At 48.8% G+C, this 461,373-nt stretch carries 384 protein-coding genes, 3 tRNA genes and 2 pseudogenes (1 of these 389 cut by a window edge); 229 read left to right on the forward strand and 160 right to left on the reverse strand.

What is annotated here, in order from left to right; translation table 11 throughout:
• Window positions 1-33 precede the first annotated feature (33 nt).
• The 3 genes from ACJJH9_RS08490 (at window position 34) to ACJJH9_RS08500 (ending at window position 6,568) form a co-directional block, all read left to right on the forward strand.
• Window positions 34-1,155: an efflux RND transporter periplasmic adaptor subunit gene (locus ACJJH9_RS08490; protein WP_444924946.1), complete on the forward strand. Its 1,122-nt coding sequence runs from the start codon at window positions 34-36 to the stop codon at window positions 1,153-1,155.
• A gap of 9 nt (window positions 1,156-1,164) precedes the next feature.
• Window positions 1,165-4,284, forward strand: a complete 3,120-nt coding sequence (locus ACJJH9_RS08495) for an efflux RND transporter permease subunit (protein WP_444924947.1) — start codon at window positions 1,165-1,167, stop codon at window positions 4,282-4,284.
• 403 nt (window positions 4,285-4,687) lie between these two features.
• Window positions 4,688-6,568: a hypothetical protein gene (locus tag ACJJH9_RS08500; RefSeq protein ID WP_444924948.1), complete on the forward strand. Its 1,881-nt coding sequence runs from the start codon at window positions 4,688-4,690 to the stop codon at window positions 6,566-6,568.
• 125 nt (window positions 6,569-6,693) lie between these two features.
• Here ACJJH9_RS08500 and ACJJH9_RS08505 read toward each other — a convergent pair whose 3' ends face one another.
• The gene (locus ACJJH9_RS08505; protein ID WP_444924949.1) at window positions 6,694-7,878 is read right to left on the reverse strand and encodes a serine hydrolase domain-containing protein; all 1,185 of its coding nucleotides are present in this window, start codon (window positions 7,876-7,878) and stop codon (window positions 6,694-6,696) included.
• A gap of 140 nt (window positions 7,879-8,018) precedes the next feature.
• On the opposite strand from ACJJH9_RS08505, the gene ACJJH9_RS08510 reads away from it, so the two are divergent.
• Window positions 8,019-8,486, forward strand: coding sequence for a hypothetical protein (locus ACJJH9_RS08510; protein ID WP_444885117.1), 468 nt, complete (start codon window positions 8,019-8,021; stop codon window positions 8,484-8,486).
• A 265-nt stretch (window positions 8,487-8,751) separates the two neighbouring features.
• On the opposite strand, the gene ACJJH9_RS08515 is transcribed toward ACJJH9_RS08510, so the two are convergent.
• From ACJJH9_RS08515 to ACJJH9_RS08530, 4 genes are all read right to left on the reverse strand, one after another.
• Complete coding sequence (locus tag ACJJH9_RS08515; RefSeq protein ID WP_444924950.1) at window positions 8,752-10,137, reverse strand: L-serine ammonia-lyase; 1,386 nt, start codon at window positions 10,135-10,137, stop codon at window positions 8,752-8,754.
• 187 nt (window positions 10,138-10,324) lie between these two features.
• Window positions 10,325-11,302: a tRNA 5-methoxyuridine(34)/uridine 5-oxyacetic acid(34) synthase CmoB gene (gene cmoB / locus ACJJH9_RS08520; RefSeq protein WP_444924951.1), complete on the reverse strand. Its 978-nt coding sequence runs from the start codon at window positions 11,300-11,302 to the stop codon at window positions 10,325-10,327.
• 6 nt (window positions 11,303-11,308) lie between these two features.
• Entirely contained in the window at window positions 11,309-12,052 is a 744-nt protein-coding gene (cmoA, locus tag ACJJH9_RS08525) for a carboxy-S-adenosyl-L-methionine synthase CmoA (RefSeq protein ID WP_252085733.1), read from the reverse strand.
• A 121-nt stretch (window positions 12,053-12,173) separates the two neighbouring features.
• On the reverse strand, window positions 12,174-15,083 hold the full coding sequence (locus tag ACJJH9_RS08530) for an insulinase family protein (RefSeq protein ID WP_444924952.1): 2,910 nt from the start codon (window positions 15,081-15,083) through the stop codon (window positions 12,174-12,176).
• Between the two features lie 175 nt (window positions 15,084-15,258).
• On the opposite strand from ACJJH9_RS08530, the gene ACJJH9_RS08535 reads away from it, so the two are divergent.
• From ACJJH9_RS08535 to ACJJH9_RS08545, 3 genes are read left to right on the forward strand one after another with little or no spacing between them, the layout of a single operon-like run.
• On the forward strand, window positions 15,259-15,987 hold the full coding sequence (locus tag ACJJH9_RS08535; protein ID WP_252085735.1) for a DUF599 domain-containing protein: 729 nt from the start codon (window positions 15,259-15,261) through the stop codon (window positions 15,985-15,987).
• On the forward strand, window positions 15,977-16,306 hold the full coding sequence (locus ACJJH9_RS08540; RefSeq protein WP_444924953.1) for a nucleotide pyrophosphohydrolase: 330 nt from the start codon (window positions 15,977-15,979) through the stop codon (window positions 16,304-16,306). Before ACJJH9_RS08535 ends, ACJJH9_RS08540 begins: the two co-directional genes overlap by 11 nt.
• Window positions 16,303-17,100: a methyltransferase gene (locus ACJJH9_RS08545; RefSeq protein WP_444924954.1), complete on the forward strand. Its 798-nt coding sequence runs from the start codon at window positions 16,303-16,305 to the stop codon at window positions 17,098-17,100. The genes ACJJH9_RS08540 and ACJJH9_RS08545 overlap by 4 nt, the downstream gene beginning before the upstream one ends.
• A gap of 24 nt (window positions 17,101-17,124) precedes the next feature.
• Here the strand turns inward: ACJJH9_RS08545 and ACJJH9_RS08550 are convergent, their stop codons facing one another.
• Window positions 17,125-17,652, reverse strand: coding sequence for a J domain-containing protein (locus tag ACJJH9_RS08550; RefSeq protein WP_444924955.1), 528 nt, complete (start codon window positions 17,650-17,652; stop codon window positions 17,125-17,127).
• A 174-nt stretch (window positions 17,653-17,826) separates the two neighbouring features.
• Here ACJJH9_RS08550 and msrA point away from each other — a divergent pair, with 174 nt between their 5' ends.
• The gene (gene msrA, locus ACJJH9_RS08555; RefSeq protein WP_444885109.1) at window positions 17,827-18,450 is read left to right on the forward strand and encodes a peptide-methionine (S)-S-oxide reductase MsrA; all 624 of its coding nucleotides are present in this window, start codon (window positions 17,827-17,829) and stop codon (window positions 18,448-18,450) included.
• A gap of 143 nt (window positions 18,451-18,593) precedes the next feature.
• On the opposite strand, the gene ACJJH9_RS08560 is transcribed toward msrA, so the two are convergent.
• From ACJJH9_RS08560 to ACJJH9_RS08570, 3 genes are read right to left on the reverse strand one after another with little or no spacing between them, the layout of a single operon-like run.
• Entirely contained in the window at window positions 18,594-19,433 is an 840-nt protein-coding gene (locus ACJJH9_RS08560; protein WP_444924956.1) for a sulfurtransferase, read from the reverse strand.
• Between the two features lie 35 nt (window positions 19,434-19,468).
• A complete protein-coding gene (locus ACJJH9_RS08565; RefSeq protein ID WP_444924957.1) occupies window positions 19,469-21,112 on the reverse strand; it encodes an alpha/beta fold hydrolase in 1,644 nt (547 codons plus the stop codon).
• A 52-nt stretch (window positions 21,113-21,164) separates the two neighbouring features.
• Window positions 21,165-21,782 (reverse strand): trimeric intracellular cation channel family protein, encoded by a 618-nt coding sequence (locus tag ACJJH9_RS08570; protein ID WP_252085742.1) that lies wholly within the window; start codon window positions 21,780-21,782, stop codon window positions 21,165-21,167.
• A 267-nt stretch (window positions 21,783-22,049) separates the two neighbouring features.
• Here ACJJH9_RS08570 and ACJJH9_RS08575 point away from each other — a divergent pair, with 267 nt between their 5' ends.
• Window positions 22,050-22,931, forward strand: a complete 882-nt coding sequence (locus ACJJH9_RS08575; RefSeq protein ID WP_444924958.1) for a DMT family transporter — start codon at window positions 22,050-22,052, stop codon at window positions 22,929-22,931.
• A gap of 74 nt (window positions 22,932-23,005) precedes the next feature.
• On the opposite strand, the gene ACJJH9_RS08580 is transcribed toward ACJJH9_RS08575, so the two are convergent.
• The gene (locus tag ACJJH9_RS08580) at window positions 23,006-24,190 is read right to left on the reverse strand and encodes an acyl-CoA dehydrogenase (RefSeq protein ID WP_444924959.1); all 1,185 of its coding nucleotides are present in this window, start codon (window positions 24,188-24,190) and stop codon (window positions 23,006-23,008) included.
• A 314-nt stretch (window positions 24,191-24,504) separates the two neighbouring features.
• Here ACJJH9_RS08580 and ACJJH9_RS08585 point away from each other — a divergent pair, with 314 nt between their 5' ends.
• The 3 genes from ACJJH9_RS08585 to ACJJH9_RS08595 are packed head-to-tail and all read left to right on the forward strand — an operon-like array spanning window position 24,505 to window position 30,321.
• Window positions 24,505-25,941, forward strand: a complete 1,437-nt coding sequence (locus ACJJH9_RS08585; RefSeq protein WP_444924960.1) for an efflux transporter outer membrane subunit — start codon at window positions 24,505-24,507, stop codon at window positions 25,939-25,941.
• The gene (locus ACJJH9_RS08590) at window positions 25,941-27,179 is read left to right on the forward strand and encodes an efflux RND transporter periplasmic adaptor subunit (protein WP_444924961.1); all 1,239 of its coding nucleotides are present in this window, start codon (window positions 25,941-25,943) and stop codon (window positions 27,177-27,179) included. The genes ACJJH9_RS08585 and ACJJH9_RS08590 overlap by 1 nt, the downstream gene beginning before the upstream one ends.
• Window positions 27,172-30,321: an efflux RND transporter permease subunit gene (locus ACJJH9_RS08595; RefSeq protein WP_444924962.1), complete on the forward strand. Its 3,150-nt coding sequence runs from the start codon at window positions 27,172-27,174 to the stop codon at window positions 30,319-30,321. Before ACJJH9_RS08590 ends, ACJJH9_RS08595 begins: the two co-directional genes overlap by 8 nt.
• On the opposite strand, the gene ACJJH9_RS08600 is transcribed toward ACJJH9_RS08595, so the two are convergent.
• The 3 genes from ACJJH9_RS08600 to phhA all read right to left on the reverse strand — a co-directional run bounded on the left by ACJJH9_RS08600 (window position 30,318) and on the right by phhA (window position 33,136).
• A complete protein-coding gene (locus tag ACJJH9_RS08600; protein WP_252085748.1) occupies window positions 30,318-31,487 on the reverse strand; it encodes a cation:proton antiporter domain-containing protein in 1,170 nt (389 codons plus the stop codon). The genes ACJJH9_RS08595 and ACJJH9_RS08600 overlap by 4 nt on opposite strands.
• A 66-nt stretch (window positions 31,488-31,553) precedes the next feature.
• A complete protein-coding gene (locus ACJJH9_RS08605) occupies window positions 31,554-32,030 on the reverse strand; it encodes an Lrp/AsnC family transcriptional regulator (RefSeq protein WP_252085749.1) in 477 nt (158 codons plus the stop codon).
• Between the two features lie 299 nt (window positions 32,031-32,329).
• Complete coding sequence (gene phhA, locus ACJJH9_RS08610; RefSeq protein ID WP_252085750.1) at window positions 32,330-33,136, reverse strand: phenylalanine 4-monooxygenase; 807 nt, start codon at window positions 33,134-33,136, stop codon at window positions 32,330-32,332.
• Window positions 33,137-33,331: 195 nt separating this feature from the next.
• Here phhA and ACJJH9_RS08615 point away from each other — a divergent pair, with 195 nt between their 5' ends.
• Window positions 33,332-34,756 (forward strand): TyrR/PhhR family helix-turn-helix DNA-binding protein, encoded by a 1,425-nt coding sequence (locus ACJJH9_RS08615; RefSeq protein ID WP_444924963.1) that lies wholly within the window; start codon window positions 33,332-33,334, stop codon window positions 34,754-34,756.
• A 6-nt stretch (window positions 34,757-34,762) separates the two neighbouring features.
• Here ACJJH9_RS08615 and ACJJH9_RS08620 read toward each other — a convergent pair whose 3' ends face one another.
• Window positions 34,763-35,080 (reverse strand): Mpo1-like protein, encoded by a 318-nt coding sequence (locus tag ACJJH9_RS08620; RefSeq protein WP_252085752.1) that lies wholly within the window; start codon window positions 35,078-35,080, stop codon window positions 34,763-34,765.
• Between the two features lie 141 nt (window positions 35,081-35,221).
• On the opposite strand from ACJJH9_RS08620, the gene ACJJH9_RS08625 reads away from it, so the two are divergent.
• Both ACJJH9_RS08625 and ACJJH9_RS08630 read left to right on the forward strand, forming a co-directional pair.
• Entirely contained in the window at window positions 35,222-36,445 is a 1,224-nt protein-coding gene (locus ACJJH9_RS08625; protein ID WP_444924964.1) for a CaiB/BaiF CoA transferase family protein, read from the forward strand.
• Between the two features lie 179 nt (window positions 36,446-36,624).
• Window positions 36,625-36,990 carry a VOC family protein gene (locus tag ACJJH9_RS08630; protein WP_444924965.1) on the forward strand — a complete coding sequence of 122 codons (366 nt, stop codon included), beginning with the start codon at window positions 36,625-36,627 and terminating at the stop codon, window positions 36,988-36,990.
• Window positions 36,991-37,275: 285 nt separating this feature from the next.
• Here ACJJH9_RS08630 and ACJJH9_RS08635 read toward each other — a convergent pair whose 3' ends face one another.
• Window positions 37,276-38,103, reverse strand: a complete 828-nt coding sequence (locus ACJJH9_RS08635) for a hypothetical protein (RefSeq protein ID WP_444904642.1) — start codon at window positions 38,101-38,103, stop codon at window positions 37,276-37,278.
• A 963-nt stretch (window positions 38,104-39,066) separates the two neighbouring features.
• Between ACJJH9_RS08635 and ACJJH9_RS08640 the strand changes: the two genes are divergently transcribed.
• The 8 genes from ACJJH9_RS08640 (at window position 39,067) to ACJJH9_RS08675 (ending at window position 51,108) form a co-directional block, all read left to right on the forward strand.
• Entirely contained in the window at window positions 39,067-40,464 is a 1,398-nt protein-coding gene (locus tag ACJJH9_RS08640) for a tryptophanase (protein WP_444924966.1), read from the forward strand.
• A 349-nt stretch (window positions 40,465-40,813) separates the two neighbouring features.
• Window positions 40,814-41,482: a TetR/AcrR family transcriptional regulator gene (locus ACJJH9_RS08645; RefSeq protein WP_444904644.1), complete on the forward strand. Its 669-nt coding sequence runs from the start codon at window positions 40,814-40,816 to the stop codon at window positions 41,480-41,482.
• 27 nt (window positions 41,483-41,509) lie between these two features.
• On the forward strand, window positions 41,510-42,868 hold the full coding sequence (locus ACJJH9_RS08650) for an efflux RND transporter periplasmic adaptor subunit (protein ID WP_444924967.1): 1,359 nt from the start codon (window positions 41,510-41,512) through the stop codon (window positions 42,866-42,868).
• The gene (locus ACJJH9_RS08655; RefSeq protein ID WP_444924968.1) at window positions 42,865-45,993 is read left to right on the forward strand and encodes an efflux RND transporter permease subunit; all 3,129 of its coding nucleotides are present in this window, start codon (window positions 42,865-42,867) and stop codon (window positions 45,991-45,993) included. Before ACJJH9_RS08650 ends, ACJJH9_RS08655 begins: the two co-directional genes overlap by 4 nt.
• Window positions 45,994-46,605: 612 nt before the next feature.
• The gene (locus ACJJH9_RS08660) at window positions 46,606-46,983 is read left to right on the forward strand and encodes a BlaI/MecI/CopY family transcriptional regulator (protein ID WP_444890429.1); all 378 of its coding nucleotides are present in this window, start codon (window positions 46,606-46,608) and stop codon (window positions 46,981-46,983) included.
• Between the two features lie 22 nt (window positions 46,984-47,005).
• Complete coding sequence (locus tag ACJJH9_RS08665; RefSeq protein WP_444924969.1) at window positions 47,006-48,502, forward strand: peptidoglycan DD-metalloendopeptidase family protein; 1,497 nt, start codon at window positions 47,006-47,008, stop codon at window positions 48,500-48,502.
• Window positions 48,503-48,505: 3 nt separating this feature from the next.
• Window positions 48,506-49,876 carry a M23 family metallopeptidase gene (locus ACJJH9_RS08670; protein ID WP_444924970.1) on the forward strand — a complete coding sequence of 457 codons (1,371 nt, stop codon included), beginning with the start codon at window positions 48,506-48,508 and terminating at the stop codon, window positions 49,874-49,876.
• A gap of 356 nt (window positions 49,877-50,232) precedes the next feature.
• Window positions 50,233-51,108, forward strand: a complete 876-nt coding sequence (locus ACJJH9_RS08675) for an alpha/beta hydrolase (RefSeq protein WP_444904649.1) — start codon at window positions 50,233-50,235, stop codon at window positions 51,106-51,108.
• A gap of 108 nt (window positions 51,109-51,216) precedes the next feature.
• On the opposite strand, the gene ACJJH9_RS08680 is transcribed toward ACJJH9_RS08675, so the two are convergent.
• The 3 genes from ACJJH9_RS08680 to ACJJH9_RS08690 all read right to left on the reverse strand — a co-directional run bounded on the left by ACJJH9_RS08680 (window position 51,217) and on the right by ACJJH9_RS08690 (window position 52,969).
• Entirely contained in the window at window positions 51,217-51,486 is a 270-nt protein-coding gene (locus ACJJH9_RS08680) for a hypothetical protein (protein ID WP_444885089.1), read from the reverse strand.
• 174 nt (window positions 51,487-51,660) lie between these two features.
• Window positions 51,661-52,302: a hypothetical protein gene (locus ACJJH9_RS08685; RefSeq protein WP_252085765.1), complete on the reverse strand. Its 642-nt coding sequence runs from the start codon at window positions 52,300-52,302 to the stop codon at window positions 51,661-51,663.
• Between the two features lie 292 nt (window positions 52,303-52,594).
• On the reverse strand, window positions 52,595-52,969 hold the full coding sequence (locus ACJJH9_RS08690) for a hypothetical protein (protein ID WP_444886072.1): 375 nt from the start codon (window positions 52,967-52,969) through the stop codon (window positions 52,595-52,597).
• Window positions 52,970-53,551: 582 nt separating this feature from the next.
• Here ACJJH9_RS08690 and ACJJH9_RS08695 point away from each other — a divergent pair.
• Window positions 53,552-55,513, forward strand: coding sequence for a GMC family oxidoreductase (locus tag ACJJH9_RS08695; RefSeq protein ID WP_252085767.1), 1,962 nt, complete (start codon window positions 53,552-53,554; stop codon window positions 55,511-55,513).
• Between the two features lie 59 nt (window positions 55,514-55,572).
• Here the strand turns inward: ACJJH9_RS08695 and asnS are convergent, their stop codons facing one another.
• Together asnS and ACJJH9_RS08705 are read right to left on the reverse strand one after the other, a co-directional pair.
• The gene (asnS, locus tag ACJJH9_RS08700; RefSeq protein WP_252085768.1) at window positions 55,573-56,979 is read right to left on the reverse strand and encodes an asparagine--tRNA ligase; all 1,407 of its coding nucleotides are present in this window, start codon (window positions 56,977-56,979) and stop codon (window positions 55,573-55,575) included.
• A gap of 272 nt (window positions 56,980-57,251) precedes the next feature.
• On the reverse strand, window positions 57,252-57,548 hold the full coding sequence (locus tag ACJJH9_RS08705; RefSeq protein WP_252085769.1) for a hypothetical protein: 297 nt from the start codon (window positions 57,546-57,548) through the stop codon (window positions 57,252-57,254).
• 184 nt (window positions 57,549-57,732) lie between these two features.
• Here ACJJH9_RS08705 and ACJJH9_RS08710 point away from each other — a divergent pair, with 184 nt between their 5' ends.
• The 6 genes from ACJJH9_RS08710 to ACJJH9_RS08735 all read left to right on the forward strand — a co-directional run bounded on the left by ACJJH9_RS08710 (window position 57,733) and on the right by ACJJH9_RS08735 (window position 64,928).
• Window positions 57,733-59,367 (forward strand): alpha/beta hydrolase, encoded by a 1,635-nt coding sequence (locus tag ACJJH9_RS08710; protein ID WP_444924971.1) that lies wholly within the window; start codon window positions 57,733-57,735, stop codon window positions 59,365-59,367.
• A 135-nt stretch (window positions 59,368-59,502) separates the two neighbouring features.
• Complete coding sequence (locus ACJJH9_RS08715; protein ID WP_444924972.1) at window positions 59,503-61,137, forward strand: alpha/beta hydrolase; 1,635 nt, start codon at window positions 59,503-59,505, stop codon at window positions 61,135-61,137.
• Between the two features lie 51 nt (window positions 61,138-61,188).
• A complete protein-coding gene (locus ACJJH9_RS08720; protein ID WP_252085772.1) occupies window positions 61,189-62,430 on the forward strand; it encodes a lipoprotein-releasing ABC transporter permease subunit in 1,242 nt (413 codons plus the stop codon).
• A gap of 72 nt (window positions 62,431-62,502) precedes the next feature.
• Entirely contained in the window at window positions 62,503-63,255 is a 753-nt protein-coding gene (lolD, locus tag ACJJH9_RS08725; protein ID WP_444924973.1) for a lipoprotein-releasing ABC transporter ATP-binding protein LolD, read from the forward strand.
• Window positions 63,248-64,507: a lipoprotein-releasing ABC transporter permease subunit gene (locus tag ACJJH9_RS08730; RefSeq protein WP_444890420.1), complete on the forward strand. Its 1,260-nt coding sequence runs from the start codon at window positions 63,248-63,250 to the stop codon at window positions 64,505-64,507. The genes lolD and ACJJH9_RS08730 overlap by 8 nt, the downstream gene beginning before the upstream one ends.
• A gap of 10 nt (window positions 64,508-64,517) precedes the next feature.
• Window positions 64,518-64,928 carry a hypothetical protein gene (locus ACJJH9_RS08735; protein WP_444924974.1) on the forward strand — a complete coding sequence of 137 codons (411 nt, stop codon included), beginning with the start codon at window positions 64,518-64,520 and terminating at the stop codon, window positions 64,926-64,928.
• On the opposite strand, the gene ACJJH9_RS08740 is transcribed toward ACJJH9_RS08735, so the two are convergent.
• Window positions 64,918-65,445 carry a DUF2062 domain-containing protein gene (locus tag ACJJH9_RS08740; RefSeq protein WP_252085776.1) on the reverse strand — a complete coding sequence of 176 codons (528 nt, stop codon included), beginning with the start codon at window positions 65,443-65,445 and terminating at the stop codon, window positions 64,918-64,920. The two genes, ACJJH9_RS08735 and ACJJH9_RS08740, sit on opposite strands and share 11 nt — an antisense overlap.
• A gap of 332 nt (window positions 65,446-65,777) precedes the next feature.
• Here ACJJH9_RS08740 and ACJJH9_RS08745 point away from each other — a divergent pair, with 332 nt between their 5' ends.
• The 7 genes from ACJJH9_RS08745 (at window position 65,778) to ACJJH9_RS08775 (ending at window position 76,331) form a co-directional block, all read left to right on the forward strand.
• On the forward strand, window positions 65,778-66,431 hold the full coding sequence (locus tag ACJJH9_RS08745; RefSeq protein ID WP_252085777.1) for a GntR family transcriptional regulator: 654 nt from the start codon (window positions 65,778-65,780) through the stop codon (window positions 66,429-66,431).
• A gap of 3 nt (window positions 66,432-66,434) precedes the next feature.
• Window positions 66,435-67,313, forward strand: a complete 879-nt coding sequence (prpB, locus tag ACJJH9_RS08750) for a methylisocitrate lyase (protein WP_252085778.1) — start codon at window positions 66,435-66,437, stop codon at window positions 67,311-67,313.
• 98 nt (window positions 67,314-67,411) lie between these two features.
• Window positions 67,412-68,539, forward strand: a complete 1,128-nt coding sequence (prpC, locus tag ACJJH9_RS08755) for a bifunctional 2-methylcitrate synthase/citrate synthase (protein ID WP_444885078.1) — start codon at window positions 67,412-67,414, stop codon at window positions 68,537-68,539.
• Window positions 68,540-68,668: 129 nt separating this feature from the next.
• The gene (gene acnD / locus ACJJH9_RS08760; protein WP_444924975.1) at window positions 68,669-71,266 is read left to right on the forward strand and encodes a Fe/S-dependent 2-methylisocitrate dehydratase AcnD; all 2,598 of its coding nucleotides are present in this window, start codon (window positions 68,669-68,671) and stop codon (window positions 71,264-71,266) included.
• Window positions 71,267-72,448 (forward strand): 2-methylaconitate cis-trans isomerase PrpF, encoded by a 1,182-nt coding sequence (prpF, locus tag ACJJH9_RS08765; RefSeq protein ID WP_444924976.1) that lies wholly within the window; start codon window positions 71,267-71,269, stop codon window positions 72,446-72,448. It begins immediately after the preceding gene.
• Window positions 72,449-72,744: 296 nt separating this feature from the next.
• Window positions 72,745-73,419, forward strand: coding sequence for a 2OG-Fe(II) oxygenase (locus ACJJH9_RS08770; RefSeq protein WP_444924977.1), 675 nt, complete (start codon window positions 72,745-72,747; stop codon window positions 73,417-73,419).
• Window positions 73,420-73,703: 284 nt separating this feature from the next.
• Window positions 73,704-76,331 carry a TonB-dependent receptor gene (locus ACJJH9_RS08775; protein ID WP_444924978.1) on the forward strand — a complete coding sequence of 876 codons (2,628 nt, stop codon included), beginning with the start codon at window positions 73,704-73,706 and terminating at the stop codon, window positions 76,329-76,331.
• Window positions 76,332-76,474: 143 nt separating this feature from the next.
• On the opposite strand, the gene ACJJH9_RS08780 is transcribed toward ACJJH9_RS08775, so the two are convergent.
• On the reverse strand, window positions 76,475-77,311 hold the full coding sequence (locus ACJJH9_RS08780) for a DUF4349 domain-containing protein (protein ID WP_444924979.1): 837 nt from the start codon (window positions 77,309-77,311) through the stop codon (window positions 76,475-76,477).
• A 197-nt stretch (window positions 77,312-77,508) separates the two neighbouring features.
• Between ACJJH9_RS08780 and ACJJH9_RS08785 the strand changes: the two genes are divergently transcribed.
• Entirely contained in the window at window positions 77,509-77,754 is a 246-nt protein-coding gene (locus tag ACJJH9_RS08785) for a DUF2164 domain-containing protein (RefSeq protein ID WP_152453703.1), read from the forward strand.
• Between the two features lie 49 nt (window positions 77,755-77,803).
• On the opposite strand, the gene ACJJH9_RS08790 is transcribed toward ACJJH9_RS08785, so the two are convergent.
• Window positions 77,804-78,748, reverse strand: a complete 945-nt coding sequence (locus tag ACJJH9_RS08790) for a DMT family transporter (RefSeq protein ID WP_444924980.1) — start codon at window positions 78,746-78,748, stop codon at window positions 77,804-77,806.
• A 103-nt stretch (window positions 78,749-78,851) separates the two neighbouring features.
• On the opposite strand from ACJJH9_RS08790, the gene ACJJH9_RS08795 reads away from it, so the two are divergent.
• Together ACJJH9_RS08795 and ACJJH9_RS08800 are read left to right on the forward strand one after the other, a co-directional pair.
• On the forward strand, window positions 78,852-79,757 hold the full coding sequence (locus ACJJH9_RS08795; protein WP_444885071.1) for a LysR family transcriptional regulator: 906 nt from the start codon (window positions 78,852-78,854) through the stop codon (window positions 79,755-79,757).
• A 117-nt stretch (window positions 79,758-79,874) separates the two neighbouring features.
• A complete protein-coding gene (locus ACJJH9_RS08800) occupies window positions 79,875-80,477 on the forward strand; it encodes a nitroreductase family protein (protein WP_252085787.1) in 603 nt (200 codons plus the stop codon).
• 131 nt (window positions 80,478-80,608) lie between these two features.
• On the opposite strand, the gene ACJJH9_RS08805 is transcribed toward ACJJH9_RS08800, so the two are convergent.
• The 3 genes from ACJJH9_RS08805 to ACJJH9_RS08815 all read right to left on the reverse strand — a co-directional run bounded on the left by ACJJH9_RS08805 (window position 80,609) and on the right by ACJJH9_RS08815 (window position 82,220).
• On the reverse strand, window positions 80,609-81,085 hold the full coding sequence (locus ACJJH9_RS08805) for an AgmX/PglI C-terminal domain-containing protein (RefSeq protein ID WP_444904664.1): 477 nt from the start codon (window positions 81,083-81,085) through the stop codon (window positions 80,609-80,611).
• Window positions 81,086-81,192: 107 nt separating this feature from the next.
• On the reverse strand, window positions 81,193-81,699 hold the full coding sequence (locus ACJJH9_RS08810; protein WP_444924981.1) for a GNAT family N-acetyltransferase: 507 nt from the start codon (window positions 81,697-81,699) through the stop codon (window positions 81,193-81,195).
• 191 nt (window positions 81,700-81,890) lie between these two features.
• Window positions 81,891-82,220 (reverse strand): cupin domain-containing protein, encoded by a 330-nt coding sequence (locus ACJJH9_RS08815; RefSeq protein WP_444924982.1) that lies wholly within the window; start codon window positions 82,218-82,220, stop codon window positions 81,891-81,893.
• Between the two features lie 121 nt (window positions 82,221-82,341).
• On the opposite strand from ACJJH9_RS08815, the gene ACJJH9_RS08820 reads away from it, so the two are divergent.
• Complete coding sequence (locus ACJJH9_RS08820) at window positions 82,342-82,773, forward strand: MarR family winged helix-turn-helix transcriptional regulator (RefSeq protein ID WP_444886089.1); 432 nt, start codon at window positions 82,342-82,344, stop codon at window positions 82,771-82,773.
• A gap of 429 nt (window positions 82,774-83,202) precedes the next feature.
• Here the strand turns inward: ACJJH9_RS08820 and pbpC are convergent, their stop codons facing one another.
• The 12 genes from pbpC to ACJJH9_RS08880 form a co-directional block, all read right to left on the reverse strand.
• Window positions 83,203-85,521: a penicillin-binding protein 1C gene (gene pbpC, locus ACJJH9_RS08825; RefSeq protein WP_444924983.1), complete on the reverse strand. Its 2,319-nt coding sequence runs from the start codon at window positions 85,519-85,521 to the stop codon at window positions 83,203-83,205.
• A 44-nt stretch (window positions 85,522-85,565) separates the two neighbouring features.
• The gene (locus ACJJH9_RS08830) at window positions 85,566-90,692 is read right to left on the reverse strand and encodes an alpha-2-macroglobulin family protein (protein WP_444924984.1); all 5,127 of its coding nucleotides are present in this window, start codon (window positions 90,690-90,692) and stop codon (window positions 85,566-85,568) included.
• 560 nt (window positions 90,693-91,252) lie between these two features.
• Complete coding sequence (locus tag ACJJH9_RS08835; RefSeq protein WP_444924985.1) at window positions 91,253-91,711, reverse strand: nuclear transport factor 2 family protein; 459 nt, start codon at window positions 91,709-91,711, stop codon at window positions 91,253-91,255.
• 47 nt (window positions 91,712-91,758) lie between these two features.
• Window positions 91,759-92,637: a S1 family peptidase gene (locus ACJJH9_RS08840; RefSeq protein ID WP_444924986.1), complete on the reverse strand. Its 879-nt coding sequence runs from the start codon at window positions 92,635-92,637 to the stop codon at window positions 91,759-91,761.
• Between the two features lie 243 nt (window positions 92,638-92,880).
• On the reverse strand, window positions 92,881-93,198 hold the full coding sequence (locus tag ACJJH9_RS08845; protein WP_252085798.1) for a heavy metal-binding domain-containing protein: 318 nt from the start codon (window positions 93,196-93,198) through the stop codon (window positions 92,881-92,883).
• Window positions 93,199-93,389: 191 nt separating this feature from the next.
• Window positions 93,390-94,286, reverse strand: a complete 897-nt coding sequence (locus tag ACJJH9_RS08850; RefSeq protein WP_444924987.1) for an alpha/beta fold hydrolase — start codon at window positions 94,284-94,286, stop codon at window positions 93,390-93,392.
• 89 nt (window positions 94,287-94,375) lie between these two features.
• Window positions 94,376-96,811, reverse strand: coding sequence for an ABC transporter permease (locus ACJJH9_RS08855; protein ID WP_444924988.1), 2,436 nt, complete (start codon window positions 96,809-96,811; stop codon window positions 94,376-94,378).
• Entirely contained in the window at window positions 96,808-97,524 is a 717-nt protein-coding gene (locus ACJJH9_RS08860) for an ABC transporter ATP-binding protein (protein ID WP_444924989.1), read from the reverse strand. The genes ACJJH9_RS08855 and ACJJH9_RS08860 overlap by 4 nt, the downstream gene beginning before the upstream one ends.
• Before the next feature lie 35 nt (window positions 97,525-97,559).
• Entirely contained in the window at window positions 97,560-98,810 is a 1,251-nt protein-coding gene (locus tag ACJJH9_RS08865; protein ID WP_444924990.1) for an efflux RND transporter periplasmic adaptor subunit, read from the reverse strand.
• Between the two features lie 499 nt (window positions 98,811-99,309).
• Complete coding sequence (trhP, locus tag ACJJH9_RS08870) at window positions 99,310-100,608, reverse strand: prephenate-dependent tRNA uridine(34) hydroxylase TrhP (protein WP_444924991.1); 1,299 nt, start codon at window positions 100,606-100,608, stop codon at window positions 99,310-99,312.
• A gap of 223 nt (window positions 100,609-100,831) precedes the next feature.
• Window positions 100,832-101,392, reverse strand: a complete 561-nt coding sequence (locus ACJJH9_RS08875; RefSeq protein ID WP_444924992.1) for a cytochrome P460 family protein — start codon at window positions 101,390-101,392, stop codon at window positions 100,832-100,834.
• 117 nt (window positions 101,393-101,509) lie between these two features.
• Entirely contained in the window at window positions 101,510-102,127 is a 618-nt protein-coding gene (locus ACJJH9_RS08880; RefSeq protein ID WP_444890396.1) for a Crp/Fnr family transcriptional regulator, read from the reverse strand.
• Between the two features lie 230 nt (window positions 102,128-102,357).
• Between ACJJH9_RS08880 and ACJJH9_RS08885 the strand changes: the two genes are divergently transcribed.
• Window positions 102,358-103,842, forward strand: coding sequence for a bifunctional 2-methylcitrate dehydratase/aconitate hydratase (locus ACJJH9_RS08885; RefSeq protein ID WP_444924993.1), 1,485 nt, complete (start codon window positions 102,358-102,360; stop codon window positions 103,840-103,842).
• Window positions 103,843-103,972: 130 nt separating this feature from the next.
• On the opposite strand, the gene ACJJH9_RS08890 is transcribed toward ACJJH9_RS08885, so the two are convergent.
• Window positions 103,973-104,950, reverse strand: coding sequence for a porin (locus ACJJH9_RS08890; RefSeq protein WP_252085808.1), 978 nt, complete (start codon window positions 104,948-104,950; stop codon window positions 103,973-103,975).
• Between the two features lie 285 nt (window positions 104,951-105,235).
• Between ACJJH9_RS08890 and ACJJH9_RS08895 the strand changes: the two genes are divergently transcribed.
• The 12 genes from ACJJH9_RS08895 (at window position 105,236) to ACJJH9_RS08950 (ending at window position 120,347) form a co-directional block, all read left to right on the forward strand.
• A complete protein-coding gene (locus tag ACJJH9_RS08895; RefSeq protein WP_444924994.1) occupies window positions 105,236-107,809 on the forward strand; it encodes a DNA internalization-related competence protein ComEC/Rec2 in 2,574 nt (857 codons plus the stop codon).
• A 73-nt stretch (window positions 107,810-107,882) separates the two neighbouring features.
• Window positions 107,883-108,506 carry a MotA/TolQ/ExbB proton channel family protein gene (locus tag ACJJH9_RS08900; RefSeq protein WP_252085810.1) on the forward strand — a complete coding sequence of 208 codons (624 nt, stop codon included), beginning with the start codon at window positions 107,883-107,885 and terminating at the stop codon, window positions 108,504-108,506.
• A gap of 15 nt (window positions 108,507-108,521) precedes the next feature.
• On the forward strand, window positions 108,522-108,941 hold the full coding sequence (locus ACJJH9_RS08905) for an ExbD/TolR family protein (protein WP_252085811.1): 420 nt from the start codon (window positions 108,522-108,524) through the stop codon (window positions 108,939-108,941).
• Between the two features lie 116 nt (window positions 108,942-109,057).
• On the forward strand, window positions 109,058-110,872 hold the full coding sequence (msbA, locus tag ACJJH9_RS08910) for a lipid A export permease/ATP-binding protein MsbA (protein WP_444924995.1): 1,815 nt from the start codon (window positions 109,058-109,060) through the stop codon (window positions 110,870-110,872).
• Between the two features lie 8 nt (window positions 110,873-110,880).
• On the forward strand, window positions 110,881-111,915 hold the full coding sequence (gene lpxK, locus ACJJH9_RS08915) for a tetraacyldisaccharide 4'-kinase (RefSeq protein ID WP_444924996.1): 1,035 nt from the start codon (window positions 110,881-110,883) through the stop codon (window positions 111,913-111,915).
• On the forward strand, window positions 111,905-112,672 hold the full coding sequence (gene kdsB, locus ACJJH9_RS08920; protein WP_444924997.1) for a 3-deoxy-manno-octulosonate cytidylyltransferase: 768 nt from the start codon (window positions 111,905-111,907) through the stop codon (window positions 112,670-112,672). Before lpxK ends, kdsB begins: the two co-directional genes overlap by 11 nt.
• Window positions 112,673-112,682: 10 nt before the next feature.
• On the forward strand, window positions 112,683-113,699 hold the full coding sequence (gene murB, locus ACJJH9_RS08925; protein ID WP_444890390.1) for a UDP-N-acetylmuramate dehydrogenase: 1,017 nt from the start codon (window positions 112,683-112,685) through the stop codon (window positions 113,697-113,699).
• Window positions 113,700-114,180: 481 nt separating this feature from the next.
• Window positions 114,181-114,834 (forward strand): response regulator, encoded by a 654-nt coding sequence (locus ACJJH9_RS08930; protein ID WP_252085817.1) that lies wholly within the window; start codon window positions 114,181-114,183, stop codon window positions 114,832-114,834.
• Between the two features lie 39 nt (window positions 114,835-114,873).
• Complete coding sequence (uvrC, locus tag ACJJH9_RS08935) at window positions 114,874-116,688, forward strand: excinuclease ABC subunit UvrC (protein WP_444886106.1); 1,815 nt, start codon at window positions 114,874-114,876, stop codon at window positions 116,686-116,688.
• A 106-nt stretch (window positions 116,689-116,794) separates the two neighbouring features.
• The gene (gene pgsA / locus ACJJH9_RS08940; RefSeq protein WP_252085819.1) at window positions 116,795-117,361 is read left to right on the forward strand and encodes a CDP-diacylglycerol--glycerol-3-phosphate 3-phosphatidyltransferase; all 567 of its coding nucleotides are present in this window, start codon (window positions 116,795-116,797) and stop codon (window positions 117,359-117,361) included.
• A gap of 270 nt (window positions 117,362-117,631) precedes the next feature.
• Window positions 117,632-119,335 carry a sulfatase-like hydrolase/transferase gene (locus ACJJH9_RS08945; RefSeq protein ID WP_444924998.1) on the forward strand — a complete coding sequence of 568 codons (1,704 nt, stop codon included), beginning with the start codon at window positions 117,632-117,634 and terminating at the stop codon, window positions 119,333-119,335.
• A gap of 55 nt (window positions 119,336-119,390) precedes the next feature.
• Window positions 119,391-120,347 (forward strand): lipid A-modifier LpxR family protein, encoded by a 957-nt coding sequence (locus ACJJH9_RS08950; protein ID WP_444924999.1) that lies wholly within the window; start codon window positions 119,391-119,393, stop codon window positions 120,345-120,347.
• A 70-nt stretch (window positions 120,348-120,417) separates the two neighbouring features.
• Here ACJJH9_RS08950 and ACJJH9_RS08955 read toward each other — a convergent pair whose 3' ends face one another.
• Complete coding sequence (locus ACJJH9_RS08955; protein WP_444904684.1) at window positions 120,418-120,891, reverse strand: LEA/WHy family protein; 474 nt, start codon at window positions 120,889-120,891, stop codon at window positions 120,418-120,420.
• A gap of 189 nt (window positions 120,892-121,080) precedes the next feature.
• On the opposite strand from ACJJH9_RS08955, the gene ACJJH9_RS08960 reads away from it, so the two are divergent.
• A complete protein-coding gene (locus ACJJH9_RS08960) occupies window positions 121,081-122,253 on the forward strand; it encodes a dipeptidase (protein ID WP_444925000.1) in 1,173 nt (390 codons plus the stop codon).
• Between the two features lie 393 nt (window positions 122,254-122,646).
• Here ACJJH9_RS08960 and ACJJH9_RS08965 read toward each other — a convergent pair whose 3' ends face one another.
• The 3 genes from ACJJH9_RS08965 to ACJJH9_RS08975 all read right to left on the reverse strand — a co-directional run bounded on the left by ACJJH9_RS08965 (window position 122,647) and on the right by ACJJH9_RS08975 (window position 125,154).
• Window positions 122,647-123,348: a glutathione S-transferase family protein gene (locus tag ACJJH9_RS08965; RefSeq protein ID WP_444925001.1), complete on the reverse strand. Its 702-nt coding sequence runs from the start codon at window positions 123,346-123,348 to the stop codon at window positions 122,647-122,649.
• A 63-nt stretch (window positions 123,349-123,411) separates the two neighbouring features.
• Window positions 123,412-123,957, reverse strand: a complete 546-nt coding sequence (sigZ, locus tag ACJJH9_RS08970; RefSeq protein WP_252085825.1) for an RNA polymerase sigma factor SigZ — start codon at window positions 123,955-123,957, stop codon at window positions 123,412-123,414.
• A 366-nt stretch (window positions 123,958-124,323) separates the two neighbouring features.
• Complete coding sequence (locus ACJJH9_RS08975; protein ID WP_444885040.1) at window positions 124,324-125,154, reverse strand: TauD/TfdA dioxygenase family protein; 831 nt, start codon at window positions 125,152-125,154, stop codon at window positions 124,324-124,326.
• A gap of 692 nt (window positions 125,155-125,846) precedes the next feature.
• Between ACJJH9_RS08975 and ACJJH9_RS08980 the strand changes: the two genes are divergently transcribed.
• Window positions 125,847-125,906: a hypothetical protein gene (locus ACJJH9_RS08980; protein WP_444885913.1), complete on the forward strand. Its 60-nt coding sequence runs from the start codon at window positions 125,847-125,849 to the stop codon at window positions 125,904-125,906.
• A 93-nt stretch (window positions 125,907-125,999) separates the two neighbouring features.
• Here the strand turns inward: ACJJH9_RS08980 and ACJJH9_RS08985 are convergent, their stop codons facing one another.
• The gene (locus tag ACJJH9_RS08985) at window positions 126,000-126,602 is read right to left on the reverse strand and encodes a hypothetical protein (RefSeq protein WP_444925002.1); all 603 of its coding nucleotides are present in this window, start codon (window positions 126,600-126,602) and stop codon (window positions 126,000-126,002) included.
• A 476-nt stretch (window positions 126,603-127,078) separates the two neighbouring features.
• Entirely contained in the window at window positions 127,079-127,618 is a 540-nt protein-coding gene (locus ACJJH9_RS08990) for a cysteine hydrolase family protein (protein WP_444925003.1), read from the reverse strand.
• Between the two features lie 1,112 nt (window positions 127,619-128,730).
• Here ACJJH9_RS08990 and ACJJH9_RS08995 point away from each other — a divergent pair.
• On the forward strand, window positions 128,731-129,678 hold the full coding sequence (locus ACJJH9_RS08995; RefSeq protein WP_444925004.1) for an IS30 family transposase: 948 nt from the start codon (window positions 128,731-128,733) through the stop codon (window positions 129,676-129,678).
• 151 nt (window positions 129,679-129,829) lie between these two features.
• On the opposite strand, the gene ACJJH9_RS09000 is transcribed toward ACJJH9_RS08995, so the two are convergent.
• The 6 genes from ACJJH9_RS09000 to ACJJH9_RS09025 form a co-directional block, all read right to left on the reverse strand.
• Window positions 129,830-129,916, reverse strand: a tRNA-Leu gene (locus ACJJH9_RS09000).
• A gap of 94 nt (window positions 129,917-130,010) precedes the next feature.
• Window positions 130,011-130,084, reverse strand: a tRNA-Cys gene (locus tag ACJJH9_RS09005).
• 423 nt (window positions 130,085-130,507) lie between these two features.
• Complete coding sequence (locus ACJJH9_RS09010; RefSeq protein WP_444925005.1) at window positions 130,508-131,680, reverse strand: hypothetical protein; 1,173 nt, start codon at window positions 131,678-131,680, stop codon at window positions 130,508-130,510.
• Window positions 131,681-132,187: 507 nt separating this feature from the next.
• Window positions 132,188-134,092: a S8 family serine peptidase gene (locus ACJJH9_RS09015; RefSeq protein ID WP_444925006.1), complete on the reverse strand. Its 1,905-nt coding sequence runs from the start codon at window positions 134,090-134,092 to the stop codon at window positions 132,188-132,190.
• Between the two features lie 86 nt (window positions 134,093-134,178).
• On the reverse strand, window positions 134,179-134,412 hold the full coding sequence (locus ACJJH9_RS09020; RefSeq protein WP_444900827.1) for a hypothetical protein: 234 nt from the start codon (window positions 134,410-134,412) through the stop codon (window positions 134,179-134,181).
• Between the two features lie 93 nt (window positions 134,413-134,505).
• The gene (locus tag ACJJH9_RS09025) at window positions 134,506-135,327 is read right to left on the reverse strand and encodes a hypothetical protein (RefSeq protein WP_444925007.1); all 822 of its coding nucleotides are present in this window, start codon (window positions 135,325-135,327) and stop codon (window positions 134,506-134,508) included.
• Window positions 135,328-136,124: 797 nt separating this feature from the next.
• On the opposite strand from ACJJH9_RS09025, the gene ACJJH9_RS09030 reads away from it, so the two are divergent.
• Together ACJJH9_RS09030 and ACJJH9_RS09035 are read left to right on the forward strand one after the other, a co-directional pair.
• Window positions 136,125-136,265, forward strand: coding sequence for a hypothetical protein (locus ACJJH9_RS09030; protein ID WP_444904689.1), 141 nt, complete (start codon window positions 136,125-136,127; stop codon window positions 136,263-136,265).
• Window positions 136,266-136,506: 241 nt separating this feature from the next.
• Window positions 136,507-136,583, forward strand: a tRNA-Pro gene (locus tag ACJJH9_RS09035).
• 498 nt (window positions 136,584-137,081) lie between these two features.
• Here the strand turns inward: ACJJH9_RS09035 and ACJJH9_RS09040 are convergent.
• On the reverse strand, window positions 137,082-137,930 hold the full coding sequence (locus tag ACJJH9_RS09040; RefSeq protein WP_444925008.1) for an acyl-CoA thioesterase: 849 nt from the start codon (window positions 137,928-137,930) through the stop codon (window positions 137,082-137,084).
• A gap of 385 nt (window positions 137,931-138,315) precedes the next feature.
• Between ACJJH9_RS09040 and ACJJH9_RS09045 the strand changes: the two genes are divergently transcribed.
• The 4 genes from ACJJH9_RS09045 to ACJJH9_RS09060 all read left to right on the forward strand — a co-directional run bounded on the left by ACJJH9_RS09045 (window position 138,316) and on the right by ACJJH9_RS09060 (window position 144,517).
• Window positions 138,316-138,993 (forward strand): TetR/AcrR family transcriptional regulator, encoded by a 678-nt coding sequence (locus ACJJH9_RS09045; RefSeq protein ID WP_252085834.1) that lies wholly within the window; start codon window positions 138,316-138,318, stop codon window positions 138,991-138,993.
• Window positions 138,986-139,549, forward strand: coding sequence for a DUF1285 domain-containing protein (locus ACJJH9_RS09050; RefSeq protein WP_252085835.1), 564 nt, complete (start codon window positions 138,986-138,988; stop codon window positions 139,547-139,549). Before ACJJH9_RS09045 ends, ACJJH9_RS09050 begins: the two co-directional genes overlap by 8 nt.
• A 467-nt stretch (window positions 139,550-140,016) precedes the next feature.
• Complete coding sequence (locus tag ACJJH9_RS09055; RefSeq protein WP_444925009.1) at window positions 140,017-141,666, forward strand: beta-helix domain-containing protein; 1,650 nt, start codon at window positions 140,017-140,019, stop codon at window positions 141,664-141,666.
• Window positions 141,667-141,787: 121 nt separating this feature from the next.
• Window positions 141,788-144,517, forward strand: a complete 2,730-nt coding sequence (locus tag ACJJH9_RS09060; RefSeq protein WP_444925010.1) for a TonB-dependent receptor domain-containing protein — start codon at window positions 141,788-141,790, stop codon at window positions 144,515-144,517.
• Window positions 144,518-144,647: 130 nt separating this feature from the next.
• On the opposite strand, the gene ACJJH9_RS09065 is transcribed toward ACJJH9_RS09060, so the two are convergent.
• Window positions 144,648-146,285 carry an electron transfer flavoprotein-ubiquinone oxidoreductase gene (locus ACJJH9_RS09065; RefSeq protein WP_444886120.1) on the reverse strand — a complete coding sequence of 546 codons (1,638 nt, stop codon included), beginning with the start codon at window positions 146,283-146,285 and terminating at the stop codon, window positions 144,648-144,650.
• A gap of 353 nt (window positions 146,286-146,638) precedes the next feature.
• On the opposite strand from ACJJH9_RS09065, the gene ACJJH9_RS09070 reads away from it, so the two are divergent.
• The 16 genes from ACJJH9_RS09070 to ACJJH9_RS09145 all read left to right on the forward strand — a co-directional run bounded on the left by ACJJH9_RS09070 (window position 146,639) and on the right by ACJJH9_RS09145 (window position 162,479).
• Window positions 146,639-147,388 carry an electron transfer flavoprotein subunit beta/FixA family protein gene (locus tag ACJJH9_RS09070; RefSeq protein WP_444925011.1) on the forward strand — a complete coding sequence of 250 codons (750 nt, stop codon included), beginning with the start codon at window positions 146,639-146,641 and terminating at the stop codon, window positions 147,386-147,388.
• Window positions 147,388-148,317: an electron transfer flavoprotein subunit alpha/FixB family protein gene (locus tag ACJJH9_RS09075; RefSeq protein WP_252085839.1), complete on the forward strand. Its 930-nt coding sequence runs from the start codon at window positions 147,388-147,390 to the stop codon at window positions 148,315-148,317. The genes ACJJH9_RS09070 and ACJJH9_RS09075 overlap by 1 nt, the downstream gene beginning before the upstream one ends.
• A 221-nt stretch (window positions 148,318-148,538) precedes the next feature.
• Entirely contained in the window at window positions 148,539-149,231 is a 693-nt protein-coding gene (locus tag ACJJH9_RS09080) for a type II secretion system protein N (RefSeq protein WP_444884975.1), read from the forward strand.
• Between the two features lie 58 nt (window positions 149,232-149,289).
• Window positions 149,290-151,329 (forward strand): type II secretion system secretin GspD, encoded by a 2,040-nt coding sequence (gene gspD, locus ACJJH9_RS09085; RefSeq protein WP_252085841.1) that lies wholly within the window; start codon window positions 149,290-149,292, stop codon window positions 151,327-151,329.
• Entirely contained in the window at window positions 151,326-152,822 is a 1,497-nt protein-coding gene (gene gspE, locus ACJJH9_RS09090) for a type II secretion system ATPase GspE (RefSeq protein ID WP_444925012.1), read from the forward strand. The genes gspD and gspE overlap by 4 nt, the downstream gene beginning before the upstream one ends.
• A gap of 2 nt (window positions 152,823-152,824) precedes the next feature.
• A complete protein-coding gene (gene gspF / locus ACJJH9_RS09095) occupies window positions 152,825-154,042 on the forward strand; it encodes a type II secretion system inner membrane protein GspF (protein ID WP_252085843.1) in 1,218 nt (405 codons plus the stop codon).
• 266 nt (window positions 154,043-154,308) lie between these two features.
• A complete protein-coding gene (gene gspG / locus ACJJH9_RS09100) occupies window positions 154,309-154,737 on the forward strand; it encodes a type II secretion system major pseudopilin GspG (RefSeq protein ID WP_252085844.1) in 429 nt (142 codons plus the stop codon).
• Between the two features lie 20 nt (window positions 154,738-154,757).
• Complete coding sequence (locus tag ACJJH9_RS09105) at window positions 154,758-155,345, forward strand: prepilin-type N-terminal cleavage/methylation domain-containing protein (RefSeq protein WP_252085845.1); 588 nt, start codon at window positions 154,758-154,760, stop codon at window positions 155,343-155,345.
• Window positions 155,335-155,718 carry a type II secretion system minor pseudopilin GspI gene (gene gspI / locus ACJJH9_RS09110; RefSeq protein WP_252085846.1) on the forward strand — a complete coding sequence of 128 codons (384 nt, stop codon included), beginning with the start codon at window positions 155,335-155,337 and terminating at the stop codon, window positions 155,716-155,718. Before ACJJH9_RS09105 ends, gspI begins: the two co-directional genes overlap by 11 nt.
• Before the next feature lie 5 nt (window positions 155,719-155,723).
• The gene (gspJ, locus tag ACJJH9_RS09115; RefSeq protein ID WP_444884972.1) at window positions 155,724-156,533 is read left to right on the forward strand and encodes a type II secretion system minor pseudopilin GspJ; all 810 of its coding nucleotides are present in this window, start codon (window positions 155,724-155,726) and stop codon (window positions 156,531-156,533) included.
• On the forward strand, window positions 156,520-157,515 hold the full coding sequence (gene gspK, locus ACJJH9_RS09120; RefSeq protein ID WP_444884971.1) for a type II secretion system minor pseudopilin GspK: 996 nt from the start codon (window positions 156,520-156,522) through the stop codon (window positions 157,513-157,515). Before gspJ ends, gspK begins: the two co-directional genes overlap by 14 nt.
• Before the next feature lie 33 nt (window positions 157,516-157,548).
• Window positions 157,549-158,883: a type II secretion system protein GspL gene (gspL, locus tag ACJJH9_RS09125; RefSeq protein ID WP_444925013.1), complete on the forward strand. Its 1,335-nt coding sequence runs from the start codon at window positions 157,549-157,551 to the stop codon at window positions 158,881-158,883.
• A 43-nt stretch (window positions 158,884-158,926) separates the two neighbouring features.
• The gene (locus ACJJH9_RS09130) at window positions 158,927-159,412 is read left to right on the forward strand and encodes a type II secretion system protein M (RefSeq protein WP_444884969.1); all 486 of its coding nucleotides are present in this window, start codon (window positions 158,927-158,929) and stop codon (window positions 159,410-159,412) included.
• 225 nt (window positions 159,413-159,637) lie between these two features.
• Window positions 159,638-159,910 (forward strand): acetyltransferase, encoded by a 273-nt coding sequence (locus tag ACJJH9_RS09135; RefSeq protein WP_252085851.1) that lies wholly within the window; start codon window positions 159,638-159,640, stop codon window positions 159,908-159,910.
• Between the two features lie 109 nt (window positions 159,911-160,019).
• A complete protein-coding gene (locus ACJJH9_RS09140; RefSeq protein WP_252085852.1) occupies window positions 160,020-160,223 on the forward strand; it encodes a DUF2788 domain-containing protein in 204 nt (67 codons plus the stop codon).
• Between the two features lie 45 nt (window positions 160,224-160,268).
• Window positions 160,269-162,479: a hybrid sensor histidine kinase/response regulator gene (locus tag ACJJH9_RS09145; protein WP_444925014.1), complete on the forward strand. Its 2,211-nt coding sequence runs from the start codon at window positions 160,269-160,271 to the stop codon at window positions 162,477-162,479.
• Between the two features lie 71 nt (window positions 162,480-162,550).
• Here the strand turns inward: ACJJH9_RS09145 and ACJJH9_RS09150 are convergent, their stop codons facing one another.
• Window positions 162,551-165,679 carry a TonB-dependent receptor gene (locus ACJJH9_RS09150; protein WP_444925015.1) on the reverse strand — a complete coding sequence of 1,043 codons (3,129 nt, stop codon included), beginning with the start codon at window positions 165,677-165,679 and terminating at the stop codon, window positions 162,551-162,553.
• A 237-nt stretch (window positions 165,680-165,916) separates the two neighbouring features.
• On the opposite strand from ACJJH9_RS09150, the gene ACJJH9_RS09155 reads away from it, so the two are divergent.
• Entirely contained in the window at window positions 165,917-166,741 is an 825-nt protein-coding gene (locus tag ACJJH9_RS09155; RefSeq protein WP_444925016.1) for a S1/P1 nuclease, read from the forward strand.
• Window positions 166,742-166,998: 257 nt separating this feature from the next.
• On the opposite strand, the gene ACJJH9_RS09160 is transcribed toward ACJJH9_RS09155, so the two are convergent.
• Window positions 166,999-168,471: an endonuclease/exonuclease/phosphatase family protein gene (locus ACJJH9_RS09160; protein ID WP_444925017.1), complete on the reverse strand. Its 1,473-nt coding sequence runs from the start codon at window positions 168,469-168,471 to the stop codon at window positions 166,999-167,001.
• A 491-nt stretch (window positions 168,472-168,962) separates the two neighbouring features.
• On the opposite strand from ACJJH9_RS09160, the gene ACJJH9_RS09165 reads away from it, so the two are divergent.
• The 6 genes from ACJJH9_RS09165 (at window position 168,963) to ACJJH9_RS09190 (ending at window position 174,182) form a co-directional block, all read left to right on the forward strand.
• Window positions 168,963-169,352: a c-type cytochrome gene (locus ACJJH9_RS09165; protein ID WP_252085857.1), complete on the forward strand. Its 390-nt coding sequence runs from the start codon at window positions 168,963-168,965 to the stop codon at window positions 169,350-169,352.
• Window positions 169,353-169,358: 6 nt separating this feature from the next.
• A complete protein-coding gene (locus ACJJH9_RS09170; protein ID WP_444925018.1) occupies window positions 169,359-170,750 on the forward strand; it encodes an FAD-linked oxidoreductase, L-gulonolactone oxidase family in 1,392 nt (463 codons plus the stop codon).
• A gap of 49 nt (window positions 170,751-170,799) precedes the next feature.
• Window positions 170,800-172,089 carry a DSD1 family PLP-dependent enzyme gene (locus ACJJH9_RS09175; RefSeq protein ID WP_444925019.1) on the forward strand — a complete coding sequence of 430 codons (1,290 nt, stop codon included), beginning with the start codon at window positions 170,800-170,802 and terminating at the stop codon, window positions 172,087-172,089.
• Between the two features lie 95 nt (window positions 172,090-172,184).
• On the forward strand, window positions 172,185-172,610 hold the full coding sequence (locus ACJJH9_RS09180) for a hypothetical protein (RefSeq protein WP_444884962.1): 426 nt from the start codon (window positions 172,185-172,187) through the stop codon (window positions 172,608-172,610).
• Window positions 172,611-172,740: 130 nt separating this feature from the next.
• Window positions 172,741-173,397, forward strand: coding sequence for a DUF6962 family protein (locus ACJJH9_RS09185; RefSeq protein ID WP_444925020.1), 657 nt, complete (start codon window positions 172,741-172,743; stop codon window positions 173,395-173,397).
• A 194-nt stretch (window positions 173,398-173,591) separates the two neighbouring features.
• The gene (locus tag ACJJH9_RS09190; RefSeq protein WP_252085862.1) at window positions 173,592-174,182 is read left to right on the forward strand and encodes a cytochrome b; all 591 of its coding nucleotides are present in this window, start codon (window positions 173,592-173,594) and stop codon (window positions 174,180-174,182) included.
• Window positions 174,183-174,968: 786 nt separating this feature from the next.
• Here ACJJH9_RS09190 and arsJ read toward each other — a convergent pair.
• The 6 genes from arsJ to ACJJH9_RS09220 form a co-directional block, all read right to left on the reverse strand.
• The gene (arsJ, locus tag ACJJH9_RS09195) at window positions 174,969-176,216 is read right to left on the reverse strand and encodes an organoarsenical effux MFS transporter ArsJ (RefSeq protein ID WP_444925021.1); all 1,248 of its coding nucleotides are present in this window, start codon (window positions 176,214-176,216) and stop codon (window positions 174,969-174,971) included.
• Window positions 176,217-176,314: 98 nt separating this feature from the next.
• Entirely contained in the window at window positions 176,315-177,310 is a 996-nt protein-coding gene (locus tag ACJJH9_RS09200; RefSeq protein WP_444925022.1) for an ArsJ-associated glyceraldehyde-3-phosphate dehydrogenase, read from the reverse strand.
• A gap of 108 nt (window positions 177,311-177,418) precedes the next feature.
• On the reverse strand, window positions 177,419-177,763 hold the full coding sequence (locus ACJJH9_RS09205) for a metalloregulator ArsR/SmtB family transcription factor (RefSeq protein ID WP_252085865.1): 345 nt from the start codon (window positions 177,761-177,763) through the stop codon (window positions 177,419-177,421).
• Window positions 177,764-177,782: 19 nt separating this feature from the next.
• Complete coding sequence (locus ACJJH9_RS09210) at window positions 177,783-178,202, reverse strand: arsenate reductase ArsC (protein ID WP_252085866.1); 420 nt, start codon at window positions 178,200-178,202, stop codon at window positions 177,783-177,785.
• A 111-nt stretch (window positions 178,203-178,313) separates the two neighbouring features.
• Window positions 178,314-179,129, reverse strand: a complete 816-nt coding sequence (gene xthA, locus ACJJH9_RS09215; RefSeq protein ID WP_444925023.1) for an exodeoxyribonuclease III — start codon at window positions 179,127-179,129, stop codon at window positions 178,314-178,316.
• A 93-nt stretch (window positions 179,130-179,222) separates the two neighbouring features.
• Window positions 179,223-181,322 carry a carboxy terminal-processing peptidase gene (locus ACJJH9_RS09220; RefSeq protein WP_252085868.1) on the reverse strand — a complete coding sequence of 700 codons (2,100 nt, stop codon included), beginning with the start codon at window positions 181,320-181,322 and terminating at the stop codon, window positions 179,223-179,225.
• An 815-nt stretch (window positions 181,323-182,137) separates the two neighbouring features.
• Here ACJJH9_RS09220 and ACJJH9_RS09225 point away from each other — a divergent pair.
• A complete protein-coding gene (locus tag ACJJH9_RS09225) occupies window positions 182,138-182,797 on the forward strand; it encodes a tRNA-dependent cyclodipeptide synthase (RefSeq protein ID WP_444904709.1) in 660 nt (219 codons plus the stop codon).
• A 173-nt stretch (window positions 182,798-182,970) separates the two neighbouring features.
• On the opposite strand, the gene ACJJH9_RS09230 is transcribed toward ACJJH9_RS09225, so the two are convergent.
• Window positions 182,971-183,513 carry a lipocalin family protein gene (locus tag ACJJH9_RS09230; RefSeq protein ID WP_252085870.1) on the reverse strand — a complete coding sequence of 181 codons (543 nt, stop codon included), beginning with the start codon at window positions 183,511-183,513 and terminating at the stop codon, window positions 182,971-182,973.
• A 616-nt stretch (window positions 183,514-184,129) separates the two neighbouring features.
• On the opposite strand from ACJJH9_RS09230, the gene ACJJH9_RS09235 reads away from it, so the two are divergent.
• From ACJJH9_RS09235 to ACJJH9_RS09290, 12 genes are all read left to right on the forward strand, one after another.
• On the forward strand, window positions 184,130-185,386 hold the full coding sequence (locus ACJJH9_RS09235) for an FAD-dependent oxidoreductase (protein ID WP_444925024.1): 1,257 nt from the start codon (window positions 184,130-184,132) through the stop codon (window positions 185,384-185,386).
• Between the two features lie 275 nt (window positions 185,387-185,661).
• A complete protein-coding gene (locus tag ACJJH9_RS09240; protein WP_444925025.1) occupies window positions 185,662-186,831 on the forward strand; it encodes a Gfo/Idh/MocA family protein in 1,170 nt (389 codons plus the stop codon).
• 222 nt (window positions 186,832-187,053) lie between these two features.
• A complete protein-coding gene (locus ACJJH9_RS09245; protein ID WP_444925026.1) occupies window positions 187,054-188,115 on the forward strand; it encodes a sugar phosphate isomerase/epimerase family protein in 1,062 nt (353 codons plus the stop codon).
• Between the two features lie 56 nt (window positions 188,116-188,171).
• Entirely contained in the window at window positions 188,172-189,494 is a 1,323-nt protein-coding gene (locus ACJJH9_RS09250) for an MFS transporter (RefSeq protein ID WP_444925027.1), read from the forward strand.
• A 56-nt stretch (window positions 189,495-189,550) separates the two neighbouring features.
• Complete coding sequence (locus tag ACJJH9_RS09255) at window positions 189,551-190,561, forward strand: LacI family DNA-binding transcriptional regulator (RefSeq protein WP_444884951.1); 1,011 nt, start codon at window positions 189,551-189,553, stop codon at window positions 190,559-190,561.
• A 78-nt stretch (window positions 190,562-190,639) separates the two neighbouring features.
• Window positions 190,640-191,353: a 3-keto-disaccharide hydrolase gene (locus ACJJH9_RS09260; RefSeq protein ID WP_444925028.1), complete on the forward strand. Its 714-nt coding sequence runs from the start codon at window positions 190,640-190,642 to the stop codon at window positions 191,351-191,353.
• Window positions 191,354-191,357: 4 nt separating this feature from the next.
• Window positions 191,358-191,576: a twin-arginine translocase TatA/TatE family subunit gene (gene tatA, locus ACJJH9_RS09265; RefSeq protein ID WP_152453619.1), complete on the forward strand. Its 219-nt coding sequence runs from the start codon at window positions 191,358-191,360 to the stop codon at window positions 191,574-191,576.
• Complete coding sequence (locus ACJJH9_RS09270; protein WP_444925029.1) at window positions 191,573-192,508, forward strand: sugar phosphate isomerase/epimerase family protein; 936 nt, start codon at window positions 191,573-191,575, stop codon at window positions 192,506-192,508. The genes tatA and ACJJH9_RS09270 overlap by 4 nt, the downstream gene beginning before the upstream one ends.
• 243 nt (window positions 192,509-192,751) lie before the next feature.
• Window positions 192,752-194,548: a GMC oxidoreductase gene (locus ACJJH9_RS09275; RefSeq protein ID WP_444925030.1), complete on the forward strand. Its 1,797-nt coding sequence runs from the start codon at window positions 192,752-192,754 to the stop codon at window positions 194,546-194,548.
• Between the two features lies 1 nt (window position 194,549).
• A complete protein-coding gene (locus ACJJH9_RS09280) occupies window positions 194,550-195,245 on the forward strand; it encodes a gluconate 2-dehydrogenase subunit 3 family protein (protein ID WP_252085880.1) in 696 nt (231 codons plus the stop codon).
• Window positions 195,246-195,408: 163 nt separating this feature from the next.
• Window positions 195,409-198,177, forward strand: a complete 2,769-nt coding sequence (locus ACJJH9_RS09285; protein WP_444925031.1) for a TonB-dependent receptor — start codon at window positions 195,409-195,411, stop codon at window positions 198,175-198,177.
• A gap of 68 nt (window positions 198,178-198,245) precedes the next feature.
• Entirely contained in the window at window positions 198,246-199,220 is a 975-nt protein-coding gene (locus tag ACJJH9_RS09290; protein ID WP_444925032.1) for an isoaspartyl peptidase/L-asparaginase family protein, read from the forward strand.
• 77 nt (window positions 199,221-199,297) lie between these two features.
• Here the strand turns inward: ACJJH9_RS09290 and ACJJH9_RS09295 are convergent, their stop codons facing one another.
• A complete protein-coding gene (locus ACJJH9_RS09295; protein ID WP_444925033.1) occupies window positions 199,298-199,957 on the reverse strand; it encodes a TetR family transcriptional regulator in 660 nt (219 codons plus the stop codon).
• A 275-nt stretch (window positions 199,958-200,232) separates the two neighbouring features.
• On the opposite strand from ACJJH9_RS09295, the gene ACJJH9_RS09300 reads away from it, so the two are divergent.
• From ACJJH9_RS09300 to ACJJH9_RS09310, 3 genes are all read left to right on the forward strand, one after another.
• Complete coding sequence (locus ACJJH9_RS09300; RefSeq protein ID WP_444925034.1) at window positions 200,233-201,408, forward strand: efflux RND transporter periplasmic adaptor subunit; 1,176 nt, start codon at window positions 200,233-200,235, stop codon at window positions 201,406-201,408.
• Window positions 201,409-201,419: 11 nt separating this feature from the next.
• Window positions 201,420-204,590, forward strand: coding sequence for an efflux RND transporter permease subunit (locus tag ACJJH9_RS09305; RefSeq protein WP_444925035.1), 3,171 nt, complete (start codon window positions 201,420-201,422; stop codon window positions 204,588-204,590).
• Window positions 204,591-204,843: 253 nt separating this feature from the next.
• Complete coding sequence (locus ACJJH9_RS09310; protein WP_444925036.1) at window positions 204,844-205,770, forward strand: metallophosphoesterase; 927 nt, start codon at window positions 204,844-204,846, stop codon at window positions 205,768-205,770.
• A gap of 177 nt (window positions 205,771-205,947) precedes the next feature.
• On the opposite strand, the gene ACJJH9_RS09315 is transcribed toward ACJJH9_RS09310, so the two are convergent.
• Window positions 205,948-206,541 (reverse strand): FMN-dependent NADH-azoreductase, encoded by a 594-nt coding sequence (locus ACJJH9_RS09315; protein ID WP_444900794.1) that lies wholly within the window; start codon window positions 206,539-206,541, stop codon window positions 205,948-205,950.
• Window positions 206,542-206,644: 103 nt separating this feature from the next.
• Between ACJJH9_RS09315 and ACJJH9_RS09320 the strand changes: the two genes are divergently transcribed.
• Window positions 206,645-207,574, forward strand: coding sequence for a LysR family transcriptional regulator (locus ACJJH9_RS09320; protein WP_444925037.1), 930 nt, complete (start codon window positions 206,645-206,647; stop codon window positions 207,572-207,574).
• Between the two features lie 7 nt (window positions 207,575-207,581).
• On the opposite strand, the gene ACJJH9_RS09325 is transcribed toward ACJJH9_RS09320, so the two are convergent.
• Window positions 207,582-208,427 (reverse strand): mechanosensitive ion channel family protein, encoded by an 846-nt coding sequence (locus tag ACJJH9_RS09325; protein WP_252085888.1) that lies wholly within the window; start codon window positions 208,425-208,427, stop codon window positions 207,582-207,584.
• 232 nt (window positions 208,428-208,659) lie between these two features.
• Entirely contained in the window at window positions 208,660-209,406 is a 747-nt protein-coding gene (locus ACJJH9_RS09330) for a flavodoxin family protein (protein WP_444925038.1), read from the reverse strand.
• A gap of 356 nt (window positions 209,407-209,762) precedes the next feature.
• Between ACJJH9_RS09330 and ACJJH9_RS09335 the strand changes: the two genes are divergently transcribed.
• Window positions 209,763-210,437 (forward strand): hypothetical protein, encoded by a 675-nt coding sequence (locus tag ACJJH9_RS09335; RefSeq protein WP_444925039.1) that lies wholly within the window; start codon window positions 209,763-209,765, stop codon window positions 210,435-210,437.
• Between the two features lie 9 nt (window positions 210,438-210,446).
• Here ACJJH9_RS09335 and ACJJH9_RS09340 read toward each other — a convergent pair whose 3' ends face one another.
• Window positions 210,447-211,454: a site-specific integrase gene (locus ACJJH9_RS09340; protein WP_444925040.1), complete on the reverse strand. Its 1,008-nt coding sequence runs from the start codon at window positions 211,452-211,454 to the stop codon at window positions 210,447-210,449.
• Window positions 211,455-211,647: 193 nt separating this feature from the next.
• Here ACJJH9_RS09340 and ACJJH9_RS09345 point away from each other — a divergent pair, with 193 nt between their 5' ends.
• The 3 genes from ACJJH9_RS09345 (at window position 211,648) to ACJJH9_RS09355 (ending at window position 216,853) form a co-directional block, all read left to right on the forward strand.
• Window positions 211,648-212,703 (forward strand): DNA-binding protein, encoded by a 1,056-nt coding sequence (locus ACJJH9_RS09345; RefSeq protein WP_444925041.1) that lies wholly within the window; start codon window positions 211,648-211,650, stop codon window positions 212,701-212,703.
• 339 nt (window positions 212,704-213,042) lie between these two features.
• The gene (locus ACJJH9_RS09350; RefSeq protein WP_444925042.1) at window positions 213,043-214,713 is read left to right on the forward strand and encodes a BCCT family transporter; all 1,671 of its coding nucleotides are present in this window, start codon (window positions 213,043-213,045) and stop codon (window positions 214,711-214,713) included.
• Between the two features lie 445 nt (window positions 214,714-215,158).
• Window positions 215,159-216,853 carry a BCCT family transporter gene (locus ACJJH9_RS09355; protein ID WP_444925043.1) on the forward strand — a complete coding sequence of 565 codons (1,695 nt, stop codon included), beginning with the start codon at window positions 215,159-215,161 and terminating at the stop codon, window positions 216,851-216,853.
• Between the two features lie 69 nt (window positions 216,854-216,922).
• Here ACJJH9_RS09355 and ACJJH9_RS09360 read toward each other — a convergent pair whose 3' ends face one another.
• A complete protein-coding gene (locus ACJJH9_RS09360; RefSeq protein WP_444925044.1) occupies window positions 216,923-217,882 on the reverse strand; it encodes a M15 family metallopeptidase in 960 nt (319 codons plus the stop codon).
• A 245-nt stretch (window positions 217,883-218,127) separates the two neighbouring features.
• On the opposite strand from ACJJH9_RS09360, the gene ACJJH9_RS09365 reads away from it, so the two are divergent.
• A complete protein-coding gene (locus ACJJH9_RS09365; RefSeq protein ID WP_444925045.1) occupies window positions 218,128-219,801 on the forward strand; it encodes a BCCT family transporter in 1,674 nt (557 codons plus the stop codon).
• A 52-nt stretch (window positions 219,802-219,853) separates the two neighbouring features.
• On the opposite strand, the gene ACJJH9_RS09370 is transcribed toward ACJJH9_RS09365, so the two are convergent.
• The 12 genes from ACJJH9_RS09370 to ectA all read right to left on the reverse strand — a co-directional run bounded on the left by ACJJH9_RS09370 (window position 219,854) and on the right by ectA (window position 234,462).
• Window positions 219,854-220,567, reverse strand: coding sequence for a TorF family putative porin (locus ACJJH9_RS09370; RefSeq protein ID WP_252085897.1), 714 nt, complete (start codon window positions 220,565-220,567; stop codon window positions 219,854-219,856).
• Window positions 220,568-220,630: 63 nt separating this feature from the next.
• Window positions 220,631-221,848, reverse strand: coding sequence for a BCCT family transporter (locus ACJJH9_RS09375; protein ID WP_252085898.1), 1,218 nt, complete (start codon window positions 221,846-221,848; stop codon window positions 220,631-220,633).
• 128 nt (window positions 221,849-221,976) lie between these two features.
• A complete protein-coding gene (gene betA / locus ACJJH9_RS09380) occupies window positions 221,977-223,647 on the reverse strand; it encodes a choline dehydrogenase (protein ID WP_444900785.1) in 1,671 nt (556 codons plus the stop codon).
• Between the two features lie 12 nt (window positions 223,648-223,659).
• The gene (betB, locus tag ACJJH9_RS09385; protein ID WP_444925046.1) at window positions 223,660-225,123 is read right to left on the reverse strand and encodes a betaine-aldehyde dehydrogenase; all 1,464 of its coding nucleotides are present in this window, start codon (window positions 225,121-225,123) and stop codon (window positions 223,660-223,662) included.
• A 493-nt stretch (window positions 225,124-225,616) separates the two neighbouring features.
• Window positions 225,617-227,035 (reverse strand): sodium/proline symporter, encoded by a 1,419-nt coding sequence (locus ACJJH9_RS09390; protein ID WP_444925047.1) that lies wholly within the window; start codon window positions 227,033-227,035, stop codon window positions 225,617-225,619.
• A 147-nt stretch (window positions 227,036-227,182) separates the two neighbouring features.
• Complete coding sequence (locus ACJJH9_RS09395) at window positions 227,183-228,721, reverse strand: molybdopterin-dependent oxidoreductase (RefSeq protein ID WP_444925048.1); 1,539 nt, start codon at window positions 228,719-228,721, stop codon at window positions 227,183-227,185.
• Window positions 228,722-228,795: 74 nt separating this feature from the next.
• Window positions 228,796-229,713, reverse strand: a complete 918-nt coding sequence (locus ACJJH9_RS09400; RefSeq protein ID WP_444886169.1) for a TPR end-of-group domain-containing protein — start codon at window positions 229,711-229,713, stop codon at window positions 228,796-228,798.
• Window positions 229,698-231,128 carry an aspartate kinase gene (locus tag ACJJH9_RS09405; protein WP_444925049.1) on the reverse strand — a complete coding sequence of 477 codons (1,431 nt, stop codon included), beginning with the start codon at window positions 231,126-231,128 and terminating at the stop codon, window positions 229,698-229,700. Before ACJJH9_RS09405 ends, ACJJH9_RS09400 begins: the two co-directional genes overlap by 16 nt.
• A 75-nt stretch (window positions 231,129-231,203) precedes the next feature.
• The gene (gene thpD, locus ACJJH9_RS09410) at window positions 231,204-232,121 is read right to left on the reverse strand and encodes an ectoine hydroxylase (RefSeq protein ID WP_444900779.1); all 918 of its coding nucleotides are present in this window, start codon (window positions 232,119-232,121) and stop codon (window positions 231,204-231,206) included.
• A gap of 27 nt (window positions 232,122-232,148) precedes the next feature.
• Window positions 232,149-232,550 carry an ectoine synthase gene (locus tag ACJJH9_RS09415; RefSeq protein WP_444925050.1) on the reverse strand — a complete coding sequence of 134 codons (402 nt, stop codon included), beginning with the start codon at window positions 232,548-232,550 and terminating at the stop codon, window positions 232,149-232,151.
• A 95-nt stretch (window positions 232,551-232,645) separates the two neighbouring features.
• A complete protein-coding gene (gene ectB, locus ACJJH9_RS09420; RefSeq protein ID WP_444925051.1) occupies window positions 232,646-233,941 on the reverse strand; it encodes a diaminobutyrate--2-oxoglutarate transaminase in 1,296 nt (431 codons plus the stop codon).
• A 14-nt stretch (window positions 233,942-233,955) separates the two neighbouring features.
• The gene (gene ectA / locus ACJJH9_RS09425) at window positions 233,956-234,462 is read right to left on the reverse strand and encodes a diaminobutyrate acetyltransferase (RefSeq protein ID WP_444925052.1); all 507 of its coding nucleotides are present in this window, start codon (window positions 234,460-234,462) and stop codon (window positions 233,956-233,958) included.
• 421 nt (window positions 234,463-234,883) lie between these two features.
• Between ectA and ACJJH9_RS09430 the strand changes: the two genes are divergently transcribed.
• From ACJJH9_RS09430 to ACJJH9_RS09440, 3 genes are all read left to right on the forward strand, one after another.
• Window positions 234,884-235,441 carry a MarR family winged helix-turn-helix transcriptional regulator gene (locus ACJJH9_RS09430; protein ID WP_252085909.1) on the forward strand — a complete coding sequence of 186 codons (558 nt, stop codon included), beginning with the start codon at window positions 234,884-234,886 and terminating at the stop codon, window positions 235,439-235,441.
• 159 nt (window positions 235,442-235,600) lie between these two features.
• A complete protein-coding gene (locus tag ACJJH9_RS09435) occupies window positions 235,601-236,665 on the forward strand; it encodes an FAD-dependent oxidoreductase (RefSeq protein ID WP_444925053.1) in 1,065 nt (354 codons plus the stop codon).
• 125 nt (window positions 236,666-236,790) lie between these two features.
• Complete coding sequence (locus ACJJH9_RS09440) at window positions 236,791-237,435, forward strand: CatA-like O-acetyltransferase (protein ID WP_444925054.1); 645 nt, start codon at window positions 236,791-236,793, stop codon at window positions 237,433-237,435.
• A 38-nt stretch (window positions 237,436-237,473) separates the two neighbouring features.
• Here ACJJH9_RS09440 and ACJJH9_RS09445 read toward each other — a convergent pair whose 3' ends face one another.
• Window positions 237,474-238,385, reverse strand: a complete 912-nt coding sequence (locus ACJJH9_RS09445; protein WP_444925055.1) for a CLCA_X family protein — start codon at window positions 238,383-238,385, stop codon at window positions 237,474-237,476.
• Between the two features lie 159 nt (window positions 238,386-238,544).
• Between ACJJH9_RS09445 and ACJJH9_RS09450 the strand changes: the two genes are divergently transcribed.
• A complete protein-coding gene (locus ACJJH9_RS09450) occupies window positions 238,545-239,918 on the forward strand; it encodes an NAD-dependent succinate-semialdehyde dehydrogenase (RefSeq protein WP_444925056.1) in 1,374 nt (457 codons plus the stop codon).
• Between the two features lie 95 nt (window positions 239,919-240,013).
• On the opposite strand, the gene ACJJH9_RS09455 is transcribed toward ACJJH9_RS09450, so the two are convergent.
• The 12 genes from ACJJH9_RS09455 to ACJJH9_RS09510 form a co-directional block, all read right to left on the reverse strand.
• Window positions 240,014-240,535 (reverse strand): GNAT family N-acetyltransferase, encoded by a 522-nt coding sequence (locus ACJJH9_RS09455; RefSeq protein ID WP_444925057.1) that lies wholly within the window; start codon window positions 240,533-240,535, stop codon window positions 240,014-240,016.
• A gap of 191 nt (window positions 240,536-240,726) precedes the next feature.
• Window positions 240,727-240,882 carry a hypothetical protein gene (locus tag ACJJH9_RS09460; protein ID WP_444925058.1) on the reverse strand — a complete coding sequence of 52 codons (156 nt, stop codon included), beginning with the start codon at window positions 240,880-240,882 and terminating at the stop codon, window positions 240,727-240,729.
• A 134-nt stretch (window positions 240,883-241,016) separates the two neighbouring features.
• Window positions 241,017-241,430 (reverse strand): hypothetical protein, encoded by a 414-nt coding sequence (locus ACJJH9_RS09465; RefSeq protein ID WP_444925059.1) that lies wholly within the window; start codon window positions 241,428-241,430, stop codon window positions 241,017-241,019.
• A 75-nt stretch (window positions 241,431-241,505) separates the two neighbouring features.
• A complete protein-coding gene (locus tag ACJJH9_RS09470) occupies window positions 241,506-241,970 on the reverse strand; it encodes a hypothetical protein (RefSeq protein WP_444925060.1) in 465 nt (154 codons plus the stop codon).
• Window positions 241,971-242,576: 606 nt separating this feature from the next.
• A complete protein-coding gene (locus tag ACJJH9_RS09475) occupies window positions 242,577-243,158 on the reverse strand; it encodes a hypothetical protein (protein ID WP_444925061.1) in 582 nt (193 codons plus the stop codon).
• Between the two features lie 168 nt (window positions 243,159-243,326).
• Window positions 243,327-243,815, reverse strand: a complete 489-nt coding sequence (locus ACJJH9_RS09480) for a DUF2846 domain-containing protein (protein ID WP_444925062.1) — start codon at window positions 243,813-243,815, stop codon at window positions 243,327-243,329.
• 315 nt (window positions 243,816-244,130) lie between these two features.
• Window positions 244,131-244,604, reverse strand: a complete 474-nt coding sequence (locus ACJJH9_RS09485; RefSeq protein WP_444925063.1) for a DUF3592 domain-containing protein — start codon at window positions 244,602-244,604, stop codon at window positions 244,131-244,133.
• Between the two features lie 532 nt (window positions 244,605-245,136).
• Window positions 245,137-247,671 (reverse strand): ATP-dependent DNA helicase, encoded by a 2,535-nt coding sequence (locus ACJJH9_RS09490; protein WP_444925064.1) that lies wholly within the window; start codon window positions 247,669-247,671, stop codon window positions 245,137-245,139.
• Complete coding sequence (locus ACJJH9_RS09495) at window positions 247,656-249,317, reverse strand: VRR-NUC domain-containing protein (RefSeq protein ID WP_444925065.1); 1,662 nt, start codon at window positions 249,315-249,317, stop codon at window positions 247,656-247,658. Before ACJJH9_RS09495 ends, ACJJH9_RS09490 begins: the two co-directional genes overlap by 16 nt.
• 384 nt (window positions 249,318-249,701) lie before the next feature.
• Window positions 249,702-250,154 (reverse strand): hypothetical protein, encoded by a 453-nt coding sequence (locus ACJJH9_RS09500; protein ID WP_252085917.1) that lies wholly within the window; start codon window positions 250,152-250,154, stop codon window positions 249,702-249,704.
• A gap of 434 nt (window positions 250,155-250,588) precedes the next feature.
• Entirely contained in the window at window positions 250,589-251,020 is a 432-nt protein-coding gene (locus ACJJH9_RS09505) for a hypothetical protein (protein ID WP_444884913.1), read from the reverse strand.
• 407 nt (window positions 251,021-251,427) lie between these two features.
• Window positions 251,428-251,844, reverse strand: coding sequence for a YbaN family protein (locus ACJJH9_RS09510; RefSeq protein ID WP_444886180.1), 417 nt, complete (start codon window positions 251,842-251,844; stop codon window positions 251,428-251,430).
• Between the two features lie 431 nt (window positions 251,845-252,275).
• Here ACJJH9_RS09510 and ACJJH9_RS09515 point away from each other — a divergent pair, with 431 nt between their 5' ends.
• The 20 genes and pseudogenes from ACJJH9_RS09515 (at window position 252,276) to ACJJH9_RS09610 (ending at window position 280,129) form a co-directional block, all read left to right on the forward strand.
• Window positions 252,276-253,418, forward strand: coding sequence for a 4Fe-4S dicluster domain-containing protein (locus tag ACJJH9_RS09515; protein WP_444925066.1), 1,143 nt, complete (start codon window positions 252,276-252,278; stop codon window positions 253,416-253,418).
• Window positions 253,415-253,891 carry a cyclic nucleotide-binding domain-containing protein gene (locus ACJJH9_RS09520; RefSeq protein ID WP_444925067.1) on the forward strand — a complete coding sequence of 159 codons (477 nt, stop codon included), beginning with the start codon at window positions 253,415-253,417 and terminating at the stop codon, window positions 253,889-253,891. The genes ACJJH9_RS09515 and ACJJH9_RS09520 overlap by 4 nt, the downstream gene beginning before the upstream one ends.
• The gene (locus ACJJH9_RS09525) at window positions 253,888-254,706 is read left to right on the forward strand and encodes an FAD/NAD(P)-binding protein (protein ID WP_444925068.1); all 819 of its coding nucleotides are present in this window, start codon (window positions 253,888-253,890) and stop codon (window positions 254,704-254,706) included. Before ACJJH9_RS09520 ends, ACJJH9_RS09525 begins: the two co-directional genes overlap by 4 nt.
• Window positions 254,682-255,506, forward strand: a complete 825-nt coding sequence (locus ACJJH9_RS09530) for an NADH-quinone oxidoreductase subunit B family protein (RefSeq protein ID WP_444886182.1) — start codon at window positions 254,682-254,684, stop codon at window positions 255,504-255,506. The genes ACJJH9_RS09525 and ACJJH9_RS09530 overlap by 25 nt, the downstream gene beginning before the upstream one ends.
• A gap of 15 nt (window positions 255,507-255,521) precedes the next feature.
• Entirely contained in the window at window positions 255,522-256,832 is a 1,311-nt protein-coding gene (locus tag ACJJH9_RS09535) for a Ni/Fe hydrogenase subunit alpha (RefSeq protein ID WP_444925069.1), read from the forward strand.
• Window positions 256,810-257,295, forward strand: coding sequence for a hydrogenase maturation protease (locus tag ACJJH9_RS09540; protein WP_444925070.1), 486 nt, complete (start codon window positions 256,810-256,812; stop codon window positions 257,293-257,295). The genes ACJJH9_RS09535 and ACJJH9_RS09540 overlap by 23 nt, the downstream gene beginning before the upstream one ends.
• 15 nt (window positions 257,296-257,310) lie before the next feature.
• Window positions 257,311-257,583, forward strand: a complete 273-nt coding sequence (locus ACJJH9_RS09545; protein ID WP_444884905.1) for a hydrogenase/urease maturation nickel metallochaperone HypA — start codon at window positions 257,311-257,313, stop codon at window positions 257,581-257,583.
• Entirely contained in the window at window positions 257,573-259,873 is a 2,301-nt protein-coding gene (hypF, locus tag ACJJH9_RS09550) for a carbamoyltransferase HypF (RefSeq protein WP_444925071.1), read from the forward strand. Before ACJJH9_RS09545 ends, hypF begins: the two co-directional genes overlap by 11 nt.
• A 6-nt stretch (window positions 259,874-259,879) precedes the next feature.
• Complete coding sequence (locus tag ACJJH9_RS09555) at window positions 259,880-260,122, forward strand: HypC/HybG/HupF family hydrogenase formation chaperone (RefSeq protein ID WP_444925215.1); 243 nt, start codon at window positions 259,880-259,882, stop codon at window positions 260,120-260,122.
• Between the two features lie 4 nt (window positions 260,123-260,126).
• Complete coding sequence (gene hypD, locus ACJJH9_RS09560) at window positions 260,127-261,254, forward strand: hydrogenase formation protein HypD (RefSeq protein ID WP_444925072.1); 1,128 nt, start codon at window positions 260,127-260,129, stop codon at window positions 261,252-261,254.
• Entirely contained in the window at window positions 261,220-262,257 is a 1,038-nt protein-coding gene (gene hypE, locus ACJJH9_RS09565; protein WP_444925073.1) for a hydrogenase expression/formation protein HypE, read from the forward strand. Before hypD ends, hypE begins: the two co-directional genes overlap by 35 nt.
• A gap of 103 nt (window positions 262,258-262,360) precedes the next feature.
• Window positions 262,361-262,606: a bacteriophage holin gene (locus ACJJH9_RS09570; protein WP_444925074.1), complete on the forward strand. Its 246-nt coding sequence runs from the start codon at window positions 262,361-262,363 to the stop codon at window positions 262,604-262,606.
• A gap of 542 nt (window positions 262,607-263,148) precedes the next feature.
• Window positions 263,149-263,400, forward strand: a complete 252-nt coding sequence (locus ACJJH9_RS09575; RefSeq protein WP_444925075.1) for a DUF6968 family protein — start codon at window positions 263,149-263,151, stop codon at window positions 263,398-263,400.
• Between the two features lie 232 nt (window positions 263,401-263,632).
• On the forward strand, window positions 263,633-264,598 hold the full coding sequence (locus tag ACJJH9_RS09580) for a DUF6929 family protein (protein WP_444925076.1): 966 nt from the start codon (window positions 263,633-263,635) through the stop codon (window positions 264,596-264,598).
• 397 nt (window positions 264,599-264,995) lie between these two features.
• Window positions 264,996-265,253 (forward strand): annotated as a pseudogene (locus tag ACJJH9_RS09585) (IS30 family transposase); the annotation flags it as partial.
• Window positions 265,254-265,573: 320 nt separating this feature from the next.
• Complete coding sequence (locus ACJJH9_RS09590) at window positions 265,574-268,303, forward strand: cation-transporting P-type ATPase (RefSeq protein WP_444925077.1); 2,730 nt, start codon at window positions 265,574-265,576, stop codon at window positions 268,301-268,303.
• 390 nt (window positions 268,304-268,693) lie between these two features.
• Entirely contained in the window at window positions 268,694-269,671 is a 978-nt protein-coding gene (locus ACJJH9_RS09595) for a universal stress protein (protein ID WP_444884900.1), read from the forward strand.
• Window positions 269,668-278,322, forward strand: coding sequence for a GH36-type glycosyl hydrolase domain-containing protein (locus tag ACJJH9_RS09600; protein WP_444925078.1), 8,655 nt, complete (start codon window positions 269,668-269,670; stop codon window positions 278,320-278,322). Before ACJJH9_RS09595 ends, ACJJH9_RS09600 begins: the two co-directional genes overlap by 4 nt.
• A gap of 54 nt (window positions 278,323-278,376) precedes the next feature.
• Window positions 278,377-278,907, forward strand: coding sequence for a hypothetical protein (locus ACJJH9_RS09605; protein ID WP_444925079.1), 531 nt, complete (start codon window positions 278,377-278,379; stop codon window positions 278,905-278,907).
• Window positions 278,908-279,502: 595 nt separating this feature from the next.
• Window positions 279,503-280,129, forward strand: coding sequence for a hypothetical protein (locus tag ACJJH9_RS09610; RefSeq protein ID WP_444925080.1), 627 nt, complete (start codon window positions 279,503-279,505; stop codon window positions 280,127-280,129).
• A 92-nt stretch (window positions 280,130-280,221) separates the two neighbouring features.
• Here the strand turns inward: ACJJH9_RS09610 and ACJJH9_RS09615 are convergent, their stop codons facing one another.
• Both ACJJH9_RS09615 and ACJJH9_RS09620 read right to left on the reverse strand, forming a co-directional pair.
• A complete protein-coding gene (locus ACJJH9_RS09615; RefSeq protein ID WP_444925081.1) occupies window positions 280,222-280,917 on the reverse strand; it encodes a hypothetical protein in 696 nt (231 codons plus the stop codon).
• A 589-nt stretch (window positions 280,918-281,506) separates the two neighbouring features.
• A complete protein-coding gene (locus ACJJH9_RS09620; RefSeq protein ID WP_444925082.1) occupies window positions 281,507-282,931 on the reverse strand; it encodes a serine hydrolase domain-containing protein in 1,425 nt (474 codons plus the stop codon).
• A 184-nt stretch (window positions 282,932-283,115) separates the two neighbouring features.
• On the opposite strand from ACJJH9_RS09620, the gene ACJJH9_RS09625 reads away from it, so the two are divergent.
• Entirely contained in the window at window positions 283,116-283,973 is an 858-nt protein-coding gene (locus tag ACJJH9_RS09625; protein WP_444925083.1) for an urea transporter, read from the forward strand.
• Window positions 283,974-284,080: 107 nt separating this feature from the next.
• On the opposite strand, the gene ACJJH9_RS09630 is transcribed toward ACJJH9_RS09625, so the two are convergent.
• Complete coding sequence (locus tag ACJJH9_RS09630) at window positions 284,081-284,872, reverse strand: SDR family NAD(P)-dependent oxidoreductase (RefSeq protein WP_444890296.1); 792 nt, start codon at window positions 284,870-284,872, stop codon at window positions 284,081-284,083.
• A gap of 112 nt (window positions 284,873-284,984) precedes the next feature.
• On the opposite strand from ACJJH9_RS09630, the gene ACJJH9_RS09635 reads away from it, so the two are divergent.
• From ACJJH9_RS09635 to ACJJH9_RS09685, 11 genes are all read left to right on the forward strand, one after another.
• Window positions 284,985-285,332, forward strand: coding sequence for a winged helix-turn-helix transcriptional regulator (locus tag ACJJH9_RS09635; RefSeq protein ID WP_444909589.1), 348 nt, complete (start codon window positions 284,985-284,987; stop codon window positions 285,330-285,332).
• A gap of 240 nt (window positions 285,333-285,572) precedes the next feature.
• On the forward strand, window positions 285,573-286,172 hold the full coding sequence (locus ACJJH9_RS09640; protein ID WP_444925084.1) for a short chain dehydrogenase: 600 nt from the start codon (window positions 285,573-285,575) through the stop codon (window positions 286,170-286,172).
• A gap of 223 nt (window positions 286,173-286,395) precedes the next feature.
• Window positions 286,396-288,069, forward strand: coding sequence for an FMN-binding glutamate synthase family protein (locus tag ACJJH9_RS09645; protein WP_444925085.1), 1,674 nt, complete (start codon window positions 286,396-286,398; stop codon window positions 288,067-288,069).
• A gap of 489 nt (window positions 288,070-288,558) precedes the next feature.
• Entirely contained in the window at window positions 288,559-288,945 is a 387-nt protein-coding gene (locus ACJJH9_RS09650; RefSeq protein ID WP_444909586.1) for a BlaI/MecI/CopY family transcriptional regulator, read from the forward strand.
• Complete coding sequence (locus ACJJH9_RS09655) at window positions 288,942-289,895, forward strand: hypothetical protein (RefSeq protein WP_444925086.1); 954 nt, start codon at window positions 288,942-288,944, stop codon at window positions 289,893-289,895. Before ACJJH9_RS09650 ends, ACJJH9_RS09655 begins: the two co-directional genes overlap by 4 nt.
• A gap of 10 nt (window positions 289,896-289,905) precedes the next feature.
• Window positions 289,906-291,219: a TolC family protein gene (locus ACJJH9_RS09660; RefSeq protein WP_444925087.1), complete on the forward strand. Its 1,314-nt coding sequence runs from the start codon at window positions 289,906-289,908 to the stop codon at window positions 291,217-291,219.
• A complete protein-coding gene (locus ACJJH9_RS09665) occupies window positions 291,216-292,445 on the forward strand; it encodes an efflux RND transporter periplasmic adaptor subunit (RefSeq protein WP_444925088.1) in 1,230 nt (409 codons plus the stop codon). Before ACJJH9_RS09660 ends, ACJJH9_RS09665 begins: the two co-directional genes overlap by 4 nt.
• A 9-nt stretch (window positions 292,446-292,454) precedes the next feature.
• Entirely contained in the window at window positions 292,455-295,610 is a 3,156-nt protein-coding gene (locus tag ACJJH9_RS09670) for an efflux RND transporter permease subunit (RefSeq protein WP_444925089.1), read from the forward strand.
• Between the two features lie 62 nt (window positions 295,611-295,672).
• Complete coding sequence (locus ACJJH9_RS09675) at window positions 295,673-296,368, forward strand: HupE/UreJ family protein (protein ID WP_444925090.1); 696 nt, start codon at window positions 295,673-295,675, stop codon at window positions 296,366-296,368.
• Between the two features lie 64 nt (window positions 296,369-296,432).
• Window positions 296,433-296,981 carry a hypothetical protein gene (locus tag ACJJH9_RS09680; RefSeq protein ID WP_444925091.1) on the forward strand — a complete coding sequence of 183 codons (549 nt, stop codon included), beginning with the start codon at window positions 296,433-296,435 and terminating at the stop codon, window positions 296,979-296,981.
• A gap of 46 nt (window positions 296,982-297,027) precedes the next feature.
• The gene (locus ACJJH9_RS09685) at window positions 297,028-297,363 is read left to right on the forward strand and encodes a DUF6488 family protein (protein WP_444925092.1); all 336 of its coding nucleotides are present in this window, start codon (window positions 297,028-297,030) and stop codon (window positions 297,361-297,363) included.
• A gap of 211 nt (window positions 297,364-297,574) precedes the next feature.
• Here ACJJH9_RS09685 and ACJJH9_RS09690 read toward each other — a convergent pair whose 3' ends face one another.
• Window positions 297,575-298,063 (reverse strand): SRPBCC family protein, encoded by a 489-nt coding sequence (locus ACJJH9_RS09690; protein ID WP_444925093.1) that lies wholly within the window; start codon window positions 298,061-298,063, stop codon window positions 297,575-297,577.
• 160 nt (window positions 298,064-298,223) lie between these two features.
• Between ACJJH9_RS09690 and ACJJH9_RS09695 the strand changes: the two genes are divergently transcribed.
• From ACJJH9_RS09695 to ACJJH9_RS09740, 10 genes are all read left to right on the forward strand, one after another.
• Window positions 298,224-298,568, forward strand: a complete 345-nt coding sequence (locus tag ACJJH9_RS09695; RefSeq protein WP_444884880.1) for an ArsR/SmtB family transcription factor — start codon at window positions 298,224-298,226, stop codon at window positions 298,566-298,568.
• 276 nt (window positions 298,569-298,844) lie between these two features.
• Entirely contained in the window at window positions 298,845-299,318 is a 474-nt protein-coding gene (locus tag ACJJH9_RS09700) for an SRPBCC family protein (RefSeq protein WP_444925094.1), read from the forward strand.
• A 108-nt stretch (window positions 299,319-299,426) separates the two neighbouring features.
• On the forward strand, window positions 299,427-300,077 hold the full coding sequence (locus tag ACJJH9_RS09705) for a dihydrofolate reductase family protein (RefSeq protein ID WP_444925095.1): 651 nt from the start codon (window positions 299,427-299,429) through the stop codon (window positions 300,075-300,077).
• A gap of 192 nt (window positions 300,078-300,269) precedes the next feature.
• Window positions 300,270-300,887 carry a YdeI/OmpD-associated family protein gene (locus tag ACJJH9_RS09710; RefSeq protein ID WP_444925096.1) on the forward strand — a complete coding sequence of 206 codons (618 nt, stop codon included), beginning with the start codon at window positions 300,270-300,272 and terminating at the stop codon, window positions 300,885-300,887.
• 281 nt (window positions 300,888-301,168) lie between these two features.
• A complete protein-coding gene (locus ACJJH9_RS09715) occupies window positions 301,169-301,651 on the forward strand; it encodes a VOC family protein (protein ID WP_444884876.1) in 483 nt (160 codons plus the stop codon).
• A gap of 50 nt (window positions 301,652-301,701) precedes the next feature.
• Window positions 301,702-302,391 (forward strand): DUF899 domain-containing protein, encoded by a 690-nt coding sequence (locus ACJJH9_RS09720; RefSeq protein WP_444925097.1) that lies wholly within the window; start codon window positions 301,702-301,704, stop codon window positions 302,389-302,391.
• Between the two features lie 79 nt (window positions 302,392-302,470).
• Window positions 302,471-303,040, forward strand: a complete 570-nt coding sequence (locus ACJJH9_RS09725) for a dihydrofolate reductase family protein (protein WP_444925098.1) — start codon at window positions 302,471-302,473, stop codon at window positions 303,038-303,040.
• 367 nt (window positions 303,041-303,407) lie between these two features.
• On the forward strand, window positions 303,408-304,157 hold the full coding sequence (locus ACJJH9_RS09730) for an alpha/beta hydrolase family protein (protein ID WP_444925099.1): 750 nt from the start codon (window positions 303,408-303,410) through the stop codon (window positions 304,155-304,157).
• Window positions 304,158-304,897: 740 nt separating this feature from the next.
• Window positions 304,898-305,533, forward strand: coding sequence for a hypothetical protein (locus ACJJH9_RS09735; RefSeq protein WP_252081681.1), 636 nt, complete (start codon window positions 304,898-304,900; stop codon window positions 305,531-305,533).
• A gap of 380 nt (window positions 305,534-305,913) precedes the next feature.
• Window positions 305,914-306,810, forward strand: a complete 897-nt coding sequence (locus ACJJH9_RS09740; protein WP_444925100.1) for a TlpA family protein disulfide reductase — start codon at window positions 305,914-305,916, stop codon at window positions 306,808-306,810.
• A 118-nt stretch (window positions 306,811-306,928) separates the two neighbouring features.
• On the opposite strand, the gene ACJJH9_RS09745 is transcribed toward ACJJH9_RS09740, so the two are convergent.
• On the reverse strand, window positions 306,929-307,822 hold the full coding sequence (locus ACJJH9_RS09745) for a LysR family transcriptional regulator (protein WP_444886208.1): 894 nt from the start codon (window positions 307,820-307,822) through the stop codon (window positions 306,929-306,931).
• Window positions 307,823-308,024: 202 nt separating this feature from the next.
• Here ACJJH9_RS09745 and ACJJH9_RS09750 point away from each other — a divergent pair, with 202 nt between their 5' ends.
• Window positions 308,025-308,687 carry a peroxiredoxin-like family protein gene (locus tag ACJJH9_RS09750; protein WP_444925101.1) on the forward strand — a complete coding sequence of 221 codons (663 nt, stop codon included), beginning with the start codon at window positions 308,025-308,027 and terminating at the stop codon, window positions 308,685-308,687.
• Between the two features lie 108 nt (window positions 308,688-308,795).
• Window positions 308,796-309,362: a carboxymuconolactone decarboxylase family protein gene (locus tag ACJJH9_RS09755; RefSeq protein ID WP_444925102.1), complete on the forward strand. Its 567-nt coding sequence runs from the start codon at window positions 308,796-308,798 to the stop codon at window positions 309,360-309,362.
• Between the two features lie 187 nt (window positions 309,363-309,549).
• Here the strand turns inward: ACJJH9_RS09755 and ACJJH9_RS09760 are convergent, their stop codons facing one another.
• Complete coding sequence (locus tag ACJJH9_RS09760) at window positions 309,550-310,443, reverse strand: enoyl-CoA hydratase-related protein (protein WP_444909572.1); 894 nt, start codon at window positions 310,441-310,443, stop codon at window positions 309,550-309,552.
• Between the two features lie 374 nt (window positions 310,444-310,817).
• Between ACJJH9_RS09760 and ACJJH9_RS09765 the strand changes: the two genes are divergently transcribed.
• A complete protein-coding gene (locus ACJJH9_RS09765; RefSeq protein WP_444890274.1) occupies window positions 310,818-311,084 on the forward strand; it encodes a hypothetical protein in 267 nt (88 codons plus the stop codon).
• 262 nt (window positions 311,085-311,346) lie between these two features.
• Here ACJJH9_RS09765 and ACJJH9_RS09770 read toward each other — a convergent pair whose 3' ends face one another.
• Both ACJJH9_RS09770 and ACJJH9_RS09775 read right to left on the reverse strand, forming a co-directional pair.
• Window positions 311,347-311,865, reverse strand: a complete 519-nt coding sequence (locus ACJJH9_RS09770) for a DUF2726 domain-containing protein (protein ID WP_444925103.1) — start codon at window positions 311,863-311,865, stop codon at window positions 311,347-311,349.
• Window positions 311,866-311,875: 10 nt separating this feature from the next.
• Window positions 311,876-312,220, reverse strand: coding sequence for a type II toxin-antitoxin system RelB family anti-toxin (locus ACJJH9_RS09775; RefSeq protein WP_444925104.1), 345 nt, complete (start codon window positions 312,218-312,220; stop codon window positions 311,876-311,878).
• Between the two features lie 222 nt (window positions 312,221-312,442).
• On the opposite strand from ACJJH9_RS09775, the gene ACJJH9_RS09780 reads away from it, so the two are divergent.
• The 9 genes from ACJJH9_RS09780 to ACJJH9_RS09820 all read left to right on the forward strand — a co-directional run bounded on the left by ACJJH9_RS09780 (window position 312,443) and on the right by ACJJH9_RS09820 (window position 317,966).
• Window positions 312,443-313,498, forward strand: a complete 1,056-nt coding sequence (locus ACJJH9_RS09780) for a replication initiation factor domain-containing protein (protein WP_444925105.1) — start codon at window positions 312,443-312,445, stop codon at window positions 313,496-313,498.
• Window positions 313,486-313,806: a DNA-binding protein gene (locus ACJJH9_RS09785; protein WP_444925106.1), complete on the forward strand. Its 321-nt coding sequence runs from the start codon at window positions 313,486-313,488 to the stop codon at window positions 313,804-313,806. The genes ACJJH9_RS09780 and ACJJH9_RS09785 overlap by 13 nt, the downstream gene beginning before the upstream one ends.
• Window positions 313,806-314,060, forward strand: coding sequence for a hypothetical protein (locus ACJJH9_RS09790; RefSeq protein ID WP_444925107.1), 255 nt, complete (start codon window positions 313,806-313,808; stop codon window positions 314,058-314,060). Before ACJJH9_RS09785 ends, ACJJH9_RS09790 begins: the two co-directional genes overlap by 1 nt.
• Before the next feature lie 10 nt (window positions 314,061-314,070).
• On the forward strand, window positions 314,071-314,205 hold the full coding sequence (locus tag ACJJH9_RS09795) for a hypothetical protein (RefSeq protein ID WP_444925108.1): 135 nt from the start codon (window positions 314,071-314,073) through the stop codon (window positions 314,203-314,205).
• An 86-nt stretch (window positions 314,206-314,291) separates the two neighbouring features.
• A complete protein-coding gene (locus ACJJH9_RS09800) occupies window positions 314,292-315,611 on the forward strand; it encodes a hypothetical protein (protein WP_444925109.1) in 1,320 nt (439 codons plus the stop codon).
• Window position 315,612: 1 nt separating this feature from the next.
• Window positions 315,613-315,900: a DUF2523 family protein gene (locus ACJJH9_RS09805; RefSeq protein WP_444925110.1), complete on the forward strand. Its 288-nt coding sequence runs from the start codon at window positions 315,613-315,615 to the stop codon at window positions 315,898-315,900.
• Window positions 315,900-317,030, forward strand: a complete 1,131-nt coding sequence (locus ACJJH9_RS09810; RefSeq protein ID WP_444925111.1) for a zonular occludens toxin domain-containing protein — start codon at window positions 315,900-315,902, stop codon at window positions 317,028-317,030. Before ACJJH9_RS09805 ends, ACJJH9_RS09810 begins: the two co-directional genes overlap by 1 nt.
• 183 nt (window positions 317,031-317,213) lie before the next feature.
• A complete protein-coding gene (locus ACJJH9_RS09815) occupies window positions 317,214-317,492 on the forward strand; it encodes a hypothetical protein (protein WP_444925112.1) in 279 nt (92 codons plus the stop codon).
• Between the two features lie 207 nt (window positions 317,493-317,699).
• Entirely contained in the window at window positions 317,700-317,966 is a 267-nt protein-coding gene (locus ACJJH9_RS09820) for a hypothetical protein (RefSeq protein ID WP_444890274.1), read from the forward strand.
• Between the two features lie 262 nt (window positions 317,967-318,228).
• Here the strand turns inward: ACJJH9_RS09820 and ACJJH9_RS09825 are convergent, their stop codons facing one another.
• Window positions 318,229-318,747 (reverse strand): DUF2726 domain-containing protein, encoded by a 519-nt coding sequence (locus ACJJH9_RS09825; RefSeq protein WP_444925103.1) that lies wholly within the window; start codon window positions 318,745-318,747, stop codon window positions 318,229-318,231.
• Between the two features lie 10 nt (window positions 318,748-318,757).
• Window positions 318,758-319,102, reverse strand: coding sequence for a type II toxin-antitoxin system RelB family anti-toxin (locus ACJJH9_RS09830; protein WP_444925104.1), 345 nt, complete (start codon window positions 319,100-319,102; stop codon window positions 318,758-318,760).
• A gap of 222 nt (window positions 319,103-319,324) precedes the next feature.
• On the opposite strand from ACJJH9_RS09830, the gene ACJJH9_RS09835 reads away from it, so the two are divergent.
• From ACJJH9_RS09835 to ACJJH9_RS09875, 9 genes are all read left to right on the forward strand, one after another.
• On the forward strand, window positions 319,325-320,380 hold the full coding sequence (locus ACJJH9_RS09835) for a replication initiation factor domain-containing protein (protein ID WP_444925105.1): 1,056 nt from the start codon (window positions 319,325-319,327) through the stop codon (window positions 320,378-320,380).
• Window positions 320,368-320,688, forward strand: coding sequence for a DNA-binding protein (locus ACJJH9_RS09840; RefSeq protein WP_444925106.1), 321 nt, complete (start codon window positions 320,368-320,370; stop codon window positions 320,686-320,688). The genes ACJJH9_RS09835 and ACJJH9_RS09840 overlap by 13 nt, the downstream gene beginning before the upstream one ends.
• Entirely contained in the window at window positions 320,688-320,942 is a 255-nt protein-coding gene (locus ACJJH9_RS09845) for a hypothetical protein (protein WP_444925107.1), read from the forward strand. Before ACJJH9_RS09840 ends, ACJJH9_RS09845 begins: the two co-directional genes overlap by 1 nt.
• A gap of 10 nt (window positions 320,943-320,952) precedes the next feature.
• Window positions 320,953-321,087, forward strand: a complete 135-nt coding sequence (locus ACJJH9_RS09850; RefSeq protein WP_444925108.1) for a hypothetical protein — start codon at window positions 320,953-320,955, stop codon at window positions 321,085-321,087.
• An 86-nt stretch (window positions 321,088-321,173) separates the two neighbouring features.
• Window positions 321,174-322,493, forward strand: coding sequence for a hypothetical protein (locus tag ACJJH9_RS09855; protein WP_444925109.1), 1,320 nt, complete (start codon window positions 321,174-321,176; stop codon window positions 322,491-322,493).
• Window position 322,494: 1 nt separating this feature from the next.
• Window positions 322,495-322,782, forward strand: coding sequence for a DUF2523 family protein (locus ACJJH9_RS09860; protein ID WP_444925110.1), 288 nt, complete (start codon window positions 322,495-322,497; stop codon window positions 322,780-322,782).
• The gene (locus ACJJH9_RS09865) at window positions 322,782-323,912 is read left to right on the forward strand and encodes a zonular occludens toxin domain-containing protein (protein WP_444925111.1); all 1,131 of its coding nucleotides are present in this window, start codon (window positions 322,782-322,784) and stop codon (window positions 323,910-323,912) included. The genes ACJJH9_RS09860 and ACJJH9_RS09865 overlap by 1 nt, the downstream gene beginning before the upstream one ends.
• Before the next feature lie 183 nt (window positions 323,913-324,095).
• A complete protein-coding gene (locus ACJJH9_RS09870; RefSeq protein WP_444925112.1) occupies window positions 324,096-324,374 on the forward strand; it encodes a hypothetical protein in 279 nt (92 codons plus the stop codon).
• 108 nt (window positions 324,375-324,482) lie between these two features.
• The gene (locus ACJJH9_RS09875) at window positions 324,483-325,736 is read left to right on the forward strand and encodes a tyrosine-type recombinase/integrase (protein ID WP_444925113.1); all 1,254 of its coding nucleotides are present in this window, start codon (window positions 324,483-324,485) and stop codon (window positions 325,734-325,736) included.
• A gap of 537 nt (window positions 325,737-326,273) precedes the next feature.
• Here ACJJH9_RS09875 and ACJJH9_RS09880 read toward each other — a convergent pair.
• Together ACJJH9_RS09880 and ACJJH9_RS09885 are read right to left on the reverse strand one after the other, a co-directional pair.
• Entirely contained in the window at window positions 326,274-326,771 is a 498-nt protein-coding gene (locus ACJJH9_RS09880; protein WP_252081688.1) for an SRPBCC family protein, read from the reverse strand.
• A gap of 149 nt (window positions 326,772-326,920) precedes the next feature.
• Window positions 326,921-327,766 carry a MerR family transcriptional regulator gene (locus ACJJH9_RS09885; protein WP_444925114.1) on the reverse strand — a complete coding sequence of 282 codons (846 nt, stop codon included), beginning with the start codon at window positions 327,764-327,766 and terminating at the stop codon, window positions 326,921-326,923.
• Between the two features lie 163 nt (window positions 327,767-327,929).
• Here ACJJH9_RS09885 and ACJJH9_RS09890 point away from each other — a divergent pair.
• From ACJJH9_RS09890 to ACJJH9_RS09900, 3 genes and pseudogenes are all read left to right on the forward strand, one after another.
• A pseudogene (locus ACJJH9_RS09890) lies at window positions 327,930-328,082 on the forward strand (helix-turn-helix domain-containing protein); the annotation flags it as partial.
• A gap of 594 nt (window positions 328,083-328,676) precedes the next feature.
• A complete protein-coding gene (locus ACJJH9_RS09895; protein WP_444925115.1) occupies window positions 328,677-329,690 on the forward strand; it encodes a cytochrome-c peroxidase in 1,014 nt (337 codons plus the stop codon).
• 867 nt (window positions 329,691-330,557) lie between these two features.
• A complete protein-coding gene (locus tag ACJJH9_RS09900; RefSeq protein ID WP_444925116.1) occupies window positions 330,558-334,043 on the forward strand; it encodes a fascin domain-containing protein in 3,486 nt (1,161 codons plus the stop codon).
• A 135-nt stretch (window positions 334,044-334,178) separates the two neighbouring features.
• On the opposite strand, the gene ACJJH9_RS09905 is transcribed toward ACJJH9_RS09900, so the two are convergent.
• Entirely contained in the window at window positions 334,179-335,090 is a 912-nt protein-coding gene (locus tag ACJJH9_RS09905) for an SMP-30/gluconolactonase/LRE family protein (protein ID WP_252081692.1), read from the reverse strand.
• A 33-nt stretch (window positions 335,091-335,123) separates the two neighbouring features.
• Window positions 335,124-335,792, reverse strand: coding sequence for a pyroglutamyl-peptidase I (gene pcp, locus ACJJH9_RS09910; RefSeq protein ID WP_444886241.1), 669 nt, complete (start codon window positions 335,790-335,792; stop codon window positions 335,124-335,126).
• Between the two features lie 427 nt (window positions 335,793-336,219).
• Here pcp and ACJJH9_RS09915 point away from each other — a divergent pair, with 427 nt between their 5' ends.
• The 6 genes from ACJJH9_RS09915 (at window position 336,220) to ACJJH9_RS09940 (ending at window position 340,405) form a co-directional block, all read left to right on the forward strand.
• Complete coding sequence (locus tag ACJJH9_RS09915; protein WP_444925117.1) at window positions 336,220-336,831, forward strand: hypothetical protein; 612 nt, start codon at window positions 336,220-336,222, stop codon at window positions 336,829-336,831.
• Window positions 336,804-337,346, forward strand: coding sequence for a site-specific integrase (locus tag ACJJH9_RS09920; protein ID WP_444925118.1), 543 nt, complete (start codon window positions 336,804-336,806; stop codon window positions 337,344-337,346). Before ACJJH9_RS09915 ends, ACJJH9_RS09920 begins: the two co-directional genes overlap by 28 nt.
• Window positions 337,347-337,393: 47 nt before the next feature.
• Window positions 337,394-337,531, forward strand: a complete 138-nt coding sequence (locus ACJJH9_RS09925; protein WP_444925119.1) for a hypothetical protein — start codon at window positions 337,394-337,396, stop codon at window positions 337,529-337,531.
• Window positions 337,532-337,862: 331 nt separating this feature from the next.
• The gene (locus ACJJH9_RS09930; protein WP_444925120.1) at window positions 337,863-338,846 is read left to right on the forward strand and encodes an alpha/beta hydrolase; all 984 of its coding nucleotides are present in this window, start codon (window positions 337,863-337,865) and stop codon (window positions 338,844-338,846) included.
• Between the two features lie 304 nt (window positions 338,847-339,150).
• Entirely contained in the window at window positions 339,151-339,762 is a 612-nt protein-coding gene (locus tag ACJJH9_RS09935) for a hypothetical protein (RefSeq protein WP_444925121.1), read from the forward strand.
• Between the two features lie 103 nt (window positions 339,763-339,865).
• A complete protein-coding gene (locus ACJJH9_RS09940; protein ID WP_252081703.1) occupies window positions 339,866-340,405 on the forward strand; it encodes a Dps family protein in 540 nt (179 codons plus the stop codon).
• A gap of 201 nt (window positions 340,406-340,606) precedes the next feature.
• On the opposite strand, the gene ACJJH9_RS09945 is transcribed toward ACJJH9_RS09940, so the two are convergent.
• Window positions 340,607-341,527, reverse strand: coding sequence for a LysR family transcriptional regulator (locus ACJJH9_RS09945; protein ID WP_444925122.1), 921 nt, complete (start codon window positions 341,525-341,527; stop codon window positions 340,607-340,609).
• A 281-nt stretch (window positions 341,528-341,808) separates the two neighbouring features.
• On the opposite strand from ACJJH9_RS09945, the gene ACJJH9_RS09950 reads away from it, so the two are divergent.
• From ACJJH9_RS09950 to ACJJH9_RS09965, 4 genes are all read left to right on the forward strand, one after another.
• Window positions 341,809-342,783, forward strand: coding sequence for an LLM class oxidoreductase (locus ACJJH9_RS09950; protein ID WP_444925123.1), 975 nt, complete (start codon window positions 341,809-341,811; stop codon window positions 342,781-342,783).
• Between the two features lie 9 nt (window positions 342,784-342,792).
• Entirely contained in the window at window positions 342,793-343,611 is an 819-nt protein-coding gene (locus ACJJH9_RS09955) for an SDR family NAD(P)-dependent oxidoreductase (RefSeq protein WP_444925124.1), read from the forward strand.
• A 55-nt stretch (window positions 343,612-343,666) separates the two neighbouring features.
• Window positions 343,667-344,512, forward strand: a complete 846-nt coding sequence (locus ACJJH9_RS09960; protein WP_444925125.1) for an enoyl-CoA hydratase/isomerase family protein — start codon at window positions 343,667-343,669, stop codon at window positions 344,510-344,512.
• Window positions 344,513-344,650: 138 nt separating this feature from the next.
• Complete coding sequence (locus tag ACJJH9_RS09965; RefSeq protein ID WP_444925126.1) at window positions 344,651-345,640, forward strand: zinc-dependent alcohol dehydrogenase family protein; 990 nt, start codon at window positions 344,651-344,653, stop codon at window positions 345,638-345,640.
• Between the two features lie 108 nt (window positions 345,641-345,748).
• Here ACJJH9_RS09965 and ACJJH9_RS09970 read toward each other — a convergent pair whose 3' ends face one another.
• Window positions 345,749-346,174 carry a hypothetical protein gene (locus ACJJH9_RS09970; protein ID WP_444925127.1) on the reverse strand — a complete coding sequence of 142 codons (426 nt, stop codon included), beginning with the start codon at window positions 346,172-346,174 and terminating at the stop codon, window positions 345,749-345,751.
• Window positions 346,175-346,290: 116 nt separating this feature from the next.
• A complete protein-coding gene (locus tag ACJJH9_RS09975; protein ID WP_444925128.1) occupies window positions 346,291-347,871 on the reverse strand; it encodes an FAD-binding oxidoreductase in 1,581 nt (526 codons plus the stop codon).
• A 258-nt stretch (window positions 347,872-348,129) separates the two neighbouring features.
• Between ACJJH9_RS09975 and ACJJH9_RS09980 the strand changes: the two genes are divergently transcribed.
• Genes ACJJH9_RS09980 through ACJJH9_RS09990 form a run of 3 tightly spaced genes read left to right on the forward strand, consistent with a single transcriptional unit; the run spans window position 348,130 to window position 351,209 of the window.
• A complete protein-coding gene (locus ACJJH9_RS09980) occupies window positions 348,130-349,167 on the forward strand; it encodes a methyltransferase (protein ID WP_444925129.1) in 1,038 nt (345 codons plus the stop codon).
• A 53-nt stretch (window positions 349,168-349,220) separates the two neighbouring features.
• Window positions 349,221-350,387 carry an AMP-binding protein gene (locus ACJJH9_RS09985; RefSeq protein ID WP_444925130.1) on the forward strand — a complete coding sequence of 389 codons (1,167 nt, stop codon included), beginning with the start codon at window positions 349,221-349,223 and terminating at the stop codon, window positions 350,385-350,387.
• A gap of 42 nt (window positions 350,388-350,429) precedes the next feature.
• Window positions 350,430-351,209, forward strand: coding sequence for an alpha/beta hydrolase (locus ACJJH9_RS09990; protein ID WP_444925131.1), 780 nt, complete (start codon window positions 350,430-350,432; stop codon window positions 351,207-351,209).
• Window positions 351,210-351,623: 414 nt separating this feature from the next.
• On the opposite strand, the gene ACJJH9_RS09995 is transcribed toward ACJJH9_RS09990, so the two are convergent.
• The 5 genes from ACJJH9_RS09995 to ACJJH9_RS10015 all read right to left on the reverse strand — a co-directional run bounded on the left by ACJJH9_RS09995 (window position 351,624) and on the right by ACJJH9_RS10015 (window position 357,964).
• On the reverse strand, window positions 351,624-353,030 hold the full coding sequence (locus ACJJH9_RS09995) for an FAD-binding oxidoreductase (protein WP_444925132.1): 1,407 nt from the start codon (window positions 353,028-353,030) through the stop codon (window positions 351,624-351,626).
• Entirely contained in the window at window positions 353,027-354,352 is a 1,326-nt protein-coding gene (locus ACJJH9_RS10000; RefSeq protein WP_444925133.1) for a cytosine deaminase, read from the reverse strand. The genes ACJJH9_RS09995 and ACJJH9_RS10000 overlap by 4 nt, the downstream gene beginning before the upstream one ends.
• A 496-nt stretch (window positions 354,353-354,848) precedes the next feature.
• On the reverse strand, window positions 354,849-356,096 hold the full coding sequence (locus ACJJH9_RS10005; RefSeq protein ID WP_444925134.1) for a DUF418 domain-containing protein: 1,248 nt from the start codon (window positions 356,094-356,096) through the stop codon (window positions 354,849-354,851).
• 329 nt (window positions 356,097-356,425) lie between these two features.
• Window positions 356,426-356,983, reverse strand: a complete 558-nt coding sequence (locus tag ACJJH9_RS10010; RefSeq protein ID WP_252081718.1) for a hypothetical protein — start codon at window positions 356,981-356,983, stop codon at window positions 356,426-356,428.
• Between the two features lie 72 nt (window positions 356,984-357,055).
• A complete protein-coding gene (locus ACJJH9_RS10015; RefSeq protein WP_444925135.1) occupies window positions 357,056-357,964 on the reverse strand; it encodes a hypothetical protein in 909 nt (302 codons plus the stop codon).
• Window positions 357,965-358,217: 253 nt separating this feature from the next.
• On the opposite strand from ACJJH9_RS10015, the gene ACJJH9_RS10020 reads away from it, so the two are divergent.
• The 5 genes from ACJJH9_RS10020 (at window position 358,218) to ACJJH9_RS10040 (ending at window position 365,890) form a co-directional block, all read left to right on the forward strand.
• Window positions 358,218-358,622 carry a hypothetical protein gene (locus ACJJH9_RS10020; RefSeq protein ID WP_444925136.1) on the forward strand — a complete coding sequence of 135 codons (405 nt, stop codon included), beginning with the start codon at window positions 358,218-358,220 and terminating at the stop codon, window positions 358,620-358,622.
• A gap of 234 nt (window positions 358,623-358,856) precedes the next feature.
• Window positions 358,857-360,395 carry an efflux RND transporter periplasmic adaptor subunit gene (locus tag ACJJH9_RS10025; protein WP_444925137.1) on the forward strand — a complete coding sequence of 513 codons (1,539 nt, stop codon included), beginning with the start codon at window positions 358,857-358,859 and terminating at the stop codon, window positions 360,393-360,395.
• Window positions 360,389-363,526: an efflux RND transporter permease subunit gene (locus ACJJH9_RS10030; RefSeq protein ID WP_444925138.1), complete on the forward strand. Its 3,138-nt coding sequence runs from the start codon at window positions 360,389-360,391 to the stop codon at window positions 363,524-363,526. Before ACJJH9_RS10025 ends, ACJJH9_RS10030 begins: the two co-directional genes overlap by 7 nt.
• A 277-nt stretch (window positions 363,527-363,803) precedes the next feature.
• On the forward strand, window positions 363,804-365,192 hold the full coding sequence (gene dbpA, locus ACJJH9_RS10035) for an ATP-dependent RNA helicase DbpA (RefSeq protein ID WP_444925139.1): 1,389 nt from the start codon (window positions 363,804-363,806) through the stop codon (window positions 365,190-365,192).
• 128 nt (window positions 365,193-365,320) lie between these two features.
• A complete protein-coding gene (locus ACJJH9_RS10040) occupies window positions 365,321-365,890 on the forward strand; it encodes a DJ-1 family glyoxalase III (protein ID WP_444925140.1) in 570 nt (189 codons plus the stop codon).
• Between the two features lie 51 nt (window positions 365,891-365,941).
• Here the strand turns inward: ACJJH9_RS10040 and ACJJH9_RS10045 are convergent, their stop codons facing one another.
• Window positions 365,942-366,865 (reverse strand): LysR family transcriptional regulator, encoded by a 924-nt coding sequence (locus ACJJH9_RS10045; RefSeq protein ID WP_444925141.1) that lies wholly within the window; start codon window positions 366,863-366,865, stop codon window positions 365,942-365,944.
• A gap of 106 nt (window positions 366,866-366,971) precedes the next feature.
• On the opposite strand from ACJJH9_RS10045, the gene ACJJH9_RS10050 reads away from it, so the two are divergent.
• Complete coding sequence (locus ACJJH9_RS10050) at window positions 366,972-367,274, forward strand: GFA family protein (RefSeq protein ID WP_252081726.1); 303 nt, start codon at window positions 366,972-366,974, stop codon at window positions 367,272-367,274.
• Window positions 367,275-367,358: 84 nt separating this feature from the next.
• Here the strand turns inward: ACJJH9_RS10050 and ACJJH9_RS10055 are convergent, their stop codons facing one another.
• The gene (locus ACJJH9_RS10055; RefSeq protein WP_444925142.1) at window positions 367,359-368,264 is read right to left on the reverse strand and encodes a LysR substrate-binding domain-containing protein; all 906 of its coding nucleotides are present in this window, start codon (window positions 368,262-368,264) and stop codon (window positions 367,359-367,361) included.
• A gap of 249 nt (window positions 368,265-368,513) precedes the next feature.
• Here ACJJH9_RS10055 and ACJJH9_RS10060 point away from each other — a divergent pair, with 249 nt between their 5' ends.
• Window positions 368,514-369,527, forward strand: a complete 1,014-nt coding sequence (locus tag ACJJH9_RS10060; protein WP_444925143.1) for an aldo/keto reductase — start codon at window positions 368,514-368,516, stop codon at window positions 369,525-369,527.
• 355 nt (window positions 369,528-369,882) lie between these two features.
• On the opposite strand, the gene ACJJH9_RS10065 is transcribed toward ACJJH9_RS10060, so the two are convergent.
• The gene (locus ACJJH9_RS10065; RefSeq protein WP_444904854.1) at window positions 369,883-370,740 is read right to left on the reverse strand and encodes a LysR family transcriptional regulator; all 858 of its coding nucleotides are present in this window, start codon (window positions 370,738-370,740) and stop codon (window positions 369,883-369,885) included.
• Window positions 370,741-370,849: 109 nt separating this feature from the next.
• Between ACJJH9_RS10065 and ACJJH9_RS10070 the strand changes: the two genes are divergently transcribed.
• From ACJJH9_RS10070 to ACJJH9_RS10080, 3 genes are read left to right on the forward strand one after another with little or no spacing between them, the layout of a single operon-like run.
• The gene (locus ACJJH9_RS10070; protein ID WP_444925144.1) at window positions 370,850-371,287 is read left to right on the forward strand and encodes an oxidoreductase; all 438 of its coding nucleotides are present in this window, start codon (window positions 370,850-370,852) and stop codon (window positions 371,285-371,287) included.
• Complete coding sequence (locus ACJJH9_RS10075) at window positions 371,272-371,928, forward strand: oxidoreductase (RefSeq protein ID WP_444925145.1); 657 nt, start codon at window positions 371,272-371,274, stop codon at window positions 371,926-371,928. The genes ACJJH9_RS10070 and ACJJH9_RS10075 overlap by 16 nt, the downstream gene beginning before the upstream one ends.
• A gap of 34 nt (window positions 371,929-371,962) precedes the next feature.
• Window positions 371,963-372,847, forward strand: a complete 885-nt coding sequence (locus ACJJH9_RS10080) for an SDR family oxidoreductase (protein WP_444925146.1) — start codon at window positions 371,963-371,965, stop codon at window positions 372,845-372,847.
• Between the two features lie 111 nt (window positions 372,848-372,958).
• Here ACJJH9_RS10080 and ACJJH9_RS10085 read toward each other — a convergent pair whose 3' ends face one another.
• From ACJJH9_RS10085 to ACJJH9_RS10100, 4 genes are all read right to left on the reverse strand, one after another.
• Window positions 372,959-373,186 carry a hypothetical protein gene (locus ACJJH9_RS10085; protein ID WP_444925147.1) on the reverse strand — a complete coding sequence of 76 codons (228 nt, stop codon included), beginning with the start codon at window positions 373,184-373,186 and terminating at the stop codon, window positions 372,959-372,961.
• A gap of 104 nt (window positions 373,187-373,290) precedes the next feature.
• The gene (locus ACJJH9_RS10090) at window positions 373,291-374,502 is read right to left on the reverse strand and encodes a serine hydrolase domain-containing protein (protein WP_444925148.1); all 1,212 of its coding nucleotides are present in this window, start codon (window positions 374,500-374,502) and stop codon (window positions 373,291-373,293) included.
• A gap of 449 nt (window positions 374,503-374,951) precedes the next feature.
• Window positions 374,952-376,445 (reverse strand): aldehyde dehydrogenase family protein, encoded by a 1,494-nt coding sequence (locus ACJJH9_RS10095; protein ID WP_444925149.1) that lies wholly within the window; start codon window positions 376,443-376,445, stop codon window positions 374,952-374,954.
• A gap of 171 nt (window positions 376,446-376,616) precedes the next feature.
• On the reverse strand, window positions 376,617-378,326 hold the full coding sequence (locus tag ACJJH9_RS10100; RefSeq protein ID WP_444925150.1) for an alkaline phosphatase D family protein: 1,710 nt from the start codon (window positions 378,324-378,326) through the stop codon (window positions 376,617-376,619).
• Between the two features lie 311 nt (window positions 378,327-378,637).
• Here ACJJH9_RS10100 and ACJJH9_RS10105 point away from each other — a divergent pair, with 311 nt between their 5' ends.
• From ACJJH9_RS10105 to ACJJH9_RS10125, 5 genes are all read left to right on the forward strand, one after another.
• Window positions 378,638-379,813: a thiolase family protein gene (locus ACJJH9_RS10105; RefSeq protein ID WP_444925151.1), complete on the forward strand. Its 1,176-nt coding sequence runs from the start codon at window positions 378,638-378,640 to the stop codon at window positions 379,811-379,813.
• A 358-nt stretch (window positions 379,814-380,171) separates the two neighbouring features.
• The gene (locus ACJJH9_RS10110) at window positions 380,172-381,437 is read left to right on the forward strand and encodes a glycosyltransferase family 2 protein (protein ID WP_444925152.1); all 1,266 of its coding nucleotides are present in this window, start codon (window positions 380,172-380,174) and stop codon (window positions 381,435-381,437) included.
• A gap of 350 nt (window positions 381,438-381,787) precedes the next feature.
• Complete coding sequence (locus tag ACJJH9_RS10115; protein ID WP_444925153.1) at window positions 381,788-382,969, forward strand: TackOD1 domain-containing metal-binding protein; 1,182 nt, start codon at window positions 381,788-381,790, stop codon at window positions 382,967-382,969.
• 77 nt (window positions 382,970-383,046) lie between these two features.
• Window positions 383,047-384,234, forward strand: coding sequence for a glycosyltransferase family 2 protein (locus ACJJH9_RS10120; protein ID WP_444925154.1), 1,188 nt, complete (start codon window positions 383,047-383,049; stop codon window positions 384,232-384,234).
• 5 nt (window positions 384,235-384,239) lie between these two features.
• Entirely contained in the window at window positions 384,240-385,265 is a 1,026-nt protein-coding gene (locus ACJJH9_RS10125) for an HlyD family secretion protein (protein WP_444886288.1), read from the forward strand.
• Here the strand turns inward: ACJJH9_RS10125 and ACJJH9_RS10130 are convergent.
• The 3 genes from ACJJH9_RS10130 to cadR form a co-directional block, all read right to left on the reverse strand.
• The gene (locus ACJJH9_RS10130; RefSeq protein ID WP_444925155.1) at window positions 385,255-385,680 is read right to left on the reverse strand and encodes an acyl-CoA thioesterase; all 426 of its coding nucleotides are present in this window, start codon (window positions 385,678-385,680) and stop codon (window positions 385,255-385,257) included. The genes ACJJH9_RS10125 and ACJJH9_RS10130 overlap by 11 nt on opposite strands.
• 100 nt (window positions 385,681-385,780) lie before the next feature.
• On the reverse strand, window positions 385,781-386,671 hold the full coding sequence (locus tag ACJJH9_RS10135; RefSeq protein ID WP_444925156.1) for a metallophosphoesterase: 891 nt from the start codon (window positions 386,669-386,671) through the stop codon (window positions 385,781-385,783).
• Between the two features lie 28 nt (window positions 386,672-386,699).
• On the reverse strand, window positions 386,700-387,125 hold the full coding sequence (gene cadR / locus ACJJH9_RS10140; RefSeq protein ID WP_444884757.1) for a Cd(II)/Pb(II)-responsive transcriptional regulator: 426 nt from the start codon (window positions 387,123-387,125) through the stop codon (window positions 386,700-386,702).
• A gap of 78 nt (window positions 387,126-387,203) precedes the next feature.
• Here cadR and ACJJH9_RS10145 point away from each other — a divergent pair, with 78 nt between their 5' ends.
• From ACJJH9_RS10145 to ACJJH9_RS10155, 3 genes are all read left to right on the forward strand, one after another.
• The gene (locus ACJJH9_RS10145; protein ID WP_444925157.1) at window positions 387,204-389,381 is read left to right on the forward strand and encodes a heavy metal translocating P-type ATPase; all 2,178 of its coding nucleotides are present in this window, start codon (window positions 387,204-387,206) and stop codon (window positions 389,379-389,381) included.
• A gap of 559 nt (window positions 389,382-389,940) precedes the next feature.
• Window positions 389,941-391,020 (forward strand): efflux RND transporter periplasmic adaptor subunit, encoded by a 1,080-nt coding sequence (locus ACJJH9_RS10150; RefSeq protein WP_444925158.1) that lies wholly within the window; start codon window positions 389,941-389,943, stop codon window positions 391,018-391,020.
• Window positions 391,017-394,118, forward strand: a complete 3,102-nt coding sequence (locus ACJJH9_RS10155; RefSeq protein ID WP_444925159.1) for an efflux RND transporter permease subunit — start codon at window positions 391,017-391,019, stop codon at window positions 394,116-394,118. Before ACJJH9_RS10150 ends, ACJJH9_RS10155 begins: the two co-directional genes overlap by 4 nt.
• A gap of 105 nt (window positions 394,119-394,223) precedes the next feature.
• On the opposite strand, the gene ACJJH9_RS10160 is transcribed toward ACJJH9_RS10155, so the two are convergent.
• Together ACJJH9_RS10160 and norR are read right to left on the reverse strand one after the other, a co-directional pair.
• A complete protein-coding gene (locus tag ACJJH9_RS10160; protein WP_444925160.1) occupies window positions 394,224-395,135 on the reverse strand; it encodes a hypothetical protein in 912 nt (303 codons plus the stop codon).
• 584 nt (window positions 395,136-395,719) lie between these two features.
• On the reverse strand, window positions 395,720-397,306 hold the full coding sequence (norR, locus tag ACJJH9_RS10165) for a nitric oxide reductase transcriptional regulator NorR (RefSeq protein ID WP_444925161.1): 1,587 nt from the start codon (window positions 397,304-397,306) through the stop codon (window positions 395,720-395,722).
• Between the two features lie 161 nt (window positions 397,307-397,467).
• On the opposite strand from norR, the gene ACJJH9_RS10170 reads away from it, so the two are divergent.
• Window positions 397,468-397,719, forward strand: coding sequence for a hypothetical protein (locus ACJJH9_RS10170; RefSeq protein WP_252081748.1), 252 nt, complete (start codon window positions 397,468-397,470; stop codon window positions 397,717-397,719).
• Between the two features lie 172 nt (window positions 397,720-397,891).
• Window positions 397,892-399,136 (forward strand): MFS transporter, encoded by a 1,245-nt coding sequence (locus ACJJH9_RS10175; RefSeq protein ID WP_444904873.1) that lies wholly within the window; start codon window positions 397,892-397,894, stop codon window positions 399,134-399,136.
• 89 nt (window positions 399,137-399,225) lie between these two features.
• On the opposite strand, the gene ACJJH9_RS10180 is transcribed toward ACJJH9_RS10175, so the two are convergent.
• Window positions 399,226-400,866, reverse strand: a complete 1,641-nt coding sequence (locus ACJJH9_RS10180) for an acetolactate synthase large subunit (RefSeq protein ID WP_252081750.1) — start codon at window positions 400,864-400,866, stop codon at window positions 399,226-399,228.
• Window positions 400,867-401,311: 445 nt separating this feature from the next.
• On the opposite strand from ACJJH9_RS10180, the gene ACJJH9_RS10185 reads away from it, so the two are divergent.
• Complete coding sequence (locus tag ACJJH9_RS10185; protein WP_444925162.1) at window positions 401,312-403,201, forward strand: potassium transporter Kup; 1,890 nt, start codon at window positions 401,312-401,314, stop codon at window positions 403,199-403,201.
• A 54-nt stretch (window positions 403,202-403,255) separates the two neighbouring features.
• Here the strand turns inward: ACJJH9_RS10185 and ACJJH9_RS10190 are convergent, their stop codons facing one another.
• The 8 genes from ACJJH9_RS10190 to ACJJH9_RS10225 form a co-directional block, all read right to left on the reverse strand.
• Window positions 403,256-404,029, reverse strand: a complete 774-nt coding sequence (locus ACJJH9_RS10190) for a penicillin-binding transpeptidase domain-containing protein (protein ID WP_444925163.1) — start codon at window positions 404,027-404,029, stop codon at window positions 403,256-403,258.
• A gap of 155 nt (window positions 404,030-404,184) precedes the next feature.
• A complete protein-coding gene (locus tag ACJJH9_RS10195; RefSeq protein WP_444925164.1) occupies window positions 404,185-405,495 on the reverse strand; it encodes a hypothetical protein in 1,311 nt (436 codons plus the stop codon).
• 367 nt (window positions 405,496-405,862) lie between these two features.
• Complete coding sequence (locus tag ACJJH9_RS10200) at window positions 405,863-406,669, reverse strand: matrixin family metalloprotease (protein WP_444925165.1); 807 nt, start codon at window positions 406,667-406,669, stop codon at window positions 405,863-405,865.
• 900 nt (window positions 406,670-407,569) lie between these two features.
• Window positions 407,570-408,010, reverse strand: a complete 441-nt coding sequence (locus tag ACJJH9_RS10205) for a hypothetical protein (protein ID WP_444925166.1) — start codon at window positions 408,008-408,010, stop codon at window positions 407,570-407,572.
• 227 nt (window positions 408,011-408,237) lie between these two features.
• Window positions 408,238-411,384, reverse strand: a complete 3,147-nt coding sequence (locus ACJJH9_RS10210; protein WP_444925167.1) for an efflux RND transporter permease subunit — start codon at window positions 411,382-411,384, stop codon at window positions 408,238-408,240.
• A 13-nt stretch (window positions 411,385-411,397) separates the two neighbouring features.
• Window positions 411,398-412,651, reverse strand: coding sequence for an efflux RND transporter periplasmic adaptor subunit (locus ACJJH9_RS10215; protein WP_444925168.1), 1,254 nt, complete (start codon window positions 412,649-412,651; stop codon window positions 411,398-411,400).
• 14 nt (window positions 412,652-412,665) lie between these two features.
• Complete coding sequence (locus tag ACJJH9_RS10220; protein ID WP_444925169.1) at window positions 412,666-413,997, reverse strand: TolC family protein; 1,332 nt, start codon at window positions 413,995-413,997, stop codon at window positions 412,666-412,668.
• 76 nt (window positions 413,998-414,073) lie between these two features.
• The gene (locus ACJJH9_RS10225) at window positions 414,074-414,469 is read right to left on the reverse strand and encodes a hypothetical protein (protein WP_444900651.1); all 396 of its coding nucleotides are present in this window, start codon (window positions 414,467-414,469) and stop codon (window positions 414,074-414,076) included.
• A gap of 268 nt (window positions 414,470-414,737) precedes the next feature.
• Here ACJJH9_RS10225 and ACJJH9_RS10230 point away from each other — a divergent pair, with 268 nt between their 5' ends.
• Window positions 414,738-415,691 carry a DUF2092 domain-containing protein gene (locus ACJJH9_RS10230; protein ID WP_444925170.1) on the forward strand — a complete coding sequence of 318 codons (954 nt, stop codon included), beginning with the start codon at window positions 414,738-414,740 and terminating at the stop codon, window positions 415,689-415,691.
• The gene (locus ACJJH9_RS10235) at window positions 415,688-416,203 is read left to right on the forward strand and encodes a hypothetical protein (RefSeq protein ID WP_252081766.1); all 516 of its coding nucleotides are present in this window, start codon (window positions 415,688-415,690) and stop codon (window positions 416,201-416,203) included. The genes ACJJH9_RS10230 and ACJJH9_RS10235 overlap by 4 nt, the downstream gene beginning before the upstream one ends.
• A 70-nt stretch (window positions 416,204-416,273) precedes the next feature.
• Here the strand turns inward: ACJJH9_RS10235 and ACJJH9_RS10240 are convergent, their stop codons facing one another.
• Window positions 416,274-416,468: a zf-HC2 domain-containing protein gene (locus tag ACJJH9_RS10240; protein WP_444886313.1), complete on the reverse strand. Its 195-nt coding sequence runs from the start codon at window positions 416,466-416,468 to the stop codon at window positions 416,274-416,276.
• Between the two features lie 4 nt (window positions 416,469-416,472).
• Window positions 416,473-417,093, reverse strand: coding sequence for an RNA polymerase factor sigma-70 (locus ACJJH9_RS10245; RefSeq protein ID WP_252081768.1), 621 nt, complete (start codon window positions 417,091-417,093; stop codon window positions 416,473-416,475).
• Window positions 417,094-417,341: 248 nt separating this feature from the next.
• Here ACJJH9_RS10245 and ACJJH9_RS10250 point away from each other — a divergent pair, with 248 nt between their 5' ends.
• On the forward strand, window positions 417,342-418,400 hold the full coding sequence (locus tag ACJJH9_RS10250) for a methyltransferase domain-containing protein (RefSeq protein ID WP_444925171.1): 1,059 nt from the start codon (window positions 417,342-417,344) through the stop codon (window positions 418,398-418,400).
• 45 nt (window positions 418,401-418,445) lie between these two features.
• Here the strand turns inward: ACJJH9_RS10250 and ACJJH9_RS10255 are convergent, their stop codons facing one another.
• Both ACJJH9_RS10255 and ACJJH9_RS10260 read right to left on the reverse strand, forming a co-directional pair.
• Window positions 418,446-419,432 (reverse strand): hydrolase, encoded by a 987-nt coding sequence (locus tag ACJJH9_RS10255; RefSeq protein ID WP_444925172.1) that lies wholly within the window; start codon window positions 419,430-419,432, stop codon window positions 418,446-418,448.
• 189 nt (window positions 419,433-419,621) lie between these two features.
• Window positions 419,622-420,836 carry an MFS transporter gene (locus ACJJH9_RS10260; protein ID WP_444886316.1) on the reverse strand — a complete coding sequence of 405 codons (1,215 nt, stop codon included), beginning with the start codon at window positions 420,834-420,836 and terminating at the stop codon, window positions 419,622-419,624.
• A gap of 117 nt (window positions 420,837-420,953) precedes the next feature.
• Between ACJJH9_RS10260 and ACJJH9_RS10265 the strand changes: the two genes are divergently transcribed.
• Window positions 420,954-422,201 carry an ArsB/NhaD family transporter gene (locus ACJJH9_RS10265; protein ID WP_444925173.1) on the forward strand — a complete coding sequence of 416 codons (1,248 nt, stop codon included), beginning with the start codon at window positions 420,954-420,956 and terminating at the stop codon, window positions 422,199-422,201.
• 50 nt (window positions 422,202-422,251) lie between these two features.
• Here ACJJH9_RS10265 and ACJJH9_RS10270 read toward each other — a convergent pair whose 3' ends face one another.
• The 4 genes from ACJJH9_RS10270 to ACJJH9_RS10285 form a co-directional block, all read right to left on the reverse strand.
• Complete coding sequence (locus ACJJH9_RS10270) at window positions 422,252-422,722, reverse strand: DUF411 domain-containing protein (protein WP_444884735.1); 471 nt, start codon at window positions 422,720-422,722, stop codon at window positions 422,252-422,254.
• Between the two features lie 22 nt (window positions 422,723-422,744).
• Window positions 422,745-423,713 carry an L-histidine N(alpha)-methyltransferase gene (gene egtD, locus ACJJH9_RS10275; RefSeq protein WP_444884734.1) on the reverse strand — a complete coding sequence of 323 codons (969 nt, stop codon included), beginning with the start codon at window positions 423,711-423,713 and terminating at the stop codon, window positions 422,745-422,747.
• Between the two features lies 1 nt (window position 423,714).
• Window positions 423,715-424,998 carry an ergothioneine biosynthesis protein EgtB gene (gene egtB, locus ACJJH9_RS10280; RefSeq protein ID WP_444925174.1) on the reverse strand — a complete coding sequence of 428 codons (1,284 nt, stop codon included), beginning with the start codon at window positions 424,996-424,998 and terminating at the stop codon, window positions 423,715-423,717.
• A gap of 188 nt (window positions 424,999-425,186) precedes the next feature.
• Window positions 425,187-427,733: a TonB-dependent receptor gene (locus ACJJH9_RS10285; protein WP_444884732.1), complete on the reverse strand. Its 2,547-nt coding sequence runs from the start codon at window positions 427,731-427,733 to the stop codon at window positions 425,187-425,189.
• 294 nt (window positions 427,734-428,027) lie between these two features.
• Here ACJJH9_RS10285 and ACJJH9_RS10290 point away from each other — a divergent pair, with 294 nt between their 5' ends.
• Window positions 428,028-430,385, forward strand: a complete 2,358-nt coding sequence (locus tag ACJJH9_RS10290) for a penicillin acylase family protein (protein ID WP_444925175.1) — start codon at window positions 428,028-428,030, stop codon at window positions 430,383-430,385.
• 488 nt (window positions 430,386-430,873) lie between these two features.
• On the opposite strand, the gene cysG is transcribed toward ACJJH9_RS10290, so the two are convergent.
• The 7 genes from cysG to ACJJH9_RS10325 all read right to left on the reverse strand — a co-directional run bounded on the left by cysG (window position 430,874) and on the right by ACJJH9_RS10325 (window position 439,603).
• Window positions 430,874-432,265 carry a siroheme synthase CysG gene (gene cysG, locus ACJJH9_RS10295; RefSeq protein WP_444925176.1) on the reverse strand — a complete coding sequence of 464 codons (1,392 nt, stop codon included), beginning with the start codon at window positions 432,263-432,265 and terminating at the stop codon, window positions 430,874-430,876.
• A 90-nt stretch (window positions 432,266-432,355) separates the two neighbouring features.
• Complete coding sequence (serS, locus tag ACJJH9_RS10300; RefSeq protein WP_444925177.1) at window positions 432,356-433,639, reverse strand: serine--tRNA ligase; 1,284 nt, start codon at window positions 433,637-433,639, stop codon at window positions 432,356-432,358.
• Between the two features lie 55 nt (window positions 433,640-433,694).
• The gene (gene crcB / locus ACJJH9_RS10305; protein WP_444925178.1) at window positions 433,695-434,069 is read right to left on the reverse strand and encodes a fluoride efflux transporter CrcB; all 375 of its coding nucleotides are present in this window, start codon (window positions 434,067-434,069) and stop codon (window positions 433,695-433,697) included.
• Between the two features lie 19 nt (window positions 434,070-434,088).
• Complete coding sequence (locus tag ACJJH9_RS10310; protein WP_444925179.1) at window positions 434,089-435,432, reverse strand: replication-associated recombination protein A; 1,344 nt, start codon at window positions 435,430-435,432, stop codon at window positions 434,089-434,091.
• Window positions 435,425-436,036 (reverse strand): outer membrane lipoprotein periplasmic chaperone LolA, encoded by a 612-nt coding sequence (lolA, locus tag ACJJH9_RS10315; protein ID WP_444925180.1) that lies wholly within the window; start codon window positions 436,034-436,036, stop codon window positions 435,425-435,427. The genes ACJJH9_RS10310 and lolA overlap by 8 nt, the downstream gene beginning before the upstream one ends.
• Window positions 436,037-436,124: 88 nt before the next feature.
• A complete protein-coding gene (locus tag ACJJH9_RS10320; protein WP_435583613.1) occupies window positions 436,125-438,467 on the reverse strand; it encodes a DNA translocase FtsK in 2,343 nt (780 codons plus the stop codon).
• A 98-nt stretch (window positions 438,468-438,565) separates the two neighbouring features.
• Entirely contained in the window at window positions 438,566-439,603 is a 1,038-nt protein-coding gene (locus ACJJH9_RS10325) for a class I SAM-dependent methyltransferase (protein WP_444884724.1), read from the reverse strand.
• A gap of 401 nt (window positions 439,604-440,004) precedes the next feature.
• Between ACJJH9_RS10325 and trxB the strand changes: the two genes are divergently transcribed.
• The 4 genes from trxB to infA all read left to right on the forward strand — a co-directional run bounded on the left by trxB (window position 440,005) and on the right by infA (window position 442,794).
• On the forward strand, window positions 440,005-440,946 hold the full coding sequence (gene trxB / locus ACJJH9_RS10330) for a thioredoxin-disulfide reductase (RefSeq protein WP_252081785.1): 942 nt from the start codon (window positions 440,005-440,007) through the stop codon (window positions 440,944-440,946).
• A gap of 71 nt (window positions 440,947-441,017) precedes the next feature.
• A complete protein-coding gene (gene aat / locus ACJJH9_RS10335) occupies window positions 441,018-441,737 on the forward strand; it encodes a leucyl/phenylalanyl-tRNA--protein transferase (protein WP_444904898.1) in 720 nt (239 codons plus the stop codon).
• Window positions 441,730-442,449: an arginyltransferase gene (locus ACJJH9_RS10340; protein WP_252081787.1), complete on the forward strand. Its 720-nt coding sequence runs from the start codon at window positions 441,730-441,732 to the stop codon at window positions 442,447-442,449. The genes aat and ACJJH9_RS10340 overlap by 8 nt, the downstream gene beginning before the upstream one ends.
• A gap of 126 nt (window positions 442,450-442,575) precedes the next feature.
• On the forward strand, window positions 442,576-442,794 hold the full coding sequence (gene infA, locus ACJJH9_RS10345) for a translation initiation factor IF-1 (RefSeq protein ID WP_010130378.1): 219 nt from the start codon (window positions 442,576-442,578) through the stop codon (window positions 442,792-442,794).
• Between the two features lie 91 nt (window positions 442,795-442,885).
• Here infA and clpA read toward each other — a convergent pair whose 3' ends face one another.
• Window positions 442,886-445,171 carry an ATP-dependent Clp protease ATP-binding subunit ClpA gene (gene clpA / locus ACJJH9_RS10350; RefSeq protein WP_444886328.1) on the reverse strand — a complete coding sequence of 762 codons (2,286 nt, stop codon included), beginning with the start codon at window positions 445,169-445,171 and terminating at the stop codon, window positions 442,886-442,888.
• A 134-nt stretch (window positions 445,172-445,305) separates the two neighbouring features.
• Window positions 445,306-445,686, reverse strand: coding sequence for an ATP-dependent Clp protease adapter ClpS (gene clpS, locus ACJJH9_RS10355; protein ID WP_252081789.1), 381 nt, complete (start codon window positions 445,684-445,686; stop codon window positions 445,306-445,308).
• A gap of 280 nt (window positions 445,687-445,966) precedes the next feature.
• Here clpS and cspD point away from each other — a divergent pair, with 280 nt between their 5' ends.
• Window positions 445,967-446,275: a cold shock domain-containing protein CspD gene (cspD, locus tag ACJJH9_RS10360; protein ID WP_286036961.1), complete on the forward strand. Its 309-nt coding sequence runs from the start codon at window positions 445,967-445,969 to the stop codon at window positions 446,273-446,275.
• 115 nt (window positions 446,276-446,390) lie between these two features.
• Here the strand turns inward: cspD and icd are convergent, their stop codons facing one another.
• Complete coding sequence (icd, locus tag ACJJH9_RS10365) at window positions 446,391-447,641, reverse strand: NADP-dependent isocitrate dehydrogenase (RefSeq protein ID WP_252081790.1); 1,251 nt, start codon at window positions 447,639-447,641, stop codon at window positions 446,391-446,393.
• A gap of 149 nt (window positions 447,642-447,790) precedes the next feature.
• Between icd and ACJJH9_RS10370 the strand changes: the two genes are divergently transcribed.
• The 7 genes from ACJJH9_RS10370 (at window position 447,791) to ACJJH9_RS10400 (ending at window position 455,183) form a co-directional block, all read left to right on the forward strand.
• A complete protein-coding gene (locus tag ACJJH9_RS10370; RefSeq protein ID WP_444925181.1) occupies window positions 447,791-448,405 on the forward strand; it encodes a pseudouridine synthase in 615 nt (204 codons plus the stop codon).
• Window positions 448,406-448,502: 97 nt separating this feature from the next.
• Window positions 448,503-449,648, forward strand: coding sequence for a tRNA 2-thiouridine(34) synthase MnmA (gene mnmA / locus ACJJH9_RS10375; RefSeq protein ID WP_444925182.1), 1,146 nt, complete (start codon window positions 448,503-448,505; stop codon window positions 449,646-449,648).
• Between the two features lie 9 nt (window positions 449,649-449,657).
• Window positions 449,658-450,293 (forward strand): high frequency lysogenization protein HflD, encoded by a 636-nt coding sequence (gene hflD / locus ACJJH9_RS10380; RefSeq protein WP_152453442.1) that lies wholly within the window; start codon window positions 449,658-449,660, stop codon window positions 450,291-450,293.
• Between the two features lie 15 nt (window positions 450,294-450,308).
• Window positions 450,309-451,682: an adenylosuccinate lyase gene (purB, locus tag ACJJH9_RS10385; RefSeq protein WP_444925183.1), complete on the forward strand. Its 1,374-nt coding sequence runs from the start codon at window positions 450,309-450,311 to the stop codon at window positions 451,680-451,682.
• Window positions 451,683-451,839: 157 nt separating this feature from the next.
• Window positions 451,840-452,994: a JmjC domain-containing protein gene (locus ACJJH9_RS10390; protein WP_444925184.1), complete on the forward strand. Its 1,155-nt coding sequence runs from the start codon at window positions 451,840-451,842 to the stop codon at window positions 452,992-452,994.
• A 1-nt stretch (window position 452,995) separates the two neighbouring features.
• Window positions 452,996-453,418: a GNAT family N-acetyltransferase gene (locus ACJJH9_RS10395; protein ID WP_444925185.1), complete on the forward strand. Its 423-nt coding sequence runs from the start codon at window positions 452,996-452,998 to the stop codon at window positions 453,416-453,418.
• 343 nt (window positions 453,419-453,761) lie between these two features.
• A complete protein-coding gene (locus ACJJH9_RS10400; RefSeq protein ID WP_444925186.1) occupies window positions 453,762-455,183 on the forward strand; it encodes an 8-oxoguanine deaminase in 1,422 nt (473 codons plus the stop codon).
• A 900-nt stretch (window positions 455,184-456,083) separates the two neighbouring features.
• Here the strand turns inward: ACJJH9_RS10400 and ACJJH9_RS10405 are convergent.
• The 6 genes from ACJJH9_RS10405 to ACJJH9_RS10430 all read right to left on the reverse strand — a co-directional run.
• Complete coding sequence (locus ACJJH9_RS10405) at window positions 456,084-456,662, reverse strand: flavodoxin family protein (protein WP_444884714.1); 579 nt, start codon at window positions 456,660-456,662, stop codon at window positions 456,084-456,086.
• Window positions 456,659-457,543: an arylamine N-acetyltransferase family protein gene (locus ACJJH9_RS10410; RefSeq protein WP_444909487.1), complete on the reverse strand. Its 885-nt coding sequence runs from the start codon at window positions 457,541-457,543 to the stop codon at window positions 456,659-456,661. Before ACJJH9_RS10410 ends, ACJJH9_RS10405 begins: the two co-directional genes overlap by 4 nt.
• A 191-nt stretch (window positions 457,544-457,734) precedes the next feature.
• On the reverse strand, window positions 457,735-459,261 hold the full coding sequence (locus ACJJH9_RS10415) for an efflux transporter outer membrane subunit (RefSeq protein WP_444925187.1): 1,527 nt from the start codon (window positions 459,259-459,261) through the stop codon (window positions 457,735-457,737).
• Window positions 459,239-460,360, reverse strand: a complete 1,122-nt coding sequence (locus ACJJH9_RS10420; protein ID WP_444886338.1) for an HlyD family secretion protein — start codon at window positions 460,358-460,360, stop codon at window positions 459,239-459,241. The genes ACJJH9_RS10415 and ACJJH9_RS10420 overlap by 23 nt, the downstream gene beginning before the upstream one ends.
• A gap of 2 nt (window positions 460,361-460,362) precedes the next feature.
• On the reverse strand, window positions 460,363-460,575 hold the full coding sequence (locus ACJJH9_RS10425; protein WP_353505426.1) for a DUF1656 domain-containing protein: 213 nt from the start codon (window positions 460,573-460,575) through the stop codon (window positions 460,363-460,365).
• A 17-nt stretch (window positions 460,576-460,592) separates the two neighbouring features.
• Window positions 460,593-461,373: the 3' portion of an FUSC family protein gene (locus ACJJH9_RS10430; RefSeq protein ID WP_444925188.1), read on the reverse strand. The gene runs 1,403 nt beyond the window's last position; the window shows 781 of its 2,184 coding nt (coding positions 1,404-2,184); its start codon lies beyond the right edge, outside the window; its stop codon occupies window positions 460,593-460,595.

Below are 461,373 nucleotides of genomic sequence, written 5' to 3' on the forward strand. Positions count from 1 at the left end.
AAGTGTGTTCCATAAAATGTAAGTTGCCTAGGCATGATGAAAATTGCTGGAATCTGGTTAAAGCGGCGGGCTGCAGGTATTGTTGCCACCAGCTTGCTGGTCTTGGTGGGGCTGTGGCTTATGGCTGAGCAGCAGCCTGCAGCCATGGTGGAGAAGCCCAAAGCGTCTGGCCTTACTGTTACTGTCGTGGAGGCAGTACCGACGGATGCTCAGCTTGAAGTCAAAACAACAGGCATAACACAACCCCGCTGGGCGACTGAGGTTATCGCATCAGTGAGGGGGCGTGTCACCCATATTGCTAACCACGCAATGCCGGGCAGTCTCATTAGGAAGGGAGAAATACTGGCGTCGCTACAGGATACTTTTTACCAGGCTGAAATCCGTGCTGCTCAAGCCAGAGTGTCAGAGGCTGAACTCAGCTTGGCCGAAATACTCATGCGTCAATACGTGGCAAAACGAGGGGATAAAGCGAAGTCATCATTTGGCCGACTGGAGCCGCATGTCAAAGCCGCAGAGGCAAATCGAGAAGCGGCGAGGGGAGCTCTCGCATCCTCCCAGCAGAGGCTGGCTGATACACAAATTAAAGTACCTTTTGACTCGGTGGTTATTGCCGATTTAATCCATCCTGGCCAATGGATAAATGAGGGGGATGTACTCTTTCGAGTAGCAGCCAGTGACTACCTGGATGTCAAAGTTGAGCTTTCCGAGCAGACTTGGCAGCGCTTAAACGGCCTTCAGAAAGGCCCCTACAAAATCACTATAGAGGCGCCTGATGGACAACAATGGCAGGCTTCGGTCCGTTACCTAAGCCCAATCATGGATGCGACCACCCGCCAGCGCAGCCTTATGTTGCAAGTGGCTAACCCCTTTCAGCGCGAGACCCCTTTGCTCGCTGATCAGCAGGTCGATGTAGTGTTTGCAGGCAACACACAGAGCTATGTTGTCAGTGCTCCAGCATCGGTTCTTACAGAAGATGGGAAAGTATGGAGCGTTTCTGAACAATCACTCCTTTTGGAAGAGATAGAGCTACTGGATATGCGGCCGGATTCGGTTCTATTTCGTTACAAGAATCGACCCCACCAGAATCGTCAGCTTGTTCGCTTTCCTTTGACCAACTTTTTAGAAGGTCAAGCGGTTGCAATGACTATCCACTAAGGCCTGGATATGAAAACACTTTCACGCTGGTTCCTGGATAACCCAGTTGCCGCTAACCTTCTCATGGCGTTCATTCTGGTTGCAGGCTTGCTGACCTTTCAAAATCTGCGGGTGGAAAGCTTTCCACAAATTCCACCTACGGAAGTCGAAATCTCCGTTGTCTACCCCGGCGGTACTGCTCGCCAGGTCGATGAGAGTATTACACAGCGTATTGAGGAAGCTATTAGTGGTGTTGCAGGAATAAAGCGCATAACCAGCCAATCAAGCAAAGGTTACGCTTTATTGGTAGTGAAAAAAAATACTAATGTGAACCTGGATCGTTTGATTGAAGATATTCGCAATCAAGTTGAAAGTATCGAAGGCTTTCCCGTATTGGCGGAACGACCGCGTATTTATCGCAGTGAATATACGAATCTTGCGGCGTTTGTCATGGTCTACGGTGGTGACAATAATGATTCGCTTCAGCAGGTATCCTCACGAGTAGAGCGAGCGCTTAAGAAACATCCTGCTATTTCCAAAGTGACAAACCTGGGTAAAAGAAAGCAGCTATTGGCTATAGAGCCAGACCCCAGGAAACTTCAACGCTACGGTTTATCTCTTGAAAACCTAACGGAACGTATTCGCCAGTGGTCAGTGGAATATCGCAGTGGTGAATTAAGAACTGCCAATGGCAATATTGTTCTGCAGGGCAGTTCCCTGGCTGACAACTTGGCGAAACTTAGGAATATTCCCATTATCACTAAATCGACGGCAAGAGTAAGGCTCAGTGATATCGCTACTGTTAAGCGAGATTATGAGCAAACCGACAGTATTGTTCGATATCAGGGGCAACCAGCAATCGCATTAATGGTATCCACCAGCCAAAAGGATAACCTGTTTCATATCCATGAAGCCACAAAATCAGTATTAGAATCATTGGAATCGACATTACCCAAGAACATGCAGTTGGATGTAATGGCGGATATGTCTCCCTATATTTCCGAGCAATTAGACTTGCTAAGTTCCAACGCCTTGCAGGGATTATTCATCGTCTTATTGCTATTGGTGCTTTTTTTAGATACGCGGCTGGCCTTTTGGGTTGCCTTAGGTATTCCCATATCCCTGGCTGGTGCGATTACATTGATGGGTTTTCCTTCCCTGGATTACAGCATCAACGATATCACTATATTCGGTATGATTTTGGTACTGGGGATATTGGTAGATGATGCCGTTGTGGTCGGTGAAAGTATTCACCAGGCGAGACAAAATACAACTGACACGAAAAAGGCTGCCTGGAAAGGAGTTGAAGCCGTAGCCGTGCCCACAGTTTTTGGCGTATTGACTACAATCGCGGCCTTCTCACCGATGCTATGGATTGAAAATGAGTTGGCAAAAGTCTTATCAGGATTCTCTGCTGTAGTGATATTTGCATTGATATTTTCGCTAATTGAAAGCAAATTTATATTGCCCGCGCATTTAAGCTACCCAAATACACGTACTCACACCAAATATGCAATAAAGCGATGGATTGAGATCGCCAGAGAGAAATGTAACCGTTCATTAAGTCAATTTTCAGATAAGATATATATTCCGCTTTTGTCAATGAGCCTGGCAAACCGGAAAACAAGCATCAGTCTATTTGCCTCCTTTTTTCTGCTGGCCTATGGCGCTATGTTCAAGGGGCATATCGCCTCAGTATTCTTTCCCGAAATTCCAGGACGCTATGCCACGGTTAAAGTCACCATGCAGCATGGAGCTGCAAATACTTTAGCGGAACGTAATACCGATCAACTTGAACAGGCCATCAAGCGCACCGCAAATAGATTGCAACAGGAGTATGAACTTCCGGAGTCACCTGTTAGCAAGTATATCGTGTCAAAGGAAGGCACCAAGACCATAGAGTTGACAGCGGAATTAACACATGACGCCCTGGCCAGAGTAGAGAGCAACCGCTTTTTGCAGGAGCTACGGCTGCAAACAGGTGTTTTGGAGGGGAGCTATGCAGTGAAGTTTAGCCTTACGGAAGAACCGGCGGGCGATACTGCCATTGCGGTTTCTGCCAGCAACCGAGATCAGGCGAAACAAGTGGCTGACCGTCTCAAGGCTTTACTGGCAGAGTTACCTGGCGTGAATGATGTCTACGATGATAGTCAGCTAGCCAAAAGACAGCTGAAAATTATGGTCAATGAGCGGGGAGCCAGCCTGGGAATTGATCAAAGTCATCTGGCTTCTGTGATTGGAGGTGCATTCGGCCAGATTGAGATACACAGGCTGCTGGATAAAGGGGCAGAGACATTGGTATTGGCTCGCTTACCTCAAATGCAGACTAAAACAATCGAGCAGTTAAAAGCCACTCCTATTAACCTGGGCAATAACAGCTACGTAAGCTTAGGTGAAATAGCGCAGCTGAAGTATGAGCGGGAACCGGAGGTCATTTATCGGCGAGATCGCGATGAAGTGGTCAGCATCTACTGGCGTCAGAATCGTTCTGTCAGTTCACCGGAAAAAAACTGGGAGCGGCTAAAGGAAGAGCTTGTGCCAGAACTGGAGCGCCTTTACCCGGGTGTCCAAATTAAAGCCGTTGGTGAATTTGCCGAAATAGTAGAAGTACAGGCTGGATTTAAGAAGTCCATGTTGCTGACGCTTTTACTGATCTACGTTTTGTTGGCGATACCATTAAAATCCTATTGGCAACCAGTGATTATTATGTCGGTAATTCCAATGGGCTTTGCGGGGGCAATTATTGGACACGGCCTACTGGGCTTCCCAGTAAGCTTATTATCCTTATTTGGAATGATGGCAATGATTGGGGTAGTGATTAACGATTCCCTAGTATTAATGAGCCGATTTAACCAGCTCTACGCGCAGGGTGTGCCAGTAAAAACAGCGCTACTTCAAGCTGGGAAAAGTCGCGTAAGGGCAATTTTCTTAACTACGGTGACTACTATCTGTGGGTTGCTACCCTTATTAGCCGAAACCAGCGAGCAAGCCCAATATTTAAAGCCAGCGGCTATATCCTTAGTGTTCGGGGAGCTATTTGCTACACCGATTACTCTAATCCTGATCCCTTTGTTGCTTTCTTTTAAGCAGAGCAAAATTGCATTGAAAAGCGATAGTGCTTCTTATCCTGGGCAAGTCTCGCTTAGGTGACTTGAGCTGTAAGGTTAAGCTGATGAGTGAGCGTTTAGGAGTGAGCGCCGGCTAGACGTTCATTTATTTGCTGCTAAAGCCTCCAGTTTTTTTGCGGAAGCAGGTGCTTGGCTGTCATCAATAAGCAATTCGGGAGTGCTCATACTGAATAATATCACCCATTTTTAATAGAGCTTTATGAGTGTAGAGAACACTTCTAACGCAATTTGTATATAGGTGACAAATATCGTCAGAAAGGCGCCGATATAGGCAGGCTTTAGTTTCTTCATTTTTTTAAATGCGACACAGAAAATTATTCACGAAAAAATAAAATTCTTTTCGTATTTTCATTTCGTGACTCATTGGAACTTAATTCTTAATCCTTACCTAACACACAAATCAAAAAATAAGATTTCAGGCGATTATGGACAAGTTATTTAGCAAGAAACTATTGGTGCTGGCATTAACTGCAGCTTTGGCTGCGTGTAGCGGCGGAGGGGGCGGTTCTTCAGGCTCTGAACCTGAGACACCAGCTGGGAGCGATACGCCCATCCCCGGTAATGACCCCTCGACGGTAACGGTTGGAGGTGTTTCTACCTCTAACCTGGGGTTTGCCACAATAACCGCTACAGATATCACTCTGCCAAACGCAATGGTGAATGCGCAGGAGGTGTATCAGCTCGCACACTATATTGGCCGAACAGATAGTGAACAGGATGAGGAATACATTGATATTCCAATTCGCAGCTATACGGCAACTTGCGCTACGGATACTGATAAACCGCGGATGTTTGTATCCACTACATTATCAGAAGGGTTAAAAGCTTCTGATCCAACATACGGTTCTGTTTACGAGCTGCAATATAACCCCGAAACCTCAAGCTTCGATCAAACGGGCAATACCACTATCCTTAAGCAGTGCTATGAATCCCATGGTATTACTGCAAGTGCAGACTGCTCTAGAGTCGCTGTTTTATGTAACACCGAATACAAAGCAAGTGAACGCTACGATGTTCAGAAAGACCTTGTAGAGGAGTACGGCACCACTTGGATGAAGATTGAGGACAATCTCGACGCTGTTGCAGGTACTGATAATGAGAAAAAGTACAACGATCAGATTTGGTTAATGGAGTGGGATAACAAGCCCCTGTCTGAGAAACCTGATGCTTACGTAGTTAATAAAATGCACGGTGGCACTCACTTAGGTGCTCAAGAGCTACTGTATGTTGAAAATGACAGTAAAGGGCGCACCAATTATGCATTCTCCGTCACTGCGCGAGTACTTGTCAGCGGCTCTCACTATTCAGCTGGGCTGACGGTGATCGAGCGAGATGATTGGTCCTTGAAGATGTCCGGAAGTGATAACAGGGGCTGGGACTGGGCATGTGGACATGGGCATGTGCTTAATATCCGGGCTTTCTATAATCCTGGGAATGAAATGTTTGGGGCACTTTGTACCAGTGACGGAAACGATTACCACCCCTCACCAGGTTTGAAAGCGATTGCTATTAAAATGGAAGATAGCGACTCTTTTGAGGGTACTTATAATCACGTAGTCCCTACCACAAGTGCGATGATCTCCAATGGGGGAGGGCACACAGTTGTTCCAGTGGATGCGAACACGAATCTCTCAGTGGTTGTTTCTCCTAAGTACATTGAAGATGAGAATATGAATATGTTCTTACAGGATGTACTTGGTATAGATACTAGTGGCGACGGCCCCTTTGATGACCAATGTGCGGCTGAAGACTATAAAAATTGTTTCTTCGCGTATCTTGAAGATAACTACTATGGTGGCGATTACCCGCTGATTGCGAGGCAAGGACTCTATTCTGGTGGTGCGCTGGATACATCATCCTTAACTCGCGTAGGCATCGCAAAAGTTGATGGCCGAGGCAATATAGAGGGGAATGGCTTCAAGTGGCTGGCGGAAGATTCCGATTGCCAAATTAGTGACCCGCAACTGGTAGACTTAAAAAACGGCCGCTACTTGTTTGGTTATGCACAATTCCAGTGTATTTCTGATAACCTCCCATACAACCGCAGCTCCAATAAGAAGGGTGAGGCTTTGCGTATGCTGGTACCTAAAGCTTACTATGTGATGGAGATTGACGCAGACCTCAATGTACTTGAAGGGCCAGTAAAACTCACCGATTATGGATGGGGTGGATTGGATGAGCCGATGTATCTAGGTAACGGCAAAGTGGCCTGGAACTATATTAAGAATCCTACCTTTGAGAATTATATCGGCGGTCAGCAAAACGTGTGGCAAGCGATTGTATACCACTCTAAAAGTGTGAACTAATCCAACTATTCATCTTTATACGGGGGTAGGCTTGCCTACCCTCGCAATTTCTGATGCTTATATTTGCACCGCTTTTGTGAGTTTAAAATAATTAAAGGCTCAATTCGTATCTATTCAATGTGATTTTAATTTTCCACTGCAGTCTTAGTATTACATCTTTCAACTACATCATAGATTTTTTTAGATAGCTCTTTAAGCATATTAATCTGAGGTCTTTCTGCATTCCTGTTGGTGAGAATGACAAGTGCAAGCCCTGTTTCAGGAGCAACATAAGCGGCCGTGTATACCCCAATATTGCCACCCCAATGGCTTAAATAGGAGCGCTTTTTGTAGTTATAGCTATTCCATGCAACAAGTTGACTTTCCAGATGGTCTGGAATGCCACTCATGGAGCGCTCAGCAAACATCTCTTGAAGCACCTTTTGGGAGGAAATAGCCTCCCTCATAAATACACCTGAATTAGCAACCGCACCAAAGAATTTTGTCAAATCTGATACTGTTGAGCGCAACATTCCTGCCGGATATCCGGGAGTACTACTTTGTGCAACTGCGACAAGCTGGCCATCAGAAAGGGCTTGATAAGGCGTTGCGACTTCTAACCCAGACATATCTGCTATAGTCCAGAAAGTATGATCCATTCCCAGTGGCTCAAAGAAGTTTTTCTGAGTCCAATCTTTTAAATTCAATCCAGATTGTTGCTCGGCCCAGTTGCCCAACAAGTTGTAGCCCATATTGCTGTAGCTCCATTGCTCCCCGGGCGGGGATTTCAGGAAAGACTTATCTGCTGAATAATATTTGCCATTCTCTAGAAGGATATCTTCCAGTAGCTCGGAAAGCTTCATTGCTGAATCTTGCCCGGGTGTTCTGAAATCCACCTCATAATACATACCATCCTGTATGCTGGATGTATGTGTAAGCAGTTGGAGTAGGGTGATTTCCTTTGAGGGGTGATGGGGGTTCACTAGGAGAGAGCCTGGTTCAAGAGTCACAGAACTTTCTAGTTCGAGCAGGTGCTTATCAGCAATCTCCATTACCGCCAAAGCTGTGATTGGCTTGGTTACTGAGGCAATCTGGAAAATAGTGGAGGGAGTAACCGGTGTTTTGTGTAACTTGTCAGCAAAGCCAAAACCTTCTTCATACACCAATTCTCCGTCTAACGCTGCTCCTATCGCTACTCCCGGTATATCGGCCTCAACTCTAAGAGCTTCAATATCCTTTGAAAGGTCTTGTAACTGAACAGAGCAGTTTGTTTGCGCTAGCGCTCCCCAGGGCTGTAAGAAAAGAGTGAAGATGATCCATTTTGTCCGCATTGCTACCCTCCATAAATATATTTATAAGCATATTTATAAACATATTTATAAATATATTTGAAGGTTGTGGTAGAATCAAGCATCAATACTCTGCTGATGAGCCCCAAATTAATTTGAAAGATGGATGAGAGTTGTCTTTTATGAGCCCTGAGAATTACTTTATTGGCAAGACTGCGGAGACTATCTCTACTCTTATCACCAAGCAGTGCGAGATAATTCTCACGAGAAATGGTGTGCAAGTTCCGGTTAAATCTTGCTCAATCATCGTGACTTTGCATCGATTGGATGGATTGTCATTGAATGAAATTGCTCGTGAGACAGACTCCTCCCCTCAGCTGATTAAGCAGAAACTTCCGAAGTTACTTAAGCTCTCACTCATTAAGCATGAAGATGACTCAAGTGATAAGCGAAGGAGGCTTTTTTTTCTGACAGATAAAGGAAAGCTGCAGGTAGAGAAAATACTTGAAACATTTCAGGAGTTAGAGCGTTCACTGGATAGGCTCAATAAACATCTGGGGTTCAGCCTTCCCGAAAAGCTCGAGGAAATAAAACGGGCACTTACTGAAGTTCCACTTCATTCAGATGGCGAGCATTCTATTAAACAATAATTTGCCTTTGAGGAAGGTGAATTATGGAGTAATAACACCTTTGCTCAATAATGTTCATGGTTTATGAAGCTACTAAGAGAGTGCGGAGTAAACAATTGATAGGGGACATGAGACATTCCAACAATACCGTGGTTCTAAGGTTCCAATTGAATAGTTCTCGATAGTGATCCTGCCTTAATGACAAGAGATGAGCATGTTTTGGGTGTGCATTTTTGAAAGGGCAAGCTTGCCGAGGCCAAACCCAGCCCCGGCATAAAGAAGCCCATCAGCAGTTAACGGCGTTAACCGCCAGCCCGCCCAGAGAAGTCTCTTTGTATTTGCTCTGCATATCGATACCGGTCTGGCGCATGGTTTCGATCACGCTATCTAGCGGTACGATATGGGAGCCGTCACCGCGTAGGGCCAGGCGTGCGCCGTTGATGGCTTTTACCGCGCCCATGGTGTTGCGTTCGATACAGGGCACTTGTACCAGGCCGCCGATGGGATCGCAGGTGAGGCCCAGGTTGTGCTCCATGCCAATCTCGGCAGCATTTTCGGTTTGCTGATTACTGCCGCCTTCCACGGCGGCTAGGCCTGCGGAGGCCATTGAGCAGGCTACGCCGATCTCACCCTGGCAGCCCACTTCGGCGGCGGAGATAGAGGCATTTTTCTTAAATAGCATGCCGATGGCGCCGGCAGTGAGCATAAATTTTACCACCTGCTCTTTGAGTTCTCCGTGCACTTTCGGGTCGTGCACAAATTCCACGTAATAGGCGATCACTGCGGGAATAACACCGGCGGCCCCATTGGTTGGGGCGGTAACGATACGTCCCCGAGCAGCATTTTCTTCATTGACGGCAAGCGCGAACAAACTCACCCAGTCGAGGATGGCGAGGCCGCGATTGCGCTCTTCCGCTGTTTGTTTACTCAACTCCTGATAGAGCTCGGCGGCTCGGCGGCGTACTTTCAGGCCGCCGGGCAGAATCCCTTTTTGTTGGCAGCCCCGCTCTATGGAGGCTTTCATCACTTTCCAGATATTCCACAGGCGGTCCTTGACTTCCTGCTCGCTGCGAAATGCTTTTTCGTTTTCCATGGCCAACTCGGCAATGGTCCAATCGTGCTGATCGCAGATCTTCATCAGCTGTTCGGCACTACTAAAATCGTAGGGCAGCAGCGTGGCAATTTCTTCCTTGTGAGCGAAGTCTTCCTCTGAGAGAACAAAGCCGCCGCCGATGGAAAAATAACTGCGCTCGAATAGCAGTTCTTCGCCGCAATAGGCTTGGCAGGTCATGCCATTGGAGTGTTGCGGTAGGAACTCTTCCATATGGAAGAGCAGGTCGCGATCGCGAACAAATTCTATTTTGTGGTCACCATTAAGTGTCAGTGCTTGTTCGCTGTGAATGGCGGCCATCTTTTCATCGATACTATCGACATTGATGGTATCGGGGGTTTGGCCAAGCAGTCCCATCAGTACCGCCATATCGGTGCCGTGGCCGATTCCGGTCAGGGCCAGGGAACCGTAAAGGTGTACTTGAATACGGTCGGTTCTTGCGAGTTGGTCGCGGTCGCGCAGGTCCTGAACAAATTGGCGGGCGGCGACCATTGGGCCCACCGTATGGGAGCTAGAGGGGCCTACGCCAATTTTAAACAGTTCAAATACGCTAATACTCATATAAATTCTCTGCGCTGGGCCGCAGACAGTCGCGGCCTTCCCTTAAGGATATAGTTGCACCATTTGGGGGCGCACTTTGCCCTACAAGGCGCAACAATCAAGATGGCAGTCGCTATTCCGTACAAAATTCTATTTGTTACGGCTTTTGCGGAATTTATGAGTTTCCAGATTGTGGCTGTGAAACAAGCTATGGCGCTTCCGCGACCAAAACAGCCCGTTTGGGCGCGGGGTGACCTTCTACTGTTTTGTCCGGTGATTGCGGATCGAGAAAGTCGGCCAGTGATTCAAAGTGCATCCAGTCGGTGCGCCGCTGTTCCTCCAGGCTGGTGATATTCAAGTCTACTGTCCTAGGATTGCGAAAACCGCACTTGCGTAGCCAAGTTTCCAGGGTGGCGCAGCTGGGAAAGAACCATACATTGCGCATTTTAGCGTAGCGGCCCTCTGGTACCAGGCAATCCCCGAGCCCGCCATCAATCACTAAGGTCTCCAGCACCAGTTGTCCACCAGGGCGCAGGGTCTCACGCAGCTCGCGCAGGTGGTCCATCGGCGAGCGGCGGTGGTAGAGCACACCCATTGAAAAGGTGGTATCGAAAGCGCGCAGATTTGCGGGCAGGGCTTCGATGCCGAGTGGCAGCAGGTCTACCGGCTGTTCGTCGCCGAGATATTTTTTCAGGGCGTAAAACTGCGCGACGAATTTTGCCGAGGGATCTATGCCGATCACCCGCCGGGCCCCAGCGCCATAGGCGCGCCAACAGTGGTAGCCGTTGCCGCAGCCCACATCCAGTACCAGTCTGTTTTTCATAGGCGCGAGGTGCGGCAGCACCCGGTCCCACTTCCAATCGGAGCGCCACTCGGTATCGATAGGCAGGCCAAAAATTTCCCAGGGGCCTTTGCGCCAGGGGTGTAGTTTTCTCAGTTCCTGTTCTAGTCGCTGCAATTGCTGAGGCGAGGCGTCACTGGCCTTGCCGATACGCACGCTATTGCTGAGCTCGATGCTGGAGGGAGCGATATTCGGTAGGGCTTCGACAGCTGCGCGCCAGTCGGGCAGGTCGCCCCAGCGATGAGTGCTAAGGTTTTCCGCTACCTGTTGAGGAAGCTGAGCCAGCCAGCTGCGCAGCTCTGGGATATGTTGCAAGCCTTGGTAGAGTTGGGTGTAGTCAATCACGGGTAGTTACTTATCGGGGCTGCCTTTGATGGCGATCAGGGAGGCAAAGTTAAAACATTGGAACCAGACATCGACGCTAGTGAAGCCGACGCTCTTAAGGCGAGAGCGGTGGGTGTCTAAGGTCTCTGGAATCAGCACATTTTCTAAAGCGGAACGTTTCTGTGCAATTTCCAGTGCGCTGTAGCCATTGGCGGCCTTGAAAGAGTGGTGTAACTCAATCATCAGTTCATTGTGGTCTTTATCGGCGAAGTCCACTTTCTCGGAAATAATCAGGATGCCGCCGGGGCGCAGTCCCTGCTGGATTTTGCGCAGGATTTCCTCGCGCTCCTCAACCGGAATAAATTGCAGGGTGAAATTCAGTACCACAACGGAGGCGTTTTCAATCGCTACGTTTTGCAGGTTGTCGCAAATGAGTTGCACGGGTACTTCACCGCTATCCGCTTCGAGTACAGTGCGCGCCTGGGATACCATCGCTTCGGAATTATCTACGGCAATGATTTCGCAGTCTGCTGCGGGAATACGGTGGCGCATGGCCAGGGTGGCGGCACACAGTGAGCTGCCCAGGTCATAACAGCGGCTGCCCGCTTGGGCATAGCGTTCCGCGAGGGTGCCGATCATGGCCACGATGGTGGTGTAGCCGGGCACGGAGCGCTTGATCATGTCCGGGAAGACTTGCACCACCTGCCGATCAAATTCAAAGCCGGCCACCTGGCCCAGTGGGTTTGCGTAGATATTATCTTGTTTGCTCATCGGGACTTCGCTTAGGGATCACGGCATGGATCCAGGAGAAATGATTACTGCCGAGTACTATTTGTCTGCAAACGGGTAAAACCGGCGCCCCGGCAGCTAATACTGCCGGGGCCTGCCTCACTTACAGTTTTTCTTCTTGCAGGTTGAGCTTCGCAGCCGCTTCACTGCCCTGGGGGCCGGTGACAATCGCGGTGCTGGCTTTGGACGGTTCCAGGTAAGTGGCACCAACGCGCTGCAGATCTTGCAAAGTAACTTCGGTTACCCGCTTGCGGAACTGTTGGCGTACTTCGTGGCTGCGTCCATAGAGGCCTGAGTGGAAATTCTTTTTGGCCTCGCCGGCGGGGGAGCCGGGTTTATCCAGGCCGCCGATCACACCGAGGATCGATTCCTCCACTTGCTCTTCTTTGTGCTTGCCTTCGGCCAACCACTGCAGGGAGGCATCGAAGTCCTCTAGGGTTTCTCCCATACGCGGATCGCGATATGAGTAAAAGCGGAATACCCCGATATTGCTGTCGTGTCCGGCACCACCACCGTAGGCGCCGCCCTGTTCGCGAATTGTGCGGTGCAGGAAGCCATTGCGCAGGAAACCGCTCAATACGGACAGCGGTGCGGCATCCGGGTGCGACATGGGTACGGTGGCGTAAGCTTTGGAGCAGAAATTCACCTGGCTGTTGGCCACCCAGAGCTCCTGTACCCGTCTGCGCTCGAAAGGCGCATCCGGATTGGCCGCAGCCGTGCTGGATGAAGAGATAAGTGGTGCCAGTGCCTGGCTGAAGTCACTGAGTTTTTCCTCTTCGCCAATAAGCAAGAACTGGCGCGGGGCGGCGAGGATTTTATTGTGGATTGCCTGGAAGTGCGCAGAAAGTTGCTGCAGGCCATCTTTCTCATCGAGCCCTTTGACCATGGCTCTCAGGTTGCGCAGGCCAAGCAGTCCGCCGCTGGCGTGGCTCTCCCAGGCTGCGCGATTGTAGCCAGCACTGGCGGCTGCCATGGCGAGGGCATGGCCGTTGCCGACAACACCCTGTTCGCGGCGCGCCAGGGTCTGTTGTAATAACTCTTTGATACGGGCGTGCTCATCGAAGCGCACCTGTGTCATAGTGGCCTGCATCAGTTCGGTCAGTTCACTCTGGTTTCGAGAGAGTGCCTTGCCGGAGAGAATAAAGTGGCCGGACAGGTGATCGAGGTTGTCGATGGCGGTGCGGCTGCTGGTGAAGCCGTGCAGGGCACCGGCGACACGGGTCTGCCACTGCTGGACTTCCAGGTAGTCCTTATCGGCGAGGCCAACCTCACTCAATACCTGGCAGTAGTAGGGCAGTAGCGCCTTTTCTTCTTCGCTAAATTCGGGCAGTGCACACACCATTTGTTGGTAAACCAGACCATTGGTGCCAGCGCTGTAGCGGGTGAGTTTTTGTTCACCGATCTCAGTGATTTCACCCTCGACATCCGGCATTTCTGCGGGAATATCTTCTACCCCCACTTTGGGCAGGATGGAGGCATCATCTTCGCGATTCTGGCGGTCCGTGAGGGCCTTGGCAGTTTCGACTATTTGCGCTTTTTCCTGCTCGCTAAGGCGCGCTTTGATCTGTGCCAACTGCGCCTTTTCCGCCTGCTCTTTACGCCCGGCCAGTTTATCGTCCGGGCTCATTACCAGACGCACGCGGTGCTGGTTTTCCAGCAGTAGTTCGCGCGCTTTATTGGCGATAAACATCGGGTCTTTGATCTGATCGCGCAATTTTTCCAGGGTAGCGTCGATATTCAGTAGGCCAACCGCATCACCGCGGTGAGTGGCGCCGGTAAGCGCGGTGAGGATCAGTTGCAGGCCATAGGGGTAGCCATCGCCTCCAATTTCGCGCTGCTGCAGTTCCAACTGATGCAGACTGGCAGCTACTTGCTCGTAGGGGATGCCTTTCTCGGCAACTTCTTCCAATACGGCGAGCACTTGTTTTTCCAGCTCGTCGGCGCGCTCGCGCTCGCTGCCTTCAATGCCACAGACAAATACCAGCTCCCGCTGGGAATCGTCCAGCCCGATAAGGGGGGAGGGGGAGGTGCCGAGGTCAGTGGTCTCGAGCAGTTTCATCAGTGGGGAGGCGCTGTTATCCAGCAGCACGCCGGCGAGCAGGTGTGCAGTGAGGGCCTCTTCCAGATCGGTAACGTCGCCGAGTAGCCAGCTCAGAACGATATGGGTTTTTTCTTCCAGTGCTTCACCACTAAGCGGGTAGTGCTCTTCCACCTTGAGCGGGGCGTGATAGCGGTCTTCGCGGCCCACTTCGATCGTCTTGTCCAGCTTCTCAAATTTGTGCAGCGCTTTTTCTTCGAAAGCTGCCTGGTGTTCGGCGGCGGAAATATCGCCGAAAGTCATAAAAATGGCGTTGCTGGGGTGGTAGTGACTGCGGTAGAAATCTACCAATTCTTCATAGCTGAGTTTGGGGATATCTGTAGGCTCGCCACCGGAGTTGAAGTGGTAAGTCGTGGTGGGGAACAGATATTTACTCAGGGTGTGCCAAAGCTGCGAGCTGACCGAACTCATGGCGCCCTTCATTTCATTGAACACCACGCCTTTGTATACCAGCTCGCTGCTGGTGTTTTCGGTTTCGGCGAATTCCAGGCGGTGCCCTTCCTGGGCAAAATCCAGTGGGTCCAGTGTGGCGAAAAATACCGCATCCAGGTAGACATCGAGAAGGTTATTGAAATCCTTGCGATTCTGGCTGGCAAAGGGGTAGGCGGTCCAGTCTGAGCTGGTGAAGGCATTCATAAAGGTGTTGAGTGAACGCCGAATCATCATAAAGAAAGGGTCGCGCACCGGGTATTTGTCACTGCCGCACAGTGCGGTGTGCTCGAGAATATGGGCCACACCGGTGGAATCGTGGGGCACAGTGCGCAGTGCCACCAGGAAAACATTTTCCGCATTGTCTGCGGCAATGTGCAGGTGTTGGGCACCGGTGGTGGTGTGGCGGTATTCCTCGACACGTACGCCGAGGGAATCGATATCTGCGCTGGTAACCAGTTCAAATGCAGGATGTGAGTTGTTCAAAAGACAGCTCCCTGGAGTTATAGAAAATTTTCTGGCCGACCTCTGCTGCCGGCGAAAGGGCGCTATTCTACCGCTTGCACACACCGGAAAGACAGTGTTGACAAGGATGTCAGCAAGGCGAAGACTTCACCTACCGAAGCCCCGGCATAAATGTAGACGAACAGGGAGATAGAGGTTGTCCTGGTTGGATATCGCCAGCGTCACTGGCTTTTTAATCACATGGGTCGGTTACACCGTCTTTGCACGCAAGAAAGCCAAAGAGACTTGGTGTCTCACATCATCATTACAGTGGTACCGGGTGGAGTGGATGCTGCGCATGCTCGATCGGGATATGCGCATGGCAGATACCGCAATCCTCAGTAACCTTGAGCGGGTGATTGGTTTTTTTGCCTCCACTAGTATTCTAATTTTGGCGGGCCTGGTGACGGCCTTGACGGCGAATAAAGCTGCCATCGAAGTACTCACCAGCTTGCCTTTTGCCGAGCCCACCACGGTTGAGCAGTTTGAACTAAAAGTGATGCTGCTTATCCTGATTTTTATTTTCGCCTTTTTCAATTTCACCTGGTCCCTGCGCCAATACTCGTTTGCCAATGTGTTGATTGGAGCCGCACCTCCGCCGGAAGCGGGTGAACTGTCGGAGGATGAGCGCCTTCGTTTTGCTATCAGCACCGCTAAGGTGATCGACCACGCCGGGCACAGTTATAACTACGGCCTGCGCTCCTATTACTTTTCCATGTCGGTGCTGGGCTGGTTTATCCATCCGCTGCTGTTTATTGCCGGTTACCTTTTTGTGGTTTGTGTTTTGTATCGGCGGGAATTTATGTCCCGCGCACTCAACTCGATTTTGGCGGCGCGGGAGGGCGGCCTGGAGCGCCAGCAGAGGAAGAAGTTCAGTGGAAAATAGTGAAATTGTGGCGGCTTTTGACAAGGTAGCCAAGCTACGGGGCTGGGAGCAACTACATACTGCAAAGAACCTGGGGGTGGCACTTTCGGTAGAGGTGGCTGAGTTGAATCGGCATTTTCAATGGCGCGAAGACGCGGATATTCATTCACTGATGCAAAGTGAGAATGCTAAAGAAGTTGCTACAGAGCTGGCGGATATCCAGATGTACCTGTGTAAGTTGGCAGAGGTGCTGGGGGTGAATATGGATTTAGCGCTACGCGATAAGATTGCGGAAAACGAGCGCCGCGCGAGAGAAGTTGTAAATGGTGGGGCTCCATGAGTGAGGCAGGTTTCAGTGACAAGAACTTTGACGACCTGGCGCATCGATTTCGCGATCGTATTTATGGCGGCCTCAAGGGGGATATCCGTCTGGCGGTGTTGAATCGGGATTTAGCTGCGATCGTCAGCCGGGAGTCGCGCACCTTAAAAATCGTGGATGCAGGTGGTGGCCAGGGGCACTTTGCCATGGACCTGGCGGCTGCGGGGCATCAGGTGTACTTGGCAGATATTTCGGCGCAAATGCTGGAGCACGCTGCCGCTGAAGTTGAGGCGAGACATTTACAAAAGCGGGTAACCCTTTTGCATAAGCCCCTACAGGCGTTGGCGCAGATGAAAGCGTTGCAGGGCGCGGACCTTGTGATTTGCCATGCAGTGCTTGAATGGCTGGAGGAGCCACGCTTGGCCTTACAGCAGCTACACCGTTTGCTCAAGCCGGGTGGCCATTTGTCCCTCACTTTTTACAATCGGCGCGCGCTGGAGTTTCGGTTGTTGCAGCGCGGCAGCTTTCGTCAGTTGGAGCGCAATATCGATGAAGACTATTGGGGTGGGCACCCCGGGAGCCTGACACCACAAAACCCACTGCTATTGGAGTGGGTGAGTGATTGGCTGCAGGAGGCCGGTTTTGAGGTGATCTGCCACAGCGGTATTCGTTGCTTTCACGATTTTATGACGCCTGCTATTCGTGACAAGTTACCCGCTGCGGCAATCGTACAAAAAGAATTGGAGTATTCTCAGACCGATCCTTATCGCCAGTTGGCGCGCTATGTTCACCTCTTGTGTCGAGTAGCAGAATAACCTTGCCCTGATAAAGAGTTGCGATCAGAGCGTATTCAGCAGCAGTTCTTTGGCGGCATTTACTCGTGAGGCTAGATAGTCGTTGCCGCCGCGATCCGGGTGTAGTTTTTGAATAAGCTTGCGGTGAGCGCCGATAATTTCATCGCGTCCGGCATTGGCGCCAACGCCTAGAATTCGTCGCGCTTCGTGTTCACTCAGAGGCGGCCCTTGGTCAGCCTGGGCGGCTTTTTGTTCCTGATGGGGTTCCTGTTCTTGTTGTTGGCTTTGATTTTGTCGATTGCGCGCATAACGCTCGAACAAGGGGGCCAGCCAGGGCATTAAACGAGTGAGTTGATTGAGCAGGCGGCCCAGCACCGGTAGGATCAGCAGAACCATGGCACCGACCCAGTGCAGCCTTCCGCTGATGGCTAGTAACACTACGATGACTGCTGCACCCAGTAGGGTGATAAAGAAAATCTGTTTGCGCCTATCGCCTTTAGAGCTGGACTTGATTTTCTGCCAGGCATACCAGATGCCGAGTAAGATCAGTATTAGAAGAATTAAACGTGCCAATGGCGGCTCCTTAGGTTCTGCACTTGCCAAGTTTGTGCCCAGGGCTTAAATATCTTTTCGATCCCATGGATTGTCAGGTTAACATGGCTCGCCTCAAGCCTTTCCAATCTCTGGGCGGAATGAGGGCTTGTGGCTATCCTGTTTGAAGAAAATTTCAGCACTTGAGATAACAGTATGCAATACGACAAATTCCAGATCCCGGATGCGGATCAGATTTTGCCCGGCCGACCACAGCCGATGGAAATCACCGGTATCCATCATGTCAACGGCAACTCAATCCAGGAACCATTCCCCGAAGGCATGGAAGTCGCAATCTTTGGCATGGGATGTTTCTGGGGTGCGGAGAAACAGTTTTGGGACATTGACGGTGTCTATGCCACTGCGGTGGGTTACTCGGATGGTGCCACCGAGAATCCAAATTACGATGAGGTATGTAGTGGGCGTACCGGGCATGCCGAAGTCGTTAAGGTAGTGTTTGACCCCAACAAGGTCAGCTACTCGGAATTACTAAAAACTTTTTGGGATATGCATGATCCCACCCAGGGAATGCGCCAGGGCAATGATATCGGTTCCCAATACCGCTCCTGTATTTTCTGCACTCACGAGGGGCAAAAGAAAGAAGCGGAAGCGAGTAAAGAAGCGGTGCAAGCAGCCTTGAACGAAAAGCAGCGCGGTGAGATTACTACCGAAATCAGCATGGCCCAGCCATTTTATTACGCCGAGGAATACCACCAGCAGTATATGGCGAAAAATAAAGAGGCCATCTGTCCAATATTGCGCAACCCCATGTACGATTGAGTCAGATCCGTTTGGCCAGAGGGGCGGTAATCACCGCCCCTTAATCCTGCCTGCCCAATAATCTCATTTTATTTCTTGCTCAGCATTTTCATGGCCTGTCTTGTCAACTCATGGTGCGTTTATTGAGGGCGCTGCTTTCCGCTTTATTTCCCTTGCCGTTGATGCGCGCACCAGTCACTCCAGCTGCCGGGATAGAGCAGGGAGTCCCGGCGTCCGGCAAGTTGTTGGGCAAAATAGTTCACACAAGCTGTCACCCCGGAGCCGCAGTAATTCAGAATCGGGCGTCCATCGGAGCGAGCGTCCCATAGTGCTTGGAGTGCTGCAGTTGACTTCACTTTACCTGCATCATCGGTCATTTCGCGCCAGGGTTGGTTTATCGCACTGGGAATATGGCCGGCAATAGGGTCTATGGGTTCGTGCTTTCCGGCGAAGCGATCCTTATCGCGGGCATCGATCAGCTGCCAGGGAGCGTTGCCCAGGGAGGCCTTGAGGGTTTCGTAGTGCACCAGCAGGTTATCTTTGGGGTTTGCTTTGAAATTACCTTCTGGTGTGGTGGCGGGTTCACGGGTCTCTAGCGATAGGCCGGCATCGAGCCAAGCCCGCAGGCCCCCATTGAGAACCTTAATATTGGTGTGGCCAAAGAAGAAAAACAGGAACCAAGCCCGTGCGGCAAAGCCCAGGCGATTATCATCGTAGACAACGACTGGCGTCTCGGTGTTGATCTCCAGTTTGCGGGCGAACTGTTGGAACTGGGCGCTGCTGGGCATAGGATGGCGCCCACCTAATTGATGGGTAGGGGCCGATAAGTCCCTATGCAGGCTGGCATAGTGGGCTCCGGGAATATGCCCCGCTGCATACGCCAGGACGCCACTCTCCTTATCGGCGAGGTCATAGCGACAATCCAGAATCCCTACGGTTTTTTTAGCGATTAATTCTTGTAAGTCTTCCACCTCAATAAGCGAAGCGCTGCGAACTCTGTCCATGCTGTTTCCTGCTGTCGTTCAAAGACACCAATTGATTAAGGGCTGCTTTCTGGGGCCTGTACTCCGCTGGAAGGAGCCTCTGTCTGTTCATCTTGGTTCTGCCCCTGCTGTTCATCCTGGATCTGATCGGCCAGCTCCTGCTGGCGGCAGATTTTGGTGGGCTCGGTCTGGTCGCTTGTCGGGTTATCGAGAAAGCGTGCTGCCGCTTTTTCGGCACAGCTGCTGGCGGAAATAATATCGTGTGCCAATTGAGGGAAGAGCAGCCACTGATGATTGGGTAGTGCCTTGCGCGCTACATCTACATCTTCGGCTGATAAAACAGGATCTAGGCCGCCGTGTAACACCATAACCGGCGCGGGAGTGGCGATGGGTTGTGATTCCAGCAGTGGTGCGGCGGGGATCGCCCAGATTCGGCATTGTAGTTGCAGCAGCTTCAGGTCTGAGCGCACGGCGCCACCGAGAATGCCGGTGTCTTCGGCGCTCTCGCGGGCCTCGTCGAAATCGACAAAGGGGGCTTCCTCATAGCAGAAATGGCTGACTCCGGCGGCATCGCCGAAGTAGGGGTCCAATACGATCTCCATAAAGTGCCCTATGGCCTTTTGCGCGGGCTTCAGACCTTCATCGCCACTGTTTTCCAGGCCCTCAATGAGTTTTGGTAATTCACTGTAAAAGTTCTCGTTGTATAGGGCCTGGAACAGTACCCGCAGCAAGCGTTGGCCAGTGAGTACAAAGGGATAGGGTTGGTTGGAATAGCGGTGTTTGATGGAGATCGTGCGCGGCTCTTCATCCAGGGTTTGCACCAGATTTTCCAGGCGGCGACGCAAGTCTGGGTAGCGGCTGTTACATTTCGCATCTTCAATACAGTGCTTGAGGCCGCGCTCGTAAGCTGCCAGTGAATCTTGTGCCAACTGTTGGGTGTAGACAATATTAGGAAAGACGGCGCTGTTGAGTACCAAGGCGCGGGTTGAATCGGGGAAATCCCGCGCATAGGTGAGGGCATAGCGAGAGGAGTAGGAAACGCCGTAGAGGTCGAGTTTATCGATTTTTAACCGCTTGCGTAGTTCATCTACATCCCTTGCAATCACCGAGCTGTTGTATTGCGCCATATCTGCGCCCTTGCTCAGGCGGCTATAGCAGCGCTCCATACTGAAGGCGAAGACTCGCGCTTCTTCTTCCGGGGAGAGGTTGCGTTGGAAAGCTGTCTGCGCATCTTCGATAAATTCGCTGCAGGTAAGACGCGGCCTTGCCATGCCGGTGCCGCGCGGGTCTATCACAATCAGGTCGCGCCCATCCTCTACAGTCATGGCGGCGTAATTCAGCCACAGCCAATCGCTGGCGTTTTCCGGTTCCAGGCCCATGCTGGCACCGGGGCCTCCCGCCCCGAGATGCAGCAGCGGGGCCTTGTTTGGCGCTGGATTCTTGGCGCGAAAGCGTATAACCGGGAAGCGGATTTTGCGCCTTTCTGGATGGGCGTAATCCTCCGGTACCTCCATCATGAAGCACTGAGTGGCGGGCCAGCTGTCGTCTGTTTTGAACCAGCAGGATCTGGGGTATAGGTGGGTATAACTTCTGGGCTTTTTCGCTGTGGGGGAAGTTGCCCCCTGTTCAGACCGATCACAGGCACTCATCAGCAGGCCGATCAAAATGATGGAGGCGGTCAGTGGGCGGAAGTTTCGCACTAAGAGTATTCCTGTGAGCCGAAAAAGTTCTGGGTTTTGTAAATTGAGCCGCTCAATGATTGCCAAATCGGGCAATGGGAGCGGATAGATTCCATCGCAAGGCCGCTAAGCGAATTGACAAGGTCACCACTACAGCGATGGCAATCACCAGATCCCCCGGCAACTTGCCACTGGCATCCAAGGCAACTAATACAGCGGCGCCGGTAAGAGCTGCTGTGGCATAGATCTCCCGGCGCAAGAGCAATGGGATATCGCCGGAAAGTACATCGCGAATTACTCCTCCGAAGGTGGCGGTCATCATGCCCATTACGATCGCAATAGTGGCGGAATAGCCAAGTTCTAAACCTTTCTGCGTGCCGATTACTACAAACACCGAGAGGCCGATAGCGTCTGCCACCATCAGCAGGCGCATGGGTACCTGTAGATAGCGTATCAGGTAAAAACTAATTACACCTGTCGCGACAGCAATCCACAAATAGTAGGTGTCCTGCAGCCAAAATACGGGGATATTGAGGATGATGTCCCGGATGGTGCCGCCTCCCGTAGAGGTAACACAGGCGAGTACTACTGCGCCAAATAAATCCATCTGCTTGTGACCTGCAGCGAGTACGCCACTAAAGGCAAAGACTGCGATACCGATCATATCGAACCAATGCAGCAGCTCATCCATATCATCATTACATCCTGGAATTGGCGGGCAGGGGAGAATAGCACTTCTATTTAAGCAAAGGGAATCGTCTACTTTGCCGCTGGAGAGAAGTGTGAGGTCGTGCAGAGTGGGGCATTAGAGCAATTCCGTTAGTGGTTGCTATGTTTGGCAAAGCGGGGAGTTGTTTTCTTCCGTTCCAAAAATTTTTACCCCCCTATAAACGCTAAAAAGAGAGCGTGCTGAAGTGGCAGCGAAACAGGCAGAAGCGCAGGATGGATAACTCTTAACATGCCAATTCATAGCATTTTAAAAGCACTGGCTTGTGTATTCATCATTGGTATGGCCTATCCGATTGTTAAGTTGGCTCTCAGTGATGTTCCCCCTTTGATGCTCACGGCGATGAGATATGCCTTGGCGTCTATTCCATTTGTTTGGTTTTTCCCTTTTCCGAAAACCTCAGTATGGAATGTTGTCCTGATCGGCGTATTTTTACAGCTTCTCACTACGGGACTGGTTTACTTGGCGATGCGCACTGATGCGCAGGCAGGAATTGCCTCGCTGCTGGTGCAATCACAAGTGATTTTCACCTTAATTTTCAGTATCTGCTTTTTTGCGGAAAAAATAAGTTGGCAGCAGCTTGTGGGTCTGTTGATAGCGGCCGCTGGCTTTACATTGTTTTTCATTGATGCTGATAAGGGAGGGGCCACAACACAGAAAGGGTTTTTGCTCTTGATGGGCTCGGGTATGGCTTGGGCCATTGCTAATCTGGCTTTGAAAAGAATGCGGGGAGTAAATTTATTCCATCTGATGGTCTGGGCATCGCTGGTGCCGCCAATTCCTCTATTCGTATTGTCCTATTTCCTGGAAACTCGAAAGCCCGTTCAGCATTTAATGGAGGCCTCGCCAATAGCCTGGGGTGCGATCCTCTATCAAAGCTTATTCCTTACGTTGCTCGCTTATGTTTGGTGGGGGGACTTGATTAGGCGTTATTCAGCTGCTTTTGTTGCCCCTTTTGGGCTGCTGGTACCGGTATTTGGTTTGATGGGATCCTGGGTGATTTTAGGCGAATCGATGGATGCGATGGAGTGGGGTGCATCTCTATTGGTTTTTATCGGAATTGCTTTTTGCGTGATTAATGTGCAGGCGATAGAGGCACAGGCCAGGCAATAGCAGTGCGCTAAAGGGAGAAAAGTTTACTGCGAGCGCGCCACCCGCGTATGCCGCGGGTGGCGCCCGGTGAGGCGTTAGATGAACGCCTGTAGGCCGGTTTGGGCACGGCCTAGAATCAGGGCGTGAACATCGTGGGTGCCCTCGTAAGTATTTACCGCTTCCAGGTTCATCACATGGCGAATCACGTGGAACTCGTCGGAGATACCATTGCCGCCGTGCATATCGCGGGAAATGCGGGCGATATCCAGGGCCTTACCGCAGTTATTGCGTTTCACTAGGGAGATCATGGTGGGGTCGAACTGCTTGTTCTCATCCATGATGCGGCCAACGCGCAGGGAAGCCTGCAGGCCCAGGGTGATTTCGGTTTGCATGTCGGCCAGCTTCTTCTGGAACAGCTGGGTTTGAGCCAGTGGGCGGTTGAACTGCTTGCGGTCCAGGCCGTACTGGCGCGCTGCGTGCCAGCAGAACTCACCGGCACCCATGGCGCCCCAGGAAATACCGTAGCGGGCGCGATTCAGACAGCCGAAGGGGCCGCGCAGTCCGCCAATTTCGGGGAACTTGTTTTCTTCGGGTACGAAGACATTGTCCATCACGATCTCGCCGGTGATGGAGGCGCGCAGGGAGAACTTGCCCTCGATCTTCGGCGCGCTCAGGCCTTCCATACCCTTCTCTAGTACGAAACCGCGAATGATGTCTTCGTCATCTTTGGCCCAAACTACGAATACATCGGCGATGGGGCTGTTGGTGATCCACATCTTGGCGCCGCTGATGCGGTAGCCGCCGTCTACTTTTTTGGCGCGGGTTTTCATACCGCCGGGATCGGAACCTGCATCCGGCTCGGTCAGACCAAAACAGCCAACCCACTCACCGCTGGCCAGTTTGGGCAGGTATTTTTGCTTCTGTTCTTCGCTGCCGTAGGCGTAGATCGGGTGCATTACCAGGCTGGATTGCACGCTCATTGCGGAGCGGTAGCCAGAGTCCACCCGCTCGACTTCGCGGGCTACCAGGCCGTAGGAAACGTAGTTGAGACCGGCACAGCCGTAGCCTTCGATGGTGGAGCCCAGCAGGCCCAGCTCGCCCATTTCGCTCATGATTTCACGGTCGAAAATCTCGTGGCGGTTGGCCTCCAAGACCCTCGGCATCAGCTTGTTCTGACAGTATTCGCGTGCGGCATCGCGCACCATGCGTTCTTCGTCGGTCAACTGCTGGTCCAGCAGCAGGATATCGTCCCAGTGGGCGAGTGGCTGATGTTTACTCATGGCTAGTCTCTTCTACTTCTTCCGTTATTAATCGGCACCGGGGTTTGTCGCCAATCCGGCAAAAAGTTGCCGAATCTTGAAAGGGACATTGGCAAGCATCCCGCGGCAAAACCCAGTGACCATTCAGTTTATTGTGGCGCATCATACCTAAGTAGCTGCGATGGGGCACTCCTAACGGCAGCAAAATTTAGACTGGTTTGAGCATGGCTGTGTAAACAAGGGTAAAACGCCTTGCGAGCAATTTTTGTCGGAAGATAATGGGCGCAATAATTCTCTGTTTTTCCTGTTTTTAAAAACTTTTCCGGTGATTTTTCTTGGGCTTTTACCGTGTTTTGGCAATTTGTGTTCCACTGCTGGCCAGCTGTTCCTCTCAGCCCCTTGAGACTGTCGAGCCGCAGGATATTTTGTCTCTGCCGCAGACATTCAGCGCCTCGGGTACTGAGGCGGCCGATGTCCGGTGGTGGCGAGGGTTTGAAGATCCTCAGCTCGACCAGCTGATAGAACTGTCTCTGCGGGATAATCCCAGCTTGCAGGCCAGCTATTGGCGCCTGCGCCAAGCTGCGGCGGCGGCCCGTGGAGCCCGTTCAGGGCTGTTCCCCCGAGTGACGGCCCAGATAGAAAATACCGAGCAGCGCTACTCCTCTGGGGAATTTACCGACCCTTCCAACGAGGGTAACAGCTGGAGTACCCGTATCGCTGCCAGTTATGAGCTGGATCTCTGGGGACGCGTGCGCGCAGGAGCCAGCGCGGCTGAGGCAGGGCTTCAGGCCCAGCAGCAAAATCTACAGACCGCCGCTCTGAGCCTCGCGGCGGAAGTCTCCTCAACCTGGTTACAGCTGTGCGAACAGTGGGGGCAGCACAACTTACTGCTGCAGCAGCTGGAAATTAATCGGAAGTCTCTCAGGGTGCTGGAGTCGCGTTTTGCACGCGGGGTCAGCGACGCCGCCGATGTGCTGCAGCAGCGCCAGTTGGTGCAGCGCTCTGAGCAGGAGCTGGAACAGACAGGCGCCGATATTGAAGTGCTGAAGGTGCAACTGGCCACTTTACTGGGCATCAATCCGGATCAGTTGACTGGATATATCCACAAAGAGGCGAGTCTGCCGTTTTTGCCGGCCCTGCCTGATACAGGCATCCCATCGCAACTGTTGCTACGGCGCCCAGATGTACGGGAAGCCCAGCGCAAGCTGGTGCAGGATTACCACCTGGCGGATCAGGCTTGGGCGGACAGGCTGCCCGTACTGAGTCTATCCGCTGTGGCCAGTAACGGTACCAGCCTCATCAGTGATATTACCGAGAACTGGCTGTTGGCTATCGCCGCCTCCCTGGAAGGGGTGATCTTCGATGGCGGTGCGCTCAGTTCCGCAAGGCAGCAACAGGATGCGGCTTTGCAGGAACGTTGGGCGCTATATCGAGAAACCGTGAACCAGGCACTGTCAGAAGTCGAGCAGGCCCTGATTCGCGAAGGTGCCTTGAATCGGGAACTCGAACACCTGCGAGAACGAAAGCGTTTATCCGACCTGATCGTGCAGCGGCGCAACCGTGCCTATACACGCGGTGCTGTCGATTTTCTCAATCTGCTGACGGCTACCACCGAACAGCAGAGCCTGGCTCGTGAGGTGTTGTCTGCCGAACGCCAGCTGCTGCAAAACCGAGTCACATTATATCGCGCACTGTCCGGGGGGCTGCCGCAGCAAGATCTGCCCGAACCGGAGCCCGCAGACCTGGAGTTGTACTTGGAGGGAAATAGTTGATGTTAAAGAAGTTCAATCCGCGCTCGCTCATACCTGTGGCTTTACTGGTGTTGGCAGCTGTGATTGCCGCCTGGATGCTGCGGGAGAAACCCACAGTCTCTCGCGGTGAGCGCAAGATGCCACCGCCGGCTGTGGATGTGGCTGTGGCGGAGCAGGGGAGTTTCCCCATGACTTTAAGCGCCCTGGGAAAAGTGACCGCGCGCGAATTGGCGGAGTTGCAGCCTTTGGTAGACGGGCAGGTGGAATGGCTCGACTACGATCTGGGGCCGGGCGCGGTTCTACCCAAAGGTAAAGTGCTGCTGCGTATTGATTCTGAACCCTACCAATTGGCCCTGAAATCTGCTCAGAGCACCCTCGCTGGCCGGCGTGCGGAGTTACAGCAGGAGTTGGGGCAGCAGCAGGTGGCACAGGAAGAGTACGAGCTGCTCGGCACTGCTCTGGGAGAAGTCGACCGCGCACTGGTATTGCGTGAACCCCAGAAAGCTGCGGCTGAAGCAGCCGTGCAGTCGGCGGAGGTCGAGGTGGCTCTGGCGCAGCGCAATCTGCGCCTGACCGAAGTGCGTGCCCCTTTTGACGCATTAGTGGTGGCGCGTAATGTGGATGTGGGGGATCGGGTATCCCCCGGGATTAATCTCTACAGTTTGGCCAGCGCTAGCCGCTTCCAGATTGCTGTTGAGGTACCTGCTAGCCAATTACACCGTCTGGATAGTGGCGATGTGGAAGTCCGCATTTATGGCAGTCAGTGGCCCGCCGGCAGTTTCCGCCAGGGAGAGTTTGTTCGGGTGATACCAGTGCTTGAGGAGCAGGGGCGGCTGGCACGCGTACTGGTGGAATTGAAAGATCCTCTCTCTGTATTGGACCCCTCTCAGCCCCAGCTTTTGCTGAATGATTTGGCCAGGGTGGAAATTGTCTCACGGGCTGAGGAAGCGCTGGTGCGAATCCCCCTTACGGCTCTGCAAGATGACAACCTGGTTTGGGTAGTGCGTGACAATCGTACCAGTATTCAGCCGGTTGAGGTTGCCTATACCAGCGGCGATTTCGCAGTGCTCGATAAGGGGCTAAACGGTGGGGAAACCCTGGTTACGACTCGTCTGATCACCGTTACCGAAGGTATGCCGGTGCGGATTGCCGCAGGCCCCCGTTCGGTCAAAGAGCTGCCCGCCGATGCTGCCGCTTCAGCCAGTGAGGCCCCAGGTGCCGGAGCGCGGCGCCGTGAAACTGGGGGTGACAATGACTGAGCGCAAAAGAAGTGATGCGACTATTGATACCCGCCAGGGCGCTATCGCCTGGATGGCGCGCAACCATGTAACCGCCAACCTGTTAATGCTGGTCCTGATTGTGGGCGGGCTGGTTTTCTCCCTGGTGGTGAAGAAAGAGGTTTTTCCTGAGTTCAGTCTGGATAGGGTGACGGTTTCCATTTCTTATCCCGGCGCCAGTCCGGAAGAGGTGGAGCGTGGTGTATTGGTGGCCGCCGAACAGGCGGTACAGGGTATTGTCGGCATTAAAGAGATGCGCGGTGCGGCCAACGAGGGTAGCGCTTCACTGATTCTGGAACTTGAGGGCGATGCGGATGCCAATCTGGTTTTTCAGAATATTCAGCAGGCCATTGATTCGGTGACCACGTTCCCCGGTGACATTGAGCGCCCACAGGTGAGTCTGGCCGAGCGTAAGCGCGATGTATTGGACCTGGTCCTGCATGGCAATCTGGAGGATCGCAGTTTGCGCGCCCTGGCCATGCAGGTGTACGACAAACTGGAGGCGCACAGCGGTATCACCCAGTTGGAGGCCCAGGGCGTTCGAGATCTGGAAGTGGCCGTTGAGATACGTCGCGACGATTTGCGGCGCTATGGCCTGACTCTGACAGAAGTTGCCCAGGTGGTAAAAAACGCGGCGGTGGATATTCCCTCCGGCAGTGTTAAATCCAATGCCGGCGAAATCCTGGTTCGGGTTACCGAGCGGCGTGATTGGGCGCGCGAGTTCGGCAATGTGGTGGTAACCCGTGGCAGTGGCGGCGGCCCGGTGTATCTGCGTGATATCGCCAATATCAGCGATGCCCTTGAGGACGAAGCGCGCAACATGGTGTTTAACGGGGAGCCCGCCGTCAGTATCAAAATCTACCGCGTAGGTGAGCAGACACCGATGAGTGTCAGCGAGGCGGCGCGGGAAGTGCTCGAAGAGGTCAGAGCCAGCCTGCCGCCAGGAGTGACGCTGACCATTCGCGATGACGACTCGGAGATCTTTAAAGAGCGCCTCTCTCTGCTATTGAAGAACGGATTTATCGGCCTGCTGCTGGTATTTGTGGTACTTGGTGCCTTCCTGGAGTTGCGTCTGGCATTTTGGGTGACCCTCGGTATTCCCACCAGTTTCCTCGGTTCACTGCTGTTTCTGCCTGGGCTGGATATCTCAATCAGCATGGTGAGTATGTTCGCCTTTATTATCGCCCTGGGTATTGTGGTGGATGATGCCATTATCGCCGGGGAAAATATTCACGAATGGCGGCAGAAAGGTTATAGCAATTTAGAGGCGGCTATTGCCGGTGCTCGCCAGGTAGCGGTACCACTGACCTTTGCCATCCTCACCAATATCGTCGCCTTCATTCCTTTAATGGAACTGCCCGGGTTTATGGGCAAGATTTTTGGCGTAATTCCTTTCGTGGTGGGTTCGGTATTTATCATCTCCTGGGTGGAGGCGCTGTTTATTTTGCCGGCGCACCTGGCCCATTCACGTCGGGGTTACAAGAGTCGGCGGGCCCGCCGTTTCGCCGCTCGACAAAAATTGTTGGCACGCAGCCTGGACCGTTTTGTACAGAGGCGTTTCCGGCCCTTCTTGAATCTTTGTGTAGCGCACCGCTACAGCACCATTGCCATCGCTATTGCCATCTTGTTGGTGATGGCGGGCTATGCGGCCAGTGGGCGTATGGGCTTCACCTTAATGCCGCGAGTGGAGCGGGATTCTGGACGCTTCGCGGTAACTTTCCCTACCGGTACCCCTCAACAGCAGTTGGAGAAAGCCAGGGCGCAGATTATTGATGCGGCCGATAGAGTGCTCGAACAATATGATCGTGATCAGGTTTTCCTCGGTAGTCGTGGCCTGATCGGGGATGATGCGATTCAGGTGGATGCCTATTTTGTTGCGGCGGATCAGCGCAGTTTTTCTACCGGGGAGTTTGTACGTCAGTGGCGAAGGGAGGTAGGGCCGATAGCCGGTTCTCTCAGCGCAATTACTGCATCCGATCGCGGTGGGCCCGGTGCCGGTTCCTCTCTCACTGTAGAGCTCCGCCATACCGATACGGACATACTGGAACAGGCCGCATTACGCTTGGCTGGTGAGCTGGAGAAATTCCCCAATGTCAGCGACATCGATGCGGGTATTTCTCTCGGTAAAACCCAGCTCGACTTGACCCTGACGGAAACGGCCAAAAGCTTGGGCGTTTCTGCGGAGGAAATTGGCCGCCAGCTGCGAGCCTCCCTCTATGGGGCTGAAGCCTTGCGTCAACAGCGCGGGCGCGACCAGGTGAAGGTGATGGTGCGCCTGCCGGAAACTGAGCGGGTTACGATGGACGATATACACAATATGATGATCCGCGCCGGCAATGGCCAGTGGCTGCCACTTCTCGACCTGGTCGAAATTGAGCAGGGGCGGGCCTACGCCAAAATCAACCGTCGCGAAGGGCGTAGGGTAACCACGGTTACTGCTAATGTGGAGCCCAGCGATCAGGCGGCACTGGTGATTAACGAGCTGAATATCAGTGTGATGCCGCAACTGAAAGCGGAATTTCTCGGCCTCGGTATCTCCTATGAGGGACGTCAGGCGGATGAGCGTGAGGGACTCGCCTCACTGGGGATGACATTTATGCTGGCGATGGCGGTGCTCTACCTGTTGCTGGCGATTCCGCTGAAGAGCTACATACAGCCATTAATTGTGATGATTGCCATTCCCTTCGGTGTGATCGGCGCGTTGCTCGGCCATTTGGGGATGGGCTATGGCCTCAGTATGGTGAGCCTGCTGGGTATGGTGGCGCTCGCCGGGGTGGTTATTAACGATACCCTGGTGATGATCGAATACAGCAATCGCTTGCGCAATGAGGGTGCTGATCTGGAAACTGCAATTAAGCGTGCAGCGGCGCGCCGTTTTCGCCCAATTGTGCTGACTACAGTTACCACTTTCTGCGGCCTGATGCCGATGATTTTTGAAACTTCGGTGCAGGCGCGCTTTATGATTCCGATGGCGATTTCCCTCGGCTACGGAATCCTCGCAGCTACAGCTATTTCTCTTTTGTTGGTTCCCTGCCTTTACCTGATGTTCGGAAAGGATATTCCCTTGTTGTTGGAGAAGGCGAAAGTAGCGATTAAATCCCTAGTCAGGCCAGCGCAGGTTTAATCCCTGCGCAGTTCGTCTTTGGTGGCGATAGGGTTGGGGAAATTCATCACCACGATATAAGAGGACACCAGGAAGGTCAGGATGGCGGTGGCCTGTATCAGGTGCGAGGCTTCGCTGCCGATTAGGTTCTGGCTAAAGGCCAGTAGGGCGATCAGTAGGGAGAATTCACTGATTTGTCCCAGGCGGAAGCCGATATCCCAGGCCAATATTTTGAGTTCGCTGTGGCCACCGAGTAGATAGCGGAATACCACCGGCTTGGCTAGCAGCACCACCACGGCAGTTACCAGTGCAGGAACCAGAATTTCCGGCAGCATCGACAGTTTGAACTGGGCGCCAAGGCTGAAGAAAAACAGGATCAAAAAGAAATCCCGCAGGGGCTTCAAGTTGAGGGCTATGTACTGGGAAATTCGGCTGGCAGCGAGGGTGATGCCGGCGATAAATGCGCCGATCTCCCGCGACAGCCCCAGCGTTTCCGCTAGTTCCGCCATGCCCATGCACCAGCCCAGCGCCATCAAAAACACATACTCGTGAAAACGGTCGAAACGGCTAAATAGTGGCAACAATAGGTATTTCACCACTACCCAGGCAAACGCTACTAATAAGGGCAGGGCTCCGAAAGATAGGGCTACTTGTCCCAGGTGCATATCCCCACTGCTGTCACTGAGCAGAATCATCAAGCAGACGATGGCGACAAAATCCTGAAACAGTAACAGGCCCACCATCAACTCCCCCAGCTTCTTGTGGTGTAGTACCGTGGTAGGCAATAACTTGATACCGATAATGGTGCTGGAAAACATCAAGGCCATACCGATCACCCAGCTCTCCATAGTGGTAAAGCCAAACAGCTGACCGATAGAAAAACCAATACCCAGGAAGATGGCGCAACTGATAATGCCAACAAAGGTGGCTTTGCGCAGCACCGAGACCAATGCCTGGGGCTGCATATCCAGCCCCAGCAGGAACAGCAGGAAAATGATGCCCACGTTGGACATATCTGAGAGCAGGCGCAGATTATCGATGACCGCAAGCCCAGATGGTCCCAGCAGTACACCCAGGGCGATATAGGCGACTAATAAGGGTTGGCGGCCGAAGAGTGCCAGGGTGGCAACTATCGCGGCGCCACTAAAAATGAGAAAGAAGGATTGGAAGAGGGAGCTGTCCGCCACAAGTCATCCTTGAAAGTGAGCGAGGTCTCATCATTATCCACAGATGGGCGAACAGCTAAACCCTTATCACTCCTGGTTTTCTGAGGGAATGGGCAGCTCAGTGGTGCTTTTGATCTGCTCCAGGGCGAAATTCGAAATGATATCGCTGATGCCTACGTGCCTGATCAACTCCTTGTAAAAGCGGTCATAGGCAGAAATATCGCTCACTACCACTCGCAGCAGGTAGTCGTAGTCCCCGGCCATTCGGTAACAATCCACCACCTCCGGTAGTTGTCCTACATGCTTTGAGAAGGCTTCTGCCCACTCCGGGGTATGCTGGTCGGTTTTTACCTGGGCGAACACCGAAACTGGCAGGCCCAGAATTTCCGCATTGAGCAGGGCGACCTTGCGGCGGATGATGCCGCTTTTTTCCAGCTTCTGCACCCGGCGCCAGCAAGGGGTCTTTGTGAGTCCCACACGCTCCGCCAGCTCCTCAATAGAAAGGCTGACGTCCGATTGCAGAATAGCGAGCAGGTGTCTATCAATCGCGTCAAGTGAGGACATAGTGCTACAGCGCTCCCTTGGCCTAGGGTCTTGTGTCCCTGTATCGAAGTAGAAGCCCTCACTGGCATTGCCCTGGCGGTGGTTTGATGTTCTGGGTGGTTAGAAGGCTGGCAGGTAGTTTGCCTCTTCCTTTTCCACCTGACGTAACGATAGGCTCATGGGAATTGCGCCGGTAGTGGAATTTTCCCCAAGTGCAACTTCAATGAGAGCACTTTGTGCAAATAGGAAGTGGATGCGGGTATTGAAAGGATATGGGAGAGAGAGTGCCGGGCGCTGTGGTAGCGCCCGGCAGATAACTTTTAGGCGGCATTCTTCGGCGGGAAGCGGGGCTCGAACAAACCAAGCTCAATGGCTTCGCGCACCATGGCCATCAGGTCAATTTCGGTAAGCTCCTGCAGCTGCTGCAAATTGTTCAGAACATAATAAACCGGCTGCACAATGTCGATACGATAAGGCGTGCGAAGTGCGTCGATGGCGCTGAAGTCGAAGCGCTCTGGTTCATTACTCAGTGCATAGAGGGTTTCCTTGGGAGAGGAAAGGATACCGCCACCGTAAATACGCAGGCCGTCTTCGGTGCTGAGCAGACCGAACTCCACGGTGAACCAGTAGAGTCTCGCCAGATAAGCGCGCTCTTTAGGGGAGGCTTTTAGGCCTAACTGGCCATATTTCTCGGTAAAGTTGGCGAAGGCCGGGTTGGTCAGCATGGCGCAGTGGCCAAAAATTTCGTGGAAGATATCCGGTTCCTGTAGGTAGTCGAATTCCTCAGGGGTGCGAATAAAAGTGGCAACAGGGAATTTGCGATCGGCGAGCAGGCCAAAAAAGGTTTCAAAGCCGATCAGAGCGGGTACACGTGCCACTTCCCAGCCAGTCTCCCGGCGCAGTACAGAGGAGATTTCCTCAAGCTGGGGGATGCGATCGCGGGGCAGGTCGAGCAGCTCAAGGCCGTGCATATACTCATCACAAGCGCGACCGGGCAATACCTCTAGCTGGCGCTCTATCAGGCGCTGCCAGGTTTGATGTTCCAGCTCGGTGTACTCAATAAAGCCCTCGGCGTTGGGCTCTCGGGCCACGTACTGGGTGCTCTTCTTGGCTGCTTCTTTTTTCATGATTTTGTCTCCTGCGGCCTGCCAGTCTCTCCAAGTGTTGAAGGCTAGTGGCCCTGCCGCTGAATCCTTGTTGTTATGTGTCTCCTCTATTTTTAGTCAGAGGCCTGCCTTTAGGGGAGGCTTAGCGTGGAGGTATTGCGCCCTCCAATACAAACCTCTTACACTTTTTGTAAAGAAAACTTTACAGGTGGGCTGGTGAGAGTCGAAATAACCTGCGCTAATCGTGTCGGTATTTTGCATGAAATTATGCAAATATTTGGCGAATATCGGATTAATGTAACCTCTGGGGAGCTGGGGGGGGACAGTGGAGATAAGGTCTACCTGTTGGCGCCAGGTATGCTCACAACCCAGTACCAGGCTATTGAGAAGTCTCTCTACCGTGTTCCCGGTGTCCAAAGGGTCAGGCGCATCTCGTTGCTACCCTTGGAACGGCGATATTTTGAACTGGATACCCTCTTACAGCACGTGACCGATCCAGTGCTCAGCGTGGACCATGCCGGCCGGGTTATTGCCGCTAACGTTGCTGCTGCGCGCGCCTTCGGGGTCAGTCTCGATCGGGTACCGGGTTTACAGTTACAGCGTTTTCTACCGTTGATGCAAGTGGCCGAGCTGCTGAGAGATTTTGCGGTGCCCCGTTTTGGGCTCCCGGTTGTGGTGCGGGGACAAAATTTCCGAGTGGACTGGTCACCGATAGCCTTAGATAACACTGGCGATGTGGACTCTTTGGCCGGTGCCGTGTTGCGTATGCAACCTGCGGAGAAAAGTGAGTTTGCTGCAGGACTTCCACGCCCTGTGGCGCTGTGGGATTTTGATTTACGCCGGGAGACTTGCCTGCAACTGCAGGACCTCTCTGAATTGAATTCTCCTTTGCTGGTTTGTGGCGAGGCGGGGACCGGTAAAACTACTTTTGCCTGTGCGGTGCATTATTTATCACCCGCTGCTGCCCGTGCAGATTGCCACCGTATTGTGCCCCAGAATGGGAAAATGGAAATCCCCAGACATCTGCGCTCAACTGGAACCTTAATTTTGGAGGATCTTCATCAGCTGGATGGCGAGGCCCAGCTGACAATCGCCCGCCGTTTGCGCGGCCTGCCACCTTCAATACGCTTAGTGGCCACTTGTTCCGAGCCTCGGTCATTGGTGCCGGCTCTAGCTCAGCACTTTAGTGCGCTCTCCTTGGTCTTGCCTCCTTTGCGCAATATGCGACCGGGGCTACCACGATTTGCTGAAACGCTCTTGCGACAGGAGTTCCCCGATCAGGAGGCGCCTGTTTTGGCGTTGGAGGTGCTCGAGCTGATTCGCCGCCATGACTGGCCGCAAAACTTCAATGGTTTACGTGACTACCTGGCAGCTGCCCTGGGCAGCTGTAAACGTCGTGGCGCCAGCACAATAGATATTGAGGACCTTCCGGACTTAACCGTGCCGGCGAGTTTACCCTGGCGGGAATGGGGCAGGGGGCTCAGCTACAAAGAGATGATGGAGCAGCTGGAGCGATCATTACTCAGTGAATTGTTGGTGGGGCGCTCCTCTACTAGAGAGCTAGCCAAGGAGTTGGGCATTTCCCATACCGCTGTGGCCAACAAGCTGCGTAAATACGGCCTGTCGGCCCACAAAAAATAGGCGAGTTCAGCGTTCAATACGCCCCAACAGCATATCCTTAAACATCACAAAGTCCCCCATAAAACTATAAAAGGGGTATTTAAAAGTGGCAGGACGATTGTGTTCAAAAAAGAAATGCCCAATCCAGGCAAAACCATAACCAGCCAGCGGTGTAGCGGCAAACCACAGCATATTGCCTGTGCTGATCGCTGCGATCACGGTGGCAAATACGAGGCTGGTACCAATAAAGTGCAATCGTCGGCAGGTTAGATTGCTGTGCTCTTGCAGGTAGAATGGGTAAAAGTCGCGGAAAGATTCGAATTTTTGGGCTTCTATAGCAGCCATGCTATGCCTCCTTATTTTTATTGCTCCCGCAGTGTAAGGCCAATTCAATAGTCTTCCAAGCTGGGCGCATATCGGGAATATCTGTTAGTCTGCCGCAAAAATTTTCGGGGATGCACCCCGTATTAGTGAAACGAGGAAGTTATGGCAGGACCGCTCGCGCATCTCAAAGTACTCGATCTCAGTCGTATTCTTGCAGGCCCCTGGGCCGGACAGGTTTTCGCCGATTTTGGCGCCGAAGTGATTAAGGTGGAGCGCCCTGAGCGCGGTGATGACACTCGTCACTGGGGCCCTCCCTACCTCAAAGACGCCGAGGGCAATGACACCGCCGATGCTGCGTATTACCTGAGCGCCAACCGCGGCAAGAAATCGGTCACGGTGGATATCACCACTGAAGCCGGCCAGGACTTGATTAAACAACTGGCTGCCCGCTGCGATATTCTTCTGGAGAACTACAAGGTAGGTGGCCTAAAAAAATACGGCCTGGATTATGACGCTATCAAGGCCATTAATCCTGGAGTGATTTATTGTTCCATTACCGGCTTCGGCCAAACCGGCCCCTATAAAAACCGCGCCGGCTACGATGCCATGATTCAGGGGATGGGCGGATTGATGAGTATCACTGGTGTGCCCGAAGGGCAGCCAGGTGCCGGGCCGCAAAAAGTGGGGGTGGCCGTTGCCGACCTGATGACGGGCATGTATGCGGTTTCCTCGGTGCTCGCCGCTGTAGTGCACCGCCAGCAGACGGGAGTGGGGCAGCATGTCGATCTGGCCCTGCTGGATACCCAAGTGTCCTGGCTTGCTAATCAGGCCCAGAACTACCTCACCTCGGGCAAAAGTCCCGAGCGCCAGGGCACAGGCCACCCCAATATCGTGCCTTACCAGGCTGTGCCCTCGCAAGACGGCTATTTTATGTTGGCCGTTGGCAACGACGACCAGTTCAAGCGTTTTTGTAAGATCGCGGGTATAGAACAGCTTGCAGAAAATCCCGCTTATGTCAGTAATTCCTCACGGGTAATAGCCCGCGATGAGCTGATCCCTCAAATTGAGAGTGCCACCCGCAAGCAGAACTCTGCCTGGTGGTTGGAAAAACTCAGCGAAGCCCATGTGCCTTGCGGACCGATCAATACTCTCGAAGAGGTCTTTGCCGATCCACAGGTGCAAGCGCGAGGTATGGTGTTGGAGCAGGATCACCCGCAAGCCGGCAAAGTAAAAACTGTTCGCAACCCGGTACTCTTTTCCGAATCTGCCCTCGATTACCAGCAGGCTCCACCGGTATTGGGTGAGCACACTGAAGAAGTACTGCGCGAGTTACTGGGAAAAGATGAGCAGCAAATTAACCAACTGCGCCGCAACGGCGTCGTGTAGTTAATGCCTGGGCCCGGCAAACATATTTTGCCGGGCTTAAATCACAATATTGAGTCAGATTTAACTGGGGAGGCAAGGAAGCCCGGCTCTTAAGGCATGCTGTGAATAGATCGTGATTGGCTCGTAAACAGTTTATTTTTTGCCTATATCTTATAAAGGAAATAGCACAGGGAAGCGTTATGCAATTGGACCATTTCAATATCACTGCACCTTGGAGTCAGCTGCTGCAGGTGCGGGACTTCTATACAAAAGTCCTTGGCCTCACAGAGGGAGAGCGACCAAGCCTTAAAAACAACGGATTCTGGCTCTACGGTAATGGCAAACCGATTGTCCATCTCATGGAGGGAGAAGTCTCTGAACAACAAGCGACAAAGCCCTATTTGGACCATATGGCTTTCCTTACCGAGGACCTTCAACCGATAAAACAACAGTTGGATTCGATGGGTGTTGCCAGCGAGCAGAGGGATGTACCGGGCCGTAATCTAAGGCAGTTGGTATTTTTTGATCCGGTGGGGATCAAGGTGGAAGTGAATGCGCTGGTTTAGGTGGTTAAAGACTTCCTAAAAGGCTATATGTTACTGATCTGAGATGTTCAATCTGACATTGGAAGAGCTTATCAGTAGTTATCATCAGTCGGCTGGGAGTAACAGGTTTGTCAACGTTGTTGTCGTTCAGCATGATCAATTGGTAATTTATGGAGCTGTTGGCTTTAGACTTTTCCATTTCTGGATAAAGAGTATAGATATGGAAGTGACTTTGAAGGAATATTGTAAAATAAATCCAGCAAAGCCACTCATTTCCACTTTTAGAGTATTAGGGTTTAACTAAAACTATTGGTGGTTGCGGTAAGCTTCCTCGAGCAGATGCTGGAGGGGGAATTCCGCAGTGGGGAATTCGTTGCCGCGCTCGTCTTTTGCGAGAACATGAATGAAGTGTTCATCCCCTTCAGGACCAGAAGTGGTAGATATGTTGAGTTTGTATGGCGCAGCAAATTTAGCTTCATTGTTAGCCATAGGGATCGGGATATATAGCTTTGCTTCCCCGTTTCCAAACCATAGTGAATCAATAACGATGACACTCTCATGGTTGTTGTTTGGGTTCGCCGCTATCTTGTCGTTTAGTGATAATCTGAGCCTGTTCCCGTCGAGAGTAAGAATTTTAATATCAGTGACTTTTCCTGGGGTTACATCAACCAAGCGACCTCCGACATGAAATAATGGCTGTCCTTGGTTTCCTGGTTGATTTGCACCGATAAAACTCTCTGCTTCAGATACAAAGCCGTCAATGTAAATATTCTGATCGCTAGAATTTTGAAAATCTACACCATGCACTTCAATGTTGAGTTGGCGGTATACCCAGGTGTTGCCAATTGTGGCCCGGTGTAATCCATCAGTGGAGTTGAAATTCCTTACGGATAATTTGGACGCATTGGGGAAGTTTACATCTAGCGAGGTTATCACAGCGGGAGATGAAGGATCTGCCTGATCAATGATCAGTGTTGCAGAGTTGGCTCCATTTAAGTCGAGGCCTGGATACTGTATTGAGGCATTAGATGAAGTAATATCTTGAATTTCGTATTTGAAGGTTTTTGCTTGTGCTTCAAAGGCAATGAAGGCTGCAGAAATAGCTGCTGTTACTAAGGCATATTTAGGAAACATATCAATCTACTGCTTAATAATTGTATTTTTTCACCAAGTGATGCTGAAGGTCTAAATAGTGAAGTTTTTGGCCTGCCCACTTGACGTGTTAAATGTCACACTTTGGAATAGTGTCTCTTGAAAAAAAGCTCTTTAAATCTTGAAGTGTGAAATAAGTTGTGAAAATTTTCAGTTTTTTCAAGCGATTGATCGCTTGAGGTAAAATATCTGAATTAATTTATCCCTCCGTGATTAAAATTATCCGATAATTTGTGGTGAGCTTACAGTACGGTTTTAAATAAGTAAATAAAGCTGGCTTCAAGGTGTGCACTGTATTTGGTACTGTAATTCCATATTTGTTAGTCTTTTGCTCTTTTAAGGTTCAATTATGATTAGATGAGCTTGAGTGAATGTGCTTCGTTATTTTGGCAGAGTAGAAACGTGTATGAATATTCATGTGAGTGAGTTTGCTTTTACGGTGAGTGGGTTTAGGTAGGGCCTAGCAATGTGGCTACGATGAGCCCCGTCCGTGTTGGTTCGCTTTTGGGTTTACGCTGTTTCGATGGACCTTCCATTACTCAGAGAGGCTTTGAAGAAATGGCCGAGATGGATCCAGTTAGAATGTTAAAAGTTGGCGCACCTGGCTACCCAGAAGTTGATTTTTAAATCACTGGCGGCGTTATTACTTTGGCATGGTAGGTAGCTAAGATTTTTCTTTGCAACTGTTATATCACCAACAATCTTTTTCATGTTTGGTATAGATGCCTATAAAAAATCGTCAAAACCATATATGTAGGGTTAGTCCACGCTACTAGTATCTTGATACCCTCTATGCCCTTCACAGGTAAGGCAATCCTACTTCCAATCACTTCTCATTCGCACATTTACCACTTCATCTGTACTATATCCGCGTTAAAAACAGCATGCAGTGTGACTGAGTCAATAATTCAGTTCACGCTGTCAGGATTGATAAGGAAAATAATGATGAAGCGTATTCCTGAGCCATTCCGCATTAAGATGGTTGAGCCGATCAAAATGACCACTCTGGACGATAGAGAGAAGGCTCTGGCGGAAGCTGGTTTGAACCCTTTCTTGCTGCGCAGTGATGATGTCTATATTGATCTGCTAACAGATTCTGGCACTGGGGCCATGAGCGATAACCAGTGGGCCGGTTTGATGTTGGGGGATGAGTCTTACGCAGGTAGCCGCAACTATTACAACTTGTGCCAAGCAGTGGAGCACTTTTTTGGTTATAAATTAACCGTTCCCGCCCACCAGGGCCGTGGTGCTGAACAGATCCTGTTTCCCGCTCTGATTGAGCGTATGCGCCAGGTACGTGGTGGTACGACACCAGTCTTTATCTCCAACTATCACTTCGATACCACCGCGGGCCATATTGAGTTGAATGGTGGTAAAGCGGTTAATGTGTTGGACAAGCGGGCCTTTGATACCTTAACGGCTTATGACTGGAAAGGTAATTTTGACCTGGATCTTTTGGTCGAGACCATTAAGGAACATGGGGCGAATAATATTTGTGCAATTATCACCACGGTAACTTGCAATAGCTCGGGTGGCCAGCCAGTTTCCATGGCGAATATGCGCACAGTATATGAGATAGCCGCGAAATACGATATTCCAGTAGTGATCGATTCGGCACGTTACTGTGAGAACGCCTACTTTATCAAGCAGCGCGAAGAAGGTTATCAGGACAAGTCGATCCTGGAGATTATTCGCGAGATGTATCAATACGGCGATATGCTGACCATGTCTGCCAAGAAAGATCCGATGGTGAATATTGGTGGCCTATGTTGTATCCGTGATCATGAGGAGCTTTTCCAGGCGGTGCGTACCCGCTGCGTACCTATGGAGGGCTTTGTAACCTACGGGGGCATGGCGGGGCGTGATATGGAAGCATTGGCGCGGGGTCTTTATGAGGCCGCCGATGAAAATTTCCTGCAATACCGCATCAGCCAAGTAGCCTACTTAGGTGAGCGTTTGCGCGAGGGTGGGGTGCCCATTCAGTCTCCAACAGGTGGCCATGCGGTGTTTGTCGATGCGGCTAAGATTCTGCCGCATATCCCACCAGAACAATTCCCCGCACAAGTTTTAACTAACGCGCTGTATCTGGAAGCGGGTATCCGTGCGGTGGAAATTGGCTCCTTATTGTTGGGGCGTGACCCGGAAACCGGTGAACAGAAGAAGGCGGATTTGGAATTGATGCGCCTGACGATTCCGCGTCGTGTATATACCAATGATCATATGGACTATATCGCTGATGCGATTATAGAGCTGCAGAATCGAGCACATGAATTGAAGGGGCTGACCTTTGAATATGAGCCGCCAGTGTTGCGACACTTTACGGCTAGATTTAAGTCTCTGTAAGTAATGGATGGCTCAGGAAATTTCTTTTAGTTTTTTCTGCTGGGTCATTTATCTCCCTAAAAGGGCCCTTCGTGGGCCTTTTTTTTTCTGAAGTTCTGATCTGCTATCACGCGCTGGCTTTTTCTTTCCCTGTCCGTTGGCAATAAATGTACCCAGGTGCTAAAGGCTGCTCCCCAGTTTTCTAATGAGCTAAGGGCTCCTGGAGTGACGGGGCAGTCTGGCAGTGCTTTTTGTGTGAGTGCCTCGGAGAGCCCCTTTAGTTTGTGACTTATTAGTCTGGTTTTCATCTTGTATTCCCGGCAAATATCCAATTTAATTAATCAGATGATTAATTAAATTGGATATCAAGTTGACTAACACCATACCCAGTCGTGGCCGTGGACGGCCCAGGGACCCAGAGCGTGAAAGGCAGGTACGCGAGTCCCTGATGCAATCTGCCCATAGACTTCTTCGTGAGAAAGCGTTTCGTGATATCTCAATTCGCGAGATCGCTCAGGGTGCTGGGGTAAATTCCGCCATGATCAGCTATCACTTTGACGGTAAAGAAGGGCTGATTATCGAGGTTATACGCGGTCAGTTTATGCAGAGTGGCCCGGCATTTCTCACTATGAGTCTGGGGGATAAGGAGCCCAGTCTAGAAACCCTGAGGGATGCAATGGCTCGTATTATCCGCCTTTATATCCGTGAGCCCTGGATACCCCGTTTTATTGTGGGGGAGGTGGCCTCCAAACCTGGTCGAATGCGCGATTTATTCACCGATAGACTGGCATCTGTACTGGGCCCTATGTTGCGGGAGCTCTTACAGGCACTTCAATGCGCCGGCCACCTACGTCCAGATTTAGATATTAATCTTATGCCGATTTCTTTTGTCAGTTTGGTTGCATTCCCCTTTATCGCGGGGGATCCCTTCAAGGAGATTTTCTCTTTTAGGTTGGATGAAGAAACCAGCGATAAGTGGATTGACCACACCGTTAAGTTGCTGCTCCATGGAGTGGCCAATAACGCTATAGCCGAGTAACAGTCGAATATTGGGAGATTGGTGGTGATGAAAAAGGTACAGCTACAGAAACTGATGAATCGCCGACTGGCGCTTCCTATTCTTGTTGCCGTTGGTATTTCTCTTTCAATGGCATTGGTCATGAGTAAGAGCCCGCCCAACCACGATGTGCAGGATGCACTGATCACCCCGGTAAATGTTGTGTTGGTGCAAGAGCTGCCGCTACGTGCCCAAGCAGTAGCTTACGGTGAAGTGAAACCCAGCACCTTTCTTGAAGCCAATGCTGAGGTGAGTGGTCGAATAGTCTACACGGCGCCGGAGTTAGAGAGTGGAAATATTATTCCTGCCGGCACCCTGGTATTGAAAATTGATGATACTAGCTACCAATTAGCCTTGGCGAGGGCTGAAAGTGATTTGGCAGCTAACCGTGCTAATTTGCAGGAACTCAAGGTTGAGGAGGTCAATAGCCAACGCTCTTTGGAGATTGCCGAACGTACGTTGAAGCTGGGTGAGAAAGAGTTAGAGCGCAAGCAAACGTTAGTGGCCAAGGGCACGGTTTCTCGCTCAAGTGTGGATGTCGAAGAGCAAAATGTGCTGCGCCTGCGTCAGGAAGTGCAAAACCAAACTAGTCAGCTCTCCTTATTTCCAACGCGCCGCAAGGTAATCGAGGCCCAGATTGCGCGCTCTGAGGCTCAAGTGCGGGATAGTAAATACAGTCTGGAGCGTACCCAGGTAACCTTACCCTTCGATGCGCGTATTGGTGAGGTCCATGTAGAGGAAAATCAATATGTGGCAGGCAATGCGCGCTTATTCGATGCCAGTGGTCTGGATCAGGTGGAAATTGCCGCTGAGCTTCCCATGCTTCATGTGGCGCCACTGTTGCGTAATCTCAGGCCAGGCAGTGACCTTGTGCCAGCGCCAGAAGAGCTTCCCAAAATACTATTGGGCTTGGAGGCGCGCATCACTCTGGTTGGTGGGCCTGGAGACAATGAGTGGAAGGGCCAGGTCGTACGTCTGGGAGGGGCCCTCGATAGTACCAGTCGTACGCTTTCAGTAGTGGTTGCCGTAGACGACCCCTATGGCGAAGCCCTCGCCGGAAAAAAGCCGCCGCTGTTTCGAGGCATGTATGCTCGTGTGGAATTAATAGCACCCTCCGCTCCAGCCCTAGCCATTCCCCGCCGGGCCTTGCATGAGGGTAGGGTGTATCTGGTGGAGGATGGCAAGTTACGCCTGCGGCAAGTGCAGGTGGATTACCATCAGGGCGATACTACGGTAATTCGTGCAGGCTTGTTTCCCGGTGAGCAGGTTATTGTCACCGATGTGATACCGGCGATTGATGGTATGGACGTGTCTGTGAGCAGCGGCCAGCAGGCCGTGGTGGTGAATACTGGAGGTACACTGCAGTGATTCGTTTTTTTGCCGCACACCCCACCGCAGCAAACCTGTTAATGGTTGCACTCATGTTGAGCGGACTGTTTGTCCTACCCAGTATGAAGCGCGAAACCATGCCGGAAATCGATAAATTCGAAGTGCAGGTTTCCGTCCCCTATGCCGGTGCCGCCGCTGCTGAGGTCGAAGACAGTATTTGCCTTCCTTTGGAGGAGGCCACTGACGGTATCAGCTTTATTGATGAACGCTTGTGTGAAGCTAAGGATAATCTCGGGCTGATGACCCTGAAAATGCAGGAAGCTGGAGATATGAACCAGTTTGTTGCGGATGTGGAGTCTGCGGTTGATAGCATTGATTCGCTGCCTGCAGAGAGCGAGCGCCCGGTAGTCAAGGAAATGGGGCGCACTCAAGGCGTTGTCAGTATTGCTATCAGTGCCGATCTGCCATTGCCACAATTGAATCAATTGGCGGAACACTATCGCCGCGAATTACTGCGTGACCCAGCCATCCCTATAGTGCGTATCTCGGGCTTCTCAGATCATCAGCTGCAGATCGAAATATCCGATTACAACCTGCGCCAGTACGGGCTCAGTGTGATGGAGTTGGCCAATATTATTGATCAGCAAGCCATTGATATGCCTGCCGGCAAGGTATCCACACCTGATCGTGAATATCAGCTGCGTTTTACTGAAGAGCGCCGTAACGTAGAAGAGTTGGAAAATCTTGTAGTCCTTAAAGGCGAAGATGGTGCCGAAGTGCGCCTTGGCGATATCGCGAAAATTTATGATGGCTTTGAGCTGGCGGAGGACAAGATTATTTTCGATGGTCATCGCGCAGCCTTGCTCAATGTAGAAAAAAACAGTGTGGATGATAGCCTGCGTGTACTGGAAGCTGTGCGTGCTTTTGTCGATCGTGAAAGTGCGAAGTTGCCCGAGGGGGTCAAGCTAACCCTTACCCAAGACAGCGCCTCCATCGTTGCCGATCGATTGCAAATGATTATCTCCAATGCCTGGCAGGGCCTGATTCTAGTTGCCCTAGCGCTGTATCTTTTCTTTAGTGGTCGCTATGTATTCTGGGTGGTGATGGGACTGCCGGTATCCTTTCTAGGCTCCTTTGCCCTGATCACCGCCATGGGCGTATCCATCAATATGATCAGCTTGGTAGGTTTACTAATTGCTATCGGTATTTTGATGGACGATGCCATAGTACTTTCAGAAAGTATTGCCAGCGAACATCGCGATGGTCGCTCCCCGTTAGAGGCTGTAGTGAATGGGACCAAGCGCGTTGCCCGTGGAGTCCTGTCTTCTTTTGCAACCACAGTGATGGTATTTGGTGGGCTGATCTTCATTAAAGGGGATATGGGGCAGGTGCTTAAAGTGCTGCCGATTGTCCTGATTTCAGTATTAATTGTTAGCTTGTTAGAAGCCTTCTTAATTTTGCCTGCACACTTGCGCCATGCGCTTGAACACAAAAGCCGAACACCCGCTTGGAAGAAGGCTTTTGCCAAACGCTTTGAAGTCTGGCGTGAGAGTGTGGGGCGTGCGGCAGATTGGGCCGTTAAATACCGTTACGCCTTTGTTGGTGGGGTACTCGGTCTATTTTTCTTGACTGTAAGTTTGTTGCCGGCTGGGATTGTGAAGTTTCAGGGGTTTCCAACTTTGGAGGGCGATTTGCTGCAAGCTCGCATCCTAATGCCTCAGGGTACCTCCTTGCAGGATATGGAAAAACTGGTCGATAAACAGTTAGATGCTCTTGATTTAGTAGCCGCTGAATTTTCTGAAAGGGAAAGCGCTCCTCTCGTCAATCACACAAGTGTAACCTTTGGTGTCAATGGTGATGCCTTTGAAACTGGACCCCATGTGGCAACGATTAATGTCGACTTACTGGCTGCGGAAGGGCGTAAAACCAGTTTGGATGAATTGCGCCATGCTTGGCGTGAGGCTGCAGGTGAAACCCCTGGTGCGATCGCGATTCTTTATAAAGAACCAGCCTTAGGTCCCGCGGGCCGTGCTATTCACATACGCCTCAGCGGACTGGAGCTGGATCAGCTGAAAGAGGTTTCTATTCGCTTGCAGAATTGGCTGCGAGGATACGACGGTGTAGTGAATGTGGTGGATGACCTACGTCCAGGCAAGCCGCAATTAAACATAAAAATGCGTGAGGGTGCCTACGCATCTGGCCTGGATGCCAGTAATGTTGCCAACCAGTTACGCGCGGCTTATCAAGGAATGGAGATTGATGAGATTCAGTACCGGGGAGAAACCTATGAGATCCAAGTGCGTATGGATGCGGATTCTCGTGGAGCCCTGAGCCGTTTTGATGAACTGGTCATTATCCATCCTGTTACCAAGCAGCGCGTCCCTTTGATTGCCATTGCCGATGTTGAGATGAATCGCGATTACGCACGGATTCAGCGAATAGATGGTGAACGAGTAGTAAGTGTATTTGCCGACGTCTTCACTGAGAAAGCTAATGCGGGCCAGGTGCTTGGGGATACCCAAGAGAAATTCCTCGCTGAACTTAAAAAAGAATTTCCCGGTCTTCGTGTCGATATGCAGGGAGAGATTAAGAACAGTGAAGTCACAGGTAAGTCCATCGGCAGCGCCTTGTTGGTCGGTGCTATTGGTATCTACCTGATATTATCTTTACAATTTCGCAGCTATGTAGAGCCCTTAATTGTATTGGTCGCCATTCCACTAGCGTTGATCGGCGTTATCTGGGGCCATCTAATTATGGGGCAGAATATGTCTATGCCAAGTATGATGGGCTTTGTCTCTCTTGCCGGTATTGTGGTGAATGACTCCATCCTATTGGTGGAATTTGTAAAACGGCGTGTACGCGAGGGTATGGATGTTCATAGCGCTGCAAGCCAAGCCAGTCGCGACCGCTTCCGCGCAATCTTCTTGACCTCCCTTACAACCATCGCTGGTCTTTTGCCCCTACTGTTTGAAACAAGCTTGCAAGCCCAGGTTTTGGTACCCCTGGTAACCAGTATTGTATTTGGAATCAGTAGCTCAACGGTGTTGATCCTTTTGGTGCTGCCGGCGCTTTATGGAATTTTGGAGGACTTTGGGTTTACGGAAAACCTGGAGGAGGGAGACACGGCAGATTCGCATCAGAAAGAAACACTTGTTGTAGCCTAGTTAATCCTAGACTTGAAGAAAGTCGTATGATCTTTCATGCGGCTTTCTTAATCGACATTGCGCTTGGTGGGTCTAGACGTTCGACCAGTTTTATTGTTTTTACCGCTTGAACCCATATTGAAGTGTAGTGAGCTGTCTCGGTATGAGTCATGCTGACCTATTCAGCTTGATAAGAAGATGCATTGGATTGTCAGTGAAGCTATCGTTGGAGTGGCTGGAAAGCAGAATATGAATATAAGTACCTATACACTCTCTGCAGGTTCTGCAGCGGTTTTCTGATTGAATTTGAATCCGGACTCCCTGGCAAAGTGGTTAACTAAGGTTTATCCAAAAATTCCTGTGCGTTTTTGCTAATGTTTGATTTATAGCTAGGCCTCCCAGACTATCCACTCTTTCTAGCCTAATTCCACTTAATTACTAGGTGACGGCTTACGAATCTTCGTACTTGGTTGTTATCAATTTTGGTTTAGTTCCCACCATTAATTGCTGCGCAAAAAGTCATCGGGAGATGAAGACCGGTAGAGCCATCTATTATTTGACGGCGTGCGACTCTTGTCGCATACTTGCCCTCGGTGTAGCGAAAATGCGATTAACGTCAAGAGAAGAAAATAAATGAGAGAAGCCAAACCCTCCCCCTCAGAGCTTACTTTGCTAAAGGCACTCTGGAAGCAGAGTCCACTAAGTGCAAGAGAATTGCATGAAGAGGTGAAATCAGAACTCTGCTGGTCCTATTCATCCACCAGGAAAACGTTGGATAGAATGCGGGATAAGTCTTTTGTGATTCAGTCTGAAGTACACGGCATTCAAGTCTATAAGGCAGCTCTTGAAAAGGTCGAAACACTTGCACAATATGCCACAGACTTCGCCTCGCGGGTTCTTGAGCTGGATGGTCCGCTTCCTATAGCTATGTTTGCTAACAGTAAATTAATGAATGACCAAGACCTGGAAGAGCTACAGGAAATGTTGAATGCCTGGCCTGAAGCAGACTGAATCGGGGAGGCTGTGAGATTATATGCAGGAATTACTATCCTCGTTGTCATTCTTTACGCCCAATCTTTTTGTTACATCCATATTTTCCGTAATTTGGGCATGCTTCATTTATATCACTGTAAGAGCAATAACCTCTCTGGCCAGTTTTAAGTCTAGGCGTGTTACTAGCTGGCGTAGCTTTTGGGTGTGTATTTTATGTGTGATTAGTCTGCCATTTTTTCTTGCGCAATTATTGGGTTTCTTTTCAACAGGCTTGGTGCCTGAATTTAGATATGATCTTACGCCTCCAGAGGCGGCTTTTAGTTATACAGTAATTGAAAGTGCTCAGCTGGAGAATAAAGCACTAACTTTGAATTATATCGACATTCTAACGGGCTCCTGGATGATTTTGTATCTTGGCGGGGTATTACTAAGCCTGATAATGATGTTTAGAAGGCATAGTCGATTGGTTAAAATGCTGGATATTGCTAATGAGGTGGACCTTAAGCGACAAGTTGTCAGTAATCTGCTAACCAGTAAGCAGTCTGATTACCTGTCTAAAAAGAATGTAAAACTAATTGTTACAAAGGCTCAGTGCTCACCCTTCGTTTTTGGTTTGCTTAACTTGAGGCTCGTTTTGCCTGGTTATCTAATATCGATGGATGCCAAGGAAAGGCAATTAATTATGGAGCACGAATTAACCCATATAAGAAGGCGAGACCCCTTGCTTATTATGGTTGCCCATGTTTTGGTGAGTTTTTTATGGTTCATTCCATTTGTTAGGTGGGCTAAAGAGCAATTGTTATGGGCTATTGAGCTATCCTGCGACCGAGAAGTATTAAAATCCTCCGAAATAGGAAGTGGAAGAGTATATGCCCAGGCAATGCTGCGAACATTACAGCAGTGCTCTGGGCAAACCAGCTGTAAGGGTGTTGCTGCCTTTTCAGTATTTGAAGAGGCTAATCAGTTAACTTTTTTTAAAAAGAGAGTGGTGAATATCAGGGAGGCGGCTTGTGAAAGTTCTGAGCTTAATAGATTGGTTTCAGGGATCTTTAGGGGAGCACTTGTATTTTTTACCATATTTCTAATATTTTTTGGAGTTTTTGTAAATTCTAGCTTTTCAATCGCTAGCTCTAAAAAAGAAACATGGATAGCCCCGGTTGAAGGTGCACGTATAAGCAGTCAATTTGGAGGTTTAGAGGAGTTCAGAAGGAAACCTCACCTTGGTACGGATTTCGCAGCTCCGCTGGGTTCGCCAATAGTTTCTGTTGCTAGTGGAATTGTTGTTGTTTCAACTGATCAGTACAAACATAGAAATTACGGAAAGATAATTATTGTTGATCATGGAGATAATACACAGACACTTTACTCGCATTTAGATTCTCGGGAGGTGAGGGTTGGTGAAAATGTGAAAGCCGGACAAAAGATTGGAACAGTTGGTGTTACCGGGAAAGTAACAGGTCCTCATCTTCATTTTGAGTTGATTGAGCAAGGTGAAAGAGTTGATCCGGAACATTTGCTTGCATTGTGGTTTGGTTGAGATATGAAAAAGTGTCTATTTGGAAATGCTGATTCTGAAAGAATACCGTTTTCTTTTGGCAGAATTACTCTTAAATTGATTTATATTCTAATGATGGTACTGCTATACCCAAAGGTACTTCAGGCAAAGTCATTTGATCAGAAAGAGAGTATCTTTAAGCTTAATGAAGATGTTCTGTCTATATTTTATTTGGCAAATACGGATAGGTTCTATTTGAGGGTGGAAAATACTCAAATTGATGAGTCTGAAATGGGTGGTGTATCCCTTGTCACCAATAAATATGACCGAATAAAGTCCGTATCGCTTGCTAAAAATCAGGGTTTGTTATCCTTGCTTATTGAAAACTCCGTTGGTAATAAAGATGCATATAGAGTCATACAGCTTTTATCTGAGCACTTTGATGTCAATGCAATACCAGTGGGGAAGGTTTTTCAATTAACTTTTGATGAGCAATCACGGTTTCAAAGTATTGGGGTGAAATTGGCATTTGCTGAGAGTCTAGAGATTAAGAAATCTAGTCAAAAACTCATCGTTTTCAAGAAGAAAAACCCAACTACTTTGCAAAAACATTATGTTGAAGGTGAGATTGCAGATAGCTTATATAAGTCTGGTCTACAGCTTGGTCTGAATAATGCGATACTGACTAAGCTGAATGAAATTTTAAGTTACGAGATAGATTTTCAGCGTGAGATTCGTTCAGGTGATCGCTTTTCCATCTTTTATAGTACTTTGCGGGATGATATAGAGGGTGATGAAGTTTTCAATGCAATACATGTTGCTAAGATTTCTCTAGAAAGTGATTCCGTTTCCCTTTATCGCTATCAAGATCGTGAGTCAGGCGTTGTTGATTACTTGGACCCTAGTGGAAAAAGCTCAAGAAGCTTCCTTATGAAGACTCCATTAAAGAATGCACGTCTATCATCATATTACGGCAGACGTAAACATCCAGTATTGGGGTATACAAGAATGCATAATGGCCTTGACTTTGGTGCTCCATCAGGTACACCAATACTTGCCGCTGGAGATGGCACTATAGAAAGGGCCTCTTACTTTGGTAGCTTTGGAAATTATATTCGCATTGCCCACAAATCGGGCATTCAAACTATTTATGCGCACCTTAAAGGTTATGCCAAGGGTATCAAGGCCGGTATGAAAGTGAAGCAAGGGCAGGTGATAGGTTATCTCGGGGCTACAGGTAGGGTTAAGGGGCGGCATTTACATTATGAAATTCATAAAAATGGTAAAGCAATAGATCCACTTAGATTGGATCTTCCTACTTCTGATCGTTTAACAGGAAAAAGTTTGGAACGTTTTTATGAATTTGTTGAGGCGGTAGATGAAACCTTAAGGGTCTACAAGGCACTTAAAAGCTGAAAAATTATTTATTTGTTTGAGCTAGGGGCCCAGTATAAATGATAGAGCATTTTTTCTATCTTATGTGGGTGGCAGAGCTTGAGCTTAGCTGTACTGCATGTTTGGTTCCGATAGTGATCGTTTATTAATAATGAGAGTAGGAAAGCAGAGGCCTGAGATTTACCTTTGAGTGAGATAATGGTCTCGGTTGGATATAAAAATCTAAACTCCTTACTTGTTGCCAGGTAATTTCTTATTTTCGCTTCTATGCCGCATGTCTCTCATATACCTGTGGTAATTAATGCTTTTATGATCTGATTGCTATTTGGGTAGGTAAAGGTTTTTGGGGTATAAAAGTAAACTCTGAGGAGTAGGGTGTGTATAAGTTAAAATGTATTGTAGTCGTGTTATTCCTATATTCCGTTCCTGTGCTGGCTGAAGAGCTTGTTGTTCCCAAGCCTGGAGCTTTTGAGCTAGATAATTCTGAGGTTTTTACAATTCATTCAAAAATATTAGGGCGAACATATGATTTATACATTAAAACGCCTGCTGGGTATTATGATGATTCTCAGAGTGATCGAACTTATCCCACCCTTTATCTAAATGATGGCCCTTATACTTTCAAAGTCGCTGCAGGTGTGACACATCTGAAAAGTATGAATAAGGCGATTGTAATCGGTATCTCTTTTGCGCAAGGGGAGCTGGGACAGTTTAGTCGAGTGCGGGATCTTACCCCGGTGGTTGATAAAAGTTGGAGGCGCTACAAGACCGGCGGTGCTCCAGAATATCTTAGGTTTATTGAGGGAGAGGTTATCCCGTTTGTAGAGAAAAATTATCGTGCAAATCCTGTAAAAAGAATCTTGGCTGGTCAGTCTTTAGGCGGGTCATTTGGAGCCTGGGTATTGTTGAATAAGCCGGATCTGTTTTCCAGTTATATTCTCACTAGTCCATCGCTTTGGTATAAAAATGAAATGATTTTTGATATTGAGGAGGCGTATTCAAAAAGGAATAAATCATTAAGTGCAAATATTTACCTTGCAACTGGTGCTCTGGAGACTAAAGAAAACGGGGGGATGAATCATGACATGGTGGGCGGTCACAAGGCCTTTGTTGGGCGTTTGCGTTCACGAAATTATCAGGGTATGTCTCTCAATGATGAGGTGGTAAGCGGGGCTGATCACTATTCAACCTTTCCAATTGGCTTGGCAAAAGGTTTAAGGTGGCTTTATCAGGATCAGTGGAAGATGCACTAATGCATCACGACATTGAATTTAGGTAAGCTCTTTGATCATCTGCTCATAGTAAATAGGTGAAACCTAAGTAGTGGAGGGTACCTTGGTGTGTATATGAAGCTGGTCTTTTTATAGCATTTCGGTATACCAAATCTTAGGTGTACCTATGACTTCAGCCTCTTTTCGGGAGTCATGTAACTCGTTACTGTTCACGAATGCTTCAGCTTTCTCCTTGGAGGTGAATTCATGAATCACGGTCACATTATTGGGGCTGCCTATTTCTTGATACACTGATGTATTTGTACTGCCCATTCGCTTTAAAATTGGCATGAAGTCTATAAGGACTCCCTGCCATTTATCAAAATCTTTCACTGAGGCCTGCATAAAGAGGTAAACCATTAGATATTCCTCAAGCAGTGGTTATTAGGGGGCGTCTGGACTAACTATAGCATCGAACACTTCTCTTTGATGTGGTCAGTTAGAGGCCCGGCAAAAGAGAACAGAACTCGCCTAACTCTTCGCCGGGTTATAGATGCAGGTGCCTTGATAAAGAATTTATCTTATAGCCAGATATTAGTTCATCACTCCAAGCTTACAGCCCTTGTTTTTGATCTTGACCCATTTGCTCATAAAGTTAACTGGTGATGTGTAGGCTTCATAGATTACCGCTTGTCCCCAGGGAGTTACTGCACCTTGCATAGGTTTTGAATAGGAGAAGGCCCCCATTACCCAGGCACTCTTGGTAACGCAGTCTCCACTTGTGGGAAAGCTGGAGGTAAGAGTTGGGTTGTGGTTATAAACAAGATTGGTGGCATTCAAGAGCTGTTGGGCTCTATTTACAACAGTTGCTACTTCGGTATTTGTAGCAGGGTGTACATAGATAGTGATGTCATTTGCTGAGCTTGGGTAGAACATTACATCATTTACAGTCCCATGGGTTTCACCAGTGGCAGAGTTTTGTGCCCAGGTTTGCCAGCTGCTGTCGCAGACTTCGTCCCAGCTCTGTAATCCGTTGGCGTCCACAACAAATGGTGATACATGTCCACCGCCTATGGTCTTCTTAAAATTACTAAATGACGTTAGGGTTTTACCTGCTTGTATCATTACACCTATACAACGCATATTGGCTTGAGGTACTCCCAGAGCGGTGCTCAGATCGGCGAGCATGTCATTGCAACTGGTAGCAGTAGTGCGGCTCCGGACTTGATTGGGCATAGCGTATTCTCCTTCAATATAGGGGGTTGTTTCTATTGGGTTCTTTTCAAGGTGGTTTTTTAAGGCAAAACGAATTGATGTTGATTTAAATCCGTAGTTATTTTCAAAAGGAATGTTTAAGTGGCCACTTCTTTAGCATTACTTACAGTTAAGGTAAATTAAAAGAGAGTGGATTAAATAAAATCTTCTGGGAAAAGCCTTTTTTAATTTTTGCCTACAGTATTATTTAGTAAGTCTGTAGGCAATAAAGACCTTCGATTGTTATTGGTTTGCTTGTTTGTGTCTAATAGCACTAAATGGCTTTATCGGCTCTTTTGAAAAGAGTTATTGCTTTCAGAGACATTTCTTTTAGCAGTTCGATAAAACGTGTTACTGTCATATTTCTTTCAGGGGAAATGTAATATTGCCCAGGGCCTTGTTCAGTAATTCTTAGACCGTTTGGAGGGGTTGTTCCGGCAGGGAAGCGACAGACCCATCCGATGAGCGTTGATTGATTAATGCTCTCTTGGTCGAAGATTCTTATTCCTTTTCCGTTTGCAATAACGATGCTGATATTATTTAGAAAGGTAGTATCCAGATTCGATATCAGCATATTGACATCCTCCTCTCTGGAATAACCAAATTTTGGTAAGGAATTGGAGTCAATATAGATTTCTCTGAGGGACATCTCTTTCTCCCTTTTAAAACCAATTTGGCCATTGGTCAATAGCTGTTGATAGTTGCTAATTCAGAAGCTTTTTATCTTCTCTACTTTTTTGAAAGCAGAAGTGTTTTTTTTAATTTTTTTGCTTCTTGACTTGAATCATAACTGTGGCTTGGTGTTTGGCGCAACAAGTACGATTGTTTAACTGTTATATTTTATAAAATTCGATAATTGGCGAGTGTAAAGTTCACACTAGTTCACATTTTGTCGCCTTTTGTAACTCCGGGGGAGTTCAACTCGTAAGTTAATCAAAAATTCCAGTTTATGAGGGTAATGGCTTTGATAGAGGCGTTGTTGGAGAAGGCTCTCTTGGGGTTGGGATTGGAGTTCTGGGTGGTGAAAAGGCTTAGTTTGTTATAACTCATTGTGCTGACATTTTGCGATGCTCGTTTTAAAACGAGATTTTACTGGTTGCTTAAAAATATGTTCTAGATAGGCTTGAAAAGCTTTAGAGTTAAATAATTAGTATTGGTTTTTTAGATTGTATCTGTTTCATCCCTTAGCGTGCGTCGTGCAGCCTTTAAAACATTAGAGCGAATAACTAATATGGATAAGAAGAAAACGCCGGAGAAAAAAAATCATCTAGCAGGCATTGACCGAAGAACTTTTACCAAGCGCGCCCTTCAAATGGGCTTGGCCGCAGGTGCTGTTGCTTCTGGGTTTGGCTCTGCATTTTCGGGTAGTTCAAATCAGTTTTATGATGTTTATGATTACGTAATTGTTGGTTCTGGTGCGGGAGGGGGTCCATTAGCGGCAAACCTGGCAAAGGCGGGCTTTTCGGTATTGGTGCTTGAGGCGGGGGCCAATGACCCTAGTGATGACACACATAATATTCCCGCTTGGCACCCTTTTGCGTCAGAAGACCGCAAGCTGAGCTGGGATTTCTTTATTAAGCATTACGCGGATTTTAATCAACAACAGCTGGATGATAAGTATATTCCAGGTAAAGGTGTTTTATATCCGCGGGCTAGTACTATAGGGGGCTGTACGACACACCATGCGCTGATTACTGTCTATCCCCACAACAATGACTTTGACCGTATTGCTCAAGCGACAGGAGATAGTTCTTGGGGCAGCAGCAATATGCGGCGATATTTTGAGCGGCTTGAGCGATGCCAATATGTTTCCCGTCCAATATTTTCGAATCCCTCTCGCCATGGTTTTGATGGATGGCTTCCTACTAATAGAGGTAATCCGGCTTTGCTGTTGGAAGACCCGGCAATATTAAAAATCGTCAAGGCAGCATTGGCGAAATACGGACTGGAGGGGGCCCTTGAACAGATTATTTCTGGAAACCTACGCTTAGATATCAATCACTGGGATGTGGCCTCAGGAGAGGAGGGGCCTTTTATTGCCCCGATGGCTGCAGATAGCAGGAGTCGTCGCAAGAGCGTACGGGAGCACCTTTTGGATACCCAGAGTCGCTATCCAAACCTGTTACATATTCGCACCAATGCGCTGGCAACAAGGGTGATGTTTGAAGGTAAAACGGCTATTGGGGTGGAGTTTATGGAGGGGGCGAACCTCTATAAGGCTGACCCTTATCACGATGATGCCGGCTCCATTGGTACTATGCGGCAGGTGAGGGCGAGTAGGGAGGTGATTCTTTCGGGAGGGGCATTCAATAGTCCTCAGCTGCTGAAATTATCCGGAGTGGGTCCAAGCCAAGAGCTTTTTCAGCACGGAATTGATCAGATAGTTGACTTGCCGGGTGTAGGTGAAAACCTGCAGGATCGCTACGAAGTCGGCATTGTTAGTGAGATGACTGAGGATTTGGCCCTTCTCAAGGATTGTACCTGGGGCGAGCAGGGTGACCCCTGTCTGAATCGATATCGCTACGGTTGGCTGAATAAAGGCCCCTACAGTGGTAATGGTCCAGTACTATCTTTGGTGAAGCGCTCCCACCCCGACCTACCAGATCCTGATTTGTTTATTTTTGGAGCGCCCTCTGATTTCCACGGTTATTACCCCGGTTATTCTCAGGCGCTAAGGGATTACAAAGATCGCTTCTCCTGGATCGTACTTAAAGGTCATACTAATAATACGGCTGGGCGGGTAACTTTGCGCTCTGCCAATCCGCAGGACACCCCAGAGATTAATTTTCACTATTTTGATGAGGGTAGTGGTGATTATGAAAAAGACTTACAGGCCGTAGTGGAGGGTGTAAAAATATCCCGGGATATTATGTCGGCCCCTATCGTTGGCCAGCAGGTTGCCAGGGAGTTATTGCCCGGTGGGGATGTGCAGACCGATGAGCAAATCGGTCAGTTTGTTAAAAATCAGGCATGGGGTCACCACGCTTCCTGTTCCAATAAAATGGGGCCAGCCAGTGATCCAATGGCAGTAGTGGATAGTAAATTCCGGGTACATGGCACCAATAATTTACGAGTGGTGGATGCTTCGGTATTTCCACGTATTCCGGGCTTCTTTATCGTGGTGCCGGTGTATATGATTAGTGAAAAAGCTAGCGATGATATTATTGCGGCGGCAACGGGCCAGATTGCCTGATAGGGCCTTGCTAAACCCAGGTTGAAAAAGAAAAAGCCCCGCAGAGCGGGGCTTTTTAATTAGAACGAGATGTTCTTTGGTGTGCGCGGGAAGGGGATAACATCGCGGATGTTACCCATGCCAGTTACGTAAGACACGATGCGATCGAAGCCCAGACCAAAGCCTGCGTGAGGCACTGTGCCGTAGCGGCGCAGGTCGCGATACCAGTCGAGGTGATCTTTGGGGATGTTCATTTCATCCATGCGTTCGTCGAGCTTCTCAAGGCGTTCTTCACGCTGGGCACCGCCGATAATTTCACCGATACCCGGTGCCAATACATCCATGGCGGCTACAGTTTTACCGTCATCGTTCATACGCATATAGAAGGCTTTGATATCCTTCGGATAGTTCAGAACAATCACTGGCTTCTTGAAGTGTTTCTCAGCCAGGTAGCGTTCGTGCTCAGAGGCCAAGTCTATGCCCCAAGAGACGGGGAATTCGAACTTCTCTTTACAGTTTTCCAGGATTTCGATGGCATCGGAGTAGTTGATGCGAGCGAAATCATTCTCGATGATGTTCTCCAGGCGGCTGATGGCCTCTTTATCGATGCGCTGGGCGAAGAAGGCCATATCGTCGGCACGTTCCTCCAGTACGGCTTTGAAGATGTACTTCAGCATTTGCTCAGATAGATCAGCGATATCGGCCAGATCGGCAAAAGCCACTTCCGGCTCTACCATCCAGAACTCGGCTAGGTGGCGAGTGGTGTTGGAGTTCTCCGCACGGAAGGTGGGGCCAAAAGTGTAAACCTTGGATAGGGCCAGACAGTAGCTCTCAACATTCAGCTGGCCAGATACGGTAAGGAAGCTCTCCTCGCCAAAAAAGTCCTTGCTGTAATCGATAGCGCCCTGCTCGTTGCGTGGCAGGTTTTCCATATCCAGAGTGCTAACCCGGAACATTTCTCCGGCGCCTTCACAGTCAGAGGCGGTGAGAATGGGCGTGTGTACGTAGTTAAAGCCGTTCTCGTGGTAGAAGCGATGAATCGCCTGAGCGATACAGTTGCGAACTCGAGCCACCGCGCCGCTGACATTAGTACGGACGCGTAGATGCGCGTGTTCGCGTAGGTGCTCCATGGTGTGGCGTTTGGGGGACATTGGGTAGGTGTCTGGGTCTTCTACCCAGCCGACCACTTGAACTTCAGAAGCTAACAACTCGATCGATTGGCCCTTGCCTTCTGAAGGCTTGACGGTTCCAACAATATCCACTGCACAGCCGGTGGTCAGGCGCTGCACTTCAGACTGGTAATTGTGCAGATGATTCTCGGCAATGACCTGAATAGGGTCAAAGCAACTGCCGTCGTGTACTGCCAGGAAAGAAAGACCGGCTTTGGAGTCACGACGGGTTCTGATCCAGCCCTGTACGCGAACTTCTTCGCCCTCACGGCCAGTGGATTTTAATAGGCTATCTACGGATTCGACTTTTACTGTCATTTTCTATCGGTTTCTCGCTAGTCCTGAAGGTGGTGTTCTGCCGGCTTGCCTAAAAGCTGACCACGCCACCAAGGTGAAGTTACGGCGGGCATATTGACCTGTTGCTGAGGGGAAATCCAGTCCCTTGGCAATTTGGAAGCTTGCTGGGAGAGCGGGCCTATTTGGGTGGCGCCATTGAAAAGCATCAGGATTGTGTGGGTAAAGTACTTGGTGGCTTGCGGGAAGGAGGGAGTGGGGCCTGGATTCGATACCTGCCCCAAAATCGCACGGGCCTAGCCGCGCGGCTTCTTCACCGTGTGCAGTACTGTGTCTCGCTCAAAGAAGACATAGAAGTCGTTGTATTCCCAGCGGGTGATAGCGGGCTCGCCGACGGGGCCCATAATACTGAGGGGCTCACCAAGGCGCGTGCTGATATCGTTTTTCTTCATGCCGCGAGCTTCACCAAAGGACAGCTCTGCGCCCTGGGAGCCCACAGGAATCTCCAGGGTTTTTGCCTGGGCGCCAAATGCCAAAAGAAGTGCCACGGTACCAGCGATCTGGGCCACTCCGTTGCGATTTCTGCTGAACATTTATTGTTCTCCGATTTAGGTGTTCGAATACGCCGGGCCATTAAAACAGAAAAAATGCCAAAACACTTGGACTTCTTCACGTTTTTATACCGAAGAAGACGCCTTGTAGGGGAAAAAGGTCCGGGGAAGGAGAGTATGTGTGTGCTAGGCTGACCATTGGGCTTAGTCCTGTGGGCGGGCATGGATGCGACTCTCAAAAACCTTCTCAGTTCTGGGGCTATTGCTTGGCGCTATTCTCTTTGCTCTCTCTCTTACGCCCTCTCTGATTCCACGCACTGCCCTCATGCAAGGTGTTCTCGCCGGAACCTCCTTCACTTTTGGCTATGTGATCGGCTTGTTTATGCACTGGCTGTGGAATTACTTTGAGCTGCCCGACATTCCTCTCAGTCCTGGGGTGCGCAGAGTGCTTAAACGCTTAGCGCTGGTTGCCTGCATATGCCTGATCATTATTTTTCTTTGGCAGGGGGCGCACTGGCAGAACTCGGTGCGGGCCTTGATGGGTATGCAGCCGGTTACCGGGATCGGGCCCTTTACCGTGGGGTCCGTGGCCCTGCTGGTCTTTCTCTCATTCTGGGTGATGGGTAAAGGGTTTCGCCGAGTCATTCATGCTGTTACCAAGTATCTATCCGTGCATATTCCTGAAAGGGTGGCTTTGCTCATTGGGTTGCTGGTGGCAGTGGCACTTTACTGGGGCATTCTAAATGGGGTGCTCCTGAAGGTAGGGGTGCATATTGTCTCGGTCATTTGGGAAAAACATGATCAGGTAATTGCAGAAGGACTGAAGGCACCTGAGGACCCCAACAAGGTTGGCGGTGCGGACTCTCTATTGTCTTGGAAAAGTGTCGGGCATCAGGGGCGTCGCTTTTTAACCCTTGGCCCCTCTGTGGAGGATATCCGTGAGGTTGCCGGGTTAGGTAAAGAGCCGATAAGGGTCTTTGTAGGCTTGCGTGCTGCAGAAACTCCATTACAAAGAGCCTTCCTGGCACTTGCTGAGCTAAAGCACCTCAATGCATTCGATAGAGAGATATTACTAATTGCGACACCCACTGGCGAAGGCTGGTTAGATCCTGGGGCTATAAACTCCCTGGAATTTCTTTATCGAGGGGATGTGGCTACCGTCGCTACCCAATACTCCTTTTTGCCAAGCCCGATTGCATTATTAACAGATAATCAATATGGGCTGGATTCCGCCAGGGCTTTGTTTAAGGTGATCTACGAATACTGGGAGGAACTGCCAGTTGAAACTCGCCCAAGGCTTTACCTCTTTGGCTTGAGTCTCGGTGCTCAGTTGTCAGAGGCCTCCTTTGATTTTTATGACATTATTGATGACCCTATCGATGGCGTACTCTGGGCAGGGCCGCCATTTGGCACAGGCATCTGGCGCATCATCACGGATAGTCGCGACCCCGGAACCCCAGCCTGGCTACCGCAGTTTAAGGGGGGAGAGGTTGTTCGTTTTGGTAATCAATATGGTGGTTATTTAGGGCAGGAACCCTGGGGAAGCTTTCGAATCGCCTTTTTGCAGCACGCCAGTGATCCAATAGTCTTTTTTGATCTGCGTTGGATGTTTCAAATGCCGGATTGGTTGGAGCGCCCACGAGGGCCGGATGTCTCTCCAGACCTCTACTGGTTTCCTATAGTGACCATGCTGCAACTACTGGCAGACCTAAACTTGGGGATTGCGCCACTGGGGTTCGGGCACCGCTATGCACCTGAAGGGTATGTCCTCGCCTGGATGGCGTTAACCGAGCCGCCCGACTGGAGTGACGAGGAGTTAAAGCGCCTACGGGAAAAGCTCAGAACTTATCCAGTGCGTTGAGTGCGGTCTGCCGTAAGAAGGTACTCTTTCAATATCAAAAACATTTCTGGCTGTGTATTGGGTTACATGGGGCTGTTCAGTGAGAAGTTGGCGTAAGCCATTTTGATCTGGGGCTCAAGCTTATCGGCGGCATGAATGCAAAAATTAACCGCTTTCTCAATTTCAGGTTTACTGTTGGGCGCGATATTCTTCGCTCTGAGCCTCACTCCTTCTCTGATTCCTCGCAATGCCTATGTGCAGGGTATTCTTTCCGGTTTTTCATTCACCGTTGGATATTCACTGTCTGTGCTGGTCCGCTATGTTTGGAAGTATTTGGGGGTTCCCGATATCCCGCTAGACCATCGGCAGCGACAAATACTGAGGGGGCTGATAATTATTTTGGGTGTCAGCCTTATTTTAGTTTTTCTTAGGCAGGGGACGGAGTGGCAGAATTCAGTGCGCTCATTGATGGGCATGCCGGCAATTTCTGGCGTCGCCCCAATTACGATTGGTGTTGTTGCGCTCTGCGTATTCCTGCTCTTTAGATGGGCAGGCAAAGGCTTTCTCAGGGTGGTTTTGCGCGTATCTGCCCGTTTAGAAAAGACCATCCCTCCAAGGGTGGCAGCCCTTACTGGGCTGCTTGTCGCGTTGTTGCTTTATTGGAGTGTGTTGAATGGAGTGTTGTTGCAGTCGGGCCTCTATGCAGTCTCACTTATCTATGAAAAGCTGGATCTGATTGTTGTTGCGAACTTGCCGCCTCCGCAAGATCCCAGCAAGTCAGGTGGAGCGAACTCGCTACTTGCCTGGGATAGGTTGGGACATGAGGGGCGCCGATTTTTGTCTCTTGGGCCATCTGCGGAGGATATTCGGGAGGTTGCAGGGGAGGGCATGGACCCCATTCGAGTTTATGTGGGAGTGCACTCAGCAGACACGCCACAGCAGCGTGCACTATTGGCACTTGAAGAGTTGAAGCGCGTAAAGGCGTTTGAGCGAGAAATTTTGCTGATTGCAACCCCGGTTGGGGATGGCTGGATCGACCCAGGGGCAGTGAATTCTCTTGAATTTCTGTACCGAGGAGATGTAGCTACAGTGGCCGTACAGTACTCGTATTTACCGGGCCCCATCGTATTGTTTACAGATGCTCAGTCGATCAGAACATCCGCTCGCATACTGTTCAAGGTGATTTACGATTACTGGGAGGAGCTACCGGTAAACACTCGCCCCAGACTTTATCTATACGGGCTAAGTTTAGGAGCCAAGCTCTCTGAAGACTCCTTTCAGTTCTACGATGTGATTGATAGCCCCATTAATGGTGCTCTTTGGGCTGGCCCCCCGTTTAGTATGCGGTCCTGGAGAATGATTACCGATAATCGTGATCCCGGCACCCCCGCTTGGCTCCCCCAGTTTAAAGGGGGAGAGGTGGTGCGCTTTGGAAATCAGTACGGTGGTTATTTGGGGCAGAAGCCCTGGGGTAGATTCCGTATCGCCTTCCTGCAGCATGCTAGTGATCCGATTGTCTTTTTTGACTTTCGCTGGGCGTTTCGCAGACCTGACTGGCTGGAGCGCCCCAGAGGGCCCGATGTGTCTCCGGACCTTCGCTGGTTCCCTGTTGTCACTATGTTGCAGCTGTTAGCGGACTTTAATGTAGGGGTCACACCACGGGATTTCGGACACCGCTATTCGGCAGCTGGATACACGCTCGCCTGGATTGCCCTGACCGAGCCTACGGATTGGAGCGAGGCAGAGCTGCAGCGCCTGCGGGCTAAGCTAAAAATTTTTCCCAAGCGCTGAAGTTGTCTAAATCCTTGGATTTCTTGACTATTTTCCGTTTAAATCGGCTCTATGTTAAAACCTGTCCCCCTTTTTATTGGCCTGAGATATGTGGCTGCCCGCCGCAGGCAGCAGTTCATTTCCTTTATTAATGGCTTCTCCCTGATTGGCATGGCGTTAGGCGTTCTTGCCTTGATCGTAGTGACTTCTGTGATGAACGGCTTCGATCGTGAGTTGAAAACACGAATATTGAGCGTGGTTCCCCACGGCTTTATCGAGCGCGAAGGCGGCTTGCAAGAGTGGCAGGGCGTGGCTCAGAAGCTTGAACAGCAGCCCCATGTGGAGGCGGTGAGTCCCTTTGTAAAAGGGTTTGCCCTGTTGAGCGCCTACGGCGATAGCCACGGGGTCGAGTTCCAAGGTGTAGACCCCAAGGCCCTACGCGACGTCTCTGAAGTTGGCGAGCATATGGTGATGGGTAGCCTGGATGAGTTGCAGCCCCGCAGTTACCAAATAGTGCTCGGCCGTATTCTCGCTCAGCAGCTCAATGTGCTGCCCGGCGAGTCCGTCACTCTGACCCTGCCCGAGGTGGCGGTAACTCCCGCTGGTATCTTCCCACGCACCAAACGCTTTACCGTCGCCGGAGTTTTCTCGGTAGGCGCTCAGGTGGACCAAAATGTGGCATTGATGAATGTAGAGGATGCAGCCCGATTAATGCGCATGTCCGGCAGGGTGCAGGGATTACAGCTGCGTTTTGACGATATGGATAATGCCCTGGGTAGGGTTGAGCCCTACGCCGCGGCCCTCGGAGAGGGTTTTAGTGGTGAGGATTGGAGCCATTCCCAGGGAAGCCTGTTTCAGGCGGTGAAGATGGAGAAGACGGTGGTCACTTTAATGTTGATGATCATCGTAGCCGTAGCGGCTTTTAATATTGTCTCGGCCCTAGTGCTGATGGTGGCGGACAAGCGCTCCGATATCGCCGTGCTCAGAACCCTGGGGCTCACTTCACGCCAAATAATGGCAGTGTTCGTTGTGCAGGGCAGTGCGATCGGGCTGATAGGCGCATTTACTGGCGCCTTGCTGGGAATCCTAATCGCGCTCAATCTCACCGAGATGGTGAGCTGGATGGAAAACCTTTTGGGCGCCAAGATTTTTGATCCGCGGGTATTTTTCGTGAGCTATTTGCCATCGGAGTTTCGTGTTGGCGATGCAGTGGTAGTCTTATCCGCCGCTATCTGTATGAGTTTATTAGCGACACTGCTGCCCGCATGGCGGGCGGCCCAAATCGAGCCGGCGGAAGCTTTGCGTTACGAATAATTGTTATATAAATCATATGGATACGATCAGTATCTAAAGTGATTTCTCAGAATTTGGAAGCGGCAAATATTGATGAATAGTCGAGTGGAAATAGACACTGAGAAGGCGAGGCCGGCAACGGCTCCCGGTGATGCTGTCCTGGCCTGCCGCCAGCTGCGCAAGAGCTATCGCCAGGGCGGCAGAGATCTTGAGGTTCTGCGTGGTGTGGAGTTGCAAGTAGAGCGGGGTGAGAAGCTTGCCATCGTGGGGGCCTCGGGCTCCGGCAAATCCACCTTGCTCAACTTACTCGGTGGGTTGGATACGCCGAGTAGTGGAGAGGTTTGGGTGGCCGGTCAGAACCTGGCGACACTCAATGCCAATGAGCGCGGCTGGTTGCGTAATAGCAGTCTCGGTTTTGTCTACCAGTTTCACCACCTGCTCAATGAATTCAGTGCCCTGGAAAATGTGGCAATGCCACTGCTGATCGGTAAGCACAGCGTGGCCAATGCACGGACCGAGGCTAAATCCATGCTGGAAGCGGTAGGCCTGGGTGAGAGGGTTGATCATAAGCCTTCGCAGCTCTCCGGGGGAGAACGCCAGCGTGTAGCGATTGCGAGGGCGCTGGTGACTCGCCCTGCCTGTGTGCTGATGGATGAGCCCACCGGCAACCTGGATAGAACCACGGCAGGGGAGATTCACAAATTGATGGACCGACTCAATCAGGAGATGGGTATCAGCTTTGTGATTGTCACCCATGACCCGGACCTTGCCGCGGCCCTGGATCGCTGCTTGCACCTAGTGGATGGCGAGCTTCTCAGTGATTGGCAACAAGGTGATCATGTTTAAGCCACTCCCAGCCTTTATCGGCCTGCGCTATGCCGGAGCCCAGCGCCGCAGCGATGACTCCGTAGGCCTGGTGTCATTTATTTCCGGCCTGTCGATGATTGGTCTGATTCTCGGCGTTGCCTTGATGATCGTGGTGATGTCGGTAATGAATGGCTTCGATCGCGAGCTGCGTGAGCGTATTCTCGGCATCATGCCCCACGCGACTATCTATAACGCCACTGTGGCGGTGGATTGGCCTGCTCTGCGCGATCAATTGGCGGCGGATGCTGAGGTGGAGTCCGCAGCGGAAGTTTGGCAGGTGAACGCACTGGCTCGTCGTGGCAGCGAGGTTACACCACTGCTGGTGCAGGGGGTAAATCCCGACACCATCGTCAATGTATCGAATATCAATGATTTCCTCAGTTCCAATGCTTTTCCAGCCATGCTCGATGATTCCGAGCCGGGTGTAATTCTCGGGCGCGGAATCGCAGAAAAACTGGGAGTGGAGCAGGGCGATTACCTGTCTTTGATAGTGCCCAATAACGATGCGGCCTCGGGTAGCCGCCGCGCCGCTCGTGTGGCCGGTTTCAAGGTGGCGGAGGTCTTTCATTCTGGGACAGTTCTGGATCAATCGTTGGCCCTGGTTTCCTGGGAGCAGGCCCAGGGCCTGGCTGGCCAAAAGGGTGGCGCAGGCATCCAGTTACGTGTGACCGAAATGCTGGAAGCCAACTGGATTATGCGGCGGCTGTTGAAAGACCTGCCTCGCGATGGCTATTACGGAACTGATTGGAGTCGCACCCACGGTAATCTCTACCAAGCGATCCAGATGTCCCGCAATCTGGTGGGGTTGCTGGTGCTGCTGATCATTGCCATTGCCGCTTTTAATGTGGTCTCGACTTTGGTGATGGTGGTAATCGACAAGCACTCGGATATCGCCATTCTGCGCACAATGGGCGCTAGCACACGGCAGATTCTCCTCACCTTTGTCAGTCAGGGGGCGTTAGTGGGATTAGTTGGCGCACTCGTTGGCGGTGTATTGGGGGTCCTGGCTTCACTGGCGGTCACCGACCTGGTGGCGGGCCTTGAATCCACATTAGGCATTCAGTTCCTTAAGTCCGATGTGTATCCGGTGGATTATCTGCCATCAGAACTATCTTGGGCAGATGTGGCTTTGGTAGTTGGTGCGGGCTTCCTGCTCAGCCTGCTGGCCACGCTCTATCCTGCGTTCCAGGCCAGTCGTGTGCAGCCTGCCGCGGCGCTGCGAAACGAATAGGCGGTTTTGATTGGTGCCGAGCAAGGCTTTCCATGTTTTGCGCAAACTGCTGCCGCTACCGGAGGCACTTACTGCCTGGGTCCTCGTTCTTGTGGCGAGCCTTAAAATTGAAAGCTGGCGGGTAATGACTTTCTGCCCGGATGGTATGCGCGAAGGATCTGTGTGCTATGCCGCAGGTTGGCAGGTCTTACCTCTATGGTTGATCTGCCTGGGTGCCATGATCTCTGCCTTGGTGGTGGTTTGGGTGGTGGCCTTAACCGCCGCAGGAAATCGGGTTAAGGCTGCATCCATATCTTTTTTGCTGGGTACTTTTGTAGCCCTGGCATTGGGGGCTGTCACGCCAGCACTGCTGGCCATAGCAGCAGGCGCTGCGGCTTTGGGTTGGGTCGACAAGTGCTTTGGAAGTGAGGCTAGCTGCTGACCGCTGAGCGGCGCTCAATACGTAGCTTCCAGCGTTTTACTACATGCCAGCGCCACAGGGCGCGCATAGAAAAATAGGCGATAGTGGCAAAGAAAACCCCCGCCAGCACTGAGCCAAAAAACAGCGGCATCCAGATTTTCCCTACTTCTTCCGTCAACCACTCCCAAGAGAGCTCGATATCAAAGTCCACCGGGGGCGTGCCCAGAATCCATGCGCCCAGTTTATAGGTGCTGTAGAAGATTGCCGGCATAGTCACCGGATTGCTGATCCATACCAGAATAATCGATAGCGGAAGATTGCAGCGCAACCATAGAGCGAGCAGTGCGGCAATAATCATCTGCCCTGGCAATGGCAGGAAGCTGGTGAACACGCCAACGGCAAAGGCGACTGAAACTGAGTGTCGGTTCAGGTGAAATAGGTTGGGGTCGTGGAGAAGAGTCCCCAGAAACTTGAGCCCATTCTTGGCTCGGATTTCTTCGGGGCTTGGCAGCCATCGCCTGATAATACTCTTCGGCATAACTCTATCTGAAACCTGGGTGCTGGCAGCCTTGTTAATGAGTGCTGTACCGGGGTTTGGAAAATTCGTTCGTCGGGATTTTTTCCCTACCCCAGATAAGCATAGAGCGCCCAGGGTGGTAGGGCATGCCGTATCTGGCGCGGGCGCTATTATGCCCACTTAGTGATGGCAAAACTACTACCGTGATAGAAGTCATTTTACGCCATTAATTGTCAACAATTAGTCATGCGGATTCGAGTTGACGCCCAGGTCGCACTCATTTATGGTCTGCAATCCCAAAGAATTGTCGACAATGTTAAAGTCATATGGGTGTCACTGGAGCCAACAGCCCCTTGCGGGAGCCACATCAGAGCCTGGCTGAGCGCCTGTTTTTGACCTTGCGCGGTGAAATTGTGGAAGGTCGCATACCTGCAGGCAGCAAGATTAGTGAGCCGGAATTGGCCCGCCGCTTCAATGCCAGTCGCGGCAGCTTGCGTGAAGCCCTGATGCGTTTGGAGTCTCTGGGTTTGCTGGAGCGCCGGGTAAACATAGGTGCCCGTGTGGTGGAGCTGAGTGAGCGTGGTCTGCTGGAACTCTACGAAGTGCGCGAAGCTCTGGAGGGCATGGCCTGCCGCCTTGCCGCTGAGCAGCGCAGCGAGGAAGACCTGTTGGAACTGCGCCAGATGTTGTCGCGCCACGAACAGCAGGAAGAGCTGCAAGCCGGTAAGGCGTATTTTCAGCCGGAGGGAGACTTCGACTTCCATTTCCGTATTGTGCAGGCCTCGAAGAATGATCTGCTGATCGACACCCTGTGCAACCGTCTTTATTACCGTGTTCGTATGTATCGCTACCAGCTGGGCATGGCCAGCCCCAGGGCACAGCGCGCTTTTCGCGAACACAGCCACATTATCGAAGCCATAGAAGCGGGGGATGGTGAATTGGCGGAGCTGTTGATGCGCCGACATATCCGTGCTTCCAGGCAGAATATTGAAAATAAACTGAGGTAGAGCATGAGCCAAAAGCCTTCCGCCGGCGCGCGTTTCCGCAGCGCCCTTGCCGAGAACCAACCGCTTCAAGTGGTTGGCACCATAAACGCCTATTCCGCCATTATGGCCGAGCGTATTGGCCACAAGGCGATTTACCTTTCTGGTGCTGGTGTTGCCAATGCCTCCTACGGCCTGCCGGATCTGGGTATGACCAGCCTAGACAATGTGCTAGAGGATGTGCGTCGTATTACTGCAGCCAGTGAGCTGCCGTTGCTGGTGGATATCGATACCGGCTGGGGTGGCGCTTTTAACATCGCCCGTACTGTCAAAGAAATGATCCGCGCCGGTGCCGCAGCGGTGCATATCGAAGATCAGGTGGCACAGAAGCGTTGTGGCCACCGACCGAATAAAGAGATTGTTTCCAAGCAGGAGATGGTGGATCGCATCAAGGCTGCCGTGGATGCACGCACCGATGATGACTTCTTTATCATGGCCCGCACTGATGCCTTCGCTCAAGAAGGTTTGGATGCCGCTGTAGAGCGCGCTCAGGCCTGTATCGAAGCCGGCGCAGACGGTATTTTTGCGGAAGCCGTTACCAAGTTGGAGCACTATCGCGCATTTAAAGACGCGCTGAACGTGCCGATTCTGGCGAATATCACCGAATTTGGTAAAACCGAGCTCTATAACGCCAAAGAGTTGGGCGAAGCCGGCGCAGATATCGTACTGTATCCGCTGTCGGCGTTCCGAGCTATGAACCGTGCGGCGGAGAATGTGTATACCAGCATTTTGCAAAATGGTGACCAGAAAGCGGTAGTGGATACCATGCAGACCCGCGAGGAGCTTTACGACTACCTCAATTATCACGTATTCGAGCAGAAGCTCGATGAGCTGTTCAAGAAGTAATTTACTTTATAAACCGTGTGAGATGCCGGGTTAGGTTGCTTGCATGGCGGTTTTCGGACGAACACAGAAACTGTGCCTACAAAGGGGAGATAAGGAAGATGGCAGAAAAAGCATTGAGTGGCGCCGGCTTGCGTGGCCAGGTAGCGGGTAAAACTGCGTTGTCCACGGTAGGTAAATCCGGCTCTGGCCTCACTTACCGCGGTTACGATATCAAAGACCTGGCCCAACACTGCGAGTTTGAAGAAGTTGCCTACCTGATTTTCTACGGAGAGCTGCCCACCAGCGACCAGTTGGCGGAATACAAGGCCTTATTAAAAGGTATGCGTGGTTTGCCGCAAGCACTGAAAGAAGTGCTGGAGCGTATTCCCGCCGATGCCCATCCGATGGACGTAATGCGTACTGGATGCTCCATGCTGGGCAACCTGGAAGGGGAAGAGTCCTTCGCGCAGCAGCTGGAAAAAGCCAACCGCTTACTGGCTGCTTTTCCCTCCATCATTTGCTACTGGTATCGTTTCACCCACGACAACGTGCGCATTGAAACGGATACCGACGATGACAGCATCGGCGGCCACTTCCTGCATATGCTGCGCGGTGAGAAACCCAATGCCCTGCATGAGCAGGTGATGAATGTTTCCCTGATCCTCTACGCAGAGCACGAGTTTAACGCGTCCACTTTCACTGCGCGTGTTTGTGCCTCTACCCTGTCTGATCTGTTTAGCTGCATTACCGGTGCTATCGGCACTCTGCGTGGCCCGTTGCATGGCGGCGCCAACGAGGCGGCAATGGAAATGATCGAGCGTTTTGCCAACCCGGATGAAGCAGAGAAAGAACTGCTGGGTATGCTGGAGCGCAAAGAGAAAATCATGGGCTTCGGCCACGCGATTTATCGCGAATCCGATCCGCGCAACGAGATCATCAAAGCCTGGTCTGAGAAACTGTCTGAAGATGTGGGCGATAAGGTCTTGTACCCGGTTTCCGTACGCTGCGAAGAAGTCATGTGGCGCGAGAAAAAGTTGTTCTGTAATGCCGACTTTTTCCATGCATCCGCTTATCACTTTATGGGAATTCCCACCAAATTGTTCACGCCGATTTTTGTAATGTCGCGTGTTACTGGCTGGGCTGCCCACGTATTTGAACAGCGTGCAGACAACCGCATTATTCGCCCGAGCGCTGAATATGTAGGTGTTGAGCCGCGCGAAGTACCGCCTATCGCCGAGCGCGGTTAATTTTCATTTCACTATTGAAATGAGGCACACCCAGTGTGCCGGCTTCAGGTTGCCTTTTGGGGTGATCTGGAGCCTCTCTCAGAAGAGACACGATTTTAAAAAGATTCGACTGAACTGATTTACCTAGCTATGAATACTGATTACCGCAAATCACTGCCCGGTACCGACCTCGATTATTTCGATACCCGCGCCGCCGTTGACGCGATCCAGCCCGGAGCCTATGCCAAACTGCCGTATACCTCACGTATTCTGGCGGAAAACCTGGTGCGTCGCTGTGAGCCGGAAAAACTGACCGACTCGCTGAAGCAGATTATCGAGCGTAAACGCGAGATGGATTTTCCCTGGTTCCCGGCGCGAGTGGTGTGCCACGATATCCTCGGTCAAACCGCATTGGTAGACCTGGCCGGTCTGCGCGATGCCATTGCCGATAAAGGCGGTGATCCCGCCAAGGTAAATCCAGTTGTTCCTACCCAGTTGATTGTGGACCACTCCCTCGCGGTAGAGCACCCCGGTTTTGAGAAGGATGCTTTTGAAAAAAATCGTGCGGTAGAGGAGCGTCGTAACGAAGATCGCTTCCACTTTATCAACTGGACCAAAACCGCATTTGAAAACGTCGATGTGATTCCCCCCGGTAACGGCATCATGCACCAGATCAACTTGGAGAAAATGTCTCCGGTGGTGCAGGTGCGTGAAGGCGTGGCCTTCCCGGATACTTGTGTTGGTACCGACAGTCACACGCCGATGGTCGATGCTCTGGGTGTGATTTCTGTGGGCGTTGGCGGCCTGGAAGCTGAGAGTGTGATGCTCGGCCGCGCCTCTTATATGCGTCTGCCGAATATCGTTGGGGTGGAACTTACCGGAAAATTGCAGCCCGGGATTACCGGTACCGATTTGGTACTGGCTCTCACTGAATTCCTACGCCGCGAGCGTGTGGTCGGAGCCTACCTGGAATTCTACGGTGAAGGGGCTTCCAACCTGACCCTGGGGGATCGCGCCACTATTTCCAATATGACTCCAGAGTATGGCGCTACTGCGGCCATGTTCTCCATCGATGAGCAAACCATCGACTACCTCAAACTCACCGGCCGCGATGATGAGCAGGTAGCTTTGGTAGAGAAGTTTGCCAAGGAAACGGGCCTCTGGTCCGATACCTTGAAGGATGCCGAATACGAGCGCGTACTGAAGTTCGATCTGGACACAGTAGGTCGTAACCTTGCTGGCCCCTCCAACCCTCACGCGCTGCTGCCGGCCTCGGAACTGGCAAATCGCGGTATTGCTAAAGCCTGGGAAGAGAAAGCTGGTGAGATGCCCGATGGTGCTGTGATTATCGCGGCGATTACCAGCTGCACCAATACCAGTAACCCACGCAATATGATTGCCGCAGGCCTGATTGCCCGTAATGCGAACAAGCTCGGCCTGACTCGTAAGCCCTGGGTGAAATCCTCCCTGGCGCCGGGCTCCAAAACGGTAAAAATGTATCTGGAAGAGGCCGACTTGCTACCGGATCTGGAGCAGATGGGCTTCGGCGTAGTGGCTTTCGCATGCACTACCTGTAACGGCATGAGCGGTGCTCTGGACCCTAAAATCCAGCAGGAAGTGATCGACCGCGATCTGTATGCTACTGCAGTCCTGTCTGGCAACCGCAACTTCGATGGTCGTATTCACCCCTATGCCAAGCAGGCTTTCCTGGCTTCACCGCCGCTGGTCGTTGCCTACGCTATTGCCGGCACCATCCGTTTCGATATCGAAAAAGATGCGCTGGGATACGATGCCGATGGCAACCCGATTACCCTGAAAGACATCTGGCCCAGCGACGAAGAGATCGATGCGATCGTACGTCAGAGCGTGAAGCCGCAGCAGTTCCGCGATGTGTATATTCCCATGTTCGAAGAGCGGGATGCCGCAGAAGAGCAAGGTCACGCACTCTACGACTGGCGCCCGATGAGTACCTATATCCGCCGCCCACCTTATTGGGAAGGTGCCCTGGCAGGCGAGCGCAGCTTGAAGGGCATGCGCCCGCTGGCGGTGCTGGGTGACAATATCACTACCGACCACTTGTCTCCCTCCAATGCCATTCTGGCCAGCAGTGCTGCCGGTGAATACCTGGCGAAGATGGGATTGCCGGAAGAGGACTTTAACTCCTACGCAACCCACCGTGGTGACCACCTCACTGCCCAGCGTGCAACTTTCGCCAACCCGAAGCTACTCAACGAAATGGTGCGCGATGATAAGGGCGAGATTCGCCAGGGCTCTCTGGCTCGTGTCGAGCCGGAAGGGCAGGTTACCCGTATGTGGGAGGCGATCGAGACTTATATGGATCGCAAGCAGCCGCTGATTATCATTGCTGGTGCCGACTATGGGCAGGGCTCTTCCCGTGATTGGGCCGCGAAAGGTGTGCGCCTGGCCGGCGTAGAAGCGATTGTGGCCGAAGGCTTCGAGCGTATTCACCGCACTAACCTGATCGGTATGGGCGTGTTGCCGCTAGAGTTTAAGCCGGGAACTACTCGCGAAACCCTGGGTATCGACGGTACCGAAAGTTTCGACGTAATCGGTGAGCGTACCCCCCATGCCACGCTGACTCTACTGATCCACCGCGCCAACGGTGAGACAGTTGAAGCTCCGGTAACCTGCCGCTTGGATACTGCAGAAGAGGTTTCCATTTATGAGGCTGGGGGTGTTTTGCAGCGCTTTGCGAAAGACTTCCTCGAAGCAGAGGCGACGGCTTAAATGTTGAAATTTGCTCCTCAAGTCAAAATCCCCGCGACTTATATGCGCGGGGGCACCAGTAAGGGCGTTTTCTTCCGTTTACAGGATCTACCCGAAGTTGCGCAGGTTCCAGGAGAGGCCCGTGATAATTTGCTGTTGCGGGTAATTGGCAGCCCGGACCCTTACGGAAAGCATACCGATGGGATGGGTGGAGCCACTTCGAGCACCAGCAAAACGGTGATCCTGTCTGCCTGTGATAAGTCCGATCACGATGTGAACTACCTGTTTGGCCAGGTTTCCATCGATAAGCCCATGGTCGATTGGAGTGGTAACTGCGGAAATCTCACTGCGGCTGTTGGAGCTTTTGCGATTAATAGCGGTTTTGTTGATGCTGCGCGAATTCCAGAAAATGGTATTTGTACAGTGCGCATTTGGCAGGCCAATATTGGCCAAACCATTATTGCCCATGTACCTATTACCAACGGTGAAGTGCAGGAAACCGGAGATTTCGAGCTGGATGGTGTAACTTTCCCGGCAGCCGAAGTGGAAATTGAGTTTATGGACCCCTCGGACGGCGAGGGTGCCATGCTTCCCACCGGTAACCCAGTCGATGATCTCGAAGTGCCAGGAATTGGTGTACTCAAGGCGACCATGATCAATGCCGGCATCCCCACGATCTTCGTCAATGCGGAAGATATTGGCTATACCGGCACCGAGCTGCAGGATGCCATTAATGGCGATAGCAAGGCGCTCGCCATGTTCGAGACCATCCGTGCCTACGGTGCGGTGAAGATGGGCCTGATTTCCTCTGTGGAGGAAGCCGCGGCTAGGCAGCACACGCCGAAGATCGCCTTTGTCGCCAAGCCGCAGGACTACATTGCCTCCAGTGGAAAAAAGGTAGCGGCGCAAGATATTGATTTGCTTGTGCGAGCCCTCTCCATGGGTAAGCTGCACCACGCCATGATGGGTACAACCGCCGTGGCTATAGGAACTGCAGCGGCTATTCCCGGCACCCTGGTAAACCTCGCTGCCGGTGGGGGTGATCGTAACTCCATCTGCTTTGGTCACCCTTCCGGCACATTGCGGGTTGGAGCCCATGCTAAAGTCGTGGATGGCCAGTGGGTTGCCACCAAAGCCATTATGAGCCGCAGTGCGCGCATCCTGATGGAAGGCTGGGTGCGAGTGCCAGGCGATAGTTTCTAGTCTTGGTATAATCACATCTTTAGGGGCGTGATACGCCCCTTTTTAGTGGTCGGCTTGTACTCTTGAAGGGTTTCTATTTTATTAGCCGGCTCACACAATACTTTCGTAGACTCTCATACAGCTTTGGGCTACCTTTCCCTGCACCCCGAGCCACCCATTCCAGCCCCTGGCTTATCCTCGGCCGCAATCTCACTCGGGTCTTACGCTGTTTCTATAAGAATACAGTTTGATTATTAGGTAGTGCTCTTGGCGAAATTACACATCGCCGTGCCTCTTATTGTTAGCAGGAAATAAACTTGGTAGCAGCCAAATCGTTAATGTCGCTCGGTGGCGATAACACTATCGATGAAACTCTATTTGCACACATTGCTAGGGATCTTACCGAGCAGGGCTATAGTATTCGCCATGCCGCACTACCCGAATCACTCTCCAGTGCGCTTTTTACCTATCAGCAGGAAATGAACGGAGAGAAATTTATTGATGCAGGGGTCGGGCGAGGTGACGATTACCTACGGAATGAATTCGTGCGAACGGATGAAATTTGTTGGATTACCGGGGAATCTGCTACAGGAAGAGATTGGCTCAGCTGGGCGGGCCAGCTTCAGGTTTATCTCAACAGGCATCTTTTTCTGGGGCTCTTCTCATTTGAAAGCCATTTTGCCCATTACCGGCCTGGGGACTACTACAAAAGGCACTATGATGCATTTCGCGGAGAGGCGAACCGGGTGCTCTCATTGGTCGTCTATCTTAATCCAGGCTGGAGCACTCCGGATGCTGGTGAGCTTGTGCTCTACAAAGATGAGCAGGATAGGGTCGGCACCAAAGTAACGCCGTTAATGGGAACGGTAGTGACTTTCTTAAGTGAGGAGTTTCCCCACGAAGTTCTACCAGCTAATCGGGATCGCTACTCCATTGCAGGCTGGTTTCGGGTAAATACTTCAGTAACCGATCGGGTTGATCCGCCCCGTTAAATTAATGAGTTACCCGCTTAAAATTAACCTCTAGTGAGCCACCTACCTAGGTAAACCTACTAGTACCCTGCGGTAACCGCAGGGTTTATAGGGTACTAAATCACCTTTCGATTGATTTAGAGATCCGATTGATCCTAATCGCGATCCGCCCCATCGTATCTCAGTTTCACAGAACTCTCCTTTTTGAGATTTTAACCTAGCCGACGTACAGCCGACGGCCCGTAGGTAAGCCACGCATAACAATCAAACCGGCTTTCCTGTTGCAGCAGATTGGAGAGACATCAATGACAATTAAAAAACCACTTACCCTTGCGATTGCAATGGCCAATATAGCGGTGGCCTCAGCCTGGGCACAGGAAGCTAGTAATCAAGAAGATGACTGGGCGTTGGAAGAAGTCACTGTTACTGCGACGAAGCGCGAAACCAACCTGATGGAAACTCCAGTAGCCATTTCCGCTTTCACCCAGGAAGAGTTAGATCGTCAGGGTATTAAGAATGTAAAAGATCTGGGCAGTACAATTCCCAATGTGGATATCGGCTATGATGCTTCTCAGTCTTCACCAGTGATTTCTATGCGTGGTGTTCGCTCTACCAATACTACTGAGTTTGGTGATCCAGCTGTTGGCTTACACTTCGACGGTATTTATTCTTCGCGCCCCCAGTCTGCAATGGCAATGATGTTTGACTCTGAAAGGGTAGAAGCCATGCGTGGGCCTCAAGGTACTCTTTACGGGCGTAATTCTACTGTTGGTGCCATTAATGCTATTTCAAAAAGACCGGTAATTAATGAGTTCGAAGGTTCCGTGGGCGTTGAGCTTGGTCGCTGGAATCAAGAGCTGGTCAAAGGCGTTATCAATATTCCGGTTTCAGATACCTTTGCTCTTCGTGCGTCCTTTATGGATGAGACACGGGATTCCTACCTTACCGGGTTTTATGACGTTAACCAGTGGGATAATCGCTATATTGATGCTGACTCTGTAGGTGCGGGTGTATTAGCTGATAACGCAATCACAACTTTTATTCAGGCGAATAACGCTGAAGGAGCCACAGACTATCAGCTGGTTAGGGCGGATGCTGAAGATTTTTATGGGAATGTTGATCAGCAAGCGGTGCGTATAGGTGCGTTATGGGAACCGACTGACGATATTTCTTGGTATGCCGTAGCGGAACACTATCAGGATAGTAGTGCAGGCGGCATCAACACTATTGACTGTGAAAAGGCTGAGCAGCGCGAAGATGGAACAACTTGTGAAACCTACTACGGCTCCGGTGCTGATGAGTACACCGTAGCGGTGAATGTACCAGGTGAACTTGATCTCACCATGACTTCATTCCGTTCTAACTTCCGCTGGGATTTCAGCGATACCATGGCGTTTGTGTATAACACCGGGTATGCAGTTCAGGAACGAAGCAACCTGATTGATATTGATGCTGGTCGCAATACCTGGGATATGAGTATGAGCATTACAGACTCAGAAAATGTCTCTTACTCCCATGAGTTACAGTTGCAATCTACAGGTGATGGTCCCCTACAGTGGATTACAGGTTTGTTTTATTTCCACGAGACCACTGATCTGAATGGTTACTTCCTGGCCTCATTAGATAATGCCGTATTCTGGAGGCAGCCAGATAGAACTATAGAAGCCAGCGCAGTATTTGCTCAGGCTACCTATGACCTTACTGATACCCTCCACCTAACTGTTGGTGGTCGATATACGGAAGATGAGAAGAGTGATGTAGGTGGTAACAACCTGAGTTGCACTCGAGACTGGTCCACTGAATCAGATGAAGAGTATGGCTGCTTCCCTGCCTATTTACAGGGCACCTTTAATAGCTTCACTACCAACCACTTTGCAGACAGCTCAATTTATACAATTGATACTTACAATGATACCAGCAAGAGCTGGGATTCATCCGACTTTCGAATTGGTCTCGATTATGACCTGACAGATGAAGTCATGCTGTATGCATATGTTGCAAGTGGATTTAAGTCCGGTGGTTTGGGTGATGTTGTCATCCAATATGAGCAAGACCCGGACACGGCTGAGTACATCTACGATGATGAGGGAAACCGGGTTGTTCAACAGGTAATTGACACTAGCTATGATGAGGAGAAGGTCATTACTTGGGAGCTAGGAGCAAAAGGTACCTTCTTGGATGGTCGACTAAATCTGGCTAGTACCTTCTTTTTCTCCGACTATAAGGATATGCAGCTAGCTGCACCTGATACTGCATACTCGTACTATGCGGTAGAGCGAGAAGGTGAGAACGCAGGTGAAATTACGACCGAGCCCGTCGTCATTTACCTTACTAAGAATGCTGCTAGCGCAGAGATTATGGGGCTAGAGTTAGAGTTTGACTGGGCCCCCTATCCGAATGGCCGAATCAGTGGTTTTGCTACCTGGATGCAAACAGAAATCACCTCTGATTTTCAGAACCGCTGGAATTTCAATAACCAAGCGTTATTCGAAATTTCGGATTACGGCTTAGCTCATGACAATACCAATGAAGAGCTCTTCCGAAATTTGAAGGGTAATGAGCTGCCTGTATCACCTGAATTCAGCTTCACAATCAATTATGATCACACCTTTGAGTTGGTCCACGGCGGTGCAATTATTCCGTTTATAGGCATCCACTGGGAAGATGAGTCTTATCTGACCTACTGGAATGTTGACAAGCACGACTTCCCCACTGGTGATACTTCTGCTTTTGATGACAGTCGTGATTCCTTCTGGATGGTAAATGCTTCCGTGAAGTATGTAAGCCCGGACGATCGGTGGAACGTTGAAGCCTTTGGTAATAACCTGACTGATGAGATTGTTCCCTACTACGCTGATGGAAGTGATGGCCTCGTATCTGGGCCATTCTCCACTCCAATGAGCTACGGTGTACGCTTTAACTACAACTTCTAAGTAGCTACTGTTACTCCATAGTAAAAAGCCGGGTCAATTTAGATGGTCCGGCTTTTTTTATGGCTTGTGAGTGAAGTCAAAACTTCTCACGAGTACTTTAGCCCATATCAAGACATGCGTGTATCTTGGGGCTATGTAAACTGCTAGGTTCTGGTTTTACGCCAAATTATGCGAATCAGATAAAATACAAATAGGGCGATAAGCATCCAGGGTAAAAGGTAGGCGATTGCAGTGATTGCTTCAGATAGCCCATCAGACAAATTTTCACCAAAATGAGATAGGGAGTCTAATGTGGGACTCCAGAAAGAAGTATAAGATTTTGAGTGTAACTCAATTTCAACCACATCCATCTGAGTTCGCTTGAGCAGTTTAGCTTTTTTACCTTGTGAATACTCAATATCAGATTGTACCGATGCTAACTTTTCAGCAACCTTTATTAGAGTATCAATGTCACTCGCAGATTTTTGTTCCAGTTCTATAAGTCTCGATTGATACTGGAGTAACATTTCAAGTCGTTTTTGGCCGTCGATAATGACATCCTGTAAATCTTCTGCTTTGGTTTCCCGCTGTATCACTCCTCCTTGCTTTGATGCCAGATCAATGATTTTATCGACTCCGGTGGGGTGTATTCTAAGGTGAATCCTTCCGTAGGGCTTTTCATCATTGCGGAGACTAGAATGCAATATAGTGCATTTTTTCTCCATCTCCTGTTGGCAAAGTAATTGGAGTCTGTGGAATACAGGTTCAACTTCTTCAGCAGGTAGTTCAGCTGTCAGGAAATGTTCGTAAGCAATATACTGATCTTGTCCACCTCGATTGCCCGCTGTGATAGGTTCCGGGAACCGGATATCTGCATCCCTGTTGCTGGTGGTATGGGCATTGGGACTGTATGAAGTTGTTGATCTATCACTGCTTGATTCTGAGCAGCCAGAGCTACTGCCCAATATAAGCAGGACAAAGACGTAGTTAAAGAGTCTCATTTTGATCCCGTTTTTTAGTTAATCCGAATAGATTCGAATCTAACATTGTCCGGTTTGCTTATAAAGATATGCGCCGCTGTACATGTTGTTTACTTGGAGTCATGCATTTGGGATTCATTAAGGGTCTCAACATTTATGTTATTCTCATATGGGGCTGAGTGTTTGTTCTAAATTTGTGTGTTGATGGAAGATAGGTGATGTCGACAATAGAACTGGAAGAAAGGCGAAAGTTAGAGCTAATCGAAAAGATTAGGGGTTATTTATCTAAAGAATTTGAGTTGGAGATTGGCAGTTTTGAAGCGGAGTTCTTTATTGATTTTCTTGCAAAGGAGATGGGGGCAGGGTTTTATAATCAAGGTCTACATGATGCTCAGGTAATAGTGTCCTCTAAATTGGAAGATATTTCTGATGCAATTTATGAAATAGAAAAGACTGTCGACTAGAAATATTGCCCCTATTGATGGCAATTTGATTCTATTGTTCTTGAGTTGTTTAGGGGTGTTTTTTCTTGGGTTTTTCTGCTTGGATAAATAACATGGCTGCAAATACTAAGATTATTCCAGGTATAAAGTTGATAGAGAATTTCGTCATTTCCAATGCTGTAGCCAATACCAGTACAAATACCGGATTCAAGAAGCTGTATGCTGCAACTTTGGTCGCCCCGATTCTTATTGTGCTAAATTGCAGCAGGAAAAAACTGATTAATGTTGTGAATAAGGCTAAATAGAATAGCCCTCCGTAAGTTTCGACAGGTATATTTCGCCATTCTATTTGGCTTAAACTTGGGAATGAAAGCAGTAATAACCAGAGGGCGCCAAATAGAATAACCCAGAATGTCATAACCTCTGTAGGCTCCCCTGAGTGGACTCTCTTGATCAGTGGATTATACAAGCTGAGCGATATAGCACCTAAGGTGAATATCCAATCCCCTCTATTTAGATCCAGCGTTATCGCTGTTGTAATACTCCCTTCAAATACAATCCAGGCCGCACCCAATGTTCCAAGGATAAGACCGATGACTTTGCGGGCGCTGCTACGCTCACCATTGATGATCAAGGCAAAGACGGCAGTCATTGCAGGAACGGTTGTAAAAAGGGCGCCGGTATTCACTGCTGTGGTGTATTTGAGCGCTTCAAACATACACCAGAAAAAGATAACCAATGGGATGCTGAGTAGCGCATAACCCAGTAGCTTTTTGGGGGGTGGAAGCTGAAATCCATGCTTAAAGAATATGAAGGGCGCAAATAGCCCTGTTGCAATTAAGAACCGAATCATCATCAAGCAATCTGCCGGTAACGAATCGGCGATTAACGCACCAACAGGAAATGAGCCAGCGACAAGTAATGTGCAGGCTATCATCAAGCCGTGAACCCACCACAATGATGTGCCGCTGCTTGCCGTTGCTGTAGGGTTGATACCCCTTGAAAGTTCGCGCATGACTCTTCCCTCAATAAAAGCGAGATCAGAGTAACTCGTTTCTGATAAGCTGATAATCCATCAATTAAGATACATACTGTTGAGAAAAAGGAAACAGTAGTTTATGGAAAGTTTTGCAGCCATACCGGTATTTGTCACAGTGGCCGAAACCGGTGGCTTTTCCCCGGCCGCCAAGTTGCTGGGGATATCCAAGTCTGCAGTTAGTAAACGGGTCAGTCAGCTGGAAGAGCAACTTGGGGTAAAACTATTGCATCGCACCACCCGCAAGCTGAGCTTGACAGAGGCGGGCGAGCATTTTTTTCAGCATGCCCGAATCGCTTATCAGGCCGCACAGGACGCTCAGGATGCAGTGACTCAGCTTCAAGGTGAGCCTCAGGGGCGCTTGCGAATCAATGCCCCAATGTCCTTTGGCAGGTTGCATTTGGCACCGCTTATCCCAGTGTTTCTCAAGCGCTATCCAAAAATCACGATTGATCTGGTGATGGACGATAAGGTGGTAGACTTGATTGGAGAGGGGTTTGATATCGCTATCCGTGGTGGTGACCTGCCTGATACCAGTTTGATTGCGCGCAAGCTGGCGCCTCTGCAAAGCGTGCTCTGTGCCTCTCCCGCGTACTTGGAAGAGTTCGGCAAACCGATCGAGCTTGAACAGTTAACAGAGCACAATTGTTTGATGTTTACTTATTCCAGGGATGTAAAAGAGTGGAATTTTATTCAGGATAACCATCTACACACCATAGAAGTCAGGGGTAACTACCAGGTCAATAACAGTGAAGCGCTGCGGGAAGCCATTCTCCAGGGGCTTGGCATCGGCCGCCTGCCGACTTTTGTCGCAGGAGCGGATATCAAGAGTGGTCTCCTGGTGCCTTTGTTTGAAGAATATCAAATGCCGGCCAAGACTATTTATGCCGTATTTCCGGAGCGGCAGTATATGCCTGCCAAAGTACGGGCCTTTATAGACTTTGCCATTGAGTACTTTGGTGGCGACATTCCCTATTGGGATTGTTAGTTTGTAAACTTTTTCTCAACAATCTTTTAACAAAAGAGCCCATTATCAAGCCAGGAGAAACCCAATAAGCTTTCTCTCATCGACATTCACAAGATGATTAATTGTCAGAGGGAAATTATGGACCTGTTCACTGCTGTTGAAACTCGCCGTTCGGTCAAGCATTACGATGTATCTGAAAAGATGACATCAAGTGAGTTTAACCAGCTTATCCAAGCCACAATGTTATCGCCAACATCCTATAACATTCAGCATTGGAGATTCCTGCGAGTAACAGATTCCAGGCTTCGAAGCAGACTTAAGGATGCTGCCTGGGGTCAACAGCAAGTGGAAGATGCGTCTGAGCTGATTATTCTTTGTGCAGATATAAACGCTTGGAAAGATCGACCAGAACGCTATTGGGCTGATGCACCCAGAGAGGCGAGGGAACTTTTAGTCCCGATGCTAACTGACTTCTATAGAGATAAACCCCAATTACAGCGAGATGAAGCAATAAGGAGCTGTGGCTTAGCGGCGCAAACCATGATGCTTGCGGCAAAAGCACTGGGCTATGACACCGGCGCGCTGGTTGGATTTGACTCAGATAAAGTGGCCGAGCTTATAAACCTGCCAGAAGGTTATCTGATCGGAATGATGATAGTCGTGGGTAAGGCTAGCAAAGCAGCGAATGGACGTGGCGGCCAGTTAGCATTGGGTGAAGTGTTATTTGAAAACCAATTTTGAGCATAACTTACATACCGTAGTTTAGTATTTATGCTTGCAATCTGTAGGGCTGTTCTTGTGATCAATTATCCATAACTCCGCTAGTGGGATAATTGATCACAAGTGGATTAGAGCACAAAGTCAATTGGCGGTTATTGGGTGGGTAAAAAATGAATCGGGTAGTGAATTGTTGTTCTTCGTGTGTCGCTGGCACCGAAGTTAAATTCCTGAATCTTTGCCATTAACTGATCGGTAAACGGCTTGGAATCGAGGCTGGAGCTGGCCAATGCGATATTGGCGACTTCGCCGCTAGGTTCAATATCGATAATAAATTCCGCGCCGCCTTCAAGGTCAGGGTCTTGTTTGCGCGCACTCAAGTATAAACGATAAAGCTGGCCTTTGTGTTTATCAAATACCTGCTGAATTTCTACTCTGCTACGCTCTCGCTTTTTTTTAACGGTTTTTTTAAGGGTGGCATCTGCTATGGCTGGTGGTTTTTTATCAGAGAAGCTGGCGTTTCCGCTTTGATCGACCCACTGATAAATTTCCGCGCTTGCAAGATTACTGGAGAGTGTGAGACTGATACAGAATAAGCTTTGATAAGTAAATCGGTTCATTTTTCCATTCATACTTCGATATTCTTGACCAAGTACTTAGTCTACTTTAGGTGCTACCTCTAGGGGGAGATTAGCGTATTGATTGGTTAAACCTAAGGTTCGTGAATTTTCTGTAACAATTAATCGCCAAGCTTTACAAGGTATCTTTGTACAATTTTCCCATCTGCTTCGATCTCAGAATCCAATAATCCACCACATGCCTTAATTGTATTGGCAGAGGCGGGGTTGTCTTTGTGACAGTGAATGTGAATTGTCCCAGCTTTCATTTCCTGAAGCCACTGGATCGAGAGCTCCATCAGGCGTTTACCGTACCCTTTACCTCTATACTTGGGTCTGATCCCCAAACCAATGTGCCCACCGCAGTGGGTAATTCTATCGTTCAGGTAGTGGCGAATATTGGTGACGCCTACGATTTCAGTTTCATCAACAAGCCATAGTGTAGAACTTGGGACAAAGCCTTCCGGTAGGTTTTTACCCTGTGCAAAGTTAATGAGCTTTTGGATGAGAGCTTCGAAGTCCGCATGATCAAAATCCATAGGAAAGGGATAGCGCTCTTCATCACCCAGCTCTTCTATATATTGCTGATAACTAGCCTCATAGGTTGCTGAAGGGGGTACTAATTTCAAAGCAATGCCTGGGAATTCGAGTAATGAATAGGGTGAAAGCAAAATTTAGCATATAAAAATTAACTGTGTAATCTCTAAAGTATTCTTAAAACATTTGAGTTGGCAGAAGGGAGGATAGAGGGACGGCTGTAAATGACTGCATCTCGGGCGCCCTATGCCAGGAATAGGACCCCAAGAAGGTAGGAAAATTTTTAAACTGCCTGAAATTTCAACAAGACAGTACATCCTGTTTCTGACTGAGGAATATGTGCTGAGCCAATGGGGTTGTGAATAAATGATCCCTCGGGATGATCGTCTCTGCCATCATTAAAGATCCCTGAAATCACAAAAATTTGTTCTGCACCGTCAATATGTGTTTCCACACCTGGGTATCTGGCTCCAGGTAGAAACTCGAAAACAGATACCCAGCTTCCTGCTTCCTCTCTCCAAAGACTTCTCTCGAATATGCCGGGAGCAACCTCCCTGGCTTCAATATTCTTCCAGTGACTAGACGTGATGCCAGAAAAATTCACTTGATTCATAGCAGTACTCTTCCATCTTAAACAACAATATTTTGCGCGCAAAGTATTGTTGTTTAAGTTCGGGTTTACCGTCAAGTACTTTGCGCGCATAATATATAGGTCTGTTCAGAGAGTAATCAAGATGACTCCAAAAGAGTTCAATCTCCAAGAGTTGGTGTGTTTTGCCTTATATTCAACAGCGAACTCTATGGTGCGTGAATACAGGCCGGAGCTTGATCAGTTTGATCTTACCTACCCGCAGTTTCTAGTGATGATGAGCCTTTGGAATGAAGACTCTGTTTTTATCAAAGAGCTAAGCCATCAAACTTACCTGGATGCAGGCACCTTGACTCAAGTGCTGAAACGCCTAGAGGCTAAAGGGTTTATCGAGAGGCAAAAGTCCAGCGTGGACGAGCGGGCAAAAGTGATTGTCCTCACCCGAAAAGGGCGCGATCTAAAGCAGAAAACCTCTCATATACTTGAAGATATGGCTTGCAAGGTCAGATTAACGGCTGAAGAGCAACAGGACTTGACCTCACTGTGTCATAAAATTTTATCCCGGCTGAAAAAATAGGGTTGGACCTTATTCAATCGTCCATCACTTTGGTTTGTTATTTATGATTTTTTAATAACTCTTTGGCTTTGTTTGGAACTGACTCATAACTTGGGTATTCAGGAGCCCTTGATGCACAAAGACCCAGCAGCTTTATCGCTTCCTTTTTCTGATTGACTTTAAGGTAAGCTATCGCTAGAGAAAGTTGTGCATCTGGTAGGCAGTAGTGGGGCTTTAGATCAATGGCTCTTTTTAAAACCGCTATAGATAGATTGTTTCCAATGATTTAATTCTTGGAGGCACATACCATAAGCGATGTAATATCTTGGGTCATTAGATGAGGCCGTTAACTGTGCATAAAGCTGAAGAGCTTGAGAAAGCTTCCCAGAAGTTTGGAGCTCACAAGCCCTGCGATAGCTTTTATCTCTGTCCATATTGATAGTGCTAAATTTAATCGTTAATTCCTACATATATTTCAATCCGATCCACATTCCCGCTCTCATCCAACACTGCAATTTGATGCTGCCCACTCTGTGGTGAGAGTGCAAAATTTTGAGTGCCCAATGTTTCATCCTTGGGTTCGCCGTTGATAAACCAGTAGCGTTTCCCTTGTCCTCCTATCGCGCTGAGATTTATACGTGGTAAAGAAGCGTTGTTACCGGTAGGAAGGTATTGGTTACCATTGTTGGCACCGACAATTTTCAGTGGGGTACCCGTAGTTGCGGTTGGGGCGTTACATTCGGGCGCTGTCGGTGGGATTTGTTGGTTCCGAGTTTGGTTGGTGGGCAACCAGGACTCCAGCTCCTTTGGCCACAGGGCAAGGCTTCTCTTTGTAGCAGAGGAGTCCATACAGCTGGGTTTTACCCGCAAGCCCTGTTGGTTGGCAAAGAAGTGGTAAGTTTGTGCAGCACGTAAAGGTTCTCCTTTTGGGGGGAGGGTTCGGGGCGTCCGGCCCTGGATAAGCCAGGCATTGCGCTGTTGGTGGCAGAGTTCATCTTCGGTTAACGACTTCTGGCCTCCTAACGGCCAGCAGATTTCTGTTTGGATTATTGATTCGGGTCTTGCCAGGCGTTGCTGCTTGTTACCTGGTAGAGATGAAATCACTGCATTTAACAATGGCGTTGCACTGATGGAGCCGTAGTAGCCGGGGAGGGGGGTGCCGTCTGGGCGACCTACCCAAATTCCTACGGTATAGCTGGGGGTTACACCGATCGCCCAAGCATCGCGGTAGCCGTAACTAGTGCCTGTTTTCCAGGCAATATCTGCTTTGCTTTGCCTTACCAGATTGCGCCAACGGCGTGAGCCACCACTGTTGGAAGCCAGCATCTCAAATGTGATCCAGGCGGCCTCTGCAGACATCAGGTACCGCTCTCGCAGTGGAGTTTCGGGTAAATAGCGGGGTGCTGCGGATAGCCCGCTGCGTGCTAGGGCTGCATAAAGTCCGGTGAGTTGGTCCAGGCGGGTGCCAACGCCACCTAAAATCATGGCTAGATTAGGTTTGCCGCCGCTGGGAAATTGTAGTGAGAGGCCGGCATTTTCCAGTGTCGCTGCGAATCGGCCGGGGCCGTAGTGCTCCAGCAATTGCACGGCTGGGATATTGAGAGAGCGCTGCAAAGCGGCAGTAGCACTGACCGGGCCGGAAAAACCACGATGGAAATTCTCTGGGCGGTAATCTCCATAAATTCGCGGTGCATCACTGAGCAAGGAGGCGCTGTGGATCAGGTCTCCATCGATTGCCAGTCCATACAGAAATGGTTTGAGAGTAGAGCCGGGCGAGCGCGTGGCTCTCGCCATATCTACATAGCCATATCGACGTTTGTCACCGAAATGGGAGGCTCCCACATAGGCGCGTACAGATAAGTCGGAATTCTCCAGTACTATAACGGCGGCAGAAGTTTTCTGCGGATAGCTCTCCATATAATCGCGCAGATAGTCCTCCAGTCCACGCTGAATATTGCCGTCAATGGTGGTGTTAATCACCTCTTGATCACCGATGCTTTCTACCAGCCAGCGGGATAAATGAGGGGCATTCTGTGGAAATTCCAGACGCTCCGCATAAACGTTTTCTAGCTGCGCGCGCTCGACCTCGTTTGCGCTCCAAACGCCGTAGACCTGTAACCGGGTCAGAACTTTATCCCGAGCTTTTTGTGCTCGATTTGGGTACCTGTCCGGTCGCAAGCGACTGGGCGCTTGGGGTAATACTGCCAGGAGTGCCGCTTCGGCGTGGGTGAGATCAGCGGAGGATTTACGCAGGTATAAACGGCTGGCGGCTTCCACGCCTTCAATATTGCCGCCGTAAGGTGCCAGATTGAGGTAGAGATCGAGAATTGCCTGCTTGCTGAAATGCCATTCCAATTGCAGGGCGCGCAACATTTGTTTGGTCTTACCGATTAAAGTCCTGTGATGTGGATCTAGCAGGCGCGCTACCTGCATGGTCAGGGTGGAGCCACCGGAGACCACATGTCCATTGCGAAGGTATTGGCTGGCCGCCCGAACGAGCGCAAAGGGATTGATACCTGGGTGCTGATAAAAATGGCGATCCTCATAGGTGAGTAGTGCCTCGATAAATCGTGGCGCTACTTCATCTTGCGTGATGGGGTAACGCCACACGCCGCGATTATCAGCGAAGAAACGCAGTGGCTTACCATGGCGATCAGCCACTACCCGCGCAAAACCATGTGTTTCAGGCAAAGGTAGGGGGAAAATAGTATCCAGGGCCAACAATGTGACTAAAAGAAAGAATGGTGAGATCAGCAGCACGCGAAACATGCGGCTGCTGTTTTTCCATCGAGCTATTAGTGTGGCTAACAGTTTCAATGCTTGCCGATTACCTGTACTTGCGCCATTGGGTTCTTGCCAATGGAAAAGCGTTCAGGGTTATACATATCCTCCACAAAGGGAGGTGGTACCTGGTAGTGACCGGGAGTTACTGCTCGGGCGATATAAAAGAGGTTGGTGGGTTTCCACTCAGATTGATCCAAGGCTGCCACAAATCGATCATCGCGGAATTCCATGTGTTGTATATTGTCCTGGTCGTCCTGCCATTGGGCGATACTCTTACCGTCGAATTCAAGCTCATCCACTTTGACACTATCGGCGAGGTTCTGGTTTTCCAGCTCAAACCCTGCGGGTAGCAGGTCTACTGCGAGAAGATCGGGCAGGCGTCGGTCCGCGTCGATTTGCAAGCGCACCAGATAGAGTTCACCTTCACGTACCTGAGTCGGCACCACACTTGAACCGTCTAGTTTGTGGTAGCTGCGCGTGATTTTAACGCCCTTATCCATCACCTCTGTAGGTGCCTGTTTGCTGTAACCATTAATGGTAATAGCAGCGAAGAGTTTTTCTATTTGGCTGGTTACCTCAAATACCTCTGCGGCTTCACGACCACGGAAGAGAGTATTGTGTGGATTATCATCATTCACTTCCCGTAAACCATCAATGGTTTTTAATAAAGCAGACCAATTTTCACCGCCATTAAGTTGTAACTGAACGCCGGCCATAAATATACTGCCTCGTTCCTGCGTGCTTAGGTACTCCCGTTCACGGAGCAGATTCACCATTTCAAACAGCATCTCTTCGGCTTTGTCGGTAGCCAAATTATGCTCCAGCAATAGGGAGATCATCTGTGCAGTATCGCGCAGGTTAGAGCCATAATCGCCGTAGTAACTAAGGCGCTTGCGCTCAATGGAAAGGGCTTTTTGTAAGGCCTCTTGAGACAGGGTGTTATCGCCCATGGCCTGGAGAGCAATTGCCATATGTAACTGTGGTAGAGGGGATCGGGTTAAGTCAGCACCGCTTTCGTAAAGGCTGCGCAATTGGCCGAGCGAGATTTTTTGCACACGGGATAGCACATAGGCGGCATAGGAGCGGGCAGCATAAGCGTAAAAGCCAGGGTCACTACTATAGCGCTGTTGATAAAAGCTACCGCGCTCGCGGGCATATTCCTGCAGACGCTTGAGGGTGGACTCCAGGCGTATGTTATCAAACACAATACCTTGATCACGAGCGCGCAGAAGTAAGTCGGCCACATAAGCGGTGAGCCATTGGTTCTCTGCTGATTCCGCACTCCACAGGCCAAAACCGCCGTTGCCTTTTTGCATACTGAAGATACGTTCGATACCTGCATCGATACGTCTCGCACGCTCGATTTCGTCCAGGGGTTCGATGCCCAATTTTTGTTGCTGTAGCGGCGTTGCCATCACCAGTGGATAAACACGGCTGGAAGTTTGCTCCAAGCAGCCATAGGGATAGCGAAGCAAATTTGCTAGGTGGTCCTGAAGTTGCAATTGCGGGCGGCTATCCAGGGATACTAATGTTTGTACCGTGTCCGGCATCAGAGAATCCAGGAAAGCCTTATCCGGGCTGAAACTCTCATCCTGCTCTAGAAGATGGCGCTGGGTGTGCGTGGTGGCGGGCCAGGCTGGGCGAACACCCAGGCGCCACTGGCGTTCGATGGTGATATTCTGGCCATCTTCATCTATTGCACCATTTACTATCAGTTGGAACTCCGCTTCACCAGTGGCGTTTTTGGCAGTAATTGGAAATCGCAAAGTCTTGCGCTCGCCATCGGCCAGTTCTAACAAGCGCTCCCCCATTTTCATGTCTACTGCACCGACAGATTGCATTTCCACCGTTAGTTTTTGCTTACGGCCACTCAGATTATTGAGGTCCAGCGCCAGCGTGCTGCTATCCCCGGGAGCCATAAAACGGGGTAGGGCAGCTTGGGTCACTAATGGGGAAGCTACTATTAGTTCTCCTTCATTACTGCCGAACCCCTCTTTACTAAACGTCACCGCCATTAGGCGCAGGCTGCCATTGAATTCCGGCAGCTGAAGGGAAATTTTGGCTTTGCCTTGCTGATCGAATTTCACTGGCCCGGAAAATAGCGAAACGATCTGCACATCGGAATTGGGCTCTTCTCCACCACGCGCCAGTTCAGCATCTCCACCGAAACGTTGCTCCAACAGCTTGCCATTACCAGACTCAATAATTCGGTGATAGATATCGCGGACATCAACACTGTAGCGGCGCTGGCCGAAAAAGGCTTCAAAGGGATCTGGTGTTTCAAAGCGGGTGATATTGAGCACGCCCACATCTACCGCTGCCAAGGTGGTCCAGGCTGCGCCACCATTTTTGCCGATGGAGTCCAGGTCCGTGATTACGGTGACTTCTATCTCTGAGCCGGGCAGGGCGCGTGCCGGGGCTTCCAGGCGCACAGGCAAGCGTCGGGCTTCCCGGTCCAGTGGCAAATGAGCCAGTCCGAAAGAGCGATTAGGGGCGATACGCTCATTCTTATCGGCCGGGCGTAGTGCAGTTACGGAAATATAGGTATCGTGACTGTCCCAGTCTGCTGAAATGGGAATTTCAACTTTGGTGCCCGATTTCTCTACCGATACACGCTCGGACCACAGCAATCGATCGCTCTCTACCAACACCAGCGCTTCACCGTCTGCCGGTGGCACTATAGTGAGCTGTGCTAAATCTCCAGGTGAGTATTTGGGTTTATCTAAAGATAAAGCCACGGTATCCGGGCGGGCTGCCTGGCCTTTCGCTACTTGGTCCTTACGCCACCAGTAATACCAATCACGCCCAGCATGGAAGCGCAGGCTGCTGGTGGCTCCGCTATTAGTATCGGTAATTTCCAGACGGTAGTGGCCATATCCCACTGGTACCGTGAGCTTTAGGGGAGTCTCTTCATTAAAATGCAGTTGGCGGCTGAAAGATTCGAACTCGGCAGTGGAGTATTCATAGTGCCAACCCTGGTTAGCGGAGTACTCCCAAAAATATTGACGATCCTCTGAGATTAATACCGCATTGAGGTTGCGACCTATGACGGGTTCACCCAGTGCATCGGCTACAACAATTTCGAATTCCGGTCGGCTATTGGCCGAGGGATTCTCCTTGCCAAAGTTAGGGCGAATGCCGACTACTGGATACTCGGGCCAAATTAGAACGGGATGTTGCCGAGTTACGGGGCGGCCGCCGGACTCGAACAGGCTGGAAACCAGATTAATTTTCAGCGGGCTCTTCGCGTGACTCCAACGGGATCGCAGCGGTAATTTGCCAAGCCCTTCAGCATCCAGCTCAATGGTGGACGCATTAAACTGGCGCGAGGGCAATCGCTCAGTGGCGTCCCCAAACAAAAACCCTTTCCATTGAGGGAAGGGTTCCCGGTAGTGGCTGACTTGTACCAGAGTTTCCAAGCGGTTGTTCGCGGCCGGAGCACCGTACAGATAGCTACCTTCAACTTCCAGTTCCAAGGCTTTATCGTGCCCCTGAACCAGGCTGCGCTCTTCACCATCCTGTAATACCAACTTCATACGTTCCGGTAGAAACTCCTCTACCTTGAACGGGTAGCGCACTTTGCGTCCATCAGCCAACTCGGCTTCCAGGCGCCAGTCACCCGTTGGAGCATTTTGAGGTAGGGGAAGCAGCTTCTCGTAGTATCCCGGCGCGCTGGCGTGCCAAGTGAAAGTACGGGCACTGGTGTTATCGGGTTTAATCAAGTCCACCTTGATCGGTAAGTCTTTTAAATAGCGCCCGTCGTAATTGCGCAGCAGGCCGCTAACTTGTATGGATTCTGTGGGACGGTACAAATCCCGGGGACCATAGATAAAGAATTCTATCGGCCTGGAAGGGCGTTGGCCCAGCTTGAAGTCCGACAGGTCCAGCGCCGGTTCGCGCAAATCTAACAGAGAGAAATGGCCGGTATCCGGGTCTTTCGCTACAAAAAAGCGCTGAGAGTTTTCCTGTTCCTGGCTGAGCAGAAAACGAACATGTCCCTCTTCAGAGGTGCTGTCTTGCTGGATCAACCCACCTTTATTGTCCAATAACTCCACCTGGATGCCTTCCAGAGACTCTCCTTTATCCAGCGAGGAAACATAGAGGTCAACGCTTTCCGGGTAGTAACGGGCATGTAAGCCCAAGTTGGAAATAGAAAAGTGGGTGACATCGAAAAGATTGGTGTTGTACACGCCGGCCGGCTGCATGACAGCAACATAAATGCCTGGCTGCTTTAGAGGCTCAATATGGCCGATGGAGAGATCGAAATCCCGTTGAACATATTTTTCCTGGGTAAGATCAAAATGTGCACTGTAGATTAATTCGGCAACATTGTTCAGTGCTCTTAGCTGGTAGTAGTACCTCAGGGACTGATTGTTGACCAGGCTAAAGAAGTCGGAATAGTGTTCAGGCTTCACTCTGTGAAAATGGATTTGCACTGCTTCAATGCTGACGGCAGCCACTGGTAAGCCAGGTGTTACCGTAACTGGAAATATACTGCCGTTACTGGAGAAGCTGATACTGGGTTCGATACGCCGGGTGTGAACTGTTTCCTTCTTTAACTTTCGTAACTCGAATCCATCCTTACTGGGCAGGCCGGGGTGTATCGCTACACTGTAGCGTGTATTCGGCTCGATGTTGGTGAAGTAAAGGATCTTTTGGTTGTCAGATAAAACCCAGCCCCCATCGACATCTTCACCATTTTCCTGGGTGAGGGTTAGGTAGGAACCAAAATGGGCATTCCCCAGCAGTGGCTCAGAAAAGATCACCGCAATAGCTCGCGCATCTTTGTAGACCCGCTCACCTATATGGAGCACCGTAAGAGCACTTTCCGTTGAATCCGCAACCAGCGGCATCGTGTCGTTGTTGGAAGTAGCAGCCTGCGAAGGAGCTTCTTCACTGGACTTGCTTAGGGGTTTGGTATCCGAAGTTGTTGATCCAGTCTCACTACTAGCCTCTTTAACACTAGCCTTTGGGGCAGAGACTAATGGGGGTGTTTCTTCCTTTGAATTTTCATCACCGCTTTTGAGTGCCCCATGGGTAGATGCCTTTTTAGTAGAGGGCTCGCTCAGCTTTTCTGGCTTCTCAGGCGTGCAGGCTATAGCAACAAGACAGAGAAGAATGACCGCAATCCAACGCGGTAAGCGGTGAGGGAACATGGATATTTCCTAGTTGGTAAAGAAAGTGGCGGACAATTTAGTTGGTCTTGAACGTTGTCTCAAGCTTTCGTATTGCTCAATGTGAGTTAGTAAGGGTATTGAGCTTGGAAATGAGTATTAGCGAAGGTTGGATAAGGAGCCAAGGAGATATCGGCAATAGGAGAATATGGTTCGTTATTGCTAAAAGAAGTCGCGCAAGTAGGGTCGCTTAGGCTCGACTAAACTGCCAACACGTCTTTGCCTAGGTAGAAATAACAAGATACTAATTATTAGGCTGACTTTCTCTTGCGTTTGAATAGTTTTATCCAAAAGATCCCCTCAAAAACAACACCCAAAGCGAGAAAAAAGGCCCCGCCAACAGGCACACCAAATACATAGCAGGCAATGGCTGCTAGTAAGAATAGTAGGGCGACGGTGATCCTCTTCAATTTGGTGCTCCTTTTTGTTTTGTGTGTGGGCACAGGCTCAAGCTTGGCACACTTCAAAGACTATACTGAATGCCAGACCGAAACCCAACATAAATAATGCTTAGGCATAGAACTACAGATCAGGATACTAATTCATTTCATATTAACGTGCCGCTTTGTATCGTGATACTGCCAGAGAACATTAATGATTTTCCAGTTATTTTTATCATTCTTATATAAGTGCATATAATCAATCCAATCATCGACTGTAAGCTTTACCGAGGCTACCCGGTTATCAATATCAAGTATGTTGATATCAACCCTGGGGGACTCTGTAAATTTATCGCCTTCCTTATTGTAGTTTTCGGCCAACCAAACCATGGTTTCATAGTCTGTCTCCATGATGAATTCTGAGCCGTCTTTGGATTTCCAGTAGGTTCGCTTGGCTAGTTTCGTATCTAAACCTCTTTCCATTAGGCTTGGTTCAACTTTTTGTTGTGATTCAATGTAATCGAGTACGGCTCTGCGTATTTTGGTGTTGTCCTCAGCGGAATTGGCATATACATATGAATTTAAAGAAGTTAACAGGATTAAAGGTATTAATTTGTACATCATATTTCCTTGGATAACTCTTGTTGTGGGGTTTGTAGAATAACGGTTTATTGGTTAGTTGATGAGCTATCAGATTCTGCTTTGACAGATTGCTGAATAGATGAATTATTAGAAATCATTGCGTCAATCCAGCTTGCATAATGACTTAAGCGAATGGAATAGGAAGTCTGGCCATAGGTGCCAGGGCGGAAGGTTCGTATATCAACGTTTTCCGCGTGCTTCCAGGATGTGAGTCCTGCGAGTAACCACTGGCCATCAATTTCAATTAGTACTGGGCCGCCACTGTCGCCATTTGTAGACATACCTTCAAGTGGCAACGCATTTGGGGCTTGATCAAAGTCATAGCCAAGCCAACGATTTTGAGTTGATGAGATAATGTTAAATGCTCTGCGGAGTTCTGTTCGATTGGGGCCTTTGGGGTCATGGCCGAGGTCAGCTGTACCCGTTGCTCCTTTTCCGATCAGCTTTACTATTTTTCCTTGCTCATCACTTTCACGGTAAATTCCTACCGGATTAACACCAATGATAGGCTGAGAGAGTTTAATTAAGGCAATATCATCGGATGTGGCCAATAATGCTTCAATTTCACTGGCATCTCCCGTTTCTAGTGCCTCATCAATCATTCTTTGAGGTATCTTCTTGTAGCCGGGGTGTATCACCAGCTTATCGATCCTTCTGGAAGTGCCTTTAATGGTGACCTCTTCAATACAGTGTTGCCAAGTAACGGCATGCGCAGCTGTAGCAATCCACTCTGGGGAGATAAGTACACCGTGTCCTTCTCCCGGTAAATCTACAAGTGCGGGGAGTTCAGAGGCATCGATACGGTATCTTGAGTCACTCACATCATCGCGAATGGTTATTGCTATTACCACAGGTGTTAATACTAATTGGAAGGAAAGAAAAAGATATTTAATTGTGCGTATCATGAGCGATCATTCTGTAAGTTATTGGTTATATAGATCATTGATGTCTGAAAAAATTAGATCTGACGTTGAGGCCTTGGCCTAGTTGCCACTAGTGAGTCCTATCGCCAGATATTGGGCTGTAAATTAGAGGCTCCATTGAATTTAATTTCGGAACCTTGTATCCCTGAATTGAAGCTAACTAGCAGTAAAAGCTATATTTTACGGAATCTTTCAAAATAGGCACTAATTGTAGGTTAGGGGATATCACTTCCTTAGTTTGACGGCAGTCCCAAAGACCATCATTTCACAAGACCCTTCCATAATGGCACTTGTTGAAAATCGGATACCTACTACGGCATCGGCTCCTTTCTGCTGGGCACTATCAATCAACCGTTGAAGGGCCTTATTTCTGGCTTCGGATAGCATTTCTGTATAGCCTCTTATCTCACCGCCAACGATACTCTTTAAGCCCGCCATAACATCACGACCAATATGCTTGGATTGAACAACGTTACCGGTAACCACTCCGAGTATCTCTTTAATTTCATATCCTGGTACGGTTTCAGTGGTTGAGTAGATCATGATACATTTCTTAATGTTGCTTGGTATGGTTCTTACTATGATTGCATGGGACATGCCTTGAAAAGAAGAAAGTATTACATTTTGATGAAACTAAAAATACGCCTTATTATTGGTGATGCTTGGAATTAGACTGGGATTTTGACACCCAGCTTCTTGCCATCATGATCGCAATAGAGAACTATCTAGGATATTCAAGAAAGCATTAAATGCTCTTTTTTCTCCGCCTCTACGAAATTTAAGTACGCACTTACCACATGATCAGGCGCCTCCCAATGCGGATAGTGCCCAATCTTTCCCAGCTCAATAATGTCTGCTGCCCGATCTATCAATTGACGAAATCGATCCACCATATGCTTCCCTGAAACTGGGTCCAATGAGCCATTGATTAGCAGTAGGGGGCCAGGGTATAGGTTTAGCGCGTCGATCCAACGCTGACGATGTTTGCGCCTGTCGTACATGTAGGTGATCAGTTTATAGAGGAGCCGGTTGCCATTCTTATATTGGAGAATTTGCCACAAGTCTCGCAATTCTCTGTCGGAGGGTTTTGTCTCTGGTCCGAAAATGGCACTGAAGCTGCGGCAAAACTGCCGGTAGCGCATTAGTTTATTGGTTAGAGAGCCAATAGGAGAAAGCAGGAGTTTCTGCACGAGGCGAGCTTGATGAGTTTCTGGGAATAGGCCGCCATTCAGCAGGCATACCGAGATATACCCTGTAGTGCCGCCGTTGTTGGCTCTGGCGAGTAACTCCTGTGCTACGGAATCCCCATAGTCATGCGCCAACAGGTGGACCTTGTTGATGTTTAAATGTTGCAGAAGAGCTTCATGTAAATCAGCTTGCTGGTGGATACTGTAGTTATGTTGTTTGGGTTTGTCTGAATAGCCAAAGCCCAGCATATCCATAGCAATACAGCGATAGTGCTCTGTCAGTTGGGTCCATACCTTTTGCCAGTCATAACTACTGGTTGGAAAACCGTGAATCAAAAGCAGTACTGGTTTATGTCGACAGCTTGGGTTGCTATCGACATAGAAGAGTTGGTGGTTTTGATAATCAAATATCTTTCCATTTGATAACCATTGCTGAGGTTGCATTGGCTGCTCCATTTCTTATTGTTGTACTTGCTGTAAAGATTGCACGATGAGCGCGCAACCTCAAGCAGCGGCTATCAGATGGAAAGTATTTATCTTGTTCCTTGCAATGCGTAAATCGCGGGCTTGTTGATTATTTTCCATACAGAAAGCAGGGTAACCGAGGCGGTCAGGCCGATAATAAGCAGTGGTGGCAGCAGCCAGCCCCAGAGGCTGGTTTCAATGCTGAACTCGCTTTGCTCAAGCCAAAGTGCCAGTGGGACCAATACCAAAGTCGTTACAGCGATACCGATAACTACGGGAATCAGGCTATCGATCAGGGTGTGATAGAAAATCGTCGCTGGGCGGGCGCCGATTGCCATGCGCACGCCAAGCTCAGTGCGCCGCAGTTGTACACTGTAACTGAGCACTCCAAAGATACCGATGGCAGCGAGGCTGAGTGCCAGTAATGTTAGGGCGGTGGTTACCCAAACTGAGACTCGGTCATTGCTTAGGAGTAGGTCTCGCGCCTGCTCCAGGGAGAATAGCTCGGAAACTTTGTACTGCCTGTTTACGTGGGCAAATTCCCGATTGATTTCTGTGGTGCTGAGCGGTTGGTGAGGCTTATGTCTGAGTACGAGTAGGGGATAGCTCACGTTGATACCGCGCACAAATAAGCGGGCGGGTTCCTTTTTGCCTGGCAGGCTTGCGTCACGCACTACACCGACTACTTGATGGGGCAAATCACCTCGCCAGTAGTAGCGCTTGCCTAATACTTCTCCATCGGGTTCCAGCTGCTGGGCCAGGGTTTCGTTAACGAGCATCATGCGATTGTTATCGGAAAACTCAGCCGCATTGATATGGCGGCCAGCTACCAGTGGCATACGCAAAATGGAAAGGTAGTTTTCGTCGACTACTGTGGTCTTGGCCATCACCGGGTTTTGTCGGCTGGCATCATGACTCAGGGAGGTGGTCCAGAGTGGCCGGCTGATAGAGATAGGAGTGTTTAAGCTCAGGCTGGCATTTTGTACTTTAGGGTGCTCCAGCAACCTCTGCCTGATGGCCTTTAGGTAACTCTCCCGTTCGGTAGTGGGGGCGCTCCTAAGATTGCCGATATTCAGAGTCATCACTTGAACGTTGTCCAAGGGGAAGCCAAAGGGCTGGTTAATCAGTCGGTTAGCCTGCAGGAAAATCTGTAAGCTGGCGATGATAAGCAAACTGGTCATTGCCACTTGGCTGCTGATGAGGACTTTGCGGATCAGTGGTGAAATTTGTACACCGGAGCCTTTGCCGCTGCTCTGCAGCATTTGATTCAGTGCGCGGTAATTAACCTGTCGACTGACTATGGCGGAGAAGAACAGGGCGAGAAGTAAGGCGCACAACAGTGCGAAAACCAATGTCTGCCAGTTTAAGGTGAGCTCTTGAATGCGAGGAATTTGTTCCGCAGCCATCACCTTTAGTACTTCTGTCGATCCCAGGGCTAAAAGTAGAGAAAGTAATGCAGCCCCTAACATAAGTAGGCCGATTTCACATAGCAGGGCCAAAAAGATATGTTCTTTGTGTGCGCCCAACGCTACCTGTATCGCCATATTGCGTTGTTGTTTGGCTGCGCGAGAAAGAATCAGGTTGGTAACATTGGCGAAGGCAATTAACAGAAGCACCAGTGTACCGCCCATTACCATTAGGGTTCGCGTGGCGCTGTCGCCAAGTATTTTATTGGCGAAGGGGGTGAGTCGGTATTCAACGGACCTTTCTACCGAAGAGGATCTTCCCGCTAGGGCCGCTTGATACTGGGCATCCATTAATGTGCTCAATTCATGCCCCGCACTGGCGGGGTCAATGCCCGGCTTCAGCTTTCCTGTGAGCATGCGAAAAGGCAGGAAGCCTCTCCAATTATTTCTGCGCTCTACTTGTGTATCGTTAAAGTCCCAGGGCAGCCAGACTGCTGTTTGTCGGCCCTGTTTATAGATCTGAGGCTCAATGAAGTCTTTGGCAGTGACGCCGACAATACGAAAGTCCACCTCCCCAAATTGCAGGCTTTGCTCCAAGACATTTGGGCTGCGCCGGAACATCTGCTCCCAGGTTTGATAGCTGATAACCGCCACAGGGACTCGGCTGTCGAGCCCTTCATCGGCACTGAATTGTCTGCCCAGGGCCAGGGGTGCTCCAGCCAGCTGGAGATATTCTGGAGAGACATAGGAAACATTAACCCGTGGTGATCCGGATAAATTGCGGACCACATCTTCCCAGAAGTACACCAGGGCGCTGGACTCGAAGAAACTGTCGTTTTTATAGATTTCAACCAGGGCGGGGTATTGGCTGTTGTTTTCCAGCCGCAGCTGCTTGTTCTGGTAGAGATTACCATTCACGACATACAGCCGATCTTCGTCCGGGTAGGGTAGGGGTGCGGCTAGCAGTTGGTAGTTGAGATTAAACAGCGTTACCAGGGCGCCGAGGGTGATACCCAGGGTCAGAATAATAGTGGTGGCGTAGCTCCGCGCCCGGTTGAGGGACTGGAGGGCAATGGACAGGTCCTTTGTGGTGATCATAGGGCCATCTCATGGGGCTCTTTTATGGGCTGCGGCGTTGAGATTTTCCCATCCAGCAGATGCAATTGGCGGCTGGCCATGTCTGCATAACGAGGATCATGGGTCACCATGCACAGGGTGGTCCCTTCATTGTTGAGCTGCCGCAGCATTTCCATTACCGCATCGCCATTGTGGGAATCCAGATTGCCGGTGGGCTCGTCCACCAGTAGCAGGGATGGATTGCCAACAAGCGCGCGGGCTATGGCGATTCGCTGCTGTTGGCCACCCGATAACTGGTTAGGTTTGTGAGAGGCCCTGTGACCCATTCCTACCTTCTCCAGGCAATGTTTCACTTTTTTGTCGGCTTCAGACTTGGGAATGGGATTGCGGCGGTATCGCAGGGGCAGGGCGATATTGTCGTACACAGAGAGTTCGTCAATCAGGTTAAAGGACTGGAAGATAAAGCCTACTTTCTCGTTGCGAATAGTCGCCGCCTCACTTAGCGTCAATTGAGCGACTTCAGTGCCTTCAATCTGGTAGCTGCCACTGGTGGGGAGGTCCAGCAGGCCGAGAATCGAGAGAAGTGTGGATTTACCGCAACCCGAGGGGCCGCAGATAGAAACAAATTCCCCCGAGTAAATACTCAGGTCAACGCCCCGCAGGGCGTGAGTTTCCATTTCTTCGGTGCTGAACACCTTAGTGATCCCGGCCATATGAAGGATTGGCTTGGACATAGCGAACTCCCTGTTCTCGCTTTGGGTTTCAGGCTTTAGTCAACAATCTGGATATACTCAGCTTCATTAAAATTGGCCATATCCGAGAGGATGATACGGTCCGCTTCATTGACGCCTTGGGTGATCTGGATATATCGGCCCGACTCCTCGCCGAAGCTGATGGGCTGGAGTGCCGCTTCCTCCCCGTTTTCGTTAATCAGGAAGAGGTTGGTCTCACTGTGCCTCTGTACATTGATAGGTCTCTCGACGAACAGTGTATCTTCCATAGTGGCGGTGAAGATCCGGGCATCGACGTTGAGTTGTGGCCTGGCAGACTCTGGGGCGCCTGCGCTAAAAGCAATTTCCACTTCAATATTGCCGTCCCGAACCTCAGGAGTAATACGGGTAACCACACCTTCGATTTTTTCCCTGCGGGTATCAATTTCAGCGGGCTGGCCAACCTCCAGTTGTTCTGCTTTGGATTGTGGGACTTGAACCAAGGCGAGTAGATCTGTCTCGCTGCCGATCAGAGCCAGTTCCTGGCCGGGGTCGACTCCTTGCCCTAGCTCTACTGGTAGTCGTTGTAGTATGCCGTCCAGGCCGGCGCGTACTGTGAGGCGATCTGTCCGCTGTTGGATGCTCTGCAGTTGGGTCTGGGCTTGGTTGATTTGCTCGCGCTGGATTAACTCTGATTCGACGGCGACTTTGCGCAGGTGGTTGATACGCTGTTTTTGCAGGTCCACACGTTTTTTCATCTGCTCTTGGCGTAAGACGGTGGTTTGGTAGGTGAGCTGGGAAACCACTCCACTTTTTACCAGTTCGTCCTCAGCTTCGCGGCGCAACTTGATCACTTGGTAATTGGAATTCAGTTCCGCGAGTATGGCTTCCTCCGCGAGCACATCGCGCTGGTTGTTCAGAACAAGCCGGCGCAGATTAGCTTCCTCTTGTTCTAGGGAGGTTTCGGCTGCATCCAGATCGCGCATTAACTCTGGATTGCTCAGTTGCATAATGACGCTATCACTTTGTACTTCTGCACCGGGACGCAACATGATTTTTTCAACATTCGCTGCGGTTAGGGCGGTAATTAAAGTCTGCTTGTCTGAACGCAGCCTACCGTAGCCATCTACCACAACCTGCAGGTCTCCCCGTTGGACGGTACCTAGCATCAGCTGTTCCCGCTCAACTTTGTAGGCGCTGTCAGGAAGTAACAGGAGGGTGCTGGTAAATGCCACAAAAGCTAGAGCAGCACCACCCAGCATTAAAGGGTGCTTAATCAGGGGGCGTTTCTTAGGTTTAATAATATCCATATTGCGGCATTTCCTTGGTTAAGCAATCGTTACACGCTTTTCTGCTGTGAGACCTTGATGCGGAGGCGAGTTAGAGGTGGAAAATCATAACTATTTAAAACGGGTGTATTCCCGTTGGAGCTCCGAGGGAGGGCGGATTTTTATCTTGTAATTAGTACTGTCGAGCATATTTTTGTGATCAAAACTCAGGGCTGTATAAGGGTTTTAGGTGAGGCTGAAAATGCAGGAAAATTGGCACAAGAACCAGTTGCTTGCGGTGAATGGTGGGGAAATACAGGACGGTTTGAATATTGTGAGGCGTGCAGCCACTTGAGAAGTTTAACGATTACCCAATGAATTTTGAGGATCAATTCATAAGTAAAATTGTGGAGATGTAGTGGGAATAAAGGTGTCGTGGCTTAGTGAATCCGGTAGATTTTCTAAACCACTACACCTTTAACAAAATATGTTTGCAAAACGAGAGGCTAGATAAGCCTTAGTGCAAATTACAAACCCAGGGTTATCCCAGAGCTTTGACCAATAGCGCCTGTTGAAGCTGATCGTCATCAACCCCCTCTGGTCGGGGTATTTGCACGATATGCCCGGATCCTGGAGCTATATCTATCGCTTTGCCTTCCGTATTCTCCATTTGCTCCAAGGGGAAGAACAAGCTACCGCTGGGAGTCATTAACTCCAATTGATCACCGCGTTCAAAACGATTTTTAACATCAATCGTCAAATACTCAGGACTGCCGTCAATAAGCTCGCCTACGAACTGTTGGCCCGGAGTTGATATCAATCCCTTTTCATATTGCTGGTATTCTGCTGGTGGATGGCGACGGTAGAAACCTTCCGTGTAGCCCCTGTTCGAGAGGGTTTCCAATTCGTCCATCATCTTCATGTCAAAATCTTTCCCTGCTGTAGCATCGTCTATGGCGCGACGATAGATCTGAGCAGTACGAGCCACATAGTAGTGGGACTTGGTGCGACCTTCGATTTTTAAAGAGTGAACCCCCATTTCCGTGAGGCGCTTGACATGCTGTACGGCCCGTAGATCTTTGGAGTTCATGATGTAGGTACCGTGCTCATCTTCGTAGGCCGGCATATATTCTCCAGGGCGACCTTCTTCCTGTAGTAAAAAGGCCTGGGAAGTATTGTCACTGGCGGAGGTGGGTTGCTTGGTGGGTTCCTGGATAGATTCCTGGTTTTGCACATGAATCAATTCGCCAACTTCATTCTCTTTGGCTTCATGAGCTTGGTATTGCCAGCGGCAGGAGTTGGTGCAGGCGCCCTGGTTGGCATCTCTATGGGTCATATAACCGGATAGCAAGCAGCGCCCGGAATAGGCGATACAGAGTGCACCGTGGACAAAGACTTCCAGCTCCATCTCAGGCACTTTCTGGCGAATTTCCTCAATCTCATCCAGGGACAGTTCTCGGGAAAGTATCACCCGAGATAACCCCTGGCGATGCCAGAACTTTACGGTCGCGTAGTTTACCGCATTGGCCTGTACGGATAGGTGGACTGGCAGATCAGGCCAACGCTCCCTTACCATCATTATCAGGCCTGGGTCGGACATAATCAGGGCGTCAGGTCCCATTTCAACAATTTCTTCCAGGTCCCGCAGGTAACTGCGAACTTTATCGTTGTGGGCGGCGATATTGGAAGCGATATAGAACTGTTTTCCTTGCTGGTGTGCTTCTTCTATACCTAGGCGCAGGGTTTCAATATTTTTAAATTCATTATTGCGCACACGCAAGCTGTAGCGGGGCTGGCCTGCATAAACGGCATCGGCACCATAGGCAAACGCATATCGCATATTTTTTAAAGTCCCTGCGGGGGACAGTAACTCAGGTTTGAACACGGAAAAACTCATAGTGGAATAGTCGGACGCGGCCGCATGTTAACGGTAATCAAGATTGCACTAATTGATATAAATCAATTAGTGCTGGGGTGGAAGTGATAAGCTGATTTGGAGAGGGCTATGCTTGTTTCTATAGCCGAATAATTGACATATAACCTCTATATATGCTGCTTACTTGTTAATCCTTTAGGACCTGTTGATAGCCTTGTGTATACACCCAGTCATTATTCTTGGCTGGTAAGTGGCATCCAAAACAGTTGTTAAGCCCGCTGCCCTTCCAGGTTTTGGTTTCACTTTTTGCTACCCCTGGCTTGAATAAAGCCCATCCCCAACCTTCTGCCCAGGCCTCATTCTTGGGAAATCTCCCTTCAGTGTCCTTTACCATCATAAAGGTGAACTGGAGATCAGTAGAGTAGTAAGCCAAGCCTGTGGTTAATGGTTCTGATTTGGTGCTGTTGACATCTTTTACCAGGACTGCGCCATCCGGGAATTTTCCATTTTTGCGAAAGGCTTTAACTGCTTTAGGTTGAGTGTAAACAATGTGAGTATCCCAGCCCTTGCCGCTGGATGACTTTACTTGGTAAGAACCGAGAAATGTCCATTCTTGGCGGTAATCCTTGGGTAATGTGATGTTTCCCTGTGCGTCAACGAAATGACTGAAAGTGGACTTTAGATTCTCTTGGGCTATGGCCTGTAGGCTAAACAGTATTCCCAGTGTTACAAAGCAGATTGTGCGCATAATGCCTCTTCCTATGTTGATTCCATGGAGGTGGGGACTAGGTCTAGCCCTCATTTTTTGGAAGTATAGGGAGGAGAGGGACGATCAACTGTCAGCTAGCTGACACTAAAGCCAAATTTAGCCTTGCGCTAAGCCTTCGAGGGCGCCTTTGTTTAGTAGGCAAATATGTTGGCGTGTGTAATCAATAATGCCTTTGTGTTTCCAGGTGCTAAGTAGTTGGCTAACGGTTTGTCTACTGCCGCCGGCCATAGCCGCTAGCTCAGATTGGGAAAGCTTTACATCTAATTCATGCCCGTGAGCGCAAGGTTGCCCCCGAAAATGAAAGAGTTGGGATAATAAACTTGCCAATCTAACAGCTAGGGGCGCGGTTATATGCTGAAATATACGCTGTTGTAATAAAGACTCCCTGTTGGCTAGATGCTCTATAAGGTCTTGCTGGGTTTGTGACAGTGAATGTAACAGGTCATTGAGGTTTTCTGGAAAAGCGACTTCTAGCTCACAACCTATTTTGGCAATTGCTTCTATTTCTTGTGAATTTCCGCCAAGACCTGGGCCAAACCAGGAGCCTGGCCCATACAGGTCTACAAGTCCCCGGTTGCCATTAAAGTCCACTTTATGGATAAGAACATAACCGGCATGTATAAAATAAATATTTCGGGAGGCCACTCCCTGACGAAATAACACTGTTTCTGTGGTACAGCATACTCTTTTTGTTTTAGTCGCTATTGTTTGCAATTTAGTATTTTCTTATTGGAGGTTGGAGTGTATAGACTAGTCACAAACCCTCTTACCTTTTCAATCTTGGTCGAATATTAGTGAAATTCACAGGATGACAATATACACAAAAAAGCAAGCCATCAATGTCGTAGCGCTCAAATCTTGTTATCCATTTACAAAGTGAAAGATACAGCTAAAAAATTACTAGGCTTATTTAATTTCTTCACAGTACCATCAGGCCTTCTGCTATGCGCACCGACTCAGACCAAACTGGCCATCTAATTTATGATCAGGTAATCCAGGATATTGCCGATTACGTTCTCAATTTTGAAGTTTATTCCAATGAGGCCTGGCAAACAGCGCGCTACTGCCTGATGGATTCCTTGGGCTGTGCTTTTCTTTCACTGCGTTTTCCCGAGTGTACGAAACTATTAGGCCCTCTAGTTGAGGGGACGGTGGTGCCCAATGGGGCTCGTGTGCCGGGTACCCAATTTTGCATGGATCCGGTTAAAGCTGCCTGGGATATAGGCTGTACTATCCGCTGGCTGGATTTCAATGATACTTGGCTGGCCGAAGAGTGGGGGCATCCATCTGACAATCTGGGCGCTATCTTGGCGGTGTGCGATTTCCTTTCTCAGAAGCGGCTGAGTGCAGGGGAAGAGCCCCTGACAATGGGAAAGGTGATGGAGGCGATGATCAAGGCTTATGAGATCCAAGGTGTACTGGCATTACAAAACAGCTTTAACCGCGTTGGCTTGGACCATGTATTGTTGGTTCGCGTGGCTTCTACAGCGATTGCTACTTGGTTGATGGGGGGAGGCAGGGAAGAATTACTGGCGGCGATTTCCCAGGCCTGGGTAGATGGTAGCGCCCTGCGTGCCTACAGGCACTTCCCCAATACGGGTTCGCGTAAATCTTGGGCGGCAGGAGATGCCACGGCAAGGGGAGTTCGCCTGGCGGATATGGCCATGCGTGGTGAGATGGGTATACCAACCGTACTTACGGCGAAGCAATGGGGCTTTTATGACGTGGCTTTCAGTAAAACCAATGCTGATCAGGCAATAAAACCGTTGGAGGAGCGGCAGTTCCGGTTTCCGCGTCGATTCGGCTCCTATGTAATGGAGAATATCCTTTTCAAGATTTCCTTCCCGGCAGAATTCCATGGCCAAACAGCCTGTGAAGCCGCGATAGTTTTACATCCATTGGTAAGGGGTAGGGTGCAAGACATAGAGAGAATTGTCGTGACTACTCACGAATCCGCAATACGAATTATTAGTAAAACCGGCCCCCTCTCCAATCCGGCGGACCGCGACCACTGCCTGCAATATATCGTGGCTGTGGCTCTTTTATTTGGGGATTTGCAGGCTAGTTTTTATGAGGATGAATTCCATCAGTCCCATCCGGAAATTGATGAGCTGCGCGGGAAAATTACCGTTGTTGAGGATGGCTGCTATTCGAAGGATTACCTTGATCCGGATAAGCGTTCAATTGCGAATGGTGTGCAGGTTTTTTTTAAGGGGGGCAAGGCAACGGAGAATGTAGTGGTGGAATACCCGCTTGGTCATCGTCGACGCCGTAAAGAGGGGATACCGCTTTTGTTGAAGAAATTCCATTCCAATCTGGCTGCACGTTTCCCTTCAGGCCAAGCAGAGAAAATATTAGCTTTATTTGCTGATCAACAACAGTTACAGGCAATGCCAGTACATCTTTTTATGGATAAGTTGGTTATTTAATAAGCTGCCGCATTGCGGCTTTGGAACTTCCAACAAAAAAGGCGACCATAGGTCGCCTAATTCAAGCTCTTAAATCATACGACGGTCAAACAGCTCTTCCCAATTCGGATGATCGTCGTTAAAAGCGTTCTTAGAACTTGTATTCAGCACCGATACCGGCATAGCTGCGGTCGTAATCGCCATCAGCTGTTTCGTCGGTGTAGAAGCCGAATACTTTAGCGGCGCTGTTGAACTTGTAGTCAACACCGAGGCTGTAAGTTTCGCCGTCTTCTTTCTTAATATCAGACTGACCGTACTGTGCTTTCAGGGTCCACTGCTCGATTTTGTAAGCTACAGAGCTCATCCAGCCGTCAGCGTTTTCACCGTCAGCGTTTTCCTGGTCTTCAAACAGGGCACCAACCTGTACAGGGCCGATGTTGTACTGGGCTACAAAGCGCTGAACGTCAACGTCCTGGCCTTCAACGTCTTGGTCGAAAGCGTAGGCCATGTAAACGCCGTTGTTATCGTAAGCAATAGCAGTGGAGATGCCGTTATTGCGCTTGATTTCTTTGCCTAAGATGTCACTGCCATCATCATTTTGGCCAATGATCTCGTAACCAATTACCTCATCTTTATTGCTGATATAAGCAGCAGAAGCTTTGAAGCCCGCGAAAGACGGGGTAGTGTACTGCAGAGCGTCTTCTTCGCGGTTGTCGCTGCTGGTGATCAGGCTTTTAATATCGCCTTCCAGGTCGTTGAACAGGTCAACTTTCTTCTGGGCAACTTTCAACGGGGTGTCGAACTTACCCGCGATTACCTGACCGAAGCCGCCTTCCAGTCCAGCGTAGATGTTGCGTTGAGAGAAAGTGTCATCAGCGTCGCCGTCCATATCTACTTCGTATTCCATACGGTAGATACCCTTGATGCCGTCGGTCAGGGCGATCTCACCCTTAACGCCCAGGCGGGAAGCGTTGCTTTGAACATCGGTTACAGAGCCGTCACCTTCGTCAGCAGACTGGAAGGTAACATTGGCTTTGCCGTAAAAGTCGAGGACATCGCCTTCTTCTTGGGCGTTGGCCAGAGTCGGGATCATGGCAACAATGGCCAGAGAGAGAGCGGTCTTATTCATAGTCGTCTCGCACAGTTTATGGTTGTGGGTTGAGGGGAAGCCTTCCGTTCAGTCTGTTGGTTGCCCCTCGATTTGGTGCGGATTCTGCGACCTGAATATTACAAACATGTTAAACATGGCATTTTTCTTAAAAAAATATGACCAGCGGGTGCCATGTATAGCAGTTAAGGCAGTCACTATGCGGCATGGCGCGCCGGTTATAGTCATCTTTTGGTTCTATGGTGCCTGTTTTGTGTGCGGTGTCAAATTTTCTGATCTATTGCTATCACGGGGCTTCGGACAAGGATGAGAACCATAAATCCTGTACAAAAAAAGTGCAGGCTGGATGTGGATTGGGACCCTAAGACTACTCTGTGGCTATGGAGCCCTACGCTGGCCCTTTGGGTCTTCTCTCTATCAGTTGCTGCCATTGGTTTGTTGCCGTCTCTACCAGAAATAGGGGGAGTACTGTGGCTATATATTATTGCCTTCCTATTGTTGGTTTCCCTCCCTCAAACACGCGCTCTCTGCCTATTACTTGTCATCTCGTTGCTCGGTGCTCTCTGGGCTTTATCGAGCAATAAAGCCGCGCTTGAGCAGCGTTTATCTGAATCGGCTCATGGCATTGATCAACGCCTAAGGGTTGAGGTTGTATCCCTCCCCGAGGTCAGGAGTAATCCAGCGTTACAGAGGGGTGCTACCCGGGATATACGCTTCCAGGCGAGAATACTGGAGCCGGGGCCGGGGGAAGTTCATTCAGGTAGCCTTCTTTATCTCACCTGGTACCGCGCAGATGTTGAGGTGCAAAGGCTGCTGCGAGGTAATAGCCACTGGGATTTACCGGTGCGGTTAAAGCGTCCACGCGGTAGTGTAAATCCCCATACCTTTGACTATGAGGGCTGGCTCTTACGGCGGGGTGTTTATGCAACGGGGTATGTGCGCCCGCAAAATGGTGACCCACAGTGGTTGAGCCAGGGCATGGGGCTATCCGCCCTGCGAGATGCTTTTAGGCAGAAGCTTCAAAGGCTACCGATAAACCAAAGCGCCCTGGTTACAGCACTGTTACTAGGGGATCGCAGCGGCCTTTCCCGTGCCGACAGTGACCTGTTAAAGCAGACAGGGACGGCACACCTTTTGGCAATATCGGGCCTGCATGTGGGCATGGTGGCTGGGTTTTTACTGCTGTTGGGGCAGGTATTGGCGAGGGCTCTCGGGGTATTGATGGGGACCTGTCCCAGGTGGATTCCGATGTTGTTGGCGCTTATTGGCACTCTAACCTATACCTTGTTGGCTGGCGCTCCTCTCTCCGCCCAAAGGGCCCTGGTGATGACCTGGGTATTGCTGCTGGCTTGGCATTGGCGGCGACGGGTAGGCGCTGGCTTGGCTTTTTCTCTCGCTTTGGCATTAGTGCTAATTATCCAGCCATTGGCTTTCTTCGGAGCCGGGTTTTGGCTGTCATTCGCCGCTGTGGGTGCGCTTCTCTTGGGGTTTTCTGGGCGTAGCTCTGTTAGGCAAGAGAGGACAACGGAGAACGGTGTGGAGGGAAGTGAGGCGAGTGCTCATGTGGGGATGAAAAGGCACGTGGAAGCTTGGTTTTTACGCTGGTTCTCCACCTTTGTACAATTATTGCGCAGCCAATGGCTGGTGGCGCTGGGTTTGATTTTACCCTCGGTAGTGTATTTTTCTGGGTACAGCTCTGGCGGGATGCTGCTGAACCTGATGGCAATTCCCTGGCTTGGTTTGATAATACTGCCGGCCTTGATGCTTGGCACCTTACTGTTAGGGACTGGCCTTGGAATCTGGTGCTTTAAATTTGCCGACTGGCAACTGACTCTTCTCATGGAAATGCTGAAGTATGCCCGGGATTTTGTTCCTACCTGGCAGCCTTTGATAACGCCTCAAAGCACAACCCTGCTTGTCTTATCTGCACTGGGCGCCCTGTTATTAATCTTACCCAGGGGTGTGCCGGGACGATATCTGGGCTGCTTGTTTCTGCTTCCTTTGCTCCAATCTATGCTGCCTGTTTCGACACCAGGTCGTCAGGGGCTTACTTTCACCGCTTTGGATGTTGGCCAGGGTCTGGCTCTCTCGGTCCGCTCCCAAGAAGCGCGCCTTGTCTTTGACACCGGACCTCTCTCGCCATCGGGTTGGAGTGCTGGAGGGGCCATTGTTGCTCCTTATTTGAGTGGAGTCGGGGTGAGAGAACTCGATGTGTTGGTTGTCAGCCATGGTGACAGGGATCATGCGGGTGGGGTGGCGGCGCTATTGCAGTCACTGCCCGTCAATAATTTCTATGCTCCAGGGCAACTGGGAAAAAAACTGGTGGGGGATTTTGATATTCGAGCAGACTCCTGTGTCGCGGGTGAAAGGCTTTATTTCGGTGAGCTCTCTGTACGTTGGTTATGGCCACTGCAAAGAAAAATTGATGGAGAGGAAAATGATCAAAGTTGTGTGGCTCTAATTGAATGGCAACAAGTGCGTATTTTACTTACTGGTGATATTACAAGCTCGGTAGAACGCCGTCTTGTGGAGCTTTATCCAATGGAGAAGCCAGTAGATTTATTGGTGGCGCCTCATCATGGTTCTAAGACTTCTTCATCCCAGACTTTACTGAGCTGGGCAAGGCCTGAGCGAGTGATATTCAGCGCAGGCTATCGTCATCATTTTGGCCATCCCCATGCGAATGTAGTCGCACGTTATCGTGCGATGGATACACAAGCTTTTAATACAGCACAAAGTGGAGCTGTCGAGCTTTCTTGGAAAAGAGGCACCTCGGAGCCTGTGATCAGCTGGGGTCGTTCAGCGCCACGGTTTTGGTATGCGGATCACAATGGCGAGGCTGAGCCGAGTGGAAGACTTAGCCGCCGAGAGCAGCTGTGATAAAGTGCGACTCCTGCGTCTAAGATGCAGAAGAAATTCCTGAAATCCCTCTCGCTGTTTAGGGCCAAGAAAAGTGTTTGAAATAATAAAATCTGGCGGCTGGTTGATGTTGCCGATCCTGTTGTGTTCCGTTGCTGTTATTGCTATCAGCATTGAGCGTTTTTGGACGCTGAATCCCCAGCGTATTGCACCGCGCACTTTACTTGGAGAAGTGTGGGGGTGGCTAAAAAGCAACCAGGTCAATAGTGAGAAACTTAAGGAGCTACGTGATTCCAGCCCACTCGGACGAATTTTTGCCGCAGGACTTTCCAATTCCCGCCACGGCCGTGAAGTAATGAGAGACAGTATTGAGGAAACTGCAAGCCAGGTAGTACACGAGCTGGAGCGTTTCCTCAATGCCCTCGGCACCATCGCCGCGATTGCGCCATTGATCGGTTTGCTTGGGACTGTCATCGGTATGATCCAGGTTTTCACGGCAATTATGCTGGAGGGCACCGGCAATGCGGGTATTTTGGCCGGTGGTATCAGCCAGGCTCTGATTACTACAGCGGCGGGTTTGACTGTGGCGATTCCAGCGCTAATGGCGCACAGATACTTCCAGCGCCGAGTGGATACTATTGTGGTAACCATGGAACAGGAAGCCGTGAAGCTGGTGGATGCCTTACACAGTGACCGCAAAATTGAAAAAGCGGCCTGAGTGAGGTAGCAATAGATGCAATTTCGCCGCCAAACCAAAGAGCAGGATGGGGTAAACCTTACGCCATTAATCGATGTGGTCTTTCTTCTGCTGATTTTCTTTATGGTGTCGACCACATTCACCAAAGAGAGCCATTTGAAGTTAAATTTGCCCGAGGCCGCTGGGCCTCAGGCAGAAGAGCAGCCTCGTTCTGTTGAAATTCTGATCAGTGCCGATGGTTCTTATTCGGTAAATGGCCAGGGGTTGATCAACAAAAAGTTGACCACTTTGAAATCTGCGCTGTCGGAAGTTTCTGCAGGCGAGTACAATCGCCCGCTTGTGATAACCGCCGACGCTACAGCTCACCATCAGGCTGTGGTGCGGGCAATGGATGCCGCTGGACAGCTAGGCTTTGTCAACCTAAGCATTACTACACGGCAACCAGAAGAGAACTAGCGCGCTGGGCTTTGCTTTAATGCCAGGGATGGACGATTAGCCTTGCGAGCGTACTCGCCCCACTGCCTAAGGGGTTGGGGCGAGTCCAGTCATTGGTCTGTATGAAGAAAGTAACCATGCCCCCCCGTAAACCACAGCACGGGGCGCACACCTATCGTCGTTTACTCGCGTACGCTCGGCCGCACCTAGCGATTTTTGCTGTTGCAGTGCTGGGATTTTTCCTGTTTTCCACCATGGGCGTCAGCTTAATTGCCGTTACGGAGCTGCTGTTAGATGCGGTGGGCGCTGGCATCCAAGAAAGCAGAGGTTTTCTCTCGAAATACGTAGCCTCCTATTATCCCGATGGGGTAATGCCACAGGAGACTGCGCGTTGGCTGGTACCTCTGGCCATGCTCATCATTATTCTGCTGCGTGCGATTGGTAACTTTGTTGGCAGTTATGGTCTCGCCTATGTGGGGCGCGCAATTATTCACCAGTTGCGCTCGCAGTTGTTTGAGAAGATTGGCCAGCTGCCTAGTGCCTATTTTGATCGTTACACGGGTGCCTACCTGATTTCCAAAGTCTCATACAATGTTGAGCAGGTTACCAATTCCATTACCAAGGCGGTTAAGGTTTTATTTCGCGAGACTTTTACTACCGTTGCGCTGCTGGCTTACTTGTTGTTGGTGAACTGGAAGCTGACATTGACCTTTTTCCTTTTTGCCCCCTTGATTGCTCTAATCGTGCGTACGGTGGGCAAACGATTCCGTAAACTGAGCCATCGCATCCAAAACTCCATGGGTGATGTCACTCATGTTACCCAGGAGGCGATTAATGGCTATCAAGTAGTACGGATGTATGGTGGCCAAGAATATGAGAATTCACGTTTTGAATCTGCCAGTGACAATAACCGCCGACAATTTATGAAGCTGGTGGTGGCCAACAATGCCAGCGTGTCGGTGATTCAGATTCTGGTTGGCCTATCTACTGCAACTATTGTGTGGTTTGCCCTGGCTCCGGGTATGGTGGAATCCATGACCGCGGGGGTCTTTGCCGCTTATATTGGTGCCGCAGCTTCTCTGGCCAAGCCTGTTCGCAGCCTTTCAGAAGTTTTTGCAGATATTCAGAAGGGAATTGCCGCCGCGGAAAGTATTTTCGAAGTAATGGATACCCCCAGTGAGCCAGAGGGCGGCCGCGAGGTGTTGCCCAAGCCGGTGTGTGGTGCGGTTACCTTTGAGTCTCTCGATTTTAGTTACGATGAGGCCGCTCCCCAGGTGCTGTCGAATATTAGCTTCTCGGTGGAACCGGGCGAAACAGTTGCGCTGGTAGGGGCGTCGGGTTCCGGTAAAACAACGCTTGCCAGTCTGCTGGCGCGTTTTTACGAGCCTACTGGCGGGCGCATCCTTCTTGATGGAGTCGATATTTCAACGGTTCCCCTACAAGATTTACGCCGACATATCAGCATGGTGTCCCAAAATATCGTCCTATTTAACGACAGCGTCTATCGCAACATCGCCTATGGCGATTTGGAAGGGGCACCGAAAGAGAATGTCTTGCGGGCTATCGAGTTGGCGCATGCGGCTAACTTTATTGAGGAGCTACCTCAAGGTTTGGAAACTGTATTGGGAGACAATGCCCAGATGCTTTCCGGTGGCCAAAGACAGCGATTGTCTATTGCGCGGGCGCTATTAAAAGATGCACCGGTATTGATTCTCGATGAGGCAACTTCAGCACTGGACAATGAATCAGAGCGCCATATCCAGTCGGCTCTGACAGAAGTTATGAAAAATCGCACCACCTTTGTGATAGCCCACCGTCTCAGTACGATTGAAAGTGCCGATCGAATCCTGGTTATGGAGAAAGGGCGTATCGTAGAGAGCGGCAAGCACAGCGAACTGCTCGCCCGCGGTGGGCGCTATGCCACATTATTACAACAGCAGACAATGGGTTAGGGCACTGGATGTCACTGGAAGACTGGTTCAACAAGCGCTGGTACAAGAAAGACGGTACAAGCCCTGCCTTATCTCTGCTTACGCCTTTGGAGTTGCTCTATAGCGGAGTGAGTAATCGGCGCAGGGTGATCAGTTCCCGCACCCCACCGGAACCACTATCGGTACCTGTTATTGTTGTAGGCAATATCACCGTCGGTGGTGCCGGTAAGACGCCATTGGTGGCAGAGTTGGCTCGCTGGCTAAAAGAGAGGGGTAAAAATCCCGGGATTGTTAGCCGTGGCTATGGCGGTCGTGCAGAGCAATATCCCTACCAGGTAACTGCTCAGTCTCACCCTCTGGAATCCGGTGATGAGCCGCTGATGTTGCATTTGATCACCGGGGTACCGGTGATGGTTTCCCCCAATCGCAGCGAAGCGGCGAGGGCGTTAGTTGATTACCACCAGTGTGATGTGATCCTCTCTGATGATGGTTTACAGCATTACAGCCTCTGGCGAAGCTTTGAAATCTGCGTGGTGGATGGCAGTCGCGGTCTCGGTAATGGGCATATGCTCCCTCGTGGCCCTTTGCGGGAACCCGTTAGTCGTTTACAGAGTGTCGATTTGGTGGTGAGTAATGGCGAGCCTGAAGCCAGTGTGAAACAGCAGTGCGGTGCGCTACTGGAATACCAGATGACTCTGGAGCCTGCCTGCTGGCACCAGTTTAACCTTGATCAGACCTCTACGCTGCGCCTGACCTCAGGCCCTGAGCCAGGCCCCTGCCATGGGGTGGCAGCGATAGGAAACCCCAAACGTTTTTTCCGCGCACTGCAACGTATGGGCTACAAGGTGATGGAGCAGCCCTTTGCGGATCATCACCAGTTCAGCCCCCAGGAGCTGCATTTCGATGGCGAGACACCAGTGATTATGACGATGAAAGACGCGGTGAAGTGTCGCGATTTCTGGGAGAGTCACTGGTGGGCGCTGGAAGTGCGTGCCAAGTTGCCAGATCTTTTTTATCAGAAGGTGCACCAGCACCTGCAACAGTTCTCCAAAGATGAAAAATAAACACTCATTTGATGTCATTATTCCCGCCCGCTTTGGCTCCAGTCGTTTACCGGGCAAGCCCTTGGCAGATATTGCCGGCAAACCCATGGTTCAGCATGTCTTTGAGAGGGCTTGCGAGAGTGATGCAGAGAGGGTCATCGTTGCCACCGACGATATGCGAGTAGCGGAGGCAGTTCGTGGCTTTGGCGGTGAGGTGTGTATGACCTCTGCTGATCACGCATCGGGCACTGACCGCCTACAGGAAGTCGCTGTTAACCTGGGTTTAGCCGATGACCGTATTCTGGTGAATGTACAGGGGGATGAACCCTTAATTCCCGCTCAGGTAATTAATCAGGTAGCCGCTAACCTTGCGGAAAATACCCGCGCCGGTGTGGCTACACTGTGCGAACCTATTCTTGCGGTGGAGGATTTCTGCAACCCTAATATTGTTAAGGTGGTTGCTGCACAATCCGGGTTAGCCCGCTATTTCTCCCGTGCGCCGATACCTTGGCCGCGCGATGCCTTTGCTGTGCACGCAAATGAGTTGCCGCAGGGGTTGGAACCGCGCCGTCATATCGGTATCTATGCTTATCGTGTAGCGCTGCTGCAAAGTTTTGTTACTTGGCCAGTGGCGCCGCTGGAGCAGTTTGAAGCCCTAGAGCAGCTGCGTTTTTTGTATCACGATGAGAATATTCATGTGGCTGTTGCCTGCGCGGAGGTGCCCGGTGGTGTAGACACCGAGCAGGATCTCCAGCGAATGCGTGAGCTTCTCGGTTAAAGTTACCTGCATGATAGAAACTGATATTGACCTGCAGCCCCACAACACCTTGGCAATTTCGGCTCGTAGCGCCCACTTTGCCAGGGTGCAAAACCTGGATCAGCTGCGAGAGGCATTGACCTTTGCCAGAACACAGAAACTACCAATCTTACCCTTGGGGGGTGGTAGCAATGTTGTGTTGACCGATGATTTCCCTGGTCTTGTTATCCAGGTCGACTTGCGAGGACTTTTAATAGAGCCCAATAGCCAGGGGCATACTATTGAAGCTGCGGCTGGGGAAAATTGGCACCAGCTGGTTATGGCTACTGTTACCAGTGGCATAGGTGGACTTGAAAATCTTGCACTGATTCCCGGTAAGATTGGTGCGGCACCGATCCAAAATATAGGTGCCTACGGTATCGAATTGTGTGATCGCTTTACAAGCTTGCAGGCCATGGAAGTGGCCACAGGTGAGCTGCACGACTTTACTAAAGACGATTGTGGTTTTGCCTATCGGGATAGTGTTTTTAAAGGGCGTCTGCGCGACCAGTATATTATTACCCAGGTGAATTTGCAGTTGCCACAAGACTGGCAGCCGCGCGTTGACTACCCGGCACTGCGCCAATATATTTCGCAGCACAATTGGGATGCAAACCACCCGACACCTACTCAGATTGCTCAAGCAGTTATTGATATCCGGAGTAACAAACTGCCTTTGCCTACTGAGATCCCCAATGCTGGGAGTTTTTTCAAAAACCCGGTGGTAGATACGGATCTCTATCAGAGTCTAAAAGCAGAGCATCCCGATCTAGTTGCTTTCGCGGCCGGCGAGGATTGGAAGCTTGCCGCTGGTTGGTTAATAGATCGCGCTGGCTGGCGTGGTTTACGGCGCAGTGCAGTTGGTGTCCATGAGCGCCAGGCACTGGTGCTGATTAATCCTGGTAGGGGAGCAGGCCGTGAATTAGTACAGCTTGCTCAGGATATTGCTGCCGATATACATTCAAAATTTGGTGTTTCCCTCGAGCCGGAGCCACGCTTTTACCCTTAAAACTCAGTAAATAAACTGCCTTTCGAGTATTCGCAAAGTGCGAGCCCCAAGTCCTGTCTGGTTTTGATGACAGGACTTTATACTGGTTTCTATAAAGAATTCTGCTATAGCTGTTAGAAATATAAAATCTATTGACTATTGCAAAGTACAAAAAATTTTTTTATTTCTTGAATTTTCGTTTCCTCAAGTCATGCGGCAAAGGCCGGCTTGAGTGCAGAATGATTAGCTGTTACGTTTCTAGGTTATAATTAATCGCTATATACAAGCCAAGATCCTGCGGCTAAACATCAGTTAAACAACATTTGAGACGGTTGTGGCGCTTTGCAGTAGCGTTTTTGTCTGGTATGTTGCGACTGGATTCTTGGGGAGGATCTGCGCGGAGTAGTTTCTCCGTGAGTAAAAAGAAGAACGCAGTTCAAGAGCACGCGCGAGGGGATTGTACGCCGCGTAGCCACTGCACTTATCCGTAGTTGGGGATAGCTTGATCAAAGTCTTAGTGGTGGATGATCACGACCTTGTGCGAATGGGGATTTCGCGCATGTTGAGTGACGTCGAGGATATTGAAGTTGTTGGCGATGCGAATTGTGGCGAAGAAGCGCTGGAATTCGTGCGTGAGACTGCGGTTGATGTCATCTTGATGGATGTAAAAATGCCAGGAATGGGTGGCTTGGAGGCGACCCGCAAGCTATTAAACCGCTGTCCTGAAGTCAAAGTAGTGGCTGTTAGCGCCCTGGATGACGACCTGTTTCCTGGCCGCCTAATGCAAGCCGGTGCTATGGGCTATGTGACCAAGGGGGCAGATCTTGAAGAGATGGTGCGTGCAATTCATACAGTAATGAATGGTGGAGTTTTTATCAGTAACTCCATGGCTACCAAAATGGCTCTGCGCAATGTCTCAGGTCAATCGGATAACCTTTCTCCCTTTGAAAAACTTTCTAAACGTGAGTTGCAAACTGCGGACATGATTGTGAATGGAGCCAAGGTTGCTGAGATTGCCAAGTCCCTTTCGGTCAGCCCTAAAACCGTAAATAGCTACCGTTATAGGATATTTGAAAAGCTGAATATTAACAGCGATGTGGAATTGACCTTGCTTGCCGTCAAGTACCAGATACTCGACCCCGAAGCAGCGCTCTAATATCCGTGTATTTACTGAAGCGGCAAGACCGGTTGTCAGATGTTCGATAGCAAGCGTTTTCTCTCTACAGTTACCCGTAAGCCTGGCGTCTATCAAATGTTCGATGCCAGTAACCATATACTTTATGTGGGTAAGGCGAAAAATTTACGCAATCGGCTTGCCAGTTATTTTCGCAGCTCTGGGCTCACAGCCAAGACCATGGCGCTGGTGCAGAAGATCGGCAACATCGAAGTAACTGTTACTCGTAGTGAAACCGAGGCATTAGTACTCGAACAGAGCCTGATTAAATCCCAGCGTCCGCCTTACAATGTGATGCTGAAAGATGATAAGGGCTATCCTTACATCTTTCTTTCCAGTGTTGACACTTTTCCCCGTATAGCACTCCATCGTGGAGCTAAGCGAAAGAAAGGCCGCTATTTTGGTCCTTTTCCCAACGCCTCTTCTGTACGTGATAGCCTGAATTTTTTGCAAAAGACCTTTCGTATTCGCTCCTGTGAAGACAGTGTGTTTCGCAATCGATCCAGGCCCTGCCTGCAATATCAGATTGAGCGCTGTACGGCACCCTGTGTAGACTTCATCAGTCCCGAGGAGTATCGCCAGGATGTACGCCACGCAGAAATGTTTCTCACTGGCAAGAGCGATAATATTATTCGTGAACTGGCCGATGAAATGGATGAAGCCTCAAGAGCGTTGGAGTTTGAAAAGGCCGCGCGCTTCAGGGATCAAATATCCGCACTACGGCGTCTTCAAGCGGATCAAGTGGCAGAGGGTGATACAGGGGATGTTGATGTCCATGGTGTTGCCACCGAGGGTGGTAGCTGCTGTGTGCATGTACTTTTTATCCGACAGGGGAGAATTCTTGGTAGTCGCAGCTTTTTTCCCAGTGAGCGTTTGGGCTTAAGCCACCCTGAATTACTTTCGGCCTTTGTGGCTCAATTTTATCTCGGTAGTCCAAGAGAAATTCCCCGTGAAATTCTAGCCTCGGAATCTATAGAAGATGTGGTTCCGCTGCAGCAGGCACTCGGTGCTCAGGCAGGGCGAGACATTTCAGTTACCCATAAACTGCGAGGCAAGCGCGCTACCTGGGTGGAAATGGCCCAGCAAGCGGCTCAGCAGAATTTAAGTAGCCGCACTGCAGCGCAGCAGAAGTTGTTTAGTCGTTTTGAGGCCCTTCAAGAAGTGCTTGGACTGGAACAGTTGCCTGAGCGGCTGGAATGTTTCGACATCAGCCACTCCTCGGGTGAGGCCACGGTTGCTTCTTGTGTGGTTTTTGATTCAGGCGGTCCAGTTAAGTCAGATTATCGTCTCTTTAATATTGATGGCATTCAGGCTGGTGATGATTACGCTGCAATGGGGCAGGCACTTAAGCGTCGCTATACGCGCCTATCAGGAGGTGAGGGTAAGTTCCCTAATATCCTGTTAATTGACGGTGGCAAGGGGCAGGTCAGTCAGGCGGTGGACACCCTCAATGGTCTGGGCGTTGTAGGTGTTCAGATAATCGGAGTGGCCAAGGGCACTACCCGTAAAGCAGGTTTTGAGACCTTACATATCGTTTCCAGTAATCAGGAACTGGTACTTTCGGCGGACTCCCCGGCATTGCACCTGATTCAACAGGTTAGAGATGAGGCCCATCGATTTGCAATTACCGGGCACCGCGCGCGGCGTGACAAAAAACGAAGGGAGTCCCCTCTGGAGGGTATTGCTGGCGTGGGCCCCGCACGTAGACGCGCGTTGCTTCGCCATTTTGGCGGTCTTCAGGAAATTAAGAAGGCTACAGTGACAGAAATTGCTAGTGTAGATGGCATCAGTCGCAAGCTTGCGCAGGATATATACTCGGCACTACATCACGAGTAAAAATGCAGGGCACAGGCGGCGGATTTTTTCTCCGGGTTTCTCATTGAGCGTTTCAATTTGTCCCACAGCTTGATAACGTACGCCCTCCGCAAGAACAGAGAAAAGTATGACACTCGCCAACCAACTTACACTGCTTCGCGTCGCACTGATACCTGTCCTGGTTTTGGTTTTCTATTTACCTTATAAATGGAGTTACATTGCTTCTGCAGTTATTTTTTCAGCTGCCGCAGTTACCGACTGGCTTGATGGCTACCTGGCAAGGAAACTTAATCAGAGCACTGCCTTTGGCGCCTTTCTTGACCCTGTTGCAGATAAGTTAATGGTAGCTACTGCGCTTGTATTGCTTGTGGGTCTGCACAAAAGTGCCTGGTTCACTGTGGCTGCAGCCATTATTATCTGCCGTGAGATCGCGGTCTCAGGTTTGCGCGAGTGGATGGCAGAACTGGGGCAGCGCAGTAGTGTTGCTGTGTCCTATGTCGGGAAGATAAAAACAACTGCACAAATGGCGGCAATCATAGTTCTTCTCGCTTTTGATGTCCGCGACTTTCCTGTAATGGAAACGCTGGGCTATCTACTGCTGTATATTGCCGCGGCTCTGACCCTTTGGACCATGGTGATGTACTTACGCGCAGCCTGGCCTGTATTGATGGCTGATAATCATAAGTCTCTGTGATCTAGATCCCTGTTATTGCCAATCTTGTTATTTTAGGTGCCCTTCTGCATCCTGTGGGGCACCTATCCCTCCACGACTTAAATTCTTTCCACTCTGGCAGAACCGCAGGGCCTCTGTAAGTCCTGGCCACTCATAAAAACTTTCTAGTTGTCGCCACTTATAGCGCTCCTATGACACCTTTCTTCTAGAGTGATGCATTGGGGTTGTAACACTGTTAATAAAAGTATTGCACTTCCAGTCACACTTACTGAGGGAGGATGGACGGTGACAGTGAGTCAAATCTTGATCGGGTTACTGGTGTTTCTGAGCTGGATGCCTGTGCAGGCACAGATAGTACATGACGCTGAATACTATGTGTTGAAAATGCAAAATGGTGAGCGTTGGCAGCAAGAAGACTCAGAAATAACCAGGCGTTTACAGGCCCTACGGGATAAATATGGGCAGCCCCCCAACATTGTTTTCCTTCTCTGGGATGACACCGCCTTTGGTGCTGTTGGATTTCCTGCATTACAAAAAAATTTCGGTTACTCAACACCCAACTTAAATAAGATGGCCGCAGAGGGTATCAACTTTACTCGCATGTACTCTGAACCTTCCTGTACTCCAACCCGCGCTGCTGTGCTTACCGGTCGCCATCCGGTGCGTTTTGGCATGGGGGCTGTGGGGATGCCCCATGAATTTTCTGGGCTTCGTGCTGAGGAAGTAACCATTGCGGAGGTGCTGTCCAGAGCCGGGTATGCCACTGGGTTCTTTGGGAAAGGCCACTTGGGAGATATTGAGGAGAGCTACTTGCACAACCAGGGGTTTGATGAGGCGTTATTTACCCCAATGAACCAGATAACCTCTCTCTTTAACCCTCAAGCTAATGCCGTAAATGCGGTGCTGGGTATGTTTCCTGAGATATACCCTCCCGACCCTTATCGCCTGGATAATCCCGGTTTGGTTCCCACCGGTTGGGTCATGAATATTGAAGGTGAAAAAGGACAGCCTGGTAGGGAGTGGTGCGGCACTTCCAATGAGTGTTTCAGCAAGTTCGACCCCGAGGCGGAGCGTCGTACCATAGCATTCATTCGTAAGAACGCCGAAGCCAACAAGCCTTTCTTTGTGGCCTACTGGCCTAATTTTTTGAATTTTATGGCTGCCTTTATGCCCAAGCCATCCGTTTCTGGTTTGATGGTGGCGGATTCATTTCCCGCAGTGGATGACTTCGCCGGCCAGTTAATGGCGGAGCTACAAGCGCTGGGTATCGCAGAAAACACTCTCTTTGTAGCCATGGCAGACAATGGTCCCATGGTGCACAGTCCCCCTGCGGGTTGGGGTATGCTCCCCATGTTATATCGGGGAGGCAAAGGGGATTTCACTGAAGGAGGGGTAAGAGTCCCAGCCTTTGCCTGGTGGCCAGGTATGGTTCAACCCGGCCAGGTAGTGGGAGATATTATTCATATCGCCGACCTGTACACCACATTTGCCAGGCTTGCTGGCGCCTCTGAGTATATTCCAACCGACAGAGTGGTGGATGGTTTGGATCAGACTGCACTGCTGCTAAATGGCGATACCCATAGTCGTCGGGATTATGTCTTTATCTATACCGGCAACCAACTAGGAGCTACGGTAAAAGGGCGCTATAAGCGTCACTGGATAGGCGCTGGTGAGGTTGCGTCTTCAGGGATGCCAGAGGCCTACTACGATCTTTACATGGACCCGCGTGAGGAATATCCGCAATTAGTGCCTTTGATATACACCCAAGGGCAGTTCAATCATATGGTTGCACGGCATCGGCTCTTTAAGAAAAAGTATCCTGATGTGCCAAGCGGAAAGGGTATCCCCTACACCGGGCTTGCCAATGCGCGCCCTGAGACCAAAGCCATTGGCCAACGAGTTCGAGCAGTCGTGGAAGAAATGCCATTTAGCATTGAGGAATACCTGGAGTTTCAAATCCCTGGGGCCGATAAGGTTGGGGATTGGGGGCATTAATCACCGGATTTTGATCTGGACAAACTGGTTCAATCATTCGAGAGGCAGGTTAAGGGTGCTTATTAATAGAAAAAAACTTTCAGCTTCTATTGTCGGTTTGCTGTCTGTCTGCCACGCCTCAATGCTTTGTGCGGATGACTCACCAAAAGGGAAGTTACAGCTTGAACTAGTAAATGATGCACTTTTCCAGACAGACAGAGACTATACAGGCGGTTTCTTTGTTCGTTGGAGCCCTATAGGAAAGCCCTACACCTTGAGGTTTGGTCAGGAGATTTATACTCCAGATCATCTTGGTAGATCTGAACCCATTAATGAAGAGCATCCCTATGCAGGTTGGAGCTATTTAGGCATAAGATACAAATATCAAATTTTAAATCAGTGGATGATTGATTTAACACTTGATGCCGGAACAGTCGGCTCTAGAGCGGGCGCTCGCCAAACACAGAAATTTATGCACTGGATTGTCTCGTCTTCTCCCCCCAAAGGATGGGATTCCCAGGTCTTCAATGAATGGGGGCTGATGCCTGAGCTTAAGTTAGATTATCACTTACTCCAGAATGTCATATGGGGCACAAGCTATCGACTAGTGCCTTACCTTCGTTGGAAAACAGGTAATATCGTCAGGGACTTTGGTGCAGGGGTGCGAGTTTTATTGGGAAGCTCTTTACCCGCCTTTAGTGCCGCGTCCTCCCTCCTTGAGGGTGGGCGTTACTGGTATTTACAGGCTGGGTTAGAGCATAGAACTGTTCAAAGGAATGTATTGATGGAGGGCAATTCAAAGACTAAGGGAGGAGTAAAAATCTTCAGCTATGGTGTCACCCCTGAGAAGGAGGTGACGTTTGCGAATATCGGCGCTTTCTTTGGTCGAAACTCTTACGAATTCGGCTTGAATATCAGGTATAACACAAAAATTTATGAGTCCCAGTCCCATCCTGACGAGGGGTTCCTCAGTCATAACAGTGCACCAATGGGTAACTTTGTAATGTCCCTGATCCTTACCAAGCAAATTTAGCGGGTGAGTATTGAGGAGGGCAAGCAGGCGGCCCTCCACAGACCGACAAGTAGTAAATCAAGCGAAAGAGTTACCGATATTGGTTCAAGTGAATGACCCCACTTCTATTCACCTTAATTGAGGGAAGTAGTGATTTACGCAAGCCTATTTTTGCTTCTAGTTCATAGGGTATTGAGTGCTGATTTAAGTTAATGAGGTTTACAGCGGCAAAGATTGAGCCGACTATGCTAGCTGTTGCATCCACAGCGATATCATCCTGGCCGTAGGGGGCGATGGGCATCAGGTTATTTGAGGTTCCCATCAAAACCTTATGCCCACCTAGCCGCAGAGTGTAGAAAAGACCGGAGAGTGCCAATTCACTATTGTTTGGGTTGAAAACACGAAGGTGAATTCGAAATCTGAGATTATTGCCATCTCTTGCAGGAAGAGGTTCCACGGCGACCACTTCTACTTCAGGTTTTTGGAAGCTCGGTGAAAGTGCCGCACAGCCACTAAATAGTACTGTAATCAACAATATTAGAATAAATCGATAATAATTTGTCACTATGATTCCTTGGTTTTCCTAAATATTGACCTGGACACCAGATTAAGGTGATGTTGTGTGTGTATTTTGAGCGTATTGACTTTTAATTGATCGTTGAGTGTTTCCAAACCTAGCTGGCTCCTGACATGCCGCAACGTCTCAGGTTATAACCCCAATCGTGTACAAGACTACTGGCATCAGGAAATCATAATGAAGACTTGGCTTATAAGTTTGACAGCAGTGGCATTAATATTGTTCGCGAGCTGGAAATGGCTTTTGCTGCCAGGAATTGAGCGAAGTTTAAACAAGATTAGTGTTGGTGAGCCCCCTAAAATTCCCGAACAAGCTGAAGCTTTGCATAGATCACTCATTGTTGGTGATTTGCATGCAGATAGCTTCCTCTGGTCTCGTGATTTGTCAAAGGAGGTAAACTATGGCCATCTGGATCTACCCAGGGCACGGCGTGGTAATTTGGGAATGCAGGTTTTTACCTCTGTCACTAAGTCTCCCCGGGGCATGAACTTAAATGAAAACTCTGCTAGTGCTGGTGACAATATAACCTTACTGGCAATTGCTCAAGGTTGGCCGCCGCGAACATGGAATAGCTTGTTGGAGCGGGCACTTTTTCACTCTGAAAGGGCTACTAAGCTACAGGAATCTTCTCCCGAGAAATTTCGCATTGTGCGTAATGCGAAAGATCTGAGGCAAATCCTCCAGGCCCGGCAACAAGGCGCTAGCACCCTCGCAGCAATTCTTGGTATTGAAGGGGCCCACCCATTAGAGGGTGAGTTATCCAATATTGACCGCCTTTATGAGGCCGGTTTTCGAGTGATGGGATTACAGCACTTTTTTGACAATGAACTGGGTGGATCTTTGCATGGGCAAAGTGGGGCTGGTTTAACAGAGTTTGGTCGGTCAGCTGTGCAGGAGATGGATAAACGTTCAATTGTTATCGACGTAGCCCACTCCTCAGAGCCTGTTGTGAGGGATGTGTTGGCTCTGACCAAAAGGCCTGTAATTATTTCTCATACTGGCCTGAAAGGTATGTGTGATTCGCCGCGGAATATTAGCGATGACCTAATGAAGGAGATTGCCGATCAAGGGGGCTTGATCGGCATTGGATTTTGGGAAGAAGCGGTATGTGATAATAGCCCTCACAATATTGTTAAAACAATCCGCTATGCCATAGATCTATTAGGGGTTGATCATGTTGCCCTTGGTTCAGATTATGATGGCACTGTTGAAGTTTCTTTTGATGCTGGTGATTTGGGGATTTTGACCGCAGAAATGCTAAGTCAAGGGTTCACTGAAGAGGAAATTCGAAAGGTCATGGGTGAAAATATGCGAGACTTTTTCCTGAAGAACTTACCCCAAGGGGATTGAAATTTACTTTCTGAGGTTATTCGAGAGAGAGTTGTCATTCCAACCTGTAAGAACTGGATCAGAGTTATTGGGATGTATTCGGGAGATGGTGATTCTTGAAGGGCATGTGAATCACTATCCATTTGTTCGGAGCCTGACAATCTCCTAACAATTTAACTTCAACTAGATATTAATCCAGACATCTAGAAATATCTGATCTCGCATAACATTGTAACATCAAGGGTAAATAGGGTTGCTTTGACTTGTTGACTACTATGAGCTCCGAAGTAGTTGCAGTGAATAAAATGACAAGGACTAATGATATATTCGAGTTATGTAGTATGTTTGTGCTGGGTAAATTGAGACGCTTTCTCTTTGTACGCCCCTCTTTCAAGGGGCGTGCGGTAGAGAAAATTAGCAGCAACTCCCATTGGCGCAAGAGTTATCTAGATTGTGGGTGCTTGCCTTGTTACCTCCAAGAAAAGTATTTTCTGATAGGTAGAAATCTGTAAAGAGCTTTTCGAAATCTTCAGGTACTGATTTTTCTGGCAATCCAGTATTCAGAATGGCAGTTTGCCATGCCTTTACTTTTGGGTAGTCGACAATGAAGTCGTACCCGGAACGTGCTTTGATAATGGCAGCTCGGTGAAGAAGTGGTAGCCAGGCAATATCGACATTACTTAGCGTCGCGCCTTTAAAATATGGCCCCTGTCCTAAAGCCTTTTCAGCTCGCTCAAAAACTTTGCTCAGTTTTTCGCTGCGCTCAGCCAGTGTTTGCTCATCTTTACTACGCTGAGCAGAGCACTGTAGCAAATAGTTCTTTGCTGCCTGGTAACTCCAGGCTCGGTCGCGCGCACGTTGTTCTGGAGTGAGCTCTGACTCTAGAGGTGGGGCTATTTCATTTAAGTACTCAACAATCGCATCGGACTCAAAGAGGGCCTCCCCAGAATCGGTGATCAGAACTGGTACCTGGCCAGTGGGCGAGATATCCAGGAACCACTGAGGTTTATCATTCAAGCTAATGTATTCAATTTCATAGGGAATCTCTTTTGCTTCAAGAAGGGCGGTTACTCGCTGAACAAAAGGGCATATTTTAAAGCTGACAACCTTGATCATAATTCGTCCTCGTCATTGGTTTGTATTTATATGACGGAGGCTTTTTGAAAAAGACGAAACTATTTAACAATTTTTATGGTGTTTTGATTTCGGCACATAATCGATCACTGTTCCATGGCTGTCGTGAGTGAAATGGCAGCAGTCCTCAAATAGTTTGCGCAGTTGGCTTCTACCTTTTTGTACTCTGGATTTTAAGGTGGAGTAGGGGATTTTATGCTCTGTCGCATAAGATTTTTGTGACTGACCTTCCAGTTCAATAGCCTTTAGTAGAGCAGCTGACTCCTGGGGGAGCGCGTTAACAAAAGGCTCTATACAGGCTGATAACCTACGCTGCGTTTCTGAATCCTCTTCAGGTAACAACAAGTTGTCTTCGAGTTCTACTTCCTTGAGCCTTCCATTTTCACGGTAGAAATCAATAACTGTCCTGTTGGCTATCTGAAATAGCCAAGATTTGATACTTTTTTGATCCCTTACTGTATGGAGATTCCTGTGAATCTTTATCAGGATCTCTTGGAGCAGATCATCAACTGCATCGGCAGATGAAACCTTTGAGCTGAGAAAAGCTCGCAGGGCTGAACGATATTCTTTCCAAACAGAATCAATAGTCATATTTTTTATCGCTCTTGCGTTATGCATTTTTTTGACCAGCTGGTTTCAGCCACTTGTTCGAAATTAGATGATAAGAACCCTTTCGCTTTCATCTAAGTTTAGCGGCGGTGCAAGACACTAATCAAATCCAGTAGATAAGAGTCGGTTAGAGGGTAGGGCCAGGTGTGTAGAGAAATCACTAGAGGAAGGTGGAGTAACTGGATACTTCTCGGGGGTTGAGCTTTGTCTAGAAGTTGCCTTTTTTAATAGTCGCTAATGACACATACTTAACCGTTGATGATTAAAGCCCCGACCAGTGTGAGGAGGCTACCTGGGGCGCAGCCGAACCTTTTCACTGACCGGTAACTGCGACGCCCCAAACTCTGGTCAGACAGCTTCTAATGCTCTTCCGGCAAGAGTGATACGGTGCATTAGGCGGAACTGTCCCTGATAATCATTTTCGGCAGAATGCCAGGTAGAGCGGTTATCCCAAAATGCGACTGAGCCCGGCTCCCAATTGAAGCGGCATGTATAGCCATTAGTGAGCACGTGGGCAAATAGGAAGTTCAATAGAGGTCTACTTTCCTCAGGTGTCCATCCCTCAAAGCGCAGTGTGAACCCTGGATTTACATAGAGAATCTTGCGCCCGTTATCGGGGTGCTGGATTACCACCGGATGAATCGCTTCTCCAACTTCGTTGACGCCCCCTAGTTGTGATGACAAATCTGTTGATTGGTAGTAACCATCCTCACCATATACGTGGACATTGGAATGTACGGCCCTAAGTGTTTCCAGTGTTTGCTTTAGCCCATTGGAAAGACTTTCGTACGCCTTTTGTAGGTTGGCGAAGTGGGTATCGCCTCCGGATTTGGGTAATTCTCTGGCAACCAGAATCGAGCCGAGGGCTGGTTCCTGATCATAAGAATGATCAGTATGCCAGCCACCGCCTACATTGGTTTCCTGATCTTTCTCCTTGCGTACTTCAGCGATGCCTGGATATTCCTGAGTGTGGGTAAAAAACTTATTGATGACAATTTCGCCCCAGCGGCGGGCGAAGGTCAGGTGCTCCTCAGGGGATAGAGACTGGTTGCGAAAAAATAGCACGCCATGATCAGCGAAAGCTTGGCGTAGGTCGCTTAGCTCGGTACTAGATAAATTAGCTAGCTGTATGCCTTCCACGAGCGCACCACAGCCTGTTGAGAACTGAGAGATATGCATGATAGGTGTCGCATCAAATGAATGTCATCGCATAATAAGATATTCGTAAAGAGGTTCAACCTTTTGTAATTCACTTTTCCCATTGAGTTTGGCTCTATCAAAATAAAAGGAAATAAAATTAATGAGTTACAAAAATTGATATATTTTGCGTCATATTTCTATAGATCTATAGCAACTATCTCATAACGCAACTTTGATGCTAAGCAAAAAAATCTCAATATTTAATAACTTGATGTACTTCCTGAGTTCCGTGCTGGTTGCACATTCATCTGGTGCGACCTTCTCTAGAAATTACTCTGAATGGCGATATCTCCCGCAGAGTAATGGCTATCCTGCGGGTATTAGGTGCCAAAGTGGAGGTTTACAGCCTTACATGTATTCCTACATGCCTTACCCTGTGAGCCCAATTACTACAGTCGCAGCGCCGTAGTGCAGACCCCATACTCCACCGGTGCCACGGGGGTGATCGTGCGGCTGGTAAGAGAAACCATTGCGGATTGATAGCCTCCCGGCTGCCGCTTTATGAAAACGGCAGCCGGGCTAGGCGTAATAATCCCCCGTGCCCTCAGTCAGGGAAATGGGGCAGGGAAGGGGAAACCATGTAGACGATGGACCGGATCAATAAAAAGCTTGGTCACGGGACGCTGTTTCTAGTAGCCGAGGGTATCTAGAAAAAGTGGAAGATACGTCAGGTGTTTACATCGCCTGCCTATACGACTCTATGGGGAGATTTGCAGAGGGAAGTAACTTAAGGGGTGGTATAGCATTAGCTTTATGGATAAGTGTTTCACTAGATATTGGCTTTGAATAGCGAAGATGAAAAGATATAACCACTGGTTGTACGTTTAGCTGCCGATATTTAAAACTACATTTTTGTGCGGCGAATATACAGAAAGTGAGTCCTCTTTTTCGCCGATAGTAACTTCAATCCAATGAAATCCAGAAGATTCAATATTGATTGAGTGCTTGACTTTTTTATTGTTGAGATTCACAAATCCAGAAAGGGTGCAAGGCCTATCGAAATACACCAGCATAAGGTAATTGCCGCTTTCAGAAAGTGCACTAGCCTCCACGTTCTGTTTTGTTTTGCTGAAATAACCGTAAATACTTATTCTCGCCAATTGTGTGTCAGCAGGCTTAATACTTAAATTAGAGTTTTCGTTTGGTTTAGCGAGTTTCGCTATGAAAGGCAAAAATTCATGTTTTTCTCGTTTCGTGGGCCAGGCTACGCTTTTTGAATCATCAATTTTTACAAACCACAGTGGACTGTTAAGAGGCTGCCCGAAAATAGCTCCAGGGATCACCCCGAATTCTATAGATAGCTCGTTTTCTAAATTTATTGCAGAAGATAGCTGAGGATGGACTTTTGTGTAAACTGAAATACCTTCTATTGCATGCAATGTGGCTGGATAGAAGAAAATGAAGATGAAAAATCTTAAAAATCGCACTTTATCTCCTTGCGTATAATGCCTCGTATAGGGGTGGAAAAATAAGCGCAGCGTTTTGGCTGTCCCAGCATCCATCGGGAGCGATTGTGGCGGTTTGTTAGGCGCTAGCAGCGACCTCGCTATAGACAATTTTTAATGAGTCTGGTGATATGAGGCTTGGAGCTCGGTGATTCTCTGAATCTGGGCTACTCATGCGAACACTAAAACCGTGCTGAGACAAAATGGCGAGTTCCCGGAGTGATTCAACTCGAATGTAGTCTTTTTTAAAGCGAGACATGCTAGCAACATATCTACCGCACTCATGTTTATGCGGTTCAAGTACCGTTCCAGCTTCATTACCTCTAGACACGATGTAATTGATTGTAACTACTTCTGACATCGATATTTCCTTATGGGCCCCTAACGTCTCTAGCAATGGCAAATTACGGAGCCAAAGGCAGAGTAATTTGTCCGTTTGTCTAAATCTATTAGGCCTCTCATAGTACGATCTCATTGGCATTGATTGCAGTTGCTCTTGCGCTATAGCTGGTAATATTCTCCCAAGTGCAGTTATGATGCTTGGATATCGTATTTGCAGGAATAATATCGTTATCTACAGTTGTGTGGCCATCCGCTATGACGGTGACAGTGTAGCCAAGCGATAGGGCACACCTTAACGTACTATCTACGCAAAACTCACTTTGCATGCCGCATATAATTAGCTCCTGAATATCTAATCTATCCAGGTGGCCTTTGAGATCGGTGTCCTTGAAAGAGTCTGAGGCCTGCTTTCTTACGTAAATATCTGAGTCTGAGTTCTCTAGCTCTTTTGGAAGTTGCCAGCTCTCTGTCTGATACCTCAAAGCATCTGACTCAGTATCATGCTGAATATAAATGACCGGGGCACCAGCCTGTCTTGCTCGCGACGCAACTAGATTGATGTTATCGATTACCCCAAGTGCATTATATGTAGCTCCTTTACCGTGACAAAGAGCGTTTTGAACATCGATAACTAAAAGGGCTTTGCTTTGGGACATTAAGAATCCATATGTTGTTGGTCTGACAGTTACATTGTGACCTTATCACAACGACTATTATTTCATTTGCAAATATACGTCAACTAGCTTCTTCCTGCAGCTAAATTAATAGGCTGCAGCTACTTGGTACTGTAGAGACAAGTGGAAAAGTAGCCATCATGACCGCTATCAACTTTTCTAGTTATCACACGGCTCATTGGTTAGAAGGGGGGACATTTGATTTTTAAGAGTCTCCCAGAAATAACAGCGCGATGATCGAGAATTCAATTGAGTATGATTATAAATGATCCGGCATCAGGTCAGCCCAGGTTGATTTCTGCTGGTAATTTAAGGGGGTAAAAAATGTTCAAGACTAATGGCTAACTCATCGATATGCACAGAATAAAATAGGCTGTTTTCTTAGGCTGCGATTTCCCAGAAAGCTAGTAACTAAGGGGCTTGAGGGCTTCTCTATTAACTACTGGTGCAGTACGTGAGCATCTCAGTAGGGTAATGTTGGGCAATGATGACCGCAAGCAGGCTAGGGCGATAAGCGCGTGGTGAGAAAATGCTATTGTAAGAGTTATTCTGGGTCGCCCGTGAATGACTTCTTCTGGCGATGGGAGGAAAGTGTCGACTGAGGTTTATTAAGCAAGAGTCAACTCAGATTCATGAATCTCTTAGGCTGAGCCCATCCCCCTATTGAAAATTTAGGCAATTACCTCTTTTCACTCTTAGTAAATCATGGGTGGAGAGACAGAGTCGCATTTATTTCTGCTGTATACAATGCTAAGAAGTAGCGTAGCTCCCCTATTTTTTCGGGAGCAAGAGATGTTGGCTGGCAAAAAGATGGCTGAAATCTATCAGGCAAATTATGGTAGTTTGAAAATCTGGCCCATGGTTTCTTAAAGCTTACTTCAGTCAAGTGCCTTACCACCTTGTGGGATCGACGAACCATTAACATAGGTGGTATTGATGTCTAGGGGCTCGGCTATTTTACAGCTGGGATTATAAGGGCGGGCTGAATTTAAATAGAGCCTAGATTCTCACAATAACCGACACACATGGCGATAGCGAAGGAGGCCAGCTGGTTGTAGGCTAGTAAGCTTCCACACAAACAAGCCAGGAACCTCATGGGAACCCGTACCAACCAGCTGACCTTGAAAGAACGATACCAGATTGAGGTCCTTAATGGGCAGAACTATTCAGCCCGAGCCATTGGACTACGCCTCAATAGATCCAATAAGACCATCTCTCGTGAGCTTGGTCGTTACAGCCCTTACTGTGCCGAGAGTGCCCACCGTCAGGCACTGCAACGACGGCACGGAGCTGTTAAACATACCAAGCTCGACTTTGCCATGCAGGTACAAATCGACCACCAGCTAAAAAATGCAAGTCCTGAACAAATCGCTGGGCGAATGCGGCTGGAACGGTGTACGAAAGCGGTTAGCTGTTCAACAATTTACCGCTGGATCCGTCGACTTAACTGGAGGTTACGTCTACCAAGGAAAGCCAAACCCTATCGTAAACGGGCAAGTTCTGAGGCAGGCGTAAAGCTTATTCCAGAGCGCATAGATATTGATCAAAGGCCTGCGATTGTCGATGAAAACACTGAGATTGGTCACTGGGAGGGCGATACAGTTTATGGTCAAGATGGCTATCTGGTGACACTGGTTGAACGAGTCTCCAAATTATTGCTCACTCGCAGAGTCCCAAATAAGAGCAAGAAAACAGTGGGGCGGGCAATAAAGCAGATGCTGAAGCCATATCAGGCCATCTGCAAAACCATCACCTTCGATAATGGCGGAGAATTCGCAGGTCATCAATCGATTGCGCAGAAGCTAGGATGCAGAATATATTTTGTGAAACCTTACCACTCCTGGGAGCGCGGGCTGAACGAAAACACTAATGGCCTTTTGAGGCGCTTCTTCCCAAAAGGAGTGGGAATTGGCAAGATACCCAAAAGCCGTATTGATGACGCAGTGTTTCGAATCAATACTCGACCTAGGAAAGTACTAAATTACTTGAGCCCGTTGGAATTTTTGGCGGGTAAACGTGTGTCACTTATGTTGGCAATCTAGGGAGTGATTAGGGGAGTAGGAGCACTTTTGAATCAAGAAAACGATTTCTACTCTCTCTGCCTTAAGTTTTGAGAAAGAGTTTAGAGGTTCTGAAGGGGTGCACAAAATTTGTGCCAAGAGATATTTCGTTTTTTGATTCTAACAAAATGTGTGGTGCCCGGGGCCGGACTTGAACCGGCACGGCCGTGAAGCCGGGAGATTTTAAGTCTCCTGTGTCTACCAATTCCACCACCCGGGCAGCTCCTTTGCGAGGCGGGAGTTTAGCACTTTTGCTCTTCCCTGGATCCTCACGTTCAATGCAGTTCACAGGATTCTGCAATGAAAAGGAAAAATGGAGGCTAGGGTCGGAATCGAACCGGCGTACACGGAGTTGCAGTCCGCTGCATGACCACTCTGCCACCTAGCCTTTGTTCCACATCGTGTGTGGATGAGAACGCTGCGAATTCTATCTGATAAATCTGAAAAATCCTAGCGTTTTCTTATACTTACGTGCCCTTGGCTGCGTAAGTGGGCGCTATTCTATGGACTATCAGAGATTAGTCAAGCGTTGTTTTCAACAAATTGTAAAACTTGAGGAAAAAAGTCTGGAAAGTTCACGGATGACCTTATGGCAATAGACTTAATAACTTTTAGTACGGTTGCCAATGAAGCTATTTCCATTTGTTCTTAATTTATTGGAAGGGTTGCTGGCAATCCATTGAGGGTGTTCGATACTGTCTTTATCTGGCTAACATGTCTCCCCCCAAACGTGTTATGCAATGCCGGTAGGGCACACCAGGATGGTATTTGCCCGTAGTGTAGCAAGGATGAAATCCTCCAAGTTTCACTCCTAATGGTCTTGGCCCTGACGCTCTCCCCCCCCGTCGTCAGGGCTTTTTTTTATCTGTTGTTTGATGTCCTTAGAATTATTCTCGGTGAGGTTTTCTAAGGCCAGTGCTTTTACGGGTCTACCAGCTGCTTGTTCTGACAGCTTTCGAAAGCGTTCCAAAGTAACTTCGCCACGGGTACTCGCGAGTGCTTTCGCAACCTCATCGATACTGGCTTTACCGTCGCTCGCTTCACGAATCTCTTTATCGAGTTCCAGCATAACTCCCGCTGCCCGCGCTGTAACTGGCCCTGAGGAGCGTTTCACCAATAGAGTGGGGGCCTTTTTTCCCCAATTAATCAGTTTATCCATTGCCTCTTGGTAGCGGTCATCACTGATGCCACCAGTTCTTCTTAAAATTTCAAGGGAGTAAAATTCTGCAAGGCCCTCCACAATCCAGTCACTCTGGTCATCTCCATGGATACCTGTTCCGACATGTACTAGCTCGTGGATCATGCTACTGGTGCGGTTTCCACTGATCAAAGGCCGATCGGCATGCATAAATAATGAGCGCGTCCCGGATAATCCCCCTCGCCACATAGGGTCATCAGCGGTAACGATCAATAAATGGCCTGGAAATAGAGGGAAGATTTTTTTAAGTTCTGGCAGGTTCCAATTGAGAAATGCAAGAATGTCCTGTCGACGGATATTTTGCCCCTTAGGGCCGGAAATTCTGGTATCTGTGTTGGCAATCAAATCCTGGCGGCTGCCGATCTTACCAACAATCATCCATCCCTTTGGTCTGACAAAACGTCGCTTTTTGTCGGATACTTGATAGAGATTTTCTTCGATTTGAGGGTAGGGCAGAGCGGAAGACCAACCTTCAGGCATCTCTAACTTCAGGCGGGTATCCGTGGCCCGTCCTCGGCTAGTAGCAGAAATTGGCGGAATTAATTTATCGCTGCGTAGAATTGCCCAGTCTTTGGTAATGCGTGAATCATAACCACCGTTTTTCCTTTGGTTATTGATAACAAAACTATAACGGAGTTTTGCCTCGTTGCCGGCGGTGTGCCATATAGCCTTTCCTTCCTTTTCTTCCAAAGGCTGCGCGCTCTTCAGGTCCTTATAACGGCCTGAAGCCAGGTTCAGGGTTAGCTTACTGGGTACGTCTTCACCGCTCAGAGCTACCTCAACCAAGGCCCTCTTACTCTCAGGGTCGATTTTTGCCGTGTATAAGAGCTCATATGCCCTAGAAACCGGTGAAAGGATAAGAACAATCAAAGACAAAGAGAGAAGTTGTTTACGCATCATTATCTGGCAGAAAATCCAACAAGTTCCAATTTGGACAATGAGCAAGCCTACAGGTGCCGACATGTCGCCATCAAGCAAATGAGTCACGGCACCTGGGTTTAATCATTCGTTCCGGCGCGTCTAGTTAGTGCATGTAGAAGCAGCTTTTACTATCAAGTCGGATTAAAGAATACACTTATAAAGGCGTTATCAATGTAAATGGTATACCTAAGCACAACCCAATATGTCACTAGAGGTTGTGTTATGTAGAAAAGCGCCGCCGAAAAATGTTGATAGGGGAAAGGGTGGTTGATTTTTATTCAAGCTGTGTATAGGGAAAATGGCCCATGCGCAAGCATTGAGGGATGACGTAGATACAGAGGCCACAGGTTCCCGTGGCCTCTGTGGATGTCTCTACCAATAACGAATGGAGCGTGGATCCATAAAGGGCATTCCATAGGCAAAGGCGAAGCCGTCTGGGAAAGTACCCATCACTGGTTGTTGGGGGGGCATTCCGCTAACCTCTGCCCCGTAATAGGCCGGGACAAACTGATGGCCGGACCAGTTTGCTGCAGCCCCCGCATACCCTTGCATTGGCGGCACGCTATATCCGGTATAAGGAGAAGCGTGTGGGCTTGTGGGCTGGGCGGCAGATACACCAACACCTTCGGTTTTTGCCATTTCTTTGGCTGACTCGAATAGAGAATCAATACCAAATAGCCTGGGAACACCGGCTCCTACTCTATCTGCCCCAAGATTCATTGGTGATGTTAGTGTTCGGATCAGTTGGAAGAGGCCGGTTGTACGCGAAATATCACGCTGTCTGAAAGTGGTTTTAAATAATGGGTGGTGGGCAAGTAGCAGGGCAGCCAGACCAGTGATATGAGGTGCTGCCATGGACGTGCCTGACTGTACATCAAATCCTTTATCTGGCACCGATGACACAATACCCACTCCCGGAGCCGCTACTGATACCTCTGGTCCATGGCAACTAAAGGTGGGTAAGAAAACACCATCTGCAGTAACGGTTGATGGAATAACGGTTTGAGCATCCCAGGAGTCTCTTGGGAATTCATTGAGCATTCCTATCGCCCCTACAGCCATAACATTGGGGGATCTTGCAGGATATTGAACAGGGCCGCCAGAATTGCCAGCGGCAACAACGCAGGCGATACCATGTTGCACGGCATCTTCAATTTGCTGTTCAACGGCTTCTGATGAATCTGTGCTCCCCAGGCTCATATTGATTACATCGATACCTATTTCAATGCAGTGAGCGATTGCATCAATCAGGCTACTAAATTGGCCGCCAGGGAAGACTTTAAATACATAAATTTCGGCTTCTGGTGCAAAGCCACGTATAGCATCAGTCCCAGAGGGTTGGCCGGCAATGATACCTGCGCAATGGGTTCCATGTCCGACAATGTCTTCTGCCCAGCTTTTGCTGTCGTAATTATTAGTGACATCAATGCCATTTTTTAGATGCGAGAGTATTGGATGTTGGTTATCGGCCCCCGAGTCAATGATGGCGATCTTAATACCTTTACCGGTATATTCATCGGGAAGTTGATCTAAGCCCATGTACTTTTGCCCCCAGCCATAGGGAGCGTTATTTGGAAAGCTGGGGATTGCCTCGCTTAGTGAGTGCAATTTGACCAGGTTTACTCCTGTCAGAGAAAGTGAGGGACAACGAATATATTTATTCCAGAAATCTTTAGAGGGGCGGATAAGAAGGGATTTGATCTGGGCCCCGCCACTCTGGGCGAAAATATTGATTGCCACCTCCCCTTTGTTGTTGGTTACGCCCTCTTGTGGGAAGCCCGCACTTTCTACAATTACTTGAGCATCCCGAATCGGTTCACCCTTTGAGCCGACCACTCGGAGCCGGACTTGTTGGGCCTTAGCATGATATTCACGCAAGAGACCGGGTTGCTGGGCAAAAATTGCAGTAAAGCTTGGTGCAAAATTAGCTTGCCCATAAGAAAGTAATGAATCCAGTTCAACGGCAATATTGGGAGGGGCCGTTTGGTAGAGAGTAGCGGCAGCATCAACATCCATACGCACTTTGTAGATATTTGTTGCTTCATCGGCAGTTGAAAGTGTTTTTAGCTTTCTACCTGGCCTAATTTCGCGAAGCACTTCACAACCGGGCTGCCTGGCAATAGTTGAAATTATATTGTGCATTGAGCCAGCGTTTAATAGCTGGACTCCCATAGACTTGGCCACTTGGCTCCGGCGGGGAGAAATAAGTAACTCGACCTTCTCTGCAACCTCGACCGAAGGTTCTCCTGCGGCCTTTTCTTGTCGGGATTCAGTCATGTTTGTGTTCCTTCGCTTTCAGTGCGGTGCTGACTTTTAGCGTGTACTTAACGTCCGAAAGTAATGAATCGAGAGGGTATTCAATATTAGCCGATTGGCTGAATAGGTCTGTCTGGATCTATGATCACTTTCCCGCCTAATTTCCTTCTTAAGTTTTCAACTGCATCTGGTGTAGCTCGTAGTGTGACATTGCTTTTGCGCAAGACGACTTCTTTCACATCTGGGCAATTTTTTGCCTCGCGTGCCAGCTCCTCCAATTCTATGGCGGTAGCTAATACCTTGCGGTTAGGGACAGCCACATACTGCTCAAATTTTTTCATTATTTTTCTCTGATAACGATCAACTTAAAGAATGCCGGGGCAAGTTATATAAAACTGGTGGCGGAAAATCCGCCACCAAGAATCAGTGTTTGATTAGTGTAAATAGGATTGCTGCTGTAGGGGTGAGTTAGGCTGCTGCATGGCCTGGAATGGATATGCCTGGCCGATACCACTTAAATTTTGCAATCCTTGATATGGAGTCTGTGGTATTACCTGAAATGGCAATGTATGGCCGATACCCGTCATTGGGTTCATCATTTGAGCAGGGAGGGTTCCCAGCTGCTCTTGAATCTGGGGAACAGGGGTAAACTGATTTAAATAGGGCTGTGTCGTTAATTGTGGAACGAACTGAGGCATGGCCTGGAATGGCAGTAGCTGACCTAGTCGCGCAACATTGTTGAGAAGTTGGCCCTGTGGGCCACCAATGTAGTTGCCAATTACCGGAGCAGCGCGGTTTATCAGTTCTCCTAGGAAACCCTGGGGCGTATATTGTGGCGCAGCCTGGAAAGGCAGTAACTGACTGAGGTTATTCACAGCATTCACAAATTGGTTTTGGGGGGCACCCAAATAGCCCCCAAATTGTTGCGCTGCCCGGTTGATTAATTCTCCAATATATCCCTGAGGAATGAATGGCTGGGTAAGTTGAGGCTGAATTTGTGGTAATGCTTGGAAGGGAAGCAATTGACCAAGACCGCCGAGGGAATTGATCAGCTGGCCTTGAGGTCCACCAACAATACCGCTAATTAATGGCGCCGCCCGACTCACCAAATCACCCAGGAAACCTTGGGGGCTCAGTTGTGGTACAGCATGATGAGGGAATATATTGGTGAATCCTGCGACTGTGTTGATTGGAGGAATAGCGTAGTTAAGTGGCTGTCCAAAAGTCCCTTGAGCGTATGCATATGGCTGGTACATGAACGTACTCCTTGAGTAGGCCTTTATCGATATAAAAATCTATCGTCCAGGTATTTCATGGTTTCTGGGTTGAGAGTATTGAGACTTGATAAAGCCCCATTAACAATTTGACCAGCTAGAAGTAAATCAGGTGCCAATAATAGGGGGAATGCTTTAAGTGTCGGGTATCCAGCTGGCTGAGCAGAGTATAGAGAAGCTTTCGCAGTGTGCTGGAAAAGTTTAAGAATTTTTTGTGGCTAAAATCGGTTGAATATAAAGGCGTGAAAAATGTTTGTACCTTTTTAAAAATGTAACGTTTTTTAGCCGATAATTCACTCAGTTTTCTATAAGATGCAGGCCGTGTTGATTCTAAACTTATACATTGTATTGTTTGGAGGAGGCGATGTATTCATCCCCGCTCAAAAGTTTCAGGGTGTGACTTCAAGTAGGCAATCTTATTTAAATTCCTCCTAAATAATAATCATAAAGCATTTCTTCTTTTCTGAGTTGTTTTATGTGTAAGCTAAAAATTCTTCTCTATGGAATCAATGTGGGGTAGGGCGGAGGGCTTTTTTATTCTGCATGTTTCACATGGATCTTTATCAATCTATTGGCTTCGCCGGGTTTAATAGCAGCAGGTAGTGCTGAATGAAACTCTATGTGTGCTGTGAAAAATCTTGGTGCAGTTAAAAAGGCGTAGTATCCAGGATCAAGGTAGAGGTCACCTGGTATCAGGCTACGAATAATGTGATGGACACCCATTAACTTGGAAGGCACTTAAATAGCGGTTAAAAGAATGCACTTATAAAGCCGTTAACATGCTGTTAGTTTCAAGCAAGTATCATCTATATCTGGTCACCAGTGTTGAGGTGAGTGGTATCTACGAAGCAGATGATGCCCTGCAATTGCAGGAGTCCATTGCTCACCAAGTGCACCGCATGCGGTATTTGCCGAAATGAAGGAGCGAAATCAGCAGGAGTACACTATTGATTGAAATATATCCAAAATAAGACTCCCGAATGGGCAAGCCGGTTATTTCAGAGGGGGCGATAACATAAAGCCAAAGATGTTCGTATAGCGGGGAGAGATAAAGCCTTCAAAAGCCATAAAGTAAGGTGGTTGAATGCAAAATGTACGAAGATGAAATTTGCGTCGAAAATACTTGACCGATAAAAAGTGGGCGCGTAGTATTCGCGACCTCGGTGAGTAGCGCAGCCTGGTAGCGCACTTCGTTCGGGACGAAGGGGTCGGAGGTTCGAATCCTCTCTCACCGACCATTATTTAAAAAGCCCGCATGCTGCGGGCTTTTTTGTGTCTGTCAGCTTGCTTCTTTTCTCCTGAGTATTTCTAGCACCAACTTTCCACATGGTTCAAAAGCCTTATTAATAAACTCCGGTTATTGTGCTTGAGAATGGTCTGTACTTTTTCCATTTTTTGCTCTTATGGGGCAGGGGTTAAGAGGGTGCCCCACATGTAGATGAAGGTATTTTCGCGAGCCCCTAAAGCGAAATGGCTCCATACTTCTCACACTTCTTAAAAATGCAGAGTGGCCTGTTACGTATCCTAAGAAGAAAACCGCCAGCTTATGTCGGCGAGATCGCCAAATTGGTAGCGATTGTCTTTGTGGATTAGAAGGGACTATTCACCCGTGGAGATCCTGAAGCTATTTATTAGATTTTCAGGTAAAAGGTTGCGCCGCTCATTCCCGGCTGGGCTATCTCTACCGATACAATGAGTGGCGCTTTCTTGTCTGGCTTTCGTTATAACCTTTCGACTTAGCTTTTAATTTGTCGAATGAGGCCTTCTTGTGCGGTAGAGGCTACCAACACGCCATCGCGGGTATAGATCTGGCCGCGGGTAAATCCACGTGCACCACCGGCAGACGGGCTATCAGTGACGTACAAAAGCCATTGATCGAGACGGAAGTTGCGATGAAACCACATGGCGTGGTCAACGCTGGCTGGCATCAGGTGTGGATGGAATAGGGAAATATCATGTGGCTGCAGAGAGGTGCCCAGTAGTCCCATATCAGAGGCATAGCAGAGTGCTGCTCGGTGCTCGATAGGGTCATCAGACATTTCGCCCTCTGCACGCAACCAGAACATACACTTGGCTTCTCGAGTTTCGGCACCAAAGTAGCTTTGTGGATCTACTGGGCGGAAGTCGATCATATAGCGACGCTGGTCATACTGCGGGCTAACGAGGCCAGCCTCCAGAGCCAGTTCCTGAGTGTTTTTTAAGCTTTCTGGGTCAGGTATGTCCACAGCAGGCATGTCGGCCTGATGATCGAAACCAGGCTCCTGGATCTGGAAAGAGGCCGACATGTTAAAGATCGCGCGGCCGCGCTGTTTGGCCACAACGCGGCGGGTGGTAAAGCTGCCCCCGTCACGTATTGGGTCCACCTCATAGATTACCGGTAGCTCGCTTGATCCAGGGCGTAAGAAATAGGCATGTAGGGAGTGTGGCAGGCGATCCTCGACGGTACGGGCGGCGGCCATCAGGGCTTGGCCAAGCACCTGGCCCCCAAAGAGTACTTTTCGATAATTTTCGACGTGATGGCGACTGCGAAAGAGGTGACGATCCAGCTCTTCGACGTCGAGAAGTTTGCTCAGCTTTTCCAACATGGACGACTCTACCTGTTACCTATAAGTGATAGTCGGGTTTGCCTGGGCTGGCATTGGAGGCCTGCCCAGAAGAGCGATAATAACAGTAGATGACGTAAAGGCCATTATTAGTCATTAATTTTGCATCAAGTTTCATTGGTGGCTGATGGTTCACTTAGTTGAGCGCTTTGCGTTAGCAATGTGATGTCATTCATGGCGAAAATGATGGCTAACTTGGACCTTAAATGTCGTATTAGGACAAAATTTAGGCGGGCTGCTCTCTCTTTGGGCGTATTTTCTAGGCTAATTTCCCGATTCTCTTTTCCAAGCGACTCGAATTGCCTATCATTCATGAATGAATAGTCAATTTCAGTCCCCAACATTACGGGCAGAGAAGGTCGGAAGTATGGATAAGGCAAAAGAGAAGGTTCAGAGGTTTCGCGCGCGTGAGCAGCGCATCCTGGATGCGGCTCTGGAGCTTCTGCTGGAGCATGGTGAAGAGAAAGTCACGGTTGAGCAGATTGCTGAGCGTGTAGATATAGGCAAAGGCACCATCTACAAGCACTTTATCTCTAAAACAGAAATCTATATGCGGCTGCTGATGGACTATGAAAAGTCCCTGGCAGAGCGCCTGAAGATCGCAGTAGAGAATGCAGAGAAAGGCGACATTACCGCGCCCGCCCGTGCCTACTTTGAGTCCCGTATGGCTGATCCTGGTAAGGATCGCCTCTTTCAGCGCTTGGAAGAAAAGATTATCTCTCTCAATTTGGCGCCTGAGATGATCTCCGAATTACACGCTATCCGTAACTCCAACACCTCGGCTTTAAACCGAGTATTTGAGCGCAGGATAGAGCAGGGGATGCTGAAAAAAGTGCCTGCCTATTTCTATTACTCCACTTACTGGGCCCTAGTGCAGGGCGCAGTAGAGCTCTATCACTCCAAATCCTTTGCCGATGTGATCGAGGATCGTGAGGGATTGATGGAGTTTATTATGGATGTGGGTGTACACATTGGTGATACCTCACAGCGTAAACCCATGGAGAGCGGCCATTCTGGCGACACGGCGGGGTCCTCCTTTGGCTGAGCCACTTTTTCAGCAACTGCAAAAGTTGCAAAAGGAGTTCCACGGGCACCCACCGGTTGACCGGTGGGACCCGGATTTCTGTGGCGATATGGATATGGTGATCAAGAGTGATGGTCGCTGGATTCATGAAGGAACCGAAATCCGCCGCCAACCACTGGTGAAGTTGTTTGCTAGCATTCTGAAGAGGGAAGGGGATGAGTACTTTCTGGTCACTCCTGTCGAAAAGCTGCGAATACAAGTTGAGGATGTCCCCTTTGTAGCTACTCAGGTTGCGCGCAGTGCCTCAAAGGGTGAGGAGCAGCGGCTATTATTCACTACGAGTGTGGGCGATGTCATTGAGCTGAATCAAGGTAGCAATTGGCAGCTTCAAGAATTCGGCACACCTGCGCAGCCAGTCCCCTACGTAGAAGCCCGAAATGGCCTAATGGCCAGGGTGTCCCGTGATGTCTTCTACCAGCTGGTAGATTGGGCAGAAGAGAGAAGGCTGGGGGAAAATGGTTCTGGGCAGCTGTTTATACGCAGTGCGGGTGGCGAATTTCTTTTGGGTTCTTATTAGCAAACGTCCTTTTCTAAACCTGGGGTTGTTTTCTATTCCCCCAGGTTTATCTAACTATTTAGATAAGCCCCTCTTGAAATCACCTTTAACGTAAGTTCTCCCTAGATTCATAACTTTCCATATTTTTTTGAAGCCTTTGTAGACTTGTGCAATTGGCAAGATTTAATGGTTTTTATATTTCTTTCATTTTTCTGAAAGCGTATGTAAATCCAAGGGAAATAAAAAATACAATTAAATGTAAAGTTCAAGTATCTAGTGCAAAAATTACTGAAAACATATAAAAAGTTAACAAATTCGCAACACGCCGTTTCTACACTCCCCTCCGTTCTATTCGCTTAGGCGTAAAAACAAACATAGTGTTCAGGCAGTCAATTATTTGATTTCAAGTTTTTATCTATAAGTGAAAATCTGAGGTCAATATTCATAGGCTGCTCATATTTTGGATATTAATTCCTTTAGGGGGGAGTATGAAGCGTATACAAAATCGAGTTGTCCTGGCTGCCGTAATTGCGGCTTTATTGGCGGGTTGTGATGGTGGTGGTGTCAGTGTTGAGCCTAAGACCGTAGATAATTCAGTAGATAACTCTGTTGATAATTCTGGAGGCGGTTCTTCAGAAAACCCCTGTGCAATTGTTGAAAGCTCTGGTGTGCAAGGTACCTATGAGAGTGGTAACTGCCGATATGGAACCGATTTTGTTTCTGCATCCAATCCTTTAACTGAAGATTTGTACCTCCCGGCGCTTTCAGAAGGTGGAGCCCATATTTTTGATGGTAGTCTTTTTGTTGGTAAAAATTTCTCTAGTGATGCCGACTTGCAGGCCGCTGGTATCACCAAGGGTGGAGATAGCGTAAAGCTGGAGATACAGGCTGGGACAACCGTTGCGTTCAAGGATAACTCGGCTTTTATGGTCGTGAATCGTGGCTCGCAAGTTTTTGCCCGTGGTACTGAATCCGCACCAATTACCTTCACTTCTGAAACTGATGTTCGCGGCACTGTGACTGCTGATGCAGTATCCCAGTGGGGTGGAATGGTTATCAATGGTTTTGGTGTTACCAATAAATGTAAATATAAAGGCTCTATTGGCAGCGGAGATTTGGTCTTGGATGGAGAGTGTCATGTTGCTGCCGAGGGGTCTACTGATGATAACACTTCATACTACGGCGGCGACAACAATGCGGACAACTCTGGTGAGCTTTCCTATGTCGTCGTAAAACATACTGGAGCCTTGGTCGCTAGTGGCGATGAGCTCAATGGTATCTCATTTGATGCGGTTGGAAATGGGACTGTGGTAAACAATTTGCAGGCTTATTCCACTTTTGATGATGGGATTGAGTTCTTTGGTGGTGCGGTAGATATTAATAATTATGTTGCTCTTTATGTGCGAGATGACTCAATCGATATTGACGAGGGTTACCGCGGAAGTATCACCAATGCCCTGGTGATTCAGAGTGAAAATGATGGCAACCACTGTATTGAGGCAGATGGAATCGGTTCTTATAAAGACACGATTGATTACACCGCACTGATTAATCAAGGGCTTAACAGTCGCCCTATGATTGATGGTCTGACTTGTATCGTTTCTGCTCAAAAAGAAGGTACGCATGATCCGGGTGCTGGGTGGCGCTTGCGTGAGGGTATTTACCCAATGATTACTAACTCAATAATCGTTGCCTCATTTAAAGCTGACGAAACGGCTGATGATGGTAGCAACTACTGTTTACGTATGGAGAGTGCTCAAACCCGTAACGAAGCGACCTCCGGAACAGAGCTAGCCTTGACCTCAAACATTTTCGCTTGTGAAGATCGCACTAAAACCGACGAAGCTTCATTCGATTTAGTGGCCTGGGCTGAAGATAATGGTAACCAGTTTGCTCCGATTTCTGGTGCGGTGAGCCCAACCATCGGTATTGATACCAATTTTATTTTGCTAGACGGAACCCCTGCAATCTATACGGTAGCTGCTGATCAACAGCGCATCAATGATACCGCGCCTACTGTAACTGCGTTTGAACGCGCATACTTGGGTGCCCTCGATATAAATGGCACTGACTGGACTCAAGGTTGGACTTACGGCCTTCACCAGGGCAACCGGGCACAGCCTCTCTGGTTTGAATAATTAGCTTTAGGGATTGTTAGGAGTATTTCTCCTGAACCTGCAGGGCGCCGCCTTCGCTGATGGGGTCGGCGCCCTGTTTGGTTTTGATACCCCAAAATAGGAATGATAAGAGGCCCGTGTAATGGCTAAATATGAAAATTTCCAGAGACTGCCGTTGGTAATGGCTATTACCGCGGCCTCTGCTATGGCTCCTGGTGTATTTGCCCAGGATGCGGATTTGGTGGAAGAAAGCACTGGTACAGCACAAGGGATTGAAGAAGTGGTAGTTCAGGGGCGTTTGCGGGACTCCGCGGAGGCCCTGGTCAGTGAGCGCCTGGAAGAAGAAGTGGTCACCGATATCCTTGGTGCCGAGATGATCGGTCGGGTAGGGGATTCTACAGTGGCGGCTGCGTTGCGCAGGGTGTCAGGACTGTCGCTCGTGAGTGATAAGTTCGTCTATGTGCGTGGATTGGGGGAGCGTTACTCAAGTACCACGCTAAATGGTGCGATAGTACCCTCACCGGATCTGACTCGAAATGTGATTCCTCTCGATTTATTCCCTACTTCCATAGTGGATTCCCTGGCTGTTCAGAAGAGTTACTCTGCTGATCAGGCTGCTAGCTTTGGCGGTGGCAATGTGGATATTCGCACAAAGGGAATTCCCGATGATCTGACTTATTCTGTAGAGTTTGGCACAGGAAGCAATACGGAAACCAGTGGCGAGGTTCTGAGTTATCAGGGTGGAGATGATGACATCTTCGGAACTGATGATGGTACCAGGGCACTCCCAGGAGAAATATCCGCAGCGCTAAAACGTTTCAGGGGGGGCTTGGGTATCTCCGATATCAGAAAAGTTCTGGTTGAGGAGGGAAATCAGTATGCCAGTGAGCATGAAGCCGATGATGCAGCCCAAGCACTAAATCGTGAACTGGCCTTAAATCTCAATCGTGATATTTCTATCGAAGTGGATTCCAGTGATCTGGATAGGGATATGAAAGCGAGTGTAGGCAACCGTTTTTCCTTCAATGATCTTTGGGAGTTGGGATTTCTGGCTGGAGCCTCTTATAAAAGTAAGTGGAGGGAGTCTGAGAGAACCCTGCGCAACTTTGGTGCCCCCAAAGAGCAATTGAATAATCGCAACAAGTCAACTTATTCAGTGGATATCAGTGGGAATTTAAATTTAGGTATACGCTTTGCTGATGAGCATGTGATTGAAACTACGAGTATATTCCTGCGCAATACTGATGATGAAACCTCTATTACGGATTACTTTAATGAGAACCGGCAGGTATCAGACGGTTCAGGCTATCGTGAGTATTTGTTGAAGTATGAAGAAAGAGAGCTAAGCCTAAATCAGGTCAAGGGCAATCACTCTCTGGGACCCGAGACCAAAACCCTTCTTCCTTTTGAGTTCTTCAATCTGGTTCCGGAAGAGGTGATTGTTGATTGGTTTTATTCGGGTGCAACAGCGACCACAGATATCCCCAATCAGGTCGACGTCATTTCCGATACAGTTACTGATCCTACGACGGGTGAAGTGCTTAGCTCTAAGGTCAGTACGGGTTCTCGAAGTGCAGGTTTTCGATTTACAGAGCTTGAAGACGAAGTCAAAAATTACGGTTGGTCAGTCAACTTGCCTCTAGAATTTTCATTTTCAAGTTTGGAGTTGACGGGCGGCTTCGCGAGGATGGAGAAGGGGCGCTCATACAAGCAAACTGAGCTGCGCCTAGATATCTTCAGTGTGGCTACTGAAGATGTACTCGTTGGCCCGCTGGGCGAGGTATTTGGTGATGAAAATATCACCAACAATGGAAATGACTACGTTTTCGACTTGGCGGGAAGTAACAAGCAAAGCTATTTAGCAGCTACGGCTACAGATGCAGTATTTGGTAAATTCGATTGGACATTATTTGAAACCTGGCGAATTTCGGCTGGGGCGCGCTGGGAGGATTACAGTCAAGTGGCACTTGAATGGAATCCTTATGGCTACACCATAGATGACCCTCAAGTAATAACTGACCCGAAAGAACTGCTGGAAGCCGTATATTCTGAAGATGACATTTACCCATCTTTCTCACTGACTTATATGGGAGAGTTTTGGGCGGAGACTTTTCAGCTTCGTTTTGGAGTCTCAAAGACAGCTGTACGGCCGGATCTTCGTGAAATTACCGATGCGTATTATATCGATCCTATTACTGGAGAGCAGGTCAAAGGTAACCCCAGTGTTCGTCCCTCTGAAATCCATAATTATGATCTGCGTGCCGAATGGTTCTTCGATAGTGGGGACAACTTAACGGTTTCCGCTTTTTATAAGGATGTTATTGACCCCATAGAATTTTTTGAAGCGGCTTCCAGTGATACCAATGTAGCCAGGGAAATTATTAATGCCGAGTCTGGAGAAATTACCGGTATTGAAATCGAGGGCATGAAGCAGCTCGGCTTCCTGGGTGACTCTATGGAGAGTTTCTTTGTGCAGGGCAACGTCACTTTGCAGGAGACGGAATTGGTTGCGGGGGGTGAGGCTGATGCGCCTACGAATCCTGAGCGGGAAATGACGGGGGCTTCGGAGTTTGTCGTGAATATGCTTTTGGGCTTTGATAGTCCTGATGGCAACCATTCGGCAACATTGGGGTATAACGTATTTGGTGAGAGGTTGCATCTCGCCGGCCGTAAACTCGATCCAGACTCATATGAACAACCTTTTCATTCTTTGGATTTGACTTACTCCTGGTATCCCATCGAAGAAGTGACAATAAAAGCCAAGATGCAAAATTTGTTGGATGAGTCTATCGAGATTGAGCGTGATGGCGTCATCGTATTCGAAGAGAAGCTTGGCCAATTCTTTGCCTTAAGTGCTCAGTATAAATTCTGATTTTCTGCCTGCTAAATCCTGCTTCCGACTTCTGGAAGCAGGAGTTCATCTGGTTTTGCGATCTTGGAAGAGCGCTGACTAATAACGCGGATACAAAAATGGCGCCCGAAGGCGCCAGAAAGCAAACTGCTTACATATTTGGGTAGTTGGGGCCGCCGCCACCTTCTGGAGTAACCCAGACAATATTCTGGGTTGGGTCTTTGATGTCACAGGTCTTACAGTGCACACAGTTCTGTGCATTTATCTGGAAACGTTTGCCGTTGGTATCTTCAACCACTTCATAAACGCCTGCAGGGCAGTAACGCTGAGCTGGTTCATCATAAATCGGCAGATTGTGGTTAAGCGGAATCTCCGGATCCTTCAGGGTTAGGTGACAAGGCTGGTCTTCCTCGTGGTTGGTGTTAGAAATAAACACAGAGGAGAGCTTGTCAAAGCTGAGTACACCGTCGGGTTTGGGGTAGTCAATTTTTGCGCAGTCCGCAGCCGGTTTCAGTTGTGCATGGTCAGCTTTGGTGTCGCGCAGGGTCCAGGGCAGCTTGCCTTTGAAGATATTGATATCGACAAATGCGTAAGCTGAACCGAGGATGTTGCCCCACTTGTGTTGTGCCGGGCCGAAGTTGCGCTGCATATGCAGCTCTTTCCAGGCCCAACTATCACGATACTTGGTGGTGTAGTCGGTCAGCTCTTCACTGTTGCGCTCTGCGGCAAGGGCTTCCACTACGGACTCAGCGGCGATCATGCCGGACTTCATCGCGGTATGATTGCCCTTGATCTTGGCGAAGTTCAGGGTGCCGGCGTTGTCGCCGATCAGCAGGCCGCCAGGGAAGGTCATCTTCGGCTGAGACTGCAGTCCACCTTTAACAATGGCACGTGCACCGTAAGCGACACGCTGACCACCGTCCAGGTATTGTTTGATTACCGGATGATGTTTGTAACGCTGAAATTCGTCAAAGGGGCTTACGTGTGGATTGCTGTAAGCGAGATCGGTAATTAGGCCAACCACAACCTGGTTGTCTTCCAGGTGATAAAGGAAACCACCACCGTGGGTGCCGCTTTGCTCCAAAGGCCAGCCTGCTGTGTGAACTACCAGGCCTTGCTGGTGTTTGTCCGCAGGAACTTTCCAGATTTCCTTAACGCCAATGCCGTAATGTTGCGGATCGGCATCTGCATCCAGCTTGAAGCGCTCGATCAGTTGCTTGCCCAGATGGCCGCGACAGCCTTCGGCAAAAAGAGTGTACTTGGCGTGCAGCTCCATGCCTGGCATATAGGAGTCTTTCTGCTCACCATTTAAGCCAATACCCATATCGCCAGTGGCAATACCTTTTACAGAGCCATCTTCGTTGTACAGAACTTCTGCAGCGGCGAAGCCGGGGAAAATCTCCACACCCAGGTTCTCTGCCTGCTCGGCCAACCAACGGCAAAGGTTACCGAGGCTGATAATGTAGTTGCCCTCATTGTGCATGGTGCTTGGCACAAACATGTTGGGCACTTTGATGGAATTCTCATCGCTGCGCAGAACGTAGATATCGTCGCCCTTGACCTCTGTGTTCAGCGGGGCGCCGCGCTCTTTCCAGTCTGGGAATAGCTCATTTAGAGCAGTTGGCTCAAAAACTGCGCCGGAGAGAATGTGGGCGCCGACCTCGGAACCTTTCTCCACAACGCATACTGAGACATCTTCATTGAGCTGGCGAATACGGCAGGCCGCTGCCAATCCGGCCGGACCGGCACCCACGATCACTACATCGTATTCCATTGATTCGCGTTCCACGGCACTCTCCTCAGCAGTTGTATTCAACTTTTTGCGGCCATTCCGGCCTTATCATTTATATAGAGGGCGGATTATATAGGCGTTTATTCAACCCTACCAATTGCATGACTATTCATTTGCTATGGCAAATGTGCTGTATTTCAACAGCTTAGGGAAGCTGAATAGATGGTCTCTATTTCCTGAAATAGATTGCATGAATGGCAGAAGTCACTTCTATTTGGCTATTGATTTTGCGGTATAGAACCGCCACCATACACGCCGTTCAAACACCTGTTTGACCAGAACACCGTATCCGTTCGCGATGAGAATCGTCAGTCGCGGCTGTTAAAAAGCATATTTGAGACGGGATTTCCATGAAAGTTCTTGTAGCTGTGAAACGCGTTGTCGACTACAACGTCAAGGTTCGCCCCAAGGCGGACGGCACTGACGTTGATACTGCCAACGTCAAAATGTCTATCAACCCCTTCTGCGAAATTGCAGTAGAAGAGGCGGTTCGCTTGAAGGAAAAAGGCGTTGTTAGTGAGATAGTCGCCGTTTCCATGGGTCCCAAGCAGAGCCAGGAGCAAATTCGCACAGCACTGGCGCTGGGAGCCGACCGAGGCATTCTGGTTGAGGCCGATGCCGAACTGCAGCCTCTGGCTGTGGCTAAGTGCCTGAAGGCGATTGTCGATAAAGAAGAGCCGCAAATGGTTATTCTCGGCAAGCAGTCTATCGATGGCGACAACAACCAAACTGGCCAGATGCTGGGCGCATTGACTGGTATGGGGCAGGGCACCTTTGCTTCCGAAGTGGTTGTAGAAGGCGACGCTGTGAAGGTAACCCGTGAAATCGATGGCGGCCTGCAGACTGTTGAGCTGAAGCTGCCAGCTATCGTGACTACCGACCTGCGTTTGAATGAGCCACGATATGCATCTTTGCCGAATATCATGAAGGCCAAGAAGAAGCCTCTCGATACTACTACTCCCGATGAGTTGGGTGTAGACATCGCTCCTCGCACTAAAACCCTGAAAGTCGAGCCACCAGCAGAGCGTCAGGCTGGCGTTAAAGTTGCCGACGTGGCGGAACTGGTAGAGAAACTGAAAAACGAGGCGAAGGTAATCTGATGAGCATCCTAGTTATTGCTGAACACGACAACGCCGAACTGAAGGGCGCTACGCTCAACACTATCGCCGCAGCTAAGGCTATCGGTGGCGACATCGCCGTCCTAGTCGCTGGCGCAGGCTGTTCTGCTGTTGCAGACGCCGCTGCTAAAGTTGATGGCGTAAGCAAAGTATTGTTGGCTGACAACGCTGCTTACGAGCACCAGTTGGCTGAAAACGTTGCCAAGCTGGTTGCCGATCTGGGTAAAGATTACGGCCATATCCTGGCGCCAGCCACTACCACCGGTAAAAACATGCTGCCGCGCGCCGCTGCGCTGCTGGATGTTCAACCGATCTCTGACATCATCTCTGTCGAGAGTGCCGATACTTTCAAGCGTCCAATCTACGCTGGCAACGTTATCGCGACCGTGCAGAGCTCTGACGCCATTAAGGTGATTTCCGTTCGTACTACTGCTTTCGACGCAGTGGCTGCAGAAGGTGGAAGTGCAGCTGTTGAGGCTGTAGATATTGCCGATGACGCCGGTATTTCTTCTTTCGTAGGAGAAGAGCTTGCTAAATCCGACCGCCCTGAGCTTACCGCCGCTAGCGTGGTAGTTTCCGGTGGTCGCGGTATGCAGAATGGCGACAACTTCGAGATGCTATACAAGTTGGCAGACAAGCTGGGTGCGGCGGTTGGCGCCTCACGCGCTGCAGTAGATGCTGGATTTGTGCCCAATGATATGCAAGTTGGCCAAACCGGTAAGATCGTTGCTCCGGACTTGTACATTGCCGTTGGTATTTCCGGTGCCATCCAGCATTTGGCTGGCATGAAGGATTCCAAGGTTATTGTGGCTATCAACAAAGATGAGGAGGCTCCAATCTTCTCCGTTGCTGACTACGGCTTGGTGGCAGATTTGTTTGAAGCAGTCCCCGAGCTGGAAGCAAAGCTGTAATTTCTGATTAGTATACTGATCAGTACTGGAAAAGGCGGCGTATTGCCGCCTTTTCTCATTTTTGGCTTCTGGACTACGGAACTAGTGTGCAATTTCGGGGACGAAGTGTTGGTTTGCAACGTTTAACTGGGCAGGAGCGTTGCCTTTCGAAGGCGAAGGCAACAAAATAGGCGTCAAAAACCAATAACCTAAGAAAGTTGAACTTGTATGTGGGTATGTTCATGTCCCCATTAAAGCGAGCCATTGGCTCAGTCGGTAAAGGCTTTAGCCAGGGCGATTCACGCAGATCGCTCTCTCGTGGCACCATGGCGGCATCTGCGGTGGGGTTGCTGTGGGTATCTGGCAATCTACTCGCTTATGGCTCTTTACTGATTCCTGCAGAGCCGGAAGAGTCTCTGCTGGCCGAGCGCAATGATAGTCGTGTGAGTGCCCCCCAGGCAGCTTCAATACCGAACACTCCCTTCTTTGGTTATGCCGAAGCCAAGAAACAAGAAGCTGTTCCCGAAGTTGATCTCTCCAACCTCCCTATAACCCAGCTGAACATCGTCCTCTCTGGCGTTTTGGATAATTCGGACAAGAGTAAAGCCAGCGCCCTGGTTGCCGAAAAAGGCAAGCCTGCAAAGCGTTTGTATGTGGGAGATTCCCTGCCTGGTGGCGCAGAACTTTATTCTGTTGAGGTAGACCATGTAGTTCTTCGTCGTAATGGCAGGATGGAAAAGCTGACATATCCCGAGATGGATGGCCGCCCCAATGTCCCGCTGAAAAACTACTCAAGCCTGTCACGCAAATCTAGGCAAAGTAGTAGTGCGGGAAGTTCCTCAAGACGTGAGGCGAGCCAGGAAAGTATTCGAGAGCGGATGGAAAAGCTGCGTGAACTGGCCCGTGAGCGTCGTGCTCAGCGCCAGCCCCAATAAAAACTGTCTAACTAGATTGTTTTGAGTTTTTTGAACATTTACTAGAGCCAGATAAATAATGATGAAGATGTTTTATCGACGGCTGATTGCGGTCGGGTTTAGTTTTTTTGTGTCTACTGCAACGCTGGCTCAGGGCCCGGAGAGAGTTACCCTTTCTCTCGACAATGCCGATGTTCGCGACCTGATTAACTGGGCAGCGGATTTCACCGGAAAAAATATAATTGTCCACCCCAATGTAAAGGGAAAAGTCACCGTTGTTGCCGGTGACCCTATGACACATGATGAAGCTTTCGATGTTTTTATGTCGGTGCTTCAAGTAAATGGTTTCAGCCTGGTAGAGCAGGGTGGTACCTGGAAAGTGGTACCCGATGCCCTTGCCAAGCAGCAGGCGATACCGGTTGCTGATGAAAATACCCGTGCGCCGGCCGAATCATTAGTCGTTCGTACTGTTCGAGTTGAGAATATCTCCGCTTCCCAGTTGATCGCTATGTTGCGCCCGCTGATTCCTCAGACTGGCCACCTGGCAGCTTATGCTGATACCAATACCCTGATTATTGCTGATCGTGCGGCGAATATTGACCAGATTGTTCTCTTGGTAAAACAGCTCGATCGTGCGGGTGCCATCGATATTGAAGTGGTGCCACTGATGTTTGCTTCCGCCAAAGAAGTGAAGCAAATTCTCAATGACTTACTGCAGGCGTCTGGTGGCAAGGGCGCTGGCCGGGAAGTTCAACCGTTGCGAATCGCAGTGGACGAGCGTTCCAATAGCGTTCTTTTGACCGGTGACCCAGTAACACGCCAGCAGATCAGAACCGTTATTGCCCGCTTGGACCAGCCGCTGGATGGTGATGGCAATACGGCTGTGGTTTATGTCCAGTATGCCAATGCCGCCGACCTGAAGCCAATTCTGGAAGGCATGAGCGGTAGTATTCAGAATACAGAAAAAGACCAGCAGGCTGCGAACGTTGAAGTCAGTATTCAGGTCAACGAATCCCTCAATGCGCTGGTCCTCACCGCGCCCCCGGCACTACTGGAAACAATGAAAGGCGTGATCGCACGCCTGGATGTACGTCGTGCTCAGGTGCTGATCGAGGCAATTATTGTCGAGGTGAAAGAGGATACCAATAATAACCTTGGTATCAGCTGGATCACGGGTGATGAAAACCTTGTTGCCGGCTGGAACAACCTACCGGCTGAAGACGGAGATGGGAATATCAATCCGTTCTCCCTTCCTTTCACGAGTATCACTGGCGCGAATGCATTACATTTAGGCTATTTGAGTGGAAGTGATATCCGAGTTGCAGTGAATGCGCTTGCCACAGCGGGCAATACCAATATTCTGTCTACGCCGACCATTATGGCTTTGGATAACGAAGAGGCTGAAATCCTCGTCGGGCAGAATGTACCCTTTATTACTGGTGAGCAATTGTTGTCCGGTAGCAATGACGACCCTTTCACCACTATTCAGCGGGAAGATATTGGTACCACCCTCAAAGTCACTCCACGTGTAAATAACAATAACTCGGTAACTTTGGAAATTGAGCAGAAGGTTGAAAACCTGCTTTCCGCTGCAGCTGATGCCGCTGTGGGTGCCTCGGACATCGTTACTAGTAAACGTGAAATTCGCACCAAGGTATTGATTGATGATGGTGCGATTTTGGTTTTGGGTGGGCTGATAGAAGATAATGTTACTGACTCCGTGCAGAAAGTGCCTCTGTTGGGGGATATTCCAGGAATAGGGCGTCTGTTCCGAAACAATACCAAGAAAGTCGTAAAAACTAATTTGATGGTGTTCCTGAAACCCAAGATCCTGAGCACCCAGTTGGCTGGCTATGAAGAAACCCGCAAACGCTACATGGATATGCAGCAGAAGCAGATCTTCTTGAAAGACAGAACGAGCCTGCTGTGGGATTGGCACCGCGGTGATGCGCTACCTGACCTGATGCCGCCAACAGGAACTTATAACGAAAGCCCAGCGCCGGTAGATGGCTCTATCAATGCCGTTGACAACCTGGAAGACGCCCTAGAGGGAGTACCTGGCGAGGTTGAAGTGTTGGATGGTGAGGTTGAGGTGCTGGAGGTAGAAGAATCTAAATGACGGTTGATACAGGAACAGGGACTCCAGCAATTCGTCGCCTTCCATATGCTTTCGCTAAGCGCCATAAGGTCCTGCTACTGGAGCAGGAGGGGCGCCCGCTGTGCCAATACGTTGCACCGCTGAGCCCCTCTGCGATTGCCGAGGTGCAACGTATCAATGGTGGTGCGGTAAGCCTGGAGTCGGTGGAAGATGAAATTTTCCAGGTAGCCTTGCAGCGCCTCTACGAAAACCGTGAGGGGGGCAACCTCTCCGAAGTCGAGGGGCTGGGTGATGACTTGGATTTGGCCGCAGTTGTAGATTCGCTGCCGGAAACAGAAGATCTACTAGAGCAGGAAGACGATGCGCCCATCGTTAAGCTGATCAATGCGATTTTTGCGGAGTCCCTGAAACAGGGGGCTTCGGATATTCACATTGAGACCTTTGAAAAACGCTTGATTGTGCGTTTTAGGGTAGACGGTGTGCTGCGCGAGGTGTTGCAGCCTCGGCGCGCCCTGGCTCCGCTATTGGTTTCCCGTATCAAGGTAATGGCCAAGCTGGATATCGCTGAAAAGCGTATTCCCCAGGATGGCCGTATTTCGCTGCTGATGGCCGGGCGTGAAGTCGATGTGCGTGTTTCTACCATGCCATCCTCGGCCGGTGAACGGGTGGTGATGCGTCTGCTAGACAAGCAGGCGGGTAAAATGGACCTGTCCAAGCTGGGTATGGCCGAGCGGGACCACAGTGTCATGACGGAGCTATTGGCTCACCCCCACGGCATTATTCTGGTGACGGGCCCGACGGGCTCGGGTAAAACGACCACTCTCTACGCCGGCCTCGGCAGTATTAATAGTCGTGAAAAAAATATCCTGACGGTGGAAGACCCGGTCGAATACAACCTGGAAGGGGTTGGGCAGACCCAGGTCAATACTAAGGCAGATATGACGTTTGCACGGGGCTTGCGCGCAATTTTGCGTCAGGACCCGGATGTGGTGATGATTGGTGAGATTCGAGATCTTGAGACTATGCAGATCGCCATCCAGGCGAGTTTGACTGGTCACTTGGTACTCTCAACCCTGCATACCAATACTGCACTTGGTGCTGTTACCCGTCTGATGGATATGGGCATCGAACCCTTCTTGCTGTCCTCCAGTTTGATTGGAGTTCTGGCACAGCGCCTGGTCAGGGTGCTTTGCCCTACCTGTAAGCAGCCCCATGTTCCCGATGAAGGGGAGAGGGTAGTGCTCGGCGTCGCTCCCGCTGAGGATGCTCTCATCTACCGCCCCAATGGTTGTGATGAATGTAACCATAGCGGCTATGTGGGCCGAATCGGTATTTATGAGTTGGTGCCGCTCAATGAAATCATGCGCCAGCTGATCCACGATCGAGCCTCCGAGAGCAAGCTGGTGGCAGAAGCACGTAAATTGGGGCCGAGCATTCGTGATGACGGTATTGCCAAGGTCCTGGCCGGCAGGACCTCCCTTGAAGAAGTCATGCGGGTAACCCAGGAGTCTTAATCGTGGCAGCGTTTGAGTACACAGCCCTCGCGGCATCCGGTCGAAAAAGCAAGGGAACCCTAGAGGCCGATAGTGCCCGTTCGGCGCGGCAGCAATTGCGTGCTAAAGGCATGGTGCCTCTGGATGTTACCCCTGCCGCCGAGCAATCTGAGAAGAGTGCTGGCGGTTTTATGTCCGGAAGTCCCGGGCTCAGCATTAAAAATCTGGCCCTGCTTACCCGCCAAATTGCCACTTTGTTACGCGCCGGTATTCCGTTGGAGGAGACCCTAGGGGCAATTGCCAACCAGACTCGCAACCAGAAAATCCGGCGGGTAGTGCTGGCGGTGCGCGGAAAGATTTTGGAGGGCCACAGTTTTGCCCAGGCCCTTGGGTGTTTCCCCAAGGCTTTCCCCAAGCTCTACCGGGCTACCGTGGAGGCCGGTGAGCACTCCGGACACTTGGATGCGGTGCTGGAACGTTTGGGAGATTACACCGAGGGGCAGCAGCAGTTTCGTCAGAAAGTGCAATTGGCACTTATTTACCCCATGGTATTGGTCTTTATCTGTGTCCTCGTGGTTACTGGCCTGATGGTTTATGTGGTGCCGGATGTCATTGAGGTCTTCACCGGCACCGGACAAATTTTGCCGCTGCCCACTCGGATACTGGTCTCAATGAGTGACTTTATTGCCGCCTGGGGCTGGCTGGTGCCTCCAGCGCTAGGGGCCATTATTGCGGGTGTGGTCATTATGCTGCGCCGCCCGGCGATCAAATATAAGTTTCACCATCGCCTATTGGACCTGCCGGTAATTGGTTGGATGGTTCGCGGTGCGCAGAGTGCCCGTTATGTGGGAACCTTGGCAATCCTTACCGGTAGTAGTGTCCCACTGGTGCAGGCAATGGGTATTGCTCGCGGGGTAATGACCAATGAGTTCTTAAAGGATCGTCTGGAAACTGCACAGAAGACGGTACGTGAGGGCGGTAGTTTGCACCGAGCCATGGAAGATATTGGGTATTTCCCGCCAATGATGATCTACATGATCGCCAGTGGTGAGTCTTCTGGCACCCTGGACGAAATGCTGCAGAGGGCTGCGGAGTCCCAGGAGCAAGACCTTCAGGGGGCGGTGACTGCTTTTGTGAGCTTGTTCGAACCGCTGATGTTGCTTGTTATGGCCGCTATCGTACTATTTATCGTGATGGCCATCATGATGCCAATTATGAGCATGAACGAACTGGCTATGTAGAGTTCAAAGTAGTGAAGTCCACAGATTCAGGATGCAGGTTATTTAGGAGGGGAAGATGAAATCCTTACTAAACAGCCGTGGCTTTACCCTACGCGAGGCCTCAAGGGTACTTATTGGACTCGGCTTAGTAGGGGTGCTCGGCTTCTTACTGCTTTGAGAGTGTAGATAGATCTCTTTTTACAAAAACTGAATATTTTTAAATTGGGGCCACGATTCCCTTCGTGGCCCTGGGGGTTCCCAGCTTTCAGCTGAACTTGGAGAAAAAAATGCGAAACCTACGCAGAAGTGGTGGCTTCACCTTGATTGAAGTCATGGTGGTGATTGTGATCCTCGGTGTTCTCGGCGCCATGGTGGTTCCCAGTGTTTTGGGCAAAACTGGTGAAGCCCGTATGAAGGCCGCTCGCGTTGACCTTCGTGCTATCGAGACTGCCCTTGACATGTACCGCATGGACAACTTTGTTTACCCAAGTTCTGACCAGGGTCTGGAAGCTCTAGTTTCCCGTCCCTCCGGCTTTCCCGAAGCTAAAAACTGGACTGAACCTTACTTAAAGAAAGCGCCCAAGGACCCTTGGGGTAATCACTACCAGTACATCAGCCCCGGCAGTGCCGGCGCATTCGATTTGTTCTCCCTGGGTGCAGATGGTAAGCCTGGTGGAGAGGGTGAAGCCGCCGATATTTTTGCCGCTGACCTGTAACTCGGTTCAATCAGCAATCGATGTATAGGCGATCAGCCCGCAGTAGGCTCAAGCGTAATCAGGGTTTCACGCTGGTCGAGATTCTGGTGGTGATTGTTATCATCGCCAGCTTGGCTGGCATGGCCATGATGTCCCTGGGCAGTTCCGGGGTGCGTGTCTGGGAAGGGGAGACTCAACGTCTCTCCGCCTTGTTGCAGCTTGTCGCGGACCGTGCCCTGATAGATAAAGCCCATTACGGCGTAGTGCTTGAACCCGAGTCTTATACGGTAGTGCGATTTGATCCCACTTCAATGACTTGGCAGGCTCCCGATATGGCTGCTGCCGGTCGGCGCAGCCAGCGATTTGCGGCTCATGAGCTTCCCGCTATCGTTCGTTTGGAGGTGCTTGAAGAGGCGGAACTGCCTTCCACCCAATCCACAGAGTTTGCTGAAGAGCAGAGCGATGAGGAAAAGATCAAGCCGCAGTTTGTCGCTTTATCGAGTGGTGAAGTTCTCCCGATCAAACTAGCCGTTTTTCTGGTCGAGGATGGTGACTTCTCTCGTGGCGCGACAATTTCTTACAGCAGCCTCTATGGCTTGCAGCTAGAGTGGCAAGCCGATGACCTTTAAACGCAATTCCCTGGCCCGACAGGGCGGTTTTACCCTGGTTGAGGTTTTGATCGCCCTGGTTATCTTTGGGGTTATTGCCGCCAGCGTATTGCGCACTATGCAGAGCAGCGTGCAGCGCCAAAGAGTTATGGAGGAGCGGCTCGCAGCTAACTGGGTCGCTCAACAGGTACTCTCGCAAATTAGGGTACAAACTCCCTGGCCTCCGATTGGTGAGAAAAAAGAGGAAATGTCCTTTGCGGAGAGAGACTGGGAAGTGACCGCAAAGGTAGAGGCAACCAGCGAAGAGCGCCTTCGCCATATCGTGATTCAAGTGGGTTACCCCGATGCCGAAAACCCAACTTTGACACTGGATGCCTGGGCGGCGCAGGAGTAGCTTCTATGCAGATTTCTCCAATAAAGGGCCAGTCAGGCTTTACTCTGGTTGAAGTGCTCGTCGTACTGGTGCTGGTGGCGATTATCAGTGTTGGTTCGTTTTCCCTTCTAGAAGTTTTCCATAATTCCGACAGTGTTGTTGAGCGTCGTGCAGAAGAGTTGCGCCGTTTTTCCATGGCTCTCTATCGTCTGGAGGAGGACCTGCGCCAGGTAACAGCGCGACCGATTAAAAATGCCTATACGGGCTATGAACCTGCTTTGCGCGGTGATCAGGACGAATTCGAATTTACCCGCCTTGGGGCGGCAAACCTTATTGGTGAGCCCCGGGGTGAACTTCAGCGGCTGGGTTACAGTATCGGCTACCCAGAAGACGATGAGAGAAGCAGCTCCTTTACTGATGAGGAAGATCCTGGGGCTTTGTTATTGCGCAGTCGCTGGCAAGTTTTAGACCGAGGCCCTGATTCCGAGCCAATTGTTGAACCTCTGCTCGCCGGTGTGGAGAGCCTGACTTTACAGTATTTTGACCCTAGCTCAGATGCCTGGGTTGCCCAATGGCCGCCAGCCGGTACTACAGCATCTACTACCAGTGCAGATAGCCGCCTGCCAAAGGCTATCGAGTTCGTGTTAATGACCCGTCAGTACGGTGAAATACGCCGCGTATTCTCCTTTTCAACTGTAGAGTTCAGTCCTCCTGGAGCTAATTCCGGCAACGGTGGTAATGGAGGTGGGAACAACTCTGGAGGTGGGAACAACTCAGACGACGGCAATTCAGGTCGGGATAATTCCGGCGGAGGTGGTAACGATGAGCGGCTCTAAGTCGATAAAGACTTTTCGCCGCCAGCGGGGCGTGGCTTTAATTACCGTTTTACTTGTAATGGTGATTGCAATTGCCCTGGTCTCGCACGCCATTACCCGCGATCAGATTTCCATCACCCGAAGCGGTGCTCTTTTGGCCAATTCGCAATTAGCCGAGTTTGTCGCTGGGGCTGAGGCCTGGAGTAGGGTGGCGCTTCTCAAGGATTACGAAGAGGATAAAGACGCTGCCCAACCTGCCGATCACGCTCTTGAGGCCTGGGCAGCACCGGCGTTGCAGTTCAATCCTGATAACGGAAAAATACGCATAAATATCAAAGACTTAAACTCTTGCTTTAATGTAAATAATCTTGTCGATAGCGGTAACGGCACCGATCAGTTTGATATTTTTCGCCGGCTGGTGAGCAATGTCACAGGAAAATCAGAGTTAGCCGGGACTATTGCCGACTGGATGGATGACAACGACACACCGCGTTCTTCAGCAACCGAGGATGATGGCTATCTCGGTAGGGATCTTGCCCATCGCACCCCAGATACCTTAATCAGTGATATATCGGAACTGTCTTCTGTACAGGGTATGGAGCCGGAAGACTGGCAGAAGCTGGCTCCATTCCTGTGTGCGCTGCCGGAGACTGGAAGCAAGATCAATATCAATCTGGCTTCTCAGGAGCTTTTGGAAGCGGTGGACCCCTCTGCTAGCGTGAGTAAGTTGCTGCTGTTTCGAGAGTCTGGCGGCATCCTTAGCCAGTCGGGGGATCTGTCCTCTCATGGCTTCAACAACACCAACCAGTTTGTGTTTCATAGCCAGCACTTTCTGGCGCGTATTGCTGTCCAACTGGGAGATAGTGAAGACTACCGCCAGTATTGGGAGACGTCTCTATGGCTCGATGAGGCCGGGGACGGTGAAGTCAAAGTTGTACAGCGCCAGCGGCGCACTTTTTCTGGTGCAATGATGCAGGAATTACTCGACTACAAGGCACCGTAGCGAGTCTAGATAGTAGATAGCCAATAAGATTGTATGTTTAAAAAGAAAAGCGTAAATGAAATCGGCATGCCTGCAGTGCCACCCAAGCCAGCTTTGGTCTTGCTGCGGCTCTCTGAAACTGGCGCCGGTGGGCTCACCTTACATCAGTGGGAGAATGGCTCTTGGTGTGAAGCTGCTCTGGATGATGAATTCCTTTCAGCCTTCAATCCAGAGTTTGAGGCATCGGCTGTACCCGACATCCACCCAGCGTTGAACTTGCCAGAGGGCAGCAAGGCGCTGCTACTTCTGCCTGGTAACTGGGTTTGGAGTGGCGTTGAATCTATCCCCAAAGCAGCTAGACGTCAGGCCAACGCTATTGGCTATATGGTCGAAGAGCAGCTTGCGGAGGATGTAGAAGATCTGCATTTTGTCTGTGCGCCTCGCAATGGTGATATCTGTAGCATTTACGCGATTTCCAAAGACAAAATGGAAATTTTGCACAGCCAGGTGGAGCGACTCGGCTGGCCTTTGACTGCGGCATTACCAGAATATTTACTATTGGATCTACTCGATATTGACCTTTCCCTTTGGTTGGATGGAGAGCAGGCTCATTTTTGGCAGTCGACGGGGCAGGGATTGTCGATCCGCCGCGAATACCTCCAGCCTCTGTTAGGCTCCCTTCTTGACGTAGATAATGCTTCTGAAGAAGGTGCTGATGAGGAGGAAGGGGAAGAGGGCAAAGAACTCCTGTTACTGGGTGGCGGTGAAGAGGACGGTCTTGTTGTTGCCGAGCTGGAATCACTTTTTGCCGATCGCCTACAAGTCAATCAGCGCCCACCTGAAGAAGTTTTTCTTGAGCGTTATAAGCCCGGCAAACTTAGTAATTTGCTCAGTGGCGATTATCAACTAGCCAGCGGCAAAACTGAGTCGGTATGGTGGCTAAAGCCGGCCAAAGTAGCCGCCTTCTGTTTTGCCGCACAACTTCTGTTTTTTGTCGGTGCTGGGGCCTACTACCACTGGCAGGCTGAGCAGGCAGAAGAGCAGGCTAGAGCCATGTTCACAGAGATGTTCCCCAATGTACGTCCCTCGGCCCAGATGCGTAGGCAGCTAAATGGCTTCTTAAAAAATGCGGGGAATCAGGGCGGCGCCTTTACCACCCATATGCAGCAGCTCAGTAAGGTGTGGACTCAACAGCGAGGTAAAGAGTTGCAACTTCAATCACTTCGCTTTGATGGCCAGCGCGGTGAAATGGTATTGCAGCTTAAGGCACAGAACCTCTCAGATTTGGACACTTTTGTCAGCAAGCTGTCTGGCAATGGTTTGCGTGCAGATTTACTTGGTGCCAATGAGTTGAAGAAGGGCGTATCCGGGCGGGTGCGTGTGCGCTAGAGGCGCAAGGTATAAGGCGAAAGAATTCGGTATTTAAAGCAGAATGAAAGAACAAATCGAGCAGTGGAAACAGAAGTGGCAGGCGATGTCACCCAGTGATCAACGCGCCTTGAGCATCCTTAGTCTTTTTGCCGGGGCGCTTTTTATTGTCTATGGCCTTTACAGTCCGGCCAAAGGTTTTTTCGATGAGTCTCGCGCGCGAGCAGAGGAGTCTCAGGAGCTGGTTCAGTGGATGGAGTCCCAGCGACCCGTGCTCTCCCGTGTTAAACCCAATGGTGGGGGCGGCCAGGCTTCCGGCACTTTGTTGCAGCGGGTAACTAATGCGGCCAAGCAAAACCGGGTCACGATTAAACGATTTGAGCCCGAAGGGGAAAATCGTATTCGTCTATGGGTTGAGGAGGTGCGCTATCAGGATCTTCAGCCATGGTTAAACCAGTTGATGAAAGAACAATTGGGTGTTCGCACCATCAACCTTGATGCCTTGCCGGAGCAGGGTATGGTTTCCGCTCGCCTGACTATTGAGGGCTAAAGGAGCCCTATCATTTTCTATAGAATTTGGAGAAGTCCGGATAAGATTAGGCTTCTCCTTATCAATCCATATGTGTTCTGCAGATCACAAGCTCTTTACAATTATGTGCTCCTCCTTGCCCTGTAGCTGCATTTCTTTTTTACATCTTTTCAATAAACCCTAATTTAGCCAGAATTGTCGCCAAAAGCCCTATACTGAAGATGGGAAGTGGAAAAAGGTGCCACTATGCTTTTTAAAGATGTAACCACCAAGCACTTGGTTGAGGTGGCAGATGTTGTCACACTCTCGAATCCCTATGAGCTCACGGTAGTTGGCCGCTATCTGTGGGGGGAAGAGGTACAAGACCCAGAAGTTTTCGATAAAACAGACTTATGTTTTCTGTCTGGTGAGCCACTACCAAGATGTTGGCACGATAGCCGCTATCGTGAGAAGGAAGTGCGTCGTTTGCGCTGTGGAACCCACGCGCAGGAAGATGGTGACTATTATCAGGGTGCTTGAACTGCCAGTCATGTTAATGGGTGAGCTGACCGACTGTATTCGGCCAAGTCTTACCTGTAGCCGTTAAGCGCTGTACAATGCGCGCCAATTTTTACAAGCGAAGATTTGCATGACTTTTGAGCAGTTTGAAGAGTATTCCCTGTGGTTGGGAATTGGCGCACTAATCTTATTCATGGTGTTTATCGTCTGGAACCTGGCCAAGGATTCTAAAGCGGGTAGGTTTGGCACCTTTATCCTGTTTCTGGCACTCGGTCTTGGACTGCTCGGCTTTATTATAAAAACAGTACTGGTTGAAGTACTTGGGATAGGCTAGGGACCTCTATGTCACCGGATACCCAATGCTCCAGGGAAGGTCGCTATGACATTATTTGATCGCCCTGAACTCAAGGTGCAGAAGGATCGGCGTATTTGCCGTGCCACCGATATGCGTATCGCCAAATATAGCCGGCGAGGCATGGTGCTCTCATTCTGTGCATTTTTGATCGCGGCCACCATCGGTGATATGCGCCTGGAAGCTCCGCGCTTATTGCTGATTCTAGGGGCCGGGTTAGTGGTTCTCACGCTGATCCGCGGTTACTACGTTTTTCGTTTTGGTCATTTGTATAGTTCGGGACCCAATCGCTGGCGTAATCATTACTTTTTTGTATCGATTCTTGGCTCTATCTGGTGGGGCCTGACTTTATTCTATTTTGTTTACTATATGGGCTTTGCCCCAGAGACCCACTTTCTGTGGATCTATACCGTCATCTTTTGCTCCAGCGTGACTACGGTATTCTCGCCTTATCACCGTTTTCTCACTTGGTTTACGGTTACTTCTCTACTGCCAGCGGCATTGATGGCTCTTTTCTCTGGCATGATCCTCGGCACTATTTACGGGACGCTCACTCTGGCCTTTATCTGGCTGACCGCTCACCAGGGGCGGCGAGAGTCGGAGAATTATTGGGAGCGCCTGTCGGCTATGCAGGAGTTGCAGCAGCGTGCGAGCAGCCTGGCTGCAGCACGAAAGCACTCTGAAGCGGCCGTTGAATTGACGAATGAATTTATTGTTAATATTGGTCAGGAATTCCGCAGCCAGCTTTCTGATGCCTTGGGGGCCTTGTCTCTTTTGGAGGCAGAACCGCTCAGCGAGCGTCAAAAAGAGTGGGTGGGGCTGGCCAAAAATGCCAGCAGCCAACAGCTTAAGCTAGTGGACAATGTGGGGCTCTTTACCCGCGTTGCTCGCAAAGATATCCGTATGCGCCAGGGGCCATTTAACCTGGTCAAAACCATTGAAAAGTCCTTCAAGTTCGCTGCGCGAGCAGCCCATAGTCAGTCTTTGGAATTTAACTTTCAGATTGATGACAGCCTGCCGGTGATGGTCACTGGCGATAATCGTAAAACAGCTCAGTTGATTCGCAATCTGGTGGACTCGGCTACGGGAATTGCCCAACGGGGAGAGCTTTGGGGCGAAGTGAGTTTTACCCCGATCACCTCTGTAGAAGGGCAGTTGAATATTACTCTGAAAGATGACGGCCGCGGTGAAATCCTGCCCGATGAGAGCGAGCTGTTTGGCGCTTTTTCCAGAATGGATACCAATCAGGTAACTACAGGTTTAGGGCTGTCTATCGCCAAGGGTCTGGCGGAAGCTATGGGGGGGTATCTACAACTGCACTCCAATCAAGACGGTAACCGCTACCAGGTCGTAGTCAAATTTACTATTGAACCTAATCAGCGTACCTACTTAACCCCGGACCGCCGTTTGCAGGATAGTGAGGTTTTACTGATACACCAAAAGGGCCTGTTTATTTCCGGCTTGATGCAGATGCTGCGCTCCTTTGGTATGGACGTAAAGTCCCAGCGCTGGTGTGAAGGTTGCGAGTGTGAAGTACAGCAGCTCCTTCAGCAGGCTTTGGAGCGAGGGCAACTGATCATGTTGGTGCCCGCCATGGGCGATGAGATACTCTTTGAATCAGTTACACCATTCTTTGAAAAGACTCATGCTGAGGACCGTGATTGCCCATTGATATGCCTGGGCGGCTTTGGTCAAAAGTCCTCTTTTACGGAATTGCAAAGACTCGTACCTTCAGCTCTCTACCTGGGACGACCGGTAACCCGTAAGGAGTTACACGATACTCTGGTGGAGAGAATCTTTGGCGGCGCCAAGCGAACTACTCGGCGTGTAGTAAAAGGTGGTGCCGACCAGCCACGGCAATATTCCCTGCTGTTGGTGGAGGACTCCCGTCCACATCAGTGGGTAACGGAAGAGATGTTGCAGGCACTCGGTTACCAGGTGGATATCGCCAGCAATGGAGAGGAGGCCTTGCTGCGTTTATCAGAGGGGCATTACGATCTGGCCCTGGTAGATTGTCAGCAAAATACCGATCACAGTGCCGAGATAATCGAGATACTGCGCCGATGGGAAACAGAGCACAGGCCTGATGATCGATTACCAATCGTTGCTTTAACCAGTACCACGGAAGAACAATTCGAAGGGCGTTGTTTAGCGGCAGGAATGGACGATTATCTAACCAAACCCCTGAGCAAGGATCTGTTACGGGAAACCTTGGCCCGTTGGTTGGGTAGCGCCTAGAGTTGCTGAACTAGGATTATTTAATAATTGGATAATAGAAAGCCGCGGCAATTGCCGCGGCTTTCTTATGGTTAGAATTCGTAGCGAACGCCTATACGAGCGCTCCAATAAGACGGTTCAGCAACCCGTGTCTGGCCTGATGGCTCTAAGAATTTATTGAAAACGTAGCGGCCTTGATCATCGATATCAGCCTCTACAGCGGCCTGATAGCGCGGGAAGTCTCCTTCATACATCACGCCCCAATCATCGTTAATCAAGTTCCCCAGATTTTCTACGATAAAGTAGGCGTTGATCCTGTCATCCGCGCGCCAACCGGGTAATTCCTGGTCAATACGTAGGTCGAACTTGGTCCACCAATCACTATGGATTTCATTTCGCTCCATAATCTGACCGCGATCAAGATCTTCAGAATCAACAAAAGCGAAAAAGGCTTCAGTATCGAAGTCTTCAGCAAATACTACATTTGCGTCATCGCTACCGGTTGGTATGTAGAGTAGGCTGCGGCCGGAGCCTACATCGCCAAATAAGCCGCCGCCAAAGGTATAGCTATAGGGTAGCCCTTCATTTGCACTGCCAAACAAGGTAAAGCGCGTTTCATAGCCTGCAAAAAACTCGTGAGCGTAGTCCATTTTGAGAGTGAAGCGGTGGGGTACCACATAGTTGGAGGTAGCGGCCCCCGGATTCTCAGCATCGACAGTTGCAATTTTGGTGTAGTTAGACCAAGCCACAGAACTGGTCATTGGATTCACATCCTCGGCTTCTGTGTAGGCATAGCCCAAGGCTACATTGAGACCAAAGTCGAAGGATTTGCTTAGACCCAGGGATAGAACGCTGGAAAAACCGGAATCTCCTTTTACGTTAGTGAGCATAAAGTCTCCGCTACGACCATTGGCGCTTTCATAAATTGGGCGCCCATCCACAGCAGTATCCACTTGTTGCAGGGATATATCGCGGACAATGGCAGCATCTTTATAGTCGCTATAGAGGTAGTCAGCAGAAAGCAAATAGCCGGATTCAAACTCGTAACTAGCGCCGATGGCATACTTCCAAACTGAAGGGATTTCGAAATCCGGGTCCATTAGATTGACGCCACCGGATCTTCCCTCTCCATTGGCAACCTGGTCATATAGATTTTGCGGTATGTCATAGATGGGGCGGCCACTGCCAGTCCAGTCCATATCGAAGAGCGGGGTTCCACTACTATCGGTGGTTTCTATCTGCAATACCCCGTTGTTGGAATAATTGTTGGAAATCCAAACGTTGGGATTGCCACCAGAATATAGGCCCAGGCCACCGTGTAGCTCCAGGCTGTCATTGACATTCCAGTTGAGACCGAGACGTGGCTGTAAAAGGTCTATGCCATCCATATTATGCTGGTTACTGAAACCGTACGTTTCTGTGATATCCAGATTCTTCACCGGCCTATCGCCGCTGCTGTAGCGGTCATAGCGCAAGCCTGCTACGACCGTGAGATCAACTTCGGCAAAAGTGTATTCATCCTGCAGGTAGAAAGTATTGATGTCATAAGCAAACTCTGCTGCAGCATCCAAGGGATTATTGGTGAAGGCAGCATTTTCATAGATAATTTTGCTGGCAACGCCGTTTTCAAAATCTTCGATACTAGCAAACCGGTACTCCCCCTGTGCTTCCTGAATAAACAGGTTAAATACATCGAAACTTTCATGTTCGTAGCCGGCGGTGAGATTGTGCTCACCCAGCAATAAGCGCCCGGCGAGTTTAATGCTCAAATTATCGTAACTCAGCTTATTGGCATGGCGGGAGTCATCAGATCCCAAGTAAACCGTTGCGCTCTTTAGGCCTTCTTCGTCCTTACTGGTGACCTGGACTTCACCAAATTCAGTACCACCGAGAGAGAGTTGCCAGTTATCCAACTCTGAATAACCGATCTTCATTTCAGTAGAAAAGATATCGCTCCAATCGGAAAATAGCTGAACAATATAAGAATTTAGTTCGGCACCGCGCTCATAATAATGATTGGATAGCTCTAGCTCATTGTAGTCGTCGTCGGATTCGGCAATAGAGTAGCCATCGTTGTAGTTATAGGTAAGAGAGGCTCGATGATTATCGCTGATATTCCAGTCTAGCTTGATCAGCAATTTCTCATCTTCTTCCGGCAGGCTTGAGGGGAGTCCGCCAGGGTTATAATCGTACACATCATTCGCGATGCGCACGATTTCCTGCAGCTGCTCCTGAGATACGCCCTCAACCTCAGAGGGAGAATTACTGCCTGTTGGTCCCCGGTCAAAAGTAGCGACACCTTCTAGCTTTTCGTAAGCGGTGAAGAAGAACAGTTTGTCCTGGATAATGGCTCCACCTAAGGTAGCGTTGTAGCGCTTCTCATCAAAACCCGCTACAGGGAAGTCTTCACCCTCAAGAGAGTCTCCACGGAAACCATCATCGGTATAGTCATAAAAGAATGAACCATGCCACTCATTGCTGCCGGATTTGGTCACTGCATTGATGTTACAGGCGCTGAATCCGCCGTACTGCACATCGAATGGAGCCAGCTCTACAGCAACTTGCTCGATTGCATCGTATGAGAAGGGCATACGCTCTGTTGGATAGCCATTGCTATTCAAGCCAAAGTTGTCATTCATGCGCACCCCATCAACAGTTAGGCTGTTGAAGCGCGGGTTGGCGCCAGTACATTGAATAGAGTCATAGCTGGCTTCGTCGATGTAAACTCGTGGGTCCAGGCGTAGCAAGTCCTTGATATCGCGGTTTACTGCGGGTGCACTGGCTAGGTCATCGCTATTGAAGTGAGATGCCGGGCCTACCGCTAGTCGGGAAGTAGTGATAGCTTGGCCAAGCACGCTGACTTCCTCAAGGTTACTTGTGTCGAGGGATACCATCAGGGGCAGGGTATCGCCTACTGAGAGATAAATATCTTCAAAGGTACGATCCCCCTGTTCGGTTTCAATTGTGACGGTATAAGGGCCTCCTACACGCAAACCACTGAGATTAAACTGTCCTGATTCTCCTACCTCGGCCACTCGCCGACTATTGGATGGCGCGTGCACTACAGTAATTTTTGCATCGCTGATGGCTTCGCCTGCGCTACCAGTAATAGAGCCGCGAATGGCTGCGGCAGTTTCCTGAGCGTAAGAGGCATGTGTTGAACCAATCGCGGAGATAATCGCGGCGGATAAGCACATGCGCCGGAAGATAGAAGGTTTCATAACTAAATCCTGGTCTTTAAGTGGGCCAACAGCGTGGCTTTGAGAGAACTGGTTGTAATCGGCTCCCGAGACTCATCCCCAGGTCTCGGCCAGAGTGCTTTTTAGCGGGTGAAATTGAAGGGCTGGTTAACGATTTGTTGCAATTTTGTAACAGGTTCGTGAGATGGCATTGATGCATACCAATTTGTCACAAATGTTTATTAAGCTTGCCGCAAATTTCTGCAGTGGATGATTGAGATGATTAACCTAAAAAAAATAATTTGTATAAATATTCTATTGGTTGGGCTGCTCAGCACCCTAAAAGCCCATGCTTGGGGAGATGATGGCCATAGAGTGGTTGGAGAAATCGCTTGGCATTATTTGGCACCTAATGTAGCCGCAGAAGTTGAATTGTTACTTGATGAGGTTGGGGAACCACATCTGGCAGAGTCAGCCACCTGGGCGGATCGTATTCGTTCCAACGAGCAATATAATTGGGCAGCGCCCATGCACTATATCAATCTATCCCGTGACTGGAACCGCTATGACGCGGAGAGGGATTGCCCTCCAACAGGGTGTATTGTCAAAGCCATTCAGCAGTTTGAAGAAGTTCTTGCAGATCGCACCCGGTCAGGGACAGAGCGTGCCGAGGCCTTAATGTTTATTGCGCACTTTGTAGGGGATCTTCATCAGCCGCTACACACAGGTCTTTATTCGGATCGTGGTGGCAACGATGTATTCGTGCACTTTTATGGAGAGGAGACCAATTTACACGCTCTTTGGGATATCCATCTTGTCTCAAGAGTGGTTACCGATTGGCAGGGTTATGCAAAAGAACAGACAGAAAAAATTGGTGCAATCCAGAGCCAGCTTTGGCAGTCTACAGATGCAACAGACTGGGCAAAGGAGTCCCATCAGTTGGCTCATAAACTGGCATATACCAATGAAACTCAATTGGGGGAAAAGTACTTCTTGCGCTGCAGGGATTCCTTAGAAATGCGTCTACAGCAAGGTGGTGTGCGCTTAGCTGCCGTACTTAACAAAGTTTTGGGGGGAAGATCATTGAAGATGGTCGATCGATAATTAATCTAGTGGTTTTATTGTGGTGTTAGCCTCCACGAAATAAGGGAAACTAGCATCCATCGCTCATTGCGTGAAGGAGTTTTCCTAATTACCGGCTTAAGGATGGCAGATTCTAAATAATGCAATTCGAGCTCTTTTGACAATTAAAGTGCCCATCCAAGCCCGAATTGCTTCTAAAAACTGGACATTAGTTTAGAGCTACTTCTCCATGAGTATGTGAGTGCAAAAGCAACTGTTTGGAAGTATTTGAATACATGCTATCTCCCAAGCTCAACCTGGAAGAACTCCCAGGCTAACTGATTATCTGATGCGGACAGGTTACGATTTGCGTCCGCCATCACATATTTTCCGTGGGCTGTTTTCAAAGTGATTTTGTCATTTTGATTTAAACAGGCCCATCCGTTGGAATGGTTGTAAAGGACAAATTTCTCCCAGCCTAAAAGCACACTGGCTCTTACATCGACATTATGGTTGTTATGTGGAGTGGCACGTAAGTAATGACCGTTATGGGCGCGCAGTGAAACCGTGTCACCACTCTGAATACAGCGGTGATCCACCCACTGCTGGGTGTTCCCTTTTTGCTCCAGCGCAAGAGTAAAAGTCTCCCATTCTGCAGCCGCAGCAGGCATATTTTTTGCCTCATCGTTACCACCGTAGACAGCCTGAATACGTGTGTTGTGGTGGGTATTAAGCAGGGAAGCTGTATGTGCCCTCGCATAAGTGGATGAATAGGCGGCAGCGTGATTGGTCCAACTTAATGTTGCCGTAATGGGGTTGTGATCACTGATGCTCTGGTGGACTTCATCATACCGGTTGGTAGAGAAGCTAATTTGCGAGTTGCCGCGAAAAGCAATATGGTCAACTCCCTTACAGGGTCCCTTTACATCGTTAATATTCGTATTACCTGCGGCATAACTTACCTGGCTACAGGACCAGGTTAAGCCCAACTCGGAAGCCCAGCGCCCCAACTCCGACTGATTAGGGCCTGGCTGCCAGCCGCCGTTGTCAATCCATGCATTAAAGTCGCCCATTACAATCACTGGATATCCGGCCGAATTTTGTTGAATAAAATGTTTAAGCTGGTTGAACTGGCCTGTTTTCTCCTGGCCGTTACTGGTGTCCATGTGAGTATTGTAAAAGTGTACTTTTAGGTCCTTGGCTAGCTGAACTTCAGTGAAGGTGAAGCCTTTTTCCGTCTCACAATCGGGACTTGAGCCGTTTGTGATAAAGTCTGAGTAGGTACCCTTACAGCTTGAATACTCAACATGCAGCTGCCTGCCATTAATAGGGTGTTTGCTAATAGTGCTTAAACCATCGCCAAAACTGAAGACTCCGCCCTGGAAATGATCACTTCGATAAGGATATTCTGTTTGGCTAAGGGGAGACATCACCGCGTAATTTCTGACCCAGTTTTCCTGGAGTCCGACAATATCGTAGGCCTGCCCGGCAATATAGGTGGATGAAAATAGAGATGCCTGGCCATCAGAAATACCCTGTAAACCTTCAGGAAAGCCCTTTATGTTGGCTGCCATTACTCTAATTTGGCCACTTTGCCCAGCCAAGCTTCCCGGCCTGCTATAGGCTTGATTGCCCACAGTGCCGGTAAAACCTACTTGAGTGCTGGAACTAACCAGAATATCCCATATTTCTGACAAAGTTATTGCTGAAGCAGAAGCGCTTAGGCCCAGGCTTCCTACGATAAGAGCTGATCTTAATAGTTTGTTTTTCATTTTATTGTTATCCGTTATTTAAATTGTCCGATTTTATTATTCTATAAATGGTGTATCTCGGATATCGTCTATTGATTGTGCGTGGTAAAGGGAACGATTTTTAATTAATTGTGGGGCCTCCTTAACTGACTAATTTTACTAGCAATATTTAAGCGACTTTTATTTGGCGTCTACCGAACGGATAAAAGACTTCAGCAATAGATACTAATTGTCATTTCATCAATAAGTAAGATAGAAAGAGTTTTAGCGGGCTATGGCCAAAATAAAAGGTTGGGCAAGCGTACTAGAAAGCAATTGCCGGAATAATAAAGGATTGGCGATATGAGTGGATACCGAATTAGTAAATTTTAAAATCAATAATAGACTGAGCAGTTCCGCTTGTTGTCTTAGCTGCCAGCCTGATTAACAATGGTTGCAGTTTAAGTACACAACGCCCACCTCAGGCTCCAGAGCCTGGGAAATATTAACAATAATGTAGTAGGTGTACATACATGGAACTGGTAGGACCTCACCGGAGCCTAAGGCTCTTCTGCGCCCCTCTTATTGTGGCTTTACTGACGAGTGGTTGCTCGGAATCCTCCGACAGTAGCCCTAAAAACCGTTTGGCCTTAGCCCAACAAGCGCTGACTTTGGCGCCCGCTGATCCAGAAATTGCTGAAATCTATCAGCGAACCTGTCGAAGCTGTCACAGCACTGGGGTCAGCGCTGCGCCACTCACTGGGGACATTGCCGGCTGGGAACCGCGTCTCGACAAGGGAATGGATGTATTGGTTGAAAACGCAATTAATGGTTTCCAGGGGATGCCGCCACTGGGTCTTTGTTTCGAGTGCTCACCGGAGCAGTTTGAACAGTTAATTGCCTTTATGGCCTCTGCGGAGTAAGGGATTATGCAGCAGTCACGTCGCCGCTTTATTACAACTATTGCCGCTGGTTCTACAGCTATCGCTGCTACTCCAATCTCCTCTATGGCACGCACCTTGGTACAGGCGAGTGACCCAGTAAAGCGTAAGGGTATCCGCTGGCGCAACTGGTCTGGTTCGCAAGACTGCCTGCCTAGTGAACGTCTGGCACCAAAGACAATCGCCGAACTACAGCAACGTGTAGCTGATGCTAAAGGTACTGTTAGAGCTGTGGGGGCTGGGCACTCCTTCACGGCCTTAGTGCCCACCAATGACACCATTCTCTCGCTCGGGCGTATTAGCGGTGTGGCCGATCATAGTAGCGAAACCACCCAGGCTACGATTTACGCGGGTACACGTATAGCCGATCTTGGCCAGCCGCTTGAAGATATTGGTCAAGCCTTGATTAATCAGCCGGATATTGATGAGCAAACTCTCGGCGGATGCCTGGCCACTGCCACTCATGGCACTGGGGCCGGTTTAGGTTGTATGTCCAGCTATGTAACGGGATTGGAGCTGGTTACGGCAGATGGCAGCACTCTGTGGTGCGATGCAGAGCAAAACCCAGAGACTTTCATAGCAGCCAAAGTTTCCCTGGGTAGCCTGGGGTTAGTGACCAAGGTGCGTATGCAGAACCAGTCCAGTTACAAACTCCGGCGAGAATCCTGGGTGGCTCCCATGGGGGAGGTGCTTGAGCAGGCGGAGACACTGGCGGAGTCAAATCGCAATTTCGAGTTTTACTATATTCCTTTCTCCGGAATGTGTATGGCTGATACGCACCAATTAACAGATGAAGAGATCTTTACCACCGCGCGTGAAGATACTAACGAAGCTGTAATGACCCTTAAAACTGTTCGAGACTGGCTTGGCTGGTCGCCCAGATTACGGCAATACGCCTTACAGTCTGCAATGGAGGATATTGAAAAGGAGGTGGTTGTGGAGTCCTCTTGGCGAAACTACGCCAGTGAGCGAAATGTTCGCTTCAATGAGATGGAATACCACCTTCCCAGGGAAGCCGGACTGGCCGCTTTTGAGGAGCTGCGCCGTACAATCGAAGAGAACAATCTTAATGTGTTCTTTCCTATCGAAGTGCGCTTTGTAAAGGGGGATGATATTTGGTTGAGTCCCTTCTATCAGCAGGGTTCCGTATCAATTGCGGTACACCGTTACTTTGAGGAGGATTACCAGCCCCTTTTTAAGGCACTGGAACCCATTATGCGCAAGCATGGCGGCAGACCGCACTGGGGGAAACTTAATACCTTGCACCGGCAGGACCTGGCTGGTTTATACCCCCGCTGGCAGGATTTTCTTGAGGTAAGACGTGAGCTTGACCCTAAAGGAAAATTTTTAAACCCGTACCTGAAAAAACTAATTGGTTGATAGGGCCCTTATTCATCTCAGGGCTGAAGAGAGACTAGGGGAGCGAACTGTGCAGAAAACGCGGAGAAAATTTTTACTGGGCGGAGCGGCATTGGGGGTTGCGGCCGCATTTCCTTTGTTAAGGCCTAAAGCTTTGGGGCAGGGGGGGCACACTAACTATTTTCAAAGTCTCTCTAAGGCTCTGGATTCCGCAGGTTTCTCTGGTCCCACAATGGTAGTGGATTTAAACCGCCTGAGAGCCAATGCGACTGTACTTTCTGGGCATCTAAATGGGCACTTTGACTATCGAGTTGTTGCCAAATCGTTACCAGCTCTGGGGTTACTGGAGGCGGTTGCAAAACAGACTGGTACGCAGCGGTATATGGTTTTCCATCTACCTTTTTTGCAACAGTTGGCGCAGTCACAACCACAGGCAGATATTTTGCTGGGTAAGCCTCTTCCGATTGCTGCGGCCAAGAGCTTTTATAGCCGCCCAACAATCAGTGGATTTGACCCTAGAACACAACTTCAGTGGCTGATTGATAGCCCTAGGCGGCTACAACAGTATGCGGCACTAGCCGGCAGCCTTGAGCAAAGGTTACAAATCAATATTGAGTTGGATGTGGGGTTGCACCGCGGTGGAGTCAGCGATGCTCGGGACCTTACTGAAATGCTCAATATTATTAAGGCAGAACCACTGCTTACTCTGTCGGGATTTATGGGCTATGACGCCCATGCGGCTAAGATGCCGGGTATTTTAGGTGGCCCAGAGAAGGCCATTGATCGCGGTTTGGAGATTTATACTCAGAGGCTTGAGCAAGCTAAACAATTGTTGGGTGACCAGTATCCTAAAAGGTTGACGTTGAATGGCGCCGGCAGCCCGACTTACCAGCTTTATAAATCACGCTCAGATAGTGCACCCTGTAATGAGCTGGCGGCAGGTTCCTGTCTTGTTAAACCTACAGATTTTGATATCCCCACCCTCAGTGATCACAAGGCGGCTGCATTTATCGCCAGCCCAGTATTGAAGAAGTTACCGCAGACTCAAATTCCTGGTTTGGAGAAACTAACGGGTACGATGCGCTGGTTAAACCCAAATCGCGAGCAGACATTCTTTATCTCTGGGGGGTATTGGAAGGCGCTGCCCGAATCTCCAGTGGGTCTTTCGATCAATCCTATTTATGGACGCTCTACAAATCAGGAAATGCTCAATGCTTCCAATCAGGTTGTCCTACAAGAGGATGACTGGGTTTTCCTGCGACCAACACAAAGTGAATCTGTATTTCTTCAGTTTGGGGATATAGCTGTGTATGACAAAGGGGAGATCGTGGAGCGCTGGCCTGTATTAAGTAACTCCTGAAAAAACATCTTTACATGGTTCTAAATAGATGACGCTGTACTGTATATAGCCGTATGTAATCACAAGTAATTATTATAATAAATTTGGAGAGTAACGTGATCTTTGAGCTGGTTTTAGTGCTAAATACTATTTGGTTTTTAATGGGTTTCAATGTTTTCTCCTTGCGGGGAAAGATTTTTGCCAAGCTGGTTGTTCCTAGAGAGCATAGGGATACCCCTGTCTTTGGAATACTGGCTGAGTCAGGTAAATTTCTAGGCGGGTTTAATTTTTCATTGGCGCTAATGAGTATTCTTTTATTGGTTAATCACGCTTCCTTTTCCGGGGATATTCAAAGATCTATATTGCTTTTTGTTTTTTCTGTTACACATGGTTCTCAGTTTATTTATAACTTGCCTGTCGCGCTAAAGAACCGAAGAGGGGGTGGACCTTGGAAAGTGAAAGGTGTGATGAAGTTTATATTTATTATGGACTTTATCATGATGATGATTAATTTAACCCTGGCGCTTTGGTATTGGTTGTAATGAGGCTGGTCGTTGGGTGTCGGCTAGTGTTGCCATTGCTGTTATGGGTGGCTTATACGGTTTAATAGATGATGCGATATTGAGTGGTATTTCCCATATAAATATACTGCGTTGGAGGGATGTGAAATAGGTGCTTAAGTTAACAGATGTGCCTACTGAACAAGTTTCGGCAATAACAGACTTGATATTAGCTGTATTGGCGTTGTTTATATTTCTTTATTTTATTAGGCCGGAATTCAAGTCCGGCTGGAAGAGAAATTGCTGGATTTGTTTCTTTGGGGTGATGTTTATCGTTGGCCTATTGGGTTCGGTAATTCATGGCTTTCAGATTGCCGGACCTGAAAGAATATTCATGTGGCATATTTTATTTTTTTTCCTCGGTCTTTTTCTGGTGTCGTTTACACTCGCTATTATTGGTGATCTTGCCGGTGAGCGAATATTAAGAAAATTATTGCCCTACATATTTTTAATTGGCCTGATATTTTATTTCATTGCAGTATCTAGAATTGATGGTTTCATAGTATTTGTGGGTTATCAAGCGTTAGTGATGATTCCTGTTGTTATTGGTTATACATGGATGGGGGTTATGGGGCGTTTACCCGGGGCTTGGTATATGGTTATTGGCGGGTTTATTTCTCTCCTGGCTGTGGTATTACAAGTCAGAACAGCTTTGGAGTTTACGTTTATTTGGACGTTTAACCACAATAGTCTTTATCATATGGTTCAAACAATAGGCGTATTGTTCTTTTTTGCAGGAATAAGAAAGTCACTGCAGGCATCAATATGATTTTTTACGCAATTTAATTCTTTAGGTTTTTATGAATCGAAATCCTCTACTCAAAGTGCTGTGATCTATAGGGGGGCAGAGAAAAGGCGCTCTCCTCCCCCTAAGTATTCATGATTGAAGCTTTATAATAAGGCCTCGGGCCAGCTTAAGGTTTATAGTGTCTTAGGCTGCACAATTTATAAAGAAGGCATTCTATGGGCGCCCGAAATACTATCTATGAATATGGGGCAGTTGCTAAGTGGCTTCATTGGATAATAGCATTCTTAATTCTAGGATCTTACGTCAGTGTCTATTACCTCCAATGGTTTACTGAAGAGGATACCCCAGCAAACTGGATTGCCTTACAGCTGCACTTGTCTATTGGTATAACGATTGGTGCTTTTGTACTGTTACGGATATTTTGGCGTTTGACTAATCCCACTCCGAAACTGGAACCTGGCTCCAGGCTAGAGCACTTTGCCGCGCATACAGGCCATTTTCTGTTATATGTAGTCATGATACTTGCACCATTAACCGGATACCTAGGAACTGGGGTGAATACTGAGTACTTTTTCCTGTTTGAAATCCCTCAGTTTGCTGACACTTCCCTTTTTGCCCACCTTGTTCAGAATAAAATGGGCTTGACCTTCAAACAGTTCGAAGAACCTATCGATTTCATTCATAAGGAAGTGCTGGGTGAATGGCTTATCTGGTTACTTATTTTGGGGCACTTCTTGGCAGCCCTTTATCATCACTTTATAAAGAAAGACCGTACACTGATTAGGATGACTACGGGTAATCAGTGAAACAAGTACTCTTATAAAGTCGTTTACCTTGCCCGTGATTTAAATGGCTCTACTATATGTTCGTTGGTCGATAACAATTAAGGCAGAGTACTCTGTTTGACCCTTGATAATGTTGCAGAGACCAGGAATGTATTTTTGAAAATCAGTTGTGCCTGCATTAAGGTTTTATTTATGACTCTAGTGAGGAAATTACTTTACCTAATCGCATCCTCAAAGATATAAAAGGCTTTACTGGTGATTAAGTCCAGTATCTGAAAAGTTGCAGGGGCTGATAATCTTGGTCTTTCATACCTATGTAAGCGCTATTGAGTTAAAAAGTTCTCCGCACCTGACAGAGTATTGAGGCTAGTATTGGCGCCAGATTTCCGTGCCGTTCCCGCAATTGATGTTTATATAAATTTTGGAGATCCTTCTAAGGAAATATGAATGTTTATTGTACTGAGTAATTTGCATATATTACCCCGCCAAGATTTTATCCAGGTGTATTGGCAGAATTTGATGCCAATTTGGCATAGAAATTTGGCGCTCGGTTTTCTAATCTTCTGCCTATGACAATGTACCCATCCATAGAGATGGCCTGATAGTTTGGAGTCTAGGTAATAACCGGTATGGTCGTTTACTGCGGGTCCTAAGTGGTAGCTTATGTGTAGTCGTTTATCTTGGATATTGTGGTCCGGAGCTCTCTTGTTATTGGCTGGCTGTGATCCCCCCGGGGAATTCCACCCCATAGCGAGGGTGGAACCATTGGTCATACTTTCAATTGAAAGCCTCTAATCAGCTATCTGATTAAGTTACTGCATTGATCATCGGGTTGTCTTCTTCGTTGTGTTTTGGCAATGCAAGCGAAATGAAGGTTGCCAAAAACAGCAAGCACGTGGATACCAACAGGCAAGCTTGTAAACCGGCAATCTGGAAAATCCAGCCCGACAACAGAGTTCCGGTAAGGCGGCCCAGAGCGTTTGCCATGTAGTAAAACCCCACATCCATAGAAACGCCATCTTCTCTGGCATAAGCGACGATCAAGTAGCTGTGCACAGAAGAGTTCACTGCAAATAACACAGCGAATACCATGAGGCCCAACAAAATGCTGAGTTGAGGGTGGAAGCCGATATAGAGTGAGAAGGCAATCAGCGCAGGTATCAGAGTTAATGCGCAGCCCCACAATAGGGCCGTTCGCCCATCAGGCAGTGCCGAAGAAAAACTTCCAGTGATCCTTGGGGCAAAGGCTTGTGCTGCGCCATAACCGATGATCCAGCAGGCTAGGAATGCACCGACTTGCCAGTGGCCCCAGTCGAATTGGCTCGCCAGGAAAACGGGCAGGGCGATTACAAACCAAACATCACGAGATGCAAAAAGGAACAGTCTTGCTGCCGCAAGGATATTCACCGGGCGACTCTTAGAAAATACATCTTGAAAGCGGGCTTTCACCTTTGCTTTGCCCAAGTCTTTTCGTAAAAATTTCTTACTCAATAGCAATACTGAGGCGAGAGCGACTGCCATTGCGAATATAGCCCCACGAAATTCCAGTAATGCCAGTAGGCCTCCCCCCATAAAGAACCCAATGCCTTTCAGGGCATTCTTGGAGCCCGTCAGTAGTGCAATCCAGCGATAAAGAGTTCCTTGGGTATTGTCGTCAGGTAGTAAAAGCTTGATTGAGCTTTTCGCGCTCATCTTGTTTAGGTCTTTGGCTATGCCAGATATTCCCTGAGCGGCCATAACCAAAGGCACACTGAGATAGCTGGAAGGGACTAATAACATAGCTAAAGCGCAAATCTGTAATGCCAGACCAATATTCATGGTGCGATTAAGGCCTAGCCGGGCACCGAGCCATCCGCCCACCAAATTGGTGACCACTCCAAAAAATTCATAGAAAAGAAACAGTAGGGCTATTTCGAGAGGGGTGTACCCGAGGGTATGGAAATGCAGAAGCACCAGCATGCGCAGTGCGCCATCGGTTAGAGTAAAAGACCAATAGTTACCAGTCACCAATAAATATTGGCGTACCGAGGGCGAAAGGGTGGAGAAAAACTGCATGGGTTTTGGCTCTAACTACTAGGGGCTCCTGGCCTGAAGATCAGGCCAGCCCCGCGGGTATTTATCAGTTTTTTATTGGTGGGATCTAAGACATTGGCTTATCCAATCAGGCGAGCCAGCTCTGCAGTACGGTTGGCATAGCCCCACTCGTTGTCATACCAGGTATAAATTTTCACTTGAGTGCCATTGACCACCATGGTGGACAGTGCATCAACAATGCTGGAACGTGGGTCGGTTTTGTAATCCACAGATACCAGAGGACGTTCCTCATAACCGAGAATATTTTTCAGCTCGCCCTCTGCTGCGGTTTTCAGTAGGTTATTAACTTCATCCACAGTTGTTTCCCGTTCTACTTCGAAAACACAATCCGTCAGGGAGGCATTGGCCAGCGGGACTCGTACGGCATGGCCGTTCAGCTTGCCAGTCAACTCTGGGAAGATGGCGGTGATTGCTGTGGCTGAGCCGGTAGTAGTGGGTATCAGACTGGCTCCACAGGCCCTTGCGCGGCGCAGATCTGAATGGGGCGCATCAAGGATTGTCTGGGTATTAGTGATATCGTGGATAGTAGTGATAGAGCCATGCTTGATGCCCAGTTTTTCATGTATCACTTTTACCACCGGGGCCAAACAGTTAGTGGTGCAGGAGGCTGCAGTAACAACTTGATGCTTGGCTGGATCATAAATGTGCTGATTCACCCCCAAAACAATATTTGGTACCCCGTCTTCTTTTACGGGAGCCGAAACCAGCACACGCTTTACCCCCTGCTTTAAATAGCCCTCCAATTGCGCGCTAGTCTTCATTTTCCCAGAGGCTTCAATAACCAGGTCGCAAGCACTCCAGTCTGTGTCGGCAATGGCGAGATTATGGCTACAACTTATTTCCTGGCCAGCAACCGTAATTGTGTTGTCCTTAGCTTCTGCATAATGCTGCCAACGCCCGTGTACCGAATCAAAATTCAGTAAATGAGCAAGGGTGGAAGCGTCTCCAGCGGGGTCATTGATTTGCACAAACTCCAATTCTGGCCAGTCCCAGGCTGCGCGCAGCACAAGCCGACCGATTCGACCAAATCCATTGATTCCGACTTTGATAGCCATGTTGTAACTCCTGAGTAATCTGAATATATGAAAAATCGTATATATCCAGGTAAATTTTTTCAGCGACTTAGTGATATTACTTGCCAGCAAAATACCTACGGCCGTGACTTAGCAGCATAGGCTAGCTCTTTGGGGCCTATCTCCCATTAGGATCAAGTTGCGAAGATCTTCGGCAATAAAGTGCTGATTTGCCTGCAAAGTGTCTTGAAGGATTGATTTGGCCCAGCTGCCCAGTTCAGGGTTGATGCGGTAAAAGATCCACTGTCCCTGGCGGCGGTCCCGCAATAAATCAGCGCCGCGGAGTAGGGCTAAGTGCCGAGATATTTTGGGTTGGCTCAAACCCATAGCAGCAGTGAGCTCGCACACGCAAAGTTCTCCCTCGTGGGCGATCAGTAGAAGCGTACGCAGGCGGGTATCGTCTGCCAGGCACTTGTAGAACTGAACTGGGTTCAAGGCTTACCCCAAATCTTGTTTATGCCGCTTTAGCGGCCTTGTTATACACCAGTACAAAAAGTTTGATGCGGGTACTCAGTTCCAACACTGTTGTGTAAAAGGGTTTGAAGCAATGCCGACTGGCAGGGTCTTCAAAATTCCATGAGATCAATTTTCCGTGCCCAGCGGCAGGCACATATTCATTGTGGCTTTTATCACATAAGGTAATGACTAAATCAAAATCCCGGTCAGCTACCTCTTGTAAACTCTTGGAATAGAGCCCTTTGATCGGGATACCAAAACGTTGGAGAGCCTTGATGGCACGAACGTCCACCGGGGTGGGGTCTGTCCCTGCACTTGAAACCTCGAAGAACTCTCCCCCATAGTTACGCAGTAAAGCCTCAGCTATTAATGAACGAGCCGAATTCCCCGAGCAGACAAACAAAATCTGCCTCTTCATAAATTGCTCCCGAACGGTAAACCGTCCGACTTAGTCCGCATTATATATGGAAAAACGAATATTCAAAGGACCAAAAAAACCGGGAGCAGATCCCGGTTATTCACTAAATGCTTAGAGCTTGAACTCTGCCCAGACCGGCGCATGGTCTGAGGGGCGCTCCATAGCGCGGATATCATAATCTACCCCTGTGGCCACACAATGTTCCATCAGAGGGCTTGTGGCCATAATCAAGTCGATCCGCAGCCCACGCTTGGGCTCGCGGTCAAAACCCTTACTGCGATAGTCAAACCAGCTAAATACATCATCTGTATCAGGATTCATCGCACGGAAAGTATCCGCCAAGCCCCAGGCCTCAATTTTCTGCAGCCATTCGCGCTCTTCTGGAAGGAAGCTGCACTTGCCGTCGCGCAGCCAGCGCTTGCGATTGGGCTCGCCGATACCGATATCTTGATCACTCGGAGAGATGTTCATGTCGCCAATAACCAGCACCGGGGCTTCGGGATCGCAGGTGGTTTGTAGATAGGTATCAAGGTCAGCGTAGTACTTTTGCTTCGCCGGGAATTTTACTGGGTGTTCACGATTCTCGCCCTGGGGAAAGTAGCCGTTGATGACGGTGAGAGGTTTACTGCCGCCAATATCGAACTTTCCCATGACCATACGGCGCTGGGCGTTATCGTCGTCGGTAGGAAAGCCATATTCGCGATCGATAAATGGTAGGCGTGCGAGCAGGGCAACACCGTAGTGTGTTTTTTGGCCAAAATAGATTAGCTCGTAACCCAGGTCGCGAATGGCATCTACAGGAAAGTCTTCATCGGTAACCTTGGTTTCCTGAAGACCAATGATATCGGGTTGATGGCTATCTACCAGAGCCTGCATTTGGTGCAGGCGAGTGCGAATACTGTTGACGTTAAAGGAAACGACTTTCATTTCTTCCCCCAAATGAAAAAGGTCGGGCAAGCCCGACCTAATTGTTTACTGTGCGCATGGGTGCACTTGGCACACCCAAAGGGCATCACATCTTTAGAAATTGGCGACTTGCGGCGGTGCCTTGCTGGCTTTGTCAGCCAGTCCAATAAAGTCCGCCATTATATAGCCCGCTTCGTTCAAGATTGGATCTTTTTCCAATTTGATTTCCACAGGGCCACCAATAGTTGCCACTTCTTCAGACTCACTCTCTTCATAAGCCTCGAAATCCTTGTAGGGTTCAAGCCCTTTTGCTTCGCGACGGCGGTTCTCCATGGAGAGCAGGCGCTGGTTCACGTTTTCACGTTCTTGCTCTCGCATTACCTCATTAAGGGAGAGATGCTTTCTGTCGGCGCGTTCGCTCTCAAACTTGAATTGATCGCGCAGGAATATGAAGTCCGGATCTGATGCTGTGCGCTTATTGTGCTTAGTGAGCAGATTAGGAATCAGAGTCTTCAGATTAAAGTACTTGGCGTGTGGTACGGCGTGGATACGGTCCCAGGGCAGGGCGGTATCGTAAGCGCTTTCACCAACACTCTCCGCATCAATAAGTTGCGGCATGGGGATATCGGGTTTCACGCCCGCGTGCTGGGTGCTATCACCGGATACGCGGTAGAACTTGGACTGGGTAATTTTTAACTGGCCTTCTTTCAGGGGCGCCATGGTTTGCACGGTGCCTTTACCAAAAGATTGATTGCCAACAACCAAGCCGCGGTTGTAGTCCTGGATGGCGCCGGCGAAAATCTCGGAAGCTGATGCCGAGAGGCGGTTAATCAATACCATCAGCGGGCCGCGATACATTGCGCGAGAGCGAGAGCGGTTGTGCCGTGAAATCTGCTCATTAGCGTGGCGGATTTGGACTACTGGACCCTGATCGATAAACAGGTCGGTCAACATGGTGGCTTCCTGTAGGGAGCCGCCGCCATTGTTGCGTAGATCCAGAATGATACCGTCTACCTTTTCCTCTTTCAGTTCGCTGAGCAATCTAGCCACATCGCGGGTAGTACTCTTGTAATTGGGGTCGCGGCGACGGTAGGCGTCAAAGTCTATATAGAAGGTCGGCAAGTTGATTACACCGATCTTGTAGCTCTTCTTACCATCTGAAAATTCGAATACGGCCTTCTTGGCAGCCTGATCCTCAAGCTTCACTTTACTGCGCTTGATCAGGATGGTCTTGTGGGTGCCGTCGCCGCCGGTGGGAATAGTTTCCAGGCGAACGAAGGTGCCGGCCTTACCGCGGATTAGATCCACCACGTCATCCAGCCGCCAGCCGACGACATCGACCATTTCACCATCTTTATCCTGGCCGACCCCTACAATCTTGTCGTTAGGCTTGATCTTACCGGTGCGGTCAGCAGGACCACCCGCTACCAATCGGGCAACCTTGGTGTATTCCTCATCCCCCTGCAGCACGGCACCGATGCCCTCCAGAGACAACGACATACTCATGTTGAAGTTTTCCAGGGAGCGTGGGGACAGATAGTTACTGTGGGGATCATAGAGGCGAGTCAACGAGTTCATATAGAGCTCGAATACGTCATTGCTGTTTTGCTGCTCAAGGCGCTTCTTTTGACCTTTATAGCGGCGTTCCAGCAAATCGCGAATATCCTCATCCTCTTTACCTGTGAGCCTCAGGTTTAAGACGCTGCTCTTTAGGCGCTTACGCCAAAGATCATCGGCATCACTGATGGAGGTAGGCCACTGACTCTCCTCACGGTCGAGTTCGAGGGATTCATCGCGATCGAAATCGAAAGCGGGCAAGCCTTTTTCGAGCTGGGATAGGATATTGTCCAACCGATCGCCCATACGCAGGCGGAAACGGTTATAAATCTCAAAGCCTGCTTTGACATCGCCAGCGCGTAGCTGGTCATCCAGCTTGGTTTGCCATTCGCGGAACTCATTGATGTCTGAGGCGAGGAAGTAGCTTTTGGTGGGATCTAGAGCATCAATGTACTCGTCCCAAAGGTCTTCCGACATTTCGTCTCCGACCTTGATTTTGTTGTAGTGCAGCATTTCTAGCTTGCCGACAATCTCCCTGGCAGTGCTGCCCTGGTCCTTTTCAGGAGCCAGAGGCTCGGTCTCTGCCAGAGCGGTTGTGGAAAGCAGGCCAATGACCAAGAAGCCGGAAAATAGAGCGGCGATCCGATTGGTAAGCATAGGGAGTCTCTTTATACGTCCTACTTCATAGGCGACCAGCCTTTATGGCTTAGCGACCTATAGCTTAGGACAAGTATAAAGGCTGAAAGCTCCGAAGGGCATGAAATACCTCCAATCAGAGATGGATCTTTTCCACATTAGGCACATTTAGCAAAATAGAGTTTCCTACTATCCATTATTTAGGGCATTTGGTCTCAAATGGAGGCGGTTGGCACGGCTCGGTTTTGATGATTTTTACGTCTGAAGAGCATTTTTGACCAGCTAGTCGAGCATAGAGTGATTGAGTGCCGGGAAAATGGGTACCGCTAAAAAGAAAAGGAATTGAGTTGATACACCCGCTGTTTTAAGAGCCCCCTAACAGTTCCGGGATGTCTTTAGTGTTCTGAGTGGTTCGGGTGAAAGTGCAGCTTCGCAAGGATATCTAGCCCTCAGAATGAAATCGCAACACAGAGTGAACTGCTCTAAAAGACTTACAGGAAGGGCCCCTAAGGCCGAATTTTCTTTTACGGCGAGCGGTGCCAAGCAGCGGCAATCCTCAAGTCCCGCAGAGTCATTCTGAATTAGTTCAGAGGCCTTTTAAATGCGTACTGCTTCAACGTGGCTTAACGGTCACGCCCGAGGGCTCAATTAATGGGATTGGTTACCGATTATTTATATCTAAGACATATGTATTGATATTGAAGGTAACCATCTAGGCGAGAGTTAATTGCGGTTCAGGTCAACCTTTTCTGCTTAATACTGCTCATTATTCCCGGTAAAAATGTTGCACTGAATCGATCTACTGGCTCCCCAGTGCTGTTCCATGGAGTTGTAGGATGAAGGTTGAATTTGCAACGTCGCGTTCACAAGAAATCTATGAGATGGCTGACCTAGCGGTAATAGGTGTAAGTCCTTTCAACAGCTACTTCTCCGAGGGGCAGATTGCTCGGCTTGCAAAGTGGGCGCAAAGTCACTTTAAGCGAGTCATGTTTTTTATTCCCGATAATGCTGCTGAATATACACAGATCGCACTTGGCTATGAGGAAGAGAAGGCGAGAAAAAGAGCTCGACGACAGTGCCACTATCTGCATAACAAGGTCTATCGCGCTTCGGGCTCGTGTGCTGTAGACAGTGAATTGGTTGACTCCGAGTGGTTGAAACAATCTGAGCTCTATTCTCGCTGGCTCTATCAGTTTGAGCAGGAGTTTCACTTGAATGATGGTTTCCGCGAGGGTTGCTTGGAGGCTAGTAGATGGGTGCTGGAGCACCATCTTGCAGAAGAAGAAGTTACTGTCGAGATGGTTTCAATAGCAGTGAGATATCTTTTGGCGGAGTTGCCGGTGATTTTGCATTCTGCAGATATCGTGGGTACAGATTCCTCATGTTTCTGCTATCACAGCTGTCCCAGATATTTAGATGACCTTTTTCACGAGAGTGGCCAAGAGGCTGCGGGAGAGAGAAATGGTTATGTGATTGTGAGAAATGACGGTGAGTAATAGTAGGCGCTATGGCCTGCGAATGTGGTGTGAAAGGACACAGCTAAGCTATAAAATACATTAACAAATAGATGTAACACACTGATATATATGTATTTTGTAGAATTTAATGTAAATTCTAACTTTCAGAGGGCGAGTGAAGCAAAAGCTCCGCTCGCCTTTGGTTCATTGGGTTAATTTGGTAGCTGCTTGGTCATTATGATGTGGTCGATATTGTAACCGTGCTTAGTGACAGCCAATTCAAGCAGCTCATCTACAATGGCCTCATCCAGTTGTGGAGTTCGACTTAGAAGATAAAGGCTGCTGCGATCGGGGTCGCCCACGAGAGACCATTGATATGCTGGGTCTAGCTCTAGAACCCAGTAGTTACCATTGGTTTTCCCATCGAAGAATGAAACCGCAAGTTTGCTATTCGTATCATCTAAAGGGGTAGCGGTACCTTGCACGCTGATGGGAAAACCGTACTTTGGGTGTAGGATTCGGCAAAAGTTGAAAACACTGAGTGTGCCATCATCGTTGAGACCGTAGTCTGCCGTGACTGCTGTACAGGCAGGCTGGAAGATCTGTGGCAGTCGGGCTATTTCATACCACTTGCCAACGTACTGATAGACGTCCACGTAGGGGACCGTCTCAAGCTCAGATTCATTATCAGCCCAAGAGAGCTGCCCTCCAAAAGCCAATAGAAGAACCCCCAAACCTTTTACCAAACCCTTCATATTCACATTTCCTTGTCATTGGATTGAATTACTTTCCACCGTACCAATTGTGCGATGGCCAACTCTTTACGGGAGGTAAGCTGGAACGGATTAACCAATTGTCCGTTTGGGGCAAAGTTTCACAATAACTTCAAGAATGGCCAGGAGTGCCCGTTGAATTTAGGCCAATCGATTGACAAAAAAGGCAATCTTGACTAACTGCCTTTCCATTAGCGCAGTAGCAAGGGAGCAACAGTGAGCAAAACGCCATCACTATCGGCCGTAGTTACATTGACATGGGCGGTTAGCTGGAGAGCAATCCTTCTCAACCTTCCAATTTACATGCCGTTTTCCGTTCTACATAAACTGGGCTATGAGTTTCCAATCTGGTTTTGGTACCTTCTTTGTATCGTGGGTGGGTTTTTGTCTTATGTTCTTGCATTTTGGTGGCTCTTCTCGCGAGGTTACGGCGCCCCAAATCTCGGGAAATTGAAAATAGTTGAATAAAAAAAACAGCAACAAGCAGGTATCAAACAAGATAGATTGAGGTTGTTTTTCCGGCATCGTCGCAAATTCATTGTGGCAACTAGGGCTGATAACTACTCCAATCATGCCAAACCATTAAGCAGGCCATCCTATGTCACAGGAAATTCCCGTTGATGTACTGATCCTAGGAGGTGGTATTCAGGGGGTAACCCTGATGAGAGAGCTGATACCAGAGTACTCGGTGGTACTGGTCGACGATGAGTTCGGTGACGCCGAGTCTCTACATTTCCACGGTTATTTCTCTTCCGGCTGGAATGCGGCTAACCCCCAAGCTGCTGAAATTTACCGATGTGCCGCGCAGCGCTGGCACAAAGAACTTGCAACTAGCGGCGTGAATAGTCGCATAACAGATTTCCATGCAGCACTGACTCCGGACTTTCTAAACACTGTTGAAGATAACTGGGCCACAGCGGCTATTCCCTTTGAGGAAGTTGAGTTGCCCGAGATCTTTGATCCGGATAATTTGCCATCAAATCGCAGGTTCAGATTTTCTGATGATCTTATTTTTGATGGAGCTGCAGCCTATCGCAGTGTGAGCGAACCTTTGAGGAAGCAAATCTATCGTGGGAGGTTGGCCTCGTTTCAGCTTGGGGGGGCAGGGATTGAGCAAGTAACTCTGGATATGGATGGTCGCTCGTGTGAGTTAAAACCAGAGCTGGTGATTTCTGCCTGTGGTGCGGGGAATGCTGAAGTAATTCGGCACTTGGGTGTGGCAGAGGAGCAGATACAAAATGCCCAGTTAGTAAGACCTCTGCATATGCTCTTAGCCCGCGGCCCCAATATCCCGCCAGTTTCAGCTTTGTTGATCGACTTGGTGGTGATGTACCACCCGCTGGAGGATGGGGAAGGGCTCTGGATTCTTACGCTTAACCCAGAAGTTCCCAGGTTCAAGGCGGGTGTTGTCGATATGTGTATCCCGCCAGAAATAGATAATGATCTACTTTGTGCATCTTTTGAGCGCCTTTCCAGCGCGATGGTGGCTTTTGAGGCTTGGGCGCAGGGCTGCCAGTGGTCGGTATATGCAGGCTGGAAAACAGATGCACCGGGACCAGATGGTGATCTATTAGTGCACTTGGATTATCCCACTCCATACCAACTGGATGATTATGGCGTGAAAAATTTTCTCGCGGTATGGCCAAACCATTGGGGATTGGCTGCTAATGTCGCCGATGATGCTGGAAACTGGGTGCGTACCAAGCTCAAAAGCTGTCACCCCCAGCCGGGCGCCGATAGTGGATTATCTCCAGGCTCGGGGGTTGGCCATCCCATAGAAAATAAGTGGCAGAGCGACAAGCTCAATTGGCTGTGCTGGGAAGATTTCGCTCGAAAAGTAGGCTATCACCGTTAACTTTAACCTCTTCGGGTTAATCAATTTGATTGGTTTCTGTTCGGTGTGGATATAAATACATCGCTCTAAGAGGCAAAATAAACGTCATGCAATGAAACTGTTGCTTGCAACGGTGAGTTTTTTCTGTATCTTAAAAACAAAATGTAACCGGTTACATTTTGCTGCAAGGGTCCGTGAAAGAAGAAATGGACCAATAGCGAGGCAAGATACTTGGCCGGATAGAGATTCAAAATAATAAGAACCTGGTTGCCAGAGGCAGCTATACGGGAAGTGGTATGGGAAAAAAAATAAGAATGGGCATGGTCGGTGGTGGAGAGGGTGCCTTTATTGGTGCTATCCATCGTATGGCAGCTTCCCTCGACGGTGAGATAGCGCTGGTGGCGGGATGTTTTAGCAGTAATCCCGAGCGTGGCCGTAGCAGTGGAGAGAAGTTGGGCCTCAACCCAGAGCGCGTTTACCAGAGTTATGAGCAGATGTTCCTGGAGGAATCCCAGCGTCCTGTTGATGAGCGCATAGAGTTTGTCTCTGTAGTAACTCCCAATGATTTACATCTCCCAGTTTCTATTGCCGCACTGCGAGCGGGGTTTCATGTTCTTTCTGATAAGCCAGCCGCTTGCACACTTGAGGAAACCCTTGCGCTCAAAAACGAGGTCGTACGGAGCGGCCATCTCTATGGTTTGACTCATACCTATGCGGCTTATCCACTTGCGACACAGGCCAGGGCAATCTTAGCCAGGGGAGAGCTAGGGCAAGTCCGCCGGGTAACTGTTGCCTACCCACAAGGCTGGCTGGCATTGGCTGGCGACTCCAGCGGAAGTAAACAAGCCAGTTGGCGGACAGATCCCGCACGCTCGGGAGAAAGCGGCTGTTTTGCCGACATTGGTACCCATGCCCACCACTTGGTCGAATTCTTTACCGGTCAGCGTATCTCTGAGGTCTGTGCGGACTTGCAATCAATAGTCGACCAAAGGGCTCTGGATGATGATGGTGCGGCGCTATTTAAATTAGATCAGGGTGCGCGCGGCACCCTGACAGCCAGCCAAGTCTGTGGTGGGGAAGGGAATAACCTGAATATCAGCGTTTATTGCGAACATGGCTCGCTGTTCTGGGAGCAGGAATCTCCCAATCAATTGCAGTTAAAGCGCAGAGGGGAGCCAGTGGCCCTTTTGAAGGCTGGTGCAGACTGTGGATACCTGGATGACGAGGTCCGAGCTCTTTGTCGAACCCCGCAGGGGCATCCTGAAGGTTATATAGAAGCCTTTGCGAATATTTACCGCGACTTTGCTGCCCAGGTTAGATGCTGCCGGCAAGAACAACCCATTAAAGAAAGTTCTGTCGTGGGGGATATTGATGCGGGTGTCCGTGCTATGGCATTTGTGCGCGGTGCATTGGAAAGCAGCCGTGCGAGTTCTTCTTGGGTGGCGCTGTCGCCATATTGGGAATAAGCAGCTAAATCGTATTGATTCATTTTCAAATAATTTAGGAACCTCTGGCAGGGTGGAAGTCCGGCAGTTAGTACGGCACAGGGAGGTGTCGATGTCGGCCCAGTGCCAGTCCGCTTTTGGAAAGACAGCATTGTGCTTTTCAAAAGAAGCAAGCTGATCACCCAGGAAGGATTGATTGCTTGCAGAGGTAAATAAGTACAGCAGTAAAAAGGATAAGAATAAATGAAGGCACCCAGAATTCAGGGGCCCGGGATATTTCTCGCCCAGTTCCTCCCTCCGAGCGACCAACCGGCTTCACTGGAGTCTATGGCCTGCTGGGCATCGGATCTGGGTTATAAAGGCATTCAGGTTCCCACTTGGGACAAGCGCATCTTTGATCTGGAATTAGCCAGCAGTAGCCAGGCTTACTGTGACGATATTTTGGGAATCTGTGAGAAGGCGGGAGTAGAAATCTCAGAACTGTCCACGCATTTGCAGGGCCAGCTGGTTGCAGCGCATCCAGCATATAAAGAGATGCTGGATATTTTTTCCCCAGAGGAAGTGCGGGGCAACTTGCCAGCCCGCGCCGAGTGGGCGAGCAATCAACTGATGTTGGCTGCTCGTGCCAGTGCCAATCTAAAGCTTAAGTCGCACGCTACATTTTCTGGCGCACTACTTTGGCATACTTTTTATCCCTGGCCCCAACGCCCCGCAATGTTAGTGGAAGAGGGCTTTCACGAACTGGGCCGGCTGTGGCGCCCTATATTGGATGCGTTTGACAGTGCTGGAGTTGATGTCTGTTATGAGCTTCACCCCGGTGAAGATCTGCATGATGGGCTGACCTTTGAACGTTTTCTCTACGAAGTGGAGGACCACCCAAGAGCGAATATCCTCTATGACCCCAGCCACCTGCTTTTGCAGCAGATGGACTACTTGGCTTTTATCGATATCTATCACGAGCGAATCAAGGCGTTTCATGTGAAAGATGCTGAGTTCCATCCGAGTGGTAGGGCCGGAGTTTATGGCGGTTATGCCCCTTGGATTGACAGGCCTGGCCGTTTCCGTTCCTTAGGCGATGGTCAAGTGGACTTCCGCGGGATTTTCAGCCGCTTGACCCAATACGGTTACGACCGCTGGGCGGTACTCGAATGGGAGTGTTGTATTAAGGATCAACAACAGGGGGCCAGTGAGGGGGCACCATTTATTCGCGATCACCTGATTACCGTGGCAGGCAAGGCTTTTGATGATTTTGCTGGTGCAGAAACAGATCGCGCGCGAAATCGTCGGATTTTAGGATTGGATTAAATTTTTCCAAACCAAGTGAATAACCAATAACAATAAATCATGCGGAGACTGGATAAATGAGTACGATGATAACGCCCCAGAACAAGAGAATATTCTTGGTGGGTAATCTCTCCATTTTTATGATTGGCTTGGGCATGGCTGTGCGGACGGTGATAGCCACTAACTTGCAGGAAGATATCTATAACCATATAGACCTAGCTAACTCCACCACTATGCTCGGTGAAGCAATTGGTATTACCTTTGCTGGATTTGCTTTCACACTTCTATTTGGAAGCGCACTTGTGGACTTGGTCGGTATCAAGCGAATGTTGATGCTCTCATCTGTAGGTTATGTGTTGGGCAGTTTGCTTATTATTGCGGCATCTATGGTGACTCCTGGGGAGGGGGTAGAGAATCTGGTACTAGCTGGCCTGTTACTGACAGGCTTGGGCTGGGGTGCCGTGGAGGCAGCCAGTAATCCTATGGTTGCTGCAGTCGATCCAGAAAATAAAACGCAACGTTTAAACGTACTACATGCGTGGTGGCCTGCGGGTATTGTGGTTGGAGGGTTACTGGGGTTGTCAATCTCTGCCCTCGAGCTTCCCTGGCAGTTGAACCTTGTCGTGTTGGCACTACCGGCTGTAGTTATGGCTTGGCTTGTGGCTAAAACAGATTTCCCAGTTACTGAACGGGTTTCTTCCGGTATCAGTTATGGAGAAATGTTTAAAGAGGTATTCAAGCAGCCGATGTTTATTCTGCTATGGGTGTGTATGTGGCTGACCGCCGCAACCGAGCTGGCCCCTGGGCAGTGGGTAGACCTGACCCTATCCCGAGTAGTTGGCATGAAGGGTATCCTTATCCTTGTTTATGTCAGTATGTTGATGTTTGTGATGCGCCACTTTGCCGGACGGCTGGCAAAGAAACTGTCTCCTATCGGACTTCTATGGTTAAGCAGTCTCCTTGCCGCAATTGGGCTCTATTGCCTGGGTATGGCTAGAACGCCAGTAACTGCATTTTTGGCAGCGACTGTCTGGGGCATTGGTGTTTGTTATATGTGGCCCACTATGCTGGCCACAGTCTCCGAGCGTTTTGTGCGCGGTGGGGCATTATTTCTGGGATTGCTGGGTTTTGCCGGTGGTATGTCTATCCAATTTGTTCTGCCAAAGCTTGGCGCTATTTTTGACAATGCCAAGATTGAGGCAGCGGGGGGCTTGGAAGCCTTTGAAAAGCTGAGTGGGGATGAGTTGGATGCGGTATTGGCAACCGCTTCTGTAGAGTCATTCCAGTCATTGGCGGTAGTTCCACTTATCCTGCTCCCTATTTTTGCCTTTATTTGGCTGTGGGATCGAAGGCAAGCAGCCAGCAAATCAGAAGCAGCCGTTTCAGTGGGGAATCCATAGATGGTATCCATCTGTGCGAAAATAACCCGCTTCTAACAGGTAATTAGCAGGAAATTATGTCAAACATTCGCGAAGTTGCACGCCGCTCCGGCGTATCGGTCGCGACCGTATCCCGAGCATTGAAAGATCCGCAGATGGTCTCTCCGCGAACCAGAGAGCGGGTGCTAAAGGCTGTAGAGGAGGCGGGCTACCGGCCGAACCTCCTTGCGCGGAACTTCAGTTCGGGCAAGTCATACGCAGTGATGGTTTTGGTTCCCAATATAGCTAATCCATTTTTTTCTCGGGTCATTCGCGGGATTGAGAAAGCGGCACAGGATCAAGGCTATTCGGTGCTGCTGGGGGACACAAAAGGGGATTCCAGCAATGAGCAATTTTATGCAGGTATGGCGCTAACCAATCAAGCGGATGGTGTTATCCAGCTTGGTAGTCGCTATCCGTTTGCAGAGAAGGACGCAAACCTGGCTGCATCTGTTCCTTTGGTGAATGCCTGTGAGCGCATAGTAGAAGATGATCGTTATCCGGTGGTGGAGTTGGATAACCATGGTGCGGCCCAGGAAGTTGCGCGGCACTTGATGAAGATGGGACACCGTCGCATCGGGGTTATTACCGGGCCCTCGCAGAGCCCTATAGTGCGAGACAGGCTGTCCGGATTTTCCGAGGCGCTAAAAAAACGTGGGTTAGAACTTGATCCTGAAATGGTTGTTCATGGGGAATTCACCATGACCTCTGGGCAGAAAGGCGCAGAGACTTTGCTATCGACCCCTCATCGGCCGACTGCCATTTTTTGTATGAACGATGAGATGGCAATTGGTGCTGTGCACCAAGTGAAGAGAATGGGCCTCAGGGTGCCGGAAGATGTGTCTGTTACAGGGTTCGATAACATTGAATTCTCCCAATTCACAGATCCGCCTTTGACTACGATCAACCAGCCCGCAGAGGAGTTAGGCCGTTACGCCATGGAAACGCTGCGATTGATTATCGATGGCAAGCCATTGAAATCCAGCCGGACTATTTTGCCCTTTGAGCTGGTGGAACGGGAGAGCACAGGCCCCTGTTCGGACAAATGAGAGCCGCAGATTTCCATGGACTGTTGCCCTAAGAAGAGCGGCATTGATTAGATAACAGCGTTAGGTGTGGAGATAATAATGATGAAAAACCTTACTAAAGCCAGATCCAAACTATCCCTAGTGATTGCAGCAGCAGTGATGCTGGGTGCTGCAGGTTGCGAGCGGGTGCCCGAATCGAATGTCCAACAAGCGGACGGAGAGTGGCGTTACCTGTTTGATGGAGAAACGTTACAGGGCTGGACCGGCACAAATGGCTCACAAATTGGAGAGGCCTGGCAGGTTGTTAATGGCAATCTGGTCTTAACTGCCGGAGGGGCTGGGGATCTGGTAACAGCTGAACAATTCGAGGATTTTGAATTGCAGCTGGAGTGGAAAATTTCTGAGGGCGGCAACAGTGGCATTATTTATCGTGTCGCTGATGGAGATGCGCCAGTTTGGATGAGTGGCATGGAATACCAGGTGTTGGACAATGCTGCGTTTCCCAACCTGGAAAAGCCAAGCCACAGCGCCGGCTCAGTGTTTGATATGTATGCGCCCAGTGAAGAGAGTGTCAAACCTGCGGGGCAGTTTAACCAAACTCGTATACGCGTAGAGAACGGAAAGGTCGAACATTGGTTGAACGGCAACAAGATTGTTAGCTACGAGCTATGGTCAGAGGATTGGGGCAAGCGTTTGGCGGGCAGCAAGTTTTCGAATTATCCAGATTTCGCACGCTCTGAAAGCGGCTATATCGCTTTGCAGGATCATGGTGACAAGGTCTGGTATCGCAATATAAAAATTCGGGAGCTATAAGCTCATGGGTATTTCAGGAATCAGTCTCTGGCAAATCCTGATAGTACTGGTGCTTGCAGTTTTACTGTTTGGCAGCGGCAAGATTCGTCGTATGGGAGAAGACCTGGGGGGAGCAATCAGTGGCTTTCGCCGCTCTTTAAAGGATAACGGAGAAGAAGGCTTCTCTGCAGAATCTCCCTCAAAATCTGCTGCTGAGGTTTCCCAAATAGGAGGGCGGCAATGACTATCAATAGAAGGCGGTTTTTGGCAAATAGTGCAAGGCTGGCAGCTTTGGGGCTTGCTGCTCCCCTTATTGGGTTCAGTCGTCTTAGCCACAGCGCGGCAAGTGAACGCTTTTTCAAAATCTCTTTAGCCCAGTGGTCCCTGCATCGGCAACTGCGAAGTGGAACTCTTAAGGTTCTGGACTTTCCAGTAAAAACACGCAAAGTTTTTGGCATTGAAGCGGTTGAGTATGTCAATCAGTTCTTTAAGGATCAGGCAAAGGACTTGAAGTTTCTCGCTGCAATGAAGGCTAGAGCAGAAGACCATAATGTCCGCAGTCTGTTGATTATGGTTGATGGCGAAGGCGACCTAGGCGACCCCGATAAAGGCAAGAGAAAGCAGGCCATAGAGAACCATTACAAATGGGTCGAAGCGGCTAAGTACCTCAATTGTCACTCTGTGCGTGTCAATGCCGCAGGGCAGGGGAGTCGCGAAGAAGTCGGTAAGGCTGCTGTTGAGGGGCTGCGCGCGCTTTCGGAATTCGCCCAGGATTTTTATATTAACGTGATTGTTGAGAACCATGGTGGCTACTCATCGAATGGGGAGTGGTTGTCACAGGTCCTCCAGCGTGTAGATATGTCCAACTGTGGCAGCTTGCCGGATTTTGGAAACTTCGGAGATTACGATCGCTATTTGGGGGTTCAGCAACTGATGCCGTTCGCCCAGGGTGTTAGTGCCAAAAGCTTTGAGTTCGATTCAGCGGGAATTGAAATCAATACGGATTTTGCTCGGATGTTACGGATAATTCGCGATGCGGGTTATCGAGGCTATATCGGCATTGAGTTTGAAGGGCCGGGAGATGAGGACCATGGAATCCTGGCAACTAAGCAGCTGCTTGAGCAGCTTGGCAGGAAGGTGGAGCTGCCCGCGCAACTAAATGAAAAAAATCGATAAAATTTAGTTTCGCATGTAACCGGTTACATATTTTTAAATTCTCCAGACGTAAAAATATGTACTTTAATGTCTGTTTTCTTTAAGAAATCAGACTCCAACACTAAAAATTTTAAATTTAACTTTATTAGCGCCGAAAAAAGCAGAAAAATTTTCCAAAAATGTAACCGGTTACAGAAAAGTATTTCCAGCTGATAGAATTTAACCGGTCAGAAGAAAAATAAATGATCATGTAGGAGAGATGTTATGGCGAGTGAAGATATCGAGAATAAAGAGTACGACGCCTTAATAGTCGGCTCTGGTGCTGGTGGCGGCATGGCTGCCTATGTGCTGGCCACAGCCGGTTTAAAGGTACTGCTGCTTGAAGCGGGGCGATCCTACGACCCGGTCAAAGAAACCCCTATGTTTAACTTGCCCAAAGACGCACCCCTGCGCGGTGGTAGTACGCCAGAAAAACCGTTCGGTTTTTACGATGCGACAGTGGATGGTGGTTGGCAGGTACCAGGCGAGCCCTATACCCAGGGATCTCAAGAGAAAGGTCGACGTTTTGACTGGTGGCGAGCGCGTATGCTGGGTGGCCGCACGAACCATTGGGGGCGTATTTCCCTGCGTATGGGTGAATACGACTTTAAGCCCTACTCAAGGGATGGGCTCGGCTTTGACTGGCCCATCAGCTACCAAGACCTGGCACCTTACTACGATAAAACCGAGATGCTTATTGGTGTCTACGGCACCAATGAGGGATTGGAAAATACTCCGGACTCTTCCGACGGCGTATTATTGCCGCCCCCTAACCCCCGTGCTTATGAACTGTTAGCGAAAAAAGCTTGTGATAAGCTGGGTATCCCCGTGATCCCCTCACACTTGGCGATTCTCAGTGAGCGCCTCGATCATGAAAATATTCCGCAGAAACTGTTCCCCGATAACAAGCTTGCCCAGGATGTAACCCGCGAATCGATGAAATCCCGCGCAGCCTGTTTTTGGGCCACACCCTGTGGTCGCGGTTGTTCCATCAAGGCAAATTTCCAGTCCACCACAGTACTACTGCCTCCTGCGTTGGCTACAGGCAACCTAGACATCATCACTGACGCGATGGTGCGCGAAGTTACCGTTGATAAGAAAGGCAAAGCCAACGGGGTTGTTTACATTGATAAAGATACCCGTCAGGAAAAGTTTGCCAGTGCCCGCGCCGTTGTCGTCGCGGCCAGTGCCGCCGAGACATCGCGTATTCTTCTCAATTCAAAAAGCACCTTATTCCCAGACGGTCTCGCCAACGGCAGTGGTGTTGTAGGTAAATACCTGATGGATACTGTGGGTGCCGGAGTCGGTGGCCAAATTCCAGCCCTGGAAAATATGCCCGCCTACAACGAAGACGGCGCGTCGGCGATGCATATGTATATGCCCTGGTGGCTATATAAAGAGCAGTTGCGCGGAGACCTGAATTTTGCGCGCGGTTATCACATTGAATTCGGTGGTGGCCGCAGTATGCCTGGAGCAGGTGCCTTCGGTGGTATGGGTGACTTTACCGAAGGTGCCTATGGTAAAGATTTGAAAAAGGCCTGCCGACGCTATTACGGCTCCTTTGTTTGGTTCGATGGTCGTGGGGAAATGATCCCTAATGATGATAGTTACTGTGAAATTGACAAGAATCAAGTTGACCAGTGGGGTATCCCGGTTCTGAAATTCCACTGGAAGTGGAGCGACCAGGAGCTAAATCAGGCTGCCCACATGCACAAAACCTTCGCCGAAATTATCGAGGGTATGGGCGGCAATGTGACCACAACAGTACAGACCGATGGTGCCAAGGCCATTATCAACGGTGGTGCGATTATTCATGAAGTTGGCACCGCGCGAATGGGTTCCAACCCAAAAGACTCTGTGCTCAACCCTTACTGCCAGTCTTGGGAGGTTCCGAACCTCTTTTTAACCGACGGCGCTCCCTTTGTTTCCAATGCCGATAAAAACCCAACCCTGACCATTATGGCGCTGGCTTGGCGTACCTGTGACTACATCGTGGAACAGTTTAAAAAGAGGAACATTTGATATGAGCAAGGATAAAACAAACCTGAGCCGCCGTAATGCCCTGCGTTTGATTGCTACTACTGCGGCTGCGGTCCCAGTAATCGGTTGTTCTGAGAAAGCAGCACCAAAAGTTGAGTTGAAGGAAGACAAAGCAGCTACAAAACCAGCGGTTAAGAATCTTGACGCACCTAAACAAACTTTAGCCAGGGGTACACCAACAGATCCTGATCTGCTTAACCCCGTCGTACCATGGGAAATGCAATTAGATGCGCGTGAGTTGGCGGTACTCGCAGCACTTTGCGATGTGATTATACCTGCAGATGAAATTTCACCGAGCGCTTCTTCAGTAGGTGCACACCATTACATCAATGAATATGTCAGCGCACCTTATTCCAACAATAAGGCGGACCTTGTCACTATTCGCGGAGGGGTGGTCTGGCTAGATGGAGAGTCCAGGCGCAGGTACCAAGGCCCATTTGTTGAGCTGAATGAATCTCAAAAAAATGCAATCTGCGAGGACATTAAATGGACTCGTAACGCGAAGCCAGAATTCCAAGCCGGTGCACGTTTTTTTGCCAAGGTACGGGTTCTTGTATCTACCGCATTCTACACCACCGAGGAAGGCATGGCGGATATTGGCTACGTAGGTAATAGGCCTATGGCCAGCTTCCCTGGCGCACCGCCTGAAGTATTAAAACGACTCGGCTTAGAAAGCTGATAACCGTGTAAGGCAAACCCCTGGGAAAGGGGTTGCCTATAAAAGTAAGCCAGGGATGGATAGATCTGAAACCGGGCTTATTCCGAAAACTTGGTATGAGGGTATGCCGAGTTTAGAGGGTGCACGGAAGGCTCAAAAATTATAATAAAAGTGATGCTTAGCTATGAAAGAGAAAACCCAAAAAGAAAACCGCAGGGCGGAGTTACTTCGCACATCCGCCAGTGCACTGGTGTTATGCAGTGTCGTCGGCATGGCACAGGCGCAAAATACAGAGGAAGCCCAAAAAGAAAACTTGGCTCTTGAAGAAGTAGAGGTATTGGGCATTCGACAGAGCATGGAGAAAAACCTCGATGTAAAGCGTTTTTCCAATGCGGTGGTGGACTCAATTACTGCTGAAGATATTGGCAAGTTCCCCGATAAAAACGTAGCCGATGCCTTACAGCGGGTGCCAGGAGTCTCTATCGTCCGTAGTGGTGGTGAGGGCGCCAGGGTAAGTATTCGTGGTACAGCCCCAGAACTTACTTTTACTCAACTTAACGGTAACTATATTGCCACTCCGGGCGATGAGCCGTCACGCTCGCTAGATTATTCCTTGTTGCCCGCAACAATGATTGCCCGTACAGATGTTTATAAGAGCCCTGAGGCAAAGCTGGATGAAGGCGGAATCGGTGGTACTGTCATTTTGCATACCCGCAAACCTCTGGATCTGGACGCGGGAGAGGGCATGCTATCGGTTGAAACAACTTACGCGGATGTCACTGAGAAGTATGAGCCACAATACACGGGTTTTTACTCATGGAAAAATGATCAGGAAACCTTTGGTGTATTAGTTGGTTATTCCAAGCAAGACCGTCAGAACCGGGTGATTAGCACCACCACAGAAAACTGGGGATGGCAAGGTGACGTTAAGCCCCATGAAGGGGTAGAAGAAAGGGGGCCCATGGTAGATATCGATGGTAATGAGTACCGCGATTTTTATGCCCCCAGAGCCGTAGTGGGTAGCGTTTTTGAAGAGGAGCGTACCCGCGAGGGAATTCAGCTCAGTGCTCAGTGGCGTCCAGTTGAACAACTTGAGCTAGGTGTCAATTATTTTCGCTTTGAGCAGGGTGGCAACTCAGAGAATTACCGTATTGTATTTCCAGAGTGGAACTATGGTGATGCCGTTGCACCCGGTAGCCTTAAATTTGACGAGGATGGCGATACCTTACTCGGTATTGGCATGTTGGACAGAGGCCAGGCCGAATTGCAGTCTCCTCAAGTCGCTGGTGACTACACCCGAGCTGAATATGTGTCAGATACCTTGGATTTTAATGCTATTTACCAAGGAGATGGATATAGCGTGCGATTGGTTGTGGGCAGCACCAGTGCGGAAGGCGGACCTTCCGAGAAATTGTTTGCCTCAGTAAACTCTCGCTATGGCACTGTGACTGACTGGAGCTGGGACCTAAGCAGTGGTACTGCAGAGATTGATACCAGTGCCGATCTGGGAGACCCCAATACTTACCCCTTATACGATTGGTTTTCTTCGCACTGGACCAGTAGTGAAGATGATGAAAACTACTACCAGCTAGATGTATCTATCGATATGGATTACGGTTGGCTGACTTCCCTTGATGTAGGGCTTAAATACCGCGACCACGAAATTAACCGACGCATTACTAAACAAGCTTGGGATGATGATAACCCGCCGTGTCCGACTATTAACTGGCCGAATGAAGACGGTAAAGATGGTCTTTGTTATCCCTGGTGGCCGGACGATTCTTTCCACACCGACCCTAATGGCGTTCCGGATACGATTGATATCCTTTCCAGTGGCCCACTCGATAATATTATTGGTGGTGTCAAAGTGCCCAACTTTGCCCACCTGGAGTTTGAGAAGCTAAAAGAGTTTCTCTATGAAACTTATGGTGATCCTACAGTAACCGTAGAACGGGACCAGGACTATCGCATCGGTGAGGAAGTGACTGCGGCCTATGTACAGCAAAATTTTGCTTCTGCCACTTTGCGCGGTAATTTTGGTGTTCGCGCGGTGCAGACCAAGCAATATGCCCGAACCTATGACAATATTGACGGGGTTTTGCAAGATGAGCCCAATATTCGCGATAGCAGTAACACCGATTTTCTGCCAAGCGCCAATATCGCTTGGGATATTAACGATGATTTAGTAATGCGTGCAGCCCTCGCGAGGGTTGTTGCCCGAGTTAATTATGATGACCTCGGTGGTTCTGAATCAATACACGCCCCACTGCCAGGAGCGACTGTAAGAGATGGGTTTGCGGGGAACTCCGAATTGGAACCCTACAAAGCGGATCAGTTTGATTTGGGTCTGGAATGGTACTTCGACGATGCTTCCGCAATGGGAGTAACCCTGTTCAGGAAGGATATTGCATCATTCGTCATTAACGGCAGTTCCCTGGTAACCAGGGAAATAGATGGTGACATTTGGAATGTAAACATGTCGATGCCTGTTAATGGCACCGATGCCACCGCTCAGGGTGCCGAGCTGTTTGTGCAATATGCATTCGATAACGGCTTTGGGGTTTTTGCTAACTACACCTATACGGACACAGAGCTGGCCAATCTTGACCTCGAAAGCGGTGAAACAATCAAAACAGAAATTGCGGGTACCTCTAAAGATCAATACAACCTATCGGTGTACTACGAGAATGACCTTTTCAGTGTGAGAGCCTCTTACAACTATCGCAGCGCCTATGCGGATGGCTATAGCAACGGTGTGAATACGTTTACTGATGAGTATGATCAGCTTGATGTAAATGCTTCTTATAGTTTGATGGAAAACCTTACTCTCACTGCCTCCATTATTAATCTCACCGAAGAGAAGGTCGATAGATATTGGGGTGAAGAAAACAGAGTCTTGGGTTCCTCCTACTCAGGTCGCCGCGCCTATATGGGGCTGACTTACAGCTTCTGATCCTGCCATAACTTCGGCGCACAGATACAGTAATGTCTCTGTGCGCTTTCCACTTGAGACAAATCATTGTGATCAGCAAAAGAAAATTCCTGAAATATTCCTTCCTGGGCACTGCTGGCGCCCTGGCAACACCTTCAGTGGCAGCTATGGCAAGGCGTTATACGAAGAAGGGAAAAAAGCCCGTAGTCATATCAACCTGGAACCATGGGGGCCCAGCCAATGAGGCAGCTTGGCAGGTTCTCAGTGAAGGTGGCAGGGCTTTGGATGCCGTTGAGGCTGGTGCTCGGGTGCCGGAAGCTGACCCGCAGGTAACCAGTGTTGGCTATGGCGGTTTTCCCGATCGCGATGGTGTCGTGACTCTTGATGCCTGCATTATGGATGACAAACAAAATTGTGGTTCAGTGGCTTTTTTACAGGGTATCAAACACCCCATCTCGGTTGCGCGAAAGGTGATGGAGGAAACTCCACATGTAATGTTGGTCGGCGAGGGCGCACAGCGTTTTGCAGTTGAGCAGGGGTTTGACATTGAGAACCTGTTAACTCCAAAAGCTGAAGCCGCCTGGCGTGAGTGGAAGCGCGAGTCCCGTTACCAGCCGGTAATCAATATAGAAAACCACGATACTATCGGTATCTTAGCTGTGGACCAGGACGGCAACCTCTCAGGTGCCTGCACCACCAGTGGCGCGGCTTTCAAGATGCACGGGCGGGTAGGGGACTCACCGATTATCGGCGCCGGACTCTATGTCGATAATGAAGTGGGTGCGGCTACTGCCACGGGTATGGGCGAGCTAATGATCAAGACTGTCGGTTGCCATCAAGTAGTGGAGCTGATGCGTCATGGCTACACACCGGAGGAAGCCTGTCGTGAGGCGGTGGAGCGTATTGCGCGCAAGTTAGGGGACTATAAGAAGTTCCAGGTGGGTTTCCTGGCTTTAGATAAAGCCGGTAATTACGGTGCTCACTGTATTCACCCAGGCTTTAATTATGCAGTAAGAGATGCGAGCGGTGCACAATTAGTAGATTCGAAAAGTAAACTCGGCTAGATTGTCTTCTAGGGGCAAGCAGCAGTTAGTTGACTTGCCCCAATAGGAAGAAAATTCGAATTTGCTCAATACACTGCTCAGTGCAAAGTTCGTGCTTGCTGCCTGTTTAGACGCAGTTCTGGGGAGAAGCGAATCATATCTAGGAGAGCATCAAAATAATGCTCGCCTAAGTCGCCAAGGTCTACAAAGCGAGGAGAAAGTAGCCAGTCTTCCAGAACACCAAAAAGGCCTCCGTGAAGCATTTGTTGGGCTAGTTTCAGATCCAAGTCAGCAGGTAATTGACCGGCTGATAGTGCAATCTCCAACAATTCTCCCATTCGCTCCAACCGCTCTGTGCGGCCTTGCTTAATACGGTGAGTGGACTCGCATACTTCACTGATTGGGTCGCATGGCAGGAAGATAATCTCCAGCAAGCGCTGCCATTCATCATTGCAGGCAATCTCATCAAATAGCCATATCCAGCGGGTACGCAGGGTGCCTAGAGGGTCTCTCTTCAACTCATCACCGGCCGCCGCGCAGAGTTCTTCACCGGGCAGGCGCATGCGCTCGGTTAGAGCGTTGAGTAGCCCAACTCTGTCGCGGAAATGGCTATGCAGGGAATCACGAGTGACTCCGGCAAGCTCTGCGACTGCCGTTAGGGAGGCGTGGGTGACGCCAGATTCGTGAAAAACACGAATCGCGGCGTCTAAGATACGCTCTCGGGTGTTAAGTATTTGCTCTTCTCTATATTTAGCCATGGGCAATGCAGCTTCTTCATTATCGTAATCGCCTCATTTGACCGCATATTCACGGCTGTTCGCCGCATGAAAACAAATGAGACTTTAGTGCAAACCCTTGAAAACACTGGGTAAAAGTGCATGTTAGTCGATATTCATGCGCTGATGAATAGTTGATCGGATTTCATCACTACACATAAAATGCGTGGCCACTGGAGTTTGACCTTCCTGTCACCATCTCTTTTTCTCCCGAACTGACCGCAGTATCCAGGCCGTCAGCCCTGATCGAGGTAACCATGCTCAATAAAAAAGCGTTTATCAGTCTTTTGATCACTAGTGCATTGCTTGCCGCTTGTGATGAAAGAACCGCTGCGCCACCGATGCCCGCGCCACAGGTGACTGTGGTTACGCTGGAATCCGAGCCGGTTACGCTTACCAGAGAGCTACCTGGTCGCACTTCACCTTTCAAGGTGGCGGAAGTTCGTCCACAGGTAAATGGCATCATAAAACAGCAATTGTTCCGTGAAGGTGGGCGTGTCGATGTAAATCAGCCACTTTATCAGCTGGATGACGCCATTTACCAAGCGGATGTGGATAGTGCGCGCGCTAAATTACAGGGTGCCAATGCGGCAATGAATATCGCCCGCCTTAAGGCCGAGCGAACCGCAGGCCTTGTTAAGAGTGGCGCCGTCAGCAAGCAGGAGAATGATGTCGCGGAGGCAGACTTGCAGGAAGCCCGCGCCTCTGTTGCTGCTGCCAGGGCGGAGTTACACCGAGCCGAGATCCAGCTGGACTATGCCCAGATTACCTCGCCGATTACTGGCCGTATTGGTAAATCCAGTGTCACTCAGGGTGCCTTGGTAGCGGCCAATCAGGCCGCAACTTTGGCCACTGTGCAACAGCTGGACCCCATCTATGTGGATGTTACCCAGTCCGCAGCAGAGCTGGTCAGCCTGCGTCGGGCCCTCCAGGCGGGTACATTGGCAGATGCCACAAATCTGCCAGTTAAGATTTTGCTGGAAGATGGCAGTGAGTTTGAACATCAAGGCAAGCTCGAGTTTGCCGAAGCCAGTGTCGATCCCTCTACTGGCAGTGTGTTGCTGCGAGTCGTTGTCCCCAATCCAGACAATATGCTGCTGCCAGGCATGTACGTGCGCGCGATAGTCGGTAGCGGTGTACGGGAAAATGCCATTCTGGTGCCTCAACAAGGTATTGCAAGGGACCCGAAAGGCAACACTTCGACAATGGTGGTCAATGAAGAGAATATTGTTGCCCAACGCTCTGTTCGGGTCAGTCGCACAGTCGGTAACCGCTGGTTGGTAGAAGAAGGGCTGGAGCCCGGTGACCGTGTCGTAGTGGCTGGATTACAGAAAATTCGCCCCGGCGCGCCGGTGCAGCCTAGTGAACGTGAGGATAAACAGGTACCTGCAGCAGCTGGTGACGGCAACGCTGCTGCTGAGCAGGGTTCCTGAGGGTAGGGGTTATGGCGAGCTTTTTTATCAACCGGCCCATCTTTGCCTGGGTTCTGGCAATTATCACCATGCTGGCAGGTGCATTGTCCATCAGCAAGTTGGCGGTGGAGCGCTATCCGAATATCGCACCACCCTCTATTAATATTGAGGCCAGTTACCCCGGCGCCTCCGCCAAAGTGGTGGAAGATTCGGTGACGCAGATTCTGGAGCGGAATATGAAAGGGCTCGATGGCCTTCTCTATATGTCTGCTGTCAGTCAATCTAACGGTGGTGTGTCTGTCTCCCTTACGTTTGAGAATGGTACCGACCCGGATACCGCACAGGTGCAAGTCCAAAACAAGGTGCAGCTGGCAATGCCGCTGTTGCCCCAAGAGGTGCAGTTACAAGGGGTCAATGTCAGTAAGTCCCGTGGTGGCTTCTTGATGGTTGCAGGTTTTGCCTCCGAAGACGGCAGTATGAACCGCAACGACATTGCCGATTACATCAACTCAGCGATTGTGGACCCGGTTAGCCGGGTGCCAGGTGTCGGTAATGTGCAGGTGTTCGGCTCCAAATATGCAATGCGTATCTGGCTCGATCCCAACAAACTGACGACCTACGATTTAACGCCGAATGATGTAGCCGCGGCGGTCCGGGCCCAAAATGCCCAGGTCACAGTGGGCAGCCTTGGTGGCGCACCGGCTGTGCCAGGGCAGCAACTCAATGCTTCTATTACCTCCCAGGAGCGCCTGCAAACCCCGCAACAGTTCCGGGAAATCGTGGTACGAGCCAATGATGATGGCTCCATACTGCGGCTTGGCGATGTCGCCCGCGTTGAATTGGGGGCAGAGAATTACGAATTTATCTCCCGCTACAATCGTCAGCCGGCTACCGGTATCGCAATTAACCTGGCCACCGGTGCCAACGCACTGGAAACCGCCGAAGGCGTGAAAGCGAAGCTTAAAGAGCTGGAGCCTTTCTTCCCTCGGGGGCTTACTTCGGTCGTACCATTTGATACCACGCCCTTTGTCGAGGTCTCCATTAAAGGTGTGATCAGCACATTGATTGAAGCAATTGTGCTGGTCTTCCTGGTGATGTATCTGTTCCTGCAGAATTTCCGTGCAACCCTGATCCCTACAATCGCTGTACCTGTCGTGTTGCTGGGCACTTTTGCCGTACTCGCGGCACTGGGCTTCTCGGTCAATATGCTTACCATGTTCGCTATGGTATTGGCCATTGGCCTGCTAGTGGATGACGCTATTGTGGTGGTGGAAAACGTAGAACGGGTGATGCGCGAAGAGGGCTTATCGCCGAAGGAAGCCACTAAAAAATCCATGCACCAGATTACCCCGGCATTGATCGGAATTGGTGTCGTGCTGTCGGCGGTGTTTGTGCCAATGGCATTTATGGATGGCGCCACTGGCGTAATCTACCGGCAGTTCTCAGCAACTATTGTTGCTGCCATGGCCTTGTCTGTATTAGTGGCGATTATCCTGACCCCCGCACTTTGTGCCACCTTGCTGAAACCACTTTCAAAAGGGGAAAGCCACGGTGAGAAAGGCTTCTTCGGTTGGTTCAATCGCAACTTTGAGCGCGGCAGTCGGCGCTACCAGGGCGGAGTGCAGGGCATCCTAAAACGTAGCGGCCGCTTTATGCTGTTGTTTGTGGCCCTTTCCGCGGTGATGGCCTTCTTATTCCTGCGTTTACCCAGCTCCTTCCTGCCCGATGAAGACCAGGGCGTGCTCTTCTCTATGGTGCAGGCTCCCGTGGGCGCGACCCAGGAGCGCACCATGGAATCTATCCGCAAAGTGGAAGATCAATTCCTGGATAACGAGCAGGGCACCGTGAAATCAGTATTTTCGGTGCAGGGCTTTAGCTTTGCCGGTAGCGGCCAGAATACCGGTATCGCCTTTGTGAATATGGAAGACTGGTCTGAGCGGGAAGAAGAGTCGCAAAGTGCTGGCGCAGTAGCCATGCGTGCTATGGGCGCGCTGATGCAAATTAAAGATGCCATGGCTTTTGCCTTTGCACCGCCGCCTCTGCCAGAGTTGGGTTCTTCTGGTGGCTTTAACTTTTACTTAAAAGATAACGGCAATCTGGGGCACGAAGCACTGACCGCTGCCCGCAACCAATTCTTGGGAATGGCCGGGCAGAGCAAATTACTGTCTAACGTACGCCCCAATGGCCAGGAGGACACACCGCAGTTTCGGGTGAAAATCGACAACGCCAAAGCTGCGGCCCTCGGCTTGTCTATTGCCGATATTAACAGCGCGCTGAGTACCGCTTGGGGTGGCTCCTATATCGACGATTTTATCGATCGCGGCCGGGTGAAGCGGGTATATATGCAGGCGGATGCGCCATATCGTATGGTGCCGGAAGACTTCCAGCTTTGGTCTGTGCGCAATGATAAAGGCGATATGGTGCCTCTATCTTCATTTGCCAGCTTCTCCTGGGAGTACGGATCTCCCCGCTTGGAGCGCTACAACGGTGTGCCCTCCATGCAGATCAATGGCCAGGCAGCAGCGGGGGTCAGTTCTGGTGAGGCCATGGCAGAAGTGGAGAGCTTGGTAGCGCAATTGCCGGCGGGGGTTGGCATTGAATGGAGCGGTCTTTCCTATCAGGAGCGCGCCGCCGGTGCACAAACACCACTGCTCTATACCCTGTCATTACTGATTGTATTCTTGTGTCTCGCGGCTCTCTATGAGAGTTGGACAGTACCGACTGCCGTATTGTTGATGGCACCACTCGGTATTCTCGGCGCCGTGCTTGCCAACAGTTTGCGTGGCATGGAGAGGGATATCTACTTCCAGGTGGCTATGCTGACCACTGTCGGCTTGACCAGTAAGAACGCCATTCTGATTGTGGAGTTTGCCAAGCAAAATCTGGAAAACGGAATGGAGCTTGTGCAGGCGACCATGCGCGCAGTCCGTGATCGGCTGCGCCCAATTTTGATGACCTCTTTGGCTTTTGGCTTGGGGGTTCTTCCTCTGGCGATAGCCACCGGTGCAGGTTCCGGCGCACAACGGGCAATTGGAACCGGGGTACTGGGGGGAATGGTTGTGGGCACTCTGCTTGGAATCTTCTTTATACCGCTGTTCTTTGTAGTGGTGCAGAGACTGTTTGGGCGTAAAGCTAGCAGTACTGATACTGGGCAGGATCAAGTTCTTGCCAATAAAAAGATAGAAGCTGCGGAAGCTTTGTAAGTCTCAAGCCTGAGAAAAGCCAGGCCGCACTTTCCGGCCTGGCTTTTTTGTATTCGCTCTTTGATTGAGCACACCTTAAATGTAAGTGAACTCAGTAATTCCCAGGTTGGCAGTAGTTTCGGCTAATTTCTTCGCCCCATGCCCAGCTTCCGAGAAATGCGTTCATTTCATAAAATGAACAGAGTAATCCTTGATACAAAAAAAGCGGGATTTTGATACTGAAGCTTTCTTGTATTTTAGAGGCAGGAGCAGGATGGAACACTGCAAGTACGACATTATTGGCGATATCCATGGTCACGGCAGCGCATTGATTGAGTTGCTCGATGTGCTGGGTTATCGGGAAACAAGCAGTGGTTATGCTCACCCTGAGCGAAAGGTCATATTTCTTGGAGATTTTATCGACCGCGGTGAGCACCTGGTGGAGCATCGCAAACTCCTAAAGGTAGTTATGAGCATGGTAAATAATGATCATGCCAAAGCAATTATGGGCAATCACGAGTTTAACGCCCTGGCTTATCATACCGAAGTCAATGGCAAGCCCCTGCGCCCACATACCGATAAAAATACAAAACAGCACCAGGCTTTTTTGAATGAGTACCCGGATAACGATCCAGAAAAATCTCAGGTATTGGATTTCTTCAGATCATTGCCTCTGTGGCTTGATCTTGGCCCTCTGCGTGCGGTACACGCTTGCTGGGACGAAGAGAAAGTTAATTTTTTAGCATCGAGAACCGATAGCGGCAGGTTAACGTCTGAGCTTTTGCTGCAAGCTAGCTCCCCGGGCAGTAATGCCTTCAAAGCGGTGGAAACTTTGCTCAAAGGGTGTGAAATTGAACTGCCTCAAGGAGTGAGTTTTCTGGATAAGGATGGTAATCGCCGCTCTGCTGTCCGCGTTCAATGGTGGAACGCTTCTGCAAAAGCGCTGGGGGAGATAGCGTTACCGCGTGGTGTTGATATCGGTTCCGCCGCTAGCTTGCCTGTGCCTAGGGGTATTCCTTATTACCCTAAAGCAGATAAGCCCTGCTTTATCGGTCACTATTGGCTTAAAGGTGTGCCAGCACCTCTAACCGAGAAAGTTGCTTGTCTCGATTATTCCGTGGCGGGTAACGGCAAACTGGTTGCTTATCGTTTTGATGGTGAACAGGTCTTGAGTGAAGACAAGTTTGTATTTGTGAAGTAGATACCGCCCGCTTGAGTTTCCATTACAGGTTTCTTATGGATAGCTGGCCTGCCTGTAAGCTCCATGCCGAGAATTGCTGACATTGACACATAGTAAGGCCACTTCGCAGAAATTACGCTGTATAAGCCAGGCTTGAGAATAGAGCCTGGCTTTTTTAATTCAGGAATAATTCTTCGTTTAAGCAAGTTCAGCAATACGTTCATTTGCCGCAGTGGTGGCTTTCTCTTTTGCCTCTTCACCAGTGGCAAGCCCTTCGGAGTAAACAAACTCAACATCAGTGATGCCCACAAAACCGAGGAACTGCCGCAAAAATGTGCTCTGTGCATGGTTGTCACCGTAGTAGCCCCCCCGAGCAACAAAGATGATCGCTTTTTTATTTTTCAGTAACCCTTCTGGCCCATTTGCCGTGTAGCGGAAGGTGATGCCGGCTCGGGCGATATGGTCAAAATAGGTGTGCAGGGTAGAGGGGATTGTAAAGTTGTACATAGGTACGCCGAGGACCAAGGCATCTGCTGAAGAGATCTCTTCGATCAGTTTGTCTGAAAAATCGACAATCGCCTGCTGATCTGGAGTGCGCTGATCAGCCGGGGTATTGAAGGCCTGGAAGCGATCCAAGGATAAATGGGGTACCGGATCTGCTGCCAGATTACGCTGAACAACTTCGCCCTCCGGATTATTCGCCTTCCAGCGCTCAATATACTTTGCCGCCAACTGGGAGGTCTGGCCACCGGCTTGAAACATGCTGGATTGGATATTGAGCAACTTTGTCATGACGGGTTCCTTATGAATCATTTAACTTGAGCACTATTGAATCATTGATTAATTAGATAAAAAATTAGAAAATTTTGCTGAAATCCATCTAAAAATCCGATACATGACTGATCAGTTAGCGAACCCGGCTTTAAGCCCAAAGATCACTCTGGAGCAATGGCGTTGTTTAGTTGCGGTTGTTGAAGGGGGAGGGTATGTACAGGCGTCGGAACTCCTACACAAGAGTCAGTCTTCCGTGAGCTATGCGGTACAAAAGCTAGAATCCATCCTCGATGTAAAGGCATTTACAATCACTGGTCGCAAAGCGGCACTTACGGCTGCTGGGCAAATGTTATATCGCCATGCCAAACAATTACTGGAAGATGCTTCGGCAATGGAAATGGCTGCCCGGCGTGCTTCTGTGGGTTGGGGGTCGCTGGTGTCAATTTCTGTGGAAGTGCTGTTTCCAACTTGGCTATTGCTAGATTGCCTGGAGGTATTTGGCCAAGAGAGCCCACATACCCGAGTAGAGGTTTACGAAGTGGTGATTAGCGGTGCCCTCGATGCCCTTACCGAGGGAAAGGTGGACTTTGCGATTGATCCGAGAATTCCTCCCGGTTTCAATGGCGAGTTACTGCCAGCACCAGCACGCATTATCCCAGTGGCCCACCCCAGTCACCCATTACATCAACTGGAACGCGAACTAACCCTGAAGGATCTGCTCAGTCATCGGCACCTGATCGTTAGAGATTCAAACCCCCAAAGCGATAGTGAAACCCTAACAGTTGAAGTTGCCAAGCGATGGACGCTGAGCAATATGGCAACGGTAATCGGGGCAACTTGCAGGGGCTATGGGTTTTCTTGGTTGCCGCAGGATAAGATTCTTGGGGAGCTGGCCGATGGAACACTCAAACCTCTCCCCTTAAAAGGAGGGCAAGAAAGGTGGCAGCCTCTGTATCTTATTTTTCCTAATCGCGATGACATATCGCCCGCAGCGCGCCGGTTGGCGGAGATAATCCGCCAACGACTTGAAAGCTTACATATTGGTGCGTGATAAGGCGTTAGGCGCTGTCTTTTAGTTGCTTGGTTTTTTCAAACCAGAAAGCATAAAAATCTTCAGTTACCAGCTGCTCGATATTGGTTGCCTCTTCACGGGGACAAAATACGGTCGCGGTGATGACATCATGGCCAAGATCATTAGTGGTCACACTTACTTTTGCGTCAGGGCCAGAGAGCTCCACACCCATCCGATTCTCAATCAGCTTGCAGTAGCGTTCGGCAACTTCCCGAAAAGATTCGCAGTGCTCTTTCAGCCGTTCGGCAATAAACTTCTTGGCTTCAAAGGGGTTTATCTCACTGCGCTCACGGGTTATCGAGAAAGTGTGCTCGATATAACGGCGCATAAAATTCAGGTTCTTTACCGGCTGAGTAAAAAAAGCATTATTGGGAATATAGAGAGTGGTTCCGGTATAACCATTGCCGAGGCCATGGGGGTCAATCTCCAAAAGCGTGGTGCTTAACCAGTCACTATCAGTAACTTCGCCAAATTGGTCGCCCACTTTAATCCAATCGCCAACAGTAAAGGAGCGCATATTGGCTTGGTATAGGCCACCCACCAAGCACTGCACGGCCTCTCGCAATGCGAGGACAATCGCTACAGAAAAGGCGGCAATAGAGAGGGCAAAATCTCGTAATTCTGTCACCCAAACGGCAATTACACCGATAACCAATAGCAGGTTGCCGATGTTGTGTACGGTGTTGATCCTACGACGCTTATCGGCTTTTGCCCAGTTACTGCGAGCAATGGCCAGGGTCAGTAAGCCGCGGACTAAAAGAATGACGGCAACTACACAGAGAGTAATAAAGAGTTTGCTGTGGAAAATCTGTTCCAGTAACTCGGGATTCATTCGGGGTGGTAGACCTCAGTTTTTTTGGTTGTTTCTTAGGTTGTAGCCTTATAAGCCCATCTGTTTAGGTAGGTGCATTGAGAGCACTGGGCCAGTTGAAGGCGAAATCAGTGGGCTGTAATAAGAAGGAAGGTGCGCAATGTATCTTTAGGTGGCCCATTTTGTAAATGGGCAGAGTAAATTACAGCCTTGATTGGCTATTTCACCCCATTACTGTCTGCTCTGAACGTTGTTATCGGTAATCGGGATTGGAGAAGTCGGGCTTGCAGCCTGCATCCCAGGCGGAGCGCTGGTTGCCATAAGCGGGGATTCCGCCAGCGTCCTTCAGAGTTCGTGCCAGATGTAAAAGATTCCAGGTCATAAAAGAGGTGTTGCGGTTGGTAAAATCGTTCTCAGGCCCGCCCGACCCAGGGTCTAAATAGGAAGGGCCGGGGCCGGCTTCACCAACCCAGCCGGCATCTGCTTGAGGTGGTATCACATAACCCAGGTGTTGCAGGGAATAGAGAATATTCATCGCACAGTGTTTGGCGCCATCTTCATTGCCAGTGATCAGGCAACCACCGACTTTGCCATAATAGGCATATTGTCCCTGATCATTTAGGTCTGATGAATTGGCGTAGAGGCGCTCTATTATTTGAGTGCAGATTGAGGATTTTTCACCAAGCCATATGGGGGTTGTGATCACGAGGATATCTGCCTCGCTAACCTGGCGATAGATATTGGGCCAGTCATCATTTTCCCAGCCGTGCTCGGTCATGTCTGGATAAACGCCGAAGGCAATATCATGGTCTACCGGTCTTAGAATACTTACCGCAACCCTATTTCTCTCCATAATCTCACGGGAAATATTAATCAGCCCATCTGTATGGGAGAGTTCTGGTGTTGGCTTGAGGGTACAGTTAAGGAATAGGGCTTTCAGATCTGAGAAGTCCCAATGGCTGGATTCACAGTCCTTGATTTGCTGCTTGTTCAGGGGCATCTCTGATCTCCTTTTCACTGCACAGTATTGAACCTGCGCCAAGATGTGAATACAGGTATAGCAGTCAGAAAATAAAATACGTTATCAATAGGGGCTAATGATATGCAGTTTGAAGATACAGTGAAATCGGCGGCTACCCGTGACAAAGGTAAGGCTGCCACTGGTTAGGTTGCATGTGTTTCAATGGTTTATCGCAATGATAATAGGGGCGAGGCTGATAGGTTGTTACAGATTTGTTGGTTGAATTTGGATCTGGCGTATCTCTTTCAATAAAAGACTGAAAATTTCACGAGCCCACTGAATTAATCCGCTACTTTATTTACTTGTAGTTAGCTAATGATAATCAGAGGTGCACTATGAAGGCGAAACCATATCTTATATCTAAATTGCTGCCTGCGACCGTGGTATTGGCAGCACTTTATTCAGGTCAATTAAGCGCAAACCCTGACTCAAACAACTCAATCGATGGCACCTGGTGTGCGGTCGATGGGGAGTCATTCATTTTATATGAAAGCAAAAAAGATGCTTTGAATGTTGGAAAAGATATATTTTGTCGAACTTTTAAAGTTCTTAAGAAAACTAAAACGGGAGGCGGCGGCCGGTTCATTGATAACTTCAAAAAGCCAGCCGATCTTAAGCAAAAGTTAAGTGGTGTCGAAGAGACAAAAGATGGGGCCACTGTTGGCAAGGATATCGGCATATTTGCCTTTTCAAATACCGGCGATACCACGCGTATAGTGACCGTTGATGTCTCAGATGAAAGTGTGGGCAACTTTACGCTCGACAGTAGCGGGAAAATGCATGGGTTTATCGAGGAGGTAACCTCTGATGCCCATGTTCATGAGGCTCATGTTGGTGTTTTGTCCTTTAAGAGGACTCCAGGTCCTATCCCAGCAGTATTTGATAAAGAGTGGCAGTCGGTCTTCGATGCGACACACAAAAAAACAGCAACAAGACCTGGCATCCCGCCCAAAGGAAAGAGTGACGCTGCAGGAAGACTGGGAGACAAGAAAAGTACCCAAGAGCAATAGCGTTGTGCCTTAAAGAAGCTCCGCCATCTTCTTCATCAAGATGGCGGAGGCGTTTTCGGTAAACTGCTGCCCCTCTTCAATATATTCCCATACCGTGGCATCGCTTTTCCAACCACCTTGCTTCTTAATAAGCTCGAAGCCCACCTTTTCCCGAGCCGCGGATGTGGACAGACCACGGCGAAAGCTGTGGCTACTCAGTTCGCCGACAAAGTCGAAATCGCAGGCGGCGCCCAAGTTCTTAAGTAGGTCATTGACTGCTGCAGGATTAAGTTGCCTGTCTTGAACTGTATCCCAACGATTCACAGCCCGGAACACGGGCCCACTTTCAATGTTGCCAACCTTAAGCCAGGTTTGAAGTGCTGTTACGGGGCAAGCCTTAGGTGCACCAAAGGGCAGGGCACGCATCATGCCTTCACCATTTTGGTCTGTTTTTGATTTGGGGAGCCTAACGATTACGCCCTCATCCTCCCAGATCAGGTTTTCCACCTGAATCGCTACCAGCTCACTTCGCCGGAAAGCACCAAAGAACCCTACTAAGATCAGTGCAAGATCGCGGGCGCTTTTCCTGCTTGAAGGTTGGTTGCGCAAATGTCGAGTCATGGTGGCAATGTGCTGAAGACCGAGGGCCTTCGATTTTTGCTTGGGCTTGCCGTGGGTGCGACGGACACCACGCATCGTTTTCTGCACGAGCGGATCTGTTATGGGATTGAGCATCCCCTGGTATTGGTGCCACTGGCCGATAGCGGTGAGATGAAGATCCAGGGTTCGAGGGTTGAGCTCCTCTGCACGGCCCAGGATATACCGAACCAGAGTGCTGCCATCTGTCGGTAGCCGCCCGCCCCATTTTTCAAACTGGCGAATCGCTGAACGGTAGGCCCTGCGGGTGTTATCGGAAGTGGCTGCGCTCAGGTACTTCTGAATGTCCTCATCGGTTAGGAGTTCGCCGCCAGCGCCAAGCGTACTGAGGGGGTGGGAGTTAGCGTGCTTTTTGGTGGGTTGAGGAGTGTGATTTTTCATGGTGCCTGAATCGCTAGAGAAGACCCTGCCTGTACTGGAGGTACGTTAGTACGGGAATCTTACAGAAATATAACCTGCGATAATAGTCATTATCGAAGGTTATACAGCGGCATTTTTCAGCTATGAAAAAATATAAAATAATGTAATATTACGTATTATGTAATTTGTAACGAAATAATCTAAGGTGAAGCTTATGGCACGCACTGGGGTCACGTATCTGGATATTGTTCAGGCCGCCAAGGCCATCAAGGCCCGCGGAGAAGAGCCCACCGTTGATCGAGTGAGGGCCCAGTTGGGAACCGGCAGCAAAAGCACTATTGCCCCTTTGCTTAAAAGATGGCGCAGTGAATCTGCGAGCAATACGGATAGTAGTGGGCTCCCACGAGACCTGGTGGATGCACTGAAAGGCCTACACCAAAGGATCCAGGAAGCGGCAAGCAAGCAGGTAGAGGAGCTTCAGCAGGAGTTCCTCGTGCAGGAAAAAGAGATCACTTCACAGTTAGAGGAGTTGAGAGCCACTAGTAACCAGCAGGCCGCCAGTATTCGTGATCTTGAGCACAGGCTTTCGTCGACCGCGGCGGAAAAGCGTAGATTCAAGCAGTCTTTACAAGAGACCCAGACTGCCCTGGAAAAAAGTGAGTACCAGAAGCAGGAAGCTTTGCAGCGTATTGCGGAGCAAAAAGTGATGATTGAGGAAATAAAGCAGGAAAATAGGGATGTCCGCGAACACTTTGAGCACTTTCAACAGCGTACTGCCAATGACCGGCAATATGAGAGAGACCAGTATCGCTCAGCTGCGGAGCAACTGAAGGGGCAGATCGCAGTACTTACTGAACAGCTGACCCTCTCAGAGCGTAGATTCAACGAGCAGGAGTTGCTTTACAAGCAGGGACAGGCGCTGATTGCTGAAATCAATCGAGAGAAGCAGCAGCTTAGCGAACAGGTTGGGGTGGCTAGTACAGAGGCTGCAAATCTAAGGGAGCAGGCAGAAGAGCAGGCGTGTGAGCTGAAAGACAGGCAGGCAGAGGTGGCTAGCTTGCGCGAGCAAATCTCTAAGCTGCAACGTGAAGGTTCTTCGGCTCAGAAGGAAGTGCAACTACAACAGAGTGCCCTAAACAGATTAGAGTTGGAGCTTACCACTACAAAAGATCGCCTCGAACAACTCGCCGATGAGAACCGCACCCTGATTCAGGAGAAAGCGGTGATTCAGGGGCAGTTTTCTCAGCTGGAGAACTCTCTAAAACCCTAGACAAGTCTTGGGCTGGCTATACTTCTAGATGAAGCTCTAATTGAGCGATTCAGGGCAAATAGCCTCCTTTTTAATAAATTTCCAGCCCTTACTTTGAATCTGTTAGACCGCAAATGGCAGTTTGCGGCAGTATGTCCAGGCAGTCTCGCCCCAAGCGGCCTCTAAAATGAACTTATCGCCTTGGCTGACTAATTCGTAGGCAGCTAAACTTGCTAGCAAGCTACTCAGTTTGCCTCTACCCAAAACAAACGGATTCAGCCCCACATTTTAACTCGAGGCTGACAAGCACGTTTCTTTTAATTGGCCTGATCAGTTCTTTGAGTATCCTGGAGAGAAGTATTGGCAGGAAACTTTCAGCGGATCATCGATAAGCCAACTTTCTTTGGGGCGCTTGGCTTGCTTCTCATGGTTACCCTTCCGCTCATTATTTATCCAAAACTGGGTGCGAAGTGGATTCTGAATGCGAAGAACTTTGTAACGGATGACTTGGGTGTTTTTTATCTGTTGCTGGGAGTTGGTGCATTACTGTTTATGACCTACATCATTTTTAGTGATATCGGTCAAATCAAACTTGGAAAACCTGAAGAAGAGCCAGAATTTAGCACCTTGTCCTGGGCCTCCATGCTTTTTTGTACAGGCATTGGGGCATCTATTTTGTACTGGTCAATGGTGGAGTGGATCTATTATTACCAAACGCCGCCATTTGAGTTAAAAGGGCTTACTCCGGAGGCTGCCCGCTGGGCAATCGCTTTTGGTATATTCCATTGGGGTCCTATTGCCTGGTCGATTTACCTGATTCCGGCTCTACCAATTGCTTACTTTTACTATGTAAGGCACCGCAATGTCTTAAAAGTAAGTGAGGCGCTTATGCCTGTTTTAGGTGAGCAGCGGGCAAAAGGGTCTATTGGCAAGTTGATAGATGTTTGTTTTGTTTTTGGTATGTTAGGTGGTGGGGCAACGACATTAGGAATTGCTGCGCCCTTGATTTCTGAGGGTGCACATGAACTATTGGGTGCGCCTACAGGACTGACTACACAAATTTATATTCTGATGCTCTGCACTGCAATATTTGGCTGCAGTGTGTATGCCGGGCTTAAAAGGGGAATTAAGACTTTATCAAACCTGAATATGTGGCTTGCAATGTTTTTATTGGCTTTCGTCCTTATTACTGGCCCTACTTTATTTATGCTTAATGCAGGACTGGATTCTTTGGGGAAAATGCTTAACAGTATTCTTCATATGGCCACATGGACAGAGCCCTTTGGTCGATTCAGAGAATTCCCTCAAACCTACGTCTCTCAAGACTGGACCATCTTCTATTGGGCTTGGTGGTTGGTGTTCGCCCCAAGTGTTGGATTGTTTATTGCTCGCATATCACGCGGGAGAACCATAAAAGCTATGGTTGTTGGCGCAATATTTTATGGCACCCTGGGCTGCTTCCTATTTTTCCTAACTCTGGGAAACTATGGGGTTTACCTGCAGTTCTCAGGTGAACTGAATGTGGTACAGCTCCTCAACCAACAGGGGGGTACTGCAACTATATTCGCCATCTTGCAAACACTCCCTATGAGCAATTTGGTCATTATTGTTTTCACTTTACTCGCGATAATTTTCACAGCCACTACATTTGATTCTATATCCTATATACTCGCTGCCGTTGTTCAAAAGGAAGTGAATGATGAGCCAGCTCGTTGGAATCGTTTGTTTTGGGCGTTTGCATTATCGGTAATGCCTATTACACTTCTCTTTTTGGGTGGGCTGGAAGCCCTACAAACAGCAAGTATTGTCGGTGGTGTTCCGTTGCTACTTGTTGCAATAATGCTTTGCGTATCGATTGTAAAGGCAGCTCATTACGATTTACGTCACCAGCCGAGCTACGAGGAAAAGGAAATCTATATCAAACACCCGCCAGAAGATACCCCCTGGAGTGAAGAGGGCGATTGGGGGGCGGCTTGTAGCTCTGTAAAGAAAAGTGGTAGTAAAGAAGCTTCCAGAAAAAAGGATCTTTAAAGGCTTATATACCCTCAGTCTTAGGGGACAATTCAGTGAGAAGGGTATATGAGCCCACTATAAAATACCTATGAGTGCGCATATAGGCTTTACGCTTGAATTCCAGAGTCTGCATACATTCTGATCTATTTGGGAATGATACGTAGTCAGGATGCACTCATAAAGAGGTTATAAAAGCTGTAGGCTACAGAGGTTAGTGTCTTATATCTTATCTTCTAAGCCCTTGTTTGAAGGCCAGATTGTTTTGCTTTTGAACACTAAAAGCAGCCTGTTATTGAAATTAATAGCCTTCCTGTTAAAATTGCAGACGAAATAATAATCATATCTAACCAATCGTATTCCGTCTCTATAAAAGTTATTCCACTCCACCATCTGTCTTCATTTCCTTTCGGAGATCGAACCCACTTTTATGTTGTCGGCTTTGTACACTGCTCGGAGAAGTGCATTGACTAAGAGTTTTAGAGAAATTATCGACAAGCCAACATTCTTCGGATCACTTGCACTACTTTTGCTAGTTACAGTTCCACTGATTGTTTTCCCTGAAGTCGGATCAGTATGGGTTAAAGTCGCAAAGGATTTTGTTACCGACCAGCTCGGAGTCTTTTATCTATTACTGGGGGTAGGGGCCATCCTCTTTATGGTTTATATCGTATTTAGCGATATAGGCCAGATAAAGCTCGGTAATTCGGAAGAAGATCCGGAGTTTTCTACAGTGTCCTGGGCATCCATGTTGTTTTGCTCTGGTATTGGAGCTTCAATCCTCTACTGGTCGATGGTGGAATGGATTTACTACTATCAAACTCCACCCTTCCAAATTGAGGGGGGAACACCTGAGGCTGCACGCTGGGCCGTTGCCTATGGCATTTTTCACTGGGGGCCATTAGCTTGGGCGATTTACCTGATTCCCGCTCTGCCGATTGCTTATTTTTACTATGTCAGAAACCACAGTGTGCTGAAGATTAGTGAAGCGCTAATGCCCGTGCTAGGTGAAGAACGCGCGAAGGGTGGTATTGGCAAGTTAATTGATGTGCTATTTATCTTTGGCATGCTGGGAGGAGGGGCTACTACATTGGGGATTGCCGCTCCACTGATTACCGAGGGAGCACATGAGCTACTGGGAGTACCAAGAGACTTAGGTACACAGGTTATTGTGCTTATGATCTGTACACTTATTTTTGGTTACAGTGCTTTTGTGGGTCTAAAGAACGGTATCCGAGCCCTCTCCAACATTAATATGTGGCTTTCAGTATTATTGTTGGTATTCGTGTTTCTTGTTGGTCCCACCCTGTTTATGTTGAATACCGGCCTGGATGCTTTGGGCAGGGTACTTGACAACATCTTCCATATGGCTTCCTGGACTGAACCTTTCGCACAATTTGAACAGTTTCCTGATACTCATTTTCCTCAAGATTGGACCATATTCTACTGGGCATGGTGGCTGGTTTTCGCACCAAGCGTAGGCTTGTTCATTGCCAGAATATCCCGAGGCCGCACCATAAAGGCAATGGTAGTCGGCTCGATTTTCTTTGGAACTCTCGGCTGTTTCTTGTTCTTTATGGTTCTGGGGAACTATGGAGTCTACTTACAGTTTTCAGGTGAATTGGATGTGGTGCAGGTATTGAATCAGCAGGGAGCAACTGCAGCAATATTTGCCGTTTTACAGACTCTGCCAGCGAGTAAGTTCGTAATATTGGTTTATACCATTCTTGCACTGATCTTCACGGCCACTACCTTTGATTCTATTTCCTATATTCTTGCTGCAGTAGTGCAGAAAGAAGTAGATGAGGAACCAGTGCGCTGGAATCGGGTCTTTTGGGCATTTGCCCTGTCCATTATGCCCGTAACACTGATGTTTCTTGGTGGGCTGGATACCTTGCAAACAGCCAGTGTTATTGGAGGTGTCCCACTTCTGGTTGTTGCGCTTCTGTTATGCATCTCAATCGTTAAAGCGGCTCACTATGATTTACGCTACCAGCCCAGTTACGAAGAAAAAGAAATTTACATTGAAGACTTCCCTAAGGATGACCCCTGGAGTAAAGATGGGGATTGGGAGTTACCAGCTTCTTCCCCCCATGGGGTATCTCATGACGACAAACCACATATCGAAGGGGACCCAGGTAGTCATCCGTCTCGTTTATAAACGATAACAAACGGCTGAAACCTATGGGAGGTTTAGGCTAGGAGTATAGACAGCGGGAGCAGAAGGGTACTATATATTACTGGTGCCCTTTACTTTATCTTGGCGCGGCTCAAAAGCTGCACTTACCTTGTCTACACAATACTTTCTAAGGAAGTTAACATCGCTAATACTTTTCCCATGCTCAAAGCACTGCCTCAATTGACTCGTGTAATTTTCAAACAGTAGCCTTGCCTGCTCAATAGGTAGAGCTACTAGATGTTCGATAAACTGGCGAGATCCCACCTGGAAGTGCATGTAATCAATAGGCACATCCCAATCTCCGCCCCAAACGGCAAAACCATACATCGCAAATAGAGAGGTTACATCTTCAGACATCCCGGCACGAACCGGTTTTCCTGCTCGATACTTTGCTCGATTTAAGTAACCTTCCTTCGTATTTTTTGGTATCAAGATTGGCTTAGAGGATTTATCAATATAAAGGTAAGGGTTCTGCATTGGATTAATATCAATCGCAACCCCATAAGCATGTTCAGACCATTTGCTGCCATCGGTAATGGGTCGAGAATCAAATGCCAGAGAATTGTTCATATCCTCTGTTTTTCGCTCCTTTTTACTGAAGTATTCTATTGGGATAGCAGACTTAATAGGGAACTGCCGTTGATAGAGTTCTCCAAATAGAGCGAGAACATTATCGGCAACAACATCAAGAACTATAATCGCTCCTTTTTGTCTATTTGTATCGTTTTTATTTTTTAAATCATGCTCACTGTTCAGTGGGCCAGCAATATCTGAATCCTCCAGTAGAGGATAAAAATCAAAAACTACTTTTTTTAATCTTTCGCAACCAACCGGGGATTCCTTTGTTATTATTTTTCGATACCTCATTAACTCGCACTCGCTCCGAGATACATTAAATATGCCTGTTTCAGCCCCTGGTTGAAAATCTTGCTCCGTGATATCTTTCAAAGTGTCTTTGCCACAGGCAATTAGGCCAAAGACAATCAAAACAAAAATTATGTAGTGGGACATGTTTAACTAACCTCAGCACCAATAGCATGTCGTTTCCGACGCCCGTTCTTCACGATCATTACATGTATAAGTTCAGATATACTGGATTGTGGCTGATTTTTAAAAATATATCCGTACAGGGAGATATGTGCCGTTCTAGTGGATGATTGACGCCCAATTGGTTATTAGAAGTGTCGTTCTCATTATTGGCGTAATTTAACCACACCCAAAACCTAAGTTGTTGCTCTTCGGAATGGAGATAGTCGTTGAGTAAGGGGTCAAGAGAGCTGATTGATAAGCCCACTTTTTTTGGGGCAATCTTATTGTTACTGATAACGACAGTGCCGTTGATCTTGTTTCCAGATTTGGGCTCACTGTGGATTTTGACGGCAAAGGAGTTTGTAACAGAACGTTTTGGTATTCTCTACCTTTTACTGGGAATAGGGTCGATTCTTTTTATGGCTTATATCGCTTTTAGTGATATAGGCCGCATCAAGCTTGGAAGCAAGAAGGAATCCCCTGAGTTCTCGACAGTTTCTTGGGTTGCCATGTTGCTAAGCTGTGGCATCGGCGCCTCCATTCTGTATTGGTCAATGGTTGAATGGGTTTACTATTATCAACAACCGCCATTTCAGGTTGAAGCAAATACACCGGAAGCGGCCCGCTGGGCAGTCGCCTATGGCATATTCCACTGGGGTCCCCTGGCTTGGTCCATCTACCTAATCCCGGCGCTGCCAATCGCTTACTTTTACTATGTGCGCAGAAGTAGGGTATTAAAATTTAGCCAGGCTCTTGTCCCGGTGCTGGGTGAACGCAGGGCCAAGGGTGCTACTGGAAAGCTTATCGATATCTCTTTGGTATTCGGTATGTTGGGTGGCGTCGCTACCCGGTTGGGTATAGCTGCACCCTTAATCACCCAGGGGTTTCATGAATTGCTAGGGTTACCTATTAGACTTGAGACGCAAATAGCTGTACTTATACTCTGCGCCCTATTGTTTGGTTACAGCGCTTTTGTTGGTTTAAAGCGTGGGATCAAAATCTTTTCCAACTTTACGATGTGGCTTGCCCTATTATTATTGCTCTTTGTTCTTATTGCAGGGCCAACTCTATTTATACTCAATAATGGGCTGGAGACATTAGGGCGGATGTTACACAGCTTCCTGCGAATGGCTACCTGGACTGAATCCTTCTCTTATTTTGAGCAACTTTCCTACTTTCGCTTCCCTCAACAGTGGACCGTTTTCTATTGGGCTTGGTGGTTAGTCTTCGCACCAAGCGTTGGCCTTTTTATCGCCCATATCTCTCGGGGGCGGACAATAAAAGAGATGATCATTGGTTCTATATTTTTTGGGACCCTCGGTTGTTTTCTTTTCTATATGGTGCTCGGCAACTATGGGGTATACCTGCAGTTTTCTGGAAAGCTGGATCTGGTGCAGCTCCTAAACAATCAGGGAGCCAATGCCACTATTTTCGCCATACTGAAGACTTTGCCTGCAGGTCAGTGGGTGGTACTAGTGTATACAATGATTGCGCTGATTTTTACTGCTATTACCTTTGATTCCATTTCCCATATCCTCGCATCAGTTGTACAAAAGGAGGTAGATACAGAGCCTCTTCGCTGGAACCGGATTTTTTGGGCATTTGCCTTGGCATTACTGCCGATTGCCTTAATGATACTGGGTGGATTCGAAGCGTTATTGGCGGCGAGCATTATTGCGGGCATCCCTCTATTATTAGTTGCTCTATTACTTTGTCTCTCAATCGTTAAAGTTGCACGGCATGACTTGGTCTCTCACCCAACTCTAATTGAAAAGGAAATAGTTCTTGAAAAGTTATCCGCAAAGGGGCCATGGAGCCAAGAAGAGGCGGGCAAGCAAGATGGAGCCACTTTAGGGGGTTCTGAAAACGCTAAACAGGGAAGCGCGGGGGAGAGGTCTTAGGATTTTAAGAGTGAGAATACCGGGGCACAGGCCCCGGTATAAACTTCTAACCTTACAGGTTGAAAGTGCGAGCGACAGAGAAAACGATACGCTCGTCGGTATCCTTCGTATCGATAGTAGTGTTCTCAGCAGCAATATTGAAATCAAAACCGTTTAGAGAAGTCATGTATTCTACACGGTAGTGGTTGTAGGATTTTTTATTATTGCCCCAACTCCAGTTGTCCAAATTTGTAGAGGTAGAGCGGTCCACACTGAAACGAACGTTATGCCCCTCTGCAAATTCAAAAGTGTGAGCCAGCATCATAATGTAGTGGCTGCCGCCCAGACCAAAGTAGTCCCAGCTGTACCAGCCATTCACTTCGGACTCGCCCAGGTTGGAGCTATAACCCAGCTTGGTATAAGCTTCTGGGTAGTCATAGTTTCTAGAGACATCCTTATCACCATGATAGGTGTAGTAAGCAATACCAGTATCCAGACTTACCTTGTCATTAAGTTGTAAGAATTTGCCAGCGTAGAAATCTAGCTCGAGATTGACGTCATCACCTACAAAATCCACATTGGAAGCCCAGGAGCCAATGTACCAACCGTTATCGAAGCCGTAGTCCAGGCTTGCCTGCAGGGCTGGGTCGCTTTTGGTCTGGCTAACACCATTAAAGGTGTAGTCGGTGGTCAGGTTTACAGTAGAAGACAGCTCTGCTTGGGATTGCTGAGCAAGTACCAGCAGGGAAGCACAAGTGAGTGCAGAAAGTTTCAACGTCGATTTCATTGTTAAATTACCGCTTATTTATATTTTGTAGCCCCCACCTAAGAGGGTGGGGGATTTCAACAGTTAGCTCGCCAGTTCGATCTTGTTAAAGTCGATTTTGTTTTCTTTAGGCGAGGAGTCGATAGCTGCTACCGCTCTGAAGCGCTTCACCAGGATGTAACCCAGGCAGCAGAAGAAGATGCCAATCACCAGAGCGCCGATCCACTGGATTTGCAGGAAGTCCAGCTTGAACAACAGGGTGAGCAGGCTCATTGCAGCTAGGTTCAGCACGAAGTACTTCCACTTGCCCAGGCGCGCAACGGTCATGCCCAGATTGTCGGTGTACAGGCGAATCAGGGAATCCAGCGAGTTGATCACGAAGGTAATACCCACAATCACCATAGCCAGGTTGTAGAAGCCACTGGTATCCAGGCCTTGGCTGGAGTAGTAGTAGAGCACGGTGAACCAGAGTGCGATGGGGATGGATGGGAAAATCAGCATCGCCGCCAGCACTTGGTAAGTGCGCAGGCCGCCCACAAAGCGGGAGGTAAACTGGCCGATCATAATGCTCCAGGCAAACCACCAGAACAGGTAAAACTCGTGATAGTCATTTAACGGCAGCACGAACTGGTGGATGTTGCCAAAGTAACCGCCGAGCATCGCAAAAGTGGAGGCGAAGTCGCCAACGCTACCGTTTTCACCGGTAAAGGCGCCTACCCACATAACCGCAATCAGACCAATAAACATCCAGGTGGTTGCCAGGCTGAGGAAGCGCACATAGCGCAAGCTGGTAGATGAGTAGACCGCTGCGGCGATCACTGCAAATACGATCAGGTAGAAGGTACCCACAATGGTTTCACCATCGCCAACTTGCGGCAGATACCAGGGCAAGTTGCTGAGCAGCAAGTAAGCGGTAAAGGCGCAGGTTCCGATAATCACCACATTGTTGATTAGTTTTACTGGTCTCAACTCAAAGAATTTAACTTTGGGTTCGATAATGCAGAAGTAAAAACAGGTGAGGAAGTAGAAGCCCCAGATCAGGAAGGCCCAAAAACCAAACTCAATCGCGAGTGGGTTGGTGAAACCATATTCCGGGCTATTGGCTAAGTCTGCGTAGCCACCGAACTCGGTGAGGGGGAACATGATCAGGCCTACATCGAGGCCGGAAGTGAAAAGGATCGCTATAAAAGTGAAGGTTTTGACCGGGGTTACCCCGACCATCTTCACATTTCCCCATTTAATCAGCGAGAAAATTATTGCCGTGAAGGTAAACAATAATCCCGCGGAAAGCCAAGCTGTCATGCTGAGTCTCCAGCTAGTTATTGGTATGCCGGCGCCCCCAGAGGGCATTGCTGTGCGAGATTTGAATATCCCCGTCGCGTTTGAAGGGGGCAGTCAAATCTCTGCCAGAGCGCCGGCGTAAATTCAGCTCACTGAGCGCGCGCAGGGCGGCCAGGTCGCTGAGTGCTGGTAGCCTTGGTCGCTACCGGTGCCTCGGAGGGCGCCAATACGGGGCGCCCTAAAATCAGGTCAGCAGCCCGCTCCGCCACCATAATGGTGGGCGCATTCAGGTTGCCGTTGGGAATGGTCGGAAAGATGGAGGAATCTACAACTCTCAAACCCTGCAAACCGTGTACACGGGTTTCCGGGTCTACCACTGCCATTGGATCGGTACCCATCTTGCAGGAGCAGGATGGATGGTAAGCACTCTCGACGGATTCCCGTACGAAGGCGTCAATTTGTTCATCAGTCTGGATATCGGTACCGGGCTGGATTTCATCGCCTCGGTATTCGTCGAAAGCCGGCTGATTGATAATCTCGCGAGTCAGTCGCACACAAGCGCGGAAACCCTCAATATCCTCTTTCTCCTGCAAATAATTAAACAGGATAGAAGGGGATTGCTTGGGATCACTGCTCACTACTTTGACCCTGCCGCGACTCTTGGGCTTGTTGTGCCCGATATGCACCTGGAAGCCGTGGCCATCGAAAGCTTCGCGGCCGTCATAGCGCATGGCTGCCGGCAGGAAGTGGTATTGCAGGTCCGGCCACTCCACGTTTTCTTTGGAGCGAATAAAACCGCAGGACTCGAAATGGTTGGTGGCTCCGAGGCCGTCCTTCTTCAGTATCCAACGAGCACCGATCAGGAATTTATTCCAGGGGTCGAGCTTGCCATTCAGGGAAATCGGCTGATTGCAGCGGAACTGGAAATAGAACTCCAGGTGGTCCTGCAAGTTTTGGCCAACGCCGGGAAGTTCGTGTTGGAGTTCGATACCGGCTTCTGCCAGTGTGTCGGGATCTCCGATTCCGGAGAGCTGAAGAAGGTGAGGGGAGCCGATGGGACCTGCGCTGAGGATGACTTCCTGTTGCGCTTTGAATTCCAGGATCTTTCCCTTGCGTTCAAGTTTGATTCCGACTGCCCGTTTACCTTCCAGAATCACCTTATGCACAGTGGCGTGGGTCAATACCGTCAAATTGGGGCGCTGCATGGCCGGTTTCAGGTAGGCGTTGGCGGTTGACCAGCGTTTCCCATCTTTTACCGTCATATGCATAGGGCCAAAGCCCTCTTGCTGCTCGCCGTTGTAATCTGCGGTGTAGTCGTAGCCAGCTTCTTTACCGGCTTCGATAAAGGCTCCATAAAGGGGGTTGGCCATTTCATTGCCGTTATTGACCCCCAGAGGACCTTCGTCGCCACGGTAATCGTCACCGCCGAAAGCCCAGGTCTCAGAGCGTTTGAAGTAGGGCAGACAGTGGGCGTAGTCCCAGCCTTCGGCGCCGTGCTGTGCCCACTCATCAAAGTCTTTGGCGTGCCCGCGCACGTAAACCATCCCGTTAATCGAGGAAGAGCCACCGAGCACCTTGCCTCTGGGGCAATGCATGCTGCGGTTGTCCAGGTACGGCTCTGGCTCAGTCATAAACTGCCAGGCGTACTTGTCGGTATTCATGGGAATAGATAGTGCGGTGGGCATCTGGATAAAGATGCTGCGATCGCTACCGCCGGTCTCTACCAGGAGGACTTTTTTATCTTCCTGGGCAGACAGGCGGTTGGCCAGAACGCAACCGGCAGAGCCGGCGCCGACAATGATGTAGTCAAACTCACTCATACAGGGTACCGCTTAAAATGGACTTTCCAGTGGTGCCAGGCCCACATACACCGCTTTTAGCTGGGTATAGTGGTTCAGGGTCGCAAGTCCATTTTCGCGTCCGATTCCGGATAACTTGTATCCGCCCACCGGCATTTCTGCCGGGGAAGCGCCGTAGGCATTGATCCAGCAGATACCCGCTTGCATCTGGTGGATCACGCGGTGGGCGCGAGTGATATCACGGGTAAATACGCCGGCGGCGAGGCCCAAACGGGTATCGTTAGCGCGGCGGATCACTTCGTCTTCATCATCAAAGACCAGTACCGACATTACCGGGCCGAAGATCTCTTCGCGGCAAATGGTCATATCGTCATGACAGTCGGTGAATACGGTGGGAGCAACGAAGTAACCGTTAGGTGAATTTTCTGGTGAAAGGGTGTGGCCGCCACAGAACAAGGTCGCGCCTTCCTCTTTCCCCTTGCTGATGTAGTCCATCACCAGTTGCTGGTGCTTGGCAGAAATCAGGGCGCCGAAGTTAGTGTCCGGATTCATCGGATCACCGGCAATAATATTTTGCTCAACACGCTCTTTCAGGCGAGCGAGGAACTGATCGTGGATGCTGCGGTGTACAAATACCCGGGTACCGTTGGTGCAGATTTCACCCTGGGTGTAGAAGTTGCCCAGCATGGCAGCAGAAACGGCTTGCTCCAGGTCGGCATCATCAAAGATCACCAGCGGGGACTTGCCTCCCAGCTCCATGGTGACTTCTTTCAGGTTGGAAGCCGCTGCGGCCATCACTTTCTTGCCGGTACCCACTTCGCCGGTAAAGGAAACCTTGGCGATATCCGGGTGGTTAGTCAGCCAGGCACCCACGGCGCCATCGCCCTGGATTACGTTGAAAACACCCGGGGGCATGCCCGCTTCAATAAAGATTTCAGCCAACTTCAAAGCACCTTTGGGGGTTTCTTCGGATGGCTTGAAGATCATGGCGTTACCGCAGGCCAGGGCCGGGGCGGCTTTCCAGCAAGCGATTTGTAAGGGGTAGTTCCAGGCACCGATTCCGGCGCAGATGCCCAGGGGTTCGCGGCGAGTGTAGTAGAAGTCCTCACCGACTTGCTGCTGATTGCCTTCAATGCCTGCGGCCAGGCCGGCAAAGAATTCGATGGAGTCGGCCCCAGTCACCACGTCGACAACACTGGCTTCCTGCCAGGGCTTACCGGTATCAGTCACTTCGATAGCTGCCAGTTCATCGTTGCGCTCGCGCAACAGTGCTACTGCTTTCAGCAGGATGCGACTGCGTTCGACCGGCATCATCGCTGACCACTGGGCAAAACCGCGCTTGGCACTCTCTATGGTTTCTGCAAGTACCTTCTCGTCGGCAACCTCAACCTGGTAGCTGACCTCGTTGGTAGCCGGGTTATATACATCAAAGCACTCACCGCTCTCATTCGACAGGTAGCGGCCGTCTACAAAATTCCGTTGTTTGTCCAGTGACATCTGTCTCTCCATACTGCTTTAACAGAAGGTCAGTCGGTTATTTGTTAGCGATGGGGCAGGGCGGTGAATAGCCGTCCAGTGACCCATTGGCCATCGCAAAAAAATGGGCTGGTCTGACGTAGACTTTTGTGCCAAATCGTCAGGCTCCAGCCCCGGCCCGACGGTCAAATGTCGGGCGATATGGCACAAAATATAACATATTTTTAATTTGAACTCTAATTGTTAGCACTCAATACAACAAAACCGACAGGTTCACAGGGGGTTTATATTTCAGCAATATGAGAGAAAAACCCTTGATACAAGGATAAAAACCGAGCTGAATTGGGCCAAAAATCTCATTTGAACTCTACAAAAAGAACTGTACAAATTTTGACCCGCCCTTAGAGCGCAAACTCAAAAGTGAATTCGATAGCTCAGCATTAGATGCCTGGGTGGAGTAAGTTGAAAACCGTAATGCTGCGTGACTAGGGGAGGGATGGCCTCCCCTTGGAACTTAACTATTTACTTCGCGCAAAGGCGATGGCTGGGGGAGAAAATTAGCCAAATAAAACACAATCAGACCCAAGGCTATACCAGGTAAGCCCTCATAAATCAGGCTATGAAGGTCCAATAATCTCCAGGCGATTGCTGTCGTAAACCCAACGGTTACAGCGACAATAGAGGTCGCTTGTGAGGGTCTTCCTCCAAAACAAAGCACCAGTAATAGGGGGCCAAATGCGCTGGCGAGGCCAGACCAGGCAAAGATCACCATATTGAAGACGCTTTGGTTGTTGGCAAGCGCCAGAAGTAGTGCGCCGCCGGTAATAACAACAGTTATGAGCTTAAGAAACCAAGTCTTATCAATCTTACGGGGAAGAATATCGTGAGTAATGGCTGCGGAGCAGCTAAGAAGCAGTGAATCTGCAGTGGACATGGTTGCAGCAAAGATGCCAGCCAGGATCAACCCAACTACGATTGGTGGCAGCAATTCTATGGCCATGGTCGGCAATGCTAGCTCAGCATCAAAGCTGCCGGAATCGGCGATGAAAACCCTGGATAACAAGCCGACCCCTGTGGCCATGGAGTAAAAGAGAACAAACCACAGGTAGTACCAGCCTCGCGCCGTGCGCATTTTGCCGGGATCACTCAGAGTCATGAAGCGGACCATTATGTGGGGCTGGCCAATCACAGATAGCCCCGCAATCCCCCAACTGATGACAAAAATAGTGAGCCCGCCCCAACCAGAAAAGGCCAGATCTTGGGGAAACCAGTTCGTAAATCCCTCGACGGCTTGCATTTGCCCCATTGCACTTGAGACACCTCCCAGGCTGATAAGGGCTACGGCTAGAAGTGTGCCCATAGCGACGATCATAACAATCGACTGTGCAGCATCAGTCCAAATGGAAGCGCGTATGCCGCCGGCCAGGCAATAAAGACATACCAGCAACGCCCCAACCACAGCGCCAGACCAGAGAGGCCAGTCCAGTAGTACATGTAGCGCCTTACTGCCGGCAACCATCTGTGCTGATGCATAGGTGAGCAAGAATAGTAAAGATATGATACCTATAATCCGCTGTAGGGCAGAGTGATTTTGCCCATACCAATTGCTAAGCACGCCGGCATAGCTGACTTCACCACTTGAGTCAGTGGCAGTTCTTATTCTTTTGTGTACATAAAGTGAAGCAATAAAGTCACCAGCGATCCAGCCCACCATTAACCAGACAGAAGCGAACCCGGTCATGTAGGTATAACCAATAACCCCGATGAACATATAACCGCTATTGTTAGTCGCCACTGCCGACAGGCCTACTAACCAGGGGGGAACTCCACTGCTAGCCAGGTAATAATCGGCCTTGGTGTTGCGACTAAAAAGCGCTGAGAATAAACCTACCAGCACGAATAATAATAAAAACCCAACAAATGAATAAACCAATGATAATCCTTATTTTAGCAATTTTTGTTTTTATTTTTGAAACACAAATTTCGTGCGTTTTTACGTTCTAGCTTTTATTTTTTTATTTAACACATCAATTAGTTAAATCAAATAAACAATGTGCTCGGGATACATTTGACCACCTCACTATTTTGTAGCCTCCTCAATATAAGTTGCCAAAGAACTAATCTGCTCTTTCGTCATCAAGTCATTGTATGCTGGCATAGCGCCAACGCCATTGGTAACAGCGTTTTTCACGCTTTCTGCATTAGGTTTTAATTCATTAAGGTTGGGGCCTATAAGGCCCTCAGAGCCGGCATCTTTCAAGGTATGGCAAGCTCCACAAGAAGGTTGAGACTCGAGATAGACTTGCTTTCCGGCTTGACCCTCTGCAGATAAAGAGACCGATTCACGCTCTGGGGGGGGGCTTTCTTCTTTCACCATATGTTGATCAGTTGCTGTAACTTTCTCCCTGGGTAACTCACCCAACAGGTTTACCGTAAGTGCTGCATCCAGCCAGCCGTTGTGTGCATAACCGCGTTCGTTCTCTACACGTTCTTTAGGTTGGATATCCCCTTGGGTATCTGTGGCGCGCGAGACGATGGTGTGCGGACCCTTTGGTAAATTCACGGTATAAGAAAAAACTCGCCAAGCGTTGGGGCCGAGGTCCAAATCCTCTAGCGCTGCATCCTGCCAGGTTTTGCCCATATCGAGCGAGACTTCTACTTTCTTCACCCCGCGTTCACCAGAAAGCGCAACACCGTAGAAAGTCACTTCCCCAGCTAGAGCTGGGGTATTGTCCGCACCCGGCCCATTTACCCAAGACTTTACAGGCATTCGCCACATGCTTGGGTAGTCTGGGCCAGGGGGAGCGCCAATGGGTCTAAGGCGGTAACCCGTTTTTTGGATTTTGGCCTCGGATTCTTGCGGTGCGCAGGTGAGAGTCTTAACGTACTTAATATTGTTACAGCCGAAATAACCTGGAACGATGAGCCGTAAGGGGCCACCATGCAGTAGCGGTATTGGAGCGCCATTCATTTCCCAGGCCAATATAGTATCGTCCAACGCCTTCTTGATAGGGATTGATCGCTCTACGACCAGGTCATTGCGCTCCATCCCCTCAGGAATGATCTCGCCTCCAGTAGCGGTCAAAAAGTTCATTCCCGCATCCACACCGCCAAAATGATCAAACAGGGTTTTCAGCCGAACGCCTGTCCAGATAGCGCAGCCGGCTGCGCCAACTCCCCATTTAGAGCCTGCCGGTTCATGCTCGAAAAAAGCGCGGCCGTTGCCTGTACATTGAATAACTGCACCGACGGCATCTAAACCCAGCCCTTTCAGCTCTGCTACAGAGATAGCAGTGGGCTGCTTTACGCCTTTGACTTCAAGCATCCAGGTGTCCGGTCGTTCAACAATCTGGGGGGAGGGCAATGGCAAATTGTTGCGCACAAAAAACCGGGGCTCAGGGGTGATAGCGCTCATGCCCATCAAAGATCGACGGGTTTCTATTGTCAGTGGGTTAATCCCATGAATAATGAAATTTTTGGGGTTAACTCCACTTGGCAATTTGGACGTTGATGGGGGAGTAAGAGCAACACTTGCAGAGGGGGCTAGTAAGGCGCCTGTAGCTGCGGTCATAGCTCTTAGAAAGCCACGGCGGCTTTCATCAAGGCTTGATTCACTCATGGCTTTATTGATCCGCGTATTGATACTTGAGCTCACATAGTCTTATAGCTTTAAAATGCCAAGGTGACAGCTTGCTAAGTATCTTTTTCGCGGCTATGTGGCGGCGGGGTTTGAGCAATAACCTTGTCTAGATCCTTGAAAACGTCACTTACCGCCAGTGGCTGTAAGGCATTGTCACTGAGAATTTCATCCCGATAACTTTCTCGCCTCTTAATGGCCTCAGCCAGATACCGTAGCGCTTCATCAAACTGCTCCATAGCCGTATAGGCACAAGCTAGCTGGTAGAAGGCATGGCTGTTATCTGGATCAATACCTAGGGCTTGCTGACAAAGATTTGCAGCCCATTGGGGCTCGTTCAACTCCAGCACTGCATCAGCTTTATATGTCAACGCTTCAACATCTTCATGACGAAGACGCAGAATCTCATCATAGATCGCGATTTTGTTGGCGATTGAGGATTCCTGCTGAGCACGTAGCCAGAGAGATTGTACTTCTTGAGTCAGCTCAATTTCCTCGCGATTCTCTTCAATGTGCTGGGTCTTTTGTTGTAATTGACTCTCTATGACCTCCAGACGTTTTTCATATTCTTGAACCAGCTTTGATATCTCCTCATCCGCTAGGGAGTGCACACGCTCTTTAATATCTTGTAGCGATCGCCAACCCACTAAGACCAATATGGAAGTGGCGGCGGCTATGAGGTAAAAGAAGTAGGTGACCGTATCGGTTGCATAAGCAACCGCTCGGTCCACGGAATTATGCTCCCGGTCGACAATCTGCTGGATCAACTCTTGTTTAGCTTTGGCTTGGTCGATACGCAACTGTTTGATTTCATCCAGCACATACCGCTCTATAAATGGTGTATAGAGCGGCTTCTGTAAAGATTCCACCTCTTTCTGCGCACTGTCTTCATTATCGGCTTCCGTTTCCTGGGAAACGGAAGCCGGGGAAAGCAAAAGAAAAGTCAAAAAACAGGTGTTTAGGAGGCGAGGCATATTGCGGTCCCATGATCATAAACCTCAACCAGTGCCTCATGAAGTGTTCTAATGGCAGTGTCATAATCTGGTTCACTAACAACAAACTGCATGTCCACATGCCGCATAGAGTGGTGCATGGCGAGTACTGAAATATCGTTGGAAGCCAGTGATTGAACCGCTTTTGCCAGCACGCCGGGGATTTGCATATCGCTCCCGATAGCGGAAACAATAGCCACTTTCCTTTGGTTCAATTCTGCTTCCGGGAAACGTTCTTCCAGAGATGCCTGTATACGCTTGATGGTTTTCAGATTAGTCGCCAAAAAGTGGGTTAGGGTATTGGCGTTGGTATTTTTAGACACAATATGCGCCTTGTACCTTTTAATTACCGTAAGCACTTCCCGATCATAATCGTGGATCGTGCCTGCCATATCCTGATCAAAAAGTTCCAGCGCATAGACACCTTTACAACCAGCAATAATCTCCACACAGGGCGAATCGCTCACATAGTCACGGGTGATTAATGTTCCGGCGTGCTCTGGCTCAAAGGTATTCTTTACCCGGAGGGGGATATTCTTCTGGCGTAAACCCTTTGCCGCCTTGGGATGAATTGCCTCCATACCCAGATTGGCCAGTTGATCGGCCACATCGTAATTTGTACGACCGATAGGCACAGCGTTATCTGGCCCAACTAAGCGAGGGTCCGCACTGCTCAAGTGGAACTCTTTGTGGATCACCGCCTCTTTGGCTCCTGTGAGTACGGCAAGGCGGCTAAAGGTCATTTCACTATAACCCCGGTCAAAGGAAATAAGCAGACCCTTATCGCTGTGGGCGTAACCAGTAACAATCGGTAACTGTTGATTCAAGTCGATGTTGGCGAAGGCATCACGAATGCGCTCATCCAGCGGTATGTGCTTACTGGTACGCCAGCCCGTTAGATCTACAAAGCACGCATTGACTCCATCCCGCTGCAGCAGTTTTGATGTATTCCAAGCGCTGTGTGCCTCGCCAAGGCTGGCAAGCATTTCTCTTACTGTTCCCAGGTGGGCATCTAGAGAGAAGTGGCCATGCTGGCAGAGACTTTGTAAGTCTCGAAGGCACTTTTTAGCCCCTTCCAAGCGCTCATCCAAGAAGAGGTTGGCCTCCTTGAGTAAGTCAGTGTCACCAAATAGACGATCGTTGATCTGTCGCAGTTGTGTGCGAAGCTCACCAAACTTCACCAGCCAGCTATCATCCTCAATACTGCTGGAAAAGAGGCCATAAATACCAGGCTGGCCACTCTTTTTATGCTCTAGAAGTAGATCGGTGATACCACCATAAGCTGAAACTACAAAAACACGATTGTAGAGCCTTTTGGAGTCACCTTTAATAATGTTGTCCCGGACAGATTCATAGTCCGACATTGAGGTGCCACCAATCTTTTCTATCGTATGCATTGTCTCTTACTGGTCCTTTCTTTCCCTTGATAACGGCGTATCCAATGGGTGAATGCCACTGGATTGAGTTTCATATCAGATAACAGAAATCGATTTCCTCGTGCAGATATGTTCTGGCCGTGGTGGGAGGCTACAAAATGGGTCTTCTACCTTATTGCTCAATGCATTAAAGACAAAAAACAAGTTGGATCTCGGGTATGGGCTAATATTGCTGCTGGAGCCGTGCATCAGGTTGCAATCAAATACGACTAAACTACCGGGTTTGCCTGTAACAGATTTTATGCCCCCTTCAGATACCAGCCTGCATAGATGATCATCTGATGGAATTCCGAGCTCTTGTTTTTTCAAAGAACTTAAATAATGCCCCTCAGGGGTTTCACCATCACAGCCGATGTAGTGGTGATGGGACTTCGGAATGAGCATTAATGGGCCGTTGTAATTTCGGCTCTCGGTTAAGATTACCGATACACTGAGTGCGCGCATTCGCGGCATTCCATCCTCGACATGCCAAGTTTCAAAGTCAGAATGCCAATAGAAATCCTTACCACGAAATCCAGGTTTATAGTTCGCCCGAGATTGATGGATATAAACCTCATCATCCAAAATATATCTTGCAATATTTGATATCCGGTTATCCCTTGAAAGCTTCCTGAATAGGCTGCTGCGTTCATGAATTCGAAATATCGAGCGCACCTCTTCACTTTCTAACTCCGTAATGAGTTCATCAGAGCTGCGGAGGTCATTGTCTTCTTTGAGGGTTTCCAGCTCTTTTTGAAAGACCTGAACCTCCCTCTCAGAAAATACATTTTCAAGAACGATATATCCCTGCTGCCTATAGGCGTCCACCTGCTCAAGATCCAGCGGGGGAGGGGGATTGGGTCCACCATAAACAACTGGATCTCTACGCCGTGTTACTCGACCTGCGACTCCTCGTTTTCTAGAGGGGTACATATCATTTCTGAGCGAATGGATGCGTTCTAGCAGGTACTTCATTTCAGCTGCTGCCCTGTAATTGACTACCTATTCAATGGGGTCGGCTTCTAGTTCATATGCGCCCTCAGAATTGTGTACCTCCTTTCCATTTAAAGGAGGGTTAAACACACAGGCCATGGTCATTTCTTCAAATGCCCTCAAAGTGTGCCGATCATGTTTGTCGAGGACATAGATGGTTCCAGGCTCGATAGGGTGCTTTTTCCCATCATCCATCGTCTCCACCTCTCCTCTCCCGGAAACGCAGTAAACTGCTTCCAGGTGGTTTTGATAGTGCATTTGGAAGTCAGCACCGGTGTATATGGTGGTGATGTGGAAGGAAAAACCAACGCCATCATCCTTTAAAAGTAGGCGTATACTCTCCCAATTGCCATCCGGCGAGACAATTCTTCGGTTTGTTTTTTTGGCTTCTTGTAGATTTCTAACAATCATGAATATTCCGTTATGTTGTATGTGTAACTATATAGCCTGGTTATCAGCAGGCTTAGCTTTCCAGCTGGATCATTGAGTTTTGGATACAATTGGGTCTAGCAGGCCTCGAAATAGACTCTTTCTTCAGGGATATCCTGCTCTCCAGCACAAACTTCTCGAATTGCTGATTCAATAATGTCGATACCTTTCTTAAGGTTCTGGTCAGTGATGACCAGAGGGCAGAGTAGCTTAACGATTTGATCATCTGCGCCACTAGTTTCAATGATTAGCCCCTGCTTGAAGGCGAGTTTGGTAATCTTTTCTGCAAGTTCGCCACTCACACAATCAATACCTTGGAACATGCCGCGGCCTTTAGTGGTGAAGTTACCCTCACCATATTGACTGACAATACTTCCCAACCGCTCGGAGATGTACTTCCCTTTACGTTTGATTTCCCGCGAAAAGTTATCATCTGACCAATAGTGATCAATTGCCGCTTTGGCCGTAACAAAAGCCAGATTGTTACCACGAAATGTGCCGTTGTGCTCACCAGGTTTCCATTGGTCTAATTCGGGCTTCATTAAAACCAGGGCAAAGGGCAGCCCGTAGCCACTGAGTGACTTGGAAAGGGTAATAATGTCAGGCTCGATACCGGCTTCTTCGAAACTGAAAAAATTTCCAGTGCGGCCACAGCCAGCCTGAATATCATCGACGATAAAGAGCAGCCCGTGTTTTTTACACACAGCTTGTAGGTTTCTCAACCACTCGATACTGGCCGCATTGATACCTCCTTCACCCTGAACGGTTTCGACGATAATCGCCGCGGGAGAATTGATTCCGCTGCTGGAGTCTGTAAGCACCTTGTCGAGATACTCTGTAGTATCAATATTTTTGCCAAGATAGTTGTCATAGGGCATGCGATGAGTGCCATTCAAGCTAACCCCTGCTGCATCCCTGTGATGAGAGTTGCCCGTAGCTGCCAGGGAGCCCAAACTCACACCGTGAAAACCGTTGGTAAAAGTCACAATGTTTTGCTGCCCGGTGACATTGCGGGCAATTTTCATTGCAGCTTCAACCGCATTTGTCCCGGTTGGACCAGTAAACTGAACCACGTATTCCATATTGCGTGGCTTGAGAATTTTATCGTTAAGCGCTTGCAGGAACTCGCCTTTGGCTTTGGTGTGCATATCCAAACCATGGGTAATGCCATCACTCTGAATGTAATCCTGCAGAACTTGCTTAAACAGCGGGTTGTTGTGTCCATAATTGAGAGTGCCAGCGCCTGCCAGAAAATCCAGATATTGATTTCCCTCCTCATCCCACATGAGTTCGCCTTTTGCACGATTGAACACTCGCGGAAAGGAGCGGGCATAACTTTGTACTTCAGATTCAATCTCATCAAAGATTTTCATTCTTCTCTCTTTTTTTAAATTGTTGTTTGAGCAATAGGCCCGATACGCACACAGGTTTCGGAGTCATGCAGACCATCAAAGTGAGTCTGGGAGTCCATCCAAGGGGAGGATTGGAGGCCTGCGGAGAGCTTCTCTGCAGCGCTCTGGAAGAGGGCCCAGGAGGGAAGGTTGTGTTCAGTGATCGTTGTCTCGATAAATCTCACCGACCTGCACTGGGGGCGTTCGATGATATTTCTGAGCATGATAGAGGCTAGCCCCAGCCCTCTCGCCTTTTCCGCCACGGCAACCTGCCAAATAAACAGAGTGTCTGTACGACCTGGAATCAAGTATCCGGAGATAAACCCCAACTTCTCATCACCTTCTTCTGCGATCACTGAAGTATCGGCAAAGTGACTGCACTGGAGGAGGTTGCAATAACTTGAGTTGGCATCCAAGGGTGGGCAGCTGTCGATTAATTTGTGAACAGCCATGCCATCCTCCAGGGATGGTGGCCTCAAAAAAATATTTTCTGGACTAGACAAAATAACTTCCTATACGACAACCCATAGTTTCACCTCTAAGTATTTTGGTGGGCGATAAATATGCAGATAGATCATTATTTATGCTCATTTTGGTTATTTTTCGCAAAAAACCACAACCAAATACTTAGAACGCTAAACATCGTACACAAACTAAATATAAAATCTAGTGGGTGAAGAGAATCTGATCACAATATCCGCCCTAAAAATGGGCAAATTTATTGGGTAAAAGCCCTGGAAATGGGCAGAAGCGCCTATGAATGGGGGGATTTTCGCAATTCAGGGTTCCAAACGAAGGGGTATGTTCTTGGCAATTGTTTAGTACTGTAGATATTTTCCTGGGAGAACCATAAGCGTTTAGTAATTAGGATATAGGGTTATATAATCCGCCCAATCGCCCTGATTCTGAGATTGAGAGGTAGCTTTGAACAGTATTGAACAAGTGCTAGTGGCCCTTCGGCGTGTAATAAGAGCCACAGATTTACACTCCAAGCACCTGGCCAAAACAACAGGCCTGACTGCTCCCCAGGTGTTATTGCTACAGGCCATTAGAAATAAGGGCGAAGTCACCATCGGTGAACTGGCCAACGAAGTGAGCCTCAGTCAAGCTACAGTGACCAATATCTTGGATCGCCTTGAGAAAAGGGGGCTTGTCTATCGCCAGCGCTCTCAATCAGATAAGCGTAAAGTGCATGCTTACCTCACAGATCAAGCTGCAGAAACACTGAGAGATGCACCTATCCCGCTCCAAGATCAATTCGCCCGCCAATTTGGTGACCTGAAGGATTGGGAGCAGAGTATGATCATTGCTTCGCTCCAGCGTGTAGCCCAGATGATGGATGCCCAGCATATTGATGCCTCACCTGTTCTGGATATCGGTGTTTTAGACAGGCAGGGAGCAGCTATGGACAAGTCAAGCTCTTCCTTGGGGTATGGCGAAGTAGCTGATTCAGCGGAAAAGCCTGGGAGAGAAACACCCTAGTCCCCCCCTATGTGGATATCAGCAACCGGTTCTATCCCTGGTTGCTGAGCCCCATGTCAAAGTTGTCTAAGCTTGCAGCAATTGCTCTTTGTAGTTGAGCGGAGGCGCTAGCATGTACTGCTGCCTCGAGCACCTCTTCATAGATTGTAAGTGGTGAATATGGACATTCTGGTTATTGGTGCCGGCCCCACCGGGTTAACTGCTGCAAACGCTTTAGCCTACAAGGGGATGAATTGTCGTATTGTTGAGCGTAAAAATGCGCCCTCGGAACTCTCCCGAGCCGTTGGCATTATGCCTGCGACGATAGAGGCTTTGGGCCAGCTGGGTGCTGCAGATCCACTCCTTGCTGAAGCCATGCCCCTCAAGAAAATGCATATTTTACGCGATGAGAGGACCCTCGTTTATCTGGATAACAGTGGCAATGAATTCAGGAAGAGGGTGCCGCTCGGTTTGCCGCAAAACCGCACCGAGGGAATCCTGCGTGATGTGCTATCCGGCAAAGGTGTTGAGGTTGAGTATGGGCTCTCAGTTACCGGCATAAGTACCACGCAATACAGTGCATTGGTTAGTTTTTCCAATAATACCAGCGGCTCATTCGACTGGGTGATTGCTGCCGATGGCATCCAATCAGCAACCCGCGAACAGTTGAAAATCCCCTATCCGGGAATAGACTTACCCAGCAAATGGTCCATCGCAGATGTGGATTTGGCGGGTGACTTCGATCCAGAAGAGATCACTTTGGATCTCTATGGGCCTGATAACCAGTTTTCCCTGATATTGCCAATCGAGAAGCACCGCGCACGCATCGCATCCTCGACAGAAGATGCTCTGTCAGCAATAAAACTGCCCTTGGATATCACCAACGTTCGACGAACAGCAGCCTTCAAAATCTCAATACGACAGGCCGAATCTTACCGTAAGGGCCGGATTTTACTGGCAGGGGATGCTGCACATTGTCATTCTCCTGTTGGTGGGAAGGGTATGAATCTTGGTATGGCGGATGCGATTGCTGCAGCAACGGCAATCACTAACGGGAGTGTTGATGAATACTCACGGTTACGTCATGCAGCAGGTAAAGCTGTGGTGAAGAAAACTGAGTTGGCAAGGCATTTAATTTCTTCCGCAAATCCCATGGCAAAATCCCTTTTATGGTTATCGTTTAAAGCAATCTCCTCAATCCCTGCCGTCCATCGGGCCTTTATGAAGCAATGGACTGCGATTTAATCAATCGCGAACTCTAATTGTGAACAACCTATCGCTGATTTCACTCCCCCTGAGCGAATGAGAAGTCAAGATAGAGTATTAATATTCTCTTGAATATTGGGACACAATGATTACCAGGAATGAAGATGCCCGCCACACCTATAGATATTGAAAGCTGGAATAGAGGGGACCACTTTAAATTCTTTATGAGTAGTGCTGGGTCGACCCGTTTAAGTTTAACCCAGCCTCTAGATGTTACGGAGTTAGCCTTTTTTTGTAAGAAAAATACAATATCTTTTTATTACAGCCTTATTTTTCTTGTTACTCAAACCGCAAATGAGATAGCCGGATTTAGGCATAGAGTAGTTGATGGCCAACCCTTCGAGTTCGATATATTGCATCCGCTGTTCACCGATTTGAATAAAAATGATGATCTCTTTAAGCTTGTTATGGCTGAAATGGAAACGCACCTCATTGACTTCGTCAAAAAAGCAAAGCAACTCTCAAAAGATCAATCAGAATACCTCCCGGTAAATACATTTATGGATCGCTACGATATTTTGAATATCACCTGCTACCCCTGGGGTGACTTTTCAAGCATGCAAGTGAAACCGGTCCAACAAGAAAACTGTGATCCAGGGATACCTTTTATTGCCTGGGGTAAGTACCAACAACAAGCCAGCCGACTTATGACCTCATTACATACTGAGGTAAATCATTGCTTCCTTGACGCCATTCATCTGTATCAATTCAAAACGCAACTGGAAGATAAAATCAAACTCTTAAAGTAAGGACGACGAATCTTCTAGTTAATACAAGCAAGTCAATATTACTGATTGGCTCGCATTAATGACCAAAGGCTATTTCCCAAGCAGGAAAAATAAGCCGTAAAAGCCTGATTGATTCTTAGACGCTGCTGATCCTGCGGATATAAGCCTAGTTTTGCCTCCTGGCTGGCTTTAGAGCCTGCAACCAAAAAATTATTATTGATACTGGAATCCTGAATAAAGGCCTCAAAAGCCCTAGCACAAAGTTCTACTGGCTGGCTGTAATAAATAGAGCCATTTACTTTATCGGCGTTAACAGAAGCTTTCACCAGTTCACTTGGGTTATTGTCACCTTCATCCAGCATTACCGTTTTAAAGCATGCGAAAAGCAGGTCATTCAGAGGGTGGGGTACCGGGGTTGCGCCGCGTAGCCAGGCCTCTGAGGCATACATGCTACTCGAAGTGTCGCTAAATGCTTTTTGCGCAAGATAGTGATCCAGTGCATGAAACCACTCATGGGCAATAGCTCCTGGACCGGCATTTTTAGCCAAGGAAAACGACTTGGCTGAAGGGTCATAAAATGCGGAGACTCCAGGGCGGCCACCAATACCGTATTGAAAAGAGAGGTTCCCGCGCAGGGAAATCAATGTTTCGGGCCCCTGCAGTATGACCATTAAGTCGGAAAGCGCATCATAAAATAACCCTGCTGCGCGATCGCGCTCCTCCTCAGTCACCCAGCGACCAATGGCTATGGATCTAAAGCCAAAACGCCTGCGAACATCGACAAAGGATACCTGCTCTCTACCGCGCACATCCGGTCCGCGGCGATAAAATTTTCGGGTTGCTACCATAGCTAGCTTAGGTGAGAACGGATGATTGGAATTCGCCTGGGATACTATTACAAGCTCGACCTGCTCCACAAGAGGGTTACCTGATCGGGCCCCCGAATAAACGGCTACACTTTGGTCAGGCACCTAAAAGCTCCTTTTGATAAGCCTTTGGTGACTCTAAATGCCCTGAAGTTGCTTATTGTGGAAAATCGAATCAAGAGCCCTTAGAGCTTTTACACTTACTTCTGCCTGTAGCAGTTTTATCTTGCCTGTTAAAATCAGTAATTCACCGGGAGTCTAACTATGGTCAAGTCCAAGCGCCCTCTGATCTCTATCAATCCATTAAACGGTGAAACTTTAAAGACTTTTCATGAGATGACTCCAGATGAACTCGATAAAGCTATCGGTCGAGCGGATAACGCTTTCGTGGAGTGGAGTAAACGAAGCTTTGGTGAGCGAGCAACAATACTCAAGCGCGCTGGACAGCTATTCGAAGAGCGCGCCGATGAACTCGCCAAATTAATGGCACAGGAGATGGGCAAAAAGGTTAACGATGGGCTGGGCGAATTAGCGCTCTGCGCAGAGATTTTTGCTTATTATGCCGAGGAAGGTGAGAAGATTTTGGCTCCGCAACACCTTTCTACCCGGGAGGGGGAGGGCACGCTGGTATTTCAGCCCCTCGGTGTTGTCTATGGTATCCAACCGTGGAACTTTCCTTTCTACCAGCCCTCCCGCTTTACCGCAGCCAACTTAATCGCCGGCAATGTTGTTCTAACGAAACACGCCTCAAATGTTCCCCAGTGTGCTGAGGCATTTGAGCAACTGTTATTCGATGCCGGTGTGCCCAAGGGGGTCTACACCAACTTGCCAATTACTTCCGCAGGTGCCGCACCAATTATCGATGATGATCGGGTAAAAGGGATATCTTTTACAGGCAGCAATGCAGCGGGCGCGAAGGTTGCTGAGCAGGCAGGGCGCAATGTGAAGAAAACCGTGATGGAACTCGGTGGTGTGGACCCATTTATCGTACTCGAAGATGCAGATATGGATTTGACCGTTGAGCGATTTGTGGAAGGTAAGCTTGGAAATTGCGGCCAAATCTGCTTAGCGGCAAAGAGAATCATCCTGACGGAACCTATTGCCGATGAATTCCTTGGGCGAGTCACCAAACTGTTTGAACAATTGAAACCGGGTGACCCCCTTGAGGACACCACAGATTACGGGCCCTTGTGTACCGAAAAAGCCGCGGAGCAGCTGGAAGAGCAGGTCAGTGAGTCAGTGAAAGCCGGGGCTCACTTGCTGGTAGGCGGGAAGCGCAACGGAGCGTTTGTTGAGCCGGGTATTCTAACCGATATACCGGCAGGCTCACCTGCGGCCGAGGAGGAACTCTTTGGACCCATCGCTTGCGTCTGGGTGGTAAAAGATGAGGAGGCAGCTATTGAGATGGCTAACGATAGTCGCTTTGGCCTGGGAGGCTCGGTCTATACCAAGGATCACGAGAGGGGGCAGCGTGTAGCTGAAAAACTCGAATGTGGAACTGCCTTCGTCAATCATGTGGCCTCAAGCTATGCGAGCATGCCAATGGGTGGTGTAAAAAAATCCGGTTACGGCCGTGAACTGGGCGAGCTGGGCATCAAAGAGTTTGTGAATCAGAAGTTGATACGTCACTTTAACTGAGCAGTTAATCATTCCTATTGCCCCTGTGAACCACAGGGGCTTTAAAGGGGTTTTTAGTGAAAATTTTATAGGTATTGTTCACCTGTCAAGTCACTTTAGACAGAGGGCTGAGTATTTAAATAAAAGCACTTTGCTGGAATACCCTCATCGTCATTACATATCCCCCCCGGCAGCATTCCCGCTTTTAGTAAAACACGTTCTGAAGCAGTATTTTCAGGCGCAATAGTCGCAATAAATTTGTCAATGCTAAACGCTATTGTAGCGTAGTCGATCAACCCAACCACTGCTTCAGTCGCTATGCCTTGCCCCCAGTACTCCCGGGAAAATGCATATTTAATTTCGGGATCAACTTGGTCATTAGGGTGTACAATACCGCAGAAACCAACAACCTCTAAAGTATTTTTTAATCCTACAGCGAACATACCATAGCCACGACTCATATAGTTTTTATGGGTGACTTTCATCCATGCCTTGGATTCCTCATAACTTAATGTATTTCCATCCCCAACCCATTGCATTGCCTCACTATCGCCATATACCTTTTGAATCATAGAGAGATCTGAATCTCTCCATTCCCTAAATATTAAACGATCAGTAGTAAACAAACTTTCTCGCACTGCACTATTATCCCTTTCGCGCTAATGTTCAAATAACTAATAGACAGTGCGTATCATAGCCTATCCATCGGGTAGCTCGAAGGATCGGGGCGTAATTTATCCATTGCTATGATTGAATTCACTTTGCCTTTTAACACTTGCCGCAGGAATTGACAACCGTTTCATAGCCGCTTTGTTAATACTAACTATATTTAATTTGCCAAATCTGCTTTACCGATAGTCTTCAAAATAGCAGCGGGAATATCTCCAAACGGCTTACAAGGCCCTAAATCATGGCAAATGGTACTCAGGCCAATTTGCCTGCCAGGCTCTGAAATTGAAATAATGATTATTGCTCCATCAGTCATTACAATTTCGGTACAACCATCACCTTCAGTTAAGTTAGTAGTTTACAAAGCATACTGACCTTCTATTAACATAACAATGAGCCGGAACACGAACTGAGAAAATCCAGCAATGAAGGGCTACATTATTTGATTTGTTAAGGTTTCTCTTGAAGTAGATACATTTCTCGAACGAGTACCTTTGTTGCTTGAGCAGTATTAAATGGTGAATTCTCGCATCTCACTACACCCTCAACTCTAGGAGCACCTGCCATTGTTATAAATGGCAGGAAGAGAGTTTCTGCATCAGTGACCATATAATGATGTTCGCCATTTTGATATATCATTGTCTCAAACTTACCGCCACAGAGCTCCGTTGCCTTATACTCCCAGTCTAGCTTTACTTTTTCAGTGCTTTCAAAGACTCTGCCAGCTGCAACTTCTCGGATATAAAACAACCCATCGTCGATTCTTATGTGTTGGTTGGTGGGGTCATCGAATTCATTGGTGCTTGCACATCCTGCAAGCAAAAGAATCATAAAAACTATACTTAATCGAGTGATTGTGTACATAACGTATACGTCTCTGTAGTAAAGGATAAGGTTTACCGGAAGGTCCGTTATCGTGCCTATGTTTATTGAGCGCTATTAAGTTAGCCAAGCAATAGTTTTCTTTGTTTGCTTCTTGAGATTAAACGTAGCAGATCTCTCTATTTCATCTTGCTCAAGCCATTTTATTGTTACCGTAAGGCTGTCCGCACCGGAGAAGTAATCCGATGATTTCATATCTAAAGCTCGATAACGGTATAGATAGTTTCCATTCCCTAAGGGTTTGATCGAGGCTTCCGCACTTATCAGTGACCTATGGATCCCACTAGCCCTCGGTGACTTGACAGTTATAGATCTAAGACTAATGAATTCATTACCCTTTTGAACTACATATATATAGGCAGTTGCCGAATACCCAGGCCAAAAACTGTGAAAATCTACAACAAAATATGGTAGGTCGCTTACCGAAAGCTCTGATATTAATTGTGGATCAGGCTTAGACCACTGCAAACTTTTGCGATCCCGTTCCGTTTCTTCATGAACAAAATGATCTACCTCAGCCATTTTGCAACCAGTTATAGTGAACACCATTAAAACAAATATAAATCTACAAAGCATGGTAACCGCTGTTTTGCGCGTTAGAATTTTGACGACACATATTTGCAACAGGATCGTAACTCACTGATTGCATGATTGTTAGATTGGACTTGGGTGTCATCATAATCTAATCTTACCCCCATAGGCGTATATACAGAGCTGGAAAGCTCAAGATATACGATACTATTGGGGGGAATCTCGATGTTTTTTTCTCTACTTGTCATTCCTGACCATGCGCTCCAGCTCGTCTTTATTTTTACAGCCCCCGGCTTTAAACTGACATATGAGAAAGCATTGTTTGGTAAAGATGCTGTTTCTGTATCATTTATATGAACCCTCATCTCATATGCCGCTGGGGGAGAGATTTTTCTATAAAAAACCAATGTACTCTCACTGTTGGATGGGATTGGTATGTTTACCTCGTCAAATTTAGCGGCCCCCTTTGGCGTGGATGCACAAGCCGTTACAAGTAAAGACACAAGGATTAACAAATATTTCATGGATGTGATCTCTGTAGGAATCTGGGACTGCACTGTGGAAGGCCGCATGTACGGATATAGTTGGGCTGGTCATTTAGGGGCTACCCATTGCCATTACTACTGCCCCAATGAATACAGCTGGTACAACAACAACAGCGTCGTAAGCAATTGTTACTGGGGTAGCAATAATCTTGCCCGCCGTTTCTGAAAATTTAGCCGGCTGGGCAACCATGATATGATAATTCTTTTCAAGCTTCTCCAAAGGTAACTCACCTTCGATGGTATAGCGACGACCTTTGATTTCTTTAGAGAGACGAAGACGATTGATAAGTTCATCTTCTTCGAAGCCCAAGGATTTAACCTTAGCTACCAGTGTATGAGATGGTTCATTCTCGACAAATACGAGCGTTACAACTCCCTTAACTCGATTCTCTTCATCGATCGAGAAATTTTTAAATGTTGGATAGAAAGCTACTTCTCGTGTCAGCAACAATGACTCTCCAAAACTCCTATCAATTGGGAATACGTAAGCATCTTCTTTAGTTGTAACGAATAGCTCGTCAGTTTCGGTATTAACATAAAACCCATTTACCAACTCTTCCTCATGCTTTGGAGCCCAAAGCACATTAGTACACCCTGAAAGAAGAAATACCACTGTGAAAATGACTCGATACATTTTTTCTCCTAATGCCCTCATTCAGGCCGTCAAATTAAAACAGGCGTCTACTCAATGGGGGAAGGTTTTCCCAGTGGCCAACGGGAGTAATTGCTACTGCTTGTTATAAGTTACCCAGTACGAAGCGAATTTTATATACGTCGACTGCCTTTCCTGGTAAAAAATCTACTACCAGATTGACTCCGATAAAATGGAAAGATCACTTTGCGCAGAATTCTCTGATTTTGGCAATAAGATATGATAGCCAGAGAGTATTGGTATATATTTTGTGGCCACCGCTTCAGTCGGCGGCCTGCCACCTTGATTAGAAAAATAATATTCAAAATAGTAGGCTTTTCCCCCTTCAAATGCTTCAGTGAACTCTAATATCTTTGGCTCCATGAAAGCATTTGCTTGAAGAGTTATTGTATAGGTGCCAGGCTTCAATCTGACCTTGAGGAAACCAAGGTTGTTTAGGCAACCTTCCTCCTGATCATGAATCAACAATTTTAGGCAAACCGTTGTTCCATCATTGGCCTCTGGCCGATAAACGTAAATTATTGCCTCTGATTTTGACAGAGTCTTATGCGGGGTATATTTAGGGCCTTTTGCTATAGGCCCGGCACAGCCAACTGCCAATAAAAGTAGTATTGATAATATTCCAATTCTCAGTGTCATATTAAGACCTTGATGATTTCTAACGCCCGCAATAGGCGCGGCAGGAGTTTAACGTAGACCGGTGCACACTGCCTGTGATGTTATGAATGCCATGCTTCAATGGAGGTGACTGTGTACCTTTTGCTCTCATAAATCCTTTCGGCGGGACAGAAATAATTGATGAAAACAGCCATGCTATATGAGCTTTCCTTGACCAAATAACCAATCATTTCTGGGATTTCGGCTCTTTTGCGAATCTGTATAATATAGGCTGATACTTCTTTTCCAGCCTTATCCAAAATATAGCTTCCACTTTCGGGTTGCCTGCAGCTGGAGTTAGCGTGCCACTGCGGCAGATACTAGCCACCCATAGCCAAATACCGCGGCGCCATAGAGAATAAACAAAATCGGGATTGCAACAGCAGATAAAGTACTAAAGCGCTCAACTTCAATGTATGCATTTTTAGGTGAATGTGGTAGTAGGCGTACTTTAACACTATCGCCTTCCTTATACCTATTCAAAAGATCATGCTCTATATTGTTGTCTTTAAACAATTGAGGGGAACGAAGTAATGGCGTGTCAGAGTGGAATTTTTCTTCCTTGTATTCATATTCAAACTCAATTTGTGCTTCGTAGATTCTTTGACCTTCCGTGTTCGCAAAATTTTTCAATTTAGATTTAGTAACTGTTGCGTCAATTAAGGGCAAAGAAGCCCACTTTTTCTTTACCCTTAGATAGACAAAGGTTTGGCAAAATCCGAGGCCTACGATTACTATCAATCCTACGTACTTAATAACCCCAAACATCATTTTTTCACTCTAAGAAACGCAACATTTATATAGTGGCCACCATGACAACTGTTTCCTACTTTTAAATAGGCTACTGCTATGGCGAAAAATGGAAAAATGGTCGTTATGCCCAATATCTACTGCTAACCAATCTAATAAGTTAATGGTTATTAGGGATTTATCCTTAACTCTATGAGTTTCTCAGGAAAATCAAACACTTTTTCCGAAAGATGCTGGACTTTTTTGTCAAAAATGAAACAGCCTCAGATCATCTTTTGTTGTCTTTCGGCGGCGTTACATTGTGCAAGAGAATATTTCCAGGGTTCGCACTAACCCATGGATTTATGCAGACCTCAAAAAAAGAAAGCGCGCCATTATGTTAGGCATCCCCCCTGAAAGCAAGTAATTATGTGGACTAGAGGGGGATTTGAGAGACTATTGGTTCAATACTTTGGTGCTGTTCATTTGCAATATAGGAAAGCAGGCAGCGGCTTATTTTGTTGGTGGCGTCAATTAGATATAACCACCCAACTTTTAAATTCAAACGATATATTTATTCTACGTTACACACGTTCAAGCGTTGCTGCATCCAAAAACAGCTTAATTGCTGTGAAAGTTGTTCGCCACTCTTACTTGTTTGGATTTGCCAATGTTTGGGGTAAAGGTTTTGATAAAACATATCCGCAAAACGGTAGTCAGCTAAAATAATCACGCCCCGATCTGACTCAGTGCGAATCACTCTTCCCGCTGTCTGTAATACCCGAGTCATGCCGGGATAGCGGTAGGCAATATCAAACCCATTGACCGCTGAGAGGGTCTGTGGGTGCTCCGCCGACTGTCGTAGCAGCTCTTGCTCTTCATTTACTTGGGGAAGACCGGTACCTACGATAATTGTGCCAATCAATTTCTCCCCTACAAAATCAACGCCCTCAGCAAAAACGCCGCCCATAATGGCAAAACCCAGGCTCTGTGCACCCTCACTAAATGAGGCCAGGAAGGCTTCTCTTTCGCGATCACTGGCGCCTGGCGTCTGTTGTAGCGGCTGTATTTCCGGATAATCCTTCTGGAAATGCTCTACGACCATTTGCAGAAAGCGGTAAGAGGGGAAAAACACCAGGTAATTGCCAGGACGGCTGAAGTAAACTCGGGCAATCAAGTCCACTAGTGCTGGGAGTGCACTTTTCCGAGCCTGATAGCGGGTATCCACAAAAGGACAAAGAAAAACCCCCTGGTGGGAAGGCTTAAAAGGTGATGGCAGCATCAAGTAAGGCGTTTCTGGCTCAATCCCAAGCTGTTCAGTGACAAACTGTGTGGGGCGTAGGGTGGCTGAGAAGAAAATAGCTCCATGAAACTGGGCGCAAGATTCCTGTAGGAAACCCGCGGCATTCATACACATCAGCTTTAGTTGGTGTTCCTGCCAGGGGGCGTCCCGATCGATCACACGGGTCAGGGCCTGGTGTTGACCAGAAAGAATTTTTTCTATGCAGGCGTATCGATAAAGACTTTTCAACCATTCCCCGATCTCTTCAGGGGGGAATTTTCCCTGTTCAGATAATTCACTCAGTGTATCTAGCACCTTCTGGATAGCGCGAGATACAGTTGCAGGGCGATCCTCTTCGGAATTCAGCGGGCTACACCAGGCTTGTACATTTTGGCTTGAGCGTATTTCCTCATAGAGGTTTTGCTCTTGAAACCGTTTGCTCCATTGAGCAAGTGCGCGTACCAGGGATTGGATACGCCGGTACAACTGTGGGTGGTTGCTTTTACAGGCCAGGGCCGCGCGGCGACTATCCCCGCGGCTCAAACTAGCGCTGTACATTTCCCGTGCGCGCTCGCTTAAGTTGTGCGCTTCATCGACTAATAGTGCGCGCTTGTAACGCGGATCTTGTAGTGTGGAAATATGCACCAAGGGATCAAAGACGTAATTGAAGTCACAGACCACCACATCGGCCCAGGGCAGCATTTGCAAGGACAACTCAAAAGGGCAGAGATGCCACTGATCTGCAACCTTCGCGAGCGCTTCCGGTGTGATCCAGGGTTGCCCCAGCAGTTGTTTGCGCGCTTGCGGCAGGCGGTCGTAAAAGCCCTGTGTGCGAGGGCAGGTGCCTTTATCATCACGGCTACACAAACCCAGTTTGCAAGCGCAGGTCTTATCACGCGCACGCAGCTCCAGTAGTGAAAGCTTTAGCCCAACTCCATGTAGCTTAGCGATAGTCTCTCGCACCACCTGCCTGCCAGAGTTTTTCGCCGTGAGGTATAGCAGCTGATCCAGCTTTTCCTCACCAAGGGCTTTGATAGCGGGGAACAGTGTACTAATGGTTTTGCCAATACCGGTGGGCGCCTCCACAACCAGTTGCCCTGCATCCCTAAGGCAGCGATAAGCGGATACCGCCAGCTGGCGCTGACCGGGTCTGTAATCAGGGAAGGGGAATGGGAGGCTTTTTGCTGTTTGAATCACTTGTTGCCGATGCGCCTGCCAGGCCCTATGCCAATGGATATACAGACTGAGGGCATCTCCAGCAAAACTTTCCAAAGCCTCCCAGTTGAACAGGCTTTGCTCCGGGTAGGACTTTTTCTCTTTGAGGTTGTACCAGACCATCTGCAGTGAGACCTCTTCAACCGAACTCACTTTTTGGCGCTGCTGTAGCAAATAGCAGAAACCGTAAATTTTAAGCTGAGCCCAATGGTATAGGCGGGTGGTCTCGGGAAGCTTATCTGGATGGCAATAGGTGGTTTTGATTTCATCCAGTTGTGCCGGCTGGCGCAAGTCAGCTTGCGGATGAAGGATATCGACCCGTCCCTCCAAGAGGATATCCTGGCCTGCGCACTCCAGCTGAACCTGTAAACGGTATTCCGCTTCTGCGCCTTTGGGGCGACGTTTTTGCAGCTTTTGGTGAGCGCGAATGCCCTCCTGGGCGGTTGGGCCTGGCCCGCCGGTATGGATCAAATCCCCTCTGCGGCAAGAGAAAGCCACTAATTCACCCACAGATAACTTTAGGGGAGAGGCGCTTGCGGAGGTGTCATGCTCCTCAGTAGGCTCCGCCAGTAGCCCTGCAACTGTAGGCTTACCCCTCAAGGCTGTAACCATTCCACATGTATCACCCGGTGGGGAATATTGTGAGCGGCAAAGAACGTCAGCCAGCGCTGCTGGTTTTGCTGGAGACGATCACCGGGGCCCTTGACTTCCAATAACTCATAACTTCCTTTTTTGGGAAACAGAATCAGATCTGGCAGGCCATTGCGATGATGATTGATATCACTGAGTAAACGTTGAAACAGTGCGTGCCAATGTTCAGCAGGAATACGATCCAGGGCCAGCTCCAGCAGTTCCTGGGGTAGTGCTTCCCAGGCTACCAGTGGATTGGCAATACCCTGTTTTCCACGGTAGGTTTGCATAACCCGCAGCTTTAGCGAGCTTTGACAAAGCTCCGACAGCCGCGATTCAAACAAGCTCTGGCGTGATGAGTAAAAATTTGGGCTACGGAAATCACTGGGGGCTATTTGGAAGGGGTTATAAAAGGCACCAGGCACTGAAGCAAAGAGAATGTCCCAGATATAGAGGCCCAGTACCCCATTGAATAGACTGTTCTCTACATAGTGGCAAACGCCTTCTTCCTGCTTTGCCGCTTCCGCAGCTGCCAGAATTTCTACTCTTACTGAGGCCTGGGGTAGGGTAAACATTTCTTGCGGTGGCTGATAAGGCTGGGGGTTCTTCCAGGTTTGAGCACAGTCCATGCGCTTGGCCGTGCGATACCCAAAACTCTCGGCAAAACATCGTTCGGCTTCATTGAGGGGAGATTCGAGAATTTCACGGCATAGGGAAAGCGCCTGATCGAAATTACCACGCTTTGCGGCAATTCTCGTCCGGCGTTCACGAGCAGGCGGCTGCACACAATCCTGATAGAGTCTCTCTGCAGCTTCCAACTGATCCAGTCTTTCCAGTTGTCGCGCCAGCCTCAGGCGTAGACGATCCACTCGCCTGGCCAGAGTCAAATCTCCAGGAATGCCAGCGGGTAATTGACCAGTCAATTTATGGATTTCACCGGCATCACCAGAGAGTACCTCCTCAGCTTGTTCAAGGCAGCTGTAATAGAGTAAGTGCTGCTCAATCTGCTCTCGACTCTGGAAGGGCAGCTGGTGACTATCTAGTGGGTAGGGCTCATATTGGTATAACCCCAGGTCCTTCAGTACGTACTCCGTAAGGCTCTGGTTCAGATTGCCAAAAAAACAAAGCTGAAAGGTTTGAAAGCACTCGGCCCTTTGAAGTGCAAGTAATGCCTCATCGGCCATTAACCGTTTTCGCCATTCAAAGGAGGCCGCCAATAAAGCTTCCTCTAACTCTCCCCGTTTTAGGGGCTTGCGTAGGCCAGCAGGCCCCGCTGAGAACAGTTCCGCCTTAGTAAACAGCGCTATAAGTTCGCGGTCTGCCAGGGGTGGATTCCTTTTCAAAAAACCAGCAGAGCAAAGAGAGTCAATGGCCTCACCAAGATCGTCAATTTCTCTGTAAGACAGTTTTCCCTCTCTGAACAGTGCCCCCAAAGATGATGGAATACCCTTACGGGATAGCAGCCGAACATAAAGACGCTGACTATCAGCATCGAGCTCGTAGAACTCACGATAAAAGTTAATCTCAGCAGGGGAAAGTAGCTGCTTGTAGCGGGACACTACAAAATCAACCAAGGCCCGGAAGTTGGTCAAATAGTAGTCAGGTGCTAGCTCAATAGTGGCGGCCATGATACGGGCAATAATGTGTCAACAATAAATCGTGGTGGGTAATATTGATATAAGAGCTGTATGGTTATACAGCATATCATTTCTGGAAACAAAACCATAGGCTGACTTTACGGACATATAAGAAACACAGTAGCAGTAAGCTTTGAATGATTCAGAGTAGCTTCCTCGTTGGTTAAAGTATCAATGCTTCAAGAGACTATCGATCAAGCTATAACAGAAGGAGTGTTTTTGAGAAGGAGTGAGAGCCAATAAGGAATAAACTTAAATAGGTGAGTTGAGACACTCAACGATTTTACCCATTGGTATGGAAATAGCCTTGTAAATATGTTTGTTAATAGGAGGGGAAAATTGCCCCTCCTATTCAGCTAAAAAGCGATGTAAAACTCAAGAAGCTTGAATTGAGGTTTTACTTTGATGCGCACTCGATCTGGGAACCTGTACTCTATATTCTGGGAACATATTTACGGTAACAGTAAAATCACACTTAGTAGGACCAGCAACATGCTTCAGGCCCCACCAGTATTTTATTTTAACGGTTTCGCCTGGGGCGATGGGGTGACCGTAGCTTACAAAACCATCTTCTATGGGAGTACCTACTGAATTACACAGGTATGCATCCCAGGTCATACCATTGTCATCGAGATCCAAGAATACTTTGGCGTCGAGGATAGGAAATTTTCCAGTATTTTTGAGTTCTATAAGCCCCTGAATATAACTTCCTTCTGTAGAGTCCTCGATACCAGTCCATGCAGCCCAGTGAAAACTGGTGGCCTCAAGACTATCAGAAATAAATGGCTTATCTGTATCCCAACCTTCAACATGACCAATATTTGACATGATTAATCCTTTTCTTCAGAAATATCATTAAAAAATTAATGACTGCAAGTGGGTACCGCCTATTTTTAAAAACGAAAGCATGAGAAGAGGGTAAGCAAAACAATAGCAAATCAAAAAACACGAAATGTATTTTCTGGGCTTTACCCTAAGATCCCTGCTCACTGTGCACCCCTTGGTGCACAGGCGGAGTATTGGGGCCATAAAAGTTGAGATCAACCCTTAAATATTAGATGGGCAATAGTTGCGAGAATAACAACGCCAAAATTTTTACTGGGGGCAGTATGCATGCCATATAAAGCAGTCTTTGATCAGCAGCCTGGCATTGCGCCGGCAACAATTGGCCGTCTTAAAGGTTGCAAAACTAAAGTAAATTCCACCAAGGCATCCAGGACTATGACTTTGCAGGCAAGCAAATAGAAAAAATCGTCTAACTCTTATTTAATATACCGAAAAACTTTACGATACCTAAAAATAATAAACCAAAGAAATAGGGCTAATGGTGTAATCATTAATACAGCCATTTGGTTTTTTAATACCGCCATATTCATTGTGATGATCACAGTCCCCAATTCATAGATATCGGTGGCAATGATCACAGGAAGGAAAAACGCCCAAAATCTCGCGCTGCCAATTTTTTTGGCAAAAGCCAACCCAAAGAAACCCACAAAATAAGTGGTATAGATGATCAGGCTTGCTATCAACCACCAGATCGACTGATTGTATTCATTGTAAGCAAAGGCTTCATACTGAGAGATCACTTCTATCGGAACCAGAAGAAAAAACAATACCTTCCAGAGTACACTTGGCTTGTAGATTAAAGATTCATTACCAAGAGCACTCTCTGGGGCCCGGTAGAGTTCCTGCATGAAACATCCCTATTGTTATTACTTTGCAGTTCAATAAAGCTTATGTTACTAACACAAGATCCTTGAAGCTTCCCGAAGAAGGAGCCTATTAGTGGGCGCCTCAATCAACGAGAGGGCGCAGAGGATATTCTGATCCCAGGCAAAGTCAACTAATTCAATCCCCATTTTTATAACAATGCGAAATCAACCTGAAAACTCTTGTTTTTAGTCAAATTCATACTGTTTGAATACAGAAAAACCGAGGAAAAATCGGGGCAATACCTATTAGGTGGTAAATTACTGTGACGATAAACGCAAAGTCAGGTTTTAACCTTTGGTGACATAAGTTACAGGTTTAATACATTTCCACTTCACGAAATCATTTTTTTTATCGCCCGTTTATTAAATACTAAAGGCCACCTTGACCATCACCCCGTTGGCTCAGGCCGACTCCAAATCCAGATTAGCCCACAACCGATGCCGCCAACAGCGAAAAAAAGTAAATACAGATTGGAAATGTGATGAACGGCAAGAGCCATAGAAAGTGCCATGGTCAGCGTAGCCAGTAGTTTGGTTCTCCTACTGATGTAACCACTACGCCAGGTTCTTAATAGGTGACCAAATAAGTGATGTTCCTCAATCCATTGATGCAGCCGTTCAGAGCTTTTAGAGGCCGCCCAGGCACCAACAACAATAAATACGGCAGAGGGTAACCCAGGCAGGATGGCACCAATAATTCCGACAAGCATAAAGAAACAAGCCACGGCCCCCCATAGCCAACGCATCCACCCTTTGGCTAACGGAGGGGTTTCCATGTCAGGCACTTCTTCATTATGTTGACTCAACCTGAATCTCCAGTTTTAAAATCCGTTAAACAGATAAAACAATGGCTATTAGCAGCTATCTGCTCACTATATCAAAGAGGCACTAATGAGTGACACCTGCAACTTGCATTCTTACTGCGGAGCTTGGCTCTCAATATACAGTTGTGGGACCGGCAAGATTGTTACAAAGGCAACCATTGTTGTTTTCTAATGTGCTACAGGGGCGCGTCTTCATACTTTTATTAATAATCTGTAATGTCCAGCATGATAAAAAGTACCGCCTAAAAACTGTCGTCATCAATGCTCTTAAACAGAAGAAAATAACAATACGACTTTTTTCCCTTATGCCTGTAACCCAGTGTTGAAAAACACTTCTGCTTTAACACTACACTGATTAACAAAGCCGCTATCGGCTACCAAGCTGCATGTTTTATTATTGAGCATTAAGCACTATGGATTATCGGCTACAAGCGACCGATCTGGAGTGCCTTATACAAGCAATCCGCGATAGAGGATACCTGCTGTACGGGCCCAGATTGACCGATGGAGCCATCACATACGGCGAAGTTCACTCACTCTCAAATCTGCCTCAAGGCTGGACCGATGAGCAGCAGGCTGGGCAGTACCGAGTTAAGCGCCGGGAAGATGAAGCTTACTTTGGCTATGCCGTAGGGCCTCACTCCTGGAAGAAATACCTGCAATTACCCCGCCGGCCCATATGGAAGGTCTCCAAGCAACATCAAACCATAGAAATCGTTGAGATTCAGGATTCAGCCCCAAAGCAGGCATTCCTGGGAGTTCGAAGCTGTGAGCTGCACGCCATTGCTATCCAGGATCGTATCCTGTGCCAGGGGGAATATCCCAGTGAGAGTTACCACCAAAGGCGGACACAGTTGTTTACCGTTGCGGTGAATTGCACCTCGGCAGCAGATACCTGCTTTTGTACTTCGATGAATACCGGTCCAGAGGTCACTTTGCCCAGCGATCTCACCTTGACAGAGGTGATTGAAGCCGGGGAGCACTTTTTTCTGATCAGCAGTGGCTCGGATGCCGGTAAGGAAATTATGGAGCAACTCCCCTTGCTTCCAGCAAGTGAGGGGGAAAGTAAACTGGCTAAAGGTAAGGTGAAGCGCCTTGAGGAGGAAATGCGGCGTGGACCACGCCACTTCGATAGCTCAGATTTGAAAGAGCTACTCTATAGAAACCTCGATAGCCCGAACTGGGATAAGGTCGCTGATCGCTGTCTATCTTGTGCCAACTGCACCATGGCCTGTCCAACCTGTTTTTGCTCCACCGTTGAGGACACCACCGATCTCAGTGGCGAACATGCTGAGCGCTGGGAGCGTTGGGATTCCTGCTTTACAGCAGATCTCAGTCATATTACCGGCGGCTCCGTACGCGCCGATACCCGGTCACGCTACCGGCAATGGATGACTCACAAACTGGCCAGCTGGCACGACCAATTTGACAGCTCTGGTTGCGTGGGCTGTGGTCGCTGCATCACCTGGTGCCCTGTGGGTATCGACCTCACCGAAGAGGTCCGAAATATCCGAGCCCTGGATCAAAAACAGACGCCCAGCCAGGAGTCACCATGAAGACCATTGCCGATCTTCTTCACGAGCATCCTTTCTTTCAAGGTTTGGCAGAGAGTGATCTGCAGTTTCTGGCTTCCTGCGGTGAGAACTGTATTTATCACAAGGGCGACTACCTGGCGCGGGAAAATAGTCAGGCAAACCACTTCTTCCTGATTCGCAGTGGCCGGGTAGCAGTAGAAACTTTTGTTCCCAATCGCGGCCCCCTGTGTCTGCTCACACTCCATGGCGGTGATATTTTCGGGTGGTCCTGGCTGTTTCCTCCCTATATTTCTGCTTTTGATGCCCGCGCCATGGAAGATGTTCGCAGCCTGCGTTTGGGCGGGGAATGCTTGCGCAATAAATGCGAACAGGAACCTAAACTGGGTTTTGAGCTGATGAAGCGATTTGCGCGAATTGCTACTGAACGGCTGCAGTCCGCACGTATTCAGTTACTGGATATTTACGGCCCAGATCACCAGGGCCACTCAACATGATTCCCTCCGTTTACCGGGTGTGCCAGCGGCGCGTGGAATATCCGGGGACTTTCACATTACAGCTGGAAGCTAAGAGCGGTAGGCGGCATAAGCCACCGATGAATTTTGCTCCCGGTCAGTTCAATATGTTGTACGCCTTTGGTACCGGAGAATCTGCCATTTCCTTTAGTGGACTGGGGAGCGAGGACGGCAAGCTCATCCATACCATTCGCGCCCAGGGGAATGTCACCCGGGCCCTAGAGCGCCTACAGGAGGGAGACACTTTAGGTGTAAGGGGGCCTTTCGGTATCGGTTGGCCTCTAGATACTGCCGCTGGCAAAGATCTTTTGATTATTGCCGGCGGTCTCGGACTGGCGCCGTTGCGCCCAGTAATCTATGCGGCGCGGCGGGAGCGACTTACCGCACGCGAGGTGCGTCTCTTTTATGGTGCTAGGCGCCCAAGTGAATTGCTGTATAGAGAGGAGCTCGCTCAGTGGAGCACCCAGCTCGAGCTTGAGACTTCGGTAGATCACGGTGATGGCTCCTGGCCTGGGCATATTGGTGTGATTACCGATCCTCTGCAGGCCGCACAAATAGATGGCGAAAACTCGGTGGCGTTTCTGTGCGGCCCTGAAATTATGATGCGCTTTTGTATCCAGGTTCTGATACGCAAAGGTGTGCCAGAGTCCTCTATCTATCTTTCGATGGAGCGCAATATGAAATGCGCCATCGGTCTCTGCGGACACTGCCAGTGGGGTCCAAACTTTATTTGTAAGGATGGTCCTGTTTTTTGCTATGAGGATATTCGCCCATGGCTGCAGATTCGCAGCTTATAAGCCGGCAGCCCCACAAACCCAAACTGGCGGTCTGGAAATTCACCTCCTGTGATGGCTGCCAACTCAGCTTGTTGGACTGTGAGGATGAGCTGTTGCTGTTGGGGCAGGAAGTGGAGATCGCCTATTTTATGGAGGCCTCCAGCAAGGTAGAAGAGGGGCCCTACGATATCTCCCTGGTGGAGGGCTCCATTACGACACCCGCCGACCTGTTGAGAATTCAGGAGGTGCGGCGTCAGTCAAAGTTCCTGGTAAGTATTGGCGCCTGTGCCACTGCCGGCGGTATCCAGGCACTGCGCAATTTTGCCGATGTCGTCGAGTTTACTTCTGTGGTTTACGCCGAGCCCTCTTATATCCATACCCTAAAAGAGTCCACCCCCATTGCCGCCCATGTGCCGGTGGACTTCGAGCTGCAGGGCTGCCCGATCAACAAACTGCAACTGTTAGAGGTCATCAGTGCTTTCCTGAACTCTCGTGCACCTCAGGTTTCCAGCCATTCAGTGTGTATCGAATGCAAACTTAAGAACAATGTCTGTGTGTGGGTGGCCCATGGCACCCCCTGCATGGGGCCGGTAACCCATGCTGGTTGTGGCGCGCTTTGCCCTAGTTACAACCGCGGTTGCTATGCCTGCTATGGCCCGAAGGAGAACCCTAATGGTGAATCCCTGTGTCACTGGTGGGAACAAAATTTAGGAGCAGACAGATCAACTGTCATTGAAAATCTACGTAATTTCAATGGGTTATCACCTCATTTTAAAGAAATTAGTCAAGATAGAGAGCATCGCCAAAAGGGAAAATCCTAACGGGTAGAGCAACTAATGGCCGGTAAAAGTAAAACCATCAAAGTCGATTATTTGGCACGCGTTGAAGGCGAGGGTGCGCTCTATATACGCTACGACGATCATGGTGTGCACGAAGTACAATTAAAGATCTTTGAACCCCCACGCTTCTTTGAAGCCTTTTTGCGGGGGCGCGATTACACCGAAGCACCGGATATCACCGCCCGTATTTGCGGCATTTGCCCAGTGGCCTATCAAATGAGCGCGCTGCACGCCATGGAGAACGCGCTGGGTCTGGTTCCTACTGAACCCCTGAGAAATTTGCGCCGCTTGCTCTACTGTGGAGAGTGGATCGAAAGCCATATGCTGCATATCAGCATGTTGCATGCACCGGACTTTCTCGGCTATCCCAATGCCGTGGCCATGGCCAAAGACCACCCAGAGGTTGTACAACGGGCGTTGGAAATCAAGAAAACTGGAAATGCGCTGGTGCGTCTGCTTGGGGGTAGGGAGGTCCACCCAATCAACGTGCGCGTAGGGGGCTTTTATCGAGTGCCCAGCCTGGAGTCCTTTCAAGCACTGCGCCCCCAATTGTTAGAAGCCCACAATCTGGCAGAACTCATGACGCGTTGGGCGGCGGGTCTGCCATTTCCCCATTGTGAGCAGTCCTATGAATGCGTCGCCCTGTCCAACCCCAGTGAATACCCCATGAATGAGGGGCGTATTGTTTCCAATCGCGGGCTAGATATTTCGGTAAAGGACTACGAAAAATATTTTCGCGAACAGCAGGTACCGCACAGTACAGCATTGCACAGTATATTGATCGAGCGGGGCGCCTACCTTGTCGGGCCCATGGCGCGCTACAACCTCAACTACTCCCAACTCTCAGGAGAAGTGAGAAGCCTTGCCGAGGCGTTGGGTTTCCGAGCACCCTGCAATAATCCCTTCAAAAGTATTGTGGTGCGCTGCCTGGAAGTACTCTACGCCCTGGAAGAGGCACTGCGCCTTATCGATACGTTTCACCCCCCCGATGAACCCTACCTGGCTGTAGAACCTAGAGAGGCTAGTGGCTGTGCCGCTACCGAGGCCCCCCGCGGACTGCTCTATCACCGCTACGCCATGAATGAGCAAGGCAAAATTACTTTTGCCAAGATCGTCGCTCCCACCTCTCAAAATCAAAAAACTATCGAAGATGATCTACGCCTGATGCTGCCAAAATTCATGCACCTGCCCGAGCAACAATTACAGGGTTTATGTGAGCGCGCCATTCGCAATTATGACCCCTGTATTTCCTGCTCAACCCATTTCCTGCAGCTACATTTGCAACATGAGCCAAAAAGAATCTCCTGAGCGTTGGCTGCTGGTCAGCCTTGGCAATCGCTTCCGGGGAGACGATGGTGTGGGGCCCTATCTGCTCGACAAGCTGCGCAGCCAATTAAAAGGAAGCGCAGATTTTCTGGAGAGCGGCAATGACATGGTAACCCTTGTGGGGCATTGGAAAGATCGTCAGGTCTGCCTGGTAGATGCAATTTTGTCCGATGAGCAAAAATCGGGCGAACTAATCCGAGCCGATGGCCTGGCCGATATTATCGCGCCCAGTAACTGCACGACCTCCAGCCACGGTTTTAACCTCAGAGAAGCGATCGACTTGGGCAGAGTGCTGGGGGCATTGCCCCGCAGGCTGGAAATTTTTTCCATCTGTGCCGAGAACATCAGCTCCTGTGATCATCTCACTGCCGCAGTGAGGTTAGGCGCGGAGCGTGCCGAGCAGGAGCTACTTGCGTTTCTACAAGGCGATAACGGACAAAGCTGACAACGGAGACCAGTGATGCATGAACAGTCCTTGATCAGCAATCTGATCGAAAAAATACAGCAACTTGCCGAGAACGAAGGCGCCAGGGTAGTGGGTGCCAAGCTGCGCCTAGGTGCCCTAGCACATATATCCGCCCCTCATCTAAGGGAACATTTCGAACAGGCAACTTTCGGGACCAGCCTGGAAGGATTGCAACTGGAAATTGAAGAGCTCACCGATATTCACCATGCCGAAGCCCAGGACATTATCCTGGAAAATCTGCAATTTGAGGCCAGTGATGGACAATGAGCGTCGTCGGCTAGCGATTAAAGGCCTGGTACAGGGCGTAGGGTTTCGACCGTATATTTATCGCTTGGCGCGGGATTGCCAACTGACCGGCTGGGTTGCCAACCATAGTGGTGGATTACAATTGGAGGTTGAGGGAAACAGCACAGGCATCGAGAAATTCCTGCAGCGTTTGCCTCTGGAAAAGCCGCCGCACAGCCTGATACTCAGTATTGATAGTGAGGTAATTCATGCCGAGGGTGACAGCGATTTTCAGATTCGAGAAAGCACCGTTGCCGCCGCACAATCTACCCTGGTGCTGCCAGATATAGCTCCCTGTAACTCCTGCCAGGCCGAATTACAGGATTCCCGTAACCGCAGGCACAAATACCCATTCATCAACTGCACGCACTGCGGCCCACGCTTTAGCATCATTGATAAGATGCCCTATGATCGCGCCAACACTGCAATGGATCAGTTTCCTCAATGCGCCAAATGCCAAGCTGAATACACCAATCCCGAAGACCGCCGTTTTCACGCCGAACCCAATGCCTGTCCAGAATGTGGCCCACAGCTGCAGCTCTGTGATAGCAAAGGCAAGGTGCTTCTCACCGGCCTGGCAGCTTTGAATGAGACGTTCGCCAACCTGGCCAGTGGAAAAGTTGTTGCGTTGAAAGGTGTAGGGGGGTTCCAACTATTGGTAGATGCCGGCAATAGCCAGGCATTACAGACATTACGCAAACGCAAGCAGCGCCCACACAAACCTTTTGCCCTGTTGTATAGCTCTTTATCGGCAGCACGACGTGATTGCCGGATTTCGGAGTTGGAGGCAAAACTGCTTACTTCCCCGGCACGCCCCATCGTACTACTAGAAGCAAAACCGGAAGCGAATGCCAGAGTACACGAGCTGGTAGCGCTGGGTTCACCAGATCTGGGGGTGATGTTGCCAGCCTCACCACTGCACCTACTACTTGCTGAAGAGTATGCGGCCCCCCTTGTCGCCACTAGCGGCAATTTGGCTGAAGAGCCAATTTGCATTGAAAATACGGAGGCTTTGCGGCGCCTTGGCAAAATTGCCGACTGTTTTTTACTGCATAACCGCCGCATAGTGAGGCCATTGGATGACTCGGTACTGCGCGTAGTAGAAGACCGCCCCTTGATGTTACGCCGTGCACGCGGCTATGCCCCACTACCCATTACCCAGGCAAAACTGTCACAACAGGCACTCACGCAATCCTATTTAGCCCTGGGAGCAGATTTAAAAAATTCCGTGGCACTGTCCCACAATGGTTGGATTTATCAGAGCCAACATATTGGCGACCTGGCTAGCGCCACCGCAATTGTGCACTTTGACCGCACAATTGCGGACCTCACTGGTTTACAACAGCGCCGGCCGCAAACGCTGATCCACGACCAGCACCCAGGCTATAGCTCTCACCGCTGGGCACTGCAACAGCAGGCTCCACGCCTGGGGGTACAACACCATGTTGCCCATCTGTTTTCCTGCATGGCCGAACACGGTCACAGTGGTGCCGCACTTGGCGTCTGCTGGGACGGCACTGGCTATGACAGCAGCGGCATAGTGAGGGGCGGGGAGTTCCTCCTCTGGGACGGTAAATCGCATGTGGAACACATCGCCAGCCTGCGCACATTTCCCCTGCCAGGTGGAGAAAAAGCCGTGCGCGAACCACGGCGGGCTGCGGCGGGCCTGCTATATGAAATTTCTGGATATATGGCGCTGCAACACCAGCTGCTCAAGCGCTGCTTTACCCGCAGTGAGCGCCGTAACCTGGTCACCATGCTGGAAGGTGAGGTCAACAGCCCTCTGTGCAGCAGTGCTGGGCGCCTGTTTGATGCAGTGGCCGCACTATTGGGGCTGTGTAGCCAGTCGAGCTATGAAGGGCAGGCTGCCATGGTGCTGGAACATAGTGCCCGAGGAATTCAGAGTAGTGACAGCTATCCATTCGACCTGTATCAGCGTCAAAGCAAGTGGGAGCTGGACTGGGCCCCCTGTATTAGCGCCTTGATACACGATGAAGGTAAGTCGCTGCCGCAGCGGGCTGCGGCTTTCCACAATACCTTGGCAAATATGATTCTGGCAGTGGTCAGTGAGATCGGAGAGCGTCAGGTCTTTCTCTCCGGCGGTGTTTTCCAAAACCGAAGACTAACGGAACGCACCGCGACACTGCTGCGTGAGCGGGGATTTACCGTGCATTGCCACAGCCAGGTCCCCCCCAACGATGGCGGTATTGCTCTTGGGCAACTTCACTATGCCCACTGCATGGCTGCAGCCGGACAACCTGCGGGGGATTAAGTGGGCATGTGCTTAGGTATTCCCGGCCTTATTGAAGAGATCTCAGACAATTCCCCCCTGGAACGCCTGGGCAAGGTACGTTTTGGCGGCATAGCCCGGCAAGTCAACTTATCCCTGGTGCCAGATGCCGGCGTTGGCGATTATGTGGTAGTCCATGTGGGTATCGCCATCAGTCAGATACGGGAAGAAGAAGCCGAACGTGTTTTTCGCGACCTGGAATCCCTGAGCGGGCCGAGCGGCCAGGAGTGATGCCGTGAAATTTGTCGATGAATACCGCCAGAGCGAAACTATTCAAAAGATAGCCACAGAAATTCGCAAAGAAACCACGCGCCCCTGGACGATTATGGAAGTGTGCGGTGGGCAGACTCACGCCATCGTTAAGAATCGCCTCGACCAGTTACTACCGCAAGCAATAGAGTTGGTTCATGGACCGGGCTGCCCGGTTTGTGTGACCCCCCTGGAGACCATTGATCGGGCCATTGCCATCGCTGCATTACCGGGAGTGATTTTCTGTTCCTTTGGCGATATGTTGCGAGTACCCGGGTCAGAACACAGCCTGCTCGATGTGAAAGCCAATGGTGGCGACATTCGCATTATCTATTCCCCCCTACAGGCGGTGAAGATTGCCGAGGGCCACCCCACAAAGCAGGTGGTCTTTTTTGCCGTAGGATTTGAAACAACCGCAGCCGCTAATGCCATGGCTGCCACCCAAGCCAAACAAAAGTCGCTTAAGAATTTTTCCCTGTTGGTTTCCCAGTTTTTAGTGACACCTGCCATCGCATCTATATGCGCCGCCAAGGATACACGTGTGCAGGGATTTCTTGCCGCTGGTCATGTGTGCTCAATAACCGGTTACGAAAGCTATCTGCCCCTTGCCGAAAAGTATCAGGTGCCGATTGTCGTTACCGGCTTTGAACCCCTGGATATTCTTGAAGGTTTATTGATGTGCCTGCGCCAATTAGAGCAGGGCAGTTATCAGGTGGAAAACCAGTATCTAAGAGCGGTAGAGCGAACCGGCAACCGCCCGGCACAAGTGTTACTGAACAATGTATTTAGTGTTTCTGCTCAGTGTTGGCGGGGCCTGGGTGAAATTCCAGCGAGTGGCTTGGCACTTGCTGAAGAGTTTTCAGATCTCGATGCAACAAAGAAATTTGCATTGCCAGAGATCAAACCCCGGGAGCAACACCAGTGTATGAGTGGTGCCATTATGCTCGGCCTCAAAAAGCCCGGCGACTGTCCCCATTTCGGCACAACCTGCCGCCCAGACCACCCCCTGGGCGCCCCCATGGTTTCCTCCGAGGGTGCCTGCTCCGCCTACCACCGCTATAGCCAACAGGTAAAAACCCGTGAATCTTCAATGTCCTCTCCCAACAACCAATAAGGACAGTATCCGCCTGGGGCATGGCAGTGGTGGCGAGATGACCCAGCAACTTCTGAAGGAGTTTATCCAACCTCTGTTCAAAAACACCTGGATCGACCAAGCCCACGACAGCGCTACCTTGCCTTGGGATTCTGATCGCCTGGTATTCACCACCGACTCATTTGTAATTACCCCATTGTTTTTCCCCGGTGGGGATATCGGCAAATTGGCCGTTTACGGAACCGTCAATGACTTGGCCATGGGCGGTGCCGAGGCAAAATTCTTGAGTTGCAGCTTGATACTGGAAGAAGGGTTGCCATTCAACACATTAAAAAAAGTGCTGCAATCCATGGCTGGCGCAGCCGAGGAAACCGGTGTAAAGCTGGTTACCGGGGACACCAAGGTCGTGGAGAGAGGCAAGGGCGATGGTATCTATATCAATACCAGTGGAGTGGGTAGCTTGCTGAGTAATCACCCAGTAGACCCCAGTTATATCCGCCCAGGTGACAGAATTCTATTGTCCGGGGATATTGGCCGACACGGCATCACCGTTATGGCAAGCCGTGAGGGATTGGAATTCGAAACTGCACTCACCAGTGACTGCGCCCCGCTCAATGCCGCAGTTTCAGCATTGCTCCAGGGCGGTATTCCGCTTCACTGTTTGCGGGATCTCACTCGCGGTGGTCTCGCGACGGCCCTGGTGGAACTGGCCGAAACCAGTGGGCAGGCCTTCGAACTGGATGAAGCGCAGATCCCAGTCTGCGAATCAGTCTACGGAGCCTGTGAAATGCTGGGCCTAGACCCCCTTTACGTGGCCAACGAGGGGCGTTTCGTTGCATTTATTCCCGCAGAGTACGCTGATCAGGCCAGCGCTATCCTAAGAGAGGAACGGGTAGGGGCATCCTGTGCAATTATTGGGAAAGTCAATGGCAAGCCCAGTGCCCAGGTTATTCTAAAAAACAGCCTGGGCTGTGATTGCCTGTTACAGCGCTTGCCAGGAGAGCAGTTGCCTAGAATCTGTTAACAGGAATATTCATCACGTCGTCTAAGCCTGACTAAATGTGCCATCCCTTTGCTACCATCAATACTTAATAGTATTTATTTTGTTTGGTGTAGGAGAGGCCCCTATGAACCAATGTGCTCCAAACGCTTTGGGTGTTGCAATTGGTGTACTGTGGGCAATCTATGTCTTTTTCAGTGGTATCACAGCCATGTTTGGCTGGGGTTTAGAACTCGTCGTTACGCTTTCGTCACTTTATATTGGCTATGCACCAACTTTTATTGGTGCCCTCATCGGCGCAGTGTGGGGATTTGTTGACGGCTACATTGCCGGAGTTGTTATTGCTTGGATATATAACAAACTGGCGAAGTGAGCCGAATACAGAGTTTTAAGCTAGGCATACAGGTACAGGCCTACTAAGGCCCTCACTACCAATCCACCGAGTTGTATGGGTGGATACTACCCGGGGAATTGAGGTAGCGGGAGTAGAAGTGCTGCCCGTGATCAGCAAGAAGCGGACATTAGCCGACACAATATTTTGAGGCTTAGTGCAGCCGGGGGGGCATGCTCTCCATGACCTAATATTCAAGCTAAGCTTCCCCCATCATCTTATCCAGTTCCCGACAAGATCGGTTGCAGCGATCTACAAGCCTACTCACCCTACAAAAGAGTTTTTGGCCATTGACTCCACGCTTCCTGTCTATATGGACAATCATAAAAATCCAGTATATACTAAAATCGAATTTGCAAATATCTTTTTGGAATATTGAGCATGGCTTTGGATGCTATCGCACATCTCTTGCCTATTTAGTTCTTCTTTGGCGGTTTCGGTAGTCTCTGTTTTTAATCTATCTGCCAGTGAGTCTCGATATGATAAGTAGTACGTACGTCATTAAAAAAAGCGATAGAATCGAGATGAATATCACTATTAAGGTGAGTGGGGCAGAGCTAGATCCCGAGTCAAAAATGAACGACTACCGCTGTAAGGTAGAGATTTTGGAGCTTGGTTTTAGCGAGTACGCATATGGAATTGATGCTCTTCAAGCTTTATGTCTGGCAGTAAAGTGTTTAAGAAACTTAATCGAATCACTGACACTAGGAGGCTGGAAGTTTTTCCTGCCGAGCTGTTCGGACGCTGAGCTGGATATAATTGCAACATACTTTTAACAGTGCAATTAACAACCAACCGAAGTGGACCAAGAACTAAAAAAAAGAAGAAAGAAAATGAAACTTATCTCAAAAATTATGCTTGCAACTTACCATATGGTGTTTAATTGTGCTTTACAAGTGGAAGTGTATAGCCAACCTCAGTGTTTCTGATATACGGAGATTCATTAATTTCTCCATCAATACAACAAGTAGGTTTGCCATTAGAAAATCGAACGGGTAATAAAATACAATGAACAGATATTTAAAGTTTTTATGTTTGTGCTCTATATTGCTCGGGGAGAGTACACAAGCTAGCCTCTCGGTCACATCACCACTTACTTTAAATGCACTCCCTTCAGCTTCAGCACAACTTTGGATTCGAGATAGGCTATATGTTGTTGGGGATGATTCACCTTATCTATTTACCCTCAATTCTGACTTTTCGCCGCAGCTAAAACAGCTTGTATTTGAAACATCTGAAGTTAGAGATGGCCGTATCAAAAGCAAGTTTAAGCCAGATCTTGAAGCCATGGATATGTTTACTATAAGTGGGCAGAACCACTTAATAGCACTAGGTTCTGGCACTCAGCCCAATTTACGAGAAAAAGCGATGCTGCTATCTATTGATGATAATAATGTTGAATGGCGTGATATTGGCCCTCTATACCGCCACTTACATACAATCGCCAAGCTAACCAAAACACAGAAAATTAATATTGAAGGATTGGCCCACGACAGCTCTCATGTTTACCTATTTAACCGGGGCTCACATGGACCAAACCTGATCTTCTCATTCTCTTATCAAGAATTTATCGCTTACCTTGTTGGTGACAGTACAGCCATCCCAAGTGTTAATGTACAAACCGTATTATTACCCAAACTGGATGGCCACTTAGCCACCCTTTCAGGGGCAGATTATGACCCTACAAGCCGTAATATGTTTATCACAGCTTCTGTTGATGCCCATAGGGAAGGTATATTAGGCAGCTTTGTTATAGCAGTACCTATAGGTAAACTCTCAACTTCTAACAAACTAGATCTAACCAGTGCGGCTTACTTAGTTACGGTTAACGGGCAGGTGTTGAATAGTAAAATTGAATCAATAGCTATTCAATCCTCCAAAAATGGACAAGTTGGAGGATTCCTTGCTGCCGACAACGACGATGGAACCAGCCAGTTTGCCCAGTTCTCTTTGATTCTACCAAATGAAAGCTAACCACTCACCATTGCTATTAAAAGTCAGTATTTTTATCTGGATTTTTCTCAAATAATTAACTTTTTTGCTCTTTATTAGTTCTAAAGAGTACAAGATTTTAGGCACTACAAATGGAGTTAATGGCTGAACAACTTTAAAATAGCCTAATGATGAAACTTTATGATCTCCTAGACAATGCAAAATAATGCCAATATAAAACGGAACATCTTTGGTCCTATGGTGTTAGCTATTTTCACTGCTCGAGTTTGGATATTATCCTGCTGGGAAAGGAGTATACCTAACGGGAAGCAACGCTATCGATGTAAGTGTACTGCACTTCTTTGACAGCCTGGATTTACCCAAGCCTTCGAGGCCCCATCAACCTCTGAAAGGTTTGGTATATCTCATATATTCCTCTCATGAAACAATTGCAAAAGGCTTAGAAGCTGATAGTTATTTTGCCCACCCATATTAATCCTGAGAGAGGGGGATCAAAGAAAATACTAATGGCCTTATTCGACAGTATTTCCCAAAGGATACCGACTTTAATAAAGTAACAGATGAGCAGTTTCAATTCGTATTGGATCGTCTGAGTAGTAGACTAAGAGCGAGCCGAGGGGAAAGGTTACCGAATGAGTTATTTATGGGGCTGCAAGGTGATCTGCTCGCAGCATAAAGGGATAGCAGTTATTACTTGAAACCAAGGCCCATACAAAGCAAGAGGAAAATAATAAACACCCTCTGGTAGCATTGATGACAGCCTCGACCTCCCTGGCCCTGTTCATTTCAATGTTAGTTCTTGCCCAGATTCCCGGCCAGGGTATACAAGGTAAAGTTCTGCTTAAACTAAATGCTAGAGCGCGATTAGCTGGCAGTGGCGTTTTGTCACAGCAAGCGGCTGGCTTGATTTTTACTAAGCTTCCCAGTCTAAATGCATGACTATTCATTGCTAAGCTCAGTCGAAAACTGTGAAGGGTAATCCGATAAAGGTGAACCGTGCTTCAGACAAGTCCTGAGAAAAACTGGCACTCAATGTCCGCAGATACGGTGTTCTCCGAGCTGAAGACCAGTATGGCCGGAATCAGTGAGGACGAAGCTGCGCTAAGACTGCGAACCTACGGGCCTAACTGCCTGCCAGCACCAGCTCGCAAAGGGTTTCTGCGGCGCTTCTTCTCCCATTTCAACAACCTCCTGATCTACGTCCTGCTCGGAGCGGCACTTATCACAGGCCTACTACAACACTGGGTGGATACCGGGGTCATCCTGGCGGTGGTTATCGTCAATGCGATTATCGGCTTTGCTCAGGAGGGTAAGGCGGAAAGGGCCATGGATGCTATCCGCCACATGCTGGCTCCACGTGCCGCAGTCCTCCGCAACAATCAGCGGCTCACTGTGGAGGGAGAGAAACTGGTACCCGGCGATATTGTGCTCATTGAGGCTGGTGACAAAGTGCCTGCCGACTTGCGGCTGTTAAAAACGCACGGTCTGCAGGTCCAAGAGGCCATCCTGACCGGGGAATCCATCCCGGTAGAAAAAAATACCGATCCGGTTAACACCGATACCCCCTTGGGGGACCGTAGTTGCTTAGCCTATAGCGGAACCACTGTCACCAGTGGGCAGGGAGTGGGGGTAGTAGTGGCCACCGCAGCAGAGACCGAGATCGGTCATATCAGTGGCATGCTCGCCAGTGTTGAAACTTTAACCACTCCGTTGGTTGAACAGATGGGTTTCTTCGCCAAATGGCTGGCCCTTTTTATTCTGGCCGTTGCTGCGTTGATCTTCGCCTTTGGGCTGTTTGTATTGCAGCACAATTTTAATGAACTGTTTATGGCCATTGTTGGGCTTTCGGTTGCGGCCATTCCCGCGGGCTTACCGGCAGTTCTAACCATCACATTAGCGGTCGGGGCCCAGGCGATGGCACGGCGCAACGCCATTGTCCGGCGCCTGCCGGCAATCGAAACCCTGGGATCAGTATCGGTAATCTGTACCGATAAAACCGGGACTCTCACCCGCAACGAGATGTGCGTCGCCACAGTAGTTACAGGCGCACAACGCTATGAAGTAGAGGGCGAAGGCTATGAACCGCGGGGTGAAGTCATGCTCGGCGGCGCGCCGGTAGCGATGTCAGCCCCAAACCCACTGCAGGAGTTAGCCCGTGTCGCGGTTCTTTGTAATGACGCCGAGCTCAGAAAAGAGGATGACAACTGGCTTGTCGAGGGTGATCCCATGGAGGGGGCCTTACTGGCCTTCGCAGCAAAGGCGGGAATGAATAGCGGGGAGGTACGCAAGCAGTGGACCCGTACCGATATTATCCCCTTTGATGCACAGCATAAGTTTATGGCCAGCCTAAACCACAACCATGAGAATCATGCACTGATCGCCGTTAAAGGTGCGCCGGAACAGGTTTTGGCAATGTGCAAAACCTATCGCAGCAAGGATGGAGGCTGCGAACCGCTGATGGAGACCTACTGGCGACAAAAGACCGAGGAGGTGGCGGCATTGGGACAGCGTGTCTTGGCGCTCGCCACAAAAGAGGTAAAGCCAGAGCACACGGTGCTGGAGCACTCAGACGTGAAGGGAACTATGACTCTTCTCGGCTTGGTGGGATTGATCGATCCACCCCGTCAGGAGGCTATAACCTCAGTTGCAGAGTGTAGGGGCGCGGGTATTCGAGTGAAGATGATTACCGGCGATCATGTCGCGACCGCAAAAGCCATCGGTCAGCAGATAGGCTTGCAGCGGCCTAACAAAGCCCTAACGGGAGTGGATATCGACAACCTGAATGACGCGGCATTGGCGGCAGAAGTCCTGAAGGTGGATATCTTCGCCCGCAACAGGCCTGAGCATAAATTGCGGCTGGTAACCGCATTGCAGGCCCACGATATGACTGTGGCAATGACTGGCGATGGCGTAAACGATGCCCCCGCTTTAAAACGCGCCGATGTGGGTATTGCCATGGGCCGGGGGGGAACAGAGGCTGCCAAAGAGGCCTCCGAGCTGGTTCTAGCCGATGATAATTTCGCTTCCATCGGCGCTGCGGTCCGTGAGGGGCGCACAGTTTATGACAATATAAAAAAAGTGATTAGCTGGACGCTGCCCACCAACGCAGGGGAAGCCTCAACCATTATTGTGGCGCTGCTCTTTGGCATGGTACTGCCGATAACACCGATCCAAATACTTTGGGTGAACCTGATTACCGCGGTTACGCTTGGTATTGCGCTCGCCTTTGAGCCCACAGAAGAAAATACCATGCACCGCCCACCCCGGTTGCGCGACCAACCGCTCCTTACCAGTGTACTGGTATGGCATATCACATTAGTTAGTACCTTATTCCTGTGTGGCGTATTCGGAATATATACCTACGCCATTCAGCAACACTACTCATTGGAATTGGCACGAACCATGGCCATGAATACATTGGTGGTAATGGAAATTTTCCACCTGTTTTTTATTCGCAATATGTATGGCACCTCTCTCACCTGGAAGGCAGTGCGCGGCACCAAAGTGGTGTGGATGGCAGTCATCATGGTCACTTTGGGGCAATTTGCCATTACCTATGTCCCACTCCTGCAGGAAGTCTTTGCTACTGAGGCAGTGCCACTTTTTGATGGCATTCTGATCGTTGCGATTGGCGTGGCGCTGTTTGTCATTATCGAGATCGAAAAACAGATGCGTATACGCCTTTCCCGCCAGACACAAAGCTTCACTGCCAGGGAAAATTCTTAATTCCGTACCTTGACCTGTTCTCAGCCTGACCAACCCTACAGCCTAAGCCCCGCTTTAATTGGCTCACAATTTGCTGCCTCTTTATGGGTTTATTCTTATTACTAGTGATCAGATGCTCTCAATGTGTGTTGAAAGCCAGCGCAGCTCTACCAAAACTGAAACTTTCAGTGACATAGAGCACATTTTTGCAGGTTGGCAGCAGGGGCAACACCGTCATAGACACTTTGCAATACTCTTGAGCTTAACCGTGCTAGAGAGCTTTTCAGGGATCGCGTTTAACACAAGGTTAAAACCCGGAACAGCAGTGTAGCGAGCAAGTAAAACTTTCCGCCATAAAACCTTATGACATTTAGTGAAGATCCAGGCCGGGCCCCGGTAGGGAGTAATGAGATGCCGTTTAAACAAATCCTACTTCCTCTAGATGGCTCAGCTATCGCTGAAGAGGCCATCGCCCATGGAGTTATGCTGGCGCAGAACAGTGGTGCAAAAATTCACCTTCTTCATGTACAAAATTCTGAAGAGCAGAGCATAGATCCGGTGGACTGGCGGCTGCGCAGAGTAGAGCTGCGTAGCTACCTCAACCGTTTGGCTGAGCCCATTTCGGAGCAGGGTATTACTGTAAGCCAGTCTGTGGTGGAGGGGCGCCCAGCAGAGCAGATTGTAGAGTACTGCGATGAGGTCGATATCGATCTGATTGTACTCACTGCATACGGCAAGGGTGGCGTCAGCCGTTTCGATTTCGGCAGCACCGCCCAAAAGATTTTTAGTGGCTCTGGGCGGTCCTTCATCATAGTGCATCCGGGTTTAAAACCTCCGGCCCAGGAAAACATGGCTTACCGCCGTATTCTGGTCTCGATGGATGGTTCCTCTCATTCCGAGTGGGTTGCTTGCCAGGCGGCATCAATGATGCGTGGGCAAGAAATGGAAATGATTCTGCTGCAAGTGATTGCTGTGCCAGATATGCCCCGCAAAATGCCGATCACCCGCGAAGAACACGCCACACGGGAAAAGTTTGTCGAATGCAATCGACGCGCGGGTGAAGTCTACCTGGAGGAGATGGCTCGCCAATTGGAAAACGGCATCAAAGTGCGGCCCTTGCTGCTGGTTGCACAGAATGTCGCCGAGTGTATTTATGCCACTGCTGCGGAAGAGGATGTCGATCTGATTGCCATGAGCGCGCACGACTGGCAAACCGGTGAGCAACACGTAACGGGTACCGTCTGCCACTCCGTTATATCCCACAGTAACCTGCCGGTTCTGGTATTCCAGGATTTGCAGGAATCCCAATTACAGGCTCTGCGCGCTGACAACATAGCCTGCCAAATTCGCCACTCAACTCTTCCGGTAAGAAATGAAGCGCATCGATGAAATTGCGGTTTTGGAAAAAGCAGGGCGCTCGCCAGGGGTACAAGTTCTTTGTACATGCAAAGTCCGAGCAAAGCGGTACTCAATCTGGGAGTACCGCCCACGGGATTGGTAACAATTCGAACCGGGATAATGAACAGCAGCGCCTGGAAGACATAGCCGCGCTGGCCAAGCAGCACGCAAGTCCTGTCGGTACCGGTGGTGGCTACCGCTTGCGACTGCACTTGCGTCAGTTAGAAAAACATTTCGAGAAAATCTATCGGCATCTCGCCACTCGGGTAGAGGCGGGCGAAAAAAGTACTCGCAGTGAAGAGTGGCTACTAGATAACCGCCATGTGGTCCAGGAAGCCCTGCAGTTGGTATGTGAGTCCCTGCCGGTGAACTACTTAAAGCAGTTGCCACAAGTTTCTGCCGAAGACGGCAGTGTCGACCTGCGTTTGCATGTCCTTGCCGATGCATTGATCACCGATTTCTCCCAACCCGTAGATATTCAATCCATTCACCTGTTGGTTGAGCACTACCAGGAGGATGCTGTTTTAACCACCGGCGAACTCTGGGCACTGCCCGCACTTTTGCGCCTTTGCCTATTGGAGCACTTGGCGCAGCTGGCCGAGGATGCCCTGGGAGGACATACCGCTACAGAAGAGGAACTCAGCGTTGGCATTGCCAGCGGTATCATTAGCCTGCGAGAACTGCGCAGTTGTAACTGGCGGGATTTTGTTGAGTCCCTCAGCCGTGTAGAACATATATTGCGCAAAGACCCTGTAGACGCCTACCGCCGAATGGATTTTGAAACCCGCGATAGATACCGGGATGTGATAGAAAAGCTGGCGCGCGGCAGTGGCAAAACCGAGCAGCAGGTTGCCCAGTGCGTGGTGGAACTGAGCGGCGTACAGAAAACCGATAAGCGCACCCGGCATGTGGGATACTACCTGATAGATGAAGGGCGCCCACAGCTGGAAACCCTACTGGAATATCGCCCAGGCTTTCTGCAGCGCCTTCATTGGCAGCTATTGCACAAGGCATCCAGGGTATTCTTTTCCGGATTGGCTCTTTTCTCGATTCCACCGCTACTTGCCCTGGCTGTTTATCTACTCTGGAGCGGTGCTTCTATCATTTTGACGTTATTGGTACTGCTGGTTACCGCAGTGCCAGTGGTCGGTATGGCCCTGGCTCTGGTTAACGGTTTAATTACCCACTGCTTGCCCCCGCGCCTGCTAGCAAAACTGGATTTTGATAAGGGCATATCCAGTGAATACCGCACGGTTGTGGTTATGCCGGTACTATTTGCCGATGCGGAGGATATGCAAAGGATTCTCGAGTGTCTGGAAATCAATTTCCTCAACAACGGAGATAGGAATCTTGTTTACGCAGTTTTAAGTGATTTTGCAGACGCCGATACACAAAGTACCAGTGAGGACACAACATTATTAGAAATCGCCAAAGCATCTATTGAAGCCCTGAACGAACGCCACAGGGTCGATGAGGGCAGATCACCGTTTTTACTATTACATCGTGAGCGTCGCTGGAATGCCTTGGAAAACTGCTGGATGGGCTGGGAGCGCAAGCGCGGCAAACTGATCGAATTCAACCGACTATTGTCTGACAATGAGGAGCAAAGTTTTACCACTTGTTTTGGCGATCGCAAACAACTGCAAGGCATTCGCTATGTCATCACTCTCGATGCCGACAGCCAGATGCCACCAGACACCGCACGACGCCTCGTTGGTGCCATAGCGCACCCACTCAATCGCGCAGTGGTCAACAGCAGCACACAAAGAGTGGTAGCAGGTTATGGATTTTTACAGCCCCGGGTGGAAACCGACCCGGCTAGCTCTGATGGAACCCTATTCAGCCAGATTTTTGCCGGTGATCGCACCGTAGACCTCTACACCCACGCCGTCTCGGATGCCTACCAGGACCTGTTCGGCGAGGCGATATTTACCGGTAAAGGAATTTACGACCCGGAGGTTTTCTCCCAGACCCTGGCCGGGCATCTTCCAGAAAATGCCATCCTCAGCCACGATTTAATCGAAGGTGCCATCGGTGGGGTAGGGCTGCTGTCGGATGCAGTCTTCTACGAACAATACCCACCTAATGTTTTCGCCATGCTGCGCCGCTCGCACCGCTGGATTCGCGGTGATTGGCAGATACTTTCCTGGCTGGGCAAACGTGTACCGGTCGATAGCGGTGAACAAGTCGACAACCCTTTACCGACAATTCAGCGCTGGCAAATCGTCGATAATCTGCGACGCAGCCTGGAGGCCCCCTGCCTGTTGGCACTTTTTCTGCTGGCCTGGAGCGGTTGGCTACCGGGCCATGCCTGGGCTTGGACTTCGGCGCTACTTTTGTTGTCTTCCGCATCGGTATGGCAGGAATTACTATCGATGGTCTGGCGCAGCATCGCTGATCCCAGCCGCGCCCATCTTCATTTCCGGGGAGGGCCGGCGGTTCTACAGCAGCGCTTTTTACACTGGCTGCTATCGCTGGTTCTGCTCCCGGTGCAAGCGATTAACGCGTTGGATGCGATCGTACGCACACTCTATCGGCTGCGCGTTTCCCACCGCCATTTGTTGCAGTGGACATCAGCGGCACATGTGAATCGCTCTGTCAGCAGTGCACTGACTGCGTTTGGCAGTTGGCGTGCGATGTGGGTTTCCCCACTGATCGCTCTATTGGTAACTGCAGGCTTGGCTTATTGGGTTCCCGCCAGTCTCTTACCTGCAGCACCGTTTTTGTTGGCCTGGCTCTTTGCCCCCCAACTTCTTCACCATATCAATTTACCGCGAGAGCTGGAGCCATCAGTTCTAACAGAAGAGGACAAGCGCGAGTTGCGTTTGCTAAGCCGGCGAACCTGGTTTTTCTTCGAACACTTTATGGGGCCTGATGACCATTGGCTGCCGCCAGATAATTATCAGGAAGAACCCCTGGCGGTCCTGGCCCGGCGTACATCCCCCACCAATATCGGGCTGGGCTTGCTCTCTATTCTCAGCGCCTACGATTTTGGTTACGTTGATCTCAGCCTGCTATTAGCTCGACTCAACAACAGCTTCGACCGTATGCGCGGACTGGAGCGCTATCGCGGACACTTCCTCAACTGGTACGAAACCCGCGAACTACACCCGCTCAACCCCCGCTATGTCTCCACCGTGGATAGCGGCAACCTGGCCGGCAGCTTACTAACCCTGGCCTCCGGCCTGGAATCCCTGAAAAGTGAACCACTGAGTGGACGCCAGCTGGTACTGGGGATCACCGATACCCTCGATGCCATGGCAGAAACCCTGCAGCCGGTCGATACGGACTCCGCCCCCAACGAAATCCGTGAGATCAACGCGCAGCTAGCGCAGTTTCGCCAACGTTTACAAGCCGGCGCGGAGCACAATCGCTGGTGGCAAACCATCGACGATATCTATGAGAGAGATGTACCCTGGCTACAGAAGCAGATGCTGGCGCTGATCGAGGGTGACGAAAAAAATTTCAGCGCAGAGGATCTCGGTCGACTACGCCAATGGCTCGATGAACTGCACCGCCATGCGGTGGCCGCGAGGCGCTATCAGGAGGCGCTCGAACCCTGGCTGCGACTTATGCAGGTACCACCCAAAGTCTGCCGGGAGGGTGTGGAGCATGTCAGAAAAGCTTACCTCTCTCTCGCAGACACTTTGAAAATCCCGGTTTCTCTATCGACCATGCCAGACTTTTGTGATGCTGCGGAACAACAACTGCTGCAACTGCAAAAACACCTCGCTGCAGAACCACAAGAGCACGATGAAGCCGCCTCTTGGTGTGAAAAAATGCACAGCGCACTGGAAAGCGCACGGGAAAATGCCGCCAGTTATTGCCGAGACATCACCAGCCTTTCCACCAGGGCACTCAACTGGGTGGAAGAGATGGATTTCGCCTTCCTCTACGATCGCGATCAGCACCTATTTCATATCGGTTACAACATTACCGATGCTGCACTAGACGCCAACCACTACGATTTACTCGCCTCAGAATCTCGCCTAACCGGCTTCCTCGCTATTGCCAAAGGCGATGTACCGGCGCGCCACTGGCGCCACCTTGAGCGACCATTTCGGCACCTTCATCGCCGGGTGGTGTTGATGTCTTGGAGTGCGACCCTGTTTGAATATTTAATGCCGCGGCTGTTTATGGAAACGCCTGAGCATAGTTTGATAGGGCGGGCCTGTCGCAATGCCATTGAAGTGCATCGCAAGTTTACCGGCCGCTTCGAACTGCCCTGGGGTATCGCCGAATCCGGTTACTACGAACTGGACAGCCAATTGCACTACCAATACCGTGCCTTTGGAGTGCCAGGTATCGGTTTTCGTCGCGACCTCGGTGAACGCCTGGTTATAGCGCCTTATGCTTCCATGATGGCACTACCATTCGATGCCGCAGGGGTTATGGAGAACCTGCGCCAGCTTCGCGCCGAAGGTGGTTACGGCCAGTTCGGTTTGTATGAAGCGATTGACTACGGCCGTACGGCCAAAGCTATACCTCGACGCGCACGCACTGTGCGCTCCTATATGAGCCACCACCAGGGCATGATCCTGCTGGCCATTAATAACTACCTCCACGACGACATAATGCAACAACGCTTCCACAGCGATGTGCGCATTGCCGGCCTGACGCCACTACTGCACGAGCGCCTGCCCACCGCGCGGCCGGCCCTAAGACCCTGGCAGCAGCCGGGGCTACAGCGCAGTTTCCACGCCGAGGGAGCCCTGCAGAGCTGGTCTGCTCTTCCGGGGAGACCCTATCCGCAATACAACCTGCTCTCTAATGGCCACCACACCCTGCTGCTCGGAGCAGATGGTTCAGGTGGCAGCTATTGGCACAATCTTGCCCTGACACGCTGGCAGCCAGATCCGACCCAACACCAGGGCGGGCACTGGAATTATGTCCGCGATCTGGATAGCGACGAGCTATTTTCTGTGGGGCTGGCTCCCTGTGGCGGAGACGCCGGCCACTGTATGGCCAACTTCTCACCACAGGAAGTAGAGTTCCAGCGCCGTGAAGCGGAGTTATTCTGCCGCTTACACATTGCCCTCAGTTCCCAGCATGACTTAGAAGCTCGCCGACTGGTGATCAAAAATGAGAGCAATCGCAGCCGCCACCTGCTGCTGGCAGACTATACCGAGGTGGTGCTGGCGCCAGAACGCGATTACCAGCGTCATCCCGCCTTTGCCAAACTGTTTGTGGAGAGCCAGTACCTGTCCGATGAGCAGGTAATGCTCTATCGAAGGCGGCCTCGCAGCGGCGAGGAAAAACCGATCTATCTGGCCCACTGCGCATTGGTTTCTGCCGATGTAAGTCACCAGCTGGGCTGGGAAACCGACCGGGTACGTTTCCTCGGCCGCGGCGGGTCCCCGGCAAGGCCTCTGGCTCTGCAACGAGGCCTGGAAGGCTTCACGGGAACCACTGGCCCTGTATTAGACCCGGTAATTGCCTCAGCCCAGGAAATTTCTATTTCGCCTCATTCTGAAGTCGAAGTGATCTACCTGACTGGCGCCAGTAAATCACGCCGGGAGTTGTTGGCTGTATTGCGCTCTTATCGCTCGCGGCCCAAGGCACGCTGGGTATACGACCTGGCGCGAATGCAGTCTGAACAGGAATTACACAACCTGCGTATCCCCGCGGCAGATGTCTACTGGATGATGGAATTGCTCTCCGCTGTACTAGCTCCCTCCGGCGGGCTGCGCGCCTCTTCCCGAGTATTGGCCCGCAGTCATCATATTCAGCGTTGCCTGTGGAGCCGTGGCATCTCCGGAGATAACCCAATCCTGCTACTGCAGGTGCGCAGTGAGCAGGGCATTGATTTTGCCGAGCCTATTCTGCAAGCCCACACTCTCTGGAGCGGCCGCGGCCTGGCTATAGATCTGGTTATTGTCGATGAGGATTCCGCCGGTTATTCCCAGCAGACCCGCGACAGGTTACAGGAGATGATCGCCGATATTCGCGGTCGTACTATGCGCAAACTAAACGGCTCAGTGGTGATGGTGCCAGGCCAGGAGCTGCCAGAGTCTGATCGTATGGGCCTTTTGGCTGCAGCACGGGTATTACTCGATTCCTCAGCAGGGCCAGTGGCCACACAGCTGGAGAATAGTGCCACCGCACTACAGGCTCAGATGCAGCCACTGCCTCCTTTTGTACCGGTGCAATCTGCAGGTTATGTCCAGTTACCAACACCAGCCCTGCAACGCCCAAATGATCTTATATTTGATAATGGCCTGGGTGGTTTTTCAGCGGATGGGCGCGAGTACATCCTGCATCTACAAGCAGGCAAGACGGAAGAACCGGGCCAGCGCCCTCCAGCACCCTGGGTAAATATCATCGCTAATCCCAACTTCGGTTGTCTGGTATCCGAAGGGGGCTCCTGCTGTACCTGGAGCGGCAACAGTGGTGAACACCGGCTGACCGCCTGGAATAACGATCCGGTCCGCGACCCCAGTGGTGAAACCCTCTACCTACGCGATGAAGAGAGCGCTCAGGTTTGGTCTCCAACCCCAGCCCCGCGGCCCGCCGAGACCGACTACCAGGTAAGACATGGGGCAGGTTACACCGAGTATCGCCATAACAGCCACGGCCTTGAGCAGTCCTGGCGTATTACGGTCGATCGCACTGCTCCGGTGAAAATTGGCCGGCTGACACTGAAAAATGGCTGGAACAGGCCACGCCGCTTAACGGCCACCTACTACGTGGAGTGGGTAATGGGACTGACCCGCGGCAACAGTTGGGCTCATCAGGTCAGCGAGTTCATACCAGAAAGCAATACGTTATTGGCCCGCAACGCCTTTGTCCCGGATGCCAAACCCGGTGTCGCCTTCCTGACTGCCAGCCTGCCACCTCACGGTCTGACCACAGATCGGCATGAGTTTATTGGCAGTACCGGGAGCCCACAGGCACCGGAGGCACTGTTTCGGATTGGCCTCTCCGGGAAGGTGCAGTCTGGCGGCGACCCTTGCGCCGCTTATCAAGTCCACATTGATCTGGCTATCGGCGAAACCCAACACATTTATTTTGTGATGGGGGAGGGGATTGATCGTGCCCAGGCATTGGATTTGGCCGGTGAATTCCGGGATCCACAACGAGCCGCAAACTCCCAGGCCGAGTTCGAACAGTTTTGGGAGAATTATCTGGGCTCTGTTCAGGTGCGAGTGCCCGATAAGGCCACCGAGCTGATGGTAAACCGCTGGCTACCTTATCAAACCCTGGCCTGCCGCCTCTGGGGCCGCAGCGGCTTCTATCAATCCAGTGGTGCCTTTGGTTTCCGTGATCAGCTTCAGGATGTACAGGCACTGCTGTGGACCCATCCCGATTGGACCCGCCAACATATTTTGCGCACTGCCTCACGCCAGTTCCAGGATGGAGATGTACTGCACTGGTGGCATGAAAATCCCTTACGCGGTGTGCGCACCCGCTGCTCCGACGACTTACTGTGGCTGCCATTTGTCACGGCCCAATACATTCGCACCACGGGTGATTACCAAATCCTGGATGAACCGGTCAGCTATCTTGCCGGGGCACCACTGGGCAAAGATGAGCATGAGCGCTACGCCGAGTTTGAAAGCAGCGATGAATCCGGGTCACTTTACGAGCATTGCTGCCGCGCAATTGAGCGCGCCGGCGCCGTAGGGCCGCACGGGCTACCGGTAATCGGCAACGGCGACTGGAACGACGGCTTCAGCCGTATCAGTACCACCGGCCGCGGTGAGAGTGTATGGATGGGCTGGTTTTTACTGCGAGTTTGTCGGGATATGGCGCCCCTGTGCGACTACATCGGCGATTCTGCACTGGCGGAATATTACCGTCAGCTGGGAGAAAATTTCCGTCAGCAGGTAGAAGACAGCGGCTGGGACGGCGCCTGGTATCGGCGTGCTTATTACGATGACGGCACGCCGATTGGTTCTAAGGACAGCGATGAATGCAAAATTGACCTGATTGCACAAACCTGGTCGGTGCTATCCCAGCAGGAACCCACTGAGCGATCCCGCAAAGCGATGGAATCGGCCGACCAGCACCTGGTAAACGAGTGCGCTCGGCAAATACTGTTGCTTAAGCCACCGTTTAACAAAACCAAGAAGGACCCCGGCTATATCAAAGGTTATCCACCGGGAATTCGTGAAAACGGTGGCCAATACACCCACGCCGCCACATGGGCCGTCTGGGCCGCCGCCGGACTCGTCCAGAGCGAGCGGGCTTGGCATTACTTTAATTTGTTAAACCCAATTACCCACACCGATACCCTTGAAGGCGTAAAGCGCTATCGCACAGAGCCCTATGTATTAGCCGGCGATGTCTACGGCGTGGCCCCCCATGTGGGGCGCGGTGGCTGGACGTGGTATTCCGGAGCGTCCGGCTGGCTTTATCGCAGTGCACTAGAGGCATTACTTGGGGCAAAAATTCTCGACGGTAATCACTTGGTGATCGAACCCTGCCTACCGCAAACCTGGCATAACTATCACTTATCGCTGCGCTTTGGCAGCAGTCGCTATGAGATCGACATCAGTAATTGCGGTGGCTGTCCACGGGAGATTGATTCACTGACGCTGGATGGAGAAAGACTCACTTCAGGAGTCATTCCGTTAAAAGACGGCGGCCAGGAGCATCAGGTAGCTTTAGTATTCAAGCCTGTTTTTAATCCTCCCAACTAACATCTAAAATACTTCACTATTAAATTTTTCAGTGTGGTCAGCAGGTTGCCTTATATGGCTTCAAATACGATCAATACAAAATTTTTTCTCACGATTGCTTTTAGCGTTCTACTTATTTTGGTTACCCCCACCATAATAACGACAGTGATTTACTGGTTTATTGGTAGTGACTTCTCAAACAGGGCAAAATCTGATGCGGACCGACTTCTGGGAATAGGTAACTACTGTATTATTGCCCCACATAAAAGATCGGAGGCTGCATATTTTATCACCAACTTTAAATATGTAAATTTGAAGGAAGTTATAAAGCAGGCTGTATACTTCAAGTTATACTTGCCTTCACAAGAAGTTGGAAGTGGATTAGCCAGCGCAAGAAAACGAAATTACCACTTTGCTATTTATAATAGTGATGCCATGTATTATTGGAGCCTCAAGGAAAATAGGTTTATTAAATCTCCCGACTATGTGTATGTAGCTTTTCAGCAAATCCTGAAAGTCTACTCCATGTACAAGGGGAGGCCAGATATTTTGGGAAAGGGTGGCTTTTCGCAACCATCATGGGATTATTATGATTGCCCCCATTGAAAAGAAAGCATTATTGAACTTATCCCAGTTCTGACTGGGTCTAGCAGTTTTCGCTTTTTCATTGGTAGCACCAAGCCTTTCTTTGAAAATTTAGTGAACTTCGCTGTCTGAATACCACTCATGCTCTTAGTGTCATGATGAAGCGCCAACCGCCTCTGTAGTGATTTTTCTTTCCTTGCGAGTTTAGAAATTGGCAAGATTCCCAAAAGTCGCATTGATGATCCAGTGTTCCGAATCAATACTCGCCCAAGGAAGGTGTTAAATTACTTGAGTCCGCTGGTTTTTTTGGCGGGCAGACGTGTGTCACTTATGTTAGCAATCTAGGTAGCTCTTCATATTTAAAGCATGGGTTGGACTTCGCCATATAAACCAGGGGATTACTTACAAAGAACTTTTTGGCTGAAATCTAGTCAGATCTGGAACCTCGCAAGCCAACAGGTCAGATCTTTTCTTTTTGGGTGCTTGCCGAGGCATTCTACGGAAGTGATATTTAAGTCAGATGGAACTCCCGCCTCCCCCCTTAGTATATAAAGATAACGAAACATCAATTTCATGGCGCCTTTGGGTTTCCCTGGCGATAGCACTGAGTTTGCATATGGTTTTATTGACAATTCCAGATTCCGTGCCACCAGATAATCAGTTGAACAAGCAATCTACAATTAGGTTTATCTTAAAACATAAAAAACCGACTGCGAGCTCGCCAATAAACAGCCCAGACAGTGCAGGTAGGCCCAAAAGGTCTGTAACCACTACAAAACCGAAAGTAGGGCAGAATGAAGTATTGCCTGCAGCTTCAGCTACTGCAAAACCGCCCTCATCCGGAATTCAGCAAAAACATGAAGCCCCGAGTAGAGAAACAACCAGTGAACATAGAGACCTAGCAAATACTACTCAGCCCGAAAACTTATCGTCTCAAAAAGCCGTTACTTTAATGGTTCCCGCTGAATCTGGAGCAAAAAACAAAGCGGTGGTTTTTGATCCGAGGTTAAAGAGAGCTTTGGATCGAGAGAACAACAAAGTTCGCCAGCTTCAAACAAAAGATGCCCTCTACACAACAGCGACAGGCACCTTTGTTCAACTCGGTGATAAATGCTTTGACCTGAAAAATTTACCGGCTAGCAGTGATAGCGATCTGAACCCCTGGTTTAGAGCCAAATGTCCCAAGAACTCTATATCACAAGCGGATATTGATCGCCTCGCTGAAAAATATGGTATACCTTAGACACACAATCATTTGTGATGAATAGTATGAGCAAGGCCTCGTCCATACAGAGGAGACCTCACATAAGAATACAAACTAGCGTTTGAACAATCTCATGGGTGAATAAATTGGAGCCGAACTTTTTGCAGTCTTAGAAGGTTGGTAGCAGCATCAAACCTTACCCTTGCAAGGTAATAACAGCTTTGTGTATTAATCGGGCGGCTAGGGATGTTAATTGCGGTTGATCCATTAGCTGCATCAGTGCTCGTACTATTGACTACAAGCGTGAATGTTATTGCACCAGCGCCGAAGGCCGGTTGACAAACCTCAAATAGCATAGCTGCCATCGCAGAATTGGGGTCATTATCAGACCACCACCACCGAAAAAACTCCAAGGTTCCACCATTAGGTAGATCCCAAAATTGGGCATCGGCAAACCGCTCAGTGCCAAGCCGGCTCAGCTCAGTACCACCTCCTGCGGAATATAACCATTCCGACCCAGTAGTATCCTGTCGCCCAATAAATGACTTCGGCATAATTGGTGAATAGTCTGTGCTCCCTGTGGGGAATAGCCCCTCTTGGGAATCAGGATTACCTGATGCATATAAGGGAAAATCAAATGGCCTTTCTGGGTCAAGCCCTTCAGCTACATATACATTAGACGCCGCGCTATCAAAACCCATGGCTTCAAGTGCCGCCGGATTAGTAATTAGATTATCTTTATTGCCCGCAATTACCATCTGTGAAGCCGCTGTGAAACTGACAAGTGTGGCGAGGGTAAATTTAAGCCACCGGTAGGACATCTTCATATGAATTCTCCAAAATTAGTATCGAAATTATTATCAAAATTCCCAATAATGAGTAAATTCTGAGCATCCTTAACGACGTAAGGGTAAGGTATGTAATTAGTAGAGAAATGAATTTCTGCAAGTAATCTCAACACAAAGGCGGAAAAACCTCTCAGAAACGCCCCTCAAAACTTATTGAGAAATCCCAAGTGTATACATAAATAAATTCAATCGATTCAGTACACAGCTCACCAGGAGGTATTGATCTAATTAAATTTATAAGATCAAAAATGGAAACACCAGGTCACCCATTTTAAGAGATAAACTTACCTCCTAAAATGAGCCCAGATGATTTTGTACTGGGGCTTTCAACTATTTCCCATGTGACCACCTGAAACCACAAAAACTTGAATTCTCTTTTGCTAATGTTGGATTATGTTAACAATTGGTGATCGTCGGCCGCTATGTAATTCGTTCTTGTCAATTCCATCCCAGTCACGAAGTATAAAAACTATGTGTTCTTACTGTACGTTGAGTGGGCAGGGGCCTTCTTAATAATAAAGAGAAGAGAGAAGAGAGAAGAGTTTAAGCTCTTCTCTGGACTTCCAAGTTAAGGTACACGCTTGTAGATATAGGTTTTGTCATCTTGGCGGAGGGTCAGCGAAACAACAGGGCCCACATCGGCGCCTTCAAATTCGATAGTTAGCCCTGGTACCATCTTAGATGCATATAGTGTGGATGATTGCGGCCGAATGACGAACTCTCCGTATCCCGCTGAAACAATAAGGCCCGTATAGCCACGACTAATCTCGATGACATCGTCCTTAGCCTGCTCATAGCGTCCGATCGCCCTTAAAAGAACTTTCTCAGGTAAAGTAATGAAATCTGGGGTAGGGACGATCTTAGTAGATACTGTTTGCTGGGGGTTCAAAAAATGGTGGCCGATATCGTCTAATCCTTCGCCACTCGCAGCATCCGCCAAGGCAACAATACCGGCTCTCCGCGCTGGGTTAAAGCCCATAAATGTGCGTGATCCATCGCTGCTGCCGTTAGACCAATAATAGGTTTCGCCATGGGTAGTCGTTCTGCGCCAACCCAGGGCCATGCGAGTGATATCACTGCCTCCAGGCCTATCGACCGACAACATCAAACGCGAGGCAGCCACCAAATCCTTAGGGCCCTGGCCGTTGGTGAACAAGTCGAGAAGAGTGAGGAGATCGTTGGCAGTAGAGCGCAAACCACCAGCCGGTGCGAGCACACCATCACTAGTGGGGCCAATCGGGCTGAGGTAAAAGTCATGGCCTTGAGCGCGTCGTGCAGCCTTTCTCGGGTCATCCTCTAAAGTAGTGTCACTCAACCCCAGTGGCTCTGTTACACGCTCTCGCAATATCTCTGCAAAAGAGCGGCCTGACTTCAAAGCAATGCCTTGACCTAAAAGTCCAAAAGCCAGGTTTGAATAGTTAAATTGAGAGCCTGGACTAGTTTGCAGATGGTAGCTTGGTAAGCTGCCATAGAGCTGTTCAAAGGAATAACCTGCATATTTATTCGGCGCATCGGGTACCGATGTAGCAAGGTTGTTAGGCCTAAGCGGCAATGCAGCACCATGTGTAGCCAGGTCGGTGAGGGTGATTTGTCGTCCTTTAAAAGTTGGAGCCTTTACTCCGTCTGGTACGTAATCCCGAAGTGGATCGTCGAGCCTTACGCGCTTATGTACGACTTCAACAGCTAATAGCAGGGCGGTAAAAATCTTAGTTAGCGAGGCAACTTCAAAAATGGTATCACCGCCTAGCTGGTAGTCATCTTTGGCTTCAGGGTCCCGAACGGTAATGATGCGACGACCAGAGGGCTTCAGGGTGCCTGTAACCGCGGCATGTGCCCCATGCTGCTTAAGAATACGATGACGTACAAGACGTTGGAGCTCGTCTACACCTTTCGCTGTATTATTTGATAAAGCGTCTAACGCAAAGAGTGGCTGGGGCAGGGTGTATGCGATGGCAGCCCCCAAAAAAACTTTAGAAAAATCACGTCGATCCATGGCGGTCAGTACCTATTGAAGAAGTCAGTCAGGCAAATCAATATGTGTTTACAATACCTAACCAATAAATCTAAAACAATCAAATTGCTGAAAGAGTATCGACTACCAATATCTGCAGAAGTTTCAGTATTTCATTCGTCATATTGTCAATGAGTACAAAGGAGTGAATTAGATTGAGCAACTTATGAAGAAATCGATATCCACAAAGGTCTGTTGTTTCCTTGTCAGCCTACTCAGGGGAATTAGCCAAGTCATCCTACAGAAGAACGCATTGAGTGGAGCTTTGTTTTTGTTTGGTGTGGCAGTTAACTCCATCACTATGGCTATTGGAGTCCTAGTTGGTGTTATCTCCTCAACAATTATTGCACATATTAAACATTACCCAGTGAATGATATTGAAGAGGGGCTATTTGGGTATAATGGCGCATTGATTGGTGTAGTCATTTTCTCTTTATATGCACCATCGTCACTCACCGTTTTCTTAATTATTGCTGGAAGCGCTCTAACCGTTTTAATCATGCGCTTAATGATGATTCACTTTCCTCTTCCGGCTTATACCGCACCATACATTTTGGTGATATGGGTTATCTGGGCCATGGCTCCGGCATTAAATCTTGAGCCAGCTACAACATCGATGAGTGAAAAAATCTCAACTTGGGGGATATTCGAAGGCATAGGCCAGATTATCTTCCAAAATAATGCCATTACGGGGGCTTGTTTTTTGCTTGGGATTTTCATCTCCAATAAGTTACATGCCCTTTGGGGCATCATTAGTGGGCTATTTGCTACATTATTGGCTGAGCTCCTATCCTTATCGACAACACTCATTCTTGCCGGAATCTTTGGCTACAATGCATCACTTTGTGCTATTGCCTTAACAAGTAGAAGTAAGCAATGGCTTGCTCCACTTGTTGGGAGTGCACTAACCGTGCCCATCGCAATGGCTTTTATCAATGCTGGCATCATTGTATTAACAGCACCATTTGTACTTTCCAGTTGGGCGATATTATTGCTTAAGAAAAGATTTTCATTAACTTACTGATAGAAAGGTCAGAGTGTGGCCAAATCTTATGACTGATTCGGCCACAGTATTTAACTAGGCATACTTGAGCTTTTTATCTTCACAAAGAATAACTTAATAGATATCTGTTAGTTTCTTCCAGCTATTACACCACCATCTACATCCCAAATTGCACCGGTAACCCAACTAGAGTTTTCACCTAGAAGGAAGTTAACAACATTTGCAACATCATTTGGCACACCAATTCTCCCAATGGGGTGGAAAGAATCAAATCCGGATAGTGCTTCATCTATTTCATTAGGATCAATAAAGTTCTCATAAATTGGTGTTTTCACGACTGCTGGAGAGACTGCATTAACTCTTATGTTGTACTCGGCAAGCTCCATGGCTAAATGCTGGGTTAGGGCATGGAGCCCAGCCTTTGCCATTGAATATGCTGAAGATGGAGTGGCTTTAATTGCTTGCTGGGCCCACATAGAACCAATATTAACTACACTACCAGAGCCATGCTTTATCATATTCTTCGCAACAGCTTGAGTAATAAAAAATAACGAACGATTGATTTCTAGATATCTGTCATAGTCATCATTTTCATGCAATAGAAATGGCTTGGGGTTGAAATAACCCGCAGCATTTACCAAGTATCGATAATGAGCTTCATCTTTCTCGATAAGCTCAATGAGAGCACTGACATCTTTTTCTTGGTAAAGATCTGCCTGGAGCGTTTTCACTTCACCATAGGTAGATAGATAATCCTCTGCCTTTTTTAGCTTTGCTTCCTTACTACCAACGATTATGGGCGTTATCCCTTGTTTTATCAGCTGCTCCGCAGTAGCTAGTCCAATTCCACTTGATCCTCCCACAACAAGGGCCAACTCACGTCTATCTTTGTCTTTAGCTTCAACTATAGTCTCGTTCACAAATTTTCCTCGATAAGATAATGTAGATAGCGTGCAAGTAGTCTAGGCAAAGCAAAGCCCTGATGAAAAGTAGGTACAATTCGGTGTATTAGTTACTTTTTGGTAAGTATTTATGGAACCAAACAAAAAGAAAGTCCTAAGAAAGGCGCCACCAAAGCAAAGCGCCCGGATGGTTGAGACTATCTATGGCTGTAAATGGTCGCTTACAGTCTACCGCTTGCTGGCTTTGGAAATAAATCGACCAGGAGAGATGGTACGCAGTGTGGAGGGTCTGAGCGCAAAAGTGCTTAATGAATGTCTCCGTAAAAACGTAGAGTTTGGTATCTTGGAACGCGTGAGCTATAACGAAATTCCTCCCAGGGTTGAATACACAGTTACAAAATTTGGTAAAAAATTTTTAATTGTATTGGAGGAATTAGAGAAACTGCAAGATGAGATAGATCAAATGAACTCACAGTGAAAAATTACCTACAAGGATCATATTCACATCCAAATCAAAACCATTTCACTACGTTTTCCAATATATATTGCGCAAGCTATCTGATAAGAGTTGAGTTTGAAGGTAAACCGGAACACAAGATTCCATTTGATTAATAGCTACACTAAAACCTTTAACGTGGTGCATTTCTAGGCACAACTTTTCCATTATGACCAAAGAATAGCTGAATGTTTTAATTAACAAACTAAGGACGGTTATAGCATGAAAATTGTAGTGATTGGCGCTAACGGAACCATTGGTAAATCAGTTGTGGCTGAACTTAAAGACCATGAAGTTGTAAAAGTAGGTCATAGCAAAGGCGACTACAGAGTTGATATTGAGGACAGGGCATCTATCAAGGCCATGTTTGAGAAAGTCGGCCAAGTTGACGCCGTAGTTTCAGCCACTGGAAATGCAGTTTTTGCGCCAGTTGAGGAACTGACATTTGATCAAATTAAGGCAGCTATCAACAGTAAGTTGTTAGGGCAAATTAGTATTTTCCAGATTGGCCGTGACCATATTCGAGAGGGTGGCAGTATCACTTTAACTTCAGGTGTTTTGGCTCAACATCCTATGCGGGGCGGTTCTGCACTCAGCCTGGTGAATGGGGCCATTGATTCCTTTGTGAAAGCCACAGCGTTAGAGCTCAGCCATAAGCTTCGTTTGAATGCTGTTAGTCCACATTTTGTGAAAGAAACCATGGATATGATGGGAATGGATACTTCTAGCGGCATCTCAGCGTCGGACACTGCAAAAGCGTATCGCCATGCAGTTTTAACCAATGAAACTGGGCAGTCTTTTGACGTAGTAGATTATATATAACCCTCAAAACTGAAACTTATTGTGAGACTTTTTATATCGATGATATGCAGTTTATTGATGGTTATGTATTAATTGATACACTAGCTTTTTCTTGGCGAAATTGATCAAGACGTGAGTTAGTGAAGTAACTACATAGAGTATCAACGTAAATGCGATTGACTCCGAGCTGGTAGAAAATACATTCTTCAAGGAGAGAAAACAGCAATAGCCTGTACGAAATACAATGATGAAAATATTCCTGCTCAATCGCTATACATTTTTTGGCTGTTGTGTTCTCACGACTATCGTCAGCCTGCCTCTGTTGCACTCTTACTCCTGGCTCTGGCCTATTGCCGCAATCAGCAGCCTTCTGAGCCTCCTAGGAATTTACGATCTGATTCAAAAAACCCATGCGGTGCGCCGTAACTACCCCATATTGGGCAATATTCGCTATCTCATGGAACGTGTTCGCCCAGAGCTACGCCAGTACCTGTTAGAAGGAGAAGAAGACGAGCTGCCTTTTTCCCGGGCCCAACGCTCCCTGGTCTATGCCCGGGCCAAGAATGAGAATGCATCCAAACCCTTTGGTACCTTGATTGACGTCTACGAACCTGGTTTTGAGTTTATCAATCACTCCATACGCCCCAAGGAGGTCAGAGAGCACAAGAGCTTCAGGGTGCTCATAGGGGGACCTCAGTGCAGCCAGCCTTATTCGGCCTCAATCTTCAATATCTCCGCTATGAGCTTTGGGTCCCTTAGTGCTAACGCCATCAGGGCCCTGAACAAGGGCGCCAAGCTAGGGGACTTTGCCCACGATACAGGGGAGGGCAGCATCAGCCCCTATCATCGCGAGTTCGGCGGCGATCTGATTTGGGAAATAGGCTCGGGTTACTTTGGTTGTCGAGCCCAGGACGGTAGCTTCGATCCAGACCGCGTCAAGGCACAGGCTCGTAACCCGCAAATTAAGATGATTGAGCTAAAACTCAGCCAGGGCGCCAAGCCCGGCCATGGCGGCATCCTACCCGGGCACAAGGTGACTGCGGAGATAGCATCCACCCGCGGCGTACCTGAGGGCGAGGACTGCATCTCACCTTCGAGCCACAACAGCTTTTCTACCCCCCTTGAGTTGCTGACTTTTATCAAACAACTGAGGGAACTTAGCGGCGGTAAACCAGTGGGTTTTAAGCTGGCCCTCGGACACCCCTGGGAGTTTATCGGCATCGCAAAGGCCATGCTCCAAAGTGACATATTGCCAGATTTTATCGTGGTAGATGGCAAGGAAGGGGGTACTGGAGCAGCACCGTTGGAATTCACCAATCATATCGGCGTGCCCCTGCGCGAAGGCCTACTGTTTATCCACAATACCCTGGTCGGCCTGAACCTGCGAGACAAGATCAAGATAGGTGCCAGCGGCAAGATAATCTCGGCGTTCGATATTGCCAGTGTGCTGGCTATAGGGGCCGACTGGGCCAACTCGGCACGCGGCTTTATGTTTGCAATCGGCTGTATCCAATCCCAATCCTGCCACACTAACAAGTGCCCCACGGGCGTAGCCACCCAAGACAAGCTGCGACAGCGAGCCCTGGTGGTGCCGGAGAAAGCCGACAGGGTACATAATTTCCACCACAACACCCTTAGTACCCTGGCCGAGATGTTAGCCGCCGCCGGATTAGAGCATCCAGCACAGCTAGAAGGAAAACACCTAGTACGCCGTACCGGTGGCACAGAAGTTCAGCTATTTTCGCAAATCCACGTCTACCTCAAGCCTGGCGAATTGCTCAGGGCACATAGCGAGGGGGGCTTCTATGCCCGGGCCTGGCGCATGGCACGTGCCGACAGCTTTGATCCAACCGAGAACGGCCCAGCCGGTATCGATTCGGAAAGCGAGGCCGGCACAGCTGAACTTGCGCTCAGTTGACCAGGGATCATGCCCCCCAAAACTGTTGTGAGGCTCCTGAAATAAACGGTCTTAAGCAGTGAGATTAAAGTCACGACTTTAATCAATCACCTCTCAAAAAGTTAACCGTTGCACACTGTTGTTGGAAATTTAACCGAGCGAATTTATATGAAATCTTGGGAGACTCTGAATAATTTCGCAAAGCCTTGAAGGCTGTAGATGTTAAGCGCATCTCGACACGGACGGACTTAGCCCCTTGCAAGAACTGCGATGCAGCAGATGTGCTCTTCATGGCTCGCCCCATGGGGCTTTCGGAGCGATTTATAGACAAGAGTCCTAAATGTAGTGAGCTGATTTAGCCTTTGATTAAAGTAACTTAGCTCAAGTGATTTGGAGCCCGAAAGGGGCTTTGATCGTGTTTCTTTCTCTATTTTAAAAACCTATTGACGATCGGTTTTTGTCGCTCTACCATCATTCAAGGAATGATTTTAACAGTTGGAATAATGGTCTATGCGACTTGGTGATCTTGAGAAACAGGTGCTCCAATATCTCTGGGATAGAAAATCTGCGGATGCCAAACAGGTCCACTCGGACTTGAGCCGGGCCCGTGGAGGTTCTCTCAATACTATCCAGAGCACGCTGGATCGCCTTTACAAGAAAGGTTTGCTGTCCCGGGAGAAGCAGGGGCATGCATTCCAATACAGCCCGGCAGTGGAACGCTACGAGTTTGTCGGGCAGCTGATTCAAGACGTTACTCGTGAGTTCGTTGATGATGAGAACGGGTTGGTAGCCGCATTTACCTCCATCTCATCGGAGTTAAGCGAAAGCCAATTGGAGCAGCTGGAGCAATTGATCGAAAGCCAGAAGATTAAGCGCCAGCAGGGTGATCGCGAATGATTTTGGGGCAGGTTGCACTCTGGCTAAACCTGCTGACTATTGCAGCGCTTAGCCTGTTTGTCGGTATTCTACTGGTATCAGCTGCCTGCCTTTCTGCTTCCCGGCATTCACTTCGCCTGTCTGCCAGTAGCCGGCGTTTACTACTGTGGAGCGCGGTATTGCTGCCGTGGTTCGCGGCTTCCACTGCCGCTGTTATCCTGGCTTTCCCCAGCCTTTTGGGAGGCGTTGCATCACTGGCGCACTGGCACCATATCAACGCTTTTAACCTCTACAGTTGGCATGGTGTTTTTACCATTGCATTTCTTTTTCTTACCGGGTTTTTGGTATTTCAAAGTTTTAAACGAGCTCATCGCCATTTGGCGCAGCTCCGATTGTTAATGCAACTTTGCGAAAGGGATAAGTCTGACCAGAGTATTATCCAGGCTCAGGGTCCCCAAGCTTTCACCAGTGGTCTGCTCCGTCCGCAAGGGTTTTATACCAGCGGTCTGCGAGACCAGTTAACAGCGGAAGAATTTGAGGTGGTGCGCCTACATGTGGAAGCCCATGCGCAAAAATTTGATCCTCTGAAGAAATTAATATTCGCTTTGTTTGCCAGCTTTTTCCCTACGCGTTTGGGGAATTACTTGAATCGACAGATGACGCTGTGTATGGAGCAGCGTGCAGATGCATATGCTCATAAGCAGGGGTGGAGTGAGACCTTTATCGCCCAAACCCTACTTAAAGTAACCCGTATCTCCAATGGGTTGCATCCCAAAGAGAGAAGTTCAGCAATGATCTGTTATTTCGCTCTTGACCAATTGGATGCCCGTATTCGTTACTTGCTGTCTGATGATAAGGGGCGCAACTTATCCCCTTTATTGTTAGCTGGATTGTTTGTAGTTCTCACTGGCACTTGCCTTGTGTCGGTGGATGCGCTCCACCACACCGTCGAAACCCTTTTCTCCCACTAAGGAAGCCGAAGTGTTTAATTGTTTGCGTTTAGTCATAACTAAAAAACCGATTGCTGATCGGTTTTTTGTGGCCGGAGCTGTGTTCTTTTTAGTTGCATTAAGTGGGTCCCTTAAGGCAGAGCAGGGCGAGGAGTTATCGGGCCTCACTTATGAGCAGGCAATTCTTAAAAGCTTGCAAAATCATCCTGAACTGGCGGGTTACCGATATCAGTTTGAGGCAGTGGATGCTCTATCTGAACACGCCAAGCTCGGACCACGCCCGGAGCTTAGTGTTGCCGCTGAAGGGTTGGGGGAAGACAAGAGCAGCGATGGCAACGGCAGCTCCCAGGTAACAGTCGGCATCAGTTGGCTATTACAGGGTGATCTCGCAGAAAAACGTGTATTGGCTGCACGCAGCAAGACTTCTGTGATTGAGGCCCAAAAGCAGGTTCTTGAATTAGAAGTTGCCGCAAATACCGCGGGTTACTTTTTCCAAGTCCTGGCTCAGCAGGAACGCCTGGAAATTGCTAAAAGAGCAGTCGACCTGGCTCGCAATATGGCCGCTGAAATTAATCGCCAGGTTAGTGTTGGCAGAACGAATGAAGCCGATGCTTTTCGGGCGGAAGTCGACTTGCAGCGTCGACTCTTAGCTGTGGAAGATGTCGAGCACGAGTTGGATATTGCCAGATATCAATTAGCTGCCCAGTGGGGCTCCAGAGAGCCCAGTTTTCGAGCGGTGGTTGGTTCTCTTTCCAGTGTCATTCCAGAAGTTGATTTATCTAGATTGCGAAGCTTGGTGGCGAGCAACCCAAATTTGGAAATATTCATGAGCCGCGAGCGCGTGGCGCAGGCGGAAATTGATTTGGCACGTGCAGAAGCGGGCATTCAGTGGCGGATTGATACAGGAATTCGTCGCAACGAAGCGAGTGGAGAATATGGGTTGGTGGCAGGGTTCGCAATCCCACTAGGTAAGGGTGATCGTAATCGCGGCAAGGTATCTGCTTTGAGGGCGGAACAAAATCGTTTCCGAGCAGAAAGAAATGCGAAAGAGATTGAGTTGGATACACAGCTCTTTGTGATGACCCAAAGGCTACAGCATCACCGCCACGTAGCTGCCGCCTTGAATGAAAAAATGATTCCCAGTTTGGATAAAGCGCTCACCGCTACGCAAAAAGCCTATCGACGTGGCCGCTATAACTACTCGGAATTGGCACTTGCCCAACAGGGACTTAGCGATGCGCAGCTTTCACTGCTCCAGGCACAGTACAACGCACACCTTAGCCTGATTGAAATTGAAAAACTCACCGGCCTGTCAGTGGCACAGATAAGCGAGAGCGAGATATGAGATCCGCAGTTTTTTCCAGCCTGATATTTAGTGCTTTACTTTCCTTGTTCCTTAGTGGCAGCGGCAGTGTCTATGCGGCCGGAGCTGTCGCAGAGGCGGAACCGGAAAAAGGGCCCAATCGTGGGCGCATGTTGCGAGAAGGTGATTTTGCCGTTGAGCTAAGTATTTATGAAACTGGTGTTCCCCCGGAGTTTCGGGTTTGGGTGAGTAACGATGGAGAGCTGGTTAATCCTCAACAGGTTGATCTTAAAGTGATTCTTACAAGGCTTGGAGATGGAGAGGACCACATCGAATTCAGGCCCGAGGGGGATTATCTGCGTGGTGATATGGTGATCTATGAGCCCCACTCATTTGTTGTGACTCTAACAGCCAAGTATCAGGGGCAAGAATACCGTTGGCAATACGATAATTTTGAGGGGCGAACCCGTATCGATTCCGGTATTGCTAAATCCATGGAAATTGATACGGAAACCGTTGGCCCAGCCAGGATGAGTGAAACCAGCCGCGCTTACGGCAGGCTTATTGTAGATCCAGAGCAGGTTCGTGAAATTAGTGCGCGTTTCGATGGCTTTGTAGAAACTGTGCAGGTGGGATTGGGGGAGCGCGTTAATAAAGGGCAACCCCTAATTGCCATTAACAGCAATCAAAACCTAAACACCTACACTATTCAATCCCCAATTGCCGGTGTAGTAGTCCAGCGCAATGTAAACCCTGGTGAACAGACCGCAGGTCGAGTTTTATTAACGGTTGCCGATGATACTGCCTTGTTGGCAGAGTTGGATGTTTTTCCCTCGACACGCCCCCAGATTCGCCAAGGCGCGCCCGTTTCCGTAAATATCAAGTCCCTGGAAACTCCTCTGCTTGGGGTAGTGAAACAAATTGATACTTTGATGAAACCCAACCAGGCCACCGCCGTTCGAGTGTCACTGCAAGATATTCCCGCAGGCCTCGCACCAGGTTCTTTTGTAAGCGGCGATATCCAAGTTGCTGAGTATGAGGTGCCTCTCGCCGTAAAGCGTTCCGGTTTACAGGCGTTCCGCGATTTTACTGTCGTTTATGCCAAGGTGGGCGACCAGTATGAAGTGCGCATGTTGGAGCTGGGGCGTGAAGCAGGCGACTGGATTGAAGTGCTGGGGGGGATTCGACCGGGAATCGAATATGTCACCGGTAACAGCTACATCATTAAAGCGGACATTGAAAAGTCCGGTGCATCCCACGATCACTGAGGGTTCGACATGCTTGAGTACTTGATAAGAACCTCAATTCAAAATCGCGGGCTGGTTATTGCCCTTGTGCTACTACTGTGCGGTTTGGGCATTTGGAATTTCACCCGGTTGCCCATTGATGCGGTACCGGATATCACCAATATCCAGGTGGTTATTAATACGGAGGCACCGGGGTATACCCCTAAAGAAGTTGAGCAACGGGTTACATACCCAGTGGAAAATGCAATGGCTGGTTTGCCGAGCCTTGCTTATACACGCTCCGTTTCGCGGTATGGATTGTCGCAGGTTACGGTGATTTTTGAAGATGGCACCGATATTTATTTTGCCCGCCAGTTAGTGAATGAACGGCTCACTAGTGTACGTGGTGCACTGCCTGCTGGTTTGGAGCCAGAGCTTGGACCCATCGCCACAGGTCTTGGCGAAATCTTTATGTTCACAGTGGACTCCGAACCCGGAGCCACCAATGCTGATGGCAGTGCAGTAACACCTAAGGACTTGCGTTCGGTGCATGACTGGATTGTGCGCCCGCAGTTATTGCGTGTACCAGGTGTGGTGGAAGTCAATCCGATCGGCGGGTTCAAGAGAGAAATTCTGATTGCTATAGAGCCGGATAAACTGCTGGCATTCGGCCTGACGCAGGAAGACCTGATTCGCTCGATCGAGGAGAACAATCGTAACCGCGGTGTAGGCTTTATTGAACACAGTGGCGCCCAGTGGTTGTTGCGGGTTCCGGGGCAGGCAAGCTCGTTAGAGACACTGAAGGATTTCCTGGTTGCGGAAGTGAATGGCGTTGCTATTCGCCTTGGCGACTTGGCCAAGATCGAAGAGGGGCGCGAAATGCGCACCGGGGCGGCTACTCAGAACGGCAGGGAAGTGGTGATGAGCACCGTTTTCATGCTGGTTGGCGAAAATAGTCGCACCGTTGCAAGTGCAGTTGGTGAAAAGTTAGAGCATATCAAACAGAGCCTACCGCCTGGTATCACATTGACTGCGGTTTATGATCGTACCGGTCTGGTTGACCAGACATTGCGCACGGTCCAAACCAATCTTATGGAAGGTGCGCTGCTGGTTATCGCGGTTCTTTTCCTGCTGTTGGGCAATGTTCGCGCAGCAATTCTCACTGCGCTGGTCATTCCGGTGGCCATGTTAATGACCATCACCGGCATGGTTCAGGCCCGCGTAAGTGCAAACCTGATGAGTCTGGGGGCGCTGGACTTTGGCTTGTTGGTGGATGGGGCCATCATTATTGTCGAGAACTGTCTGCGACGTCTCAGCGAATCCGCCCGCAAGCGTGGCCAGTTAGATCTAAAAGAACGGCTTACCCTGGTATTCCAATCGACGCGGGAAGTGATTCGCCCGGCCATGTTTGGTGTGTTTATTATCACAGCCGTGTATTTACCCATTTTTGCCCTGACCGGAGTGGAGGGCAAGATGTTCCATCCGATGGCTATTACCGTGGTGATTGCGCTGCTTTCTGCGATATTTCTTTCCATCACTTTGGTGCCAGCCGGCATAGCGCTGCTATTTCGCAAACCGGTGATCGAAAAGAAAAACCCTGCACTTGAGAAGCTGAATAGCTTTTATCGCCCGGCCCTGGAGTTTGCACTGCGCCAGCGTGGCATGGTTGTCGCTATTGCTGCGCTACTGGTGTTGGTTTCCGGCTATACGGCAAGCAGAATGGGTAGCGAATTTGTGCCGAATCTGGATGAAGGCGATATTGCCATGCACGCCTTGCGTATTCCCGGCACATCCCTGGAACAAGCGATTGCACTACAAAAATCCCTGGAGGAGCGGATTAAAGAGTTGCCCGAAGTGGAGCGTGTATTCGCCAAAATTGGTACTGCGGAAGTGGCTACCGATGCCGTTCCCCCAAGTGTTGCCGATAACTTTATTATCCTGAAACCCAGGTCTCAGTGGCCAGATCCGGATAAGCCAAAAGAGCAATTAGTAGAAGAGCTGGCAAAGCTGGTAGAGCCAATCCCCGGCAACCGCTATGAATTTCTCCAGCCAATCCAGATGCGCTTTAACGAGCTTTTAGCGGGGGTACGCGCGGAATTGGCGATCAAAGTCTTTGGCGATGACTTTGAGCAATTAGAGCGTTTGGGCAGTGAAATTGAAGCGGCTATCGGCAGTGTAGAAGGCGTTGCTGATATACAGATGGAGCAAACCAGCGGTTTACCGGTTCTCGCCATTGTTCCTGACCAGGCCGCACTAACCCAGTATGGGCTGGCTATCAATCAGGTACAGGAGCAGCTGGCAACCGCCCTGGGAGGTACGGTTGCTGGCCGCTTTTATGAAGGAGACCGCCGCACCGATATTGTTGTGCGTTTGCCAGAGATACTGCGCCAGGATTTGGATGCGCTAAAGAAACTGCCGATTCATCGATCCAATGGCAACTATGTGCCCCTGGAGGAAATTGCCAGCTTGGAACTCACTGCCGGTATCAATCAGGTTTTCCGCGAGAACGGTAAACGCAGGGTAGTGGTAACGGCTAATGTGCGGGGTAGGGACTTGGGTAGCTTTGTTGCCGATGTACAGCAGTCCGTTTCCGATAAAGTGGAAATACCACCCGGTTACTGGGTTGAATACGGCGGAACCTATCAAACTCTACAGTCTGCTACTGAACGCTTATCGATAGTAGTGCCGCTGACCCTTGTGTTGATTATGGGGCTTCTCCTGCTGGCGCTTCGTTCCATAAAAGATGCGGCAATTATATTTACCGGTATACCCCTCGCATTAACCGGCGGTGTGCTCTCTTTAATGTTGCGGGATATCCCTTTCTCCATTTCCGCAGCCGTTGGTTTTATCGCACTTTCCGGGATTGCCATCCTTAACGGCCTGGTAATGGTTTCCTTTATTCGCGATCTGCGTGACCAAGGTTACAGCATAGAAAAGGCCATTATTGAGGGCGCCCTGATCCGATTACGTCCGGTCATTAGTACCGCACTGGTAGCCTCACTCGGTTTTGTACCCATGGCCCTGAATACTGGTATTGGTTCTGAGGTACAGCGCCCACTGGCTACGGTGGTTATTGGCGGTATTGTCTCATCAACAATCCTGACACTTTTAGTGTTGCCGGCACTCTACAGAATTTTACATGGCAGGAATGCCAAGTTGGAGAGCTTACAAGATAACCCTGAAGTGGCTATGGCTGGAGCCAGTTAACTGGGCCTGTGTGTGCTCTGGCTTACAAAAATTTAGAACTTTAATAATGGGAGATAGTAACGTTGCATAATAGTTTAAAAACAGTTTTCGGCCTGATGACGCTGATAGCAGGTATGGTGATATCCATGCCGCTATTTGCCCATGGGGTGGACGATGCTACCAAGACTTTTCTTGCCGGCAACGAAGGGGTATCTATTATTCCCTTTCTATATATTGGCGCAAAGCATATGGTGACTGGCTATGACCACCTGCTGTTCCTGGTGGGAGTCATTTTCTTTTTATATCGATCAAAAGATGTTCTTATCTATGTAAGCTTCTTTACGCTCGGTCATAGCTTAACGTTGTTATTTGGAGTGCTTAACGACACCCATGTGAATGCCTATTTGATCGATGCCATTATTGGATTATCCATTGTCTATAAAGGCTTCGATAATCTCGGCGGCTTCAAACGGGTTTTTGGCTTCCAGCCTAATACCAAGGCTGCCGTACTGATTTTTGGACTCTTCCACGGTTTTGGTTTGGCAACCAAATTACAGGAATTCAAGCTGTCCAGCGATGGGTTGGTGGAGAACATTCTGGCCTTTAATGTCGGAGTAGAAATTGGTCAGTTTGTTGCGTTGCTGTTTATTCTTCTCGCCATCAATTATTGGCGTCGCTTTGACAGTTTTCTGCGCTTTTCCACTATGACAAATACCTTACTAATGAGTGGTGGACTGATGTTGGTGGGTTACCAGATGACAGGCTACTTCGTAGGTTAGTCAGCCAGAAAGTGACTTTATTAAGTTAATTGAACAGAAAGAACTCAGATTTAGAGCTTACAGAATGAATACAACTGAAATGCCAGTGCAGTCTGCACAAACGCTGATTAAATCCACACTTGCTGCTGGCGTGCTTGCAGCCATTATGTTGACCACAGTAATCCTGCCAGCTGAATACAATATAGATCCTACTGGAATTGGCAGAGCACTGGGGCTGACTGAATTAAACAGTCAAGAGCAGGAAATTGCTGTGCCGGAAATAGTGCAGCGTGGTGAGCAGACCTTTGCTTATCGGACTGACACCACAACTATTGAAGTGCCCGCTGGCCGTGGGATTGAATACAAATTTCAATTGGATAAATACGGCCATCTGGAGTACGAGTGGGTAACGGAGAGTGGTGAACTTTACTTTGATTTTCACGGCGAACCCGCAGGCGATACTACCGGCTACTTTGAGAGCTTTGCTATTGCTACCGCAAACAAGATGAGTGGCTCTCTCACCACGCCTTTTGATGGTTCCCATGGCTGGTATTGGAAAAATAACGGTCAGGAATCTGTGAAGATCACTCTAAAAACAAAGGGGTTCTACGAGGTTATTGGACTCAAACAGTAACGCTTTTTGATCAACATTCGCTAAAACCGAGAAGAAAGAGAGTATTATGAACAAACTTATTCCAGTCATCTGTGTATCAGTTACCTTAGGCTTCGCAAATCTTGCTTTCGCCCATGGTGACCATGAGAGAGACAATTTTGCCACTGTATCCATGGTAGAAGCCAAAGGCATCGCCAGCCAGGAAGTAGCTCGCCTAATCAAAGAGGGTAAGCTTAACAAGTCCTGGTCTGACAAGCCGCTCAGCGCCGCTATGCAACGTGTTAACAATCAGCGTCAGTGGGTTGTTACAGCAAAAGAGCAGGGTGGTGTACTGAATCAGCAACTACAGGTTTTCTTAAGTACCGAAGGTTACTTTCTGACTTTTAAAGTGCAGAACCTCTAACTGATCAGATATACGCTGGCAGCGGTAAATTAGCCGCTGCCTTCAATGAAAATTCTTCACACATCTGATAGGCATATTGGTCGAACTTTATACGGCCGAAAACGCCATGAAAAATTTAAGGCCCTAAATGCGCATGTGGTTGGTAGTATCAAATTAGACAGCGTGTAAGATGTGCACAGACACATGACTGCCATCAAGACACCTTGCCATCTCAGATCAGATTTGCCGATCCAGAAAATCGAGCCTCCATACATCGAAGTGATTGGGCCCAACTGATCGCTGCCAGCTCTGCGTAGTCAGGGTTTAGAAGTGTATGCGTAAGCGAAACGACAGTGCCAAGCTCACTGCTTCTGAACACTACTTCGACCAATGACGAATTCTTTTGCGGTTCGGTGCCATGTGGCAAGCTGAGATTGCAATGTTTATGGACCTCAAAACTTAGGCACTTCGGTCTGTCGACACGACGATATACTCCAGACATTAGGCAAGAGCTGCCGTCTGGAGCTGTCATCTCAAAAGCAAAACTCCCGCCAACCTCTGCCGTGAGATTGAGCACACGCGTACTGAAACCGTCAGGCCCCCACCATTTTTCAACCATGCTCGGCGTAACCCAGGCTGTAAAGACTTCTTCCAGTGTTGCCCTGACCGTGTAGGAGATAGGCTTGGTTTGAACGTCCGCTTGATAGGAAAAATCGATCACTATTGCACCTTGTTCTTTTTATCAGCAGGTTTCCAGCTTTCTGTTAACACTAAAACATATCTTTTAGGGAGGAGATGAAGCACTTTTGTTAGGTTTTTTTTTCGGGCATTAGCAAACCGCGGCCATTGCCTAACGATTTTACACCTATATACTTAGTCAAATGGGTAACAATCACGAAAATCTGAATACAGTCTTCCAAGCCTTAGCAGATCCAACGCGCCGCGCTGTCATTCAGCACCTGACCAGCGGACCGGCATCAATCACCGAGCTCGCTAAACCGTTTGAAATGGCACTACCTTCATTCATGAAGCACATTGGTGTGCTGGAGGATGCGGGTTTGATCCGATCCAAGAAAATTGGGCGCGTACGAACCTGCGAGATCAAGCCGAAGCAACTGACAGCTGCAGAAACTTGGATTAATACACAGACGGCCCAGTGGGAAGGCCGGATGGCAAGAATGGCGAGCTTTGTCGAAGCACTTGGCGCTGAAGGACAGGATGACTGAGTACGATAGAGATACAGGGTGCCATATTACAAACCCCGTAGGTCACCACTCCATTCCAATAGCCGACTACTTGATCTTCTGTTAAAAAACTGGAGGGCGTGATCGGCTCACATACCGCACCCCCTTTCACTCTGAGCAGATAGAGGTCAATTCTCTTACTTTTTTACGCCACTAGTAAGTTATCCATTGACCTAACTATTATTGCTTTTTATAGTTATCCAATCAGCTAACTATTAGTCGGTAGCCTGGGAACTGCCATAAAGCAAAGGGACTAGCATGAGCCAACAGTTATCGCACGACACCATATCCATCAGTAAAACAATCAAAGCACCAGCAGAACAGGTTTTTTCAGCATGGGAAAACCCAAAAGCCCGATCAATATGGGGGGCACCTTCTAAGGAGGAGGCAGTCGAGTTTATTGAAAACGACTTTCGCGTCGGAGGCCTTGACGTACATCGGTGCGGCCAAAAGAATGATCTGCAATTCCGAGTCGAAACACACTACTACGACATCAGTAAGCCGCATCGCCTGCTTTTTACCGAGCGTGTGTATACCGACGACTCTTTATTGAGTGCCTCTTTGATCACCGTGGCGATTAGTCATAATAAGCGCGCGACTGAACTCCAGGTGACGATACAGATCACCTCACTGGTCGGTTTGGGAATGATCGACGGAACACGCAATGGATGGCAGTGCGCTCTTTCTAATCTCGCCGCTTACCTGGAGGCAACAAGGGTGGAAGTCGAATAAAGAAGATCAATAACCTATCTCTTCAAGTCTCAATGGTGATTGAAAGCAATAGCCTAAGCACAACTCGCGACGCCATTTTGATCAACAAAATCACCAAGGAAGAACTGTGTGCGAAAAATAATTGTAAACACATTTGTTAGTCTGGATGGCGTGATGCAGGCTCCCGGTGATCCAGAGGAGGACACTTCAGGGGGCTTTGAGCATGGTGGATGGGTGCTACCTTATTTCGATGAAGGTGTAGGTAAATTTATGGGGGATGTCTTCGCAGCCCCGTTCGAACTCCTGCTTGGCCATCGGACTTACGATATTTTTGCTGCTCATTGGCCAAAAGTAGCTGCTGATCCTCCACCTGAGGGTGTTGATGATGGCGAAATCCAGATGGCCCAAAAAATTGACAGTACAATACGGTATGTGGCCTCGCGCACGAAACCTGAATTTACCTGGGAAGGCAGCGAATGGCTGGGCGATGATCCGGTCGCACGACTTCGTGAAATCAAGGCTATCAATGGTCCTGACTTGCTGGTTCCGGGCAGTGCCAATTTTATTCAGACTCTACTTAAAGCAGACCTGGTAGATCAGTTTAAACTGCTGATTTTTCCCTTGGTTCTGTGCAAAGGAAAGCGCCTCTTCGGTGCTGGTGTGACCCCTTTGGGGTTCCATGTACAGCAATCTACGACGACAGATAGTGGCGCTATTTGCGTAACTTACATGCGGGATGGAAGTATCACCACTGGAGACTTCTCGCTTCAACAAGATTAACGCCGGCAGCCCAATCGCAAGCTGGCATATTATGACGCTGATCAAAACTCACAGATAAATATGGAACGCCATAGTTGTTAAATTAAGAGGGTTCAAAGGCAGGAGCCGTAGAGGAGGGGACATCAAAATCTAACTCCGGAAAAATGATAGTTTGATAGTGGCAGGGACTTTGCTCGTACGGGACAACCGGTTATGGCAATGATTTCAGATATCGCAGATTATTTTTCGAAAGGTTGTGAACGCTTTGCAACGCCTGATTGCTCGACCCAGAAATGGAAATCCGGCCTTAATGAGTTGCGCCGGATATGCCAGAGCATGGATCTGGAAGAGCACGTAAAATGGGGGCAGCCTTGCTACACATTCGCCGGTCGGAATATTGTCATCCTTGGAGCGTTTCGAGAGAAATTCCTCATTAGCTTTATGGATGCGGCGTTATTGAAAGACCCCAAAGGCTTACTTCAAAAGCTTGGTGAGAATACCCAACACCCACATATGATCCCCCTGAAATCCAACGACCAAGTGACAAAGCTCGAATCAGTTATACGGGCTTACATCGAGGAAGCGAAGGGATATGCCAAAGCCGGCATTAAGCCCCCAAAAGCAGAACGCGATATGAAGCTCCCAGATGAACTGGTTGAAGCCATGGATGCCGACCCCGAGCTTGCAGAAGCGTTTCATGCATTAACACCAGGGCGCCAGCGAAGCTATGCCTTCAACTTAAATTCAGCCAAGAAACCGGCTACACGGGTTTCGAGAATAGCCAAGTTCCGCAGCAAAATAATTTCAGGCAAAGGCGCTATGGAGCGATAAAAAACGAAGCATCGATGAACAACTCTCATCGATCCCGAGCGACCTTTAGCATAGCGCAGACTTGGCTAAGCAGTTCTAGACGATATTTATCATGCTGAGTGAGGTAACAGAACATCCTCCTCGGGAGGGTACCGAGACCGCCATTCATTACAAACACCGAAGGGGCAGGGGGCTTTATCGAACCTGAACGCGGGCGCGATTACGATATGGAGCGCATTGCAGCAACCTTCAAAGCTGACGGTGGAGAGACCGCATACTGTCCAAAGCATAGGAGAATACATATGACCGAACTCGTAAACTGCCTGTGGTTTGACTATGGCGAAGCAAAGAAGGCGGCGGAATTCTACGCTGCAACTTTTCCAGATAGTCATGTCGACCGTGTTAATCAAGCGGCGACCGACTACCCTGGCGGTCAGGAAGGCAGTGAACTGACTGTCGAATTTACCGTACTCGGGCGCAAGTTTATTGGTCTGAATGGCGGTCCGAATTTCAGACCAAATGAATCCGTTAGTTTCATGGTTGTCACGGAGAATCAGGAAGAAACCGACCGCTACTGGGAGGCGATCATCAGTAATGGTGGACAAGAAAGTGCCTGTGGTTGGTGCAAGGATCACTGGGGCCACTCGTGGCAAATTACACCAAGACAGCTTCTGGATCTGACAACGAACTCTGATCGTGACAAAGCGAAGCGTGCCTTTAAGGCGATGATGTCCATGAGTAAGATCGATATCGCCACGATAGAGGCAGCCGCCGAGGAAGTATGAGTTCATAGGGAAGTACTCTTCTCAACTTAACTCAAGATCTGGAGCTGATTATGGCTTTAATTCAGAACAGGAAAACTAAGGAGATCTCCGGAGTAGTCCGGCAGATCCTGTTACCGGAGGCCTGGAAGGATGAACTCGCTGAACTCCGCAAAGCAGAAAAGGAGCTGACCCGTGCCCAAGACCGGCTGGCAGAAAAACGACGGTATTCGGGTTGGGTTAAGATCGAACAAAATTATGCCTTTGCGGGTCCAGGAGGCACTGCGACTCTGGCTGACTTATTCGATGACCATTCACAACTCATCGTTTACCACCATATGTTGAAGCCCGCTGATCCCAGCCCGTGCGAAGGCTGCTGCATGGTCGCCGATCAGATTCCTCATCTTGCCCATCTGCATGCCCGAGACACCTCTCTCGTCTTTGTGTCAAAAGCGCCAATCGTTGAGATAGAGGCATTCCGGAAACATATGGGTTGGGCAATCCCCTGGTATGAAACCAAGGACAGCTTCAACGTTGATTTCGATGTGGCTACCGGATTTGGCATCAACGTTTTCTATCGCGATGGAGAGGACCTCTATCGAACCTATTTCACTAACGGTCGAGGTGTCGAAACACTTGGCACGGTGTGGACTCTTTTGGATATCACACCGCTCGGCCGCCAGGAAAACTGGGAAGCGGCTCCCGACGGCACTCAGCAGACACAGCCATATCATTGGTGGCGGAGACACAACGAATATGGCTAATACGGGTGCCTGCCACACATCATCCAGCTACAAAGGGAAGAATTCATCTACTCAATCGCTTGTTTAGGAGAAACAGGATATGAGGCGTTTAGTTGTTTGGAATGTGATGACGTTGGACGGGTACTTTGAAGGCACTGCGCCCTGGGCGTTGGACCATCACGGAACAGTGTGGGGCGACGAGTTAGAAGCTTTCTCTCTTCAGCAGGGCGATGAAATCGGCACCTTGTTGTTTGGACGCTGCACCTATGAGGGGATGGCCAGTCATTGGAGGAATGAAACCGGGGCGGTTGCTGACATGATGAACTCACTTGAGAAAGCTGTCATCACGCGCACACTTGAAACCGCCGATTGGTCAAACACTCGCCTTTTAAAAGGCGAGGCCGGCGAACACGTTCGCGTGCTGAAGAGGGAGACAGGGAAGAGAGATATCTTCGTTTTCGGAAGCGCAAACCTTGTAGATACTCTGCTCGCAAGGGGCTTGGTAGACGAATACCGGATATGCCTTGCGCCCATCGTGCTTGGAGCAGGCTCACCTCTCTTCAAAGCTAACGCCATCCAGAAGAATTTCGAACTCATGCGGGCGGACGCCCTTAAATCGGGCGGGGTGATCCTTCGCTACAAGTGCTTGCAGAAAGGTGGAGAAGTATAACAAATCGCAAAGTTTCTATTTTCTTTAAGGGCATTAGGCCTTCACGGAAATCCGTGGAATTCCTATATTCCAGCAGTCATATGGATTGATTGATACAGTTCAAATAGCCATCTATCTTATACCGGTGCAATCACCAATTTTTATAATGTCATGATAAGGCCTCAACCTTTTCGGTTACCACTTGATTCGGATAGAAGGCGATACAAGCATTAATTACTTTGGCAAAGTTGAATACGGCTTTGTAAGTCCATGCAATGGTTGAAGTAGCTGGAGCGGACAATGGGGCGGTCTTTACCTCAATATCAACCAGTTAAAAGAAGTGTGCTGAAAAGTTGAAGTAATTCATCAATATATATTGGATAATATTATGGAATTTAATTTCCCAAATCGTGACGGTGTAGAATTAAAGGGTAAATTAGAAAATTCCACCGGGAACCCAAAGGCCTATGCAATTTTTGCACATTGTTTCACATGCTCAAAAGATATCATTGCTGCGAGCGCTATTAGCAAATCATTGACTAGCAAAGGAATATCAGTATTAAGATTTGATTTTACTGGGTTAGGTAACAGTGATGGAGATTTTTCCAATACCAACTTTTCATCTAATGTTGAAGACTTGCTTAGTGCTTGCAATGAAATTGAAAACCGCTTTGAAGCACCAAAATTGCTAATTGGGCATAGTTTTGGTGGTGCTGCCGTATTAAAAGCCGCTGGTATGCTAAAGACAGCTAAAGCTGTTGTTACTATAGCCGCTCCAAGTGATGTAAAACATATCCAACATATGTTTAAAGATGAGCTCGATAACATCAATAAAACAGGACAGGCAAAAGTGGTGCTTGCTGGCCGAGAGTTTACACTTAAAAAGCAGTTTATCGACGATATAAATGAAGCAGACATCTTGGTTAACCTTAAGGAATTAAGGAAAGCTTTACTAGTTATGCATTCACCACTAGATAGCACTGTTTCTATTGATCATGCTGCAAAAATATTTAGCGCTGCGCACCATCCCAAAAGTTTTATTTCCTTAGATAAAGCCGATCACTTGCTTATGAAGAAATCAGATGCTGAATATGTCGGCAATGTTATTGGAGCCTGGGTTCAAAGATATATTAGTTAATACGACATATAATAGAGAATAATGTTGGAGCTTAGAATCCAATAAAAATATGGACTCGTCTGTTAAGGATTAAGTTGTATAACTGAGCTTTACTGACTTCCAGGAACCTTTGGATCAAACAACATAGCCAGCACCAGATGGCCTCTGGATTGCCCCTTATTACATTAAACATCCAGAAGCTTAATTAAGCTCATTTTTCAAAATAAACGATGAAAACCCTTGTTTTTGTAAGCATAGATCTTCCGCAAGGAATCATCGCCTCAATCCATCGCAGCCGCTACTTACTCAAGAATGAGTTACTTTAGCTTGACTGCTCTCTGAGTGAAATTTTCGAAATTATATCGATTACGACGAGAAAGTAAGCAGTTACGGATAGAGAAGGAAATCTTAAAAAAGGCCGGCGCTTTCTTTGTGAAACAAATAAAATAAAGTACAGCATTATTAAGGTACAGCAAGGCAGCTTTCAAGTGAGGTTGCTCTGCCGGGTAATGCAGGTAATGCACTACAAGCAAAAATGTACGAAATGCCAGGGCCTGAGTACAGAAATTCGTTAGCTGTTACAACGATCAGCATCGCCGTAATCAATTCAATTTTGTTACAGCCAATCAGCGTTATCGAGGAGAGGATTACGTAATAACTCGTATTATTCTTTTCCACTCCGTTATATATATTATGCCTATCAAATTGGTACACTGGATTCACTACTCTCACCATCAGACACAACAAAAAAGGAAATTTTGATGTTGAATCTTAAAACTTTACCGAGTCAGAACGGCAATTCTTGCGCCGCTCACTGCACCGAGATCGCAGTATCAGGATTTGATATCCGTGCGCCAAGGCCACAGAGTTTTGTGGAAGACACTCTGTGGCCCGCCATCAAATGGCAGAATGCGGACCTACCTCCTATGCCAAACGGTGGTGACCATCCCTTAGTGGCGGACAACAATAGCTCGCCGATGCGTGTGCGAGCCTATGTGAATAACCAGTGCCCTGGACGAAATAGTCGGATTCTATATGACGCACAGCAGAAAAACGTATGCCTTCAACTCGCACAGGCGACCAATACAGCTGATTATAATGCGTTGTTTACAAATCTCATTCAGCCAAATAGTGATGGGGTAATGCCGAGAAACTTACTTACCGACACCTATTACAATTGCGCTTTTATGATGTTTCAAGGCCCTTCCCCTGTGTCTACTGCAGAAATAGGTTTCCATAATATCCTGGTTGCCAAGGATGGGACCACAGTCAAATATTATAACCCGAATGAAGCTCAACCAGTTTGGAGAAATGATGTGGGATGGCGAACGTTGCGTTATCAAAACGGTGGGGCGCATAGTTACGTTTGGAGTGGTATTGCAATCGAAATCACCTAGCAGTTAATGTTTGATGATGCGATCATTAGTATGGATCATAGGGTTTATCCTTGGTTTTGCTTTTAGCTTTAGGCACTTTCATCAAAACCGGTAAACCCTTCTTATTCAAGACGATCTGTCAGATTTGGTCTGATTTAGTCCACATCTTTACACCTTCCTCCAGCTTACTCGCTCCATTATTTGTTAAGAAATACTAAATTCCTGCTAGAACTGAATGTAAGTTACTCATGCCAGCCACTACTAATAGATCGATAAAATAAATTCGATTGTATCCGTTTTCGCAACATTGTTTCTCTATTCGAACTGATTATTGAGTCAATGTGATGTAATAGGATAGATCCCAAGTTTTGGACATTAACCCAACGCTTCAGGAGCTTGAAATGAAAGCAAAACTTATTTTACCAATGATTCTATTAAACATGCTTGGCGGAGTAGGGTCCGGCATCATGATCTATATATCTGGTGGCGATCCGGTTTGGGTCGGCGCACTTTTAGCGACCTTGCCTTTACCATTTTTCTTGATGGTCCTAACAAATGTGTTCAGCATTTCAAGAACGTCAGAAAGATTACCAGTTATTCAAGCCGTTAACTTTATAGGAGTTGCATTGGTTGCTTATTCAACTTATTCGAACCAGGCTCCAATGTCCTTGTCTCTATACATTCCTATTGCAGCTGCTGCTCTGGGCTTCCTATCCCTTCACTGGTATCTCTGGTCATTCTCCGTCTACAACCGTAAAAAGAGCAAAGCCATATCAAAAGGCCAAAAACTGCCTGAAATGAACTTTAATCGATTAGATAAATCGGGTGTGTCTTCCACCTCTTTTGACGAATCTAAAACACTATTAGTGTTCTTTAGAGCCAACTGGTGCCCATTTTGTATGAACCAGTTAAAAGAAGTGAAGAAATATGCTGAGACACTTAAGCAATATGATGTGAAGGTGAAGTTTATCTCTAACCAAGGCTACGACAACTCAAGGAAGTTAGCCGACAAGCTTGATCTGCCTGGTCATTTTGAAATTCTTCAAGATGACAACCTAATGGGTGCTAAAGCTCTAGGCATTGAAGATATTGGCGGTTCCCCTGCAGGAATGCCTGGATACCCTAAGGATACCGTTATGGCCACGGTGATAGCACTGGATGAAGGTGGCAAAGTTCTATTCGGAGACGAGACCGACAATTATCGCAGACGCCCAAATCCTACGACTTTCCTGCATGTTTTCGCGGGCTCAGCACCACAGCTAGAAAAGGACAAACCAACCTTTAAGAGCATTGCTTAGCGAAAGCCCTAAACTTAGCAACCAGAAGGTTTTCGTCAGCCAATCTCCCCCTTTCTAGAATTAGAGAGGGGGTTCTCTTGATGAAATTATTCTGCGATTTCGCCTGACACCCTAAATCCTAATCCAGCACGCTTTGTAGAAAATCGATAAAAACTCTCGTTTTCGCAGGCATCGCTCTACCACTGGGAATCAGTGCACTAACCGGTGGACCGGGTACTACTTTCTCAGGAAACAACTCAATAACTTCGCCAGTCTGAATAGAAGAACCGAGAGCAGTATCATATACCTGAGCAATACCCATACCAGCGACTACTGCATCTATCAGTGTTCGCCCATCTCTAAAAATTGCCAGCGGGGAAGGGGAAAACTCAGTAATTGAGTCATCATTTTCTCGAAATGACCAGGCTCTTACTTTTCCTGTAGGCGCTCTGAAAACAAGAGCATCATGCTCTCTTAACTCCTCCAAATTCTTAGGTTTACCTTTCTGCGAAAGATATTCAGGCGAAGCACACAAGATACGTCTAGATCCACATAATGTTTTTGCGATAAAAGAACTATCTTCTAGTTCGCCAATTCTAACAACGACATCCCATTCTCCTTTAATAGCGTCCTCCAGGCTATCTGAAAGAGAGACCTCGACCGTAACCTTGGGGTGCAACTGCGTGAACCCCTTTAAAGCACTGACAATATTTCGGCCTATGCCTATTGGCAAATTGATACGCAATCGTCCGGCAGGCTCATCCTTCCTGGCATGCAGCAAAAGCCTGGCCTCATTGATTGTTTCTAACGCATGTTTTGCGGCATCCAGAAATATTTTGCCTTCTTCTGTCAGCCTGATACTTCGAGTGGTTCTGTTGAATAGCTTAAGACCCAATTCCTCCTCAAGCTTCTTAACTGCCTTACCAGCGCCTGATTTGGTTGAGTTCAATGATGCCGCTGCCTTTGTAAAGCTTCCGTGTTCGGCTACGGCAATAAATACGACTATTTCGTTCAAATGGGCTTGTTGAAACACAGATTGTGTCCCTAATGGATACAATGAGTTTCAAAATAGCATGTTTATAGCGCAAATCAAAGTAACTAATCTTCCCAATAGTGGTTTGGCGTAAGTACCTGCATAGAGGCCAATTGGAGTGTTAAGCACGTCGCCTCTTGGCCCATCGAAGGCTTACCCAAAGCTCGCGCTTCCAAACTTTAAACCATTAGAGGAATAGGTTATGTCTCTTCAAGACAAACTAGATGCTTTCAAAGAAGTATTTAAGCAACAGGCCCCGGAAGGAGCATTTGAAGCCTTTGCCAGATCATCCAAGGAATTGGCTGCTAGTGGCCAAGTTGAGCGTTCGATTAAAGTAGGGGAGAAAGTCCCATACTTTACATTGCCAGATTCAGAAGGTAACGACGTTGCCCTGGAAGAACTCCTTACCAAAGGGCCCGTTATTCTAACGTTCTATCGAGGCGTGTGGTGCCCTTACTGCAATATTGAGCTGCAAGCGTTAGAAGAAGTTGCTGCAGAGATCAAAGCGCGTGGCGCAACGCTGGCTGCTATTTCCATGCAAGGGCCCGCTGAAAGCCGCAAATCTCAGAGAGATAACAAGTTAAGCTTCCCAATTCTGACTGATCAAAGTGGAAAGCTTGCTGAAAAATTTGGTATCCGCTGGACATTACAACCTTATGTAATTGAGTTCCACAAGGTGTTCAAAGTCGAACTCCCGACCATCCATCGTGACGGCGCGTGGAACTTACCTATGCCTGCAAGATATGTCATAGATACCGATGGAACAATCGCATATGCGGAGGTGAATCCTGACTATACGCGTCGCCCCGAACCCAGCGACTTATTTTCCGTACTTGAAAAGCTGAGTCAGTCTACAACTGCATAGTATGTAAACAACTCCACCTCTTTAGCGCTGACTAGCGCCAAAGAGGTGCGAGCACTCAATGTAAATCGATATCGAGCACCGTAAAACCCAACTTATATGGTAAGACTCATGGTCAATTTTACACGTTACACAATTGAAACAGCACCAGAAGCCTCTAAGCAAACTCTAGAAGCCGCTAAAAAGAAAATGGGATTTGTACCCAATCTAATGGCAACCATGGCCGAATCACCTGTAATGGTAGAGAGCTATCTAACACTTATGGGATTATTTGATAACTCTCGCTTGAGCGAAACGGAGCGAGAGATAATCCTGATGACAAACAGCCGCCTTAACGGTTGCACCTACTGCATGGCTGCGCATACCGCAGTTTGCAAAATGGCCGGTGTAGATGAAAATGTAATCAAGGCGCTGCGTAGCGGCAAAACACTCGATGACCCTAAACTCGAAGCGCTCCGAGCATTCAGTGTCATTATCAATGAGAAACGTGGATGGGCTACAGAAGAAGAGGTTGAGGCGTTTCTTGCAGCAGGTTATACGAAAGAGACGGTTCTAGAGGTGATAGTTGGAACCAGCCTAAAAGTACTCTCGAATTACTCTACCCACAATCTGAATGTCAGTCTCGATGATGCGTTTTTGCCAATGGCTTGGAGTAAGGATATGGATTCGAATGGTTGAGCGCAAAAGCAAATAAAAAACATGTATCCGATTCAAGCGTCTAATAAAGACTGGGCCTTGGGAAGAGGGCGCCTGTCCAGATCATAAAAGTGACGATAAGAACCCCACTGATTCACCAAAGTAATGAGGCCCACATAGCCAATATGGGCCTCTACTACAAATACAGCCTTCTTTTGGCTTATCGTAATTACTCCATTTCGCTACGAATAATACCGGGTGTTTTGGCTTGTCCTCGCACTCGGTCAGGATGATCGCGCTCGTTAAAGCGCCTCAAGCCTTCGGACAGCTCTGCTTTGGATTCAGAGTCGCTGAATAATCGGTTAAAGCACTCAGCCTCAATTCGTAGACCTTCATCAAGATCCTTTCCATAACCACGAATGGCGGCTTCTTTATCAGAGTGAATCGCTGGCTGGGGAAGGGTAGAGATATATTGTGCTAACTCAACGGCACGATCTAATGCGGCTCCCTTTGGCACCACTTCGTTGGCTAACCCAATGCGATAAGCTTCTTCAGCATTAATAACTTTTCCCGTGATGATTAACTCCAGCGCTCGCCCCATACCAACAATACGCGGCAAACGCTGAGTACCACCATCGGCTAAGCCGATATTCCAACGACGACAAGTCATTCCAAAGGATGCGTGTTCTTCTACAATCCGCATATCGGCAAAACATGCCCACTCAAAGCCACCCGCATAAGCAATTCCGTTCACAGCCGCAATGATAGGCTTATAGATATCGGTCCAGCGGGATGGACCTATAATCCCTGGAGCTTCACCTCGATTATGCCGGGCAATATCAGCGGGTTCTACAGGGCATAAAACAGCCTCGTCAGGATCGGGGTGGTTGGTGGGTTCGGTTGCAGCAAGATTGCTTTTTAAATCACCCCCTGCACAAAATGCAGAATCGCCAGCGCCGGTGATTACCGCAACTTTAGCTCCGTCATCGGTACGAAAGCGATCGAATGCATCCACCAGCTCGCGATGAGCGCGTGTTCCAATGCAGTTCTTAACCTCTGGACGGTTAAAAGTAACGATGGTTACAGGGCCATTTTGCTCATATTTAATATGATGATATTCCATGTCATAAGACCTTTATCATGTGGCGTTGAAGTAATATCTGGAATCTAGCCTTGAGCTGTCAATCTAATTCGGTACTTGCTTAGGGAATAGTGATTTCTAGCATGAAGAAGGAGAAGAGCCCAGAAAGCTGATTTAAGCTGGCGATGTAAGAAAGTTACTAAGCTAGAGGGCTTGTTACAAGCCCACTATTTCCGATATTTGTGATAATTGATTAAGCCCGTCAACCCAATAGAACCCACCTATAAATAATTCCCCACCACATTTAAAACCCCTATTTCTTCAAGTTAGAAAGTACGCCCAATATAAATATTTATATTGCCACCTTATAAATATTTATATACACTCCATCTATAAATATTTATAAGGAGATACAAATGGCTTCCGTAATAATTCCCGTAAAAACCAAGGACGAAATCTCAACGAGCGTCAGTATCGACGAAGATTTATATGCGCTATTACTTTGCGATTTCCGAGAAGAGGCAGAGTGCCGCACATGGATTAGAGAAGAGGCCGCACGCTATCCAAAGAGTTATTCAATTACGCGCATGGTAAGAATTCAGGCCCTGCACAGAATTGCTAGACCATCGCTAGTTAGGAAGGCGGTAGACCAAGAGGCACAAATGGATATTGAGGAGTTATGAAAAATTTCGGCGCTCCCATCAAAAACACCAGGCAGAGCAAAATTATATCCTTTTGATATCAAGTACTTACGCCTGCTGTTTTGCAATTAGTGTTTTTGTAGATATAAATATTTATAGAGCCTGGCGGCCGCTTAAATCCCGGGCTGCGTCGGCGGGCCGTACTTGTTCGGCTTGTCGGCGTTGCCCAGCAACGAGCGAAGCGAGGCGATAGCAAGTGTGGGTCTCAGTTACACCCACACTTTACCCCGGTTTCCCGGGGTAATTAGGTTGTAGCTGCGGTTTCTGGAGCGGCTGCGGGTTCAGGCTGATAACCTGGAATCAATGGAGCTATATCTTCTTTGCTCCAACCGCTTTTGTTGGGGACTCTGTGCAGTTTTAGCCCAGCATCTTCAGCCGCCAAATTTAAGAAGGTGTCTCTGGCTCTTCTTGATGCCTTTTCGTGCGATCTATCATCCAGCTCTATGGCTGAAATTATTTTTCCCGTCCTCAGTTCGTAGATTACGAAATCCAAGTGCTTAGCCCAGACCTTGGCTAATGCGGCCTTATATCTTTTCCCTTGCTCTCTTGGTTTTAGTACGTCGGCAAGCCTTACCTTTGAGCTTATGCCGTATTCCCTTGGCATTTGCTTGCATAGGTTAAGGTAAAAATTTAGCTCGGCTTTTGTCAGCAGGTATGGCTGAAGCTTGTAGCTATATTCTGATTTCTTTTCGCTGGTGGCCGCTTTGATGACGGCCGCAACAATGATGATGGGAACTAGGTAGAGGAGAAAATCTAGGTTCATATTCCTTATGTCACCGGTACTTGTAATAGGTTATTAGAGCTTCAATCGTGTCTATAACCTGTTCCCGCCTTTTATCCGGTAGCAGCTCAATATCTCGCATCATGATTTCTACTTTCCGGTCTCTCGGGACTTCCATCACTCCACGCATTAGCGCATCGGTTGTACACCCCAATCCGTTGGCCAGCTTGGCTACGGTTTCAGCCTTGCATTCACTGCCCGCTTCAATGCGAGCTATTGTCGGCAGTGATATACCGCACATCTCGGCAGTTTTTTCTTGGGTTACATCTAACCGGCTGCGAATTGTTTTTAGATTTTTGCCGATCATGGGATTTTGGCCAGTAAACAGGTCGTCCATAATTTTATCCGTACATTTTTGCGCCAAGGGTTTGACTTATCATATGTTAGGGGGTAAAAATTATCGCGCACGATTATTGACAGGGTTGGCGCCAACCAACCTTGAGGCAATAAAAAACCCGAGTAGCGCCAACTACTCGGGTTCGGTGGGAGAGAGGTACCTCTCCCGGTGCCCCTCGCCAAAGGGGACTTTGTTGTTCACTGGGAATGAACGGATCAAATTATGGACAATGCAGGATCACAGCGCAACGGTGCTGGTTGCACCCCGTCAGTAATACGGGGTGAAAGTCCCTTTCACTCCGGTACACCACAAAACCCTTGCCGCGATAGCGGCGAAATCCTGATCGATACACTGTCCTTCACGATTCCTATCGCAGATGTTCATACCACCTACCCAAAAAATGGGGCCGGCTATGATCAAAGCCCGCTTGAATCTATTTGGACCTTCCTTCGCCAAGTCTTACCTTTTTCACTAGGTGAGCAGGCAGACAAGGGCCGCAATAATTTCCAGCATAGCCGCCCATTCAATGACAACCATGGCTTTGTTGCCTGGGGTGGCAATGATTCTGTACCCATGCCAGACGGCACCATCCGTACAGTTCCGGCCAGATTTCAGGTTTACATCAGCGGCGAGGGATGCACACAGATTCAAGACTGGGGCAGGGTAGCCGACAAGCTCGCGCTCTTTGAAAACCTGCGCATTACCCGCCTGGACATTGCCTACGACGATCACGAAGGCTCTCGCACTGTTGATGATGCAAAGCAGCTTTACGTAGAAGGCGCCTTTACGACCAGCGGCAGACCTCCGAATTCTACTTACATCGATGACATGGGCAGCGGTAACGGCTGCACCTTGAACGTGGGCAACCGTGCTAACGGTAAATTTTTACGGGTCTACGAAAAAGGCAAACAGCTTGGCGATGCCTTGTCCCGCTGGGTTCGATGGGAAATCGAATTTAAGAGCAAACACCGAGAAATCCCGCTCGACGCACTGCGGGAACCCGCAGCCTATCTAGCCGGATCATATCCCGCCCTTAACTGGATATCTGCCGCCCGCGAGGTGATCCGCACCGTTCGCGAAAAGGCCCAAGTAACCGTCCTGCACCTAGTCCAATGCGCCCGCACTGCCTACGGCAAGCTGCTTGGCCTCCTGCACGACAAGGGCGGTTTTTCTCCTGATGAAATATTTAATTCCCTGGGCGTTTCCGGGGGCGTACCTGCAAGGCTCAATTGGGCCAAATCATTTAATCGAGAGGAGCTCGAGCTATGTCTTACATGATCCGCGGAACCATTGTTGGCGTTAAGCAAGTAACCAAGAAAGACCGCGAAGGCAATGCCTATTCCATCACCTATGTCGGTTTCGAATCCCCCAAAGCCAACGGCTACCAGGGCGAGACCGTAATCACTGACATTCAAGTGAGCCGCGACCAACTCAACGCCGGTTTACCCGCGTATTACGAAAAATTGCGCGGCCAGGAAGTACTGGCGCCCATCTGGATTCAGCCCTGGAAAAACGGCGGCAAGTTCACAACCTACTTCGAAGGCGAGGGCAAGTGCGCCCCGACCAGCAAGCCCAAGGCTGCGTAATGGGAATTCGCTGCGACGGCAATCTAACGCAAACACCAGACGGCTATCCGGCCTGCGATGGCTCCTGGGTTCAGGAGCCGGACCAGCTGTCGCAGCTCTACGAACTGCTAAACGCTGCGTTTTCCACGCCGGACACAGCACAGATAGCAGCGGCATTCATGACGGCTTTGACCGTTCCTCTGATTGCCTACTTAGCGGCGTGGGCCTATGGCAAAACTATTGGATTTGCCGAAAAAGACAACGAACTTACTTGAGGGATTATTTATGGACTTCACAGCCATCACCAACGCCATTGACTCTTCCACCGTCGTTGCCGCAATCACCGCGATTGCTGCGGTCAAGATCTCCCCCGGAGTTGCCAAGTGGGGATACAACAAAGTTATCGGCTGGTTCCGCTAACCGTTGGCGGCCCTTCGGGGCCGTTAGTTTTTAGGGTAGGGCGATGATCATTCTTCTTTGTGCATTCGGATTAGGGGGGCTTACTTGTGCGGCGATTATTGCAGGCTTTACTTCTGGCGCTCGCTAGTCTCCCGGCCTTATCTCTGGCGGGCACTCAGAGCTGCGTTGACACTGTTGCAGGCTACTTTAGCGATATAAATGCAGCTGAAAACGCTTGCAAATCACAAGCCCCCCACTGGCAGTTTTGCGATAGGAGACCCAACTCTGATCCCCCCTATGTTGGCTGGATTGTCCTAACTCATGTTGATGGTGGAACAGAGGTCAATGGAGACTATGGGTCTAATTGTGCCGAATCCGCTTATGCAAATGATTCCACCTGGGACGATTACACCGCTGTCGCACATATTTTTTACTATGCCGATCAGTGCCCCGACGGCACCACTGAAAACTCAAACGGCCAGTGTGTAGGTCCTGGCAACTGCGACTCAGCCGGCGACGCAACCGGCAGCACTTGGGATAACACCTTAGAGCAATGTACTTGCCCCGAAGGGCAAATTGACATCATGCACCCAGATGTCGGCTATCAATGCATGGTTGAGCCCCCCGAATGTACGCCCAATAGCGGCGGCTTTCTTGGCTATGCCAACGACACGCCTATTTGCGACTTTAACGATTTTTGTGGAGATGGCAGCTCCGGCGGCCTCATCAATGGCAACTGGGCCTGCGTCCCTGATACCGCTAGCTGTCAGCCTCCCAATGTTGAGGTGAACGGCTCCTGTATGCCTCAAGAGCAGCTAACGCCGAACCCCTCCGAAACCTTCGGCCCCAATGCATCCGACCTCGATGGCGACGGCATTCCAGATGGCCAAGACGATGATATTGATGGTGATGGCATACCTAACAGCCAGGATAACGACATCGATGGCGATGGCGTTTCCAATGAAAACGACACTCAGAAAAATGGCCCAGGTACAGGCATTGGTGACGGCTCCAACTCTGGAAGCGCTACCGCTTCAGGTGGTTGTGAACAGCCGCCCACCTGTACCGGCGACCCGCAGGAGTGCGCCGCAATTAAGCAACAGTGGTACGCCATGTGCTACACAGAGGACTACAAATCTAATGACCAGGGTTTCTATTCTCCGGAGAGTACTGACGATCTTGATAGCCGCTTTGAAGTCGCCTTATCGACTTTTTCGGATCGGATGCAAGCTAGTGAGCTGGTTTCTGGTGTTGGTAGTTTCTTTGATTTTAGCGGCGGTGGCTCTTGTCCTAGTTACTCAGTAAGCGCCGGCCCATTTGACATCACCTTTGATCAATGGTGCTCAAACGTTATGCCCTGGGGCCTCATTAGCGGCATTCTGTTTGCTGTTGCCCTGCTTATCTCTGGCCGAATCGTGGTGAGTTGATATGTGGGACGAAATCAAAAAGGCCATTAAAGACCTCTTCGACGATTTTACGGAATGGCTTTATGACGTAACCGTATCGATGCTAGAAGCTGCGCTTAGCGCTATTGCCAGCATCATAGAAGCCATTCCACTTCCTGACTTTATTGTTAACTACAACGTAACCGACTACATCCATGGGGATGTTCTGTACTTCCTCACCATGTCCGGCTTTGGCGATGCCATGGCGGTTATTGGCGCAGCCTACACGTTCCGGATTATCCGACGCTTTGTCACATTGGGAATCTGGTAATGATCGTCTTCCACGAAGGTTTACCCGGTAGCGGCAAGAGCTATGAAGCCTGCACGATGCACATACTTCCCGCGCTCAAACAGGGTAGGCGGGTTGTCACCAACATTGAGGGGATCAATCACGAAAAGTTCTCGCAGCTCACCGGCATTCCTCAAACAATGCTTGAAGGCTTTCTGATCTGCATTTATCACGGCGAAGAACCGGACGTAGAGAAGAGGGCGCAGCTACAAAAACAGAGCATTCTGGAGCACTCCGGCAAAGATGCCTTAATCGTTATTGATGAGATCCAGAACCTCCACCCGTCGGGCCGCGAGAAGTTGAGCCCCGAGTGGATGCGCTACATCACCGAGCACCGCCACGACGGGCTAGACATTATTCTCATGGGCCAGGACCGCCGCGACTGCCACAACATGTGGCGCCGCCGCATTGCTCGGGTAATCACCTTTACCAAACAAACGGCCGTTGGAAGAGACGGCCATTACACCTGGGCAGCTTATGAAGCCACTAAGCCAGAGGTGTACAAAAAAATCAGTTCAGGCTCTCGCAAATATGAGCCTAAGTACTTCGGGCTTTACAGTTCACACACCGGCGGCACCAACAACAAAGACACCTACAAAGACGATAGGGCGAACATCTTCAAAACGTCCGGCTTCCGCGTCTGGTTACCGGGCGGTATAGCTGCGCTTTGCTTTGCGCTTTGGCACTTGGCCGGCTTCTTCTCAACACCAGAAGCACAGGCCCAAACACCCGTGCCAGCCGCACAAGAGCAGCCTTTGCCCACGCAACCAGAACAGGCGAAGCCTGTCCCAGTCGCGCAGGCTCCAGAATCCAAACCGGAACCCAAGTGGCAACCCCTGGACACCTTTGACGAAATGGCCAACCGCTACAGGCCTCGTCTCTCTGCTGTTGTCTGGGCAGGCAAAGAAGTCTTTGCACAAGTGGACATACTGGACAACTCACACCACGTCAAAGACAGATACGACATAGCCGCGTTACAGGACCTGGGTTGGTCTGTCGAGTACAGGCCCAGCGGATTGTTATTAGTTAAAGCAGGGCGACGGCATCTCGTCAGAGCATGGCCCCTCGACAAATACGGACAGGTCAACCGCTATGATCGCGAGCGCCTTTAATGGCACGCGCAGCGTGCCCGCCAATCCTGGTCAGGCAAGCGACAGCGCTGACCAGGATGGCGGCCGCTATCGGTCCCACATCCACCGCACGCTTAAGCGGCTGAGTTGAGGCTTTGTAGTCAATGCGCAGGGATAGCCATCGACCGACAATGGAGAGTTTGCAGCCACTGCGCAGGAGCTGGCGTGTTAGCTGATAACCCAGCCATGTTTGATGTGCAGCTAACGATTTTTGCTAACGAAGTTCAGCCGCTCCGCGACTTCTTTGCGAGCATAAACACCGACCTGGTTAACCTAAAAACCAGGGACCTAAAACAGACGGAGAGCATCATGGGAGCACTGCAGGAAATCATCGGCGAGCTAGACCAGATACAAGTTCGGCCAGAGCATCTCAATCAGGCGTTCCCACAGGAGGGACAGACATGGTTATCGGAAATAGCAGTCAAGAAAAAACTTCAAACCTAGGCCCTGTAAGGGCTCCCGTAATTTCCGATATTTGTGATAATTGATTAAGCCCGTCAACCCAATAGAACCCACCTATAAATAATTCCCCACCACATTTAAAACCCCTATTTCTTCAAGTTAGAAAGTACGCCCAATATAAATATTTATATTGCCACCTTATAAATATTTATATACACTCCATCTATAAATATTTATAAGGAGATACAAATGGCTTCCGTAATAATTCCCGTAAAAACCAAGGACGAAATCTCAACGAGCGTCAGTATCGACGAAGATTTATATGCGCTATTACTTTGCGATTTCCGAGAAGAGGCAGAGTGCCGCACATGGATTAGAGAAGAGGCCGCACGCTATCCAAAGAGTTATTCAATTACGCGCATGGTAAGAATTCAGGCCCTGCACAGAATTGCTAGACCATCGCTAGTTAGGAAGGCGGTAGACCAAGAGGCACAAATGGATATTGAGGAGTTATGAAAAATTTCGGCGCTCCCATCAAAAACACCAGGCAGAGCAAAATTATATCCTTTTGATATCAAGTACTTACGCCTGCTGTTTTGCAATTAGTGTTTTTGTAGATATAAATATTTATAGAGCCTGGCGGCCGCTTAAATCCCGGGCTGCGTCGGCGGGCCGTACTTGTTCGGCTTGTCGGCGTTGCCCAGCAACGAGCGAAGCGAGGCGATAGCAAGTGTGGGTCTCAGTTACACCCACACTTTACCCCGGTTTCCCGGGGTAATTAGGTTGTAGCTGCGGTTTCTGGAGCGGCTGCGGGTTCAGGCTGATAACCTGGAATCAATGGAGCTATATCTTCTTTGCTCCAACCGCTTTTGTTGGGGACTCTGTGCAGTTTTAGCCCAGCATCTTCAGCCGCCAAATTTAAGAAGGTGTCTCTGGCTCTTCTTGATGCCTTTTCGTGCGATCTATCATCCAGCTCTATGGCTGAAATTATTTTTCCCGTCCTCAGTTCGTAGATTACGAAATCCAAGTGCTTAGCCCAGACCTTGGCTAATGCGGCCTTATATCTTTTCCCTTGCTCTCTTGGTTTTAGTACGTCGGCAAGCCTTACCTTTGAGCTTATGCCGTATTCCCTTGGCATTTGCTTGCATAGGTTAAGGTAAAAATTTAGCTCGGCTTTTGTCAGCAGGTATGGCTGAAGCTTGTAGCTATATTCTGATTTCTTTTCGCTGGTGGCCGCTTTGATGACGGCCGCAACAATGATGATGGGAACTAGGTAGAGGAGAAAATCTAGGTTCATATTCCTTATGTCACCGGTACTTGTAATAGGTTATTAGAGCTTCAATCGTGTCTATAACCTGTTCCCGCCTTTTATCCGGTAGCAGCTCAATATCTCGCATCATGATTTCTACTTTCCGGTCTCTCGGGACTTCCATCACTCCACGCATTAGCGCATCGGTTGTACACCCCAATCCGTTGGCCAGCTTGGCTACGGTTTCAGCCTTGCATTCACTGCCCGCTTCAATGCGAGCTATTGTCGGCAGTGATATACCGCACATCTCGGCAGTTTTTTCTTGGGTTACATCTAACCGGCTGCGAATTGTTTTTAGATTTTTGCCGATCATGGGATTTTGGCCAGTAAACAGGTCGTCCATAATTTTATCCGTACATTTTTGCGCCAAGGGTTTGACTTATCATATGTTAGGGGGTAAAAATTATCGCGCACGATTATTGACAGGGTTGGCGCCAACCAACCTTGAGGCAATAAAAAACCCGAGTAGCGCCAACTACTCGGGTTCGGTGGGAGAGAGGTACCTCTCCCGGTGCCCCTCGCCAAAGGGGACTTTGTTGTTCACTGGGAATGAACGGATCAAATTATGGACAATGCAGGATCACAGCGCAACGGTGCTGGTTGCACCCCGTCAGTAATACGGGGTGAAAGTCCCTTTCACTCCGGTACACCACAAAACCCTTGCCGCGATAGCGGCGAAATCCTGATCGATACACTGTCCTTCACGATTCCTATCGCAGATGTTCATACCACCTACCCAAAAAATGGGGCCGGCTATGATCAAAGCCCGCTTGAATCTATTTGGACCTTCCTTCGCCAAGTCTTACCTTTTTCACTAGGTGAGCAGGCAGACAAGGGCCGCAATAATTTCCAGCATAGCCGCCCATTCAATGACAACCATGGCTTTGTTGCCTGGGGTGGCAATGATTCTGTACCCATGCCAGACGGCACCATCCGTACAGTTCCGGCCAGATTTCAGGTTTACATCAGCGGCGAGGGATGCACACAGATTCAAGACTGGGGCAGGGTAGCCGACAAGCTCGCGCTCTTTGAAAACCTGCGCATTACCCGCCTGGACATTGCCTACGACGATCACGAAGGCTCTCGCACTGTTGATGATGCAAAGCAGCTTTACGTAGAAGGCGCCTTTACGACCAGCGGCAGACCTCCGAATTCTACTTACATCGATGACATGGGCAGCGGTAACGGCTGCACCTTGAACGTGGGCAACCGTGCTAACGGTAAATTTTTACGGGTCTACGAAAAAGGCAAACAGCTTGGCGATGCCTTGTCCCGCTGGGTTCGATGGGAAATCGAATTTAAGAGCAAACACCGAGAAATCCCGCTCGACGCACTGCGGGAACCCGCAGCCTATCTAGCCGGATCATATCCCGCCCTTAACTGGATATCTGCCGCCCGCGAGGTGATCCGCACCGTTCGCGAAAAGGCCCAAGTAACCGTCCTGCACCTAGTCCAATGCGCCCGCACTGCCTACGGCAAGCTGCTTGGCCTCCTGCACGACAAGGGCGGTTTTTCTCCTGATGAAATATTTAATTCCCTGGGCGTTTCCGGGGGCGTACCTGCAAGGCTCAATTGGGCCAAATCATTTAATCGAGAGGAGCTCGAGCTATGTCTTACATGATCCGCGGAACCATTGTTGGCGTTAAGCAAGTAACCAAGAAAGACCGCGAAGGCAATGCCTATTCCATCACCTATGTCGGTTTCGAATCCCCCAAAGCCAACGGCTACCAGGGCGAGACCGTAATCACTGACATTCAAGTGAGCCGCGACCAACTCAACGCCGGTTTACCCGCGTATTACGAAAAATTGCGCGGCCAGGAAGTACTGGCGCCCATCTGGATTCAGCCCTGGAAAAACGGCGGCAAGTTCACAACCTACTTCGAAGGCGAGGGCAAGTGCGCCCCGACCAGCAAGCCCAAGGCTGCGTAATGGGAATTCGCTGCGACGGCAATCTAACGCAAACACCAGACGGCTATCCGGCCTGCGATGGCTCCTGGGTTCAGGAGCCGGACCAGCTGTCGCAGCTCTACGAACTGCTAAACGCTGCGTTTTCCACGCCGGACACAGCACAGATAGCAGCGGCATTCATGACGGCTTTGACCGTTCCTCTGATTGCCTACTTAGCGGCGTGGGCCTATGGCAAAACTATTGGATTTGCCGAAAAAGACAACGAACTTACTTGAGGGATTATTTATGGACTTCACAGCCATCACCAACGCCATTGACTCTTCCACCGTCGTTGCCGCAATCACCGCGATTGCTGCGGTCAAGATCTCCCCCGGAGTTGCCAAGTGGGGATACAACAAAGTTATCGGCTGGTTCCGCTAACCGTTGGCGGCCCTTCGGGGCCGTTAGTTTTTAGGGTAGGGCGATGATCATTCTTCTTTGTGCATTCGGATTAGGGGGGCTTACTTGTGCGGCGATTATTGCAGGCTTTACTTCTGGCGCTCGCTAGTCTCCCGGCCTTATCTCTGGCGGGCACTCAGAGCTGCGTTGACACTGTTGCAGGCTACTTTAGCGATATAAATGCAGCTGAAAACGCTTGCAAATCACAAGCCCCCCACTGGCAGTTTTGCGATAGGAGACCCAACTCTGATCCCCCCTATGTTGGCTGGATTGTCCTAACTCATGTTGATGGTGGAACAGAGGTCAATGGAGACTATGGGTCTAATTGTGCCGAATCCGCTTATGCAAATGATTCCACCTGGGACGATTACACCGCTGTCGCACATATTTTTTACTATGCCGATCAGTGCCCCGACGGCACCACTGAAAACTCAAACGGCCAGTGTGTAGGTCCTGGCAACTGCGACTCAGCCGGCGACGCAACCGGCAGCACTTGGGATAACACCTTAGAGCAATGTACTTGCCCCGAAGGGCAAATTGACATCATGCACCCAGATGTCGGCTATCAATGCATGGTTGAGCCCCCCGAATGTACGCCCAATAGCGGCGGCTTTCTTGGCTATGCCAACGACACGCCTATTTGCGACTTTAACGATTTTTGTGGAGATGGCAGCTCCGGCGGCCTCATCAATGGCAACTGGGCCTGCGTCCCTGATACCGCTAGCTGTCAGCCTCCCAATGTTGAGGTGAACGGCTCCTGTATGCCTCAAGAGCAGCTAACGCCGAACCCCTCCGAAACCTTCGGCCCCAATGCATCCGACCTCGATGGCGACGGCATTCCAGATGGCCAAGACGATGATATTGATGGTGATGGCATACCTAACAGCCAGGATAACGACATCGATGGCGATGGCGTTTCCAATGAAAACGACACTCAGAAAAATGGCCCAGGTACAGGCATTGGTGACGGCTCCAACTCTGGAAGCGCTACCGCTTCAGGTGGTTGTGAACAGCCGCCCACCTGTACCGGCGACCCGCAGGAGTGCGCCGCAATTAAGCAACAGTGGTACGCCATGTGCTACACAGAGGACTACAAATCTAATGACCAGGGTTTCTATTCTCCGGAGAGTACTGACGATCTTGATAGCCGCTTTGAAGTCGCCTTATCGACTTTTTCGGATCGGATGCAAGCTAGTGAGCTGGTTTCTGGTGTTGGTAGTTTCTTTGATTTTAGCGGCGGTGGCTCTTGTCCTAGTTACTCAGTAAGCGCCGGCCCATTTGACATCACCTTTGATCAATGGTGCTCAAACGTTATGCCCTGGGGCCTCATTAGCGGCATTCTGTTTGCTGTTGCCCTGCTTATCTCTGGCCGAATCGTGGTGAGTTGATATGTGGGACGAAATCAAAAAGGCCATTAAAGACCTCTTCGACGATTTTACGGAATGGCTTTATGACGTAACCGTATCGATGCTAGAAGCTGCGCTTAGCGCTATTGCCAGCATCATAGAAGCCATTCCACTTCCTGACTTTATTGTTAACTACAACGTAACCGACTACATCCATGGGGATGTTCTGTACTTCCTCACCATGTCCGGCTTTGGCGATGCCATGGCGGTTATTGGCGCAGCCTACACGTTCCGGATTATCCGACGCTTTGTCACATTGGGAATCTGGTAATGATCGTCTTCCACGAAGGTTTACCCGGTAGCGGCAAGAGCTATGAAGCCTGCACGATGCACATACTTCCCGCGCTCAAACAGGGTAGGCGGGTTGTCACCAACATTGAGGGGATCAATCACGAAAAGTTCTCGCAGCTCACCGGCATTCCTCAAACAATGCTTGAAGGCTTTCTGATCTGCATTTATCACGGCGAAGAACCGGACGTAGAGAAGAGGGCGCAGCTACAAAAACAGAGCATTCTGGAGCACTCCGGCAAAGATGCCTTAATCGTTATTGATGAGATCCAGAACCTCCACCCGTCGGGCCGCGAGAAGTTGAGCCCCGAGTGGATGCGCTACATCACCGAGCACCGCCACGACGGGCTAGACATTATTCTCATGGGCCAGGACCGCCGCGACTGCCACAACATGTGGCGCCGCCGCATTGCTCGGGTAATCACCTTTACCAAACAAACGGCCGTTGGAAGAGACGGCCATTACACCTGGGCAGCTTATGAAGCCACTAAGCCAGAGGTGTACAAAAAAATCAGTTCAGGCTCTCGCAAATATGAGCCTAAGTACTTCGGGCTTTACAGTTCACACACCGGCGGCACCAACAACAAAGACACCTACAAAGACGATAGGGCGAACATCTTCAAAACGTCCGGCTTCCGCGTCTGGTTACCGGGCGGTATAGCTGCGCTTTGCTTTGCGCTTTGGCACTTGGCCGGCTTCTTCTCAACACCAGAAGCACAGGCCCAAACACCCGTGCCAGCCGCACAAGAGCAGCCTTTGCCCACGCAACCAGAACAGGCGAAGCCTGTCCCAGTCGCGCAGGCTCCAGAATCCAAACCGGAACCCAAGTGGCAACCCCTGGACACCTTTGACGAAATGGCCAACCGCTACAGGCCTCGTCTCTCTGCTGTTGTCTGGGCAGGCAAAGAAGTCTTTGCACAAGTGGACATACTGGACAACTCACACCACGTCAAAGACAGATACGACATAGCCGCGTTACAGGACCTGGGTTGGTCTGTCGAGTACAGGCCCAGCGGATTGTTATTAGTTAAAGCAGGGCGACGGCATCTCGTCAGAGCATGGCCCCTCGACAAATACGGACAGGTCAACCGCTATGATCGCGAGCGCCTTTAATGGCACGCGCAGCGTGCCCGCCAATCCTGGTCAGGCAAGCGACAGCGCTGACCAGGATGGCGGCCGCTATCGGTCCCACATCCACCGCACGCTTAAGCGGCTGAGTTGAGGCTTTGTAGTCAATGCGCAGGGATAGCCATCGACCGACAATGGAGAGTTTGCAGCCACTGCGCAGGAGCTGGCGTGTTAGCTGATAACCCAGCCATGTTTGATGTGCAGCTAACGATTTTTGCTAACGAAGTTCAGCCGCTCCGCGACTTCTTTGCGAGCATAAACACCGACCTGGTTAACCTAAAAACCAGGGACCTAAAACAGACGGAGAGCATCATGGGAGCACTGCAGGAAATCATCGGCGAGCTAGACCAGATACAAGTTCGGCCAGAGCATCTCAATCAGGCGTTCCCACAGGAGGGACAGACATGGTTATCGGAAATAGCAGTCAAGAAAAAACTTCAAACCTAGGCCCTGTAAGGGCTCCCGTAATTTCCGATATTTGTGAATATCGGATATTTTATAAATGCCCGTTTTTCCGTATAATTTTCCACATTCCAACAACAACTCCATATTTCTATGTCTGTTTCCAACCGGCCACCAGCACCAATCATCGACAACCTGAGCAATCTTGAGAATCCATTCCGCTGCACCAGCTTTTCAGCTAGCCGTTATCTCAGCAAGCAGATTCCTGGTACTGATACCGATCTGGAGTTCACGCTTAAGTTTCTTTACAGCTACAACGGCAGCCAGGCAACGTTTAACAGCTACCGCCGTGAACTTGAGCGGTTGCTGCAATGGGCGTGGCGCATTGAAGAAGTTTCAATAATGACTCTGAAGCGCGAACACATTGAGGAGTTTGTACAGTTTTGCATTGAACCACCAATTGCCTGGATCGGGACTAAGAATGTTGCCAGATTCAAAACACAAAATGGCGAGCGCGTTGTGAATGCTGATTGGAGGCCATTCGTAGTCAGTGTGTCCAAAGTTGAGTTTCGTGCTGGCAAGACGGCTTCTCCCAAGGAGTTCCGGCCATCCCAGGCAGCGATCAAATGTATCTTTACTGCATTGTCGTCCTTCTTCGATTTCCTCTATCAAGAAGGCTTGGTTCCAGCCAATCCTGTGGCACTGATTCGCCAGAAAAGTAAGTTTGTTCGACGCGAGCAACAAAGCCAGGTTGTACGTCGAATCAGCAACTTGCAGTGGGACTATGTTCTGGAAACTGCTGAGATCATGGCCGAGACATCACCTACTGATCACGAGCGAACTTTATTCATTATGAACGCCCTATTCGCTATGTATTTGCGAATCTCTGAGTTGGTTGCGGATGAAAGATCGGCACCAGTTATGGGTGATTTCAAGAAAGATCGCGACGGAAACTGGTGGTTTCATGTTACGGGTAAAGGTAACAAAGGCCGGGCGATCACTGTTTGCGACCAAATGTTGAAGGCCTTGAAGCGCTACAGAAATTATTTGCAGCTCCCTGCTCTGCCCAGCATTAATGAGCAGACACCTCTGGTGCACAAGTCTCGTGGCAAGGGACCGGTTACCAGTACCCGACAGGTGCGCCTGATTGTTCAAAACTGCTTTGATGCTGCCCACCAACGGATGGTTGAAGAAGGCTTAGGGGAAGATGCTGAAGATCTCAAGGCAGCCACTGTGCACTGGCTCCGCCATACGGGTATTTCTGAAGATGTGAAGTACCGTCCCCGCGAGCATGTGCGCGATGATGCGGGCCATGCAAGTATGGCTACGACTGATCGCTACATTGATTCCGACATGCGGGAACGACATGAAAGTGGGCGGAGTAAGCGGGTAAAGGAGGAGCGGTAATACTACCGCCCTGCCCCATAATGAGGCTCGGGAGTCCTTATCCGGCCTTACTAGGTTTTCTGGAGTTCCTATTATGGTCTCCTTATCAATTGAGTTACGACCAGTAAAAATTGAGTAAGATGATTTCGGAAGTTGGTAACTCAGGCTCTACCCGCCACTTCCTACCATAAACAATCTTCTGGCAAGGTTGCTTTTGTAGTGGAATATAATTATCGTAACTAATTACACCGACTTGAATATAAATTCCGTAGCTGTCTTCTCAGAAAAATATGGGGAATTTTTCATCATAGTGAACATCTAACACCAACTCCTCTACAGTTTCTCTTGTATGGTAATATCGCAAAAATTGCTGAGGTATGTAACTGAGCTTCTTATTGTTTAAATGAATCTCAGGTGCTCCCTCTATTGCCACCTCTCGACGTCTTAAGTCTACTGAATACGACATTGAAAAACCTTAAGGGTAGCCAATATGAAATATTTGGGGGCTGTAGGTACTCAGCCCCCCAGAGATATCATTATTGCCTGTTGATATTACTGCTAAGCGGCCTTAGCTATGTTAAGTTTTATTTGTTCTTCTTTTCGCGGATGGACTTTTCCGGTTTCTGAAAAGACTTTTAACTCCTCAAGCACAACCTTGGCAAGTTTGTTAAACTGCCTCTTCATTAGTACTCCCATAATCTGAGCAAATATGGGGAGCAAAGTTACACCAATTTCAAAGCTAACTCGTGACTGCCCATTAGCAACCGGTTCAACTTTCCAAGTATTAATCATGGATCTAACAAAGAATGGCATACTAGATAGCTTTACCTCATAGGAAAAAGTGTGCTGACCACTATCCACATTCACTAATGTTTCACTGGCAATGGCTCCATCAGGCAACTCGCACTTTCGACCATCACCTTTCGGTAAATCTGGATTTTCAGTGGATACAACAACAGCACTGGTCCAACTACTAATCTCGCTAAAATTACCTGATAATATTTCCCACACTTTATCAATAGAAGTGTTGATATTAATTTGATTGACAATCTTCATTTGCACTCTCCCAATTAAAAATTATGACGTAAAAATAAAGTATTCTGTTTTTAAGATATACGAACCCCTAAGCCTTAATTGCCTATTCATTAAAATCTGATTTTTAATATGTTTTACTGTTCGATATCTATAGGGCTTTACCTATATATTCAAACAGAAGTGGTTGGCCTTGTTACCGGGAATTGAATCTCACAAACGCAATCTTCAGGGTCCCCTTGGGATGGTGGCTTTATAAATATTTCTTTTGCAGGCCCTGATATTTGAAAATCACTATTCTCTATCCACCTACCTAACTGAGCATATTTCTCATACCCGTTTTCAAATGCTCCTACCCTGATCGTAGAAATAACACTCTGCTCTGATTGGAGAACCCGTCCTTTAACTTCACTTCCTCCAGGTAGCAGTAGAGCTCTTTCGATACTCCTCTTAACTGGAAACCCTACTTCGATATCTACATTTTCAATGCTAAAAGCATTACCGTGAAGTATGATCGTTAGAGGGCCAAGCTGGTCTTTCCCTGCCACGTCAGGTACATATTCCCTTAGCTCGGTCACCAAGTGGATTGTGTCAAATAGGTTTGGCATTATCTTTCTAACAGAATAGAAAGGCTGCTCAGCAATGCTTTTTAGAATAATTCCATCGAAATTCAAACTCTCAGGCCTTTCAGCCTCTTTTAGGCGTGCTTCAATGATCTTTAGGTGATTAATTTGTTCCTGAACAGTTTGTTCTATTTGTGCTTTTCGCAGCAGTAACATACCTTGAATTTCTTGCACCGATACGTCCTGAAGAACCATGACCTTAATTTGTTCAAGCGAAATTCCCAGCTCTTTCAAGGCGATAATACGGTTTAATTCAGGCAACTGATTAGTGCTGTAGTATCTATACCCTGTGGACTCGTCTGTGTGATCAGGCTGAAACAGACCAATTTGATCGTAATACCGTAATTGTGAAACAGCGGTCTGGGCTATTTTTGAAAACTCACCGATTCTAAACATAGTTCCACCTATCTGTTCACCCTTCTGCGCGTGAGTTGAAGTATGGACTCTCAAGCCACTTGAGAGTCAACAGATAGATACAGGAAAGATATCCTTAAGAGACAAAAAGTTATAACCGAAGAGCTAGATATAACCTTTAGAGCTTGAAAGGCAGAAGGCCCGCGAGCTATTGGAAACGGGCACATTGCAAGTCGAACAGATCGCTTGGCAAGTGGGATATGAGGATGTCAGCGCATTCCGGAAAATGTTTCACAAACAGACCGGTCTTTCTCCTCGGGAGTATCGACAGAGATTCTCAGGTGGCTCTAAAATGTAATTCCCCGAAAAGACGGACGAGTGGTGCTAATTGGGAAAGTAACCAATTCCACTAAAGAGATTGATCGAAGAGATTCTTGTTAAGTCCGGTAGCTGAACGCCACTATTTAGAGGTACGTAGATCAATATAAAAGTTAAACAGATATAACAATAAGATTAAAATCTTCCTAAAACCTAAAAGCTCTAACTAAAAAATTTGACCACATTCAGATAGTTAAGGGGTCATTTATCGTTCGAGTAAATATTACACCTCCAACCAGCTAGCAGAAATACGAATCATTTCTCTTTGGAGATGCCGATAAGTATCACCTCTACTCTTCCTCCCCATCTCAGAAATTGCCCTGAAATTTTCAAAGGTAAATAGCAAGACATCAATTTTGCCAAATACAGTGCCCTCAATGGGTAGGTCAAGTTCTGAGTAATATTTGAAAAAATATTTTGTGAACAATTCTGGATATTCTAAAAATCAACAAATTTTTTGTTAAATTATGGTATCAGCTGAACGAGCTCCCCTATATAGTTAGTGGCACCGCCTAACTTTGATTAAAAATAGGTTAGTTTTCATTCTTTTTTGAGATTTGGGAGAGATACCAAAGTGATTAAGGAAATTTTTTCGAAGAGAGATCTAAAGCTTCCGATCATTGGCGGCTTGATAGCGGCAGCAAGTTTTCTATCAACAACGGCAACAGCCGAAGTTGATATAAATCAATTACGTCAACAATCAAAAATTATGTTCGGCACTCTCTCAGAAACTATGCCAGGCAGTGAGAATGACACCCCAGCTATGATTGAGCTTGGAAAAGCACTGTTCATGGACAAACGGCTTTCAGTCAATGATAGCCAATCCTGTAACAGCTGCCATCAAGTAGGTAACTACAACGGTTCGGGCGTTGACAATGAAGCGACATCACCGGGAGCTTTACCTGGTACCAAGGGTGATCGAAACTCTCCAACGGTGTGGAATTCAGGATTCCAAATGGCTCAATTTTGGGATGGTCGCGCAGAGGACCTGAAGGAACAGGCCAAAGGTCCAATTCTAAACCCTGTAGAGATGGGAATGCCTTCAGAAGAGGCTGTTGAGACAAAGATTTCAAAAATTACCGAATATCAAGAAAGTTTCAAACACGCCTTTGGTAAAGAAAATGCTATCTCTTACGAGAATATTGCTCAGGCCATAGCTGCATTTGAGCGCACCCTGATTACGAATGATCGTTTTGATGATTTTATGAGTGGCGATGACCAGGCTATGACAAAAAGTGAGTTAAAGGGCTTGCAAACCTTTATCAACACTGGTTGTTCGGCATGCCACAATGGTGCAACTTTGGGTGGAAACATGTACCAGAAGATGGGGCTAGTCAACCAATATCCACACCAAGAAGATTTAGGTCGTTATAAAGTTACAGGCCTTGAAAAAGATAAAATGATGTTTAAGGTTCCAATGTTACGCGATATAAGCAGAAGCGCTCCTTACTTCCACGACGGGCGTGTAGAAACCATTGAGCAAGCAATTTACGATATGGCTTGGTACCAATTGGGACAGAAATTAAGCACACAACAAGTAGATGATATTGCAACTTTCCTAAACGCTCTAGAACATCAAACCCATTAAGGTATTTCCCACCCTCCGGGGTGGGTCCCTTTCGCTCTATTTAATTTTGATTAGGCTCGTGGATTTCAAATCATTAGCTCATTGATAACTTATAATCATTCAGCCCTGCCTTTGTATATCAGCCACATTCAGAGATAGCAGCTCGCAGACTAAACAGTTTTCTGATTGCTAACCAGTTAATAATGTATAGCGCTCTAACAATATCAATACCAAGTCGGAAAACTGAAATCCATAGTGAGGTGTACAGTTTTAGCTATCGATTTGCGGCAGCTCCATTAAATTACCGTTCACTACCTGAGCATTCAGTTATCAGTTGTCTTTATCAGAAGGTGTTCTGTCCGTTCAAGGTCAAGTAATCTGATTTATTCGGCGGAAGGTATCAAGTTAATCAGTAGTGATTAGTTTAGCTTTAGACGATAGTATCGAATTCACATCTTTTCAGCTATTAGCTACTAATACAAGTTGCGACCGTCATGCCTCTGCCAATTAGATTTATTTAGATAAACCATTTGCACAAGGCGAGCCAAAGTCACTTTCTCAACACAGAAGCCTAAGAGTATTACGAAATTATTAACGCAATATTTCATGAGATTGCAGAATCAACTTTTAAAAGCTTCGTGAGATCAGTTTCTCACTATACGCCATCTCTGTTTGACCCGATCAACAACAAGGTCTTACATTGCTAAACGAATTTTGAAGTTCGAACAGCCAGCATACATCACTTACTTCATCCAATAATAATTTAATATGCGGCATTGCAAGAAATTCGTGGAACTTTCTAAATTATATGATTAATTTTTAACAAAAAATATTTCCCCTCCAAAGAGTTACTTCTATTTGGTCAAAAAAACAATATAGGACTTGATCATGAAGCTCAAAAAAATAGGTGCGTGTATCGCACTTATGTTTATTCTAATTTTACCAGCATATGCCCATGCAGGATTGTGGGATAAATTTACAACCTGGGTTGTTGATACTTGGGATACTGTTGAAGAGAGAGTTGAAGAGATTATTGAGGATGTCGTTACAACTGTAGAGGATGGTGTAACGTCAGCAATTGGTTTCTTTGTAGATACCGGTGAGTGGATATACGATGGACTAACGACCGTGGTTGAAGGTTCACTTAATTTCTTCTACGGCGTTGCCGATGGTACAGTCACGGCATTAAATTACTTCGGCATGGATCTCGATATATCGGACTGGTTCACCACGGGGGGGCAGAATTCCGAGGACGGTGCGTGGCTGTGGAGCCTTACAGACTATGATACGTCCTCGCATCCTGCATATTTAAATGCCTTCCGTAATCGGCAGGTAGCTTATATCGAACGCGTTCTTGATTCATCCAAAGCCGAACCTAATAACGATCATTATGTACTCAGGGCATATTATGATTTACCACTGGATAAAGAGGCTCTGGCTCGGGGGCTGACCGATCTTTTTACACCAGGAAAGCACGCTTACAAAAACCCTGATATGCGCCTGATAGAATATATTAGGCTATTGGCAGAGAGTGATGAGTACGATGATATTATCCTGAGTGAAATTATCAAACTACCTTATTGGCAGGATGAAGATACTGAAGGAAAGCGAGTTTACACTTCTGAAAATCACGTACTTATGTGGCTATCTTCCAGCTGGTTACTATCTGAAATGGAAGGTTGGGATATAGGTGGTGGGCCCGAAAAACTAAGGGAGCGTCTTGTACGTTATCTGGAGGTTAAAAAGCAGTTTGGAGTATATGAGTCCACTTCAAATGTTTATAGTCCATTTTCCCTGACAGCATTGTTAAACTTATACGACTATGCCCAGGATACAGAGATTAAAACCCTAGCTGGACAGGTTGCCCTTATTTTTCTTAATGATATCGCTATGGTCACCAACGACCTTGGTGCTGCTATAGCTGTCGATTCAAGGACCTATGAAGGTGTTCACCAAGATCTTAACTTCTTGAATAATAAGTTCGCACGATATACCGCGTTGATTACTGGCAAAGGTCCACAAGATTTTACGGGTAGTACCCATATGGATATTTTTGCCATGACTACACTTGATGTAAGCAGTGTTGCCTATAATCGCCTTGAAAAACTTAATGGTGAGATTAATATAAGCTATTCTTCCGGCCACCCTATCACTGAAGTTGATACCGTATGGGCTGGGTTGGACCTCCAAGATAAGTTAATTTTCTCTCAATCTGCCGGCGCCTATGCCCACCCAGAACTGATTGATGAGATGCTGGAATATTACCTGAATCCACTTGCCGGTCTGAACTTCTTTTTGGAAGATTTGATTGTGGAGTCTAACCTGGCAGATGACGTAGTCGACATGTCAGGTGTTCTTCTTACTGAAACCAGTGCACCTTTCACCACAAGCTCAATTATTTCAGAAAAAACCATGGATCTGTATCGCCATGGCAATGTGCAATTATCGTCATATCAGGATTTCCATGCGGGGAATGCAGGTTGGCAGCAGCTGCCCTGGATAGCAACAACCGGTACTATACCGGTTTATACTCGTTCAGGTGCGGAATACGGTGGCTGGAAGGCTGGTGGCCAGGAGCAAATGAACACGCACTTACCCTATATAAAGCAAAATGAGAATGTAGCCATGGTTTTGTACAAACCTGCGATGGAGCTGCGCTTTATGGATGGTGTTAACAGAGCAACTGACTTCTTACCCGTAGATGACTTTCTAACTGCACCAGTAAATTTGCATTGGCCAACAGAGCAATTCGATGAAGCAACCAGTTTCCAGAACTGGTTGTTTGCACGTGAGGGTGATGGTTATGTGGCTGTTTATCGTCACTGCCTGGATACCAAAACCTTTATTCGTAATGAGGAGGTTGTAGAAATTTACAGCTGTAGTGCTGATGAACAAGTCTGGGCAACAGTTGTTGGTAATACCCAGACTCACGAAAGCTTTAGTAATTTCATTTTTACTGTTTCACAAGCCAAGATCAAAAGCAAATGGTACTGGAGCTGGGCAGAGACCCGCCATGTATGGGAGACAACTTTAGAAGTCGATGGAAAGACCTTAAGTTTTGGCTGGGAAGCAAACGTAGATGATTTAACGGATAGAGAAATGTGGGAATTGGCCAGTGCTAATAACGCATCTACTATCGAAATGGCTTCGGTGAGTGGATTCCAGGTCAATAATGTAACAGACACAGAAACTAATACGGGGCATGGTAACTGCGAGAGTTCAAACGATGTGCTTTTACATCAAAACGTAAGCTTTAACGGTTTTGATCCAACAATATTACGTATGGCAGAGGCCGATAACGGTGAATGCTATCTGATTAACGTAGAAGATCAGTCACAAGATATGGAATTGATCCATGAAGGTGAAAAGGTCGATGTAGTGCGTTTTACTAATCGGCGCTTTGTGGGTGGCGAAGCTGATAAGGCTTACGGGATAAATCACGAATGGACTACTATAGAGTTGGACTTCAGTTATGAAAACCCTGTGGTGTTTGCTTCAGTCATTGGTATTGCCGGCACTGACCCGATAACAACTGAGATTCGCAATATCACTTCAACCAGCTTCGATGTGCGTGTTGCGGAGTTTGCCTGGAACGATGGCATCCATACATCGGAAGTGGTGCATTATGTAGTGATGGAGGCTGGTAGTTACTCAATTGCCAATGGATTACAGCTTCATATTGGCGCCGTTGCACTGGAAGATAATTTGAGTGGCTCCCCGGACTTTGAAACTGTCGGGGTCGACTTACAGGATTACTTACTGATCAGCCAAGTACAAGGTAGTGACAGGGATGAAACACTAAGCACGCGTGTCAGAAATAAGAAAACTGGCACATTTGAAATGAGCCTGATGGTACAGGAGGCAAACAGTAATAATGAGGAAACTATAAAGGCAGTTGTAGGTTATATGGCTGTCGGAAAGCCCCCCGTTAAATCCTTAAAAGTGGCACTTAAAGGTGCCCACGGGAAGTATCTGGGCGCCGCAGGTAATGGAGGAAATGGCAAAACTGCCAACGCCAATGCCTCAGTAATTGGTAGCCATGAGACTATTGTCCTTACAGGAAATAGCCTGCAACAAGGTTGCCTAATAGACGGGGATGACGTGTGGCTGCAAAGCACCGATGGTTATTACTACAGTGCCCAACAAAGTGGTGCTTTAGATGTCGATAGAACGGCTAGGTACAGCTGGGAAACATTTAAGTTGATCAATCACTCAGACAATTCGGGCTGTTTACAAAATGGTGACGTGATCTCCTTATACAACCCAGAACATGGTAATTACATCGTTGCAGAATCAGATGGCCGGGCTAATGCGAATCGCAAAGCAATAGGTTCCTGGGAGAAATTTATTGTTTACGATCTAAACGATAACTAACAAGTACCAGGCGGGCACCCACATCCATTCTTACTGGGTTTGGGTGCCCTAATCTTTGGAGATTACGTATCTGCAAAATTATCCTGTGTCAATAAGCTAGACAGATACTCATCAGTGATCCTAACTCGGAGCTTTTCAAGCTCCAAACTTTGGCTCCGGGAGCCCCCGAACACCAAGGCCATGAATAGCAAAAATACTACCTGGCTGCGGGTGACGAGCCAGTTCCTCAGGAGTTACAAATGATTGCTGTGAAGTAACATAGAGAGTTTCATAATTGTCGCCGCCGAATGTAACGCAGGTGGGACTTCGGATCGGTAGGTCAATCTCACGATCAAGGCGGCCCTTAGGATCAATCCTTAAAATCTTACCGCCAAGATTCAAAGCAAACCAATAATACCCTTCAGCATCGACTGTTGCGCCATCTACAATCGCGGGCTTACGCTCTTGAACTGAAAAGAACGGCCTTCGGTTACTGATACGGCCCTCATCCATATCCAAGTCAAATACATAGACCATGCCACCAATGGTATCGCCAAAGTACATACGAGTGTCCTCTGGGTCGAAGGCAATCCCATTGGAACATACAAAGGAAAAGTCTTTAGCAACCTGGCGCACGCTAAAATCAGGCTCAAGGCAATATAAATGAGAGACTTTACCTTTCAATTGCGTATCCATACTACCGCACCAAAAACGCCCTCTTCGATCGATCTTTCCATCGTTTAGCCGGTTTTGGGGTAGATTCGGTTCCGGATCAACAACTGTCTCAAACTCCCCTGTTTCGAGGTCGATGGTGCAGAATCCTGAATTGGCAGCGCCAACTAACCCTCTCCCCTTACGGAAACCAAAGGACCCTACCTGCTCCGGCATTTCCCAAGTCTTTCTTTCACCAGTAGAGATGTTTAGCCGCCGAATCGATGGCCGCCGGGGCCCTGCCAAATCAACCGAAGGGCCGACATGATCCGCCCAGTAGATAGAAGTGTCTTCTGCATGCCAGATGGGTGTTTCTCCCAATCCATCGTTACACTCCCAAAGACATTCAATCTCCATTTTCAAAACCCTTCTTAATAGTTTCAGTAGGTCTTAGACTTGAAACTTGGATGGAATAGGAACATCAATATCCTCAGTATGTAGCAATGCGGCCTCTATTCCAGCATGGACACCAAGTGCTGAGGTCTCTCTGGACATGCTGGGTGTACCAAGGTTTTCGGGCAAAGCCGCTACTTGAGGTAATTGCGGGAGGTGAATCCACCCTGCGCGTATATCCAGCTGATTGCTGGCAATAAAGTGCAAAACGCCATACATCAAGTGATTACAGCAAAAAGTGGCGGCATTATCCGAAATATCTGTAGGCACTCCGGCTTCACGCATTGCCCTAACCATAGCTCTGAGAGGAAGATTACTACGATAGGCTACCGGTCCATTGGCAACCGTAGGTGCGCCCTGCATCTCTACGCCACGATTATCCTTTAGGTTGTATCGAGTAGAATCGTTAAAATTTTGAGCAATTCGCTCTACCGTAACCATCGATCGCCCACCATATTCACCCATCATGATCACTATTTGTGGACGGAGCTCATCTATAGCGCTAGTTACTACGTCAATACACTCAAAGAAGTTACTAGGAACCAGGATTCCAAAAACATCTGAATTCCCAATACGGGTACCATCCAAAACACGCATTACCGATTCTGCAGGATTTATTGGCGTATGCCCGAATGGTTCAAAGCCGGTCACTAAAACCTTTTTCATGACAATGCTCTTTGAGTAGTTTGAAATTGGCCTTCAGAAATGTGTTGTCTGATTCTATTTATCAAGAATAGAAACTTTTAAGGGCTCAGACCTAAAAGAACGACTTTGCTGATGTGTTTGATTGGCACAATATGCCAATTAAGAGGCTGTTTTGAACCATAGATCTGTAGAAAGACAGCAGAAGCGTTTTTCAGATAGACGTGAACTTGGTCTCCAATAACTAAAGAACAATCTGCAGGCTTATATCTCGGTATGTCGACCAGTGCCTAGCGACACGCATCTCTCACTGAGAGTGAGTGTACTTAAACTCTCCCTGATATCACACGCCTGGAATGCGCCGCCAGCAAGTGTGGTACGGTGCATCATAACTTCCGGAGCAAACCTGCCCTGCCCTACATATACAGAGTTTTTTCTGCCTAAATTTGTAATGATAAATAATTGTGCAATTAAGTACTTTACTTGGCTGTCCACTGCATTCCATCAACAACTTCATTTCCTTTCTATGTCTGCCTCCAATCAATCACCAGCACCAATCATCGATAACCTGAGTAATCTTGAGAATCCATTCCGCTGCACCAGCTTTTCCGCTAGTCATTATCTCAGTAAGCAGATTCCTGGTGCGGATACCGATCTGGAGTTCACGCTCAAGTTTCTTTACAGCTACAACGGTAGCCAGGCAACGTTTAATAGTTATCGCCGCGAACTTGAACGACTACTGCAGTGGGCTTGGCGTATCGAAGAAGTTTCAATCTTGTCGCTCAAGCGTGAGCATATAGAGGATTTTGTTCAGTTCTGTATTGAACCGCCACTTGCCTGGATCGGTACAAAGAATGTCGCCCGGTTTAAATCTAGAAACGGCGAACGTGTTGTTAATTCAGATTGGCGGCCATTCGTAGTCAGTGTATCTAAGGTTGAGTTTCGTTCAGGTAAGACCCCATCCGCCAAGGACTTCCGGCCATCTCAGGCGGCCATCAAGTGTATCTTTACCGCACTGTCCTCTTTCAGGAAGGCTTGGTTCCCGCCAACCCTGTGGCATTGATCCGGCAAAAAAGTAAGTTCGTCCGGCGTGAGCAACAAAGCCAGGTAGTTAGGCGCATCAGCAATCTGCAGTGGGATTATGTGTTGGAAACTGCTGAGGTTATGGCCGAGATGTCACCACTTGAGCACGAGCGTACATTGTTCATTATGAGCGCCCTATTCGCTATGTATCTGCGTATCTCTGAGCTGGTTGCCGATGAAAGATCGGCACCCGTTATGGGTGACTTCAAGAAAGATCGCGACGGAAACTGGTGGTTTCACGTCACTGGTAAGGGTAATAAAGGCCGAGCCATTACCGTGTGCGACCAGATGTTAAGTGCCTTAAAGCGCTACAGAATCCAGTTGCAGCTCCCTGCTCTGCCCAGCATCAATGAGCAGACACCCTTGGTGCAAAATCTCGCGGCAAGGGACCTGCCACCAGTACACGCCAAGTTCGACATATCGTACAGAACTGATTCGATGCCGCTTACCAACGGATGGTTGGAGAAGGCCTTGGTGAAGATGCGGAAGACTTGAAAGCTGCCACGGTGCACAGGCTAAGACACACTGGAATCTCCGAAGATGTGAAATATCGTCCCCGGGAACATGTTCGTGATGATGCAGGCCATGCAAGTATGGCCACAACCGATCGCTATATTGATTCCGATATGCGAGAACGGCATGAAAGCGGACGAAGCAAGCGGGTTAAGGAGGGGCTGTAAAACTACTGCCCTACTCTACTGTCAAGTATGCACTATTCAAAAATAAAACGATTATGGCTCGCTAATGACAGCAGTAGGATTACGTCTAGATATTTATTTTAATCAACATTACATATACCACTTTAAAAGATATATTATTTAAACACTAACAAGCTCGTCCGTCAGGATAAATTCCCTAATGGGGTTGCGATTCATATTTTTAAAAGATTAACTATGTAATAGATTAAAAGTAGACCGGCGCGGGATATCGCCAAGTGAGTAATTCATGGAGCAGCGAATCTATCTACGCGCCATATGAACAAACTGCAGTTACTAATTGAACTCAAGCAATATGAAAGCCAAGTCAATTTTAGCCAGAGTGCTAACTATTATCTCAATATGCATAGTTATCCCAGCCTGCTCTCAAAGAATAGCTAGCTCAATAGAAAAAGCTGAAAACTTTTCCTTTGTTGACAGAATAACTCCTGAACGTATTAAAAAGTTAGACTTTAAGAAAACTGAATATTGCCCACCTAAGAAAAAGGTATGTATAAGCTATTATTACGGCTCACCTTTAGACGAAAATAACCTTAGCTACTCTGTAACATTAAACCGTGGCGAAAGAGAAAATATCGTTAAGATTAACTTAAATAGAAATTCTTTAGATCGAAGTTACTTTGGCACCGTAGTCTTATTGCATGGATTCCGTACTTCAAAAGAATTTATGTTGGATTCTGCTCTATATTTCCGCTTTCTTGGATTTCAGGTTATTGTTCCGGATCTTCTCGGTCACGGTGATACTGGTGGCAGGAGGAAATATGGAGTAGATGATAGTCAATATATTAGTGCTCTTATCGACAACCTAATTGAAGAAGGAACCATCAAAGGTGGAAAAATATATATTGTAGGAAGCTCTATGGGCGCCTTAACGGCATCACATATTTCCACTTTAAGATCAGATATCAGTGGCATCATTCTTTTAGCTCCGATGCTGCAATTTGATGAGGCTGTATACAATTATGCAAAAATTGATCACCCCATACTTAGCAGGATTATCCCTGAGAGAGACATACGCAACGGGGCGATTTTGGCTCTTAGAAAATCTAATATAGATTTGAAGGATACAAACATAAAACCCCTCTTAAAATCCTCACAGACTCCGACTCTACTAATACTCTCAGATTCAGACCAAATTTCACCATATGCAAGTTACAAGCAATTGAAGAAAGATAATATCGAAATATTTAAAGTTAATGGCAGGTTTCATCCAAGCATGAATACAATAGGTAATATCGAGCATAAAGCAATTGTTAAATGGCTCAATACTACTCAGTAATACTGCCTATAAAGTTTTCGGATATATTCAAAATTTAAATATCGTTGGGCGAATCTACCAGAGGCAGAGCGAGATAGAGCAGTTACCTTAGTTGATCCTATAAGTTTTTTTCATAATAAGCTTGGATAAGCCACGACCACGACTACCTAATGACCAAATAAAGGTCATGTTTTTGGGTGTTCCCACACACTGTCTGGTCGATAGCGATATGGAAACAACCATTAATCAACGACTGCTATTATTTGAGTTTGAGTAAATGTCTGCTTACATCCTACTCGCCCCTTGATTCATAAAGGAGATGTGCATGAAGAAGCATTCATTCTTATTCATAATGATTTTGATTGCTCTTGCCTTTATAGGGTTTAACACAGCGGCTGAAGAAGGTAAGCCTAAGCCTCCTCAAAGTAGTGAAGGCAATATTTGTAGTAATGAATATGTCTTATGCACTTCCGCCCCTTGTATCCCGGACCCTAGAAATCCGGATTCAAATGCAATTTGCCAATGTGATGTTAACAAGGGTTTAAACTTCGGGATGTCAGCATGTAAAGCCCGGATTCCTGTAACTAACTCGACCGGTGTAAAAAAAGTCTTATCGACTTTTTCTTTCGCTCAGGCACCTACTAAACCAGTGCTTTCCTGTCCAGAAGGTAAACCTTGGACGGATTGCCTGGATCAACCCTGTATTGTCGACCCAATGAATCCACTCAAGGCCATTTGCACATGCAAAATAGTACGTGATCAGCCTTTTGTAACTTTTGGAGGAGACTGCGTTACGTTGACTTGTGATACCGGCTATTGGTCAGGCGCAACAGTAGGGTCCTATATTGGGGCAAGCAGGCAGCTGATGAAGGCTTTTGGTTTAGACCAGACACCTGCTAAATATTGTGCGGGAACGAAGGCGAAAGTCTCAGAGTGACCCAGGCTTGACTGGCAAGTCGCCCTACAGACGTCTAATCTAATGCCAAGATAATATCTACTCTTCTAGCTCTCCCCCTTGCCATAACCTTATGAGGCTTCCTATGAGAAAAGCAACCAGTGAACAAGTAAGCGCAAAGGATCAAGCCAGACTTAAGGCTCCAACTGATTTGGGCGAGAACGCTAGGAGTAGCATTACTACCGCTGTCAATACGCTACTGGCAGACACCTTTGGCTTATACATGAAAACGAAGAATTTTCACTGGCATGTGAGCGGTCCGCACTTCCGGGACTACCATCTACTGTTTGATGATCAGGCCAGTCAAATTTTTGAGATGACCGATGTCTTGGCAGAGCGTGTGCGTAAACTGGGGGGAACCACACTTCGCTCCATTGGCCAGATCGCCAAACTACAACGATCTTCAGATAATGATGCGGATTATGTAGACCCACAAGATATGCTCACAGAACTTGCTGAAGACAATCAGCAAATGATTGCGAATATGCGCAAAGTTCATGAGCTTTGCGATGAACATCGTGACATTGCAACTGCGAGCATTCTGGAGGAGTATATTGATCAGGCTGAAAGGCGATCTTGGTTCTTATTTGAGGCTAGCCGGAGTTCAGGATTAACTCACCACTGAACGTCACCCCAAAAGACGCAATAATTTTGTGCTCTAGTAGAAGAAGGGAGTTGTTGTATTTTTAGCGGACAACAATTCCTTTCTTACATCTCTACTAGAACTTTCCACCTATTTACAGTGTGAAATTTACAGTTCCAGCCTCAATTTTCTATACAATTTATCTCTCCAGTGACAGAACGACTGGATAACGTGAAGGCTACTTTATTGGGATTTCAGGTTTGCCCAGGTGGCTGAAATACCAATCTTTTCAACAAGGAAATCAATAAACACCCTGACTTTTGAAGTGAGTACATTAGATTTAGGGTAGACAAGCCAAATCGCTGCCTGGTCATCAATTCTGTAATCCGGAAGTACCCGAACCAGTGTGCCCTCTTCTAATTCAGAATAAATATTCCATAACGAACTCATACAAACCCCAACCCCGGCCTTTGCGGCTATACGCATGCTGGCGCCATCATCACAAATTACTCGAGACTTGCCTTTCGGTGGAGGAAATGATCCAGCTTGTTTATCACTTTCAGATATCAGCTTTCTGGGCTTTGAATTCATAAACACCAAAAGCTGGTGCCGAATGAGATCTTCAGGCGTATTTGGAGCACCGTATTTCTTTAAGTAGCTGGGGGAAGCGCACAGGATTCTCTTGTCTTCCGCAAGTTTACGTCCAATAAGACTACTGTCTTCTACGGCATAGTTGCGTAGGGCTAAGTCAAAGCCTCCCTCGATGAGGTTAACTTGTGTATCAGATAGCTTAAGCTCCACATTCACACCGGGATATCGCTCAAGAAATTCAGGCAGTATTGGTGCTACAAAGCGCTGTACAAATGTGCTTGAAGCCGCAAATCTTAGCGTTCCGCTCACATTTGAACTGCCTTTACCCAAAGCTGCCAAGGCAGCATCTTCTTGGGCAAGGATCTCTCTAGCATAGGGAAGGAATTCGGCTCCTTCTGTCGATAAGGTGATCTTCCGAGTGGATCTATGGAATAGATCCGCCCCTAATTGAACCTCAAGCTTTGACAGGCGCGCACTGGCTACTGATGGAGCCAATCCAAGCTGACGCCCTGCGGAACTGATATTGAGCAGGTCAGCAGCCAGCACAAAAAGCCTTATTCCGTTCGTATCCACCAATTATATCCAAAATCAGAATTCTGAATCCATTTATACCTCATTTATTCGCAATAACCAATTGATTAGGCTTTGCCCAGCTGTTGAGTAGTTGCCCTCAAAAGGTCTTGTAGCTAAGCAATAACAGGAAGTTCGTTCGCGATTAGAAGAGATCAATAGAAGGTATTTTCTCTATTCAGAACATTTATGGGATATGAGCCAACTGATCACAACTGTGCAAAGGACATGGCAATGCCAACAACCATAACCCGCTGTGTCAACTATGTTGAAGGGGATGTTTAGTGACTTCTGACCAAAGAGATAGAAAAGCTTGGTTTCCCGAAATCAATACTGGCTTCAATAGCGTATTTAAACCTGGACGACTTTCTATAGGCCTAGTCGTCCCTATTGAAAACTACTCGACAACCTCTGTGCCAACTATGGCAGATCATATTGAGAGAGTTCAACTCGCTGAGGAGCTAGGTTTTAGCGCCGTTTGGCTAAGAGACGTGCCGTTCAATGTGCCTTCATTTGGTGATGCCGGGCAAGTATTTGATCCTTTCGTCTATCTTGGATTACTTGCAGGTGCTACTTCAAAGATTAGCCTCGGCATAGCGAGTCTTATTTTGCCATTACGTCACCCGGCACACGTTGCAAAAGCAGCTGCCTCGGTTGATCAACTCTCCGGAGGGCGACTTATCCTTGGCATTGCCAGCGGCGATCGGCCTGAAGAGTATCCAGCGATGAATGTTCCTTATAAGGAGAGGGGGGAGATTTTTCGTGAGAGTTACAAATATATTCGAAAAATAACAGCCCCCTACCCTCATTTTGAGAATCGCCTTGGGGCAGTATCTGGCGAAGTGGACCTTTTGCCAAAGCCTTATGGCCAACAATTGCCGTTACTAATAACAGGATCCTCCCAGCAGGCCCCAGATTGGCTAGTGAGCAATGGCGACGGATGGATTACATATCCCAGGCCCCATGCAGAGCAGAAGCATTTTATTAAACAACTAAGGAAAAACATCTGCGAAGAAGGGGGCCCTGCCAAGCCAGTTATGGAGCCACTGTATATTGATGTTATCGACGACCCTGATTGTCCGCCACAACCAATACATTTGGGGTTTCGCATTGGCATCAATCAATTAGCTGCGTATTTGAAGTCAAGAGCGGCAATTGGCATTAATCATATTGCGCTTAATCTACGCTTTAATAAAAGAGACGTACAAGAAACACTTCAACAGATTGCTACAAATGTTCTTCCAGAGTTGAAAGGATAGGAATAATTAATGACGAAGACAATTTTACTAACAGGCGCAACAGATGGTATTGGACTGGAAACGGCAAAGCTATTAGCGTCAAAAGGCCATACTTTACTGTTGCATGGCAGAAGCAAGTCTAAATTGGCACAGGTAAAGAAAGGCATCTCACAAGATTACCCTGAAACCACAATAGACACTTTTCTGGCAGACCTCACTAACCTATCTGAAGTTGAGGCACTGGCAGTAAAAGTTAAAAGTCACTATTCAAATATTGACGTGCTAATAAACAATGCTGGTGTACTTAAAATACCCAATCCAGTTACAGACTCAGGGTACGATATTCGTTTTATCGTAAATACTATTGCACCATATATATTAACCAAGCACCTTTTAACTCTGTTCAATAGTAGTGGCCGTGTCATCAATCTATCCTCTGCCGCCCAGGCGCCTGTGAATCTGGAAGCGCTTAAAGGTGAGCAACTCCTCTCTGATAGTGATGCTTATGCCCAAAGTAAATTGGCTATTACGATGTGGACATTCCAATTATCCAAATCCCTTGGCAATGAAGCCCCAGCATTCATTGCCATTAACCCCGCATCATTCTTGGGTAGCAAAATGGTGAAAGAGGCTTATGGCTCGCTTGGGAGAGATATAGGTATTGGTGCTGATGTATTGGTTCGAGCAGCTCTTAGTGATGAATTCTCCAGTGCTACCGGCAAGTACTTTGATAACGACCTGGGCAATTGGTCTCAGCCACACCCCGATGCTCTTGATGAGGCAAAGAATGAATTGCTTATTTTAGAAATTGAAAGCGTTGCTAATGAGTTAGGGGCTCAAATCCCCTAAAGCATAACCAGTAACTTAAACAATCAATACCTTCCCCCCCTAAAAGGACATAATGATGAAGTATGAAGGCTTTACTACATTCTCAACCGCTCAAAAGGAAGGCATTTTAACGGTCACATTTGATTTTGGGCCAGTGAATGTCCAGGGGCAAGAAATGCTGGCGGACCTTAACAGTTTAGCCATGCGCCTGGAACGGGATCGCAATACCAAAGTGGTAGTTTTTCAATCGGCAAACCCTGAAATTTGGGTCTGCCACTATGACACCGAGCTCTTAAAGGATATGTCTGATAAGGCAATATCCCGAGATGAAGTTAAGTTACTCGATTTACAAGCGGTTTGTGAGCGAATTAGTAAAGTTCCACAGGCAACCATTGCCAAACTGGAAGGCTTTGCTCGAGGCGGCGGCCACGAGTTGGCGCTGGCAATGGATATGCGCTTTGCCGCACGTGGCAAATTTAAGTTTATGCAAATGGAAGTTGGTATGGGAATACTGCCCTGCGGTGGTGGCGCATCTCGGATGGCTCGCCAGACCGGGTTAGGGAGAGCATTAGAGATCATTCTAAGTGCTCAAGACTTCGATGCGGATGAGGCGGAGAGGCTAGGCACAATTAACAAAGCACTGGACCCTGATGAAATCGGTGAATATGTAGATTCACTAGCAAAGAGAATCTCTCAATTTCCTGCTGAATCTATCAATGCCTGTAAGCAGGCCGTATATGAGTCCATCGACAAGCCGATAGATGAAGCATTGAAGGCTGAAGCCTACTGGTTATATCAAGCGACCAGTAAAACACCTGCACTAAAGCGGTTTTCGATCGCTGATGAGCAGGGATTAGAGCACGATATTGAAAATCAACGCAATTGGAGTGAACTGGTCATGCAAGTACAGAACATCAATTAACCCTTTGAAAGTTTTCTCTTTCCAATAGAAAAATAGAGTCTCTCTATTCTAAGGACTGACTATTAATAATTCACCTCGGTGATCAGTCCAAAATCCTGATTAGCTACCATTATTACCCGTGATATTTGAGAAATAAAAATGAAAGCAATGATAGTAAATGCCTTTGGCGGTCCAGATGTATTTGAAGAAGCCGATGTAGTAAAGCCAACAATTAAGGCTGGGCATGTACTGGTAAAGGTTGCAGCAACCAGCGTTAACACCGTCGATACGATGATCCGAGAAATGGGCACGGAACTGCCCTTCTCTCCACCTCTTCCCGCCATCTTAGGCATGGATTTCGCTGGTACGATTGAAGAGGTTGGTGAAGGTGTCAGTGACTATAAGGTTGGCGATGAAGTCTATGGTTGTGCCGGTGGTTTAGCAGATTTGCCGGGCACCCTGGCCGAATATATGATTGCGGATGCCAACCTGATCGCATTAAAGCCCACAAATATAACCATGCGAGAAGCAGCTGCTTTACCACTGGTTGGTATTACCGCGTATGAAGGGCTAAAACGTGCCGGTATTAAATCGGGTCAGAAAGTCCTTGTTCATGGTGGTTCGGGAGGCGTTGGGCATATTGCCTTGCAATTAGCCCATCACTTTGGCACCGAGGTCTTTTCAACAGGCGCCGGAGAGCCTCAAATGGCTCTAATCAAAAAGCTCGGAGGAACACCAATCAACTACAAAAAAGAATCGGTCGAGGAGTACGTCAAAGATCATACAGATGACAAAGGCTTTGATATCGTATTCGATTCTGTGGGTGGCGTTAACATGGCAAAATCATTCGAAGCAGCCACACTCAATGGGCAGGTGATCTCAACTGTCGCCATGGTTGAGCTTGACTTAACAACGGCCCACCTTAAAGGCCTTTCTTTGCATGTCGTATTTATGCTGATCCCCATGATTCATAATCAAGGGCGCAAAGCCCATGGGACCATTTTAAAAGCCCTAAAATCTATTGTAGAAAAGGGTGACGTCAAACCCGTACTCGACGAATCATCATTTGACTTTAAAGAGATTGGCAAAGCTCACGCAAGGCTGAGTAGCGGTAAAGCTATGGGCAAAGTTGTGGTTACTATTGACTGACTCTTGAAAATCCAAAAGCTATGGCCCACTTGTTGGGCCTAAACAAGCCATTTAACATCGAACGAACCTAACTACGATCCTAGCGGAGCAATTGCGAGCAAACAAGTTTTACTCTTCAGGCTTATAACCCGGATTATATACCGAATATACCCTAACATACGAAAACTTGTTGCTTGGACTAACATCATAAAAAGCACACATCATAAGTCTAAATTTTGAGCCAGCATTATAAGTTCTGCCATCCCACTCAAGGTCCTCTTTACAGAGGAAATCTATCGGCGCTTCAGAAGCTACAGTTTTTTCATCCGCCAAAAAGTGAGTATGACTTTGAATCACCTCCTGCATTTTTTCAGCAACGCCCTCCCAGAAGGCCAGAATTTGATCGCACCCAATATTTTTACGAGCTTGAGGAACATACTCAAAAGTTGCACTCTTTTCGTAATACTTACTAAAGAAATCATCCAAGCTGATTCCTCCAGTGAAAGTAGAGTTAAAATCACGAATATACTGCCGATATCTTTCCTCAGTAAACATTTAAATAACCCTTACACTCTCAAACCAAAGGGGGAAAGTTAAAATTGCTTACAATAAAAATTTCAACGGCCATATTACGAACTAAAAAGCTTTCACCAATATTTACCATAACCGTATCAAGTTAAATTGTAGTGGCCAGGTGCAATAACGCCATTTGGATCGAAAACCTTCTTAATATCCCTTGTGACCTGCCAAAAAATATCATCAGGATCAACTACAAGATCCATAAAATCAACAAACAGACGGTTAGGATGGAAGCCGGCCTTAATGAATTCTTCATTAAGCTCCTTTGCCAAGGATCGCGATTCCTCTCGCGCTACTTTATCGGTACGTATAAAGTGCGTTGATATACTGAAATGAGTTGTCTTGTCATCAACAAGGCCAAATGCATAACTTGCTTGAGCCTTACTGTAATGTGTATTTACTTTGCGAACAATTGAGTTTGCCTGCTGAACATATTCAACATTCATGGGCACTGTTGGAAGAATGAAATGCATACCAATGTCAGTGTGATCCGGATTCTCCCATCCTTCAGGAAGTTCCGTTTGAGCCGGCCAATAAATGCTCATGATAGGTCGATCACTTGGCTCACCCAATGCCATACGATAAAAGCCTGCATTACAATGAATAAAAGAGTTCATTTTTTTCCAGCCGACAAGCTTGGAGGTATACAACCCTAAGTTAATCAACCTATCCGTTACATAAAAAGTAATACCCCAAGGACTCAATCTCTTCAATTCTTTTTTTGCTGCTTTTATCTGGTATTTGGTACCACTGATATTTGAAAATATTACACCTGCACCAAATGAGTATCGATTCAGAAATACCATCAAGCTCTCGCGATCTATATCAACACCCTGCCCTTTAAGATCTTGATACATTACAGGAGCCAGACCATTTTTAACCCGGACATTTTCATAGTAATGAGTAATAGAATTAACCAATCCAAGTTGTTTAATTCCTTTGAGGGCATTGATTGCATCACCCAGGTAACTTTCATCCTTTAAAACCGTCAAAAACATGCACTTTTTTTCAGGCCTTCTCCTCAACTCTATTGTTGCACGAGTTACAACTCCAAAATTTGATTGCAAAAAAACCCGAAGATATGATGGCCCTATTCCTTCCGGAAAGGTATTAGTTGCTTTACAATTTGCATAATGCCCAAATCCCGTCTTAAATATTCTCCCATCCCCTAGAACAACCTCCAGATTAAGAAGTTGCTTATATCGCTCCATATTGTACCCCACCCCTTTGTCTAGAGCGTTGCCTACTATACTTGTATCCTTTGCAGAGCCTGTTGTGTCTGAAAAATACTTTGAGCCAGTCTCGTTGAGGTAATTAAAAAGTTGAAACTGTGTCACTCCCGGCTCAATAACTGCATAGCCAAACTCTTCATTTACTTCGATAATCTTATTCATTCGATGAAGATCAACAAGTATTAGATCACCCTGCGTTGATAATTTTGAACCAAAACCCCAGGACTTTCCGGTACTAAAAGGCTGTATACAAACTTTAAATTTATTTGCATTTAAGACTATCTGTCGAACTTCCTCAGCAGACTCAGGATATAAGATTAAAGGAACATCTACGTTATATGATGTAACATTTTCAATATGCTGTGCTATTTCATCCTGCTCAGATACAACTTGATCAGCCCTAAAAGTTTTTTTTATCTCCAGCAAAAAATCTCTAATCATAACCACTCCACACAGCCCTATACTGGTACAAAATCGCGACATCCTAGTGCTTTACTGGAGATCTACTATTACTCTAAAAGCAAAAGAGCAAACAAATAGACCTAAACCAAATAGCGAAAAGACAAACAAACCTTAGAGTTCATTTAGGTGACAAAAATAGAAGTTAAGCGACAAATCAATATATAAGTCACTTCTACACATATTAGAGTGTAACCCTTCGTGTTGAAGATATTTATAAAGACAATAGTGAGATAGAGTATGTATATAAAGGCGCCCACCTCCTCAGACACCCCCTTGTGGGATCGCCTGATGGGCAACTACACCTTTGCTTGTCTGAAGGTTGCCGCTCAACTTGATATTTACGGTCTGATAGACAAGGGCTACAACACTAGCGACAAGATCTCTCAGGCACTGCAACTTAGTAGCAAGGGTGTTGAGCAATATCTTTTGATTCTTAATCACCTGGGTTATATCAAAATGGAACTGGCCCAATATGAGAACACTGAGCTGGCAAAAAATTATTTAGATAAGAACAGTTTATATTATTGGGGGGAAGTCCTACTGGACCCCTTTGCTATTTACGATATCAATCATTTGGACAAGAAAATTATAACCAGCCTTAAACGGGAATATGAATTGGAGTGTAAGGGGCGTTCAGTAACCGATATGTGGCAAAACGATGAAATGGATAATGAATCGGCAGCCGCTTTTACTCATCTAATGCACTCTCAGGGTTTCGCCTCTGCAGTTAAAGCCGCTTCAGACGGTATTTTCAAACAGGTTGATACCTTACTTGATGCTGGTGCCGGCTCAGGAACTATCGCCCTGGCCTTCTGTGCAACATATCCAAATCGCACTGCTGTACTCTTTGATCTTGCCCCAGTCTGTGAAACTGCCATGGAGTATGTACAAAAATTTAACAAAACACGGCAAATAACCATTGCAAAGGGGGACCTATTCAGCGCTGAGTGGCCCACGGGCTTTGACGGCCTCTGCTTTAGCAATGTACTACACGACTGGCAAGAAGCTATCTGTGAATCCTTACTGAGTAAGGCCTTCTCTCTACTGCCCAAAGAGGGTTTTATCTTTATTCATGACATGCTCCTAGATGAAAGCCAGCTTACACCGAGCTTATTTAGCTTCCATCTTTTTATGAATCATGGTTCACGGTTATATTCTAAAAAGGAGCTATACCAAATACTCACTAAAGCCGGCTTTAAAAATCCGCAAAGCCACAAAACACTCGGCTATTTCTCAGTCATTTCAGCACAAAAGCCCTTGCTGATGCATTCATAACCATGGCCATCCATCGGGCAAGTCAATAAAGAAATGAAAGCACGGAGCTCTCCATGACCATCGGACACTTAGATTGGAGCCAGCTGTTACACCATGCTAGATCAATTTCTGAGCGGGGGGGGCTCAGTGTGCCCCCAAACGCCAACCGGATTGAAGACCTACCTATCAGTGGGCCGAAAGAAATTTTAAAAATCACCAAAGCCTTGGCAAAAACAGAGGGCGCTATATTAATGTCCAGCGGTGGTACCACAGGAAACCCCAAGCTGGCCTATACGCCCTTCCATCAGGCAACACAGAGACTTCTACAACAGTGGAAACCACTTGGGCCTGGCGATGTACTCCTCAACCTTTTCAACCCCGGCCGCCTATGGGGTGCCCACTACTTTATTCAAACTCTCGCCGAAAAAAGCAGAGCTATCACCGCACCTGTAGGGCCCTTTACTCCCACTGAAACAGACGCTTGGCTGGAGACATTTCGCAAGATAGAGATTAATGCCCTTGCTGGAGCTCCCACAGGATTAGCAGACTTCGCCCGGGGCATCCTGGATGGCAATTGCAAACTGAACATCAAAACAATTATTTGGATGGCGGAACCCTGGACCGAGAAAAAGTTTAATACGGTGCGTATGGCCTTTCCAAATGCCGGCTTCTGGTGTGACTACGGTTCGGTAGAGACCAACAGCATCGCTGTTAACGGGCCCGAGTGTGATCGGGATACTTACCACCTTTTAGCGGATCAATTGATTGAACCCGACGATCACGGGGCCCTACTCACACGTATTGGCGATGGCTGGACAGTACCAGTTATACGCTATCGCTTAGGGGATTTGATTCGGCAAGCCACTTGCCCATGTGGTCAGCCAAATGCATTGCTGATTGAGGGGCGCGCGGACGATGATGTGAGTCTTTGTAGTGCGATTCTTAGCGTTAGGAACATACTTACTATCGCTAGAGAAGAGGATGGTGTTGAGGAGGCGCAGCTAATTCTAACAAAAAGCGGGGAAACACGTAAATCTGCCAGCGAACTTACTTTAGCTTATACCGGTATTACAGAATCCGACATAGTTCGAAAACGAATTCTAGCTGAGATTCATAACTTGGCATCTGTAGTCCAGCAATACCCTGGAGCCTTTAACACAAAACGGGTTGAAAGGCTGATGAGGGTCAAAAGAACTAACAAGGTGCCGCCTATTATTCAGGCAGACGATATCAATTTGTAGATTTCAGTCAAGCACTAAAGATACAGCAAAGGAAACATAGAAATGAAGTCCATAGCTAATTTGTCAGTGCTATTCTCAACTCTACTGTTACGCCCCATACGTGCTGTATGTTCTCAAATGATTGCTAACTTTATAGAAAGCTCTAAATGCTTCCCATTTGATGAGATAATAACCATTGAAAGAATTATAAAACATGGTTTTAAGAAAGATAAATATTGCTTTGTAAAGGATGACATCTGTATAAGCTATTATCATGGACCTCCTTTAATAGATCAAAATTTACAATACTCTGTTACATTTGAAGCAGATGGCAGTGAAAGTACTGCCAGCTTGAATTTGAATAAGAGTTCTTTAACAAGGATATATTCTGGAACGGTGATATTATTACACGGATTTCGGGTTTCCAAAGAATTCATGTTGAACTCGGCAATATATTTTCGTTTCTTAGGTTATCATGTTGTTGTTCCAGATCTCCTCGGCCATGGTGAATCAGGTGGGATTAAGAAATACGGAGTTTATGATAGCAAACTCATCAACCCTTTTATTAACAACCTCATTGAAGCAGATATTATTAAGAAGGATAATTTTTATATTGTTGGGAACTCAATGGGGGCCTTAACCGCTACATATATCTCAAATTTGAGAACGGATATCAGTGGAGTTATTTTATTAGCCCCAATGCCCCAATTTGATCAAGCCTTATATAATCATTCTAAAGTCACGCATCCAATACTTAGCAAAATCATTCCGGAACAAGATATTCGCAAAGGCGCCAGTTTAGTCTTAAAAAAAATAATATTAACCTGGAGGATACAAATATAATCCCCCTTATCCAATCATCTAAAATTCCAATACTTTTAATATCCTCAGATACCGATCGAATTGCTCCTTACTCCGACTACAAAGGCTTAAGCCAAGATAATATTGACCTAGTCAAGATTCACAATAGAAACCATCAGAGTATGACTACAATTGGAGATGACGAACATATCTCGATTATTAGATGGCTCAATAAAACTGAAAAGGAATAATACTAAATTTACGCACCCTATTAATACCCGAATAAATAAATCATCTTACCAATCAATATAACAGTGACTTCCCTGGGACCTTAGCGATATTAGCTCTTAGTGCACCATAGATTTCAAAAATTATACCGCTATATAAATATGGCAATACAGGCATAGACTGGTGCTGGCGATTCAGCCTATTCAGGCCCCGGTGAATGATACAAGTTCATGAACGCTGTAAGCCTGGAAACAAAAACCCTTGATCACTATCGAACTTGTAGTCTGGATGCTCCCAGGCGATCATCTTACCCGGATTAAGTAGCCCCTTGGGGTCTGTCTGCCTTTTAAATGCAAGCAGCACCGGGTCAATTTGCTTCATCCCCCCTTCTTCCAGAGTGAATCGGTGCGGATTGAAAATCGTACACCCGAGCGCTTCATGCCGTTTGATAATTTCATCAAGCCGGGTTTTATCCGTGAAGCGAACAATGGGTAGACCAATGGGAACTAGGCCTCCGTTGTAGCGGATAAACTCCAGATGGCCAGGCAACTCTTCAGCGAATATGCTCTGCAACTTGCCGACAGTCTCAAGTGGGTTCACATCAGGATAACGGACCTGAAGATAGGTAATCGACGGATCAACACTTAAGCCACGCAAGGTTGTGTGGTTCCAGGTGAGCTCATAAGCCGGCGGTAAATGCGTGATATCTTCAGCGGTTGCCCTATCGGAGCGGTACAACATCTCAGCACCCGGCGATCGGCTCAGGAGCCCATCCAATGCCCCTATGGCAAACGCTGCCACCATGAGCACAACAACGGACTGCTCCTTGCGGATAAATTTTTTGTGCCGTGAGAAATAGTCATGGGGCAACGGCGCTTCAATCGTAGCGATATCTTTTGTCAAAAGGCCATCCATGTTGGCAAGCTCTTCAGAAAAACGGATCGCATTTATAAAATCATCAAACCCGACGAGCACATCGATCCAGTCATAAGCTTCTGTCAGCGGTACTTCGATCTCGGTGATGATGCCTGTCGTACCGTAAGCGTGTATAGCCTTTTGTACATCGCTTCCTGTCAGCTCCAGAACCTGCGGCTCCGCCTCCATGGTTACCATCCGCAAACGGATGACGTTACCCAGATCCCTGAGCCCCCCCCAATTCACCGAGCCGACCCCCGCAGCCCCCCCTGCAAGGAATCCTCCGATGGTCGCGATACGGTAGGTGGAGGGATGTATGCGGAGCGCATGACCGGTCCGGGATATCGTCTGCGCATCGATATCCGCCATAACGGCTCCAGGCTCGGTAACAACAACGCTTGGTTTAATATCCTTGACAGCATCCATTTCCGACAAATCCAGGACAACGCCACCGGAAAGTGGCATGGCCTGACCATAATTGCCGGTCCCCGCCCCCCGAGCTGTCACCGGAATGTCCGCGGCGTAGCACACTTTTAGAACGCGAATAACCTCGTCAACATTTTTCGGGCTGACAAGCAGATCACCGGTCACACCATCAAGTTGCTCCTTGAGGATCGGGGAATACCAAAAGAAATCCCGGCTCTTTTTTCTCACTATCCGTGGATCATCCTCGACCTTGATACCGTCGAGATTCGCTTTCAAAGCGGAGATGTGAGTCATGGGCGTTGCGCTCCCATGTGCATGTGATGATCCAGTTCGCGGAAATCCGGCAGGTCCTTGTCAATGCTGCACCCTGCGCGCAGCACATGTCGTGGACCATTTGGGCGTGAAAGGAGTTCATTCCAATTGCGCGCACGAAAGAGAATCAGATCTGCCGACTCACCGGCCCCAATCCAGCCGGCAGAAATCCCCATTATATCTGCCGGCGTGGTCGTTATTGACCGAACCCAGTCTCCAACCGGATGGTCCAGATGCAGAGTGCGAGTTGCCTGAGCGTAGACTTCAATCAGATCGAGGTCACCGTAGGCGCAAAAAGGGTCCCGTGTATTATCCGAAGCAACAACAACATCTATTCCACGGGAACGCATTTCATGCAACAGCGTGACACCCCGGCGGCGCGGAGTCCGGCCCATTACCCGGTCCTGAAGATAAAGATTGCTCACCGGCAGAGTCACGACCGCGATCCCCGCCTTAGCCACTAAGTCCAGTGTACGGTCCACCTCGTCATCAGGCTGTACCGATAAAGTACAGCAGTGCCCGCACACAATTTTCCCCTGAAAGCCCAGGCGCAGAGCTGTTTCCGCGATGTGGCGCAAGGTCATCCCGGATGGGTCGAGCGTCTCATCGACATGAAAGTCGAGGTCCAACGCATGCTCCATAGCCGCGCGAAACATCGCTTCAAGATACCGATCTAGATCGGGCACCATGTAGGTCGCTGCTCCCAAGATGCCCCCGGCAGCCTGCACCCTAGACGCAATGCGTCCCAAATATTGATCGTCTGCGGCAAGGCGATGGATGCCGAACAAACACACGCCCTGAAGTTCGACTCGGCCCGCCCATTCGGTGCGAATCTCGCAAAAGAGCGGCCAGGTGATCTCATCTTGCAGCGGCGAACTATCCAGGTGCGTCCGGATGACGGCCGTGCCATGGGTATAGGCACAACGCAGCCCAAATTCCATACGCACCCGAACATCCTCTGCTGACCAATTTTTACTCCGATCCCTGTCAACCGCCTGCATCGCCCCCATGAAAGTGCCGTCGGGATTGGATGCACGCGGCCAGATATGCCCTTTATCCAGATGAGTATGCAGATCGACAAGAGCCGGTAGGACCAAGCCGTTATCCAGGTCGAGCCCGCCTGACGCCTCTGGCAAATTGGCCGCCGGAGCAACCTGTATCAGCGTTCCGTTACGAAAGACCAAATCGCAGGAAACAAGATCCGATGGCTCAGAATTGCCAGGGTCACGCAAGACACAGGCAGGGATCGTTGCATTTCTTATGGTGCCAGTGCCTTTGAAACTGGAGCCCCAACTTGCCTGCATCTACACCTCCCGTTCCAATGCGCCCGCACACAATTTGCGCATAGCTGGTAAGAAAAGAGATTGAAAGGCAGAGATACCAAAATGCCCACGATGGATATCAAAATGCCTGCAACAACCCAGTAGGGAATGTTCTGCTGATACTCTGCTCCAGTACAAATATGGCAAGACCAAGTCCGGAATAGGATATGCCACAATGAACACGACTGCATCGATCAAATACTGGCCGCCAGCGATCTGCTATCGGCCCAGGAGATACAGTAAGGACATGCTTGATTGTCTTGCAGGCTAAGTCACCGGCCGATTTGCCTCACCAGCAGCTTGCACCCGTAGTTAAAACCGGCGCTATTTGCGTGATGTTGCACATCTTTGATTGTAGCCGGCTCTCTGCTTCTGCGATTTGGATATCTGGCTAGTTTGAGCTACTTTTTCTTCTCTGGGCCTTAACACCTGTCACTGCCCTAGCTGCTGTGTCCTTTCACTATTCAAATGAAACTAATTAGGTTCCCCTACCGGCAGTCTGGAGCGACTTCTCCCTAAAGATCGGTGGAAGCTTCAGATAGGTTAGCGCCCGCCAGAACCACTCTAAAGGCCCCATACGGAAAACTTTCAGCCACAAATCAGAATAAGCGAGCTGAAAAAGGACAAGACCAATACAAACACCAACAACTTCTACTCTTGTCAGCGCACCATATAGCCCCATTCCAAAGCCATAAAATATAAACACACCAATCAATGACTGAGCGAGGTAATTGGTAAATGCCATTCGGCCAACCTGTTGTATTTTATTCTTAATCCACAGATGTGTATTACTCTGATACCAGAGACAGGCCAAGCCAACATAGCCAATACTGGTGAAGGTAGCCCCTACCAGATTAAATGCATCGCCATATAAGAAGTAGTGATTAATCTCCCAATGATTGCTGTAGTTCCAAACTAAACCCAATACAGTAAGGATCAAACCAATGGGTGTTGCGACAACAGCCATCTTTTTATAGGTCTCAGGGCTTGCCTCACCACGTAAGATACCAACTTTATAGAGTCCCATACCTATTAGTATCATCGCGGCGATTTTCAAAATAAACGACAAACTGAAAAATAGCGTCACGATATTCGCCTCCATATCTGCATCGCTATCTTCAGCTGCGAATCGGTGATTGACCAACTCCCAGAAACCACCTGTATAGGCCGCAACTTCCCTTTGAATTTGTGCTGTATCAGGTGCGAAGATATCTGAGACTATATATTTAGCTTCCCCACTGAGCCCGGATAACACAACACCGGTATAGTTTGAAACCAGTACAGCGCCTATTAAACTCAAAGTTCCCAGCGTAATGAGCCAACTTCCACGCAGTCCACGGAATATATAAAGCACCATAGCAACAAGCGCATATACTGTCAGTATGTCGCCCTCCCAGATATAGATCGCATGGAGCAAGCCTATAACCAGTAGCCAAAAGTTGCGGCTGTAATGAATCTTAGCGGCAGATTTTTGCTGGTTTAATCGCTTCTCCGCAAGAAGGATAATACCCGCTCCAAAAAGCATGGCAAAAAGTCCCATAAATTTTTGATCGGCAAATATATGTAAGAAAATAAAAATCAGATCATTAAGTGGTCCATCTGCCAGATATGCTTTAGGGTTCAAATAGGCAGCCATGGGCATGGAAAAACTAACCATATTCATAAAAGGAATGCCCAATATGGCAATTCCTCTCAACAAATCTAACTGTGAAATCCGGGCTGGCATGCAAATCCTTTTAAGCAAAAATAGAGCAGGTTAATGCTAGTGTAGGTTTGACACAAGATTGAACCCTTAAAATAATTATTCTTTTATTGACCTAACGTACCAACTTAAAATATTACCCGGTTAACACCCCTTTTTGGGACGACTGGACTAATAGTTTTTTTAGATCGGTTAGAAAAAATATTTGAAATCTGTTGAGCGCGCATCACCATAATACAAAAATTGCCACTTCCGCTGTCCATACAAGACCTTGGATATCACAATCTTATCAATGGCAATTTATATAACGATTAGACTATCACCACAGACTTAAAAATTGTCCGCTTCTATTATTAATGTAAAGGATATTTAATCTCCTTAGCCATCCCCCACATTTTATAGTCTGCCGGCATTTCGGAGAGGTAATTTAGAGTGTTATAGATCAGGCTCTTCTCCATTTGGTCTATTCCCAAAGATTTACTCCACCCCTCAGCTGCCAATCGATAGCTCATTACAATCAGAAGAAACTTCTGCTCATTCGATAGCCCACTGCCATGCCCATTAATTAAGAGGTGCATGGAGACAAGGTCATAATCCAGATCAAACTTAGATTCATTGACCTGGATATTAATTTGGGCTGATCGCCCAGACACTGATGATCCACGAGCAACTATCTGCATCTCGTCTAGAAAAAAAGATACATGGGCGTTATCTTTATCAGAACTATTCACATAGCGCCCTCTTAACGCCAGTTCCCGAATCTGCCTTTTGCTAATTTCACCCCGGAGCCATAAGTTGGTCATTTTTGTAAGGGGACCGTAGGATTCAGCGGCGGGGGTGTTTTCTTCTGCCGCAAGAGGCAATGAAATGAGAAGTACGACAAGACAAATACAGATCCTTGTTACAGCCATTGCTACTACCACTCAAAATCAAGAATTGACCACATAAGCGACACAAGGCGTTATCGCTATTAATGAGTATATTCAATGATTGGTATACGAACATTGCTTTGGGGCGCAACGACACTCATTGACGGCTTTATCGGTCGGGGGTTTAAATTCCAGATTAATTTGAGCTCTATCGGCTCGCCTTCTCTCTTTGTGTCTCTGCAATGACTCTTTCGTTGATGCATGAAATCCTCCAGAGAGAAAATACCCCATGAAAATGTCAACCTTCTCATCCAGGCTAAAACTACTCTTCCCCAGACCTATCCGGGAGTTAACTTTCGACAAACTGTAAGTTAATAAAATATCTTGACCATCACGATCGAACAGGTTAAATAGGCCTATCGCCCAATCGGTTTCCAATACATGTGAGAGCGTGTAAAACTTATCCACAAATTCTAAATAGATTAAGGAAAAGTCTTCACCTCCTTGAAGAAATCTACTTACGTAAGTGGACTCCTCCTCTCGTAAAAAATCCAACGCCGCCTGGATTGTTATTTCCTGAATATCATTGGCAAGGATATAGCCAGTGAGTCTATTGACTTCAACCACCGTCATGCCAAGTTCATAAAGTTTAGCCTGGTGTTCAGGCAGTCCTCGCCAAGAGGATAACGGCATTAGCAACCGGTATGCGGTCATCCACTCAGGATGTTCTTTTAAATTCACCTCATACCAAGTCGGGCTCTTTTTTTCTAGGCCGTGCTTTTGGAGGAAAGACAAGTCTTCACCGTCATAACTCGCTTGGCGAACTGCTTTCATTCGCAGCCAAGCTGTCAAATTCCGTTCCCTATTCAGTATCCAGTCGCTATCAATTTTCTTATTGAGATCATTCGCCGTCGCATGCAATATCTGTAAGGCATCTTGATTAGAGCTAGCGACAGCCGAAGTAGTAAAGATGATACTCATTAAAGAAATCAACAATAAGGCGGCATTTGGAAGGAATGGCATTGGGGAACCTTAGGTCGCTTTCGATAGCTATATGTGACTTGGCCCATTATTCAGAGGGGCACAGCTTAATTATCGCTTGGAAGCCTGCCTCGAAGAGAAAATGGATGTCGGAATTCCCACCATAGGGCTCATGGGAAATTGCTGAGCCTCGTTTATATTTTCATTGCCTGGAGAAACTTGAGAACACCAGCCAGTCACGCGGTGAAGGCAATCTTTGTCGGGTGGCCGATCTCTGGTGTATGATTTACTAGTAATGAAACACTACTCTTCCACATTTCGCGCCAAACTGATTGCTATGGCGGCCCTGCTCCTGCTGATGTTCCAGGTGCAAACTGTGCTTGCCTGCGAAATGATGGAGAGCCCTGAGCCAGCCGCGGAGTGCTGTTGTGACCACATGGTTACCAGCTCAGACCCCGATGAGGTCGACTGCTGTGAATACGATGCCCAGGTTTCTCTCAAGACCTCCCTGGATGATCACGAAGTCGCCTTAACCGCTGCCTTCCTTGGCCTTGAACTTCCTCAGCTAGCACCACCGCCCACTTACCAGTGGCCGCAAATATTAGCCCCACCGCTGCTCAAGGCGGTTACACCCTTCCAACTAGCCTCCACCTTCCTCGGCAATCGAACCTGGTTAGCCACTCTACGCCTGCGTATTTGATCACTCCCTCTCTCTGATTTGCGAAATTTCCCGCAGCATCATTCAACTTTTGTCATTGCTGCTGTTGGGCTTCAGAAAGATTGTTCTAGGAGTGAACCCTTTGATTTCCCTACAAGCCGTTGCTGCCCGTAGCAGCAAAGAAATGGGCAGTGCCTTTGATAGCCAACTTGGCACCCCACACAGCACCGAGCTCGTTACCCAAATTCTGATCCCCTCTGTCTTTGGAGGTGTGCTATGAGCCGCGCAAAAACGCTGAGCCTGGTTGCTTTCGTTTTTTTACTGGCGGCGGCGGGCGCTGCCTTCTATTGGAAGAAAACAGCTGGATTAGCGGTGACCGACCATATTGAGTTTATTCCTGCCGGCCCCTTTCAGATCGCTGTAACCGTAGATCCACAGCAGCCCCGCGCTGGTAAGAACCAGATTCGTATCGAAGTTAGGGACAGAGAAAACCGTCCAGTCAGCGGTGCCGAAGTTCGCGCAGTAGCGGAAATGCCCGCAATGGGTGCTATGCCAGCTATGCGTGCCCAGGCGGATATCAACGAGACCAGCCCAGGTATTTTTCAAGGGGAGATAGAGCTCGCGATGGTGGGCTCATGGCCCATGGTGGTAGATGTGGCTACCGGCCACGATCGCCACGTGGACCTAGCCTTTGATATGAGTACCAACCGCAAAGGTTTGCGCTTGAAATCTGCACCTGAGGCCTCCGATACCGCTTACTACACCTGTGCCATGCACCCGTCGGTACGAGCTGCACAGCCCGGCACCTGCCCGATTTGCGGTATGGACTTGCAGCCGGTCAGTCATGATGAGCTGCAAAGCGGCAGTATTGTGGTTGAAAGTGGTCGCCGTCAGGCTATCGGTATCAAAACCGGCACGGTTGAAAGACAGCCATTCGCCCTACCCATTCACCTGCACGGTCAGGTGACTTACGACGAAACCCGCCTGCGGGATATCAGCCTGCGCTTCGATGGCTGGATTGGCGACCTGGATGCCGACTTTGAGGGCAAGGAAGTTAAACGCGGTGAAGTGCTGTTTTCTGTGTACAGCCCGGAGCTTCTGGCCGTTCAGGATGAATACCTAAAAGCGCGCCGCCGCGGCGATTCCCTGGAAAAAGCCGCACGCCGGCGCCTACTGCTTTGGGGACTCTCAGAGGAGCAAATCGATTGGCTGGTAGAGCAACAGAAAGCGCAAGACTATGTACCGATATTCGCTCCGGCCAGTGGCGTGATTATTGAGAAGAATATTGTCGCGGGTTCGGCCTTTCAGAAGGGGGACAACCTGCTGCGTATTGCCGATCTGAGCCAGGTCTGGATAGAAGCCCACGCCTATGAGGACCAGCTGCCACTGCTGGAAAAAGGTATGCCGGCCAAGGTGCGTTTAACCAACGTCTACCACGAGGAAATTCCGGCAACCCTCACGCAGATCGACCCGTTTCTCAATCACAGTAACCGCAGTGCGCGGCTGCGCGTAACCCTGCCCAATACCGATGGCGAGCTTCGCCCCGGGCTGTTCGCGGACATTATGTTAAGTGCCAAACTGGGTAATCTGCTAGTGGTTCCCAGGGATTCTGTGCTGATCTCCGGCAAGAAGCGTATCGTTTTCCGTGATCTGGGCCAGGGCCGCCTGGAGCCGGTGCAGGTACGCACCGGTTACGGGGATAGCGATCGCATTGTGATTCGCTCCGGACTGCAGGAAGGCGACAAAATCGTTACCTCTGGCGTGTTCCTGATCGCGGCAGAGAGCCGCCTGAAATCGGGGGTACAGCAGTGGTAAATACCGAACCCAAAGGGCTGATCGCCCGTATTATTGGGGCCTGCGCTGGCAAGCCGGGGATCACGCTGATCCTTGTGGCGATAGCCGCCCTGGCGGGATACCGGGCCCTTATCAGTGTTCCCCTGGATGCTATCCCGGATCTCTCCGATGCCCAGGTGATCGTCATGACAGACTGGCCCGGCCGCAGTCCAGACCTGGTGGAAGACCAAATCACCTATCCGCTTTCCACCGCCATGTTGGGGTTGCCCAAAGTCAAATATGTCCGCGGCCAGAGCTTTTTTGGGCTCAGTTTTGTCTACGCCATTTTTGAAGACGGCACCGATATTTACTGGGCCCGTTCACGGGTACTCGAATATCTCAACCAGGTAGCAGACCAACTCCCAGAGGATGTTCAGCCCACTCTGGGGCCAGACGCCACCGGAGTCGGCTGGGTATTTCAGTATGCATTGGTGGATCGCAGCGGCAAGCAAGATCTGCAAGAACTACGCGCGCTACAGGATTTTAAATTGCGCTATTGGCTTACTTCTGTGGAGGGTGTGGCCGAAGTCGCGTCTATCGGTGGTTATGAGAAGGAATATCAAGTCCAGATCGATCCCCATCGATTACAAATGTTTAATGTTCCACTGGGCAAAGTGGTCGAAGCCATTCGCCGCAGTAACAACGACACCGGCGGGCGGGTACTGGAGATCGCCGGCCACGAGCATATGGTGCGTGGCCGCGGTTATATCCGCGGTGTTGCTGATCTGGAAGAGGTAGTCATTGGGGTAAACGCGGCAAAAATTCCCGTAACCCTGGATCAGGTTGCCGATATTACCTTAGGGCCAGCCATGCAGCGCGGCATTGCCGAGCTGGATGGTGAGGGGCAAACCGTCGGCGGTATTGTGGTAATGCGTTACGGTGAAAACGCCCTAAAGGTGATTGAAAGGGTTAAAGAGCGCATCGAACAGATTCGCGCTGGCTTGCCAGAGGGCGTTGAGCTGGTGGTGACTTATGATCGCTCAAAGCTGATTAACAGTGCGATCGACAACCTTAAAAACACCCTGATTGAAGAGATGTTAGTGGTCGCTGCTGTGATCGCTATTTTCCTGCTGCACGCACGCTCTGCTTTGGTCGCGGTGATCACCCTGCCCATTGCTGTGTTGTTGGCTTTTATTCCACTTTCCCTACAAGGATTGACCGCCAATATTATGTCGTTGGGGGGAATTGCTGTCGCCATTGGGGCCATGGTGGATGCCGCCGTGGTGATGGTGGATAACATCCATAAAAAGCTGGCAACCTCTGGCGATAAGGCATTGTCTACTGCTGAGCGAAGAAGGTTGGTTGTTCGGGCAATGCAGGAAGTGGGGCCGAGTATCTTCTTCTCCCTGATTATTATTACGGTTTCCTTCCTGCCGGTGTTTGCGCTGGAAGCCACCGAGGGCCGTTTGTTCAAACCCCTCGCCTATACCAAAACCTACAGCATGGCCTTTGCCGCACTGCTGGCGATCACCCTGATCCCAGCACTCGCCGTACTGTTGATGCGTGGCAAGATCCGCACCAAGGAAAACCCGGTCACCCGCGCCCTGGTTTTTACACTGCAACCGGTGATCCACTTCTGTGTGCGCCAGCGCAAAATGGTGGCGGCCCTCGCGGTAATCGCTCTGGTTTCCGTGGCCTATCCCATTAGTAAGTTGAGCGGTGAATTTATGCCGCCACTCAATGAGGGCAGCATCCTCTATATGCCCACTGCCCTACCCGGTATGTCTGTGACCGAAGCGGGCAAAGTACTGCAGCAAATGGATGAAGAGCTAAAAACCTTTCCCGAGGTTGAGCACGTGTTCGGTAAAATTGGTCGCTCAAACAGTGCGACTGACTCGGCACCACTCTCCATGGTAGAGACCGTGATTACCCTGAAGCCCAAGGATGCATGGCGGCCCGGCATGACCTGGGATGACCTGCTAGCGGAGATGGATGAGAAACTTCAGTATCCCGGCATGCCTAATATCTGGTGGATGCCCATCCAAACCCGTACCGAAATGCTCGCCACCGGTATTCGCAGCCAGCTGGGTATCAAGGTATTTGGCGATAACCTGGAAGAAATCGAACAAACCGCATTGGCTATTGAGGAAGCCCTGCGCAGCGATCAGCGCACCGCCGATGAAACCCGCAGTGTCTTTGCCGAGCGCCTCACCGGTGGCTACTTTTTGGACTTTGATATCGATCGCGCACGGGCCTCCCGCCACGGTTTAAATGTGCAGGATATCGAAGATGTGATTGCCGCGGCTGCCGGTGGCTTGGCTGCAACCCAGACCGTCGAGGGGCGCGAACGTTACGACGTACTGGTGCGCTATGCCCGCGACTACCGGGATACCCCGGAACAGCTGGAGCAAATCCTGGTTCCCGCTTCCGACGGTTCCCAGGTGCCTCTCAACCAACTGGCTGACATGGACTTCCGCACCGGCCCGCCCATGATTCGCAATGAAGACGGGCAGTTAGTGGGATTAGTATTTGTCGACCTGAAAGGCGATGTGGGTGTTGCAGATTATGTGAGCCGTGCGAAACAGGCGGTCGCCGACCAAGTCAACTTGGTGCCCGGTCAGCGCATCGCCTGGGCTGGCCAGTATCAATATCTGGAGCGGGCCAAGTCCCGCCTGCAATGGCTGGTGCCCTTGACCTTACTAGCAGTTTGTTTCTTGCTTTACCTGCACCGCGGCAGGCTGTCTGACACCCTGTTTGTACTTACCGCTATGCCGATGGCACTGGTCGGGGCCTTCTGGTTGCTGTATCTGCTTGACTACAAACTCAGCGTCGCCGTATGGGTGGGCATGATCGCTATGGCCGGCCTTGCCGCAGAGATGGGGCTATTGATGCTGCACTATTTATCGGCCGCTGGTACCAATAATCCGCAGCAAGACAATACCGCTGCAGTCGCCCAAGCGGCAGCGGGCCGTATACGGCCTATGTTAATGACCAGCCTTACCCTGCTGATTTCATTGATCCCAGTCATGGTTTCCGATGGCACCGGCGCAGATGTCATGAAACGCATTGCCGCACCCATGGTCGGCGGCACCCTCACGACAATGTTATTTGTACTACTGGTCATGCCCGGGGTGTTTTATCAGTGGAAGGCTAATGCAGATAAGGAAAGCTAAAGAAAGTGGGGGTATTGGCTCAACTTGGCCCCTTGCCCCATCGTTTTTCTATTGAGCATTTTCGCTTAGCCGTAAATTACCTATTTGCCAGCTGCCCTACTGTGTAGAGGCTGCGGGCAAATAGGTTTCCTCAGAGTTAACTGTTAAAATGCCAGGCAAGATTTGTATTGCCCAGATTGCAACAGCGCTGTAATGACAAAAGCTAGAATGTGAAAATCACTTTCCTGGCTTGTTGAGTAATACGCGTATTTGACATTCAACGATTCCAGGATTTACCTTGACAGCCCCTTTTTCCGAACTCCCCCTGAAGCCCGCCCTGCTGAAAAACCTGGCGTCTCTCAACTACACATCAATGACCGAGGTCCAGGCCAAGACACTTCCGCTCATACTCAATGGCAAAGATGTGATTGCTCAAGCAAAAACCGGCTCTGGTAAAACAGCAGCCTTCGGTTTGGGCGTGCTGCAGCGGCTCAGTGTTGAGCGATTTCGAGTTCAATCGCTGATTCTGTGCCCCACTCGGGAACTTGCCGACCAGGTTGCACAGGAACTGCGCCGAATGGCCAGGGCAATACACAACATTAAGATTCTGACCCTGTGTGGCGGCATGCCGTTTGGCCCACAGATTGGCTCCCTCGCCCATGGAGCGCACATTATTGTTGGTACACCAGGGCGCATCGAAGAACACCTGCGCAAGGGAACCCTATCCCTAGAGCATGTCGACACACTCGTCTTTGACGAAGCCGACCGGATGCTCGATATGGGCTTTCAGGACGTTATTGATACCATTCTGGCGCAAGTGCCAGCTCGGCGACAGTCGTTACTGTTCAGCGCGACTTACCCGGATCAAATCGAACGGCTCAGTGCACGAGTTATGCAAAAACCGGTGATGGTACGCATTGCGTCCGCGCACAGTGAGGAGGTGATCGAACAACGCTTTTACAAAACTGAGAGTTTCGATGATCGCCTGGAGATGACCCGCCGCATTTTACTCAATGACAGGCCAGTCAATACCCTGATTTTCTGTAACACCAAACGCGAGACCGATGACGTCGCCAGCGACCTAAAACAGGCGGGATTCAACGTGCTCGCTCTGCATGGGGATATGGAGCAGCGCCAGCGTAACGAAACACTGATTCGCTTCGCCAATGGCAGCGCCTCGATTCTGGTGGCCACCGATGTAGCGGCACGGGGTCTGGATATCGACAAGCTGGATGCCGTGATTAATTTTCATATCGCCAAAGATCCGGAAGTACACACCCATCGCATCGGACGGACTGGCCGTGCCGGTGAACGCGGTTGCGCCTACTCCCTGTTTTCGGAGAAGGAAGGTCACAAGCTGCTGCGTATGGATCTTACCCAAGACCCGCTGTCCGATCCCGATACACCACCGCCTGCTGATATCCTAAGCGAGCCTCCATTTCAGGCACCCATGGCCACCTTGCAAATTGATGGCGGCAAAAAACAAAAAGTCCGCCCCGGCGATATTCTGGGTGCATTAACCGGCGGCGATCGCCCCATCAACGGTAAAGATGTAGGCAAGATCAACGTACTGGATCAAACCGCTTATATTGCGATTAAACGAAATGTGGCATCTCACGCACTGAAAAAGATCGAAAATGGGAAACTGAAAGGGCGTAAATTCCGGGTGCGACGTATACGAGGCTAAGCTTTAAGGGCCAATGAGTTGGGTCCGTATGGACCTAACTCCCTGAGCTGGGTATTAGCTTTAAGGTGTGGCGTTAGGTTAGAAAGCCTATAAATACTTATAGTCCTAGCCTTTTTGGAGCTATATCCATGTCCAAAATACTGATCCCCCTTGCAGATGGCGTTGAAGATATCGAGGCCATTGCTATCTACGACATTTTAAGTCGGACGGATGCGAAGCTAACACTAGCTTCTATTATGCCGAGTAATCGCATCACTACCCTACGAAATCTTGTTATCGAAGCGCCTTATCGTATAGAGGAGTGTTTAAATACCACTTGGAATTTAATAGCTCTGCCAGGAGGTAAGGAAGGTGCCGAGTGTATGCATAACTCGGAACCTCTAATGGAGCTTATCCGCGCACAAATCGAATCCAGCCGTTGGTTAGGGGCAATTTGTACCGCCCCAGTAATCGTACTTGGCCGACATCAGTTAATTACCAATTTTAAAGCAACTTGCTACAAAGCTTTTCGTAGTGAGCTTAGTCAATATGTAAGGGAAGTCAGCGATCAGCGAGTGGTTGTTGACCGGAACTTAGTGACCAGCCAATCACCGGGAACCGCGATAGAGTTCGCACTTGGGCTCGTAACCTGCTTGTTTGGGGAAGAGCGAACACACTCTATTGCTCACACGATGAATGTCTTATTACCAGGTAAGTAATCTAACATTATCCTGACATTCAGTTTTTCAATCGAATTCCACGCTGCCGAGCTACTCGGACTCCGCTGAAACTAACAAATCAAAATCTGACTTTAGCAAACGCCTCTCTAGAAAACTCAAAAACAAATCTATTTTTTTGGAGCTATTACGCCTAACTTTATACAGAGCGCCAACTACTTGAACCTCTTGCTTTAAATCAGGAAATATCTCTATTAGTTGACCGCATTTGATGGCTGGCTGACAGAAATAAGAAGGCAATATAGCAATACCATTGCCATTTATTGCCGCAGCACGGATATGAGTGGTCTTGTTAGAAACAAGATTACCCTTAAACTGATAGAACTTGCCATTGAATAGCCACCCATCTTTCAAACCATTGAGCCTGGCCAACAAAATATTATGTTTTCCGAGTTCTTCGATTGAGTCTGGATGCCCCTTCTTTTTTAAATATTCAGGCGATGCCACAAAAATGGGATGAATATGAAAAAGTGGCAATGCATAAAACTGGCTATCTGGTATTGCCGACCAAACACGGATGGCAATATCGATATCATCCTCAACCATATCCAAATGGTGAGGCGTAAAGATCAGTTCGAGATTAAAGTCTGGAAAGGCTTCTTGAAAGTCAATACATATCTGGCTAAAGACATTTTCGCCCAATGTTTCAGGGAAGGTTAAGCGCAATTTGCCCCGGTCCAAGGCCCCAATTTCAGCAACCCGATCTTCCAGGTCAGTAAAGGCATTGATTATCTGCTGCCCTTGCTGGTAAACAAGCCTGCCTGCATCGGTTACCGAGACCGATCTGGTTGTTCGGATCAATAGTACCTGGCCCAGCACCTGCTCCAATTGAGCCAATGTCTTGCTCACAGTTGGCGCTGACAAGCCCAAATGGCTAGCGGCTTTGCTTAGAGAGCCATGATCCACTACCGCACAAAAGACACTGATTAAGTGGTACTTATCATATTCCCGCCGCACCGACTATTTCCTTAAAGCTAATTATGACTTTCCGCTGATGATCTTTATTAAGATCGGCCAAATAGTAAACTTTAAACCCATACTAATCCACTCTGGAAATTAACCCATGAATCACTTAACTTGTCACTGTGGGGCTATTCATTACAAACTTTTCAACAGCTCAGTTTCCCCTAAGGTAGCTGGGGCAATAAGTTTTGTTGAGACTTCCAATCCAGCTCTCATTGAAGATGCCTCAAAACAGCTTAATACCTATTCTTTTAAATCTGGACCAGTAAAAGAATATGGATTTTGTAGTCGGTGTGGTGCGGGTATATATCAAACAGATCGCCGTGGACAAACCCATCTCGTAATACATAGCCAGCAAAATTATCAAGCCGACTATAGTGGAATTCTGAGCTTTGGCTTTTAATTAGCCTTGTCAATCCTTCAGTCAGAAAATTAACTTAGCCAGTCACTCTCTAAGATTCGCTGTTGCATAAAAGTGTGCATGTGGTTAAACCTCATCGAATGGTTGATCTCCCAGCTCCTCAAGAATGTGATTGATAAAGCTAGTAATACGTGATGAAAGTGCCGTGTTACGGTAGTAAACCGCATTAATAGATTGTTTCATGTCTAAGGTTTCACTAGAGAATAGCTGCACCAATCGCCCAGCTTGGCGATCTCTCTTGGTCATAAAGTCTGATAAACATACGATTCCTGCGTCTGATAGTGCTAGTTGCCGTAAAGTCTCGCCACTAGATGAAGTAATCGTTGGCTTAATGTGCAGCATGTCCCCACTCTGCTCATACAGCGGCCATTTGTTGAGTGATTCGGGCTTTGTAAAGCCAAGCAAGGTGTGTTGGGCGAGTTGCTCCACATCCTCCGGGGTACCATGTTGTTGCAAGTAGCCAGGACTGGCTAGAATTCGAACTCTGCTAGAACCTATTGGCCGGGCATATAAGGTTGAGTCTTGGAGCTTACCGATACGAATAGCCACATCAGTGCGCTTCTCTATCAAATCGGTTATCCCCTCATTACTGTTTAGCTCAAGCTCTATCTGAGGGTATTTAGTTCGGAAGCTATTTACCATAGGTGCTATTACATGCAGCATAAATGGTGTGGCGGCGTCTATACGCAGAAGACCAGAGGGGTGCTTTTTGCGGGCCGCCATCTGCTCCTCGGCCTCTTCCACTGAGATGAGAATATCCCGTGCATATTTGAGGAAAGCTTGCCCCTCCTCTGTTAATTCCAGACGCCTGGTAGTGCGCTGTAGTAATGTAGTTTGCAGTTTATTCTCCAAACGGGCTAATGCACGGCTAACCCCGGAGACAGTCTGCTCTAACCGTTCGGCAGCCGAAGTGATCGAAGCAGTATCTACCACAGTGATAAATACCTGGAGCTCTTGGAGGGTAACCTGCATTATTGACCTTAAATCAATAGTATATTGCCTATATACGACTTTTTCATCAAAAGCTATTACCCCACACTGACTCCATCGACCCACTACCGTCGGCTACTACAAACAGGCCATATCGCCATAGTAATTAGCTGCAGTTTTTATGCTAAGTACATTGGTAGCGGGACGTAACTGGCTAGTCAGGCATTCTTAACCGCCCGACCACATAGTCAAAACCTCTTAAGTTAAGAATTTCATTGATGGGAGAAGCAAGTGAAGCTGAAAAATCTATTGCCCAGTAAGCTCGGATTTGGCACAGCACCTCTTGGCAATATGTTCCGCGAGATTCCGGATGCTGAAGCCTTAGCAACGGTACAGGCGGCCTGGAATAGCGGTATCAGGTATTTTGACAATGCGCCATTCTATGGAGCCGGTCTTGCAGAAATTCGTATGGGTGAGGCGTTGTCTAGCTTCCCACGCGAAGACTATGTTATCAGCACCAAAGTTGGCCGCTTAATTTTGGATGAAGTTGAAGATGTAGCGAACCGAGATATTCAAGATAAGCGTGAGATTTTCAAGCATGGCCGCCCCAATAAGGTTGTTAATGACTACTCATACGATGCAACAATGCGCTCGATAGAAGGCAGCCTCAAGCGGTTAAAGACCGATCGTATTGAAATTGCATGGGTTCACGATGTTGCCCAGGATTTTTATGGTGACGAATGGCTTGGCATTTTTGAAAGCGCGCGGAAAGGTGCTTTCAGGGCTCTCGATAAACTGCGTGATGAAGGCGTAATTCAAGCTTGGGGCCTGGGGGTAAACAGAGTGGAGCCGATTGAAATACTTCTTGATCTTGAAGAACCCCGCCCCGATGGCTTTTTACTCGCTGGCCGCTACAGCTTGCTGGATCACTCTCGAGCTCTCCAGAGAGTAATACCACAGATAATAGAACGCGACCTCGGCATCGTAGCTGGAGGCCCCTATAGCTCCGGGGCGCTAGTCGGAGGACCAAATTTTGAGTACGCGCCAGCATCAGACTCGATACTGCAAAAAGTTTCCAAAATCAAAGCGATTGGCGATAAGTACGGAGTTAGCACTAAGGCTATTGGTTTGCAATTTGTACTGGCCAATCCAGCCATTGCTGCGGTGATACCAGGTGCGAGCAAACCTAGTAGGATCAAAGAAGATGTTGAGGCTATGGAAACTAATATCCCTGATGCTCTATGGCAAGAATTGCGTCAAGAACATCTTGTCGATGACTCCGCTCCACTACCAAATGGAAGGTAAGGGTAAACATCACTAGCTATACAATATTAATCCCGGCCTATAAACATTATTGGTGGGATTATTAGGGAAATTTAACTTAATATTTAGTCGTTCGAACTTGATCTGACAGTAACCGGTTTTTTTAGAAGTTGCTCTGCCAGGTCAAGTTCAGTTTTCCGATCATTTACTATACGCAAGAATTTCTATAGTCAACTGACTGTAAAAATTTTAAACACAACGGATAGAAGAAAAACTTATGTAAGCCTGCAATTTTACATAGCCATTTGATAAAATTAAAAGAAATACAGAAATCCTTATAATTTGAGAATCCCCAAATATAAAAAGTATTTACACTTTCAGAATCTCGCTACTTAATCTAAAAGAAGTTCCAAAACCTACTAGCGATTGGTCCCAGAGCACGTTCTCTATTGCGGATAATACATAAATCAAAACTACTAAATGCCTTGATGCCTTCGACATTGATTGGGACGAGTAAGCTCTTCTTCAGCTCATCCTCTATAAAATGCCTGGGAATTCTCCCCCAACCAAGCCCAGCTAGAGTCAATTCTTTTTTTGTATGGTAATCATTAACAAGCCACCTGCGCCCAACTTCTAGCAAGCTAATATTTCCTTTGTTTCCCGAGTGGCCGGTATCCCTCACAACAATTTGCGGTAACTGTGCAGCTTCCAACTGTGAGACACTTTCCCCTGGGAAGACCCCAGGCGCCACAACATTCACAAGCTCAACCTCCCCTATTTTCTTCCATTCATGTTTACTCTCAACACCGTATAAAGTAGCGAATGCTAGATCGGCTTCATTATTATCGACACGTTCCATAACACCTGATAATAGTTCAGTACTAATACTGAAATCTGTATTGGGAAAAGACAACACTATGGGTTTGATCTGTTTTAATAAAGGAGATAGCTCAACAATACCGCTGATGACCACGGTGAATTTTGGCTCTATTCCCGCTCCAAGCTGGTGTCCCATTACGGAGAGCTGTTCAAGGCTCTGAATAACGCGCTTAGACTGCTTATAAAAAGCCTCCCCCTGCTTTGTAAGACTTGGACGATAGCTATCCCTATGGAATAAGGGAAAGCCAAACTCTTCTTCCAACTTCTTAATTGCATTACTGATTGTCGGCTGGGTTTTGAAAATGGTCTTTGCCGCACCTCGAAAACTGCCCTGTTCAACTACAGCGATAAACATCTTGAGTTGTTCCTGGGTCATAACAAAACCTGATTCAACTGATTAATCATGTTGATACAAATATACCATTATCTATCTATCGTATACATAATTATCCTACGCCCTATCAACACAAGCAGAGTTAAGCGATATGGCTAAGAATCATCTAAATCTGAGTCTTTTTTCATCAGGAAATCTCGGATCAATAGAAACTGACAACCGTGTCATCATGGCTGCGTTGACACGTGCTCGAGTTGGAAGGGATGGCGTACCTACAGACATCAATGCCAAGTATTACGCCCAACGAGCCGGTGCAGCAATGATCATCTCTGAAGCCACAGCGATTTCAGCTCAAGGGCTCGGATGGGTAGATACCCCAGGTATTTTTACGCAAGAACAAATCAAAGGCTGGCAAAAGGTTACCGATGCTGTACATCGCCGTGGCGGGAAGATTTTCATCCAACTTTGGCATATGGGCCGAGAAGTGCACCCCGATCTTATCGGAGGCCAGGCTCCCGTAGCGCCTTCACCAATCGCTGCAGAAGGCGCAGCACATACTTATAACCTTACGCAGTGCCCAGAGCCCTAACTCACAATGAGATTCAAGGCATTATCGCGGATTACAAACAGGCGGCTAAGAATGCTCTCAAAGCCGGTTTTGATGGAGTCGAGCTCCACGCTGCAGGGCCTTACCTGCCGGCTCAATTTCTACATGACAGCAGTAATCAGCGCACCGATGCTTACGGAGGGAGTATAGAAAACAGAGCTCGCTTCACCTTTGAAGTTCTATCGGCACTGTGTGAAGTCTGGGGGGCTGACAGAGTCGGTATCAAGCTATCACCAGAGATTAGCTTGACAGACAGCCGCGCTCAAGAAACCTACTTATATATTGTCAGTCAACTCAGTAGATATAACCTGGCTTACTTACAGATGATGGAGCGGGCATGGGATAGAAATGAGCAACCATCCATTGACCATACCCAGCTGCGTGATGCTTACAAAGGTTGCTACGTTGCCAATGGTATGTATGACTCGGAATCTGCAAACAACGCTATTGCCGATGGCACAGCCGATTACATTTCATTTGGACGCCTCTTTATATCAAATCCTGACCTAGTAGCGCGCCTGGCAAGTAATGGGCCCTATAACGAAGAAGATATGTCTTCATTTTTTTCCGGTGATGCACGGGGATATGTGGACTACCCATCTTTATCCGAGCAAAGCGCTTAAGCATCAATTGATTATTTGTATTTTGGACACAGCTATGGAAAAAATTCTGATTACCGGCGGAACTGGAAACAACGGCAAAGCCATTCTTGAGAATCTCGCCAACACCAATATGCCTGTTAGAGCTATGTTACGTGATATTTCGAAAGCGCCAATAAGGGCTAAGAATATCAGCTACGTAAAGGGGGACTATGAAGATGAACACTCTCTATTAGAGGCTCTGAATGGTATTGAATCAGCCTTTTTGGTTACCGCGTTCGAATTCTCATTCACCAAGAAACATGCCGCTTTTATCCGTGTAGCTGAGCAAGCCGGTGTCAAGCATATAGTGCAACTCTCCGGTTTAGGGGCCGATGCAAGTTCGCCTATAGATATAGCAAGATGGTTAGGAGAGGCAGAAGACTACCTTATTCAATCCACTTTAAACTGGACGATACTACAACCCGCCAGCTTTAACAGCAATTTCTTCGCTTCGGCCGATGAAGTTGCCAACTTAAGTACTATTAGTGCGCCTTTTGGTTCCGAACCGGGCGCAACCGTTGTGACAGTCGATCATCAAGACATTGCCGATGTGGCAACAAAAATCTTAATGGAATCAAATTTACATAAAGGAAAGAAATATATTCTCACTGGTCCGGAAAAATTAACTTATAGCGATATAGCACAGATCTTATCTGAGGAGTTAGACAGAGAAATTAAATACATGCCCATCAGCGATGAAACTGCAAGGCTGGGATTACTCAATTCTGGAATTCCAGAGAGCGATATTGATGCCTTAGCACAACTTTGGCCAGTAACTCGCGAATGGGGCCATACCTTTGAACTTTCGGGCCATACAGAAAAACTCCTGGGTAGAGGGGCAACCTCAATTAGAGCCTTTTTCCGCAGTGAGATACATCGATTTAAGAAAAAAGAAGTCTAGATAAGTAGTTACCCCATTGGAAAGTTAGTGTTTAACAATGAGCACTAACTTTCCAACGATGCCAATAATCTTTGATAAGTAGAAATGAAAGGTATCCTTCAGCATGGCGCTTCATACGGTTGTGTCTTTTTTCAGCATCAGTGGCTGTAGACCTCGGGATAAGAGTTGAGCCGTAGCGGTAATGCCGATAGGACCGGCATCAATAACAATCACATCATGGATGTTTTTCATTACTTGTGGCAGTGCCCCGCTAAGAAACACCCCCACCCATCGCAGGCTGGGCGTCACTGTTCTTAGAGCCCAAGTTACAACCTTTAGACTCCAGATAGGCTTCATCATGAACAAATCGTTCAAAGCCTGATTTCTCCAATAGGAACCCAGTCAATCTCCCCAAGACCAACATTAACTAACATGTAAAGAATTTCTACAACACTGATCTTGCACTATGAACCTTTTTGTTTTCCAAGTTTATTAATAATGAATTTTGCACGCTCTACTGTTTCAACTAGTTTCTTGGGTACAGCATTGTCTTCCCAATCCTGCATAAAGACCACAGACAAACCGCTATTGAGATCACTAAACCCATATTGCCCATAGGAACCAGCTGTGTAGATGACATTGTATTCAGGCAAGTACCAGGCTTGAGACCCATATGCCACAGGAGTACCCAACGCAGTGGCAAGTGCCTTGCCACTTTCAGATTTAGCAAGAAGGTCCTTATCAAGATTTTTTACTGAATCATAGAAGCTCTTTGGAGCCTTGCCCTGAGCAATCCACTGATGAAAAAGTGCATAGTCGCGTAGGGTAGTACTGATACCATAGGAAGGGCTAGCGGTACCATCAACGGTCAAGGCAATGGAGCCAGAACTATTTGCCCCAAAATCATTAAAGAGATCCGAAAGAAGCTTGTTGAATGGGTGCCCTGAAACTTCTTCTGCAAGTATGGCTAATAGATCAGTATTTTTATCATTATATGTATATACTTTGCCCGATTCATTCTGGACTTTAGCATTCTTGATGGCATTGCGATGTCCAGTTGGTTTACCTGGCTTTAAGCCTTGCTCAACCTCAAATAAATAGGCTTCACCTCCTGGCACATGATAATCTGTCGCGGGTAATAAGCCAGAGGTCATATCAAGTACCTCTTGCACCTTGGCTTTTCCAATTTTTGAACCAGCAAAATCAGAGAGATAATCTCCAATCGACAAATTAGGATCTATCTTACCCTTATCAATCAGCTTTGAGATAATGACTCCTGCATAAGTTTTGGAAGCGGATTGCAAAAGCTGAGTTTGATTGTGATCAAGTCCATTATCATAAAACTCCGCGATAATTTTATTATCTTTCATAACCAGAAAACCTTTTGTTTGAGTGGCATTTAGCGACTCAACGAAAGGCCAGCCCTTGTGAATTTCCAGACTTATATTAAAGGGCTCTTTAACAACCTCCAGATTGGATGGTTTATCTGCACCCATTATATGCACCGTGCCAAAGATGCCATAGTCATCCCAGTGCATGGATGTATATCTGTAATATGGCCAAGTTTGCATATTATTTTGATTAATATCAGATAGATCAAACGGCCGATAAAAATCATTGAGCGTAACTTTTTCTTTAGCTAGAGCAGATGGAAAAGAACTAATCGCCAAGATCATTGCTACACACCCATACTTCAAACATATTCCACCATTTCTCATTGGATTTATCGTTGTTGACATAAAAAAAAGAACTCGTTGCTGTTTAGCCTGACACGACCTCAATTAACACATCTTCCAAAATCGTTGCAGAATAAAAATTTAAATTTAGATACAGAAAAATGCACTTAACATGACTTCCAACCAAGTGACCAGGAGTTGCGCGATTCTTGACTTCAGGAGGGCGCTCTCAGATGGATATCATTTCAAAGGTACTAACTTCGGCAGCTCTTCTGTCGAAGTCCTCTTCGCATGTCGCATGTCGCATGTCGCATGCTGTATTTTGACCTAAAGTCATTCACCAGCTGCTTATTAAGTACGCATCTAGATGGGAGGGGCAATCCCGCCATATACGCTTAAAGAGACACTGATCGAGCCAGCATGACTGTGAAGCCCCCACAAATCTCGAGCTAGGCAGGCAATGAGCGCACCACCATCAACCGCTCTTCGGTCATATCCTTGATCGCCCAGCGCACCCCCTCTCGGCCCAGGCCGGAATCCTTCACACCGCCGTAGGGCATATTGTCTACCCGCCAACTGGGCACATCCCCTATTACCACGCCACCCACCTCCAGGGTGTCCCAGGCTTTTTGGGCTCTGTACAAATCACGGGTGAAAATCCCGGCCTGCAAGCCAAATGCGCTGTCATTGACCTTTTTCAGCACCTCATCGAAATCATCAAAAGGTTCCAGTATTGCTACAGGCCCAAAAGCTTCCTGCTGCACTACATTGCAATCACTGGGGACATTCTCTAATAACGTGGGTTCGAGCATGGCGCCATCGCGGTTACCACCGCAGAGAAGCGTACCTCCCTGTTCAACCCCTTCTTTAACCCAGTTATGTAACCTTGTCGCTTCCCCCTCTGAAATCATCGGACCAATAAACGTATGTTCATTTTTAGGATCTCCTTTCTTAAGCTTCTTGGTGCGCTCCAGCAAACGCGCTTTCAGGTCCTCATATAGACTGGAATGCCCATAGATCCTCTGCACACCGATACAGCTCTGGCCCGACTGATAAAAAGCTCCAAAGATCAAGCGTTCTACCGCATCTTCCAGATCGGTATCCCGATCAATCACACAGGCAGCATTGCCACCCAATTCCAGAATAACCTTCTTGCGCCCTGCCCTGGCCTTCAAGTCCCAGCCTACCGCAGGGGAGCCGGTAAAACTGAGCAGCTTAAAGCGATCATCCACAGTAAACAGGTCCGCGCCTTCGCGGTGACAGGGCAGCACCGAGAAGGCCCCCTTGGGCAGATCGGTTTCCGCCAGTACCTCTGCGATAATCAGGGCACCGATCGGGGTTCTACTCGCGGGTTTGAGCACAAAGGGGCAGCCGGCAGCAATGGCTGGAGCCACTTTATGGGCCGCAAGATTCAATGGGAAATTAAACGGTGAAATAAAAGAGCAGGCCCCAACGGGAACCCGTTTAACAAACCCTCGGTAGCCTGCGCTGCGCTTGGAGATTTCCAGATTGATAATCTCCCCATCGATACGCACCGCCTCTTCCGCGGCCACACGGAAAGTATCTATCAGACGGGAGACTTCCCCACGGGAATCGTGGATCGGTTTACCTGCCTCAATACACAGGGCCACGGCCAACTCTTCAAAGCGAGTCTGAAAGCGCTGTACACAGTGATCCAAGACTTGCTGGCGTTTGTAGGGCGGAAACGCAGCCATGGGTTTTTCTGCCAGCAAGGCCCAATCTATCGCGCTATCGATCACCTTGGCATCTGCCATGGCAACCTGTGTTGCCACCTCGCCGGAGTACTTATCGGTTACATCCAGCTCGGTATTGGCATAGATGGCTTCATTGGCCAGGTAGTAGGGGTACGCTTTCTGTAACATCAATGGCTCCTGGTGGTATTCACGGTGAGCATCGACATCGGAACCCGCTCGATCTGTCACGAGGGTATAGGTTACCCAGAGACAGATAGCAACACGGATAGCCTCTATAGGCCTTAGGGGCTGACCCAAATCTAGAAAGGTAGGCGTTGATACAACAGGCGCGGGAAAGCGCCACCACAGTCACTAAGTTGAGTCACTGGGTGGCGCTATTAAAGATGGTTATTGGTTTGGCTATTTCTCCGTCAGCCACATACCTTCGGGTTCGTAGTTAAACGTTTTGTAGGTCTTTTTATTGGTGGATGGGTTGTCTGACTTTTTGTCGATGTCATAGACAGTCCAATTCAGCTCGCTGTGGTTGAACTCAATCACCGCATAACCATAGATATTGCTGACAAAATCCTTGATATGCGGATTGTTAACCTGCACGCCTCCATTAAGCAATGAAGTGAATACGCTACCCACATCGACCCCTCTCTCTACCGTGTCATTCAGGTTCGGTGATGAGATCGAAGGGGTCATCAGCTCAATGCCTACCAAGTTATCATAGTCCCAGTTGCTGATCTTGTTGAAATTTACTTTCAGGTAAGAGGCAATACTGGTGTGTAGATCCCCGGTCAGCACAACAAAATTATCGACACTGTTGTCTTTCACACTGGAGAGAATTTTCTCACGCTCCCATTGATAGCCATCCCAGGCATCGTAGTTAGCGAATACCAGAGGGCGCCCCAGTGCGGTGCCTGCTAACTGGGCAAGCAGGGTCTGGTTACCCCAAACTTTCCAGCGGGCATTGGAATTGACCAAGCCATTAATCAGCCAATCCCGTTGGGTTTTACCCAGCATGGTTTGGGATTTCTCTTCGTAATCGGTGCACCAGTAGTTTTCCCAGGCACTACCGTCTTTACAGGGCTCTTTGGTGCGATAGGTTCGGCTATCGGTCATATATAAGTCGACCAAATCGCCGAACTGGAAAGAGCGGTAAATTTGCAGGTAGTCGAAGGCGTGGCTGGCCGCCTCATCCACTTTTACACGAGCCGGCACATACTCAATCCAGGCCTGTTGCGCATCGCGGCGCAGCTGGCGCAATTGATCGGGATTGTTAGCGCCAGTTTGGTAGGGATGGGATGGCACACCCAGAGTATCGCGATCGTAATCCCAATAGGCGTTATCCGCAGTTTCGTGGTCATCCCAGGTGATAATAAAGGAATGCATTTCCATCGCCCGCTGCAGGTTTTTATCCTTGCGGTATTCCCGGTAAATATGGCGATAGTCTTCGAGATCCATAGCCACATTACCGCCGGAAGGCAGGCTCATTGGGTGAACAATCGCATCCTCAAAACCCTCGTACTGCGCGTACTCATAGATGAAGTCTCCCAAGTGCAATACGCAATGCACATCTTCATCGGCCAAATGGCTGTAGGCGTTGTAATAGCCCGTGGTGTAATCCTGACAGGTCACCACCGCCATTTTGATACTTTCCAGCCCACCAGTTGGCAGGGTATGGCAGCGCCCGGTGCGGCTGCACAGTGCGCCGTATTTAAAGCGGTAGTAGTAACGCTGATTGGGAGACAGATAGCCTTCCAGGTCGATGTTTACGGTGTAGTCGCGATCCGCACTAATATCCTCAGCATTGACCTCAGCACTCAACACTGGCTGGGTAAATGAATCGTCCAAAGCCACATCCACATACAGGATTTGGCCGGGTACAAAGGCAGCGGGATTGATATGGGTCCAGAGCACCACACCAGTTTGGCTGGGATCACCGGAGGCCACAGACAAATCGAAGATCAACCCATCCTGATCGATATCGTAGCCCGAGGGGCTGCCACTCAGATTAAAGCGCGCATAGGTTTCGCTATTGCTAGCCGCTAATGAGCGAACGGTAAATGGTGTGAGCAGCGCAAGCCCCATGGCTTGCACAAATGTACGGCGAGAAACAGTCATAAACCCCAACTTCCTGTTTGTTATTTAGAATTCGAATAATGTGAATTGGCGCGCATTTTATAGAAATGCGTACCAACAAAGAAGTCGGTTTATTCTACGAAGTATTAAATTTTGATGAAGGTTTAACCGAAAAAAGTCGATATACGCTACATTAGTCACATCTGACAGCTTGTCAGGACAGTAGATATCAGGGAAGTGGCAGGTCAATAAACAATCTTTAACCCCCCTAACCCTCCAGATAATGCTTCCAGTACAAAGCAATATCAGCTGTTCTACTGTTTACAAAAGCCTCAAAACTCAGGGCATACCCCATGCGAGACGTTGCCGTTGTTGCCTACTGTAGAACCGCAATCGCCAAAGCAAGGCGCGGTGCCTTAAACCAAACCCACGGTATCCCCATGGCCGCGCATGTCATCAAGGAAGCGCTGCACAGAGCTACTTTGGATCCCGAGGAAGTGGAAGACGTTGTACTGGGCTGTGGATTACCTGAGGGGGCAACCGGCCACAATATCGCTCGCAACGCCGCCCTATTTGCAGGTTGTGGCGTCAAAGTGCCCGGTATGACGATTAACCGCTACTGCGGCTCGGGTCTCAATGCCGCATCGATCGTAGCGAATCGGATCGCCAGCGGGGAAATGCAGGTCGGCGTTGCCGGTGGCGTAGAAAGTATTAGTCTCGTGCAGTTCAGCCTGAACCTGAATCACTTTGTCTATGAGCCCCTGCAACAACAAATCCCCGCTGTTTGGTGGACCATGATCCAAACAGCGGATTTCGTCGCTGACACCTTTTCGATCAGCCGGCAGGCACAGGATGCCTATGTGGTGGAGTCGCAAAAACGCGTGGCGGAAGCGCACAGAGCAGGCAAATTTGCCGAAGAAATCGTTCCTTTTGAGACAGTCATGTCGATAAAAGATAAAGAGACTGAGCAGATCTCAGAAAAGACAGTGTTGCTGAAAGAAGATGAAGGCCCACGCCCCGGTACCACCCTGGAAGGGTTATCGGCTTTAGAGCCAGTGAATGATGGCGGCACGGTAACCGCGGGCAACGCTTCGCAGCTCTCTGATGGCGCTGCGGCCGTCGTCATGATGGATGCCGAGTTAGCCGCCAAAAGAAATCTGCCCATTCTGGGGCTATTTCGCGGTATGCAGCTTGCAGCGGTGGCCCCCGATGAAATGAGTATCGCCGTGGCGCCAGCCATCAAGCGCTTAATGAAGCATCAGGGGCTTTCTATGGGAGAGATAGACCTTTGGGAGTTACACGAAGCCTTTGCCGTTACCACCCTCTATAACCAAGCGGAACTGGACACCCCTTGGGATATTACTAATGTTAATGGTGGCGCCATTGCCCTTGGGCACCCCTATGGGATGTCCGGCATTCGCTACCTGGGTTCTTCACTGATGGAGCTCAAGCGCAGAGACGCACACAAAGCGGTTATCGGGGTCTGTACTGCTGGCGGGATGGCCACAGCAGTATTCCTTGAGCGCTAAGCCAGTTACAAAGTCTTCCCCTCTGGCCGCCCTACCCCTGGCCACTTTGTACTTGTAACAAGCAAAAACAAGCGAACTGAAACACGCAAACTGGTTCAATCATCACCACCTAGAAGTTGATCCCTTCTATAGCGCCTGAGCGCCTGGTCTGCTGGACAATTTGGCGTCGCGATCCTCTCAATATATCGTATCTATGGCTTCAAAGTGCCCGGAAAGAAGCTTGCAATTGCCACCAGGTTTGCCTCGAAGCTGGAGGAATAGCCATGTCCCGGCTCAAAGAGAGCCACAGCCAAGACACTCTCTGTAGCTGCACACCAAGCAAGCAGCTGAAAGCCTCCCTCAAAGGTGTATTGCACTGATGATGGAAGCAATCCATGACGGCTTTATTTTTCTTTCCGCACAGAGCCGGGGCGCTCTGTTTATCATGTTCTGGATCGTGATCTTCCTGGAACTCCCTCGCTATATCTTCTCTTTCTTCACCGCAGTTTTCTTTTTCAGCTCAAGGATCGAGAAAGAAGTAGATTTGGAGAAAATCGGCAAAATTTCGGTGATTATTGCCGGTCATAACGAGGAGGAGTCGATCGAAAAGTGTGTGCACAGTCTTTGGGCGCAAAGTGTTAAGCCCTATGAAATCATCGTGGTAAGCGATGGCTCAACCGATGGAACCAGAAAAGTGATGTCCAGCCTACTGACCCGAGGACTCATTCAGGGAGCCCATGCAACAGAACTTAGAGGTGGCAAGGCCTCCGCACTAAACTTGGGGATTCGCTTTTGCACTGGCGATATCGTTATCACCGTAGACTGTGATTGCTCCTTTGAGCACCACACCATGAAGGAAGTGTTACTCCCCTTTGAAGACCCCAAAGTGGGGGTGGTTTCCGGTAATGTTTTTGTGCGTAACCCACAAGACAATCTTATTACCGCCTTTCAATCCATCGAATACATTATCAGCATCTCCCTCGGCAGACATGCGTTAGCCATGATCAAGCAAATGTGCTGTGCATCCGGTGCCTACAGCGGGTTCCGAAAAACTGCTATTGACCAGGTAGGTGGCTTTGATTCCGGTGGGGGGGAAGATCTGGATATTACTTTTCGCCTGCGCAACTACGGCTGGGATATCGCCTTCGCCCCAGAGGCGATCTGCTATACGGATGTACCCACGAATATCCTGACTCTAATTCGCCAGCGCTTGCGTTGGGAACGGGATGCTGTGCGTTTGCGTTACCGCAAGTACGCCCACTTTATCAATCCTTTTAAGCGCCGCATCAAATTCGAAGAGTTCTTTCATCAATTTGAGTTCTTGATCTTTAATGTGATCGCTGCTATCGCTTTGCCCATATACTTGGTCTGGCTGTTTGCGAGTTACGGCAGTAATGCCTGGTTTATTTTAATCGGTGCACAAATAGTATTGATTATGCTGGATTGTCTCACTTTTGCTCTCGCAGCTTATGCTACCTATAAATTCAGCACCCTTCCGCTCTGGGCATTTCTGATCGGCTATAGCATCCTCTATGTCAACTTGATGCGTGTAGTGCGGCTCTATGCCTATGTACAGGAGTGGATCTTTAGAACCTCCTATGCGGATTCCTTCGCCCCTTCAAAAGTACACAAAGTGAGGGAATAAATTGCTGGGAATACCTCAGAAGCCGATAGTTATCCCTTGGGGACCCCACTTTTTTGGCTGAAACTCGACTTTATAGTCAATCGTGATACCCAGCTCATAAGACCAAGCCTTATCTCTTTATTTCCTGCGAGCTGGCGCTTCAGCCCTCGTGGTCTATCGTTTTACTTAAGGCGGAATTTTACCCGCCAACCGTATCAACCAAGTACAACCGGCGTCAGTTTGCCCCTTCTGTAGGAGGGTTTGCCATCTCCTTTCTCACAGATGCATATAACTATTATCGCTGGCCCAGTGATTTTAATACGGTGCATCCAGGCATTGAGAAGTGTGATGCCCTAGTGGTTGAGGAGCCCATGACTCCTCAGTGCATCGAAAACCTCTGGAACAGCCAGATAGGCTTGCACCTGCTACCGGTGATTGACCTAACGGGCACACTGGGAGTCAGGGCAGACCTGGATGCCTCTAACACGCTCAAGGCAGACCCTACAGAGTATGGCAAGTTGATCGACTCCTTTAACTTTCGCCGCTCTCAGTTGCACCCGGATTTCTACAACCCCCAGAATGATGACGACAAAATCCTGGCCCGCATTTTTGTCTCAGGGATAAGCCTGACCCCTAGCTACCAGCCAGACTCGCGCACCACCGTTTGCTTTAACACCCTGTTAGATTCAGAAACGGTATTGCATGAATGCGAAAAAATGATGACGGCTGAATTACTGGCCGGCAGCTTTTTTGACCGCCGGCATATTTGTAACGGTTGTAGTGCCTCTCAATTTAATGTGCGCGAAGAGTGCCCGGAGTGTCGATCCCCCAACTTGAGAGAATCCTTCTATCTGCACCACTTTAAGTGTGCCTACCTGGGGCCTGAAGACGACTTTCGCCAGGGCGAATATTTGATCTGCCCCAAGTGCCGAATGGAAATGAGCCATTTCGGCAGTGATTACGACAAACCGGGCACCATTTTGATATGTAATTCCTGCGGCAAATCCAGTTCAGAAACAGAAGTCGGCTTTTTATGCCTTAATTGCGATACCCATATAGATGGCGATTCGGTAAAAACTGGGGATATTTTTAAATATAGCCTCACCGAAAAAGCCGTTCATTACCTGCATGCTGGCCATGCATTCCTGGAACTCACCCAGCAAAGCCCTATCTTTGCCGGGCTTCCATTCGAACTTATCGTAGTATTAAACAAAGAGCTAAAAGATTGGAAAAACAATGAGAGCGAATTTGCCCTGTTGTGCATCAAATATGAAAATGAATATTTGATCGAGCAAGAACACGGTAACCGCCAATTTTTTCATAGCCGCAATCAGTTTTTCCAGAGTTTAAGCCACTCGCTAAAAAAGGTGATGAAAGGGGAATACCCGGTTACCGCGGCCAAAGGCAGGATGGAAGATTTTATTCTGGTAAGCCATATCAGTCAGAAAGATCTGTACAAATTTAGTGAAGAAGCCGGGCAAAGAGCCGCGAGCTCTCTGCGACTGGATGTGGAACCCATCCTCCAGGTCTATGGCCCCGAGGACCTAAGCTAATGTGGGAAGAAATTCAGGACGGCTACTATTACCTTATCTCCCAGAGCTATACGACACTATTTTTGATGCTCTGGGTGTTGGTTATTTTTGAAATTCCCCGCTACCTTTTTTCATTTTTTACCGCTTTAACATTCTTCCGAAAAAAACCAAAGTTTGAGGTGGATATAGAAAGTTTGGGAAAAGTGTCGGTAATTATTGCCGGACACAACGAAGAGGATGCAATAGAGAAGTGTGTACGCAGCTTATGGGAGCAGAGTCGCCCGCCAAATGAAATTATTGTGGTAAGTGATGGCTCTACCGACGGCACAAGGAATATTTTACGTCGCTTACTGAAAGAAAGGCTTATTCATGGTGCACATTCGACAGAGCTGCGTGGAGGTAAATCTTCTGCCGTAAATTTAGGGGTACGATTTTGTAGCGGGGATATCATCATAAATGTAGATTGCGACTGCTCCTTTGATTATCACGCGATAAGGAATATCTTATATCAATTCGACGACCCCAAAATAGGGGCAGCTTCTAACAGTATTCTAGTGCGCAACTGGGGAGTAAATCTAATTACAATATTCCAAGCCATTGAATATAGTATTAGTATCACCCTTGGAAAACATGCGCTGTTTATGTTGGGGCAAGTAACTTGTGCCTCAGGGGCTTTTAGTGCATTTAGGAAATCAGCTTTAACACAAGCTGGCGGCTGGGATTCCGGCGGCGGTGAAGACCTGGATATCACATTGCGCTTACGCCACTACGGTTGGAAAATTGGATTTGCCGCCGACTCTATTTGTTATACCGATGTCCCCACCAATCTGGTAGCACTGGTTCGACAGCGATTTCGCTGGGAGCGGGATGCTATCCGCCTGCGTTACAGAAAGTACCGCCACTTTATCAACCCTCTTGAACACCGTATTAAGCCAAAAGAGCTATTCCACCAATTTGAGTTTCTCCTCTTTAATGTAATCGCCATCTTAGTTCTACCAATTTATCTGGTCTGGCTATTTTTTACCTACGGAACTAACGGATGGTTTATTTTAATAGCGGCCCAGATGATCCTTATATTAATGGATATTATTACCTTCACCCTAAGCGCTCTCTCCACACCTAAGTTTAAGGCTGCCCCCATTTGGCCTTACCTGCTGGGATACAGTATTTTGTACGTTAACCTGATGCGTCTTGTCCGGCTCTATTCTTACACTCAAGAGTGGATATTTAAAACCTCCTATACCGACACCTATTCACCTTCGAAAGTGCATCGTGTTCGGGAGTAAGTAATATGAGAACTATACGAAAACATATCCGCCCAGACACCATGGCCAGTGAAGTCCGCCCCCATCATAGTGCCATTGGGCGGCGCATCTATATCGGGGTATTGATATTATTTGCCCTGGCTATTCTGCGCTATCTATTTGGGGATTTGTTTATCCTCAAAGGAGACGGGCTGGTCCTTAGGGATTACGCCGCAGTCGAGATGGGTTATATCACCAGAGTGACCGCGGTAGAGGTTGATGAGGGGGAATCTGTTAAGGAGGGGCAGCTACTCCTCAAAATAGAATCCATGGAACTACTGGAGCGCTTGGCAGATCTCTCCAGCCGCCAGGCCAACCTGATTCAAATTTCCGCCGAGTTTACCCTGCTTTCCGAGACTGCCAAACAACTGCTGGTTCCTGCAGAACACCGCAAGCAAGAGATAGAAGAGATTCTGGCGCGAATCAATAAGCTGGCCGATAAGGGTTTTGTTAGCAAGATCACCTATCAGGAAGTACTCAGGGATAACTTTAATGCGGGCCAGGAACTGGTCAAGATTCAGGTAGAAAGCACCACGCTAGACAAGAAGAGAAAAGCTGTCGATGCAGCAATCAAGGTAGCCGGAACAGCCTACCAGAGGCTGAAAGACCACTACGATGATGGCCAAGTGCGCAGCCCGGTAAATGGCTTGGTTGGTGCTACTGTTCCCTCTGTAGGCGATGTCTACCGTGAAGGGGAACCCCTAATGCAAGTCTATTGGGGGGAACCCTATGTACTCGCCTATATGCCGCGCCGATATATTCTTGCTCTTCGGCCGGGCATGGTTGTCACAGTCAAGAGTGGCCGCTACAAAGATAAAGGCGTGATCTCTGAGTTACTGCCTATTTCTGATCAACTGCCAGAAGAATTCCAGAATACGTTTAAACCCCAGGAGCGCAATCAGCTCGCCAAAATTGTACTCTCCGATCCAGAGCATTTTCCCTTATCTGAAAAGGTACAAGTTACTCTGGAAATAAACTGGAAGGACCTCTTTGTAGAGAACTTTATGGATTAGAGGTTTGCCGGGCATTAAATTCTGTCAGTGCCGCTCTCAACCATTCCGGCAAGGTGATCTTCTGTTTGGATTCAACCGAAAGGGTGACATAGGTAATTGTTGCCGTAAAAGCCAATAGGTCTGGATTAAGATAAGCCTGCACAAGAAAGGTAAACGACTGATTGCCAACCTTGTGTACGCTGACTTTGAGCTGTAACTCCTGGTCCCAAGTAACCGGGCTTAAGAATTCCAGATTAAAGGCCCGCACCGGTGTCAGGAACCCCCGCTTCTTCATAGTGGCTATAGCCGGGCCATCAAATAAAATAGACATGGCTTCATGGGTGGCCTCCAGGGCAAAATTGGAAAACCTCGGGGTATAAACAATACCCTCGGGATCACAGTCCCCAAACAAGACCTTGCGCTTGATAGTTATCATAAGAGCTTCTCCCATTAAGCCAGGCAACCATTCTAATGCAGCGCTCTATTTACATCCTGCCAAAGCAGATAACCAATCCAACCAACCATAAACTGCTTATTTATTCACCACGGCTAAAAAGCCTCAGCAAAGTGACTTCTGGCGGCACCAGAAATCTTACCGGCAGGATACTGGTGCCTACCCCTGGGCTCACAAACAGGTGTTTGCCTTCCTCTTCGATATGCCCAATGGCATAGCGCTCCCCGTAGCGGGAGGGCACAATCGGGCGGCCAATCAAGGGTAAAAATACCTGGCCGCCATGGGTGTGGCCGGCAATCGTCAAGGCAATCCGTTGTGGAATTTGGGGAAATATATCTGGGTTGTGAGTGAAGGCTAAGACTGTCTCCGACTCTTCAATGGCAGACATTGCCCGATCTATATTGTGTGGCCCCTCCCAGAAATCACTGATGCCAACCAACTGAAAGGCACAGTGGCCGCTACTGATCTTGGTGGATGCATCTTCCAGCAGCGGGATACCTTTCTCAGTAAAAGCCCGCTCTACTCTTTTCGGGTCCAGCCACCAGTCGTGATTGCCCATTACAGCAAAAACGCCCAAGGGTGCCCTGAGGCCGGCAAGCACTTCAGCGGCACTTTCCGGTGTCACAAAAGAACCACCAACCACCCCTTGAATAACAAAGTCACCGGGGAGTAGTACTAAGTCAGGACTGCTGGCATTTACCTGGTTAACCAATGAGCGCAGGCTTTCAATCCCTTTATAGGGGGAACCCACATGTAAATCCGCCAATACCGCCACGCTTAAACCGCTACAGGAAGCAGGCCAAGACTCCAGGCGAAGCGCTTGCTCATTGATCCTGAAGCTTCTTGGCTCAGCGAAAAAGGCCCAAACCGCAAGGGTAAGAGCAACAACCAGAGCCACTAGAAAGACAACCCGGTACTTTCCCCGTGGCCAGCTCAATAATTCTCCCGATAGCTTACTCAACAGCTTTTTCAATGAGGTACTCTCAACTTACAGATAACTTTTATATCGTGCTTTGTGCCGGGTGGCAGTCACAACTGGAGAGTTCTCGTACAATCTCACAGGAATCAGTAGAACCGGGGCCGCCACACTGGCTGCGCAAAGCCAGCAAACTCTTCCGCAATTGCTCGAGTAATGCCATTTGGCTGTCCACCCTATCAATATGCTCATCCACCAACGCATTGATTTCAGCACAGTGCTCTCTCGGTTGTTCCCGCAAGGTTAACAGTTTGCGTATATCCTCAATGGGCATATCGAGGGAGCGACAGTGCCGTATAAAACGCAATTGCGCCAAGTGCGCTTCTGAATACAGACGATAATTGCCTTCGGACCTCAATGGTTGTGGCAGCAAGCCCACCTGTTCGTAGTAACGCACGGTTTCCACCTTGCAGCCTGCCTGCTTGGCCGCCTCCCCTATTCGGTAACGCATGCTGGTGTCCCCTTGACTCTATAGTTACTAGAGGGATTGTAATGCTGGCTCACTCATTGAGCTATTCGAGAGTTAACCATGGGAAAACAGGATTCCACTTGCGGCTGTGGCAATAGCACTGAACCTCTACAACAACCGCTCGATAGTGGCGCCGGAAAAGATAGCGAAAGCTCCCTCTTCTCAATCACCAAAATGGATTGCCCCACCGAAGAAGGTTTGATCCGCGCCAAGCTCACCCCACTCGAAGGTATTTACAGCCTGGACTTTAACCTGGTGCAACGCATTTTGCGGGTTGGGCACGCTCCGGGTATGCAGCAACAGATCTTGGACATACTCGCCCCTCTGGATCTGGATGCCAGGGTCGCCTCCCCATCGGATACAGAAAATGCACCACCCGCAACCAAGGCCAATTGGTGGCTGCTGGGGGCGGCCGGCTTGGCGGCGCTCGCTTCTGAGGTGGTGTTTTGGTTACAGGGAGGAAACAGCTGGCTGGTCATGTTGCTGGCCTTAGCCGCCATTGCCGGCGGGGGGCTCTCTACTTACAAAAAAGGTTGGATCGCACTAAAGAACCGCAACCTGAATATGAATGCGCTGATGTCCATCGCGGTCACAGGCGCACTTTTGATTGGGCACTGGCCTGAGGCCGCCATGGTGATGGTGCTGTTCACCCTCGCCGAACTGATTGAGGCCAAGTCTCTGGACCGGGCCAGAAACGCTATTCGCGAGTTGATGGACCTGGCCCCGGAAACCGCCACAGTACTTCAGGGTGATGGCCAGTGGCGCGAGGTGAATGCAAAAACTGTTTCTCTCGGCGCCAAGGTCAGGGTGAGGCCCGGTGAGCGCATCGCCCTGGATGGCGAAGTAATAAAAGGCAACTCTGCGGTGAACCAAGCCCCAATCACCGGGGAGAGCCTTCCGGTAGATAAAGAAGCTGGAGACAGCCTCTTTGCCGGTAGCATCAATGAGTCTGGCGCCCTGGAATATAGGGTGACTGCCGTAGCCAGTGATGCCGTACTTGCCCGAATCATCCACGCGGTTGAGGAGGCACAAGGCAGCCGAGCGCCCACCCAGCGTTTCGTCGATCAGTTCGCGCGCTGGTATACCCCCTTGGTATTTGCGGTTGCCCTTGCCACAGCGTTAATTCCTCCGCTGTTTTTCTCCGGTGCCTGGATGGAGTGGATCTACCGCGCCCTGGTACTGCTGGTTATCGCCTGCCCCTGCGCCCTGGTCATTGCCACCCCGGTCACCATCGTCAGCGGCCTCGCAGCAGCAACAAGACACGGCACGCTGATTAAAGGGGGGGCATACCTCGAAGAGGGGCGCCGGCTGCGCTGGCTGGCCCTGGATAAAACCGGCACCATCACCCATGGTGCACCGCAGGTAACAGATTTTGCCCTGATAACTGGCAAAGATGAGGCGCGAGTTAAGCGCCTCGCCGCCAGCCTCGCCCACCGCTCCGATCACCCGGTTTCGAAGGCAGTGGCAGATTTTCTCAACGCCAGTGAAGACCCCTTGCTAGAAGTAGAAGCCTTTGAAGCCCTGGCCGGGCGCGGGATTCGCGGAGAGATTGAAGGCACAGGCTATTACCTGGGTAATCACCGCCTGGTGGAAGAATTGCGCGTTTGCAGTGAGGAGCTAGAGGATCGCCTCTCAAAACTGGAGTATCAGGGGAAAACAGTCGTTATGTTGGTGGATGCAAACCGTGTTCTGGCTCTGTTTGCCGTAGCCGATACGGTAAAAGAATCCAGCCGCAAAGCCATTGATGAGCTCCACCAATTGGGGGTGAAAACCCTGATGCTGACCGGTGACAATCAGCACACCGCCGATGCCATTGCCAAAGAAGTGGGCATAGATCGGGCCATGGGCAACCTGCTGCCAGAAGATAAACTCCGTGAAGTGGATTCCCTTGCCGGCCACGGCCGGGTCGGCATGGTGGGCGACGGCATCAATGATGCACCAGCCCTGGCGCGAGCCGATATTGGCTTCGCCATGGGCGCAACCGGCACCGATACCGCCATAGAAACGGCAGACGTTGCCCTGATGGATGACAACCTGGGTAAAATCGCCAGCTTTATCCGCCTCTCCCGTACGACAGCTCATATTCTTTGGCAAAACATTATCCTTGCCCTGGGTATCAAAGCGGTCTTTCTGGCACTCGCCTTTGCCGGTGAAGCCACTATGTGGATGGCAGTATTCGCCGATATGGGAACCAGCCTGCTGGTGGTTTTCAATGGGCTAAGACTGATGCGGAAGTGATCTCAAAACAAGACAATAAAAAAGTCTGGAAAATAGAAAAGACAGTACCAATTATTTAGTACGCAACCAGTCTATCCCGCAGAAGCTCTCTTTAAACCGGTGCTTGGATACGCAATTATTGATTGCCTTATTAACTAGCAAAATGGCGTATCGGCAAAAGCAGGCACCTTCGAGAGTTTCTTAGGACAATGCACAAGTGGTATGAAAAATCACTTTTAATATAAAGAAAGCAAAACGCAACATCATTGATGGCAACCTGCAGGCCTACCATAGAATATTTCGATTCCGCTTTAGCAAGACATGTCCAATGGCACTTAGGAAGTGTCTAACCAAAAAATTATGCTAGCAAAAAGCCCCCTCAAAAAACCGAGCAAATAGAACCTAATTCCAAACACCACTTATCCCCTTTAGGCCTCACCTTGTCGTAGGCCAATTGCAGGAAAATCAGCATCCCCATACCCTTTTGTCAACTACAACACTAAAGACATTAAGTCTCTTTAGCGCCAGATAGTCTCACCACAAACATTAATCTAAGAATAATATCGACTAGAGCCTCCGAATGCGAAACAGTCAATTTAGAGCATTTCTTGCCAGCAGCATCATTTCTACCACTCTATTTTCTAGCTCTAGTATTTTGGCAGATGATAGCCGTGCAGTACTCGTTGAGGCTGCACACCCGTGGCAACAGGCCATTAATACCAGATTATTTTGTTCGGTGTTATCTCCTCCGCTACATCAAGTCTCCAGCCACACTGAAGCCGAACTCACCCAAGTAAAACCCGTAGGATCAATTATTAAAGCTGGCGAGTTAGTAGCGGCACAGGATGGATTTTATCTCTCTCAGGAGATTGAGATTATTCGCACAGATATTGCAATAACACAAAGCCAGCTGATTTATGCGGAAGAAGAGCTGAGCAGACTGGAGAAGCTTAGCTCAGCAGACATGGTGTCTCCGTCCCACTTAAACAGCCTTAAGCTCAATGCTGAGACCTACCGGCTCACAAAGCAAAGACTCGAGCATCAGCTCACAACAGCCGAATACCGTTTAGAACGACTGCAACACTATGCAAGAACTGATAGTCAAGTTGTAAGTATAGAAGCCAACCCCGGTGAGAGACTGAATTCGGGGCAAAGAATCATGCAATTGCTGCCTCTGAAAGAAAATCAAATTGAGTGCAGCCTTCCCGAAGAAAAATTAAACAATGAAAATTTACTCAACAGCAGCTCCTTTACTTTTAGGGAGCAAAATATCCCTTTAAGAAATATTAGTCATACGGTCAATCCCGAAACGCAAAATCTCAACCTCTACTTTGAAACCGAATCAGAGCAGTTCCCGTCTCTATTGGTAGGACAGAGATTCGAAATAACGATGCAAACACCCCTCTCAACTAAAAACACGCGGGAGAGGGTAACAAAAGTTCCCAGTGATGCCGTAATACTAGAGGGCGACCAATATAAAGTCTGGACTCTAGACAGTGATCAAAGGGCGGTTAGTACCGAGGTTCAAATAATAGATACCTTGAAGGGGCACTTTGTTGTACGTTCAACCATTAAACCTGGAGATCTTGTAGTCGTTCTGGGTTATGAAGGCCTACAACCCAATGAAACTGTCTCTCCGACAAAAAGGGAAAACACATGAAATCCCTGGAAAAATACAGTTCATTTATTATAAGTTGCACTTTTGCCTTAATTGTTGCCGGTATTATTGCGGGCCTAAACTTACCTAACGCTCTACTCCCCACTATCAATCGCCCACAAATTGCACTGGCCATTCCTTGGCCGGGAAAGACAGCGGAAGAGATAGAACAGATATTAGTTGCACCACTTGAGCAGGAGCTATCGAGCCTAAGCTACCTGAAAGAAGTGCAGACAAATATCAACAGTGGCTTTGCCTGGGTCACGATTGACTTTCACTCTGAAGCAGATATGGAGCAAATGTATATTGAGGTACTCTCCAGAATTAATCAGGTACCCAACTGGCCCACACAAGTCCGCACACCCCAAGTTTTTAACTTTGCCAATGGTGCGGGGGCTACGCTGGCAACCTTCTTCCTCTACTCGAAGAAATCAGCCAGTGAGCTGGAATTAATTGATGCATTTTTAAACCACGTAAAGCCAGCCATCAGTAAAATCCCGGGAGTATCCTCTATAGAAGTTGCCGCTACGCCTATCGCTCAGCGTGTCGATATTGAGTTCGATCCAGAAAAGATGACTCAAAATTCCTTAAGTATTGCTGGGGTAACTGCACATCTTAATGATCTGGTGGACCGATCGGGCGGCAACCTGAAAATTGGCTCTAAAGACTATGCACTACACTTTAAGGGCCAAATCCCCCTAGATGAGCTCTCACAATTACCTATCGCCACACGTGGAAACCAGATTATACGGCTCTCTGACATTGCCTCTGTCAGTGCACGGCCTGCATCTGACTGGGCATATTTTGCCCTTGAGGGCAATCGATCCTTTTATTTTTACTTGCTCCCCACCGAAAACGTCAATGCTCTTGACACTATTGCACAGCTGAAATCAACCATGGCGGAGCTGAATAGTGGAGAGTTAGCTCGGTTAGACATGGAATTGGCCATAAGCCGTGATGACTCCAAAGGAATCCGAGACTCCTTGAATCTGGTGTACGGGAGCCTCCTTCTTGGATCATTGCTAGCCTGCTTGGTTTTGTACTGGTTTCTGCGCAATCTGAGAACGTTAACGTTAATATTCCTCAGCATTCCCGTATGCATCTCACTCGTCGTTGTGGGTATGTATATTGGGGGTAGAAGCATGAATGTTATTTCATTGGCAGGCATTGCTCTTTCTATCGGATTGATGGTAGATGCGGCAATTATTGTGGTGGAAAATATTCAAAGGCTTCGCCAGCAAGGCATTGGCACCCAGGAAAGCATTGTACAGGGAACACGAGAAGTTACAGGTTCTTTGGCATCATCAACGATATCAAGCGTCATTGTGTTCCTGCCTATTATTGCAATGCAATCTGCAACAGGCCAGTTATTTAGAGATCTCGCTTTTACAATCTCAAGCGCTTTACTCGCCTCATTGCTCTTTGCCTTATTAATACTACCTTCATTCGCAAGGTACATATTGGGCCATTCAAAAAAAATAAAGAAAGAATCTTCAAACACAAGAATTCTATTAGCCCTAAAAAGATGGGTTGCCCTTTCCATCAAAGCTACAGCTACCCCCAGACGGTCTATTACAGCCATTATTCTTGGGCTACCCATCGCAGCCATAGCTACCTATGTTTCCACACCATCCATAGATGTATTGCCAGACCCAAAACAGAATATGGTTTCTGTTTTCATCAACTTTGAGAGCGCACTAGCCACAGATGCTATTAGAACGGATTACGGAGAACGCGTGGTGAATCGAATCACCAACAACTTTAAGGAAATAGAAGATCATGTTTCCACTTACGGCATTATCTGCAACCCAAGCAATTGCAACCTCTATATGTATACCCAAGGCGATTGGGATTTTGAATCACTGCGGGAATGGATGAATGAGAAAGTACTCTATGGACTTGTAGGCACCCGTATCCATTTCAGACATGGGGGTCTTTTACGATTTGCAATGCCAAACAATCGAATAAGCCAACTGGATATTAAAGGGGCTGAACTTTCCAGGCTACAAATGGCTGGCACTGAGTTAATGAACCATCTGCGCGCAGAGTTTCCAGACGCACAAATCCAGGAGGGGAGCGCACTGCAAAACCGGGCTGTACGCATAGAGTTCCAACCTCGCCTGGATCAATTAACTTATTTAGGTATTACAGTTTCAGAGCTAAACCGCCAACTTATGGCTTTGACCGATGGGATATACATAGGCCATTTTTATACTGGCACTAACACGCTACCATTCTACTTCAAAGCAAAAGACCCTCAGAACCTGGTAGCACTTCTAAACACTGAAATATGGATTGATGGGCACGGCCTGATTCCTGTCCGTGAATTAGCAAGCGCGAAAATAACCCAAGCCCCTGCCAGTATTTTACGAGTTGGGCAAGAAGTCAGCGCATCGTTAAACCTAACCCCCCCAGAAGGGGTAGCAATGAAGTCATTTGTTGAAAATGTAGACCAATCGGTACAGTCCTTTTTAGCTGAAAGCTCCTATAGCGATTTGCACACTCAGTTCAGGGGCAGCGCAAACGAACTCAACTTGTTTCTAGTTGAATTTCTTAAAATATTCTTGGCTGCTCTCGCAGTACTCGCCCTGTTGATGTATTTTGCCCTAAGATCTGCAAAGCTAGCCGCGGCCGTGCTTTGCGCTATACCCCTCTCATTTGCCGGCGGGATGTTAAGTTTACAGCTATTAAACCTTTTCACCCCCCAAAGCCTTGATGTCATTACAATGATTGGTTTCGTAATTCTGATGGGGCTTGTAGTCAACAATGCAATACTATTAGTGAATCAATTTCAAAAGTCATTACAGACCGGGGCCAGTCAGCTAGAAGCTATTTATGCAGCAGCCAGCTTGCGCGCTCGTCCCATTATGCTAACAACAATCACCTGTATCTTTGGCAACCTGCCTTTGGTGTTAAACCCAGGGAGCAGCGCTGCAATTTATCGAGGCCTGGCGACGGTGATTACTGGCGGGATGATATTTAGCGCTCTGTTTGTTTTAGCCTTTATGTCTGCACTACTCTCACAAAAGCTGTTCCGCTCTGAGCTACAGAGTTTTACTCAAAAGGCCGACTTGGAAGTGCCCGAACCTGCTAGCGCGTAACATAAGGGTGGCGACCAATTAATCTAACCTGTGCTGGCAATAACAACCAAAATGTCAGCACAGGTATATCTCGCCTATCTCTAATCTGCTATAGAGATTTGTTTATTATCCTGCCAACCTATCCCTAAGGGCCTCTATAAAGCTCTTAGGACTATCCACCCCAATATAAACTTTCTCAATAATTGTATCTTTCAGCCTCACCCCAACAACAACGTTAGGATTGCCGGAAAAGTTATAGCGTTTAATATCTCTTTTCCTTTTAATATATCCAACACTTTCATCAACAAACTGGATATCACTAATTGCGATTATTTTACTATTCAGAATCCCAAAGCGCACAATCAGGCTGTCCGGTGTAATCGATATTGGCCTTCTAGATATAGAGCGATAATCGGCAACTAAGAACAGCAACCCCAGAATGCTGAGCAAACTGATAATATTGGCCGCCGTGGTAGACCACGCAAAGTAAACAATGAGATGAACGATAGGCAACTCCAGCAGTATCAAATAGATGAAACCAAGAGCTGTACTTTGTGCACCGTCTTTTGAGTGATAACTGAAATGTTGACCACCCTCATATTGCTCAATGCTGATGGACTTGGCGAAAAACAAAAACATCCACATCCGGGTCTCAAACATTAAAATTCTGGATAGAACTCCACTACCAACATACTTCTGAACAGACATTTCAATGGCAGCATCAGGGTCTTCCTGCCTATTTAAGGCTAGCCGTATTGCCAAAACCATGGAGATAACTGCGAAGGCCTCCAGCGTAAGAAAGCCCACAAGCAGTAGATATCTGGCAGACTCCAGGTATGGCCATATAATCTTACTTTCATCTGGGATTATAAAACTGCCAATGAGAATAGCGAGACAGGCATATACAGCGGCCTTCATCAGTGCCTGTCTTCTCTCATTGATACACACTAGACACAAAATTGGGAGTACCAGCAGGCCATCAATTAAGAACAGCCATTCATGATTTGCCTTGCCAAAATCATTAAATTGTGTGTTCATACTATAATAGACACCCCATGAGACGGAGATAATAACCAGGAAAATGAAAGGCAGAACTCTCCTTATCTCCATATTCATAAGCATCCTTTTTTGTATTTATTTAAATAGAAAACGGATAATGTGGGGCAAATACAAGTACCGCTGTATCAATCACCCATTGGTAGACTGAAATAGCTAAAGCTATATTGCCCTAAATCAACATAGGCGCTCAATGTTAACTCCGTATGGGATTGTAAACAATACAGGTTAAAAGGCTGTTTCCTAGAGCCTTCTGAAGCATGTACAAGACTGTGAAGACCAACATGAATCAGCAACTCATTTGTATGGCCGGCGAAGATTTTTATACACCCTACATCTTATTTCCCCAATGCATCGGCATACGCAAACAGAGATAGCTTCGCCAGATTGGGACCGCTCAATATACAGCAATAAAATCATCGTTTGTGTAAATTACGGAAATGGCTTTTGTCTTTATATTCAGGGCCGTGATAGTGAAAGTAACCACTTCAAACCCAATCGCTATTAAGAACTTAATATCCCTATTCATCCATATCCCATAGCAACCTATATTGCTCAAAGCTTCATCAATTTACGCCCACAACCTCTTTTTTAATATAGATACCCAGACGTTTTGCAAGGCGGACCAAGTTGCCCCTATCCATAGAGAGTGATTTCGCTGCCCTACTCCAATTCCCGTCGCTCTGGGTCAATCTATGCTTTATAAGATCCCGCTGATATTCTTCAGTGGCTGCCCTGAGATTTAATACCCCTAGCTGTGGCTGAACGGGCTTCTCAAACTCTGGTTGCGCCGCTATGTCATCCGGAATCTCTATATGTGCCGCTGTCAGCGATACTATTTCAGAGAGTGATGCGTTTTTTCTTGCCTTGAGCGCTGCGCGGCTGATGATATGCTCCAGCTCTCTCACATTTCCAGGCCAGCTATAACGCTTTAATTTACTGGAAGCATCTGCTGATAGCCGCAGCTGACGGAAGCCAAGCTTCCTCGTGGAGCGCTCCAGAAAATAATCTGCCAGCAGGAGAACATCATTTTCTCTCTTTGATAGTGCGGGTACTTCCAGAGGATAAACAGAGAGACGGTGATACAAATCGGCCCTGAATCCACCTAAGTCGATTTCTTTGAGCAAATCCCGATTGGTAGCGGCCACTATACGCAAATCTACATGCTGTACCGCATCCTTACCAACAGGCTGAATTTCACCACTTTGCAGTACCCGCAGCAGTTTGCCCTGAACTGATAAAGGCAGTTCACCCACTTCATCCAGAAAAAGTGTCCCGCCGTTTGCCAATAGAAACTTTCCTGGGCGATCCCGATCAGCGCCAGTAAAAGCCCCCTTCGCATGCCCGAATAACTCCGCTTCTGCCAGTGTTTCTGTTAAGGAGGCGCAGTTGAGATAGACAAGAGGTTTTTCCCGGCGAGATGACAGCCGATGTACTGTGCGGGCAACCAGCTCCTTACCCACCCCAGTTTCCCCTAGAATAAGCACGCTATAGTCAGACCCTGCAACTAATTCAATATCACTTCGCAAGGCCCTCATCACTTGGCTTTCGCCGATTAACTCACCGCCATCCCGCAGAAAGGCTTCCTGGGTCAACTCTTTCACCAATTGTTCGGCATGTTCAGCAGAAAGGGACAGCGCTTTTAGCTCCAAAGCCGTTTTGAGAGTAGCGGCTGAGAGTGCTGCGATTAGCTCAAGCGTTCGATCGCTAATCAGGCTATAGGCGTCTGAGGTCATACTATCCAAAGTAAGCAGCCCCACTAGATGATTGTCAGAATAGAGCGGCAAACCGAGACAGGAGTGCACCGGTAGGTCCCCTTCCCTATCCAGTAGTAAGCCATCAAAAGGGTCCGGCAGATTGCAATCAGAGGGGAAGCGAACGGGAGCATCAGAACTGCAGATTTGCGCTAGGCGGGGATGCTCGTTAATTAGGAAACGCCGCCCCATAGTACGCCTGGCCAAGCCCTGCACAGCCAGGGGGGTAAGCACCTCTCCATTCAGCCCCAGCAAGGCCACCGCATCACACTTAATTGCCTTGCGGATGGTAGAGAGCAGTCGTTCAAATCGGTCACTATTATTCAGGCTATTTGCGAGATCCAGAGCAACTTCAAGCAGTAGAGTAGAATTGATATCCACCATATCCCACCAAGTCAATAAGCTTCTTTTGTGTCATTATGACATGGTCACCATGTAGGTCAAATTGACACAAACAAATATCATAATCACCCTAAGTTATTGATTTATAAGGAATTATTAAGCTGGCATAACATTTGCCTAATAACCATTGAGGTTATTTAGTAATAGAGGCGAAGACAATGCTGGACACATACACTTTAAAAATTCGCAGGCGTTTTGAACTCTTGCTCAAGGCCGGAAATCTCACCCTGTTGCTCTCTACCCCCCTGCTATTACTCACCGTTGTCATCTGCTACCCACTCTCCCATTATTTTTCTATCCCAGCCCAAGTAGCGGGCCATATTTTTATGATTATCAGCGCAACGTTTATCAAGATTGGCTATGTCAGCCGCTGCGTTGCGCAATACAACCTGTGCCAGGAAGTGCGCTAACTGATCACGCCGAGCTTCTCGCCTCCATCCCCTTTGGGGGCGACCTTTGTAGCTTTCAAACTTTCCACACCATCACCTCAGCAGCCCCATCTAACAACTACCTCAGTGCTATCTTCTCTTCAGGGCCATCAACCCTGCACAGCGATCAATACAAACCCCATAAGGAAACTCGATGTCTGCAATGAGCCGTCTGGCCCTGCTGGCTGTGGTATTTATCGACTTGATGGGTCAAGGACTGCTATTCCCCATCATTAATGAACTGGTCATGTCCACCAAGTTTCAATTCCTGCCTACAGACACCGCACAATCCACCCGCCACCTCTACTATGGCATTGTTATCAGTAGCTTTTTTTTAGCTTGGTTTATTGGGGCGGTGTATATCGCTAAGTTATCTGACAGTATCGGCCGAAAAAGCGCGATGGTACTTTGCTTGGTCGGTGCCCTGGCAGGCTATGCCATTACACTCGCTGCCTTATTTGCCAGCAGCCTGTGGTTGCTGATTCTTGGGCGCGTGGTCAGTGGATTTACTGCCGGTAACCAGCCCATTGCCCAAGCGGCAATGATTGATGCAAGCCGCGATGAACTGGATGCTTCAAAAAACTTGGGGTTACTGGTGGCGGGAATGAGCGCGGGAGCAGTTGCGGGACCAATTATCGCTGGAGTCTTAGCCGACAAGGCCCTGCTCGGTAATATTGCAAGCATTCAACTGCCTTTTTATTTTGCGCTACTTTTGGTTGCTATCACCCTCGGCCTAATTCTGCTCTTTTATCACGATAGCCGCCCCCCGACTTCGCCTATTCAATTGCGCTTATCTGACTTATTCAGGCAATTTGCACACCTCAAAGAGAGGCCCTTAGTCATCAGGCTTTGCCCAGCTTACCTAAGTTTTATGCTGGTTCACCTCAGTTTTTATATCTTTATCACCAACTATCTCAGCAGCCGCTTTGGCCTCGGCTTACTGGGAACCAGTATGGCCATGCTATTCATGGGAATCGCCGTGGGTACTTCCAGTATCTTTTTGGTTAAACCCGTGCTGTCTAAGTGGGGCAAGCCACTGGTTATCAAGGTATCGGCATTGACCATGGGGGCCTGTGCGCTGGTTTTTGCTTTCAGTAACCAGGTTTGGCTTTGTTACTTGAGTGTGTTTCTCGCCTACTTGTGCTTTGGACTAGCCTATCCGGCACTACTGAACTTGTTTGCCAATAGTGTGGATGAGAGCGAACAGGGATGGGTAATGGGTATCGCCACAGCGGGCTTCACCATTGTGGCCACCCTTATCTCACTATTGGGTGGCGGCGCTATGGAAATTAATATCCGACTACCATTTTTTATCACTGCCATTGCGGCCGTTTTCGTTTTGATACTGAGCTGGTTCAGTTGGCGTAGCAGTGCAATGAAAAAAATTGTTGATCGATGAAGCCTCCTGAATACTATCACGGCATCACTGCGGCCCAGAGCTTGAAATGAGGCCGCAGAAATACCGTGAACTCGCGTTGCTACCTCAAGCTATAGCTTGCTCGCCAAGTCCTTAATTTCGTGATTCAGTATTCGATCGTTATGGCTGTAGTCCATGGGAACCTCTATCAAATGTACCCCACCCTCCCGACAGCACTTCTCAATCATCGGTTTCAATTCATCTGTTGCCTGTATACGATGCCCTTCGGCACCATAAGATTTCGCATAAGCCACAAAATCAGGATTGGTAAAATCGAGACCAAAATTCTTAAGCCCCATCATGGACTGCTTCCATTTGATCATGCCATAGGCATCATCGCGCAAAATCAACACAATTAAGTCCAGCTTCAGGCGAACAGCGGTTTCTATTTCTTGGGAGTTCATCATAAAACCCCCGTCCCCACAGATAGCCACCACCCGGCGATCGGGACAAACCAGCTTGGCCGCCATGGCCGATGGCAAACCAGCTCCCATAGTGGCCAGCGCATTATCCAAAAGTACGGTATTCGGAAAGTAAGCGGGATAATTGCGGGCAAACCAGATCTTGAACATGCCATTATCAAGGGCAATCACGCCCTTCTCTGGCATCACCTCACGCACATCTCTTACTAGTCGCTGGGGTCTGATGGGGAAAGTATCTGCACTCGAACCCTCCTCAATATGCTTCTGCAAGGCAGCACGGATGCGGTGAGCATCGCTAAAACTCCAGTGCTCTTGTGGCTCTAGGTGTTCCTGCAGCTGCCACAGACTGTTGGCGATATCACCGATCACTTCTATCTGCGGGAAATACACCGGGTCTACCTGGGCCGCATTGAAGTTAATATGTACCACTTCTGGCCCACCAGGGCGCATAAAGAACGGGGGCTTCTCTACAACATCGTGACCTACGTTAATGATCAGATCTGCCTGCTCAATAGTGCGATGAATAAAGTCACCATCGGATAAGGCCGTATTGCCAATAAAGTGCGGCCCCGATTCATCGATCACTCCCTTACCCATCTGCGTGGTAATTGCGGGGATTCCCAGCTTTTCCACAAATTTTCTCAACATCTTCGACGTTAGCTTTCTGTTCGCGCCGGCGCCGATCAGCAGTAGAGGCTTGCGAGAGCTGGCGATAGCCTCAGCCGCCTTACGAATGGCTTTTTCTTCAGCAATGGGACGGCGCTGATAGCTGATGTCGAGCACCGGCATGGCGGAATGCTCCCGGGCGATATCCTCAGGAAACTCCAAGTGCGTGGCCCCTGGCCGCTCTTCCTCTGAGAGACGAAAGGCTTCGCGCACATACGCCGGCACATAATCCCCTCCCACAATCGTTTTTGTGTACTTGGTAAGGGGCCGCATCATGTCGACGATATTAATAATTTGAAATTGTCCCTGCTTGGAACTCTTAATAGGTTTCTGCCCAGTAATCATCACCATAGGCATCCCTCCCAGCTGAGCATAAGCAGCCGCGGTAACCAGATTAGTGGCACCTGGCCCCAGGGTTGCCAAACACACACCAGATTTACCGGTAAGGCGGCCATAAGTGGCCGCCATAAAACCAGCGGCCTGCTCGTGACGAGTAAGGATTAACTGTATTTTGGAGCCCCGCAAAGACTCCAGCATATCCAGGTTTTCCTCGCCGGGAATACCAAAAACATACTCAACCCCCTCGGCTTCCAGGGCGCGCACAAATAGATCGGATGCTTTCATAGGGGCGTCTCTCGTCGTTGTAATCACTCATGATTTGGCCGGAAATGGGGTATTCGACACTTCTTTCTTTGCTTTTTTACTTGCTAGCCTAAAACCTGATCCAGCATTCCCCACACCCATGGGGCAGAGTCAGTATTTTGCACGTACGGATGCAAAACCCCTCTGAGTTTTAGCACAGGATGACTCCTTCGGAGACCGCAAACTCCAGTTTTCCTATTAGTCCAGTTTGGAAGACTACTTTGCATGGCAAATTTGCCCATGCCAGCGGCTTGCTAATATCTTTCAACGGAGAACTGGATCTGGATAGGCGGACCCCATGGACCACAAGAGTGAAAGCAGTAAATTGATATTGCCAATCCCGACTCAGCCCGCCACAACAGCCCCACAATCTATTCTAATGCCAGCAGATCGAGAAAGCTCGGCCGTCTTTTGATAGCAGCCCCTTATGAAAAGCAAAGAGAAGACTCGCAAGGGAAAATGGTTTCTATCGCTGGCGGCGCTCGGCGTGGTTTTCGGAGACATAGGCACCAGCCCCCTGTACGCGGTTAAATTGATCTTCCACTCAAGGCTCAATATTCCTTTAACTGAGGCCAATATACTCGGTGGCGTTTCAACGATCTTCTGGGCCCTGATACTGATCGTGACAATCAAATATGTGACATTGATAATGCGGCTGGATAATCGTGGGGAAGGCGGCATCATGGCACTGATGACGCTGGCAATGGATGCCACAGAAGGGCGAAAATACCTCCAATGGTTTGTAGTTACCGCCGGTATACTTGGCTCCGCACTTTTCTTTGGGGATGCCATTATTACCCCAGCGATCTCTGTACTCTCGGCTATAGAGGGGCTTGAGGTTGGAAATCAGACACACCAATCTCTAGTAGTGCCTATCTCCATTGGAGTCTTAATTTGCCTCTTCTCAGTTCAGCGCTACGGTACCTCTACCGTAGGAACACTATTTGGACCCATCACTGCTCTCTGGTTCCTCACACTTTTAGTGGCTGGTGTATCCAGCATCATCAACAACCCCCAGATTCTCCATGCGATCAACCCCGAACATGCCCTGAGATTCCTCACCAGTCATGGTTTTAGCTCATTTTTGGTATTAGGCGCTGTTCTTCTGGTTTTTACCGGGGCTGAGGCACTTTACACCGATATGGGCCACTTCGGCCGCAGCCCAATCAGAATGGCATGGTTGGGATTGGTTTTTCCCGCTCTTTTTCTGAACTACATGGGACAAGGTGCACTGTTGATGAGCCATCCCCATGCAGTCGACAATCCCTTCTACCGCATGTTTCCCAGTTGGGGGCTTTACCCGGTAATCATACTTGCCACCGCCGCCACAGTTATTGCCTCTCAAGCCTGTATTACCGGCAGCTTCTCCTTGGCCAAACAAGCAATGCAGCTAGGGCTTTTACCCCGTCTTACCCTTCGTCATACCTCAGCTCATCTTGAGGGGCAGATATTTATGCCAGGTGTTAACAGACTGCTTATGATTTTAGTGATAGGAGCGGTAGTGAGTTTCGGCTCATCCACCAATTTAGCCGCTGCCTACGGTGTTTCCGTAAGCGGCGCCATGTTGATAAGTACTTGCCTGGCCGCAGTTGTATACCGCATTCAATTAAAATGTCACTTACTACTTTGTCTATCAGTGGCGGCCTTCTTTATCTTCATAGATCTCGCCTTTTTCTCCTCCAGCTTGCTAAAAATTAGTCATGGTGGCTGGTTTCCTCTCGGTTTAGGTGCCATAGCCTGTATCTCAATGTTCACCTGGAGAGATGGCAGGGAAGCCTTAGCACTGCAACTTCAGCGGCAAGAATTCAAACTGGAGCCTTATCTAACCGCCCTGCTGAAGAAAAACCCTATAAGAGTGCCTGGAACTGCAGTATTCCTGACCTCCAGACAGCTATCCACTCCCCACGCACTGATTTATAACCTGAAGCACAATAAAGTATTACACGAAAACTTACTGTTCATTACTGTATCATTTGTGAATGCTCCACGGGTAATGCCTGGCAACCGGTATATCCTCAGCGAAATCCGTGAAAACTGCCACTACTTACTTTTACGCTATGGCTACATAGAGCAGCCGGATATTTGGAAGGTTTTAAAGCGGCTACGCCTTAAGAAAGAGCTGGATATCGACCCCAATAAAGCTTCATATTTTTTAACAAGACAAACCATCACCCCAACCAAGCAGGAGGATAGCCGTATGTTCTTATGGCGAGAGCGGTTGTTTGCGGTTATGTTCCGCAATGTGAGTAGCGCTGTAGAGTATTACCGTATTCCTATGAGCCGCGTGATAGTAATGGGCGAAAAAATCCGAATTTAATTTAAACGATAAAGCAGTAATGGGAAATCATTAACTTATTTATAAAGCGGGAATCTAAATCACTCCGAGCCGTGACAAGTGTTGTCGGGCAAACTGAATCCTTCTCTGCTGTACTTCGGCAAAACTCTTACCATCTATATTGACTGCAAAAAAATACATATTGTTGCCAGTTTCCACTACGCCAACATACCAACCCAAAGCAAATTCATCATTAATCTGCCCGCCTCCCGTTTTTGCATAGAGCTTGTACGAGCCTGTCTCCTCTACCAACATAACTTCTTTGAATAAAGAGAGAGAGTCATCAGAAATAGGCAGGGCTCCAGAAAATAGCTTTTGCAAGAAATTCACCTGCTCCTTGGCCGATATCTTCAGGCTCCCATTTAGCCAAAATTTATCCAAACCAGAGGAGATATCCCTGTTGCCATATTCGAACTGAATCAAATAATGACTCATTCTCTTCCTGCCTATTTGAGAGGCTAATTGCCGATAAATAGGCACTGCGGAATTTTGAAAAGCCGCCCGGATGGGTAGCGGCTTGTCGTACCAAATACTGGGCCACCATCGCTGAGCCGGATACTTTAAGTGGTCATAGGTTAATTCCTGTACAAGGCTGCGGACCAAACCAGCGTCTAATGCAATCAGAGTGTTAGGCACCTTAAAGGTTGAGAACGGCGTGAGCCTTACATCGGCTCTCTTTTCATTGATGATTGAGTAAGTGGCCTCTTTGTGATTTTTCAGTACAAATGTGCATGATTTGCCACATTCGATATGCTCGGAAGACCAGGCGAGACTACTAAAGAGCAGAAATAATAATACGATTGCTTTCAATTTAAACTTCCCAGAGGTACTGGTTAATAAAATATCTGATCAGGGTAGCAATCATAAACGATCCTGCCGCATTCTCACCTGCCTTCATTTAAAGAGTACTCCGACACAGAGGTTGCACAGGTAGCTGTTACCAGCATCGAAAACTGCGCAAAGAGCTATTCTACCCTTCGACTCGACTGAATTAGCTTTGCTAATGCCTTGTGGGCATCAACAAGGCCCAATCCGGTATTATTGGCACCTAAGTGGGATCGCCTTGCCGTACCCTGAAGCGACTGCGCTACCAATGGCACAGCCTCACCGCTGGAGTACCCATAATGATCCGCTGCATCCAATAGCAACGCGCTGATAGCCGCCAACTGTGGTGCGGCAAAAGAGCTACCGGATTCAAAGTTATGGCTTGAAACTGAGTAAACTGCATCTCCCGAAATAGCAAAGCTCCGCTTGATCGCCAAGGGGTTATAACCAGGAACCGTGGCAGTTAAAGAGACTTCGTTGGAGAATGGCTGCAAATTGATCGCAAACATCAAGTTTTGACTGCCTGGAGCACCTTGATTTTGCTGTAAAAAGGCCTTGATCAGATCCAGGTCATAGGTAAAAAAACTTCCCAGCGGAGGAAGGCCTAGACGCTTGCGAACATCCGTATTCTCACCTTCCAGGTCAGTACCTGTATTCCCAATTGACTTGGTAAATAATTTGGATTGCAAAATATGCGATAGATGCTCAGAGAACTCCGGATCCAGCTGATCATTGGTGATATGAAAAGCCCGACTCATATTAATTACATCAATATCATCTCGGTTACGCATGTAAGCCATGGCTTCATTGTACGTTTTGCTTTCAGTACTTATGGGTACAATAGTAGCCTTGGGCGCAATATCAAGGATAATATCAATAACGGTATTGCCATGCAGGAAGGTAATGGGATCACCAAATTGAACTTCGGCTTCGATATTAGGGTGCCGCTCGCGCTGTTCCTGTAAACGAACAGGATCAAACAAATCAAACACCCCAATGACAATGCCCTCACCGTCAAAATGCCGTACCAAATTCTGATGCTTGAGGTTGTAGCTAGGCACATAGGGATACAGAAATTCATTAAGCTCCATCCGGAACATATCTAAATCCGCAATAGCAGTTTCAAAAGTTAACCTGTTCTCTTCTTGGTAATCTTCCGGCTGAAAGGTATATAAAAGTTCGGCGAGCACGATAAACTCAGTGATAGACTGACCCCACTTGTGCATTTTCAATTCATCAACCATATAAAGCGACTTAGCCCACCCCTGATACTGGTCAAAATCAGCGGCCAAATAATCATCGAGTATTGGAGTAACAGGCTCCTCCCAAGGCCAGGGTGTTAGCTCTTTGACAACCTGTAAAGAGGCCCTGGCTTGATCTACGTTGGGATCTGATGCAAAGACCTTTACACTCAATACAATCAGCAACACCACAAGTACTATCTTATTCAAAACTACTTCCTTTTTATTGAAATTTATTTTGGATATAAGCTTGAAAAACTAATTACTAAGAGCTTTATAGAGCAATCATTGCCTTATACAGCGTAGCCTCTTAGTAGAAATAAATAGGAGCATGGAATAGGCTCAAAGACAACCTGTCGATGAAAATTTTTGATGCCTTAACTTTAACCACCAACAATTAAGAAGCCTAACTATACATTACCTCACACACTCATTGTCGAAGCCTACATCTCAGCTTCTACCATTGAAAATGAGGAGCTTATTCAATCCGCACACAAACCTAACGCTCTCGGCTCAACCTAAATTGGATGTAAATCCTCGCCTTAATAGTTCCACCAATGTTAGAGGGTTTTAGAACTTACCCAGTTGAAACCTCAACGAAAACAGATGTCTGTTCAATAGCGTCATGATATGGTTTAACAAATCTAATTTGCGTCCCATCAATTTCGGTCAACTGCTTAGACCAAGCTAAATCATAAAGAGTTTTCAAATCATTCTTATCAGCTTCAGTGAGCTCACTTTTTTCCCCATAATTCATGATGGAGAATGGCTTGTGCGTACCATAGATCACACTGGGCCAAGCTTTCTCTTTCAAATCAGCAAAGAAATGCCTTAATCCAAATATATGGCCCAGCTCGTGAATCATAGTATCAACCTGCTCTTTCCGACTTTGTTCAAACATTGTAGGAAAGAGTACCAATTCATTACGCCCAGAATTAGGAAAAAAGGCACGCGCTAATGTACAGCCTACCACACTACAACTTTCTACAGGCTCTACTCTAATTTTAAAGTCCCAAACATTTGGGTTCTCATTAAATTTGACCGGAGAAGCATCCCCCCACTTTAACAAGGCCTCCCCAAGTAGAGCCCGAATATAGTTTTTTACTTCGTCTGGGTTTTTAAAATACCGCAAAGACTCTTCATCAAATTTCCACCTAAGAGTTACATCTTTCCCCCAAAGGGGGATGTACCCCTCTCCACTGTGCAATACTAAATCCAGCGGGGATCTATTTTCTAAGGCAGGATATCCCACTTTATCAGTGACACAAATCTTATTCTCACCATACTTATGAACAATAGGCTCGACGCAAGAATCACATTCTTTTTTTGACTTAAGTTCCAGATGGAGAGTTTCATTTGAATAGCTGCTATTGTCTGATGACACTGTAATCCACCAATATAAAACATTAAAGAAACTTAATTAAAACGATAATACATGTTTAGTAAAACGCGGGGATATAGGTGATTTCTCGCAGCAGAATCCTTTCGAAACAATAATAGAACCTCATAATCTATGCCATAGCACTATTCTCATTGCTTAACCAAGTCCCATCCGAGTAGGCATCAACAGTCTCTACTCCAAACTCATGGATTAAGTAGCGAAGACCTTCTTTATCTTTGTCGGTAGTCTGCTTCTTATTGTTGTAGACGCCTTCAAGTTTAATCTAATTGGCAAAAATGATAGCCCCGACCGTATCAATAGACTTCAGCTGCGCCTGGTAGGCAAGGTATACGTCCGACGACACCTGATGCTGCACTTTAAGGATCGGACAGAAGATCACATGGTTATGTGATCTTAAGACTGAGCTCAACAGGAGTTTTATTCATCCATGAAAGGTAAGAAATACTCAAGTTAAAACTGGACATAGCAGTTTTCTAGTGACCACCTAAAAACAGTGCAAAGTGATACTGCCTGGACTCAACAATCATAATGGCCTTCGCCAACAAGAGAACTAAGCCCAGCACAGTGGTCCAGAAAGTGAAACCTCCAAAAATCTGTTCAGGTATTTCGTTAACTTCCCAAAAATATCATTCTAGATTCACGGATAAAGTAGATTTCTATAAGAAAGCACAACGTAGTAGAAGAAACCCAACAAACCAGCAAAGGCGCTCCAGTAGCTTGAACCTGAATCACTCGTTCAATTTTATCTCACTTCTTTACCTACTCTTTGCTTTTGATCCCCCTTGGCAAAGCCATCGTTTGATAAATTGATATAATGGGAAAAAGTGGCATCATGAGAGTATCGCCAAATAAATGACTTGATGACTAGCGACGCTTTATTTTTTAATTCTTAATTAGTGCCACCCACCTATATAGATTGAACATCACTATATCAATACAAATACCCAAGAATAACAACATGTGTGCGGCAGCTAATGCTATTAGAGGAGCCTCTACATGCTCATTAGAATTCGGCAAATGAGCCACAAAGTAAGTAAAAATTAATATAGCGAGCAAGTATAGAGTCCAGCACCTTTCGAGGTGCTGAAAACATTTATTCTGATTAATTTGAAACCTTAAAACGATGAGCTCTGCCAATACAAATATTATTACTCCGGTAAAAGACAAGGCTAGAGTAAATTGCATTGCTCTAGGTAAGCTTGGAAATAATGTTGTTGTGTGCGTCATCTCCCAAACTTTAAGACCAAGGACCAGGGATGTGAACCAAGCAGCGCCCAAAAACACCCCTACAAACGGTTTGAATTTCCAGTAACTTTCAGTCATTTTGAAATCCCCAACTTTGTTTGGACACTCAAAATTTCAGATGCAAAGTAAATTACGTTGAAAACTATGGCTACTAAAAAATCACTTACGATTCAAAGAGTCGTAGCCCCAGTATATTTAAGCCAGACAGAATAATGGCATATTTGTCAGCTATCGTATGGTTTGCAATAGGAGCCCTACTCATACTAACTCTAACTCCCTGAGGTAGTATGAGTAAGCTGATCAGTTTATTCGGCTATCCTTGTGTCCCTATTAGCCTCCTCTCTTCCATGTACAATCCGATAAAGCAGTGGCAATACAAATAACGTCAACAATGTCGAAGAAATAATTCCGCCAATCACTACCGTGGCTAGGGGTCTTTGCACTTCAGCTCCTGTACCTACATTCAAAGCCATAGGCACAAAGCCGAGGCTGGCCACCAATGCAGTCATCAACACCGGACGCAGACGGGTCATGGCGCCATCGATAATTGAGGTGAAAAGCCCGCCTCCTTGCTGGCGTAATTGACGGATAAAAGAGAGCATTACCAGGCCATTTAAGACAGCCACACCTGATAGGGCGATGAAGCCAACTCCTGCAGAGATCGACAGTGGCATACCACGCATCCATAAAGCCAGGACACCCCCAGTCAACGCCAAGGGGACTCCGGTAAAGATAATCAGGGCATCCTTAAACGATCCAAAAGCCATTACCAGTAAGCCGAGAATGATAAGCAACGTTAGCGGCACTACGATTAACAAGCGGGTACTGGCGGATTCCAGCTGTTCGAAGGTACCTCCATAGGCAAGCCAATATCCTGCTGGCAGGGATACCTGCTGCTCGATACTCGCCCGCGCCTCTTCCACAAAAGAGCCCAGATCACGGTCGCGCACGTTGGCTGTTACCACCACACGTCGCTTGCCATTTTCACGGCTTATTTGATTTGGAGCTGGCGTCATCTCCAAACTGGCGACTTCAGACAATGGCACATAGCTACCCAGTGGACTACCGGCGGGTAACGGCACAGGTAAATCACCAAGGCTTTCGTAATCACGACGTAGCTCCTCCGGCAGGCGGACTACCAATTGGAAACGACGGTCTCCTTCGTAAATCAATCCGGCCTCCTCCCCACCAATCGCGGTGGATACCAAATCCTGCAGTGTTTTCAGATCAATACCGTAGCGGGCAAGTGCGATACGCTTGGGCACAACAGAGAGAACCGGCAGTCCCTCTACCTGCTCTACCCTCGCATCGGCAACCCCTTCAATACCATTGAGCACACCGAGGATTTCATTAGCGGAGGCCACCAGCTGATCCAGATCATCGCCGAATACTTTGATGCCCAGATCTGCACGCACCCCGGAAATCAGTTCGTTAAAGCGCATCTGAATTGGCTGAGTAAATTCGTAGTTGTTACCTGGCAACTGACGCACAGCTTCTTCAATCTCTGCTACCAGTTGCTCTTGAGGTAGTTTCGGATTAGGCCACTGGCTCCGGGGTTTTAGGATCACAAAATTATCGGCCACATTGGGGGGCATTGGGTCTGTGGCCACTTCTGGCGTGCCTATCTTTGCGAATACTTTGTCTACCTGGGGAAATTCTTTAATTCGCTGTTCCAACAAGCGCTGCATCTCGACTGATTGCTCCAAACCGGTGCCGGGAATCCGCAAGGCGTGTAGTGCGATATCTCCCTCATTCAATTGAGGAATAAATTCCGAGCCCAGGGTGGTTACAAGCCAGCTACAAAAAAGTACCAGTGCAAGAGCCCCGGAAAGTACCAGCCAGCGCACTTTCATCGCAGCGATTAGCAGTGGCTCATAAAGAGATTTGGTAGCAACGATCAGCTTGTTTTCTTTCTCACTGATTTTGCCTGTGAGGAAAACAGCAACCGCTGCCGGTACAACTGTCAGTGAAAGTACCAGCGCAGCCAGCAAAGCCATTACTACAGTAGCAGCCATAGGGTGGAACATCTTGCCTTCCACACCGGTTAAGGTGAACAATGGTATATACACCACCGTGATAATCAACACACCAAACAAGCTTGGGCGAATAACTTCGTTAGTGGCTTGAAAAACCAGTTCCAATCGCTCTTGCAAGGGCAACTTGCCACCTTTACGGCCCTGGGCTTCGGCAAGTCTGCGAATGGCATTCTCGACAATAATCACCGCCCCATCGACAATCAATCCGAAGTCTAGAGCACCAAGACTCATCAAGTTTGCGGAAACACCGGTTTGCACCATGCCGAAAATTGTGGCGAGCATAGAAAGCGGAATTACTGCTGCGGTGATAAAAGCTGCTCGAATATTCCCCAGTAGCAGGAACAACACTACAACAACCAGTAACGCCCCCTCGATAAGGTTTTTCTGTACCGTAGCAATGGCTTTATCTACCAGAGTGGTACGGTCATAAACCGCTTCTACCTTGATACCCTCAGGCACCGTAGACTTTACTCCCTCCAAGGCAACCGCAACATTACGGGCCACCTCTCGGGAGTTCTCCCCCACAAGCATCATGGCGGTACCCAGTACCGTTTCTACACCATCACGCGTGGCAGCGCCGGTACGCAGCTCCTTGCCGATAGCCACTTCAGCCACGTCCGAAACTTTAACCGGCGCCCCACTGCGACTGGTAATCACTACATCTTCAATTTCGGCGATACCTTGTAACTGGCCTGGTGAGCGCACTAATAATTGACGACCATTATTCTCCAGGTAGCCGGCACCTCGACTCTCGTTATTCCGACGCAGGGCTTCGGCGATATCTTCCATGGAGAGACCAAAGTTGAGCATCTGCCGAGGATTGGGAGTAACGTGATACTGTTTGTTGTAGCCACCAATGGTATTCACTTCTGTAACACCGGGCACCAAAGACAATTGCGGCTTGATAATCCAATCCTGAATTTCCCGCAGTGCCGTGGCATCGTAGGGCTGCCCGTTCGGCTGGGTAGCGCCGGGGTTTGCCTCCACTGTGTACATAAAGATCTCACCAAGACCGGTGGCAATAGGCCCCATCTCGGGCTCCAGCTCCGGGGGTAAATTGCTCTTTATGGCACCGAGGCGACTGTTAATTAAATTACGGGCAAAATAGAGATCAGTCCCCTCCTTAAAAACCACAGTGACCTGGGATAGCCCATAGCGGGAAATCGAACGGGTGTATTCCAAGTTGGGGAGACCGGCAAGAGCTGCCTCCACCGGGTAGGTAATCCGTTGCTCAGCTTCTAATGGCGAGTATCCGGGGGCCTCAGTATTAATCTGTACCTGGACATTGGTAATATCGGGGACCGCATCAATCGGTAGTTTCTGGTAACTCCAAATCCCCAGCCCCACCAATACAAAGATCAGGGACAGCACGAAAAAACGCCGCTCAATTGAGAAGCGCAGGATGCCTTCAATCATCTTCTGGCCTCAATTAGTGGTTATGTGCAGCGCCGGATTTTTCGATATCCGCTTTGATCAGATAGCTGTTCTCAGTGACATAGCGATCCCCCGCATTGAGACCACTCAGCACTTCCGTCACTTTGCCATCGGTACGCCCAAGCTTGAGCGGGCGAATTTCGTAGGCTTCGCCTACCTTGACAAATACCACTGTCCAATTGCGAAATGGCTGCAGAGCCCGATTTTCCACCACGAGAGGTACAGGACTTTCACTGGTTACCACTTGGCCCTGAACCATTAAATCGGTTGTCCAAAGATCGTTAGGATTCTCAATTACCGCTCTTGCAATCGCGAAGGGTTGGCCATTACCGCCGGGAGCGAGGCTAGTAATGGTTGAATCGAAAGTTCTCTCTCCAGCTTTAATGGACACTTTTTGGCCACGACTGATCTGACCACGGCGAGTGGGAAATACCTGTAGTTCAGCCCACAATTGATTGTAATTGGCGATAGTAAACAGGACTCGCTCACCACTAAACTCACCACGGCTGGCTTGTTTATCGATTATCTGGCCGCTAATAGGCGCAACCAGCGGGTAAGTTTGCAGGCTGTCATTGGATTCAATCGTAGCGAGTTTTTCCCCTTTTTCTACTAGATCACCCAGTGCTTTTTCGATAGTGACCAGAGTTCCCGGGTAGCGTGCGCGCACATGGCTAAGGCTGCGGTGATCAACGGCTGTTTTACCGTATAGAGTGACACTCTCTTTTATTGTGCCGGAGCCAGCAACAGCAGTTTCAATGCCGGCTTTTATTGCCATTTCCTCAGAGATTTGTACACGGCCTTCATGGGATTCGTAACTCCATTCTGCTCGCTCCCCGTTATGAAGAACAGAAACAGTAACATCGAAAGAATGCGGTTCCCCTACAGCACCTTCACCGCGGTAATACCCGTTGCGTTGCTCCCAGGTAAATGGGATACGATCCACTTTCCCACCGAGTCTCTTTAACTCTACGGCAAGGCGAGCATTTTCCTGAGGCTTATCTCCCCGAGAAATCCAAGCGCGAAATTCCGGCTGAATGCCTCGCTCATAAATAAGCAGTTCAACTGACAGATCACCCTTTTCCAATAAACGGCCTCCATTTGGGCCTTTCTCTACCTCATGCTCGCCGTGCTCATCATGGCTATCACTATGATCACCACTTGCATAGCTTTGGGGCACCAACCAATTCCCCAAGAGAAACAGGGAAAGGAACAGTATCGCCAGCTGATTCGCTTTAGTTGACTCACTCATATTTCAATCCAAAATTATTTACTGCTATCGACGCTCATGGGCCCCAAGGGTCCGGCGGTCAGCTGTTCAATTTCTGCGCCGAAAAGAAGTACGGATCGCGCCGCTTCAATGCGGGCTCGCTCGGCACTCAACAACTCATCCCGGGCAGAAATCAGGTCTACATAGGAATCCCTACCCCGGCGGTAAGCGCGATCCACTTCAGTTAAAGCCTGGCGCAGCTTGGGGATTACAGAGTCTTGCAAGGTGGAGACAGTGCCCAGAGCCTGTTCACGGCTGGTCACTGCGAGAAAAAGCTGTGGGTAGAGCTGCAAAAGTGCTGCCTCACGACGCAGCATGACCTCATCCAGCTCTGTCATTGCCGTTAGTTCAGCACCGCGATTACGTTTGGCGGTAAATAGGGGGACACTGAAACCCGCTTGGACTGCAGTTTCATTAACTGCCGGATTCACACGAAGACCTGCATACCATCCAACATCCGGTCTGGAATTCGCCTGGGTCAGGCGTAGCCGGGAGGCTTGCAAACGCTCTTCAGAAGCAAATCGTGCTATCGCAGGGTTTGCCTGGGCTCTTTCATAAAGCGCCTCAAAACTTGCACCCGGATCAAAGCGATAAAGCTCAGCGGAGTCCACGCGATAATTTTGGGCTGGCTGCCCCCAGAGTGCCGAGAGCGCATGCTTGTAGTACACCAGCATGCTCTGATCGGTCTGTTGTGCGAGGATCGCTTTTGCCAGAGAAGACTCCGCACGCATACGCTCTGAGACGGGGCTGGCCGCAGCACTGACCCGCGCGCTTACAGCGCTCAAGGCCTCACGTGCTAGCGCGACTTTCTCCTCCGCCAAAACCACCAACTCTTGGGCGGCCAAGACCTGGGTATAGCGGCGGATCACTTCCGCCAACAGATCCAAAGCCTTAGCCTGTTCATCGGCGATTAGCAGGTCGCGCTGCGCATTGACAACATCTATACGAGCCTGGCGTTTATTGCCCAGCTCCACGACTGAAGAAAGAGTTACCGTCAGCTCAAACTCATTGTCGGCATCGTCCTCTGGATCTGGAGCATTGTCCGAGTCACCTTCATTGAAGTGCTTGTACTCAGCCTCGACACCCAGCTCCATCTCCGGCTTTAGTGCCGCAGTCTGCCCGGCACCATCCAAACCCCTTTTCTGCAATGGAAAAACTGCAAGCTCCGGATTCTGCGCAAGCGTAAGCCCTATCGCATCCGGTAGTGTTAGCAAGTCCCCCTCCTGTGCAAATACAGGTTGCACAGGCAAACACAATATCGCCATCGCCAATAGCCAGGCGGCAAGGCGACGAATCACACTCGCAATGAGCGTGTGAAACAAATCCATGGATATCTCCCAAATCACATCCCATATACGTGAGTTGGGTCTTGCGACTCTCTTAACTCACGCAGTAATAGATCGATCAGACTTGGGTTATAGGTGGGCGCAGTAAGGGAGAGAAGTAACCGCTGGGTACCGCGACATTAATCACTTCACGATAAGAAATGGTACCCCAGAGAAAGGGTTGGAATGACTGTCCGAGCAGTCCGGCAACGGTACTGCCATGGCAGTGGCAACAGTGATTACAAAAGTCGAGAAGTGGTGACTGTTGCGCGGGCTCATCGACAGGGAGCGAAACTTGAACCACCTCGCCAAGTTCCGGCGAAGTGAATTCACTATTGAGATCAGATTGGTCCAGATGGTGGGGAAGTAGATGCTCGGTTACATCCTGCAGTTCTTCATGACTGTCATAGAAAGCCCCTGCGGTCTGGAAGACCAGCAGTGCGATCAATAAAAAAGACAGCCTAACTAGGTTCATATGAACAAGGGGACCACAAAATCTTATTCTGGACTCTAGCAAACATGTCAGGATAGCTCAAACAGAAAACCCTCTCAGAATTTGCGCACCGCCAACGGCTTTGAGAAATAGAAGCCCTAGTCAGCAAAGTGAGCCCCCTGTCCATTTGGTCACCCTCAACTCCTCTACACTGATTTTGATGCCATTAACTTGAGTTTGTACCGGGAGGTATCTGTATATGCTTGCCCCTCATCCACTTGGCTGCCACACCAGAGCAATGCTTCTTGCTGTGTCAATAGCCTTAATTCCGGCCGTAGTTGCACAGCCCACTCCCCCGCCGCCTCAGCCAGGTAGTCCGCCGACCCAGGACCAGCAGGGGGGCTCAAACAATCCACCGCAGGGCCAACCCCCAGCTCCTAGTGACAATACTACCGGTCAGGGCCAACCCCCTGCGCCACCGGGAGACACAACCGGTCAAGGTCAACCCTCTTCACCACCAGATACCTCATCTGGACAAGGGCAAAGCTCTCAGTCCTTGGCGGGAGTTGACCAAAATGGTGAAGCTATTGATCCCAAAGCCATGGAGGCACTGAAGGCAATGGGAAAATACCTGGCGAGCATGAAGATGCTGATGTTCAAAGCCAGAATTTTTGCCGATGTAGTACTTGAGAATGAGCAAAAGTTATTGATCGGGGGCAAAGTCAGATACATGGCAATGCCACCAGATAAACTGCGCGTGGATATGACTACTGATTCAATTACTCGGAACTTTATTCACAATGGTGGCAAGTTCACCATGATTGCCCCGCGCAATGGTTATTTTGCAGAAATGGAGGCCTCTCAACCCACCTCCCAAGTACTCTCCAAGGCAGCAAAGGAATACGGCATTGAAGTACCTTTTGCAGACCTTCTGGAATGGGGGCGCAAACCGGACGCCTGGGCAGGGATCAAGGAGGGCTTTCTGGTTAACTCTCCCAAAGTTAACGGGCAACGTACCAAGCACTGGGCTTTCCGTTCGGAAAACCTGGACTGGGAGATCTGGATCCAGGTTGGTGATAAGCCCCTACCACTTCGCATATCCACCGTTAATACCCGCGATCCAGCCAAGCCGCGCTTTATCGCGACACTTAAATGGATGAAGACCAAACCAGAAGCGGCAAAAGAGTTCACTCCAGCTACCGGGAAGCACAAACAAATCCCGTTTAAAAAGGCTGAGCCAAACAAGCAGGAGGCGCCACAATGATCCATGCTAAGCATCGTAAGTCGCGAGCCTTGTCACTATGGGCGGCACCACTATTACTCTCCGGAACTCTGCTCGCCGCAGTGTTCAGCTCTCAGGTGGAGGCGCGCGAGCATTTTGGTGGACGCGGCGCGCATTTTAATGTGGGTGGACACTTCAATGCGGTTCGCCCAGGACCCGGAGGAGGCTTCCACGGCGAATTTGCACGGGGGGACTTTGAGCGCAGGTTCCCAAACCATCCACCATTTCACCCTATTCGCCCGGGGCACCACCGTCACCCTCCTTACCCTCCACCCTGGCGCCCTCGACACTGGCCCTATCCAGGCCCTAGATATTGGGGGGTTACTGCCGTGGGTGTTGGTGGCTGGCTCTACACACTACCTCCAAGCTGTGTCAGTGTGACGGTCGGTAATGTGACCTATGAGCGATGTGGGTCTTATTGGTATCAACCCCATTTCGTGGCAGGGCATATCGCCTATCGGCATGTAGGAGCACCACGGCGGCCGCGGCGATAGCTTGAAATTCTTCCAGCGCCTAACTGAAACTCCCTGTTGGGTTTATGGCGCTGGGAGACTTATAGGAAAGTTAGTCTTCTGTTCTTTCCGGCCCACCCTCGGCATAGGATTTACTGATACCACGGAGGATGCTGAGCTGCTTGCCAAAGTTCCTACATGGGGCGCACATTGCCAAATGCAGCTTAAGGCTGGCCTGCTCTCGCAAGTGCAGCCTGCGCTCCTGGGACTCCGACATCAACCGCGTAGCTTCCCGGCACGATTTCATTGACTCAGCCCTCCACGCCAAACCAGTTATCTTCCAGGCATTCACGTAATCGCAGGCGCGCCCGGTGCAGTGTCACATTTAAGTTGCTCACCGAAATCTCTGCTGCGGCACAGATCTCGTGGCTCTCCAGCTCAATGAACTCTCGCATCATAAATATTTGCGCCTGACGGGAAGGCAGATGATTGAGGCATGCATCGAAGATTCGCCAAAAATGCTTGTCGTGAATAGCCGACTCGGGGTCTGCCCATTTCTTTGGTCGCTCATCCTTTCTCCAGTGGCCGGTTTGATCAAATAACTCGTCGTGATCGTGCTCCTCGCGATCGCCACGCACCAGCTGGTCTGCATCAACAAAGCGCTGTCGTTGTCGCAAAATGTCGGCAATCTTATTCTTCAAGATGGCAAACACCCAGGTTTTCAGGGCCGATCGCCCAGTAAAGCTGCGGGAGTTTTTCAGGGCTCCCATAAGGGCCTCTTGCACAGCATCTTCAGCCAATTGGGCATCCTGCAACTGCAAGCTGGCAAAACGAAGCATCTGCTGGCGCAGATCCACCAGAAACTGGGGGTTCTGCAAGGATTCCTCAACTCTTGGTTCAGGCGAAGCATCAGGGGCAAGGTAATCGCTCAACTACGTTCCCTCATAAAATCGAAGCGGAGACCGGCGATATTAACTAAAAAGCGAGAATTATCTAACAGCCAGCTCACCCTGACACCAAAAGGCAACTTAATTCCCTCTGCCGGTACTAACAACACAATCACAAAGTTATTAGTCGTGAAACAGCGGGACTTGTTACAAAAAGAAAGGACAGGTAAAAAATAACCCTCGAATGGCGCCCAGCGCCCGACAGGAAAATCACTCTGCGAAAGGTATGCTCCATGCATGATATTGTTCAGGACTACTACGGACGCCAGCTAAAAAGCACATCAGATCTCAAAACTGATGCCTGCTGCGATGCCAGTGCGGTGCCAAGTTGGTTGAAGCCGCTACTAGCCAATATACATCCAGAAGTCCTATCCCGCTATTACGGTTGCGGGCTCGTTTGTCCCCCGCTTTTAGAAGGCTGCAGGGTTCTCGATCTTGGCTGTGGTTCAGGTCGCGATGTCTACCTCCTCTCCCAACTCGTGGGAGCAAGCGGTGAAGTGGTCGGCATTGACATGACCGATGAACAACTACAAGTTGCCCGCCAGCACCAGGGTTATCATGCGGAAAAGTTTGGTTATGACAACATCACCTTTCTGCATGGTTATATCGAAAAACTGGATGAACTCGGCCTGGAACCGGGTAGTTTCGATGTTATTGTCTCCAATTGTGTCGTGAATCTCTCTACCGACAAAGGGGCCGTGTTACGAGGCCTATATCAATTATTAAAGGAAGGTGGGGAGTTTTACTTTTCCGATGTGTATGCCGATAGGCGTGTCCCTGACACCCTGCGCACGGATCCGGAACTCATCGGCGAGTGCCTGGGTGGCGCTCTCTACTGGAACGATTTCCTCGAACTGGCCCAGGCCAGCGGCTTCCGCGATAGCCGACTGGTGGAAAGTCGCCCACTGGAAGTGACCAATGCGCTTTTGCTTGCCCGCTGTGGCAGTGTTCGCTTTTACTCCGCCAGCTACCGTCTTTTCAAACTGGCAGGCTTGGAAAAGGACTGTGAAGACTATGGCCAGGCTGTAGTTTATAAGGGGAGCATTCCAGAACTACCGACTGAATTTGTACTAGATGGGCACCACCGGATTGAGAAGGGGCGTGTGTTTTCTGTCTGCGGTAATACGTGGAAAATGCTGGCAGAAACGCGCTTAGCTCCCCACTTTGACTTTATCGGTGACTTCTCCCAGCACTTCGGTTTATTTCCCGGTTGCGGTCGAGAGATGCCTTTCTCTGAGGGGGCTACTAACCCTTCAATAAGCAGTAGCGACACTGGTAGTCAGTGCTGCTAACCGTCTGACCCAACTACTCAGCGTCGCAACAGCGACGCCGAGTATTCAAGCTCTATTCCGCCGAATGACAAAGTCGAGAAATTTAGGGACTCTATGTTCGAGCCAATAATTCGGCCGCCATACAGAACCCCCAACAAATCCCACATGCCCCCCCTGTAAAGTGACTTCTAACTGCACCATGGAGCTCACTTCTCTCTTCTCGGGAATAGCCGATGGACAAACGAAGGGATCATCCACAGAATTTACGATCATCGTTGGCACCCCAATTTCCCGTAAAAGATGCTTGCTAGATGCCTTGGTGTAGTAGTCATCAACATCCCGGAACCCGTGCAAGGGCGCGGTAAAAGTGTTGTCAAAGCGCCGGAAGTTGGCAAAGACCGTAGCATCATCCACATTTGGCAGAGCTGCCGCCATACAAGGGTCTTGCGCCTTTTGTTTGAGAGTGAGGCGCAGGCAACTCAAAAGATGGCGCTGGTAAAGTCTGGAAAGGCCAGTATTAATCTTGCGACTACACGCATGGAGATCCATTGGAGAAGATATCGCCACCGCCGCAGCCACCGGGCTGCAGGTTCCATCCTCCCCCAGCATCTTAAGCAGTACATTGCCACCCAACGAGTAACCCACCACCGTAATTGGGGTCAGGGGTAACTCCCCCCTCAGCTGTTCTACCAACCAACGTGGATCCTCACTATCTCCGCTGTGGTATGCCCGGGGCAACCTGTTTGGCACACCCCCACAACCGCGGAAGTGCATGACAGCAACTTGGTAGCGGCGTGCGAGTAAGGATTCCATCATACCCTGGACATAGGGAGAAGCCACCGAGCCACCCAGACCATGGAGAATCAAGACTAATGGGAGTTCAGGGTCATCAACCAAAGGGCGAGGAGTGAGTAGTGCGAGACAATCTCCGTCCGGCGTTTCATACCAACGGCACTGGGTTTCTATCCATGGAACTGGGCGATGCACACGGCCAAAGACGGTTTGAATATGACAGTTTCCAAGGCCTGTGGCGGGGATAAACTGATCAGTCATATACCGGATTCCGCTATTGCTATTTACCTGCCCTACTCTGCTCAATTTAGGCACTTCTATATAGCGACCAAGCAGAGCTGGCTTCGCGAAGCATGAGGGGTAGCTATCCCTCGAAAGTATTGCGCGAATATCATCAGTATATAACCTGCGAGGACATATGTTGGGATAGGCGACGGGTATCGTGTGTTATTACTGCAGCTGAACCTTAGTTTTGGACATGGTTTCAGGCACGAAGATCAGAAAGAAGGTTGCGGCAATAGTGGCAATCCCCGCCAGCGATAAGAACGCGGCGTTATACCCGAAGTACTGAACAACATATTCTGCCGAGAAATTACTGCAGGCAGAACCAATCCCCACTAAAGCAGCCATGGCGCCCTGAGTAATGTTGAAGCGTCCTGTACCCTTAGTAAGATCGGCGCACATCAGAATGATGATCACCCCAAAGATACCGTTGGCCACACCGTCTAACGACTGTATAGCCACTAAAAAGAAAGGGTTATCTGTAGACATAAACAAGAGCGCACGAATTGGGTTAATACAAAAACCGATCATAAAGATAACTTTACGTCCCCAGGCATCGGCTTTGGCTGCACACATTAGTGACATCAACATCATCCAAAATTGCGCAGCAATTATGCAGGCAGAGGTAAAAGCAATGGCCTGGTTCACATTCGAATTGAGTGACAGCTTCTGGCTGACCAGAGGCAACATAGCCGCATTGCCAAAATGGAATAGAAAAACACTCACAGCCAAAGCGATCAGGCGTTTATCGGTAAGCAATACAGAAAAACCGGCAGGCTCCCTTTTTCCCGAAACATCGCGCCGTTCACCGCCCCGTGCTCGAATATGATCAATTGAATGAGCAGGAATAAATCCAACTGAGATAGCCATTAATACGCCCATAACAGCCATCAACCAGAAAACCCCTTCCGCAGCGATCGTTAGCGCTACAATTCCAGCAATCGCCGCAGCAAATACATTGCCCGCATGATTGGCCGCCTGGTTGGCACTTGTCTGTAATGTAAAAGTCTTATCACTACAAACTCCCAGAGTAATGGCTGCAATAGAGGGAGCCACGAAAGCAATAGCCGCCCCCATTAACACCTGGGAGCCATAAATGACAGGTTTGTGATTGGCCAGTGCAACAATAGCGATAGAGACAATCGCAATAATGATTCCGCAAGTTGCTATTAGCATACGCTTAAAGCGGGTGCTATCGATAAAAGCCCCTGCGGGTGTTTGTAATAAAACCGTGGTGATGCCACCAATAGCTAAAACAATGCCAATATCCCCTGGCTTCCAGTGCATAGCTGACAACAGGTATATCGCCAAATAAGGACCTAAACCTGCAACCACATCTCCCGCGAAGAAGTTCGTAAAAAGAAGAGGCTTGTTTAAACTCATAGATAAGTCTTATTGTGGGATTTATCAGCCCAGGTGGATGCCCTGACACCAAGTATAAGAAGCGGAGAATGATTTTTAGAGTAGCAGTAAGCAGAGACGACATCCGAGGCTGCGCCAATGTCCCTTAGCCTGATAGTATCGGCGATCATCTTCTTAATGATTGCTGCCCGGCAGTGGCTCCCCTCCACAATTCGCATCTGGCATATTATGACCCTTGGTGCGATCGCTTTGCTGCTCATGCGTCAAATTACCTTTAGAGAGGCTTTCTGGGCCATAGATTGGGATCTGATATTATATTTATTCTCGGTCTTCTCTATTGCCTCAGCTCTGTACGATACAGGGATATCCGCACAAATCAGTCATCGGATTCTTTCAATCAAGCATCCAAGTCTTGTATTAATAAGTTATATCCTCGTAATGGCAATTTGTGCAGCCCTTCTTACCAATGATGCCGCTGCTGTAATCGGTGTACCCATTGCAATTGTACTTGCACGGAATATGAAATGGGGACTGATTCCACTCCTGATTACACTCTGTGCAACAGTCACAATTGGCAGCATGGTATCCCCCGTAGGCAATCCCCAAAACATACTGATTGCCAACGCAGGGAACTTCGACAATATGTTTGTCGTTTTTGCCCAGTGGACTCTTGTGCCCGCTATCGTCACTATGTTTCTGTCCATGCTATGGCTGAAACGTTTTTTCAAAACCAGCGATATAATCAATTACGAAGCTAGTAAAGAGTACAGGGAGGCGGAAAAGGTTGCGCAAAAGTGGCCGGCACTTTTATCTGCAGCCCTATTATTAATCTTTATTGTCCTTGCCAGTATCCTACACAACGTGGATGGCATATATCACCCAAGTATTGGGCAAATCGGGCTAGCCGCTTGTTTGCCGATATATTTGGCCAGCCATGAGCGCAGACGGATATTAAGAGAGGTAGACTGGCCCACTCTTTTTTTCTTTGTTTCTATGTTTGTTGTAACCGGATCACTGCTACAATCTGGCTCTCTCCAGCACTTCCTGAAAATGGGCAATATTGATTTAGCAGAACCAGAGACCGTAGCTTTTGTCAGCTTCTTTGCAAGCCAGCTATTCTCCAATGTACCAGTAGTAGAGATCTACCTTAACCTTTTGCATCAACGTGACCCCCAAACCTTAATGATGCTTTCCGCAATATCTACAGTTGCCGGCAACCTGTTTATTATTAGCGCGGCCAGTAATGTTATCGTGCTACAGCAGGCAGAGAAATTCGGGGTAAAGCCTTTTAATTTCTGGCAATTCTTTTACCTGATGCTGCCAGTCAGTTTTATAAGCGTACTGATAAGTTATATCTGGATTCTCTGGTATGCATCCTGGCAGTAAACAGCAACAAAACCTACAGTAGTGAGAAACAAAGAAGCCATTAGATATACTTAAGCTTTTTTAGGTTTCTCTATACGCGCATATAAACGGTAGTCGCCATTTTGGAGCAACAAATAGATATTATAAGGTTCGAATTTTTCACCATCTTCCATTCCAGGGCTCCCAACCGGCATCCCTGAAACTATTAGCCCCACACTACCCTCTGGCGGTGAGGCCAGGAAATTCTGGATATACATAGCCGGAACATGCCCCTCAAAAACATACTGATCGCGCCATACCGCTGTGTGGCAGCCTTCCATTCCTCTAGGAATACCCCATTTACGTTTAACCTCCTGCATATTCACTTTAAAAACAGAGGTGGCCGTGAAGTCCTTTTCCTTTAGGTGCGCCATCCATTTTTTACAGCAAAAACATAAAGGATGCTTATAAACAATAAGTTCCGCAGCGTCATCACCGCTTTCTGCGAAAGCACCACCAACTATTGCGATAGCAAATAGAAGCAATAAAAAAATCTTTTTCAACTGCCACCTCTTTATTCAAATTTTAAATAGCCTGAGCGTAATGAATCACATAAGTCTTAGCAGAATCCTGCCAAAAGCAAACGGACTCAAATCCACTGCGGGCCAATAAACTCTTGAACCCAGCAATTGAATACTTGTGGCTATTTTCAGTATGGATTGTTTCCCCTTCAATAAAGTCTATACATGTATCCGCTATAGAAACACTGTGGTTTTTAAGACAAACCAAGTGCATTTCCACTCGCTGACGCAACGGGTGGTAAAATGCTCGATGCGCGAATAGAGAAAGATCAAAGTTTGCTCCTAGCTCAACATTGATCCTTTGCAGAAGGTTCAGATTAAACCGCTCAGTAACGTGATCACTATCGTTATAGGCTCGCTCTAAAATCACAGAATCCTTGACTAGGTCTGTACCAATCAACAAGCCATCGCCAGCATCAAGGTTCGAGGCAAACAACTTCAAGAGGCGCTCCGCCTCCAATGGCTCAAAATTTCCTATTGTGGACCCCGGAAAAAAGATAACTTTTTTTCTTGAGGAAACATGAATAAGCTTATTCCATACCTCAGATTGGGAAAAATCACCCACCTCACTCCATACCTGGACTCCCGGTAAACTCTTTTTGATCCGTTTTTCTGCCTCCAGTAAAATCTCGGGAGAAATATCTATTGGGCAGTAACCCCTGGGGGAATCCATAGCATCAAGAAGCTCTTCTACCTTCTCACAATTCCCTGCACCTGGTTCTATCAGCAGTGTTTCAGGTCCAAATTTTTGAGCAATTTCATCCCGATAGGTTGTAAATATATCCGCCTCATTTCGGGTCAGGTAGTAATCTTGTGAATCGCAGATTTCCTCAAACAGGCGTGAACCAACTTCATCGTATAAATATTTGCAAGGCAATGTCTTTCTTTTTCTACTCAGCCCCTCCAAAACATCCCCCAGGAACTCATTATTCTGGAGTTGATTCTCAATAACTGACGATACGGCTGCTTTCACTTTAGTCTCCTGCCAATCGGACACCGGTAAATTGCCACGCTTGATGTGGATAAAAGAAATTCCTGTAACTGATTCTGATATGATCAGATGGGGTTGCGAAGGATCCTCCGCGCAAGACCTTCTGGTTACACATGAATTTGCCGTTGTACTCGCCAACTGCATCCTTGTGGGCCTTGAAACCGTGGTATGGCAAATAAGCACTAGAAGTCCATTCCCAAAGGTCCCCCAAGAACTGGGTATGGCCATTTTGAGCCGCCAAGGGCTTCAGATAACGTTTTTCCAACAAGTTGGCACTGGCAAGCTGATTTACTTGTCGCAAGTGACAAGCCGCTGCCTCCCACTCAAATTCTGTTGGCAGTCTTTTGCCGGCCCAGGTGGCAAAGGCATCCGCCTCATAAAACGAAAGGTGATACACAGGTTCAAAACCATTCAACGGTTGTAACCCATGTAACGTATATTGCTGCCAACCGTCTTTCGTTTCACGCCAGTACAAAGGATGTTTCTGAGCGTTCTTTTGCACCTGTGACCAACCATCCGACAACCACAGGCGATGCTGTTGATAGCCTCCATCCTCAATAAACTCCAGATATTCAGCGTTACTGACTAAACGTGAAGCAATTGAAAAGTCAGGCAGAAACTGTTGGTGTACAGGCCCTTCATTATCAAAAAAGAAATCCTCCCCATCACTACCGATACCATAGAATCCGCCGGGTATTTCCAGCCAGCAAAGGGCAGCAACACTCTCAGCTTCTTCTTCGTGAGTATTATCACTATAAGCAGGTGCCATTGGATTCATCGATAGAGCATGCTTGATATCAGTCAGCAGTAATTCCTGGTGTTGCTGCTCATGATTGAGGCCAAGATCCAGCAAAGCACTAATGGTTGAAGTAATGGGGGCTATATCTAACAGCTGTTCTATTGCCGTATCTACAGACTGGCGATAGGCGTAGATGCGCTCAATTCCAGGCCTGGAGATTACCCCCCTTTGCGGTCTGGAGTATGGGGTACCCAAACTGTTGTAGTAGGAATTAAAAAGATGGTGAAAATGCGGGTCAAAGAGCTGGTAATTGGGGAGGTAAGGAGCGAGTAAGAATGTTTCAAAAAACCAGCTGGTGTGCGCCAGGTGCCACTTGGTTGGGCTCGCATCCGGCATCGACTGCAGCTGCATATCCTCGACAGATAAAGGTGCAGCAAGACACTCTGTCTCCCCCCGCACCCTTTGATAAGCTAAAAGAACCCGCTGCTGTAACTCTTCCAGAGATACTTCACCTGCAAATATTGTCATATCAATTATCAACTACGATAGAATTCAGTTCTATTGAAATCATCATACGCAGTTTTAGGCGTATTCCTAAGAGCTTGCAGAACTACACGATCTAATCCACGCCACTTTATTCAATTAAGAAAAACTCATGCAAAAAAAAGGGCCGGATAACCGGCCCACACTCTCGTCATGCTGACATGAATAATGAATTAAAATCGTGCAGTAAAATCTGCGCCATACATTCTCGGCATAAAACGCCATGCCGGGCTCGCCCCGATCGCAGCACCAGTGCCACCATAACCCCCAGCGATTTCCTCATCGGTTAAATTCTGCACCCAAAGGGCTACTGAATAGTTATCCGATGCGCTATTCCAAGCAGCACGCAGATTAAATAACTGATAATCATCCACGATGCGGGTTCTATCGGTGATGGAGCCGATGCGCTCATCCGTCCAGTTATAATCTCCACGGAATACAAACTCTCCACCTGAAGCTAAATCCACTGTGTACTCAGCCATCAGGTTGAGCTTACTTTCGGGAGTGGAAACCCTGGCCTGACCAACCTTGGAGTCTTCCTCGGTTTCACCAATAACCGTAATAATTTGATAGTCTGTGAATTCCGTGTCCAAGTATGAATAATTACCGGCAATGAATAGACTATCGGTAGCGGCCCACTGCACTTCTATCTCGGCACCGGTCCCCTCAGCGTCAGCATTTCTCAGGTTGTAGCTGGGGATTGGGTATCCGACCAGATCCAACTCCTGAAGGTTTTTATACTCATAGGTGTATACAGACGCATTTAGACGCACGCGGTTATCAAACAGGCTACTCTTAAGCCCCACTTCCAAATTGACGACATCTTCCTGATCAAATGAGGATTCCACACCTGGACCAAAGTTAAGGCTGTTAAATCCGCCGGCCTTAAAACCATCCGCCAAGGAGATAAAGGTCATCATCTCATCAGTCCAGCGATAGTCGAGCACGATGCGGCCGGAAATATCACTCCAGCTATCACTCAGCTTGGAATTTAACTCTGTTTGACCATTGTTATAAAAGGCGATGCCAAAAAGCTGTGAGCCCAGGTCAACTGTTGGCAGTGTGATGCTGCCGACTTTATTGCCATTTTCATCTAGGAGATCCACGTCTCCGCCAGACAATGACAGCGGGATACTGTTGCCATAGGCGGTTTGAATAGTGAAATCTTTCTTATCGTAGGTGTAGCGGGCACCGACCGTCAGATCCATTTTGTCGGTGATACTCCAGGTCATATCACCATAGAGCGCTGTAGAGCGGTAATCACCAGTATTGCGCACACTCTCATTCCAAGGGGCATCAGAAGCTATCCAGGGCTGGAAGCCTGCCATCATCTGCTCTACAACCTGATCCGCCCTGAGCATACTGCCACTTACCGGCGCGCCTAGCGCATGAAGTAACGCATCCACCTGGCCACTTTGCAACATCAAGTCATAGACAAAAGTCGCACTGGCAACGCCTTCCAGCCCCATCGACTGCAATAACTGCCGATTCATAACCGCCAGGTCTTCCTGCTCTGTTTGGGTCAATTCTGGAAAACTCTCTTTGATACCTTCGTAAACGGCAAAAGATTCAACAGAACCGGTAGTGAAATAAGCGTAAGTTGTGTGGTCCAGCTCCTCTTGGGAGTATGAGGCTCCCAGAGTCCATTTAATCGAGTCGGTAGCACCGTTGAGGCGGAATTCCTGCGAGAACTGGCTTTGGTCATCTGTATTCGCAGACCCAAACATATGGTCAGGATTGGCTGTGCCATCCTCGTCCTGCTGCAGGTGCGCATCAAACTTTCGATAAGCCGTGATCGAGGTAAGGGTAAAGTTATCGAACTCTTTGCTAACGGTCAGGGAAGTGCCGAAAGAATCTCGATCTTCAATGGTTGGTGTATCCAGAGCGTAGTCCCCGAATACATCGGTTCCCTCTTTTAGGCTGGGCACAATAGTTGTGCGCAACGCACTACCCTGATCCATTACGCCATAGTCTGCCCGCCATAGCACCTCAATATCTTCCGCAGGCTCCCACAGAACAGATGCGCGGTAGGTCTGGGTATCCTGATCACCTACTGAAAAACCACCCGCCAAATTATCCGCAAAGGGGTCTCGGCGGTTAGTGGATGCGGAGAAACGAGCGGAAAGCGTATCGGTTAGCTGGCGATTGAGAAGCAGATCGGAGGACTGGCGGCCATAATTACCAGCGGTGAGATTTAGCTCGACGGTATTATCTGCCTGGGGCTTGGTGGTAATAATATGAATGGCCCCACCCGTAGCATTACGCCCAAAAAGCGTACCTTGTGGGCCTTTCAGAACCTCCACTCTTTCTATATCCGTCAGGGGAATTTCGGCGCCCGCACCGCGACCGGTGTAGACACCGTCCACATAAACAGCAACGGCCGGATCGGATCCCACGGTCCAATCGTTGGTTTGAATACCGCGGATACTGTATGTTGGCTGCAAAGCGGTATCATTGTGCATCTCGACACCAGGTGTATACCGGCCTAGATCCGTGAGATTTTTGACACCCGACTCTTTTATATTTTCCCCGGTAAATGCGGAAATCGCGATCGGTACTTCCTGCAGGTTTTCCGCTCGCTTTTGTGCCGTAACTACAACTTCTTCAATTTCTGCAGCTTGAACATTAGCGCTCACAGCTGTAAAGAAGGCAATAGCGCCGGAGAGGATAGAGAGGTTAAATTGACGGTTTTTTACGGTGCTACCAACATCGTGCATCATCGCGTCCTCGCATTTATTGTTATACAGCGTGATGTATTGGTTTTTTATTTTTGTTATTCCACGCCATCTTACGGTCGCCTTTTTGGATTTAAAACCCCGACATGACCTTTTTCTTATGACTGGTCAGTTTTGTGAAGGATTGCGCGAAAAGACAGGTTAATCGGCGAAAATAGCTATCTATTATCGTCACGAAAAGTTACTAAGGTGTGTTCTCTAGTAACTTATATATTTACGGATTCTATAGAGTCTGATTTTACCAACGTCCATTTCATTAACCGCTATACGGGAAAAACTATGGTGCGTTCGTCTTATTTAAAAAGTCGTGTATTGCCCTTACTCGTTGTAATTTCGGCACTCATCGCAATTGCTCTTCTCGCAGTCTGGGGTTGGTGGCGACAAAGCCTGCCATCACTCGAAGGAAGTATTGTCACAGGGCAACTACTAGAACCCGCATTAATTCACCGGGATAAGCAGGGTGTAGTAATCATTCAATCCGATGACCGCAATAGCAGCGCTTTTGCCCTGGGCTTTTTACATGCCCAGGAGCGCTTTTTCCAGATGGACCTGTTGCGCCGAAGCTCCGCCGGTGAGCTGTCTGAATTGGTAGGAGCCGCCGCACTAAAGAAAGATAAAAAGGTCCGTAGACACCAGTTTCGCAAGCGGGCAGAGAGGAATATTGCGGCTATGCCTGAAGACCAGCGCCAACTTCTCAACCACTATGTTCAAGGGGTAAATTTTGGCCTGCAGTATCTGAACGCTAAACCCTGGGAGTATTTGCTTCTGGGGCAAGAGCCCAGGCCATGGAACGCAGCAGACAGCCTGCTGGCAACCTTTAGCATGTACTTAACATTGCAAAGTGAAGAGGGCAAGTTTGAGCGGCGCGATACCGCCTTAGCAGATCTGTTACCCCAAGATCTCTATGCTTTCTTCTTTCCCGCCGGAGGTATTTGGGATGCCCCTCTAATTGGCGAAGCGGAATCTCTCGATAATATTCCAGAAACACCTATCTCTTCATTACTGGATACAAGCGATCCCATTACCTATCAAGCCATGCAGAGTGATGACAAAGTTTACGGTAGTAACAATTGGGTTGTTGGGGGGGCTTTAACAGAACATGGTGGTGCCATACTCGCGAACGACATGCACCTGGGACTGGCTGTACCCAATATCTGGTTTCGCGCCGGCTGGAATATTCCAGGAACTGAAAGAAGTATCCGCGGTGTGACCCTGCCCGGGGGCCCAATTGTGGTAGCAGGTAGCAATGGCGCAGTTGCCTGGGGCTTTACCAATACAGGAGCCGATTGGGGTGATCTTATTCCTTTGGAAATGAACCCTGGTGCCACCCAGTATCTGACTCCAGACGGCTGGCGGGACCTCACCATCGAGCAAGAAACCATAAAAGTAAAAGGTGCCGAAGATGAAACGGTAATGATACAAAAAACCATCTGGGGACCTGTTATCGGTAAAGACCACCGGGGAACCCCCCTCGCCTATCGCTGGGTTGCCCACGATATTTCCGGTGGCAATATGAACTTGCTGCGGATGGAATCTATTACCTCCGCCAGCGAGGCATTAGAGCTGGGCCCGGACATCGGCATCCCCCACCAAAATTTTGTTGTAGGCGATAAAGAAGGCAATATTGGCTGGACAATCGCTGGGCCCATTCCCAAGCGTATAGGCTTTGATGGCAGCCGTTCAGTAAGTTGGGCTGAGGGCACAACATATTGGGACGGCTACCTTACTGTGGCGGAACAGCCACGAATTTACAACCCAGACAACCACCGCCTTTGGAGCGCAAATGCCCGCACCCTGAGCGGCGACTGGCTTAAGATCATGGGCGACCATGGCTATGCTCTCGGTGCCCGCCAGCAGCAGATTCGCGACAGCCTACTTGCCCGCCAACAATTTGATGAACAAGCACTATTAGATATACAGCTGGATGATCGCGCTATTTTTCTTCAGCGGTGGCAGCAACACCTCTCAGAACTTCTACATGACCGGGAAGGCTATGACGAAGCCTACAAACTCGTTCGAAACTGGGGCGGACGCGCCAGCGCTGACTCGGCTGGGTACCGAATTGTGCGCAACTATCGCTTAAAGTTTATGGAGCTGAGTACCGCCCCTATTCTTACATTTATGCGAAAAACCCAACCGAACTTTTCCTTCGGTCAATTAAAACGCCAATTTGAGTATCCGATCTGGACTCTTGCTCAAGAAGAACCTCAACATTTACTTAACCCCGACTTTGAATCCTGGACAGCCCTGAAGCTATCTGCTCTTAACCAAGTACTGGATAAGATGTCGACGGGCGGGCTCCCGCTATTAGAGCAAACCTGGGGTGAACAAAACACGGCTTCCATTCGACACCCGTTGGCAAGAGCAGTCTCGGCCATAGATTGGTTTACCGCCATGCCCAGAGACCAATTGGCAGGGGACACCCACATGCCCCGCTTCCAATCACCAACCCATGGTGCCTCCGAGCGAATGGTTATCTCCCCTGGGCGCGAAGAGCAGGGTATTTTTCATATGGCTACAGGGCAAAGCAGTCACCCGTTATCCCCGTTTTTTGACAAAGGCCATGAAGATTGGGTCGAGGGAAACCCCTCCCCTTTTATTGAGGGAGAGAACCGCTATCAGCTCAGACTGCAATAACTGCCGTAACTTTACTGAGAATACTGATAAAAAAGTTATTCAGGCCTATCCCCACCCACACTCGCTGCGGCACAAGCCTGTGCCGCTAATGCTCATGACAGGATTTTTAGATTAACCATTGGAAACAGATATCAGGCAGTCTCATCCAGAATAGCGAATGACAGGAAGGTGGTAAAAAAAGCTAGGCCAACCACTAAAGGTAAAAGTGGAAAGCACAACATTACCAGAGAAACCCCTATCCATAGCCAGCGTACCAACGCCTTCTTTTGGCGGTATTGATATCTATAGCGGCGGGAGTCGTGACTTAATAGGCCAATTTGTGGAAACTCGGACTGTTGCGGAAGAAAGAATCGCACAAAATTAGTGCAATGAAAGCAAATTATCGTCAGCAGCATGACACAAATACCTGACGGAAAGACCTTCTCAGTATAGGTCTTACCTAGGTAGTTTCAGGCCTGCACAATAGTAATTAGCCTGCCAGAGCCCATTTAGCGCTCGCTGGATTGGTACCAGCTGAGTTTTTTATGCAACCCCACCACACCACCAATAATGGTGAGCGTAGGCGCCCGTACAGCCTTTTCTTGGGCAAGAGCGGGAAGGGTATTGAGATCACCGATGATCACCCTTTGTGCCTTGGTAGTGCCTTTTTCAATCAGCGCCGCCGGCGTGGCTGTCGGTAGGCCATGCTGAACCAGCTCTGTACATATTGTTTGCAGGCCCGTTAATCCCATATAAAAAACCAGGGTTTGGCTACCGGAAGCCAGCTCTTTCCACGGCAGGTCGAGACTACCTTCTTTTAAATGGCCCGTAATAAAACGTACCGACTGCGCATGATCTCGATGAGTCAGCGGAATCCCCGCATAGCTGGCACATCCCGCTGCAGCGGTTATTCCCGGTACCACCTGAAAAGGAATTGAGGCGTCAGCCAGTTTGTCGATCTCCTCTCCACCACGCCCAAAAATAAAGGGATCACCACCTTTCAGGCGCAGAACTTTCTTTCCCTGCCTAGCCAGATCAACCAGTAACTGGTTGATATCATCCTGGGGTACGGCATGAAATGCCTTTTTTTTGCCGACATAAATACGCTCGGCATCTCTTCGGACCAAGTCCATAACTTCTGGAGAAACCAGGCGGTCGTACAGCACCACATCCGCTTGCTGCATTAGTCGCAACGCGCGGAAAGTTAATAAATCTGGATCTCCGGGGCCACCCCCAACCAAATACACCTCTCCAAGTGGGTTGGGGCTCCCCTGCCAATCTTGCAACGCGCCCAAGAATTCCCTCTCTGCATCTGCCAGCTGGCCCGCTTCCACCCGACGGGCAACAGGCCCAGCAAAGACCCATTCCCAAAAATTCTTACGCCGCGCCTCCGGCAATGCCTGCTTCACCTGTAAGCGCATACGCGAAGCGAAATCAACCAGTGATGCGAGCCCAGGGGAAAGCAATGCCTCAAGCTGGGCGCGAATGCGGCGGGCGAGAACTGGTGCCACACCACCACTACTGATCCCGATGGATAGATCGCCACGTTCGACAATTGCAGGGAAAGTAAAAGTGCACAATTCCGGGGCATCCACTGCATTTACCGGCAAGCGGCGCCTCTGCGCATCTCTGGATACACAGCCATTGACCTCAGAACTGCTCGTTGCCGCGATCACCAAATCGGCCAGATCCAAAAGCTCAACAGAATAAGTTACCCGATGCCACTCTCCATCAGAGTCAACCACAATCCGGTGTAATTCTTCCGTGATATCCGGGGATACCACCAGAATCCGAGCCCCCGCCTTTTGCAGCAACCGGGCCTTTCGTGTGGCAATGGAGCCTCCGCCAACGATTAAGCTGGGGCGATTTTTTACATCGAATGCAAGAGGAAGATAACGCACTGATTAATCCATCAAACAAGCAGTCGGGTAGTATTTTACCCAGGAAAGAAAAAAGGCGAACATAACGTTCGCCCTTTTAAGTCACTGCGCTCAGGCAGCGGAGATTACTTCCTGACCACGCATATAGGGGCGCAGCACTTCAGGTACCTCGATACTGCCATCCTCACGTTGGTAGTTTTCCAACACTGCAATCAAGGTGCGCCCTACTGCCAAACCGGAGCCATTCAGTGTGTGTAACAATTCCGGTTTGCCGGTTTCCGGGTTGCGCCAACGCGCCTTCATACGGCGAGCCTGGAAGTCACCCACCAGAGAGCAGGAAGAGATTTCGCGGTACTTGTCCTGAGAGGGAAGCCAGACTTCGATATCGTAAGTCTTGCGCGCAGCGAAGCCAATATCACCACCACACAACACTACAGTGCGGTAAGGCAGGTTCAGCTTTTGCAGGATCGCCTCAGCATTTTTGGTAAGGGTCTCCAGCGCTTCCTCGGACTGGTCCGGGCGCGCCGCCCACACCAGTTCTACTTTTTCAAACTGGTGCTGGCGAATCATGCCGCGGGTATCGCGACCGTGTGAACCGGCCTCAGAGCGGAAGCAGGTTGTGTGCGCGACCAGTTTGTGTGGCAGAGAGTTGCTATCCTCGACAATATGATCGCGATACATATTAGTAAGAGGCACTTCTGCTGTCGGAATCAGATAGAAGCCACGCTCATCGGTCAGCTTAAACAAATCCTCCTCGAACTTCGGCAGCTGCGAGGTTCCATACAGGGAGTCACCATTGACGATCACCGGTACGTTAGTTTCTTTATAACCATGCTCCTCAATGTGCGTATCAAGCATGAATTGGGCGAGAGCACGGTGTAAACGCGCTACTTCACCGGACATCACAGCAAAGCGCGATCCGGTAAGTTTTACCGCCATCTCAAAATCGAGACCGCCGAGCTGGGAGCCGAGATCTACATGATCTTTGATCTCAAAGTCGAAGCTACGGGGCTGACCCCAGCGACGTACTTCCACATTGTCATCTTCGCTCTCGCCTTCGGGCACCGAAGCATCCGGTAGGTTGGGAATTGCGGACAGAATCGCATCCAACTCTTCTTGCAACTCAGACAGCGCCAGCTTGGCATTTTGTAACTCGCCCCCGAGGGACTCGACTTCTTTGAGCAGCGGAGCAATATCTTCTCCGGCGGCCTTAGCTCGCCCGATATTTTTCGACTTGCTGTTGCGCTCGTTTTGCAAACTCTCGGTGCGCACCTGCAGCTCTTTACGGCGCTCCTCGAGGGCTTCCAGTTTGGCAGTATCCAGTTCCACACCGCGCTTTTTCAGGGCCGCGGCCACTTGGTCCATATCCGTGCGAATCAGTTTGGGATCGAGCATCGTTTCCAGTTCGCCTGTAACCAGGCTCCTACAACAAAATTAAAATAAATATTGGTTAAAAATAACGCGTCGCTAGAGCGACTGCGGCTCCTGTGGCCGCCAGGCAGCAAATGAGACTGCCGACAATATAGCCAAGAGCCATCAAAGGTTGGCCATTGTGCCACAGTATCAAGCTTTCTAGGGAGAAAGTGGAAAAGGTGGTCAGTGCACCGAACATTCCTGTCATGATTAACAGGCGCCACTCCTCTCCGAGCATTGCTCTATGGGTGATCAAAATGTAGGCGATGCCAATCAAAAATGATCCAAGCACATTCACGATCAATGTACCCAGCGGGAATTTCCCACTGAATACCGAATAGGTCCAGACACTTATCTGGTGACGAAGTATTGCCCCCAAGGCACCACCTATGGCGATGGCCAGCCACTGCATGGTCTTTTACCTTAAATCCTTACGGTTTCTTCTTATAGCGTTGCTGGTCACTCTCACTGTTAAGCCGTCGCAACACCTGCAACTTTTCGGAAATTTTTAACTCCAGCCCACGGGGAACCGGCTGGTAATACTCTCTGTCCGCAATTTCTTCGGGGAAGTAGTTTTCCCCGGCTGCGAAAGCATCTGGCTCATCGTGGGCATAGCGGTACTCGGCCCCATGCGACAAACTTTTCGCCAACTTCGTGGGGGCATTGCGCAGATGCACCGGCACCTCGTAGCTGGGATCACGACGCACATCCGCCACTGCACGCTTATAAGCGCTATAAACTGCGTTACTTTTCGCCGCGACAGCAAGATAGGTAATTGCCTGCGCAATGGCCAGCTCTCCTTCGGGACTACCGAGACGCTCCTGTACATCCCAGGCATTAAGAGCCAGTTGCAATGCTCGCGGGTCGGCATTGCCAATATCTTCACTGGCCATTCGCACTACCCGGCGGGCAACATATAAGGGATCACAACCACCATCGAGCATGCGCACAAACCAATAAAGCGCGGCATCGGGGTCTGAACCCCGTACCGATTTATGCATGGCGGAAATTTGGTCATAAAAATAATCACCGCCCTTGTCAAATCGACGCACGTCGGCGCTGAGCACTTCACTGAGCACATCCTCATCGACTAGCAACCTACCGCCCTCTTCCCTGGCCAAATCGCAGGCGACTTCAAGCAGGTTTAATGCACTGCGTGCATCCCCATCGGCCGCACGGGCAATCTTACCCAAGACCTCTTCTGGAATATGAACATTCCGCTCGCGCAGTTGATCATCCGCCTGCTGAGCATACCCAAGCAGCCCGATAAGATCTTCTTCGGGAATACTGCGCAGTAGATACACACGGCAGCGAGATAGGAGGGCGTTATTCAGCTCAAAAGCCGGGTTTTCGGTAGTAGCGCCAACAAAAGTCACCGTGCCCTCTTCTACATAAGGCAAGAAGGCATCCTGCTGCGCCTTATTAAAACGATGTACTTCGTCGACAAAAAGAATGGTATTGCGGCCTGACTGCAGTCGCTGTTGCTCGGCCTCTGCCACAGCCTGCCGAATATCCTTCACCCCCGCCAACACCGCTGAGAGAGTAGCAAAGCGCGCATCACACTCCTCGGCTAACAGCCGGGCAAATGTGGTTTTGCCGACTCCTGGTGGTCCCCACAGGATCATTGAGTGCAGCTGGCCGCGCTCAACCGCTTCCCGCAACGGCTTTCCCTTTCCCAATAAATGCGATTGGCCCACATAGTGGGCCAGAGAATTAGGCCGCATTCTTGCGGCCAGCGGCTGATGCCTTTGCGGGGCTTGAAACAGGTCACTCATCTTTGATTATGTCTGTACCAGCGGGCGGTTTGAAATTAAAGATGGACTCGGAAAGTTTCGGGTTTGCTTTCATATTGTTGAAAACAATCTCCGTGGTCTGCCCCATACTGTCGCGCACTTTCATAGCAGACGGCAGACCATCTTTAGCAAAGCGGATTTCCATAGACTTGAACGGCGCCTTTGGATTTTTTGGCGTCAGCTGATAAATACCATCTTTTAAAGCCACATCGAATGATTTACGAATATCCTCAACCTTACCGCCGAGTAGTAAAGCTGGGGTCTCTTTCATTCGCTCATCCACCGGACGTATAGTGACTTGCTCAAGATCCGGATCATAGAGCCAAAGGGTTTTATTATTCGTTACCAATAACTGGGCGTATGGCTCGCCGGTTTTCCAGCGCAACTTGCCTGGCCGCTGTACAGAAAAACTACCATTGCTTTTTTGCGATACCTTACCGCGCTCATCAACCAGCGTTTGCTTAAAGTTTCCTGAAAGGGAAGACAACGGTTGCAAGAGTTTGCCGAGTTCTTCTGTAGCATCGGCCCAGGCTGCACTGCTCGCAACGGTCAATACCAGCAGGAAGTTGCGCAGAATATTCTTCATCATTGATTCCCAGTATGTTGATTTCCCTAAAGATTAGTCAGCGGGAAGTGAACCGCAGCTTAACTTTGGATGGCGCCGCCCCTCCTTTTTAGGCTGGAGGCGGAGCCAATACCTCACGGTTGCCATTATGCCCCGCCGGTGAAACAACTCCGGCAGCCTCCATGGCATCGATAATTCGCGCGGCGCGATTGTAGCCGATGCGAAGCTGGCGCTGAACTGAAGAGATGGACGCTTTGCGTGATTTGGTGACAAAGGCAACCGCTTCATCGTAAAGAGCATCAGCCTCAGGGTCATCTTCATCACCGCCCTCAGACTGCAGGCCAGGCACTGGAATGCTGTTGTTGCTGTCATCAACAATGCCGTCGATATATTCGGGTTCTCCGCGCCGCGTCCAGTCCGCGACGACTTTATGCACTTCATGATCGTCCACAAAGGCGCCATGAACCCGCACTGGTACCCCACTGCCCGGAGGGAGGTAGAGCATATCGCCGTGACCGAGCAGCTGTTCGGCACCGCCCTGGTCTAGGATTGTGCGGGAATCCACCTTGGAAGAAACCTGGAAACCGATACGGGTAGGCACATTGGCCTTGATCAATCCGGTAATCACATCCACTGAGGGTCGTTGAGTAGCTAACAGCAAATGAATCCCCGCAGCACGGGCTTTCTGTGCGATACGGGCAATTAGCTGCTCCACCTTCTTGCCAACGATCATCATCATGTCGGCAAATTCATCAATAACAACCACGATTGCGGGCAGCGCCTTAAGTGCAGGAGCGGTTTGCTCTTCAGCCGGAACGCTGGAAGCAGGATCCGGTTCCCACAGTGGATCTAAAATCGGCTCACCAGCTTCCTCTGCCTCTTTTATCTTGCGATTAAAGCCCGCTAGATTGCGCACTCCCATCGCCGCCATCAATTTATAACGACGCTCCATCTCGCCCACACACCAACGCAAACCATTGGCCGCATCGTTCATATCGGTAATCACCGGGGTGAGTAAGTGGGGAATACCCTCGTACACCGATAGCTCCAACATCTTCGGATCCACCAAGATCAGGCGAACCTCATCCGGAGTAGACTTGTACAAAAGGCTGAGCAACATCACATTGATGCCCACAGACTTACCAGATCCAGTGGTACCGGCAACCAGGAGGTGGGGCATCTTGGCGAGATCGGCCACTACCGGTTGGCCGGAAATATCGTGTCCAAGTGCCAATGTCAGGGGGGATTTGGCATTCTCATAGACATCGGCGGACAGCACTTCACTAAGACGTACCATCTGTCGGTTTTCATTGGGAATCTCAATACCCACCACCGATTTACCGGGGATCACCTCCACTACGCGGACACTGATTACCGCCAGGGATCGGGCCAGGTCTTTGGCCAAGTTTGAAATCTTACTCACCTTTACACCCGGCGCTGGTTGGATCTCAAAGCGGGTCACCACGGGACCGGGCAATACCGATACAACTTCGGCTACCACACCAAAATCTTTAAGCTTCAGCTCCAATAAACGCGAGAGGGCTTCGAGGGATTCCCGGGAAAAGCCCGGTTTCTTATTTTGATCAGAAGGATCAAGCAAGCCTAAAGGTGGCAATGTTCCTGTAACAGGCCCGCCCTTGAATAATTCGCCTTGCTTTTCTTTAGCCGCACGGGGGCTCTGCTTGGGCTTTACTGGAGCCGCTTCAATCTTGGGGGGAATTCGCTTGGCGGTGCGCTGCTTCTCTTCTTCCACTGCGGCTTTGCGCACGACTATGGCTTCCCGCGCCACGCGCTGTTCTGTGCGCTTCAGGCGCCATTGCTTGTAGTAACTGCTCAACCAGGCGATAAGCCCTAACACATTACGACCAATGGACTCAGCCAACTTGAGCCAGGAAAGGCCAGTGAATACCGTCACACCAATGGCAAAAATCGCCAACAATAAAATGGTCCCACCAACATAACCAAGACTTCCCTGAAGAGAACTAGATAGCGCGTCTCCAATGATTCCGCCATTGGTGAAAGGCAGAGGATCGTCAGCGGGAGAAAAACATAGTGTCGCCAAAGCGGCACCACTAATTAACAGGAGGAACAGACCAAAGACTCTCAGCGCAAACAGGGGAGCATGGAAACGTGCATTGCGGTCGCGTAAGATTTTATAAGCACGCAAGCCAATCAACAGGGGAAACAGATAGGCCATCCAACCCAATAGCGAAAGACAGACATCGGCAAGCCAGGCGCCTGCAGGACCGATGGCATTGTGAATTTTTCCTACCTGCCCGGTATGGGACCAACCTGGATCTTGGGAATCGTAACTGAGCAGGCTGATAGCCATTAATAGTGCCCCTGCCAGCAGGCAGATTAATGCTCCCTCACGGACCAAACGGGCGACGAGTGAATCCGGCAATGCACCGCTCTTTTCAGAATTTTCTCCGGTTGCGCTTTCGGCCTTCAATGGCTTACCTCAATATTCTTTGTTGTTGCTTTCTGGTACTTGTAACAAACGGAAATCGCTACTTGAGCGATTTCCTCGATGGCCTAATTATCTTTGATTTATGCTGGTTTGTATGTGCGATATATACAAGCCGGGATCTTAAGGGAGATATCCTCTCCAGTATCCCGCCAACACAGCGAATCTCTTATCTCTTGGGGCACTCTGTCGCGGGCAAAGTTGTTCAGTATTTCTAGTTTGCTGGAGTCTCCACCCAGCTCGGCACCCAGGCTTGCTCGGGTGCTGTAAGTGAATTCAGCCTGAAATATTTCCTCACACCCTCTGAACCCAGCACTTTTAAACAGCCAGGATATCTGGTCCTGCCTGGGGAAGTAGCGGTTGAATGCTTGAGATTCGCAACCAGCCAACATGCTGGTTTTTCGTACGATATCTGTAAACACATCCTGTATCACACCGGAGGCCGGCAGCAATTGCCAAATAATAAAACGCCCCCCTCGCTTCAGGACCCGAAAGACATTCCTCATTACCAGCGGTTGGTCCAACTGGGGCACTTCGTGCAGCCCCATTTTGAGCACTACCGCATCAAAAGATTCCTTTTCATAGGGCAATGCCCTGGCATCACCCACAGTAACATCGACAACCCTTTCACGCACTTTTGAGTTGATACGCTTGAGCTGGGAATGGTGGGTATCGCACATACTGAGGGCGAGCCCCATTGACTTTTTATCACCATACTCCAACAGCAACTGGCTGACCGCGCCACTGCCGCTCATTAAATCCAGTACTTTATTTCCCTCTCTGAGATCCAGCGCTTCGAGTAGCTTTGCTTTCGACTCGGGTGAAGCCACGAAGGCATCTAAAGCATCATGGGAAAGGACATTGTACCCATCCGCCACAATATCGCATCTGACCTGCAGCTTCAGGGATGCGAACAACTCCACTAAATCTGGAGGGCCATGCAAACTGGCAATATGGCTACCATCAGGCCCTAAATCGACAGAAAGCCTCAAGGAGAAAGTGTCATCCAGGATTTCCGACACAAATACCTGTGCTTCATTACTGAGACTGAAGGTAAATGTGGGGTGGCCAATCAAATTGCTGCCCAGATTCAACGGTACTATTTTTCTGCCCTGCCTCATGGCTTCGCCCTTTGGCCGTTGTTATGCATCCCAAATTTGGCTAACTACCAAAAGGATGAAAACACCTCCTCCGAGCCCTCTTGTGACCAAATACAAATACTTTATAAGTCGTACCGAGCGGACTTCACATCAAATAAATCGCAATTTATTCAATAAAAACAATGAATTATTCTCAATTATTGATGTCGTTTCTGGATAGTGAGAGCGGGGTCGACTCGCTGCAGCGATCTAAATAGCACTTTCCAATGGCATAAATTGAGGCAAACTATTTCGCCGAATTGTCACTTTCGCCTATTATATCGGCCAATCTAATAGCTTTGGCTGATCAAAATATGGCCGGCTAGGTGGACTCCCAGTTCTCTGGGTAAACTTTGCACACAGACAGGTTTAAAGAGAGTTTCATGAGCAACAACCATCATCGACTGATTATTCTCGGTTCTGGCCCTGCAGGCTACACAGCAGCCATCTACGCAGCCCGCGCAAACTTGAATCCCGTTGTTATTACCGGTATGCAACAGGGTGGGCAGTTGACCACCACTACAGAAGTTGAAAACTGGCCCGGCGGCATCCCCGAGCTGCAGGGCCCCGACCTGATGGTGCAAATGCAACAACACGCCGAGCGCTTCGACACCCAGATTATTTTTGATCACATCGAGTCTGTAGATCTGAACAATCGCCCATTCACTTTGAAGGGCAATGAAACCTATACCTGCGACGCCCTAGTCATCGCCACTGGTGCCTCAGCTCAATACCTGGGTCTGCCGTCTGAAGAAGCCTTCCAGGGTCGTGGTGTCAGTGCCTGTGCAACCTGTGACGGTTTCTTCTATCGCGATCAGAAAGTAGCCGTTGTGGGCGGTGGTAATACCGCAGTAGAAGAGGCCCTATACCTGTCCAATATCGCCAGTGAAGTTACCCTGATCCACCGCCGTGACGAGCTTCGCGCCGAGAAAATCCTTCAGGATCGCCTGATGGAGAAGGTGGAAAACGGCAATATCAAACTTTGCTTTCACCACACCCTCGACGAGGTTCTTGGTGATGACAACGGAGTAACCGGCCTGCGCGTTCGCAGCACCCAGGACGACTCCACCAAAGAATTGGAGGCCGCCGGTGTATTTATCGCGATTGGCCACAAGCCCAATACCGACATCTTTAAAGATCAGCTTGAAATGAATAACGGCTATATCATCGTGCAAAGTGGCCTGGAGGGTAACGCCACTCAGACATCTGTGCCCGGCGTGTTTGCAGCTGGCGATGTGTCTGATCACATCTACCGTCAGGCGGTCACCTCCGCTGGAACCGGCTGTATGGCAGCCCTGGACGCCGAGCGTTTCCTCGACGCCTAACAAAACTGCTTCTCACCCGGGTAGTCTCAAGGCTACCCGGGCCTCCTCAGCCCCAGGACAGGAAACAGTTTGTGGCAAGGAATACCCAAAGCCGCCTGATGTGGCTCGACCACAATCATATAGACTTCCCTTCTACCCAGACTGCTTTAGACGATCCCAATGGACTCCTCGCAGCTGGTGGAGATCTCTCCCCGGAATGGTTGTTGGCCGCCTATCGCCGAGGTATCTTCCCATGGTTTTCCGAAGACCAGCCTATCCTCTGGTGGAGCCCCTCACCGCGCTGTGTAGTAATACCCAGCGACTTCCATATTGGCCGCAGTCTGCGTAAGACCCTGCGCAGAGGTATATTCTCAGTCACATTTGACCAAGCCTTCGAACAAGTAATCGAGGGTTGCCGCCTCCCCAGGAGTTCTGAAGATGGCACCTGGATTACCGATGAGATGACCGAGGCCTATATCGACATGCACCATCTGGGCCATGCCCACTCCGTTGAGGTATGGCGTGAGGGTCGGCTGGTCGGTGGACTTTACGGTCTTTCAATCGGCCGTATTTTTTTTGGGGAATCCATGTTTCACAGGGAGACAGATGCTTCCAAAGTCGCTTTTGTCCACCTCGTTCGCCAATTAGAATTGTGGGGCTGCCCACTGATCGACTGCCAGGTAAGCAACCCCCACCTGAGTAGTCTTGGGGCCGTTGAAATGTGTCGTAGGGACTTCGAACACCTGCTGGAGGACGGCCTCATACAACCCGCCTTTCCGCAGCCTTGGAAACTTTCGTGGACTTATGGGTAAATATTCTCAGCTCGACTCGGTCCGGCTTTTGGCAACCCTGCCCCACCCATGTGGCTATCTGCCAGATAGGGAGGCTACAACGGTATTTGTGGACCCGCAGACAGAGGTAGACCAGCGCCTTTACAACCGCCTCTCAGAGCTGGGCTTTCGTCGCAGCGGGGCCTATCTCTACCGACCTCAATGCGCAACATGCAGGGCCTGTGTGCCCGCCCGTGTACCAGTGGGCCTTTTTGTACCGGATCGCAACCAGCGCCGCTGCTGGAAACGCAATAAGGACCTGGATATCTTTCATATCGAATCCATCGACACCGATGAGCATTACGAGCTGTATGCACGCTACATTGAGCAACGTCATGCCGATGGGGAAATGTACCCTCCGAGCCGCGAGCAGTATCGCAGCTTCCTAAGCCCGGCCTGGGGAGCTACTCGCTATATTGAGCTGCGTGCACGTGGGCGCCTAGTCGCAGTGGCGGTCACCGACCTGCTTACTGCAGGCCTGTCGGCCATCTATACTTTCTTCGACCCGGATGAGGACAAGCGCAGTCTGGGCAGTTACTGCATTCTCTACCAAATTGAATGGGCCAGAAGATTAGGGCTTCCCAATCTGTATTTGGGCTATTGGATAGAGAAATGCCATAAGATGGCCTACAAAAGCCAGTTCCAACCCATTGAAATGCTCACAGAGAACCGCTGGAGCCTGAAATCTCTATAATTCCTACGCACGCGCCCTTTGCTCTATTCTGCCTTTTCGTGCAAAATGCTCGCCCGTCAAGCCGCGGCTAGGCAAGATTGCCTCCGGGGTAAAGGTCTGATCAAGTTATTTGAAGGTTGCTGCCGCATGGCAAAAGACGATTATATTGAAATGGAAGGCGAGGTGATCGACACCCTGCCAAATACCACTTTCCGCGTAAAGCTGGAAAACGGACACGTGGTCATTGCGCACATCTCTGGAAAGATGCGTAAAAACTACATTCGCATCCTCACCGGCGATAAGGTCAAAGTGGAACTCACCCCCTACGACCTGAGCAAAGGTCGCATCACCTACCGCGCCCGCTAATTCGCTCGCCAGGCAAAGAGCTTAAGGTGATTTGCCCTGGACACAAAAAAGCCACCTTGCGGTGGCTTTTTTGATGTATTTTCTTGTAGAGCTAGGCTGGAACCGCCGTTTTTATGGAGAGTTCATCATTCTCTATGACGACCACCACGCGGCCCCCCTCCTCTGCCAACTCACCAAACAAGACTGACTCAGCCAATGGCTTACGCAGCTTGTCTCGTATCAAACGCGACATCGGGCGAGCCCCCATTTTTTCATCGTAACCGCGAATAGCCAGCCACTCGCGAGCCTCATCATCTACGATCAGAGTCACACGGGAGTCATCTAGCTGCGCTTGCAACTCGACAATAAATTTATCCACTACAGTTTTAACCACATCCAGTGGCAGAGAGCCAAACTGGATAATACTGTCGAGGCGGTTGCGGAACTCTGGGGTAAACATCTTTTTGATTTCCTCCATACCATCGGAGGAGTGATCCTGGCTGGAGAAGCCTATAGACCGACGACTCATCAGCTCTGCGCCCGCATTAGTGGTCATAATTAATATGACATTGCGGAAGTCCGCTTTGCGGCCGTTATTATCTGTCAGAGTTCCGTGATCCATCACCTGGAGAAGCAGATTGAAGACTTCTGGGTGAGCTTTCTCAATCTCATCGAGCAGTACCACACTATGTGGATGCTTAGTCACAGAATCAGTCAGCAAGCCGCCCTGATCAAAACCCACATATCCCGGTGGCGCACCGATCAAACGGGAAACCGTATGCCGCTCCATATACTCAGACATATCGAAGCGGATTAGCTCAATCCCCATCACCTTGGCCAGCTGACGACAGAGCTCAGTCTTACCAACGCCTGTGGGGCCAGAGAATAGGAAGGATCCTATGGGCTTCTCCTCAGCACCCAACCCAGCACGGCTGAGCTTGATCGCTGTACTGAGCGCCTCAATTGCACGATCCTGGCCAAATACCACCATCTTGAGGTTGTCATCAAGCTTGGACAACTGCTCTTTATCAGAAGCAGAGACACTCTTGGCCGGGATACGGGCCATCTTGGCAATTACCGACTCGATTTCACTGATACCAATCACTTCAGTGCGCTCCTCAACCGGCAACAGCGATTGGAAAGCTCCGGCCTCATCAATTACATCTATCGCCTTGTCAGGCAGGAAGCGCTCGGTGATATGGCGACTGGAAAGTTGAGCCGCGGCATCGAGGGCGGCGTCAGTGAAACGAACTTTATGATGGTCTTCGAAACAACTCCGAAGCCCCTGTAATATTTGCACAGTCTCCTCTACCGATGGCTCACTGACATCGATCTTTTGAAAACGACGGGAAAGCGCACGATCTTTCTCAAAAATGCCGCGATATTCGGTAAAGGTGGTGGAGCCAATGCAGCGGAGCTGACCGCTGGACAGCAGCGGTTTCAACAGGTTGGAGGCGTCCATAACGCCGCCGGATGCTGCGCCGGCTCCAATAATGGTGTGAATTTCATCAATAAACAGGACTGCATGCTCACGCTTCTTCAGCTCTGCCAGCAGCGCTTTAAAACGTTTCTCAAAATCCCCACGGTACTTGGTACCAGCGAGCAGAGAACCGAGGTCGAGGGAGTAAATAGTGCTCTCTTTTAGTGGCTCAGGGATATCCTCATCCACTATTCGTCGGGCCAACCCCTCCGCGATTGCGGTTTTACCGACTCCGGATTCTCCAACCAACAAGGGGTTGTTTTTGCGACGCCGCGCAAGAACCTGGGTGACTCTCTCTACTTCGGGGCCTCGCCCTACCAAGGGATCAATTCGACCCAGGATAGCTTCCTGGTTCAGGTTGGTCGCGTAACTCTCCAGGGGATCAGAACCTCCAGGCTCAGAGCCTGTACTGATCTCCTCTTCCACCTGCTCTTGGGTGGTATCTGAACCGTGATGGTGATTGTGATTGTTGCCGCTGGAACCGACCCTGGAAATTCCGTGGGTGATGTAATTGACTACATCGATACGCGCAACACTCTGCTGCTTCAGATAATAAACGGCTTGGCTTTCCTGCTCACAGAAAATAGCCACAAGCACATTAGCACCGGTAACCTCTTTTTTCCCCGATGACTGAACATGGAAAACAGCCCTCTGCAACACCCTCTGGAAACCCAATGTGGGCTGAGTTTCGCGATCGGTGTCCGCCTCTGGGATTAACGGCGTGGTAGAGTCCACAAACTCCAGTAGTTCGCGGCGCAGTGCGCTCAGGTCGGCCCCGCAGGCATGCAACACGTCAGCAGCCGACTCATTATCCAGAAGCGCCAGTAACAGGTGCTCCACAGTCATGAATTCGTGCCGCTTCGCTCGTGCACCCTTGAACGCCAGATTGAGCGTTACCTCTAAGTCCTTGCTGAGCATTTAAACCTCAAACCCTAATCGCCAATGTTCCCCGCCGACTCCGCTGGTAGGCGTGCACCCTTTGCCGGCGTCTAACTCCTGGCTGATTCCCTTCAGGTGACGGGACCCTTGTGCTAAAGCAGCTGTAATTTCAATCAATCGTCTTTACTCTCGTCCGCCTCAATCTCACACAATAGTGGATGCTCATTCTCCTGGGCGAACTGATTAACCTGAGCGGCCTTTGTCTCCGCTATATCCCGAGTATAGACACCGCACACTGCTTTTCCCCGCGTGTGTACTTGCAACATCAACTGTGTGGCGCGCTCACGGTTAACCCCAAAAAACAACTCCAGAGTCTCTACGACAAAGTCCATGGGGGTGTAGTCATCGTTCAACATGATGACCTTGTACATAGGCGGGCGCTTGAGCCGTGGCGGCGCCTCCTCCAATGCGAGCCCGCCCTCGGAACCCTCACCGTCGAAATAGTCTTCTCCAGAATCACTGGAGCCTAGTTTAATGACCTGCAAAATACTCATAACAATTATCAATGTGTTCTATCGAGCCTTGATAGTGCAGCATGCTCAACCATCAATGACCTGCCATTGTAACCTTATTTGACCAACGACACAGGGAGATCACAGCCTCAAGCGCGGTTTCTTGACATTCCTATAGCAGTTGACTACAAGAGGTAGTGCCTGCTCATTCACAGCCGTTAGTCGCAGATAGGATCGCAGCCGATTAATCCGCAGGTCAAATAAATATAAAAACTCTGTAAGGTGGCCGACTGGCCACTCAGGCAATTAGAGGGAGTTCGATATGCCTACTGGTACCGTGAAGTGGTTCAACAACGCTAAGGGATATGGGTTTATTCTTGCAGATGAAGGAGGGGAGGATCTGTTTGCGCACTATTCCGCTATTCAGATGGAAGGCTACCGAACCCTAAAGGCCGGCCAACAGGTCACCTTTGATATCGTCAGAGGCGACAAAGGCTATCACGCCGCCAATATTTCCACCGCAGTGGCGGCAGAGACCGCACCTAGCCCCCAAAGCCCTAAAGTGGCCGCTATTGCAGATCCCAACCACTCTGAAACAGAGCGGGAAAAAGAGGCAGAGATGCTCGACTAACCCTGCAAGCCCGCACAAGCAGACCCCGCCAACAAAAAAGCCCCTTGCTGCAAAGCAAAGGGCTTTTTCTAGCTAGGGCCAGGTTGATTAAAAAACCTAGCCCCAAATCAGCCAATTAGGCCATGTGCTTGATCACTTCGTCACCAAACGCAGAGCAGGATTTCAGCTCAGCACCATCCATCAGGCGCTCGAAATCGTAGGTTACGGTTTTCGCTTCGATAGCACCTTCCATACCCTTGATTACCAGGTCAGCAGCTTCGTTCCAGCCCAGGTGACGCAGCATCATCTCAGCGGAAAGAATCAGGGAGCCCGGGTTAACCTTGTCCTGGCCAGCGTACTTAGGCGCAGTACCGTGGGTTGCTTCGAACAGGGCAACGTCGTCGGACAGGTTTGCGCCCGGAGCGATACCGATACCACCAACCTGTGCAGCCAGTGCGTCAGATAGGTAGTCACCATTCAGGTTCAGAGTGGCAATTACGTCGTACTCAGCCGGACGCAGCAGGATCTGCTGCAACATAGCGTCAGCAATTACGTCCTTAACAACGATTTCTTTACCAGTCTTCGGGTTCTTGAAGCTGTGCCAAGGACCACCATCCAGCGGCTGAGCGCCAAACTCGTCGCGAGCCAGTTCGTAACCCCAATCGGCGAAGGCACCTTCGGTGAACTTCATGATGTTGCCTTTGTGTACCAGGGTTACGGAATCGCGATCCTGGTCCACAGCGTACTGAATAGCCTTGCGCACGAGACGCTTGGTACCCTCTGCAGAAACCGGCTTAACACCGATACCACAGTTCTCAGGGAAACGGATTTTCTTAACACCCATCTCGTCCTGCAGGAACTTGATAACTTTCTTGGCTTCGTCGGTATCAGCTTTCCACTCGATACCAGCGTAGATATCTTCAGAGTTTTCACGGAAGATAACCATGTCTACCTTGTTCGGCTCTTTAACCGGAGAAGGTACACCGCTGAACCAGCGAACTGGACGCTGACATACATACAGGTCCAGCTCCTGACGCAGGGCAACGTTCAGGGAACGGAAACCGCCGCCCACAGGTGTGGTTAGAGGGCCTTTGATGCTGACAACGTAATCTTTGATCGCTTCCAGAGTTTCAGCTGGGAACCAGTCGCCAGCGTAAGTCTCTGCGGCTTTCTCACCACAGTAGATTTCCATCCACTCGATTTTCTTGTCGCCGCTGAAAGCTTTCTCTACCGCAGCGTCGATTACCTTGCGCATTACCGGAGTGATGTCCACACCGATGCCGTCACCCTCGATGAACGGAATTACCGGGCGATTCGGAACATTCAGCGAACCGTCGGAATTGACTGTAACTTTTTCGCCGTCTGCCGGCACTTGGATGTGACCCATATTGCGTAAACTCCCAAAATTCTATGACTTTTTAGGTCCAGCGTTGCTTGCACCGCTCCCCCGGGACCATTGGGCGGGGATAAAAATCGGCGGGATTATAGCAGCATCGGCTAATTTTTGTAGTTGGATTACAATACTCAATTTTTCTTATGCCCAAGATTATTCTCCTAAACAAACCTTTTGGCGTGTTAAGCCAATTCACGGACCCCCAGGGTCGCGCCACGCTGGCAGACTATATCCCGCACAAGGGCTTCTATGCCGCGGGTCGGCTCGACTATGACTCGGAGGGACTTCTACTACTCACAGATGATGGAGCGCTACAACATCAAATCAGCCACCCGAAGAGAAAGATGGCGAAAACTTACTGGGCACAGGTAGAGGGGGACATTTCAGATGACGCCCTGATGTTTCTGCGCAAAGGCGTAGATTTGAAGGATGGACGCACAGCGCCCGCTAAGGCCCGCAGACTCTCCGAAGTCGACCTGTGGCCGCGCAATCCCCCAATCCGAGAGCGCAAGTCCATTCCCACCAGCTGGGTAGAACTTATCATTCATGAGGGTAGAAACCGTCAGGTGCGACGTATGACCGCAGCGGTTGGCTTCCCTACCCTGCGCTTGGTTCGAATGGCTATCGGCAATTGGAATCTCGGCACTCTGCAGCCGGGGCAGCACCGCTCGGAGGAGGTTTTTTCTGCGCCTAATCCAAGGCCCAAAGGCAAGTCGAAGCCACCTCAGAAGCGCAATCGTCCTCGCCGGAGACAATAAGCAATAACCCAAGATAAAAGCGGCCTTGGTCAGAAGCCCGATTCACAGGTAAAATTCGCCCCCTTTCCATCCCAGTGAAGTAGTGACTGTCCTTCTTATGCCTGATTCCACGCACAACAAACAGCCCAAACGCGTCATCGTCGGTATGTCCGGCGGTGTGGATTCCTCTGTAGCCGCACTTCTGCTCATGCAGCAGGGCTACCAGGTGGAGGGCTTGTTTATGAAGAATTGGGACGAAGATGACGGCACTGAGTACTGCACCGCGAAAGCAGACTTGGCCGATGCCCAGGCGGTATGTGAAAAACTGGGCATCAAACTGCATACCGCTAATTTTGCTGCCGAGTATTGGGACCATGTCTTCGAATACTTCCTGGCAGAATACAAGGCCGGACGCACGCCTAACCCGGACATTCTGTGCAACCGGGAGATCAAGTTTAAAGTTTTCCTGGAATATGCCGAAGTTCTGGGAGCTGATGCCATTGCCACAGGACATTACACCCGCCGACGCGATAGAGAAGGTCGCACCTATTTGCTCAAGGGCTTGGATGGCAACAAGGATCAAAGCTACTTCCTCCACGCTGTCAGCGAGGGTGAGTTCGCTCGCTCTCTATTTCCACTGGGCGAGTTGGAAAAACCTGAAGTACGGCGTATCGCTGAGGAAAACGGCTTTATCACCCACAATAAAAAAGACAGTACGGGGATCTGCTTTATTGGCGAACGCCGCTTCAAGGACTTTCTGGAACAGTATCTGCCCGCCCAGCCGGGCGACATGGAAACCCCAGAAGGTGAAATTATGGGGCGCCACGCCGGCCTGATGTACCACACCATAGGACAGAGGCAGGGTCTTGGTATCGGAGGGGTTAAAGGCGCGGGCGAAGAACCCTGGTACGTAGTCGGAAAGAACCTAGAGCGCAACGTATTGATTGTTGCCCAGGGGGCACATCACCCCCTGCTTTACGCCACGGGTCTGGTGGCAACCCAAACACATTGGATCAATGGCGCCGCACCGGGTGAGTCTTTCCGCTGTCAAGCGAAGACCCGCTACCGACAGCCAGACCAGGACTGCACAATACGGGTGCAAAAGGGTGGTAACCTGACGGTGGAATTTGACGAGCCACAGCGGGCAATTACCCCAGGACAATCCCTAGTCCTGTACGATGGCGAAATATGCCTCGGCGGCGCAGTTATCGAACAGGCTACAGGTATCGGCACTGCCGTACCGGAAAAATACAAGAAACACTAAGGAGTAACCTTGAATAACTGGCGGGATCAGGCTCTGGCATTGGCCGGAATATTTCAATCCGCAACTTTAGTGGAGCGCTTGGCCAAAACAGGCACCGCTCCCCAGGCCCAGCTGGAAACCGGGGTATACAGCCTTTTCCAGCTCAACCCAGATCGCACTGAAGATGTGTTCGCCGGCGCAGAGAAGCTGCTGCCCGGCTTGCAGGTCTCACGGCAGTTACTGCAATCGCGGCAACACCCTGAATACACAGACTGCCTGCGCTATGCACTGTCTGTGCTTTATCTGCAGCGGCAATTGAGTAAGAAAGGAGAGTTGCTCTCCATCATTGGCAGCCGCCTCGAAAAAGCCAAGACTCAGGCGGAACACTTCGCCCCCACCCACGAGAATGTATTTTCCAATCTCGCCAGTATTTATAGCGATACCCTCGGCACTTTCCGCTTTCGTATCCAGGTGCTGGGAGATTTTAATTTCCTGCAGCAACAGCGCGTCGCTAACCAAATCCGCTCAATGCTGTTTGCCGGTATCCGTTCAGCCACGCTGTGGCGACAATTGGGCGGAAGGCGCCTGCATCTGCTATTTCAACGCAAAAAACTATTGCGTGCGACCGACGAGCTAATCGCACAGATCGAATCTATAAAAAACTAATCCCGGAGATTTACTATGACAGTTGAGCTTTCCGCACTCACAGCGGTATCCCCTATTGATGGTCGCTACGAGAGCAAGACTGCCCTCCTACGCGAAATTTTTAGTGAATACGGCCTGATTCGCGCCCGTGTTGAAGTGGAAGTGCGCTGGCTTCAGAAACTCTCCGCGCACTCAGAAATCACTGAGGTAGAGCAGTTCGATGAAGCTGCTAACCAGCTGCTCGATAGCATTGTGGCCAACTTTTCCCTGGAAGATGCCGGGCGTATCAAAGAAATTGAGCGCACCACCAACCACGACGTGAAAGCGGTTGAATACTTCCTCAAAGAAAAAATCAGCGGCAATGCCCAGCTGGAAAAAGTAAGCGAGTTCGTGCACTTCGCTTGCACATCTGAAGACATCAACAACCTGTCCCACGCTCTGATGCTACGCGCTGGTCGCGACAACGTTATGTTGCCCGCAATGAATAGCCTGGTAGAAAAGATCGCCCAGCTAGCCCAGGATTTCGCCGACGTGCCCATGCTGTCTCGCACCCACGGCCAAACTGCCAGTCCTACGACCGTGGGCAAGGAACTCGCCAACGTGGTTGCGCGCCTTCGCCGCCAGGTAGCCCAGGTAGGGGCTGTCCCCTTGCTGGGTAAAATCAACGGTGCTGTAGGCAACTACAATGCCCACCTGTCCGCCTACCCAAATATCGACTGGGAAAAGAATGCGGAAGAATTTATTTCCTCGCTCGGCCTGACCTGGAACCCCTACACCACCCAGATCGAACCACACGACTATATTGCCGAACTGTTCGATGCTATTGCGCGCTTTAACACCATCCTGATCGACTTTGACCGCGACATCTGGGGCTATATTTCCCTCGGTTACTTCAAACAGAAAGTCGTTGCCGGAGAAGTGGGCTCCTCCACTATGCCGCACAAGGTCAATCCTATCGATTTCGAAAACTCCGAAGGAAACCTGGGCCTGGCCAACGCTGTATTCCAGCACCTGGCCGCGAAGTTACCAGTCTCCCGCTGGCAGCGCGATCTGACCGATTCCACCGTACTGCGCAACATGGGTGTGGGTGCCGGTTACTCTGCCATCGCTTATGCCGCCACCATGAAGGGGCTGGGCAAGCTGGAAATCAACCGTGAACGCTTGGCCGAAGACCTAGATAATTCCTGGGAAGTTCTGGCAGAGCCGATCCAGACTGTGATGCGCCGCTACAACATCGAAGAGCCTTACGAGAAACTGAAGGCCCTTACCCGCGGCCAGGGCATCACTCGCGAAACCTTGAAAGTGTTTATCGAGAATCTGGAAATTCCTGCGGAAGCCAAAAGCGCACTGCTGGAAATGACTCCTGCATCCTACATCGGTAACGCCGTCGAGCAAGCTCGCAAAATCTAAGTGAGCACCGCTTCCGGCCACACCGCAGTGGCCGGAAATTTATTCAAATTTCTTTACTGCCGCTCTACTCTGCAGAGCTTTAACCTCGGGCTAAGTTACACCTATTAGTGGCAGACTAGAGAAGATTTCCCCAGCCCAACAAACAGTGAGAGTTACCGTGGCAAGCCCCCTTACCCATCTCGGCGATATGCCGATTGAAGTTTTTATGCGCGATTATTGGCAGCAAAAACCCTTGCTGATCCGCAATGCTTTCCCCAACTTCGAATCGCCCATATCAGGAGAAGAGCTTGCCGGAATGGCTCTGGAGGAGACGATTGAATCTCGCCTGGTGCTTGAAAATGGCGAGAGCGGTCCCTGGGAGCTACGCAACGGCCCTTTCACTGAGGAAGACTTTCTATCCCTACCCCGCACGCACTGGACCCTACTTGTACAAGCCGTAGATCAATGGCTTTCCGAAGTGGCTGAATTAAAAGAGTATTTTCGCTTTATCCCAGACTGGCGCCTGGATGATGTGATGATTAGTTACGCGGCGGATCAGGGGAGTGTCGGACCGCACTATGACCACTACGATGTCTTTCTGCTCCAAGCCGAGGGCAAACGCCTGTGGCAGCAGGGAGCGAAAGTGGATGAGACCAATCCCCGCCTGGAAGGCACGCCCCTCAATATCCTGAAAGAATTTAATGCTGAGAACAGCTGGGTACTGGAGCCTGGCGACATGCTTTACCTCCCGCCACAATACAGTCACTGGGGTATCGCCGAGGGCGGCTGCACCACGATCTCCATTGGCTTCCGAGCACCTTCTGCCTCAGCCATATTGGAAGATCTCGCGGCCGAAGTGGCAATGGGACTGAAGGATAGCCTGCGTTATACCGATGCCGGCATGGAACCGACAAAATCCCCAGCGGAAGTTGATCCCGAGTCCGTAGCTCGCTTACAACAACAACTGGCCGAGTGGCTTAGGCAACCAGAGAAGGTCACTCAGTGGTTTGGCGCAGTGATGACTGAAGCAAAATACCCTGATACCGTCGCACTAGACGCGGATGAGGCCGCTGGCTGGCGTGAGCAAATGCCAAAGGGGATGCCATTGGTGCTAAACCCCGCATCTCGAGTCGCCTTTTCCAGGGAGCCGGCCACGTTATTTGTCGACGGTGAAGCCCTAACCGCACCACTCACCTTTGCTCAACAATTTGCCGAGTCCCACGAAATTTCCTGGAGCGACATTGAAACCTATCCAGAAATTGCCAACTTCGATGGTTTAATAGACCAATTGGTAGCCCAAGGCACACTGATTTATCCCCCTGAGGATTTCTGATATGGCCGCACTGGTGCGCCCCGCTGACTGGCAAAAAGAACAAGATAGCATTCGTACTATCCGCGAAGCTGTTTTCGTCCAGGAACAGAAAGTTCCTGCTTGCTTGGAGTGGGACAACCAGGAAGAATCTTCACAACACTTCCTAGTTTTAAATGGTGATGTTGCCGTCGGAACCGGACGGCTCAGCAAAAATGGTAAAGTTGGGCGGATGGCGATCATGCCATTCGCCCGAGGCAAAGGTCTGGGGGCCCAGTTACTCAAGGCGATTTGTGACTTTGCCAAACAACAGGGCTTTCGCAGTGTATATCTACATGCACAACAGCATGCTGAAGGCTTCTACATTCGGAGTGGCTTTATCCCAGAGGGAGAGACCTTTTACGAGGCCAATATCCCTCATATCAAAATGATTCGTCAGTTGCACTAGGCCGTAATGAAGGCGCTGGTATGTTTACGCATACCGACGCCTTCATTTCCGTCTGCTCGTTAAAAATGAAATGTCCGCCACTAATTTTCAGGTCTCGCGAGACCACTCCTCCTCTTTCTGACTAACATATTCGTCGATGTAGCTAGCGATAAAATAAAAACAAATGATAACGGCTTTGTAAGTGTATTCTTTTAGTGCTCTGAACTGGATTCCGTATCGCAACTTGAAGTAACCGCAGGAGTACCGGCTACTTATTACTCGGGTCAAAACTCTCGCCCTGCAGAAGACTGCCCAGGCTAATATCAGAATGCCAGGAAACCCTATAAGTGAGTGCTCAGATCATATGCCCAAGACACTGCTGCTTAAGAACGCTGAAGTCCTGGTAACCATGGACTCAGAAAGACGTGAGATTTCTAATGGCGGTATTTTTGCCGAAGAAGGCATTATCACGGCTGTAGGCCCCACAGATAAACTGCCCATGAGCGCTGACACCATTATTGACGCTAGCGGGCAGATAGTCCTACCAGGACTGGTGAATACTCATCACCATCTAAACCAGACACTCACCCGCAACCTGCCAGCGACCCAGAACAAAAATTTATTCGCCTGGCTTCAGCTTCACTACCCTATCTGGAGTCGGATAAATCCAGAAGCCTCCCGCACAAGTGCTTTGATTGGTTTGGCTGAGCTTATTCTCTCTGGTTGCACCACGGTTTTTGACCATTCTTATTTATTTAAAAGTGGCAACAAAGTGGACTTTCATATTGAAGCAGCAAAGGACTTAGGGGTGAGGTTCCATGCAAGCCGCGGTTCCATGTCTTTGGGCAGATCACAAGGGGGCTTACCCCCAGATGAAAGTGTCGAAGATGAAGATTTTATTCTCCAAGACAGTATCCGGGTCATTGATCGCTATCACGATGCAAGCTATGGAGCCCTGACTCGAATTGTTCTGGCCCCCTGCTCTCCATTTACTGTTTCAGAAAATCTGCTCAAAGAAACTGCCCTGCTAGCCCGTGATAAAGGCGTTATGCTACACACGCATATTTGCGAAACATTTGATGAAGAGCGCCACACTTTAGAACGATTTGGCAAGCGCCCTCTGGAGTGGATGGGAGAAAGCGAGTGGTTGGGGCCCGATGTTTGGTTTGCTCACGCAATACACATCGATACACAAGAAATAAATACTTTTGCTCGTACCGGGTGTGGCATCGCTCACTGTCCAAGCTCTAATATGCGCCTTGCATCAGGGATAGCCCCCGTTAAAGACTATATTGCAGCTGGAATTAAAGTGGGACTTGGTGTGGATGGGTCAGCCAGCAATGACGCCTCCAATATGCTCTTGGAAACCCGCCAGGCAATGTTGCTCTCAAGGTTGCGCATGGGCCTTCGCCCACCGGAGGGGCCACATCGCTACGCCCAACTTCCTCAGTCCCACCCTCTACGCTCGCCGGAATGGATGACAGCCAGGGAAGCTTTAGAGCTTGCCACTATCGGTGGTGCCAGCGTTCTTAATCGTACTGATATCGGAGCATTGGAAGTTGGGCGTTGTGCTGATTTCTTTTCTCTAGAACTCAACACTATTCAATATGCCGGGGCTCTTTCAGATCCAGTTGCCGCGATAGTCTTCTGCGCCCCCCAATCAGCAAAAACTGTAGTAATTCACGGTCGACAAGTTGTGAGCAATGGAGAAATTACTTCAATAAATATGGAACCCATTATTCGAGATCACAATCAATGGAGCCAGAGGTTATTGGCTAATGGCTAATGGCTAATGGCTAATGGCTAATGGCTAATGGCTAATGGGCACAGAATAGTAGTAAGTGTGGAAGGAAAGAAATGTATCTACCTAGGGCGTTGCTGTACGGTTTTTTTCAACCAGCGCTGCACTCTCAGTTTTGTTTGCCCCTTCTCTAGCCCAATACCGAAATAGGACTCCATACAGACAGCAAGCCAAAAATTTCAAATGAGTCAAAGGAGTATCTGTTACCACTTGCAAGCAAGTTTAGAATTTGCAGGAATTCTACACAGTATTGGGCGGCTCTGATTTTTTATATTTATCTCTAAGACTGTATTCTTACACACTTCGATTTTTGGAATATACAAATTCAATTAGATTTTTTGGTAAAAATATATGGGAAGGGGCTATCAACAATACAATGATCTTGTTCTGAATAATCACTGGACGTCTCATTATTGGTCTTTGCGACCACTTTAGCCATACCTACACCTACCAACAAGGAGTTATAGTTTAACCACTGAGGAGTTGGACTCAGCGACTCTGTCCTGACTCTTTTAATCATTCAAGTCCATATATCAAAATCAGCGCACGAGTTAGCCACAGAAGTGGTACTTACTTCAGGGCTTATATTAGGTCGTATTTTGCAAATAGTCCTTGGGCCTAAGCTAGAACTCCTTCAATATTTTGATTTAACAGAAATAAAAACCAAATATCTTAATCCCTTGCCCACGAGCAGTGAAAATTCCTAAGTTACCAATCAGCCTTCCAGTTGACAGATCTAGTTATCTGCCTCGGCCTCATTAGCAGATTTTTCTTTTAAAGATAACGCAAAATAGCCTCAGTCCTTTCAATTAAAGAACATCGAGGCTATTCCTCTGGAGCTACGCCACTTTCCCTAAAGTTGTATCAAAATTTATTTGTTGGATATTAGATACTACCGCAAGGACTAAAGCGCTTTAATAGACGCCCTATTCGCTCCCCCAAATATAAAGCCGTAAGTCGGTCAAGCTCATGCACAGCCCCTTCACTATTAACAACGGCCACAAGACCGGACTGACAACCACTTCTATTTCGCCCCTGTACATCCAGATTTGGTAAAATGTCATTAGGCACCCACAACATCCCCATCTGCGCGGCAAATATTTGCAAAGTAGTTAGAGTATTAAGCTGATCCCCACTGAAATTACTGCCGATAGTAAAACCTGCAGATAGCTTATCAACCCAGCCGCGACTACTGTAACGTTCACTGGCCGCATCCATAAAAGCCTTAAACTGGGCTGAAACCGACCCCATAAAAGTTGGCGAGCCCAGCACAATTCCATCACACTGATCCAGACGATGCATCAAGTCAGGATTCTCATAGCGCCCGTGCTGAATATGCTTGGCTTCAACAGCAAATGTAACTCCTTCACATCCAGGGATACTATTAATTCCATCCGCAGTGGCTTCTGCCAATGTCCTTGTACTGCCGCAAACGGAGTGATAAACAACTCCTGCTTTAATCATGATGCGACCCGATCAGTGTTCACAGCAGCATGCTCTGCAACCTTTTGAGATGAGCCGTTCTCAAAGAGGCCAGCTAACCTCTCAAAGGAAGATATATCCTCGGGCACCTCGATCCCAAAAATGCTTAATAGCGTTTTGCGTAACTCTTCAACATTCGCCAGCATGATGACTGTCTTTGCTCCAGTTATCGGCTGATAACTCAATTGGCGATCCAGTAAAGCATGACGCCCTTCGGGGAAAGCACGAGTAGCAATCAAGTGCTCTACAAAACGGGACTCAGGGTGAGTACTACAAAACCAATTGGCGATTTTATAGTCGCCCGCTGTTCGTGGCCGTAAATCAAAGCTGTACATTGAATGCCAGGCATCATGGACCTTCACTTCTAATAGATAGTCCTCACCCGATTGAGTTAGGCGATAAGTACCGTGGGGCGTACTCTGAGGACCTGAAACATCTAAGCGCAGAGGTGCAGTCAGTGTATTGCTGCCAAAGCCCGCATCCACCAAATACGGTACCTGCCCTACTTTTACAAGTAAGATCATATGAGACTGAGCCGGCTGATGGCCCGGTGGTGTTTGCCAAAGAACCCGAGCGGCAAGCCCTGTAACTGCAAAGCCTATCTGCTGTAACCCAGCCCGTAACAAAGCATTTTGCTCAAAGCAATAACCACCACGCTTTTGGTTCACAAGCTTTTGTTCAATAGCGGCCATCTCAATATTCACGGGACTCCCAAGAAAGGACGTTACATTCTCAAATGGCAGAGTACGAATATGTTGCGTAAGAATATCCCTTAAGGTTTTCAAATCCAGGGCTAGCTTATTGCGGTAACCAATACGTGCTAAGTATTTTGATAAATTGATGTTATGGGTGCTTGGTGTCATTTGACTTCAATCCTCATGGCCAATCAACAATAGCAGCAGTCTAATACCTGAACCTTGGTTTAGGTCAATATCGATTGCTAATTCTCCTTACTCTTTTTGCGCCAAATGTCTCTAAACGGCTGATGGTACGCTGATCATCCTGAAGATACGGATTAATGGATTGGTGCGGGCCAGACAAGTGCAAAGAGACCTTATTCCAAGATCTTATCCCAATAGTGAGTCCTGCGAAGCATATCCTCTATTGTCTCTTCGGGTAATAACTCCAATGGTGTCAGCCCATCTTGAATCTGCCAGCCGCCCCCAAGAGAAAGATAAACCTGAACTAGATTCGCTGCTACTGCACCTTGGGCAATCACCAAGAGATCCTGCTGGGTAAAATTTGAAACCATCGTGGTGATAACAGTGTTGAACTGTATCGCTCCGTCGACATATTGCGTCATGGAGAGATTGACGGCCTCTTCAGAAGCCATAGCTGCGATATTATAAAAGTACTGTTGTTCCTGGGATTTGAGATATGCAACTATTGCATTCTCAACATCAACCTGCGCCTGTAAGACCACTTGCTGGTAGTCTGATACCAGCTGCTGGAAGGTCGCATCCTGCAAGCGCACATTGTTGCGTAACCGGCCATAATTAAAGACATTCCAATCAAACTCAACAAATAAATCCCAAGCATCACTTCTGCCATTTAACTGCCCCCCCCTGATATCAATTGCTCCTATTAGCCCACCGATTGAAAAGTTTGGGTATAGCTCCGCTCGAGCAACACCAATCAGCTCCCCCTGTGCTGCGAGAAGCCGCTCAGCCTGGCGAATATCAGGACGCTGACGCAAAAGATCCTGCGGCATGCCTATCGTTATAATTGAGGGCACATGGGGCACCGTTGGAGGTACAGAAAGGAGGTCATTAAGGCTATGAGGGGGCATACCCAGTAGTATCGAAAGGGTATTTTTGAACTGCTGAAGCGTAGCTTCCAGCGCAGGAACAGCAGCCTGAGTGTTACTTAATAAGGTTTGGGCCTGTTCGGCATCCAACGCACTGACCTCTCCTGCATGAAATTTTACTTCAGCGATTCTTAGCCCTTCAGTCTGAATACGAATATTTTCCTGTGCCACCTGAATACGGCGTTTTACAGTGCGAATATTGATATATGTTTGCGCTACCTGTGCAATGATTGAGACAAGCAGCCCATCATATTCAGCCATACTGGCCTCAAAGTCAGCTGCGGCGGAATTAACCAATCGCCTCAACTGCCCCCACATATCCAACTCCCAGGTTAAATTGAAATTAAGGTAGTACTCAGTCTGATAGTTTCCGGTTATACCGGAGCGAACATATTTGGAGCGATCTACGAGCCCCTCAATTTGCTGTATCTGTGGATATTGGTTCCCTATTGCAATAGCGAGGAGCTGCTGCGCTTGCAGTGCTCTTAATGCGGCTGATCGCAATTCCAGGTTATTTTCTATTGCCTGCTCTACCAAATCATCCAGAACAGGATCGGCGAAGGCAGACTGCCACCAGTAAGGGTTCACTGTTTCAAGGATATCTACCCGTTTACTGTTTTGATAAATCCAGGTATCTTCAACTGTAACAGGGGGCGGTACATAATCTGGGCCCAGCATGCAACCATTACCAACAAATACAGAAAAAGCACCAAGAGCTAAGGACTTGCTTAGATATTCAAACCTAAACAGGCTAAGGATTTTGCGCCGTATCATCTTGGTCGGCGCTCGCAGTATTGCTCAATATGAGCACTGAACTGGTAAAACCAACACGAAGCTCGACAGACTCAGGCCTTTCTGTCAAATGAACTCTCACCGGAATTCTCTGAGCGAGACGAATCCACTCAAAAGTTGGATCAACTCGTGGTAAAAGGTCGTTACCCGCAGTTCCATCAGTTTGTGCAATACCCCAGCCAATGCTTTCAACATACCCTTTGAGTGGCCTATGTGGGTATGCCATTAATGTCACTATTGCCTTATCCCCTGGAGCAATTCTGCGTATAAAGGTTTCACGAAAATAACCTTCTACTCGATAAGTACTAATATCCACTATTGATAGTGCGGGCTGGTTTGCTACAGCTTGATCACCGAAACGAAAATCCAGATTTGTAACATATCCGGATACAGGCGCCGTCACCGTTGTATATTCCAGATTAAGTTCAGCCTGACGCACTAAAGCCAGAGCTGCGCGCACACCAGGATTATCTGCCCCAAGTGCACCGAGTTGCGCACGGACCTGTGCTAATTCAGCCTGAGATTGCTCTAAAGCAGCTAAGGATTTAACGAGTGTTGCCTCTGCACCAGCCCGATACTCCACTGACGACTCAAACTCAGCTTGTGCGGCCTGAAGAGATCTCACTGAAGTGGCGCGCTGAGGAAGTAGTTCTTGCTGACGCCTATACTCCGCTCTGGCCTTGGTAATCTCTGCATCTAGTGCATTGATGTTGCTTTGCGCTAAATCTATAGCCGCGGAGGACTCCCTTATCCTAGCTTCATAAGCCAGAATATTCTCCCTCTGAGCATTATAAATATCGACTGCCTCCTCGTATTGAGCCTTGGCTTCCGCCAAAGCGGCTTCATAGGTTCTTGGATCTATTTGAAATAGAAGTTCACCCGCATTGACAAATTGGTTATCTCTAATAGGCAGCGAAACCACTTGACCTGAAACTCTAGGAGTAACCTGGATAATATCCGCCTGCACTTTCCCATCTCTAGTCCAGGGGTTGTTGAGATACTTCCAAAACTGAAGAACCAATGCAAACATTGCCAGGAATACCATACTCGCCGTAAGTATGTACTTTCTAAACTTCTCCACCCTTAAATACCCACAAATACTGACCCAATAAAGACTGAGTAGATAATGCTCAACGATATAATTACTACTGGCGGGTTTGCAAAGTATCTAGAAAGGCGGTAACGATCCAGGAGTCTTGCGGTAAGTAATGCCGCGAGCACCCCAAGTACCCCCGCAACTAGAACTGGAGAAATAAAAAAACCTCCTACTGATACATCATGAGGTATCTTTTCCATACATTAACCCATTTGAATCATAAACATCTTTCTTCACAGAAATATTTCCAATCTACGGACTCTGATAATTTATAAAACTCATCGAGGTAATTGCTAATACAGTGGGTAACACCCAAAAAGTACAAAAAGTTGGAAACCCCCTTTGCAGTCTCCTCATCATTTTCCCAGAGCTCCATCAGCCCTCCAACATCCACATTTACTCTATCAAATATACGCCTATAACCTCTTCGTAAAGACTTGATGTTTATATTTCGCTGTTCCCCTGACAAGTAAAACAATATTTTTCCTGCGAGAGATCTCCAGATAAACACCTCGCGCAGCATACTTTTGGTTGCAACAAGTTTCATTTTTGAGTGATCAATTCCATACAAAATCTTAACCTGATTAGCAATCAGCATTAGTAAATCAATTACCCTTCGCATTTGATCCCCCGACATACCTTTAACATTATTGACATCAATACCTTCTTTCCAGTAAAGGATCTTCTCATGCGAAATCACAACGATATTTAAATGATATAAAACATAAAGGCGATGAAATATTGAGCGTCTTGTTAAGGCCGGCAAATCGCCCTCAACCACCAAGCGAGCAGCGCTATCAAGTAGTCGATTCACATTTTTTTTAAAATTTCTTTCAGGATGAGAAGAAATCGGGATATTTCTAGACACCGCCAGTATGCAAAAAATAATCGCCAACACAAATATATAATTTGTATAAACGACAAAACTATAAGTCTGATAATTATTGAAATTGAAAATAATTTGCGGAAAGAGGAGAGCTAAGGTTCTTATCATTGAC

It is taken from the genome of Microbulbifer mixtoriginis (SeqCode), assembly GCF_052466715.1.

Bases quoted from the DNA above. Each gene is read 5' to 3' on its own strand.
- ACJJH9_RS08490 (WP_444924946.1), top strand. From the start codon at position 34: ATGATGAAAATTGCTGGAATCTGGTTAAAGCGGCGGGCTGCAGGTATT.
- ACJJH9_RS08495 (WP_444924947.1), top strand. From the start codon at position 1,165: ATGAAAACACTTTCACGCTGGTTCCTGGATAACCCAGTTGCCGCTAAC.
- ACJJH9_RS08500 (WP_444924948.1), top strand. From the start codon at position 4,688: ATGGACAAGTTATTTAGCAAGAAACTATTGGTGCTGGCATTAACTGCA.
- ACJJH9_RS08505 (WP_444924949.1), bottom strand. From the start codon at position 7,878: ATGCGGACAAAATGGATCATCTTCACTCTTTTCTTACAGCCCTGGGGA.
- ACJJH9_RS08510 (WP_444885117.1), top strand. From the start codon at position 8,019: ATGAGCCCTGAGAATTACTTTATTGGCAAGACTGCGGAGACTATCTCT.
- ACJJH9_RS08515 (WP_444924950.1), bottom strand. From the start codon at position 10,137: ATGAGTATTAGCGTATTTGAACTGTTTAAAATTGGCGTAGGCCCCTCT.
- cmoA (WP_252085733.1), bottom strand. From the start codon at position 12,052: ATGAGCAAACAAGATAATATCTACGCAAACCCACTGGGCCAGGTGGCC.
- ACJJH9_RS08545 (WP_444924954.1), top strand. From the start codon at position 16,303: ATGAGTGAGGCAGGTTTCAGTGACAAGAACTTTGACGACCTGGCGCAT.
- msrA (WP_444885109.1), top strand. From the start codon at position 17,827: ATGCAATACGACAAATTCCAGATCCCGGATGCGGATCAGATTTTGCCC.
- ACJJH9_RS08560 (WP_444924956.1), bottom strand. From the start codon at position 19,433: ATGGACAGAGTTCGCAGCGCTTCGCTTATTGAGGTGGAAGACTTACAA.
- ACJJH9_RS08570 (WP_252085742.1), bottom strand. From the start codon at position 21,782: ATGGATGAGCTGCTGCATTGGTTCGATATGATCGGTATCGCAGTCTTT.
- ACJJH9_RS08575 (WP_444924958.1), top strand. From the start codon at position 22,050: ATGCCAATTCATAGCATTTTAAAAGCACTGGCTTGTGTATTCATCATT.
- ACJJH9_RS08580 (WP_444924959.1), bottom strand. From the start codon at position 24,190: ATGAGTAAACATCAGCCACTCGCCCACTGGGACGATATCCTGCTGCTG.
- ACJJH9_RS08590 (WP_444924961.1), top strand. From the start codon at position 25,941: ATGTTAAAGAAGTTCAATCCGCGCTCGCTCATACCTGTGGCTTTACTG.
- ACJJH9_RS08595 (WP_444924962.1), top strand. From the start codon at position 27,172: ATGACTGAGCGCAAAAGAAGTGATGCGACTATTGATACCCGCCAGGGC.
- ACJJH9_RS08605 (WP_252085749.1), bottom strand. From the start codon at position 32,030: ATGTCCTCACTTGACGCGATTGATAGACACCTGCTCGCTATTCTGCAA.
- phhA (WP_252085750.1), bottom strand. From the start codon at position 33,136: ATGAAAAAAGAAGCAGCCAAGAAGAGCACCCAGTACGTGGCCCGAGAG.
- ACJJH9_RS08620 (WP_252085752.1), bottom strand. From the start codon at position 35,080: ATGGCTGCTATAGAAGCCCAAAAATTCGAATCTTTCCGCGACTTTTAC.
- ACJJH9_RS08625 (WP_444924964.1), top strand. From the start codon at position 35,222: ATGGCAGGACCGCTCGCGCATCTCAAAGTACTCGATCTCAGTCGTATT.
- ACJJH9_RS08630 (WP_444924965.1), top strand. From the start codon at position 36,625: ATGCAATTGGACCATTTCAATATCACTGCACCTTGGAGTCAGCTGCTG.
- ACJJH9_RS08635 (WP_444904642.1), bottom strand. From the start codon at position 38,103: ATGTTTCCTAAATATGCCTTAGTAACAGCAGCTATTTCTGCAGCCTTC.
- ACJJH9_RS08640 (WP_444924966.1), top strand. From the start codon at position 39,067: ATGAAGCGTATTCCTGAGCCATTCCGCATTAAGATGGTTGAGCCGATC.
- ACJJH9_RS08650 (WP_444924967.1), top strand. From the start codon at position 41,510: ATGAAAAAGGTACAGCTACAGAAACTGATGAATCGCCGACTGGCGCTT.
- ACJJH9_RS08660 (WP_444890429.1), top strand. From the start codon at position 46,606: ATGAGAGAAGCCAAACCCTCCCCCTCAGAGCTTACTTTGCTAAAGGCA.
- ACJJH9_RS08665 (WP_444924969.1), top strand. From the start codon at position 47,006: ATGCAGGAATTACTATCCTCGTTGTCATTCTTTACGCCCAATCTTTTT.
- ACJJH9_RS08670 (WP_444924970.1), top strand. From the start codon at position 48,506: ATGAAAAAGTGTCTATTTGGAAATGCTGATTCTGAAAGAATACCGTTT.
- ACJJH9_RS08680 (WP_444885089.1), bottom strand. From the start codon at position 51,486: ATGGTTTACCTCTTTATGCAGGCCTCAGTGAAAGATTTTGATAAATGG.
- ACJJH9_RS08685 (WP_252085765.1), bottom strand. From the start codon at position 52,302: ATGCCCAATCAAGTCCGGAGCCGCACTACTGCTACCAGTTGCAATGAC.
- ACJJH9_RS08690 (WP_444886072.1), bottom strand. From the start codon at position 52,969: ATGTCCCTCAGAGAAATCTATATTGACTCCAATTCCTTACCAAAATTT.
- ACJJH9_RS08695 (WP_252085767.1), top strand. From the start codon at position 53,552: ATGGATAAGAAGAAAACGCCGGAGAAAAAAAATCATCTAGCAGGCATT.
- asnS (WP_252085768.1), bottom strand. From the start codon at position 56,979: ATGACAGTAAAAGTCGAATCCGTAGATAGCCTATTAAAATCCACTGGC.
- ACJJH9_RS08705 (WP_252085769.1), bottom strand. From the start codon at position 57,548: ATGTTCAGCAGAAATCGCAACGGAGTGGCCCAGATCGCTGGTACCGTG.
- ACJJH9_RS08710 (WP_444924971.1), top strand. From the start codon at position 57,733: ATGCGACTCTCAAAAACCTTCTCAGTTCTGGGGCTATTGCTTGGCGCT.
- ACJJH9_RS08715 (WP_444924972.1), top strand. From the start codon at position 59,503: ATGCAAAAATTAACCGCTTTCTCAATTTCAGGTTTACTGTTGGGCGCG.
- ACJJH9_RS08720 (WP_252085772.1), top strand. From the start codon at position 61,189: ATGTTAAAACCTGTCCCCCTTTTTATTGGCCTGAGATATGTGGCTGCC.
- lolD (WP_444924973.1), top strand. From the start codon at position 62,503: ATGAATAGTCGAGTGGAAATAGACACTGAGAAGGCGAGGCCGGCAACG.
- ACJJH9_RS08730 (WP_444890420.1), top strand. From the start codon at position 63,248: ATGTTTAAGCCACTCCCAGCCTTTATCGGCCTGCGCTATGCCGGAGCC.
- ACJJH9_RS08740 (WP_252085776.1), bottom strand. From the start codon at position 65,445: ATGCCGAAGAGTATTATCAGGCGATGGCTGCCAAGCCCCGAAGAAATC.
- prpB (WP_252085778.1), top strand. From the start codon at position 66,435: ATGAGCCAAAAGCCTTCCGCCGGCGCGCGTTTCCGCAGCGCCCTTGCC.
- prpC (WP_444885078.1), top strand. From the start codon at position 67,412: ATGGCAGAAAAAGCATTGAGTGGCGCCGGCTTGCGTGGCCAGGTAGCG.
- acnD (WP_444924975.1), top strand. From the start codon at position 68,669: ATGAATACTGATTACCGCAAATCACTGCCCGGTACCGACCTCGATTAT.
- prpF (WP_444924976.1), top strand. From the start codon at position 71,267: ATGTTGAAATTTGCTCCTCAAGTCAAAATCCCCGCGACTTATATGCGC.
- ACJJH9_RS08775 (WP_444924978.1), top strand. From the start codon at position 73,704: ATGACAATTAAAAAACCACTTACCCTTGCGATTGCAATGGCCAATATA.
- ACJJH9_RS08780 (WP_444924979.1), bottom strand. From the start codon at position 77,311: ATGAGACTCTTTAACTACGTCTTTGTCCTGCTTATATTGGGCAGTAGC.
- ACJJH9_RS08785 (WP_152453703.1), top strand. From the start codon at position 77,509: ATGTCGACAATAGAACTGGAAGAAAGGCGAAAGTTAGAGCTAATCGAA.
- ACJJH9_RS08790 (WP_444924980.1), bottom strand. From the start codon at position 78,748: ATGCGCGAACTTTCAAGGGGTATCAACCCTACAGCAACGGCAAGCAGC.
- ACJJH9_RS08795 (WP_444885071.1), top strand. From the start codon at position 78,852: ATGGAAAGTTTTGCAGCCATACCGGTATTTGTCACAGTGGCCGAAACC.
- ACJJH9_RS08800 (WP_252085787.1), top strand. From the start codon at position 79,875: ATGGACCTGTTCACTGCTGTTGAAACTCGCCGTTCGGTCAAGCATTAC.
- ACJJH9_RS08805 (WP_444904664.1), bottom strand. From the start codon at position 81,085: ATGAATGGAAAAATGAACCGATTTACTTATCAAAGCTTATTCTGTATC.
- ACJJH9_RS08815 (WP_444924982.1), bottom strand. From the start codon at position 82,220: ATGAATCAAGTGAATTTTTCTGGCATCACGTCTAGTCACTGGAAGAAT.
- ACJJH9_RS08820 (WP_444886089.1), top strand. From the start codon at position 82,342: ATGACTCCAAAAGAGTTCAATCTCCAAGAGTTGGTGTGTTTTGCCTTA.
- pbpC (WP_444924983.1), bottom strand. From the start codon at position 85,521: ATGTTTCGCGTGCTGCTGATCTCACCATTCTTTCTTTTAGTCACATTG.
- ACJJH9_RS08830 (WP_444924984.1), bottom strand. From the start codon at position 90,692: ATGTTCCCTCACCGCTTACCGCGTTGGATTGCGGTCATTCTTCTCTGT.
- ACJJH9_RS08835 (WP_444924985.1), bottom strand. From the start codon at position 91,711: ATGTACAAATTAATACCTTTAATCCTGTTAACTTCTTTAAATTCATAT.
- ACJJH9_RS08840 (WP_444924986.1), bottom strand. From the start codon at position 92,637: ATGATACGCACAATTAAATATCTTTTTCTTTCCTTCCAATTAGTATTA.
- ACJJH9_RS08845 (WP_252085798.1), bottom strand. From the start codon at position 93,198: ATGATCTACTCAACCACTGAAACCGTACCAGGATATGAAATTAAAGAG.
- ACJJH9_RS08850 (WP_444924987.1), bottom strand. From the start codon at position 94,286: ATGCAACCTCAGCAATGGTTATCAAATGGAAAGATATTTGATTATCAA.
- ACJJH9_RS08855 (WP_444924988.1), bottom strand. From the start codon at position 96,811: ATGATCACCACAAAGGACCTGTCCATTGCCCTCCAGTCCCTCAACCGG.
- ACJJH9_RS08860 (WP_444924989.1), bottom strand. From the start codon at position 97,524: ATGTCCAAGCCAATCCTTCATATGGCCGGGATCACTAAGGTGTTCAGC.
- ACJJH9_RS08865 (WP_444924990.1), bottom strand. From the start codon at position 98,810: ATGGATATTATTAAACCTAAGAAACGCCCCCTGATTAAGCACCCTTTA.
- trhP (WP_444924991.1), bottom strand. From the start codon at position 100,608: ATGCGATATGCGTTTGCCTATGGTGCCGATGCCGTTTATGCAGGCCAG.
- ACJJH9_RS08875 (WP_444924992.1), bottom strand. From the start codon at position 101,392: ATGCGCACAATCTGCTTTGTAACACTGGGAATACTGTTTAGCCTACAG.
- ACJJH9_RS08885 (WP_444924993.1), top strand. From the start codon at position 102,358: ATGCGCACCGACTCAGACCAAACTGGCCATCTAATTTATGATCAGGTA.
- ACJJH9_RS08890 (WP_252085808.1), bottom strand. From the start codon at position 104,950: ATGAATAAGACCGCTCTCTCTCTGGCCATTGTTGCCATGATCCCGACT.
- ACJJH9_RS08895 (WP_444924994.1), top strand. From the start codon at position 105,236: ATGAGAACCATAAATCCTGTACAAAAAAAGTGCAGGCTGGATGTGGAT.
- ACJJH9_RS08905 (WP_252085811.1), top strand. From the start codon at position 108,522: ATGCAATTTCGCCGCCAAACCAAAGAGCAGGATGGGGTAAACCTTACG.
- msbA (WP_444924995.1), top strand. From the start codon at position 109,058: ATGCCCCCCCGTAAACCACAGCACGGGGCGCACACCTATCGTCGTTTA.
- lpxK (WP_444924996.1), top strand. From the start codon at position 110,881: ATGTCACTGGAAGACTGGTTCAACAAGCGCTGGTACAAGAAAGACGGT.
- kdsB (WP_444924997.1), top strand. From the start codon at position 111,905: ATGAAAAATAAACACTCATTTGATGTCATTATTCCCGCCCGCTTTGGC.
- murB (WP_444890390.1), top strand. From the start codon at position 112,683: ATGATAGAAACTGATATTGACCTGCAGCCCCACAACACCTTGGCAATT.
- uvrC (WP_444886106.1), top strand. From the start codon at position 114,874: ATGTTCGATAGCAAGCGTTTTCTCTCTACAGTTACCCGTAAGCCTGGC.
- pgsA (WP_252085819.1), top strand. From the start codon at position 116,795: ATGACACTCGCCAACCAACTTACACTGCTTCGCGTCGCACTGATACCT.
- ACJJH9_RS08960 (WP_444925000.1), top strand. From the start codon at position 121,081: ATGAAGACTTGGCTTATAAGTTTGACAGCAGTGGCATTAATATTGTTC.
- ACJJH9_RS08965 (WP_444925001.1), bottom strand. From the start codon at position 123,348: ATGATCAAGGTTGTCAGCTTTAAAATATGCCCTTTTGTTCAGCGAGTA.
- sigZ (WP_252085825.1), bottom strand. From the start codon at position 123,957: ATGACTATTGATTCTGTTTGGAAAGAATATCGTTCAGCCCTGCGAGCT.
- ACJJH9_RS08975 (WP_444885040.1), bottom strand. From the start codon at position 125,154: ATGCATATCTCTCAGTTCTCAACAGGCTGTGGTGCGCTCGTGGAAGGC.
- ACJJH9_RS08990 (WP_444925003.1), bottom strand. From the start codon at position 127,618: ATGTCCCAAAGCAAAGCCCTTTTAGTTATCGATGTTCAAAACGCTCTT.
- ACJJH9_RS08995 (WP_444925004.1), top strand. From the start codon at position 128,731: ATGGGAACCCGTACCAACCAGCTGACCTTGAAAGAACGATACCAGATT.
- ACJJH9_RS09015 (WP_444925006.1), bottom strand. From the start codon at position 134,092: ATGACTGAATCCCGACAAGAAAAGGCCGCAGGAGAACCTTCGGTCGAG.
- ACJJH9_RS09020 (WP_444900827.1), bottom strand. From the start codon at position 134,412: ATGAAAAAATTTGAGCAGTATGTGGCTGTCCCTAACCGCAAGGTATTA.
- ACJJH9_RS09025 (WP_444925007.1), bottom strand. From the start codon at position 135,327: ATGTACCAGCCATATGCATACGCTCAAGGGACTTTTGGACAGCCACTT.
- ACJJH9_RS09030 (WP_444904689.1), top strand. From the start codon at position 136,125: ATGCTGTTAGTTTCAAGCAAGTATCATCTATATCTGGTCACCAGTGTT.
- ACJJH9_RS09040 (WP_444925008.1), bottom strand. From the start codon at position 137,930: ATGTTGGAAAAGCTGAGCAAACTTCTCGACGTCGAAGAGCTGGATCGT.
- ACJJH9_RS09045 (WP_252085834.1), top strand. From the start codon at position 138,316: ATGGATAAGGCAAAAGAGAAGGTTCAGAGGTTTCGCGCGCGTGAGCAG.
- ACJJH9_RS09055 (WP_444925009.1), top strand. From the start codon at position 140,017: ATGAAGCGTATACAAAATCGAGTTGTCCTGGCTGCCGTAATTGCGGCT.
- ACJJH9_RS09060 (WP_444925010.1), top strand. From the start codon at position 141,788: ATGGCTAAATATGAAAATTTCCAGAGACTGCCGTTGGTAATGGCTATT.
- ACJJH9_RS09070 (WP_444925011.1), top strand. From the start codon at position 146,639: ATGAAAGTTCTTGTAGCTGTGAAACGCGTTGTCGACTACAACGTCAAG.
- ACJJH9_RS09075 (WP_252085839.1), top strand. From the start codon at position 147,388: ATGAGCATCCTAGTTATTGCTGAACACGACAACGCCGAACTGAAGGGC.
- ACJJH9_RS09080 (WP_444884975.1), top strand. From the start codon at position 148,539: ATGTCCCCATTAAAGCGAGCCATTGGCTCAGTCGGTAAAGGCTTTAGC.
- gspD (WP_252085841.1), top strand. From the start codon at position 149,290: ATGATGAAGATGTTTTATCGACGGCTGATTGCGGTCGGGTTTAGTTTT.
- gspE (WP_444925012.1), top strand. From the start codon at position 151,326: ATGACGGTTGATACAGGAACAGGGACTCCAGCAATTCGTCGCCTTCCA.
- gspG (WP_252085844.1), top strand. From the start codon at position 154,309: ATGCGAAACCTACGCAGAAGTGGTGGCTTCACCTTGATTGAAGTCATG.
- ACJJH9_RS09105 (WP_252085845.1), top strand. From the start codon at position 154,758: ATGTATAGGCGATCAGCCCGCAGTAGGCTCAAGCGTAATCAGGGTTTC.
- gspI (WP_252085846.1), top strand. From the start codon at position 155,335: ATGACCTTTAAACGCAATTCCCTGGCCCGACAGGGCGGTTTTACCCTG.
- gspJ (WP_444884972.1), top strand. From the start codon at position 155,724: ATGCAGATTTCTCCAATAAAGGGCCAGTCAGGCTTTACTCTGGTTGAA.
- gspK (WP_444884971.1), top strand. From the start codon at position 156,520: ATGAGCGGCTCTAAGTCGATAAAGACTTTTCGCCGCCAGCGGGGCGTG.
- gspL (WP_444925013.1), top strand. From the start codon at position 157,549: ATGTTTAAAAAGAAAAGCGTAAATGAAATCGGCATGCCTGCAGTGCCA.
- ACJJH9_RS09130 (WP_444884969.1), top strand. From the start codon at position 158,927: ATGAAAGAACAAATCGAGCAGTGGAAACAGAAGTGGCAGGCGATGTCA.
- ACJJH9_RS09135 (WP_252085851.1), top strand. From the start codon at position 159,638: ATGCTTTTTAAAGATGTAACCACCAAGCACTTGGTTGAGGTGGCAGAT.
- ACJJH9_RS09140 (WP_252085852.1), top strand. From the start codon at position 160,020: ATGACTTTTGAGCAGTTTGAAGAGTATTCCCTGTGGTTGGGAATTGGC.
- ACJJH9_RS09145 (WP_444925014.1), top strand. From the start codon at position 160,269: ATGACATTATTTGATCGCCCTGAACTCAAGGTGCAGAAGGATCGGCGT.
- ACJJH9_RS09150 (WP_444925015.1), bottom strand. From the start codon at position 165,679: ATGAAACCTTCTATCTTCCGGCGCATGTGCTTATCCGCCGCGATTATC.
- ACJJH9_RS09155 (WP_444925016.1), top strand. From the start codon at position 165,917: ATGATTAACCTAAAAAAAATAATTTGTATAAATATTCTATTGGTTGGG.
- ACJJH9_RS09160 (WP_444925017.1), bottom strand. From the start codon at position 168,471: ATGAAAAACAAACTATTAAGATCAGCTCTTATCGTAGGAAGCCTGGGC.
- ACJJH9_RS09165 (WP_252085857.1), top strand. From the start codon at position 168,963: ATGGAACTGGTAGGACCTCACCGGAGCCTAAGGCTCTTCTGCGCCCCT.
- ACJJH9_RS09170 (WP_444925018.1), top strand. From the start codon at position 169,359: ATGCAGCAGTCACGTCGCCGCTTTATTACAACTATTGCCGCTGGTTCT.
- ACJJH9_RS09190 (WP_252085862.1), top strand. From the start codon at position 173,592: ATGGGCGCCCGAAATACTATCTATGAATATGGGGCAGTTGCTAAGTGG.
- arsJ (WP_444925021.1), bottom strand. From the start codon at position 176,216: ATGCAGTTTTTCTCCACCCTTTCGCCCTCGGTACGCCAATATTTATTG.
- ACJJH9_RS09200 (WP_444925022.1), bottom strand. From the start codon at position 177,310: ATGGCTATCAAAGTCGGAATCAATGGATTTGGTCGAATCGGTCGGCTT.
- ACJJH9_RS09210 (WP_252085866.1), bottom strand. From the start codon at position 178,202: ATGAAGAGGCAGATTTTGTTTGTCTGCTCGGGGAATTCGGCTCGTTCA.
- xthA (WP_444925023.1), bottom strand. From the start codon at position 179,129: ATGAAAGTCGTTTCCTTTAACGTCAACAGTATTCGCACTCGCCTGCAC.
- ACJJH9_RS09220 (WP_252085868.1), bottom strand. From the start codon at position 181,322: ATGCTTACCAATCGGATCGCCGCTCTATTTTCCGGCTTCTTGGTCATT.
- ACJJH9_RS09225 (WP_444904709.1), top strand. From the start codon at position 182,138: ATGAAGGTTGAATTTGCAACGTCGCGTTCACAAGAAATCTATGAGATG.
- ACJJH9_RS09230 (WP_252085870.1), bottom strand. From the start codon at position 183,513: ATGAAGGGTTTGGTAAAAGGTTTGGGGGTTCTTCTATTGGCTTTTGGA.
- ACJJH9_RS09235 (WP_444925024.1), top strand. From the start codon at position 184,130: ATGTCACAGGAAATTCCCGTTGATGTACTGATCCTAGGAGGTGGTATT.
- ACJJH9_RS09240 (WP_444925025.1), top strand. From the start codon at position 185,662: ATGGGAAAAAAAATAAGAATGGGCATGGTCGGTGGTGGAGAGGGTGCC.
- ACJJH9_RS09245 (WP_444925026.1), top strand. From the start codon at position 187,054: ATGAAGGCACCCAGAATTCAGGGGCCCGGGATATTTCTCGCCCAGTTC.
- ACJJH9_RS09250 (WP_444925027.1), top strand. From the start codon at position 188,172: ATGAGTACGATGATAACGCCCCAGAACAAGAGAATATTCTTGGTGGGT.
- ACJJH9_RS09255 (WP_444884951.1), top strand. From the start codon at position 189,551: ATGTCAAACATTCGCGAAGTTGCACGCCGCTCCGGCGTATCGGTCGCG.
- ACJJH9_RS09260 (WP_444925028.1), top strand. From the start codon at position 190,640: ATGATGAAAAACCTTACTAAAGCCAGATCCAAACTATCCCTAGTGATT.
- tatA (WP_152453619.1), top strand. From the start codon at position 191,358: ATGGGTATTTCAGGAATCAGTCTCTGGCAAATCCTGATAGTACTGGTG.
- ACJJH9_RS09270 (WP_444925029.1), top strand. From the start codon at position 191,573: ATGACTATCAATAGAAGGCGGTTTTTGGCAAATAGTGCAAGGCTGGCA.
- ACJJH9_RS09275 (WP_444925030.1), top strand. From the start codon at position 192,752: ATGGCGAGTGAAGATATCGAGAATAAAGAGTACGACGCCTTAATAGTC.
- ACJJH9_RS09280 (WP_252085880.1), top strand. From the start codon at position 194,550: ATGAGCAAGGATAAAACAAACCTGAGCCGCCGTAATGCCCTGCGTTTG.
- ACJJH9_RS09285 (WP_444925031.1), top strand. From the start codon at position 195,409: ATGAAAGAGAAAACCCAAAAAGAAAACCGCAGGGCGGAGTTACTTCGC.
- ACJJH9_RS09295 (WP_444925033.1), bottom strand. From the start codon at position 199,957: ATGGCTAAATATAGAGAAGAGCAAATACTTAACACCCGAGAGCGTATC.
- ACJJH9_RS09300 (WP_444925034.1), top strand. From the start codon at position 200,233: ATGCTCAATAAAAAAGCGTTTATCAGTCTTTTGATCACTAGTGCATTG.
- ACJJH9_RS09305 (WP_444925035.1), top strand. From the start codon at position 201,420: ATGGCGAGCTTTTTTATCAACCGGCCCATCTTTGCCTGGGTTCTGGCA.
- ACJJH9_RS09310 (WP_444925036.1), top strand. From the start codon at position 204,844: ATGGAACACTGCAAGTACGACATTATTGGCGATATCCATGGTCACGGC.
- ACJJH9_RS09315 (WP_444900794.1), bottom strand. From the start codon at position 206,541: ATGACAAAGTTGCTCAATATCCAATCCAGCATGTTTCAAGCCGGTGGC.
- ACJJH9_RS09320 (WP_444925037.1), top strand. From the start codon at position 206,645: ATGACTGATCAGTTAGCGAACCCGGCTTTAAGCCCAAAGATCACTCTG.
- ACJJH9_RS09325 (WP_252085888.1), bottom strand. From the start codon at position 208,427: ATGAATCCCGAGTTACTGGAACAGATTTTCCACAGCAAACTCTTTATT.
- ACJJH9_RS09330 (WP_444925038.1), bottom strand. From the start codon at position 209,406: ATGCCCCTGAACAAGCAGCAAATCAAGGACTGTGAATCCAGCCATTGG.
- ACJJH9_RS09335 (WP_444925039.1), top strand. From the start codon at position 209,763: ATGAAGGCGAAACCATATCTTATATCTAAATTGCTGCCTGCGACCGTG.
- ACJJH9_RS09340 (WP_444925040.1), bottom strand. From the start codon at position 211,454: ATGAAAAATCACACTCCTCAACCCACCAAAAAGCACGCTAACTCCCAC.
- ACJJH9_RS09345 (WP_444925041.1), top strand. From the start codon at position 211,648: ATGGCACGCACTGGGGTCACGTATCTGGATATTGTTCAGGCCGCCAAG.
- ACJJH9_RS09360 (WP_444925044.1), bottom strand. From the start codon at position 217,882: ATGTCCCACTACATAATTTTTGTTTTGATTGTCTTTGGCCTAATTGCC.
- ACJJH9_RS09370 (WP_252085897.1), bottom strand. From the start codon at position 220,567: ATGAAATCGACGTTGAAACTTTCTGCACTCACTTGTGCTTCCCTGCTG.
- ACJJH9_RS09375 (WP_252085898.1), bottom strand. From the start codon at position 221,848: ATGACAGCTTGGCTTTCCGCGGGATTATTGTTTACCTTCACGGCAATA.
- betA (WP_444900785.1), bottom strand. From the start codon at position 223,647: ATGAGTGAGTTTGACTACATCATTGTCGGCGCCGGCTCTGCCGGTTGC.
- betB (WP_444925046.1), bottom strand. From the start codon at position 225,123: ATGTCACTGGACAAACAACGGAATTTTGTAGACGGCCGCTACCTGTCG.
- ACJJH9_RS09395 (WP_444925048.1), bottom strand. From the start codon at position 228,721: ATGAGTGAATCAAGCCTTGATGAAAGCCGCCGTGGCTTTCTAAGAGCT.
- ACJJH9_RS09400 (WP_444886169.1), bottom strand. From the start codon at position 229,713: ATGCCTCGCCTCCTAAACACCTGTTTTTTGACTTTTCTTTTGCTTTCC.
- ACJJH9_RS09405 (WP_444925049.1), bottom strand. From the start codon at position 231,128: ATGCATACGATAGAAAAGATTGGTGGCACCTCAATGTCGGACTATGAA.
- thpD (WP_444900779.1), bottom strand. From the start codon at position 232,121: ATGAAGTACCTGCTAGAACGCATCCATTCGCTCAGAAATGATATGTAC.
- ACJJH9_RS09415 (WP_444925050.1), bottom strand. From the start codon at position 232,550: ATGATTGTTAGAAATCTACAAGAAGCCAAAAAAACAAACCGAAGAATT.
- ectB (WP_444925051.1), bottom strand. From the start codon at position 233,941: ATGAAAATCTTTGATGAGATTGAATCTGAAGTACAAAGTTATGCCCGC.
- ACJJH9_RS09435 (WP_444925053.1), top strand. From the start codon at position 235,601: ATGGACATTCTGGTTATTGGTGCCGGCCCCACCGGGTTAACTGCTGCA.
- ACJJH9_RS09440 (WP_444925054.1), top strand. From the start codon at position 236,791: ATGCCCGCCACACCTATAGATATTGAAAGCTGGAATAGAGGGGACCAC.
- ACJJH9_RS09450 (WP_444925056.1), top strand. From the start codon at position 238,545: ATGGTCAAGTCCAAGCGCCCTCTGATCTCTATCAATCCATTAAACGGT.
- ACJJH9_RS09460 (WP_444925058.1), bottom strand. From the start codon at position 240,882: ATGACTGATGGAGCAATAATCATTATTTCAATTTCAGAGCCTGGCAGG.
- ACJJH9_RS09465 (WP_444925059.1), bottom strand. From the start codon at position 241,430: ATGTACACAATCACTCGATTAAGTATAGTTTTTATGATTCTTTTGCTT.
- ACJJH9_RS09470 (WP_444925060.1), bottom strand. From the start codon at position 241,970: ATGGCTGAGGTAGATCATTTTGTTCATGAAGAAACGGAACGGGATCGC.
- ACJJH9_RS09475 (WP_444925061.1), bottom strand. From the start codon at position 243,158: ATGTATCGAGTCATTTTCACAGTGGTATTTCTTCTTTCAGGGTGTACT.
- ACJJH9_RS09480 (WP_444925062.1), bottom strand. From the start codon at position 243,815: ATGACACTGAGAATTGGAATATTATCAATACTACTTTTATTGGCAGTT.
- ACJJH9_RS09485 (WP_444925063.1), bottom strand. From the start codon at position 244,604: ATGATGTTTGGGGTTATTAAGTACGTAGGATTGATAGTAATCGTAGGC.
- ACJJH9_RS09490 (WP_444925064.1), bottom strand. From the start codon at position 247,671: ATGGTTACAGCCTTGAGGGGTAAGCCTACAGTTGCAGGGCTACTGGCG.
- ACJJH9_RS09495 (WP_444925065.1), bottom strand. From the start codon at position 249,317: ATGGCCGCCACTATTGAGCTAGCACCTGACTACTATTTGACCAACTTC.
- ACJJH9_RS09500 (WP_252085917.1), bottom strand. From the start codon at position 250,154: ATGTCAAATATTGGTCATGTTGAAGGTTGGGATACAGATAAGCCATTT.
- ACJJH9_RS09505 (WP_444884913.1), bottom strand. From the start codon at position 251,020: ATGCAGGAACTCTACCGGGCCCCAGAGAGTGCTCTTGGTAATGAATCT.
- ACJJH9_RS09515 (WP_444925066.1), top strand. From the start codon at position 252,276: ATGGATTATCGGCTACAAGCGACCGATCTGGAGTGCCTTATACAAGCA.
- ACJJH9_RS09520 (WP_444925067.1), top strand. From the start codon at position 253,415: ATGAAGACCATTGCCGATCTTCTTCACGAGCATCCTTTCTTTCAAGGT.
- ACJJH9_RS09525 (WP_444925068.1), top strand. From the start codon at position 253,888: ATGATTCCCTCCGTTTACCGGGTGTGCCAGCGGCGCGTGGAATATCCG.
- ACJJH9_RS09530 (WP_444886182.1), top strand. From the start codon at position 254,682: ATGGCTGCAGATTCGCAGCTTATAAGCCGGCAGCCCCACAAACCCAAA.
- ACJJH9_RS09535 (WP_444925069.1), top strand. From the start codon at position 255,522: ATGGCCGGTAAAAGTAAAACCATCAAAGTCGATTATTTGGCACGCGTT.
- ACJJH9_RS09540 (WP_444925070.1), top strand. From the start codon at position 256,810: ATGAGCCAAAAAGAATCTCCTGAGCGTTGGCTGCTGGTCAGCCTTGGC.
- ACJJH9_RS09545 (WP_444884905.1), top strand. From the start codon at position 257,311: ATGCATGAACAGTCCTTGATCAGCAATCTGATCGAAAAAATACAGCAA.
- hypF (WP_444925071.1), top strand. From the start codon at position 257,573: ATGGACAATGAGCGTCGTCGGCTAGCGATTAAAGGCCTGGTACAGGGC.
- ACJJH9_RS09555 (WP_444925215.1), top strand. From the start codon at position 259,880: ATGTGCTTAGGTATTCCCGGCCTTATTGAAGAGATCTCAGACAATTCC.
- ACJJH9_RS09570 (WP_444925074.1), top strand. From the start codon at position 262,361: ATGAACCAATGTGCTCCAAACGCTTTGGGTGTTGCAATTGGTGTACTG.
- ACJJH9_RS09575 (WP_444925075.1), top strand. From the start codon at position 263,149: ATGAATATCACTATTAAGGTGAGTGGGGCAGAGCTAGATCCCGAGTCA.
- ACJJH9_RS09580 (WP_444925076.1), top strand. From the start codon at position 263,633: ATGAACAGATATTTAAAGTTTTTATGTTTGTGCTCTATATTGCTCGGG.
- ACJJH9_RS09595 (WP_444884900.1), top strand. From the start codon at position 268,694: ATGCCGTTTAAACAAATCCTACTTCCTCTAGATGGCTCAGCTATCGCT.
- ACJJH9_RS09600 (WP_444925078.1), top strand. From the start codon at position 269,668: ATGAAATTGCGGTTTTGGAAAAAGCAGGGCGCTCGCCAGGGGTACAAG.
- ACJJH9_RS09605 (WP_444925079.1), top strand. From the start codon at position 278,377: ATGGCTTCAAATACGATCAATACAAAATTTTTTCTCACGATTGCTTTT.
- ACJJH9_RS09610 (WP_444925080.1), top strand. From the start codon at position 279,503: ATGGTTTTATTGACAATTCCAGATTCCGTGCCACCAGATAATCAGTTG.
- ACJJH9_RS09615 (WP_444925081.1), bottom strand. From the start codon at position 280,917: ATGAAGATGTCCTACCGGTGGCTTAAATTTACCCTCGCCACACTTGTC.
- ACJJH9_RS09620 (WP_444925082.1), bottom strand. From the start codon at position 282,931: ATGGATCGACGTGATTTTTCTAAAGTTTTTTTGGGGGCTGCCATCGCA.
- ACJJH9_RS09625 (WP_444925083.1), top strand. From the start codon at position 283,116: ATGAAGAAATCGATATCCACAAAGGTCTGTTGTTTCCTTGTCAGCCTA.
- ACJJH9_RS09635 (WP_444909589.1), top strand. From the start codon at position 284,985: ATGGAACCAAACAAAAAGAAAGTCCTAAGAAAGGCGCCACCAAAGCAA.
- ACJJH9_RS09640 (WP_444925084.1), top strand. From the start codon at position 285,573: ATGAAAATTGTAGTGATTGGCGCTAACGGAACCATTGGTAAATCAGTT.
- ACJJH9_RS09645 (WP_444925085.1), top strand. From the start codon at position 286,396: ATGATGAAAATATTCCTGCTCAATCGCTATACATTTTTTGGCTGTTGT.
- ACJJH9_RS09650 (WP_444909586.1), top strand. From the start codon at position 288,559: ATGCGACTTGGTGATCTTGAGAAACAGGTGCTCCAATATCTCTGGGAT.
- ACJJH9_RS09655 (WP_444925086.1), top strand. From the start codon at position 288,942: ATGATTTTGGGGCAGGTTGCACTCTGGCTAAACCTGCTGACTATTGCA.
- ACJJH9_RS09665 (WP_444925088.1), top strand. From the start codon at position 291,216: ATGAGATCCGCAGTTTTTTCCAGCCTGATATTTAGTGCTTTACTTTCC.
- ACJJH9_RS09670 (WP_444925089.1), top strand. From the start codon at position 292,455: ATGCTTGAGTACTTGATAAGAACCTCAATTCAAAATCGCGGGCTGGTT.
- ACJJH9_RS09680 (WP_444925091.1), top strand. From the start codon at position 296,433: ATGAATACAACTGAAATGCCAGTGCAGTCTGCACAAACGCTGATTAAA.
- ACJJH9_RS09685 (WP_444925092.1), top strand. From the start codon at position 297,028: ATGAACAAACTTATTCCAGTCATCTGTGTATCAGTTACCTTAGGCTTC.
- ACJJH9_RS09695 (WP_444884880.1), top strand. From the start codon at position 298,224: ATGGGTAACAATCACGAAAATCTGAATACAGTCTTCCAAGCCTTAGCA.
- ACJJH9_RS09700 (WP_444925094.1), top strand. From the start codon at position 298,845: ATGAGCCAACAGTTATCGCACGACACCATATCCATCAGTAAAACAATC.
- ACJJH9_RS09710 (WP_444925096.1), top strand. From the start codon at position 300,270: ATGGCAATGATTTCAGATATCGCAGATTATTTTTCGAAAGGTTGTGAA.
- ACJJH9_RS09715 (WP_444884876.1), top strand. From the start codon at position 301,169: ATGACCGAACTCGTAAACTGCCTGTGGTTTGACTATGGCGAAGCAAAG.
- ACJJH9_RS09720 (WP_444925097.1), top strand. From the start codon at position 301,702: ATGGCTTTAATTCAGAACAGGAAAACTAAGGAGATCTCCGGAGTAGTC.
- ACJJH9_RS09725 (WP_444925098.1), top strand. From the start codon at position 302,471: ATGAGGCGTTTAGTTGTTTGGAATGTGATGACGTTGGACGGGTACTTT.
- ACJJH9_RS09730 (WP_444925099.1), top strand. From the start codon at position 303,408: ATGGAATTTAATTTCCCAAATCGTGACGGTGTAGAATTAAAGGGTAAA.
- ACJJH9_RS09735 (WP_252081681.1), top strand. From the start codon at position 304,898: ATGTTGAATCTTAAAACTTTACCGAGTCAGAACGGCAATTCTTGCGCC.
- ACJJH9_RS09740 (WP_444925100.1), top strand. From the start codon at position 305,914: ATGAAAGCAAAACTTATTTTACCAATGATTCTATTAAACATGCTTGGC.
- ACJJH9_RS09750 (WP_444925101.1), top strand. From the start codon at position 308,025: ATGTCTCTTCAAGACAAACTAGATGCTTTCAAAGAAGTATTTAAGCAA.
- ACJJH9_RS09755 (WP_444925102.1), top strand. From the start codon at position 308,796: ATGGTCAATTTTACACGTTACACAATTGAAACAGCACCAGAAGCCTCT.
- ACJJH9_RS09760 (WP_444909572.1), bottom strand. From the start codon at position 310,443: ATGGAATATCATCATATTAAATATGAGCAAAATGGCCCTGTAACCATC.
- ACJJH9_RS09765 (WP_444890274.1), top strand. From the start codon at position 310,818: ATGGCTTCCGTAATAATTCCCGTAAAAACCAAGGACGAAATCTCAACG.
- ACJJH9_RS09770 (WP_444925103.1), bottom strand. From the start codon at position 311,865: ATGAACCTAGATTTTCTCCTCTACCTAGTTCCCATCATCATTGTTGCG.
- ACJJH9_RS09775 (WP_444925104.1), bottom strand. From the start codon at position 312,220: ATGGACGACCTGTTTACTGGCCAAAATCCCATGATCGGCAAAAATCTA.
- ACJJH9_RS09780 (WP_444925105.1), top strand. From the start codon at position 312,443: ATGGACAATGCAGGATCACAGCGCAACGGTGCTGGTTGCACCCCGTCA.
- ACJJH9_RS09785 (WP_444925106.1), top strand. From the start codon at position 313,486: ATGTCTTACATGATCCGCGGAACCATTGTTGGCGTTAAGCAAGTAACC.
- ACJJH9_RS09790 (WP_444925107.1), top strand. From the start codon at position 313,806: ATGGGAATTCGCTGCGACGGCAATCTAACGCAAACACCAGACGGCTAT.
- ACJJH9_RS09795 (WP_444925108.1), top strand. From the start codon at position 314,071: ATGGACTTCACAGCCATCACCAACGCCATTGACTCTTCCACCGTCGTT.
- ACJJH9_RS09805 (WP_444925110.1), top strand. From the start codon at position 315,613: ATGTGGGACGAAATCAAAAAGGCCATTAAAGACCTCTTCGACGATTTT.
- ACJJH9_RS09810 (WP_444925111.1), top strand. From the start codon at position 315,900: ATGATCGTCTTCCACGAAGGTTTACCCGGTAGCGGCAAGAGCTATGAA.
- ACJJH9_RS09820 (WP_444890274.1), top strand. From the start codon at position 317,700: ATGGCTTCCGTAATAATTCCCGTAAAAACCAAGGACGAAATCTCAACG.
- ACJJH9_RS09825 (WP_444925103.1), bottom strand. From the start codon at position 318,747: ATGAACCTAGATTTTCTCCTCTACCTAGTTCCCATCATCATTGTTGCG.
- ACJJH9_RS09830 (WP_444925104.1), bottom strand. From the start codon at position 319,102: ATGGACGACCTGTTTACTGGCCAAAATCCCATGATCGGCAAAAATCTA.
- ACJJH9_RS09835 (WP_444925105.1), top strand. From the start codon at position 319,325: ATGGACAATGCAGGATCACAGCGCAACGGTGCTGGTTGCACCCCGTCA.
- ACJJH9_RS09840 (WP_444925106.1), top strand. From the start codon at position 320,368: ATGTCTTACATGATCCGCGGAACCATTGTTGGCGTTAAGCAAGTAACC.
- ACJJH9_RS09845 (WP_444925107.1), top strand. From the start codon at position 320,688: ATGGGAATTCGCTGCGACGGCAATCTAACGCAAACACCAGACGGCTAT.
- ACJJH9_RS09850 (WP_444925108.1), top strand. From the start codon at position 320,953: ATGGACTTCACAGCCATCACCAACGCCATTGACTCTTCCACCGTCGTT.
- ACJJH9_RS09860 (WP_444925110.1), top strand. From the start codon at position 322,495: ATGTGGGACGAAATCAAAAAGGCCATTAAAGACCTCTTCGACGATTTT.
- ACJJH9_RS09865 (WP_444925111.1), top strand. From the start codon at position 322,782: ATGATCGTCTTCCACGAAGGTTTACCCGGTAGCGGCAAGAGCTATGAA.
- ACJJH9_RS09875 (WP_444925113.1), top strand. From the start codon at position 324,483: ATGTCTGTTTCCAACCGGCCACCAGCACCAATCATCGACAACCTGAGC.
- ACJJH9_RS09880 (WP_252081688.1), bottom strand. From the start codon at position 326,771: ATGAAGATTGTCAATCAAATTAATATCAACACTTCTATTGATAAAGTG.
- ACJJH9_RS09885 (WP_444925114.1), bottom strand. From the start codon at position 327,766: ATGTTTAGAATCGGTGAGTTTTCAAAAATAGCCCAGACCGCTGTTTCA.
- ACJJH9_RS09900 (WP_444925116.1), top strand. From the start codon at position 330,558: ATGAAGCTCAAAAAAATAGGTGCGTGTATCGCACTTATGTTTATTCTA.
- ACJJH9_RS09905 (WP_252081692.1), bottom strand. From the start codon at position 335,090: ATGGAGATTGAATGTCTTTGGGAGTGTAACGATGGATTGGGAGAAACA.
- pcp (WP_444886241.1), bottom strand. From the start codon at position 335,792: ATGAAAAAGGTTTTAGTGACCGGCTTTGAACCATTCGGGCATACGCCA.
- ACJJH9_RS09915 (WP_444925117.1), top strand. From the start codon at position 336,220: ATGATAAATAATTGTGCAATTAAGTACTTTACTTGGCTGTCCACTGCA.
- ACJJH9_RS09930 (WP_444925120.1), top strand. From the start codon at position 337,863: ATGAAAGCCAAGTCAATTTTAGCCAGAGTGCTAACTATTATCTCAATA.
- ACJJH9_RS09935 (WP_444925121.1), top strand. From the start codon at position 339,151: ATGAAGAAGCATTCATTCTTATTCATAATGATTTTGATTGCTCTTGCC.
- ACJJH9_RS09940 (WP_252081703.1), top strand. From the start codon at position 339,866: ATGAGAAAAGCAACCAGTGAACAAGTAAGCGCAAAGGATCAAGCCAGA.
- ACJJH9_RS09955 (WP_444925124.1), top strand. From the start codon at position 342,793: ATGACGAAGACAATTTTACTAACAGGCGCAACAGATGGTATTGGACTG.
- ACJJH9_RS09960 (WP_444925125.1), top strand. From the start codon at position 343,667: ATGAAGTATGAAGGCTTTACTACATTCTCAACCGCTCAAAAGGAAGGC.
- ACJJH9_RS09965 (WP_444925126.1), top strand. From the start codon at position 344,651: ATGAAAGCAATGATAGTAAATGCCTTTGGCGGTCCAGATGTATTTGAA.
- ACJJH9_RS09970 (WP_444925127.1), bottom strand. From the start codon at position 346,174: ATGTTTACTGAGGAAAGATATCGGCAGTATATTCGTGATTTTAACTCT.
- ACJJH9_RS09975 (WP_444925128.1), bottom strand. From the start codon at position 347,871: ATGATTAGAGATTTTTTGCTGGAGATAAAAAAAACTTTTAGGGCTGAT.
- ACJJH9_RS09980 (WP_444925129.1), top strand. From the start codon at position 348,130: ATGTATATAAAGGCGCCCACCTCCTCAGACACCCCCTTGTGGGATCGC.
- ACJJH9_RS09985 (WP_444925130.1), top strand. From the start codon at position 349,221: ATGACCATCGGACACTTAGATTGGAGCCAGCTGTTACACCATGCTAGA.
- ACJJH9_RS09990 (WP_444925131.1), top strand. From the start codon at position 350,430: ATGAAGTCCATAGCTAATTTGTCAGTGCTATTCTCAACTCTACTGTTA.
- ACJJH9_RS09995 (WP_444925132.1), bottom strand. From the start codon at position 353,030: ATGACTCACATCTCCGCTTTGAAAGCGAATCTCGACGGTATCAAGGTC.
- ACJJH9_RS10000 (WP_444925133.1), bottom strand. From the start codon at position 354,352: ATGCAGGCAAGTTGGGGCTCCAGTTTCAAAGGCACTGGCACCATAAGA.
- ACJJH9_RS10005 (WP_444925134.1), bottom strand. From the start codon at position 356,096: ATGCCAGCCCGGATTTCACAGTTAGATTTGTTGAGAGGAATTGCCATA.
- ACJJH9_RS10010 (WP_252081718.1), bottom strand. From the start codon at position 356,983: ATGGCTGTAACAAGGATCTGTATTTGTCTTGTCGTACTTCTCATTTCA.
- ACJJH9_RS10015 (WP_444925135.1), bottom strand. From the start codon at position 357,964: ATGCCATTCCTTCCAAATGCCGCCTTATTGTTGATTTCTTTAATGAGT.
- ACJJH9_RS10020 (WP_444925136.1), top strand. From the start codon at position 358,218: ATGAAACACTACTCTTCCACATTTCGCGCCAAACTGATTGCTATGGCG.
- ACJJH9_RS10025 (WP_444925137.1), top strand. From the start codon at position 358,857: ATGAGCCGCGCAAAAACGCTGAGCCTGGTTGCTTTCGTTTTTTTACTG.
- ACJJH9_RS10040 (WP_444925140.1), top strand. From the start codon at position 365,321: ATGTCCAAAATACTGATCCCCCTTGCAGATGGCGTTGAAGATATCGAG.
- ACJJH9_RS10050 (WP_252081726.1), top strand. From the start codon at position 366,972: ATGAATCACTTAACTTGTCACTGTGGGGCTATTCATTACAAACTTTTC.
- ACJJH9_RS10055 (WP_444925142.1), bottom strand. From the start codon at position 368,264: ATGCAGGTTACCCTCCAAGAGCTCCAGGTATTTATCACTGTGGTAGAT.
- ACJJH9_RS10065 (WP_444904854.1), bottom strand. From the start codon at position 370,740: ATGACCCAGGAACAACTCAAGATGTTTATCGCTGTAGTTGAACAGGGC.
- ACJJH9_RS10070 (WP_444925144.1), top strand. From the start codon at position 370,850: ATGGCTAAGAATCATCTAAATCTGAGTCTTTTTTCATCAGGAAATCTC.
- ACJJH9_RS10080 (WP_444925146.1), top strand. From the start codon at position 371,963: ATGGAAAAAATTCTGATTACCGGCGGAACTGGAAACAACGGCAAAGCC.
- ACJJH9_RS10085 (WP_444925147.1), bottom strand. From the start codon at position 373,186: ATGATGAAGCCTATCTGGAGTCTAAAGGTTGTAACTTGGGCTCTAAGA.
- ACJJH9_RS10090 (WP_444925148.1), bottom strand. From the start codon at position 374,502: ATGATCTTGGCGATTAGTTCTTTTCCATCTGCTCTAGCTAAAGAAAAA.
- ACJJH9_RS10100 (WP_444925150.1), bottom strand. From the start codon at position 378,326: ATGACTGTTTCTCGCCGTACATTTGTGCAAGCCATGGGGCTTGCGCTG.
- ACJJH9_RS10105 (WP_444925151.1), top strand. From the start codon at position 378,638: ATGCGAGACGTTGCCGTTGTTGCCTACTGTAGAACCGCAATCGCCAAA.
- ACJJH9_RS10110 (WP_444925152.1), top strand. From the start codon at position 380,172: ATGATGGAAGCAATCCATGACGGCTTTATTTTTCTTTCCGCACAGAGC.
- ACJJH9_RS10115 (WP_444925153.1), top strand. From the start codon at position 381,788: ATGACTCCTCAGTGCATCGAAAACCTCTGGAACAGCCAGATAGGCTTG.
- ACJJH9_RS10125 (WP_444886288.1), top strand. From the start codon at position 384,240: ATGAGAACTATACGAAAACATATCCGCCCAGACACCATGGCCAGTGAA.
- ACJJH9_RS10130 (WP_444925155.1), bottom strand. From the start codon at position 385,680: ATGATAACTATCAAGCGCAAGGTCTTGTTTGGGGACTGTGATCCCGAG.
- cadR (WP_444884757.1), bottom strand. From the start codon at position 387,125: ATGCGTTACCGAATAGGGGAGGCGGCCAAGCAGGCAGGCTGCAAGGTG.
- ACJJH9_RS10145 (WP_444925157.1), top strand. From the start codon at position 387,204: ATGGGAAAACAGGATTCCACTTGCGGCTGTGGCAATAGCACTGAACCT.
- ACJJH9_RS10150 (WP_444925158.1), top strand. From the start codon at position 389,941: ATGCGAAACAGTCAATTTAGAGCATTTCTTGCCAGCAGCATCATTTCT.
- ACJJH9_RS10155 (WP_444925159.1), top strand. From the start codon at position 391,017: ATGAAATCCCTGGAAAAATACAGTTCATTTATTATAAGTTGCACTTTT.
- ACJJH9_RS10160 (WP_444925160.1), bottom strand. From the start codon at position 395,135: ATGAACACACAATTTAATGATTTTGGCAAGGCAAATCATGAATGGCTG.
- ACJJH9_RS10170 (WP_252081748.1), top strand. From the start codon at position 397,468: ATGCTGGACACATACACTTTAAAAATTCGCAGGCGTTTTGAACTCTTG.
- ACJJH9_RS10175 (WP_444904873.1), top strand. From the start codon at position 397,892: ATGTCTGCAATGAGCCGTCTGGCCCTGCTGGCTGTGGTATTTATCGAC.
- ACJJH9_RS10180 (WP_252081750.1), bottom strand. From the start codon at position 400,866: ATGAAAGCATCCGATCTATTTGTGCGCGCCCTGGAAGCCGAGGGGGTT.
- ACJJH9_RS10185 (WP_444925162.1), top strand. From the start codon at position 401,312: ATGAAAAGCAAAGAGAAGACTCGCAAGGGAAAATGGTTTCTATCGCTG.
- ACJJH9_RS10205 (WP_444925166.1), bottom strand. From the start codon at position 408,010: ATGACTGAAAGTTACTGGAAATTCAAACCGTTTGTAGGGGTGTTTTTG.
- ACJJH9_RS10210 (WP_444925167.1), bottom strand. From the start codon at position 411,384: ATGATTGAAGGCATCCTGCGCTTCTCAATTGAGCGGCGTTTTTTCGTG.
- ACJJH9_RS10215 (WP_444925168.1), bottom strand. From the start codon at position 412,651: ATGAGTGAGTCAACTAAAGCGAATCAGCTGGCGATACTGTTCCTTTCC.
- ACJJH9_RS10220 (WP_444925169.1), bottom strand. From the start codon at position 413,997: ATGGATTTGTTTCACACGCTCATTGCGAGTGTGATTCGTCGCCTTGCC.
- ACJJH9_RS10225 (WP_444900651.1), bottom strand. From the start codon at position 414,469: ATGAACCTAGTTAGGCTGTCTTTTTTATTGATCGCACTGCTGGTCTTC.
- ACJJH9_RS10235 (WP_252081766.1), top strand. From the start codon at position 415,688: ATGATCCATGCTAAGCATCGTAAGTCGCGAGCCTTGTCACTATGGGCG.
- ACJJH9_RS10240 (WP_444886313.1), bottom strand. From the start codon at position 416,468: ATGAAATCGTGCCGGGAAGCTACGCGGTTGATGTCGGAGTCCCAGGAG.
- ACJJH9_RS10250 (WP_444925171.1), top strand. From the start codon at position 417,342: ATGCATGATATTGTTCAGGACTACTACGGACGCCAGCTAAAAAGCACA.
- ACJJH9_RS10255 (WP_444925172.1), bottom strand. From the start codon at position 419,432: ATGACTGATCAGTTTATCCCCGCCACAGGCCTTGGAAACTGTCATATT.
- ACJJH9_RS10260 (WP_444886316.1), bottom strand. From the start codon at position 420,836: ATGAGTTTAAACAAGCCTCTTCTTTTTACGAACTTCTTCGCGGGAGAT.
- ACJJH9_RS10265 (WP_444925173.1), top strand. From the start codon at position 420,954: ATGTCCCTTAGCCTGATAGTATCGGCGATCATCTTCTTAATGATTGCT.
- egtB (WP_444925174.1), bottom strand. From the start codon at position 424,998: ATGACAATATTTGCAGGTGAAGTATCTCTGGAAGAGTTACAGCAGCGG.
- ACJJH9_RS10285 (WP_444884732.1), bottom strand. From the start codon at position 427,733: ATGATGCACGATGTTGGTAGCACCGTAAAAAACCGTCAATTTAACCTC.
- ACJJH9_RS10290 (WP_444925175.1), top strand. From the start codon at position 428,028: ATGGTGCGTTCGTCTTATTTAAAAAGTCGTGTATTGCCCTTACTCGTT.
- serS (WP_444925177.1), bottom strand. From the start codon at position 433,639: ATGCTCGATCCCAAACTGATTCGCACGGATATGGACCAAGTGGCCGCG.
- crcB (WP_444925178.1), bottom strand. From the start codon at position 434,069: ATGCAGTGGCTGGCCATCGCCATAGGTGGTGCCTTGGGGGCAATACTT.
- ACJJH9_RS10310 (WP_444925179.1), bottom strand. From the start codon at position 435,432: ATGAGTGACCTGTTTCAAGCCCCGCAAAGGCATCAGCCGCTGGCCGCA.
- lolA (WP_444925180.1), bottom strand. From the start codon at position 436,036: ATGAAGAATATTCTGCGCAACTTCCTGCTGGTATTGACCGTTGCGAGC.
- ACJJH9_RS10325 (WP_444884724.1), bottom strand. From the start codon at position 439,603: ATGAGGCAGGGCAGAAAAATAGTACCGTTGAATCTGGGCAGCAATTTG.
- trxB (WP_252081785.1), top strand. From the start codon at position 440,005: ATGAGCAACAACCATCATCGACTGATTATTCTCGGTTCTGGCCCTGCA.
- ACJJH9_RS10340 (WP_252081787.1), top strand. From the start codon at position 441,730: ATGGGTAAATATTCTCAGCTCGACTCGGTCCGGCTTTTGGCAACCCTG.
- infA (WP_010130378.1), top strand. From the start codon at position 442,576: ATGGCAAAAGACGATTATATTGAAATGGAAGGCGAGGTGATCGACACC.
- clpA (WP_444886328.1), bottom strand. From the start codon at position 445,171: ATGCTCAGCAAGGACTTAGAGGTAACGCTCAATCTGGCGTTCAAGGGT.
- clpS (WP_252081789.1), bottom strand. From the start codon at position 445,686: ATGAGTATTTTGCAGGTCATTAAACTAGGCTCCAGTGATTCTGGAGAA.
- cspD (WP_286036961.1), top strand. From the start codon at position 445,967: ATGCCTACTGGTACCGTGAAGTGGTTCAACAACGCTAAGGGATATGGG.
- icd (WP_252081790.1), bottom strand. From the start codon at position 447,641: ATGGGTCACATCCAAGTGCCGGCAGACGGCGAAAAAGTTACAGTCAAT.
- ACJJH9_RS10370 (WP_444925181.1), top strand. From the start codon at position 447,791: ATGCCCAAGATTATTCTCCTAAACAAACCTTTTGGCGTGTTAAGCCAA.
- mnmA (WP_444925182.1), top strand. From the start codon at position 448,503: ATGCCTGATTCCACGCACAACAAACAGCCCAAACGCGTCATCGTCGGT.
- purB (WP_444925183.1), top strand. From the start codon at position 450,309: ATGACAGTTGAGCTTTCCGCACTCACAGCGGTATCCCCTATTGATGGT.
- ACJJH9_RS10395 (WP_444925185.1), top strand. From the start codon at position 452,996: ATGGCCGCACTGGTGCGCCCCGCTGACTGGCAAAAAGAACAAGATAGC.
- ACJJH9_RS10400 (WP_444925186.1), top strand. From the start codon at position 453,762: ATGCCCAAGACACTGCTGCTTAAGAACGCTGAAGTCCTGGTAACCATG.
- ACJJH9_RS10405 (WP_444884714.1), bottom strand. From the start codon at position 456,662: ATGATTAAAGCAGGAGTTGTTTATCACTCCGTTTGCGGCAGTACAAGG.
- ACJJH9_RS10410 (WP_444909487.1), bottom strand. From the start codon at position 457,543: ATGACACCAAGCACCCATAACATCAATTTATCAAAATACTTAGCACGT.
- ACJJH9_RS10415 (WP_444925187.1), bottom strand. From the start codon at position 459,261: ATGATACGGCGCAAAATCCTTAGCCTGTTTAGGTTTGAATATCTAAGC.
- ACJJH9_RS10425 (WP_353505426.1), bottom strand. From the start codon at position 460,575: ATGGAAAAGATACCTCATGATGTATCAGTAGGAGGTTTTTTTATTTCT.